General features: G+C 58.8%; 375 protein-coding genes, 2 tRNA genes and 4 pseudogenes (2 of these 381 only partly in view). 167 read left to right on the top strand and 214 right to left on the bottom strand.

The window, feature by feature from the left end:
• The 5 genes from ACTWLJ_RS18690 to ACTWLJ_RS18710 all read right to left on the bottom strand — a co-directional run.
• Positions 1-457, bottom strand: partial view of a UbiX family flavin prenyltransferase gene (locus ACTWLJ_RS18690; RefSeq protein WP_445181370.1) — the 5' portion only. The gene continues 158 nt to the left of window position 1, outside the view; only the first 457 of its 615 coding nucleotides appear in the window; it begins with the start codon at positions 455-457; its stop codon lies off the left edge, out of view.
• Positions 458-468: 11 nt separating this feature from the next.
• Positions 469-1,854 (bottom strand): UbiD family decarboxylase, encoded by a 1,386-nt coding sequence (locus ACTWLJ_RS18695; RefSeq protein WP_445177929.1) that lies wholly within the window; start codon positions 1,852-1,854, stop codon positions 469-471.
• A gap of 246 nt (positions 1,855-2,100) precedes the next feature.
• Positions 2,101-3,006, bottom strand: a complete 906-nt coding sequence (locus tag ACTWLJ_RS18700; protein ID WP_008081961.1) for an amidohydrolase family protein — start codon at positions 3,004-3,006, stop codon at positions 2,101-2,103.
• A 4-nt stretch (positions 3,007-3,010) separates the two neighbouring features.
• The gene (locus ACTWLJ_RS18705) at positions 3,011-3,940 is read right to left on the bottom strand and encodes an amidohydrolase family protein (protein ID WP_445177930.1); all 930 of its coding nucleotides are present in this window, start codon (positions 3,938-3,940) and stop codon (positions 3,011-3,013) included.
• Between the two features lie 330 nt (positions 3,941-4,270).
• Complete coding sequence (locus tag ACTWLJ_RS18710) at positions 4,271-5,161, bottom strand: LysR substrate-binding domain-containing protein (protein ID WP_445177931.1); 891 nt, start codon at positions 5,159-5,161, stop codon at positions 4,271-4,273.
• Between the two features lie 118 nt (positions 5,162-5,279).
• Between ACTWLJ_RS18710 and ACTWLJ_RS18715 the strand changes: the two genes are divergently transcribed.
• From ACTWLJ_RS18715 to ACTWLJ_RS18745, 7 genes are all read left to right on the top strand, one after another.
• Positions 5,280-5,744 (top strand): (2Fe-2S)-binding protein, encoded by a 465-nt coding sequence (locus tag ACTWLJ_RS18715; RefSeq protein ID WP_445177932.1) that lies wholly within the window; start codon positions 5,280-5,282, stop codon positions 5,742-5,744.
• Positions 5,744-7,957, top strand: a complete 2,214-nt coding sequence (locus ACTWLJ_RS18720; protein WP_445177933.1) for a molybdopterin cofactor-binding domain-containing protein — start codon at positions 5,744-5,746, stop codon at positions 7,955-7,957. Before ACTWLJ_RS18715 ends, ACTWLJ_RS18720 begins: the two co-directional genes overlap by 1 nt.
• Positions 7,958-7,963: 6 nt before the next feature.
• Complete coding sequence (locus ACTWLJ_RS18725; protein WP_445177934.1) at positions 7,964-8,857, top strand: LysR substrate-binding domain-containing protein; 894 nt, start codon at positions 7,964-7,966, stop codon at positions 8,855-8,857.
• 187 nt (positions 8,858-9,044) lie between these two features.
• The gene (locus tag ACTWLJ_RS18730) at positions 9,045-10,538 is read left to right on the top strand and encodes a helix-turn-helix transcriptional regulator (protein WP_445177935.1); all 1,494 of its coding nucleotides are present in this window, start codon (positions 9,045-9,047) and stop codon (positions 10,536-10,538) included.
• A gap of 134 nt (positions 10,539-10,672) precedes the next feature.
• Positions 10,673-10,927 (top strand): DUF1652 domain-containing protein, encoded by a 255-nt coding sequence (locus ACTWLJ_RS18735; protein ID WP_445177936.1) that lies wholly within the window; start codon positions 10,673-10,675, stop codon positions 10,925-10,927.
• An 871-nt stretch (positions 10,928-11,798) separates the two neighbouring features.
• Positions 11,799-12,023: a hypothetical protein gene (locus ACTWLJ_RS18740; protein WP_445177937.1), complete on the top strand. Its 225-nt coding sequence runs from the start codon at positions 11,799-11,801 to the stop codon at positions 12,021-12,023.
• 46 nt (positions 12,024-12,069) lie between these two features.
• Positions 12,070-12,666, top strand: a complete 597-nt coding sequence (locus ACTWLJ_RS18745) for a trimeric intracellular cation channel family protein (protein ID WP_401219649.1) — start codon at positions 12,070-12,072, stop codon at positions 12,664-12,666.
• Between the two features lie 3 nt (positions 12,667-12,669).
• Here ACTWLJ_RS18745 and ACTWLJ_RS18750 read toward each other — a convergent pair whose 3' ends face one another.
• The 6 genes from ACTWLJ_RS18750 to ACTWLJ_RS18775 form a co-directional block, all read right to left on the bottom strand.
• Positions 12,670-13,785, bottom strand: coding sequence for a Gfo/Idh/MocA family protein (locus ACTWLJ_RS18750; protein WP_445177938.1), 1,116 nt, complete (start codon positions 13,783-13,785; stop codon positions 12,670-12,672).
• Positions 13,786-13,946: 161 nt separating this feature from the next.
• Positions 13,947-14,714, bottom strand: a complete 768-nt coding sequence (locus ACTWLJ_RS18755) for an SDR family oxidoreductase (protein ID WP_401219654.1) — start codon at positions 14,712-14,714, stop codon at positions 13,947-13,949.
• Positions 14,715-14,736: 22 nt separating this feature from the next.
• Positions 14,737-15,804, bottom strand: coding sequence for a phosphotransferase family protein (locus ACTWLJ_RS18760; RefSeq protein WP_445177939.1), 1,068 nt, complete (start codon positions 15,802-15,804; stop codon positions 14,737-14,739).
• Between the two features lie 166 nt (positions 15,805-15,970).
• On the bottom strand, positions 15,971-16,939 hold the full coding sequence (locus ACTWLJ_RS18765) for a 2-hydroxyacid dehydrogenase (RefSeq protein WP_445177940.1): 969 nt from the start codon (positions 16,937-16,939) through the stop codon (positions 15,971-15,973).
• 140 nt (positions 16,940-17,079) lie between these two features.
• Positions 17,080-17,604: a cysteine hydrolase family protein gene (locus ACTWLJ_RS18770; RefSeq protein WP_445177941.1), complete on the bottom strand. Its 525-nt coding sequence runs from the start codon at positions 17,602-17,604 to the stop codon at positions 17,080-17,082.
• A 219-nt stretch (positions 17,605-17,823) separates the two neighbouring features.
• Positions 17,824-18,207 carry a tautomerase family protein gene (locus ACTWLJ_RS18775; RefSeq protein WP_445177942.1) on the bottom strand — a complete coding sequence of 128 codons (384 nt, stop codon included), beginning with the start codon at positions 18,205-18,207 and terminating at the stop codon, positions 17,824-17,826.
• Between the two features lie 253 nt (positions 18,208-18,460).
• On the opposite strand from ACTWLJ_RS18775, the gene ACTWLJ_RS18780 reads away from it, so the two are divergent.
• The 3 genes from ACTWLJ_RS18780 to ACTWLJ_RS18790 all read left to right on the top strand — a co-directional run bounded on the left by ACTWLJ_RS18780 (position 18,461) and on the right by ACTWLJ_RS18790 (position 20,465).
• The gene (locus ACTWLJ_RS18780) at positions 18,461-18,655 is read left to right on the top strand and encodes a hypothetical protein (protein ID WP_445177943.1); all 195 of its coding nucleotides are present in this window, start codon (positions 18,461-18,463) and stop codon (positions 18,653-18,655) included.
• A 91-nt stretch (positions 18,656-18,746) separates the two neighbouring features.
• Complete coding sequence (locus tag ACTWLJ_RS18785) at positions 18,747-18,929, top strand: hypothetical protein (protein WP_445177944.1); 183 nt, start codon at positions 18,747-18,749, stop codon at positions 18,927-18,929.
• A 252-nt stretch (positions 18,930-19,181) separates the two neighbouring features.
• On the top strand, positions 19,182-20,465 hold the full coding sequence (locus tag ACTWLJ_RS18790; protein ID WP_401219692.1) for an HAAAP family serine/threonine permease: 1,284 nt from the start codon (positions 19,182-19,184) through the stop codon (positions 20,463-20,465).
• 149 nt (positions 20,466-20,614) lie between these two features.
• On the opposite strand, the gene ACTWLJ_RS18795 is transcribed toward ACTWLJ_RS18790, so the two are convergent.
• The 5 genes from ACTWLJ_RS18795 to ACTWLJ_RS18815 form a co-directional block, all read right to left on the bottom strand.
• Positions 20,615-21,724 carry a hypothetical protein gene (locus tag ACTWLJ_RS18795; RefSeq protein WP_445177945.1) on the bottom strand — a complete coding sequence of 370 codons (1,110 nt, stop codon included), beginning with the start codon at positions 21,722-21,724 and terminating at the stop codon, positions 20,615-20,617.
• A 90-nt stretch (positions 21,725-21,814) separates the two neighbouring features.
• Complete coding sequence (locus ACTWLJ_RS18800) at positions 21,815-22,945, bottom strand: hypothetical protein (protein WP_445177946.1); 1,131 nt, start codon at positions 22,943-22,945, stop codon at positions 21,815-21,817.
• Positions 22,946-23,035: 90 nt separating this feature from the next.
• Positions 23,036-24,166: a hypothetical protein gene (locus ACTWLJ_RS18805; RefSeq protein ID WP_445177947.1), complete on the bottom strand. Its 1,131-nt coding sequence runs from the start codon at positions 24,164-24,166 to the stop codon at positions 23,036-23,038.
• Complete coding sequence (locus ACTWLJ_RS18810) at positions 24,156-27,719, bottom strand: toxin VasX (protein WP_445177948.1); 3,564 nt, start codon at positions 27,717-27,719, stop codon at positions 24,156-24,158. Before ACTWLJ_RS18810 ends, ACTWLJ_RS18805 begins: the two co-directional genes overlap by 11 nt.
• Positions 27,716-28,588, bottom strand: coding sequence for a DUF4123 domain-containing protein (locus tag ACTWLJ_RS18815; protein ID WP_445177949.1), 873 nt, complete (start codon positions 28,586-28,588; stop codon positions 27,716-27,718). Before ACTWLJ_RS18815 ends, ACTWLJ_RS18810 begins: the two co-directional genes overlap by 4 nt.
• 200 nt (positions 28,589-28,788) lie before the next feature.
• Here ACTWLJ_RS18815 and ACTWLJ_RS18820 point away from each other — a divergent pair, with 200 nt between their 5' ends.
• Positions 28,789-30,444 carry a SulP family inorganic anion transporter gene (locus tag ACTWLJ_RS18820; protein WP_445177950.1) on the top strand — a complete coding sequence of 552 codons (1,656 nt, stop codon included), beginning with the start codon at positions 28,789-28,791 and terminating at the stop codon, positions 30,442-30,444.
• A 141-nt stretch (positions 30,445-30,585) separates the two neighbouring features.
• On the opposite strand, the gene acnB is transcribed toward ACTWLJ_RS18820, so the two are convergent.
• Complete coding sequence (gene acnB, locus ACTWLJ_RS18825) at positions 30,586-33,195, bottom strand: bifunctional aconitate hydratase 2/2-methylisocitrate dehydratase (RefSeq protein ID WP_445181371.1); 2,610 nt, start codon at positions 33,193-33,195, stop codon at positions 30,586-30,588.
• 409 nt (positions 33,196-33,604) lie between these two features.
• On the opposite strand from acnB, the gene ACTWLJ_RS18830 reads away from it, so the two are divergent.
• Entirely contained in the window at positions 33,605-34,075 is a 471-nt protein-coding gene (locus tag ACTWLJ_RS18830; RefSeq protein ID WP_445181372.1) for a DUF1289 domain-containing protein, read from the top strand.
• Positions 34,076-34,185: 110 nt separating this feature from the next.
• On the opposite strand, the gene ACTWLJ_RS18835 is transcribed toward ACTWLJ_RS18830, so the two are convergent.
• Positions 34,186-35,049 (bottom strand): universal stress protein, encoded by an 864-nt coding sequence (locus tag ACTWLJ_RS18835; RefSeq protein ID WP_445177951.1) that lies wholly within the window; start codon positions 35,047-35,049, stop codon positions 34,186-34,188.
• A gap of 161 nt (positions 35,050-35,210) precedes the next feature.
• Between ACTWLJ_RS18835 and ACTWLJ_RS18840 the strand changes: the two genes are divergently transcribed.
• From ACTWLJ_RS18840 to ACTWLJ_RS18850, 3 genes are all read left to right on the top strand, one after another.
• Positions 35,211-35,813 (top strand): tRNA-(ms[2]io[6]A)-hydroxylase, encoded by a 603-nt coding sequence (locus tag ACTWLJ_RS18840; protein ID WP_401208635.1) that lies wholly within the window; start codon positions 35,211-35,213, stop codon positions 35,811-35,813.
• Positions 35,814-35,954: 141 nt separating this feature from the next.
• Positions 35,955-36,662 (top strand): response regulator, encoded by a 708-nt coding sequence (locus tag ACTWLJ_RS18845; protein ID WP_401208637.1) that lies wholly within the window; start codon positions 35,955-35,957, stop codon positions 36,660-36,662.
• On the top strand, positions 36,663-37,949 hold the full coding sequence (locus ACTWLJ_RS18850; protein ID WP_445177952.1) for an ATP-binding protein: 1,287 nt from the start codon (positions 36,663-36,665) through the stop codon (positions 37,947-37,949).
• 121 nt (positions 37,950-38,070) lie between these two features.
• Here ACTWLJ_RS18850 and ACTWLJ_RS18855 read toward each other — a convergent pair whose 3' ends face one another.
• Positions 38,071-38,868: a MipA/OmpV family protein gene (locus ACTWLJ_RS18855; RefSeq protein ID WP_445177953.1), complete on the bottom strand. Its 798-nt coding sequence runs from the start codon at positions 38,866-38,868 to the stop codon at positions 38,071-38,073.
• A 100-nt stretch (positions 38,869-38,968) separates the two neighbouring features.
• Positions 38,969-39,457, bottom strand: a complete 489-nt coding sequence (locus ACTWLJ_RS18860; RefSeq protein WP_445177954.1) for a GFA family protein — start codon at positions 39,455-39,457, stop codon at positions 38,969-38,971.
• A gap of 234 nt (positions 39,458-39,691) precedes the next feature.
• Here ACTWLJ_RS18860 and ACTWLJ_RS18865 point away from each other — a divergent pair, with 234 nt between their 5' ends.
• The 3 genes from ACTWLJ_RS18865 to ACTWLJ_RS18875 all read left to right on the top strand — a co-directional run bounded on the left by ACTWLJ_RS18865 (position 39,692) and on the right by ACTWLJ_RS18875 (position 42,901).
• Positions 39,692-40,576, top strand: a complete 885-nt coding sequence (locus ACTWLJ_RS18865) for a LysR substrate-binding domain-containing protein (RefSeq protein ID WP_445177955.1) — start codon at positions 39,692-39,694, stop codon at positions 40,574-40,576.
• 100 nt (positions 40,577-40,676) lie between these two features.
• Positions 40,677-41,801 carry an agmatine deiminase gene (gene aguA / locus ACTWLJ_RS18870; protein WP_445177956.1) on the top strand — a complete coding sequence of 375 codons (1,125 nt, stop codon included), beginning with the start codon at positions 40,677-40,679 and terminating at the stop codon, positions 41,799-41,801.
• Between the two features lie 2 nt (positions 41,802-41,803).
• Positions 41,804-42,901, top strand: coding sequence for an extracellular solute-binding protein (locus ACTWLJ_RS18875; protein WP_445177957.1), 1,098 nt, complete (start codon positions 41,804-41,806; stop codon positions 42,899-42,901).
• Between the two features lie 130 nt (positions 42,902-43,031).
• Here ACTWLJ_RS18875 and ACTWLJ_RS18880 read toward each other — a convergent pair whose 3' ends face one another.
• From ACTWLJ_RS18880 to ACTWLJ_RS18890, 3 genes are read right to left on the bottom strand one after another with little or no spacing between them, the layout of a single operon-like run.
• Entirely contained in the window at positions 43,032-43,649 is a 618-nt protein-coding gene (locus ACTWLJ_RS18880) for a DNA-3-methyladenine glycosylase family protein (protein ID WP_445177958.1), read from the bottom strand.
• Position 43,650: 1 nt separating this feature from the next.
• Complete coding sequence (locus tag ACTWLJ_RS18885; protein ID WP_445177959.1) at positions 43,651-44,448, bottom strand: isocitrate lyase/PEP mutase family protein; 798 nt, start codon at positions 44,446-44,448, stop codon at positions 43,651-43,653.
• Between the two features lie 44 nt (positions 44,449-44,492).
• Positions 44,493-45,575: a bifunctional transcriptional activator/DNA repair enzyme AdaA gene (locus ACTWLJ_RS18890; RefSeq protein ID WP_445177960.1), complete on the bottom strand. Its 1,083-nt coding sequence runs from the start codon at positions 45,573-45,575 to the stop codon at positions 44,493-44,495.
• A gap of 102 nt (positions 45,576-45,677) precedes the next feature.
• Here ACTWLJ_RS18890 and ACTWLJ_RS18895 point away from each other — a divergent pair, with 102 nt between their 5' ends.
• Entirely contained in the window at positions 45,678-46,091 is a 414-nt protein-coding gene (locus tag ACTWLJ_RS18895) for a VOC family protein (RefSeq protein WP_445177961.1), read from the top strand.
• 3 nt (positions 46,092-46,094) lie between these two features.
• Here ACTWLJ_RS18895 and ACTWLJ_RS18900 read toward each other — a convergent pair whose 3' ends face one another.
• Positions 46,095-46,715, bottom strand: a complete 621-nt coding sequence (locus tag ACTWLJ_RS18900) for a LysE family translocator (protein ID WP_445181373.1) — start codon at positions 46,713-46,715, stop codon at positions 46,095-46,097.
• Between the two features lie 182 nt (positions 46,716-46,897).
• Here ACTWLJ_RS18900 and ACTWLJ_RS18905 point away from each other — a divergent pair, with 182 nt between their 5' ends.
• A complete protein-coding gene (locus ACTWLJ_RS18905; protein WP_445177962.1) occupies positions 46,898-47,512 on the top strand; it encodes a biliverdin-producing heme oxygenase in 615 nt (204 codons plus the stop codon).
• Entirely contained in the window at positions 47,509-49,755 is a 2,247-nt protein-coding gene (locus ACTWLJ_RS18910) for an ATP-binding protein (protein ID WP_445177963.1), read from the top strand. Before ACTWLJ_RS18905 ends, ACTWLJ_RS18910 begins: the two co-directional genes overlap by 4 nt.
• 41 nt (positions 49,756-49,796) lie before the next feature.
• Here the strand turns inward: ACTWLJ_RS18910 and ACTWLJ_RS18915 are convergent, their stop codons facing one another.
• Both ACTWLJ_RS18915 and ACTWLJ_RS18920 read right to left on the bottom strand, forming a co-directional pair.
• Positions 49,797-53,492: a hypothetical protein gene (locus ACTWLJ_RS18915; RefSeq protein ID WP_445177964.1), complete on the bottom strand. Its 3,696-nt coding sequence runs from the start codon at positions 53,490-53,492 to the stop codon at positions 49,797-49,799.
• Positions 53,493-53,888: 396 nt separating this feature from the next.
• Positions 53,889-54,653: a type 1 glutamine amidotransferase domain-containing protein gene (locus tag ACTWLJ_RS18920; protein WP_445177965.1), complete on the bottom strand. Its 765-nt coding sequence runs from the start codon at positions 54,651-54,653 to the stop codon at positions 53,889-53,891.
• Positions 54,654-54,820: 167 nt separating this feature from the next.
• Here ACTWLJ_RS18920 and ACTWLJ_RS18925 point away from each other — a divergent pair, with 167 nt between their 5' ends.
• A complete protein-coding gene (locus ACTWLJ_RS18925) occupies positions 54,821-55,408 on the top strand; it encodes a LysE family translocator (RefSeq protein WP_401208679.1) in 588 nt (195 codons plus the stop codon).
• 135 nt (positions 55,409-55,543) lie between these two features.
• Here the strand turns inward: ACTWLJ_RS18925 and ACTWLJ_RS18930 are convergent, their stop codons facing one another.
• The 3 genes from ACTWLJ_RS18930 to ACTWLJ_RS18940 form a co-directional block, all read right to left on the bottom strand.
• Complete coding sequence (locus ACTWLJ_RS18930) at positions 55,544-56,377, bottom strand: helix-turn-helix domain-containing protein (RefSeq protein ID WP_445177966.1); 834 nt, start codon at positions 56,375-56,377, stop codon at positions 55,544-55,546.
• Positions 56,378-56,411: 34 nt separating this feature from the next.
• Positions 56,412-56,915 carry a VOC family protein gene (locus tag ACTWLJ_RS18935; RefSeq protein ID WP_445177967.1) on the bottom strand — a complete coding sequence of 168 codons (504 nt, stop codon included), beginning with the start codon at positions 56,913-56,915 and terminating at the stop codon, positions 56,412-56,414.
• Between the two features lie 1,623 nt (positions 56,916-58,538).
• Entirely contained in the window at positions 58,539-59,369 is an 831-nt protein-coding gene (locus tag ACTWLJ_RS18940; protein ID WP_445177968.1) for an alpha/beta fold hydrolase, read from the bottom strand.
• 257 nt (positions 59,370-59,626) lie between these two features.
• On the opposite strand from ACTWLJ_RS18940, the gene ACTWLJ_RS18945 reads away from it, so the two are divergent.
• The 4 genes from ACTWLJ_RS18945 to ACTWLJ_RS18960 all read left to right on the top strand — a co-directional run bounded on the left by ACTWLJ_RS18945 (position 59,627) and on the right by ACTWLJ_RS18960 (position 63,885).
• Complete coding sequence (locus ACTWLJ_RS18945) at positions 59,627-60,082, top strand: (2Fe-2S)-binding protein (RefSeq protein WP_007965305.1); 456 nt, start codon at positions 59,627-59,629, stop codon at positions 60,080-60,082.
• 20 nt (positions 60,083-60,102) lie between these two features.
• On the top strand, positions 60,103-62,265 hold the full coding sequence (locus tag ACTWLJ_RS18950) for a molybdopterin cofactor-binding domain-containing protein (RefSeq protein WP_445177969.1): 2,163 nt from the start codon (positions 60,103-60,105) through the stop codon (positions 62,263-62,265).
• Position 62,266: 1 nt separating this feature from the next.
• On the top strand, positions 62,267-62,845 hold the full coding sequence (locus ACTWLJ_RS18955; protein WP_445177970.1) for a hypothetical protein: 579 nt from the start codon (positions 62,267-62,269) through the stop codon (positions 62,843-62,845).
• A 74-nt stretch (positions 62,846-62,919) separates the two neighbouring features.
• Complete coding sequence (locus ACTWLJ_RS18960) at positions 62,920-63,885, top strand: GGDEF domain-containing protein (protein ID WP_401208700.1); 966 nt, start codon at positions 62,920-62,922, stop codon at positions 63,883-63,885.
• Between the two features lie 1,258 nt (positions 63,886-65,143).
• Here the strand turns inward: ACTWLJ_RS18960 and fabI are convergent.
• From fabI to gloB, 8 genes are all read right to left on the bottom strand, one after another.
• Positions 65,144-65,938, bottom strand: a complete 795-nt coding sequence (gene fabI, locus ACTWLJ_RS18965; RefSeq protein ID WP_445177971.1) for an enoyl-ACP reductase FabI — start codon at positions 65,936-65,938, stop codon at positions 65,144-65,146.
• 19 nt (positions 65,939-65,957) lie between these two features.
• On the bottom strand, positions 65,958-67,568 hold the full coding sequence (locus tag ACTWLJ_RS18970; RefSeq protein WP_445177972.1) for an ABC transporter ATP-binding protein: 1,611 nt from the start codon (positions 67,566-67,568) through the stop codon (positions 65,958-65,960).
• A 1-nt stretch (position 67,569) separates the two neighbouring features.
• The gene (locus ACTWLJ_RS18975; RefSeq protein ID WP_445177973.1) at positions 67,570-68,589 is read right to left on the bottom strand and encodes an ABC transporter permease; all 1,020 of its coding nucleotides are present in this window, start codon (positions 68,587-68,589) and stop codon (positions 67,570-67,572) included.
• 1 nt (position 68,590) lies between these two features.
• Entirely contained in the window at positions 68,591-69,664 is a 1,074-nt protein-coding gene (locus ACTWLJ_RS18980; protein WP_401208711.1) for a microcin C ABC transporter permease YejB, read from the bottom strand.
• Positions 69,665-69,668: 4 nt separating this feature from the next.
• The gene (locus ACTWLJ_RS18985) at positions 69,669-71,510 is read right to left on the bottom strand and encodes an extracellular solute-binding protein (protein WP_401208713.1); all 1,842 of its coding nucleotides are present in this window, start codon (positions 71,508-71,510) and stop codon (positions 69,669-69,671) included.
• Positions 71,507-73,339, bottom strand: coding sequence for an extracellular solute-binding protein (locus ACTWLJ_RS18990; protein ID WP_445177974.1), 1,833 nt, complete (start codon positions 73,337-73,339; stop codon positions 71,507-71,509). Before ACTWLJ_RS18990 ends, ACTWLJ_RS18985 begins: the two co-directional genes overlap by 4 nt.
• A 275-nt stretch (positions 73,340-73,614) precedes the next feature.
• Positions 73,615-75,084, bottom strand: coding sequence for a LysM peptidoglycan-binding domain-containing protein (locus ACTWLJ_RS18995; RefSeq protein WP_445177975.1), 1,470 nt, complete (start codon positions 75,082-75,084; stop codon positions 73,615-73,617).
• A gap of 99 nt (positions 75,085-75,183) precedes the next feature.
• Positions 75,184-75,951, bottom strand: a complete 768-nt coding sequence (gene gloB, locus ACTWLJ_RS19000) for a hydroxyacylglutathione hydrolase (protein WP_445177976.1) — start codon at positions 75,949-75,951, stop codon at positions 75,184-75,186.
• Between the two features lie 69 nt (positions 75,952-76,020).
• On the opposite strand from gloB, the gene ACTWLJ_RS19005 reads away from it, so the two are divergent.
• Both ACTWLJ_RS19005 and rnhA read left to right on the top strand, forming a co-directional pair.
• The gene (locus ACTWLJ_RS19005; RefSeq protein ID WP_401208724.1) at positions 76,021-76,779 is read left to right on the top strand and encodes a methyltransferase domain-containing protein; all 759 of its coding nucleotides are present in this window, start codon (positions 76,021-76,023) and stop codon (positions 76,777-76,779) included.
• Between the two features lie 93 nt (positions 76,780-76,872).
• Entirely contained in the window at positions 76,873-77,334 is a 462-nt protein-coding gene (gene rnhA, locus ACTWLJ_RS19010; protein WP_401208727.1) for a ribonuclease HI, read from the top strand.
• Positions 77,335-77,441: 107 nt separating this feature from the next.
• Here the strand turns inward: rnhA and ACTWLJ_RS19015 are convergent, their stop codons facing one another.
• A complete protein-coding gene (locus ACTWLJ_RS19015; RefSeq protein WP_445177977.1) occupies positions 77,442-77,747 on the bottom strand; it encodes a DUF2388 domain-containing protein in 306 nt (101 codons plus the stop codon).
• Between the two features lie 188 nt (positions 77,748-77,935).
• On the opposite strand from ACTWLJ_RS19015, the gene dnaQ reads away from it, so the two are divergent.
• The 3 genes from dnaQ to ACTWLJ_RS19030 all read left to right on the top strand — a co-directional run bounded on the left by dnaQ (position 77,936) and on the right by ACTWLJ_RS19030 (position 81,846).
• The gene (gene dnaQ, locus ACTWLJ_RS19020) at positions 77,936-78,694 is read left to right on the top strand and encodes a DNA polymerase III subunit epsilon (protein ID WP_401208733.1); all 759 of its coding nucleotides are present in this window, start codon (positions 77,936-77,938) and stop codon (positions 78,692-78,694) included.
• Between the two features lie 267 nt (positions 78,695-78,961).
• Positions 78,962-81,217: an Orn/Lys/Arg decarboxylase N-terminal domain-containing protein gene (locus ACTWLJ_RS19025; RefSeq protein WP_445177978.1), complete on the top strand. Its 2,256-nt coding sequence runs from the start codon at positions 78,962-78,964 to the stop codon at positions 81,215-81,217.
• A gap of 14 nt (positions 81,218-81,231) precedes the next feature.
• Positions 81,232-81,846 carry a GNAT family N-acetyltransferase gene (locus ACTWLJ_RS19030; protein WP_445177979.1) on the top strand — a complete coding sequence of 205 codons (615 nt, stop codon included), beginning with the start codon at positions 81,232-81,234 and terminating at the stop codon, positions 81,844-81,846.
• Here the strand turns inward: ACTWLJ_RS19030 and ACTWLJ_RS19035 are convergent.
• Positions 81,812-82,705: a LysR substrate-binding domain-containing protein gene (locus ACTWLJ_RS19035; protein WP_445177980.1), complete on the bottom strand. Its 894-nt coding sequence runs from the start codon at positions 82,703-82,705 to the stop codon at positions 81,812-81,814. The genes ACTWLJ_RS19030 and ACTWLJ_RS19035 overlap by 35 nt on opposite strands.
• 85 nt (positions 82,706-82,790) lie before the next feature.
• Positions 82,791-83,027, bottom strand: a complete 237-nt coding sequence (locus ACTWLJ_RS19040; RefSeq protein ID WP_401208743.1) for a hypothetical protein — start codon at positions 83,025-83,027, stop codon at positions 82,791-82,793.
• A gap of 183 nt (positions 83,028-83,210) precedes the next feature.
• Between ACTWLJ_RS19040 and ACTWLJ_RS19045 the strand changes: the two genes are divergently transcribed.
• Together ACTWLJ_RS19045 and ACTWLJ_RS19050 are read left to right on the top strand one after the other, a co-directional pair.
• Positions 83,211-83,768 carry an NADPH-dependent FMN reductase gene (locus tag ACTWLJ_RS19045; protein WP_445177981.1) on the top strand — a complete coding sequence of 186 codons (558 nt, stop codon included), beginning with the start codon at positions 83,211-83,213 and terminating at the stop codon, positions 83,766-83,768.
• 180 nt (positions 83,769-83,948) lie between these two features.
• Positions 83,949-85,232 (top strand): arsenic transporter, encoded by a 1,284-nt coding sequence (locus ACTWLJ_RS19050; protein ID WP_445177982.1) that lies wholly within the window; start codon positions 83,949-83,951, stop codon positions 85,230-85,232.
• Between the two features lie 109 nt (positions 85,233-85,341).
• Here ACTWLJ_RS19050 and ACTWLJ_RS19055 read toward each other — a convergent pair whose 3' ends face one another.
• Positions 85,342-86,292, bottom strand: coding sequence for a DUF1853 family protein (locus ACTWLJ_RS19055; RefSeq protein ID WP_445177983.1), 951 nt, complete (start codon positions 86,290-86,292; stop codon positions 85,342-85,344).
• Positions 86,293-86,407: 115 nt separating this feature from the next.
• On the opposite strand from ACTWLJ_RS19055, the gene ACTWLJ_RS19060 reads away from it, so the two are divergent.
• The 6 genes from ACTWLJ_RS19060 to pepN are packed head-to-tail and all read left to right on the top strand — an operon-like array spanning position 86,408 to position 92,924.
• Entirely contained in the window at positions 86,408-87,298 is an 891-nt protein-coding gene (locus tag ACTWLJ_RS19060; protein ID WP_003224174.1) for an NAD(+) kinase, read from the top strand.
• Complete coding sequence (locus ACTWLJ_RS19065) at positions 87,298-88,269, top strand: metallophosphoesterase (RefSeq protein WP_445177984.1); 972 nt, start codon at positions 87,298-87,300, stop codon at positions 88,267-88,269. Before ACTWLJ_RS19060 ends, ACTWLJ_RS19065 begins: the two co-directional genes overlap by 1 nt.
• Positions 88,266-89,135 carry a rhomboid family intramembrane serine protease gene (locus ACTWLJ_RS19070; protein WP_445177985.1) on the top strand — a complete coding sequence of 290 codons (870 nt, stop codon included), beginning with the start codon at positions 88,266-88,268 and terminating at the stop codon, positions 89,133-89,135. The genes ACTWLJ_RS19065 and ACTWLJ_RS19070 overlap by 4 nt, the downstream gene beginning before the upstream one ends.
• Positions 89,136-89,168: 33 nt before the next feature.
• Entirely contained in the window at positions 89,169-89,429 is a 261-nt protein-coding gene (locus ACTWLJ_RS19075; protein WP_401208761.1) for a YeaC family protein, read from the top strand.
• Positions 89,426-90,256 (top strand): DUF2797 domain-containing protein, encoded by an 831-nt coding sequence (locus tag ACTWLJ_RS19080; RefSeq protein WP_445177986.1) that lies wholly within the window; start codon positions 89,426-89,428, stop codon positions 90,254-90,256. The genes ACTWLJ_RS19075 and ACTWLJ_RS19080 overlap by 4 nt, the downstream gene beginning before the upstream one ends.
• A gap of 10 nt (positions 90,257-90,266) precedes the next feature.
• Positions 90,267-92,924, top strand: a complete 2,658-nt coding sequence (gene pepN / locus ACTWLJ_RS19085; RefSeq protein WP_445177987.1) for an aminopeptidase N — start codon at positions 90,267-90,269, stop codon at positions 92,922-92,924.
• A gap of 22 nt (positions 92,925-92,946) precedes the next feature.
• Here pepN and ACTWLJ_RS19090 read toward each other — a convergent pair.
• Positions 92,947-93,036: pseudogene (locus ACTWLJ_RS19090) on the bottom strand (metal ABC transporter ATP-binding protein); the annotation flags it as partial.
• A gap of 21 nt (positions 93,037-93,057) precedes the next feature.
• On the bottom strand, positions 93,058-95,322 hold the full coding sequence (gene katG / locus ACTWLJ_RS19095; RefSeq protein WP_445177988.1) for a catalase/peroxidase HPI: 2,265 nt from the start codon (positions 95,320-95,322) through the stop codon (positions 93,058-93,060).
• A gap of 312 nt (positions 95,323-95,634) precedes the next feature.
• Here katG and ACTWLJ_RS19100 point away from each other — a divergent pair, with 312 nt between their 5' ends.
• A complete protein-coding gene (locus ACTWLJ_RS19100) occupies positions 95,635-97,665 on the top strand; it encodes a TonB-dependent receptor (RefSeq protein ID WP_445177989.1) in 2,031 nt (676 codons plus the stop codon).
• Between the two features lie 55 nt (positions 97,666-97,720).
• Here ACTWLJ_RS19100 and ACTWLJ_RS19105 read toward each other — a convergent pair whose 3' ends face one another.
• The 5 genes from ACTWLJ_RS19105 to ACTWLJ_RS19125 form a co-directional block, all read right to left on the bottom strand.
• Positions 97,721-99,952: an LTA synthase family protein gene (locus ACTWLJ_RS19105; RefSeq protein WP_445177990.1), complete on the bottom strand. Its 2,232-nt coding sequence runs from the start codon at positions 99,950-99,952 to the stop codon at positions 97,721-97,723.
• 302 nt (positions 99,953-100,254) lie between these two features.
• Positions 100,255-100,734 (bottom strand): copper chaperone PCu(A)C, encoded by a 480-nt coding sequence (locus ACTWLJ_RS19110; protein WP_401208788.1) that lies wholly within the window; start codon positions 100,732-100,734, stop codon positions 100,255-100,257.
• Positions 100,734-101,339, bottom strand: a complete 606-nt coding sequence (locus ACTWLJ_RS19115) for an SCO family protein (RefSeq protein WP_401208791.1) — start codon at positions 101,337-101,339, stop codon at positions 100,734-100,736. Before ACTWLJ_RS19115 ends, ACTWLJ_RS19110 begins: the two co-directional genes overlap by 1 nt.
• A 157-nt stretch (positions 101,340-101,496) precedes the next feature.
• Complete coding sequence (locus ACTWLJ_RS19120) at positions 101,497-102,909, bottom strand: efflux transporter outer membrane subunit (RefSeq protein WP_445177991.1); 1,413 nt, start codon at positions 102,907-102,909, stop codon at positions 101,497-101,499.
• Positions 102,910-102,985: 76 nt separating this feature from the next.
• Complete coding sequence (locus tag ACTWLJ_RS19125) at positions 102,986-103,780, bottom strand: helix-turn-helix transcriptional regulator (protein WP_445177992.1); 795 nt, start codon at positions 103,778-103,780, stop codon at positions 102,986-102,988.
• A gap of 477 nt (positions 103,781-104,257) precedes the next feature.
• Here ACTWLJ_RS19125 and ACTWLJ_RS19130 point away from each other — a divergent pair, with 477 nt between their 5' ends.
• From ACTWLJ_RS19130 to ACTWLJ_RS19150, 5 genes are all read left to right on the top strand, one after another.
• Positions 104,258-110,671: an amino acid adenylation domain-containing protein gene (locus ACTWLJ_RS19130; RefSeq protein WP_445177993.1), complete on the top strand. Its 6,414-nt coding sequence runs from the start codon at positions 104,258-104,260 to the stop codon at positions 110,669-110,671.
• 161 nt (positions 110,672-110,832) lie between these two features.
• Positions 110,833-123,855, top strand: a complete 13,023-nt coding sequence (locus ACTWLJ_RS19135) for an amino acid adenylation domain-containing protein (RefSeq protein WP_445177994.1) — start codon at positions 110,833-110,835, stop codon at positions 123,853-123,855.
• The gene (locus tag ACTWLJ_RS19140; RefSeq protein WP_445177995.1) at positions 123,852-141,689 is read left to right on the top strand and encodes a non-ribosomal peptide synthase/polyketide synthase; all 17,838 of its coding nucleotides are present in this window, start codon (positions 123,852-123,854) and stop codon (positions 141,687-141,689) included. Before ACTWLJ_RS19135 ends, ACTWLJ_RS19140 begins: the two co-directional genes overlap by 4 nt.
• Positions 141,690-141,755: 66 nt before the next feature.
• Positions 141,756-142,904, top strand: coding sequence for a macrolide transporter subunit MacA (gene macA / locus ACTWLJ_RS19145; RefSeq protein WP_445177996.1), 1,149 nt, complete (start codon positions 141,756-141,758; stop codon positions 142,902-142,904).
• Between the two features lie 2 nt (positions 142,905-142,906).
• Complete coding sequence (locus ACTWLJ_RS19150; protein ID WP_445177997.1) at positions 142,907-144,865, top strand: MacB family efflux pump subunit; 1,959 nt, start codon at positions 142,907-142,909, stop codon at positions 144,863-144,865.
• 212 nt (positions 144,866-145,077) lie between these two features.
• Here ACTWLJ_RS19150 and ACTWLJ_RS19155 read toward each other — a convergent pair whose 3' ends face one another.
• Positions 145,078-145,845 (bottom strand): helix-turn-helix transcriptional regulator, encoded by a 768-nt coding sequence (locus ACTWLJ_RS19155; RefSeq protein WP_445177998.1) that lies wholly within the window; start codon positions 145,843-145,845, stop codon positions 145,078-145,080.
• A gap of 252 nt (positions 145,846-146,097) precedes the next feature.
• Between ACTWLJ_RS19155 and ACTWLJ_RS19160 the strand changes: the two genes are divergently transcribed.
• The 10 genes from ACTWLJ_RS19160 to ACTWLJ_RS19205 all read left to right on the top strand — a co-directional run bounded on the left by ACTWLJ_RS19160 (position 146,098) and on the right by ACTWLJ_RS19205 (position 158,577).
• Complete coding sequence (locus tag ACTWLJ_RS19160; protein WP_445177999.1) at positions 146,098-147,033, top strand: Gfo/Idh/MocA family protein; 936 nt, start codon at positions 146,098-146,100, stop codon at positions 147,031-147,033.
• 393 nt (positions 147,034-147,426) lie between these two features.
• Positions 147,427-148,458: an isopenicillin N synthase family dioxygenase gene (locus tag ACTWLJ_RS19165; RefSeq protein WP_445178000.1), complete on the top strand. Its 1,032-nt coding sequence runs from the start codon at positions 147,427-147,429 to the stop codon at positions 148,456-148,458.
• Between the two features lie 27 nt (positions 148,459-148,485).
• Positions 148,486-149,295: a MetQ/NlpA family ABC transporter substrate-binding protein gene (locus ACTWLJ_RS19170; RefSeq protein ID WP_445178001.1), complete on the top strand. Its 810-nt coding sequence runs from the start codon at positions 148,486-148,488 to the stop codon at positions 149,293-149,295.
• Positions 149,292-150,092 (top strand): methionine ABC transporter ATP-binding protein, encoded by an 801-nt coding sequence (locus ACTWLJ_RS19175; RefSeq protein WP_445178002.1) that lies wholly within the window; start codon positions 149,292-149,294, stop codon positions 150,090-150,092. The genes ACTWLJ_RS19170 and ACTWLJ_RS19175 overlap by 4 nt, the downstream gene beginning before the upstream one ends.
• Positions 150,089-150,760, top strand: coding sequence for a methionine ABC transporter permease (locus ACTWLJ_RS19180; protein ID WP_401208824.1), 672 nt, complete (start codon positions 150,089-150,091; stop codon positions 150,758-150,760). Before ACTWLJ_RS19175 ends, ACTWLJ_RS19180 begins: the two co-directional genes overlap by 4 nt.
• Positions 150,761-150,768: 8 nt before the next feature.
• Positions 150,769-152,325, top strand: a complete 1,557-nt coding sequence (locus tag ACTWLJ_RS19185; RefSeq protein ID WP_445178003.1) for a sugar ABC transporter ATP-binding protein — start codon at positions 150,769-150,771, stop codon at positions 152,323-152,325.
• Complete coding sequence (locus tag ACTWLJ_RS19190) at positions 152,318-153,343, top strand: ABC transporter permease (protein ID WP_445178004.1); 1,026 nt, start codon at positions 152,318-152,320, stop codon at positions 153,341-153,343. The genes ACTWLJ_RS19185 and ACTWLJ_RS19190 overlap by 8 nt, the downstream gene beginning before the upstream one ends.
• A 24-nt stretch (positions 153,344-153,367) precedes the next feature.
• A complete protein-coding gene (locus ACTWLJ_RS19195) occupies positions 153,368-154,423 on the top strand; it encodes a substrate-binding domain-containing protein (RefSeq protein WP_445178005.1) in 1,056 nt (351 codons plus the stop codon).
• Between the two features lie 412 nt (positions 154,424-154,835).
• Positions 154,836-157,223: a TonB-dependent receptor plug domain-containing protein gene (locus ACTWLJ_RS19200; protein WP_445178006.1), complete on the top strand. Its 2,388-nt coding sequence runs from the start codon at positions 154,836-154,838 to the stop codon at positions 157,221-157,223.
• Entirely contained in the window at positions 157,213-158,577 is a 1,365-nt protein-coding gene (locus ACTWLJ_RS19205; protein WP_445178007.1) for an APC family permease, read from the top strand. The genes ACTWLJ_RS19200 and ACTWLJ_RS19205 overlap by 11 nt, the downstream gene beginning before the upstream one ends.
• Here ACTWLJ_RS19205 and ACTWLJ_RS19210 read toward each other — a convergent pair.
• The 6 genes from ACTWLJ_RS19210 to ACTWLJ_RS19235 form a co-directional block, all read right to left on the bottom strand.
• Positions 158,574-159,035 (bottom strand): DUF3574 domain-containing protein, encoded by a 462-nt coding sequence (locus tag ACTWLJ_RS19210; protein WP_445178008.1) that lies wholly within the window; start codon positions 159,033-159,035, stop codon positions 158,574-158,576. The two genes, ACTWLJ_RS19205 and ACTWLJ_RS19210, sit on opposite strands and share 4 nt — an antisense overlap.
• Before the next feature lie 122 nt (positions 159,036-159,157).
• Positions 159,158-160,657, bottom strand: coding sequence for a hypothetical protein (locus ACTWLJ_RS19215; RefSeq protein WP_445178009.1), 1,500 nt, complete (start codon positions 160,655-160,657; stop codon positions 159,158-159,160).
• A gap of 45 nt (positions 160,658-160,702) precedes the next feature.
• On the bottom strand, positions 160,703-161,599 hold the full coding sequence (locus tag ACTWLJ_RS19220; RefSeq protein ID WP_445178010.1) for a LysR family transcriptional regulator: 897 nt from the start codon (positions 161,597-161,599) through the stop codon (positions 160,703-160,705).
• 49 nt (positions 161,600-161,648) lie between these two features.
• The gene (locus tag ACTWLJ_RS19225; protein WP_445178011.1) at positions 161,649-162,830 is read right to left on the bottom strand and encodes an MFS transporter; all 1,182 of its coding nucleotides are present in this window, start codon (positions 162,828-162,830) and stop codon (positions 161,649-161,651) included.
• A gap of 106 nt (positions 162,831-162,936) precedes the next feature.
• On the bottom strand, positions 162,937-165,321 hold the full coding sequence (locus ACTWLJ_RS19230) for a DUF3772 domain-containing protein (protein ID WP_445178012.1): 2,385 nt from the start codon (positions 165,319-165,321) through the stop codon (positions 162,937-162,939).
• Between the two features lie 72 nt (positions 165,322-165,393).
• Entirely contained in the window at positions 165,394-165,861 is a 468-nt protein-coding gene (locus tag ACTWLJ_RS19235; RefSeq protein ID WP_445178013.1) for a metallophosphoesterase family protein, read from the bottom strand.
• A gap of 215 nt (positions 165,862-166,076) precedes the next feature.
• Between ACTWLJ_RS19235 and ACTWLJ_RS19240 the strand changes: the two genes are divergently transcribed.
• The 3 genes from ACTWLJ_RS19240 (at position 166,077) to msrA (ending at position 167,548) form a co-directional block, all read left to right on the top strand.
• Positions 166,077-166,490, top strand: coding sequence for a PaaI family thioesterase (locus ACTWLJ_RS19240; RefSeq protein WP_445181374.1), 414 nt, complete (start codon positions 166,077-166,079; stop codon positions 166,488-166,490).
• 182 nt (positions 166,491-166,672) lie between these two features.
• Entirely contained in the window at positions 166,673-166,921 is a 249-nt protein-coding gene (locus ACTWLJ_RS19245) for a hypothetical protein (RefSeq protein ID WP_445181375.1), read from the top strand.
• A 120-nt stretch (positions 166,922-167,041) separates the two neighbouring features.
• Positions 167,042-167,548, top strand: coding sequence for a peptide-methionine (S)-S-oxide reductase MsrA (gene msrA / locus ACTWLJ_RS19250; RefSeq protein WP_445178014.1), 507 nt, complete (start codon positions 167,042-167,044; stop codon positions 167,546-167,548).
• A 50-nt stretch (positions 167,549-167,598) separates the two neighbouring features.
• Here msrA and ACTWLJ_RS19255 read toward each other — a convergent pair whose 3' ends face one another.
• Positions 167,599-168,255: an O-methyltransferase gene (locus ACTWLJ_RS19255; RefSeq protein ID WP_445178015.1), complete on the bottom strand. Its 657-nt coding sequence runs from the start codon at positions 168,253-168,255 to the stop codon at positions 167,599-167,601.
• Between the two features lie 112 nt (positions 168,256-168,367).
• On the opposite strand from ACTWLJ_RS19255, the gene ACTWLJ_RS19260 reads away from it, so the two are divergent.
• The 5 genes and pseudogenes from ACTWLJ_RS19260 to ACTWLJ_RS19280 all read left to right on the top strand — a co-directional run bounded on the left by ACTWLJ_RS19260 (position 168,368) and on the right by ACTWLJ_RS19280 (position 172,756).
• The gene (locus tag ACTWLJ_RS19260; protein WP_445178016.1) at positions 168,368-169,009 is read left to right on the top strand and encodes a TetR family transcriptional regulator; all 642 of its coding nucleotides are present in this window, start codon (positions 168,368-168,370) and stop codon (positions 169,007-169,009) included.
• A 174-nt stretch (positions 169,010-169,183) separates the two neighbouring features.
• Positions 169,184-170,239, top strand: a complete 1,056-nt coding sequence (locus tag ACTWLJ_RS19265) for a Rieske 2Fe-2S domain-containing protein (protein WP_445178017.1) — start codon at positions 169,184-169,186, stop codon at positions 170,237-170,239.
• 34 nt (positions 170,240-170,273) lie between these two features.
• Positions 170,274-170,438, top strand: a pseudogene (locus ACTWLJ_RS19270) (rubredoxin); the annotation flags it as partial.
• Entirely contained in the window at positions 170,424-171,632 is a 1,209-nt protein-coding gene (locus tag ACTWLJ_RS19275; protein ID WP_445181376.1) for an FAD-dependent oxidoreductase, read from the top strand. The pseudogene ACTWLJ_RS19270 and the gene ACTWLJ_RS19275, both read left to right, overlap by 15 nt.
• Before the next feature lie 158 nt (positions 171,633-171,790).
• On the top strand, positions 171,791-172,756 hold the full coding sequence (locus tag ACTWLJ_RS19280) for a LysR family transcriptional regulator (protein WP_445178018.1): 966 nt from the start codon (positions 171,791-171,793) through the stop codon (positions 172,754-172,756).
• Here the strand turns inward: ACTWLJ_RS19280 and ACTWLJ_RS19285 are convergent.
• Positions 172,722-173,651, bottom strand: a complete 930-nt coding sequence (locus ACTWLJ_RS19285; protein WP_445178019.1) for an aromatic alcohol reductase — start codon at positions 173,649-173,651, stop codon at positions 172,722-172,724. The two genes, ACTWLJ_RS19280 and ACTWLJ_RS19285, sit on opposite strands and share 35 nt — an antisense overlap.
• A 98-nt stretch (positions 173,652-173,749) precedes the next feature.
• Here ACTWLJ_RS19285 and ACTWLJ_RS19290 point away from each other — a divergent pair, with 98 nt between their 5' ends.
• Complete coding sequence (locus ACTWLJ_RS19290) at positions 173,750-174,163, top strand: winged helix-turn-helix transcriptional regulator (RefSeq protein ID WP_445178020.1); 414 nt, start codon at positions 173,750-173,752, stop codon at positions 174,161-174,163.
• Between the two features lie 10 nt (positions 174,164-174,173).
• On the opposite strand, the gene ACTWLJ_RS19295 is transcribed toward ACTWLJ_RS19290, so the two are convergent.
• Positions 174,174-174,836 carry a TetR/AcrR family transcriptional regulator gene (locus ACTWLJ_RS19295; RefSeq protein WP_445178021.1) on the bottom strand — a complete coding sequence of 221 codons (663 nt, stop codon included), beginning with the start codon at positions 174,834-174,836 and terminating at the stop codon, positions 174,174-174,176.
• A 130-nt stretch (positions 174,837-174,966) separates the two neighbouring features.
• Between ACTWLJ_RS19295 and ACTWLJ_RS19300 the strand changes: the two genes are divergently transcribed.
• The gene (locus ACTWLJ_RS19300; RefSeq protein WP_445178022.1) at positions 174,967-176,184 is read left to right on the top strand and encodes an MFS transporter; all 1,218 of its coding nucleotides are present in this window, start codon (positions 174,967-174,969) and stop codon (positions 176,182-176,184) included.
• 45 nt (positions 176,185-176,229) lie between these two features.
• Here the strand turns inward: ACTWLJ_RS19300 and ACTWLJ_RS19305 are convergent.
• Positions 176,230-176,416 (bottom strand): annotated as a pseudogene (locus ACTWLJ_RS19305) (isochorismate-pyruvate lyase); the annotation flags it as partial.
• A gap of 95 nt (positions 176,417-176,511) precedes the next feature.
• Between ACTWLJ_RS19305 and ACTWLJ_RS19310 the strand changes: the two are divergent.
• Positions 176,512-176,946: a GFA family protein gene (locus ACTWLJ_RS19310; protein WP_445178023.1), complete on the top strand. Its 435-nt coding sequence runs from the start codon at positions 176,512-176,514 to the stop codon at positions 176,944-176,946.
• Between the two features lie 18 nt (positions 176,947-176,964).
• On the opposite strand, the gene ACTWLJ_RS19315 is transcribed toward ACTWLJ_RS19310, so the two are convergent.
• Positions 176,965-177,483, bottom strand: coding sequence for a DUF1993 domain-containing protein (locus ACTWLJ_RS19315; RefSeq protein ID WP_445178024.1), 519 nt, complete (start codon positions 177,481-177,483; stop codon positions 176,965-176,967).
• 485 nt (positions 177,484-177,968) lie between these two features.
• Between ACTWLJ_RS19315 and ACTWLJ_RS19320 the strand changes: the two genes are divergently transcribed.
• Positions 177,969-178,682 (top strand): DUF695 domain-containing protein, encoded by a 714-nt coding sequence (locus tag ACTWLJ_RS19320; protein ID WP_445178025.1) that lies wholly within the window; start codon positions 177,969-177,971, stop codon positions 178,680-178,682.
• A 409-nt stretch (positions 178,683-179,091) separates the two neighbouring features.
• Here ACTWLJ_RS19320 and ACTWLJ_RS19325 read toward each other — a convergent pair whose 3' ends face one another.
• Positions 179,092-179,454: a DUF6124 family protein gene (locus tag ACTWLJ_RS19325; protein ID WP_445178026.1), complete on the bottom strand. Its 363-nt coding sequence runs from the start codon at positions 179,452-179,454 to the stop codon at positions 179,092-179,094.
• A 478-nt stretch (positions 179,455-179,932) separates the two neighbouring features.
• On the opposite strand from ACTWLJ_RS19325, the gene ACTWLJ_RS19330 reads away from it, so the two are divergent.
• Positions 179,933-180,286, top strand: coding sequence for a hypothetical protein (locus tag ACTWLJ_RS19330; protein WP_445178027.1), 354 nt, complete (start codon positions 179,933-179,935; stop codon positions 180,284-180,286).
• Positions 180,287-180,299: 13 nt separating this feature from the next.
• On the opposite strand, the gene ACTWLJ_RS19335 is transcribed toward ACTWLJ_RS19330, so the two are convergent.
• Both ACTWLJ_RS19335 and ACTWLJ_RS19340 read right to left on the bottom strand, forming a co-directional pair.
• Entirely contained in the window at positions 180,300-180,458 is a 159-nt protein-coding gene (locus ACTWLJ_RS19335; protein WP_401208886.1) for a DUF2986 domain-containing protein, read from the bottom strand.
• 105 nt (positions 180,459-180,563) lie between these two features.
• Complete coding sequence (locus tag ACTWLJ_RS19340) at positions 180,564-181,472, bottom strand: alpha/beta fold hydrolase (protein WP_445178028.1); 909 nt, start codon at positions 181,470-181,472, stop codon at positions 180,564-180,566.
• Positions 181,473-181,579: 107 nt separating this feature from the next.
• On the opposite strand from ACTWLJ_RS19340, the gene ACTWLJ_RS19345 reads away from it, so the two are divergent.
• On the top strand, positions 181,580-182,029 hold the full coding sequence (locus ACTWLJ_RS19345; RefSeq protein ID WP_445178029.1) for a GNAT family N-acetyltransferase: 450 nt from the start codon (positions 181,580-181,582) through the stop codon (positions 182,027-182,029).
• Here ACTWLJ_RS19345 and ACTWLJ_RS19350 read toward each other — a convergent pair.
• Together ACTWLJ_RS19350 and ACTWLJ_RS19355 are read right to left on the bottom strand one after the other, a co-directional pair.
• Entirely contained in the window at positions 182,007-183,131 is a 1,125-nt protein-coding gene (locus tag ACTWLJ_RS19350; protein ID WP_445178030.1) for an NAD(P)/FAD-dependent oxidoreductase, read from the bottom strand. The two genes, ACTWLJ_RS19345 and ACTWLJ_RS19350, sit on opposite strands and share 23 nt — an antisense overlap.
• Positions 183,100-183,552, bottom strand: coding sequence for a thiol-disulfide oxidoreductase DCC family protein (locus ACTWLJ_RS19355; RefSeq protein ID WP_445178031.1), 453 nt, complete (start codon positions 183,550-183,552; stop codon positions 183,100-183,102). Before ACTWLJ_RS19355 ends, ACTWLJ_RS19350 begins: the two co-directional genes overlap by 32 nt.
• A gap of 99 nt (positions 183,553-183,651) precedes the next feature.
• Here ACTWLJ_RS19355 and ACTWLJ_RS19360 point away from each other — a divergent pair, with 99 nt between their 5' ends.
• Positions 183,652-184,293, top strand: coding sequence for a LysE family translocator (locus ACTWLJ_RS19360; protein WP_445178032.1), 642 nt, complete (start codon positions 183,652-183,654; stop codon positions 184,291-184,293).
• Between the two features lie 12 nt (positions 184,294-184,305).
• Here ACTWLJ_RS19360 and ACTWLJ_RS19365 read toward each other — a convergent pair whose 3' ends face one another.
• Positions 184,306-185,088 carry an AraC family transcriptional regulator gene (locus tag ACTWLJ_RS19365; protein WP_445178033.1) on the bottom strand — a complete coding sequence of 261 codons (783 nt, stop codon included), beginning with the start codon at positions 185,086-185,088 and terminating at the stop codon, positions 184,306-184,308.
• A gap of 109 nt (positions 185,089-185,197) precedes the next feature.
• Here ACTWLJ_RS19365 and ACTWLJ_RS19370 point away from each other — a divergent pair, with 109 nt between their 5' ends.
• Complete coding sequence (locus ACTWLJ_RS19370; protein WP_445178034.1) at positions 185,198-186,094, top strand: EamA family transporter; 897 nt, start codon at positions 185,198-185,200, stop codon at positions 186,092-186,094.
• 70 nt (positions 186,095-186,164) lie between these two features.
• On the opposite strand, the gene arsH is transcribed toward ACTWLJ_RS19370, so the two are convergent.
• From arsH to ACTWLJ_RS19390, 4 genes are read right to left on the bottom strand one after another with little or no spacing between them, the layout of a single operon-like run.
• Positions 186,165-186,863 carry an arsenical resistance protein ArsH gene (arsH, locus tag ACTWLJ_RS19375; RefSeq protein WP_445178035.1) on the bottom strand — a complete coding sequence of 233 codons (699 nt, stop codon included), beginning with the start codon at positions 186,861-186,863 and terminating at the stop codon, positions 186,165-186,167.
• A 14-nt stretch (positions 186,864-186,877) separates the two neighbouring features.
• Positions 186,878-187,348: an arsenate reductase ArsC gene (locus tag ACTWLJ_RS19380; RefSeq protein ID WP_445178036.1), complete on the bottom strand. Its 471-nt coding sequence runs from the start codon at positions 187,346-187,348 to the stop codon at positions 186,878-186,880.
• 28 nt (positions 187,349-187,376) lie between these two features.
• Entirely contained in the window at positions 187,377-188,660 is a 1,284-nt protein-coding gene (locus ACTWLJ_RS19385) for an arsenic transporter (RefSeq protein WP_445178037.1), read from the bottom strand.
• A 21-nt stretch (positions 188,661-188,681) separates the two neighbouring features.
• Positions 188,682-189,029: a metalloregulator ArsR/SmtB family transcription factor gene (locus ACTWLJ_RS19390; protein ID WP_445178038.1), complete on the bottom strand. Its 348-nt coding sequence runs from the start codon at positions 189,027-189,029 to the stop codon at positions 188,682-188,684.
• A 152-nt stretch (positions 189,030-189,181) separates the two neighbouring features.
• On the opposite strand from ACTWLJ_RS19390, the gene ACTWLJ_RS19395 reads away from it, so the two are divergent.
• The 5 genes from ACTWLJ_RS19395 to ACTWLJ_RS19415 are packed head-to-tail and all read left to right on the top strand — an operon-like array spanning position 189,182 to position 193,604.
• A complete protein-coding gene (locus ACTWLJ_RS19395) occupies positions 189,182-189,847 on the top strand; it encodes a phytanoyl-CoA dioxygenase family protein (protein ID WP_445178039.1) in 666 nt (221 codons plus the stop codon).
• Positions 189,848-189,907: 60 nt separating this feature from the next.
• Complete coding sequence (locus ACTWLJ_RS19400) at positions 189,908-190,798, top strand: GNAT family N-acetyltransferase (RefSeq protein ID WP_445178040.1); 891 nt, start codon at positions 189,908-189,910, stop codon at positions 190,796-190,798.
• Between the two features lie 15 nt (positions 190,799-190,813).
• Positions 190,814-191,245, top strand: a complete 432-nt coding sequence (locus tag ACTWLJ_RS19405) for a hypothetical protein (RefSeq protein WP_445178041.1) — start codon at positions 190,814-190,816, stop codon at positions 191,243-191,245.
• Positions 191,242-192,219: a carboxypeptidase-like regulatory domain-containing protein gene (locus ACTWLJ_RS19410; RefSeq protein WP_445178042.1), complete on the top strand. Its 978-nt coding sequence runs from the start codon at positions 191,242-191,244 to the stop codon at positions 192,217-192,219. The genes ACTWLJ_RS19405 and ACTWLJ_RS19410 overlap by 4 nt, the downstream gene beginning before the upstream one ends.
• A 23-nt stretch (positions 192,220-192,242) precedes the next feature.
• Complete coding sequence (locus ACTWLJ_RS19415; RefSeq protein ID WP_445178043.1) at positions 192,243-193,604, top strand: ComEC/Rec2 family competence protein; 1,362 nt, start codon at positions 192,243-192,245, stop codon at positions 193,602-193,604.
• Between the two features lie 31 nt (positions 193,605-193,635).
• On the opposite strand, the gene ACTWLJ_RS19420 is transcribed toward ACTWLJ_RS19415, so the two are convergent.
• From ACTWLJ_RS19420 to ACTWLJ_RS19435, 4 genes are all read right to left on the bottom strand, one after another.
• Positions 193,636-194,553 carry an alpha/beta hydrolase fold domain-containing protein gene (locus ACTWLJ_RS19420; RefSeq protein WP_445181377.1) on the bottom strand — a complete coding sequence of 306 codons (918 nt, stop codon included), beginning with the start codon at positions 194,551-194,553 and terminating at the stop codon, positions 193,636-193,638.
• A 78-nt stretch (positions 194,554-194,631) separates the two neighbouring features.
• Positions 194,632-195,072 (bottom strand): tryptophan-rich sensory protein TspO, encoded by a 441-nt coding sequence (gene tspO / locus ACTWLJ_RS19425; RefSeq protein ID WP_445181378.1) that lies wholly within the window; start codon positions 195,070-195,072, stop codon positions 194,632-194,634.
• 139 nt (positions 195,073-195,211) lie between these two features.
• Positions 195,212-196,051 carry a glutathione-dependent disulfide-bond oxidoreductase gene (gene yghU, locus ACTWLJ_RS19430; protein WP_445178044.1) on the bottom strand — a complete coding sequence of 280 codons (840 nt, stop codon included), beginning with the start codon at positions 196,049-196,051 and terminating at the stop codon, positions 195,212-195,214.
• A 42-nt stretch (positions 196,052-196,093) separates the two neighbouring features.
• Complete coding sequence (locus tag ACTWLJ_RS19435; RefSeq protein WP_445178045.1) at positions 196,094-197,077, bottom strand: DMT family transporter; 984 nt, start codon at positions 197,075-197,077, stop codon at positions 196,094-196,096.
• A 99-nt stretch (positions 197,078-197,176) separates the two neighbouring features.
• Here ACTWLJ_RS19435 and ACTWLJ_RS19440 point away from each other — a divergent pair, with 99 nt between their 5' ends.
• Positions 197,177-198,043 (top strand): LysR substrate-binding domain-containing protein, encoded by an 867-nt coding sequence (locus ACTWLJ_RS19440; protein WP_445178046.1) that lies wholly within the window; start codon positions 197,177-197,179, stop codon positions 198,041-198,043.
• Between the two features lie 39 nt (positions 198,044-198,082).
• Here ACTWLJ_RS19440 and proP read toward each other — a convergent pair whose 3' ends face one another.
• Positions 198,083-199,585, bottom strand: coding sequence for a glycine betaine/L-proline transporter ProP (gene proP / locus ACTWLJ_RS19445; RefSeq protein ID WP_401208929.1), 1,503 nt, complete (start codon positions 199,583-199,585; stop codon positions 198,083-198,085).
• Between the two features lie 220 nt (positions 199,586-199,805).
• On the opposite strand from proP, the gene ACTWLJ_RS19450 reads away from it, so the two are divergent.
• On the top strand, positions 199,806-202,010 hold the full coding sequence (locus ACTWLJ_RS19450) for an OsmC domain/YcaO domain-containing protein (protein WP_445178047.1): 2,205 nt from the start codon (positions 199,806-199,808) through the stop codon (positions 202,008-202,010).
• A 176-nt stretch (positions 202,011-202,186) separates the two neighbouring features.
• Here the strand turns inward: ACTWLJ_RS19450 and ACTWLJ_RS19455 are convergent, their stop codons facing one another.
• The 3 genes from ACTWLJ_RS19455 to ACTWLJ_RS19465 all read right to left on the bottom strand — a co-directional run bounded on the left by ACTWLJ_RS19455 (position 202,187) and on the right by ACTWLJ_RS19465 (position 204,533).
• Positions 202,187-202,816, bottom strand: coding sequence for a LysE family translocator (locus ACTWLJ_RS19455; RefSeq protein ID WP_445178048.1), 630 nt, complete (start codon positions 202,814-202,816; stop codon positions 202,187-202,189).
• Positions 202,817-202,984: 168 nt separating this feature from the next.
• Entirely contained in the window at positions 202,985-204,007 is a 1,023-nt protein-coding gene (locus ACTWLJ_RS19460; protein WP_445178049.1) for an alpha/beta hydrolase family protein, read from the bottom strand.
• A gap of 22 nt (positions 204,008-204,029) precedes the next feature.
• Positions 204,030-204,533 carry a GNAT family N-acetyltransferase gene (locus tag ACTWLJ_RS19465; RefSeq protein ID WP_445178050.1) on the bottom strand — a complete coding sequence of 168 codons (504 nt, stop codon included), beginning with the start codon at positions 204,531-204,533 and terminating at the stop codon, positions 204,030-204,032.
• A gap of 293 nt (positions 204,534-204,826) precedes the next feature.
• Here ACTWLJ_RS19465 and ACTWLJ_RS19470 point away from each other — a divergent pair, with 293 nt between their 5' ends.
• The gene (locus ACTWLJ_RS19470) at positions 204,827-205,003 is read left to right on the top strand and encodes a hypothetical protein (RefSeq protein WP_445178051.1); all 177 of its coding nucleotides are present in this window, start codon (positions 204,827-204,829) and stop codon (positions 205,001-205,003) included.
• A 225-nt stretch (positions 205,004-205,228) separates the two neighbouring features.
• Positions 205,229-205,930, top strand: a complete 702-nt coding sequence (locus ACTWLJ_RS19475; protein ID WP_445178052.1) for a tRNA (adenine(22)-N(1))-methyltransferase — start codon at positions 205,229-205,231, stop codon at positions 205,928-205,930.
• On the opposite strand, the gene ACTWLJ_RS19480 is transcribed toward ACTWLJ_RS19475, so the two are convergent.
• Both ACTWLJ_RS19480 and ACTWLJ_RS19485 read right to left on the bottom strand, forming a co-directional pair.
• Entirely contained in the window at positions 205,927-206,208 is a 282-nt protein-coding gene (locus ACTWLJ_RS19480) for a hypothetical protein (RefSeq protein WP_445178053.1), read from the bottom strand. The genes ACTWLJ_RS19475 and ACTWLJ_RS19480 overlap by 4 nt on opposite strands.
• Positions 206,201-206,710, bottom strand: coding sequence for an AAA family ATPase (locus ACTWLJ_RS19485; protein WP_445178054.1), 510 nt, complete (start codon positions 206,708-206,710; stop codon positions 206,201-206,203). The genes ACTWLJ_RS19480 and ACTWLJ_RS19485 overlap by 8 nt, the downstream gene beginning before the upstream one ends.
• A 1,726-nt stretch (positions 206,711-208,436) precedes the next feature.
• Here ACTWLJ_RS19485 and ACTWLJ_RS19490 point away from each other — a divergent pair.
• Positions 208,437-210,356, top strand: coding sequence for a tyrosine-protein phosphatase (locus ACTWLJ_RS19490; RefSeq protein ID WP_445178055.1), 1,920 nt, complete (start codon positions 208,437-208,439; stop codon positions 210,354-210,356).
• Positions 210,357-210,395: 39 nt separating this feature from the next.
• Here the strand turns inward: ACTWLJ_RS19490 and ACTWLJ_RS19495 are convergent, their stop codons facing one another.
• Positions 210,396-211,907: an EAL domain-containing protein gene (locus ACTWLJ_RS19495; protein ID WP_445178056.1), complete on the bottom strand. Its 1,512-nt coding sequence runs from the start codon at positions 211,905-211,907 to the stop codon at positions 210,396-210,398.
• A gap of 186 nt (positions 211,908-212,093) precedes the next feature.
• On the bottom strand, positions 212,094-213,071 hold the full coding sequence (locus ACTWLJ_RS19500; protein ID WP_445178057.1) for a helix-turn-helix domain-containing protein: 978 nt from the start codon (positions 213,069-213,071) through the stop codon (positions 212,094-212,096).
• A 261-nt stretch (positions 213,072-213,332) separates the two neighbouring features.
• Between ACTWLJ_RS19500 and ACTWLJ_RS19505 the strand changes: the two genes are divergently transcribed.
• The 3 genes from ACTWLJ_RS19505 (at position 213,333) to ACTWLJ_RS19515 (ending at position 218,713) form a co-directional block, all read left to right on the top strand.
• Entirely contained in the window at positions 213,333-214,136 is an 804-nt protein-coding gene (locus tag ACTWLJ_RS19505) for a 2OG-Fe(II) oxygenase (RefSeq protein WP_445178058.1), read from the top strand.
• A gap of 252 nt (positions 214,137-214,388) precedes the next feature.
• Positions 214,389-217,829 (top strand): beta strand repeat-containing protein, encoded by a 3,441-nt coding sequence (locus ACTWLJ_RS19510; RefSeq protein WP_445178059.1) that lies wholly within the window; start codon positions 214,389-214,391, stop codon positions 217,827-217,829.
• Between the two features lie 155 nt (positions 217,830-217,984).
• Positions 217,985-218,713 (top strand): type 1 glutamine amidotransferase, encoded by a 729-nt coding sequence (locus ACTWLJ_RS19515; RefSeq protein ID WP_445178060.1) that lies wholly within the window; start codon positions 217,985-217,987, stop codon positions 218,711-218,713.
• Positions 218,714-218,822: 109 nt separating this feature from the next.
• Here ACTWLJ_RS19515 and ACTWLJ_RS19520 read toward each other — a convergent pair whose 3' ends face one another.
• From ACTWLJ_RS19520 to ACTWLJ_RS19545, 6 genes are all read right to left on the bottom strand, one after another.
• The gene (locus ACTWLJ_RS19520) at positions 218,823-219,338 is read right to left on the bottom strand and encodes a hypothetical protein (RefSeq protein ID WP_445178061.1); all 516 of its coding nucleotides are present in this window, start codon (positions 219,336-219,338) and stop codon (positions 218,823-218,825) included.
• A complete protein-coding gene (locus tag ACTWLJ_RS19525; protein WP_445178062.1) occupies positions 219,335-220,069 on the bottom strand; it encodes an alpha/beta hydrolase in 735 nt (244 codons plus the stop codon). The genes ACTWLJ_RS19520 and ACTWLJ_RS19525 overlap by 4 nt, the downstream gene beginning before the upstream one ends.
• Before the next feature lie 3 nt (positions 220,070-220,072).
• A complete protein-coding gene (locus tag ACTWLJ_RS19530) occupies positions 220,073-220,570 on the bottom strand; it encodes a PAAR domain-containing protein (RefSeq protein ID WP_445178063.1) in 498 nt (165 codons plus the stop codon).
• Between the two features lie 340 nt (positions 220,571-220,910).
• Positions 220,911-221,210: a hypothetical protein gene (locus tag ACTWLJ_RS19535; protein ID WP_445178064.1), complete on the bottom strand. Its 300-nt coding sequence runs from the start codon at positions 221,208-221,210 to the stop codon at positions 220,911-220,913.
• 606 nt (positions 221,211-221,816) lie between these two features.
• Positions 221,817-222,218: a GFA family protein gene (locus ACTWLJ_RS19540; protein WP_445178065.1), complete on the bottom strand. Its 402-nt coding sequence runs from the start codon at positions 222,216-222,218 to the stop codon at positions 221,817-221,819.
• Between the two features lie 339 nt (positions 222,219-222,557).
• Positions 222,558-223,322 (bottom strand): SDR family oxidoreductase, encoded by a 765-nt coding sequence (locus ACTWLJ_RS19545; RefSeq protein WP_445178066.1) that lies wholly within the window; start codon positions 223,320-223,322, stop codon positions 222,558-222,560.
• Between the two features lie 97 nt (positions 223,323-223,419).
• On the opposite strand from ACTWLJ_RS19545, the gene ACTWLJ_RS19550 reads away from it, so the two are divergent.
• A complete protein-coding gene (locus ACTWLJ_RS19550) occupies positions 223,420-224,361 on the top strand; it encodes a LysR family transcriptional regulator (protein ID WP_445181379.1) in 942 nt (313 codons plus the stop codon).
• A 142-nt stretch (positions 224,362-224,503) separates the two neighbouring features.
• On the opposite strand, the gene ACTWLJ_RS19555 is transcribed toward ACTWLJ_RS19550, so the two are convergent.
• Positions 224,504-224,902 carry a hypothetical protein gene (locus ACTWLJ_RS19555; protein WP_445178067.1) on the bottom strand — a complete coding sequence of 133 codons (399 nt, stop codon included), beginning with the start codon at positions 224,900-224,902 and terminating at the stop codon, positions 224,504-224,506.
• A 51-nt stretch (positions 224,903-224,953) separates the two neighbouring features.
• Complete coding sequence (locus ACTWLJ_RS19560; RefSeq protein ID WP_445178068.1) at positions 224,954-225,814, bottom strand: LysR family transcriptional regulator; 861 nt, start codon at positions 225,812-225,814, stop codon at positions 224,954-224,956.
• Between the two features lie 192 nt (positions 225,815-226,006).
• Here ACTWLJ_RS19560 and ACTWLJ_RS19565 point away from each other — a divergent pair, with 192 nt between their 5' ends.
• Positions 226,007-227,530, top strand: coding sequence for an MFS transporter (locus ACTWLJ_RS19565; protein WP_445178069.1), 1,524 nt, complete (start codon positions 226,007-226,009; stop codon positions 227,528-227,530).
• Positions 227,531-227,679: 149 nt separating this feature from the next.
• A complete protein-coding gene (locus tag ACTWLJ_RS19570; protein ID WP_445178070.1) occupies positions 227,680-228,147 on the top strand; it encodes an NUDIX hydrolase in 468 nt (155 codons plus the stop codon).
• An 82-nt stretch (positions 228,148-228,229) separates the two neighbouring features.
• Here the strand turns inward: ACTWLJ_RS19570 and ACTWLJ_RS19575 are convergent, their stop codons facing one another.
• The gene (locus tag ACTWLJ_RS19575) at positions 228,230-228,631 is read right to left on the bottom strand and encodes a hypothetical protein (protein ID WP_445178071.1); all 402 of its coding nucleotides are present in this window, start codon (positions 228,629-228,631) and stop codon (positions 228,230-228,232) included.
• Positions 228,632-228,823: 192 nt separating this feature from the next.
• On the opposite strand from ACTWLJ_RS19575, the gene ACTWLJ_RS19580 reads away from it, so the two are divergent.
• Complete coding sequence (locus ACTWLJ_RS19580; protein ID WP_445178072.1) at positions 228,824-229,384, top strand: fasciclin domain-containing protein; 561 nt, start codon at positions 228,824-228,826, stop codon at positions 229,382-229,384.
• 142 nt (positions 229,385-229,526) lie between these two features.
• Here ACTWLJ_RS19580 and ACTWLJ_RS19585 read toward each other — a convergent pair whose 3' ends face one another.
• Positions 229,527-229,775 carry a hypothetical protein gene (locus ACTWLJ_RS19585; protein WP_445181380.1) on the bottom strand — a complete coding sequence of 83 codons (249 nt, stop codon included), beginning with the start codon at positions 229,773-229,775 and terminating at the stop codon, positions 229,527-229,529.
• A 450-nt stretch (positions 229,776-230,225) separates the two neighbouring features.
• Positions 230,226-230,825 carry a SagB/ThcOx family dehydrogenase gene (locus tag ACTWLJ_RS19590; protein WP_445178073.1) on the bottom strand — a complete coding sequence of 200 codons (600 nt, stop codon included), beginning with the start codon at positions 230,823-230,825 and terminating at the stop codon, positions 230,226-230,228.
• Positions 230,826-231,298: 473 nt separating this feature from the next.
• Between ACTWLJ_RS19590 and ACTWLJ_RS19595 the strand changes: the two genes are divergently transcribed.
• The 3 genes from ACTWLJ_RS19595 (at position 231,299) to ACTWLJ_RS19605 (ending at position 233,873) form a co-directional block, all read left to right on the top strand.
• Positions 231,299-232,054, top strand: a complete 756-nt coding sequence (locus ACTWLJ_RS19595) for a hypothetical protein (protein ID WP_445178074.1) — start codon at positions 231,299-231,301, stop codon at positions 232,052-232,054.
• A 265-nt stretch (positions 232,055-232,319) separates the two neighbouring features.
• Entirely contained in the window at positions 232,320-233,105 is a 786-nt protein-coding gene (locus tag ACTWLJ_RS19600; RefSeq protein ID WP_130925950.1) for a hypothetical protein, read from the top strand.
• Between the two features lie 231 nt (positions 233,106-233,336).
• Positions 233,337-233,873 carry a hypothetical protein gene (locus ACTWLJ_RS19605; RefSeq protein ID WP_445178075.1) on the top strand — a complete coding sequence of 179 codons (537 nt, stop codon included), beginning with the start codon at positions 233,337-233,339 and terminating at the stop codon, positions 233,871-233,873.
• A gap of 307 nt (positions 233,874-234,180) precedes the next feature.
• Here the strand turns inward: ACTWLJ_RS19605 and ACTWLJ_RS19610 are convergent, their stop codons facing one another.
• Complete coding sequence (locus tag ACTWLJ_RS19610; protein ID WP_445178076.1) at positions 234,181-234,657, bottom strand: hypothetical protein; 477 nt, start codon at positions 234,655-234,657, stop codon at positions 234,181-234,183.
• A gap of 385 nt (positions 234,658-235,042) precedes the next feature.
• On the opposite strand from ACTWLJ_RS19610, the gene ACTWLJ_RS19615 reads away from it, so the two are divergent.
• Positions 235,043-236,389, top strand: coding sequence for a hypothetical protein (locus tag ACTWLJ_RS19615; RefSeq protein WP_445178077.1), 1,347 nt, complete (start codon positions 235,043-235,045; stop codon positions 236,387-236,389).
• A gap of 214 nt (positions 236,390-236,603) precedes the next feature.
• Here ACTWLJ_RS19615 and ACTWLJ_RS19620 read toward each other — a convergent pair whose 3' ends face one another.
• Positions 236,604-237,614, bottom strand: a complete 1,011-nt coding sequence (locus ACTWLJ_RS19620) for a zinc-dependent alcohol dehydrogenase family protein (protein WP_445178078.1) — start codon at positions 237,612-237,614, stop codon at positions 236,604-236,606.
• A gap of 175 nt (positions 237,615-237,789) precedes the next feature.
• Here ACTWLJ_RS19620 and ACTWLJ_RS19625 point away from each other — a divergent pair, with 175 nt between their 5' ends.
• Positions 237,790-238,704, top strand: coding sequence for a LysR family transcriptional regulator (locus ACTWLJ_RS19625; protein ID WP_445178079.1), 915 nt, complete (start codon positions 237,790-237,792; stop codon positions 238,702-238,704).
• Positions 238,705-238,800: 96 nt separating this feature from the next.
• Here the strand turns inward: ACTWLJ_RS19625 and ACTWLJ_RS19630 are convergent, their stop codons facing one another.
• Positions 238,801-239,724 carry a LysR family transcriptional regulator gene (locus ACTWLJ_RS19630; RefSeq protein ID WP_445178080.1) on the bottom strand — a complete coding sequence of 308 codons (924 nt, stop codon included), beginning with the start codon at positions 239,722-239,724 and terminating at the stop codon, positions 238,801-238,803.
• 178 nt (positions 239,725-239,902) lie between these two features.
• Between ACTWLJ_RS19630 and ACTWLJ_RS19635 the strand changes: the two genes are divergently transcribed.
• Both ACTWLJ_RS19635 and ACTWLJ_RS19640 read left to right on the top strand, forming a co-directional pair.
• Positions 239,903-240,550: a hydrolase gene (locus tag ACTWLJ_RS19635; RefSeq protein ID WP_445178081.1), complete on the top strand. Its 648-nt coding sequence runs from the start codon at positions 239,903-239,905 to the stop codon at positions 240,548-240,550.
• A gap of 348 nt (positions 240,551-240,898) precedes the next feature.
• Entirely contained in the window at positions 240,899-241,411 is a 513-nt protein-coding gene (locus ACTWLJ_RS19640; protein ID WP_401209024.1) for a hypothetical protein, read from the top strand.
• 47 nt (positions 241,412-241,458) lie between these two features.
• On the opposite strand, the gene ACTWLJ_RS19645 is transcribed toward ACTWLJ_RS19640, so the two are convergent.
• Positions 241,459-241,821 carry a DUF6124 family protein gene (locus ACTWLJ_RS19645; protein ID WP_445178082.1) on the bottom strand — a complete coding sequence of 121 codons (363 nt, stop codon included), beginning with the start codon at positions 241,819-241,821 and terminating at the stop codon, positions 241,459-241,461.
• A 660-nt stretch (positions 241,822-242,481) separates the two neighbouring features.
• Here ACTWLJ_RS19645 and ACTWLJ_RS19650 point away from each other — a divergent pair.
• Positions 242,482-242,739, top strand: a complete 258-nt coding sequence (locus tag ACTWLJ_RS19650) for a DUF2790 domain-containing protein (protein WP_445178083.1) — start codon at positions 242,482-242,484, stop codon at positions 242,737-242,739.
• A gap of 51 nt (positions 242,740-242,790) precedes the next feature.
• Here ACTWLJ_RS19650 and ACTWLJ_RS19655 read toward each other — a convergent pair whose 3' ends face one another.
• On the bottom strand, positions 242,791-243,729 hold the full coding sequence (locus ACTWLJ_RS19655; protein WP_445178084.1) for a LysR family transcriptional regulator: 939 nt from the start codon (positions 243,727-243,729) through the stop codon (positions 242,791-242,793).
• A gap of 95 nt (positions 243,730-243,824) precedes the next feature.
• Here ACTWLJ_RS19655 and mug point away from each other — a divergent pair, with 95 nt between their 5' ends.
• Complete coding sequence (mug, locus tag ACTWLJ_RS19660; protein ID WP_445178085.1) at positions 243,825-244,331, top strand: G/U mismatch-specific DNA glycosylase; 507 nt, start codon at positions 243,825-243,827, stop codon at positions 244,329-244,331.
• A 47-nt stretch (positions 244,332-244,378) separates the two neighbouring features.
• Here mug and ACTWLJ_RS19665 read toward each other — a convergent pair whose 3' ends face one another.
• Positions 244,379-244,615: a hypothetical protein gene (locus ACTWLJ_RS19665; protein WP_445178086.1), complete on the bottom strand. Its 237-nt coding sequence runs from the start codon at positions 244,613-244,615 to the stop codon at positions 244,379-244,381.
• Between the two features lie 170 nt (positions 244,616-244,785).
• Here ACTWLJ_RS19665 and ACTWLJ_RS19670 point away from each other — a divergent pair, with 170 nt between their 5' ends.
• The 6 genes from ACTWLJ_RS19670 (at position 244,786) to ACTWLJ_RS19695 (ending at position 249,301) form a co-directional block, all read left to right on the top strand.
• Positions 244,786-245,430 carry an ATPase gene (locus ACTWLJ_RS19670; RefSeq protein WP_445178087.1) on the top strand — a complete coding sequence of 215 codons (645 nt, stop codon included), beginning with the start codon at positions 244,786-244,788 and terminating at the stop codon, positions 245,428-245,430.
• A gap of 86 nt (positions 245,431-245,516) precedes the next feature.
• A complete protein-coding gene (locus ACTWLJ_RS19675; RefSeq protein ID WP_445178088.1) occupies positions 245,517-245,858 on the top strand; it encodes a hypothetical protein in 342 nt (113 codons plus the stop codon).
• A 158-nt stretch (positions 245,859-246,016) separates the two neighbouring features.
• Positions 246,017-246,400: a DUF1801 domain-containing protein gene (locus ACTWLJ_RS19680; RefSeq protein WP_445178089.1), complete on the top strand. Its 384-nt coding sequence runs from the start codon at positions 246,017-246,019 to the stop codon at positions 246,398-246,400.
• Positions 246,401-246,525: 125 nt separating this feature from the next.
• Positions 246,526-246,600, top strand: a tRNA-Gln gene (locus ACTWLJ_RS19685).
• A gap of 107 nt (positions 246,601-246,707) precedes the next feature.
• Complete coding sequence (locus ACTWLJ_RS19690; protein WP_445178090.1) at positions 246,708-247,088, top strand: RidA family protein; 381 nt, start codon at positions 246,708-246,710, stop codon at positions 247,086-247,088.
• Positions 247,089-247,312: 224 nt separating this feature from the next.
• Positions 247,313-249,301 (top strand): peptidase U32 family protein, encoded by a 1,989-nt coding sequence (locus ACTWLJ_RS19695; RefSeq protein ID WP_401209066.1) that lies wholly within the window; start codon positions 247,313-247,315, stop codon positions 249,299-249,301.
• 19 nt (positions 249,302-249,320) lie between these two features.
• On the opposite strand, the gene ACTWLJ_RS19700 is transcribed toward ACTWLJ_RS19695, so the two are convergent.
• The 6 genes from ACTWLJ_RS19700 to ACTWLJ_RS19725 all read right to left on the bottom strand — a co-directional run bounded on the left by ACTWLJ_RS19700 (position 249,321) and on the right by ACTWLJ_RS19725 (position 256,897).
• Positions 249,321-250,301 (bottom strand): Dyp-type peroxidase, encoded by a 981-nt coding sequence (locus ACTWLJ_RS19700; protein ID WP_445178091.1) that lies wholly within the window; start codon positions 250,299-250,301, stop codon positions 249,321-249,323.
• 69 nt (positions 250,302-250,370) lie between these two features.
• Positions 250,371-251,645, bottom strand: a complete 1,275-nt coding sequence (locus tag ACTWLJ_RS19705) for an FAD-dependent oxidoreductase (protein WP_445178092.1) — start codon at positions 251,643-251,645, stop codon at positions 250,371-250,373.
• 3 nt (positions 251,646-251,648) lie between these two features.
• The gene (locus ACTWLJ_RS19710; RefSeq protein WP_445178093.1) at positions 251,649-253,226 is read right to left on the bottom strand and encodes an aldehyde dehydrogenase (NADP(+)); all 1,578 of its coding nucleotides are present in this window, start codon (positions 253,224-253,226) and stop codon (positions 251,649-251,651) included.
• Between the two features lie 76 nt (positions 253,227-253,302).
• On the bottom strand, positions 253,303-254,250 hold the full coding sequence (locus tag ACTWLJ_RS19715) for a dihydrodipicolinate synthase family protein (RefSeq protein ID WP_445178094.1): 948 nt from the start codon (positions 254,248-254,250) through the stop codon (positions 253,303-253,305).
• Between the two features lie 51 nt (positions 254,251-254,301).
• Complete coding sequence (locus tag ACTWLJ_RS19720; protein ID WP_445178095.1) at positions 254,302-255,228, bottom strand: 4-hydroxyproline epimerase; 927 nt, start codon at positions 255,226-255,228, stop codon at positions 254,302-254,304.
• A 34-nt stretch (positions 255,229-255,262) separates the two neighbouring features.
• Positions 255,263-256,897, bottom strand: coding sequence for an APC family permease (locus ACTWLJ_RS19725; RefSeq protein ID WP_445178096.1), 1,635 nt, complete (start codon positions 256,895-256,897; stop codon positions 255,263-255,265).
• Positions 256,898-257,097: 200 nt separating this feature from the next.
• Here ACTWLJ_RS19725 and ACTWLJ_RS19730 point away from each other — a divergent pair, with 200 nt between their 5' ends.
• Positions 257,098-257,871 (top strand): helix-turn-helix domain-containing protein, encoded by a 774-nt coding sequence (locus ACTWLJ_RS19730; protein ID WP_445178097.1) that lies wholly within the window; start codon positions 257,098-257,100, stop codon positions 257,869-257,871.
• Between the two features lie 5 nt (positions 257,872-257,876).
• Here the strand turns inward: ACTWLJ_RS19730 and phnE are convergent, their stop codons facing one another.
• The 7 genes from phnE to ACTWLJ_RS19765 form a co-directional block, all read right to left on the bottom strand.
• Positions 257,877-258,644 carry a phosphonate ABC transporter, permease protein PhnE gene (gene phnE / locus ACTWLJ_RS19735; protein WP_445178098.1) on the bottom strand — a complete coding sequence of 256 codons (768 nt, stop codon included), beginning with the start codon at positions 258,642-258,644 and terminating at the stop codon, positions 257,877-257,879.
• Positions 258,641-259,468, bottom strand: a complete 828-nt coding sequence (locus tag ACTWLJ_RS19740) for a PhnE/PtxC family ABC transporter permease (protein ID WP_401209089.1) — start codon at positions 259,466-259,468, stop codon at positions 258,641-258,643. The genes phnE and ACTWLJ_RS19740 overlap by 4 nt, the downstream gene beginning before the upstream one ends.
• Positions 259,462-260,259: a phosphonate ABC transporter ATP-binding protein gene (locus ACTWLJ_RS19745; protein WP_445178099.1), complete on the bottom strand. Its 798-nt coding sequence runs from the start codon at positions 260,257-260,259 to the stop codon at positions 259,462-259,464. Before ACTWLJ_RS19745 ends, ACTWLJ_RS19740 begins: the two co-directional genes overlap by 7 nt.
• Entirely contained in the window at positions 260,256-261,119 is an 864-nt protein-coding gene (locus ACTWLJ_RS19750; protein ID WP_401209095.1) for a putative selenate ABC transporter substrate-binding protein, read from the bottom strand. The genes ACTWLJ_RS19745 and ACTWLJ_RS19750 overlap by 4 nt, the downstream gene beginning before the upstream one ends.
• A gap of 186 nt (positions 261,120-261,305) precedes the next feature.
• A complete protein-coding gene (locus tag ACTWLJ_RS19755; RefSeq protein ID WP_445178100.1) occupies positions 261,306-261,890 on the bottom strand; it encodes an HD domain-containing protein in 585 nt (194 codons plus the stop codon).
• A gap of 87 nt (positions 261,891-261,977) precedes the next feature.
• On the bottom strand, positions 261,978-262,535 hold the full coding sequence (locus tag ACTWLJ_RS19760) for a transcriptional regulator (RefSeq protein WP_445178101.1): 558 nt from the start codon (positions 262,533-262,535) through the stop codon (positions 261,978-261,980).
• 75 nt (positions 262,536-262,610) lie between these two features.
• Positions 262,611-263,009 carry a RidA family protein gene (locus ACTWLJ_RS19765; RefSeq protein WP_445178102.1) on the bottom strand — a complete coding sequence of 133 codons (399 nt, stop codon included), beginning with the start codon at positions 263,007-263,009 and terminating at the stop codon, positions 262,611-262,613.
• A gap of 130 nt (positions 263,010-263,139) precedes the next feature.
• Here ACTWLJ_RS19765 and ACTWLJ_RS19770 point away from each other — a divergent pair, with 130 nt between their 5' ends.
• Both ACTWLJ_RS19770 and ACTWLJ_RS19775 read left to right on the top strand, forming a co-directional pair.
• Positions 263,140-264,084 carry a LysR substrate-binding domain-containing protein gene (locus ACTWLJ_RS19770; RefSeq protein ID WP_445178103.1) on the top strand — a complete coding sequence of 315 codons (945 nt, stop codon included), beginning with the start codon at positions 263,140-263,142 and terminating at the stop codon, positions 264,082-264,084.
• A gap of 78 nt (positions 264,085-264,162) precedes the next feature.
• Complete coding sequence (locus ACTWLJ_RS19775) at positions 264,163-265,317, top strand: radical SAM protein (RefSeq protein ID WP_445181381.1); 1,155 nt, start codon at positions 264,163-264,165, stop codon at positions 265,315-265,317.
• A gap of 27 nt (positions 265,318-265,344) precedes the next feature.
• Here ACTWLJ_RS19775 and ACTWLJ_RS19780 read toward each other — a convergent pair whose 3' ends face one another.
• Complete coding sequence (locus tag ACTWLJ_RS19780; RefSeq protein ID WP_445178104.1) at positions 265,345-266,211, bottom strand: LysR substrate-binding domain-containing protein; 867 nt, start codon at positions 266,209-266,211, stop codon at positions 265,345-265,347.
• Positions 266,212-266,323: 112 nt separating this feature from the next.
• On the opposite strand from ACTWLJ_RS19780, the gene ACTWLJ_RS19785 reads away from it, so the two are divergent.
• From ACTWLJ_RS19785 to ACTWLJ_RS19805, 5 genes are read left to right on the top strand one after another with little or no spacing between them, the layout of a single operon-like run.
• Positions 266,324-267,376, top strand: coding sequence for an agmatine deiminase family protein (locus ACTWLJ_RS19785; RefSeq protein WP_445178105.1), 1,053 nt, complete (start codon positions 266,324-266,326; stop codon positions 267,374-267,376).
• Positions 267,377-267,379: 3 nt separating this feature from the next.
• Positions 267,380-268,288 carry an N-carbamoylputrescine amidase gene (aguB, locus tag ACTWLJ_RS19790; RefSeq protein ID WP_445178106.1) on the top strand — a complete coding sequence of 303 codons (909 nt, stop codon included), beginning with the start codon at positions 267,380-267,382 and terminating at the stop codon, positions 268,286-268,288.
• Position 268,289: 1 nt separating this feature from the next.
• Entirely contained in the window at positions 268,290-269,393 is a 1,104-nt protein-coding gene (locus ACTWLJ_RS19795; protein ID WP_445178107.1) for an extracellular solute-binding protein, read from the top strand.
• 54 nt (positions 269,394-269,447) lie between these two features.
• Positions 269,448-270,569, top strand: a complete 1,122-nt coding sequence (locus ACTWLJ_RS19800; RefSeq protein ID WP_445178108.1) for an agmatine deiminase family protein — start codon at positions 269,448-269,450, stop codon at positions 270,567-270,569.
• A gap of 50 nt (positions 270,570-270,619) precedes the next feature.
• Complete coding sequence (locus ACTWLJ_RS19805) at positions 270,620-271,645, top strand: GlxA family transcriptional regulator (RefSeq protein WP_445178109.1); 1,026 nt, start codon at positions 270,620-270,622, stop codon at positions 271,643-271,645.
• A gap of 1 nt (position 271,646) precedes the next feature.
• Here the strand turns inward: ACTWLJ_RS19805 and ACTWLJ_RS19810 are convergent, their stop codons facing one another.
• The 4 genes from ACTWLJ_RS19810 to ACTWLJ_RS19825 all read right to left on the bottom strand — a co-directional run bounded on the left by ACTWLJ_RS19810 (position 271,647) and on the right by ACTWLJ_RS19825 (position 276,058).
• The gene (locus ACTWLJ_RS19810; RefSeq protein WP_445178110.1) at positions 271,647-272,309 is read right to left on the bottom strand and encodes a glutathione S-transferase family protein; all 663 of its coding nucleotides are present in this window, start codon (positions 272,307-272,309) and stop codon (positions 271,647-271,649) included.
• Positions 272,310-272,384: 75 nt separating this feature from the next.
• Positions 272,385-273,059 carry a DUF3313 domain-containing protein gene (locus tag ACTWLJ_RS19815; protein ID WP_445178111.1) on the bottom strand — a complete coding sequence of 225 codons (675 nt, stop codon included), beginning with the start codon at positions 273,057-273,059 and terminating at the stop codon, positions 272,385-272,387.
• A 40-nt stretch (positions 273,060-273,099) separates the two neighbouring features.
• Complete coding sequence (locus tag ACTWLJ_RS19820; protein WP_445178112.1) at positions 273,100-274,368, bottom strand: OmpP1/FadL family transporter; 1,269 nt, start codon at positions 274,366-274,368, stop codon at positions 273,100-273,102.
• 73 nt (positions 274,369-274,441) lie between these two features.
• Positions 274,442-276,058 carry an arylsulfatase gene (locus tag ACTWLJ_RS19825; protein ID WP_445178113.1) on the bottom strand — a complete coding sequence of 539 codons (1,617 nt, stop codon included), beginning with the start codon at positions 276,056-276,058 and terminating at the stop codon, positions 274,442-274,444.
• A gap of 248 nt (positions 276,059-276,306) precedes the next feature.
• On the opposite strand from ACTWLJ_RS19825, the gene ACTWLJ_RS19830 reads away from it, so the two are divergent.
• Positions 276,307-276,996, top strand: coding sequence for an alpha/beta hydrolase (locus ACTWLJ_RS19830; protein WP_445178114.1), 690 nt, complete (start codon positions 276,307-276,309; stop codon positions 276,994-276,996).
• 41 nt (positions 276,997-277,037) lie between these two features.
• Here the strand turns inward: ACTWLJ_RS19830 and ACTWLJ_RS19835 are convergent, their stop codons facing one another.
• From ACTWLJ_RS19835 to ACTWLJ_RS19845, 3 genes are all read right to left on the bottom strand, one after another.
• Positions 277,038-277,454: a low affinity iron permease family protein gene (locus ACTWLJ_RS19835; RefSeq protein WP_401209139.1), complete on the bottom strand. Its 417-nt coding sequence runs from the start codon at positions 277,452-277,454 to the stop codon at positions 277,038-277,040.
• Between the two features lie 117 nt (positions 277,455-277,571).
• Complete coding sequence (locus ACTWLJ_RS19840) at positions 277,572-278,315, bottom strand: anti-sigma factor family protein (RefSeq protein WP_445178115.1); 744 nt, start codon at positions 278,313-278,315, stop codon at positions 277,572-277,574.
• Positions 278,308-278,820 carry a sigma-70 family RNA polymerase sigma factor gene (locus ACTWLJ_RS19845; RefSeq protein WP_445178116.1) on the bottom strand — a complete coding sequence of 171 codons (513 nt, stop codon included), beginning with the start codon at positions 278,818-278,820 and terminating at the stop codon, positions 278,308-278,310. The genes ACTWLJ_RS19840 and ACTWLJ_RS19845 overlap by 8 nt, the downstream gene beginning before the upstream one ends.
• Positions 278,821-278,973: 153 nt before the next feature.
• Here ACTWLJ_RS19845 and ACTWLJ_RS19850 point away from each other — a divergent pair, with 153 nt between their 5' ends.
• Both ACTWLJ_RS19850 and ACTWLJ_RS19855 read left to right on the top strand, forming a co-directional pair.
• Positions 278,974-279,942 (top strand): metallophosphoesterase family protein, encoded by a 969-nt coding sequence (locus ACTWLJ_RS19850; RefSeq protein ID WP_445178117.1) that lies wholly within the window; start codon positions 278,974-278,976, stop codon positions 279,940-279,942.
• Positions 279,943-279,956: 14 nt separating this feature from the next.
• Positions 279,957-280,265: a cupredoxin domain-containing protein gene (locus tag ACTWLJ_RS19855; RefSeq protein WP_445178118.1), complete on the top strand. Its 309-nt coding sequence runs from the start codon at positions 279,957-279,959 to the stop codon at positions 280,263-280,265.
• Positions 280,266-280,329: 64 nt separating this feature from the next.
• On the opposite strand, the gene ACTWLJ_RS19860 is transcribed toward ACTWLJ_RS19855, so the two are convergent.
• From ACTWLJ_RS19860 to ACTWLJ_RS19880, 5 genes are all read right to left on the bottom strand, one after another.
• Positions 280,330-281,655 carry an LLM class flavin-dependent oxidoreductase gene (locus ACTWLJ_RS19860; RefSeq protein ID WP_445178119.1) on the bottom strand — a complete coding sequence of 442 codons (1,326 nt, stop codon included), beginning with the start codon at positions 281,653-281,655 and terminating at the stop codon, positions 280,330-280,332.
• Positions 281,656-281,662: 7 nt separating this feature from the next.
• Complete coding sequence (locus ACTWLJ_RS19865) at positions 281,663-284,017, bottom strand: TonB-dependent receptor (RefSeq protein ID WP_445178120.1); 2,355 nt, start codon at positions 284,015-284,017, stop codon at positions 281,663-281,665.
• Positions 284,018-284,143: 126 nt separating this feature from the next.
• Positions 284,144-285,211, bottom strand: a complete 1,068-nt coding sequence (locus ACTWLJ_RS19870; protein ID WP_445178121.1) for an AraC family transcriptional regulator — start codon at positions 285,209-285,211, stop codon at positions 284,144-284,146.
• Positions 285,212-285,253: 42 nt separating this feature from the next.
• Positions 285,254-285,871 (bottom strand): glutathione S-transferase C-terminal domain-containing protein, encoded by a 618-nt coding sequence (locus tag ACTWLJ_RS19875; RefSeq protein ID WP_445178122.1) that lies wholly within the window; start codon positions 285,869-285,871, stop codon positions 285,254-285,256.
• Between the two features lie 13 nt (positions 285,872-285,884).
• Complete coding sequence (locus ACTWLJ_RS19880) at positions 285,885-286,949, bottom strand: ABC transporter substrate-binding protein (protein WP_445178123.1); 1,065 nt, start codon at positions 286,947-286,949, stop codon at positions 285,885-285,887.
• A 277-nt stretch (positions 286,950-287,226) separates the two neighbouring features.
• Between ACTWLJ_RS19880 and ACTWLJ_RS19885 the strand changes: the two genes are divergently transcribed.
• A complete protein-coding gene (locus ACTWLJ_RS19885; protein WP_445178124.1) occupies positions 287,227-289,086 on the top strand; it encodes an ABC transporter ATP-binding protein in 1,860 nt (619 codons plus the stop codon).
• A 36-nt stretch (positions 289,087-289,122) separates the two neighbouring features.
• On the opposite strand, the gene ACTWLJ_RS19890 is transcribed toward ACTWLJ_RS19885, so the two are convergent.
• Positions 289,123-290,049 carry a LysR family transcriptional regulator gene (locus tag ACTWLJ_RS19890; RefSeq protein WP_445178125.1) on the bottom strand — a complete coding sequence of 309 codons (927 nt, stop codon included), beginning with the start codon at positions 290,047-290,049 and terminating at the stop codon, positions 289,123-289,125.
• Positions 290,050-290,205: 156 nt separating this feature from the next.
• Here ACTWLJ_RS19890 and ACTWLJ_RS19895 point away from each other — a divergent pair, with 156 nt between their 5' ends.
• Entirely contained in the window at positions 290,206-291,411 is a 1,206-nt protein-coding gene (locus tag ACTWLJ_RS19895; RefSeq protein WP_445178126.1) for an MFS transporter, read from the top strand.
• 157 nt (positions 291,412-291,568) lie between these two features.
• On the opposite strand, the gene ACTWLJ_RS19900 is transcribed toward ACTWLJ_RS19895, so the two are convergent.
• Complete coding sequence (locus tag ACTWLJ_RS19900; RefSeq protein WP_445178127.1) at positions 291,569-292,309, bottom strand: NAD-dependent epimerase/dehydratase family protein; 741 nt, start codon at positions 292,307-292,309, stop codon at positions 291,569-291,571.
• 609 nt (positions 292,310-292,918) lie between these two features.
• Here ACTWLJ_RS19900 and ACTWLJ_RS19905 point away from each other — a divergent pair.
• Positions 292,919-293,200 (top strand): hypothetical protein, encoded by a 282-nt coding sequence (locus tag ACTWLJ_RS19905; protein ID WP_401209162.1) that lies wholly within the window; start codon positions 292,919-292,921, stop codon positions 293,198-293,200.
• A gap of 210 nt (positions 293,201-293,410) precedes the next feature.
• On the opposite strand, the gene ACTWLJ_RS19910 is transcribed toward ACTWLJ_RS19905, so the two are convergent.
• A complete protein-coding gene (locus ACTWLJ_RS19910; protein ID WP_445178128.1) occupies positions 293,411-294,064 on the bottom strand; it encodes a DUF4406 domain-containing protein in 654 nt (217 codons plus the stop codon).
• Between the two features lie 67 nt (positions 294,065-294,131).
• On the opposite strand from ACTWLJ_RS19910, the gene ACTWLJ_RS19915 reads away from it, so the two are divergent.
• Positions 294,132-294,260 carry a hypothetical protein gene (locus ACTWLJ_RS19915; RefSeq protein WP_445178129.1) on the top strand — a complete coding sequence of 43 codons (129 nt, stop codon included), beginning with the start codon at positions 294,132-294,134 and terminating at the stop codon, positions 294,258-294,260.
• A 311-nt stretch (positions 294,261-294,571) separates the two neighbouring features.
• On the opposite strand, the gene ACTWLJ_RS19920 is transcribed toward ACTWLJ_RS19915, so the two are convergent.
• Both ACTWLJ_RS19920 and ACTWLJ_RS19925 read right to left on the bottom strand, forming a co-directional pair.
• The gene (locus ACTWLJ_RS19920) at positions 294,572-294,781 is read right to left on the bottom strand and encodes a hypothetical protein (protein ID WP_445181382.1); all 210 of its coding nucleotides are present in this window, start codon (positions 294,779-294,781) and stop codon (positions 294,572-294,574) included.
• A 185-nt stretch (positions 294,782-294,966) separates the two neighbouring features.
• Positions 294,967-295,054, bottom strand: a tRNA-Ser gene (locus tag ACTWLJ_RS19925).
• A 122-nt stretch (positions 295,055-295,176) separates the two neighbouring features.
• Between ACTWLJ_RS19925 and ACTWLJ_RS19930 the strand changes: the two genes are divergently transcribed.
• Positions 295,177-295,848, top strand: coding sequence for a Bax inhibitor-1/YccA family protein (locus tag ACTWLJ_RS19930; RefSeq protein ID WP_129393287.1), 672 nt, complete (start codon positions 295,177-295,179; stop codon positions 295,846-295,848).
• 421 nt (positions 295,849-296,269) lie between these two features.
• Positions 296,270-297,619 carry a hypothetical protein gene (locus ACTWLJ_RS19935; RefSeq protein ID WP_445178130.1) on the top strand — a complete coding sequence of 450 codons (1,350 nt, stop codon included), beginning with the start codon at positions 296,270-296,272 and terminating at the stop codon, positions 297,617-297,619.
• A gap of 45 nt (positions 297,620-297,664) precedes the next feature.
• Here the strand turns inward: ACTWLJ_RS19935 and ACTWLJ_RS19940 are convergent, their stop codons facing one another.
• Together ACTWLJ_RS19940 and ACTWLJ_RS19945 are read right to left on the bottom strand one after the other, a co-directional pair.
• Positions 297,665-297,991 carry a YceK/YidQ family lipoprotein gene (locus tag ACTWLJ_RS19940; RefSeq protein WP_445178131.1) on the bottom strand — a complete coding sequence of 109 codons (327 nt, stop codon included), beginning with the start codon at positions 297,989-297,991 and terminating at the stop codon, positions 297,665-297,667.
• 58 nt (positions 297,992-298,049) lie between these two features.
• A complete protein-coding gene (locus ACTWLJ_RS19945; protein WP_187680420.1) occupies positions 298,050-298,487 on the bottom strand; it encodes an Lrp/AsnC family transcriptional regulator in 438 nt (145 codons plus the stop codon).
• A gap of 138 nt (positions 298,488-298,625) precedes the next feature.
• Between ACTWLJ_RS19945 and ACTWLJ_RS19950 the strand changes: the two genes are divergently transcribed.
• Positions 298,626-299,519, top strand: a complete 894-nt coding sequence (locus ACTWLJ_RS19950; RefSeq protein WP_445178132.1) for a DMT family transporter — start codon at positions 298,626-298,628, stop codon at positions 299,517-299,519.
• Between the two features lie 3 nt (positions 299,520-299,522).
• On the opposite strand, the gene ACTWLJ_RS19955 is transcribed toward ACTWLJ_RS19950, so the two are convergent.
• Positions 299,523-300,563, bottom strand: coding sequence for an FUSC family protein (locus ACTWLJ_RS19955; protein WP_445181383.1), 1,041 nt, complete (start codon positions 300,561-300,563; stop codon positions 299,523-299,525).
• Between the two features lie 57 nt (positions 300,564-300,620).
• On the bottom strand, positions 300,621-302,246 hold the full coding sequence (locus tag ACTWLJ_RS19960) for an NADP-dependent glyceraldehyde-3-phosphate dehydrogenase (RefSeq protein ID WP_445178133.1): 1,626 nt from the start codon (positions 302,244-302,246) through the stop codon (positions 300,621-300,623).
• Between the two features lie 2,225 nt (positions 302,247-304,471).
• Here ACTWLJ_RS19960 and ACTWLJ_RS19965 point away from each other — a divergent pair.
• The 14 genes from ACTWLJ_RS19965 (at position 304,472) to ACTWLJ_RS20030 (ending at position 318,705) form a co-directional block, all read left to right on the top strand.
• The gene (locus ACTWLJ_RS19965; protein ID WP_445178134.1) at positions 304,472-304,834 is read left to right on the top strand and encodes a c-type cytochrome; all 363 of its coding nucleotides are present in this window, start codon (positions 304,472-304,474) and stop codon (positions 304,832-304,834) included.
• Between the two features lie 83 nt (positions 304,835-304,917).
• Positions 304,918-306,246 carry a D-arabinono-1,4-lactone oxidase gene (locus tag ACTWLJ_RS19970; RefSeq protein WP_445181384.1) on the top strand — a complete coding sequence of 443 codons (1,329 nt, stop codon included), beginning with the start codon at positions 304,918-304,920 and terminating at the stop codon, positions 306,244-306,246.
• A 74-nt stretch (positions 306,247-306,320) separates the two neighbouring features.
• Positions 306,321-307,529, top strand: coding sequence for a DSD1 family PLP-dependent enzyme (locus ACTWLJ_RS19975; protein WP_445181385.1), 1,209 nt, complete (start codon positions 306,321-306,323; stop codon positions 307,527-307,529).
• A gap of 283 nt (positions 307,530-307,812) precedes the next feature.
• On the top strand, positions 307,813-308,439 hold the full coding sequence (locus ACTWLJ_RS19980; protein ID WP_445178135.1) for a transposase: 627 nt from the start codon (positions 307,813-307,815) through the stop codon (positions 308,437-308,439).
• Between the two features lie 54 nt (positions 308,440-308,493).
• Positions 308,494-310,089: a ShlB/FhaC/HecB family hemolysin secretion/activation protein gene (locus tag ACTWLJ_RS19985; protein WP_445178136.1), complete on the top strand. Its 1,596-nt coding sequence runs from the start codon at positions 308,494-308,496 to the stop codon at positions 310,087-310,089.
• Between the two features lie 12 nt (positions 310,090-310,101).
• A complete protein-coding gene (locus tag ACTWLJ_RS19990; RefSeq protein ID WP_445178137.1) occupies positions 310,102-311,901 on the top strand; it encodes a DUF2341 domain-containing protein in 1,800 nt (599 codons plus the stop codon).
• An 11-nt stretch (positions 311,902-311,912) separates the two neighbouring features.
• Entirely contained in the window at positions 311,913-312,338 is a 426-nt protein-coding gene (locus ACTWLJ_RS19995) for an ExbD/TolR family protein (protein WP_445178138.1), read from the top strand.
• A 2-nt stretch (positions 312,339-312,340) separates the two neighbouring features.
• The gene (locus tag ACTWLJ_RS20000) at positions 312,341-313,045 is read left to right on the top strand and encodes an energy transducer TonB family protein (RefSeq protein WP_445178139.1); all 705 of its coding nucleotides are present in this window, start codon (positions 312,341-312,343) and stop codon (positions 313,043-313,045) included.
• A gap of 39 nt (positions 313,046-313,084) precedes the next feature.
• Positions 313,085-314,782, top strand: coding sequence for a putative porin (locus ACTWLJ_RS20005; protein WP_445178140.1), 1,698 nt, complete (start codon positions 313,085-313,087; stop codon positions 314,780-314,782).
• A 17-nt stretch (positions 314,783-314,799) separates the two neighbouring features.
• Complete coding sequence (locus ACTWLJ_RS20010; RefSeq protein ID WP_445178141.1) at positions 314,800-315,429, top strand: DNA repair protein; 630 nt, start codon at positions 314,800-314,802, stop codon at positions 315,427-315,429.
• Between the two features lie 17 nt (positions 315,430-315,446).
• Positions 315,447-315,920 (top strand): YbjN domain-containing protein, encoded by a 474-nt coding sequence (locus tag ACTWLJ_RS20015; protein WP_201226102.1) that lies wholly within the window; start codon positions 315,447-315,449, stop codon positions 315,918-315,920.
• Entirely contained in the window at positions 315,917-316,864 is a 948-nt protein-coding gene (locus tag ACTWLJ_RS20020) for a peptidylprolyl isomerase (protein WP_445178142.1), read from the top strand. Before ACTWLJ_RS20015 ends, ACTWLJ_RS20020 begins: the two co-directional genes overlap by 4 nt.
• A gap of 168 nt (positions 316,865-317,032) precedes the next feature.
• Complete coding sequence (locus ACTWLJ_RS20025) at positions 317,033-318,013, top strand: LysR substrate-binding domain-containing protein (protein WP_445178143.1); 981 nt, start codon at positions 317,033-317,035, stop codon at positions 318,011-318,013.
• Positions 318,014-318,186: 173 nt separating this feature from the next.
• A complete protein-coding gene (locus tag ACTWLJ_RS20030; protein WP_445178144.1) occupies positions 318,187-318,705 on the top strand; it encodes a GNAT family N-acetyltransferase in 519 nt (172 codons plus the stop codon).
• A gap of 1 nt (position 318,706) precedes the next feature.
• Here the strand turns inward: ACTWLJ_RS20030 and ACTWLJ_RS20035 are convergent, their stop codons facing one another.
• Positions 318,707-319,399, bottom strand: coding sequence for an aspartate/glutamate racemase family protein (locus ACTWLJ_RS20035; protein WP_445178145.1), 693 nt, complete (start codon positions 319,397-319,399; stop codon positions 318,707-318,709).
• A 174-nt stretch (positions 319,400-319,573) separates the two neighbouring features.
• On the opposite strand from ACTWLJ_RS20035, the gene ACTWLJ_RS20040 reads away from it, so the two are divergent.
• Positions 319,574-320,065: a hypothetical protein gene (locus ACTWLJ_RS20040; RefSeq protein WP_401211135.1), complete on the top strand. Its 492-nt coding sequence runs from the start codon at positions 319,574-319,576 to the stop codon at positions 320,063-320,065.
• Positions 320,066-320,196: 131 nt separating this feature from the next.
• Here the strand turns inward: ACTWLJ_RS20040 and ACTWLJ_RS20045 are convergent, their stop codons facing one another.
• Both ACTWLJ_RS20045 and ccoN read right to left on the bottom strand, forming a co-directional pair.
• On the bottom strand, positions 320,197-320,418 hold the full coding sequence (locus ACTWLJ_RS20045) for a cbb3-type cytochrome c oxidase subunit 3 (RefSeq protein WP_401211138.1): 222 nt from the start codon (positions 320,416-320,418) through the stop codon (positions 320,197-320,199).
• Positions 320,419-320,433: 15 nt separating this feature from the next.
• Complete coding sequence (ccoN, locus tag ACTWLJ_RS20050; protein WP_445178146.1) at positions 320,434-321,861, bottom strand: cytochrome-c oxidase, cbb3-type subunit I; 1,428 nt, start codon at positions 321,859-321,861, stop codon at positions 320,434-320,436.
• Positions 321,862-322,148: 287 nt separating this feature from the next.
• On the opposite strand from ccoN, the gene ACTWLJ_RS20055 reads away from it, so the two are divergent.
• From ACTWLJ_RS20055 to ACTWLJ_RS20065, 3 genes are all read left to right on the top strand, one after another.
• On the top strand, positions 322,149-323,822 hold the full coding sequence (locus ACTWLJ_RS20055) for a nitrite/sulfite reductase (protein ID WP_445178147.1): 1,674 nt from the start codon (positions 322,149-322,151) through the stop codon (positions 323,820-323,822).
• Complete coding sequence (locus ACTWLJ_RS20060; RefSeq protein WP_445178148.1) at positions 323,819-324,298, top strand: DUF934 domain-containing protein; 480 nt, start codon at positions 323,819-323,821, stop codon at positions 324,296-324,298. Before ACTWLJ_RS20055 ends, ACTWLJ_RS20060 begins: the two co-directional genes overlap by 4 nt.
• Positions 324,299-324,456: 158 nt before the next feature.
• Complete coding sequence (locus ACTWLJ_RS20065) at positions 324,457-325,431, top strand: hypothetical protein (protein WP_401211148.1); 975 nt, start codon at positions 324,457-324,459, stop codon at positions 325,429-325,431.
• A gap of 124 nt (positions 325,432-325,555) precedes the next feature.
• Here ACTWLJ_RS20065 and ACTWLJ_RS20070 read toward each other — a convergent pair whose 3' ends face one another.
• On the bottom strand, positions 325,556-327,922 hold the full coding sequence (locus ACTWLJ_RS20070; protein ID WP_445178149.1) for a tetratricopeptide repeat protein: 2,367 nt from the start codon (positions 327,920-327,922) through the stop codon (positions 325,556-325,558).
• Between the two features lie 216 nt (positions 327,923-328,138).
• On the opposite strand from ACTWLJ_RS20070, the gene ACTWLJ_RS20075 reads away from it, so the two are divergent.
• Complete coding sequence (locus tag ACTWLJ_RS20075) at positions 328,139-328,810, top strand: DUF3313 domain-containing protein (protein WP_401211152.1); 672 nt, start codon at positions 328,139-328,141, stop codon at positions 328,808-328,810.
• A gap of 117 nt (positions 328,811-328,927) precedes the next feature.
• Here ACTWLJ_RS20075 and ACTWLJ_RS20080 read toward each other — a convergent pair whose 3' ends face one another.
• The 15 genes from ACTWLJ_RS20080 to ACTWLJ_RS20150 form a co-directional block, all read right to left on the bottom strand.
• Positions 328,928-331,432: a fused MFS/spermidine synthase gene (locus tag ACTWLJ_RS20080; RefSeq protein ID WP_445178150.1), complete on the bottom strand. Its 2,505-nt coding sequence runs from the start codon at positions 331,430-331,432 to the stop codon at positions 328,928-328,930.
• Between the two features lie 196 nt (positions 331,433-331,628).
• The gene (locus ACTWLJ_RS20085) at positions 331,629-333,218 is read right to left on the bottom strand and encodes an arylsulfatase (protein WP_445178151.1); all 1,590 of its coding nucleotides are present in this window, start codon (positions 333,216-333,218) and stop codon (positions 331,629-331,631) included.
• Positions 333,219-333,293: 75 nt separating this feature from the next.
• Positions 333,294-334,316, bottom strand: a complete 1,023-nt coding sequence (locus ACTWLJ_RS20090) for an HAD family hydrolase (RefSeq protein WP_445178152.1) — start codon at positions 334,314-334,316, stop codon at positions 333,294-333,296.
• Positions 334,313-335,731: a hypothetical protein gene (locus tag ACTWLJ_RS20095; RefSeq protein ID WP_445178153.1), complete on the bottom strand. Its 1,419-nt coding sequence runs from the start codon at positions 335,729-335,731 to the stop codon at positions 334,313-334,315. The genes ACTWLJ_RS20090 and ACTWLJ_RS20095 overlap by 4 nt, the downstream gene beginning before the upstream one ends.
• Positions 335,728-337,308: a VWA domain-containing protein gene (locus ACTWLJ_RS20100; protein ID WP_445178154.1), complete on the bottom strand. Its 1,581-nt coding sequence runs from the start codon at positions 337,306-337,308 to the stop codon at positions 335,728-335,730. The genes ACTWLJ_RS20095 and ACTWLJ_RS20100 overlap by 4 nt, the downstream gene beginning before the upstream one ends.
• Position 337,309: 1 nt before the next feature.
• The gene (locus tag ACTWLJ_RS20105) at positions 337,310-338,302 is read right to left on the bottom strand and encodes a vWA domain-containing protein (RefSeq protein WP_445178155.1); all 993 of its coding nucleotides are present in this window, start codon (positions 338,300-338,302) and stop codon (positions 337,310-337,312) included.
• Positions 338,289-338,891 carry a DUF4381 domain-containing protein gene (locus ACTWLJ_RS20110; protein WP_445178156.1) on the bottom strand — a complete coding sequence of 201 codons (603 nt, stop codon included), beginning with the start codon at positions 338,889-338,891 and terminating at the stop codon, positions 338,289-338,291. The genes ACTWLJ_RS20105 and ACTWLJ_RS20110 overlap by 14 nt, the downstream gene beginning before the upstream one ends.
• A complete protein-coding gene (locus ACTWLJ_RS20115; RefSeq protein ID WP_445178157.1) occupies positions 338,888-339,823 on the bottom strand; it encodes a DUF58 domain-containing protein in 936 nt (311 codons plus the stop codon). Before ACTWLJ_RS20115 ends, ACTWLJ_RS20110 begins: the two co-directional genes overlap by 4 nt.
• The gene (locus ACTWLJ_RS20120; RefSeq protein WP_445178158.1) at positions 339,820-340,800 is read right to left on the bottom strand and encodes an AAA family ATPase; all 981 of its coding nucleotides are present in this window, start codon (positions 340,798-340,800) and stop codon (positions 339,820-339,822) included. Before ACTWLJ_RS20120 ends, ACTWLJ_RS20115 begins: the two co-directional genes overlap by 4 nt.
• 16 nt (positions 340,801-340,816) lie before the next feature.
• On the bottom strand, positions 340,817-341,860 hold the full coding sequence (locus ACTWLJ_RS20125) for a hypothetical protein (protein WP_445178159.1): 1,044 nt from the start codon (positions 341,858-341,860) through the stop codon (positions 340,817-340,819).
• A 12-nt stretch (positions 341,861-341,872) separates the two neighbouring features.
• A complete protein-coding gene (locus ACTWLJ_RS20130) occupies positions 341,873-342,823 on the bottom strand; it encodes a SphA family protein (RefSeq protein ID WP_445178160.1) in 951 nt (316 codons plus the stop codon).
• Positions 342,824-342,835: 12 nt separating this feature from the next.
• Entirely contained in the window at positions 342,836-344,239 is a 1,404-nt protein-coding gene (locus ACTWLJ_RS20135) for a DUF1254 domain-containing protein (RefSeq protein WP_445178161.1), read from the bottom strand.
• A gap of 13 nt (positions 344,240-344,252) precedes the next feature.
• Positions 344,253-345,704, bottom strand: coding sequence for a DUF1254 domain-containing protein (locus tag ACTWLJ_RS20140; RefSeq protein ID WP_445178162.1), 1,452 nt, complete (start codon positions 345,702-345,704; stop codon positions 344,253-344,255).
• 10 nt (positions 345,705-345,714) lie between these two features.
• Positions 345,715-346,488, bottom strand: coding sequence for a hypothetical protein (locus ACTWLJ_RS20145; RefSeq protein ID WP_445181386.1), 774 nt, complete (start codon positions 346,486-346,488; stop codon positions 345,715-345,717).
• 309 nt (positions 346,489-346,797) lie between these two features.
• Positions 346,798-347,226, bottom strand: coding sequence for a YciI family protein (locus tag ACTWLJ_RS20150; protein ID WP_401211191.1), 429 nt, complete (start codon positions 347,224-347,226; stop codon positions 346,798-346,800).
• Positions 347,227-347,562: 336 nt separating this feature from the next.
• Here ACTWLJ_RS20150 and tpx point away from each other — a divergent pair, with 336 nt between their 5' ends.
• The 7 genes from tpx (at position 347,563) to ACTWLJ_RS20185 (ending at position 360,564) form a co-directional block, all read left to right on the top strand.
• Positions 347,563-348,063, top strand: coding sequence for a thiol peroxidase (tpx, locus tag ACTWLJ_RS20155; RefSeq protein ID WP_075945110.1), 501 nt, complete (start codon positions 347,563-347,565; stop codon positions 348,061-348,063).
• 188 nt (positions 348,064-348,251) lie between these two features.
• Positions 348,252-349,559 (top strand): MdtA/MuxA family multidrug efflux RND transporter periplasmic adaptor subunit, encoded by a 1,308-nt coding sequence (locus ACTWLJ_RS20160; RefSeq protein WP_445178163.1) that lies wholly within the window; start codon positions 348,252-348,254, stop codon positions 349,557-349,559.
• Positions 349,556-352,651 (top strand): MdtB/MuxB family multidrug efflux RND transporter permease subunit, encoded by a 3,096-nt coding sequence (locus ACTWLJ_RS20165; protein ID WP_445178164.1) that lies wholly within the window; start codon positions 349,556-349,558, stop codon positions 352,649-352,651. Before ACTWLJ_RS20160 ends, ACTWLJ_RS20165 begins: the two co-directional genes overlap by 4 nt.
• Before the next feature lie 142 nt (positions 352,652-352,793).
• The gene (locus ACTWLJ_RS20170) at positions 352,794-355,901 is read left to right on the top strand and encodes an efflux RND transporter permease subunit (protein WP_445178165.1); all 3,108 of its coding nucleotides are present in this window, start codon (positions 352,794-352,796) and stop codon (positions 355,899-355,901) included.
• On the top strand, positions 355,898-357,358 hold the full coding sequence (locus ACTWLJ_RS20175) for an efflux transporter outer membrane subunit (RefSeq protein ID WP_445178166.1): 1,461 nt from the start codon (positions 355,898-355,900) through the stop codon (positions 357,356-357,358). The genes ACTWLJ_RS20170 and ACTWLJ_RS20175 overlap by 4 nt, the downstream gene beginning before the upstream one ends.
• A 270-nt stretch (positions 357,359-357,628) precedes the next feature.
• Entirely contained in the window at positions 357,629-359,710 is a 2,082-nt protein-coding gene (locus ACTWLJ_RS20180) for a putative bifunctional diguanylate cyclase/phosphodiesterase (protein ID WP_445178167.1), read from the top strand.
• A 107-nt stretch (positions 359,711-359,817) separates the two neighbouring features.
• Positions 359,818-360,564 carry an SDR family oxidoreductase gene (locus ACTWLJ_RS20185; RefSeq protein WP_445178168.1) on the top strand — a complete coding sequence of 249 codons (747 nt, stop codon included), beginning with the start codon at positions 359,818-359,820 and terminating at the stop codon, positions 360,562-360,564.
• A 150-nt stretch (positions 360,565-360,714) separates the two neighbouring features.
• Here ACTWLJ_RS20185 and mapR read toward each other — a convergent pair whose 3' ends face one another.
• The 3 genes from mapR to ACTWLJ_RS20200 all read right to left on the bottom strand — a co-directional run bounded on the left by mapR (position 360,715) and on the right by ACTWLJ_RS20200 (position 364,169).
• Positions 360,715-362,124, bottom strand: coding sequence for a GntR family transcriptional regulator MpaR (gene mapR, locus ACTWLJ_RS20190; RefSeq protein WP_445178169.1), 1,410 nt, complete (start codon positions 362,122-362,124; stop codon positions 360,715-360,717).
• A gap of 185 nt (positions 362,125-362,309) precedes the next feature.
• The gene (gene ccoG, locus ACTWLJ_RS20195) at positions 362,310-363,740 is read right to left on the bottom strand and encodes a cytochrome c oxidase accessory protein CcoG (protein ID WP_445178170.1); all 1,431 of its coding nucleotides are present in this window, start codon (positions 363,738-363,740) and stop codon (positions 362,310-362,312) included.
• A gap of 195 nt (positions 363,741-363,935) precedes the next feature.
• Positions 363,936-364,169, bottom strand: a complete 234-nt coding sequence (locus ACTWLJ_RS20200) for a DUF3203 family protein (RefSeq protein ID WP_445178171.1) — start codon at positions 364,167-364,169, stop codon at positions 363,936-363,938.
• Between the two features lie 121 nt (positions 364,170-364,290).
• On the opposite strand from ACTWLJ_RS20200, the gene ACTWLJ_RS20205 reads away from it, so the two are divergent.
• Positions 364,291-364,788, top strand: coding sequence for an MgtC/SapB family protein (locus ACTWLJ_RS20205; RefSeq protein WP_445178172.1), 498 nt, complete (start codon positions 364,291-364,293; stop codon positions 364,786-364,788).
• Between the two features lie 117 nt (positions 364,789-364,905).
• Here ACTWLJ_RS20205 and ACTWLJ_RS20210 read toward each other — a convergent pair whose 3' ends face one another.
• Positions 364,906-365,064 (bottom strand): hypothetical protein, encoded by a 159-nt coding sequence (locus tag ACTWLJ_RS20210; RefSeq protein WP_003224520.1) that lies wholly within the window; start codon positions 365,062-365,064, stop codon positions 364,906-364,908.
• 217 nt (positions 365,065-365,281) lie between these two features.
• Here ACTWLJ_RS20210 and ACTWLJ_RS20215 point away from each other — a divergent pair, with 217 nt between their 5' ends.
• The 3 genes from ACTWLJ_RS20215 to glgB all read left to right on the top strand — a co-directional run bounded on the left by ACTWLJ_RS20215 (position 365,282) and on the right by glgB (position 373,045).
• Positions 365,282-367,279, top strand: coding sequence for a maltotransferase domain-containing protein (locus ACTWLJ_RS20215; protein ID WP_445178173.1), 1,998 nt, complete (start codon positions 365,282-365,284; stop codon positions 367,277-367,279).
• Positions 367,280-367,457: 178 nt separating this feature from the next.
• Complete coding sequence (gene treS, locus ACTWLJ_RS20220; protein ID WP_445178174.1) at positions 367,458-370,799, top strand: maltose alpha-D-glucosyltransferase; 3,342 nt, start codon at positions 367,458-367,460, stop codon at positions 370,797-370,799.
• Positions 370,800-370,801: 2 nt separating this feature from the next.
• Positions 370,802-373,045, top strand: a complete 2,244-nt coding sequence (gene glgB / locus ACTWLJ_RS20225) for a 1,4-alpha-glucan branching protein GlgB (RefSeq protein WP_445178175.1) — start codon at positions 370,802-370,804, stop codon at positions 373,043-373,045.
• A gap of 264 nt (positions 373,046-373,309) precedes the next feature.
• Here the strand turns inward: glgB and ACTWLJ_RS20230 are convergent, their stop codons facing one another.
• The 18 genes from ACTWLJ_RS20230 to ACTWLJ_RS20315 form a co-directional block, all read right to left on the bottom strand.
• The gene (locus ACTWLJ_RS20230; protein WP_445178176.1) at positions 373,310-375,862 is read right to left on the bottom strand and encodes an autotransporter outer membrane beta-barrel domain-containing protein; all 2,553 of its coding nucleotides are present in this window, start codon (positions 375,860-375,862) and stop codon (positions 373,310-373,312) included.
• A gap of 187 nt (positions 375,863-376,049) precedes the next feature.
• Entirely contained in the window at positions 376,050-376,832 is a 783-nt protein-coding gene (locus tag ACTWLJ_RS20235; RefSeq protein ID WP_445178177.1) for an endonuclease/exonuclease/phosphatase family protein, read from the bottom strand.
• 184 nt (positions 376,833-377,016) lie between these two features.
• Positions 377,017-377,775, bottom strand: a complete 759-nt coding sequence (locus ACTWLJ_RS20240; RefSeq protein WP_445178178.1) for a PIG-L deacetylase family protein — start codon at positions 377,773-377,775, stop codon at positions 377,017-377,019.
• Between the two features lie 187 nt (positions 377,776-377,962).
• Positions 377,963-378,622, bottom strand: coding sequence for a glycosyltransferase (locus ACTWLJ_RS20245; RefSeq protein WP_445178179.1), 660 nt, complete (start codon positions 378,620-378,622; stop codon positions 377,963-377,965).
• Positions 378,619-379,218 carry an SAM-dependent methyltransferase gene (locus ACTWLJ_RS20250; protein ID WP_445178180.1) on the bottom strand — a complete coding sequence of 200 codons (600 nt, stop codon included), beginning with the start codon at positions 379,216-379,218 and terminating at the stop codon, positions 378,619-378,621. Before ACTWLJ_RS20250 ends, ACTWLJ_RS20245 begins: the two co-directional genes overlap by 4 nt.
• Complete coding sequence (locus tag ACTWLJ_RS20255; RefSeq protein ID WP_445181387.1) at positions 379,215-379,973, bottom strand: PIG-L deacetylase family protein; 759 nt, start codon at positions 379,971-379,973, stop codon at positions 379,215-379,217. Before ACTWLJ_RS20255 ends, ACTWLJ_RS20250 begins: the two co-directional genes overlap by 4 nt.
• Positions 379,970-380,968 (bottom strand): acyl-CoA dehydrogenase, encoded by a 999-nt coding sequence (locus ACTWLJ_RS20260; RefSeq protein WP_445181388.1) that lies wholly within the window; start codon positions 380,966-380,968, stop codon positions 379,970-379,972. Before ACTWLJ_RS20260 ends, ACTWLJ_RS20255 begins: the two co-directional genes overlap by 4 nt.
• A 1-nt stretch (position 380,969) precedes the next feature.
• Entirely contained in the window at positions 380,970-383,129 is a 2,160-nt protein-coding gene (gene glgX / locus ACTWLJ_RS20265; RefSeq protein WP_401211244.1) for a glycogen debranching protein GlgX, read from the bottom strand.
• A 221-nt stretch (positions 383,130-383,350) separates the two neighbouring features.
• The gene (locus ACTWLJ_RS20270; RefSeq protein WP_445178181.1) at positions 383,351-383,659 is read right to left on the bottom strand and encodes a DUF2934 domain-containing protein; all 309 of its coding nucleotides are present in this window, start codon (positions 383,657-383,659) and stop codon (positions 383,351-383,353) included.
• A gap of 27 nt (positions 383,660-383,686) precedes the next feature.
• Positions 383,687-386,455 (bottom strand): malto-oligosyltrehalose synthase, encoded by a 2,769-nt coding sequence (locus tag ACTWLJ_RS20275; RefSeq protein WP_445178182.1) that lies wholly within the window; start codon positions 386,453-386,455, stop codon positions 383,687-383,689.
• On the bottom strand, positions 386,452-388,530 hold the full coding sequence (gene malQ / locus ACTWLJ_RS20280) for a 4-alpha-glucanotransferase (RefSeq protein ID WP_445178183.1): 2,079 nt from the start codon (positions 388,528-388,530) through the stop codon (positions 386,452-386,454). The genes ACTWLJ_RS20275 and malQ overlap by 4 nt, the downstream gene beginning before the upstream one ends.
• Positions 388,527-390,329, bottom strand: a complete 1,803-nt coding sequence (gene treZ, locus ACTWLJ_RS20285; protein ID WP_445178184.1) for a malto-oligosyltrehalose trehalohydrolase — start codon at positions 390,327-390,329, stop codon at positions 388,527-388,529. Before treZ ends, malQ begins: the two co-directional genes overlap by 4 nt.
• An 18-nt stretch (positions 390,330-390,347) precedes the next feature.
• Complete coding sequence (gene glgA, locus ACTWLJ_RS20290) at positions 390,348-391,934, bottom strand: glycogen synthase GlgA (RefSeq protein WP_401211259.1); 1,587 nt, start codon at positions 391,932-391,934, stop codon at positions 390,348-390,350.
• A 600-nt stretch (positions 391,935-392,534) separates the two neighbouring features.
• Positions 392,535-393,488, bottom strand: coding sequence for a D-2-hydroxyacid dehydrogenase family protein (locus tag ACTWLJ_RS20295; RefSeq protein ID WP_445178185.1), 954 nt, complete (start codon positions 393,486-393,488; stop codon positions 392,535-392,537).
• A 13-nt stretch (positions 393,489-393,501) separates the two neighbouring features.
• Positions 393,502-394,527, bottom strand: coding sequence for an alpha/beta fold hydrolase (locus tag ACTWLJ_RS20300; RefSeq protein WP_445178186.1), 1,026 nt, complete (start codon positions 394,525-394,527; stop codon positions 393,502-393,504).
• Positions 394,528-394,613: 86 nt separating this feature from the next.
• On the bottom strand, positions 394,614-395,048 hold the full coding sequence (locus ACTWLJ_RS20305; protein ID WP_445178187.1) for a YqaA family protein: 435 nt from the start codon (positions 395,046-395,048) through the stop codon (positions 394,614-394,616).
• On the bottom strand, positions 395,048-395,494 hold the full coding sequence (locus ACTWLJ_RS20310) for a DUF411 domain-containing protein (RefSeq protein ID WP_445178188.1): 447 nt from the start codon (positions 395,492-395,494) through the stop codon (positions 395,048-395,050). The genes ACTWLJ_RS20305 and ACTWLJ_RS20310 overlap by 1 nt, the downstream gene beginning before the upstream one ends.
• Positions 395,495-395,819: 325 nt before the next feature.
• Positions 395,820-397,811, bottom strand: a complete 1,992-nt coding sequence (locus ACTWLJ_RS20315) for a methyl-accepting chemotaxis protein (protein ID WP_445178189.1) — start codon at positions 397,809-397,811, stop codon at positions 395,820-395,822.
• Positions 397,812-398,190: 379 nt separating this feature from the next.
• Here ACTWLJ_RS20315 and ACTWLJ_RS20320 point away from each other — a divergent pair, with 379 nt between their 5' ends.
• The gene (locus ACTWLJ_RS20320; RefSeq protein ID WP_445178190.1) at positions 398,191-398,715 is read left to right on the top strand and encodes a hypothetical protein; all 525 of its coding nucleotides are present in this window, start codon (positions 398,191-398,193) and stop codon (positions 398,713-398,715) included.
• Positions 398,716-398,760: 45 nt separating this feature from the next.
• On the opposite strand, the gene ACTWLJ_RS20325 is transcribed toward ACTWLJ_RS20320, so the two are convergent.
• The 6 genes from ACTWLJ_RS20325 to ACTWLJ_RS20350 form a co-directional block, all read right to left on the bottom strand.
• Entirely contained in the window at positions 398,761-399,699 is a 939-nt protein-coding gene (locus ACTWLJ_RS20325) for a GNAT family N-acetyltransferase (protein WP_445181389.1), read from the bottom strand.
• Positions 399,699-400,988 carry a phenylacetate--CoA ligase family protein gene (locus ACTWLJ_RS20330; protein ID WP_445178191.1) on the bottom strand — a complete coding sequence of 430 codons (1,290 nt, stop codon included), beginning with the start codon at positions 400,986-400,988 and terminating at the stop codon, positions 399,699-399,701. Before ACTWLJ_RS20330 ends, ACTWLJ_RS20325 begins: the two co-directional genes overlap by 1 nt.
• A 38-nt stretch (positions 400,989-401,026) precedes the next feature.
• Positions 401,027-403,432, bottom strand: coding sequence for an acyl-CoA reductase (locus tag ACTWLJ_RS20335; RefSeq protein ID WP_445178192.1), 2,406 nt, complete (start codon positions 403,430-403,432; stop codon positions 401,027-401,029).
• Between the two features lies 1 nt (position 403,433).
• A complete protein-coding gene (locus tag ACTWLJ_RS20340) occupies positions 403,434-404,564 on the bottom strand; it encodes a LuxE/PaaK family acyltransferase (RefSeq protein ID WP_445178193.1) in 1,131 nt (376 codons plus the stop codon).
• 10 nt (positions 404,565-404,574) lie between these two features.
• Entirely contained in the window at positions 404,575-405,831 is a 1,257-nt protein-coding gene (locus tag ACTWLJ_RS20345; RefSeq protein WP_445178194.1) for an MFS transporter, read from the bottom strand.
• Between the two features lie 250 nt (positions 405,832-406,081).
• The gene (locus ACTWLJ_RS20350; protein WP_401211287.1) at positions 406,082-406,216 is read right to left on the bottom strand and encodes a hypothetical protein; all 135 of its coding nucleotides are present in this window, start codon (positions 406,214-406,216) and stop codon (positions 406,082-406,084) included.
• Positions 406,217-406,373: 157 nt separating this feature from the next.
• Between ACTWLJ_RS20350 and ACTWLJ_RS20355 the strand changes: the two genes are divergently transcribed.
• Positions 406,374-406,562, top strand: coding sequence for a hypothetical protein (locus ACTWLJ_RS20355; RefSeq protein ID WP_401211290.1), 189 nt, complete (start codon positions 406,374-406,376; stop codon positions 406,560-406,562).
• Between the two features lie 18 nt (positions 406,563-406,580).
• Here the strand turns inward: ACTWLJ_RS20355 and ACTWLJ_RS20360 are convergent, their stop codons facing one another.
• Positions 406,581-406,958 carry a fe2+ zn2+ uptake regulation protein gene (locus ACTWLJ_RS20360; protein ID WP_445178195.1) on the bottom strand — a complete coding sequence of 126 codons (378 nt, stop codon included), beginning with the start codon at positions 406,956-406,958 and terminating at the stop codon, positions 406,581-406,583.
• A gap of 305 nt (positions 406,959-407,263) precedes the next feature.
• On the opposite strand from ACTWLJ_RS20360, the gene pvdQ reads away from it, so the two are divergent.
• Positions 407,264-409,609: a bifunctional acylase PvdQ gene (pvdQ, locus tag ACTWLJ_RS20365; protein WP_445178196.1), complete on the top strand. Its 2,346-nt coding sequence runs from the start codon at positions 407,264-407,266 to the stop codon at positions 409,607-409,609.
• 85 nt (positions 409,610-409,694) lie between these two features.
• On the opposite strand, the gene ACTWLJ_RS20370 is transcribed toward pvdQ, so the two are convergent.
• Positions 409,695-410,696: a FecR family protein gene (locus ACTWLJ_RS20370; RefSeq protein WP_445178197.1), complete on the bottom strand. Its 1,002-nt coding sequence runs from the start codon at positions 410,694-410,696 to the stop codon at positions 409,695-409,697.
• A 152-nt stretch (positions 410,697-410,848) separates the two neighbouring features.
• Here ACTWLJ_RS20370 and ACTWLJ_RS20375 point away from each other — a divergent pair, with 152 nt between their 5' ends.
• Positions 410,849-411,118 (top strand): PepSY domain-containing protein, encoded by a 270-nt coding sequence (locus tag ACTWLJ_RS20375; RefSeq protein WP_401211300.1) that lies wholly within the window; start codon positions 410,849-410,851, stop codon positions 411,116-411,118.
• Between the two features lie 60 nt (positions 411,119-411,178).
• Here the strand turns inward: ACTWLJ_RS20375 and ACTWLJ_RS20380 are convergent, their stop codons facing one another.
• Positions 411,179-416,002 carry a dermonecrotic toxin domain-containing protein gene (locus ACTWLJ_RS20380; RefSeq protein ID WP_445178198.1) on the bottom strand — a complete coding sequence of 1,608 codons (4,824 nt, stop codon included), beginning with the start codon at positions 416,000-416,002 and terminating at the stop codon, positions 411,179-411,181.
• Between the two features lie 235 nt (positions 416,003-416,237).
• On the opposite strand from ACTWLJ_RS20380, the gene ACTWLJ_RS20385 reads away from it, so the two are divergent.
• Positions 416,238-417,278, top strand: coding sequence for an Ldh family oxidoreductase (locus ACTWLJ_RS20385; RefSeq protein WP_445178199.1), 1,041 nt, complete (start codon positions 416,238-416,240; stop codon positions 417,276-417,278).
• Between the two features lie 89 nt (positions 417,279-417,367).
• Here the strand turns inward: ACTWLJ_RS20385 and ACTWLJ_RS20390 are convergent, their stop codons facing one another.
• Complete coding sequence (locus tag ACTWLJ_RS20390) at positions 417,368-417,685, bottom strand: DUF883 family protein (protein ID WP_401211308.1); 318 nt, start codon at positions 417,683-417,685, stop codon at positions 417,368-417,370.
• Positions 417,686-417,838: 153 nt separating this feature from the next.
• Here ACTWLJ_RS20390 and ACTWLJ_RS20395 point away from each other — a divergent pair, with 153 nt between their 5' ends.
• Positions 417,839-418,093 carry a hypothetical protein gene (locus ACTWLJ_RS20395; protein ID WP_445178200.1) on the top strand — a complete coding sequence of 85 codons (255 nt, stop codon included), beginning with the start codon at positions 417,839-417,841 and terminating at the stop codon, positions 418,091-418,093.
• A gap of 6 nt (positions 418,094-418,099) precedes the next feature.
• Here the strand turns inward: ACTWLJ_RS20395 and ACTWLJ_RS20400 are convergent, their stop codons facing one another.
• Positions 418,100-419,014, bottom strand: coding sequence for a LysR family transcriptional regulator (locus tag ACTWLJ_RS20400; RefSeq protein ID WP_445178201.1), 915 nt, complete (start codon positions 419,012-419,014; stop codon positions 418,100-418,102).
• A gap of 83 nt (positions 419,015-419,097) precedes the next feature.
• Between ACTWLJ_RS20400 and ACTWLJ_RS20405 the strand changes: the two genes are divergently transcribed.
• The gene (locus tag ACTWLJ_RS20405; RefSeq protein ID WP_445178202.1) at positions 419,098-420,021 is read left to right on the top strand and encodes a carbon-nitrogen hydrolase family protein; all 924 of its coding nucleotides are present in this window, start codon (positions 419,098-419,100) and stop codon (positions 420,019-420,021) included.
• On the opposite strand, the gene ACTWLJ_RS20410 is transcribed toward ACTWLJ_RS20405, so the two are convergent.
• From ACTWLJ_RS20410 to ACTWLJ_RS20425, 4 genes are all read right to left on the bottom strand, one after another.
• Positions 420,011-420,562, bottom strand: a complete 552-nt coding sequence (locus tag ACTWLJ_RS20410; RefSeq protein ID WP_445178203.1) for a GNAT family N-acetyltransferase — start codon at positions 420,560-420,562, stop codon at positions 420,011-420,013. The two genes, ACTWLJ_RS20405 and ACTWLJ_RS20410, sit on opposite strands and share 11 nt — an antisense overlap.
• Positions 420,563-420,724: 162 nt before the next feature.
• Complete coding sequence (locus ACTWLJ_RS20415; RefSeq protein WP_445178204.1) at positions 420,725-421,198, bottom strand: LEA type 2 family protein; 474 nt, start codon at positions 421,196-421,198, stop codon at positions 420,725-420,727.
• Between the two features lie 80 nt (positions 421,199-421,278).
• Complete coding sequence (locus tag ACTWLJ_RS20420; RefSeq protein WP_445178205.1) at positions 421,279-422,745, bottom strand: nucleobase:cation symporter-2 family protein; 1,467 nt, start codon at positions 422,743-422,745, stop codon at positions 421,279-421,281.
• Between the two features lie 173 nt (positions 422,746-422,918).
• On the bottom strand, positions 422,919-423,812 hold the full coding sequence (locus ACTWLJ_RS20425; protein WP_445178206.1) for a LysR family transcriptional regulator: 894 nt from the start codon (positions 423,810-423,812) through the stop codon (positions 422,919-422,921).
• Positions 423,813-423,911: 99 nt separating this feature from the next.
• On the opposite strand from ACTWLJ_RS20425, the gene ACTWLJ_RS20430 reads away from it, so the two are divergent.
• From ACTWLJ_RS20430 to ACTWLJ_RS20445, 4 genes are all read left to right on the top strand, one after another.
• Positions 423,912-425,003 carry a polyamine ABC transporter substrate-binding protein gene (locus tag ACTWLJ_RS20430; protein WP_445178207.1) on the top strand — a complete coding sequence of 364 codons (1,092 nt, stop codon included), beginning with the start codon at positions 423,912-423,914 and terminating at the stop codon, positions 425,001-425,003.
• Between the two features lie 16 nt (positions 425,004-425,019).
• Positions 425,020-425,979, top strand: a complete 960-nt coding sequence (speB, locus tag ACTWLJ_RS20435; RefSeq protein WP_401211332.1) for an agmatinase — start codon at positions 425,020-425,022, stop codon at positions 425,977-425,979.
• Positions 425,980-426,208: 229 nt separating this feature from the next.
• Complete coding sequence (zapE, locus tag ACTWLJ_RS20440) at positions 426,209-427,327, top strand: cell division protein ZapE (protein WP_445178208.1); 1,119 nt, start codon at positions 426,209-426,211, stop codon at positions 427,325-427,327.
• A gap of 18 nt (positions 427,328-427,345) precedes the next feature.
• Positions 427,346-427,927, top strand: coding sequence for a DinB family protein (locus tag ACTWLJ_RS20445; RefSeq protein WP_445178209.1), 582 nt, complete (start codon positions 427,346-427,348; stop codon positions 427,925-427,927).
• Positions 427,928-428,047: 120 nt separating this feature from the next.
• Here the strand turns inward: ACTWLJ_RS20445 and ACTWLJ_RS20450 are convergent, their stop codons facing one another.
• The 4 genes from ACTWLJ_RS20450 to ACTWLJ_RS20465 form a co-directional block, all read right to left on the bottom strand.
• Positions 428,048-428,257, bottom strand: a complete 210-nt coding sequence (locus ACTWLJ_RS20450) for a hypothetical protein (protein ID WP_445178210.1) — start codon at positions 428,255-428,257, stop codon at positions 428,048-428,050.
• Between the two features lie 247 nt (positions 428,258-428,504).
• Positions 428,505-430,751 carry a TonB-dependent siderophore receptor gene (locus ACTWLJ_RS20455; protein ID WP_445178211.1) on the bottom strand — a complete coding sequence of 749 codons (2,247 nt, stop codon included), beginning with the start codon at positions 430,749-430,751 and terminating at the stop codon, positions 428,505-428,507.
• Positions 430,752-430,895: 144 nt separating this feature from the next.
• Positions 430,896-432,653 carry a phosphoethanolamine transferase CptA gene (locus ACTWLJ_RS20460; RefSeq protein WP_401211343.1) on the bottom strand — a complete coding sequence of 586 codons (1,758 nt, stop codon included), beginning with the start codon at positions 432,651-432,653 and terminating at the stop codon, positions 430,896-430,898.
• Positions 432,654-432,862: 209 nt separating this feature from the next.
• Positions 432,863-433,045: a DUF6026 family protein gene (locus tag ACTWLJ_RS20465; protein ID WP_401211346.1), complete on the bottom strand. Its 183-nt coding sequence runs from the start codon at positions 433,043-433,045 to the stop codon at positions 432,863-432,865.
• Positions 433,046-433,318: 273 nt separating this feature from the next.
• Here ACTWLJ_RS20465 and gnd point away from each other — a divergent pair, with 273 nt between their 5' ends.
• From gnd to ACTWLJ_RS20480, 3 genes are read left to right on the top strand one after another with little or no spacing between them, the layout of a single operon-like run.
• On the top strand, positions 433,319-434,299 hold the full coding sequence (gene gnd, locus ACTWLJ_RS20470) for a phosphogluconate dehydrogenase (NAD(+)-dependent, decarboxylating) (protein WP_445178212.1): 981 nt from the start codon (positions 433,319-433,321) through the stop codon (positions 434,297-434,299).
• Positions 434,296-435,819 carry a glucose-6-phosphate dehydrogenase gene (gene zwf, locus ACTWLJ_RS20475; RefSeq protein ID WP_445178213.1) on the top strand — a complete coding sequence of 508 codons (1,524 nt, stop codon included), beginning with the start codon at positions 434,296-434,298 and terminating at the stop codon, positions 435,817-435,819. Before gnd ends, zwf begins: the two co-directional genes overlap by 4 nt.
• Positions 435,816-436,637, top strand: a complete 822-nt coding sequence (locus ACTWLJ_RS20480) for an HAD family hydrolase (protein ID WP_445178214.1) — start codon at positions 435,816-435,818, stop codon at positions 436,635-436,637. Before zwf ends, ACTWLJ_RS20480 begins: the two co-directional genes overlap by 4 nt.
• Positions 436,638-436,759: 122 nt before the next feature.
• On the opposite strand, the gene nhaB is transcribed toward ACTWLJ_RS20480, so the two are convergent.
• From nhaB to ACTWLJ_RS20495, 3 genes are all read right to left on the bottom strand, one after another.
• Complete coding sequence (gene nhaB / locus ACTWLJ_RS20485; protein ID WP_445178215.1) at positions 436,760-438,262, bottom strand: sodium/proton antiporter NhaB; 1,503 nt, start codon at positions 438,260-438,262, stop codon at positions 436,760-436,762.
• Between the two features lie 75 nt (positions 438,263-438,337).
• On the bottom strand, positions 438,338-439,627 hold the full coding sequence (locus tag ACTWLJ_RS20490) for a hypothetical protein (protein WP_445178216.1): 1,290 nt from the start codon (positions 439,625-439,627) through the stop codon (positions 438,338-438,340).
• 276 nt (positions 439,628-439,903) lie between these two features.
• Positions 439,904-440,170, bottom strand: a complete 267-nt coding sequence (locus ACTWLJ_RS20495; RefSeq protein ID WP_401211362.1) for a hypothetical protein — start codon at positions 440,168-440,170, stop codon at positions 439,904-439,906.
• A gap of 344 nt (positions 440,171-440,514) precedes the next feature.
• Between ACTWLJ_RS20495 and ACTWLJ_RS20500 the strand changes: the two genes are divergently transcribed.
• Positions 440,515-441,840 carry a sigma-54 dependent transcriptional regulator gene (locus ACTWLJ_RS20500; RefSeq protein ID WP_401211366.1) on the top strand — a complete coding sequence of 442 codons (1,326 nt, stop codon included), beginning with the start codon at positions 440,515-440,517 and terminating at the stop codon, positions 441,838-441,840.
• A gap of 93 nt (positions 441,841-441,933) precedes the next feature.
• Here ACTWLJ_RS20500 and ACTWLJ_RS20505 read toward each other — a convergent pair whose 3' ends face one another.
• From ACTWLJ_RS20505 to ACTWLJ_RS20550, 10 genes are all read right to left on the bottom strand, one after another.
• Positions 441,934-443,241 (bottom strand): hypothetical protein, encoded by a 1,308-nt coding sequence (locus ACTWLJ_RS20505; RefSeq protein WP_445178217.1) that lies wholly within the window; start codon positions 443,239-443,241, stop codon positions 441,934-441,936.
• Between the two features lie 45 nt (positions 443,242-443,286).
• Positions 443,287-444,033 (bottom strand): hypothetical protein, encoded by a 747-nt coding sequence (locus ACTWLJ_RS20510; protein ID WP_445178218.1) that lies wholly within the window; start codon positions 444,031-444,033, stop codon positions 443,287-443,289.
• A gap of 44 nt (positions 444,034-444,077) precedes the next feature.
• On the bottom strand, positions 444,078-444,758 hold the full coding sequence (locus tag ACTWLJ_RS20515) for a C39 family peptidase (protein WP_401211370.1): 681 nt from the start codon (positions 444,756-444,758) through the stop codon (positions 444,078-444,080).
• Positions 444,759-444,822: 64 nt separating this feature from the next.
• The gene (locus ACTWLJ_RS20520) at positions 444,823-445,824 is read right to left on the bottom strand and encodes a heme utilization protein (RefSeq protein ID WP_445178219.1); all 1,002 of its coding nucleotides are present in this window, start codon (positions 445,822-445,824) and stop codon (positions 444,823-444,825) included.
• A gap of 68 nt (positions 445,825-445,892) precedes the next feature.
• On the bottom strand, positions 445,893-446,465 hold the full coding sequence (locus ACTWLJ_RS20525) for an adhesin (protein ID WP_401211375.1): 573 nt from the start codon (positions 446,463-446,465) through the stop codon (positions 445,893-445,895).
• Between the two features lies 1 nt (position 446,466).
• On the bottom strand, positions 446,467-446,916 hold the full coding sequence (locus ACTWLJ_RS20530; RefSeq protein ID WP_445178220.1) for a hypothetical protein: 450 nt from the start codon (positions 446,914-446,916) through the stop codon (positions 446,467-446,469).
• A gap of 347 nt (positions 446,917-447,263) precedes the next feature.
• Positions 447,264-447,788, bottom strand: a complete 525-nt coding sequence (locus tag ACTWLJ_RS20535; protein ID WP_445178221.1) for an AAA family ATPase — start codon at positions 447,786-447,788, stop codon at positions 447,264-447,266.
• A complete protein-coding gene (pnuC, locus tag ACTWLJ_RS20540) occupies positions 447,785-448,348 on the bottom strand; it encodes a nicotinamide riboside transporter PnuC (protein ID WP_445178222.1) in 564 nt (187 codons plus the stop codon). Before pnuC ends, ACTWLJ_RS20535 begins: the two co-directional genes overlap by 4 nt.
• Positions 448,349-448,445: 97 nt before the next feature.
• Positions 448,446-448,721 carry a peptidylprolyl isomerase gene (locus ACTWLJ_RS20545; RefSeq protein ID WP_007912322.1) on the bottom strand — a complete coding sequence of 92 codons (276 nt, stop codon included), beginning with the start codon at positions 448,719-448,721 and terminating at the stop codon, positions 448,446-448,448.
• 52 nt (positions 448,722-448,773) lie between these two features.
• Positions 448,774-451,311, bottom strand: a complete 2,538-nt coding sequence (locus ACTWLJ_RS20550; protein WP_445178223.1) for a PAS domain S-box protein — start codon at positions 451,309-451,311, stop codon at positions 448,774-448,776.
• Between the two features lie 132 nt (positions 451,312-451,443).
• Here ACTWLJ_RS20550 and ACTWLJ_RS20555 point away from each other — a divergent pair, with 132 nt between their 5' ends.
• On the top strand, positions 451,444-452,556 hold the full coding sequence (locus ACTWLJ_RS20555; RefSeq protein WP_445178224.1) for a PilT/PilU family type 4a pilus ATPase: 1,113 nt from the start codon (positions 451,444-451,446) through the stop codon (positions 452,554-452,556).
• Positions 452,557-452,668: 112 nt separating this feature from the next.
• On the opposite strand, the pseudogene ACTWLJ_RS20560 reads toward ACTWLJ_RS20555, so the two are convergent.
• From ACTWLJ_RS20560 to ACTWLJ_RS20590, 7 genes and pseudogenes are all read right to left on the bottom strand, one after another.
• Positions 452,669-452,776: pseudogene (locus tag ACTWLJ_RS20560) on the bottom strand (hypothetical protein); the annotation flags it as partial.
• A gap of 80 nt (positions 452,777-452,856) precedes the next feature.
• The gene (locus ACTWLJ_RS20565; RefSeq protein ID WP_445178225.1) at positions 452,857-454,812 is read right to left on the bottom strand and encodes an acetoacetate--CoA ligase; all 1,956 of its coding nucleotides are present in this window, start codon (positions 454,810-454,812) and stop codon (positions 452,857-452,859) included.
• 153 nt (positions 454,813-454,965) lie between these two features.
• Positions 454,966-455,739 (bottom strand): 3-hydroxybutyrate dehydrogenase, encoded by a 774-nt coding sequence (gene hbdH, locus ACTWLJ_RS20570; RefSeq protein ID WP_445178226.1) that lies wholly within the window; start codon positions 455,737-455,739, stop codon positions 454,966-454,968.
• 7 nt (positions 455,740-455,746) lie between these two features.
• Positions 455,747-457,138, bottom strand: a complete 1,392-nt coding sequence (locus ACTWLJ_RS20575; RefSeq protein WP_445178227.1) for a GntP family permease — start codon at positions 457,136-457,138, stop codon at positions 455,747-455,749.
• A 284-nt stretch (positions 457,139-457,422) separates the two neighbouring features.
• Entirely contained in the window at positions 457,423-458,838 is a 1,416-nt protein-coding gene (locus ACTWLJ_RS20580; RefSeq protein ID WP_445178228.1) for a sigma-54 interaction domain-containing protein, read from the bottom strand.
• Between the two features lie 152 nt (positions 458,839-458,990).
• Positions 458,991-460,565, bottom strand: a complete 1,575-nt coding sequence (locus tag ACTWLJ_RS20585) for an ABC transporter ATP-binding protein (RefSeq protein ID WP_445178229.1) — start codon at positions 460,563-460,565, stop codon at positions 458,991-458,993.
• Positions 460,566-460,592: 27 nt separating this feature from the next.
• Positions 460,593-461,373, bottom strand: partial view of an ABC transporter permease gene (locus ACTWLJ_RS20590; RefSeq protein ID WP_445178230.1) — the 3' portion only. It continues 242 nt past the right edge of the window; the window shows 781 of its 1,023 coding nt (coding positions 243-1,023); its start codon lies beyond the right edge, outside the window; it ends in the stop codon at positions 460,593-460,595.

The following is a 461,373-nucleotide window of genomic DNA, read 5'->3' on the forward strand; positions in this document are numbered from 1 at the left end:
CCGGGCGGGCGTAGAAGGCCGGCACTGGCGGGGCGATGATCCCGCCCATCTCGGTGACGGCGGTCATGTTGCGCAGATGGGCGAGGGTCAGCGGCGTTTCGCGGGCCATCAGCACCAGGGTGCGGCGTTCTTTGAGAGTGACGTCGGCGGCGCGGCCGATCAGTCCCGACGAGGTGCCGGTGGCGATCTCCGCCAGCGTCCGCATCGAGCACGGCGCGACCACCATGCCCAAACAGCGAAACGAGCCGCTGGCGATTCCGGCAGCGACATCGTCGGCGCGGTGGTAATGGCTGGCCAGCGCCGTGACGTCGGCCAGTTTGTAGTCGGTTTCGTGAGCCATGGTCAGCAGCGCGGCACGGCTGACGATCAGGTGGCTTTCGATGTCGAGTTCGGCGAGCAATTGCAGCAGACGCACGCCGTAGATGAAGCCGGACGCACCGCTGATGCCGACCACCATCCGCTGGCGGTTCACGCTTGCAGACTCTTGATCAGGTGGCGCGCACGCTCCAGCACATCCTGATCAAGTTGCGCCTTGATCCCGTCAAAACCCGAACCGCGAGTGGCATCCAGGCCCATGCGCGAGGTGGTGCCGTTGACCGAGGACGACGGGTCGAGCGGACTGCCGGGCAAGCCGTCGATCATGAACATATCGAGATGCGGCTGGAAATGCGTGGCCAGTGCCCACAGCACCTGGCTGTCCTCGCTGATGTCGATATCGCTGTCCACCGCGATCACGGTTTTCAGGTACGGGTCCCAGCCGAGCAGGGCGAGCATGATCTGCCGCGCTTCGCCGTCGCGGCTTTGATCCAGTGCGACGTAGCAATGAAAATGCGTCCCGGAATTCGGGTAATGCACGGCGGTGACGGCGGGGAAACGCGCCTTGAGCTTCTCGCTCATTTCCGCTTCGCGAGGCAGCCGCGCCAGCGTCAGGTGTTCGGCGTAGCGTCCGCCCATCACATCGACCAGCCAAGCATCCTTGCGCCGCAACAGGGTGTCGACGCGCAGCACGTTGTTGGTCGAGCGATCCGAGGAATAACCGCTGAATTCACCGAACGGGCCTTCCTCGGCATAGGCCGCCGGGTCGATGGCGCCCTCCAGAACAAACTCGGCGTAAGCGGGGACACCGATGCCGTAGCGCGGAGTCTTGACCAGTTCCAGCGGCGCGCCGAACAAGCCACCGGCTACGGCGCGTTCATCACTGCCGAACGGCAAGCGTGCAGCGGCAGCCAGCATGAACAACGGGTGCGCACCGACCACCATCGCCACACGCAATTCTTCGCCGCGGTCACGGGCGGTTTGCAGCATCCGCCACAGATGTCCACGCGAATGCAGGCTGGTGGCGAGGGCCTGACGGGCGTGGCGCATCGAGCGGTGGTAGCTCATGTTGGCGATGCCGGTGACGGGATCTTCGGCAATGATGATTGCGTTGGTGATGTACGGGCCGCGATCACTGTCGAAATGCTTGAGCATTGGCAGCAGCGCCAGGTCGAGGGATTCACCTTCAAATACTTGATCGAGTATCGGCCCGGTTTCCACATAACGCGGCGGGATCGGCTGATTGGCGCGGGCCTGAAAGGTTTCGTGCAACTGCGCCGGGGTGACGCCAAAGAGGCGGGCGATGCGAGTGCGGGAGGCAAACAGATTAGTCGCCACCGGCACTTTGAGGCCGCCGACGTTTTCGCAGATCAACAGTGGATCGCGGCCCTGTGCGGCGAGGGCATCGACCAGGGCGGTGACGTCCTGATCGGCAGAAAGAGCTTGGGTGATGGTCAGCACATCGTCCGGATACTCACGGCGATAGGCGTCGATGAAAACGTGAAAGTCCTGCGTGTCGCCGAGCGTCGAACGGGTCATGGTTTCACCTCGTAAAAAGCAGGCACGCAGGGGTGAGGGCGGCATTCGTTCGACAAGCCGTTGGCCTGCCGGTCGAGCGAACGCCGGGTCATCTTCGTGCCTGTAAAGTCGCTGTGTTGCTCTGTGTTGAACACGGCCCCCTTGTGGGAGCCAGCCTGCTGGCGATAGCGGTGTGTCATTCAGCGATGAGGGCGACTGATCCACCGCTATCGCCAGCAGGCTGGCTCCCACAGGTTCTGTGTTTGGCTACAAGTACGTGGTGGTCAGGCGTATATCCGCCTCGGCCAGATCCTTCGGCGGTGGGGTCGGTTCAATCCCGCACAACCTGGCGATGTTGTTGCCCAGGTAGTCTTCGAGATGATCCTCATCAATCCCCAACCCCTGCGGCGCCGGTGAGCACAACACCTCCAGTTCACGCAGCCACATGCCGGGCTCGTTCGGCGGCGAATCGGTGCCGAACACGATCTTGTTCCGTGGCAGTTCCTTGGCGAACTCGACGATCCGCGACTGGAAGCACCAGCCGGATTCGCAGTACACGTTCGGCGTGTCCATCGCCATCCAGAACGCTTCGAACGAGTAGTTGCCGCCAGTTTGAATACCGAAGTGGCCGATGATGAAATTGACCATCGGGAACTCGCGGATGATCGGGTAGAACATCGTCGGAATGGTGTACGGGCCGTCACCGGTATGGATCAGCACCACAATGTTGTACTTGGCGCAGACTTTCATCGCCGGACGCAGCCAGTCCAGCGCCCGATCCGGACGATAGCCGTGCATGTTGGCGTGCAGCTTGAGCATCTTGAAGCCGTATTCCTTGATGTGGAATTCCAGCTCTGCCGCACCGTTTTCCGGCCCCCAGCGCGGGTTGAAGTTGAAGTTGCCAATGAAGCGGTCCGGGTACTTCATGCACAGCTCGGCGATGTACGACATGTAGTCGCGCACGCCCTCACGGCCGCGGCGGTTGCCGTCGCGATAGCCAGTGTTGCCCGGTGGCGGCTGGATGAAACCCATGTCGATGCGGCGCGGTTTGCCGTTGATCATGTACGGGCCGTCCATCAGCTTGAGCATGCGCTCGCCAGTGAACGGTTCGCCGGTGTGGCGCCAGGCCTCGTCGACCAGATTGGTGGGGTGCAGATGGGTGTCGATAATCATCGGTTCAGCTCCTGGCCAATTGGGTGGTGACGGGGCGCTTGAGTTGCGCCTCTGCTTCGGAAACGGAACGGGGCGGCGCGGTAGGTTCGAGGCCGATCATTCGCGCGGTGTTGTTGCCCAGATAGTCTTCGAGGGTGTCCTCGTCGAGGTTCAGGCCCTGCGGCGGCTCATGACACAGCACTTCAAGCAGGCGCAGCCACATGCCCGGTTCGTTCGGCGGGGTGTCAGTGCCGAAGAGGATTTTGTGGGTCGGCAGGACCTTGGCGAACTCGACGATTCGTGATTGCAGGCACCAGCCGGATTCGCAGTAGACGTTGGGCAGCTCCATCGCCCATTGCATCGGTTCGAACACGTAGACGCCGCCGGTCTGCACGCCGAAGTGCGCCATGATGAAATTGACGTTAGGGAATTCCTTGATCATCGGCACCCATTCCGACGGGATGCTGTAAGGCCCGTCGCCGGTGTGCAGCTTGACCGGAATGCCCAGTTCGGCACATTTCTCGAAGCACGGACGCACCCAGTCGAGTGCCCGGTCAGGCCGGTAGGCATGCATGTTGGCCTGCATCTGCACCATGCCGAAACCGTGTTCCTTGACGTAACGCTCGATGGCTTCGACGCCGTTCTCCACGCCGCAGCGCGGGTTGTAGACGAAGCAGCCAATGAACCGATCCGGGTAGGTCTGGACCATTTTCAGGGTGTAGGCCATGTAGGCGTCGATCGATTCGCGACCGGTCAGGTCGCCGTCGGTCCAGGTGTAAATGGTGTTGCCTTGCGGTGGCTGGATGAAGGCTTTGTCGATGCGGCGAGGCTTGCCGTTGACCATGTACGGGCCATCCATCATCTCCAGCAGACGCTCGCCGGTGAACGGGTCACCGTCATGCCTCCAGGCGAGGTCCACCAGATCGGTGGGATAGCAGCTGATATCGATGATCATTGCAGTCGATCTCCTGATAGCGGGGAAGGGAGCCTTGCGGCTCACAGCATCCACGTCCCGGGCAATCGGCCATTTCTATGCGCAGGATTCGCGCATTCCCTCGCCTGTTCGCATCCGGCCCGGGTGGGTGGCTGCTGAGGACGAGTATTGGAAAGAGGGGTTGGGTTCGTACAATATTAATTGGGCGGGGTGGTGATACTTCAGGGATATGGTTTTGTGTTGGCCCGTCGGGCCTCATCGTTGGCAAGCCGGCTCCCACAGTTTTTGTGTTGTGGCACAGATCGGATTAACAACTCGACCACTGTGGGAGCTGGCTTGCCAGCGATGGCGTCAGTGTTGTGTATGCAGGGCCAACTGTTTGATCGCCTCAACCACTGGCGCCACCCGCTCGGCCTGCCCATGCGGCCACACCGCGTAGAGGTTGTAGTGCGCGGCAATCTGCGCCTCGTTCAACGCCACTAACCGTCCACTGCGCAAGGCATCGGCCGCCAGTAATCCGCGTACCAGTCCCGCACCGACGCCAGCCTCGGCAGCGGCAATCAAATTGGCCGCGTTGTCGAAAATGATCCGCGCTGGCGGCTCAACCGCCGGCATACCGGCCGCATCCAGCCACGGAATCCACGAGCGCCGCGTATACCCCAACAGCGGCAGCTCAAGAATCTGCGCCGGGCTCAGCGGCAGTTGCAAACCGTAGCGTTCAAGCAACTCAGGCGAAGCCACTGCCAGCACCCGGTCGCCGCAAATTTGCGTCATCTCGCAGTCATCCCAATCGCCATAACCGTAGCGCAACGCCAGATCCACGCGCTCGAACGTACTGCGATCACTGCGCGGCATCGACAGCATCGTCACCTCGTAATCCGGCAAGCCATCGAGCAGTTCCGGCAGGCGCGGATTGAGCCAGCTCTGCGCCAGTTCACTGTCCACATCCAGCGTCAGGCGTTGCGCGACGCTACGGTTTTTCACCGATGACAACGCCCGGTCGATCTGCGCCAGACCATCCGAAAGCACGCTGGCGAATAACTGCCCGGCATCGGTGAGGTTACTGCCGCCACCTTCACGCACGAACAACGGCTGGCCGATGAATTCTTCCAGCGAGCGAATCTGCTGGCTGATGGCGCTGTGCGTGAGGTCGAGTTTGCGCGCAGCGCTGGAGAAACTGCCGCTGCGCGCTGCATGGATAAACGCGCTCATGGACTGCACCGACGGGTATCGCTTGTACATGTTGTTAGTCCTGCTTACAGCGGTTGGCAGAAATCGTCGCTGGCCGGGTTTTGTGCGGGGTTCCAATAATCGGTCACCAGGCCCGCATATAGACGGGCCGCTCTTTTGGAGCCTGACAATGATTACATTCACGGTTAACGGCGAACGACGCGAGCTGGTCGAGGCATCGCCCGCCATGCCCTTGTTATGGGTGTTGCGCGATCAGTTGAAACTCACCGGTACCAAGTTCGGTTGCGGCATGGGCCTGTGCGGTGCCTGCACCGTGCACCTGGACGGTGTCGCGGTACGTTCCTGCCAGTTGCCGGTGGCGGCGGTCGATGGCCACAGCATCACCACCATCGAAGGTTTGTCACCCACTCAGAGCCATCCGCTGCAACTGGCCTGGGTCGCCGAAGATGTGCCGCAATGCGGCTACTGTCAATCGGGGCAGATCATGTCCGCCGCCGCGTTGCTCAATACCGGAGCGGCGGTAACCGATGATTCGATCCGCAACGCCATGTCCGGCAATATCTGCCGTTGCGGCACTTATGGACGGATCAACAAAGCGATCAAACGCGCGGCCAATGCGCCGGAGGAGGCTTGATGAGCATCCTCGACGAGACCCGGATCGAACTGCCGCGCCGGGTGTTTTTGAAGCAGGCTGCGACCGTTGCTTCAGGATTAGCGATTGCCTTGTACCTGCCATCCGGCATGGCCGCGACCGACCCGAAAGCCCCAGCGCCGGCAACGGAATTCGAGCCCAATGCCTGGGTGCGCATCTTCCCCGACGGCACCGTGAAACTGGTGGTGCACAAACACGATTCCGGCACCGGCACCCAGACCGCGCTGGCCGCGTGCGTCGCTGAAGAACTGGACGTGAATCCGATGACCGTGCAGGTCATCACCCCGGAAGATCCGTTCTTCGAAACCTACATTCATCCGATCTGGAAAGTCTTCTCCACGGGCGGCAGCACCAGTGTTTCGCTGGAATATGATCGCCTGCGCATGGCCGGCGCCACGGCGCGGGCGCTGTTGATCGCGGCGGCGGCCAAACAGTGGAAAGTCAGCCCCGACAGTTGCACCACTGAAGACGGTCGCGTGCTGCATGCATCGAGCAAGCGCAGCCTCGGTTACGGCGAACTGGTCGGCGTTGCGGCGCATCTGCCGGCGCCACAAAAGGTCACGCTAAAGGACCCGGCGCAGTTCAAGTACATCGGCAAGCTGCGCCACAAACGTGACGCGGCGGCCAAGGTCTGCGGACGCTTCAAGTACAGCATCGACGTGCAATTGCCGGACATGTTGGTGGCGGTGATTCAACGTGCGCCGGTGGTTGGCAGCAAAGTGCTCGCGGTGGATTCGGCTGCCGCATTGCAGGTGCCGGGGGTGCGCAAAGTGCTGGCGATTCCCGGTCGTCCGGACGTACTCGGCGGCAATCTGGAAGGGGTTGCGGTGCTCGCCGATACCTTCTGGGCGGCGCAGCAGGGGCGCAAGGTGCTTGAGATCAAGTGGAGCGATTCGGCGCTGGCCGGTTTCGACAGCTCAGAGCTGTCCAAGGCCCAGGCCGCAGCGATCAGCGATCCTTCGATCCAAACCGTCAAAGCCATGACCAACGGCGATGTCGCAGGACAATGGCCGAACGCCGTGAAACTGATCGAAGCCGATTACGCCATGCCGTACAAGGTGCAAAACCCGCTGGAACCGATCTGCATTACCGCGCAGGTCAAGGACAAGGCGATCACCTATTGGGGCGGGGTTCAGGTGCCATCCAGCGCGCTGGAAGCGGCGCAAACCGTGTGCGGAATCGACAAGGACAAAGTCACAATCAATGAGCTGGTATCCGGCGGCAGCTTCGGTGCGCGGGAGGCCAAATACTGGTTGTTCGAAGTCGCGTATCTGGCGCAACAAACCGGTGTGCCGGTCAAGTTGCTGAACAGCCGCGAAGATGAAATGCACGCGTTGTTCAACCATCCGGCGACCCTGCATCGGGCCAAAGGCGCGCTGGATGCGCAGGGCAAACTCACTGCGCTGCAACTGCATGCGGTGTCGCCGGCCTCGCCGGAGCAGTGGGAGCCGGGCTATTTCGAGCGCCCGGATCACATGGATTACAGCACCACTGAAGCGATCACCGCATGGGATTTTGCCTATCGTCCACCGCATCTGGAACTCAACTGGGTCAAGCACGAAAGCAACGTGCCGAGTGGCTGGTATCGCTCGGTAAGTTTCATTCCCAATGTATTCGCCGTGGAGAGTTTCATGGACGAACTGGCGTTTGCTGCGGGGCAAGATCCGCTGGCCTTCCGGCTGGCCAACATGCAGGAACGACCGAGACATGTGGCGGTGCTCAAACAGGCTGCCGAGCGCGCCGGTTGGGGCCAACAGCTGCCGCCCGGTACGGCGCTGGGGATTGCCACCAATCAGGGTTACACCAGTTTTATTGCGGTGGTGGCGCGAGTTGCGACGGTGGATGGCAAACCGACAGTCGAGAAGCTGACCTGTGTGGTCGATTGCGGTCTGGCGGTATCGCCGGGAGGTGTCGAAGAACAGATTTACGGCGGTTTGATGTGGGGGCTGGGCCATGCGTTGTTCGACCGGCTCGATATCAAACAGGGCAGGGTGGTGCAGAGTAACTTCCACGATTACCGCGTCACGCGCATGTCGGACATGCCGGCCACGGACATCCTGGTACTGGATGGCGAACCGGGCAAACCCGGGGGCGTCGGTGAGCTGGGCAGTCCCTCGGTGGCGCCGGCCATCGCCAATGCGCTGTTCAGCCTGACCGGTGTGCGCCAGCGTTCGACACCTCTGACCCTGGGATAACCCGCCATGGATCTGCGCCTGTTGCGGTACTTCATGGCTTTGGCCGATGAGTTGCACTTCGGTCGCGCTGCCGAGCGGCTGCATATCTGCCAGCCGCCGTTGAGCCAGCAGATTCGGTTGCTGGAGGAGGAACTCGGTACGCCGCTGTTCGAGCGCAGCCATCATCGGGTCGAGCTGACGGCGGCGGGGCAGATGCTCAAGGAGCAGGCGCCGCTGGTGTTCGAACAGCTCGAACGGGCGCTGGACCTGACCCGACAGACCGGTCGCGGGCAGCTCGGTGAACTGGAAATCGGCATGATCAGCTCGGTGATGGTCGGCGTGCTGCCCAAGGCCTTGCATCTGTTTCGTGAGCGTTATCCGCAGGTCAACTGGCGTCTGCACGAGATGACCCCGGCGGCGCAGGTCAAGGCGTTGAAGGAAAAACGTATTGATGCCTGCGTGTTTCGTGTCGGTTATGACGATCCGCAGTTGCGCAATGAACTGCTGATCTATGAGCCGATCCATGTGGTGATGCCGGCGGATCACCCGTTGGCGCAACGTGAAGTGCTGGCGCCTGCGGATCTGGCGCGGGAGCCGTTTGTGGCGCTGGAGCTGAAGCAGTCGCGGTTTGCCAATTTTCTCTATCAGTGCTGCATTCAGGCCGGGTTCACGCCGCAGATCCGCCAGCAGGTGATCGAGGTGCAGACTTTGCTTAGCCTGGTGCGTGCCGGGTTTGGCGTGGCGTTGCTGCCGGCGTCCATCGAGCAACTGGCCCCGGCGGGGCTGGTGTTCCGGCGCCTGACTCCGGCACTGCCGGAGGTGCCGTTGTATGCGACCTATCGCGCCGACGATGCTTCGCCGGTGCTCAAGCTGTTTCTCGATACGTTGCGTGAACTGGTCGAAAGCGCCAGCCAACCCTGAACCCCTGTGGGAGCTAGCCTGCTAGCGATATCAATGTCTCCTTCAGGATAGATATCGACTGAAGCACCGTAATCGCTAGCAGGCTAGCTCCCACAGGGCATCGCAGGTGTTGCTGAAGTTGATGGGTGGCACGATCAGTGGCGGCTGCGGTCGTACTCTTCACACGCGTATTCCCTGTGGAGAGCCAATGAGCCAGGAAGTCCTGACCCGCGAAACCAATCGTCGCCAGTTGCAGCAGATTATCGCCGGGCTGTCCGACGGGGTGATTTTGCTGGAGCTGGATCAGAGCATCCTCTGGGCCAACGAAGCGGCGTTGGCCATGCATGCTGTCAGCCGGATCGGTGACTTGGGCAAAAACGCCGCCGAGTACGCCGAGCGCTTCAGTCTGCGTTATCGCAACAATCACACCCTGGCGCCGGAGAACTATCCGATCAGCCGCGTCGCCCGCTGCGAAGTCTTCAGTGATGTGCTGATCGAAGTGACCCCGGTGCAAGACCCAGAGCGCACTTGGGTGCACAGCGTGCGCAGCATGGTTTTGACCGATCGCGAAGGTCAGCCCGAGTCGCTGGTGCTGATCATGAGCGATGTCACCGACTGGGCCAACGCCGAGCAGCGCTTCGAAAAAACCTTCAACGCCAACCCTGCGCCAGCGGTCATTTGTCGGCTGAGCGACTTGCGTTACATCAAGGTCAACCCGGGGTTTCTGGAGATGACCGGCTATACCCGCGATCAGGTGATCGGCACCTCGGCTTATGAAATCGACATCCTTGAGAACGCCGAGAAAAAGGACCTGGCGATCCAGCGCCTGCGCGACGTAGCGACCATTCCGCAGATGCAGGCTGAGTTGCGCTTGCCGGACGGCAGCAGCAAGCAAGTGATCGTCGCGGGTCAGCCGCTGGAGCTCAATGATGAGCAATGCATGTTGTTTTCTTTCGTCGATATGGAGTTGCGGCACAAGGCCGAGGTGGCGTTGCGGCAGAGCGAGGAGCGCTTTGCCAAGGCTTTTCGCCTGACGCCGGTGCCGATTGTGATCTGTAGCGCCGATGAGCAACGGGTGATCGACGTCAATCAGGCGTTCCTCGATACCCTGGCCTATGACGGCGAGGAAGTGCTGGGCAAAACCGTGACTCAGCTAGGGTTTATCGATGACAACGCGGCCCGTACGCGTTTGCTGGCCGCGCTGGAAAAGAATGGCCGGGTTGATCGGGTCGATGTACGGGTGTGCAAGAAGGATTCCGGTTTGCTTGAGTGCGCGGTGTCGGCGGATACGGTGAATATTCAGGACACCACCTGTTATCTGCTGGTGCTGATGGACATCACCGAGCGCAAGCGCACTGAGCTGGAGCTGGTGGCGGCGATTGAAGAGGTGATGAAGGATGCTTCGTGGTTCAGTCGTACGTTGATTGAGAAGCTGGCGAATGTGAAGAAGGTCAATTCGCCGCAGCTGCCGAGTGTGTCGTTCACCGATCTGACGGCGCGCGAGCGTGATGTGCTGGGGTTGATCTGTGAGGGGTTGGCGGACAAGGAGATTGCGGCGCGGCTGAAACTGGCGCCGAACACGGTGCGTAATCATGTGGCGACGGTGTATTCCAAGCTGGATGTGCACAGTCGCAGCGAGGCGATTGTCTGGGCTCGGGAGCGGGGGTTGTTTTCCGGGGAGTGGCGAACCGGTCAACGGTAGGGTGCAAATGCACTAGCTGGCAAGGTGCAAATGGAGGTTTTTGTGGGGTGGGGCAGTTCTTAGGCTGGTGAGGTGCGATACGAGTCTTTGGCTTGGGATCGTGGCCCTTCGATGTTGCTAAAGGAACAGCTCCAATGATTAATCTGGCGCAGTTGCGTAGCCAGCTTGAGCGCAGTTTTGCACCGCTTGCCTGTGAGTGTCTTGTCACTGGGGAGCATTCGTTGACGGTGAAGCTTTTTGATCCTGAGTCTGGGCGGGTTGATTTGGTGATCAGCGGCTTGGATTTGGGTTCGCTGCGTACGCCTGAGGCGGTGGATGCCTTGATTGATGAGTTGCGGTATGAGTTGGGGAGTAATTCTTTGCGGTCTACGGATTCGGGTTTGGTTTGATGTTGGTTGTCCTTGGCGGCCTTTGGGCCGACCAGGTTCTTGCGGGTTTGGGGGTATATCCGTTGCTTCGGTAGCTGCGGCTGGCGGTTTCGCTTTTACAGCGACTCCCTTTGGCAAACGCCGGAGTGCCGGCCCAGCCCAAAGGAAGCAAAGGTCTGGGCCCCTGCGTGCGGCCCGCTCGCTGGGGCTCGGGGTTCCTTCGCTCCGGGACTCATCCGGGGGGATCGCCTACGGTTTGCTTCGCTGCACCTCCTCTCGATCTGTTCGACTTCGTCGAACGGCGCTGCGCGCCCACCCCCGGATGAATCCCTCCACTCAGCCTGCCGATGGGGCCATGTGGATCAAGATCAAGATCAAGAGCACAGCCGAGCTAACGCTCATCCTGTGAGTGGTTAAAAGCGGCGCGGGGCTGCTTTGCTTTTGTTTTTCTGTGGGAGTGAGCCTGCTCGCGATGGCGGCCTGCCAGCCGACCAATCTCTGGCGGGTAAACTCAATCCCTGTGGGAGCTGGCTTGCCAGCGAAGACGGCCTGACAGCCAACCATTTTCTATCAGATGTACCTCAATCATGTGGAAGTGAGCCTGCTCGCGAAGACGGCCTGACAGCCAACCATTTTCTATCAGATGTACCCCAATCATGTGGGAGAGAGCCTACTCGCGAAGATGACCTTCCTGTCATTCAAACCTTATCAAATATCCACAAACCCTAAGCCACCACCCCCCGAAATCGACAGCTCCCACCCAATCCAATCTCCATTCCACTGGCACTTGCAGGCGACTGGGCTATAAGGAATGAGTGGTCACGTTTTCCGCATCCAGTCCTCTGCGTGGGCAGGCGCGGATTTTTGTCTTCCATTTATCGCGGGTCAGCCTATGAACAGTCTTGGGAAACGCGTGTGTTCGACGTCGTCGTTGGTCTTCGGTCTGGTGTTGTTGAGCGGTTGTGCAAGTCCGCCGCCGCCTCCACCTGCTGCGCCGCCACCGCCGCCGGTGCGTATTTGTCAGACGCTTGAGAACACTGATGTGTTGGGTGAGATGCGCGGCCCTGATGGTCAGGTGACGCGGGTCACCACCACCACGCGCTGTGTGACGCAGTAGTGTTGGCGTTGCTTCGTTGAGGAGTCGGGTCGAGCGGGTTGTGTTGGTGGCTGATCTCGTCGGCGTGGCGGTGTTTGCCGTCGAAGGGGCGATTGCGGCGATGCGCAGTCAGCTCGACTTGCTCGGAGTGATGGTGATCGCCTTCATTGTTGCGCTCGGCGGCGGAGTCACGCGTGATCTGTTGATCGGTGCCGCGCCGCCCAATGCTGTATCTGATTGGCGTTATCCGGTGCTGGCCTTCGCCATGGGCGGGCTGGCGTTTGTGTTTCATGAGCAGGTGCTGGGTTGGTCCGGTTCAACGTTGATTGTGCTGGACGCGGCGGGGCTGGCGTTGTTTGCCGTGGCCGGGGCGCAGAAGGCGTTGAATTTTGGTATCACGCCGTTTGTGGCGATGTTGATGGGCACCATTACCGGCGTCGGTGGCGGGGTGCTTCGCGACATTGTGCTGGCGCGGGTGCCGGTGGTGTTGCAGGTTGATTTGTATGCCAGCTCGGCGTTTTTTGGCGCGGCGGTGTTGGTTATTGCCCGACGCCTAGGCGTGTCGCCGGTGGCGGCGGCGTTGCTGGCAGGCGCTGCGTGTTTGTTGCTGCGCCTGCTCTCGGTGCATTTCGGCTGGCAGTTGCCGAAGGTTATCGGTGCCTGAACGTTACACTTCCTCGATCCTGACCCAACGCTGTTCCCGTGCAGCCAGGCGAATCGCTGTGGCCAGCCGTTCGACGGCCCAGGCTTGTTCGAAATCGGTGCCGCCTCGGCTGTCGCCCGCTAAAGCCATGATCAGATCATGCACTTCAAGGGTTTTCAGTTCGTTGTAGCCGAGCTGATGGCCCGGTGCCGGGCTGAATGCTGCGTAACCCGGCAAGTTCGGCCCGGCCAGCAGGCGCTGGAAACCATCCTGCCCGGCGCGGAACAGGCGCAGTTCGTTCAGGCGCTCCTGATCGAATGCCAACGTGCCGCGAGTGCCGCTGATTTCAAAACTCAGGTGATTTTTGTAACCGTGCTTCAACCAACTGCTGCTGAACGTGCCGCGCGCGCCATTGGCGAATCGCAGCAGCGCGTGGACTTGATCGTCGATGGCGATGGGTTTCAGCACCGTGCTGCCGGGCGACTCCGGGCGTTGGCTGTGCACGGTCTGGGTGTCGGCGCAGACGGCTTCGACTTCGCCGATAAGGTAGCGGGCCATCGACAGTAAATGGCTGCCGAGGTCCGCCAGTGCGCCTCCGGCGTGGTTCGGGTCGCAACGCCATGACCACGGCGAAGTGGGGTCGGCCATGAAGTCTTCGCTGAATTCGCCTTGAAAACTAATGATCTCGCCCAGTTCGCCGTTCTCGATCAGTTCACGGGCGAGGGTAATCATCGGGTTGTGCTGATAGTTGTAACCGACCCGCGTCACCACGCCCGCGTTCTTGGCAGCTTCACGCATGGCGGTGGCTTGTTCGAGGTTCACCGCCAGCGGCTTTTCGCAGTACACCGCTTTGCCGGCGGCGAGGGCGGCCATCGCCATCGGGTAGTGCAAGTGGTTGGGTGTGGTGATGGCGACGAGATTGACCTTGGGGTCATCGATCAATTGCTGCCAGTCGCTGTGCGCGGTGGCGAAGCCCCAGGCATCGGCGCAATGGCGGGCGCGCTGTGGGTCGGCGTCGGCGAGGGCCGCAAGGTTGAGTTTGAGCGGCAATTCGAAGACTGCGCTGACATTGCGAAACGCCAGGGCATGGGCACGGCCCATGAAACCTGTGCCGATCAGACCGATACCGAGTTCACGCATAGCCGGGACCCTTTTTGGAATATTGTTTTCAGGAAGGCTATTTATGGAATATAAATTCTCTAATTGCAATGTGTGGAACGAAAATTCTGCGAAGGTCCTGTCGGTGTTACAAATGAAAACGGCAGCCCTGAGGCTGCCGTTTTGTTATCCGCGAAAAGCGATCAGGACAGGAAACCGCCATCCACATTCAACGAAACACCGGTTGTGTAGCTCGACGCATCGCTGGCCAGGTACAGCACCGCACCGGCCATTTCGCTCGGATCGGCCACGCGCTTCAGCGGGATCTGCGTCAGCGCCTGCTTCAGAATCGCGTCATTCTTCACCAGCGCCGAGGCGAATTTGGTATCGGTGAGGCCCGGCAGCAAGGCGTTGCAGCGGATGCCGAACTGCGCGCATTCCTTGGCGAAGACTTTGGTCATGTTGATCACCGCAGCCTTGGTCACCGAGTAGATGCCCTGGAAGATGCCCGGAGAAATACCGTTGATCGAAGCGACGTTGATGATGCTGCCGCCACCGTTTTCACGCATCAGCTTGCCGGCTTCAACGGACATGAAGAAGTAGCCGCGAATGTTCACGTCAACGGTCTTCTGGAACGCGCCCAGATCGGTGTCCAGCACGTTGCAGAATTGCGGGTTGGTCGCGGCGTTGTTCACCAGAATATCCAAGCGACCAAACTGCTCTTTGATCCCGGCAAACACCTGGGTGATCTGCTCCATTTCACCGATGTGGCAGGCGACAGCAGTAGCTTTGCCGCCGGCGGCGATGATCGCGTCTGCCACATGCTGGCAACCGTCGAGTTTGCGGCTCGAAACGATCACATGCGCGCCCTGCTGGGCCAGCAGTTTGGCGATGGCTTCACCGATGCCACGGCTGGCGCCGGAAACGAAAGCGATCTTGCCATCGAGGTCGAACAACTGAGTCTTGGACATAAGGGTTCCTTGGTGTGGGCCGTCAGAGGCTCGATTTCGCAATGACCTGCAGGCTCATCTGCTCCAACAGTTTGTTCATGTGAATGAACTGCGCGAAGCGTTTGTCCTGGGTCTGGCCGTGGAAGAAGCGGTAGTAGATCTGCTGCACGATACCGGCCAGACGGAACAGGCCGTAGGTGTAGTAGAAGTCGAAATTGTCGATCTGGATGCCTGAGCGCTCGGCGTAATAATCGACGAACTCGCGGCGGGTCAGCATGCCCGGTGCGTGGCTCGGCTGACGGCGCATCAGTTGCACTGGTGCCGGGTCGTCGGCCTGTATCCAATAGGCGAGGGTGTTGCCGAGGTCCATCAGCGGATCGCCAAGCGTGGTCAGTTCCCAGTCGAGCACACCGATGATCTGCATCGGGTTGTTCGGATCGAGGATCACGTTGTCGAAGCGGTAGTCGTTGTGGACGATGCTGGAGTTCGGGTGGTCGGCCGGCATCTTCTCGTTGAGCCAGGCTTTGACCGCTTCCCAGTGCGGTGCGTCCGGGGTCAGGGCTTTTTCGTAGCGCTCGCTCCAGCCTTTGATCTGACGGGCGACGTAGCCTTCAGGCTTGCCCAGATCGCCGAGGCCACAGGCCTGGTAATCGACCCGGTGCAGTTCAACGAAACGGTCGATAAAGCTCTTGCACAGGGCTTCGGTCTTTTCCGAATCCAGCTCCAGCTCTGCCGGCAGCTCCGAGCGCAGGATGATGCCGTTGACCCGTTCCATCACATAGAACTCGGCGCCGATCACCGATTCATCGGTGCAGTGCACGTAGGCTTTCGGGCAGTACGGGAAGCCGTCGCGCAGTTGATTGAGGATGCGGAATTCACGGCCCATGTCGTGAGCGGACTTGGCTTTGTGACCGAACGGCGGCCGGCGCAGAACAAATTCCTGTCCCGGGTATTCCAGCAGGTAGGTCAGGTTCGACGCACCGCCGGGGAACTGGCTGATCTGCGGGGTGCCGGTCAGACCCGGAATATGTGCCTTGAGGTAAGGATCGATCAGGCTGGCATCGAGTTCTTCGCCAGAGCGGATACGGGTGGACTGGTCAGTAAGCGCCATGCTTATCCCTTCTGCTTATTTTGGAGGCCAGACATCATTGGCTAATCTAATGGCGCGCCGGGTCGCTAACAAGCGCGGTGCGGTCTTATAGGTTAGCGTGTTGCCGGATAATCAGCGTTCCGAATAGGCAGGGCGTAACAGCGTTCAGGTGCGCTGCCACTGTTTATCAGTGCACGCGCTGGTTGTTGAGTCCTGGAGGGAGCGCAATCGGCGTCAACACCGGTTGGCCGGAGAAAAACGCCACGAGATTTTTGCCCACCAACTCGACGGTGCCCTGGGTGGCTTCCGGCGACAAGCCGGCGACATGCGGAGTCAGTAGCACGTTGCTCAGGGTTCTCAACGCTTCGGGGACTTGCGGTTCGTGATCGAACACGTCCAGCGCCGCGCCGGCAATTCGTCGCTGCTCAAGTGCAACGATCAGGTCGGCAGTGGCGATCACACTGGCGCGGGCGATATTGACGATAAAACCTTTCGGGCCGAGCGCGTCCAGCACCGCACGCGTGACCAGATGTTGAGTGCCGATCCCGCCCGGCGTCGCGACGATGAGAAAGTCCGACGCTCTGGCCAGTTCGGTCGGCGTCGAGCAGAAAGCGTAAGGCACGTCGTTGCGCACCTGACGGCTGTGATAGCTGATCTGCATATCAAAACCGAGCCCCGCACGTTTGGCGATCGCCATGCCCACCGCGCCGAGGCCGAGAATACCCAGACGTTTGCCGGCCAGTGACGGGCGCATGATCTTCGGCCATTCGCCACGTCGCACGGCGGCATCGCAGCGCGGAATGTCCCGTACCAACGCCAGCAACATGGCCATGGCATGGTCGGCCACCGAGGAGGCATTGACTCCGGCGCCGTTGGTCACGGTAATCCCGCGATCACTCGCGGCTTGCAGATCGACATGTTCGTAACCGGCGCCAATCACCGTGATGATTTTCAGCGCGGGCAGGGCGGCGATTTCGTCAGCGGTCAGGCCCAGCGGGCCACGAGTCAGCACCGCATCAATCCGAACACCGTGGGTGGCGATGGCTTGCGCACGTTCGGCCGGCGTTGGCGCGAGGATCAGGTGAAAGCCTTGATGCTCGAGAATCGGCAAATAATCATTGATGGTTTCAACCAGTACCAGAACGGTGGCGGGCATTGCGCGGCTCCTGTGATCGTCGGCGTTTCGGTCGCGAAAGTCGTGTCAGAGTGCTGATTCCAGAGCGGTTTGGCAATGGCTGGCGACTGCCCCGCATCAGCCAGTGTAGGAGCTGAAGCGGGGAGTGAGTGCGCGCTTCGTCAGAAGCTCACTTCGGCGCTATTGATCAGTCGTGCGAAGGCTGCGCCGAGGGTCGCGTTGTGATGGTCGATGATGGCCTGGGCGAGGAGTGCCGGGGTGTCCATGCAAGTGTGGGCGTCCGCCACCAGCAATGGTTTGAAGCCCAGATCGGCGGCGGCGCGGCAGGTGCTGTCGATGCAGAACTGCGTCTTCATGCCGACGATGTGGAGATTCTCGATTTTTCTGGATTCAAGCTGCTGCGCCAGTTCAGTGCCGTGGAAGGCGTTGGGTCTGGATTTGTCGAAGAGGGTGTCGATTTCGGCGTTCAGCTCAAGTTCGGGCAGCAACTGCCAGAGCGGGCTGCCGGAGGCAATTGGTGAGCCCTTCGGTCCGGTATGGCGCACGGCAAAGATTGGCACGTTTTGCTGGCGCGCCTGTGCGATCAAACGCTGGATATTGGCGAGTACGCGTTCGCCGTCGTAGGGTTTTTCCGGGCCGTGGAACAGACCGACCTGCATATCGATGATCAACAGTGCTGCGGACATGGTGTTTCTCCTTGGGTGACTCGACTGTTTACAACTGCAGCCGCAGGGACGGGAGAAACAACAAGGCCCCGTCCATTGCTGGCGGGGCCTTGGGTTTGCTGCGCTGGATTTACCTCAGGCGCAAACACCACGACCCGCCGATGGTGGTCGTGGTGGTACGGGTGAGGTGCAGCGGGCAAATGTTCATGGGCCGATCATGCTGGCGCACTTGCCAGGCTGTCAACTGGCGTATTGGGCGATGCCGTTGCCGAATGACCAGTTCTCTTTTTTAACTTCCACCAGATTGATGAACACATCCTCCAGACGAATCGCCAGATGCGTATTCAGGTTCTGCGCAATGGTCTGGTACAGCGTTTTTTTCTGCTCTTGGGTTCGGCCTTCGTTGAGGGTGATCTGAATGATCACCAGTTGGTCACTGCGCTGGATGCCCAGGTATTCGGGGTCGAAGATGAAATGCTCACCGTCGTGCTCGGCGAGGATCTGGAAGTTGTCGTGTTCCGGGACGCTGATGGCGCTGCGCATGGCGGCGTAGATTTGCTCGCCGACGCGTTTGGCAAAGGTTGGGTCGGGGCGCTTTTTTAATTCGACGCGGACGAGGGGCATGAGGTGGGCTCCGTGGGCTAAAGGGGCAGGGACGTGTCAGACCTTTCGCCATTGGGTATAGCCGATAAATAGCCGGGACTCGCGGCATTCTCTGTATGAGGCTGCCTACGCAACTACCGGATTTTGCCTACGAATACGACAGATTCATCCGCTATTGCAAAGGCGATGAATGCGAAATTATATGGCAGCAAGGGAGGCGGCCGGACTGGATAAACCACTCCGGGCGGTAGCTACCAGCAGCCAAGGAAGGCGCATGCATATTGATGACCGCGAAAACGTGGAGCTCGAAAGGTTGCAAACGGAAACCCGGAAATTGGGAGCGGAAAGACTGAAGTTCCTGGCGGAGGAAGCAAAGCTGAAGAGAGAAACTGTCTTGTATCCGCTTGTGGTAGGCGCCGGTGTGTTAACCGCACTCGCTACCGGCTTAGGGCTTTTCCTAAAGTTTTAAGTGGACGCAATCAGTTAGCGTTGCGCATCCCCTTTGCCCAACAATGGTTAAGTAACAATTCGGTCAGTGGCCAAAAAAACAGGAGTTCAGTATGAACGCAGAGGAACGTAGAGCCAGAATAGAGCGACTGTATCAAGAGGAACTCGAGTTCAGAGAAGCCATGGAACCCTTTCACAAGGCCGAAATGCGTGAGACGTTTTTGCTGTTTGGTCTGGGTATGTTGATAGCTGCCGTGGGGATTGCAGTCGTCCTGTTATTGGCCCGATCCATCTGAGCCTTTTTATCCGGGTACGCTTGATGATTACGTTCCTGAAAGCGACATTAATCATGCTCATTGCCGACAGATTTTTTCCTGAAAACGACAATCCGTTGATCTGCTCCGCACAACCATTCCTCAGCTAAGTCTTTGCTTCTGCTCATTTATCGCGGAGAATCTCGCCCCTGTTTCGGCCGGAGCATGTCTGTCGGTTTTTTCCGACGCGTCCTGACCGAGTGGCAAGTGACCGGAATGCGGAGATCCGACCGGATGAATGATCAGGCCAATAGCGTCGACCAACGCTATGAAGAAGCTGCAGCACCCGCTGAACTAACGAGCTGGGCACGCCAGGACACCACCTGGATGTTGGGACTGTTTGGGACGGCCATCGGCGCCGGCACCCTGTTTCTACCGATCAACGCAGGTCTTGGCGGCTTCTGGCCGTTGGTGATCCTCGCGTTGCTGGCATTCCCCATGACGTTCTACGCACACCGCGGCCTGACCCGCTTTGTGCTCTCCGGTCGCGAAGGCGCCGACATCACTGAAGTGGTCGAGCAGCATTTCGGCATCAAGGCCGGTGCGCTGATCACCTTGCTGTACTTCTTCGCCATCTTCCCGATTCTGCTGATCTACAGCGTGGGCCTGACCAACACGGTCGCCAGTTTCCTCGAACACCAACTGCACATCACGCCGCCACCGCGCGCGCTGCTGTCGTTCGTGTTGATTCTGGGTCTGCTGGCGGTGGTGCGTTGCGGCGAGCAGGCAATCGTCAAGGCGATGAGCCTGATGGTTTACCCGTTCATCGTCGCGCTGCTGTTTCTGGCGGTGTACCTGATCCCGCACTGGAACGGCGGCATCCTCACCACCGTTTCGCAGGTGCCGGCGCCATCGGCGTTGCTGCACACGCTGTGGCTGGCGATTCCGGTGATGGTGTTCTCGTTCAACCATTCGCCGATCATTTCGGCGTTTTCGGTTGATCAGAAGCGCCGTTACGGCGTGCATGCCGATGAACGCAGCTCGCAGATCCTGTTCCGTGCCCACGCACTGATGGTGCTGATGGTGATGTTCTTTGTGTTCAGCTGTGTGCTGACACTGTCGCCTGAGCAATTGGCTGAAGCGAAGGATCAGAACCTGTCGATCCTGTCTTACCTGGCCAACCACTTCAGCAACCCGACCATCGCTTTTGCGGCGCCGTTGATTGCTTTTGTGGCGATCTCCAAGTCGTTCCTTGGTCACTACATCGGCGCCAGCGAAGGCCTCAAAGGCTTGATCGTCAAGACCGGCAAGCGTCCGAGCCCCAAGGCGCTGGATCGCATTGTCGCAGCGTTGATGCTGGTGGTGTGCTGGATCGTCGCGACCCTGAACCCGAGCATTCTCGGCATGATCGAAACCATCGGTGGCCCGGTCATCGCGGCGATCCTGTTCCTGATGCCGATGTACGCGATCCGCAAGGTGCCGGCGATGGCCCGTTATCGTGGTCAGGCGTCGAACGTGTTTGTCACCGCTGTAGGTCTGGTGGCGATTTCGGCGCTGGTTTACAAGTTGTCTGTTTAAAGATCAAGAGATCGCAGCCTGCGGCAGCTCCAACAGGGTTTGTTGTTTTTCTGTTGGAGCGGTCGCAGGCTGCGATCTTTTTCTTTTGCTCTGGGGCAGGGCGACGAAAACTCGCTACCCCGGACCCCCGCAGTTTTTCCCTCCTGGCTTCAAATCCCTCGCTGTACTTCAGCAAATATCTCGGTAATCGGCCGTCGCGGCTGGCGCTTTTGCATTTGCCGTACCTCTTCGCTCATTCGCAGCAGCTCTGCACTGGGTTTGACCCATTGATCTTCCGGCAGCGGTTCCGACCATTCACGCATGGCTTCGGGCAGGGTTTGTTTGCCGATTTTTTCGAGGCGGCGCACCTCCCATTCGACGAGGTGGTTGGGAATCGTCCACAAGGTCATGACGTGATACAGGTACCAAAAGAAGCCCGACAAACGTGTGCGTGAGCCGTCACGAATTTGTTGGTGCATGCGTGTGCGGGCATTGCGGAATGTGTGCAGGCCTTCGTGGGGAGGGTCGTCGGGGCCTTGTAGATCTTGCAGGTCCTGAATCGATTTGAGGTCGTTGACTTCGTATTCCATGTAACCGCGAATCGCCTCCCAATGACTGATCGCGAGTGACAGGCCGGCGCAGGGGAATTCGAGGCTGGTGAGGGTTTCGCCCTGGTAAAAGCCGATGCCCATGCCGTATTGGCGGTGGACGCCGTACTGGGTGACGCCTTGGGCTTCGATGATCCACGCGCAAAGGGATTCCCAAGGGACGAAGACTGGTTCGGTGGCGCCTTTGGGTATGAAGCAGACTTCGCGACGTTGGCGGTTGAAACGGGTAGGGATGAGGAGGGAGCGTTTTTTGTGGTTGTGGTGCCAGACGCCGAGGCCGATGAGTAGACCGCTAAAAAAAGCGACAAAAGCCTTACCATGCGCCTCGTGAAAAATACCTCGTATGGCGTGACTAATATCTTCCCACCCCATCCCGAACAAAAAGAACAGAAAACCAACGATCAGGGGAAATAGAAAGGCGATCATGCATGCAACGCTAAATGGCCCTCCTAAGGTCATTTGCCACATAAAGACTTGTGGGTATCCCAATCCAAAGTCCATGTGCACGTCATTCAGTTCGCCAATATGCGGGCCATAGGGTGGCATTGAGGTTGGTAGTGGCAGTGGCGCGAGATAAGTGATTTTTCCGCTTGGGAACGGTTCGATATCACCTGCTGTTCGTGACTGTTGAAGTTGAGGATTACCTATTTGCTTATCAAGTTTATTCGGCATGATCGGCTTGCTCCAGAAACTGGGTTTCGACGAGCAGAACTGCAGGCTTCTCTTGGAATAACTGAGGAGCCATTACCGAAAAATATCCCGTCATACGCGACGCTTTCCGATTGGGTCCGAGCGTTGAACCTCAGCAAATATCTCGGTAATCGGTCGTCGCGGCTGGCGTTTTTGCATTTGCCGTACCTCTTCGCTCAGTCGCAGCAACTCTTCACTCGGTTTGATCCATTGATCTTTCGGCAGCGGTTCCGACCATTCACGCATGGCTTCGGGCAGGGTTTGTTTGCTGATTTTTTCGAGGCGGCGCACTTCCCATTCGACGAGGTGGTTGGGAATCGTCCACAAGGTCATGACGTGATACAGGTACCAAAAGAAGCCCGACAACCGAGTGCGTGAGCCGTCGCGGATTTGTTGATGCATGCGTGTGCGGGCATTGCGGAAAATGTGCGGGCCTTGGTGGGGTGGGTCGTCGGGACCTTGTAGATCTTGCAGGTCCTGAATCGATTTGAGGTCGTTGACTTCGTATTCCATGTAGCCACGAATCGCCTCCCAATGACTGATTGCGAGTGACAAGGCGGCGCAGGGGAATTCGAGGCTAGTGAGGGTTTCGCCTTGGTAAAATCCGATACCCATGCCGTATTGGCGGTGGACGCCGTACTGGGTGACGCCTTGGGCTTCTATGGTCCACGCGCAAAGGGATTCCCAAGGGACGAAGACTGGTTCGGTAGCGCCTTTGGGCATGAAGCAGACTTCGCGACGTTGGCGGTTGAAGCGGGTGGGTATGAGATGGGCGCGTTTTTTGTGGTTGTGATGCCAGACGCCCAGGCCGATGAGTAAAATTAAAGGGTCGGTTATAAGCGCGCTCTCATATCCTGTCTCAAACATGCCGACCATGGATTCCCATATAGCCTCCTGTCCGTATCCAAAAATAACTCCCATAACTCCGGTAATTAGCGGGAATAAGAATACCGCCATGAATGACAAGCTGATCGGCCCACCTAATATGACTTGCCATGAGAACACTTGTGGCGAGCCCAGTCCGAGATCCATATACACGTCGTTCAGCTCGCCGATATGTGGGCCGTAAGGTGGCATCGGTGTTGGTAACGGTAGCGGAGCGAGATATGTGATTTTTCCGCCCGTGAAAGGCTCGATATCTCCAGCCTTTCGTGGTTGTTCAGCTTTTTCTGGGCGGATGGCCTTGTAGCATTTACTCGGCATGATCGGCTCGCTCCGGAAATCGGGTTTCGATAAGCAAAACAGGAGGATTCTCTTTGAACAGCTGAGGAGCCATTACCGAAAAATATCCCGTCATACGCGACACTTTCCGCTACGCCTCGAGCGTTGAACATCAGCAAATATCTCGGTAATCGGCCGTTGTGGCTGGCGCTTTTGCATTTGCCGTACCTCTTCGCTAAGTCGCAGCAGCTCCGCACTGGGTTTGGCCCATTGATCTTCCGGCAGCGGTTCCGACCATTCACGCATGGCTTCGGGCAGGGTTTGTTTGCCGATTTTTTCGAGGCGGCGCACTTCCCATTCGACGAGGTGGTTGGGAATCGTCCACAAGGTCATGACGTGATACAGGTACCAAAAGAAGCCCGACAAACGTGTGCGTGAGCCATCGCGGATTTGCTGGTGCATGCGTGTGCGGGCGTTGCGGAAAATGTGCGGGCCTTCGTGGGGAGGGTCGTCGGGGCCTTGCAGGTCTTGTAAGTCCTGAATCGATTTGAGGTCGTTGACTTCGTATTCCATGTAGCCACGAATCGCCTCCCAATGACTGATTGCTAGTGACAGGCCGGCGCAGGGGAATTCAAGGCTGGTGAGGATTTCGCCCTGGTAAAAGCCGATGCCCATGCCGTATTGGCGGTGGACACCGTATTGGGTGACGCCTTGGGCTTCTATGGTCCACGCGCAAAGGGATTCCCAAGGGACGAAGACTGGTTCGGTAGCGCCTTTGGGCATGAAGCAGACTTCGCGACGTTGGCGGTTGAAGCGGGTGGGTATGAGATGGGCGCGTTTTTTGTGGTTGTGGTGCCAGACGCCCAGGCCGATGAGTAGACCGCAAAAAAGAGAAAGAAAGGCGTGGCCGTAAATTTCGAAGAAAAAGTCTACGACGAGCTCCCGGGTATATGCAAAGTCGTAACCAAGCATCAACCCTATGCATCCGATTAAAGGAGGGAATAGAAACGCGATCATAAACGCGACGGTAAATGGGCCGCCCAATGTCATTTGCCACATAAAGACTTGTGGTGAGCCCAGTCCGAAATCCATATACACGTCGTTCAGCTCGCCGATATGTGGGCCGTAAGGTGGCATCGGTGTTGGTAACGGTAGCGGAGCGAGATATGTGATTTTTCCGCCCGTGAAAGGCTCGATATCTCCAGCCTTTCGTGGTTGTTCAGCTTTTTCTGGGCATATGGTCTTGAAGCATTTACTCGGCATGATCGGCTCGTTCCAAAAACTGGGTTTCGACGAGCAGAACTGGAGGCTTCTCTTTCACCAACTGAGGAGAAACTACCGAAAAATGCCCCTCACCCCGAGGGTCCAGATGTATCACTTGAGTTCGCGATGCCCATTCGCCTTTTGCGTTCAAATTTTGAATGCAGACGGCCAGTTCAAGCGTTTCTTTTGCAGGAGTGAATTCAGAGCCCGGATCAATCGGGTATTGAAGGCAGAGCACCAATCCTTCTGCAGATGACTTGACGATGCGCAAACTACTGACGACCTCGTCACTAATGATGTCCTTGCGTTCTCGTGGTGTTCCTTGGCTGTGTAAAGGAATGGAAATACGGTGCGCACCGATGCCTAAACGGTGAGTTGCCTTACCTCCGAGAGGAGGCAGAAAATCATTCAATGCCAGTCTTGGCAGCACCAAATGGATATCGCTGGGCTGGGCTTTGAACAGCAGGTTTTTCAGCCAGGAGTCGTATGAGTTTTGGCCAAGCTGGGCGTAAGGTGCGTGTATCAGAAAAGCCAGATAGCGTTGATAGTCATCCAGTGAGTGATCGCCGCGCATCTCGGCATCCAGGCTCCAGGGCGTGATTCTCAGCCATTTATCGTGCGCGCTGATGTTGTAACGGTTGAACAGCCACGTACCGCTCAACTCCAAAACTGTAAACAAAGCACCAGCTAGGTTGAAGCGGAAGAACACTGTTGATAGGCGAGTGCCTGCGGCAGCCCATGCGGCCGTGCGTGCTGCATTGTTTTCCGCCGCAATAACGGTATAACCGGCATGTAATGTTTCACTCAACCCATATGCATTTACGGTCGTCATCCCGCCAGCACCCACTGCGGCCAGCGCAGCACTACTGAGTGAAGCTTTGTTACCACTACGTGTCGCTTGCTGCCAATTTCGGAGATGGTCGTTCAAACTTTTGAGTGACGAAATTAAACCGAAAAGATAGGTGGGTATGCCTAACCCAATATGCAACTTACCCATCTGTACATGCACATTCATAAGGGCTTGTCGCTGAAGTCCCGCGACAAGCGCGTTACTACGAACCTTCATGGCTGTTTCCGCGAGACTCTGTGCGGCAGTGAATCCTGCGGCGCTGGTGACCATAACCGGACTTATCAACGACTTTAGATTTCGTTTGTCCCGTGTTTGACTAAACACCTCTCGCACGACCCCAACCAAATTCACCACCTGCACCAAAACCACTACCAACCCCATCCCCTCAGTCTTCACCAAACTCCCTGTCGAAACACCACCAATCCCCAACCGTATATTCCCCAACAAACTCCTCAATTCCCCCTGCTGCGCCGGCGGAAATACCACCGTCACCCCGGCCCGTGCAGGCGTTGCACCATAAAGCCGTGCCGAGCGATCCGGCAGTTCTTCAATCGGGCTCAACGCTGCAGCCAATCGCCCTTCAATCTGCGTCAGTTGTGCCCGGACCCGCACGATTTCTTCCTGCAACTCCATCGCCCGAGGTGTTTTATGTCCCGGGCGGTTTTTGTTGTGGGTGAGTTGATTGCGCTCCCGGTTGAGGGTCTTGAGGTATTCGCGCTCGCGCAGCACTTCCTTGATCGCGGTTTGCAATGCGCTCTGTTCGGCTGGGCTGGCGACGGTGAAGCTCACGCCGCTGGTTTTCGCCGCGTCGAAGACACGTAGGCGCAACGCTTTGGGCAGGCGCTGGAACAACTCATCCATTTCAGGAATCTTTTCGCCCGAGAGGTCGAAACCTTCCAGTGCGCGGCTCAGCCCCAGGTTCAGCGCCGGACTGTAACTTTGCTGCACCGCGTCGGCGACGGCGCGGGTGTGTTCGGGCAAGTCGTCGAGGGCCGGGAGGTGCGGTTGCTCGACCTTTTGCAGCTTGGCCAGCCACTGCGGCAGGTTGTTGAACGTCGCCATGCCAGCGTTGAACAGCGTCGAGTATTGCCCGGCCTGTTCGGGCTGGACCCGCAGCGGCAAGGTGTAGAACAGCGGTCGGGTCAGCTCCGGATGTTCTTCCAGATAGCCAAGTATTTGCTCGCTCGCCGCGTCGCTGCGGCAGATGTCCTTGAGGCAAGCGTATTCAGTTGCGAAGGCTGGGCCGAGTTGCTCCGGTGCTTGCGCGTCGTAGTACCACGCCGAGCGGTGGAAGTGGCCGTCGCACAGCAATTGCGTGCGGTCGACGGTGATGCGGTCGAGCAAACGGTTCCAGCGTCCGAGATCGTCACGATGACGGTTCAGAACCTCGTCCATCGCCGGACGGTCGATCAGGTCGTTGATTCCGCGTTTACCACTGAGCACGGAACCTTCGAGCACGTTCTGCCTATGGCTATCCTGATCCTTGCCGAGGCTGATCAGCGTCTCCAGATGTCTATCAACGAAATCGGCTGGCGCGACCGCGTCGAAATGCTCTCGCGTGTAATAGCGTCGATCGATTTCTTCCGTGGGGGCCAAGCGATTGCGCTGCATCCCGTCGTCGAAACCTTGTGCGCGCAATTTCTGTAGTGCTGGCGGTGCAGGCGCGTTGCTTAGCTGGACGTTGCCGCCCTTGTTCAGGTAATCGAGCAAAGCCTTGCGGGTGTTTTCCCGTTCCGGTTCGGGCAGTTGTTCCAGATCGGCAAACAGTGCCTTGCCCTGTGGCTGATCGCTGGCCTTGGCCAGACTGTCGAAGTCTGCGGCACTCAGTTGGCTCAGGGACTCGATATAAGCGGCCAACAAATAATCGCGTGCGTTGTTATCGGTGTTGCTCCATTCCTCGACCCAACCGACCACGGTGTCCTGATACTCGGCCAGATCGCGCATCACGCCGAGGTGGTCGTCGACCAGCAAAAACAGCGTGTCGTCCTGATAAGGCGCGCGAATTCGACCCAGAAATTCGCCGATGTGTGCCTCGCGAAAACGCTGGGGCTTTTCCCAGAGATACGGTATGCGCTCGTGCTCGGGGGCGTTGCTGACGTGTACCGTCGGTAGTGAGGTTTCGCCTGACTCCGGCTTGTTAACCGGTTCGGCAAAGGTCGCCAGCTCCGCCAGCCATTGGCTGGCCTGCTCGACGGTCAGCAAGTGCTCGCCGCCAGTCTCGCAATTCACCGGGCCGAGATTCACCGCTTGCATGAAGTGCTCGCGCTCCTCGGCACTGTCGAGCACCTGATGACATTTGCCCGCCGTCCACTGCACTTCGGCGAAGGTCACGTACAAGGTGCTCTTGCGGGAAAAGATCAGTGCCGGCCGCTCTTCGATGGGCGTGCGCAGATCTTCACTCACCGTTTTGCCTTTGTGCAGCAGCGCGCTGACAGCGCCGTCGAGCATCCGGTATTCATACAACTCGCCACTGAGGCCGTCGATGATGTACAGCCAGCCGTCGCGCAAGCGGCGAATGCCCATCGGCCGGGCGCTCAAGGTGTATGGCAGCGTCAGTTCGGCGCTCGGGTCGAGGTGTTTTTCAACCAGTCCGTAAGACAGTGGCAGCAGCTGTACATGAGTCTGGCGCAATGGACAGAAGTCGATGGAGCCGAACGGTTTTTTTGAAGCCGCCGCCGCATCAAGGATCGCCGGGTGAGTCATGGTCGTGCCCTTTGACTGGCCCAGTGCAGCGCCAGCTCGGCTGCCCGTGCCACGCGCTCGCCGGCAGGTTGCAGGGAGGGCGCGTGGAGCAAATGGTGGATTTGCGGGTGCTGGGCGATTTCGTGACCGTCGAGCCAGGCCATCAAATTCGCATAGTTGAACAACTCGGATTTGTTACTCAGGCCAAGCGCGTCGGATCGGGTTGCAATCTGCTCGAGCATTGGCCAACGCATGGCTGGCGTTTCCCCAACATGGAATGCGCGGAAGTGCTTCAGCAAATGCGCATCGAGATCAAGCAGCGTTCGACGCCGGTCGACCAGGTCCAGCGCCGTATTTTGTTCAACGCTGAGCCGATAAGGTGCGACAAGTGTCGAACATTCAGCTTGCCGTGGCCGCTGGCAGTGCCAAAGCACATTGACGCAGTCAGCGCTGACCACACAGGTCAGCGGCCCGAACAAAGACTGATCGGCACTGGCAAGCATCGCCCGCATCACGGCCGCGTCCGCCAGACGTAACAGCGCCGACTGGTCTGTCGGTAGCTTGACCGCCACCAGTTTTCGCAAATGCTCAGCCACGGCATACGCGGGCGCCGGACTGAACAACAACAAACCACTTTCTTCGTGGGCGCGTTGCAGAAAAAACTGCATCAAGGGTTCATCTGGCTGTTCGATCGCCACCAGCAACGGCGATATATCGCGCAATTCCGCGAACGGCGATTGGTCGAACAGGGCAAAAGTGCTGGCGGCCGGGCTGAGCCGTTTCACCTGCACAAGCAGATCGGTGATCGTCGCGCCGTCAAACAACAGAAAGGCCTGCTGCTGTTTCCACGGTAAATCGTCAGGCAGATCGGGTTGGCCAGCAGTCAACATGCACATTTTCCTGTGTCCTTTTCAGGCACAAGACTTTGCTTGGGTCTGCGTTATCGCGCAGTCGGCCGAATCGTTTTCTTATGTAGGACGTATCCGGGATGCAGGGTTGTATTGGCAGGCAGCGATCCTAGGCTTTTCAGCTACAGTAGGCCGCTACGCGTATCACGCGCGCAGCGGTTTTTTCGCCTGGAGACATTGGATTGTCGAGCGCCCCTCAACCTGTTGCACCCACTAATCGCTGGCAGGATGTGCTTGCCGGTCTGTCGATCGCCGGGCTGCTGCTGCCCGAAGCGGTGGCGTATTCGACCATTGCCGCGCTGGCGCCGCAGGCCGGGGTTATCGCCTTGTTCGCCGGTTTGCTGTGCTATGGGCTGTTTGGCACCAGCCGCTTTGCGATTGTTTCGGCGACGTCATCCTCGGCAGCGGTACTGGCGGCGGCCACGGCGACGTTGGCCAATGGTGATCCGCAACTGCGCTCGACCCTGGCGATTGGCCTGGTGCTGGTCAGCGGTGGGTTGTTTTTGCTGGCAGGGATGTTCCGGTTTGGCAGCGTCACTTCGTTCATCGCCAAACCAGTACTGCGCGGGTTTGCCTTCGGCTTGGCGCTGACGATTATTCTCAAGCAGGTCGCCAGTGTGGTCGGCGTGCATCTGACCGACGCCAATCTGGTGCGCTTCGCCCCGCAACTGCTGGAGCAACTGCCGCAGTGGAACTGGGCGGCGGCTGGCGTTGCTGCTGCGGCGCTGCTGTTGTTGGGGCTGTTTTCGCGTTTTCCACGCTTGCCTGGTGGTTTATTGGTTGTGGTGATCGGTATCGCCGCCGGGCAATGGCTGAACTTACCGGCGTATGGCGTGAAGCTGATCGGTGTGATCGATCTGAGTCTGGAAATACCCAGGCTGCCGGTCCTGCCGTTCGCCGACTGGTTGCGGCTGGGGGAGGTGGGGTTTGCGCTGGTGATGATTCTGTACGCGGAGTCTTACGGCTCGATCAGTTCCTTTGCGCTGAAACACGGCGACCGCGTCACCTCCAACCGCGACTTGTTGGCGCTGGGGGCTTCGAATCTGTTGTCCGGGTTGTTCCACGGCATGCCGGCCGGGGCGGGGTATTCGGCGACCTCGGCGAACGAGGCGGCGGGTGCCACTTCGCGATGGGCGGGTGGGGTGGCGGCGCTGGTGGTGTTGATTATCGTGCTGACGGTGTTGCCGTGGATCGCGTTGACGCCAGAGCCGGTACTGGCTGCGATTGTCATGCATGCGCTGGGGCGCGGTTTGAGCTTGCAGCCGCTGGGGCGTTATTTCGTCTGGCGCCGGGATCGGGTGTTGGTGCTGTGCGCAGTTACGGCGGTGCTGGTGCTTGGCGTGCTGGATGGTTTACTGGTGTCGGTGGCGATCAGTGTGTTGCTGATGCTCAAACAGATGTCAGCGGCGGATATTCAGGTGCTGGGGCGGATCGATGGCGGGCATGATTTTGTCGATGTGCAGCGCCACCCGATTGCGCAGGCAGAACCGGGCGTGTTGATTATTCGGCCCAGCGAGGCGCTGTTTTTTGCCAACGTGGAACGCATTCTCGGCGCGGCGTTGCGCTTGATCCGTCATTCGCCGGTGCCGGTGCATACGGTGATTTTGAGTCTGGAGGAATCTCCGGATCTGGACGGCACCAGTATCGAGGCGATGCAGGAGTTTTTTCTGCGGGTGCATCAGGAGGGTAAGCGGCTGATTCTGGCGCGGCTGAAGCATGAGGCGATGGTGGTGCTGGATGCGTTGCCTGAGGTAACGGCAAACGGGGTGATCCTCAGTGGATTGAGCGTTGATGGCGCGGTGCAGCAGGCCCTCAAATTGAACGGTCAGCCAGGTTGAATGGACCGGCCTCATCGCGGGCAAGCCCGCTCCCACAGTGATCGATGTCGAACACAAGATATGTGAACACCGAGGCCGGAACAGGCATAAAAAAACGCCGCACATCTCACGATGGGCGGCGTTTTTCATTGCGTTGTAACGTTAGGCTTGAACGACCGGGATGTTGGCGTTCGCAGCAGCTTCACGGAACTCGGCGATCTGGTCGAAGGACAGGTAGCGGTAGATATCGGCCGCCATGCTGTCGATCTTGCCAGCGTATTCCATGTACTCCTCGACGGTCGGCAGGCGACCCAGGATCGAAGCAACGGACGCCAGCTCAGCCGAAGCCAGGTAGACGTTCGCGCCGTCGCCCAGACGGTTCGGGAAGTTACGGGTCGAAGTCGACACCACGGTCGCGTTCGGCTCTACACGTGCCTGGTTACCCATGCACAGCGAGCAGCCTGGCATTTCCATGCGTGCGCCGGCCTTGCCGTAGATGCCGTAGTAGCCTTCTTCGGTCAGTTGGTGAGCGTCCATCTTGGTCGGCGGCGACAGCCACAGACGGGTTGGCAGCTGACCCTTGACCTGATCCAGCAGTTTCCCGGCAGCGCGGAAGTGACCGATGTTGGTCATGCACGAACCGATGAACACTTCGTCGATCTTCTCGCCAGCAACGCTGGACAGCAGACGGGCGTCGTCCGGATCGTTCGGCGCGCAGAGCACAGGCTCGCTGATGTCGGCCAGATCGATTTCGATGATTTCGGCGTATTCGGCGTCGGCATCGGCTTCCATCAGTTCCGGGTTGGCAACCCAGGCTTCCATCGCTTGAGCACGACGTTCAAGGGTACGCGCATCGCCGTAGCCTTCGCCGATCATCCAGCGCAGCAGAGTGATGTTGGAGTTCAGGTACTCGGTGATCGACTCTTTCGACAGCTTGATGGTGCAACCGGCAGCCGAACGTTCGGCCGAGGCGTCGGACAGTTCGAAAGCCTGTTCCAGGGTCAGACCTTCCAGGCCTTCGATTTCCAGGATGCGGCCGGAGAAGGCGTTTTTCTTGCCCTTCTTCTCGACGGTCAGCAGGCCATTCTGGATTGCGAAGTAAGGAATGGCATGAACCAGGTCACGCAGGGTGATGCCAGGTTTCATTTTGCCTTTGAAGCGCACCAGGATCGATTCCGGCATGTCCAGCGGCATAACGCCGGTGGCAGCGGCGAACGCGACCAGACCGGAACCGGCCGGGAACGAGATGCCCATCGGGAAACGGGTGTGCGAGTCACCACCGGTACCAACGGTGTCCGGCAGCAGCATGCGGTTCAGCCACGAGTGGATGATGCCGTCGCCCGGACGCAGCGAAACGCCGCCACGGGTCATGATGAAGTCAGGCAGGGTGTGGTGGGTCGTCACGTCGATCGGCTTTGGATAGGCCGCGGTGTGGCAGAAGGACTGCATCACCAGATCAGCGGAGAAGCCCAGGCACGCCAGGTCTTTCAGTTCGTCACGGGTCATAGGACCGGTGGTGTCCTGAGAACCTACGGTGGTCATCTTCGGTTCGCAGTAGGTGCCAGGACGGATGCCTTTGCCTTCTGCCAGACCGCAAGCCTTGCCGACCATTTTCTGCGCCAGGGTGTAACCCTTGGTGCTTTCGATCGGTGCATCAGGCTTTTTGAACAGGTCGAACGCAGGCAGACCCAGTTCGGCGCGAGCCTTCTCGGTCAGGCCACGGCCGATGATCAGTGGAATACGGCCGCCAGCGCGAACTTCGTCCAACAGCACCGGAGTCTTCATTTCGAAGGTGGTCAGGACTTCGTCGGTGCCGTGTTTGCAGACTTTGCCAGCATGCGGGTACAGGTCGATCACGTCGCCCATGTTCATGTTGGAAACGTCGAACTCGATTGGCAGTGCGCCGGCATCTTCCATGGTGTTGTAGAAGATCGGAGCGATTTTGCTGCCGAAGCAGAAACCGCCAGCGCGCTTGTTCGGCACGTAAGGAACGTCGTCGCCGAAGAACCACAGAACCGAGTTGGTAGCGGATTTACGCGAGGAACCGGTACCGACCACGTCACCGACGTAGGCGATAGGGAAGCCTTGACCGCGCATTTCTTCGATCTGCTTCATCGGGCCGATGGCGCCCTGCTGATCAGGAACGATGCCTTCGCGAGCCATTTTCAGCATGGCCAGAGCGTGCAGCGGGATGTCTGGACGCGACCAGGCATCCGGAGCAGGCGACAGGTCGTCGGTGTTGGTCTCGCCAGTCACCTTGAACACGCGCAGGCTGATCTTGTCGGCCAGGGTCGGACGGTTCTTGAACCACTCGCCGTCAGCCCAGGACTGCAGCACGCCTTGAGCGTGAACGTTGCCGTTCTTGGCTTTTTCAGCCACGTCGTGGAATGCGTCGAACATCAGCAGGGTGTGCTTGAGTTGAGCAGCAGCGACCGGCGCCAGTTCGGCGTCGTCGAGCAGGTCAACCAGGGTCACGATGTTGTAGCCGCCCTGCATGGTGCCGAGCAGTTCTACAGCGCGCTTCTTGTCCAGCAGAGGGGAGGAAACTTCGCCCTTGGCCAGTGCAGAGAGGAAACCGGCTTTGACATAAGCCGCTTCGTCCACGCCTGGTGGAATGCGATTGGTGATCAGGTCAACGAGGAATTCTTCTTCGCCAGCCGGAGGATTCTTCAGCAGCTCGACCAGGCCTGCAGTTTGTTCGGCGTTAAGCGGCTGGGGAACGATACCCAGGGCTGCACGCTCTTCGATATGTTTGCGGTAGGCTTCAAGCACAGTTATTACCCTCATCAGTGGTCCCAAATGGGTGTCCGGGACGCTCATCCCGAAATGACCGTACTCATGCGCCGCACGACGTTGTGGGTCGTTTGGCCAGAATTACCGGACATTCCTTACAGAAGCTGCTTTCAAAGTTTTACGCCTGCAGAACGGGGAGCTGATGAGGGTTGGCGATTGGCTTTTCCCCGCTGGAAAAACCCTTCGCCAACACCGCTCTGAAGGAACGACTGTGCTCGTGACGCTTTGAAAACAGCTTCTAACGGACATTGGCGCCTTAAAAGGCTGGCTGATTCTACGGCAAAAAAAAATTAAAGGTAAGTTAGGCCCTCAAGTTTGAGGGGTGATCAATGTTAGACAAAGGGCTAACATGCCGACCTGTTCCGCGTTTCAGTGTTTTGTCTACTTTATGCCCAATCAGACCATCAAGACCCCATGCGTCGGCCTCTGCTCCACTGTTTACGGTGATCTGGTGTGCCGTGGCTGCAAGCGTTTCCATCACGAAGTGATCAACTGGAACGGTTACAACGAGGAAGAAAAACGCGCGGTCTGGCTGCGACTCGAACAATTGCTGTCACAAGTGATGGCCGGCAAGGTCGAGATTTTCGACTCGGTACGCCTGCGCCAGCAGCTGGAACAGCGCAAGATCCGCTTTGTGCCGCATCAGTCGGAATATTGCTGGGCGTACCAACTGATCGCCCGGGGTGCACGGGTGATCATTAATCTGGATGCCTACGGGATGGTGTTGCTGCCGGAGTTTCGCGACTGGAATCTGCCGGAATTGCGCGATGCCATTGATCGGGAATTTTTCCTGCTGTCGGAAGCGCACTACCAGCGCTATATCGCCCCCGGATTCCTCAAGGACGCCTTCGGCGCCTGAAAGCATCGCTGGCAAGCCAGCTCCCACAGGTTCGGTGTGATGTCGAAGATATTGCAATACCTGTGGGAGCCTGGCTTGCCAGCGATGGCTATCTTAAAAACACCGCAATTTCAGTGCTTCACCGCCAACTCCACCAGATGATCCTCAACCTCCTGCGGCTTGAGCACCAGCACGTCACTTTCCAGCGAGTCGAGCACCACTTCGGCGGTATTGCCGATCAACGCCCCTGACAACCCGGTGCGCGCCACGGTGCCAATCACCGTCACCGCCGCCTGAAGTTTGTGCGCCATGAACGGAATCAACACATCCGCCGGCCCTTCCTCGATGTGCAGATGTTCGTCATCGACATCGAACTCGGCCTGAAATGCCCGGCACTGGTCGCGATATCGCGCCTCAATGGTTTCCTTGAGCTGAAACGTCGGGTCAGCCGCCGACAGCATCGGCGACGGATGTGCGGCGATTACATGCAAATGCCCCTTGGCCAGACTGGCGATGTCAAAGCCGTGGTCGATGATCGTCGTGTGCAGATGCCGGTGCTCGTCGTCGGCATTGCCGACATCGACAGCGGCGAGAATCACTCGGTCTTTCCACGGCGTGCAGGTTTTCACCAGCAGCACCGGGGTAGGGCAGTGGCGCAGGAGTTTCCAGTCGGCCGGGGTCAGCAGGGCTTTTTTCAGTGGACTGTCGGGGAAATGCTGTTTGATCACCAGCCCGCACCCTTCGGCCTGCTGCACGTCGATGATGGTTTCGTGCAGGCTCTCGTTCCACGCCTGTTCGGTAGTGACGCTGTAACCGTCCGCCACCAGCGCGGCTTTGAGTACGCCGAGCATCCCGGCGTGGTCGTGCTTCCTGTCGCACACCAGCAGGTGCAGATGGGCCTGGGTCACGCCAGCGATCAGCTTGGCGCGCTTGAGCGCCAGGCTTTCCGAATGTTCGGGTTCGATGACCACCAGAATGCTGCGAATGGCTTGCATGAGCGGAGTCTCCAGCAAAGAAAAGGCACGGCGTTGCACAACTATAGTTGCTGCCTGTCAGCCTGCGACTTGATGCATATCAACGATGGCGACTGGTGGTCTGCGGGCAGGCCGGTATAATCGGCGCCCTTCGCTCGAACACCTTTTTAGCCGTGAGCCTCATGATCTTTCCCGAAATCCACGAATTCCTTGGTTGCCGCACGCCCGATGCCTGGGTTCAGGCTGCATTGGCCGATCAGGAAACCATGCTGATCGACCACAAGAACTGCGAGTTCAAGGCCGCCAGCACCGCGTTGAGCCTGATTGCCAAGTACCATTCCCACGCCGATCTGATCAACATGATGTCGCGTCTGGCCCGGGAAGAACTGGTGCACCACGAACAAGTGATGCGCCTGATGAAACGGCGCAAGATCGAGCTGCGTCAGCTGCATGCCGGCCGTTACGCATCGAGCCTGCGCAAAGTGGTGCGCAGCCATGAGCCGGTGAAACTGGTCGATACGCTGGTGGTCGGCGCGTTCATCGAAGCACGCAGTTGCGAGCGCTTCGAAGCGCTGGTGCCGCATCTGGACGAAGAACTCGGCAAATTCTATTTCGGCCTGCTGAAAAGCGAGGCGCGGCACTATCAGGGTTACCTGAAGCTGGCCTACCAATACGGCGACGCGAAAGACATCGCGCAGGTGATCGAGCGAGTGCGAGCTGCCGAGCAGGAACTGATCGAATCACCGGACGAGGAATTCCGCTTCCACAGCGGCGTACCTGCCTGAGATTGTGAAAAACTCTTAAGAGTATGAAACATCACCAGAAACCGGCCCCAGTGGCCGGTTTTTGCTGCGTGAAGCAAACGTCGCACCGGCAATGCCGCCATAATGTCGCCCACTTCACACATGGGTTGGCAGACGGTCGTTATGGATAACCTGGGTTTTGGCAAAGTCCTTCTGGTGGAGGACGATGAGCGCCTCGCGGCGTTGATCGCACACTTTCTTGAACAGCATGGCTACGAGGTGCACACGGTGCATCGCGGTGATCTGGCCGTGGCCGCGTTCCTTGAATTCAAGCCCAAAGTGGTGGTACTCGACCTGATGCTGCCGGGGCAGAGCGGTCTGCACGTTTGCCGGGAGATTCGCAGCGTGTCGGACACGCCGATTGTCATCCTCACCGCCAAGGAAGACGACCTCGACCATATTCTCGGCCTGGAATCCGGTGCCGACGATTACGTGATCAAACCAATCAAACCGCCGGTGCTGCTGGCTCGATTGCGTGCGCTACAACGCCGTCAGGTGCCGGAAAATGGCGTGGTCAGTTCGCTGGAGTTCGGCCGTTTGAACATCGATCGCAGTTGCCGCGAGGTGCGGCTGGCGGGCGAGATCATTGAAATGACCACCATGGAGTTCGAACTGCTGTGGTTGCTGGCCAGCGCGGCGGGCAAAACCCTGTCCCGCGATGACATCCTCAATCGCATGCGCGGCATTGCCTTCGATGGCCTCAACCGCAGCGTCGATGTGTACATCAGCAAGTTGCGCAACAAACTCAAGGACAACCCCCGCGAACCGGTGTGCATCAAGACCGTGTGGGGCAAGGGTTACCTGTTCAATCCGTTTGCCTGGGAGTTGTAGATGCTGCGGTTATTTTTCGGGCTGTTTCTGGTGATGACGATCGGCCTGGTGCTGGCATTGCAGACGGTCGAACACACCTTCAACGCCTTGCTCGACAACCAGATGCAGGCTTACAACCGTGAAGCTGTGCGCGGGCAGGCGTGGTCGCTGGTTGAGCACATGCGCGAACAACATGGCGAGGCGCGCGAGCAGCAACTGGAAGCCCTGCGCCCGCATTATGGTTTGTCGCTAAAACTGGTCGAGGCCGATCAACTGGCGCTGACTGCCGAGGAAAAATCCGAGCTGGCGCAGAACCTGCTGGTGATCCGCGACAACTACACCCAGTTCATCAGCAATATCGACGGTGGCAGCCAGTTACTCAGCATCAAGCTGCCGCCCGAGCCGAGCCTGATGCCGTTCTACATCACCGCGGCCTACATGATGCTCGCGGTGCTGATCGGCATAGTCCTGTTCTTCTGGGTACGCCCGCACTGGCGCGATCTGGAGAAACTGCGGCTGGCGGCCGAGCGCTTTGGCGATAACGATCTGGCAGTGCGCATCCAGTTGTCCAAGCGCTCGAACATTCGTGATCTGGCCGGGCACTTCAACCTGATGGCGGCGCGGATCGAGAGCCTGATCGCCAATCAGCGCGAGCTGACCAACGCCGTATCCCACGAACTACGCACGCCGATTGCGCGGCTGTCATTTGAGCTTGATCAACTCAAGCAGCAACCGGATGCCAGCCTGAATCGCGAGTTGATCGCCGACATGTACGCCGACCTTGGCGAGCTGGAAGAAATGGTTTCCGAACTGCTCACCTACGCCAGCCTTGAACGCGGCGCGACGGTGATCAAACGCGAGAATATCCAGGCGACCAATTGGCTCGACAGCGTGGTCGGCAGTGTGGCGCTGGAGGCGGAAGCAGCGGGAGTGCAGTTGCTGATCGGTGAATGCCTACTCGAAACCGTGCGCATCGAGCCACGCTTCATGGCACGGGCGGTGATCAACTTGTTGCGCAACGCGATTCGTTATGCCGAGCAACGGGTCGAGGTGACCCTGGTGCGCACTGGCGATTATTACGAAGTGCGGGTTAACGATGACGGGCCGGGTGTGCCGGTGGATGGACGGGAGAAGATCTTCGAACCGTTCTCGCGACTGGATGCCAGCCGTGATCGGCGTACCGGTGGCTTCGGGCTGGGGCTGGCGTTGGTGCGACGGGTGTCGCAGTCGCATGGCGGGCAGGTCGAGGTGGGCGAGTCTGATTGGGGTGGGGCATCGTTTCGCATGACCTGGGCGCATCTGGATTGAGTGATGTTGCCTGTCCCGACCCCATCGCTGGCAAGCCAGCTCCCACAGGTTCAGTGGCTACACCACAAATCCCTGTGGGAGCTGGCTTGCCAGCGATGAGGCCATCAGACACATCGCAAACTCAGAAGGTATAAACCACCTGCCCAGCCAACGAAGTCTGCAACCGCCGCTCGACAACCGGACTGTCCGCCGCCTCATGGTTCAGATACTGCACCGCCAGCACCGTCGAAACACTCCACTGCTCATCAATCGGCATCGTCCAGGTCAGATCCGCTCCGCGACTGATCAACCCGCCATGGGCCTTGTACGCCCCAAACCGGCTGCGCGCCGCTTGTGCCGCGCTCACGCCATACCAGGTGCGCAGATAGTCGCCATCACCAAACTGGCTGTTCAACCCACCAATCACCTTGCCGTAACGCCCCTCATACAGCGGCATATTGAGGCTGAGTTTCAGGCGATTCCACGCTGAGCCGGTGTCGTGGTCATCATCATCCTTTTCCAGCGCATGCTCGAAGTTCGCCTCCAGAACAATCGGCCCCATGTGATAGCGACCATCCAGCCCGATCACCGGTCGAGACTTGATCGAACCCATACCCTTGAGATCGTCCGAACCTTTGTAGCCGGTCTTGCGATCCTTGCGCACATCGCTGGCGCCGACGTAGACGCTGAGACCGAAATCGTCCTCGTCAAAGCCCCAGCCCAGACCCCGACTGCTGTCGAGAAAGAACCCGTAAGGGCTGACGATTTCGACACCCACCAGTGGCGCCAAAACCCGTTCGTCGCTACCGCTGTAGCGCGGCGTGCTGGCCGCACCAGCACGCAAGGTCGTTTGCCAGTCTTCGGCGCGCAACGAATCGCCCGGCAGCAGCAGGCAAAGGGAAGTCAGAGAAAGCGAGAACGTGCGTAACGAAACCGGCATGGGACACCCGAGGGGAATTTGGATGCGCCCATGCTAGGCGGGTGGTAGCCAGCAATCTTTGGCAGCTTTGTCGGGAAACTGTCAAAGACTGTGAACGTGATCAGCGAGTCAAACCGAGGCGCTCATGCCATTGGGCGATGGACTCTTCGGGGTAGACCTCGAACTGCTTGTCCTTCGGTTTGGCCTCGACTTCGACCCACGGAGCTTTTGAGCCGAGCATCAGGTGTGTGTGTTCCGGCGGCACCGGCAGCGGGGTGTCGATGGCCGAGGCGAACGGGTGGATCAGTTCGGGCCATTCCGGGCTGAACAGCCACAAACCACTGCCGCACTGCGCGCAGAAATGTCGCTCGGCAGTGCTGCGGTGGGCGCGTTTTTCGCCTTCATCCTTCATCTTCGCGTGATAGATACTGATGTGCTTGCGACCTTTCACTTTCAGGCTGCTGGCATCGCCGCCGAGGTTGATCGCGTAACCGCTACCGCCCTGGGTCTTGCGGCAGATCGAGCAGTAGCAGCATTGATATGGATAGGGGTGGGCGCTGGTCAGGGAGAATGTCACTGCGCCGCAATGGCAAGAGCCTTCCAGGTGCATGGGGGCCTCCGGTTTGCTGGAATGGTCTGGTTCAGCCTAGAAGATTTGCAGTGAATGTGCAGACGCTATCGCTGGCAAGCCAGCTCCCACAGTGTGCGGTGGTGAACACAGATACTTGGGTCAGCGCTGATCCTGTGGGAGCTGGCTTGCCAGCGAAGAACGATAACGCGGTTGCACTGGACGCCCACGAATAGCCCGGTCAGCATGGCCATCTAAAAACCGGGATCAAAACCCATGCGCCGACTACCTTCACTGGCCGCCCTCCGAACCTTCGAGTGCGCCGCCCGCCACGCGCATTTCGGTCGTGCGGCAGCCGAACTGTGTGTCACCGACAGCGCCGTCAGTCACCAGATTCGTCAGCTCGAAGAACAACTCGGCGTCTCGCTGTTCATCCGCGAAGGTCGGCAGATTCGCCCGACCATCGCCGCCGGACGCCTGATGCAAAGCCTGCAACAAGCGTTCGAACTGATCGGCGACGCCTGCGATGAACTACGCGATCCATCCTCGCTGGCGGTGTTACGCCTGGCCGTCACCGCAGAACTCGCGCAGAAGTGGCTGATGAGCCGCCTCACCGATTTCTACGCACGTTATCCGCACATCACCTTGCACCTTTACGAGCAACCGATCGACGCCACCGGGCCGGGGGAAGACATCGATCTGGCGATCACTTACGGCACCGGCCCGGTGGACAGCTCGGCGTACTTCGTCCGACCGTTGCCAGCGCTGCAATTTTTCCCGGTGTGCAGCCCCGGCCTGTTCAACCAAGGCACCTTGAAAACCCCGAAAGATCTGGCCCGGCATTGCCTGCTGCACGACGATCAGGACGGCAAGACCTGGACCGCATGGCTGACCAGTCATGCCGGCGATCAACGTCCCGAACGGCAGTTGTATTTCGCCCACGCCGGGCTGGCACTGGAGGCCGCAGCGCAAGGGCAGGGTGTGGCGATGGGCGACAATCTCACCGCACAGGAAGACTTGCAGAGCGGCCGATTGGTGCGCCCGTTCACCTCCAGCATGACTGCGCTCGGGCAATACGCGCTGGTCTGCGAACGCTTGCGGCTGGAGCGTCCGGCAGTAGCGCAAATGCTCGAATGGTTCAACGATCAGCTGGCCGATTGATGAGTTTAATTCAACTGTTCCGAAATAATCATCGTTGGCGGGGCGGCGGCCCGCGACCGTAGCCTGTGGTCATTCCCCTCCCGAACAACGAGGTTTGACCATGGCACGCTCACTCAACACCACGCCGAAACAGGACGGCTTTCGTCTGCCCGGCGAATTCGAAACCAAGTCCGGTTGCTGGCTCGGCTGGCCGGAGCGCACTGACGTCTGGCGCAACGGCGCCAAGCCTGCGCAGAAGGTCTGGGTGCAGATCGTTACCGCCATCTCGCAGAGCGAACCGGTCACCGTTTGCGCCTCCGCTGCACAATTCGCCACCGCTCGGCGCCAGTTGCCGCCGCAAGTACGAGTGGTGGAAATGACCTGCAACGACACCTGGTTTCGCGACAGCGGGCCGTGCTTTGTGGTCAACGATCAGAGCGGCGAGGTACGCGGCGTCGACTTCGAATTCAATGCCTACGGCGGCCTCGATGGCGGTTTGTATTATCCGTGGGACAAGGACGACCAGATCGCCAGCAAAATCCTCGAAATTGAACGCTTCGACCGCTATCGCGCACCGTTGATTGCCGAACTCGGTGGCATCCAGAGTGATGGTCAGGGCAGCATCCTCACCACCGAGCAATGCCTGCTCAACCGCAATCGCAACCAGCATCTGGGCAAGGACGAAGTCACCCGTCGTCTTACCGATTACCTCGGCGCCGAACAGGTGATCTGGCTGCCTCGCGGCTGCAAGTTCGATGAAACCGACGGCCATGTCGATGACCTCGCGTGCTTCGTGCGTCCCGGTGAAGTGGTGTTGCAATGGACCGACAACCGCGATGACCCGCAATGGGAAATCTATCAGGAGGCCTACGACATTCTGCGCAGCACCCGCGACAGCCGTGGTCGCGAGCTGATCGTGCACAAACTGCCGCAACCGGACGTGCTCGAATGGACGGCTGAAGAAGCCGAAGGCCTCGACCAGCAGGACAGCACCCACACCCGTCAGTCCGGGACCAAAATCTGCGCGTCGTATATCAACTACTACGCCGGCAACAGTTCGATTGTCGTGCCGTTATTCGGTGATCGTCAGGATCAAGTCGCCTTGGCGACCCTGGCCGAACTGTTCCCGCAGCACAAAATCGTCGGCATCGAAAACTCCCGGGAAATCCTCCTTGGCGGCGGTAACGTCGCCTGCATCACCATGCCGCAATACGCCGGCACTCCTAACCACAAGAACGGAGCCTGAGCATGGGCCTGCACAAACTGACTCAAGCGTTATTGCTGGTGCTTGCACCCTTGTGTGTGCAGGCCGCCGACAGCGAAAAACCGGTGGTGAATCTGTACATCTGGGGCGAGTACCTGGCCCCGGATACGCTGAAAAATTTCGAAGCGCAAACCGGGATTCATGTGGTCGCCGATCACTTTGATTCGCTGGAAACCGTCGAGACCAAACTGCTCACCGGACGCAGCGGTTATGACCTGGTGCTGACCGCCGGCCAGCATCTGTCCCGGGCGATCGAGAGCGGGGCGATCCAGCCGCTGGACAAGGCGCGGGTGCCGCACTTTGCCGGCGTGGGTGAGGAGTTCCGTCAGCATATGGCGGTGTTCGATCCGGGTAATCGCTACGCGGGAATCTATGCCTGGGGCACCACCGGCGTAGGCTATCAGGAAGAGGCGATCAAGCAGCGCTTGCCGGACGCGCCGAGGGATAGCTGGGCGATGCTGTTCGATCCGGCGGTGGTGTCGAAATTCGCTGATTGCGGGGTGAGTCTGCTCAACGATCCGAACGAAGTATTTGCGGCGGTGATGAAGTACATGGGTCTGGACATCAACCGCCAGAACCTCGATGACTTGAAACTGGCCGAGCAGCAACTGGCGAAGATTCGTCCATACATCCGCTACTTCGATAACGACCTGAACATCAGCGATCTGGCCAACGGCAACACCTGCGTGGCGATGTCATGGAACGGCAACGTCGCGATTGCGGCGGGACAGGCTGAGGCGGCGAACAAGCCGTTCAAGCTGAGTTACCGGATACCGAAAGAGGGCACGTTGATCTGGTTCGACGCCATGGTCATTCCCAAGGACGCGCCGCATGCGCAGGCGGGGCTGGCGCTGATGGATTATTTGATGACGCCGGAGGTGATTGCGCCGATCACCGACACCATTCATTACGCCAACGCGATTACGGCGGCGGATGGACTGGTTGATGCGTCGATTCGCAATGATCCGGGGACGTATCCGTCGACTGAGGTGCGGGCTTCGTTGTATAGCAAGAATGACAATGGCAAGGCGTTCAACCGGGCTTTGATTCGGGCGTTCAGCCGGCTCAAGTCTGGTCTCTGATGATGTGTTGATTGCACTGGCGCCATCGCTGGCAAGCCAGCTCCCACAGTGAGCGATGGTGAACACAGTTGTTCCGTACTGACACAAAACCTGTGGGAGCTGGCTTGCCAGCGATGAACGATAACTCGGTCTACGCCTTGGCAACCCGCCACAAATACCACGCCGCCACTGTCCGATACGGCGCCCACGCCAGTCCAATCTCAATCATCTGCCTGCGCGTCGGCTGCACCTCCAGCCCCTTCAATCGCCGATACCCCTCACGCACGCCAAAATCATCCGCCGGCAAAATGTCCATTCGCTCCAGGCTGTAAATCAGCAGCATCTCCACCGTCCAGCGGCCAACCCCGCGCAGGCTGACCAGCCGTTCGATCAGCGCTTCATCGTCCATTGCCAGCGCACAGGCATAGTCCGGCACCACGCCATCCAGCGTCGCTTGGGCAATCCCCTGAATCGTCGCAATCTTCCCGCCAGAAAACCCGCAACCGCGCATCGACTCGAAATCCGTCGCCAGAATCTGCTCGGGCCGAGGAAACGACTGACCGGGAAACAACCCCACCAGCCGCCCGACAATCGCGTCCCCAGCCTTGGCATGCAGTTGCTGATAAGCAATCGCCCGCACCAGCGACTCATACGGATCGCGCGCCGGGTGCGGCTGATGCAGGCACGGGCCGACTGCCGAAATATGGCGCTGCCAGTCGGCATCCAGCGAGGCCAGAAATTTGCTGGCAGGTTTATAGCGCTCGGGCATGTTATTTCAGCAGGCCGTTGACTTCGCCGTAGGTCAGCGCCTTGAGGTCGTGGCTGCCGAGTTTGCCGCTGGCGAGGAAACTCTTCACCAGCGAACCCATTGCGCCGTACAGGAACTCGGCAATTCCCGAGCCTGCACTCAAGCGGCGTACGCCAAGTGCTTGCAGCTCTTCAGGCGATGGCAGGCAGGCGAAGCCGAGAACGTTGACCGGCAGCGAAGTGCCTTTGCAGATCGCCTCGATTTCATAGGCCGCAGTGACGCCGGCAGCAAACAGCCCATCGGCTCCGGCAGCCTGATACAGGGCTGAGCGGCGCAGGGTTTCGGCAACGCGATCTTCGGCCGGCACCAGACCCTTGAGATAGACGTCGGTGCGCGCATTGATGAACAGCTTCACATCGCGCTTGGCAGCGACTTGCCGGGCGACTTCGATCTTACGCGCCAGCAACTCCGGAGTGCCCGCACCGTCCTCGATATTGATCCCGACCGCGCCTGCGCCAATCACCGCGTCGATGACTTCAGCGACTCGTCCAAGGTCATCGGAATAACCGGCCTCAATGTCCACGCTCAGCGGTACTTTGATCACCCGGGCGATGGATTCCACGGTGGAAATCAAACGTTCGAGGGGCAGGGTATTACCGTCCGGGTAACCGTGGGCCCAGGCCACCGCTGCGCTGCTGGTGGCGACGGCTTTGCCGCCAGCCTGTTCGACCAGACGCGCACCTGTGGCGTCGGCGACGTTGGTCAGGATCAGCAGGCCTTGCTGGTGCAACTGATGAAATTGAGTGTCGAACGCGTTCATCGAGATTCCTTGTCGTTGATGATTTTCTATTGAGAGCGACGGGTTCAGAAAGCCAGTGGTTGCGTGAGCTGTACCGCGGCGTTTTCCAGCCGCAGAAGATACGCCTTGCGCGGTTGTCCGCCACCATAGCCGGTCAGCGAGCCGTCCGCACCGATCACCCGATGGCACGGCACCACAATCGCCAGCCGATTGTGCCCGTTGGCCAGACCCACCGCACGACTGGCGCCGGGTTTACCGAGTTGCGCGGCGATGGCGCCGTAGGTGCTGGTGTGGCCGTAGGGGATTTGCTGCAGTTCATCCCAGACCTGGCGCGCGAACTCGCTGCCGGGCAGGTGCAACGCTACGCCGAACTCGGTGAGTTTGCCGGCGAAGTACGCAGTCAGCTCTCGTTCGATCTGCTGCAAGTGCGCGTTATGCCCCGGCGCGACCACGTAACCGTAGCGGTTCTGCAATTGCTCGACTTCACGGGTCAACGCCGGCCGGTCGAGGAACTCCAGCAGCACCAGCCCACGGCGCTCGGCCATGGCGATCATCGGCCCGAGCGGGGTAGTCAGTCGGGTGAACAGCAACGGCTCGCTGTTCGCTGCACGTCCGGGCGTGATGTGAAACGACTTCTGAAACGCATCACGAAACCCGCTCAGGGATTCGTAGCCGGAATCGAACGCGGCGTGGTCAATCGAGGTGCCTTGCCTGATCCCGCCCAGAGCCATGCCCAGCCTTCGGGTGCGCAGCCACGCGTGGAAGGTCATGCCGAAATGCTGCTTGAACCAGCGCCGCAGTTTCAGCGGTTCGATACCCTCGGCGAGCAATTGCGCATCGCTCCAGCGTGTTTCGGGATCGGCATCGACGGCTTTGAGCAGCTGTTGCACCCAGTCCGGGGCGATGGCCGCAGCGTCCAGCGGTTTACAGCGCAGACAGGCGCGATAACCGGCAGACAGGCACTCGTCGGCATGGGCGAAGAACTCGACATTCTGCGGTTTCGGCTTGCGCGCCGTGCAGCTCGGGCGGCAGAAAATCCCGGTGGTTTTCACCGCGGTGAAGAACACGCCTTCATAAGCGGTGTCGCGTTCGAGCATGGCGCGAACCATCTCGGCGTGGGGCGGCAGGAGTGCGGTTTGTATGTTCATGGCATGAGAGTAAAACCAGTTTCTCGATGGCTCCACCGAAAAATCGACAGTGAATTTTCAACCCCCCTGAACTACCGTGTAGGTTTGTGAGGCGTTTAATCCATGCATCCCTTTACCATTCAACGCATCGATCACATTGTGCTGCGCGTTCAGGACTTGCAGCGCAGCATCGATTTCTACGGCCAGGTATTCGGCGCCGAACTGGTCAAACGCCAGGATCACCTGGGGCTGGTGCATCTGCGCGCCGGCACTTCGATGATCGACCTCGTCGATTTGCACGGCCAACTCGGGCTTAAGGGCGGCGGCGCTGCCGGAACCGAACGGCGCAATGTCGATCACTTCTGCCTGCGCATCGAGCCGTTCGATGAAGAAGCGCTGACCCGGCACTTGCAGACGTTCGGTCTGAACGTTGAAAAAGCCGCCGAGCGCTTCGGTGCCGAGGGCAAAGGCCTGTCGCTGTATTGCTTTGATCCGGACGGTAATCAGGTTGAACTCAAAGGGCCGTGCGCCTCGTAATGCTTACGCGCGTTTCGCCATCAGCAGCACCGAGGCCGCCGCCGACAACAACCCGGCGCAACAACGATTGAAAATGCGTTTGCCCCGTGGCTCGGCAAACCAGCGGCGCATGTGCAGGCCCATCCAGGCGTAAGCGCTGATCGCGATCCATTCCAGCATCAGGAACAGCGCGCCGAGCACGGCAAACTGCTCCGGCACCGGGCGGGATGGGTCAACGAACTGCGGCAGAAACGCAGTGAACAACAGAATCGCCTTCGGATTACCTGCCGCCACCAGAAACTCCTGACGCGCCAACGCAAAGAATCCCACCGTTGCGCCAGTCACCTGCTGCTCGGCCTCAGGATTTGCCCGCCACAGCTGCCAGGCCAGATACAGCAGATACGCCGCGCCAATGATCTTTATCGCATGGAACAGCCATTCCGAGGTTTGCAGCACCACCGATAAACCGGCACCGGCAAAGGCGATCATCCCGGCGAACGCGAGAATGCGCCCGATGCCGGCCGAGCAAGCCCGCCGATAGCCATAACGAGTGGCGTTGCTGACCGACAGCAGATTGTTCGGGCCGGGGGCCATGTTCAAGGCGAAGCAGGCCGGGAGAAACAGCGAAAGCGTGGCGAGGTCCATAACGGTACTCCAGAAACCGAAACGCATTTTTATCACACCCTCCGGATCGTCCGACCCATACAGTGAGGCGATGCTGTCGCGGTACAGCGCCCGGCTGCACGGCTCGACACGGTCGAACTTTTCGCTTGTGTAGTCACTCTGAAGAAATCTGGCCCCATTTGGCCTCACCAAGAGCGACATACATGCAAGCAAAGGCCCGTGAAGTTTATGTGCCAACGGTGCTGCAAGATCTGCGAGCCGGCACTGCCGAGTTGCACATCGCACTGGAAAAACGTCTTCCTTTTTTCTCCGATGCTCTGGATAAAAGCGCCTTTCAACGGTTGATGCAGGCCTACTACGGCTTTTATCTGCCACTGGAAACGGCCTTGCAGAGCAGCGGTGTCAGTCCCGCCGATTTCGATCTGGCGGCGCGCATGAAAGCGCAGACCTTACGCAACGATCTACATGCACTGAGTCTTTCGAACGAGGCCATCGACAGCCTGCCGATCTGCCAATCCTTGCCCGTGATCGACTCCAGCGCTGCCTGTCTGGGTGTGCTGTACGTGCTGGAAGGGGCGACGCTTGGCGGACAGATCCTGCGCCGGGAAATCGCCTTGCGGCTGCGTGTGGATGCCGACAACGGCGCGGCGTTTCTCGATATCTACGGCGCGGCCACAGGACGGCGCTGGCGCGATTTCATTGAATACCTGGGCAGTCGACCGCTGGATGCGGACGAGCGCGCGGCCGTCGTCACGGCGGCACAAACCACATTCAGCAGTTTCGAACACTGGCTCGAAAGCCGGGAGGTACTGGCATGACTCCGCAAGATAAAGAAGCCTTTGAAGAGCTGCTGGCCAACTGTGCCGACGAGCCGATCCGCTTTCCCGGCGCGATCCAGCCCCACGGTTTGCTGCTGACCCTGAGCGAGCCTGGGCTTGAGATCATTCAAGTCAGCGCCAACGTCGAAACCCTGCTGGCGCGGGCGCCGCAGGAACTGATCGGCCAGCCGCTGCACAGCTTGATCGGCGCAGAGCACGCCGACGCTGTACGCGAGGCGTTGCTCCAGCCTGCGTTTGCCGATGTCGACCCGCTGCACTTTCACCTTAACGGCACGGCGTTCGAGGGGTTGCTGCACCGGCATCAGGGCGTGTTGATTCTGGAACTGGAAATCCACGTCGAAAACTTCCAGCCGCGCAATGTCGCCGGGATCAACACTAACCTGGGGCGCATGCTCCAGCGTCTGCAAGCGGCCACTACGTTGCAGGCGCTGTACGACATCAGCGTCAAGGAAATCCAGGCCATGACCGGTTACGACCGGGTGCTGATCTACCGTTTCGAGGAGGAGGGTCACGGTCAGGTGATCGCCGAGGCCTCCGACCCGTCGATGGAACTGTTCAATGGCCTGTTTTTCCCGGCCTCGGACATCCCCGAGCAGGCACGCGAGCTGTACCGCACCAATTGGCTGCGGATCATCCCCAATGCCGATTACCAGCCAGTGCCGCTGGTGCCGAAACTGCGCCCCGATACGCAGACGCCGCTGGATCTGAGTTTTGCCACGCTGCGCAGCGTGTCGCCGATTCACTGTCAGTACATGAAAAACATGGGCGTGCTGTCGTCGATGAGCATTTCCCTGCTCAAGGGCGATAAGTTGTGGGGCCTGATCAGCTGCGGCAACCGCCAGCCGCTGCATGTGCCGCATGAATTGCGCAGTGCCTGCCAGACCATCGGCCAGGTGCTGTCGTTGCAGATCAGTGCGATGGAGTCGCTGGAAATCAGCCGTCAGCGTGAAGAGAAAGTCGATGCACTGGCGCTGCTCAATCAGGCGATGATCGATTCCCCGCAAAACGTCTTTGATGGCCTGGCCAATCAGCCGCAGGTTCTGATGGCGCTGACCAATGCTGGCGGTATCGCGATCATTGAAGACAAACAGTTGCATCGTTATGGCAACTGCCCGGAGCCAGAAGAAATCCGCGCGCTGCACAAGTGGTTGCAGGACAGCGGCGAGTCGGTGTTTGCCAGTCATCATCTGGCCAGCGTTTACCCACCGGCCGAGCAGTTTCAGCAGGTGGCCAGCGGTGTGCTCGCCATGAGCCTGCCCAAACCAGTGGACAACGGCGTGCTGTGGTTTCGCCCCGAGGTCAAAGAGAACATCAACTGGAGTGGTGATCCGCGCAAACCGCTGGATCTGGAAAACTCCGACGCGGGTCTGCGTTTGCGGCCGCGTACGTCGTTCGAGATCTGGAAAGTCGAGATGGCCGGCATCTCCACCAAATGGAGCCACGGCGATCTGTTCGCGGCCAATGATCTGCGCCGTTCGGCACTGGAAAACGATCTGGCCCGACAAGTCCGCCGTGAGCAGGAAGCCGTACGCGCCCGCGATGAGCTGGTGGCAGTGGTTTCCCACGATCTGCGCAACCCGATGACGGTGATTTCGATGCTCTGCGGCATGATGCAGAAAACTTTCAGCTCCGACGGCCCGCACACTTCACGACGCATTACCACGGCCATCGATACCATGCAGCAGGCTGCCGGGCGTATGAATACGCTGCTTGAAGACTTGCTCGACACCTCGAAAATCGACGCCGGACGCTACACCATCACGCCGCAGAAACTCGATGTCGGGCAGATGTTCGAGGAAACCCAGTCACTGCTCGGGCCACTGGCACTGGACAAGGACATCAGCATCTCGTTCGAAGCCGATCCCGAGCTGAAAATCCATGCTGACCCAGAGCGCTTGTTTCAGGTGCTGTCGAACCTGATCGGCAACGCGATCAAATTCACCCCGCGCAAAGGTTCGGTGGGTGTGCAGGCGAAGTCGGCGGGTGAGGAAATCGTGTTTACCGTGCGCGATACCGGCGAAGGCATTCCCAAGGAGAACCTGGCGCGGGTGTTTGATCGTTACTGGACGGTTAAGGAGGGCAACCCGACCGGAACCGGCCTGGGTTTGTACATCACGCAAGGCATTGTGGAAGCCCATGGTGGGCGGATCGAGGCCAGCAGCGAGCCGGGGCAGGGTACCGAATTTCGGTTTACGGTGCCGGCGATGCTTGCCGGTGAATGAGAAAATCCGTGCCTCGCTAAACGAGGCGCGGATTTAAGCGTTTAGCCCAGATCGCTCAAGGACATGAACACGTGTTTCGGCATTGGTGTAAATCGGCTATTGCGCATCTGGCTGATCGCATACACCGCGCTGGCGGTACGACCATTGCCGTCGCCAAAGGCTTGAAAACCGGCGATGGCCGCCAGCAGGTGTTTGTCGAAGTGCTCATGGGCGGTATCGAGCGTCTTCAAATGTTGTTCCAGCAAGGCAAAACCGCTGACGCTGCTGCCGTATTTTGTTGGTGCTCCGGCCTCGCGCACAGTCCCCGCCAGTTGAGGAACCAGTCGACTGTGTATCTCCTTGACCACGGCCGCGTCGGTGAGCGATTTATTATTTCCCGTGTATTCACGCAGGATCGCCACCATGTGTTCCAGTTCGTTGTCGGAGGTCGAACCTTTGACCATCCAGGCTCCGGCTCTCTGAGCATGGTCGGTGAAACCCTGCGGGTTGAACGCCGACTCAGGCATTACGTCGGTGTAGGGCGGCTTGCCCAGATCCAGATTCAAGACTTTTTGCTGATGATTTTTGAGGTAGATGATTTTCTTTGATTCAATGTTGGCCATTACCTCGAGTGTTTCTGAATAGTCACGAGCGTTTGTGGTGAACTTTTTACCGTTGAATCTGGGGCCTTTGCTTTTGGTGAACGTGACGAGTACGTCGTTCGCTGCGGCATGACCTATTAGCGATTCCAGTTGCTGGAAGCCCTTTGATGACTGAGTCGCTTCTCTTGTTGCAGTGTTGAACAGATGCTCCAGTTCTGTCGCGTTGCTGCCCTTGGGGAGGGAAATAACGTCCTGGCTCAGTCGTGTGACGATCTGTTCGACAGTTTCCAGAGCATCATCCTTAAACAGTGCGCGCGCATGCGCCACCGTCGGCAGTGTCATGCGGATCTCGGCGGCAGCCCCGGTTTTTCCTAACGCTTTGACCAGGTCGTAAGAGCCACTGCTGGTGCTGGTGAGTCGACGCAGTTGCCGAGCTCCGGCTTTGCTGATCGAACTACCGTATTGGCTGAGTTTCAGCGCGCCTTTGCCAGCCAGCTTCCCGGCGCCCACGACCAGTTGGGGAAGACCGTCGATCGGGTTGAAGATAGAGAGCAGAATACTACCGGCCACGCGACCGAGACTTAACAGTTTGGTACTGCTGGCCACTACTTTTGCCAGCGCGCCAGCAGCCCCGATAAAGACAAAGGCAACGGCAAGAGTATCGATGATACAACTGAAGGCCGCCCCACTGCGTTGATCCGGATCGTCCGAAGTCAGTTGCTGGATGCAGTCTCTGAACGGAATGAAAATATTCAGAATGATGTTGGCAATTCGCTCGTATTCTTCCTGCTTTTCTTCGTATTCAGTCTGGTCATAGCCCATCCGGTAGTATTCGCCGTACGTGATGGGCGGGTTCTTTTGCGCAATAAAATCGGCAATGCTCTTGAGTCTGGGCGATTGATAACTTTGCATGGGTGAGGTGTACCAGGCTGAAGCCTGGTCGTATTCTGCAAACTCACCCAGTCGATCAAGCAGCATGCCGAACTCGCGGATATGCGCATGATCTTCCAGTTCCCAGTGATGGCGCGGCAATAATGTGTTGATGTCGGCCTGTTCGCTCTGACGAGGTACCGCGCCCTTGAAGTAGGCTTCGTGCTCGGTAACGATATTTTCCAGATAAGTCAGGCGCGGAAAATTTCCAGTCTCTGCGTTGGTCGTGCCTTCGAAGCTTCCGCTGTTTTCGTTAAACGCAGATGCTTCGGCGTATGCCTCGGCCAAGCGCTCGCTTTTGCGGCATAGGCCCTGTAAGGGGAACAATTCGAAACAATGGTTTTTCGACTTGTGACGGCACAGGATCACCACGCCGTGCGGGGAGAAGTGGTCTGCGCTGTGATCGGGGATATTGCGATTTCCGCGCACGAGATAGAGCGTTGATGCGCCCTGTGTCAGCGCTTCTCGGTCACTCATGGGCAGATTGGAAAATGCCAGTCGGATCATGGTGCTGATCCCCGACTTGAAGTTTTCGTGCTGCGGCTTGAGTTTTTCGGCATACAGCTCGTTGACGGGCGCAAGGCTTGCCAGGCCTGGGTGCACGTCGTAGAGATTGCGTTTGCTCGATTTGCTGGTGAGGTTTTTACGGTGTAGCTGGTTGGCGAGATAAAAATTGATCACCGTGTCGCTAATCAGCCCACCTTTATTGTGCGGCGAAGAAAACACTTCCCGATGATTGTCGATGCCGGCGTCGAACAGCGTTTGCCTTGCCAGTTTCCGCCGACTGGCCGGTGCAGCGGTTATCGACTTCAGCGCACCCTCTAGTTCATTGGCATAAGTGCTGTAGTCATTCATTGCGGTTGTTGCGACTTGTTCCTCGGATAATACTGAGTCCGTACGGGGCGTAAGTTCATTGATGCGTGCCCAGTCCATTACACATTGCAGATTGAGTAGCTGATGCAGTGCTCTTTGGCTATCGCTGAGTGGTGCGAGCGCGGCAAATTTCATCACTTGGTCATAAGAAAGTCTCAGGGATAACCCAGGAGCGATCCTTTCAGTTAGAAGTACCGCCTTGCGCAACATGACCCATCCGGGTGAACTGATCAGCAGTGTCGGCGGGGTGACGACCAGAAACTCCGGGGATTGACCCGCTAGAACCAGATGCACTGCGAATAGTGCAGCGAATGGGGTCGCAAAGTTTATCTGTTCAAAATGACGCTTAAGACGAACGCGTGTCTGTGCCGAGGTCTCATGCACATGCCGCGATGCATAGCGTTCCTCACGATGGGTCTCGATCCGCTCTTGCGAACCCACGTCCAGATCAAGCACAACAGCGGCGAGCAGCAATCGGCTGCGCGTGATCTCGGTTATTGTCTTTCCCGAGTCATGGGTGTGCAGTGCGTCGAAACAGGTTTGCGCAAAACGCTGTGCCTCTTGCGTTTGCATCAAGTGTTCCCACGCCAGGCGCGGATCTTCCTGCACCAACGCGCCGCTCCACTTTTCGAGTAGCACATCGGTAAGATAATTGATCAAAGGTTCGGAATGCCGGCCCGAATCGGCCATCAGCTTTCGGACTTCCTGCAAGATCACCGGATATTGTTCTGGTTCGATAATCAGGGCGATGTCCTGTGTGTCATCGGAAATACCCCAGTAGTTGCCGAATTTTGGTGCTGTCGGCATGTTGAAGTTCAGGTGGTCGATCAGATTCGCGATGTCGGTTTGGTCTTGAGGCGTATCGATTTCCTGAAAGGCAAGCCAGTTGCGCAAGGGAATTATGGTGCTGGAGGAAATAATGCCGCCTGTTCGCCATGCCGTAGCGGACAGAAGTTCAATGTCTGCTCGCAAGGATTCGATTTCATAAACGTCATCGGTAATGATGGTGTAGTGAATGTAAATACCTGTAGAGCCGATTTTTTCAGAGGTCGCGTAAATTTCCCCATTGCTTAGAACCATAATGAAGTGGTCGGCAGGGAGCTTCAGGTCGTCAGTGAGGTTAATGAAGTCTGGATGTTTTGTTAGTGAGCGCAGAGATAATTTTCCGGCCAGGTGTTCACTGTCGAACCGGCTCTCGGATATCACCTCCGTGGCGAGTAGCATGAAGTCTTCGTCAACACGAAAGGTTTGCAGAAGGAAATTTCGGTTCTCCAGAGCCGCGGCAATGTTCAGGCGCTCTGTTTCATCGGCTGATGCAGGGGCGGTGGCAAAAAGGTTGCGGGTAATATCCATATTGATTTCTTCCAGTTTCGGGTTGATGTGAAACAGTTCTTGGCGAAGTTGAATTGACTGGTTGCGAAGTTATCGAAAATATAAAGCATGCTGCGCTTTTGTTTTTTCATTTCTGGTTTCGAGTTGTTATTAAAGGTTTCGAGGTATTTGTGGTATGCCGAAAGTGTTTAAAGTTGCTTCGCTGTAATTGTCGAGATTACTTTAAGTTGCTGGGTAATTGTCGAGGGTAATTTTGTTCGGTATGCGGGCATGAGGCACTATCTGGGTAATGCGGCGGGGACGTGCTTGTTCAATCGGGTTATGGCTTTGTTGCCGGCGGCGAGCGCGTTTTATCTGTTGTTGTCGTGAAACTTGAACGTCAAAAAATCGCAGCCAGAGACCGCTCCTGGGGGGCGCTCATTCAATCTGTCGAGCGGGCGCTCGCAGAATGGCGACCCATTCTGCGGCGAATCGATGACAATCGCCCGGCCAGCGAGCCGTGAGCAGTTGGCCGTCGCGCACTGTAAACCCCAGCTCCGGTGCCTCTGCGCTATCGCGTTTAGCAATGCGGGGGCCGCGCACAAAATCGGATTTTCGTGACAGCGCAGCGGTGACTTCCGCCTCTACCGTCTGCCCGTAAGTGCGGTAGTAGCGCCCCAGCCAAACTGCGGTTATCAGCCATGCCGGCAGTTCCATGGTCGTCGCCAGCAATGCGGTGACTTTACGTCCGAACAACACCGAATGTCCGGTGTCCGGGTCGAGTGTGCGGGCGAGCAAAAGCACGCCATGACACACCGCCGCCACTGGTTTTTGTGCCTTGAAAAACTGCAACGCGATGTGCCGGGCCGTTCCGGACTCCAGCAGGCTGCGCATCCCTTTGGCATGGCCGCCGGGGATCAGCAGGCCATCGAACTGAGCAGGGTCGACATCGGCATACGCCAGCGGCTGACGAAACGCCTGGCTTTCGATCATCTGCGCGTAACTGTGCAGATCAGCCTTGCGGGTCATCAGCATCGGATTCAGTGGCCCGAAGCCCATGCTCACCAACCGCGGATCGGCGTAGGCAGGCAAGCCTTCCGGTGTGGCAAAACAGACCTCGATGCCTGCGTTGCGCATTGCCTGCCACGGCACGCTGCTTTCAGTAGGGTCGTAATCGGCGGATGGCAACAGAATCAGAATCATCCAGGCAAGCTCCCGGGCCGGAATTGGCCAGTGAGCTAGAGAGTAGTTGGTTTGGCCGGCGCAGTCTGTGCGGCTGTCACGCCAGCGGGGGTAGTTTTGTTCAATACCTGTGGGCAGGGTGGCAGATAACTTGGGCACCTTGTTCCTCGTTTTGAAGCAGGTGTGCGATGAGTCTGATTGTTTCGATGGCGGCGTTTGCGCTGGTGGCGTCCATTACTCCGGGGCCGGTGAATATTGTCGCGTTGAGTTCGGGGGCGCAGTTTGGTTTTCGCGCCAGTCAACGGCATGTGGCCGGGGCGACGCTGGGTTTTGTGTTGTTGCTGGTGCTGATGGGGCTCGGCCTGCATGAGGTCCTCAAGCTGTGGCCGTCGCTGACCCGTGTGGTGCAACTGGCCGGGGTGGCGTTTCTGTTGTTCATGGCGTGGAAACTGGCGACCGATAATGGGCAGTTGAATACCGGGGAAGCAGGGCGCGCACCGTCGATGCTGTATGGCGCGGTGATGCAATGGCTCAACCCGAAAGCCTGGCTCGCCTGCGTGGCGGGGATGGGCGCGTTTGTCGCCGATGGCGAAGCGCGGCTGGTCTGGCAGTTTGCGGCGGTGTATCTGGTGATCTGTTATCTGTCGGTGGGTTGCTGGGTGTATGCCGGGACGTTTTTGCGCGGTTATCTGGGTAATCCGGCCGGGATGCGCTGGTTCAATCGGGCGATGGCGGGGTTGTTGGCGGTGAGTGCGGGGTATCTGTTGTTGCCCTGAACGGCAGATCGCATTACCTGTGGGAGCTGGCTTGCCAGCGAAGGGGGCGGCACATTCTGCATCTGTGTTGGCTGACACGACGCCATCGCGGGCAAGCCCGCTCCCACAGGGATTTATGGGGTTAGACGTGTGTGATCAGCCGCGATATTGGCCCGGCGTCATCGCCAGATGCTGTTTGAACGCCCGTTGGAAATGCGCCTGATCGGCAAAGCCGCATTCCAGCGCGACATCGGCAATCAACTGGCCGCCGCGCAAACGTTCGCGGGCGAACTGGATACGCTGGTTAACCAGAAACGCATGTGGCGTCATGCCGTAATGCTGTTTGAAGGCGCGGATCAGGTACGACGCTGACAGTTGCGCCGCCGCACAGATGTCATCGAGGCTCAGCATGTCGGTGCAGTGCTCGCGGATGAAGTCGGCGGCGCGTTCAAGCTTGAAGTTCGGTTCGCGCAACGGTTGCTCGGCAGGGTTCAGACGCAGTTGTAGATCGCTGAAAAACTCCACTGCCGCGCTGTGTTTGCACAGCACATCCTGTTGCTCGTCGACCAGTATTTCGTACAGCGCCGTCAGGTCGCGATACAGCTTCGCATCATGCAGATGCGTGGTCGAAAACCGCCGAAACTCCAGATCCGCACTGAACCCGAGCTGATGCTGCAAATCCGTCAGCCATGGCGTCTCGACGTACAGCATCAAGTACGACCACGGCTGATCATTGATCGGATTGCAGGCGTGCACATCAGCGGGATTCATCAGCACCACGGTGCCGGCCGTGACTTCAAACTTCGACTGCTCATGCACATAGATGCTGCGCCCGGCAGTGATCGCGCCGATGGAGAAATGCGCATGGGAATGGCGCGAGTAGCAGACCTCACGCCCATCGGCGATGGCCCGCGCCTCGATGAAGGGCAGGGCGTCGTCGCGCCAGAAGCGCGGAGTTTTTTCAGGGTTTCTGGCAGCAGCGTGTTTCATCGTTATTATTCCCGGCAGGCCAGGCTGGAGTGTATTAGCTCTGGCCGTCAAAGGCCCGTTTCAGTTGGGCAATGTCGAGTTTTTTCATGGTCAGCATGGCCTGCATCGCCCGTTGCGACTTGCTGGTATCCGGGTCTTTCATCATCTCCATGAACTCCACCGGCACGATCTGCCAGGACACACCGAACTTATCCTTGAGCCAGCCGCATTGCTGAGCTTCGACCGGGCCGTCGGCAGACAGGTTGCCCCAGAAATGGTCGACTTCTTCCTGATTCTGGCAATTGACCTGAAACGAAATCGCTTCGCTGAACTTGAACAGCGGCCCACCGTTGAGGCCAGTGAAAGTCTGGCCCTCGAGTTCGAAGCTGACGGTCATCACCGAGCCATCTTCGCGGCCATGAAATTCCTGGCCGACCTTGCTGTAGTGGGTCAGGGCAGTGATTTTTGAATGATCGAAGATCGAGCAGTAAAACTTCGCAGCCGCTTCGGCCTGATCGTCAAACCACAGGCAGGGTGTGAGTTTTTGAACGCGTTGCATGGCAGTCATCCTCGGCAGGTTAGACACGCAGGATTAACAGCGTAGCTGGCCTGCCAGCGATGAGGCCGGTAGCCGCGACATCAATGTTGCCTGACCCAATGCCATCGCTGGCAGGCCAGCTCCCACAATGACTGGCAGTGTTTGCAAAATCTGTGGTCACCCCAAAACCCAATGGGAGCTGGCCTGCCAGCGATGAGGCCGGTAACCGCGACATCAATGTTGCCTGACCCAATGCCATCGCTGGCAGGCCAGCTCCCACAATGATTGGCAGTGTTTGCAAAATCTGCGGTCACCCCAAAACCCTGTGGGAGCTGGCTTGCCAGCGATGAGGCCGGTAGCCGCGACATCAATGTTGCCTGACCCAATGCCATCGCTGGCAGGCCAGCTCCCACAATGACTGGCAGTGTTTGCAAAATCTGCGGTCACCCCAAAACCCTGTGGGAGCTGGCTTGCCAGCGATGAGGCCGGTAGCCGCGACATCAATGTTGCCTGACCCAGTGCCATCGCTGGCAGGCCAGCTCCCACAATGATTGGCAGTGTTTGCAAAATCTGCGGTCACCCCAAAACCCTGTGGGAGCTGGCTTGCCAGCGATGAGGCCGGTAGCCGCGACATCAATGTTGCCTGACCCAATGCCATCGCTGGCAGGCCAGCTCCCACAATGACTGGCAGTGTTTGCAAAATCTGTGGTCACCCCAAAACCCAATGGGAGCTGGCCTGCCAGCGATGAGGCCGGTAGCCGCGACATCAATGTTGCCTGACCCAATGCCATCGCTGGCAAGCCAGCTCCCACAATGATTGGCAGCGTTTGCAGAATCTGCGGTCACCCCAAAACCCTGTGGGAGCTGGCCTGCCAGCGATGAGGCCGGTAGCCGCGACATCAATGTTGCCTGACCCAGTGCCATCGCTGGCAGGCCAGCTCCCACAATGACTGGCAGTGTTTGCAAAATCTGTGGTCACCCCAAAACCCAATGGGAGCTGGCCTGCCAGCGATGAGGCCGGTAGCCGCGACATCAATGTTGCCTGACCCAATGTCATCGCTGGCAAGCCAGCTCCCACAATGATTGGCAGCGTTTGCAGAATCTGCGGTCACCCCAAAACCCTGTGGGAGCTGGCTTGCCAGCGATGAGGCCGGTAGCCGCGACATCAATGTTGCCTGACCCAATGTCATCGCTGGCAAGCCAGCTCCCACAATGACTGGCAGTGTTTGCAAAATCTGCGGTCACCCCAAAACCCTGTGTGAGCTGGCCTGCCAGCGATGAGGCCGGTAACCGCGACATCAATGTTGCCTGACCCAATGCCATCGCTGGCAGGCCAGCTCCCACAATGATTGGCAGCGTTTGCAAAATCTGCGGTCACCCCAAAACCCTGTGGGAGCTGGCTTGCCAGCGATGAGGCCGGTAGCCGCGACATCAATGTTGCCTGACCCAATGCCATCGCTGGCAAGCCAGCTCCCACAATGATTGGCAGCGTTTGCAGAATCTGCGGTCACCCCAAAACCCTGTGGGAGCTGGCTTGCCAGCGAAGGCGTCAGTACAGCCTGAATGTGTGTCGACTGAAACGACGCCATCGCGAGCAGGCTCACTCCCACAAGTGGTTGGTGGTGGGATTGGGCTGCTGGGTGTTCAGCCGCGAATAAACGCCAGCAAATCCGCGTTGATCGTCGGTGCCTCGGTCGTCGGCATCCCGTGCGGAAACCCCGGATACGACTTCAACGTGCCGTTCTGCAGCAGCTTCGCCGACAACGGCCCCGAGTTCGCGTAAGGCACAATCTGATCATCCTCACCGTGCATCACCAGCACCGGAATGCTGATGCGCTTCAAGTCTTCGGTGAAGTCAGTCTGCGAAAAAGCCACGATCCCGTCGTAATGCGCCTTGGCACTGCCAATCATGCCTTGGCGCCACCAATTGCCAATGTTCCCCTCCGAGGGCTTGGCTCCCGGCCGGTTGTAGCCATAAAACGGCCCGCTGGGTACATCGCGATAGAACTGCGCACGGTTGGCCGCAAGCTGTGCCTGCAAGTCATCGAACACCGATTTGGGCAGACCACCGGGGTTGCTCTCGGTCTTGACCATCAATGGCGGGACGGCGCTGATAATCGCCGCTTTCAATACGCGATCCTCACCATGCCGGGCGATGTAATGCACGACTTCGCCGCCCCCGGTCGAGTGCCCGACGTGCACGGCTTTCTTGATACCGAGATGTTCGACCACCGCCAGCACATCATCGGCGTAGTGATCCATGTCGTGACCGTCCCACACCTGGCTAGAACGTCCGTGACCCCGGCGATCATGCGCCACCACCCGAAAACCCTGCGCCAGAAAGAACAGCATCTGCGCATCCCAGTCGTCCGAACTGAGCGGCCAGCCATGGTGGAAGTGAATCACCGGGGCGCCTTTCGGTCCCCAGTCCTTGTAGAAGATTTCGACGCCATCTCTGGTTGTGACCAAACCCATGTTCGCTACTCCTGACCAATGTGGAGGGCGGCCCGCGATGCGTTCGCGGACCGGTTTCGCGCTGGCTCGTTTGCGAGCCGTTATCAACTGTAGGATTAAACGCGACATCCAGAGCGGCAATGCATGACCGGTGGTCGCAACATCAGGCTTTGCGCGCAAATTAGGCTTTGCTGAAAGGGATAAGCCGAGGCGCGCGTAGGCATTGATGGCCACAGCGACGCCCCTTCAGAACACCGTGAGTCTGAGGAAATCCCCCGATGCTGACCTTGAATATCAATGGCAAGGATCAGGAGCTCGATGTCCCGGCGGACATGCCGTTGCTCTGGGTCCTGCGCGATGTGGCGCACCTGACCGGTACCAAATTTGGCTGTGGCATGGCGCAGTGCGGTGCCTGCACCGTGCATGTCGATGGCGCACCGTTGCGCGCCTGTATCACCCCGGCCACGGCGGTGGCCCACGGGCAAAAAATCCTCACCATCGAAGGCTTGTCCACTGACGGTTCGCACCCGGTGCAGCAAGCCTGGGCCGAACTCGACGTAGTGCAGTGCGGTTATTGCCAGTCCGGGCAGATCATGTCCGCCGCTGCATTACTGGCGAAAATCCCCAAGCCCACCGACAGCGATATCGATCAGGCGCTGTCCGGCAATATCTGCCGCTGCGGCACCTACCCTAGAATCCGCGCGGCGGTCAAACGCGCCGCTGAAATCGGCTGAGCCCGCTCGGGAGGTATCTGATGAACAGTCCTGTATCGCGTCGCGGATTTCTCAAGGGCAGCGCCGTGTTGGGCGGCGGTCTGGTGGTGGCGTTCAACGTACCCGGTGCTCATCGTTTTGCCATGGCGGCGGAAAATGAAGGCAAGGTTTTTGCGCCTAATGCCTTCTTGCGGATTGCCGCTGACAACAGCGTCACCGTGCTGCTCGGCCATTCGGAAATGGGTCAGGGCATCTGGACCGGTTTGACCATGCTGATCGCTGAAGAGCTGGACGCCGACTGGTCGAAGATTCGCGTAGAACACTCGCCGGCTTCGGCGGCGGACTACGGCATGCCGGGGTTTGGCGGCATGCAGATTACCGGTGGTTCGACCTCGACCTGGATGGAGTTCGATCGCTATCGGTTGGCCGGTGGCACCGCGCGGCAGATGCTGGTTGAAGCAGCGGCCAAACGTTTCAATGTGCCGGTGTCGGCGATTCGCACCGAATCTGGCGTGGTGATCGCTGGCGACAACCGCGCCACTTACGGCGAACTGGCGGATGCCGCCGGACAACTGCCGGTGCCGGATCCGAAATCGATTGTCTTCAAGGAAGCCAAGGACTGGAAAGTCATCGGCAAACCGACCAAACGCCTTGATACGCCGGAGAAAATCACCGGTCGCGCCAAGTTCGGTATGGACGTGCAGTTTGAAGGCCTGATGACCGCGATGGTCGCCCGGCCTCCGGTGTTCGGCGCTACGGTCAAATCCTTTGAAGGTGCTGAAGCGCTTGCGGTTCCGGGCGTGCACAAAGTGGTGCAGGTGCCGTCCGGGGTCGCGGTAATCGCCGAGCATTACTGGGCGGCGAAGCTGGGTCGCGATGCATTGAAAGTCGATTGGGACTTGGGTGATCACGCTGATCTGAGCAGTGAAGGTTTGCTGGCGAGCTTTCGCAAACTGGCCGCAACACCGGGCACGTCAGCGGCTCAGGCGGGGGATGCGCCGGGCAGTTTCAGCAAAGCGGCGAAGAAGATTGATGTTGAGTACAGCGTGCCGTATCTGGCCCATGCTCCGATGGAACCGCTCAATTGCTCGGTGAAGATCAGCGCCGAGAAGTGCGAAATCTGGACTGGCACACAGTTCCAGACGCTCGATCAGATGGTCGCCGGCAAGATCACCGGGCTCAAACCGGAGCAGGTGCAGATACACACGGAATTCCTCGGTGGCGGTTTTGGTCGCAGGGCCAATCCGACGTCGGATTTTGTCGCCGAAGCGGTGCAAGTGGCGAAAGCGGCCGGCATGCCGGTAAAAACCGTGTGGTCGCGTGAAGACGATATCCGTGGCGGCTATTACCGTTCGATGTTCCTGCATCAGGCGCGCATTGGTTTGGGTGCCGATGGTTTACCTCTGGCCTGGCAACATGTGCTGGTCGGGCAATCGATCATGACCGGTACGCTGATGGAGGCGACCATGGTCAAGAACGGCATCGACCCGACCTCGGTCGAGGGCGTGGCCGACAGTCCTTACGTGAAAGGGCTGGCCAATCATCAGGTGGAACTGCATTCGCCGCAGACCGGGATCAACGTGTTGTGGCTGCGTTCGGTGGGGCATAGCCACACGGGGTTCGTCATGGAATCGCTGATCGATGAAATGGCTACAGCGGCGGGCAAGGACCCGGTGGAATATCGGCGAACGTTGCTCAAGGATCATCCGCGCCATCTCGGCGTGCTGAATCTGGCGGTAGAGAAGGCCAACTGGAAAGCGCCGCTGCCGGACGGACATGCGCTGGGTGTCGCGGTGCACGAATCATTCGGCAGTTACGTGGCACAGGTGGCTGAGGTGTCGCAGGACAATCTGCTGATTCGCGTGCATCGGGTGGTGTGTGCGGTGGACTGCGGGATTGCGGTCAATCCGCAGAGCATCGCCGCGCAGATGGAGTCGTGCATCACCTTCGGTCTGGGCATGGCGCTGCACAGCAAACTGACGATCAAGGACGGGATGGTCAGGCAGTCCAACTATCACGATTACCAGGTGCTGCGGCTCAATGAAATGCCGGTGGTCGAGGTGCACATCGTGCCCAGCACCGACAAGCCCGGCGGCATCGGCGAAGCGGGTGTGCCGCCAACCGCACCGGCAGTGGCCAACGCGGTGTTTGCCCTGACCGGGCAGCGCCTGCGCGAGCTGCCACTGCAACTGTCGGGGGTGTGAGATGAAACGACATCTGCTGTTGGGCACGGTTGTGCTGGTCGGCCTGGGCGTTTATGCCTCGGATCTGATTGCGGACGATCAGGAGGCGCTGAAAGCGTTCGGCACGGTGCAGAAAGTGTTCCAGAGTCCGCGCTGTCAGAACTGTCATATCGCCGGCGATTCGCCCTTGCAGTTCGACGCCGGCACGCCGCACGCGATGAACGTGGTGCGCGGAATGGACGGCAAGGGCGCCGCCGGTTTGCCTTGCGCGACCTGCCACGCGGAAAACAATCCGCCCGCCAGTTACGGCCCCCATGCGCCACCGGGTGCGCCGCACTGGAGCCTGCCGCCAGCGGCGCACAAAATGGCCTGGATTGGTCTGCCGCCTGACAAGCTCTGCGCGCTGATCAAGGATCGGTCGAGTAATGGCGACCGGGATTTCGCTGCGCTGATCAAACATGTCAGCGAGGACAAACTGGTGTTGTGGGGCTGGAATCCCGGGGCAGGGCGCTCGCCGGTACCGGTGCCGCACGATATTTTCGTCGAGCAGTTCAAGCTCTGGGCGGATGCCGGAGGGCCTTGTCCGGTGGCCGGGATCTGACCAGCGGAGGGCTTGAGGCGTAATGGAACGGGCGTGGTCTACTCTAAGGGGTAGACACCTCAATGGAGTGAACCATGCTGGCCCCTGAGAAACCTGTCAATGAACTGGCCCGCGTGAAAACCCTGCACGGGCTCAACGTCCTCGATACGGTCCCCGAAGAACGTTTCGACCGGCTGACACGGCTGGCACGCCGGGTATTTGGTGTGCCCATCGCATTGGTCAGTCTGGTGGATGCCGAGCGTCAGTGGTTCAAGTCATGCATGGGCCTCAGTGCCAGTGAAACCGGGCGTGATGTGTCGTTTTGCGGCCACGCGATCCTGGGTGACCAGATCCTGCACATCGGCGATGCGACGCTGGACGAGCGTTTTCATGACAATCCGCTGGTGATCGGCGATCCGCGGATTCGATTCTATGCCGGCTGCCCGCTCAAGGTCAGCGATGGCAGCAAGCTCGGCACGCTGTGCCTGATTGACACCAAACCGCGACACCTCGACGACGAAGAGCGCGAATTGCTGCGTGATCTGGCGCGCATGGCCGAGCAGGAATTGATGGCGGTGCAGATGGCGAGCATGGACGAGCTGACGCTGCTGTCCAATCGCCGTGGCTTCAAGGCACTTGCGCAACACGGGCTGGACGCCTGTGCGCGCCTGGAAAAACCGGCGACTCTGCTGTTTTTCGACCTCAATGATTTCAAACAGATCAACGATCTTTATGGGCATGCCGAGGGTGACAGCGCGCTGAAAACCTTCGCTGACGTGTTGCGCATTGCGTTTCGCGAGAGCGATGTGATCGGTCGATTGGGGGGTGATGAGTTTGTCGCGTTGCTGACCGGCTCAAGCCATGTGGAAACCACGGTGATCATGGCGCGGCTCAAGGAAATCCTCGATGAGCGCAATGCCACATTGGCTCGCGGCTATGACATTCGCTTCAGTGTCGGCCAAATCGAATACGACGCGCAGCGCCACGACACGGTTGACCGGCTGCTGGCGGACGCGGACGGCGCGATGTACGCGCACAAACAGGCGCTGAAACGACGCTGAAAGGGCTTGCCGCAAAAAACTGTGAGAGCTGGTTTGCCAGCGATAGCGGTGTGTCAGTCAGCAAATATTCTGAATGTACCGACGCCATCGCGGGCAAGCCCGGCTCCCACAGGTTTTGTGGTGTGAGCACAGCACCCAGCTTCGCCCCGGACATTGTAGGAGTGAGCTTGCTCGCGAAAGCGGTGGGTCAGTCAACAGATATTCTGAATGTACCGCCGCCATCGCGGGCAAGCCCGGCTCCCACAGGTTTTGTGTTGTAAGCACAGCATCCAGCAACGCCCCGGGCATTGTGGGAGCTGGCTTGCCAGCGATGGCGGTGTGTCAGTCAGCTGAGATTTTGAATGTGCCACCGCCATCGCGGGCAAGCCCGGCTCCCACAGGTTTTGTGGTGTGAGCACAGCATCCAGCAACGCCCCGGACATTGTGGGAGCTGGCTTGCCAGCGATGGCGGTGTGTCAGTCAGCTGAGATTTTGAATGTGCCACCGCCATCGCGGGCAAGCCCGGCTCCCACAGGTTTTGTGGTGTGAGCACAGCATTCAGCAACGCCCCGGACATTGTGGGAGCTGGCTTGCCAGCGATGGCGGTGTGTCAGTCAGCTGAGATTTTGAATGTGCCACCGCCATCGCGGGCAAGCCCGGCTCCCACAGGTTTCGTGGTATGAACACAGCATCCAGCAACGCCCCGGACATTGTGGGAGCTGGCTTGCCAGCGATGGCGGTGTGTCAGTCAGCTGAGATTTTGAATGTGCCACCGCCATCGCGGGCAAGCCCGGCTCCCACAGGTTTTGTGGTGTGAGCACAGCATCCAGCAACGCCCCGGACATTGTGGGAGCTGGCTTGCCAGCGATGGCGGTGTGTCAGTCAGCTGAGATTTTGAATGTGCCACCGCCATCGCGGGCAAGCCCGGCTCCCACAGGTTTTGTGGTGTGAGCACAGCATCCAGCAACGCCCCGGACATTGTGGGAGCTGGCTTGCCAGCGATGGCGGTGTGTCAGTCAGCTGAGATTTTGAATGTGCCACCGCCATCGCGGGCAAGCCCGGCTCCCACAGGTTTTGCGGTGTAAACACAGCATTCAGCTCCGGCCCGGATACTGTAGGAGTGAGCTTGCTCGCGAAAGCGGTGTGTCAGGCAACAAATATTCTGAATGTACCGACGCCATCGCGAGCAAGCCCGGCTCCCACAGTTTGGATGGTGTTGCAGGAATCGCAGGCATAAAAAACCCGCCAGACCGGCGGGTTTTTTGTGGCTGACCGAAGATTACTCTTCGATGTTGCCCATGGCGGTGGTGTTGAAGCCGCCGTCGACGTACATGATTTCACCGCTGATGCCCGACGCCAGGTCGGAGCACAGGAAGGCGCCGGCGTTGCCGACTTCGTCGATGGTGACGTTGCGACGCAGTGGGGTTTGCGCTTCGTTGGCGGCCAGCATTTTGCGGAAGTTCTTGATGCCCGAAGCTGCCAGGGTGCGGATCGGGCCAGCCGATACGCAGTTGACGCGGGTGCCGTCCGGGCCCAGGGAGCCGGCCAGGTAACGTACGCCAGCTTCCAGCGAAGCCTTGGCCATGCCCATTACGTTGTAATTCGGCATGGTGCGCTCGGCGCCCAGGTACGACAGGGTCAGCAGGCTGCCGTTGCGGCCTTTCATCATTTCGCGGCCGGCCTTGGCCAGAGCCACGAAGCTGTAGGCGCTGATGTCGTGAGCGATGCGGAAACCGTCACGGGTGGTGGCTTCGGTGAAGTCGCCGTCCAGTTGGTCGCCCGGGGCGAAGCCAACGGAGTGCACGATGCAGTCCAGGCCGTCCCACTTCTTGCTCAGTGCTTCGAAGACCTTGGCGATTTCATCATCGCTGGCCACGTCGCACGGGAAGCACAGCTCAGGGCTCGAACCCCAGCCTTGGGCGAACTCTTCAACACGACCTTTCAGCTTGTCGTTCTGATAAGTGAAGGCAAGCTCAGCGCCCTCGCGATGCATGGCGGCAGCGATGCCGGATGCGATGGACAGCTTGCTGGCGACACCGACGATCAGTACGCGCTTACCGGCGAGAAAACCCATGTGTTGCTCCTCTTTCAGGTTATTGCGCAGTGGCTGGTGCCAGAAAAGCGGCTTCCAGCAACTGCTGTGTATACGGATGTTTAGGGGCGGCAAAGATTTCTTGCGCGTCTCCCTGTTCGACCACTTGGCCATGCTTGACCACCATCAACTGGTGGCTTAGCGCTTTGACGACAGCCAGGTCATGGCTGATGAACAAATACGTCAGGTTGTACTTGGCTTGCAGTGAACGCAACAGCTCCACCACTTGCCGCTGCACCGTCCGGTCGAGCGCCGAAGTCGGCTCGTCCAGCAGGATCAGCGCCGGTTTGAGCACCAAAGCCCGGGCAATGGCGATACGCTGCCGTTGCCCACCGGAAAATTCGTGGGGGTAGCGGTGCCGGGTTTCCGGGTCCAGACCTACCTCCTTCAATGCCGCAATAATCGCCGCTTCCTGTTCAGTCGCGGTGCCCATCTTGTGAATCCGCAGGCCTTCGCCAACGATGTCGCTGACGCACATCCGTGGGCTCAGGCTGCCAAACGGGTCCTGAAACACCACCTGCATCTCCCGACGCAACGGGCGAACTTCGTTCTGCGTCAGGCAGTCTAGCTGCTTGCCTTCAAAACGGATCGCGCCTTTGCTGCCGATCAGCCGCAAAATCGCCAGACCCAGCGTGGATTTGCCGGAACCGCTTTCCCCCACGATCCCCAGAGTCTGACCCTGAGGCAGGCTGAAATTGATGCCGTCCACTGCCTTGACGTGATCCACCGTGCGTTTGAGCAGGCCTTTCTTGATCGGGAACCAGACTTTCAAGTCCTCGACCTCAAGCAACGGCGGCCCGATTTTATTGGTCGCCGGGCCTCCGCTGGGCTCCGCGCCGAGCAATTCCCGAGTGTACGGATGCTGCGGCGAACGGAACAGCTCTTCGCACGATGCCTGTTCGACGATGCAACCGCGCTGCATGACACATACGCGGTGCGCAATTCTTCGCACAAGGTTCAAATCGTGACTGATCAGTAACAACGACATGCCCAACCGGGCCTGCAATTCCTTGAGCAGATCGAGGATTTTCAGCTGAACGGTCACGTCCAGCGCGGTGGTCGGTTCGTCGGCAATCAGCAATTCCGGTTCGTTGGCCAGGGCCATGGCGATCATCACCCGCTGGCGTTGGCCACCGGACAATTCATGGGGCAGCGCCTTGAGGCGCTTGTGCGGCTCGGGAATGCCGACCATCTCCAGCAGTTCCAGCGTGCGTTTGGTCGCGACTTTGCCGGTCAGGCCCTTGTGGATGCCCAGCACCTCGTTGATCTGCTTCTCGATCGAGTGCAGCGGGTTGAGCGAGGTCATCGGCTCTTGAAAGATCATCGCGATGCGGTTGCCACGGATGTGGCGAATGGTTTTCTCGCTGAGCCCCAGCAGGTTCTGCCCGGAATACATGATGTTGCCGGCCGGATGCCGGGCCAGCGGGTAGGGCAGCAAGCGCAGGATCGAGTGCGCCGTCACCGATTTGCCTGAGCCGCTTTCGCCGACCAGCGCCAGCGTCTCGCCGCGCTTGATGTCGAAGCTCACGCCTTCAACGACCCGGTGCAGACGCTCGCCGAAACCGAATTCGACGGCGAGGTCGCGCACTTCGATCAGATTGTCCTGATTCATTTCACTTCCTCGGGTCGAAGGCATCGCGAGCGGACTCGCCGATAAACACCAGCAAACTCAACATCAGCGCCAACACGGCGAAGGCACTCATGCCCAGCCACGGCGCTTGCAGGTTGGATTTGCCCTGCGCCACCAGTTCACCCAGCGACGGACTGCCGGCTGGCAAGCCGAAGCCGAGGAAGTCCAAAGCGGTGAGGGTGCCGATAGCGCCAGTGAGGATGAACGGCATAAAGGTCATGGTCGAGACCATGGCGTTGGGCAGGATGTGGCGGAACATGATTGCGCCATTCTGCATGCCCAGCGCCCGCGCCGCGCGCACGTATTCAAGGTTGCGTCCACGGAGGAACTCGGCGCGCACCACGTCGACCAGACTCATCCACGAGAACAGCAGCATGATCCCCAGCAGCCACCAGAAATTCGGCTGGACGAAGCTGGCGAGAATGATCAGCAGGTACAACACCGGCAAGCCCGACCAGATCTCCAGAAAACGCTGGCCGGCCAGATCGACCCAGCCGCCATAGAAACCCTGAAGTGCGCCGGCGATCACGCCGATGATCGAGCTGGCCACGGTGAGTGTCAGCGCAAACAGCACCGAAATCCGGAAACCGTAAATCACCCGCGCCAGCACATCACGGCCCTGGTCGTCGGTGCCCAGCAGATTGTCCGCCGAGGGCGGGGCAGGGGCCGGGACTTTCAGGTCGTAGTTGATGCTTTGATAGTTGTAGGGAATCGGCGCCCACAGCACCCACGCATTCTTGGCTTCCAGCAGTTTGCGGATGTACGGACTCTTGTAGTTGGCCTCCAGCGGGAATTCACCGCCGAAGGTGGTTTCCGGGTAGCGCTTGATTGCCGGGAAATACCAACTGTTGTCGTAATGCACCACCAGCGGCTTGTCGTTGGCGATCAGTTCGGCGCCGAGGCTCAGGCCGAACAGGATCAGAAACAGCCACAGCGACCACCAGCCGCGCTTGTTGGCCTTGAACAGTTCGAAACGTCGTCGATTGAGCGGGGACAGGTTCATCTCAATGCTCCCGGCTTTCGAAGTCGATACGCGGATCGACCAGGGTGTAGGTGAGGTCGCCGATCAGTTTCACCACCAGCCCCAGCAGGGTAAAGATGAACAGGGTGCCGAACACCACCGGGTAATCGCGGTTGATCGCCGCTTCGAAACTCATCAGGCCGAGACCGTCGAGGGAGAAAATCACCTCGACCAGCAGTGAGCCGGTAAAGAAAATCCCGATGAATGCCGACGGGAACCCGGCAATCACCAACAGCATCGCGTTGCGGAACACATGGCCGTAAAGCACGCGATGCCGGGTCAGGCCCTTGGCCTTGGCGGTGACTACGTACTGTTTGTTGATTTCGTCGAGGAAGCTGTTTTTGGTCAGCAGGGTCATGGTCGCGAAGTTGCCGATCACTAGTGCGGTCACCGGCAGCGCCAGGTGCCAGAAGTAATCGAGGATCTTGCCGCCAAAACTCAGCTCATCGAAGTTGTTCGACGTCAGCCCGCGCAAGGGAAACCAGTCCAGATAACTGCCGCCGGCAAACACCACGATCAACAGAATTGCAAAGAGGAACGCCGGAATCGCATAGCCGACGATGATCGCCGAACTGGTCCAGACGTCGAAGTGACTGCCATGTCGCGTCGCCTTGGCGATCCCCAGCGGGATCGACACCAGGTACATGATCAGCGTGCTCCACAGCCCGAGGGAGATCGATACCGGCATCTTTTCCTTGATCAGGTCGATGACTTTGGCGTCGCGGAAGAAGCTGTCGCCGAAGTCCAGCGTGGCGTAGTTCTTGACCATGATCCACAGACGTTCCGGGGCCGACTTGTCGAACCCGTACATGTGCTCGATTTCCTTGATCAGCGCCGGGTCCAGACCTTGCGCACCCCGATAGGCGGAACCGGCCACCGACACTTCGGCACCGCCGCCGGCAATGCGGCTGGTGGCGCCTTCGAAGCCTTCGAGCTTGGCGATCATCTGTTCCACCGGCCCGCCGGGCGCGGCCTGAATGATCACGAAGTTGATCAGCAAAATGCCGAACAGGGTCGGGATGATCAGCAACAGTCGCCGAAAAATGTACGCCAGCATCTGATTACTCCGTTCCCGCAGGGTCGGCTTGCAGTTTGGTTTCGACTTCTATCGCCGGCTTCGCATCTGGTTTGATCCACCAGGTGTTAATGCCGATGTCGTACTTGGGGGAGACTTTCGGGTGACCGATGTGGTTCCAGTAAGCCACGCGCCAGGTTTTGATGTGCCAGTTGGGGATCACGTAATAACCCCATTGCAGCACGCGGTCGAGTGCGCGGGCATGGGCCACCAGACTCTTGCGCGAATCGGCGTTGATCAGGTTTTCCACCAGTTGATCGACGATCGGATCTTTCAGACCCATGGAGTTGCGGCTGCTGGCCTTGTCGGCGGCGGCGCTCATCCAGAACTCACGTTGCTCGTTACCCGGCGAGTTGGACTGCGGGAAGCTGCCGACGATCATGTCGAAGTCCCGCGAACGCACGCGGTTGATGTACTGCGAAACGTCTACGCGGCGAATCACCAGATCGATGCCGAGGTCAGCCAGATTGCGCTTGAACGGCAGCAGCACGCGTTCGAATTCGGTCTGCGCCAGCAGAAACTCGATGACCACCGGTTTGCCGGTGGTATCGACCATTTTGTCATCGACGATCTTCCAGCCGGCCTCTTGCAGCAGTTGATAAGCCTCGCGCTGCTGGGTGCGGATCATGCCGCTGGCGTCGGTCTTCTGATTGTCGAACGCTTCGCTGAAAACCTGCGCCGGCAGTTTGCTGCGGAACGGGTCGAGGATCGCCAGTTGATCGGCGTCGGGCAGGCCAGTGGCGGCCATTTCCGAGTTCTCGAAATAACTGCGGGTGCGCACGTAAGCGCCGTTGAACAGTTGCTTGTTGGTCCATTCGAAATCGAACAGCAGGCCCAACGCCTGACGCACCCGCACGTCCTGGAACACCGGGCGGCGCAGATTGAAGACGAAGCCCTGCATGCCGGTCGGGTTGCTGTTGGGGATCAATTCCTTAATCAGTCGACCTTCGGTAACCGCCGGGACGTTGTAGGCGTTGGCCCAGTTCTTCGCGGTCATTTCCAGCCAGTAGTCGAACTGCCCGGCCTTCAGCGCTTCGAGGGCGACGGTGTTGTCACGGTAGTAGTCGGTAGTCATCACGTCGAAGTTGTTGAAACCACGGTTGACCGGCAGGTCTTTGCCCCAGTAATCCTTGACGCGCTCGTAGCGCACCGAACGCCCGGCCTTCACCTGAGTGACTTTGTAGGGGCCGCTGCCCAGCGGAATTTCCAGGTTGCCTTTGGTGAAGTCGCGATCAGCCCACCAGTGTTTTGGCAGCACCGGCAACTGGCCGAGGATCAGCGGCAGCTCGCGATTGTTGTTGTGTTTGAACTTGAACAGCACGGTGAGCGGGTCTTCGGCGATGGCTTCGTCGACGTCGCTGTAGTAGCCGCGATACAGCGGCGAGCCTTCCTTGGTCAGGGTCTGGAAGCTGAACACCACGTCTTCGGCGCGCACCGGGTGACCGTCATTGAAACGTGCTTCCGGGCGCAGATAGAAACGCACCCACGAGTTGTCCGGGGCTTTTTCGATTTTGCCGGCAATCAGGCCATATTCGGTGAAGGGTTCATCGAGGCCGTGTTTGGTCAGGGTGTCGTAGATCTGCCCGACGTCGTCCGCCGGCACGCCTTTGCTGATGAACGGGTTGAGGCTGTCGAAGCCGCCGAACCCGGCCTGACGGAACACTCCGCCCTTCGGTGCATCGGGGTTCACGTAATCGAAATATTTGAAATTGGCCGGGTACTTCGGCGGCTCGTTGTACAGGGTCACGGCGTGTTGCGGGGCGGCAAAGGCCAGCCCGGCGAACATCAGACCGCTGGCCTGCACGAGCAGGGCGCGGATGGCTTTCATTGACCTTTCTCCGAAGATTTCAGCCACCACGCGCTCAGGCCCAGGGTGTAGGGCGGCGTGCTGACGAAGGCGAACCGGTTGCGGTAAGCCAGACGGTGATAATTGAGGTACCAGTTGGGAATGCTGTAGTGCTGCCACAGCAACACCCGGTCCAGCGCTTTGCCGGCGGCGACTTGTTCATCGCGGTTTTTCGCGGCGAGCAGTTGTTCGAGCAGGTGATCGACCACCGGATTGGCGATGCCCGCGTAATTCTTGCTGCCCTTGACCCCGACCTGACTGGAGTGGAAGTACTGCCATTGTTCCAGTCCGGGGCTGAGGCTCTGGTTGAGCGTCATCAGGATCATGTCGAAATCGAACTGGTCCAGACGTTGTTTGTACTGCGCGCGATCCACCGTGCGCAGCCGTGCGTCGATGCCGATGCTGTTGAGGCTTTCGATGTAGGGCTGGAGGATGCGTTCCAGATTCGGATTGACCAGCAGCAGCTCAAAGCTCAGCGGCTGGCCAGCGGCGTTTTGCAGGCGCTGACCATTGAGCTTCCAGCCTGCCTCGGCGAGCAGCGCCAGCGCCTTGCGCATGGTTTCCCGGGGGATGCCGCGTCCGTCAGTCTGCGGCAAGGTGAACGGCTCGGTGAACAGCCTGGCCGGGAGTTGATCCTTGTATGGTTTGAGCATCAGCCATTCATGCCCGACCGGCAGGCCGCTGGCGGAGAATTCGCTGTTGGGGTAGTAACTGGTCGTGCGTTTGTAGGCGTCGCTGAACAGCGCGCGGTTAGTCCACTCGAAGTCGAACATCAGGCCCATGGCTTCGCGCACTTTCACGTCGGCAAACGCCGGTCGCCGGGTGTTCATGAACAGCCCTTGGCTCTGGGTCGGGATCTGGTGCTGGATCTGCGCCTTGATCACGTCGCCACGGCGCACTGCCGGAAAGTTGTAGCCGTTGGCCCAGTTCTTCGCCTGATGCTCGATGTAGATATCGAATTCGCCGGCCTTGAATGCTTCGAAAGCCACGTCGCTGTCGCGGTAGAACTCGACTTCCATGCGATCGAAATTGTATTTGCCGCGATTGACCGGCAGGTCCTTGCCCCAATAGTCCTTGTCGCGTTCGAAGATCAACTGGCGTCCCGGCGTAACCGAGGTGATGCGGTACGGCCCGCTGCCCAGCGGCGGCTCGAAGGTGGTCGCCTTGAAGTCGCGGCCCTTCCAGTAATGCTGCGGCAGCACCGGCAACTCACCCAGGCGCAGGATCAGCAGCGGGTTACCGGAGCGTTTCATCACGAAACGAATGCGCTGCGGATTGAGGATATCGACTCGCGACACTTCCTGAAGGGCGGTGCGGTATAGCGGATGACCTTCCTTGAGCAGCAAACGATAGGAGAACGCCACGTCATAGGCGGTGATCGGCGTGCCGTCGTGGAAGCGTGCCTGCGGGCGCAGATTGAATACCACCCAGCTGCGATCTTCGCTGTATTCCACCGACTGAGCGATCAGGCCATAACTGGAGGCTGGTTCATCACCGGACGGCGAATACTGACCGGTGCCGACCATTAGCGGCTCGTTCAGCTCGTTGATGCCGTATTGCAGGAAATTCGGCGTGGTAACCGGGCTGGTGCCCTTGAAAGTGTACGGATTGAGCGTATCGAAGGTGCCAAACGCCATCACCCGCAACGTACCGCCCTTGGGCGCTTGCGGGTTGACCCAGTCGAAGTGGGTAAAACTGGCCGGATACTTGAGCGTGCCGAACTGCGCATAACCGTGGCTTTCGGTGATTGTCGCGCTTGCGGGTGAGCTCAAGGCCAGGCTGATCAGGAACAGGAGGAGGGGACGCTTCAAGTCAGATCCGATCCAGGCGGCTTGGGCTTTGTGGGCCGTACAGTAACAGCTTGTCTGGACAGGAAAAAGACAGGGGGTTAATGCGGGGTTAATCAGCGCGCAATGCTTGCCTGCTTTGCTCCGTGGCGAGGGGATTTATCCCCGATGGACTGCGCAGCGGTCCCCTTGGTTTTGAAGAACACAAAGGGACGCTTCGCGTCCCAACGGGGATAAATCCCCTCGCCACAGGAATTAGCCAGCCGAAAAAAAGCCCCTGAAATTCAGGGGCTCTTTCATCAATGCGGCTGATAAACCGTGAGCATCTGGCCAGGCTTCAGCGCTTTACTGGTGCCCGGGTTCCAGCGCTTGAGATGTTGCATCTCGACGTTGAAACGTTTGGCAACCATGTACAGCGAATCGCCTTGCTTGACCTTGTACTGGGTCTGCTGCTTCTTGCTTTCGACCTTGCCGCCAGCCTTGCTGTTGGATGCAACCACGGTGTTGATGCGGCCGTTGGATTTGCTTGCAGGGCTGCGTTTGGTGGTGTCGCGCATCACCAGGGTCTGACCGACCTTGAGGTTTTTGCCGGTCATCTTGTTCCAGCGCTGCAGATCCTTCACTTCGACCTTGTTGGCCTTGGCGATGGAACCGAGGTTGTCTCCGCGTTTCACCCGGTAAGCACGTTTGAGCTGCGCCACTTCGCTTGGGTCTGCACCTTCGAACACCGGTTTCAGCGAGCGCGGGCTGATCAGCTCTTCAGGACGCATGGTCTGCAGGCTGGCGGTCAGCAATTGCGCCTTGGACGTCGGCACCAGCAGATGCTGAGGGCCGTCGATGGTGGTGCGCTGCTTGAAGGCCGGGTTGAGCTGGAACAGCTCGTCTTCGTCGATGTTGGCCACCGCAGCAACCTTCGACAGGTCCATGCGCTGGTTGATCTCGACAACCTGGAAATACGGTTCGTTGGCAATCGGGTTGAGGTTGACGCCGTAAGCTTCAGGCGACAACACCACTTGTGACAGGGCCAGCAGCTTCGGCACGTAGGCCTGGGTTTCCGCCGGCAATGGCAGGTTCCAGTAATCCGTTGGCAAACCGAGTTTTTCGTTACGTTCGATGGCGCGGCTGACGGTGCCTTCACCGGCGTTATACGCCGCCAGGGCCAGCAGCCAGTCGCCGTTGAACATGTCGTGCAGGCGGGTCAGGTAATCCATCGCGGCGGTGGTCGAGGCGGTGATGTCGCGACGGCCATCATAGAAACGGGTCTGACGCAGGTTGAAGTAGCGTCCGGTGGAAGGAATGAATTGCCACAAGCCCACTGCATCGGCCCGGGAATAGGCCATTGGGTTGTAGGCGCTTTCAATCACTGGCAGCAGGGCCAGTTCCAGCGGCATGTTGCGCTCTTCGAGACGCTCGACGATGTAATGGATATAGAGGCTGCCACGTTCGCCGGCATTCTCGAGAAAGGAAGGATTGCTGGCGAACCACAGTCGCTGCTGCTCAATGCGCGGGTTGACACCCAGGCCGTCCTGAAGCTGGAAGCCCTGACGCATGCGTTCCCAGACATCCTGAGGTGCCTGCGGGCTCGCTTTTTCAGTCAGCCAGATCGGTTTCTGCTTGGCTCGTGCAGCGATGTTCGGCGTATGGCTCGCCTCAGGCTGCGGAGCATGGCTGGAACAGCCCGCCAGCGTGGCGGACACAGCCACCGCGATGGCTTGCGCCAGGCGGGTCAACGTGTCTGAATTGACGGACTTACGTATGGATGACGACATTGGCTGGAAGTAAGTTCCGGGCAAAAATGTCGGGCGATTCTAGAAAGCGTACCCCCATAGGTCAACCATTCAGAATTTTTGTACCAAGTGGTGACCGTGTTAGAACTTATCTTTCCATGCCCGCAGAGCCGCAAAAACCTCGCTCGGCGCCCGGTTTTGAGCGCCATTCCGTTCGTCCACTTTTTGTGTAACTAATGTTTCACCGGTGCGTAAAAACGGATTTGTGAGCTTTTCCAGGGCCAGGGTCGAGGGCAGCGTCATGACGCCTTTTTCCCGTTGCTGGGTGACTTTTTCCAGACGGGCGGCAATGTCGGCGTTACCCGGTTCTACCGCCACGGCGAATTTCAGGTTGCTCAACGTGTATTCATGCGTGCAGTAGACCAGCGTATCCTCGGGTAAAGCGGCGAGGCGGCTGAGCGATTCGTGCATCTGTTGCGGCGTGCCTTCGAACAGTCGACCGCAACCGGCGGCAAACAGGGTATCGCCGCAGAACAGCAAGCCGTGATGGTAGTAGGCGATGTGGCCCAGGGTGTGGCCGGGAACGGCATAGACGTCGAAGTCCCAGCCGAGCACGTTGACCTTGTCGTTGTCCTTGAGCGCCACGTCGCGCCCCGGGATGTTTTCGCTGGCCGGGCCATAGACCTTGGCCCGGGTCAGGCTTTTCAACGTTTCAACACCACCGACGTGGTCATGATGGTGGTGGGTGATCAGGATATCGCTCAGCGTCCACTCGGGATGCGCATCGAGCCAGGCCTGCACGGGCGCGGCATCGCCCGGATCGACTACGGCGCAGCGTTGAGTGCGGTGATCCTGTAACAACCAGATGTAGTTGTCGGTGAACGCGGGCAGGGCACTGATCTGTATCATCTTCGGATTCGCCAAGCGGAAAACATTGGCGCATCTTAGAGGTTCCTGAGGCTTTGGAGAATGCATGCGATGACTGATAAAGCGTTCGCTCAGGCCGACCCCGACTGGCTGGCGTTGATCAGTGCTGCCCGGGAATGGCTGTCCGGGCCCATCGGACAATTTTTGCTGGACGAAGAACGGCGTATGCTCGAAGACGAGTTGGGCCGGTTCTTTGGCGGCTATCTGGTGCATTACGGCCCGTCGGCGCAGACCCCGCCGTCAGCGCCGCAGGTGCAGCGTAATGTGCGCCTCGGTGCACCATTGCCGGGTGTCGAGATCGTCTGTGAAGAACAGGCCTGGCCGTTGAGCGAGCATGCCGCCGATGTGGTGGTGTTGCAGCATGGTCTGGATTTCTGCCTGTCGCCCCATGGCTTGCTGCGTGAAGCAGCGAGCAGTGTGCGGCCGGGCGGGCATCTGCTGATCGTCGGCATCAATCCGTGGAGCACTTGGGGTTTACGTCATGTATTCACCCATGACGCCATGCGTCAGGCCCGTTGTATCTCGCCGTCACGAGTCGCCGACTGGCTCAATCTGCTGGGGTTCGCGCTGGAGAAACGCCGCTTCGGATGCTATCGTCCGCCGCTCGCGTCGCCCAAGTGGCAGGCCCGTCTGGCCGGCTGGGAACGCAAGGCCGGTGACTGGCAGCTGTCGGGCGGAGGCTTCTATTTATTGGTGGCGCGCAAGATTGTGGTCGGGCTGCGCCCCGTGCGTCAGGAGCGCCGCGAGCCGATGGGCAAGCTGATTCCGCTGCCGATGGCCAAGGTCAACCGACGCCGCATCGAACCGTAAACCTTCATTTTCTGTGTGGCCGGGTGTGTCCCGGCCCGGGCCATCGTCGATCCGTGATCGGCGGGGCCGTGCATTTTTTCTGGATTGACTGGCATGACTGATAGCGTCGATAGCGTAGAACTGTTCACTGACGGCGCCTGCAAAGGTAATCCCGGCCCGGGCGGCTGGGGCGCGTTGCTGGTGTGCAAGGGCACCGAAAAGGAATTGTGGGGCGGCGAAGCCAATACCACCAACAACCGCATGGAACTGCTCGGCGCCATCCGTGGCCTCGAAGCCCTCAAGCGGCCTTGCGAAGTGCTGCTGGTGACTGACTCGCAATACGTGATGAAAGGCATCAACGAGTGGATGGTCAACTGGAAGAAACGCGGCTGGAAGACTGCCGCGAAAGAGCCGGTGAAAAACGCTGATCTTTGGAAAGAACTGGACGAACAGGTCAACCGCCACAAGGTCACGTGGAAGTGGGTGCGCGGGCACATTGGACATCATGGTAACGAGCGGGCTGACCAGCTCGCCAACCGTGGCGTCGACGAAATCCGTGGCTACAAGCAGGACTGATTCCTCTCATTTACGGCGGTGCGGCCTTCGCGAGCAAGCTCGCTCCCACATTTGGAATGCAGTTCCCTGTGGGAGCGAGCTTGCTCGCGAAGAACGATAACGCGGTCCTACAAGATCAAAATCGCTTCAGCCAATTGCTGATCGCTGAAAGCAGAGTCCTTCAATACCTCGCGAATCCGCACCAGCGCCGCCTCCATCCGCACCCCGCGAATCTCCCCGTGACTGGCCACAAACGCCGCCGCATCATCCTTCGCGGCCAGCACGATCTTGTCGTCCTTGAATGAACCACTGGTGCCTTTGCTGGAACTGAGCGTCAGGCTCATGGTGATGTCGGTACTCATGACAAAACTGGTGGCGCCGGCTTCGGTGGTCAGCAAGCAGGCGCCAATCAATAAAATGTGTGCAGTCTTCATGACGCGTTTTTATCCGTGAGAAACAAGCCGCGCACGCTAACAAGTGGCTTCCCGCCAGACTTTATGAAGATTGCTAATGATTGTTAAAAACTGCAGGAGTGCCGATCAAGCACCGATGGGCGACTCGCGCCATGAGCGTGTTAATATCGCCGCTTTTGCACGATTGACCCGTTGAGAGCTGAGCACTGATGGCCACCAGATCCGTTGTACTCGATACCGAAACCACCGGCATGCCGGTGACCGACGGCCACCGGATTGTCGAAATCGGTTGTGTCGAGCTGATCGGTCGGCGCCTGACGGGCCGGCATTTTCACGTTTACCTGCAACCGGATCGCGAGAGTGATGAAGGCGCCATCGGCGTCCACGGCATCACCAACGAATTCCTGGTCGGCAAGCCGCGTTTCAATGAAGTCGCCGACGAGTTCTTTGAGTTCATCAAAGGCGCGCAGCTGATCATCCATAACGCGGCGTTCGACGTTGGCTTCATCAACAACGAATTCGCCTTGATAGGCCAGCGTGATCGCGCCGACATCACGCAGCATTGCTCGATCCTCGACACCCTGATGATGGCCCGGGAACGTCACCCGGGCCAGCGCAACAGCCTCGATGCGTTGTGCAAACGTTATGGCGTCGACAACTCCGGCCGTGAACTGCACGGCGCATTGCTCGACTCGGAGATTCTCGCCGACGTCTACCTGACCATGACCGGTGGCCAGACCAGTCTGTCGCTGGCCGGTAACGCTTCCGACGGTAATGGCTCGGGTGATGGCTCAGATAATTCGGCCACGGAAATCCGTCGTCTGCCGGCTGATCGTGTGCCGGCGCGGATCATTCGGGCGACCGAGGAAGAGCTGGCAGCGCATCAGGTACGTCTGGAAATCATCGCCAAGTCGGCCGGCGCCCCGGCGTTGTGGACGCAGTTGCTCGAAGCCGAAGCTCAGGCGTAAGAAATATTTTGTGGCGAGGGAGCTTGCTCCCGCTCGGCTGCGCAGCAGTCGTATACGTTCGCCTGAAAGAAACGCCCGGGGCCGCTTTGCGCCCCAGCGGGAGCAAGCTCCCTCGCCACAAAAGCGGCTCGGCAAATTCCCCTCTAAACAGGTTTGGCGGTTTTCCATTGCGTGGAGCCAAGTGGCCACCCTCGCCACATCCGCTGCAACCCTCTACCCTGAGTTGATTGGCGGACCGAAATCCGCCGCCTCAGGACACTGAGCCCCATGTACAAAGATTTGAAGTTTCCGGTGTTGATCGTCCATCGCGACATCAAGGCCGACACGGTCGCCGGTGATCGTATCCGTGGCATCGCACGAGAGTTGGAGCAGGAAGGTTTCAGTATCGTTTCGGCCACTGACTACACCGAAGGGCGACTGGTGGCTTCAACCCATCATGGCTTGGCGTGCATGCTGATTGCCGCCGAGGACGCCAGCACCAACTCGCATCTGTTGCAGAACATGGCCGAACTGATCGGCCTGGCGCGGGTGCGGGCGCCGGATTTACCGATCTTTGCCTTGGGCGAGCAGGTCACGCTGGAAAATGCTCCGGCCGATGCCATGGCCGAACTCAATCAGTTGCGCGGAATTCTTTATCTGTTCGAAGACACCGTGCCGTTCCTGGCGCGACAAGTCGCACGGGCGGCGCGCAAGTATCTCGATGGTCTTCTGCCACCGTTTTTCAAGGCGCTGGTGCAGCACACGGCCGACTCCAATTATTCCTGGCACACGCCGGGGCACGGCGGCGGTGTGGCGTATCACAAGAGTCCGGTGGGGCAGGCGTTTCACCAGTTTTTCGGTGAAAACACCCTGCGTTCGGACTTGTCGGTGTCAGTGCCGGAACTCGGTTCACTGCTCGATCACACCGGCCCGCTCGCCGAAGCCGAAGAGCGTGCTGCGCGCAATTTCGGCGCGGATCACACCTTTTTCGTGATCAATGGCACCTCGACCGCCAACAAGATCGTCTGGCACTCGATGGTGGGGCGTGATGATCTGGTGCTGGTTGATCGCAACTGCCACAAGTCGGTACTGCACGCGATCATCATGACCGGGGCGATCCCGCTGTATCTGTGTCCCGAACGCAACGAACTGGGGATCATCGGCCCGATCCCGCTGAGCGAGTTCAGCCGCGAATCGATCAAGGCCAAGATCGACGCCAGCCCGCTGACCAAGGGCCGTGAACCGAAAGTCAAACTGGCGGTGATCACCAATTCGACCTATGACGGCCTGTGCTACAACGCCGAGCTGATCAAGCAGAGCCTCGGCAACAGCGTCGAAGTCCTGCATTTCGACGAAGCGTGGTACGCCTACGCGGCGTTTCACGAATTCTTCGCCGGGCGCTACGGCATGGCCACCTCGCGCAGTGCCGACAGCCCGTTGGTGTTCACCACCCATTCCACCCACAAACTGCTCGCGGCGTTCAGTCAGGCGTCGATGATTCATGTGCAGGACGGTGGCGCGCGGCAACTGGATCGGGATCGTTTCAACGAAGCGTTCATGATGCATATCTCGACCTCGCCGCAGTACAGCATCATTGCGTCGCTGGATGTCGCGTCGGCGATGATGGAAGGCCCGGCCGGGCGTTCGCTGTTGCAGGAAACTTTTGATGAAGCGCTGAGCTTTCGCCGGGCGCTGGCCAATCTGCGCCAGCACATTGCCGCTGACGACTGGTGGTTTTCGATCTGGCAGCCACCGGGCGTCGAGGGCATCGATCGGGTGCAGACCGAAGACTGGCTGCTGCAACCTGATGCCGACTGGCATGGTTTCGGTGAAGTAAGCGACGACTACGTGCTGCTCGATCCGATCAAAGTCACGCTGGTGATGCCGGGGCTGAATGCCGGTGGCGCATTGAGCGACAAGGGCATTCCAGCGGCGGTGGTCAGCAAGTTTCTCTGGGAGCGGGGTCTGGTCGTCGAGAAGACTGGCCTGTATTCGTTCCTGGTGCTGTTTTCGATTGGTATCACCAAGGGCAAGTGGAGCACGCTACTCACCGAGTTGCTGGAATTCAAACGCAGTTACGACGCCAACGTCAGTCTCGCGACATGCCTGCCATGTGTCGCGCAGCAGGACGCGGCGCGATATCGCGGCATGGGCCTGCGCGATCTGTGCGATCAATTGCACGCCTGCTACCGCAGCAACGCCACCGCCAAACACCTCAAGCGCATGTACACCGTGCTGCCGGAAATCGCCATGAAGCCGGCCCACGCTTACGATCATCTGGTGCGTTGCGAAGTCGAGGCGGTGCCGATTGACGAGCTTGAGGGGCGTATTGCGGCGGTGATGCTGGTGCCGTATCCACCGGGGATTCCATTGATCATGCCCGGTGAGCGCTTCACTGAATCAACCCGCTCGATTATCGATTATTTGAAATTCGCCCGTACGTTCGATAGCAGCTTTCCCGGTTTTGTCGCCGATGTGCACGGACTGCAGCACGAAGATGAAGGCAATGGACGGCAATACACCGTTGATTGTGTCAAGGAATGAGGACTTTCCCGAGTATGCAACCGGTCATGAATCCGAAATACCCAGGGCTGTCGGTGCGGGTCGCCGATGAAGGTTTTGCGCCTTACATCTGGGGTAGCGATTTCAGTTTTGAAGTCGCCGCGTATGGCACGGCGCACATTGGTCAGCCGGTCGAGCAATGGCCGGTGACGCCTATCGTGCCGTACCGCAAGTGCTACGGCATCGATCCCGAGGAGTTCAGCAGCTTTCGCGATGCCGCTGACAGCGCGATCTTTATGGCCTATCTCGACGACGAGCCGGTCGGCCACCTGGTGATCAGCACCAACTGGAATGGCTTCGCGCATATCGATGAGCTGGCGGTACACGCACCCGCGCGGCGTCACGGCGTGGCCAAGGCGCTACTGGATGTCGCGCAATTCTGGAGCCGCAAGAAAAAACTGCCGGGCATCATGCTTGAAACCCAGAACAACAACCTCGGCGCCTGTCGGCTGTATGAGCGCTGTGGTTATCAGATTGGCGGTATCGACCATCTGCGCTATCGCGGGATTGATCCGAACACCGCCGAAGTGGCGTTGTTCTGGTATCGACTGTTCGATAATCCGCTGGAAAACCCCGTCAACTCGCCAGCATCGCCTCGGCTTGTTCCGTGATGATGCCCAGCAGGGTCTGAATCGCCGCTGACGGCGTTGCGTGCCTGAAAGTCAGCGCATACAGGCTGATCGGCACGGCGGGCGACAGCGGACACACATCCAGCCCTGCAGTCCGGGCGCCAAGGGCGGTGAACGGGTCGACGATGGCCAGACCTTCACCGGCCTCGACCATGCTGCGCATCATCTGGTGGGTTTGCACCCGGGTCTGGATGCTCGGGGCCGGGCGCAACGCTTGCAGTTTGTTTTCCAGCGCCGGGCTCAACGGGTCCTGACCTTCGAGGCCGACCATCGCCTGACCGGCCAGATCCGCTACGGAAATGTACTTTTGCTTCGGTTGCAGCCAGCCGTGAGGCGCCAGCAGTTGCAGCTTGCCGTGGGCCAGTGGCTGGCAATGAATGTCGGGATGTTCGGGGTCGTGCAGGCTCAGGCCCAGATCGCTTTCGCGCAGCAGCAGGCTACGGACGATGTCGCGAGTGGCGGCGCTGAGCAGACTGCAAGGCGCATCGGGCAGGCGCCGACGCAGGGCGGCAAGGCTTTGCGGCAACAGTTGTTGCGCCAGCGGCGGGGTGCCGATGATGCGCAGGGGCGGGGCGAGGTATTGTTTGAGGCTGCTGGCCAGACGCTGCACGGGTTTCAGCGCGTCATAGACATGAGCGATTTCGACTTGCAGCGCCCGTGCTTCAGGCGTCGATTGCAGACGCCCGCGCACGCTGGCGAACAGCATGAAACCCAACTGACTCTCGGCTTCACGCAAACGCTCTTCGACGTCGCTCACCGGTAACTGCAACCATTCGGCTGCGGTGCCCAGGTGACCGGTCTGCAAGAGCGCCTGAATCACTTCTATATGACGTAAACGCATGCGTGAAGTCCATGTTCAGCAGGTGGGGTCAGTGGCTGAATCCTACCCCAAGTCTGCGCATATGACTTCTGCTCATAACGCGCAGTTATGAAGCAATCATTGGCTCGGGTTCGCGAGTCAGGGTGATGCCCGATTGAACCAGCATGAATTCGGTGTCGCTGACCTTGTTGATGCGATCGCCAATGGCCAGTTTGTAGGTGGTGACAGGCTCCGAGCCAGTAGAACCGTCTGCCGACGGGGTGGATTCCTGGAATTCATGCACGGAATAAACGCGGCCTTCCGCATCTCTTGCATGGAACTGACCGACGAGTACTGCTGCCATCTGCTTAGAACCTCTGGAGATAAAACGCTTGATTTGCGGCTTTGTAGACCGCCAGCAAGCGCCGTAAGTTTTCCTACAGGAAAAAAATAATCGAGACGCGGGAATTTCCCTCGTCCTCTGGTCGAACCGTCGCCGGATCATCTATAACTACTGGCTCTTCCCACGGACAGTCGAGAGTCTTCCATGAGCAATGTCTACAACGTCGCCGTAGTGGTCGGTAGTTTGCGCAAAGCTTCGATCAACCGCAAAGTCGCCTTGGCGCTGGCAGAGCTGGCACCAGCGAATCTCAAGTTGAAGATTGTCGAAATTGGCGATCTGCCACTGTACAACGAAGACATCGACGGCGATTCACCGCCCGCAGCCTACAGCACTTTCCGTCAGGAAGTTGGCTCATCCGACGCGGTGCTGTTTGTGACCCCTGAGTACAACCGCTCGGTTCCGGCGCCATTGAAGAACGCCATCGACGTCGGATCACGGCCTTATGGCAAGAGCGTGTGGGGCGGCAAGCCCGGTGCGGTGATCAGCGTTTCACCAGGAGCCATCGGTGGTTTTGGCGCGAATCAGCATCTGCGCCAGTCGTTTGTGTTTCTCAATGTGCCGTGCATGCAGCAGCCGGAGGCGTATCTGGGCGGCGCGGGGACGGCATTCGATGAATCAGGCAAGTTGAGCGAGTCGGTGAAACCTTTTCTGCAAAGTTTTATCAATGCGTATGGGCAGTTTGTAGAGCAACACAAGAAATAACCTCACTTGCTAAACCCTGTGGCGAGGGGATTTATCCCCGTTCGGCTGCGCAGCAGTCGTCAAATCTGTGATTTCGGTATGACTATCGATCGCAGGGGGTCGCTTCGCAACCCAACGGGGATAAATCCCCTCGCCACAAGTAGGCTGCACTTCCAGAAATATTGAACAAGGCTGTTGCGGATGCTTGCTGCGTCATTGATTTTCCTGCTGACCATTACCCTTGTCATCTGGCAACCCAAAGGCCTCGGAGTCGGTTGGAGTGCGGTATTCGGCGCGATACTGGCGTTGATTTTCGGCGTGGTTCACCTCACCGATATCCCGCTGGTATGGCAGATCATCTGGAACGCCACCGGCACCTTTGTCGCGTTGATCATCATCAGTCTGTTGCTCGACGAAGCCGGGTTTTTCGCCTGGGCAGCCCTGCATGTGGCGCGTTGGGGGCGGGGCAGTGGGCGGCGATTATTCGCCTTCATGGTGCTGCTTGGCGCACTGGTGTCGGCGCTGTTCGCCAATGACGGCGCGGCGCTGATACTCACGCCCATCGTCATTTCCATGCTGCTGGCGCTGCGTTTTTCGAAGACCGCGACACTGGCGTTCGTCATGGGTGCGGGGTTTATCGCCGACACCGCGAGCCTGCCGCTGGTGGTGTCGAACCTGGTCAATATTGTCTCGGCAGACTTCTTTCATATCGGCTTCAACCGCTATGCGGCGGTGATGGTGCCGGTCAACTTCGTCAGCGTTGCGGCGACGCTCGTGGTGTTGATGTGGTTTTTTCGTCGCGACATTCCCAAGACTTACGACCCGGAACAGCTTGAGTTGCCAGCAACCGCGATCCACGACAAAGCCACGTTCTACGCCGGTTGGGTGGTGCTGCTGATTTTGCTGGCCGGGTGTTTTGCCCTTGAACCGCTGGGCATTCCGATCAGCGCGATTTCCGCGGTGTGCGCAGCGCTGTTGCTGGGCATCGCCGCCCGTGGGCACAAGATATCCACGCGCAAGGTGCTCAAGGAGGCACCGTGGCAGATCGTGATTTTCTCGCTGGGCATGTATCTGGTGGTTTATGGCCTGCGCAACGCCGGGCTGACCGGGTATCTCGCCAGCTGGCTCGACGTGTTCGCCGGGTACGGCGTGTGGGGCGCGGCGTTGGGCACCGGGCTGCTGACGGCTTTGTTGTCGTCGATCATGAACAACTTGCCGACGGTGTTGATCGGGTTGCTGTCGATTGATGCCAGTCAGGCGAGTGGGGTGGTCAAGGAGGCAATGATCTACGCCAACGTGATCGGCAGCGACCTGGGGCCGAAGATTACGCCGATTGGCAGTCTGGCGACGTTGTTGTGGCTGCATGTGCTGGAGCGCAAGGGGATTCGGATTGGTTGGGGGTATTACTTCAAGGTCGGGATTGTGCTGACGGTGCCGGTGTTGCTGGTGACATTGGCGGCTTTGGCTTTGCGGTTATCCCTTTAGCTGTGTCGGCCCCAATCGCTAGCAGGCTAGCTCCCACAGGTTTCAGGTGCACGCATAACCTGTGGGAGCTAGCCTGCTAGCGATTGGGCCAGTCCTGGCAAAGCACAACTCAGGCTTGGCCGGGGACATTCGGCCAAAGATCCGATACCAGAAACAACCGCTCAGCCTCTTCCCAATCCCCTCGGGCATTCTCGATCAAGCGCACCAATAACTGCGCCGGGGCCAAGGGTTGCAGATCGTCCAGCCACATCTGCAGATGTTCCTCGCTCCAGACCTGATCCACCGGGTAATGCGCCGGCGCCAGCCACGCATGACGGGGCAGGGGCTGCCAGCGTCCGGCCGGTCGCTGCGCAACGAACGCCTGCCAGTCCTTCTGATGCAACCAACTGCCGCGCAAATGCTGCGGGTGCGCTCCGTTCGGCGATTCAGACTGCCCCGGCCACGGATACAACAGATAGCCGCCGAGCCACAAATGCGCATTGAACGCCCCGACATCCAGCGCCGCCAGCGCTTCGCGGCTTTCCGGGCGGGCGGAGATCGGCAGTTGGTGTTCGCTCAGATGCGCCAGTTTGCGATCCAGTCGATCATGGCAACCCGGCCCCAGCCACTGCGACGAATCACTGCCGTCGCCATCCTGCGGCCCGAGGTAGAGCTTGATCGCCAGTTCCAGGTGATGCACGCCATCGCGGTCACGCAGCAGCATGTCCAGTTCGCCGAGGGTGTGACCTTCGCGACGGATCGGCAGGTTGGCGGCGATCAACTGGATGCCCGGCGCATGTTGCACTGCGAACTGCCACAGCCGCTCGTAATACAAGCCCAGGCGCCGGGTGCGTGCCTGCGACAGCCAATGCAGCAAGCCATAGCTGTCGCGGTCGAGTTCTCGCAGCCACTGCTCCAGCCGTTCGGGATCGCCGACCCAGTCACTGCCGGCCAGCGGATGGCGCTGCGGCCAAGGGGTTGTGGCCAACATGGGCGGGGCGAGGATCACCCACGCCAGATCGCGCACTTCCGGATGGCGTAATTGGTGGGGCAACTGGAGCAAACCGGGAAATAGGATCATCTTGCGAGCATAGCCTTAAACCCGGGCACACCCTTGAGGCTGAAAGGATTTTGTCTATCTGGCGCTTTCGCCCATAATCGGGTTTTTCGCGTTTTCGATTGTCCGCAGAGGTCCCATGGAGCAATTTCGTAATATCGGCATCATCGGTCGCCTGGGCAGTTCGCAGGTGCTGGATACCGTCCGCCGACTGAAACGGTTTCTGCTCGATCGTCACCTGCATGTGATCCTCGAAGACACCATCGCCGAAGTCCTGCCGGGCCACGGCTTGCAGACCTCGTCGCGCAAGATGCTTGGCGAAGTCTGCGACATGGTCATCGTCGTTGGCGGGGACGGCAGCCTGCTCGGCGCGGCCCGTGCACTGGCGAAACACAATATTCCGGTGCTCGGCATCAACCGTGGCAGCCTCGGGTTCCTCACTGACATTCGCCCGGATGAGCTGGAAGTCGAAGTCGCCAAAGTGCTCGACGGCCACTATCTGGTGGAAAACCGCTTCCTGCTGCAAGCCGAAGTTCGCCGGCACGCCGAGGCCATCGGCCAGGGCGACGCGCTGAATGACGTGGTTTTGCACCCCGGCAAATCGACGCGGATGATCGAATTCGAGCTGTACATCGACGGCCAGTTTGTTTGCAGCCAGAAGGCCGACGGCCTGATCGTCGCCACGCCGACCGGTTCCACCGCGTATGCGCTGTCCGCTGGCGGGCCGATCATGCATCCCAAGCTCGACGCCATTGTGATCGTGCCGATGTATCCCCATATGTTGTCCAGCAGACCAATCGTGGTCGATGGCAACAGCGAGCTGAAAATCGTCGTGTCGAAGAATATGCAGATCTACCCGCAGGTCTCCTGCGACGGGCAGAACCATTTCACCTGCGCGCCGGGTGACACCATCACCGTCAGCAAGAAAGCGCAGAAGCTGCGGCTGATTCATCCGCTCGACCACAACTACTACGAAGTCTGCCGCACCAAGCTCGGCTGGGGCAGCAAGTTGGGTGGTGGAGGCGACTGATGCTCGATCCTGCGCGCAGTTATGACCTGATCGGTGATGTGCACGGATGCGCACTCACGCTGGAACACTTGCTTGACCGTCTCGGTTATCACAAGCAGGGCGGCGTCTGGCGGCATCCTTCGCGCATGGCCGTGTTCGTCGGCGACATCATTGACCGTGGCCCGCGAATTCGCGAGGCACTGCACATCGTTCACGACATGGTCGAGGCCGGTCAGGCGTTGTGCATCATGGGCAACCACGAATTCAACGCACTCGGCTGGGGCACGCCGGCGCCACCGGGCAGCGGCAAGCAGTTCGTGCGCGAACACACGCCGCGCCACGCCCGTCTGCTGCATGAAACCCTGACCCAGTTCGAAGGCCATCCCGCCGACTGGCACGATTTCCAGCGCTGGTTCTATGACCTGCCGCTGTTTGTCGATGCCGGGCGTTTCCGCGTGGTGCATGCCTGCTGGGATGCCGGCCTGATCGAACCGTTGCGGGCGCTGTTCCCCAATGGCTGCATCGACGAGCATTTCCTCCAGGCCTCGGCTGTCCCCGAGAGTTTCGCCTGCACGGTGTTCGATCGCCTGCTGCGCGGCACCGACATGCGCTTGCCGGACGGTCTGACCATGACCAGCGGCGACGGTCTGGTGCGTTCGTTCTTCCGTACCAAGTTCTGGGAAGACGATCCGAAAACCTATGGCGACATCGTCTTCCAGCCCGATGCACTGCCGGAACCGGTGGCGCAGAAGCCGCTGACTTCCAGCGAAAAAAATACCCTGCTGCGCTATGGCGTTGATGAACCGTTGCTGTTCGTCGGCCACTACTGGCGCAGCGGCAAACCGGCGCCGATCCGCCCGAACCTCGCGTGCCTGGATTACAGCGCGGTGCTCTACGGCAAATTGGTCGCCTATCGTCTGGATCAGGAAACCCGCCTCGATCCGCATAAATTTGTCTGGGTCGATGTTGAACGGCCAGAGGTTCTGCAATGAGTTCCGTCGTGGTACTGCGGCTGCCGTTGGCGGCCGATCTGAGTGGTTTCGTCAAACTGCTGCAACGCATGCAAGTGCCGCATCGCGTCAGCGAAGAGGCCGGCGAGCAAGTGCTGTGGGCGCCTTATGAGATCAGCGAAGACGTGCGCTCGCTCTACGAACGCTTTCCGGCGGGCGATCCCGAGCAGCAACTGGATATTCCGGTGGCGCCGACCTTTCAGCGCCCGGGTTTTGTCGAACAACTGAAATACGCCAAGGCCACCGGATTCATTCTGCTGCTGAGCCTGTTGGTCGGCGGGCTGACGTTCCTCGGCGACAACCTCGACACGATGCGCTGGCTGACCTTCCTCGACTTCCGCGTAGTCGGTGAGTACATCCACTTTGTGCCGCTGGGCGACAGTCTGGCGGCGGGGCAGTGGTGGCGGTTGTTCACGCCGATGCTGATCCACTTCGGCATCCTGCACCTGGCCATGAACGGCATGTGGTACTGGGAACTGGGGCGGCGCATCGAGTCGCGTCAGGGCAGCGTCAATCTGATCGGACTGACGCTGTTGTTCAGCCTGGTGTCGAACTACGCGCAGTATTATTTCAGCGGCGCGACGCTGTTCGGCGGCTTGTCCGGCGTGCTTTACGGCTTGCTCGGGCATTGCTGGATCTTCCAGATGCTGGCGCCGAACCCGGCCTATCGCCTGCCGCGTGGCGTGCTGGTGATGATGCTGGTCTGGTTATTGCTGTGCCTGTCCGGCCTGGTGTCGATGATCGGCTTCGGCGAAATCGCCAACGCCGCCCACGTCGGCGGGTTACTCATCGGATGCTTCACCGGTTTGTTGGGTGGTTTGTATAACCGCCGTAAACTCGCCGTTTAAATTTTTGTGTGAATAAAGAGCGCGGAGACCCTGATGTCCTCTTTTAACGAAATGATCAAGAACATCACCCCGGATATCTACGAGAGCCTGAAACTGGCCGTGGAAATCGGTAAATGGTCGGACGGTGGCAAGCTCACCGCCGAACAGCGCGAGCTGTCGCTGCAAGCGATGATCGCCTGGGAGATCCAGAATCTGCCCGAAGAAGAGCGCACCGGTTACATGGGGCCTCAAGAGTGTGCGTCGAAGTCGATCGAAGTGCCGAACATCCTGTTCAAGTCGGATGCCATCCATTGATCGAGATTGGCCGCGGTGCAATCAGCAAAATGTCGGCGCGCCTGGACGGGCCGAACGTGCAATACGCGTTTCGTCTGGATGACGTCGAGGTGCCGGTCAATCCGTTGATCGGCACCACGCTGCGTCTGGAATATCTGGGGGCGATCCACTGCACCCATTGCGGGCGCAAGACCAAAACCAGTTTCAGTCAGGGTTATTGCTACCCGTGCATGACTAAGCTGGCGCAGTGCGATATCTGCATCATGAGTCCGGAGCGTTGCCATTTCGACGCCGGCACCTGCCGTGATCCGGTGTGGGGCGAGCAGTTCTGCATGACCGATCATGTGGTCTATCTGGCTAACTCGTCAGGGGTCAAGGTCGGCATCACTCGTGCCACGCAATTGCCGACACGCTGGCTCGATCAGGGTGCCAGTCAGGCATTGCCGATCATGCGCGTGTCGACGCGCCAGCAGTCAGGCTTCGTTGAAGACCTGTTCCGCAGTCAGGTGGCGGACAAGACCAACTGGCGTGCGCTGCTCAAGGGCGATGCGGTGTCTGTGGATCTGGCGCAGGTGCGCGATCAGTTGTTCGACAGTTGCGGCGAAGGCCTGCAAACCCTGCAACAGCGATTCGGCCTACAGGCAATTCAGAAAATTACCGATGTAGAACCGCTGGAGATCCGATATCCAGTCGAGCAATACCCGGCCAAAATCGTCAGCTTCAACCTGGACAAGAACCCGATTGCCGAAGGCACGCTGCTGGGGATCAAAGGTCAGTACCTGATCTTCGACACCGGCGTGATCAACATTCGTAAGTACACGGCTTATCAGCTCGCCGTGCATCAATAAGGACTCCAGCATGCGCACCGAACAACCGAAGATGATTTACCTGAAGGACTATCAGGCGCCCGAGTACCTGATCGACGAAACACACCTGACCTTCGAGTTGTTCGAGGACCACAGTCTGGTTCACGCGCAACTGGTGATGCGCCGCAACCCGGCGCGTGGCCCGGGCCTGCCGCCGCTGGTGCTCGACGGCCAGCAGCTGGAATTGTTGTCGGTGACCCTGGCTGACCAGGAGCTGAGCGCCGACGACTATCAAGTCACTGAAAACCACCTGACCCTGCAACCGACCGCTGAAACCTTCACGGTCGATACCAGTGTCAAGATCCACCCGGAAACCAACACCGCGCTGGAAGGCTTGTACAAGTCCGGCACGATGTTCTGCACCCAGTGCGAGGCCGAAGGTTTCCGCAAGATCACCTATTACCTCGACCGCCCGGACGTGATGAGCAAGTTCACCACCACCGTGGTCGCCGAGCAGCACAGCTATCCGGTGTTGCTGTCCAACGGCAACCCGATTGCCTCGGGTCCTGGCGAAGATGGCCGGCACTGGGCGACCTGGGAAGATCCGTTCATGAAACCGGCGTACCTGTTCGCGCTGGTGGCCGGTGATCTGTGGTGCGTCGAAGACACCTTCACCACCATGACCGAGCGCACCGTGGCGCTGCGCATCTATGTCGAGCCGGAAAACATCGACAAGTGCCAGCACGCGATGAACAGCTTGAAGAAGTCCATGCGTTGGGACGAAGAGGTCTACGGTCGCGAGTACGATCTGGACATCTTCATGATCGTCGCCGTGAACGACTTCAACATGGGCGCGATGGAGAACAAGGGCCTCAACATCTTCAACTCCAGCGCCGTGCTGGCCCGCGCCGAAACCGCTACCGATGCTGCACACCAGCGCGTCGAGGCGATCGTCGCCCACGAATACTTTCACAACTGGTCGGGCAACCGCGTGACCTGCCGCGACTGGTTCCAGTTGTCGCTCAAGGAAGGCTTCACCGTGTTCCGCGACTCGGGCTTCTCCGCCGACATGAACTCGGCCACGGTCAAGCGCATTCAGGACGTTGCCTATCTGCGAACCCACCAGTTCGCCGAAGATGCCGGCCCGATGGCTCACGCCGTGCGCCCGGACAGCTTCATCGAGATTTCCAACTTCTACACCTTGACCGTGTACGAAAAGGGCTCGGAAGTGGTCGGCATGATCCACACCTTGCTCGGCGCCGAAGGCTTCCGCAAGGGCAGCGATCTGTACTTCGACCGCCACGACGGCCAGGCCGTGACCTGCGACGATTTCATCAAGGCCATGGAAGATGCCAATGGCGTTGACCTGACCCAGTTCAAGCGCTGGTACAGCCAGGCCGGTACGCCGCGTCTGGCGGTGAGCGAGTCCTACGACGCCGCGGCGAAAACCTACAGCCTGACGCTCCGTCAAAGCTGCCCGGAAACCCCGGACAAGGTCGAAAAACTGCCGTTCGTGATCCCGGTCGAACTGGGCCTGCTGGACAGTAAAGGCAACGAGATTGCCCTGCGTCTGGCTGGCGAGGCGACCGCCCAAGGCACGACGCGAGTGATTTCGGTCACCGAAGCCGAGCAGACTTTCACCTTCGTCGACATTGCCGAACAACCGCTGCCATCGCTGCTGCGCGGCTTCTCGGCGCCGGTGAAACTGAGCTTCCCGTACAACCGCGATCAGTTGATGTTCCTGATGCAACACGACAGCGACGGTTTCAACCGCTGGGACGCCGGTCAGCAACTGTCGGTGCAGGTGCTGCAAGAGCTGGTTGCCCAGCAGCAGAAGGGTGAGGCGCTGGTGCTCGATCCACGTCTGGTTTCGGCATTGCGTACGGTGCTGACGGATGAAACGCTGGATCAGGCAATGGTCGCGGAAATGCTCTCGCTGCCAAGCGAAGCGTACCTGACCGAAATCAGCGAAGTGGCTGACGTCGAAGCGATCCACATCGCTCGCGAATTTGCTCGCAAGCAGTTGGCGGATAACCTGTTCGAAGCGCTGTGGCTGCGTTATCAGGCCAACCGCGATCTGTCGAAGAAAACCCCGTATGTGGCCGAGGCCGAGCATTTCGCCCGCCGTGCGCTGCAAAACATCGCGCTGTCGTACCTGATGCTCAGCGGCAAACCTGAAGTTCTGGCGGCAACGCTTGAACAGTTCGAAAACAGCGACAACATGACCGAGCGCCTGACCGCGCTGGCGGTACTGGTCAACTCGCCGTTCGAAGAACAGAAAGCGCTGGCGCTGGCGAGTTTCGCCGAGCACTTCAAGGACAATCCGCTGGTCATGGATCAGTGGTTCAGTGTGCAGGCCGGCAGCACGTTGCCGGGCGGGCTGGAACGTACCAAGGCGCTGATGCAGCACCCGGCGTTCAACATCAAGAATCCAAACAAGGTGCGGGCATTGGTCGGCGCGTTTGCCGGGCAGAACCTGATCAACTTCCACGCGGCTGATGGTTCCGGGTATCGCTTCCTGGCGGATCTGGTGATCGAGTTGAATGGCTTCAACCCGCAGATCGCTTCGCGTCAATTGGCGCCACTGACTCGCTGGCGCAAATACGACAGCGCACGTCAGGCGCTGATGAAAGCAGAGCTGGAGCGGATTCTCGCTTCGGGTCAGCTGTCGAGTGACGTGTACGAAGTGGTCAGCAAAAGCCTGGCTTAAGCTGGATTAACACTGCTTAAAACTGTGGGAGCGAGCTTGCTCGCGAATTGGGAGTATCAGACGACAAAGATGTCGTTTGGACTACCGCTTTCGCGAGCAAGCTCGCTCCCACAGTGGTTTAGTGTTACGTCAATTACTTCAGGTCGAACCGGTCCAGGTTCATTACTTTCGTCCATGCAGCGACGAAGTCCTTCACGAACTGTTCCTTCGCATCAGAACTGGCATACACCTCGGCCAGCGCACGCAATTGCGCGTTGGAACCGAACACCAGATCAACCCGTGTCGCCGTCCATTTTGTGTTTCCGGTTTTTCGGTCACGCCCCTCGAACTCGTCCGCATCGCGCGAGGTCGGTTTCCACTCCACACCCATGTCCAGCAGATTGGTGAAGAAGTCATTGGTCAGCGCTTCAGTCTGGCTGGTGAATACACCATGACGGGTTTGCCCGACGTTGGTGTTCAACACGCGCAGGCCACCCAGCAGCACGGTCATTTCCGGAGCGGTGAGGGTCAGCAGTTGTGCCTTGTCGATCAGTAACGCCTCGGCGGAAACCGTGTATTTGCCTTTGCTGTAATTGCGGAAGCCGTCGGCGATGGGTTCGAGGAAGGCGAACGATTCGACATCGGTCTGCTCTTGCGTCGCATCGGCACGCCCTGGTGAAAACGGCACCGTCACCGAATGCCCGGCATTTTTCGCCGCCTGTTCAACCCCGGCATTTCCCGCCAGCACGATCAGATCGGCCAGTGAGACTTTCTTGCCGCCGCCATTGAACTCGTTCTGGATGCCTTCCAGTGCTATCAGCACTCTGGCCAGTTGTTCCGGTTGGTTGGCTTCCCAGGATTTTTGCGGTGCCAGACGCAGACGCCCGCCATTGGCGCCGCCGCGTTTGTCGGAACCACGGAAAGTCGAGGCTGCCGCCCACGCAGTGGATACCAGCTGCGATACCGACAACCCCGAGGCAAGAATTTTGCTCTTCAGCGCCGCAGCATCGTTGGCGTCGATCAGCGGGTGACTGACGTCTGGGATCGGGTCTTGCCACAGCAATTCTTCGCTCGGCAGTTCCGGACCGAGGTAACGCGACAATGGCCCCATGTCACGGTGGATCAGTTTGTACCAGGCGCGGGCGAAGGCATCGGCCAATTGATCGGGATTGGCCAGGAAGCGCCGTGAAATCTGTTCGTAGGCCGGATCAAAACGCAGCGCCAGGTCGGAGGTGAGCATGGTCGGGGAGAGTTTTTTGCTCGGATCGTGAGCATGCGGAACAGTGCCGGCGCCGCCGCCGTTTTTCGGTATCCATTGATGCGCACCGGCCGGGCTCCTGGTCAGTTCCCACTCGAAACCGAACAGGTTTTCCAGGTAGTTGTTGCTCCAGCGGGTGGGTGTGGTGGTCCAAGTCACTTCCAGGCCGCTGGTAATGGTGTCAGCACCTTTACCGGTACCGAAGGCGTTTCTCCAGCCCAGACCTTGCTCCTCCAGGCCGGCAGCTTCAGGTTCAGGCCCGACATTATCGGCGGGGCCGGCGCCGTGGGTTTTACCGAAAGCGTGACCGCCAGCGATCAGCGCTACAGTTTCCTCATCGTTCATGGCCATACGGCCAAAGGTTTCGCGGATGTCCTTGGCCGAGGCGACCGGGTCCGGGTGGCCTTCAGGGCCTTCCGGGTTCACATAAATCAGGCCCATCTGCACGGCGGCGAGCGGGTTTTCCAGATTGCGTTCGCCGTTGTCGGTGCGGCTCTGTTCATGGCCGTGCTCTGCGGGTTCGGCCACCAATGTGCCGTCGCCGGGGTCCTGCATGATTTTCTGTTCTTTGCCGTAACGGGTTTCGCCACCCAGCCACTCGGTTTCCGAGCCCCAGTACACATCCTCGTCCGGCTCCCAGACATCGGCGCGACCGCCGGAGAAGCCGAAGGTCTTGAAGCCCATCGACTCCAGCGCCACGTTACCGGTGAGGACAATCAGGTCGGCCCAGGAAATATTGCGCCCGTATTTCTGTTTGATCGGCCACAGCAGGCGCCGGGCCTTGTCGAGGCTGACGTTGTCCGGCCAGCTATTGAGCGGGGCAAAACGTTGCTGGCCGGAACCGGCGCCACCACGGCCGTCGCCAGTGCGGTAAGTCCCGGCGCTGTGCCAGGCCATACGAATGAAGAGGGGGCCGTAATGGCCGAAGTCTGCCGGCCACCAGTCCTGCGACTGGGTCATCAGCGCGGTGATGTCCTGTTTCAGCGCCTGGAAGTCGAGGCTCTTGAAGGCTTTGGCGTAGTCGAAGTCCTTGCCCAGCGGATCGGACTTGGGCGAATGCTGGCTGAGGATCTTCAGATTAAGTTGATTCGGCCACCAGTCGCGGTTCGTCGTGCCACCACCGGCAGCATGATTGAACGGGCATTTCGATTCATTTGCCATGTTCGGGTCCTTATCAGGTCTGTGCGGCCGGCTCGTGCCGACTTCGGACTAGTAAGGCTAGTCCCGACTTGGCAAGTCAGCTAATAGCCCGACTATTGGACGCCGATAGGCGCAGTCTTTTACAGATCAAAAGATCGCGGCGTGCGCTGGCTGCGATCTTTTGATTCCTTCCGACTCCCTGAAATCCCCGCCCTTGAGCGCTCGCTGAAAAACATAAGTACAGAATCGTGATGACAAGTTGAAATGTTATTGTATAACATTAAATTCGTTTCATCTTGTTGCTCTCACTTCTCTGTCTTACGGAATTTCGAAATGCCTCCCCGTTTTCGTCGCCTTCAACTGACTCCGCTGGCTGCCGCGCTGCTGATCGCTGCCCCCACGTTCGCCGCCGATACCCTCGAATTGCAACCGCAAGTCATCACCGGCAATCCGCTGGGTAGCCAGACTCTGGCCTCACCCACAACTGTACTCAGTGGCGATGAGTTGACGCTGCAACAAAAGGGCAGTCTTGGCGAAACCCTGAACAAGCAGCCCGGCGTGTCGTCGTCGTACTTTGGCCCCGGTGCCAGTCGCCCGATCATTCGTGGGCAGGACGGGGATCGCATTCGTATCTTGCGCAATGGCGTCGGCGCGCTGGATGCGTCGTCGCTGTCTTACGATCACGCGGTGCCGCTTGATCCGGTCAACGTCGAACGTATCGAAATCGTCCGTGGTCCAGCGGCGTTGTTGTACGGCGGCAGCGCCATCGGCGGAGTGGTCAACACCTTCGATAACCGGATACCGACCGAAGCCATCGAAGGCATTCACGGTGCCGGCGAATTGCGTTACGGCGGCGCCGACACCACGCGCAGCAGCGCCGGAAAACTTGAGGCCGGTAATGGCCAGTTCGCCTTGCACCTCGACGCCAGTGCACGTGAGTTCAATGACCTGAAAATCCCCGGCTACGCCAAGACCGGTCGCGAACGCGCCGCCGATGACGGTGATTCCAGCAAGCATCGGCTGGCCAACAGCGACGGTCGCCAGGATGGTGGGGCGGTCGGCGGTTCGTACACCTGGGATGACGGTTACGCCGGGCTGTCGTACAGCAATTACGACTCGAATTACGGCTCGCCGGCCGAAGAAGATGTGCGTATTCGCATGCAGCAGGAGCACTACGCGTTCGCCTCCGAAATACGCAATCTTGATGGGCCGTTCAGCTCGGTCAAACTCGATGCCGGTTACACCGATTACCAGCACCGCGAGATCGAAGGCGGAGAAGTCGGCACCACGTTCAAGAACAAAGGTTACGAGGCGCGAGTCGAGGCGCGGCATCAGCCGCTGGGCCCGTTCAACGGGGTGATTGGAGCGCAGGTCAATCGCAACGAATTCTCCGCATTGGGCGAAGAAGCGTTCGTGCCGCAGACCGATACCAATGCCGGCGCACTGTTCATTCTCGAAGAGCTGCAAGCCACCGAGCGTCTGCTGTTCACCCTTGGCGGTCGACTGGAACACACCACCGTCGACCCGGATGCGAAGGGCAACGAGCGCTTCGCCAATGCCGACAAATCCAGCAGTTTCACCGCTGGCAGCCTGTCGTCCGGAGCGGTCTATACCCTGACGCCGATCTGGTCGGTCGCCGCGACATTGGGCTACACCGAACGTGCTCCAACATTTTATGAGCTGTACGCCAACGGCGCGCACGTCGCGACCGGCACCTATGAAGTCGGCGATGCCGGCCTGTCGAAAGAAAAAGCCGTGTCCAGCGACCTGGCGTTGCGCTTCGACAACGGCACGCACAAGGGCAGCGTCGGCGTGTTCTACAGCCACTTCTCCAACTACATCGGCCTCTTGGGTACGGGGCGCAATTTGAATGATGAAGGCGAAGAGGATGCTGACGGCATTCCCGAATACACCTATTCAGGCGTACGCGCACGCTTCAGCGGGATCGAGGCGCAGGATCACTGGAGCCTCGGCGAAAACGCTTATGGCAAGTTCGCGCTGGAGCTATCCGGTGATTACACCCGAGCGAAGAATCTGGACAGTGGCGAAGATCTGCCGCGCATCGCGCCACTACGTTTGAACAGTGGTTTGCTGTGGGAGCTGGATCGCTGGCAAGCGCGGATCGATGTCGAGCACGCCAGTTCCCAGCATCGAGTGCCGGCCAACGACAGCAGCACCGATGGCTACACCACGTTGGGGGCGAGTGTCGGTTATCACTTCGATGTCGGGCAGAGCAAATGGCTGGCGTTCGTCGATGCCGAGAACCTGACCAATCAAACCGTGCGCTATGCCAGTTCGATCCTGCGCGACGTTGCGCCGGCAGCAGGGCGCAGCGTTCAGGTCGGGTTGCGTACTACGTTCTGATCATTGATCAGAAAGCCAACGTCCACATCTATCTGATGTGACGTTGGCACTATCCTCAGCTGGACTGCGCGGTGTCATCTTCCGGCACATCGTCCATCAAATCTTCCTGCCCCGGCAGTTCAGTGATCACACTGAAATCCGTCACCTCAACCGCGCCCAGCCCATACCCCAGCAAGTGGAAGGAAAAAGCTTTGCGCTGTTGCGGATTGTCGAAGCTGAAATCCATCTCCAGCGGCTGATCGGCCGTCGCTACCATTTCTGTCGGCAGGCCGAGTTGCACGTCCTGTTCGAACTCTTTGGCCTTGAGCTGGATGTACGCCGCCTGCTGTGGATCGACCGAGCGCACGGTCAGGCGCACGCGGGTGTGCGAGCCTTTGGGCATTTCCAGATATTGCGCGCCGATCAGGTTGTCGGCCCAGTCATCCTTGATCTGCGCTTGCAGCGGGATGACGTTGGTGCTGCCGAACTGGTATTGATGATTCAGCGGCGAGCGCAGCAGCGACAGGTCCAACGCGTTGGCGCGAGCGGCGATTTGCCGGGCGCGCTGGCCGGTGACATTGCCTTTGTAGGTCGCGCTTTCGGCGATGAATCCTTCGCTGGCGTAATAGCGGCAACGGCGCGGCATGTCGCATTCGGCGAGGATGCCTCGGCCGTCGTGATAGCGCAGCTTGCCGTTGGTGTACGACATGATCTCGCGGCCCGAGTCGTAATCGCGAAAAAGCGAACGGCCACTTAGCGCGGAGGGCACCGGCAAGTCGAAGTAGTCGAGGATCGAAGCGCTCAGATCGACGTGACCGTAGACCCCGGCGTTCAAGCGCGGCAACTGTTCCTGCTCGGGCGCCAGCGTCAAATTGAAACCCCAGGAGGAAGCGAGGCGCACGCCGTCGATGCCGTGGGATTCATCGGAGGTGATAACCACCAGTGTGTCTTTGAGTACGCCTTGACGCTCAAGTCCACTGAGGAATTGGTCCAGCGCATCGTCCAGATAACCGACTGCCGCCTGTTTCGGCGTTTCGTAACGTTCCAGATAATCTTCCGGCGCCGAATACGGTTGGTGCGTGCCGACGGTCAGCAGGGTGAGCATCCAAGGCTGCTTGTGCTTTTTAAGCTGGCCGACATAGTCCAGCGCACCTTCGAAGAACGCCTTGTCATCCTTGCCCCAAGGGAATTCCAGATAGTTGGCGTTGGTGAACCATTCCAGGCCGTGGGTCGCATCAAAACCGATGTGCGGCATGATCTTGTCTTTGGCCATGAAGCGCAGGCCGGCACCCTGCAGGTAGTGCGTGGCGAAACCGTTTTTGCGCAATTGCGCCGGCAGACAAGCCTGATTGCGTTCGTGCTGGGTCAGCATCTCCACGCCTTTGGGCGTGCCGTTGTTCAGTTTGTCGTAATCGCCGCAAAGCATCGCGTAAAGACCACGGATGGTCTGGTGGGTATGCAGCACGTAATCCGGGGTGTTCATGCCGCGTTCGGCCCAACGGCTGAGGTTGGGCATCAGGTTTTCCTGATAATGGCTGCCAATGGCCTCCCGATTGGCGCCGATGTAAGCGCCGGGAATGCCTTCGAGCGTAATGATCAACACATTGCGCGCCTGGCCTGGTGCGGTCAGCAGTTTGTGTCCGCTCAGGTCGAGATCGGTCAGGCCGGCCATGGCCGGCGCCTCCTCGACGACGTCGCCATCGAGCCATTCCTCGGCTTGCATCTGCATATCGGCGACCTGAGTCGCCAGCAATTGATGCGGCAAGTTGTACAGGCGCCATGCATCGGCGTCGTTCGGCCAGAGGTTTTGCCCGCCCCAGTGCGCGACAAACAGTACAACCGGTACGCTCCAGGCTGCGCGGGGCAGGGCCGGGACGGGTTGGGTGCGGTTGGCGAAACGGGTCAGCAGCCACAACATCAGTGACAGCAGCAAGGCAATGGCCAGCGCCGGATGGGCAAAGCCGCCGCCGGTCGAATTCTCCACAAACTGCGGGTCAATCAGGTAATGCAGATCGGAAGGGTTGGGCAGCCTGCCAACGGCGCTCACCAATTCTGCCGTCGCCACCGCCAACAGGCCCCAGAACAACAGCACCGGCAGCGCCAGCCACAGTGGGCGACGATGCAAAAGCACCACCAGTGCCGAACCAATGGCCAGATCCGACACATAACCCAGTGGCGACGACCAGCCGAGTGCCGCGCGCAGGCACACGGGCACGATCAGCACCAGAAAAATCAGGGAAAAGAGGCGGGCATGAGGATGCCGCAACGCGTGTAAAAGAACGCTCACAAAAAAAGACCTTCCAGCCATTAAAACGTCATAAAAGTGTGCGCGATGATACCAAGGGTCGGCTGTCTGATCGCCCTTTTAAACACATAGCTGCTCTGGTATCGGCCTCGTGGGCAGATTGGCTGAGAGCGGGGCTGGTACTCGTGTCAGGCGCAAAGTGACGGGGTGGCGGAGTCATCCCGCCAGGGGATTTATTGTTTCAGGCTGTTTAAAGACCCGGGCTGCGATCAGCACTTTCCGTAAGCCGGGTTAGGGCCTCAAAAAAACGGGGCGGCATGATCACCGATCATGCCGCCCCGCAGGTATTACCGATCAGTCAGCAATCAATGCATTTTGCTGTGATCGTGACCTTCCATGTTGGTCAGCGAGCGCACGGCTGCCTTCACTTCAATGGTCTGCTTCTCGCCCTTCGCGTCTTCCACGGTCAAGGTCAGCGGGACGCTTTCGCCTTCTTTCAGTTGACCGGTCAGGCCCATCAGCATCACGTGGTAGCCGTTGGGGTCGAAGCTGACAGCCTTGCCGGCCGGCAGGTCCACGGATTTAACCGGGCCCATGCTCATCACTTCGTTCTTCATGGTCATTTCGTGGATCTGCACGTCCTTGGCCACTGGCGAGGCAACGCTGAGCAGTTTGCTGTCGCTGTCGGCGGTGACGGTCATGAACGCGCCGCTGGCGGACTGGGCTGGCACGGTGGCACGCACCCAGGCGTCGTCGACTTTGGTCTGCGCCGATACCTGGAACGCCAGGCCCAGCAGCGACAGGCCGAACACGGCGCGTTTGATGTTGTTCAGAACGGGGTGCATCAGCAAACCTCCATAACAGTAAGCAAATCTTCCGTGCATTCTTCTGCCGAAAGCGATGTGGACAGCCCCATGCGCAACCCACCACGGGAGTCGTAGACGTAACTGGTGGAGGTGTGGGAGATGGTGTAGGTGTCGCCGGCCGGGACTTTCTCGTAGAACACGTCGAATTCCTTGGCCGTGGCCTTGGTTTCTTCGAGTGTGCCGTACAGCGCGACGAAGCTCGGGTCGAAGGCTTTCATGTAGGCATCGAGGATTTGCGGCGTGTCGCGTTCAGGGTCGAGGGTGATGAAAATCACCTGAAGGCGGTCGCCGTCCTTGCCCATCAGCTTCTTGATTTTCGCCGCGCGGGCGAGGGTGGTCGGACAGACCGCCGGGCATTGAGTGAAGCCGAAGAAGATCATCGGCATCATGCCGCGAAAGCTCGACAGCGACATGGTCTCGCCGTCAGTGTTCTTCAGTTTGAAGGTGCGTCCGAGGATCTTGTCGCTGAGATCCTTGCCGTACTTGTACGACAGTTCGCCGCGGGTGTCGCAGCCGGCGAGCAGGCCGAGCCCGAGCACACCCATTCCTGCAAGCACCTTGCGGCGAGTCAACAAAGCCGTCATCTGATACCGCCCTTTGGAGCCCGTCAGTCGGCAGGACTGGCGGGCGGGTTAACCGTAAAAGCGGCGCATGATACCAAACTGAACCGGCGAGTCGGTTTTCGATCGGCTGACAGGGTGTCGCAGGGCGACAAAAGGTGTAAGAAAAAGTGACGAGGAATCACCTGACTTTTGGATCTGTGGCGCTCCAGCCCCCGCCCAGCGCGGTGTACAGGTTCACTTCGGCGACCAGTTGCGCCAACCGGTCAGTGATCAGGCCCTGCTGCGAACTGAACAGCGAACGCTGAGCGTCGAGGAACACCAGACTGCTGTCGACGCCGCTCTGATAACGGTGTTGCGCCATGTCGTAATAGTCCTGCGTGGCTTGCACCAGATCGCGTTGTGCCTGTAGTTGTTGCTGATAGGTGCTGCGCGCGGCCAGTCCGTCGGAGACTTCCTTAAACGCGGTCTGAATCGATTTCTCGTAATCGGCGACCAGAATGTCTTTCTGCAACTTCGAATAATCCAGACTCGCCCGCAGGCTGCCGGCATTGAAAATCGGCAGGTTGATCTGCGGCTGGAACGTCCAAGCGCCGGAGCCACCCTTGAACAGCCCGGACAGATCGCGGCTGGAGGTGCCGGCATTGGCGGTCAGGCTGACACTCGGGAAAAACGCCGCCCGCGCCGCGCCGATATTGGCGTTGGCAGCCTTGAGCTTGTACTCGGCTTCGAGAATGTCCGGGCGCCGTTGCAGCAGATCCGACGGCAGCCCGGCCGGCACTTGTTGCAGCAGATCGCTGGCCAGCGGGCGCCCCGGCAGAGCCTCGGAAACCGGCGCACCGACCAGCAGGGTCAGGCCGTTGAGATCCTGCGCGACCTGGCGCTGATAGCGGGCGAGGCTGGCGCGGGTGCTGTCGACACTGGTCTGCGCCTGAATCTGATCCAGCGCCGACGACTTGCCGGCCTCGCGGTTGCGCGTGGTCAGGTGCAGGCTGCGTTCGTCGGCGCTGAGGGTCTGGCGGGTCAATTCGAGTAGCTCCTGATCGGCGCGCCAGGTCAGGTAGGCATTGGCGACGTTGGCCACCAGACTCAACTCGGCACTGCGCCGGGCCTCTTCGGTCGACAGCCAGGTCAGCAGCGCCTGCTCGCTGAGGCTGCGCACCCGACCGAAAAAATCCAGCTCATAAGCACTGACACCGAGGTTGACCCCGTAGGTCGAAGTGATCATCGCTTTGCTGCGGGTCACGCTGGCCGGCATCCGCTGGCGCGATTCACTGGCATTGGCGGACACGGCGGGCAGCAGATCTGCGCGTTGAATGCGGTATTGCGCCTGAAAGGCTTCGACGTTCAGTGCCGCCACGCGCAGGTCACGATTGTTCACCAGTGCACTTTCGATCAACTGTTGCAGCGCCGGATCGTTGAACAGCGTGCGCCAGTCTGCGCTCATGGTCGCGGCCCGGGTCGGCGCTGGATAAACCGGTCCTTGCGGGTACTGCGCGGCACTTGGCGAGGCAGGGCGCTGGTATTCGGGAATCAAGGAACAACCGCCCAACAGCACTGCCATGGACAGAAGAGACATACGCAAGGCGGGCATCAACGACCTCGTTAATAAAGAATGGCCTGATGTCACTCAGGAGCTTGCAACAAGTTATTTGTGTGTTCCAGCCGGTTCAGGCGCCGGCCATCCATTTCGCCAGACCATGCCGGCCACTGACTCCGAGCTTGGCGGTCGCGCGTTTGAGGTAGGTCTCGATCGAGCTGTTTTTTACCCGCAGTTTCAGCGCCATCTGCGGCACCGTGCCGCCAGTCAGCAAACCGAGGCAGACTTCTTTTTCCCGCGCCGATAAAACAATTCCACCCAACGCCAGGCGTTCGTCGAACACCTGCTGCAACGGTGCCTGCTCCATATCTGTCGAAAGCGGGCGCGGTTGTCTGGCATCGGTTTGCCGGCTGATCTGCGCATGCCGTTCAATCAGCGGCAGCAGGGTGTCGGAGAGGCTTTTGAGGAACGACAACTCCGGCAAGGAAAACACCCGATGCGTATGAGGTCGGTAAAACGAGATAACGCAGCGACGGTTCGAGGTGCGCGACACCAGATTGCATTGATGGGCACTGTGCAGCGGGTGTCGGGGCCGGGGCGGGGCTTTGAGTTGAATCAGCAGCGAGTCATTCATCTCGATCATTTTTTCCAGCAGCGGATGATCGTCAGGACGCTCCAGCGGATCGGGCGGGGGAAAGGCCTGCGGTAGGCCGGCGCTGCCCAGCGGTTTGATCTCGACGACGCTGGCCTGCCGTTCGTCCAGGGTCCACTCGCTGAGATCGACGCGGTTGACCGGCACCAGCGTGTCGACCAACTGGAACATGTTGGAGGCAAAGTGATCGTCGCCAGTGCTTGCGATCAATTCCCCGAGTTGCCAGTAGAAGTGCGGGTTTTCCATGTTGCGAATGCTGCCGGTCAGATTCATGTCCTTGTCATCCTTGATTTAGAGTCTTCGCCGAGTCGTCCGCCGTATATGCAAAAGCCGCTCACGCAACCATTTCTCCTTGAACAGGTTTGGAGCGGGATTTAAGCCTATGGATTTGTCCTGCGTCTGTAGGGGAAATCAGGGACACAAAGTGCCAGCATTTCTGAAAGTTGGCGCTGGGATATTGGCGGGGTTTGTTAAACAAACGGCGTCCCTGATGACTGAGTGGTCACGCCGAAGCCCCGTAAACCGGGAATTGATGTTCTTCGAGTGTTCAACACGCGGGTAAATGGCGGCGCTGGCGTGTGGCGTATTTCCTACAAACTTTTCAGATTTTCCTCTCCGAGCTTTTAGATCTGGCCTGCAAGGTTCAGGTTGGTGACGTGTGCGAGCACGTGGGTTGTCCGGGTTTCAGGTGTCACGTCGGCAAAGGGGCCGATGCTTGAATACCCGCCAAAACCACATGAGAAGGATCTTATGCAGCCTACTTCTGCGAACGCGGCGGGCGAACTGTCCGTGACTTCCGAGACGTTCCCCCTGACCGCCGCCCAACGGGATATCTGGTTTGATCAATTGAGCAAGGGCGACTCACCCTTGTACAACATCGGTGGTTATGTAGAGCTAAATGGTGCGTTGGACGCGGAAAGGATGGCCGCAGCACTCGAAATTCTGGTGGCCAGGCACGATGCGTTGCGCACCGTGCTGTTGCCCGGTGCCGGCGCGGATGGCTTGCCATTGCAACGGTTTGCCGAGTCACTGCCGGTGTTGATGCCGTATTACGATTTTTCCACCCACGCCAATCCCCAGGCAGCAGCTCAGACTCTGGTCGAACAGCAGATGGCGCAGGCGTATGCGCTGGAGGGGCAACCGCTGTTCCGTTTTTGCCTGATCCGGCTCAGTCACCAACGTTACTGGCTTGCCGCTCAGGCCCATCACCTGATCATCGATGGCTGGGGTTTCGGTCTGCTGTTCAAGGCTGTGGGGGAGATTTACAGCGCGCTCGGCGAGGGGCAGCCGGCGGAGCGGTCGGCGTCGTCCTATGTCGACTTTATCGATGATGGTCAGCGCTACCGCGACTCGCCGCGTTATGCGCAAGACCGGGCGTACTGGCTGGACAAGTACCGCAGCGTGCCTGAACCTTTGCTGACCGCGCGCTATCGGGTGAGCACCGAGCAGGATGTGGCGCCGAGTCGCGTGCACATCCAGGCGTTTCCCGCGATGTTGCATGAGCGCATGAAACACGCTGCCAGTGAGCTTCGCGGCTCGGCGTTCCATGTGCTGCTGGCGGCGCTGCATGTGTATTTCAGCCGAACCTTGCAGCGTGACGAATGGATCGTCGGCTTGCCGATTCTCAATCGCTCCGGCGCCCGCTTCAAGACCATGTTTGGCTTGTTTACGCAGGTCAGCGCGATGCACATGCGCTATGGCCGCAGCGTGTCGTTCGCGGAGCTGATCAAGGCCATCGGCGATGACTTGAAGCAGGATTTTCGTCATCAACGGTATCCCCTGAGCGAGATGAACCGGGCGCTCGGGCTATTGGGCGAAGGCCGTTCGCAGCTGTTCGAACTGTCGGTCTCGTATGAGCAGGACGACCATGACTATCGCTACGGCGAGGCCCCCGGGCATGTGGTCAAAGTTTCCAATCAACATGAAGCGACCCCGCTGGCGATTCATTTGCGCAGCAATCGATTCAACGACAAGGCATGGCTGCATCTGGTCTATTCCCCGGAGTATTTCGAGGCAAACGAAGTCGAAGCGTTCGTTCAGCGTTTGTTGTTGATACTCGAGCAGGGCCTGGAAAACATCGATTTGCCAGTGACCGATTTCAGCGTTGGCACTCCGGCGGAGACCGCGCTGTTGCAGCAGTGGAATGCCACTCGCGTCGAATATCCGCAGGGGCAGACGATTCATCAGCGTATCGAAGTCCAGGCGTGCGAGCGGCCGGATACAGTGGCGGCGATCTCTCAGGGGCGACGGCTGACCTATGCCGAGTTGAATCGGCAAGCCAACGCCTTGGCGCATCATCTGATCGGTCTTGGTGTGCGCCCGGATGATCGCGTGGCCATCGTCGCCCGTCGCGGGCTGGATACGCTGGTCGGGCTGTTGGCGATTCTCAAGGCCGGCGCTGGTTATGTGCCGATTGACCCGGCGCACCCGGCCGAACGCTTGAGCTATCTGCTCGGCGACAGCGCGCCCGTGGCGGTGCTGACGCAAAGCGCTGTGCGCGGGCAGTTGCCGTCGCTGCAAGTGCCGGTGATTGAACTGGACCAGCGCACGTGGCCGACGACTGATTTCGCTAATCCGCAAGTACCCGGACTGACACCGTCGAATCTGGCTTATGTGATTTACACCTCGGGCTCCACCGGTTTGCCCAAGGGCGTGATGGTTGAGCACCGCACGCTGTGCAACCTCGTCGATTGGCACTGCGATGCTTTCGATCTGCGCGCCGGCTCGCAGACTTCAAGCCTCGCCGGATTCGGTTTCGATGCCATGGCGTGGGAAGTCTGGCCTGCGCTGTGCGTGGGCGCCACCTTGCATTTGGCGCCCGCCAGTGACGGTAACGAAGATGTCGATGCGCTCCTCGACTGGTGGCGCGCGCAGCCGCTTGAGGTGAGTTTTCTGCCGACGCCGATTGCCGAATATGCCTTCAGCAAGAACCTTGAGCATCCGACCCTGCGCACGCTGTTGATTGGCGGTGATCGCTTGCGCCAGTTCACCCGCGCGCAGTCTTTTCAGGTGATCAACAACTATGGCCCGACCGAGGCCACCGTTGTCGCCACGTCAGGGAAAATCGAAGCGGGGCAGGCGCTGCACATTGGCAAACCGGTGAGCAATGCCACGCTGTATTTGCTCGACGAGCAACAACAACCGCTACCGCCAGGCGTTACCGGCGAGTTGTACGTCGGTGGTGTCGGTGTCGCCCGTGGGTATTTGAACCAGGCCGAACTGAGCGCCGAACGCTTCCTGCGTGATCCGTTCAGCGATGAGCCGAACGCCCGCATGTATCGCACCGGTGACCTTGCGCGCTGGCGTGACGACGGCAATCTGGAATATCTGGGGCGCAATGACGATCAGGTGAAGATTCGCGGTGTGCGTGTCGAATTGGGCGAGATTGAAACGGCGATCAGTAGCCATGACGCGGTGCAGGAGGCCGTGGTGCTGGTGCGTGACGGGCAACTGCTGGCCTGGTTCACCGAGTCCGAACCGCTGGACATCAACCAATTGCACGCGCACCTGAAAAGCCGTCTGCCCAGCGCCATGCTGCCGGGCGCTTATGTGCGCCTGGCGAGTCTGCCGCTCACCGCCAACGGCAAACTTGACCGCAAAGCCTTGCCAGCGCCGGGCCCGGAAGCGCTGATCCGCCGAGTCTATGAAGCGCCGCAGGGCGACGTTGAAACCGCGCTGGCGCAGATTTGGGCAGAGGTGCTACAGGTTGAACGGGTCGGTCGCCACGATCATTTTTTTGAACTCGGCGGCCATTCGTTGCTGGCGGTGATCCTGATCGAACGCATGCGCCAGATTGATCTGAGCAGCGACGTGCGCGTGCTGTTCAGTCAGCCAACTCTGGCAGCGCAAGCCGCTGCGGTGGGCACCGGGCGCGAAGTCGAAGTCCCGGCCAATCTCATCCCGCCCGATTGCACGCACATCACCCCGGAGCTTTTGCCGCTGGTGCAACTGACGCCAACGGACATCGATCAAATCGTCGCCACAGTGCCGGGCGGGGCTGCCAATGTGCAGGATATTTATCCGCTGGCGCCGTTGCAGGAAGGCATTCTCTACCATCACATCACCGCCGCGCAGGGTGATCCCTACCTGCTGCAATCGCAGTTGGCATTCGACAGTGTCGAGCGCGTCGAAGCCTTCGCCGATGCTCTGCGAAAGGTCATGGCACGCCACGATATTCTGCGCACCGCAGTGGTTTGGGAAGGGCTGGTGACGCCGGTTCAGGTGGTCTGGCGCGACGCGATATTGCCGGTGCAGGAAGTCGAACTCGACCCGGCTCAGGGTGCGATCATCGATCAATTGCATGCACGCTTCGACGCCCGGCGCTATCGCCTCGACGTCAGTCAGGCGCCGCTGATTCGTCTGGTGTATGCGCGTGATCCGGCGCTCGGTCGAGTGGTCGGGATTTTGCTGTTCCATCACCTGGCCATGGACCATATCGCGCTGGAAGGCATGCGCAGCGAGATGCTGGCCAGCCTGTCGGGGCAGGCCGAACCGCTGGCGGCACCTGTGCCGTATCGCAACTATGTGGCGCAGACGCGTCTGGGTGTCAGTGAGCAGGAGCACGAAGCGTTCTTTCGCGAGATGCTTGCGGATATCGACGAGCCGACCTTGCCGTTCGGCTTGCAGGAAGTGCAGGGCGATGGACGCGGTATCGAAGAGGCGCAGCAAACGCTGGACGGCGATCTGTATCAGCGTTTGCGCAGTCAGGCGCGGCAGTCGGGGGTCAGTGTCGCGAGCCTGATTCACCTTGCGTGGGCGCGGGTTTTGGCGGTGACGTCGGGGCAGGATCGCGTGGTATTCGGCACCGTGCTGATGGGCCGCATGCAAGGGGGCGAGGGTGCCGACCGCGCCTTAGGCGTATTCATCAACACCTTGCCGCTGCGTATTGATGTCGATGCCGGTGTGCTCGCTGCCGTTCAGGCGACGCATACGCGACTGACGGCATTGCTCGGGCATGAACACGCTTCACTGGCGCTTGCTCAGCGTTGCAGCGGTGTTGCGGCACCGTCGCCGTTGTTCAGCGCCTTGCTCAACTATCGACACACTGCCGAGACTGAATTGCTTGAGCCTTCCCGTCAGGCCCGCCACGGCATCGAGACGCTGGCTAACGAAGAACGTACCAATTACCCGCTGACCTTGAGTGTGGATGATCTCGGAAACGGCATGCGGATCACCGCGAGGACCTTGTCGGGTATCGGCGCAAAGCGGATTTGCGGTTACGTGCAAGCGACACTGAGCGGCTTGGTGCAGGCGCTCGAAAGCGCGCCGCAACAGCCCTTGAATGGTTTGCCGATCCTGCAAGACGCAGAGTTGCAAAAGCTGTTGGTCGAGTTCAACGCCACGGAAGTTGATTGTCCTCTGCAACAACCAATTCAGGCGTTGTTCGAAGCTCAAGTCCGGAGCAAGCCAGACGCCATAGCCTTGCAGGCAGACGGGCTTAGCCTGAGCTACCGCGAACTCAATGAGCGCGCCAATCAACTGGCTCATCACCTGCGCGAATTCGGCGTAGAGCCGGATTCGCGGGTAGCGATCTGCGTCGAACGCGGGCTCGATCTGGTGATCGGTTTGCTCGGCATCTTGAAGGCCGGTGGCGCCTATGTGCCGCTGGACCCCGACTATCCGCCGGAGCGACTGCATTTCATGTTGCAGGACAGCGCTCCGGTGGCGGTGCTGGTGCATGCCGCCAGCCGGAACCTGCTTGGCGATCTCGACCTGCCATTGATTGAACTCGACCGTTGCACCTGGCGCGAACAAGCCGAAAGCAACCCGCAAGTGCCCGGTCTGAGCGCTTCGAATCTGGCCTACATGATCTATACCTCCGGCTCTACCGGTAAGCCCAAAGGCGTGATGATCGAGCACCGCAGCGCCTGCAACATGGTGCATTGGGGTTCACAAATTTCTGCGCCCACCCCGCACGGCGCGCTGCTGCAAAAAGCGCCATACAGTTTCGACAGTTCGGTCTGGGAGATCTTCTGGCCACTGTGCTCCGGCCTGCGTCTGGTGCTGGCGCGCGCGGACGGCAATCGCGATTCAGCCTATGTGACCCAAGTGATTCGCGAGCGGCAGATTACCGTGGTGAAGTTCGTCCCGGCGCTGCTGCAGCAGTTCATCGAAGAGGACGACGTCGATCAGTGCACCAGCCTGACCGATGTGCTCAACGGCGGTGGCGAGCTGACCGTCGCGCTGGCCCGGCGTGTTCGCGAACGCTTGCCGTGGGTGCGATTGCATAACGTCTATGGGCCGACTGAAACCACCGTCGACAGCAGCGGCTGGACACTGGAGCCGCACATGCCGGTGCCGCAGAGTGTGATCCCGATCGGCAAGGCGCTGTGCAATACCCGGTTGTACGTCCTCGACAAGCACGATCAGCCAGTGCCGCTCGGCGTCAGCGGTCAGTTGCACATCGGCGGCGTCGGTGTTGCGCGCGGTTATCACGGTCTGCCCGAGATGCAGGCCGAGCGCTTCATCGACAGCCCGTTTGTAGCGGGTGATCGCCTGTACCGCACTGGCGATCTGGTGTGCTACGACGCCGATGGCAACTTGCAGTTTTTGGGGCGCAACGACTTTCAGCTCAAGTTGCGTGGCCTGCGACTTGAGCCGGGAGAAATCGAAGCGCGGCTGATCGAACATCCGGCCGTGCGTGAAGCGCTGGTGCTGGTGCGCGATGAACGCCTGGTCGCCTGGTACACCGTGCGCGCCGGAATTGCCGCCCCGAGCCTTGAAGTTTTGCGGGCGCACGTACTGGAACGTTTGCCGGAGTTCATGGTGCCCGGTGCGTTTGTGCTGCTGGACGCGTTGCCGTTGACCCCCAACGACAAGGTTGACCGCAAAGCCTTGCCGGCACCGGGGGCAGACGCCGTGCTCAACCGGCCATATCAGGCGCCCGAAGGGCAGGTTGAAAGTGCACTGGCACAGATCTGGGCCGAGGTGCTCAAGGTCGATCAGGTCGGACGCCACGACAACTTCTTCGAACTTGGCGGGCACTCGTTGCTGGCAGTCAGTCTGGTGGCGCGGATGCGTCAGGCCGGACTGCACGCCGACGCTCGCTCACTGTTCAGTCAGCCGACGCTGGCGGCACTGGCGGCCAACACCCGCAATCAGGCGCAGAAGATCGACATCCCGGCAACCACCATCCCCACCCTGAACCGCAAACGAAGGCTCTGACATCCAAATCCTGTGGGAGCGGTGCTCAAGCCAATGGCTTGTCCCCGCTTCCCATGTCAGACACCCACGCCCCGATGTTTTAGTTTTTCCGGGCTGCGCGCAACTCGCACGGATTCGCTGCTGCGCGCTCCTTTTTTTCAGTATTTACAGCAGGTTATCCCATGCATTTCAGCGAACTGATGGCTGTTATTTCCACTCACGCGATCCGCCTTCAACAGGAAGATGAAGACCTGGTCATTCTCGGTGGCGACGATGCCCTGGATGACGCGTTGTGGGACAGCCTGGCCGAGCACAAGGCGCAATTGCTGGAGCTGGTTGCCAGCCACGGCGGCGACTGGTTGAGCCCGGCCTTTCGGATCACGCCGGACATGCTGCCGCTGGTAAACCTCGATCAACCGACCATCGACCGCATCGTTGCCGGCGTGCCCGGTGGCGCCGCCAACGTGCAGGATATTTATCCGTTGGCGCCGTTGCAGGAAGGCATGCTTTACCTGCACTTGTCTGCGCCCGCAGGCGATGCCTATGTCTCACAGGCGCGCTTCACCTTCGACAGTCGCGAACGGCTGGACGCGTTCGCCGAAGCGCTGCAATGGATGACTGGACGGCATGACATTCTGCGCACGTCGTTTATCTGGGAACGGCTGGACGAACCGCTGCAAGTGGTTCAGCGCCATGCAACGCTGGTCTGCGAAGAGATCGAATTCAGCGATACCACTGATGTACTGGAGCAACTGCTGGAGCGTCACGATCCACGTTTCTTCCGCCTCGATATCCAGCAGGCGCCACTGTTGCGTCTGGTCTATGCGCAAGATCCAGCCAATGGTCGAATAGTCGGGTTGATGCTGTTTCACCACTTGATCATGGATCACGTCGCCGTCAACGTGGTGCGCCGGGAGATTCAGGCCTGGTTGTCGGGCGATGCGGCGCAGGTCGGGCCGGCGGTGCCGTATCGCGATCACTTGGCACGGGCGCGTATGGGCCAGGACGAACAGGCTCAGGAAGCGTTCTTCCGCGAGATGCTGGCCGACATTGACCAGCCGACCTTGCCCTGCGGTTTGCTGGAAGTGCAGGCTGACGGTCAAGGCATCGAAGAAGTCTCGCGGATGCTCGACAGCGACTTGAGCCGAACACTGCGCGAGCAGGCGCGCAGACTCAACGTCAGTGTGGCGAGTGTGATGCACCTCGCGCTGGGCCGGGTGCTTGGCCAGTTGTCGGGCCGTACGGCGGTGGTGTTTGGCACCGTGTTGCTGGGACGAATGGAGGCCGGCGAGGGCGGCGAGCAGGCACTGGGGATGTTCATCAACACCTTGCCGGTACGCGTCGATGTCGGTGACTCAGGCGTTCAATCTGCTGTGCTGGCAACTCATCGACGCCTGACTGCCTTGCTTGCCCATGAGCAAACTTCGCTGGCATTGGCTCAGCGTTGCAGTGCGGTGGCCGTGCCGACGCCGTTGTTCAATACGATACTCAACTATCGCCACAGCTCCATCGAAGAAGTGGCTGAAGTCGTCGACCTTGCTCCCGGCGTGCAGGTGTTGGGCGCCCGCGAGCGCACCAACTATCCGTTGACGGTCAACGTGGATGATCTTGGCGAGGATCTGCGCATCACCGCTCTGGCGCAGGCAGCTCTCGGTGCCGAGCGTATCGCCAGCTATCTGCACGCAGTGCTGGAAAACCTCGTGCAAGCACTGCAAACGGCGCCGGACTCGCCGCTGCATGGCTTGAAAGTGCTGCCGGCGGCGGAACGTGAACACTGGCTGCACGGCGTCAACTCGACGCTTGAGCAGGTTGCGGATGCACCGTTGATGCATCAACAGTTCGAAGCCCACGCGCAAGCCCGGCCCGACGCCACTGCGCTGATTTTCGACGATTGCACGCTCAGTTACGGCGAACTCAATCGCCGCGCCAATCAGCTCGCGCATCACTTGCTGGCACTCGGTATTCGCCCGGATCAGCGCGTGGCCATCTGCGTCGAACGTGGCCCGCAGATGATCATCGGCCTGTTGGGCGTGCTCAAGGCTGGCGCCGGTTATGTGCCGATTGATCCCGCGTATCCGCTGGAGCGTATTGCCTTCACCCTACAAGACAGTGCGCCAGCGGCGGTGCTGATGCAGGCGAACACAGAAGATCGCGTCGCGGCACTCGCTGTGCCGAAAATCGACCTCAACGATACTGGTTTACAAGTCGAACTCAGCAGCAATCCGCAGATTCCTGAACTGACCCCGCAGCATCTCGCGTATGTGATCTACACCTCGGGCTCCACCGGTTTGCCCAAAGGCGTGATGGTTGAACACCGCAACGTTGCGCGGTTGTTTTCGGCCACTGATGACTGGTTCAACTTCAACCCGCAGGACGTGGGGGCGTTGTTCCATTCCTTTGCGTTCGACTTTTCGGTGTGGGAAATCTGGGGTGCGCTGGCGTTTGGCGGGCAATTGTTGCTGGTGCCGCAAGCGGTAAGCCGCTCGCCGGACGATTGCTACGCATTGCTTTGCCGGGCGGGCGTGACGGTGCTCAACCAGACCCCGAGCGCCTTCCGCCAACTAATCGCCGCACAGGGTCGCAGCCCGTTGCAGCACTCGTTGCGCGAAGTGATTTTCGGTGGCGAGGCGCTGGAGCCCGGCCTGCTCAAGCCCTGGTATGCGCGGGTCGGCAATGCCGGTACGCGATTGGTGAACATGTACGGCATCACCGAAACCACAGTGCACGTGACCTATCGACCGCTGCAAGCAGCGGATGCGCAACTGGTCGGTGTCAGTCCGATTGGCGTACGCATTCCCGACCTGCAACTTTACGTGCTCGATGCACAACGTGAACCACTGCCGGCCGGCGTGATTGGCGAGTTGTACGTCGGTGGCGCCGGGGTTGCCCGGGGCTATCTGAATCGTGAGGCGCTGACTGCCGAGCGGTTTATCCGCGACCCGTTCAATGAACGCAGTGATGCGCGTCTGTACAAGACCGGCGACCTCGCGCGTTGGGCCGCTGACGGCAGTCTCGAATACCTGGGACGTAATGATGATCAGGTGAAAATCCGTGGTTTCCGTATCGAACTGGGCGAGATCGAAGCGCGCCTGTCTGCCTGTGAAGGCGTGCGCGAAGCCGTGGTCATTGCCCGCGAAGACAGCCCCGGTGATCAGCGTCTGGTCGCCTATTGGCTGGCCGCTGAAGGCGCAGAACCAAGCGCTGCGCAATTGCGCGATCACCTGTTGACGCATCTGGCCGAGTACATGCTGCCAAGCGCGTTTGTGCTTCTCGATGCGCTGCCGCTGACCGGCAACGGCAAACTGGATCGCAAGGCTTTGCCACAACCCGACAGCGCAGCCTTCGCCCTGCGTGGTTTCGAGGCCCCGCTGGGCGAGGTTGAAATGCTGATTGCGGGTCTATGGCAGACCTTGCTGGGAATTGAACAGGTCGGCCGTCACGACAACTTCTTCGAACTGGGCGGCCATTCGCTGCTGGCAGTGAAACTGATCGAGCGCATGCGTCAGCGCGAATTGCACTGCGATGTGCGGGTGCTTTTCGGACAGCCAACCGTGGCTGCATTGGCGGCGACGTTGAGCCGCGGGAAAACCATCGTTGTCCCGGACAACCTGATCGAGCCGGGCTGCACGCGCATTACCCCGGACATGCTGCCACTGGCGGTGCTGGATCAAACTGCTATCGACCGTATTGTGGCGACAGTGCCCGGCGGCGTCGGCAATGTGCAGGACATCTATGCTCTGGCGCCGTTGCAGGCCGGGATTCTCTATCACCACCTGGCCACCGATGCCGGTGATCCGTACGTGTTGCAGGCGCAATTCGCTTTTGCAGGTCTGGCGCAGATCAAAGCCTTCGTCCGTGCGATGAACGCGGTGATCGCCCGTCACGACATTTTGCGCACCAGCGTCCTGTGGGAAGGCCTTGAAGAGCCGGTGCAAGTCGTCTGGCGCCATGCCCCGCTGGCCTTGGAACGGGTTGATGCCGATCTGTTGGAAGGCGATGTGTTGCAGCAATTGCAGGCACTTTTCGATCCGCGACATTATCGGCTGGACCTCACGCGCGCACCGCTGATGCGCTTTGCCTACACCGAGGACGCGGCGCAAGGACGCTGGGTCGCCATTCTGCTGCTACACCACATTGTTCTCGACCACACCGCGCTGGAAGTGCTGGTGGCTGAACTGAGTGACGCCTTGCACGCGCAACCGAGCGATCTGCCGGCCCCGGTGCAATACCGAAATTACGTGGCACAGGCACAGCTCGGCGTGAGTGCCGAAGCCCACGAAGCATTCTTTCGCGACATGCTCGGCGATATCGACGAACCGACCCTGGCGTTCGGTTTGCAGGATGTGCATGGCGACGGCAGTTCGATTGTCGACAGCCATTTGCAGTTGGACACGGCGATTGCAAAACGTCTGCGCCTTCAGGCTCGGCAGCTCGGCATCAGTGTCGCGAGCCTGGTGCATCAGGCGTGGGGGCAGGTGCTGGCACAGGTTTGCGGACGCGAAGAGGTGGTGTTCGGAACAGTGCTGTTGGGTCGCATGCAGGGCGGCGAGGGCGCAGATCGGGCGCTGGGGATGTTCATCAACACCTTGCCGTTGCGTGTCAGTGCCGGTGCGATGTCCGCGCGCGAAGGCGTGCGCGTCACCCATGAGCGTCTTGCGCAATTGCTCGGGCACGAGCAGGCCTCGCTGGCGCTGGCCCAGCGGTGCAGCGGGGTTTCGGGTGAATTGCCACTGTTCAGCACGTTGCTCAATTATCGCCACAGTGCAACGGAGTCGTCCGACGTGGCGTGGGACGGCATTCAGGTACTCAGCTCTCGCGAGCGCAGCAATTATCCGTTGGTGGTCAGTGTCGATGACCTCGGCGAAGCATTTCGCCTGAGCGTACAAGCGTTACCGCAGATCGATGGCCCTAGGGTTTGTGGCTACCTGCAAACAGCGCTGGAAAGCCTGGTGACGGCACTCGAGCAAAACCCGCAGACACCGCTGCATCAGCTGTCGATTCTGTCGCCGAGCGAGCGGCAACGGGTGTTGGTCGGCTTCAATATCACCGGCCGTGACTACCCGTGCGCGCAGACGGTTCAGCGCTTGTTCGAAGCGCAGGCGGCGGCGCGTCCCGATGCGCTGGCGGTGGTGCAGGGCGATCAGCAACTGAGTTACGGCGAACTCAATCAACGCGCCAATCGCCTGGCTCAGCATTTGATCGGACTGGGCGTGCAGCCCGATGATCGTGTCGCGCTGTGCTTGCGGCGTGGCCCGCAGATGCTGGTGGCGCTGTTGGCGATTCTCAAGGCCGGTGCCGGTTATGTACCGGTTGACCCAGCCTATCCGCTGGAACGCATCGCCTATCTACTGCAAGACAGCGACCCGGTGGCGGTGCTGACGCAGTCTTCGACCCGCGATCTGGTCGGCGCGGTGCCCGTCATCGATCTGGACATCGGCGGCTGGCATCACCTGCCTGACGTCAACCCGCAGTTATCGTCGCTGTCACCGGCCAATCTGGCGTATGTGATCTACACGTCTGGCTCCACTGGGCAGCCGAAAGGGGTGATGGTCGAGCACGCGACTCTGGAAAACCTTGTGCACTGGCACGCCGAGGCGTTTGATCTGCACGTCGGCAGCCACACCGCCAGTATGGCCGGGTTCGGTTTCGATGCGATGGCGTGGGAGGTCTGGCCGGCGCTGTGCTCCGGTGCGATCTTGCATCTGCCGCCAGAGTCGATTCGCAATGAGCACCTTGATGAGCTGCTCGACTGGTGGCGTGCGCAACCGTTGCAAGTGTGCTTCCTGCCGACGCCGGTGGCCGAGCATGCATTCACGCGCGAGCTGCAACATCCGACGTTGCGAACCTTACTGATCGGCGGCGACCGCTTGCGTCAGTTCAGCCGCAACCAGACGTTCGAGGTGATCAACAATTACGGCCCGACCGAGGCCACGGTGGTTGCCACCTCCGGTCGTGTCGAGGCCGCGCAGCCTTTGCATATCGGGCGGCCGATTGCCAACGCCAACGTCTATCTGCTGGATGCCCGGCGACAACCGGTACCGGTCGGCGTTGCCGGTGAGTTGTACGTCGGCGGTGCAGGCGTGGCGCGGGGCTATTTGAACCGTCCCGAACTCACCGCTGAATACTTTGTTGATGACCCGTTCAGCAGTGACCCGCAGGCACGCCTGTACCGCACCGGTGATCTGGCACGCTGGCTGGCAGACGGCAACATCGAATACCTGGGGCGCAATGACGACCAGATCAAACTGCGCGGGGTGCGCATCGAACCGGGTGAAATCGAAGCCGTGCTTGGTAGTCACTCGGCGGTACAGGATGCCGTGGTGCTGGTGCGTGAAGGACGCTTGCTGGCGTGGTTTACCGAACGCTCGGCGGTGGACATCGAAGATCTGCGCAGTCACCTGCAAGCGCATTTGCCTGACGCTCTGGTGCCGGCAGCTTACGTGCTTCTGGAAAGCCTGCCGCTGACCGCCAATGGCAAAATCGACCGCAAAGCCTTGCCGGAACCGGATCAGAGCGCGTGGCTCAGCCGTGAATACCAGGCGCCGCAAGGTGCGATTGAAAGTGCTTTGGCACAAATCTGGGCTGATGTGCTGAAAGTCGAACAAGTCGGTCGTCACGATCACTTTTTCGAGCTGGGCGGGCATTCGTTGCTGGCGGTGAGCCTGATCGAACGCATGCGCCAGATCGGCCTCAATGCCGATGTACGGGTGCTGTTCAATCAGCCGACCCTGGCGGCGCTGGCCAGTGCCGTGGGCACCGGTCGCGAAGTCGCGGTGCCGGCCAACCGCATCCCCGAAGCCTGCGCGTACATCACCCCGGACATGCTGACCCTGACCGAACTCGATCAGGACAGCATTGAGCGGATCGTCGCCACGGTGCCGGGCGGCGCGCTCAATGTGCAAGATATCTATCCATTGGCGCCGTTGCAGGAAGGCATTCTCTATCACCATCTGAGTGCCGCGCAGGGTGATCCGTACCTCCTGCAATCGCGACTGGCGTTCGACAGCGTCGAGCGCCTGCGCAATTTTGCCGACAACCTGCAGCGAGTCATCGCCCGCCACGACATTCTGCGCACCAGCGTGGTCTGGGAAGGTCTGCCGAGCCCGCAGCAAGTGGTGTGGCGCCAGGCACAACTGGTGGTGCAGAAGGTGCCACTGGACTCGGCGGACGGCGATATTCTCGAGCAGTTGCACCAGCGTTTCGACGCCCGTCATTACCGGCTTGACCTGCATCAGGCGCCGCTGATGCGCATCGTCTATGCCGAGGACCTGGCTCAGCAACGGGTAGTGGCGATTGTGTTGTTCCAGCATTTGATCCTCGACCACACCGCGATGGACGTGGTAGGGCAGGAAATGCGTGCGTTCATGTTCGATCAGGCCGACATCCTCACGCCCCCGATGCCTTACCGCAACTATGTGGCGCAGGCCCGTCTGGGTGCTGCCGAGCAGGAGCATGAGGCGTTTTTCCACGAGATGCTCGGGGATATCGAAGAGCCGACCTTGCCGTTCGGTTTGCAGGATGTACAGGGCGATGGCGGCGATATCGAGCAAGCGTTGCAAGCTGTCGATAGTGGATTGAATGTGCGCTTGCGCGATCAGGCGCGGCAGATGGGGGTCAGCCCCGCGAGCCTGATGCATCTCGCTTGGGCGCAGGTGCTGGGGGCGCTGTCCGGGCGCAACGACGTGGTGTTCGGCACCGTGTTGATGGGGCGCCTGCAGGGCGGCGAGGGTGCTGATCGAGCGCTGGGCGTGTTCATCAATACCTTGCCGTTGCGGGTCGATACCGGCGCAGGCGTGCGTGCCGCAGTGAAAACCACCCATGCGCGGCTGACAGCGCTGTTGGCGCATGAGCATGCCTCGCTGGCATTGGCGCAGCGTTGCAGTGCAATCCCCGGCTCGGCACCGCTGTTCAGCGCGCTGCTCAATTACCGGCACACGGCGGCCGAAGCGCAGCCGCGTGATGGTCAGGGCATATGGGCAGGCGTGCGCCTGCTTGGTGGCGAAGAGCGCAGCAACTATCCGCTGACCCTGAGTGTTGACGACCTCGGTGACAGCTTCGCCCTGACGGTGCTGGCGGTCAGCCGGATCGGCGCGCATCGCATTTGCGCCTACATGCACACTGCGCTGGAGCATCTGGTGCGGGCGTTGGAACAGACGCCGCAAGCGCCACTCAACGGCTTGCCGATTCTTCCTGTGCTGGAGCAGGAGCGTTTGCTGGTCGGCTTCAACCAGCATTCAGCAGCATATCCTCGTGGCGCGACGATCCATGCGCTGGTGGAGGCGCAAGCCAAGCGTCATCCGCAGGCGCTGGCGGTGATTCAGGGCGACCAGCAACTGACTTATCTTCAGCTCAATCAACGGGCCAATCGTCTGGCTCATCACTTGCTCAGCCTCGGAGTGCAGCCGGATCAGCGAATTGCCGTGTGCCTGCGTCGCAGCCCGCAAATGCTCGTGGCGTTGTTGGCAATCCTCAAGGCCGGCGCCGGTTACGTGCCGGTCGATCCAGGCTATCCGTCGGCGCGCATCGCCTATCTGTTGCAGGACAGCGATCCGGTGGTGGTACTGGCGCAGGACTCGACCCGCGATCTATTGGGCGCGGTGCCCGTGATCAATCTGGATCACGAGCCCTGGCAGCACCTGTCCGACGCCAATCCGCAACTGCCGACGTTGACCCCGGCACACCTGGCCTACGTGATCTATACGTCGGGCTCGACCGGCGAGCCCAAAGGCGTGATGGTTGAACACGCGACTCTGGAAAACCTTGTGCACTGGCACGCCGAGTCGTTCGATCTGCACGCCGGCAGCCACACTGCCAGCGTTGCCGGCTTCGGTTTTGATGCGATGGCGTGGGAAGTCTGGCCGGCCTTGTGCGTCGGCGCGACCCTGCACCTGCCACCGCAATCGATCGGCAACGAGCATCTTGATGAACTGCTTGACTGGTGGGCCAAGCAGCCGTTGCAGGTGTGCTTCCTGCCAACCCCGGTCGCCGAATATGCATTCAGCCGCGAGCTGCAACACCCGACGCTACGCACGTTGTTGATCGGCGGTGATCGCTTGCGTCAGTTCAATCACAACCAGACCTATCAGGTGATTAACAACTATGGCCCGACCGAGGCCACAGTGGTTGCCACCTCCGGCCCGGTCGAGGCCGGACAGTTGCTGCACATTGGTCGGCCGATAGCCAACGCCAGGATCTACCTGCTCGATGAGCAACTGCGTCCGGTGCCGGTCGGCGTACCCGGCGAGTTGTATGTCGGTGGCGCGGGTGTGGCGCGGGGTTACTTGAACCGGCCGCAACTGACCGCCGAGCGCTTTCTCGAAGACCCGTTCAGTGACGAACCACAAGCACGGATGTACCGCACCGGCGACCTCGCACGCTGGTTGGCTGACGGCAATATCGAATATCTGGGGCGTAACGACGATCAGGTGAAACTGCGCGGTGTGCGCGTGGAACTCGGTGAAATCGAAGCGGCGCTGGCCAGTTATCCGGCGGTACAGGATGCCGTGGTGCTGGTGCGCGACGAACGTTTGATTGCCTGGTTCACCGAGCGTACTGCGCTGGATATCGAAGAGTTGCGCATGCATTTGCAAGCCCGCCTGCCGCAGGCACTGGTGCCCGCAGCGTACGTCCAGCTTCAATCGCTGCCGCTGACCGCCAACGGCAAACTCGACCGCAAGGCCTTGCCTGACCCGGATCAGGACGCATGGCTCAGCCACGAATACGCCGCGCCGCTGGGCGCGGTGGAAATCGCGCTGGCGCAGATCTGGTCCGAGGTGTTGCAGGTCGAACAAGTCGGTCGTCACGACAACTTCTTTGAGCTGGGCGGCCATTCGTTGCTGGCGGTGAGCCTGATCGAACGGATGCGTCAGCTCGGTTTGAGCACCGACGTGCGGGTGCTGTTCAGCCAGCCGACGCTGGCGGCACTGGCTGCGGCAGTCGGCAGCGGACGCGAAGTCGAAGTGCCGGCCAATGGTATTCCTGCGGGTTGTACGCAGATCACGCCGGACATGTTGACGCTGGTGCAGCTGGATCAACCGACCATCGAGCGCATAGTCGCCACGGTGCCGGGTGGCGCTGCCAATGTGCAGGATATCTATCCATTGGCGCCGTTGCAGGAAGGCATTCTTTATCACCACTTGAGTGCGGCGCAGGGCGATCCCTATCTGCTGCAATCGCGCCTGGCGTTCGACAATATCGAACGTCTTCAAGCCTTCGCCGCCGCGTTGCGTCAGGTCATGCAACGTCACGACATCCTGCGTACAGGCGTGGTCTGGGAAGGTTTGACCACACCTGTGCAAGTAGTCTGGCGTGAAGCTGATTTGCCGTTGCAAGAGGCAGTGCTGAACCCGGCGTCCGGGGATGTCTTGACTCTGTTGTATGAGCGCTTCGACGCCCGACACTTTCGAATTGATCTCAGCCAGGCACCGCTGATTCGACTGGTGTATGCGCATGACCCGGTCAACCACCGAGTGGCCGCGATGCTGTTGTTCCATCACATCGCGCTGGATCACACCGCACTGGACGTCGTTCGTCAGGAAATGCAGGCGATCTTGCTCGGTCAGAACCAGCCACTGTTGGCCGCCGTGCCCTATCGCAATTACGTGGCGCAGACGCGTCTGGGCGTCAGCGAGCAGGAACACGAAGCGTATTTCCGTGAAATGCTCGGCGATGTCGATGAGCCGACGCTGCCGTTCGGCCTGATCGATGTGCGCGGTGACGGGCATGACATTGAAGAAGTCCGCCAGCCAGTGCCCGAGGCGCTGGCACGGCGTTTACGAGGACATGCGCGGCAAATGGGCGTCAGCGTGGCCAGTCTGTTCCATCTGGCCTGGGCGCAAGTGCTGGCGGCGACGTCCGGTCAGGATCGGGTGGTATTCGGCACCGTGCTGTTGGGCCGGATGCAGGGCGGGACAGGTGCTGATCGCGGTCTGGGAATGTTCATCAACACCTTGCCGCTGCGTGTGGATCTGGGCGAAACCCACGTGCGCGCCGGGGTAAAAGCCACGCATGCTCGACTGACCGAACTGCTCGGCCATGAACATGCTTCGCTGGCTTTGGCGCAACGTTGCAGCGGCGTGACCGCGCCGTCGCCGTTGTTCAGTGCGATGCTCAACTACCGCCACGGCGACAGCGAGGAGCAACAGCAGAGCAATCGTCTGGCGTGGGAAGGCATAGAGAATCTCTCCAGCGAAGAGCGCACCAACTATCCGCTGAGCCTGAACGTCGATGATTTGGCCAGCAGCTTTCACCTTACCGCGATGACACCTGCCAGCATTGGCGCTGTGCGGATTTGCGGCTATATGCAGAGCGCGCTGTCGGCGTTGGCCGATGCACTGGAGCAGACGCCGCATCTGCCGTTGAATCGCCTGTCGATATTGCAGGAGCAGGAACGCCACAAGTTGCTGTTCGAGTTGAATGCCACTGACGTCGACTACGACCTGAATCAGACGATTAACGGATTGTTCGAGGCGCAAGTCCGGCATACGCCTCAGGCTGTTGCGGTTGTAGCGAACGGGCAGCCACTGACCTACACAGCTTTGAATGAGCGGGCGAATCGTCTGGCCCATCATTTGCGCGCACAGGGTGTAACCGCCGATTTGCGAGTGGCGATCTGCGTTGAGCGCGGTCTGCAAATGGTCGTCGGCCTGCTGGCAATCATCAAGGCTGGCGGCGCTTATGTGCCGCTTGACCCGGCTTATCCGCAGGAACGAATCGCCTACATGCTGGAGGACAGCGCGCCGGCGGCCGTACTGGTGCAAGGGTCGACACGTGAATTGCTCGGCGATATTGCAGTGCCGGTGATCGATCTTGATCAAGAGACCTGGCAGTCGCTGCCTGCCGATAATCCGCAGGTTCCGGAATTGAGCCCGCAGACTCCGGTGTATGTGATCTACACCTCCGGCTCCACCGGACAACCCAAAGGCGTGATCAACGAGCATGCCGGGGTGGTCAACCGCTTGCTGTGGATGCAGGAGGCTTATGGCCTGACCGCCGCCGACAGCGTGTTGCAAAAAACCCCATTCAGTTTCGACGTGTCGGTCTGGGAGTTTTTCTGGCCGCTGATGACAGGTGCGCGTCTGGTCATGGCGCGCCCGGGCGGACACAAAGAGCCGCTGTATCTGAGCGAAGTGATCGCAGCCGAAAACATCACCACGCTGCACTTTGTACCGTCGATGCTCGACGTATTTCTCGCCCACGGCGACAGTCAGCGGTGCGCCGGCCTGCGTCAGGTGATGTGCAGTGGTGAAGCCTTGCCGGGTTCTTTGGTTCGGCGCTTCAAGCAGCAACTGCCGGGCAGCGAGCTGCATAACCTTTACGGTCCGACCGAAGCAGCGGTGGACGTCACGGCCTGGCATTGCGCCGGATCGGTAGAGCAAACCCCAGACAACACACCGATTGGCAAACCAGTTGCCAACACCCGGATGTACATCCTCGATGCGCAACAACAACCGGTGCCGCAAGGTGTGGTCGGTGAGCTGTACATCGGCGGCGTACAGGTGGCTCGTGGTTACCTGAACCGTCCAGAGCTGAGCGCCGAACGCTTCCTCAACGACCCGTTCAATACGCAGCCGAATGCGCGGATGTACCGCACCGGCGACGTCGCGCGCTATCTGGCCGACGGCAATATCGAGTATCTGGGGCGCAACGACGATCAGGTGAAAATCCGTGGCTTGCGCATCGAACTCGGCGAGATTCAGGCGCGTTTGACGCAAATCGGCGGCGTGCAGGAAGCCGTGGTGCTGGCCCGTGAAGACGTGCCGGGCGACAAGCGCCTGGTCGCGTACTACACCGGCCAGCAAGTCCCTGTCGATGAGTTGCGCAGTCATTTGCTCCAGCATCTGCCGGATTACATGGTGCCTGCGGTATTCGTCCGTCTCGACAACCTGCCGCTCAGTCCGAACGGCAAACTGGATCGCAAAGCCTTGCCCGCGCCGGACCAGTCTGCAATCACCAGCCGCAAATACGAAGCGCCGATGGGGGATGTGGAAATCACCCTCGCACGGCTGTGGGCGGAATTGCTCAACGTCGAACGGGTGGGGCGTCACGACCATTTCTTCGAGTTGGGTGGTCACTCATTACTGGCGGTCAGTCTGATCGGCCGGTTACGTCAGGAAGGCATGGAAGCCGATGTCAGGTCGTTGTTCGAGCAACCGACGCTGGCCGGTTACGCCGCAATTACCGAAAGAATGGAGATCGTCCTGTGAACGTGATCGAACTGTTGGCGACACTGAAGGCAAAAGATATTCAGCTGGCGGTCGCGGACGACCAATTGCGGGTCAACGGCAACAAACAGGCACTGAACGATTCGGCGTTGCTGGCGCTGTTGCGGGAACATAAACCGGAGCTGATCGAACTGATCAAGGCCGGGCACTATTCGCCCGTCAAGAATGGCCAGGTCGAGGTGCCGGCCAACGGGATAATCCCCGGCACTACGCACATTACCCCGGCCATGCTGACCCTCGTCGAACTGGACCAGGCCACCATCGAGCGTATCGTCGCCGATGTGCCGGGTGGTGCCGCCAATGTGCAGGATATTTATCCGCTGGCACCGTTGCAGGAAGGCATTCTTTATCACCATGTCAGTGGCGGTGAGGGCGACCCCTACGTCATGCAATCGCACTTTGCATTCGCCAGTCATGAGCGTTTCCAGGCATTCGCTCAAGCCTTGCAAACCGTGATCGATCGCCATGACATTCTGCGCACCGCTGTGATCTGGGAAGGGCTGGATGCGCCGTTGCAAGTGGTCTGGCGTCAGGCACGGCTGCCGGTGGAGGAGGTCCTGCTACCCGATGCGGACACTGATGTTCTGGCGCATCTGCTGGAACGCTTCGACATCCGCCACTTTCGACTGGATGTCCGCTGCGCGCCGTTATTGCGTCTGGCGTACGCCTGGGACGAGGCGGGACAGCGTCTGATCGCCACGCTGCTGTTTCACCACATGGCGCTGGACCACTCGGCGCTGGATGTCGTGCGCCATGAAATGCTCGCCTGCCTGACCGGGCAAAGTGAGTTGCTGGGGCGACCAGTGCCGTTTCGCAATTACGTGGCGCAGGCGCGGCTGGGCATCAGTGAGGCCGAACACGAGACGTTCTTTCGCGACATGCTCAGCGACATCGATGAGCCGACATTGCCGTTCGGCTTGCAGGATGTACAGGGCGACGGCGGCGACATCGCCGAGGTCAGTTTGCCGGTCGAAGCGCTGCTGGGGCAGCGTTTACGCACCCAGGCCCGTCTGCTTGGCGTGAGCACTGCCAGCCTGTTTCACCTCGGCTGGGCGCAGGTATTGGCGGTGCTGACCGGTAAGCAGAGCGTCGTGTTCGGCACAGTCTTGATGGGGCGCATGCAAGGGGCCGAGGCGGTTGAACGGGCGCTGGGGATTTTCATCAATACTTTGCCGCTGCGGGTGGACGTCGATGGGCAGGGCGTGCGCGCCGCTGTCAATGCAACCCATGCGCGGCTGACCGCTCTGATGCGCCACGAGCACGCACCGCTGGCGTTGGCACAACGCTGCAGCAACGTGGTGGCGCCGACTCCGCTGTTCAGCGCGCTACTCAATTATCGACACAGCCACAACGCCTCAGCGGCGAGTGCGGAAACGATCGCGGCGTGGCAAGGCATCAGCAATTTGCGCTCCGAGGAACGCACCAACTACCCGCTGACTCTGAGCGTCGATGATCTGGGCGATGCATTTCGTCTGACCCTGCTGGCGACCACGCAAATCGAGCCACAGCGGGTCTGTCATTACCTGCATTACGCGCTGGAAAGTCTGGTGCAGGCGCTGGAACAGGCACCGGATTCACCTCTCGATCAATTGCCGATTCTGCCGGCAACCGAGCGCGAACAAGTATTGCGCGGTTTCAATGCCACGCAGGTGGATTACCCGAACTCACTGACGATTCATCAGCGCGTCGAGGCTCAGGTGGCTGAACGGCCCGAGGCACTGGCAGCGACTTTTGCCGGCGAGCAGTTGACCTATGCCGAGCTGAATCGGCGTGCCAATGCACTGGCGCATTATTTGATCGAATCGGGGCTCAAGCCTGACGACCGCGTGGCCATCGTCGCCCGGCGCGGGCTGGATACGCTGGTGGGGCTGGTGGCGATTCTCAAGGCTGGCGGCGGTTACGTGCCGATCGATCCGGCGCATCCGGCCGAGCGCTTGAATTATCTGCTTGAAGATAGCGCCCCGGTGGCGGTGTTGATTCAAAACGATCTGCGCGGGCGCCTGCCGAATCTGAACGTCCCGGTGATCGACCTTGATCCGCGCACCTGGCCACTCGGTGCCTCACTCGATCCGCAAGTCGAAGGCCTGACCACCGGGCACCTGGCCTACGTCATCTACACCTCCGGTTCGACGGGACAACCCAAAGGGGTGATGGTCGAGCACCACACGCTTTCCAATCTGGTCGACTGGCACTGTCAGGCCTTCGATCTGTGCGCCGGGCGTCACACTTCAAGCCTCGCCGGATTCGGCTTCGATGCCATGGCCTGGGAAGTCTGGCCGGCGTTGTGTGCAGGCGCGACCCTGCATCTGGCACCGGTTCACGATGGCAACGAAGACATCGATGCACTGCTCGAATGGTGGCGTGCGCAACCGCTGGACGTGAGTTTTCTGCCAACGCCGATTGCCGAATATGCCTTTAGCCAGAATCTTGAACACCCGACCTTGCGCACGCTGCTGATCGGCGGTGACCGCCTGCGGCAGTTCGGCCGCAACCAGCATTTCGAGGTGATCAACAACTATGGCCCGACCGAGGCTACCGTGGTTGCCACGTCGGGCCGGGTCGAGGCGGGCGAGGTGCTGCACATCGGCAAACCGCTGACCAACGCCTCGGTGTATATCCTTGATCAGCTGCAACGCCCGCTGCCGATCGGTGTTACCGGCGAACTCTACGTCGGTGGTGCCGGCGTTGCCCGAGGTTACCTTAATCGGCCTGAACTGACGGCCGAGCGCTTTCTGCGCGATCCTTTCAGCAACACCGCGAACGCCCGTATGTACCGCACTGGTGACCTTGCGCGCTGGCGCGAGGACGGCACCGTCGAGTATCTCGGGCGCAATGACGATCAGGTGAAAATCCGTGGTGTGCGGATCGAGCTCGGCGAAATCGAAACGCGCCTGAACCAATTGCCGGGTATCCAGGAAGCCGTTCTGCTGGCCCGCGAGGACGAGCCCGGTCAGCCGCGACTGGTGGCGTACTTCACCGGGCAGGCCCAGGTCGAACCGCTGGCCGTGGGCGAACTGCGTGCGCATCTGCTGGCGCATTTGCCCGAGTACATGGTGCCGGCAGCCTTCGTCAAACTCGAGGTTTTGCCGCTGACCGCCAATGGCAAGGTCGACCGCAAGGCATTGCCGAAACCGGATCGTTCGGCGCTGTTCACCCGCGAATATCAGGCGCCACAGGGCGCGCTGGAAACCACGTTGGCGCAGATCTGGGCCGACGTGCTGCAAGTCGAACAGGTCGGGCGCCAGGATCATTTCTTCGAACTTGGCGGCCATTCGCTGCTGGCGATGCGCATGGTGTCACAGGTGCGTCAGCGTCTCGGGGTCGAGTTGGCACTGGGTGACCTGTTCGCCAATGCTGAACTGGCCGCCGTCGCTGCGGTGCTGAGTGACGCCGGTCGCTGCACTCAGCCAGAGATTTTGCCGGTGCCGCGTGACGGCGCATTGCCGTTGTCTTTTGCCCAGCAGCGCCTATGGTTCCTGGCGCAGATGGAAGGGGCCAACACCGCTTACAACATCCCGATTGCCCTGCGTCTGCGCGGGCGGCTTGACGCTAATGCATTGCAACAGGCATTGGCGAAGATCGTCGCCCGTCACGAAACCCTGCGCAGCCGCTTCGCGCAATTCGACGACGAAGCGCAGGTGCTGATTGCGCCTGTCGACAGCGGTCTACTGCTGCGCGTTGAAGATCTGCGCAAGCATCCGCAGCCCGACGAAGCCTTGCAGGCACTGATCCAGGGTGAAGCCTCGGGGCCGTTCGACTTGCAGGACGATCCGTTGATTCGTGGACGTCTGGTGCGCATGGCTGACGATCACCATGTTCTGCTGCTGACCCTGCATCACATCATCTCCGACGGTTGGTCGATGGGCGTGCTGACCCGCGAGCTGATGGCGCTGTATCAGGCGTTCAGCCACGGCGAGGCCGATCCGCTGCCAGCGCTGACGCTGCAATACACCGACTACGCGGTGTGGCAACGACGCTGGCTCAGCGGTGAAGTGCTGCAACGGCAAAGTGAATACTGGCAGCAGACTCTGGCCGGAGCGCCGGCGTTGCTGATGTTGCCGACCGATCGTCCGCGTCCGGCGCAGCAGGACTACGCCGGCAGCAGTGTCGAGGTGGTGCTGGATGAACGCCTGAGCGCCGGGCTCAAGGCGCTGTGTCAGCGCCATGGCGTAACCCTGTATATGACGCTGATCAGTGCCTGGGCCATGCTGCTCGCGCGGTTGTCGGGTCAGCCGGATGTGGTGATTGGCTCGCCGGTGGCCAACCGCAGCCGCGCCGAGATAGAAGGGTTGATCGGCATGTTCGTCAACACCTTGGCCTTGCGCATCGACACCTCGGGCGAGCTGAGTGTCGAGGCGCTGCTGGCGCGGGTCAAAGCGCGCACGCTGGAGGCGCAGACTCACCAGGATCTGCCCTTCGAGCAGGTCGTGGAAATTACCCGACCGCTGCGCAGCATGGCGCACAGCCCGCTGTTTCAGGCGATGTTCAGTTGGGACAGCAGCCATGGCCCAGGCTTGAGCCTTGGCGATTTGACCCTGGAAGGAGTCGCCGAGCCGAGCCACTTTGCCAAGTTCGATCTGTCGCTGACGCTGGCCGAAGCGCAAGACTCGATTCGCGGCTCGCTTGAATACGCCACAGCGTTGTTCGATGAATCAACGGTGCAGCGTTATGTCGGCTACTTCCAGCGGCTGTTGCAAGCGATGGTCAGCAATGATCACGCGGTGCTGGAGCAAACGAAAATACTGGCGGACGAGGAGCGGCAGCGTTTACTGCTGGACCTCAATGCGACTGACGTCGAATTCGATTTTGAGCAGACCATTCACGGCTTGTTCGAGGCGCAGGCTCTGCGCACTCCGCAGGCGGACGCCGTGGTCGCGGGCGAGCAGCGCCTGAGCTATGCGGAGTTGAACCGCCGGGCCAATCAGTTGGCCCATCATCTGCGCGAGCAAGGCGTGGGACTGGATTGCCCTGTTGCGATTTGCGTCGAGCGCGGAGTCGATCTGGTTGTCGGTCTGCTTGGCATTCTTAAGGCGGGCGGCGCCTATGTGCCGCTGGACCCGATGTATCCGGCGCAACGCCTGGCTTACATGCTTGAGGACAGTGCGCCGGTGGCGGTGCTGGTGCACGCCGCGACTCACGGTTTGCTGGACGCATCCGCCACAACACTGATCGACTTCGATGATTGCGTCTGGCAAGACCAGCCTCGGAGCAATCCGCAGGTGCCCGGCCTGAGCGCCGAAAATCTGGCCTACGTGATCTATACCTCAGGCTCCACGGGCACCCCCAAAGGGGTGATGGTCGAACACCGCAGCCTGAGCAATTTACTGCACTGGAGCACGCAGCTTTGTCCGCTTGCGGTGGGTACGGCGCTGTTGCAGAAGACGCCGTTCAGTTTCGATGCGTCGGTGTGGGAGCTGTTCTGGCCATTGACCGCCGGGTTGCGACTGGTGTTGGCCAACCCTGACGCACATCGCGATCCGGCCAGTCTGGCGCGGCTTATCGATGAGCAACAGATCGGTGTCATTCAGTTCGTTCCAGCGTTGCTGCAACAATTTCTCGAACTGGACGAGGTGAGCGATTGCCGCAGTCTCACCGACGTCTTTTGTGGTGGCGGTGAGCTGACGGCTGCGCTGGTACAGCGTGTGCGGGAGCGCTTGCCGCACGTGCGACTGCACAATGTTTATGGCCCGACCGAGGCCACGGTCGACAGCACGGTATGGACACTGGAACCGCAATCGGCGGTGCCCCAAATTGCGCCGCCGATTGGCAAGCCCGTCAGCAATATTCGCCTGTACATTCTCGATACCCACCAGCAACCGGTGCCTCACGGCGTGATCGGCGAGTTGTACGTCAGTGGCGTGCAGGTGGCCCGTGGTTACCTGAACCGGCCCGAGCTGACGGCCGAGCGTTTTCTCAAAGACCCGTTCAGTGACCATATCAATGCACGGATGTACCGCACTGGCGATGTCGGGCGTTATCTGGCGGACGGCAATATCGAGTATCTGGGCCGCAATGACGATCAGGTGAAAATCCGTGGTCTGCGCATCGAACTCGGTGAGATTCAGGCGCATCTGACGCGCATCGAATCGGTGCAGGAGGCCGTGGTGCTGGCCCGCGAAGACGTCCCGGGCGATCAGCGTCTGGTGGCGTATTACACCGGCGAGCCAATGGATGTCGACGTGCTGCGCAGTCGGTTACTTGAGCACTTGCCGGACTACATGGTCCCGGCGCTGTTTGTGCATCTGCAGGATTTGCCTCTGACCCCGAACGGCAAAATCGACCGCAAGGCCTTGCCCGCACCGGATCAATCGACACTCGCCACCCGTGAGTACGTCGCCCCGGTTGGCGATGTGGAAATCACTCTGGCGCAGTTCTGGGCCGAGTTGCTCAACGTCGAGCGGGTAGGGCGCCACGACCATTTCTTCGAACTGGGCGGGCATTCATTGATGGCGGTCAACCTTGTCGCACGCATGCGTCGTGCAGGGCTGACGGCCGATATTCGCGTGCTGTTCGGTCAACCGACACTGGCCGCTCTGGCCGCTGCGGTGGGCGGTGAGCCTGAAGCGGAAATTTCGCGCAATTTGATCACGCCGGACTGCACACGCATCACCCCTGAGTTGCTGCCGCTGGTGGCACTTGAGCAGGCAGCCATCGACCGGATCGTCGCCAGCATTCCCGGCGGCGCGGCCAATGTGCAGGATATTTATCCGCTGGCGCCGTTGCAGGCCGGCATTCTATTCCATCACCTCTCGGCGCCGGCGGGTGATCCGTATGTGTTGCAGGCGCAGTTTGCCTTTGCCGATGAGCAACGGCTGAACGCTTTTGCCCAGGCCTTGCAAAAGGTCATTGAGCGACATGACATCCTGCGTACCTCGCTGTTCTGGGACGCTCTGGAGGAACCGGTGCAAGTCGTCTGGCGTAAAGCTTCGCTGGTCTGCGAAGCCGTGCCGCTGGATGCGCAAAGTGATGATGCGATGGCGCGGTTGCGTCAGCGGTTCGACAGCGGTGTCTATCGCATGGCCATCGACCAGGCGCCGCTGATGCGCGTGGTGTACGCCCGGGATACGCCCAATCAGCGCGTGGTGGCGTTGCTGCTGTTCCATCACCTGGTGATGGATCACGTTGCCCTGCAAGTGCTGCAACAGGAGATGCAGGCGGTTCTGCTTGGCGAGTCGCAACGTCTGGCCGAGCCGGTGCCGTACCGTAACTATGTCGCGCATACCCGCTCAGGCCTGAGTGAACAAGCGCATCAAACATTCTTCCGCGAGATGCTTGGCGATGTCTGCGAGCCTACCTTGCCCTACGGCCTGAATTCGACGCATGAAGGGCCAGCCGAGCAGGCACAACTCACGTTGCCAAGCCCTTTGAGTCACAGCATACGCAGCCAGGCCCGACGCTTGGGGGTAAGCGCCGCAAGCCTGATGCACCTGGCCTGGGCGCAAGTTCTGGGGCAACTGTCGAGCCGCGAGGATGTGGTGTTTGGCACCGTGATGCTCGGGCGATTGCAGGGCGGTGAAGGCTCGGAGCGGGCATTGGGTGTATTCATCAATACGTTGCCGCTGCGCATCGATCTGCGCGGGCACAGCGTGAAAGGCGCGGCACTGGCCACGCATCAACGCTTGAGTGAGTTGCTGCAGCATGAACACGTACAGTTGGCGCAGATTCAGCAGTGCAGCGCGATGGCCGCCGGCACGCCGCTGTTCAGCACGCTGTTCAATTATCGCCACAGCACACCGGCGGGTCCGGTGTCTGCCGAGGTTGAAGCCGCCTGGCACGGTATGCAGTTGCTGGAAGCCGAAGAACACACCAACTATCGCCTGACCCTCAGTGTCGACGACCTCGGCGAAGGCTTCAGTCTGACGGCACTGGCCGGTGCCGGAATTGATGCACGGCGAATCTGCGATTACCTGCAAGCTGCATTGTCTTCGTTACTAAACGCTCTGGATCAAGAGCCACATCAGAGCTTTGGTCGGTTGTCGATCCTCCCGGTTGAGGAACACCAGCGCTTGTTGGTCGCATTCAACGCAACTCGCGCGGCTTATTCGACAGCGCTGACGATTGTCCAGCGCTTCGAAAGGCAGGTGGCCGAGCGGCCCGGGGCGCTGGCAGCGGTGGCTGGCGGCGCTCGGCTGACGTACGCCGAACTCAACCGCCGAGCCAACGCGCTGGCGCATCATCTGATCGCATCGGGTGTGCGGCCCGACGACCGCGTGGCCATCGTCGCGCGACGTGGCCTGGACACGCTGGTCGGGCTGATCGCGATTCTCAAGGCAGGTGCCGGTTATGTGCCGATTGATCCGGCGCATCCGCTCGAGCGCTTGAGCTACTTGCTCGACGACAGTGCTCCGTCCCTCGTCCTGACTCAAAGCGATCTGCGTGCACGTTTGCCGGAACTGGCCGTGCCGGTGATTGATCTGGATCTCGGTGCATGGCCCTCGCAGTTCACTCATAACCCTTGGTTGCCGGCTCTGACGACACGGCATCTGGCTTACGTGATCTACACATCGGGCTCTACCGGCCTGCCGAAAGGCGTAATGGTCGAACACCACACGCTGGCCAATCTGGTGGACTGGCACTGCGAGGCGTTTGATTTGCAGGCCGGACGTCACACCTCAAGCCTGGCCGGGTTTGGCTTCGATGCCATGGCGTGGGAAGTCTGGCCGGCGTTGTGTGCGGGGGCGACCCTGCACCTGGCGCCGGTTCATGAGGGCAGCGAAGACATCGATGCGCTGCTTGAATGGTGGCGTGCGCAGCCGCTGGACGTGAGCTTTCTGCCAACGCCGATTGCCGAATATGCCTTCAGCCAGAACCTTGGGCACCCGACCCTGCGCACACTTTTGATCGGCGGTGATCGCCTGCGTCAGTTCAGTCGTGATCAGTCTTTCGAGGTGATCAACAACTACGGCCCGACCGAGGCCACCGTGGTTGCCACGGCTGGACGCATTGCGGCGGGCGAGATGTTGCACATTGGGCGACCGGTGGCGAACGGCTCTGTTTACCTGCTCGATGAACAGCAGCGCCCGGTGCCGATGGGTGTCCCGGGTGAGGTGTACGTTGGCGGTGCGGGTGTGGCCCGAGGTTATCTGAACCGTGCAGAACTGACGGCCGAACGTTTTCTGCGTGACCCGTTCAGCAACCTGCCAGATGCGCGGATGTACCGCACCGGAGACCTCGCTCGCTGGCTCGAAGACGGCACGCTCGACTATCTCGGTCGCAACGACGATCAAGTGAAAATCCGTGGCATGCGGATCGAACTCGGTGAAATCGAAACTCGCCTTAACCAGTTGCCGGGCGTTCAGGACGCCGTGTTGCTGGCCCGTGAGGACGAACCTGGTCAGCCGCGACTGGTGGCGTACTTCACCGAGCAAGCGCACGTCGAGCCGCTGCTGGTGGGCGAGTTACGTACGCAACTGCTGGCCCGATTGCCGGAGTACATGGTGCCGGTGGCCTTCGTCAAACTCGATGCAATGCCTTTGACCGCCAATGGCAAGGTCGACCGCAAGGCTTTGCCCGCGCCCGACCTTTCGGCGCTGTTTACCCGTGAATATCAGGCCCCGCAAGGCGAGCTGGAAATCGCCCTGGCACAGGTTTGGGCCGACGTCCTGCAAGTCGAACGGGTCGGGCGCCAGGATCACTTCTTCGAACTTGGCGGTCACTCGCTGCTGGCGATGCGCATGGTGGCGCAGGTTCGCCAGCGGTTGGGGCTGGAGCTGGTGCTGAGCGAGTTGTTTGCCAACCCTGAACTCGCTGCGGTCGCTGACCAGTTGAGCCGGGCCGCAGGCAGCACGCTGCCGGATATTCTGCCGGCGCCGCGTGAGACCGCGCTGCCGCTATCGTTTGCCCAGCAACGCCTGTGGTTTTTGGCACAGATGGAGGGTGGCAATTCGGCCTACAACATCCCGATTGGCCTGCGCTTGCGCGGTCGACTCGATGAAGAAGCATTGCAACAGGCACTGGCCCGAATTGTTGCTCGTCACGAAACCTTGCGCAGCCGCTTCGTACGGGTCAACGACGAAGCGCAGGTGCTGATCGTACCGACCGACAACGGCCGGTTGCTGCGGCTCGAAGACTTGCGCCGGCACCCCCAGGTTGACGAGGCATTGCAGGCGCTGATCGAGCAGGAAAACTCGACAGGTTTCGATTTGCAGAACGATCAACTGATTCGCGGGCGACTGGTACGTCTGGCGGACGATGAGCATGTCATGTTGCTGACGGTGCACCACATCATCGCTGACGGCTGGTCGATGGGCGTGTTGACCGGCGAACTGATGGCGCTGTATCAGGCGTTCCGTCAAAACGCGGACGATCCGCTGCCACCGCTGGCCCTGCAATACACCGACTACGCAGTGTGGCAACGGCGCTGGCTGAGCGGCGAGGTGTTGCAGCGTCAGAGTGAATACTGGCAACAGACGCTGGCCGATGCACCGGCCTTGCTGTTGCTGCCGACCGACCGTCCGCGCCCGGCGCAGCAGGACTATAGCGGCAGCAACGTTGACGTGGTGCTGGACGAAAACCTCAGTGCCGGGCTCAAGACGCTTTGCCAGCGTCACGGTGTAACGCCGTACATGGCAATGTTGAGTGCCTGGGCGATGCTGATGAGTCGCTTGTCCGGCCAGTCGGATGTGCTGATCGGCTCGCCGGTGGCCAATCGCACCCGAGCCGAGGTCGAAGGCTTGATCGGCATGTTCGTCAACACGCTGGCCATGCGCATCGACACTTCCGGCGAGCTGAACGTCGAAGCGTTACTCGCGCAGGTCAAGGCCCGCACACTGGAGGCGCAGGCCCATCAGGATCTGCCATTTGAACAGGTGGTAGAAATCAGCCGGCCAGTGCGCAGCCTGGCGCACAGTCCGTTGTTTCAGACGACGTTGAGCTGGGACAGCAGCGCAGGCCCGAATCTGCGTCTGGATGACCTGGTGCTCGAAGGTCTCGCGGCCACAAGCCAGATCGCCAAGTTCGACCTGACGTTGACGCTGGGTGAGGTGCAGGGGGGCATTCGCGGTTCGCTGAACTACGCCACGGCGTTGTTCGATGAATCGACCGTCCGACGTTATATCGGCTACTTCCAGCAGCTGTTGCGGGCGATGGTCGGCAATGACCAGACGGTGCTGGAACAAGTGCAGCTTTTAGCAGAGGAAGAGCGGCAACGCCTGCTGTTCGATTTCAACGCCACCGAGCGCGAGTATCCGCAGGCGCTGACGGTACATGCGCTTTTCGAGCAGCAGGCAGCCACACGCCCACAGGCCGTGGCAGCGCGGCATGGTTCGCATTCGTTGAGTTATGAAGAACTCAACGTTCGCGCCAATCGTCTGGCCCATTACCTTATCGGCCAGAACGTGCAGCCGGGCGATCAGGTGGCGATCCTGCTGCCACGTTCGCTGGATCTGCTGGTCGCGCAACTGGCGATTGCCAAATGCGCGGCGGCCTACGTGCCGCTGGATATCAATGCCCCCGCCGAACGTCAGGCGTTCATGGTGCAGGACTGCCAGGCAGTGGCGTTGCTGACGCTGGACGATGAGGCTATCGAATATGCCGTACGCCGCATCGATCTGGATGTTTTGCTGCTGGACGGTCAGCCGACGCACAACCCGGGCCTGGCGCAGTCCTCGCAGTCGCTGGCGTACGTCATGTACACCTCAGGTTCCACCGGCCTGCCCAAAGGTGTGATGGTGCCGCATCGTGCCATCGGCAGATTGGTGATCAACAACGGTTACGCCGATTTCAATGCGCAGGACCGGGTGGTCTTCGCCTCGAATCCCGCGTTCGATGCCAGCACCATGGACATTTGGGGGCCGTTGCTCAACGGCGGACAGGTGGTGGTCATCGATCATGCCACGTTGCTTGATCCACAAGCATTCGGTCGCGAACTGAACGCCTCGGGGGCGACGGTGCTGTTCGTCACCACGGCGTTGTTCAATCAGTACGTGCAATTGATTCCGCAGGCGCTCAAAGCCCTGCGCATTCTGCTGTGTGGCGGCGAGCGGGGTGATCCGGCGGCGTTCCGTCGACTGTTGGCCGAGGCGCCACAACTGCGGATCGTGCATTGCTACGGGCCGACTGAAACCACCACGTACGCCACGACTTTCGAAGTCCAGGCCGTGGCCGCAGACGCCGACAGCGTGCCGATTGGCGGACCGATCTCCAACACTCAGGTGTACGTGCTCGACGGGTACCAACAACCGGTGCCGATGGGCGTGACCGGCGAGCTGTACATCGGCGGGCAGGGCGTGGCGCTGGGTTACTTGAACCGGCCGGAACTGACCGCCGAAAAATTCCTTCGCGATCCGTTCAGCACCAGGCCCGATGCGCTGCTCTATCGCACCGGGGATCTCGCACGCTGGCAAGCACCGGGGCAGATGGAGTGCATTGGACGCAATGACGATCAGGTGAAGATTCGCGGCTTCCGGATTGAACCGGGGGAAATCGAAAACCGCCTGCTGGGCTGTGCGGGCATCAAGGAAGCGGTAGTGCTGGCGCGACGTGACGGGCAGGAAACCATGCGTCTGGTGGCTTACTACACCGCGCACGCTGATCTGGACATCGCCAGCCTGCACGGACAATTGCAGGCACGCCTGCCGGAGTACATGGTGCCGTCAGCCTGGGTACAGCTCGACACTTTGCCGTTGAACAACAATGGCAAGGTCGATCGCAAGGCGCTACCGGCTCCCGCGCAGGACGCGCTGCTCAGCCGAGCCTATGAAGCCCCGGTCGGCGTGCTCGAAGAAAATCTCGCAAAAGTGTGGGCCGAAGTGCTGCAGGTCGAGCAGGTCGGACGTCGCGACAGCTTCTTCGAACTGGGCGGCCACTCATTACTGGCGATGCGAATGTTGTCCCAGGTCCGCCAACAGCTGGGGCTGGAACTGACCCTCGGCGATTTGTTTGCCAACCCGGAACTGGCGGCCGTCGCCGATGTGCTGAGCCGGGCAGGGCGCAGCACGTTGCCAGACATTTTGCCGGCGGTACGCGACGAAACTCTGCCGTTGTCGTTTGCCCAGCAACGCCTGTGGTTCCTGTCGCAGATGGATGGCGGCAACACGGCTTACAACATCCCTGTCGGTCTGCGCTTGCGCGGTCGGCTCGACGAAAACGCACTGCAACGGAGCCTGTCGCGAATTGTCAGTCGTCACGAAACCTTGCGCAGCCGTTTCGCCGAGTTCAATGACCACGCTCAGGTGCTGATCATGCCGGATGTGCCCGCTGCGTTGTTGCGGGTCGAGGATTTGCGTCAGCACCCGCAAGCCGAGGATGTCTTGCAAAAACTGATTGCTGACGAAGCTTCTGCACCGTTCAACTTGCAGCACGATGCATTGATTCGGGGGCGACTGGTGCGTTTGGCCGACGATCATCATGTGCTGTTGCTGACGCTGCACCACATCATCTCCGATGGCTGGTCGATGGGCGTGCTGACTCGCGAACTGATGTCGCTGTATCAGGCGTTCAGTCATGACCAGGTCGATCCGCTGCCGCCATTGGCGCTGCAATATACCGATTACGCGGTGTGGCAACGGCGCTGGCTGGCCGGTGACGTGTTGCAACGCCAAAGTGAATATTGGCAACAGGCGCTGGCCGATGCGCCAGCCTTGCTGGTGTTGCCAACGGATCGTCCGCGTCCGGCGCAGCAGGACTACAGCGGCGGCAGCGTCGATGTGCTGCTGGATGAGCGCCTGAGTGCCGGGCTTAAAACGTTGTGTCAGCGACATAGCGTAACGCCGTACATGGTGATTCTGAGTGCGTGGGCGATGCTGCTCGGTCGCCTGTCGGGTCAGACCGATGTAGTAATCGGTTCGCCGGTCGCCAACCGCAGCCGGGCGGAGACCGAAGGGTTGATCGGCATGTTCGTCAACACTCTGGCATTGCGCATCGAAACCGGCGGGGCGTTGAGTGGTGCAGCGCTGCTGGCGCAGGTCAAGGCGCGCACGCTGGAAGCGCAAGCGCATCAGGATCTGCCATTCGAACAGGTGGTGGAAATCACCCGGCCGGCTCGCAGCCTGTCCCACAGCCCGTTGTTCCAGACCATGCTGAGTTGGGACAGCAGCGTGGCACCGGAGCTGAGTTTGGGCGAACTGACCCTTGAAGTTGTAGTCGGCGCTAGCCATTTCGTGAAGTTTGACCTGTCGCTGAGTCTGGGCGAAACCCGCGAAGGGGTTCGCGGTGCTTTGAACTACGCGACGGCGTTGTTCGATGAAGCAACGGTGCAACGGTTTGTCGGTTACTTCCAGCGGCTGCTCGAAGTGTTGATCAGCGATGATCAAGCGGTGCTGGAACAAGTCGAGATGCTTTCGCAGGACGAGCGGCAGCGTTTGCTCTATGCCTTCAACGCAACCGATGTCGCCTGTGATCTGCAGCCAACCATTCACGCCATGATCGAAGCCCAAGTGTTGCGCACACCACAGGCAGACGCCGTGGTGGCAGGTGAACAGCGCCTGACATACGCCGAGCTGAACACTCGGGCAAACCGTCTGGCCCATCACCTGCGTCAGAACGGCGTGGGCGCGGATTCGCGGGTGGCGATTTGCGTCGAACGCGGCCCGGACCTGGTGTTGGGGCTGCTGGGCATTCTCAAGGCGGGCGGCGCTTATGTGCCGTTGGACCCGGCTTATCCTGCGGAGCGCCTGGCCTACATGCTCAAGGACAGTGCTCCGGTGGCGGTGCTGATGCATGGTGCGACTCGAAGGCTGTTCGACGACGCCGAGTTGAAGCTGATCGATTTTGACGCCTGCACCTGGCAGGACCAACCCGAGAGCAATCCGCAGGTGCCCGATCTGAGCGCTTCGAATCTGGCGTACATGATCTACACCTCGGGTTCTACCGGTCTGCCGAAAGGGGTGATGCTGGAACACCGTGGCTTGTGCAATCTGGTGCATTGGAGCTCGCAGATTTGCCCGCCGACAGCGCAGAGTGCGCTGCTGCAAAAAACGCCAGTGAGTTTCGACGCTTCGGTGTGGGAGCTTTTCTGGCCGCTGAGCGCCGGTATGCGGCTGGTATTGGCTCGCCCCGATGGTCATCGTGATCCGGCCGGCCTGGCGCAACTGATCCGTGAACAGCGGATCACGGTTATCCAGTTCGTGCCGGCGCTGCTGCAACAGTTTCTCGAAGTGGAGGATGTCGCTGAGTGCCGTAGCCTCACCGACATTTTCTGTGGCGGTGGTGAACTGACTGCTGCGCTGGTCCATGGTGTGCGTCAGCATTTGCCGTGGGCACGTTTGCACAACGTCTACGGCCCGACCGAGGCCACGGTCGACAGCACGGTGTGGACGCTGGAACCGCACATGCCGGTCCCGGCATCCGAATTGCCGATCGGCAAAGCCATTGGCAATACCCGGTTGTATGTGCTCGATGCGCATGACCAGCCGGTGCCGTTCGGTGTCGGCGGCGAGTTGCACATCGGTGGTGTCGGGGTTGCCCGGGGGTATCTGGGCTTGCCACAAACGCAGGCCGAGCGCTTTGTCGACAGCCCGTTTGTGCCCGGTGATCGTCTGTACCGGACCGGCGATCTGGTGCGTTACGGCACCGATGGCAACCTGCAGTTCCTCGGGCGTAACGACTTCCAGATCAAGTTGCACGGCCTGCGTCTGGAGCCTGGGGAAGTCGAAGCCCGGTTGATCGAGCATCCGCTCGTTCGTGAAGCGCTGGTGCTGGTGCGCGATGAGCGGCTGGTTGCCTATTGCACCCTGCGCGAAGGCACTGCACCGACCATTGAAACCTTGCGAGCGCATGTGCTACAGCGATTGCCGGCATACATGGTGCCCGCTGCCTTCGTCATCCTCGATGTGATGCCGCTGACTCCCAACGGCAAAGTCGACCGCAAGGCATTGCCAAAAGCCGCGGATGAAGCCGTTTTCAGCCGTGTTTTCGAGGCGCCAGAAGGTGGGATTGAAATTGCACTGGCGCAGATCTGGAGCGAAGTGCTGAACGTTGAACAGATCGGGCGCCACGACAATTTCTTCGAATCGGGCGGGCATTCATTGCTGGCGATTCGACTGGTCAATCTGATGCGGCGTGCGGGGTTGCAATTGACATTGGCCGAGCTGTTTCAACACCCGAGCGTAGCGTCTGTCAGTACGCTCCTGAGCCAGCGCAGCGAGGTTCCCGAACAACCGGAAGGGTTGGTCGTGGTGCGTGCCAGTGGTCACGGCACGCCGCTGTTTCTGCTGCATGAATTCAGCGGCAGGGACGTGTATTTCCCGACGTTGGGCATGCACATCGAGGGTGATTTTCCGATTTACGGATTGCCCGGCATCGCGCTTGGGCAACCGCAACTGCGCACCTTCGAATGTCTGGCAACACGACTCGTCGGGATCATCCGCTCAGTACAGCCGCATGGGCCTTATCGTCTTGCGGGATGGTCATTTGGCGGACTGCTGGCCTATGAGGTCACCCAGCAACTGCTGGGTATGGACGAGGCGGTGGCTTTTGTCGGGATGATCGACACTTATGCGCCGAATCATGCCAGCCAAAACAAAGCGCAATGGACCCGCGAGCACTCGCACAACCATCAGTTGCTGGATCACTGCCGTGCTCGCTCGATGATGCTTGGCGCAGACAGCCATGAAGCGCTGGCGGGTGTGGCGTTGTTGTCGGCTGAAGTCGAGCGAATCGAGTTCGACGAGCTCTTCAAACGCTGTCAGGAGCAGGATTTGCCCGACCCGGAATTGTCTGCGCTGACGTCGGCGCAGGCATGGCATTACTTTGATCGTGAAGCCGCCCACGGGCAGGCGTTGGCGCATTACCGGCTCAGCCCGAGTCGTCAGCCGATTCATCTGTTCCGCGCTCAGGAACTCATGCAAGGACAGTCAACGCCTGACCCGACGAGGGGCTGGAGCGAAAAGTTGCCCGGCGTAACATTGCATTGCATCGATGTGCCCGGTGATCACCGGACGATGATGAAAAACCCGCATATCCAGGCACTCGGGCAAGCGCTCAGCCGGGCACTGGAAACCGCGACGGCGCCTGAACCGGAGTTGTATCAGCCATTGCTGACCATTCAAACCGGGTACGCCGGGCATGCACCGATCTACTGTGTGCCTGGCGCCGGTGACAGCGTGACGGGGTTCATTCACCTGACAGAAGCGCTGGGCCCCGAGTGGCCGATTATCGGCTTGCAACCTCGTGGTCTCGACGGTGCGGGCGTGCCACACAGTCAGGTGGAAGCCGCTGCGGCGTTTTATCTGAAGGCCATCGAGCAGGTTTATCCGCAAGGGGCCGTGCATTTGATTGGCCACTCCTTCGGCGGTTGGGTCGCGCACGCCATGGCCGCGCAGTTGCAAGCGGCCGGGCGCGTGGTGGCTTCGTTGACATTGATCGACAGCGAGTCGCCCGGCGGTGATGGCGCGGCTGGCAAACCTTACACGCCGACGGCCGCGTTACAGCGCCTGATCGAGACGCTGCAGTTGTCCAGCGGCAAATCGCTGGGCATTGACCCACTGACCTTCGCCGAGGCTGACGACGTAACGCAAATGCGCTTGCTGCACGCGGGAATGGTGCGTGCCGGCGTGCTTTCGCACCGCGCTGCGCCGCAGGCCATGCATGGGCCGGTACGCACCTTTGCCACGGCATTGCGCACGGTTTATCAGCCGAGTCAGGCCTATAACGGGCCAGTGCGGCTGGCACTGGTCGATGACCCGACACTGGACGCGGCGGACAACGAGCGTGAGCAAGCGGCCATGCTGGAAGGCTGGCAGCGTCAGGTCAGGGATCTGGCGGTGTGGTATGGGCCGGGCAACCATTTCACGATTCTCAAGGCTCCGAATGTCTTCAGTCTCGCGGCGTGGTGGCATGACGGTTTGTCGGTGACGGCGGGCGAAGTGTTGTCCTGAAGCTTGCTTTTCAATTGCAACCCGGTCGCTGGCCGGGTTTGTCCCTGAACGGATTTGTGGTCATTTATGGAAAAGCTGAAGTTGCGCAAAATCGTTATGGGAATGGCGCTGATGGCGGTGGCCGGGCTGGTGTTCTACACCGTGCAGGCGCCGGCCGAAGCGCCGAAATACCTGACCGCGCCGGTCGAGCGCGCAGATATCGAAAACACCGTGCTGGCTGCCGGTTTGCTCGAGGGCATCAAGCAGGTCGACGTCGGCGCTCAGGTGTCCGGGCAATTGAAGTCGCTCAAGGTCAAGGTCGGCGACAAAGTGAAGAAGGGCCAGTGGCTGGCGGAAATCGATCCGCTGGTGCTGCAAAACACTCTGCGTCAGGCGCAGGTCGATGAGGAAAACCTGCAAGCCCAGCGCCGGGCGACACAGGCCCAGCTCAAGCAGACCAAAGCCATCTACGAGCGCTACAAGAACTTGCAGGAGGACGCGTCGATCTCCCGGCAGGACTTCGAAACCGCGGAGTCGAACTACGAAGTGCAGCAAGCCAACCTGTTGTCGCTGGATGCGCAGATCAAGAGCGCACACATCCAGATCGACACCGCCAAGGTCAACCTGGCCTACACACGAATCGTCGCGCCGATCGATGGTGACGTGGTCGGCATCGTCACGCAGGAAGGCCAGACCGTGATCGCCAGTCAACTGGCCCCCGTACTGCTGAAACTGGCAGACCTCGACACCATGACCATCAAGGCGCAAGTGTCCGAGGCCGACGTGATTCACATTGCGCCGGGGCAGCAGGTGTATTTCACCATCCTCGGTGAGGACAAACGTTACTACGGCAAGCTGCGCGGGACCGAGCCGGCACCGCAAAACTTCCTCGAAACCGCGCCCGCCGGTACTCCGAAGCAAAATACGGCGGTGTTCTATAACGCGTTGTTCGATGTGCCGAATCTCGATCATCGCCTGCGTATCTCGATGACCGCGCAAGTGCGTATCGTGCTCGACACCGCCAAAGCTGTACTGACCGTTCCTGTTGCAGCGCTCGGACCGCGCAATGCCGATGGCAGTTTTCCGGTGCGGGTGCTGGACGCCAAGGGCATCGCGCAATCGCGCAATGTGCAGACCGGGATCAACAACAACGTCAAAGTGCAGATCAACGACGGTTTGGTCGAAGGTGACCGGGTGGTGATCGGTGATCCATTGCCAGCCGTAGCGGGGGCTTGAGCATGACTGAACCGCTGCTGCAACTGACCGGCATTACCCGTAGTTTTACTGCCGGGGATCGCGAGTTTCTCGCGCTGAATAACATCAATCTGACGATCAATGCCGGGGAAATGGTGGCGATTATCGGCGCTTCCGGTTCCGGCAAATCGACACTGATGAACATCCTCGGTTGCCTCGATTACGCTACGTCCGGCAGCTATAAAATCAACGGTCAGGAAACCCGCGACCTGGACGATCAGGCCCTCGCGGAGCTGCGTCGTGACTACTTCGGTTTTATCTTCCAGCGCTATCACTTGCTGCCGCACTTGAGTGCGATGCACAACGTCGAGATGCCGGCGATCTATGCCGGCACGCCGCCGCTTCAGCGCCATGCCCGTGCCCGCGAGTTGCTGGCGCGGCTGGGGCTGGAAGGGCATCTGAGCCATCGGCCGAGCCAGCTCTCTGGTGGCCAGCAGCAGCGGGTGAGTATTGCCCGGGCCTTGATGAACGGTGGTGAAGTGATCCTCGCTGACGAACCGACCGGTGCCCTCGACACCGCCAGCGGCAAAGAGGTGATGCGCATTCTCCTGGAGCTGCACGCCGCCGGGCACACGGTGATTCTGGTCACCCACGACCCGAAAGTCGCGGCCAACGCCGAGCGCATCATCGAGGTCAGCGACGGCGAAATCATCAATGACCGCGCCAACGTGCGCGACACCACTCAACTGCCGGATGCTGACGAGGTGCCGCGTAAACCGCCGGCAACTCGTCGATTGGTAGCCAGCCTCGGCTTGTTCAGGGAAGCCTTCAACATGGCGTGGGTGGCGCTGGTTTCGCACCGGATGCGCACGTTGTTGACCATGCTCGGGATTGTCATCGGCATCACTTCGGTGGTGTCGATCTCGGCCATCGGTGAGGGCGCCAAGAACTACGTGCTCAAGGACATTTCGGCGATTGGCAGCAACACCATCGATGTCTATTCCGGCAGCAGTTTCGGCGATAAACGTGCGTCATCCATCGAAACACTGGTACCCGCTGATGTCACGGCGCTGAATCAACTGTATTACGTCGACAGCGCAACACCGATGGTCGGTCGCAGCATGTTGCTGCGCTATCGCAACATCGACATCGATGCACAGGTCAACGGCGTCAGCGATCAATACTTTCAAGTGCGCGGGATCAAGATGCAGGCGGGCATACCTTTCAGCGAAAGCGATGCCCGGCGTCAGGCGCAGGTCGTGGTCATCGATCACAACACTGGTTTGCGGTTGTTCGGTGAAGGCGTCGATCCGCTGGGGCAGGTGATCCTGATCGGCAACCTGCCATGCACGGTGATCGGCGTGGCGGCAGAGAACAAAAACCTGTTTGCCTCGGGCAAGACATTGAATGTCTGGGTACCATACGAAACCGCTGCCGGACGGCTACTGGGCCAGCGTTATCTGGACAGCATCAGCGTGCGGATCAAGGAAGGTCAGCCGAGCAAACTGGTGGAAGAACACGTCACTCAGGTGCTGTTACAGCGACACGGGACCAAGGATTTCTTCACCAACAACCTCGACAGTGTCATGCAGACAGTGCAGAAAACCAGTCGCTCACTGGCGTTGCTGCTGTCGTTGATCGCGGTGATCTCGCTGGTGGTTGGCGGGATCGGGGTGATGAATATCATGCTGGTGTCGGTGACCGAGCGGACGCGGGAAATCGGCATTCGCATGGCGGTCGGGGCGCGACAATCGGATATTCGTCAGCAGTTTCTGGTGGAAGCAGTGATGGTTTGCCTGCTCGGCGGCGCGATAGGGATTTCCCTGTCCTATGCCATCGGGCATCTGTTCACGCTGTTCATCAAGGAGTGGCAGATGGTGTTCTCGCTGACATCGGTGCTGACAGCGGTGATCTGCTCGACGCTGATCGGCATCGTCTTCGGCTTCGTCCCGGCACGCAACGCCTCACGCCTCGACCCCATCGAAGCACTGGCCCGAGACTGATCCCCTCCCTGTAGGAACTCATTGTGGCGAGGGGATTTATCCCCGTTGGGCTGCGAAGCAGCCCCAAAACCTGATATCTGTATTTTTTCAGGTTCACCGAGTGCTCAGGCTTCACGACTGCTGCGCAGCCGAACGGGGATAAATCCCCTCACCACAGAGATTTCCCGGGGCCCGCATAACCCTGTAGAGGCCGTGCCACGCTGATTCCATTGTCAGGCAGCGTTGGAGGAGCCTGGCATTGCGACGCTGTCTTCCGGCAAATACATCCAGCGCATCAGCGAATGTCGTCCGCTGATCCCCAGTTTGATCGCCGCTCGCTTGAGATAGCTTTCCACGGTGTTGACCTTCAACTGCAACTGTTCGGCCAGTTCCGGCGCGGTGCGGCCGGCGAGCAGGCCGATGCACACTTCTGTTTCGCGGTTCGACAGGCTCAGTTGCAGTTGCTGCAAGCGTTCGCTGAAGCGCAGGCGCAGGGTTTCCAGGCCTTGTTGCGTGCCAGGCGCTATCTCGGGCCGACTCTCGGCCTCAATGCTTGCCGGTTGCAGGGCGTTGATGTGGTTTTCCACCATCGGCATCAGCACGGGAGAGATGTCCTGCAAAAGACTGCGCTCGTGAGCGGAAAAGCGTTGCGACTGGTCGCTGCGGTACACCGAAATCACGTAGCGATAGCCATCCTTGCGCCGGGTCAGGTGCAACTGTGAGGTATCAGCGGTTGTCGTTTCAGGCGCAATCGGCAGATCGCTGGCGGGCGCGGCGCTGTGCTCGGAGAACACGGTTTCGGCCATCAGCCCCGGTTCTTTGGTGGTTTTCAACTCGCTGCGACTGGATGTCAGGCCCACCGGGTCGACCCGCATCTGGCGGATGTGCGTGGCGTCGACCGCCAATTGGGTGAGGATCAGGTCATGCAGCATGCGCGGAAAGTGCCGGCTGCCGGTGCTGGCGATGACTTTGCCGATGTGCGGGAACAAGTGCGAATTCATATGCTTCATCCATGAGTTACGGGTGGAACAAACCTTCCTGCGGGGCCGTCGACGAGATCCTTGGGCGACGGCCAGACTCAGGAACTGGTTCCTATCCTAGTACAACGTGTGAGCTACGGTTTAATGAAGGCGTTATTAGCTCATAACGATGAATTCAATGCGCCGTCCGCAATGGCTCTGGAGCGCCAGCGAGGAAGCACGTACATTGGCCCATTCGCATGCCAAGACAAGAACAAAAAACAGGAGTCACTGATGCAACCGATCCGTCTCGGTCTGGTGGGTTACGGCAAGATTGCCCAGGATCAACACGTTCCCGCCATCCACGCCAACCCGGCGTTTCACCTGGTGGCAGTCGCCACGCAAGGCAAGCCCTGCGCCGGAGTGGAGAACTTTCAAAGTTTGGGCGAACTGCTTGAGCACGGCCCGCAGGTCGATGCGATTGCGTTCTGCACGCCACCCCAAGGGCGTTTTGCGCTGGTGCAACAAGCGCTGGCCGCTGGCAAACACGTCTTGGTGGAAAAACCTCCCTGCGCGACCTTGGGCGAAGCGATGGCGTTGGTAAATCAGGTCGCCGAACAAGGCGTCAGCGGCCTGTTTGCCTGGCATTCACGCTACGCGCCGGGCATCGCCGCCGCCCGTGACTGGCTGGCAACACGCACCTTGCAAAGCGTTCGGATCGACTGGAAGGAAGACGTGCGCAAATGGCACCCCGGCCAGACATGGATCTGGCAACCCGGCGGCCTGGGCGTCTTCGATCCGGGCATCAATGCTTTGTCGATTGCCACCCATCTGCTGGCGCTGCCGCTGTTTGTCGAGTCCGCCGAGCTGCGTGTTCCCGACAACTGCCAGTCGCCGATTGCCGCTTCGATCAAGATGTCTGACGCCAACCAGCTCGATATCCGCGCCGAATTCGATTTCGACCACGGTCACGATGAACTCTGGAGTATCGAAGTGCGCTGCGCCGAAGGCTCCCTGCGCCTCGATAACGGTGGCGCGTTGCTGAGCATCGATGGCGTGCGCCAGACGGTGTCGGAGGAGGGCGAGTACGCGGCTGTTTATCGGCACTTCCAGCAACTCATTGGCAACAAAACCAGCGATCTCGACCTTCAGCCGCTACGTTTGGTAGCGGACAGCTTTTTTGTCGGCAGCCGGGTATCGGTCAAACCGTTTTACGACAATGTGACCTAAGAAGTGCGATCCCTGTAGGCGCCGCGTACCGCAGCGCTACAGGGGGTGTAGTTGCGAGAATCTCTGTGGCGAGGGGATTTATCCCCGTTCGGCTGCGCAGCTGTCGTGAAGTCTGAGCACTCGGTGTACCTGAAGAATACAGGTGGCCGGTTTTGGGGCTGCTTCGCAACCCAACGGGGATAAATCCCCTCGCCACGATAAGCTCGTGTGAGCTGCGGTGTTTCTTCAGACCTAAGCTAATGCGAAAAAGGTATTTGTTCGGCGTTTTTAAGATCGTTTAGTTTTGTCTCACGACGAATCAAACGCATCAAACCGATAGACCCCCGATTGCCATGACGGCACACGCTGAATCGATCAAAGGCTCTTCAGGTTTGGTTCACACGGGAGTGAATCATGCCGCATACCCTCGATATCACCGCACTACCGACGCTGGACCTTTCGTTGTTCGAAGGCACCGCGCAACAGCGTTATGAGTTTTTGGAAAACCTGCGTCACGCCGCGCGTGACGTCGGGTTCTTTTATCTCACCGGCCATGGCATCGACAGTGCTTTGCTCAAGCAGGTGCAGGATCACGCCCGCCAGTTCTTCGCATTGCCCGAGGGCGAGAAAACCGCTGTCGGCATGATCAACTCGCCGCATTTTCGCGGTTACAACCGTGCGGCTTCCGAGATCACTCGCGGCAAACCTGATTTGCGCGAACAGTTCGATCTGGGTGCCGAGCGCGAAACGCTGCCATTGCAAGCAGACAGTCCGTTCTGGGCGCGCTTGCAGGGGCCTAATCAATGGCCAGCCACGCTACCTGAACTCAAACCGCTGCTGCTCGAATGGCAACAGGCGATGACGCGCATGTCGTTGCGGCTGCTCGGCGCTTTCGCCCAGGCACTGTCGCTGCGAGCAGATGCGTTCGATCAGTTGTACGGCGACAAACCCAACGAACATATCAAGTTGATGCGCTATCCCGGCACTGCGACCGGCGAAAGCAATCAAGGTGTCGGCGCGCACAAGGATTCCGGTTTCCTCAGTTTTCTGCTGCAAGACCAGCAGGCCGGCCTGCAAGTGGAGATCGAAGAGGGCCGCTGGATCGATGCCTTGCCCCGCGAGAACACGCTGGTGGTGAACATCGGCGAATTGCTCGAACTGGCGAGCAACGGTTATCTGCGTGCCACGGTGCATCGGGTGGTTTCGCCGCCGGTGGGCAGCGAGCGCCTGTCCATCGCGTTTTTCCTCGGTGCGCAACTGGATGCCGTGGTGCCGCTGTATCCGTTGCCAACCGCGCTGCTGCGCGAGGCCCGTGGGCCGGCGAGTGATCCGGACAATCCGCTGTTTCGCGATGTCGGCTGGAACTACCTCAAGGGACGTCTGCGCTCGCATCCCGATGTCGCGCGGCGCTTCTATGCCGATGCGCTGCTGCCGCAATCCGCCTGATTCATCACTCGCTCAAGGACTTCGCACATGTTGAAAAAAACAGGTTTGACCCTGGCCGTCCTCGCTGCGCTGGTGACTGCCAACAGTGCTCAGGCGCTGGAGCCGCTGCGGGTGGCCGCTGACCCGGTGCCGCATGCGCAAATTCTCGCGTACATCCAGAAAATCGATCCGCAACTCAATCTCAAAGTCATCGAAATCCCCAACGGCGTGAACTCCAACGAGCTGCTCGCCCATGGCGATGTCGATGCCAATTACTTCCAGCATCTGCCATACCTCAAGTCCCAGGAACAGGCGCTCGGCGAGAAATTTGCCGTAGCCGCCACCGTGCATATCGAGCCGCTGGGCATCTACTCGCGTCGGCACAAAAGTTTTGCCGAGGTGCCGCAGAAAGGCACCGTGGCCGTGCCCAACAACGTCACCAATCTGAGTCGCGCGCTGTACCTGTTGCAGGACAACGGTCTGATCAAACTCAAGCCCGGTTTCAACGACCCGGCAGCGGATCAGGCGACACCCAAGGACATCGCCGAAAACCCGAAACAGCTGAAAATCCTTGAAATCGAATCACCACAGATCCCGCGAGCGCTGGACGATGTCGATCTGGCGGTGATCAACGGCAACTACGCGCTGGACGCCGGACTGGTGCCGGCCAAGGATGCCTTGGGGCTGGAGAAATCCGAGCACAATCCCTACGCCAACATTCTCGTGACCACGCCAAAACTGCAGGACGATCCGCGCATTCGGCAACTGGCCAAAGACCTGACATCGCCGCAAGTGGCGAAGTACATCACGGACAACTTCTCCGGGTCGGTGATTCCAGTGGTGGACGGCAAGCCATGATCGTCGTCGAGCAGTTGAGCAAGACTTACCCGACGGCCAGCGCAGCGGCGCTGGATCAGGTGTCGCTGAACATTCCGGACGGTGCGATTTACGGAATCATCGGGCGCAGCGGTGCGGGTAAATCGACGTTGCTGCGCTGCCTCAACCTGCTCGAACGGCCGGACAGCGGACGGATTCTGCTCGACGGTGTTGATCTGCTCAGCCTGTCTGACAGCGATCTGCGCCGCCAGCGGCAACGCATCGGCATGATCTTTCAAGGCTTCAATCTGCTGCACTCACGCAACGTTTTCGACAACATCGCCGTGCCACTGGAAATCGCCAAGGTTAGCAAACCACAGCGTCAGGCGCGGGTGCGGGAACTGCTGAATCTGGTGGGTTTGAGCGACAAGGCCGAGGCGTTTCCCTCGCAATTATCCGGTGGGCAGAAGCAGCGGGTGGGCATCGCCCGGGCGTTGGCGGCACGTCCTGCCTATCTGCTGTCGGACGAAGCCACCAGTGCCCTCGACCCGGAAACCACGACCTCGATTCTCGAACTGCTGCGCGACATCAATCGTCAGTTGGGCCTGACCATCGTGCTGATCACCCATGAACTGGAGGTGGTCAAATCGATCTGCGATCACGCGGCATCGATGGCTAACGGGCGACTGGTCGAAGCCGGACCGGTGCCGCGTTTGCTGGCTGATCCGCAATCAAGTCTCGGTGCTTCGTTACGACCGAGTTGCGGCTTGCCGTTGGGGCATGCCGCGCCGGGGCTGAGTTTTCTCAGGCAATACGGCGTGCGGGCGGCCCACTCATGAACCGCACAATCAACTGGGATGAAATCCTGCAACTGCTGCTCAACGCCACTGGGGAAACCCTGTACATGGTGCTGCTGGCGGGGCTGTTCACGCTGCTGATCGGTTTGCCGCTCGGCGTGCTGTTGTTCATCAGCCGTCGCGGCGGACTGCATCCGTTGCCACGGCTCAATGGCGCATTGAGCGCACTGGTCAATCTCGGGCGCTCGCTGCCGTTTGTGGTGATGCTGATTGCTCTGATTCCGCTGACTCGATTGGTGGTCGGCACGACGCTCGGCAGCACCGCCGCCGTGGTGCCGATCACCATCGGTGCATTTCCGTTTTTCGCCCGCATCGTCGAAAACGCGCTGGATGAAGTCGACAAGGGCCGGATCGAAGCGATCCTCGCCATGGGCGGCGACATCTGGCATGTGATCGGCAAAGTGCTGCTGCCCGAAGCGCTGCCGGCGTTGCTCGCCGGTATCACTTTGACCCTGGTGATGCTGATCGGATTCTCTTCGATGGCCGGGGTCATCGGCGGTGGCGGGCTCGGCGATCTGGCGATCCGTTACGGCTATCAGCGTTTCAACAATCAAGTAATGGTCGCCACCGTGGTGGTGCTGGTGATTCTGGTCCAGGGCGTGCAAAGCCTGGGTGATCGGCTGGTGCGTTCTCTGGCTCATCGACGTTAAGGAAATGTATGAGTGTGCCTGTTGCCGTGGTATCCGAACCGCTGATTGCGGTGCATGAACTGAGTAAAAGCTTTGCTTCGAACCGCGCGCTGGATCGGGTCAGCCTGAAGATCTATCCCGCTGAAGTGGTTGCACTGCTCGGCGCGAATGGCGCGGGTAAATCGACGCTGGTAAAGATTCTTGCTGGCAGTCAGATGGCTGACAGCGGCGAGTTGCGGGTCGATGGTCAGCCACGACAGTTCACTTCGCCGCTGTCGGCGCGACGTGTGGGGATTGTCGCGGTTCATCAGCAGATCAACGACGGGATTGCCCCCGGTTTGAGCGTGGCGGAAAACCTGCTGCTCGATGAACTGTGCCGCCCCGATGCGGACTTCTGGCTCAACCGTAAACGGCTGCTGGAGCGTGCGGCGAGTATTGCGGCGGGTCTCGGACTGAGCTTGCCGCTGGAGCTGCCGATCGAACACCTCGGTCAGGCCGAGCGGCAACTGGTGGTACTCGCCCGGGCGTTTGCCTTGCAGCCACGGCTGCTGATTCTCGATGAGCCGACGGCGGCATTGTCGGATGCCGAAGCGCAGCGCTTATTTGGCTTGATCGACACGCTGCGCAGCCGTGGTGTGGCGATTCTGTATATCTCGCATCGGCTGTCCGATCTGCAACGACTGGCCGACCGTGCCATCGTTCTGCGTGATGGAAAACTGGCAGGGAAGTTCACGGCGCGGCAGTTGCCGGAAGCGGTGCAGGCAATGCTCGGGCATGCGCTGGAAATGCACGTCTACACGCCGCGAACTGCGGGCCGCGAAGTGTTGAAACTGCGCGAATTGAAAGTCCTGCCACGTTCGACAGCGTTCGATCTGAGCCTGCACGAAAACGAAGTGGTGGTGCTGACCGGATTGCTCGGCGCCGGCAAAAGCGAGATCGCCGAAGTACTGTTCGGCTTGCGCACGGCGGCGGCCGGCAGCCTGCAACTGGATGGCGTTGACTGGCAGCCGGGTTCGCCGCGTCAGGCAATTCGCAGCGGTGTGTTTCTCGCGGCGGAAGATCGCGCGAGTCAGTCCTTGGTGGCGGATTTTTCTTTGCGGCGGACGCTGACCTTACCGTTTCTTGAGCGCTTCACTCATTACGGTTTTATCCGCAATCGCGCCGAAGCGGCGGCGGTGCAGGCGCAGGTTGATGCGCTGGGAATCAAGACCACGGGCATCGATGTGCCGATGAGCGCGCTGTCCGGCGGCAATCAGCAGAAGGTCGTGCTCGGCCGCTGGTTGATCGGGGAAGGGCGGGTGCTGATTCTTGATGAGCCGTTTCAGGGCGTCGATGTGCGCGCGCGTCGCGAGATCGGCCAACAGTTGCGCAACAGCGCCGCTGGCCGCGCAACGCTGGTGATCTGCGCCGATGTCGATGAAGCCCTGGAAATTGCTGACCGGATTCTGCTGGTGCGCGATCACGCGGTGGTCGCCGAATACCCGCGTGCCGGTCTGGAGCGCGCAACGCTGGTCAGCGCACTGGCCGGCACTCCAGTAGAAACCATTCCCCTTCAAGCCACGCCAAGGAGCAGAGCGAGTGCCTGATTCGAGTTCATTGTTACCGAGCGCTGCGGCGCCTGCCGAACGCTTGCTGCACGCGTTTATTCGTTATGGATTGTTGTGGCTGCTGGTGCTGATCGTGGTGTTTTTCAGCTTCGCCGAGCCGGCGTTTCTACGTGTCGGCAATCTGTTCAGCATCTTGCAGTCGGTGTCGATTGTCGCGCTGCTGGCGCTTGGCGTGACCCTGACCATGGCCGTCGGCGGTCTCGACCTGTCCATCGGTGCGGTGGCCGCCATGAGCCTGATGATCGCCAGTTACGTGATGGTGGTGCTCGGCTGGGGCGCGGTGCCGGCAGTGCTGATGAGTCTGGCGGGGGGCGCGCTGGTCGGGCTGCTCAACGGCTGGCTGATCGTCAAGCTGCGGGTGCCGGACATTCTGGCGACGCTGGGCAGCATGTTTCTGGTGATCGGTGTGCAACTGATACCTACCGGCGGGCGCTCGATTGCGGTGGGCATGACTCTGCCCAGTGGCGTGGAAACCGAGGGGTCGTTCAGTGCGGCGTTTCTGGCACTTGGCCGTGGGCGGCTATGGGACACGGTGCCGGTTCCGGTGCTGATTACGGCGGTGGTGGCACTGGCGGTGTGGCTGTTTCTCGAACGTACGCGCATTGGTCGGTTGTTCTATGCGATTGGCGGTAACGAGCAGGCCGCGCGGCTGGCCGGTGCGCCAGTGCAGCGCTTCAAACTGCTGGCTTATGTGCTCTCGGCGCTGCTCGCGTCGCTGGGCGGTTTGTTGTTGGCGGCGCGTTTGGGGCGCGGCGATGTCAGCTCGGGCAACGGACTGGTACTGGACGCGCTCGGCGCCGCGCTGATCGGTTTTGCCGTGCTCGGCGCGAAGAAGCCCAACGCTTTCGGCACGCTGATCGGCGCGCTGCTGGTGGCCTCGTTGCTCAACGGTTTGACCATGCTCAACGCGCCTTATTACGCGCAGGATTTCGTCAAGGGACTGGTACTGGTACTGGCCCTGATGTTCACTTTCGGCCTCGCGCATCGGGCGTGTTGAGCCGCTTTTATTCAAGGAAGTTGTATGCACGGTTCAATCAAGCAGTTTGCCCGTCATTGCCTCGCTGGTGCCGTGTTGTCGGCATTGGCCGTTAGCGTTCAGGCCAAGGCCTTGCCCGGCGCGCCGGCACCGTTCGACAAGGGCCAGGTGCAAATCGCCCTGGTGGGTTATCTGTTTTCCGGAGACTTTCCCGAGGCGTATCTGCGCGGCGTGGAGAAACAGACCGAAGCGCTGGGCGCCAATCTGCGGGTGTTCGATGCCCGGCAGCAGGCAGCGAGTCAGGGCGAAATGATCGATCAGGCCATCGACCTCGGCGTCGACGGCATCATCGTGCAACTGGGCCTGGCCGAAACGCTGAAAGGGCCGATTGATCGGGCCATCGCCAAGGGCATCAAAGTCGTCGCGTTCGACGTTGATATCGGCAGCGCGAAGGTGACTCAGGTCGAGCAGGATCACCACGCACTGGCGCGTTTGGCGCTTGAGCAAGCGATCAAGGACAACGGCACGCGGTTCGATGCCGGTTACGTCTACATCAGCGGCTTCACGCCGATGGAGCGCCGCGACGAGATCTGGAGTCAGGTCAAAGCGGCGAATCCCGGGATCATTGAAAAGGCGCGGTTCGGCACGCTCAATCCGCCGATTGCCAACTCGGTGGCCGATCAAGCCAGCGCAGTGCTGCGGGCCAATCCGGGGATCAGCGTGATCTTCGCGCCGTTCGACGAGTTCGCCAAAGGCGCGAAAATCGCCGTGGATGAGGCGGGGCTGGGGCAAAAAGTGAAAATCTACAGTGCCGATATTTCCACTGCCGATATTCAGATCATGAAAGAGCCGGACAGCGCGTGGGCGGCGACGGCGGCGGTCAATCCGCAAGTGGCCGGGGCGATCAGTGTGCGCAGTCTGGCGATGTTGATTGCCGGGGAAAATCCGGGGCATCAGGTGCTGGTGCCGCCGACGTTAATTACCCGGCAGCAGTTGCTCGATCTGGACGTGAAAAACGTTCGTGACCTAGCGCAGAAACTCCCGGCGTTTGGCGATACGGCGAATGTGGCGAAGGCCTCATGGATTCCCGTGGCCAACTAAAAACATCAGGCTGCACACATTCAATGTAGGAGTGAGCCTGCTCGCGATGAGGCCGGAACTGCTGGCATCTTTGTTGGCTGAACTACCGCTATCGCGAGCAGGCTCACTCCTACATTGGTCTTGTATTAACAAAATAAGATTGTGGTTAGTTGGGTTTGGTGTTTGTCAGGCAACACTTGTGTTGTTCTAACTACAGTTCGCTAGTCCGATCTAACCTAAGTGTTATTGGTTCTTTTGCCCAGGCTTAAGACTCGTCTAGCATGGGCTTCTGGGGTGTTGTACTCACTGTTGGTCGCTGCGCTCGCGTTATTTCCTGATTTATAAAACTACAGCAGACATTGCCGTGCATTGACTGTCGACTGCTTATTGTCGGCAGCGGCCGGGTATTAGCTGCGATTCAAGGAGCTGTTATATGCATTACCGTTCCCGTTCGTTATTGGCCGTCGCTGTTGTAGGTGCGATCTGGCAACTTCCCGCAAAAGCCGAAGAAACTTCCGCACGCAGCGACGATGACCCACGGCTGGGTACCGTGTTGGTCACTGGCACGCGCGGGACGTCGCGCACCGTGCTCGATTCGCCGGTGCCGGTGGATGTGCTGACCGCCGAAGACCTTAAGTCCGCAGGCGCCGCTGACGGTGAACTGGGCGCGGCATTGCAGACGCTGCTGCCGTCGTTCAGCCTGCCGCGTCAGTCCAACTCCGGCGGTGCCGACCATATTCGGGCCGCGCAACTGCGTGGCATGAGTCCCGATCAGGTGCTGGTGTTGGTCAACGGCAAGCGCCGGCACACCTCGGCGGTGGTCAACGATTCGTCGAAGATCGGTCGCGGCACCGCCCCCGTGGACTTCAACTCGATCCCGATCAGCGCGATCAAACGCATCGAAGTGCTGCGTGACGGTGCGGGTGCGCAGTACGGCTCCGATGCAATCGCCGGGGTGATCAACATCATCCTCGACGACGCCCCCGAGGGCGGCGAAATCTCCACCAGTTACGGCGCTTATCACACCCATCAGGACGCCATCGACAAGACCACCACCGACGGTCAGAACAGCGTGACCACCGCCAAGATCGGCACACGCCTTGGCGAGGAGGGCGGGTTTGTTCGTGGCGGTACCGAGTACAAGAACCGCAACCCGACCAACCGCGCCGGGTTCGACGGTTTTGCCGACACGCCCGATCAGCGCAACTACGTGATGGGCGATGGCCTGGCGCGGGACGTCAACCTCTGGTTCAACAGCGAGCTGCCGCTGGCCGGGGGCAAGGCCTATTCCTTCGGCACCTATAATCAGCGCCACACCACGGGCGCCGAGTTCTATCGCTACCCGTACGAACAGCCGCAGTTCTACCCCAACGGCTACTTGCCGCAATCGCTGGGCGACAACAAGGACATCTCCGCAACGGCTGGTTTCAAAGGCATGATCGGCGATGAATGGGATTTCGACAGCAGCGTCACCCACGGTCGCAACCGTTTCGATTCTTCGACCCGCCGCACGCTCAATGTCAGCCTTGGCGAAGACTCGCCGACCAGGTTCGATACCGGCGATTACGAACTGCGCCAAACCACCAGCAACCTCGATTTCAGCCGTGAACTGCGCCTCGGCGAGCGCTCGTTTGTGCTGGCGGTGGGTGGCGAATATCGCTACGAAAACTACCTGACGTACGCCGGTGACGAGGCTTCTTACATTGGCTCTGGAGCCGACGGCGCCAACGGCCTGCGCCCGAGCGAAGAGTCGGACCTGGACCGGAATGTGTTCGGCACTTACGCTGAGTTGTCCGGTGATCTTACTGATCGGTTTTTCGTCGATGCCGCCACCCGTTGGGAACATTACGACGACGCCGGCAGCAAACTCACCGGCAAGCTCAGCGGTCGCTACAAACTGACCGAACAATGGGCGCTGCGCGGTGCTGTATCGAACAACTTCCGCGCACCTTCGCTGGCGCAAAGCGGCTTCCAGAACACCACCAGCAACTTCGGTGATGGCGGCACGCTGACCGACATTCGTGTGCTCTCGGTTAATGACCCGATTGCTCGTGCGCTCGGTGCAGAAAAGCTCGATCCGGAGACCTCGAAAAACTTCAGCCTCGGCCTGACCTTTCAGCTGAACGAGCGCTTCGATGCCTCGCTGGACGTGTTCCGCATCGACGTAAAAGACCGCATCACGCTGTCGCAACGCATCGGCAGCGATGCGATGGAGCAATACATCAACGACAATTTCGGCGTGGCGGGCGTCCACGACGTCAACTTCTTCACCAACGCCGCTGACACCAGCACTCACGGCGCCGAACTGGTGCTCAACTATCATCAGCCGCTCTATGACGGACAACTGGGGCTGACCGGCGCCTACACTTATAACCACACCAAAGTCACCAGCACCAAAGGCACTCCGTCGCAACTGACGGCACTGGGCATCGGCAACGACGCTTTGGTTGGCGTCGAAGAGACCAACACCCTGACCGACGCCGCACCGAAAGATCGCTTCATCTTTTCCGCCAACTGGGCCAGCGAGCATTGGGGCTTGCTCGGGCGTCTGACCCGTCAGGGCGAGACCACTCGGGTGTTCGATTTCGGCGACTCGCAACCCGAGCAAACCTACGGCGCGGTATGGCAACTGGACGCCGAGGTGACCTACAAATTCACCCCGAAATTCAACATTGCCCTGGGTGGCAACAACCTGACCGACAACTACCCGGAACGCTCCGGTTCGGCGATCAACTACGGCGGCAATCTGCCGTATGACGTGTTGTCGCCAATCGGTACCAACGGCGCCTACTACTACGCTCGCGCTACCTATGGTTTCTGACGCGGGACCGGGCAGGCATCTGCCGGTTTTCCAGGCATTGCTGATCACGCTGGGCATGGTGATCACCACTGACATCCTGAAAACCGCGCCGACCGTGGCGCAGAACGTCGGGCCGGATTATTTCTATCTGGTCTGGGTGCTTGGCGGTTTGTCGTCGATGGTCGGGGCGCTGTGTTTTGCCGAGATGGCTACGGCGTTTCCGCACCCGGGTGGCGACTATCACTTCCTGCGTACGGCGTATGGCGAGCGCATGGGTTTTCTGTTCGCCTGGTCGCGTTTCTCGGTGATGCATACCGGATGGATTGCTTTGTCGGCGTTCATGTTCGCTGATTACTTCAACGCGGTGGTGCCGCTGGGTGAGCATGGCTCCGGGTGGTTTGCCGGTGCGGTAATTGCTGCGCTGGTGTTGCTTAATCTCACTGGAAAACACATCGGGTTCATCACGCAGACGTTGCTGGTGAGCCTGCTGGCGTTGGGTTTCCTGAGCATTGTCAGTGCAGGACTCTGGCTGGCGTGGCAGGGCATCGAAGTGCCTGCACCGAGCGTGACGGTCACGCCGGAAAACACCGGTATAGCCGGATTCTCGGCGTCGATGATTTTCGTATTTCTGGCCTTCGGCGGCTGGAGCGATGCCGCGACGTTATCGGCGGAAGTGCGCGACGGACGACGCGGTATTTTCATCGCCATGCTCGGCGCACTGACGCTGCTGATGGCGATCTATCTGGCGCTGAACTGGGCGTTCGTCCGAGGTCTGGGCTTCGCAGGATTGGCGGCAAGCAATGCACCCGCCGTGGAGTTGTTGAACCGTGCGTTCGGCGCCCCGGGGGTGATGCTGATTCTGCTGATGGTCGGCATTGCGGCGATTGCGACGATCAACTCGACCTTGCTGGTCGGAGCGCGTACCACTTATGCCGCTGCACGCGATGTGCCGCAGTTGCGCAGTTTTGGCAATTGGGACGAGCGACATGGTGTGCCGCGCAAAGCCTTGCTCGCGGAGGGCGCGGTGGCGCTGTTGCTGGTGTTGTTCGGCAGTTTTACTCAGAGCGGATTCAACACCATGGTCGAGTATCTGACTCCGGTGTACTGGCTGTTTCTGAGCTTGAGCAGTGTGGCGCTGATCATTCTGCGCCGACGTTTTCCTGATGTGCCGAGGCCGGTCAAAGTGCCGTTGTATCCACTGTTGCCGCTGCTGTTTTTCGGCTTGTGCCTGTACATGCTCTATTCGAGCGTGACGGTGGTGGGGTGGGGCGCGTTTTTGGGGATTGGGGTTTTATTGGTGGGCGCGGTACTGCTGGCAGTGTTGAGCCGCCTGGCGTCGACGCCTCGGCAAGCTCTTGAGCAGACCACCGATTAGAACGAAACCTCAGCGGGTTGCGACAAACGCAACACCGACAAGTCCCCGGTAATCCGCTTGTACGCCAACCGAATCGCCTCGATGTCACTGCTGTGCTTCGGACTGTTCTCGTGCAGGATCACGATGACTTTGGTGCTCAAGCGCTCAGGCTCTTTCGCCCCATGATCCCGCCACTGCCCATAAGCATCGAACGCAGTAAAACCGTCAGGAAAGCGCGGCGTGACTTCCTTGTCGAGAAACTCACGCCAGCGCGCGGGGCTGACAGCGCCTTCCTTGCCATCCACCGAACCCACCGAAAAATACAACTCGGTACGAATCCACTGCGCCTGTGCCGGGCGCGTGGCATCACCTTGCAGGGTCGAACTGGCGGGATTTGTGGTGTGGATGGACGCAGCAGGAGGGCTGGCGCAACCGGCGATTGCTACAAACAATGCCGCCAGTAAAAGACGTTGAGGCATGGAGCATCCTTATCGAACGTAGAGGTGAACGCTCGGAGTATAAGGGGGCGATTTGACAGGCAATAAAGACCTAAAAAGCAGGCTCCTAGGCGCTTCGGGAATAACCCCGAAGCGCTCGGTATCTACTCGGCTCGCTCTATCTTGAACTGACCATAACCACCGGTTCGTCCGAGATCCACACGCACAAACATCCCATAAGTCTGCAGGTAAGCGTAGGTCGAAGTGTTTTGGCCGTTGTGGTAATCCTCGCCGGTGCAACTGATGACTTTGGCTGTACCGCTCAGCGACGAATAAAACTCGCTGGCAGGTTTCTGCGAATCCACGTTGCACTCCATTTTTCTGTCGACTAGCACCGGCGCTTTTTTGTATCGGGGGCTGGATCTTTGCACCGTGTAACTCAAACGCGTGCCGACCGTCATGGTTGCCCAGTCGCCCTGGAACTTGAGGTCGGTGATTACGTTTTCTTTCACTCTGATCAGGTCATGTTCATTGGTGTATTCAACCTCGGCCAGTTCAGTCAAACCTCGAAAACTTATCGTGACCCGTTGGCGTGATTGGGCGTTAACCCGCTCGGTCAGTTGTTTGCCGGGTTCGTATGGAAGATAAGCGATGTCACTTCCCATACGGCCCAACTCACGGCGTTTCGCATCGCTCTGGTAAACGTACGAGAGGCCCGACTCGTTGGCCTTTTTTTGCTCGCTAGCCTCATTGAAGTCTTTGAAGTACAGGCGCAGGTGCTGGATGGATTTTTCCGGTGCGGGCAACTGCAAGGCGTCGATGGCTTTTACCACCGAGGCGGGCAATTGCGGCTCGGGTAAAACAAAGGACGTTTGGTGTCGTCCTTCGAATGGCTTGTATTGATCCAGCGACGTCTGCGTACCGCAGGCAAGTGTCAGCAATTGACGATCATCGGCACCGAGCGTTTTCTGGGCAACGGGCTGCTGGATCATCGCTCCGCCGATCACGCGGTTTTGCTTATCAAGGTAAAAAGTACTGAGCGCGGTCAACCGTTGCTGCGCACAATCGGCACTCCAGCGTTGCCGTGCTTGTACGTACAGGCCATCGTTGCGTGGCATCAGCGCTTCGGCAGCCGGAACCCGGGCCGACCAGAACAGCGTTTGCTGGTCTTTTTGCATCAGGCTGGCGCGGTCAATCAACTGCCAGTCCTGATGATCAGGCGTCGAGATTACTCGCCATTGAGGCGCCGGTACCTGAGTGCACACCTGCTTCAATTGCGCGCTCTGCAGAAACAGTTTTTTCTGTTCGGCCGGCATCTGTCTGGCCTCTGACGTATCGCTGCGGCGATCCACCGCAAACCGCATCATTCCAGCGGTAGTGAGGTGAGCCATTTGCGCGTCCGGAAGGTGGCAGTCGGCATCAAAGCGTACGAGGTGCCGGATGTTGTTTCCCTCGATCGACATCACGACATAGGTGACGTGATCGCCTTCACGGACAATGGAACTCGGGTCGGGCTGACCTGCCATCGCCGCATCGAATGCCATCTGCCCCATTGCATCGAAATCGGTAGCTGTCTGTTTCTTTGGTGGGCTCTGGCACCCGGCAAGCGCGAGGGCAATGGTGAACAAAGACAAACATTTGAAGCGGTGGGTCAAGGCATCCATGCGTTTACACGTCATCGGCGAGAAAAGTGATGGCATATTAACATGTCACTTGATGACCGCCTGAGTCGTGAACGCATCGAGCAGATAATCGCGCACATACAGCAGACTCGGGCTGTGCATCACGCTTTTGCTCCACACCAGATACAGCGCGTTGACCGGCGCTTCAGCCAGTGGCGTCGGTGTGAGCAAGCGTCCGTCAGCGATGGCGTCGGCGCACTGGTAGTCCGGCAACACGGTCCAGCCGTGCCCGCCGAGCACCAGCTCCTTGATGATCCGTAAATCGGGAATGGTCAGCGCCGCTTGCAGTTGCGGCGCGACCTGAAACATCGACGTCCATAGTGGCCGCACCAGTGCCAGATCTTCATCGAAAGCAATCAGTGGCACCTGCGTCAGTTGTTGCTGAGAGGGGTTGTGCCCAAGACGCTCCAGCAGACTCGGCGCGTAAACCAGCAACATGCGCTCGGTCAGCAGATGCGCATAACCGTGAGACTGCTCGTCAGGTATCGAAGCGGTGATCGCGAAGTCGATCTGCTTTGATTCGAGCATCTCGTAGATGCGTTTTTTCGCACCGGTATGAAAGCGCAGGGTAAAGCCTTCGTTCATCAGCGGTGCGAGGCGAGACGCAACCTGCGAGTGGATGAAGTCCGATGGACCGACCAGGTGAACCGTGCCGCCCTTGATCAATCCCGGACGCAGCGAGGCGATCTTGCTCTCCAGACCATCGAGAAATGGCGCGACGGAGCGCGCCAGTTCATCTGCCGCATCAGTCGGCTCGACGCCGCGCGGCAAGCGTAGAAACAGCGGCTTGCCGATCAGCGCTTCAACCGCCTGAATATGCATCGATGCGGCGGGTTGAGTGATACCCAAATGCTGCGCAGCCCTGGAAAACGACTTGGCGCGGTAGGCTTCAAGGAACGTGCGCAGATGGGTGAGGTGGCTCATGGTGCGACGGCGCCTGACGTGTGGTCGTTCGTTTTACCATGACGCCGGTTTATGCGCATGCCGGGGAACGTTGCTGCGGCTTGCGCAGCATCTGACTGAGGATCAGCAGCAGACCCAACGCAGATATCGCCGCGCCCGCAAGCCCGACATAGCCCAGGCCTGCTTGGCTGATGGTGACCCCGCCGAGCACCGAGCCCAGCGCAATCCCTGAATTGAAACCAGCAATATTCAGCCCGGCCGCCACACCGTGGGCATGTGGCGCATGACGCTCGGCGACACCGATCAGCCGCGCCTGCAACGCCGGTACTGCGGCGAAACTGAACATGCCGAGCAGGGCGACCAGCAAGCCCATCATCAACGGTGAACCGGAGAAGGCCCACATGCCCGCCGTCACTACGACGATGCCGGCGATCAACGCTGCGCTGGCTCGGTCCACGCCCCAGGCATCGGTGAGCTTGCCGCCCAACACATTGCCGATGGCCGCCATCACGCCGTACAGCAACATAAACACGCCGACGGTAGCCGCCGTGGTGCCGGTTACCTCAGTCAGCACTGGCGCGATGTAGGTGTACGCGACAAACGAGCCGGCATAACCGAGCACGGTGACCAGCGCACCGGCCAGCAACTTGCCGTTGAGCAATGCCTTGAGGCTGTGCAAGGTCGATTCGCCGTCAGTCGAGGTCGGCAGCGGATCACGCATGCCGAACAACAGCCCGAAAAATCCAATGGCGCCAAACACCGCAATCGCCGCCAACACCAGACGCCACGACATCACGCCACCGAGGTAGGTACTGATCGGCACACCGATGGCCATCGCCAGCGTAAATCCACCAAACACCACCGCCACTGCGCTACCGGCACGCCCCGGACCCGCCAGACGCGCCGCCGTGCTCGATGCCACCGCGAGAAACAATCCATGGCCCATCCCGGCAATGAACCGCGCCACCAGCATCAGCGTCAACGTCGTGGAAAACGCCGCTGCCAGGCTGCCGACACTGAACACCAGTGCCGTGACCAACATGACATTCTTGCGCGACCAACTCGCGGTCAACGCACTGAAAATCGGCGCCGACAGCGTGGCGCCCAGGGCGTAAGCGGTAATTGTTGCGCCGGTCGCTTCGACATCGACGCCAAGGCTGCGCGCCATGACGTCGGTGAGGCCGATCGGGACAAACTCGGCAAGGCCCAGCGCGAAGGCGCTGAGGGTGAAGATGTAGATGACAAAGGGCATGGGAGCCTCTCGCGGAAGGGGAAAGATGGCGAGAGGCTAGGGCGCGGGTACATATAAGTGAAATTGGCGATTTCGCGTATGGGTATAAATCTGTTTATGGATGGCGTCAGGTTGCCGCTCCGGGCTTCGCCAACTCAATCCCCGCAGCCCCCAAACGCTTGAGGATCTCGAATAGCAAATCACTTTTCGTTACTCCGACAATCCTCGGACTGCCGACATAGCCGGTCACGGTCAGCGTAATCCCATCCGGCGAGAGCTTGCTGAAACGCACGAATGTCGCTGGTTTATCGAGGATGGTCTGGTTTTCTTCATAGGTGTCGAGCAACAGGTTTTTGACCTGTTCCGGATCTATATCCAGCGGGAACATCAGCTCAAGTGTCGCCACACCCTGAGCGCTGCCGCCCAGGGTGACGTTGCGCAGGTTTTGTGAGATCAGTTGCGAGTTGGGCACGATGACGATGGAGCGGTCGCTGAGCTGAATTTCAGTGGCGCGCACGTTGATCCGGCGAATGTCGCCTTCAACGCCGCTGATGCTGATCAGGTCGCCGACCTTGACCGGGCGTTCGGTCAGCAGGATCAGCCCGGAGACGAAGTTTTTGACGATCTCCTGCAAGCCGAAACCGATACCCACCGACAAGGCGCTGACGATCCACGCCAGATTGGTCCAGCGCACACCGAGTGACGACAAGGTCAGCAGGATCACAGCGGCGTAACCGATGTTCGAGAACAGCGTGCTGAGCGAGGCGCACATGCCCGGGTCCATGTCGGTCTTGGGCAGGAACTCGTTGTCGAGCCAGCGGCGCAGTGCGCGTATCAGATAGATGCCGATCAGCAGCGCCAGCACGGCGTTGAGCAGGTGCGCCGGGACGATGTTCAGTTTGCGCAGCCCGGCGCCGCCGAGGATCGTCAGGATATTGCTGATCAGTTGCCCCAGCGTGGTGCCGATGCCGCCGACAAACAGGCTGATCACCGCCAGCAGCAACAAAGCGGCGCGGCCGGCACCGGACAACACCGTCGACATTTGCTCAAGGCGTCGGTCACCCACGCCCAGCAACTGCTTGAGCGCTTTGCCGCTGGAGTGGCGGGGCGAGAACAGGTATTCGCAACCGTCCTTGAGCAACTGGATCAGTAGATAGAAACCGGCCAGCACGATGTACGACCAGACCAGTTCATAGGTGATGAAACGCGCCAGCGAAACATAGCCGGTCAGCAGCGCAATTATCGACACCACCATCGAGATCGTTGCGGCTGACCAGATCACCCCGGCAAAGGTGTTGCCAGTCGCCGCCGGGTCGCCGGAAGCCACCATCGCCTTGCGCACTTTGCCGACGCGCAACAGCATCGTCACGATGATGATCATGACCACCAGCGCGACGACGCCGCGCTCGGACACCACAATCTGACTGCTCATGCCCACGGCATTGCTGACCTGCACCAGCGTGACCAGCACCAGCAGTGTTCCGGCGAGGATCAGGGGATAGGGTTTCAATGCGAGCGCAACCGGATCGGCAATCCCCGGCAAGCGCCATGACGGATGTTCGGTCGATAGCAAGGCGCGGCTCAGACCGGTGATCAGCACGCAGGCATACACGGCTTTTTCAAATTCGTCGGAAAAGGTCGCCAGGATCGGCGTCAACGGCACATGCCGAGTACAGGCATAAAACAGCACTTGCAGGGCAATGCCGGTGGTGACGATGGTGGCCAGTGCCGATGCTGATGCCAAAGAACTGCGGCGCAGACGTCCCTCGGGCATGCGGTGAATGCACAACCACGCCAATCCACGCTCTGCGAGTCTGCGGCCGATAAGCCAGATAATCAGCGCCAGTAGCACCAGCACGCTGGTGTAAAAGCGCTCACCGGATTTCCACACCGTGGCCCAGGTCTGTTCTATCTGATCGATAAACGAGCCGAAGCGCTGACGGTCGTCCAGCGTAGGGTTGACCAGCGGCGCCCAGAAATCGGGGCTCAAAATGCTGCTGGTGCGCAGGGTCAATTCGCTTTCCAGCAGCGAGCGACGAATACCGGCAATCTGCGTGATCAGGTCGGCAGCGCTCTGCTTGAGCGCGGCCAGATTTTCCAGCGTCGCATCGACCTTGCTTTTCTGCTCGGCGAGCGCGCCTCGTTGCGCTGCCAGATCGGCCTGTTCCGACGCGATAGTGTTTGCCGGCGCGGCACCAAGAACATTGAGTTGCACGGCCAATTGCGCCTGCTGCGGCAACAGCGATGCCGACAGTCCATCAACATCAGCAATGAATGCCTGCACGCGATCCTGTGGGCCTTCGAGCTGGTTGTAATTATTGGCCGCTGAGATCTGCTGTTTCAGACCGTCGAGGCGCAGTTGCAGGGCTTGCAGATCGCTTTGCGAAACATCCACCACTGGCGTCGCGGTGACCACCGTAGCCGCAGGCAACTGCGCAGCGCAGAACATTGCACCGCCGGGGAAAAGCAGGGTCAGCACGATAAAAAACAGCGACTTCAACGCAATACGCATGAGCGTGCCCGACTCCGGTTGATCACATAGCCTTTGAGGTTAGGTGATCGTGCCGGGCAGGGAGGAAAAGTTTCACGTTGATGGGGTGAGAAGATGTATCAGTTGCGGACTCAGGGAATCGCTCTGCACATTCAGCAAAGCCAGTGTGACGGGCAATTTGAAGCGTCGACGACCGGCACTTCCGGGGTTCAGGTAAAGGATATTGCCGCGCCATTCGATTCCGGGTTTGTGGGAATGGCCGGTGATGATCAGTTTGATATCGGGATCGAGCTCGGTGGGAACGTCGGCAATATCGTGGATCAGCAGGGTTTTGCAGCCGTTCAGATCGAGGATGAGCTGATCAGGAAGGTCACAGGCCCATGGCAAGTCCAGATCGTTGTTGCCACGAACGGCGTGAACCGGTGCGATGGCGGCGAGTTGCTCGAGGATCTGCGGGTTGCCGATATCGCCAGCGTGAATGATGCGCTCGCAACCTTGCAGGGCGGCGATGGCTTCGGGGCGGAGCAGGCCGTGGGTGTCGGAGATGATGCCGGTTTTCATGGGGGAGGGCAGTGAGAAAAGGGTTTCTGGAGGGTAGCAGGCTGCTTACAAGACTCCAATCGACCAGCCAATTCGTTGGTGGTCGTTGATCAATCTTCGTAAATTCCACAGATCTATAGTGCTTGCCGCATTGCGCAATTACCCATAACTCCTCTGAGTTGAATCCACGTATTCAGGTCAACGATGCCGGTCAGCAACCGGCACAGGGAGGAAGCATGGGCGCCACAGCAATTCCCGAGGGTTTTACTCCGTTTACCCGTAGCAGTCCGCTACTTGATTTACTTGGCCCGATCTATGCGAAGGGCAGCGGACCGCAATTGGAACTGGGACTATTGACCGACTCACGACATGCCAATGGTCGTGGCACTTTGCATGGAGGTGTATTGGCGACGTTAGCCGATGTGGGGATGGGCTACGCCATGGCATTCTCCAGCGACCCTCCGCAGCCATTGATCACAGCGAGCATGACTCTGGATTATCTCGGCGCAGTGCAAATCAATGAGTGGCTGGAAGTACGTCTTGAGTACTCCAAGAAAGGACGTCAACTCGCGTTTGCGGCTGTCAGTCTGCATGTGGGAGAGCGAACAGTTGCGCGCGCCAGTGCGGTATTCGCTGTGCCGATGAGTTGAAAGGGCTGGTCCATCATGGCATTGGCTGTCAATTGAGCAACGGTTGTGATGTTCATCAGGTGAGGGGTATCAAATCGCATTACGCCGTAAAAGAATTTTAACCGCTCTTCGGCACGCTCACCTAATGAATAGCCTATGGATAATCCCACAGGCGATGTGCCAATACCGGCATGATCCAAGAGGTGGTCAACGTGGCTAAAGACGAGAAGAAAAGCAAAGGTGAATCTTCCAAAGCCAGCAAGGAGTTGAAAGACAAAAAGTCATCACCGACGAAGAAAGCTGCTTCGACTTCGACCCTTTCGAAATCTTCCGATAAGAAAGACAAGAAAAAAGATGCTGAACCAAAAAAATCCGCAAAAAAAGCTGATAGCAAACCTGAAAAGGCCAAGAAATCAGATAAGACAGAAAAATCCGCGAAGAAGAAAAAATAACATCTCCAGTCTGCTAGGGCTTCGCGCCCTAGCTACTTCAGTTCACGCACGACCTTGGAATTGCCCAATCCGCCCTCATAACAATGACTACACCCAACATCCCCAGAGGAACCACCGACCATGACCAGTCAAACCGAAACTGCCATTCTTGCCGGCGGCTGCTTCTGGGGCATGCAGGATTTGTTGCGGCGCTACCCTGGCGTACTGCAAACCCGCGTCGGATACAGCGGCGGTGATGTGCCGAATGCCACTTACCGCAATCACGGCAATCACGCCGAAGCCATCGAAATCGTCTTCGACCCTGCGGTGATCAGCTATCGGCAGATCCTTGAGTTCTTCTTCCAGATTCACGATCCGAGCACGGCCAACCGGCAGGGCAATGACCTTGGCCCGAGTTATCGCTCGGCGATCTATTACCTCAGTGAGCAACAGCGCGATACCGCCGAGGACACCGCTGCAGACGTTGACGCTTCAAAACTCTGGCCAGGGCGAGTCGTCACCGAAATCGAACCGGCGGGTCCGTTCTGGGAAGCGGAGCCGGAGCATCAGGATTACCTTGAACGCATTCCGAATGGTTACACCTGCCACTTCATTCGCCCGAACTGGAAGCTGCCGAAGCGCGCTTGAATGTCATTGGGGGGCCACCCTTCAATCGGTGGCTCCCATACAGGCCGGTATCAGCCCAGTCGCATCGACAACTCAATGTCATCGGCAAACGGCACGGACAGATAACCGTTCTCCGGCGCACGCACGTAAGCCAGATATTCAGGGCAATAATCGGTGTTGTCTGCGACCACCAGTGCGCCCGGTTTCAGGTGCTTTTCGACCAGGTTCAGCACGTCGCCATACAACGCCTTGGCGCCATCGAGCAGGAGCAGATCGACTGATTGCGGGAGATCGCTTGCCAGGCTGACCAACGCATCACCTTCACGAATCTCTACCAGATCGCTAACGCCACCTTCAATAAAGTGATGGCGCGCCAGTTCGATTTTCGACGGTTCAAATTCGCTGCCGATCAGCACGCCACCTCCGTTGTCGCGCAACGCCGCCGCCAGGTGCAGGGTGGACAGGCCGAATGAGGTACCGAACTCGACGATGGCTTTCGCCTTGGTGTTGCGCGCCAGCATGTAGAGCAATTTGCCGGTGTCGCGGGAGACCGGCAGCCACAGATCCTTGAGCATTTCGTAAAGTTTCAGGTAGTCGGTCTTGCTGTGCATCAGGCGATCACGTTCTTCATCGGACACGCTGCTCAGCACCGGGCTGGTAGCGGCGGACGCTTGGCTGTAGAGGCGTTCGATCAGGCTCGCCAATGGCTCAGTGGTCAAGGTTGTCATGGTTGATTTCCGTCGGTTGGGGATTAAGATGCGAGTGATTCGTCGCATTTAAATGATGCGATTGATTCACCCCATCCGCTATTCGCGTTTCCCCTCGACGCCCGGGTTGCCCATGACCAATCGCCAGACCGCCCGTATTTCCTCACGCAAACAGCCGCAGCAGGCACGCTCCACCGATCTGGTGGCGGCGATTCTGCAAGCGGCTATTCAGGTTTTGACCGAGCACGGCGCCACCCGTTTTACCACCGCACGGGTGGCGGAAAAGGCTGGCGTCAGCATTGGCTCGCTGTATCAATATTTCCCCAACAAGGCTGCGATCCTGTTCCGGTTACAGAGTGATGAGTGGCTGCAAACCACGCAGATGTTGCAGCGGATTCTGCAAAATCTCGAAGCGCCGCCATTGGAACGCCTGCGCACTTTGGTGCAGGCGTTTATCCGTTCGGAGTGCGACGAAGCGCAGATGCGCGGTGCGTTGAACGACGCAGCGCCGCTCTATCGTGATGCGCCCGAAGCTCACGAAGTGCGCGCAGCAGGGCGGCAGATTTTCGCTGGCTTCATGCTTGAGTTGCTGCCAGAAGTCGGCGAGTCAATTCGCGAAGCGGCCTGCGATCTGATCCTGACCACGCTCAGTTCGGTGGGGAAAGATTTTTCCGGTAGCCCGCACAGTGAGATGGAAATCGCTGTTTGTGCCGACGGGCTGGCGGATATGTTCAGTGCTTATGCTGTGGCGCTTAATCAGCGGCAAGTTTTCTAGCGTCCTGTTAAACCAACCATGTTCAATCCCACATAACCAACATGTTCCTCGCGACATGGGCACGACCGGCTCAACTCCCTAGCATGAAATTCGCACTCGTAGTCCGCACGGCTGGCCAAGCAGCTCGCGGACTCGCTTTCTTTCAGTGCCATTTCAAAATAAGGAAAACAGCACATGTCCATGGCCGCGATAGCCTGTCAGACCGTCACCTGGAACCCGATCACCAAGTCCAGCACCTTCACCGCGCAAGACCGCGAGATTCTCAGCCAGCATTGGCATCCGGTGGCTTTTTCTGCCGATGTCACCGACAAACCGTACGCCGTCACTTTGCTGGATGAACCGGTTGTGCTTTACCGCGCAGGCGGCAAATTGAATGCCGCGCGCGATATTTGCAGCCATCGCGGCGCGCCGCTGAGCAAGGGTTTGGTGCAGGGCGAAAACATTATTTGCCCTTACCACGGTTTGCACTTCGGCACGGATGGCCGCTGCACGCGGATTCCATCGGAGCCGAACGCCAACCTCACCGAGCGTCATCGCATCCAGATGTACTCGACGCGCGAAGACTACGGGATCATCTGGGTGCTGATGTATGGCGCCAGCGCACCGTTTGCTGAAATGCCGTCGTGGCATGACGACAACTTCCAGCAAATCCTTCCGCCATCGATTGATATCGCCGCGTCGGCCGGACGCCAGGTCGAGGGCTTTATCGATGTCGCTCACTTTGCCTGGATTCACCACGAGGCTTTTGCCGAGCGGGACAATCCAGTAGTGCCGACCTACAAGGCCGAGGTCACGCCGTACGGGGTTCATGCCGAGTACATCAGTAACGTCAGCAACTTCCCCAAAAGCATGCAGCATCGAGCGCCGGACGATTTTCTCTGGAGCCGTTCGTTCGATGTTTTTGCGCCGTTCACTGCGCGTTTGACCGTCAATTTTCCCGACCCGGAACATCGCTTGGTGATTCTCAACGCCGCCAGTCCGATCTCGGCGCGCAAGACGCGGATGTTCTGCGCGATCACCCGCAACTTCGACAAGGAAATGCCACTGGAGGACGTCTACGCGTTCAACCAGCAAGTGTTCGAAGAGGACCGCGACATCGTCGAACTGTGCCGCCCGGAAGACCTGCCGCTGGACCTGTCGCTGGAAATCCATATCCCCGCCGATCGTTCCTCCACCGCTTATCGTCGCGCCCTGAGCGCACTCGGTTTGGGTCGAGCCTTCACCAGCTAACACCGCCGCGTATCGATTGATTGGAGTAACGAACATGTACAAGTGGGAATGTCTGGTGTGCGGCTTCATTTACGATGAGGCGGCGGGAATTCCGGAGGATGGCATCGTTGCCGGCACACGCTGGGAGGACGTGCCGCAAGATTGGTTCTGCCCGGATTGCGGGGTTGGCAAAGCGGATTTTGACATGATCAAAATCGCCGCGAGCGCAGAGGAAAACCGTCCGGCGCCTGTGCAGCCTGATCCGGTGATTATTCTGGGTTCCGGCCTGGCCGGTTACACCGTGGCTCGCGAACTGCGCAAGTTGAACGCCGAGACACCGATCCTGATCGTGACCCGTGATGGCGGGGAGTTTTACTCGAAACCGGCGCTGTCCAACGCCTTTCAGACCGGTCGCCTGCCGGATCAACTGGTCACGTCCAGCGCCGAGCAGATGGCGGCGCAACTGCATGCGCAAATCAAGACTCGCACCTCGATTGAGCGTATCGACACCGCAGCGCAAACGATCACCATCGATGGCCGGCCACAGCGCTATAGCGCACTGGTGTTGGCGTTGGGAGCCGATGCGCGGCGACCGGCGCTGCAAGGTGACGGGGTCGACGCCATCGTCACCGTCAACGACCTGGAGGATTACCGACACTTTCGTCAGCAGATCGGCATTGATAGCCGCATAGCGATTCTCGGCGCCGGGCTGATCGGCTGCGAGTTCGCCAACGATCTGCGGCATGCCGGGCATGAAGTGTGCGTGGTTGATCGCGCCACCTGGCCGCTGAGTCGGCTGCTGCCTTCGGAGGCCGGAGACGCGATGGCCAGTGCGTTGCAGTCGATTGGCGTGAGCCTGGAACTGGGTAATGCGCCTGTCGCAGTCCAGCGTCATGGAGCGGGTTTTCATTTGCAAATGGCTGATGGTCGCGTGCTTGAAGTCGACTATGTGCTGTGTGCGATTGGTCTGGAACCGCGAGTCGAACTGGCGCGTGCCGCTGGCATCAAGGTGTCCAACGGCATCGTCACTGACGCTTGGCTGCGGGCGAGCGCCAACAATGTTTATGCCTTGGGCGATTGCGCGCAAGTCCACGATCTGGTGTTGCCGTACGTGATGCCGATCATGCTCCAGGCCCGCGCCTTGGCTCAGACGCTGGCGGGGCAGCCGACGGCGGTTGCCTATCCGGCGATGCCGGTGACGATCAAAACCAGCGTGTTGCCGACAGTCGTGGCTTCGCCGATGGATGCTGAAGGGCTGTGGTCAACCAAACTGGCGGGGCACTGCGACAAGGGCATCGCCAACGTGCGATCCACTTATCACGATGAGCAAAACCGGATGCGTGGCTTCGTGCTGATGGGCGCTGCTATCCAAGAGAAAGCCGAACTGCTGAAAGCCCTGCCTGATTGGCGCTGAAGCGTTTTGCGCAGGAGGGCGCCGACCTACTGATGACCTTGCTTTGTCCTGATATGGACGGTTTTGGGCCTATCGCTATATAGTCATCTATATAGCGATAGGCTTCCCGCGCAAAATCGTTGGCAACAGGGAATTGCCCAATAAGAAAAGAGGCTGCTGTGTCCAACTCTCTACCTAACTGTGACGCCCAACTGATTCGTACGCTGTACACCTTGCTGACCGAATGCAGCGTTTCACGCACCGCCGAAATGCTCGGGCAATCCCAACCTGCAATCAGTGTTGCGTTGCGCCGGCTACGTGAACTTACCGGCGATCAACTGCTGGTCCGCAGCGGCAGCCGGATGGTGCTGACCACCCACGGGCTGACACTGATCGAACCTGTCTCGCAGGCACTCAACGGGATCGAGCAGATACTGCATCCGGTCGATCTGTTCGATCCCGCCACCACCAAACAAACCTTTCGCATCAGCACGCCGGACTATCTGAGCGTGTTCTTTGTCCCGGCGATCATCGAGCTTTTCTACGCCCAAGCCCCGCACGCCACGCTGGAACTCAAGCACTTGCAGGCCGAGGGTGGTTACTCGCGAGGACTGGAAGATGGCTTTCTCGATCTGGTGATCGGCAACTGGCGAACGCCGGCAGAGCACCTCTATCTTCAGTCATTGTGCGACGACGATCTGGTGTGCCTGCTGCGCGAAGAACACCCCATCCAGCCAGGCTGCCTGACCCGCGAAGCCTACATGGAAGCGGACCATCTCGCGGTCATGACCAACCACGCCTCGGGGCAGGGCACCATCGGTGATGAACTGGCAAGAAATGGTCTGGTCAGGCGAGTGAAAACCACCTTGCCGTACTTCTGCATCGCGCCTTATGTACTGGTCAAATCGAACCTGGTGTTCACCACCACCCGCTCATTCGCCAAGCACTACACCGAACTGTTGCCGCTGCGGATCGAGCCGTTTCCGGTGCCTGCGCAACCGTTGCGGTATTACCAGTTATGGCATGCGCGCAAGCATCGTTCGCAGGCGTCGAAGTGGTTGCGCAGTGTGGTGTTGGCGGCGGCGAATGCGATTGGTCATGAAACCGCTCTCACCTCAGGTTCTGTGCGATCCAGTCCGCTGTAGTCGTTAAGTCGATATCAAGTGCGGCATTGAAGGTTTGCTGCTTGTCCCAGGCAACGCCTTTGCCCGCTGCGAAAACCGCCCGGTACTTAATGATCTGGTCAGTCGGAGACGCTGCGAGATCGTCGGCCAATCTGGCAACGGTCCATTCGACTCGAAGCACTTTACGACCAAGTGTTGCATCAAGGATGTCCGCCAGTTGTGCGTAGCTCAGCGTGTCACCTGCGACGAACAAAATCTGGTTGGCGATGCGGGGTTCGGCAAAGATAATTTTTGCTGTCAGCATGCCGATGTCTTCCGGCGTTGTGACAGTGACCTGCGTGTTCCAGCTTCCTAATGCGTGCACGGTATTCCGAGCGAGATCAACCACGCCAAATGATGGTTCGAATAGAAAGCTAGTGAACATCCCGGTCGAAATAATGATCCATTCGGTCTTGTTCTGTGCGCGGAGCAGTTCTCGCACAGTGAGTTGCTCATCAAACGTATCCTGTGCGCTGCCCTTGCCGATCACGTCGTAGTCCACGCCGAATTGCCATGGCACATAGCGTTTCACGCCCGCTGTAAGTACCGCGTCAGTGAGTTTTAACTGTGTGCCGGCCCCTGCGATGAAACCCAGGCAACTGATGATGGTGTCGAATCGAGCGAAGTTTTCGGCCAGTTCTTCCACCGAATCGTGGATGACGTCAGCCTGCAAAATTTCAATGCCTGAATTGCGCAGCTCTTCGAGGTTCTGCCGTTTGGATAGGTCTTGAGTAGTGACCGCGGAGGGGCGCAACAGCACCGCAATTTGCGCTTTGCCCGAACTGGTTGTCTTCAGCTCGCGCAACACCGACATGCCGAGCTCTCCGGCTCCGAGCACCAGAATATTTTCTGTTTTTACAGGGTTTGACGCTTGCATCAATCGTCTCCTACTTGCCATTCAACAGTGAGTGGCAGTTATCCTGTCACGATTAAAGCCTGCCCATAAGTAGGTACACGAGTGATCCTGAGGGGCGAATGGACAACGAAGAAATCATCCGGCAATCGCAAGCCGCGTGCGATGCACTGAGTGCAGAAGACGGCGGTCTGAAACGAGAAGTGCTGAGCCATGCCGGGAATCGCTGGTCGCTGGGCATCGTCCATGCGTTAGGAGTGGGAGGGCGGTTACGGCACGCGGAACTGGCCAGACGCATGAGCGGCGTGACGCAGCGGATGTTGACCCGCAGCTTGCGTCAGTTGGAGCGCGATGGTCTGGTTTTGCGGCGGGATTACAACGAGGTCCCGCCGCGTGTCGACTATGAGCTTTCGGAACTGGGGCGTGGCCTTTTGGTGCAGATGATTCCGCTTTGGATGTGGGTAGCGGGGAACGCAGAGGGCTTTCGTGAGGCTCGGGCACTCTATGATTCTGGAAGTTCGGACGACGTGACTTGAGAGCTTTTACTTATCGCGATTTCAATTCCAACTCCAGCGTCGGCTCGATAAGCGACGGCAGGCCAGAGGCCGCGATGTCCCACGTCAGCAGGATCTGAGAAATGGCCGCATCAATGACCGCATGCTGAATGTTGTCCCGAGCAAGGATGGAAACACCCTGCAGGAAACTGTCAAACACAGCAGCCATCGCCGGGGCGTGAATACTGCTCGGCAGTTCACCTGTCCCGATTCCCCGCTCAACGCAAGCCAGAATTCCCGCACGAGTGCGAGCGCGAGACTGAGTGAGGGCTTCGACCACCCGCGTACTTTCCGGGCTCGGTGCACTCATCAACCCCAAAGTCACCATGCAGCCTTTGGGATGACCGTCTTCACATTGCATGCGCGCCGATTGGCGCAGCGCAGTTTCGACAGCGTGCCGCGGCGGCAGGCTATCGTCCCACAGGCATTCTGTGACTTGGGCAAAGGTCGCCAGGTAACGCTGCACACACTCGTCGAACAGTGCTTCCTTGGAACCGAACGCCGCGTAAAAGCTAGGTGCGGAAATTCCGCCGCCCAGTTGTGCTTTCAATTGAGCGAGGGAGGTCGCGTCATAGCCGTGTTGCCAAAACAGGTGCAGTGCTTGCTCCACGGCATGGTCGCGGTCAAAGGTACGGGGGCGGCCCATTTGCGCCATTTCAGAGACTCCTCAGGATGACGAGATAAATACTAGTCGATACATAAGTCGTTGACAACGAGCACTGACTGCCGTCAACATTTATATCGATCAGTATTTAAGTCTGCAATCCTCACGCCAGGAGTTTCCCGTGACCCCCTCAATGACCCTGTCGGAATCATCCGACCGCTTGCCCATTGGCGCTTTGCTCGCCCTCGCCATGACCGGTTTCATTTGTATTGTTACCGAAACGTTGCCCGCGGGCCTGCTGCCTTTGATCAGCGAAGGGCTGGCTATTTCACCCTCCATGGCCGGCCAAATGATCACTGCCTATGCTCTGGGATCGGTGTTGGCAGTCATTCCCATGACTATCGCCACACGCGGTTGGCGCCGGCGTAATGTGCTTCTACTTACCATTATCGGTTTTCTTTTGTTCAATTCCATCACCGCGCTGTCATCCAGCTACGGTGTGACCCTCGTCGCAAGGTTCTTCGCCGGCGTAGCAGCGGGACTGGCCTGGAGTCTGCTGGCTGGCTACGCCCGGCGCATGGTTGCACCTCAACAACAGGGCAAGGCACTGGCGCTGGCCATGGTCGGGACACCGATAGCGTTGTCGCTGGGCGTACCGCTCGGTACTTGGCTGGGCGGCCTTGTAGGGTGGCGGACCACCTTTGGCATCATGTCGGTGCTGACCCTGTTGTTGATTGTCTGGGTATTGTTGAGAGTCCCTGATTACGCACCCCAAGCCGCAGACCAGCGAAAATCGCTACGCACCGTGTTGACGACGCCGGGCGTACGGCCGGTGCTGGCGGTGGTGATCAGTTGGATGCTGGCCCACAACATTCTCTACACCTACATTGCACCGTTCGTGGCAGCAGCGGGACTGGAGGATCGTGTGGATTTAGTGTTGTTGGCGTTTGGTATTGCAGCGTTGATGGGTATTTGGATGACTGCCAGACTGGTTGAACCGCTACTGCGCAAAACTGTGTTGGTGAGCCTTGCGACATTCGCGGCGGTTTCCGTGATGTTTGGCTTTTTGGGGCGCGAACCTGAGGTGATCTATCTCGGCGCAGTGGTTTGGGGTTTGAGTTTCGGTGGGGCCGCAACCTTGTTGCAAACGGCGCTGGCGGATGCGGCGGGGGACGGGGCAGATGTGGCACTGTCGTTGAATGTAGTGGCCTGGAACAGTGCCATCGCCGGGAGTGGTGTGATGGGAGGGGTGTTGCTGGAAAGCTGGGGCGTGGCCTCTTTTCCATGGGCCATGGTGCTGCTGATCGGGGCAGGTTTTTCGATTGCCTGGGCCGCCAGGGCGCACGGCTTCAAATCGGGTCCGCGAGCAGCAGGCAAGTCTTCGGTTGCCGGGCATTGAAGTCAACACTTCGTGCGGATTTCAATGCCCTGGACAATAGAGCCGGAGAGACAAGAAACGCTCGGGAGCGCGTACCGAGGATGCCGAGGTTTTTGAACTTTGAGGCGGCCCATACGTACTTGAAACGCTTGCCCGACAATCTGATGACGCTCTGGTCAAGGGCATCGATTTCAAGGCGGATATTCTGCATATCTGCGCACTTTTCGGGTTGCAACTGATTGATGACGTCCATGTTCAGAGTTCCGGGCATTATTGAAATGAGAAAAATTCAAACGAACTCAGCCGCGGCGAGCAAGCGCTGCAGCAACGTTTCCCAAGGAGAGCTCCATGACAACAGGGCAGTGCCTTTGCGCCGCTGTACGCTTTTCGCTCACCGTTGAGCCGCGCTTCTTTTATCGCTGCCACTGCAGCCTTTGCCGCAAGCAGACCGGCGTCGGCCACAACCTCGCGACACTGGTCAACGCTCGCGACTTTCGCTGGGAAGCAGGGCAGGACTCGATCAGCAGTTGGCGCAAACCCAGCGGCTACAGAAGCGACTTCTGCGCACATTGCGGGTCGACCGTGCCCAATCCACTTCGTGAATCGCCTTACGTGTGGATTCCGCTCGGACTGCTCGACGATGATTTGAGCATGGAGTGTGTTGGCGATTTTTGCGTGGATGACGCGATGTCATGGGATGCGCACCGCTCGGCGAACAGTCATCACTGTGCCGTGGAGTCGCTGGAATTTCTGCTGAAAGAGCTCCGGGTCAACGCTGATTGACCCGGAGCCTGATCTGAATTACTTCCGCAGATACGCGAACATGTGCTGCACGTAATCGGCCTTGCCCAGCGGCACGCCGTTATGGCGCAGGATGTTGTACGCGGTGATCAGATGGAAATAGAACTGGGGCATGGCCCAATTCAGGGCGTACTCGCTGCCGGTCATGTCGAAGGCGATGCCATTGGGCAAATCGATAGCGATTTGCCGATCCGCGCCGGCATCAATCTGCGCAGGGTCCACCGCAGCAAGCAGTTCCAGCGTGCGTTCGATCAACGCCTTCGCTGCGGTCAGATTCTCGGGAAGCGTGAGGGGGATCAGCGGCTGTTGCGTCAGTCGCTGAACCGCGTCCAGCGCCTGAGTACAGGTGTGCTGAACTTGCCGGGCGAGGGTGTGCATGTCCGGCGCAAGACGTGCTTCGAGCAGAACCTGCGGGTCGTAACCGCGTTCAAGTGCGCAAGCCTCACCTTTGGATAAGAGAGCTGACAAGGATCGCAGCATCTGCGCGAAGGTGGGGACGGTGACTGCGTAGATCGACATGGTTGTTCCTTGAGTGGTTATTCGAAGGAGGGGAGGTCACTACTGTCCAAATATGCTCTGGTCCGGATTTTTCTTCCTGTTTTTTTAAGGTGTGCTGTTACGAGGGATCTCTTTAGCCGATTCGCTCAATAACTCGGCAGCTCAATCACATTGGCCTTGGGAGAAAGGATTTTTCCGAATAGGGTTTTCAACCCCGGTGCAGTGGCCATCCGCAACACCGTGCGGCGAGTGCGATGCCAAGCCGTGAATGCGGGGATGCCAGTCTCGGCGCGAATTTGGGGACGCTTTGTGCTTGGGCAACGTAAGGACGCATCAGTCTTGCGTAGCTAGTTTTCTGGAGTGATTGAGGGATGGTATTTGCGCCAAAGCGGACATCGGTTTCTAGTAGTAATATATCTCCGCAAAAAGACCATCGCTCGGTTCATCCGCAATGTCCTCGTTTTTGCTGACCTCTTGAACCCGCCACACCCTCCATGGAAGGCAACTTGAAGCACTCAAACACCAACGTTTCTGAAAAACCAATAACCGCATTGCCACTCGTTCTGTTGTTGACGCTGGCAAGCGTATTCAGCGCAGGATGTTCCCATGCCCCCCCAAAAACGGTCGAACGCGATCCATGTCTGGACGCAGGCCCAGCCAAAAGTACCGACTACGATAGTTGCGTAGCAGATCGGAAGGAACGCATAGCAGAGGCACTTAAAGCCCTTCTCGGCGATCGGCCTGCCTATGACCGGCCACTACAACTCGCTGAACCGGACGATAGCTCCTTTCAATTATCCGACTTTCCTGACTCGCCAAGTCCCGCTATTTACCGCATCGTTCATTCGATACCCGCGAGCGAGAAGCAGGCGTTGCCCTTCAAGGTCAAAGTCACTTGGAAACACACCACAGCAACCTCGTTGCTGGCGCCTCGGGATCGCGCACGGATGGCTGAAATGGAAGGCTTGATACAATCGACCGTGACAGACAGCGGGTCAGCGAAGTGGGTGTGCACGGTCACTGGTGTACATCAACGGGAGTGGATTTTCTACGCTCTAAGTGACGACGCATTTATTACCCGAGTACAGGCAGCGTTGGCACCGACCGGGCCTTACCCTATCGAGTTAAGTAGCCGTAAAGAGCCTGAATGGCGTACTGATGGATCAAATGGCGAGCTGTCTCAACAGATACAGATCACGCCAAAACAGTGTGTGGAGTAATGCAGGCCGTTGAGTAAGCGATCTTTAATCGGATGTGTTGCACACTTTAGCGTTAGCGAAAAACTGGATTCCGAGTTAAGGGCCACCGCACTGGAAGCATCCTGAATTTTGGGTTTCTTGCTTGGGATTCAAAGTCGCATATTAACCACAGGATCCATAATTGGGCGTCTGAGTTAGTCTGATTCGGCCAATTGCTGTCTGTCGCCACAGACTGCTTTGGGTCGAAAACTGACATCAGCTAGAAGCAGCTTTCAGCCCACGCCGCGGCCTGCCTTCTGAAATTTTAGTCTGGTTTTTTATCACCGATGGTTTTGAAAATTAATTCCAAAAGGCTCGAAAATGGAATTTCTTCAAAACGCTCATTAATAGTCCGCGACGAAAGGGCATCCACGCGCCACGGACTACCGGATTACTTCACCAACTCAACCCTGTCCAGCGCCCGATTCACCGCCAACTCCCCAAGCATCACCACCTGCGCAATCCCCAACAGCGTCTTGCGCATCGGGCCTTCCACCAGTGCGGCGACGTCACCGAGCATCACGGTTGCCGAGGCAAGTGATTCGCAGGCGTTGGCCAGTAAGGATTCGGTGTCGGTGTCGGGATTGACGCGGAACATGCTGCTGATTTGGTAGGGTGTCGCCATGATTGCGGCGGCGGGTTTGAGGTAGTGGTCGAGGGCGCGTTCGGCGGCATCGTGGAGTTTGTTCGAATCGAGGGATTCGTACGGGGAGGCCGGATCGGTTTCCGGTGGGTTGGGTGTGATCTTAATCATAAGCTGTGTTCCCTAAGTTGAGCGCCAACCCCAAGCTACTAAACGAGGGGGTGGCAGCTGTACGCAGGTTAGTAGACCGGGGAACTCAGCTTAAGCCGGCGCGCCCGAAGGCGCCCTACGTACAGCCACCATCGAACACAGGAATGGAAACACCTGTCTGACGGATGCACGTGCAGCATGAATTGCCACGGGCTACTAAACCCGATCACTGCGAATCAGTGACCGAACCAAGTTACCGGTGGCCCTCCAGGCGCACAAGCCGGCGGATTCTGGCTTAGTCGTAGGCAATGGCGCAAGGCGTTGTAGCCTTCTGGACGTAACGCGGGGTGTCGATTAAACACCAGCCCTGAGGTCCTTAAACGCCAACAAAGAATCCGCCACAAACCCCATTCCCCACAGGAATGCAGCGCATAAAATTATTGAATTTTTCATATCTCGATTCCCGGCGTAGCTTGCTCCAAAGACAAGGAGAATCGCCGTGACCTCAACCCCGTCCCACAACCCCGCAGCAAAATTCGACACCTCCCGTGCCAACGAATACGCCACTCAAAGCCGCATCGCCCTGGCCGGTTACGACGCCTGTCACGATCTCGCCGCGTGCATGTTGGCGGCGCAGCTTGGCGAATGGCGTCCGGCGAAAGTGCTGGTGGTGGGTGCCGTTAGCACGGCGCAGGAAGTGCAGGCCAGACTGGGGAAGATTTTGCAGGGCGCTGATCCGCCGCATTCCGAGGCAGCGGTTCAGGCGTTGTTGCATGAGGCGGGATTTGGCGAGGCGACGCGGTTTTTCAGCAGGCTTTTCTGGGGCGCGTGGCTGACGTGTAAAAACGTCTGAGAGAATAGGGCGCTCAGGCCTCGGTGGTTTCGGTCGCTTCCGGTACGCCTTCAGCGTCCAGTTTCGCGCGCTCAGCCTTGCTGATGTATTTCGGCTTTTTCGGCGCCAGTTTGGCGCTGGCCTTCTTGGCCTTTTCTTTGAACAACTGCTTCAACTTTTTCTGACGGTTCATGTTTTCTGCTCGGCGTGAAAGATTTTGATTGGGGGGGAAGTGCTCCCGCCCAATCAAAGTGGTGGAATCCTGACGTATGCGCCGGGTTGAGGCAATGACTGTTCTTCACTTCGCGACAAAGTCTCGAACTGCCTTGATGGTCGGCGCCGGCGCTTCCTCCATCAGCCAATGCCCGGCGGCCGGAATCACCACTTCGGTGACGTTGTCGGCGGCGTTGCGCATCACGATTGCTTCGTTGTTGCCGAAAGACTTTTCACCGCCAATCGCCAGCACTGGCATGGTCAGGCGCTTGTCGAGGATGGGCGCGTTGTCGAGGGCGTCCTGGCGGATGCTGCGAAACTGCGCGAATGCGGCGTGCATGGCGCCGGGCCGGGCGTAGAGTGCGGCGTAGTGTTGGCGAGTGCCTTCATCGATTTTCGCCGGAGTGCCAGCGAATTCATTCCAGAAGCGGTCGAGGTAGATGCGCTCGCGTCCGGCCACCAGGCGCTCCATGTCCGGGCCGCCGAAGTCGAAGTGCCAGAGCATCGGCGAGCGAACGATGTCGTTCCACGGGGTGATGCCGGGGACGGGGGCGTCCATCACCACCAAGCGGTCGGTGAGTTGCGGATACCGCGCGGCATAGGCAAACGCGACCATGGTGCCGATGTCGTGCCCGATGACCACCGAGTGTTCGATTTTCAGCGCGCTCAGCACTGCGCGGATGTCACCGGCCTGAGTCTTCTTGTCGTAGCCGCTCTCTGGAATCGAGGACAAACCCATGCCGCGCAGATCCGGCACCACCACGGTGTGATCGCGCGCCAGATCAGCGGCCAATGGTGCCCACATATCCCCGGTGTCGCCAAAGCCATGCAACAACACCACGGCTGGACCTTTGCCGCCAATTCGAACATGCATCGTCGCGCCTTCGACCGGGATTTCCTGCACCCGGAAAGTCGCGGGATATGGCGTGACGTCCGCCTGAGCTTGCAGGCTCACAGCGAGCAGGGCGAGGGCGGTCAGCAGCGGGCGGCTCATGTCAGTATCTCCGGGCGTGGTGGGCGTGACGGGTTGACGCTGAGGTTGCGATTGAGTGAGCGTAGACGCATTCAGAAAAATCAAAGGCCGCCGCTTTGGAGAACACATTGCACACAATCCGCCGAGCCCTGCCGGAAGATGCCACCGCCATCGCCGCACTGGTCAACGAAGCCTACACGCCCTACATCCCGCGAATCGGCAGAAAACCCGCGCCGATGCTCGATGACTATCAGCAGGTCGTGCGGGAAACCGATGCCTTCGTGCTCGCGGACGGCGCCGCTATTGCTGGTGTCCTGGTGATGAGCAAGGAGGGCCGCGATCTGCTACTGATCAACGTCGCGGTGTCGCCTCGGCATAAGGGGCAGGGTTTCGGAAAGCAGTTGATGGCGTTCTGTGAAGAGCATGCGCGCCGCAACGGTTGCGAGGCGATACGGCTTTACACCCATGAGTTGATGGTCGAGAACGTCGCGATTTACGAAAGGCTCGGTTATCAGCAGATCCATCGCGCCACGGAGAATGGCTTTGCACGGGTGTTCATGCGCAAGGTGTTGCGCTGATAAACCGTGCTGGCCGACACGGCGCAAGCACCGTCGCAGAACTGCCATCGATGAGTTCCTCAGCGACCAGCCGGCCGACGACTGCGGCCAGCGTCACCCCCGGATGCATAGCGCAGACATACGCACCGCTGATGTTCGGCAGATAGCCAATGATCGGAATACCGTCCGCAGGCATTGGCCTGAGGCCGATGCACGCTACTTCAGTCTCTATGGAAACTACCCCGTGAAGTGCGTGCTGAATGGCTTTGGCCGTTCGCAGCGCGATAGCATCCGGACAGTTTTGCGGTGTGTCATCCAGATAGTCTTCTGCTGCCAGCAACCTGCCGTCGGCGTCTTGCCTGATCTCCATTTCAGGGCTGGAAATGATCGAGTTCACTCGATGGGGCTGGGTTTTGTAGCGGATGAATATCGCAGGTGAAGCCTCGATCGGCAGGGAAACGTCCAGCATGTCTGCGAGCCGCGTGATAGCGGTTCCCGCCGCCAGTACGACAACGTCCGCATCGAGGTTGCCCGTAGCGGTGATCACGCCAGTGACGTTGCCGTTCAAGGTCTGGAAACCGAGCACCGGGGTTTGCGTAAACACAGTCGCTCCGTGGTTCTGCGCACCTGCGATCAAGGCTTGCGTCGCTTGCACAGCATGCAGCGCGCCTTCTTCGGCGGCAAAGAACGCTCGTTGCGGGGGACGTTTCAGGTTGGGTTCAAGATCGAGAATTTGTGCGCGGGATATGCCTGGCAATTGGTGGACACAGTCGCCGTAAGACAGTGCCCCGGTCCATCGAATATTCAGCCCCGGCAGTTCGGACTCAAGTCGTCGATATTCTTCAATGGCCGCAGCGCGCAACGGCGCAACGGGATCTGGTCCGCTGTGCGAAGTGTTGATCCATGCGAAGGATCGCCCGGTCACGCCGGACGCAATCTCACCCGCCTCAAGCACAATCACTTGCGCACCTTTCACCGCGAGGTGATAAGCCAATGAAGCGCCGACGATGCCCGCGCCGATGACGATGATTTTTTTGCTCACATCAACCTCCGTTGTCGATGCGCGATCCTGCGGATGCGGCTGAGGGGGTTTATGCGGAAGCTTTGAGAAAACGCCGTTCATGATCGGGATCAGGCAACAGACAAGTGTCGTACTTGCCAAAGATCCGATAACGATTCAGTGCAATACGGTCGTACGCCCAATCGCGCAGCCAGCGTGGAAAAACACGCAGTAGCCTGACCGGCTGCCAACGGGCAGGCAGTTGCGCGGCGACTTCGAAAAACGCATCCGAGCGCACCCAGAAATGACGGTCGCGGATCACTGCCATGGTGTCGAACTGATCCACCGGCAAACCCGCCCACGCCAGCAATGCCTGGCCTTCGGGCGATTGCACCGCCGCTAGCCGAACTTGGTGGTCGCGGTCATGACGAATCAGGAACCGCGCCCAGCCGTTGCACAGCTTGCAGACACCGTCGAACAGAACCACGGTCTCGCCGGGTTTGAGCAAGGGCGCGGGGGTAGGGCGAATTCGGGGGGCAGGCATGGGCTTGGGTCCGAGGTTTGGGTCTTGCGGATCATAACCTAGCCAGTTGTTACACGCTCTGCGTTAACATGCAGCACCTCACCTGCACGAGCACTGAAAATGGATTCTCACTCGATTCTGACTTTCACCCTGGTCGCCGCGATTGCCATCGCCAGCCCCGGCCCTGCAACTTTGATGGCGATCAACAACAGTCTGGCCCACGGTCAGCGCAGCGCGGTGTGGTCTTCGTTGGGCAATGCCAGCGGTCTGTTTTGCCTGTCGGCCGCCGCCATGCTCGGGCTCGGCGCGTTGCTGGCGAGTTCTGAATTGCTTTTCAACGCGGTGAAAATCATCGGCGCCGGTTACCTGTTCTATCTCGGCGTGAAGCAGTTGTTCAAGAAAGGCCCGATGCTCGCGGAAGGCATTGAGGACGGCTCGAAGAAGATCCGGCCCACTCGCAGCAAATTGTACAAATCGGCGTTTCTGACGGCAGTCACCAACCCCAAGGCGACGATGTTTTTCACCGCATTGTTTCCGCAGTTCATCGATCAGAGCGGCGCGTTGCTGCCGCAATTTCTGATCCTGACTTCGATCTTCTGTGCGTTGTCGGTGTCGTCGCTGACGCTGTATGCGGCGCTGGCTTCGCGGGCCAAAGGCGTGCTGACTCGCCCGTCGCTGTCGCGTTGGGTCAGCCGGGTAGTGGGGACGACGTTTATTGGTTTTGGCGCAGCTATTTTGACGATGCGCCGGCAGACGGCTTGATCGTCGGACGCTCTAAACCAGCTGTTCTGCGAAGTAGCGGCTGGGTACTTCTCCCAGTCGTTGCTTGAAAACCGTGGTGAACGCGCTGGAACTGCTGTAACCCAATGACATCGCCACCTGCGTGACTGACTGACCTTTGCCCAGCAGAACAATCGCTTCAAGCAGACAGGCTTGCTGTCGCCATTCGATGTAGCTGACTCCGGTATGCGATCGAAAATATCGCGTAAAGCTGCGGCGACTCATTCCTGCGCGCTGGGCCATTTCGTCGATACCCACCTCCAATGAAGGCTGGGTCAGAAAGTCGCGACACACCCTCGCCAATCGTGGTTCTGCCGGCAACGGGGCATTCAGAGAAAGCGCAGGCATGCCGGCAATCTCGTGCAGCAACAACCCCATCAGATGGCCGTCACGTCCCTGGCTGGAATATCGCGTGGGTACGTCGATTGCTTTGAGCAGCAAATGCCGCAACAGCGGCGACACTTCCAGTACCTGACATTGCCCCGGCAGCCCGAGCCGTCGGGCAGCCTGTTTACGGATATAGGTGTTGTGCAACGTCACCGGGCCGCGCATCTGCATCGAATGGGGCAGTTGCGCCGGCACCCAGATGCCGCGTTGAGGTGGAACGACCCAATTGCCGGCCTCGGTGAACACCGTGATGACCCCGCTGGCGGCATAAGCGAACTGACCTCGCGGATGGTCATGCAGCGGAAACAGTGTTCCGTCCGCGTAATCGATGGCGGTCACGACCGCGTCGCGGGGTGTGTTCTGGTAGGGCGGCAGGCTTATTTCTCGCATGGCCCGATTCTAATGAAAGTTGGCCTGTGACTGAAAGCAGGCCATCACGATTGATTGCATATTTCCTCACGCTTGAGCATTTGGGCTCGGCGCGAGGGAACGACTGAGCATGCAGAAGAAACATCTTTTACTTGCGGTGCTGGTGACGGCCGTCTGGGGATTGAATTTCCCTGTGACCAAGTTAGGTCTCGCCGACATCGATCCACTGTTGTTGACCGCATTGCGTTTCGCACTGGCGGCGTTGCCCTGGGTATTTTTCGTCGAGCGTCCACAAGTGGCGTTCCGCTGGCTGGCCGCCTACGGGCTGATTTTTGGCGTTGCCATGTGGGCGTTGATCAATCAGGGCATCGCCTGGGGAGTGCCACCGGGCACGGCGTCGTTGCTGATTCAGTGCAGCGCATTTTTTACGCTGGGTTGGGGTGTGCTTTTCTTCGGCGAGCGTCTGGGGCGGGCTCAATGGATTGCAAGCTTGCTGGCCGCCACCGGGTTGTTGGGGTTTGTTCTGAGCAGCCCCGGCAATGCGTCGAGGGCCGGTTTATTGCTCGTCATCGGCAGCGCAATGGCATGGAGCATCGGCAATGTCATCATCAAGGTTTCGAAGGTGCGAGAGATCTTCGCCTTTGTGGTGTGGGCCAGCCTGTTTCCTCCGATTCCGCTCCTGTTGCTGACGTGGGGCATGTATGGCTCGGCGCCCTTCATCGCGCTGCCTTCGCAGTTGAATGGGATGACGTTGTTGTCGCTCGCCTTCCAGGTCTACGCAGCCACGCACTTCAGCTACTGGGGGTGGAATCTGCTGTTGCGTGAGTACCCGATTTCGCGGGTAGCACCGTTGTCACTGTTGATTCCGGTGTTTGGCATTTTCAGTTCGATGGTGATCCTTGGCCAATACCCAAGCCCCGCTGATTGGGGGCTGATCTTGCTGGTTTTGCTGGCTATCGTTCTGGGCTCAGGCAGCACGCAGATATTGTTGATGCGCTATCGTGCGCGCCGACTGGAGCAGGCTTAAAGCGACGCTGCTCCAGGAATTTACTGGGAAGGTTATGAAGCGGCGTTCAGGATCGGCCCGGTGGCCGAGTTCAGATCGAACGCTGATTCACCCGGCTCATCAATTGCTCGGCAGTTTCCTTGCGTTCTGAATAACGGTCCACCAGAAACTCCTGGCGGTCACGCAGCAACACCGTGAATTTCACCAGTTCTTCCATTACATCGACAACGCGGTCGTAGAACGGTGACGGTTTCATTCGGCCTGCATCGTCGAATTCCATGTAGGCCTTAGGCACCGAGGACTGATTGGGGATGGTGAACATACGCATCCAGCGCCCCAATACCCGGAGCTGATTGACCACGTTGAAAGACTGTGATCCACCGCAGACCTGCATCACTGCCAGGGTTTTGCCCTGCGTCGGGCGAACCGCGCCCAGCTCCAGCGGAATCCAGTCGATCTGCGCCTTGAATACGGCAGACATCGCGCCATGGCGTTCCGGCGAACACCAGACCTGACCTTCCGACCACAGCACCAGATCGCGCAGTTCCTGAACCTTGGGATGCTCGACCGGAACATCGTCCGGCAACGGCAAACCCGATGGATTGAAGATGCGCACCTCAGCCCCGAAGTGTTCCAGCAGGCGTGCGGCTTCCTCCACCAGCAGACGGCTGAAGGAGCGTTCGCGGGTTGATCCGTACAACAACAGGATGCGCGGTTTGTGCTCACCCGGATTCGACGTGCGTATGTCTTCAAACAGGCTTGGATCAAGGTTGGGCAGGTGCTCGGACATAAGTCCTCCTTCGATTAGAGAGTGCCAATTCGATCAAGCTCACGCTTGAGCTCATCACGGCTGAGTCGGGCAAAGGGCAGGGCGAGGAAGGCTTTGCAGCGTTGCTCGACAGTCGCCAATGTCGAGTGGAAGGCCGCGTCAATTGCCGCTTCGTCACCGCTCACGTCGGAAGGATCTTCCAGGCCCCAATGGGATTTCAGCGCCGGGCCGAAATACACCGGGCAGGTCTCACCGGCAGCCTTGTCGCAGACGGTGATGACGATGTCGGGCGGGTTGCCTTCGAAGGCGTCGTTGCCTTTGCTGTACAAACCGTCAATCGAAATTCCGGCCTGCTGCAATGTGCTCAGACTGCGCGGCAACACCTGTCCTTTGGGAAAGCTGCCAGAGCTGACGGCTTCGAGACCCTGTGGTGCCAAGTGATTGAACAGGGCTTCTGAAAGGATGCTGCGGCAACTGTTGGCCGTGCACATGAACAGAACTCGCATCAATTGCTCCTTCCGCATCGGGCGGACGTCAAAGGCTCAGGCGCAGGGCCAGCGCCGAGAGGGTGATCAATAGAACCGGGAGAGTCAGCAGGGCGCCGACCTTGAAGTAATAACCCCAGGTGATGCGCATGCCTTTGCGCTCCAGCACATGCAGCCAGAGCAGCGTGGCGAGGCTGCCGATGGGGGTGATTTTCGGGCCGAGGTCGCAGCCGATGATGTTGGCGTAGATCATCGCTTCGCGAACCAGGCCTTGCGCATCGCTGGCCTGAATCGACAGTGCGCCGATCAGCACGCTGGGCATGTTGTTCATCACCGATGACAGCAACGCCGACAGCAGGCCGGTGCCGAGGGTGGCGGTCCAGAGCCCTTGTTCGGCCAAGTGATCGAGTACCCCGGCGAGCCAATCGGTCAAACCGGCGTTCTTCAAGCCATACACCACCAGGTACATGCCGAGCGAGAACACTACGATCTGCCACGGTGCTTCACGCAGCACCCGTCGAGTCGAAATCTTCTGGCCCTTGGCGGCGACGGCAAACAGGATGGCCGCGCAAACTGCCGCCACTGCACTGACGGGAATGCCCAGCGGCTCCAATGCGAACAAGCCCACCAGCAATATCAGCAACGTCCAGCCACCGACGATAAAGGTGGCGCGGTCACGAATCGCCGCTTTGGGCTCTTGCAGCGCATCCAGTGCGTAGCGTTGTGGCAGGTCCCGTCGGAAATACAGAAACAACACCAGCAAAGTCGCGGCCACGCTGACCAGACCTACCGGCACCATTACCGATGCGTACTCGCTGAAACCCAGTGCGAAGTAGTCGGCGGACACGATATTCACCAGATTGGATACCACCAGCGGCAGACTCGCGGTGTCAGCGATAAACCCGGCGGCCATGACAAAGGCCAGCGTGGCAGCAGGTGAAAAACGCAGCGCCAGCAGCATGGACATGACGATAGGCGTGAGGATCAACGCCGCGCCGTCATTGGCAAACACGGCAGAAACCGCTGCCCCGAGCAACACGCAAAACGCGAATAATCTATAGCCACTGCCCTTGGCCCAACGCGCCACATGCAACGCGGCCCATTCGAAGAATCCGGCTTCATCCAGCAGCAAACTGATAATGATCACCGCGATGAAGGTGGCGGTCGCATTCCAGACGATGGCCCATACCGTGGGGATGTCTTGCAGCGAAACAGCACCGACTGCCAATGCAATCAGTGCGCCGAGCGTGGCGCTCCAACCGACGCCAAGGCCTTTGGGCTGCCAGATGACAAGAATGAGGGTGAAGACGAAAACAGCAACAGCGACAAGCATGAGGACTCACTCAATCAAGGTTCAGCAGCAGGCGGCTTCGCGGACAGGGCGACCATCCATGTTCTGCAGGCGAGCAGCGTTGTCCTTGAGCCAATCGACGTTGGCCTTCGACGTCACTTGCAGGATTTCGTGAACCCAGGCGGGCAGGTCCGGATTGAGACGGTAATAAACCCACTGGCCCTGACGGCGATCCAGTAACAGACCGCTGCTGCGCAACTGAGCGAGGTGTCGGCTGATTTTCGGCTGGCTGTCTTCGAGCGCACACATCAGCTCGCAGACACACAGTTCGCCTTGATCGGCGATCAGCAACGTAGCGCGAGTGCGGGTTTCGTCGGCCAGGCTTTTGAAAACTTCGGGGGGAGTGATCATGTCGAATGCCTTACATATGGAAGTCCGAATATACGGTTATCCATATGTATTGTGCAAGCCGGAAATTCTGCATTGGTTCATCGCTCCCTGATCGCTATTGGTTTTCCAACAGCTACGCTGGGTGTTTGGTCGCAAGGAACTTGAGGAAAGCAATGGATGACTGCGAACAACTCCATCGAAATGGATACGCATTGCTGCGTCGAGCGATCCCCGCTGATTGGCTGGATGACCTTCGCACCGCGTTTGAGGTCGGCGTAAAACCGTCGGATCAATGGCCGGTGCCGCGTGGCATGGATTGGCGTCATTCACAGTTGGACAGTGATTCAACGGTCAGGGCCGTCTGTCGTCTGCCGCAGATGCTGGCGATGGTGGGCGAGTTGATCGGCGAGCGATTTTTTCTATCGCAAGTGGAGGGGCGCGAACCGCTTGCAGGTGGCGGTTATCAGCAGTTGCACCGTGACCTGTCGGCGCAGCGGCCCGGCGACATCGTTAATGCCCTGGCTTTTTTCGACGATTACGGACCCGAGAATGGCGCGACTCGCATTGTTCCCGGTAGCCACCGAGAGCCTGCATTCGACTTCAGTGATGAGTCCCGAGTCGTACAGCTTTCAGGCAGCGCCGGGGACATTCTGGTGTTCGATGTAGATCTGCTGCATGCGGGTAGTTTGAATCTGGTCGGCTCGCGTCGGCGCTCAGTTCTGATCAGCTATTTCTCGGAACCGCTCTACGCATCTCATCTGGAGACTTTGAGCTTGCGCAACATTCAGATGGAAAAGACCGATTGGTTCGATCCCTGCACCATTTATCAACGGTTCTGAAAAACAGGTGAGATAAAAAGTTTTGACTATGCTCATGCCTTCGACGAGGGATTGCCAAGGATGAGCAACGGTATATTAGAAACCAATGTTTGCGGTTCAGCGCGCGACAGTCATTACTGGGTGCGAGACCCGGTATTCGATATCGCGAGCCGGCTTGCGGCGGACTATCGCTGGTCGTTGGCGGCCGCTTTGTTTCGGCATGTCGCGAATGTCGCAACATGCGACATCCTGCGGAGCATTGCCTGTTTCAATCTGTCGTTGATTTTTAGCCATACAGCCAGGTATGCGAAGGCTCTCGAATATTTAGATCATTCGAATGATGCCTGTCGGTCTGGTGCAGACAAGGCCCGTACAACCGGAACAATAAATCTCGATACCACCGCGCTGGATCGCAGTATTGCCGCGTGGCAGCAACGAAACCGTTTGTGGCAGCAACGAAGTCTCGCGTCACTGGACTCTGAAAGAGTTTTCTCTGGCGAGGGTCAACAGGTGTTCGGCCTGCTTCTGGGCTCCCATCATGCCGGTGCGGTGTATCGAAAACAGCTGACCGGTCGGCAGGCAATGCTGGGGGCCCTCCAGCATCTGACGAGCGTGCTGCATGTCGAATACTGGATCGAGCAAAACTACCGGGACGGAAATATCCTTATCGGCATCATGTCGGCACGGATCGGCCTGGTTGGTGTAGTACGCCTGCGGCCAGACCCTGGCACCGATGCCCTTGAGGCGGCGCAATTCTATTACTGGATTGCAAGTGCTCATCAGCGCAAGGGGTTTGGTGTTCAGGCATTGAAAATATTGCTGATGGTCGCCCGGCAGCGAGGCGTTGGGCGTTTGACCGCACGTGTCCGCAAGGAAAATATTCCATCGCACAAAACCTTGCTCAAGTCGGGGGCGGTGATGATGCCGGGTAACGTCGATGATGACGCACTGCATTACGTCTTCAGTTTATGAATGTATGAGGCATCCATGATCATTCTGAGAACCCGGCAGTTGGAGCAGTTTGAGGCGGCCAGATGCAACCGATTATTTCTCGCTATGCAGGAATTCATGTCGCCCATGTACAGTCAGGCGTCGCCCGATCTTCCGGTAAAAGTACGCGAGTTTATGAGTCAGGCATCCGGCTATGGGATTACCAGCGAGCACGATCTGTACGGCTATTTTGGATTGATCCAACGGTATGGCTGGGACTTTGAACATCAGCCCGGGAATGAATGGATGGCCGCTGCACTGGTGGACAACTCGTTCACGTCTCCCAGTGATCGTTTGACGCACTTGATCACCCGCTGCGATGCGCTAGAGAACGCAATAGCTGCCAACGCCAGCATTGCCCGGGACTCTGGTTTGGGTGCAATTGCGCCGGTCAGTTTGTCTCCAACAGCAGAGATAACCCAATCATGAAGCCCGATGATTACCAGTGGCGCGGATCAATCTTGCCGTGTCAGGAAAACAATCTCACCACCTCCATAACAGTCAAGGTCGTTGGCGAGGACGGCACGGGCCTCCCGGGTATTGCGATCGAACTTCGTGACCGGTCCAGACGACGCATTGCCAGCAAGACATCCGCAACCGGGCTTTGGGTATTCAATGGTTTGACGGAGGGTGCCTATTCGCTATGCATTCCGGGTCTGGATCAAGACGCATGGGAAGTGACTGGCACTGAGAACATAGCGGGGGATACTTCGCGTCCCGGCCGAGCGGATTGGGCGACTTCTATGGCCGTAACGCCGGAGGATGGTCGTGTGCACCGTGTGCTGGTTGGCGAATGCATCGCGTCGATTGCACAGGAGGCTGGCTTCTTCCCCGATACGGTATGGCAACACCCTCGAAATCAGGCGCTGCGCGATAAGCGTGAAAGCATGTACATCCTCAATGCCGACGATGAGGTTTTCATCCCGGCGCTCAGACAAAAAGTTGTTGCGGATATTCCCGTCGGCACACTGGTGACCGTTCTCAGAAAGGGTGTTCCGGAGCGGCTGAAAGTGCGTTTTCTGCAGAGCGACGGCGCACCTCGCTCTTATGTTTTATACCATTTGCACATCGAGACGGACGCCGGCGATGCCTTTACGGACAGGGTCGGAGTGGCGAATGGCGATGGACTGATTGTCGAATGGATTCCTCCCAACTCTCGACGTGGCCGGCTCACTCTGATCGAGCAATTGTATTCTGAAGAGTATGCGTTGGACTTGGGCGGACTTGTCCCAATCACTGAGGGTGAAGGTTGCGCGCAGCGTTTGACTAACCTGTCATACCTGACTAACGAGGAAGAACTGGCGCTGGGATTGAAGCGGTTTCAGGAAAACTGTGAGTTGCCCCCTTCGGGTGAGACCAATGATGCAACGCTGAGCGCGATAAGCAAAAAATTTCAATGTTGATCGATTTGTGACGAGGTATAGGGATGGCTTCTGAACGCTGGCTTGTCGAACAACAGCTGGATGGTGTTTATAAAGGGGTTGCGGATGGCAATTACGTATTCATGACGCCGTTCTCTCACATTCTTTACTTCAAGCCTGGATTGCTGTTCGATGGAGAGCTCCAGCCAGGTGGTTACTATCAGTTGCAGTTTAATAGCGAAAAAACGCGTGCTCGTGCGATACCCGTCAACGTTGGCCTCAAACAGTACGGGACAACCAATAGTGCACTGGCAGTCCCTCGAGGTATTACCAGCACCATCCTTGATCCGCAGTACCGACATTTTGTTCGTATCAGCATGCTTGACGTCGGGCAAGGAGATTCCACCTTCGTTTATGACAGTTACGGAGTTTCGGCGCTAATTGATTTCGGTTCGAAAAAGAATGCGGACGTTACGATTGAACCTGCCTGTCAGTTTATTTTCGAGACGTTGAGCGGTCGGTATAGCGGGTCGTTTGATAAGATTTTAACGATCAATCTCCTTTGCTTTACCCATGGCGATGGTGACCATTACAACCAGTTCGAGAAATTGCTTGCTTACGTAAAAGTGAAGGGATTCACACTCCAGTGCACTCAGGCATATTTAGGCGGAAAAGAAAGCGACTATCCGAAGGAGTTTTTGACGTTGCTCGGGAAGTGTACCGGCTCGATGTACTTCCTTGATTCACATGCCGAATTGCCCAAATTACTGCTAAGGCTGGGTCATTTGAATTTGACGGTCTTAAGTGCAAACCAGGTTCCGACGCATTCAAGCGAAAGCGTAAAAAATTGCAGCAGCCTGGCGATATTGATCCGTGTTACTCATCTGCAAGGTCCCGATATCGCGACTTACTTAGTGATGGGCGATGGCGAGCAAAGCGTTGAAGAGGCATTACTCGAAAAGTGTACCCGCGAAATCAGGAATATCGACGCCTTGCGCGTGGGTCACCATGGATCGAGACAGGCTGGCAGCGCGGGTTTTCTCAGCCACACCGCGCCGCGGGTTGCCTATATCAGTACTGATACCAAATGGGCGCATCCTTACCCGGATGTGATGGAGCGGCTAAGGGCTACCTCTTCACTTGGCAGTTCGGTCAAACCTCATCCTGTCGTCACGTCGGCAGATGGTGACAAGTTCAATTACCAGAGCTCAACTGAATCGACGGCCATCTTTACCACAATCGTTGCGATGGAGACCGATGTCAGTGAGGAAGGCAAGGCCAAGGTCCAAAAGAACCCGGGTGTGACACCGGTAATTATGACCGGCGCCCGGCATGATTTTTTTGTCGATATCGACAGTGGGAAAATCAGCATCGACAATTCGAGTAATCCAAACGAGGTAGAGGAGCTCGCTTCCCGCAAATCGTGATGTCGAACAACGCCAACCCAACGGTCTTGCGCTATCCGAAAGCGGCAACTCGCTTCGAAATCCACGCCCGACTGTGCGCCAGAACACGTTCAGCCATTGCGCTCGGGAAGTGAATGAACCCGTGCGCGGAGGAGGGCAGAAGATGCACCTCAACCGCTGCCGATTCTGCCCAGCGCCTGGCGATGTCTAGCGTATCGTCTCGCAACGGGTCCAGCTCCCCGGCAAACAGCAGCGCGGGCGGCAAGCCGCTAAAGTCGCCATAGAGCGGTGATAGCGGTGCTTGCTGGCGTTGCTGGTCGTTCATGTTCGGCGTCAACAGGCGAAAAGCGTCGACCATACCGGGGCCGTCCAGCAACAGTGTTTCAGACGTGGCCGCACGTACGCTCGCAGTTCCCGTCAAGTCATAGACGCCGTAATACAAGACCGTACCGCTTACCCGTTGCAGCAAATCGGGCCAGTGTTTCAGCGCCAATAAGGTCGCCGCCGCAAGATGCCCTCCGGCAGATTCACCCACGACGATAACCGGCAAGTCCGCAAACTCTTCGCAACTCAACAGCCAGCGAGCAGCACACAGGCAATCCTCCATCAGACCCTCAACCGGCGTATTGACGGCCAGCCGATAATCGACCGAAACCACTGCGACATTGCACGCATTGACCATGGCCGCATTAAGGTCGTCGTCCATCTGCGCATTGCCGATCACCCAGCCACCGCCATGGAAATCCAGCACAACGCCTGCGGGTTTTCCCTGCGGTCGAATGATTCGTACGGGCACCGATGAACCGTTTACACGGGCAACCGTGCTTTCAGCCTCAAGCCCATGCTTGAGCAGTCTTTTTGCACCGACAATCTGACTGCCGCGCAACAGTGCCTGGATCAAACGGGGCGTGACGCGATTGCGGATACGAAAGCGCGGCAGCCACGCCAGCTTCTTGTTGAAGCGGCGCATCTCTTCCAGTTCCCGCTCGGCAAACTCAAGCTTGTTGGTTTCCAATACGTACTCTCATGTCCGGCAGGCTGTTGATGATCAGCGGTTATTGCGCAGGATTGAAAAATTCAGCGCGGCGGCTACACACAGCCACAGAAGATACGGCAGCAGAATAAACCCGGTCAGCACATCCAGACGCAGCGCCATGACCACCATGACCGCCACAACCAGCCAGAGCAGCGCGAGGATTACCATACTGGCGAACAAACGATGCGCGCCAAAAAATACCGGTGTCCACAATGTGTTGAGCGCAATCTGCGCCGCCCACAACGCCAGTAGCATTTCGCTGCCGGGCAATAAGGTCAATCGATATCCGGCCCAGGCGAGCAGCAGGTAGATAGTCGTCCACGCGACCGGGAACGCCCAGTTGGGCGGGGTGAAATCAGGTTTGTTGAGGGATTGGTACCATTCACCGGGTTTGAAAATAACGCCGGTGGTTGCGGCGGCGCCGCAAGCGAGAAGAAAAATCAGAAAAGTCATCATCAGTCCTTGGCCGAGGCCGGCTATCCGGGTTTCGGAAAACCACGTTGCAGTCTCAAGGTACGACGCCTGATGATGCGAAAAAGTCCAACCAGAATGATGCAGCCGCCCGAAATTGATTTCCTGGCGGCTGCGCTTCTTAAGCCAGGTCTGCTGCGTCGTGCCGTTCGGCAACCTGGCTCGTTTCATCGCCCCACGTGCGATTGACCCGCAGGCCACGAATCACCGCAGGACGATTGGCTATTTCCTCGGCCCAGCGTTGCAGGTGCTTGTATTGCCCGGCATCGAGAAACTCCGCCGCCGAGTACACATTGTTGCGCACCAGTTGCCCGTACCACGGCCAGACTGCGATATCGGCGATGGTATAGCTGTCGCCGGCCAGATAACGGCTCTCGCCGAGGCGTCGATCTAGCACGTCAAGTTGGCGCTTGGCTTCCATGGTGAAGCGGTTGATCGGGTATTCGAGCTTCTCCGGCGCATAGGCGTAGAAATGCCCGAAGCCGCCGCCCAGATAAGGCGCCGCGCCCATTTGCCAGAACAGCCAGTTCAAGGTTTCGGTGCGTCCTGCCAGATCCTTGGGCAGGAAGGCGCCGAACTTTTCCGCCAGATACAGCAGGATCGAACCTGATTCGAACACCCGAATCGGCGGCTGTACGCTGTGGTCGAGCAGCGCCGGGATCTTCGAGTTCGGATTGATCTCTACGAAGCCGCTGGAGAACTGATCGCCCTCGTTGATGCGGATTAGCCATGCATCGTACTCGGCAGCCGAGTGCCCCAGCGCCAGCAACTCTTCCAGCAGAATGGTGACTTTGACGCCATTGGGCGTAGCCAGCGAATACAGTTGTAGCGGATGCTTGCCGACCGGCAGTGTCTTGTCATGAGTCGGCCCGGCAGTCGGGCGGTTGATGCTGGCGAACTGGCCGCCGGATGGCGCGGTGTTTTTCCAGACTTTCGGAGGGACGTAGGACGCTTTGCTCATGAAACGGACCTCATCGTTAATGTGTCGAGAGTGGTTGAACCGTTATTGAAAATCTCGGGTTCCTGTTGAACAGGACACCACAGAAGGGCGTTTGCTCAAAAGATCTTTTTCGTGAAAATCTGCGCCGTTGGTTCTGGTTGAAGCTGCTTTGCGTGTGAGCAATGGCAAGCCCAACAGCGTTAAGCCGACTCCAACAAGGGCGCTGACGCTCAACGGATCACCGAACTGCAGCCACGCCCACAACAGCGTCACTGGCGGCGTCAGGAACAGCGCACCGCTGATGTGCTGAATAGTGAACCGTTGCAGACACAGCCAATAGAATCCGTAGCCGCCAAAAGTCGCGAAAATCACCAGCCACAGCACACCGCCAACAAAACCGGCGCTGCCCGGCGGGCGCATTTGTCCTTCAAGGCCGGCCAGCACGGCGAACAGCGGAATCACCGCGCAAACCTGAATCAACAGCGCTGTCGCAGCGGGCATCGAGGCGCCGGGCCGCGCCTTTTCGTACAACGTGGCCGCCGCCAATGACAGCACGGCAAACAACGGCAAGCTGTAAACCCAGAGGCCAGCGGACGCCCATTCGATGCTGGCCGCGCTGGCGATCAGCATCCCGCCCAGACACAACGCCAATCCCAGCCATTGCCAGCCCCGTGTACGTTGCCCGGGCACGCTGCCGGCGAGTACCACAATCGTTAGCGGCAACAGGTTGGCAAAGAGTGACGCTGTGCCCGGCGCAATACCCAGTTGAATCGAGCCGGCAATCGGCCCGATGTAACCGCCAATCGCGAACAATCCCAGCAGCGCTTGATGCGCGACATCCCGACCGCGCAACTGGCGCAAACCATTCCAGGCAAACGGCAGTAACAGCGCTGCCGCCAGAATAAAACGCCACAACGAAGCCAGATAAACGCTGCCCTGATCCGCCACGTAGCGATAGCCAATGAAACCGGAACTCCAGCTGACGACCATCGCCATCAGCAACAATCCGCTGGTCAACAGTGATAGGCGAGTCTGCGTGACGTTCATCGAATGGCACCTGACAAAGGACTGAGTTCGATGATATGAATCAAAGTCTGATGCATTCAAACGATACGTTTCGCACCACTGATGCAGGATTTCTCAACCATGGCCGAAACCCTTGATATCGAACTGCTGCGTACCTTTCAGGCGATTGTGCGCTTCGGACAATTTCTCGCAGCGGCGAGTTTTCTCAACAAGAGCCCGTCGGCGATCAGCCTGCATGTGCGCCGTCTCGAAACTTTGGCGGGCGGGCGTTTGCTGGAACGTGACAACCAGACCGTGACCCTCACACCACTGGGCCGGCGCTTCGCATTGCAAAGCGCTGAACTGTTGCGTTATCACGACCAAATGTTGTCGAGCTTCAGCTCGCCGCTGGCCAGCGGGCGGATCAGATTGGGGATTTCCGATGAGTACGCGGGCGCGGTGCTGGGCTGCACGCTGCCGCATTTGTCGGCAGATTTTCCGCACATTGAACTCGAAGTCGAAACCGCCGCGAGTGGCCGATTGGGCGCGCGGCTTGAGCGTGGACAACTGGACATGGCGCTGTTGGTGATGCCAGCCGATGCGCCTCCATCGCCGCGTTGCATCAACCTGCTCGGGTTCACCCAACCGGTGTGGGTCGCCGCGCACAACTACATGCCAGACATCGGCAAACCGGTGCCGTTGGCCCTGCATGGCAAGGGTTGCCCGTATCGAACCGTGGCGGTGGATGCGTTGAGTGAGCAGGGGCGGCGTTGGCGGGCGGTGATCACCAGCGCAGGGGCCTCAGCACTGGAAACTGCCATCGGCGCCGGATTGGCCATCGGCATTGTCGACCGCGCACAGGTGCGCCCCTTTATGCGGATATTGGGCGCCGATGACGGCTTTCCCGAGTTGCCCGTGCATGAACTGCGGTTAATACAGGCACCGGGAGCACTGAGCGAGGCGGGGGAGGTGCTGGCGAAGATGATCAGCGACGGCTTTACGCTTTGAACCGCAGCAGCCCTGCGCTGGGCTGCTGCGAATCAGCCGTCAGTTGATCCGTGGATGCTGTTGCACCAGGTTCTGGCGTTTGGCTTCGAGTTCGGCGATTTCCTTGTCGATGTCTTCGATCTTCTGCTCGATATTGTCGTGATGCTCTTGCAGCAATTCTTTGGCTTCCGCCAGGTCAGAAGCCGCCGGAGCCGCGCCACGCAGTGGTTTATTGGCAGTCTCTTTCATGGTCACGCCAGTGATCAGACCCACCACGGCAATCACCATCAGGTAATACGCCGGCATGTACAGATCGTTGGTGCTTTCCACCAGCCACGCTACGGCAGTCGGCGTCAGGCCTGCAATCAGTACTGAAATGTTGAAGGACGCAGCCAGTGCGCTGTATCGAATGTGCGTTGGGAACATCGCCGGCAGCGTCGAAGCCATCACCCCGATGAAGAAGTTCAGCAGCACCGCAATGATCAGCAACCCGGAGAAAATCAGCCCGATCTTGCCGCTGTTGATCAGCATGAAAGCCGGAATCGAGAACAGAAACAGGCCGATACTGCCGATGATGATGAAGGGCTTGCGTCCAACCTTGTCGCTGATAAAACCGATCATCGGCTGCACAAACAACATGCCGACCATGATCGCGATGATGATCAGCACGCCACGGTTTTCACTGTAATGCAGGTTGTGCGACAAGTAGCTCGGCATGTAAGTGAGCAGCATGTAATAGGTGACGTTTGTTACCGCCACCACGCCGACACAGGTCATCAGGCTGCGCCAGTGTTTGGTCGCGACTTCCTTGAACGACACTTTCGGGCCAGCGGCGAGACCTTCACGATCGCCTTGTTCGAGTTTTTCGACGTGCTGCTGAAATGCCGGAGTTTCTTCGAGGGCATGACGCAGGTAGAGGCCGATCATGCCCAGCGGCAGGGCAAGGAAGAACGGCAGGCGCCAGCCCCATTCGAGGAATTTTTCTTCACCGATGATGCTGGAAATCATCACCACCACACCGGCACCGAGAACGAAACCGGCAATCGAGCCGAAGTCCAGCCAACTCCCCAAGAAGCCGCGTTTGCGGTCAGGCGCATATTCGGCGACGAAGATTGAAGCGCCGGTGTATTCGCCACCGACCGAGAAGCCCTGGGCCATTTTCGCCAACAACAACAGGATCGGCGCCCAGATGCCAATCGAGTCGTAGGAGGGGATCAGGCCGATGGCGAAGGTGCTGAGCGACATGATCACGATGGTCGCGGCGAGGACTTTCTGCCGCCCGTACTTATCGCCCAGTGCACCGAAAAACAATCCACCCAGCGGACGAATCAGGAATGGCACCGAGAAGGTTGCCAGTGCCGCAATCATTTGCACGCTGGGATCGGCACCGGGGAAGAAAATCTTGCCGAGCGCGTAGGCGACAAAACCGTAGACGCCAAAGTCGAACCATTCCATGGCATTGCCCAGTGCGGCGGCGGTAATCGCCTTGCGCATCTTGGCGTCGTCGACAATGGTGATGTCCTTCAATCCAATGGGGTTGACGCTGTTCTTGCGAGATTTCATGCGGGTTACTCATAGCTGATCGGATTCGATGCCACTGTTTTGGTGGCATGGGCTCTTTCCGTTCAGATACAAGAAGACACGAAATAATTCACTGCTGGCGGCATTTTTGTCGTTCGGCTGGCAAACCCCGCCCAGCGGGCATTACGCAAAAGCACAGGACATCAGCCGGAAAACCCGGATAATGGCGGCCAATTCGTTTTTTGCTCTCTGGTAAACCCGCATGGAAATCAAGGTCAACTTTCTCGACAACCTTCGACTTGAAGCCAAGTTCGACGACTTCACGGTGATCGCCGATCAGCCTATCCGCTACAAGGGCGATGGCTCGGCACCGGGGCCGTTCGACTACTTCCTGGCGTCGTCGGCCTTGTGCGCGGCTTACTTTGTGAAGCTGTACTGCGAAACCCGAAACATCCCGACCGAAAACATTCGTCTGTCGCAGAACAACATTGTCGATCCGGAAAACCGCTACAACCAGATCTTCAAGATCCAGGTCGAGCTGCCAGCGGACATCTCCGCCAAGGATCGCCAAGGCATCCTGCGCTCCATCGACCGTTGCACCGTGAAGAAAGTCGTGCAGACCGGCCCGGAGTTCGTGATCGAGGAAGTCGAGAACCTCGACGCCGATGCTCAAGCCTTGTTGATGCCTGCTTCGACGTCCGAGGGCGGCACTTTCATCGCCGGCAAGGATCTGCCGCTGGAGCAAACCATCGCCAACATGTCGGGGATTCTCGCCGACCTGGGCATGAAGATCGAAATCGCTTCGTGGCGCAATATCGTGCCTAACGTCTGGTCACTGCATATCCGCGATGCACATTCGCCGATGTGCTTCACCAACGGCAAAGGCGCGACCAAAGAAGGCGCGCTGGCCTCGGCACTCGGCGAGTTCATCGAGCGTCTGAACTGCAACTTCTTCTACAACGATCAGTTCTGGGGCGAGGACATCGCCAACGCCGAGTTCGTGCATTACCCGAACGAGCGCTGGTTCCAGCCGGGCCCGAAAGACGCGCTGCCGGAAGAAATCCTCGACGAATACTGCCTGAAGATTTTCAACCACGATGGCGAGCTGCGCGGCTCGCATCTGTATGACACCAACTCCGGCAACACCAAGCGCGGCATCTGCTCGCTGCCGTTCGTGCGTCAGTCCGATGGCGAAGTGGTGTACTTCCCGTCGAACCTGATCGAAAACCTGTACCTGAGCAACGGCATGAGCGCCGGCAACACCCTGGTTGAAGCACAGGTGCAGTGCCTGTCGGAAATCTTCGAGCGCGCGGTCAAACGCGAGATCCTCGAAGGCGAGATGGCGCTGCCGGACGTGCCGCAGGAAGTGCTGGAGAAATACCCGAGCATTTTGGCCGGCATCAAGGGTCTGGAAGAGCAGGGCTTCCCGGTGCTGGTCAAGGATGCCTCGCTGGGCGGTGAATTCCCGGTGATGTGCGTGACCTTGATGAACCCGCGTACCGGCGGCGTGTTCGCCTCGTTCGGCGCGCACCCAAGCTTCGAAGTGGCGCTGGAACGCAGCCTCACCGAGCTGTTGCAGGGCCGCAGTTTCGAAGGCCTCAACGACTTGCCGCAACCGACCTTCTCGGGGCAGGCCGTGACCGAGCCGAACAACTTCGTCGAGCACTTCATCGACTCCAGCGGCGTAGTGTCGTGGCGCTTCTTCAGTGCCACAGCCGATTTCGAATTCGTCGAGTGGGACTTCTCAGGTCAGGGCGAAGACTCGAATGCCGACGAGGCCGCGACGCTGTTCGGCATCCTCGAAGACATGGGCAAAGAAGTGTACATGGCGGTCTACGACGATCTGGGCGCCACCGCTTGCCGCATTCTGGTGCCGGACTATTCGGAGATCTATCCGGTCGACGATCTGATCTGGGACAACACCAACAAGGCCCTGGCCTTCCGCGCTGACATCCTCAACCTGCACAACCTGAGCAAGGTCGGCCTGAGAAACCTGGCCAAAGGTCTGGAAGACAGCGAGCTGGACGACTACACCGATATCACCACGCTGATCGGCATCGAGTTCGATGACAACACGCCGTGGGGCAAGTTGACGATCCTCGAACTGAAACTGCTGATCTACGTCTCTCTGAAGAAGTTCGATCAGGCCAAGGATCTGGTTGAAGCGTTCCTTCAGTACAACGACAACACCGTCGAGCGCGGCTTGTTCTATCAAGCGCTGAACGTGGTGCTGGAGATGGAACTGGACGACGATCTGCACCTGGCCGACTACGAAGCCAACTTCCGCCGGATGTTCGGCAACGAGCGCATGGACGCGGCGATTGGCTCGGTGGACGGCAGCGTGCGTTTCTACGGACTGACGCCGACCAGCATGCAGCTGGAAGGGCTTGACCGTCATCTGCGCCTGATCGACAGCTATAAAAAGCTGCACTCGGCGCGGGCGAAAGCGGCAGGGCTGAATCGCTGATTGAGCGTTGAGGTGTAACGAGGGAGTTTTGTGGTGAGAGGACTTATCCTTCACCACACTCGACATTGAAGTGCCGCTGGGCATGATCCGGCCACGGGTTTCGATGGCGGTGCTCAAGCGGACTTGAGACGTCCATCCGGCGGTTAGCCGCATGGTCTTATGAGCAGACTCATCAATCAGCTTGGTCTATTGAGCAACAGCAAGCGTGCGGCCAGCGCGGCCATCACCGCTGCAAAAGCATAGGCGCCAAGGCGTTTGGAGATGATGCCGTCACGCAAGCGCCCATGCAGGCGCCCGGCGCAAAATCCGAGCAGGGCATGAAAGATCAGCGCGATCAGCGCCAACAACGACCCCAGGAACATCAGTTGCAGGGTAATGCTGCCGGCACCGACGGTGACGAACTGCGGCAAAAACACCATGAAGAACAGCAGGGCCTTGGGATTCAGCAGACTGTTGAGCGTGGCTTGAGCAAATACCTTGCGTAACGAAGCTTGTACCGGTGGCGCATCAGTGTCCGCAGGTGTGGTCTTCAGCGCCTGCCACGCGAGCCACAGCAGATAACACGCTCCGGCCCAGCGCAACACGTCGAACGCCGGCGCCCAACTCATCACCAACGCGCCAAGTCCTGCGCTGACCATGAGTGTCATCAGCACGTCAGCCAAGGTGATTCCCAATGCGGCGGCGAACCCGGCACGCCATCCATGGGCCAGCGCATGACTGGTGACGATCGCCATGTTCGGCCCCGGCACAATCAGCAACAGTAAAGCGGCGACGATGAACAAATAGAGACTGCTGGCATCCGGCATGGCGCAATTTCCTTGGGAGAGGAGCAGCGCAATGCTATCCGGTTGTCATGGGTTGGCAGCAGATACAGTGGGCTGCGATTCGGTCGTAACAGTCGCTCGTACTCGCCAGAACCGAATCTGGCACATACGAGCACTGGCCAATAGTGTTGCTTGGCTCACCAGACCGGGTTAGCCCTTCAGAAACCCGGTGATCAAGTCTGTTACCTGCTGCTGGATCTGCTCCCGCGAGCGTTTGCCATCGCCGTCAGTACAAATGATCCCGTCGCCCGCGACATCTTCTTCGAGCATCGCTTGCGCGCCGGGTTTGCAGATCGACATGAAACTGAAATGGCTGGCGTCGGCGATTTCGACGTAGCGCGTCGAAGCTGGCGGCAAGCGTTTGACCAGGTCCGCGGACTCCAATTGAGCGGGAAGGTCTTCGGATGGCACACCTGCCGCAATCACCAATGTCGGCACTGGCAGCGCCGCAAGGCTGGCATCGGTCATGCCGCGTGACAGGCCCAGATCCAGTGAAATGATGGCGGTGACACGTTTGTCGCTCAGGTCGGCGGCCAGCCGGGAATTCGCGTCAGGGAGGCTGACAGGATTCATCGTTTGGTAGACCTTGCAACTGGCCAGTTTCAGGTGGGAAGCACAGTCCTTGGCAAAGCGCTCGGTGTCGAAACGGGAACCGGCAATTTCCAGAGCGGTCCAGCCACCAAGCGAGTGACCGGCGACGGCAATCCGATCTTTCTCGACTGCACCGAACTGTTCCGGTTGAGCCAACACCGCATCAATCGCGCGGCTTATATCTGCGGGCCGTAGCCACAACTGCGCGGCCGCTTGCGGGCTGCGATCATGGGTGGTGCTGCCGGGATGGTTGACTGCCGCGACGATGTAACCCTGATGCGCGAGTGCACTGGCGAGCCACGTCTGGTTGCTCCAGTTGCCCCGGTATCCGTGGGAAATCACCACCAGCGGATGAGCACCGGTTGCTGGCGGCGCATTGCTTACGGCCGACGCGCTGGCGAAGATCGGGTTGTCGCCGATCACTTCTGGTTTGGCGGTGCTGGCGGTGGGGTACCAGACGACCATTTCCAACGGGCGGTCGGAGCTTGCCAGCGTCGAGGTTTTGAAGCCGACAGCGTTGGCGTCGGCCAGTGCGTTGCTGGCAATGCAGATGAGTAGCAGGGCGCCGAGGGTGATTTTCATTGTTTTTGTCTTCCTTGGTAAGTTAGTCAGATGCCGAGTTTGCCGTCAGGCGCATTCCCATCTCGATGGCGCGATTTTCGAATCCCAGTTCCGTATACAGGTGAACTGCGCGTTCATTGAACCCCCACACAGCCAATCTGATGTCCTGCGCGCCGTGTTCGATTGCCCAGTGCTGCACGCGTTGAATCAGTCCGCGCCCGATGCCTTTACCCCAAAAAGTCTCCTTAACACAGACCGATCCAATACGAGCAACTTCCAGCGGCTGCATCAGCGGCCCGGCGCTCGTCGCCAGGTTGGCAGTAATGAACGCAATCCCTATCTGGCCGATCTCTGCAATGAAAACCACATGACGTGGTTTCTCAAAAAAACTCGCCCAGTGTGGGAGGTCACGCGCGACATCCGAAGTTGCAGGCGCATATATATCAGGGCGCTCGGTGTGATGGATCGAATTGAGCAGTTGGCCCAGCTCACACAGAGTCAGGGCATCGTCAATGTTGGCTATTCGATAGGTGATGGTGTCTTCCATGATGCGTATTCTTCCTGAAACGGAGGGTGTTCTGTAAAGTGCGCTACCGGCTTTTTATCGTTAAAGCGCCGTGACTACCGGCAAAGGAAAAGTATGCCACTGCTTACATGGGACCCTTTTGATCTGGTCGACGTATTGGTGTCTTTCCCGCTCACGATGAATGCGAAACTTCGCATCGCTATCTTGTCGAGCAAGGCTCTCTCAAACTGCAGCTGACTATCTGGCAGTTTGATTCAGATGTCGAGATTCAGATTTGGGAATTATCGTTACCCAAACCCATCATCAAATACACCATGCCGGGCTGCCCGGGTATACGCGTCGTAGACGATAAACGTGGCAAGTTCCTCGAATTTGCGGCGGCCGATACGTTTGCCGGGCGGTATGACGGCTATTCGGTGATGCCTTACGGGTTAAGGATCTGGGTTGATCCGCAGATTTTTCTGGAACCCTTCAGTTATGCGAGTGCTTAGTTGAGTCGCGGAAACTAATTTGCTTGAACCGATTTTGGCTGGCGAATACCGAGGCAACGAAAACTAAGTCAATGAGCTGGGCGCGCGTAAGAGAAAGATGGCAGCGACCGCCAAATCGGCGCAGGGCTCTGGTCGCCGGAATTTGACATCCACGCCGTTGCTCGCCAGAGTCGCGCCCCGATCCGGCCAAAGGTGCCGGACGTTCGTGGTGAAAAGGGGCGGCAGTTGAACCAACACACATTATCGAAGCGCCTGGAGCGTGTGGCTGCGCACGTGCCGGTCGGGGCGCGGCTGGCTGATATCGGCTCGGACCACGGCTATTTGCCGGTGGCGTTGATGCGACGTGGCGCGATTGCGGCGGCGGTGGCGGGTGAGGTGGCGATGACGCCGTTCCGTGCGGCTGAGCGAACTGTGCGCGACAACGATCTGGAGCAGCACATCAGCGTGCGTCTGGCCAGTGGCTTGGCGGCGATTGAACCAGGTGACGGGATCACTGCGATCAGCATCTGCGGCATGGGCGGCGAGACCATCCGCGACATCCTTGAACACGGCAAAAGCCGTCTCAGCGGCCACGAGCGGCTGATTCTGCAACCCAACGGTGGCGAGCAACCGCTACGGAAATGGTTGATGGAGAATGGCTACTGCATCCTCTGCGAAGAGCTGCTGCGGGAGAACCGTTTTGATTACGAAATCATCGTCGCCGAGCGGGCCGGGCCGGTGACCTACACGGCTGAAGAACTGTACTTCGGCCCGTTGCAGATGCAGGCGCGCAGCCCCGAGTTTCTGGCCAAGTGGCAGCGTTTGTTGCGCGAGAAGCAGAAAACCTTGAGCAGTTTAGCCCGGGCGAGGCAGGCAGTGCCTGAGGCAAAACTGCAAGACACCGAGCAGCAGGCACGGTGGATCAGCGAGTTGTTGGCGACCTGCTAACGCTTGCACTGCGCCAAAACTACCTGACAGGTATTCGGTGTGCCTCCGGAGCGGGTGGCATAACGCATGCAATTATCCATCGATTTTTTACGCGCCATGCTCAGGGTATCGCCCCAAGCCAATCCACCTTCGCCTGAGGTGGGGACGGCTTTTGCGTAGCAGTTTGAGCCTGCGGATGAATAGCGTTTGCTTGAACATCCGGCTGTCAGTGCCAGAGTGGCCGAGATTAGGCACAGCAGGGCGCATGACTGCAGTTGGCGTGCGGTTATCTTATTCATCGGTTGATGTGATGTTGCGCATGATGATTTCCAGTGCTTGATCAACAGACAGAATCGCGGTGTCGAGTGTCAGAGGGGAAGGGGCCCACGGTTCGTATTCATGTTCGAGGACGGATTGCCAGGTCGGGGGAGTCAGTCCGGCTATATCAGACTGTCGCTGTTCTACGCGCCGGCGGTGTTCCTGTTTATCCGAGCAAGTCACTTCGAGGTTCAGCAGTGTGGTGCCTTTGCGAGCTGCGATATCGCTCCAGGTCTGTCGGCTCTCTGATACCGGATTGACGCAATCGATGATGACGATGTGTCCGGGGCGCAGATTGTTCAGCGCGAGTTCATTGGCAACGAGGTAGCCGCTGCGGCCAACATCCCGAGCCAGAACGCCTGCGTTGCGGATGGTTTGTTCGATGGTATCTATGCGTAGCCAAGTGGCATTCAAACGGGTCGCGAGGGTTCTCGCGATGGTCGTCTTGCCGGTGCCTGGCAGACCGCTGAACACAATAAGCATTGGAATTCCCTGATCGACAGCTCACAACTTGTGACAGTGAGCATACTCGCGAAGGCATCGGCACATGTTGAACCTCTGCTGTCTGACGCACCGCTTTCGCGAGCAAGCTCACTCCTACAATGTCCGTGGCGCAGCTGAATAATGTGTTCACACCGCAAAACCTGTGGGAGTGAGCCTGCTCGCGATGACGTCGGCACATTCTATATCTCTGTTGACTGACACACCGCTTTCGCGAGCAGGCTCACTCCTACAATGTGCGTGGCGTGGCTGGATGTTGTGTTCACACCACAAAACCTGTGGGAGTGAGCCTGCTCGCGATGGCGTCGGTACATTCAAAATATTGGTTGGCTGATACACCGCTATCGCGAGCAGGCTCGCTCCTACAGTGTCCGGGGCGTGGCTGGATTTTGTGTTCACACCGCAAAACCTGTGGGAGTGAGCCTGCTCGCGATGGCGTCGGTACATTCAGAATATTGGTTGGCTGACACACCGCTATCGCTGGCAGGCCAGCTCCCACAAGGTCCGTGGCGCAGTTGAGTAATGTGTTCTCACCACAAAACCTGTGGGAGTGAGCCTGCTCGCGATGACGTCGGTACATTCAAAATATTGGTTGGCTGACACACCGCTATCGCGAGCAGGCTCGCTCCTACAGTGTCCGGGGCGTGGCTGGATTTTGTGTTCACACCGCAAAACCTGTGGGAGTGAGCCTGCTCGCGATGACGTCGGTACATTCAAAATATTGGTTGGCTGACATACCGCTATCGCTGGCAGGCCAGCTCCCACAATGTCCGTGGCGGAGCTGGATTTTGTGTTCACACCGCAAAACCTGTGGGAGTGAGCCTGCTCGCGATGGCGTCGGTACATTCAGAATATTGGTTGGCTGACACACCGCTATCGCTGGCAGGCCAGCTCCCACAATGTCCGTGGCGGAGCTGGATGCTGCGTTCATGCCACAAAACCTGTGGGAGTGAGCCTGCTCGCGATGGCGTCGGTACATTCAAAATATTGGTTGGCTGACATACCGCTATCGCTGGCAGGCCAGCTCCCACAATGTCCGTGGCGGAGCTGGATGCTGCGTTCATGCCACAAAACCTGTGGGAGCGAGCCTGCTCGCGATGGCTTTGGCACATTCAGAATATTTGTCCGCTGACATACCGCTATCGCGAGCAGGCTCACTCCTACAATGTCCGTGGCGGAGCTGGATGCTGTGTTCACACCGCAAAACCTGTGGGAGCCGGGCTTGCCCGCGATGGCGTCGGTACATTCAGAATATTTGTCCGCTGACACACCGCTATCGCGAGCAGGCTCACTCCTACAATGTCCGGGGTGTGGCTGGATGCTGTGTTCACACCGCAAAACCTGTGGGAGCCGGGCTTGCCCGCGATGGCGTCGGTACATTCAGAATATTTGTCCGCTGACACACCGCTTTCGCGAGCAAGCTCACTCCTACAGTGTCCGGGGCGTGGCTGGATTTTGTGGTTACACCACGAAAACTGTAGGAGCTGCCGAAGGCTGCGATCTTTTGATTCTTATCTTGAAAACCAGGATCAAAAGATCGCTGCCTCGTTTCACTCGTGAGCTTCCTGCAAAAAGCATTTCATGGACAGAAAACGCAGCCACCGGACCAATCGCGCAGCCATTTTCGTTCGAACTCGTTTTGTCATATTCAGTATCACTTCAATACAGATAGTAGCCAGCCCAACGCTAATTCCAATGAGGCTGCACCGTGTTCCAACGTCTTGTGTGTTCGCTGTCCGTTCTGAGCCTGTCCATCGCCGCTGCCCATGCTGCCGATTCCGTGCAGCTTGATACGCCGCACCTGAAGAGCATCGACAACTTCCGTGACATCGCCGGCATCACCACCGCGTACACCACGGCCCACGATGGCACGATGCGCGGCGGCGTGTTCTATCGCTCCAACGCCATCACGCCTTCGGCAGCGGACCTCGCCACGCTGAACAGCCTGGGCATCAAAGCCGTCTACGACCTGCGCACGCCGAGCGAAATCGCCGGCACGCCCGACACCATGCTGACCGGCGCGACCTACCAGAACATCGACATCATCGGCAGCACCACCTCCGGTTCGAACATCACTACCGTCTCGTTCAAAAGCGCTGCCGACGCCATCGCCATGATGGAGCAGACCAACCGCGCCTTCGTCAGCGATGCCGGGATGCGCGGTCAGTTCGGCAAACTGTTTAATGACCTTGCGAGTGTCGATGCCGCGCAACTGTTTCACTGCACCGCCGGCAAGGACCGCACCGGTTGGACCGCCGCCGTTTTGCAAAGCATCGCCGGCGTCGACAACACAACGATCATGGCCAACTACCTGGCGACCAACGACTACACCGCCGCCCGCGTCGCCGCGACCCTCAAAGCCATGCCGCCAAGCATGGCTTCGGTCTACGCGCCGCTGCTTGGTGTGCAGGCCAGCTACTTGCAGGCCGGTCTCGATGAAGTCACCGCGCAATACGGCAGCATGGAAAACTACCTGAAACAAGGCCTCGGCCTGTCGCAGGAAACCATCTACGTCCTGCGCGGCAAACTGGTCGAGTACAACAGCCTGCCGGGTCAGGCCGGGCTGATCGGCAACGCCGCCGCCGGTGCCGAGCTGTTGCGCGAGTTGCAGAACACCAACCTGTCCGGCACCTACAGCGCCTACAACTACTACCTGCAATCGGCGATCGATGCCGGCACCCTCGGCGGCGTCGAGTCCCAGGTCGGCGGCCAGGTCCACGCCGACGCAGCCAGCTACTTGCTGCGGCAGAACGCAATGATCGAACAAGCCGCCGCGCCGTTCGCCAGTGGCACCGACCTCAAGGTCGGCCAATATCGCCTGTGGACCACCGCGCTCGCCGGCTACCTCGGCACCGACGGCTCGGCCCACACCGAAAGCAGCAACGAACACAGCCAGGGCCTGATGGTCGGCATCACCCAGCGTTTCTCCGAACAACTCAGCGCCCGTGGCGGTTTCGGTTACAGCAAAGGCACGGTCGGTGGCGCGGGTGGCGAAGCCGATACCGATTTCACTTTCCTCAACATCGGCGCCCGCTACGGCTTCACCAGCCTGGAACGCGGTCTGTTCGTCGACGCCAACGCCAGCGCCGGTTACGTCGATTACGACAGCAAACGCGACCTCGGCGGTGGCCTCGGCTCAGCCAAGGGCGACACCCACGGCAACCTCACCGGCGCCACATTGGCGTTGGGCTACCGCGTCCCGGTCGACAGCATGATTTTCGAGCCGAGCCTGGGTTTCCGCGTCAGCCACCTCGACCTCAAAGGCTTCCAGGAGAAGGGCAGCGAACTGGCGCTCGACGTCGACGACAACACCGAAACCCGTCGCAGCGCTGTCGCCAACCTCAACGTCGCTTTCGCCCCGATGGCGATGGGCGCGTGGCAACTGGTGCCGGGCGTGCAGGTGGGTTACGAACGCACATTGGGCAATAACCAAGTCGACAGCCAAAGCCAACTGCTGGGCCTCGACATCGAACAACGTGCCGCCTTCGACAACCGCGATCAGTTCAGCGGCGGCGTCAACGTCATGGCCAGCCTCGGCGCCCTGAGCCTGGGTGCAGAGGTTGGCGCAAATGGTGGCGGCGACAGCCACGGCTTCAATGGCGGCCTCAAGGCCAGTTACGCGTTCTAAACGATAGGATGTCGGCCGTCGAAGTTCGGCGGCCGGCACTCACGAGCATTCCAGCGCGTGATCTACTGGCGCGACCACAACCGCGTGTTCCTGAACGAATCCTAAAAATTGGGAAGCAGGCATCGGCCTGGCGAACAACCAACCCTGCCCAAACTGCACACCATGGCCACGCAAATAATCCAGCTGCGCCTCAGTCTCCACACCCTCGGCCACCAGCCTCAGACGCAGACTCTTGGCCATCTCGATAATGTGCTCCGTCACCGAACCCGACTCGGAGCCGGGGTCGATCGCATCAACAAACGACTTGTCGATTTTCAGCACATCCAGCGGCAGCTTCTGCACATGCTGCAAGCTGGAAAATCCGGTGCCGAAGTCATCAATGGCGGCTAGATAGCCCAACTCACGCGCCCGATTGATCGTCGAGCGCGCAGCATCGATTTTCAGGAAACCACGTTCCGTCACCTCCAGCCAGATCTGGCTCGGCCACACATCTGCCTGGCGCCTCGTCGCTTCGAGCCAAGGCAGAAAGCGCCCACTGCTGACATCCGCTGCCGCCAGATTGATCGCCACGTGCAGGCTGCGATCCTTGACCAGCAATGGTCCCAACTCCTGCATCACGTTATCGATCACCTGATCGGTGATCGGCAGGATCAAACCACTCTGTTCCGCCAGCGGAATAAACGAGTCGGGCGGCACCAGGCTGCCGTCCGGACGACGCCAGCGCACCAAGGCCTCGGCGCCGACACAGGCGCCATCGCTCATATCGACAATCGGCTGATAGTGGACGATGAACTCACGATTGCGCACCGCCAACTCAAGCTCCGCCAGCGGCGACAAACGCTTCCGGGCGCGCCGGACGATCAGCAACACCAACATGCCGGCGAGCAGTCCACCAATCGGCAGCAACAGCATCTCCCTGCGGATCAGCCCTTGCAGCAACTCCTGACGCGACACCGCCGCAATCGCCACCCAATCGCCGCTGTGCACCAGCGTATAGAGGTAACCGTCCTCCAGCGCCGAGTCGGACCCAAAGTGCACCCGACTCATGAACCGCTCGGCCCCGGGCCGCGACGCGCCGACCAACTGGCCCGCCGCTGTACCGACCATCAAGTGCACATCGTCCTCGACCATCACCTGCAAAAACTGCTCAGGATCGACCAACACATTGAATGCCGCATATTGCAGCGCCATCATCGGTTTGGCTGGCACAATCCGCGCCTGCACACCCAGCGACACCCGCACGCCGTCGGAGGTGATGAAATCCTCCCTCCACGGCGTCACCCGGTGACCCACCGCGCCCCACGAACCGCAGGCATAAACCTCTTCCTCGACATAGCCGATCGACTTCACCGCAAACGTATTGATGGTCAGCAGACGCATCTCATCGATGCTTTCCGGGGTGCAGGGCGCGAGGTTGGACGCGGCGACGCTCTTCAGCACGCCGGCCGCTTCATGGAAGGTATTGTTGGCGCGGCTGGAAGCCACGGTGGCCAGCGATTCAAGACGCTGCTGCGCTGCCGACAGGTTCAATACCCAAGCGACGTAACCCATCAAAAGCACTGGAAGCAAGACACACGGAAGGCCCAGGAGAATGCTCCCCCAGACAATGCGATTCTTATTCATTTGACGCCACCTTGGGTCTCTGCCCGTGACGTGCGGTTGCACGGCTGTTTCTTCAGCCAATACAGATTACGGCAGCCGCGAGCCAACAAACTTGTCGCAGATCAACACTCGCTATCAAGCCTGACGCCGCGAGCGCAAATCCGCAGGACTCATCCCATAAGCCGTCTGAAAATACTGACAAAAGCGCCCGACATTACTGAAACCAAAACGCAACGCCACCTCAGTCACCGACAGCGTGCCCGGTTGACTTAGCGCCGCATAAGCCCGTTCCAGCCGCACCTGACGCTGATACGCAACAATCGACGTCCCGACAAATCGCCGAAATCCCTCCTGCAACGCGCGCTGACTGACATTGCTCAGCCGCGCCAGATCCGCGCCGCTGACCAGATTGTCCGGATGCTCCTGAATGTACTCCACCGCCAACTTCACATGCCGTGGCGCAATCAGCGGAGCAGGGCGGCGCAACGCTTCGGTGAAATTGTGCGGCCACGCCTCCAGCACCGCATCCACCAACATCTCGCGCAACCGCGACGGCATCAAGGTCCCGGCATGGATCAACAAATCAAACTCGGTGCCCGTCGCCAGATCGATCAACGCCTTGATCCCCTGAAACCCCGCAACGTTCAAATCCACCATTGGCTCGAACACAATCTTCTGCAGAATCGGCTTACCCAGCAGCTCCGACAGACGCTCGGTGAGCTGCCCACGATTGATCGAAATCCCGTGCTGCGCATGATTGTCGAGAAAGTGCATCGAGCGGATGTCAGCCTTGTCGATGGCCAGACCTACCTGAGCGACGCCGACGGATTCTGTGACATGGTTGAAGACAATCTTGCCCGCCGTGGGAATGACGAAGGTAATTTCGTCCTGCGGATCGGGGAAGGAAACCGTGAAATCGCCGTGGTAGTGCATGCGCCGGAAACTGACGCCTTCGTGCCTGCCGTAGACGCCGCCGATGATGATGTTCGAGGGGATTGGCGGGGTGTCGGCGTAGCGATTGCCGAAGAGCCGGGAGAACAGGGCACCGAAGTCATCGGAACCAAGGTTGTTGGAGCGCAGAATGATTTTTTGGCGGGTTGGAGGAGATAACACCTTGAGTGGCACCTTGTATTTGGGGCTCTTGGACAGGGGTGTGAAGTGATGCGTCGTGCAGATTAGCAGACCAGAGATGACGGATTTGTGACTGCTGGAAACATGGCGTTACAGCGCAAAGCCCAGTTTCAGAACAGGGGACTCGGCAGGCCATTGCCGACATGGCAACCTGCATGCGGATTTGCCGGTGTCGTGATCCTTGCAGGATTCAGCCGATTTGACGTGACCTGAAAATCTTCATCCAAGTTTACTGGAGCGGTAATGCTAGCCAACTCTCAAACACTGCCGATCACGCTGTCCCCGGAACTCGATTTCGACCAGAACGCCGCCAGCGCCTTTGGCGAGTCGCTGAACAATCACTACACCCAGGCCACGCCATTCCCGCACATCGTGATCGACAACTTCCTGCAAGAAGACGTGATCGCCAGCATCCGCTCGGATTTCCCGGTCGAGCCGACGAACAATGAAATGATTTACGAGCGTGGCTACAAAGGCCAACTCAAACGCCAAATCAGCCCCAACGAATGCACCCCGTACTTGAAGAGCGTTTTCAACACCTTCAACTCGGCACCGATGCTGCAATTCCTCGAAAAACTCACCGGCATCCAGGGACTGATCCCCGACCCGTACTTCAGCGGCGGCGGCCTGCACGAAACCAAAAGCGGCGGCTTCCTAGGCGTACACTCGGACTTTCGACTCAACAAAAAGCTCAACGTCGAGCGCCGACTCAACGTCATCATCTACCTGACTGAAAACTGGCAAGAACAGTACGGCGGCAACCTCGAACTCTGGGATGTCGGCATGAAAACCTGCCTCAAGAAAATCCTGCCCGTCTACAACCGCTGCGTCATTTTCAACACCGACAAAGACAGCAATCACGGCCATCCAGAGCCATTGACCACGCCGCAAGACATCACCCGCCGCTCGATTGCGCTTTATTACTACACCGCGAGTGCGCAGGCGATTGATCCCTCGCAACGGAACAAAACCCATTACAAGCCACGGCCCAAGGATCGTTGGAGTGTGAAGTACTACGTGAACAAGTTGTTCAAGAAGAAGGTGTAGCGTCAATCAAATTCATATTAAGTTTTTCTTATCGATACTGAATATTACTTATTAATTCTTCACTAAAATCCCAATTCGTTCGATCATTGACTTATGGCGAAACAATACGGCTGATGTAAATACCGTTTCAGGCTGATCTTCAGGGATATAAAGGGTCGCGGATTCGAAGTGCTGTGCCTGTTGATTCTGCATGTTGATATGGACGTTTGACTCCAAAGGATTTTGAGATGTAATGCTGTAAGGATGTCGAAAATGAAAACTGGCAAGGTTTTAGTTTTGCGCACGTGTGCTAATAACATGTCCGATCACTGTGGTTTGATCTGGCCTGTTTCAGGGTTGGTTGAATGCAGATTTTGGGAGCCCACAATAAAACTCGAAAATGGCCTGGCCGGTGTGCTTTGGGGACAAGGGGCAAGTGCCCAGTTAAGCATGCAGGCAGACGCTCAATGGGTTGTGTGCGAAGTGGAAGTAGCCGAGCTTATTTTCCTGGATGATGATGAAGGAGTGAAATTTTCTCGTGCTGAAGTTGTTCACGTGGGCACGCGAAGCAGTGCCATGGATTATATCTCCGAGAATGCCTCTGAATTCGAATCTTCGACTAACAATCTGCTTGAGATATCTGTATCTCCTGAATTGGAATCAGGGACGAATGCGCTCGTTCCAGCCTTGCCAGCGCTCGCAACAATCGCTCCAGATGCTGTCAATCGACGTACAACGGTGCGCAATACGCATAAATTGGAAACAGCCGTTTATGGAAGTACTCTGACCGGAGCCAATCAGAGCCAGCTTATTGCAGGTTACGGCAGCACTGAAACTGCGGGAGATAGCAGCACTCTGATTGCGGGATATGGTAGTACCGGAACTTCAGGCTCCGATAGCTCGATCATTGCCGGCTATGGCAGTACTCAAACCGCTGGAGATGAAAGTTCGCTGATGGCGGGGTATGGCAGTACACAAACAGCGAAGGAAGGCAGTGATCTCACCGCGGGTTATGGCAGTACCGGTACCGCTGGCTCCGACAGTTCGCTGATCGCCGGTTATGGCAGCACTCAGACCGCCGGGGGAGACAGTTCTCTGACTGCCGGTTATGGCAGTACACAGACGGCTCAAGTGGGGAGTGATCTCACTGCTGGCTACGGCAGCACCGGCACCGCGGGGTCCGACAGTTCGCTGATTGCCGGTTATGGCAGTACGCAGACTGCCGGCGGAGAAAGTTCTCTGACTGCCGGTTATGGCAGTACACAGACGGCTCAAGTGGGGAGTGATCTCACTGCTGGCTACGGCAGCACTGGCACCGCGGGGTCCGACAGTTCGCTGATCGCCGGTTATGGCAGTACGCAGACTGCCGGCGGAGAAAGTTCTCTGACCGCAGGTTATGGCAGCACTCAAACAGCCCAAGAAGGCAGTGAACTCACCGCCGGTTACGGCAGCACCAGTACCGCGGGGTCCGACAGTTCGCTGATCGCCGGTTATGGCAGTACGCAGACTGCCGGCGGAGAAAGTTCTCTGACCGCAGGTTATGGCAGCACTCAAACAGCCCGGAAAAGCAGTGATCTCACGGCAGGCTACGGCAGCACGAGTACCGCGGGCTCGGACAGTTCATTGATCGCCGGCTATGGCAGTACGCAAACTGCTGGTGGAGACAGCTCCCTGACTGCCGGTTATGGCAGTACACAAACGGCTCAACTGGGCAGTGATCTTACCGCCGGCTACGGCAGCACGAGCACCGCTGGCTCTGATAGCTCACTGATCGCCGGTTATGGCAGTACGCAGACCGCCGGCGGAGAAAGTTCTCTGACCGCCGGTTATGGCAGTACGCAGACCGCTCAGGAAGGCAGTGATCTCACCGCTGGTTATGGCAGCACGGCCACCACCGGCCCTGATAGTTCGGTAACTGCCGGTTATGGCAGCTCACAAACCGCCGGTCACGGAAGCGCTCTGATTGCGGGCTATGGCAGCACCCAGACCGCAGGTTACAAAAGTATTCTGACGTCGGGTTATGGCAGCACCCAGACAGCCCAGGAAAGCAGTGATCTGATCGCCGGCTACGGCAGCACTGAAACCGGTGGTTACGACAGTTCGTTGATCGCCGGTTACGGCAGTACGCAAACCGCCGGTCATGGGAGCATCCTGACTGCCGGTTACGGCAGTACACAGACGGCACAGGAAGGCAGTTCGCTCACTGCGGGTTATGGCAGTACAAGCACCGCCGGTCCTGAGAGTTCGCTTATCGCAGGCTATGGAAGCACTCAGACCGCAGGGCACGAAAGTACACTCACCGCCGGTTATGGCAGCACTCAGACAGCTCAGGAGGACAGTTCGCTCACCGCAGGTTATGGCAGTACCTCGACTGCAGGATTCAACAGTTCGTTGATCGCAGGCTACGGCAGTACTCAGACTACCGGATATGAGAGCACTCTGACTGCGGGCTACGGCAGCACGCAAACAGCCCAGGACAACAGCTCGCTGACCACGGGCTACGGCAGTACTTCGACGGCTGGTTATCAAAGTTCGTTGGTTGCCGGTTACGGCAGCACCCAAACAGCGGGCTATGAAAGCACTCTTACCGCAGGCTACGGCAGTACCCAGACGGCTCAGGAGGAAAGTTCGCTTACCACCGGTTACGGGAGCACTTCAACGGCGGGTTACAGCAGTACATTAGTCGCCGGTTACGGGAGTACTCAGACGGCGGGCTACGACAGTACATTAACCGCAGGTTATGGCAGTTCGCTCACCGCTCTGGACAGCAGTACGCTCACCGCAGGTTACGGCAGTACCGAAATAGCAGGATTTGGCAGTACTTTGATGGCCGGCTATGGCAGTTCGCAGACCGCCGGTTACCAGAGTACGTTGACTGCAGGTTATGGCAGTACTCAGATGGCAGAGCGCGATAGCACGCTCACCGCTGGTTATGGCAGCACCGGTACTGCAGGGCAGAACAGTTCGCTGATTGCAGGGTATGGCAGCAGTTTGACCAGCGGCATGCGCAGCTATCTGACTGCGGGATATGGCAGCACTTTGATCAGTGGGCTTCAAAGCGTGCTGACTGCCGGTTATGGCAGCAGCCTGACTTCAGGGGTGCGCAGTAGCCTGACGGCGGGATACGGCAGTAACCAGATTGCCAGTCATAAGAGCTCCCTGATTGCGGGTCATGAAAGCACTCAGATTGCCGGACATAAAAGTATGTTGATCGCCGGCAAAGGCAGCTCGCAAACAGCGGGCTCTCGCAGCACGTTGATAGCCGGTGCCAATAGCATTCAAATGGCGGGTAACCGCAGCAAGCTTACTGCCGGTGCAGACAGCACTCAGACAGCGGGCGACCGCAGCAAACTTCTGGCAGGCAGCAACAGTTACCTGACTGCTGGCGATCGAAGCAAACTCACCGCCGGCGACGATTGTGTACTGATGGCCGGGGATCGCAGCAAACTGACGGCCGGCAAGAATTGCGTCCTGACCGCAGGCGCCGACAGCAGATTGATTGGAAGCCTCGGCTCAACGCTTTCAGGCGGGGAGAACTCAACTCTGGTTTTTCGTTGCTGGGATGGCAAGCGTTACACCAACGTTGTCGTCAATACTGGGAGCAACGGTGTCGAGGCTGATGTGCCATATCAAGTAGATGAAGACAGAAACCTCGTCACCCAAGCGCAGGATGACAACGGAGTCGTTGTGAGCGAGTCCCGGATTCAGCCGTAAGAGCTCTATCTAAACCAGCGTCGGTTTGGTGCCAACTGACAAGGGAGCCGAAAAACAAAGTTTATACTTTCCAGACTTGAAAATGACACTGAGTGTCATATAGTCTTTCGCGTGTCACCTAAACCTTGCCATCCCGGCCCCAACAAGGAATTTCAATGAACGTTCATTTCGTGGTCCACGAAGCATTCGAATCGCCTGGCGCCTATGAGACGTGGGTTCGGGAGCGTGGATACGAAGCGAGCTATTCGCACGTTCATGCATTCGATGCCTTGCCCGAGAGCGTGGAGAACATTGATCTGCTGGTGGTACTGGGCGGGCCCCAATCACCTGCGACCACTAAGGAAGAATGCCCGCATTTCGACGCAGCGGCCGAGTGCGATTTGATCCGTAGAGCCATCAATGCCAACAAAGCCGTGATAGGTGTTTGCCTGGGCTCGCAACTGCTCGGCGAGGCTTTGGGGGCTGCACATGGTCACAGCCCGGAGAAAGAGATCGGCAAGTTTCCGATCCTGCTGACAGAGGCGGGCAGGGCAAACGCCAGCGTTGCGCATTTCGGCGAAGTGCTTGAAGTGGGGCATTGGCACAACGACATGCCGGGCCTGACACCCGACGCGAAAATCCTCGCCTACAGCGAAGGCTGCCCGCGCCAGATTGTTGAGTATGGCGAGCTGGTTTATGGGTTTCAGTGCCATATGGAGTTTACGGCGGAGGTGGTAGAGAAATTGATTGCTGCTTCGGGTGAGGAGCTTGATGCGGCGGTGGGGCGGCGGTTTGTGCAGCAGTCGGGGGAGTTGCGTGGGAATGACTATGAAGAGATGAGTCTGAAGCTTTTTGGGTTTTTGGATAGGTTGGTGATGCAGTACCAGCAGCAAGGCAATGGTTAGAAAATAGTAGATTGCTTCAAGCAACGGGGCAGATCTGTTTTTTCAGATAAATCTGTCCCTTTTTTTTGCCTGATGTGCAAGCGCTCGTAACGTCCGTGAAGAGTTACGGTTATCTGTATATTTGCTCCGTAATTTGTTTTGTAGGAACGAATAAAGTGTTGGTGTAGTAGGCCTTGTATCCATACGCCGTAATACGCACCTTGCAAGGTATGGATGATTGATTAGCCAGACGCGGTCGAATAGCTTCGTAATCATTCAGGTCGTGCTGCGTTCCGTCCGCTCTCGTGTTGTAGAAAACAAGCTCGGAATAAAATCCAAAATTTGATTTGAATTCGCTGTCTGTCGCTACCAGGCCTTCAGCCCTCATGCTGATCGAATGCTCCGGCGAAAAATTCATATCCCCATCTAAAGAGCAGGTCAGTGTCGGGGTAAGCTGATTGGCGTTTTCGTAAGCATTGAAGGCGTTGGCTAGGTCCACTGTTGAGCTGAAATTTATTATTAGAAGATTTTTTGGCCCTGTTTCAACTGACGACAAAGTTAGATCTGCTGGTGGAATACTCGCTGTTCTTACACAGCCGGCGCTGAGGAGAATGCTCAGGTAGATGAAAGCACGATATAAATTCATTGGCCAAAAATTCCATTGATGGAATCAAATATCAGATCGAGGGCTGATTTTTTTTCTTGAACGGGTTGAATGAACATCCAGTCTGCTGACGCGTGATGGATGTCGATAGTTTTGTTCATGGTGGGGCCTGATTTTATGTTCCAGCGCTCTCCGAAGTCAGCGACTCCGTCAGAAGAATCGGGCTTGCTGGAGTTAGCTCGAATATTTATCCAGGTCTCAGCGACAGGTTGTGGTTCTGACATATAGATATCTGACCCTAGCCATACCCAAAAGCCTTCGCCGACAGGGTCTAGCGTCACCAGGAACTTAACGGTGTACCCGGCTTCAGACAGAATTTTAGATAAATGTGCACCATTCCACCCGCCCAAACTATGGCCGACAATATAGACCGGACTTGATTTGCTGGGTATTTTATCAATGAAGTTGGTTTTGATGTCTCCGGTGCCTCTGGCGTCGTTATAGCCTCTCGCCCAACTCTCGTATTTTGGTTTCAGTTTTGCAACTGGACTTATTCTGTTGTCGAGAAGAGTTCTTGCGGCATCGATGTTGTGGTAGGCACCTTGGAAGTAATATTTCTCTTGGTCTGCAGCGCCGCCAATAAAAAATACGATTGCTTTCTTTTCCGGAACTGGAACTGCTTTGACTGTTGCGTCATTTGCAGCCGTCAATTTTTTCGTAGTTGCCAAGCTAGCGGTATTGCCGTTCGGAAGAACAATTTGCTCTGCAGGCATCTTTTAGTCTTCCAGGAAAAGTTTGATTGTTTCCGCAATGTGCGAACTCACCATGTGAGTAAATCCCATCGAGTCACTGACACCATGCTCCAGGCTGCCATCTTCACGTTGAATGGCGTAACCATGGTTGGGCATTGGTTCGCCCGTTGTTCCGTCGATTAGCTTGATCTTGTCGTTGAAATGGACAGGCATTGGCATCAAACCGCTAAAAGGTGCTGATACAAAGGTGTCGCCGATGATGACTGTTCCTGAACCTCCGACAACGATGTTGCCGTGACCTCCGGTGCTGTCTTTTGTCGCGGCGTTCAATCCGTTGATGAAAACTGTGCTGCTTATGCCACCGGTAATTGGGCTGCCACATGCAGATTTATCGGTCATTCGGGCGGCAGCGAGGCCGTCGAAGAACACGTCGGGGGAACCGCTGACAATTGGATTCGTTCCATGTCCTGGAAGTGGGCAACTGGTGGGATCTGAGACGCGAGCAGCGGGTTTTCCACTCATAAGAAGTTCCGTTTCGAAATGTCAGTCGTAGGCGCCGGCGGTTGTAGAGCGGGCGCAGGGAATCAAAAAAGCGTTTGCTAGTTTTGAGTTTTCAGCAACTCGACTAGGTTGCGAGGGCCTTGGGCTTCAAATTGCGGAGGAGCAAATGAGGAAAGGGGCGCGGAGGCGCTTCCATACGAGGGGCTGGCATAAGAATAAGTTGTCCGTGAAAAATCGTCGTGAAGAATGCCCGAGGTGAATGTCCCGTTCAACGATATTTTTTACGGATTCTCATGTTTTTCTTTTTGGGGGCTGAGACCTGCTCGCCGTGCGTGTAAGCACGCTGCTGCCCTTATCAGATTCAAACAGGGCGAAATGCCAAACTGTGAAGATCGATTTCGGCATGCGCTCCCAGTTCGCCCTTGTAGAGACATATACCAGCGACCTTCAGCTCGGATTGTAGAAACTCAACGAGCTCTCTGAGTCTGGCGTTCGCGGACATGTTCGTTGGACGAATCACAGTAGCTTTACCGGGTTCGTCATCGTAGGTTCTGATCAGAAAGACATCTTCTTCTTTCTGTATGACGTAATTAAAACCACGGTAATCATATCCAGCATCGTGGTCGGTATCGTCAAAGCGAGTAACTGTTACTATTTTCATAATAAAGTCCGTTCAGTTTGATTGACTGCTTCTGGCCGATAGCTGTCCTCAACCCCTAGCCTTTTACAGACGTATAGCCACCTGTCTTGCCTGCGCAATGCCACGGAACCTCTTCGAAAAATCCGCTAGCGGTCAGTATTGCGCCGAGCTCATAAATTAGTTGCCTATTGAGAGTGGGGTGGTCGGCTTCTCCGAAAGAGCTCCAAGAGTCGCTGTCAATTCGGAAAGTCCCGAACTTACTTTCTAGATGGGAGTGAGATGCCCATATGCCATGTTCAGTGGTGTTGACTGAGAGTCCCAATGGTACTAATACCGTGCGGAGCGCCTCCTGAAACCCAATGTCCGATGGCTGTGGATAGAACTCAACTAGCAGTTTGTTGCTGACATATTCTTCTCTAATCGCGAAAGGGTACATGACCGTCCTATTGAACTATTTCGAGCTCTTTGCACCGTCCGTGAAAATTTAACGAGGTACAAGACATTGGTTAGGTTACGAAGCCATCGACAACATGTCTAGAAACAGGAGTCGTTAGCGCCTCTGCCAACACACGTTCGCTTCTGGCCGATTTTTGCCTATCCGTAAGGGCTGCAACCGACCCGAAGCAATCAGTCGACCTGGGGACATAATTTGGGTGGTGTGTACCAGTGGACTGCAGATTCGATATGAACGTGTTTTTGCTTTTGAGGCGTGAAGGGCGTGTCGAGCGTCCCCAGTGCTATCGAAACCCAGTCGGCAAATTCGCCTTGAGATCGTGACCAGAACAACGTTGAACCACAGTGCGCGCAGAACTCGCGTAACACTGTCTCTGAGGACGCATAGGTTTTGATGCTGGTGGCGCCGCCAAGTATCTGTAGCGCGTTGCGGGGAACGCTGCCATACGAAGCGAATGCTGCCCCGTGACCTTTGCGACACTGACTGCAATGACAATGACTCACTGCTTTTGGTGGAGTGAGTAGCTCGTAACTGACTACTGCGCATAGGCAGCTTCCTTGGTATACCTCTGTCATGCGCCCAACCCTGCACGTGAAAACACGTTAGCTTAACCATCTCAATCAAGACAGTCGACCGACCGCTTCTGGCCGAAATCTGCCTGTTATCCAAAGAGCCCGGATCGACCACTCGCAATGGCGCTTGCTCATTTCTCCGACCAAGGGGCGCTGGACAGTGCCGCGCCAAAATGCAGAAAAGTGCAACGGCCGGGATCGAAGCACTGACATGATGCCAGTAGCCATGATGTCTGATTCCCTCGAAGTGGCCGTTATTCGCCGCAAGCAATCCTGAACCGCAACGTATCCACCTCAGCCATGGCGTTGTTCTTGAAATAGCCTCAGTGCGAGGCAGGTAGCTCAGACCAGCCGAGCACCGCCGTCGATGTTTAGCGTGGCGCCGTTCATAAAGGTGTTGGTCATCAGGAAAACGGTAGCGGCGCCTGCTTCAGCGGCGGTGCCGATACGATGCAACGGTAGCGCTTGCTCCCATGCGTTTACGTACGCATCGCGCCCTTCACCGAGGGCTTTGCTAAAAATGGGGGTGTCGATCGGGCCTGGGGACAGGGTGTTCACGCGGATCGGCGCCAGCTCCAGGGCCAGTCCACGTGCCAGCGCTTCCATTGCCGCCGATGCCGAAGCGATCACAGCGGTGCCATGGGCGTTGGGCCGGTCGGCCAGACAGCCAGAGATAAAGACGATGGAGCCGTCCCTGGACAGTCGATTCCCCAGCGCGCGGATGGCGTGCAACGAAGCCCATATGCGCTCTTCGAACGCCCGACGCAGGTAGTCGATGTCAGCGTCCAGCACCTTGCCCGCCACAAATGTGCCGGCGAGTAGAACCAGATGATCCACGTGAGGGATGTCCGCCAAGGCCGCGTAGACGGCATCGCCGTGGGTGACATCAGCGGCGCGCCAGCCGGCGAGCCCATGTTCTGTCGCCGCTCGTTCGGCTCGCTCGGCATTGGAACCGATCACGGTCACCGATGCCCCGGCGGCTTTGGCTTGAATCGCAGCGGCTAAACCGATGCCGGATGTGCCACCGAAAATCACTACCGTACGTCCTTCAAGTTTAGCGGGTAGCTGCTGGGTAAAAGCCGTTTGGATGGTGGTGGAATGGCTCATGGTCGATCTCCTTGACTGCCTGAATGACGTCGTTGGGCAAAGACTAGAGATAAGAGTCAACATTGATAATCAGGCCATAAGTCGCTTTACTAGTGCCATGAAGGAACAAATAGGATTAGACCGCCTTACCGGTCTTATTGCCTTTGCCCGCGCTGCCTCTTTAGGCAGCTACACCGCTGCAGCACGCGATTTATCTGTGTCGCCGTCCGCTATCAGCAAAAGCGTGCAACGCCTTGAGCAGCATTTCGAGCTGCGTTTATTCAACCGCACCACACGGTCGTTGACCCTGACGCCTGAAGGCCAGGATCTTTACGAACGGGCGCAACGAATTTTGCGCGAGGTGGAGGACATTGAGCAGGCCGCAGTGGCCTCGCGCGCCGAGCCCTCCGGCATCTTGAAAGTGACCGCGCCGCCGCCTATCGGGCTGAACATATTGGCGCCGGCGATTCCCAGATTTCGCGAGCGCTATCCCAAGCTCGCCATCGATCTGCGCCTGGGCGATCAGTTTGTGGACATGGTTGCGCAAGGTATCGATGTGGCTGTGCGCGTGGGCAACCTGGCCGATTCGCGGCTTATCTCCCGCACGCTGGGGCCGCATCGAATCTGTGCTTTCGCCTCTCCAGCGTATTTAGCCAAACGTGGCACACCCTTGGAACTCAGCGACCTTGCCGACCACGACTGCGTGAATTTTCGCTATCAGAGTTCGGGCCAAGCCCTGCGTTGGCCATTCAACGTGGGGGACCAAATGGTGGAGATAGTGCCCGACGCCTCCATCATCATCGACGCCAGCGACGCGGTTGCCGCAGTGCTTGCAGCTGGCGGTGGCATTGGCATTTCGCCCACCTACGTCGCCGCGCCCTATGTTGCACGGGGAGAACTGAAGCCGCTATTTCCACGGTTCGCAGTCGACCGTTCCTCCATCACGGCCTTGTGGCCAGAGAGCCGCCGGGGCAGCCCGAATGTGAAGGCGTTTGTAGGCTTCCTGAACGAGCTGTTTTCCAGCCCTACTGCGTGGGACGAGATCGTAGCGAAGGCGTAGAGCCGGGTTTCTTTGTGAAGCAATGCTGGACGTCCGCTTCTGGTCGAAGCGGTCGCTTGTAAGCGGTAGCAATTGGCCAACAGTCGCACGTCAGAAATGCCCCTCTTCATATCAACACGCCAACGCCAGGCAAATACATCCGTCAGAGAAGAAGATCTGCAACGGGCTCCATGACGACTTCCGGATAGGACTGAGCGATAGACTCACTCATAACCTTCAAAGCGCGAGCATCAAGAGGTTCTCTGTTAAAGGCTTCATCGCGGTGTGCAATGCTCGGCCACGCCGCGTAGCTGTACCACAATCCATCAGCAGCACGGTGGAGCCGCGATCCGAGAGAGCCTCTCTGTATCAGCTGCTCAGATACTGAAGTCCAGGCTTCCTTGAAAGCCTCTTCTTTACCAGCGTGCAGCTTCCATCGATATAAAACAGCGATGCTGGATAGACTCATAATTTGAAGTACCTCCTTAAGCTCATTTTGAACAACTGCTTCGAGCTGATTGCTGCCTGTTATGAATAGTGGATACCGCTCCGGAGCCATCATTCACAATCTGCAGTGCACTTAACCTGAAATACCAATGGCAGCCATCTTGTTCTAGATCGATGGCGACTCCGACATCTCCACCAGCAGTTGCCCGAATGCATTGGCCGCAGGCGTTTTCCCAGTGGCGCTCCATATCAGTCTGAAATCAGCATCGAGCAGCGCTGGCAGGCCATATTGTCCGTCGATCACCACCATGCCGGGCTCTAGATCGCCCAGCGGCAGGGCGGTGACGGCCAGCCCGGCCAACACCGCTGCTCGCAGTCCTTGCTGACTTGGAGAGGTAAATGCCACTCGCCAATCAACGCTGGAATGCTCCAATGCCTCGACGGCGACTTGGCGGTGTACGCAGGGCGCTGGTGCGAACGCCAGCGGCAAGGGAGAGTCGTCGGCAAAGTCGAAACTCTGCGCCGCAGCCCAGACAAACCGGGTTTCGCGCAGCACAGATCCGCCCGCCGGACTGCCCGCCAATGCCATGACCACGGCCAGATCGAGCCCATCGGCATCGACCAGCGAACGCAGATCGAGGTAAGTGCCAACGGTTACATCCAGGCGTACGGCAGGAAATTGTCTGGCGAACCGAGCCAACAAGGGCGGCAGGCCGTCACCGACAAAGTTTGCCGGCACGCCGAAGCGTACGGCCCCGGATACCGATGACCCCTGGAAACGCCGGGACAGGGCGTCTTGCGCTTTGAGGACGTGTTCGGCATGGCGCAGAAAATCTTCGCCATCTTCTGTCAGCGTCAAACGTCGGGTGGTACGCACCAGCAGCGTGGTGCTTGCCTGTTCTTCCAGACGGCGGATCTGATGACTGATCGCTGACTGACTCAAGTGCAGCCGCTCGGCGGCCCGAGTGAAACTACCGGTTTCCTTGATTGCAACAAAAGCACGCAATAGAGCGGGATCGAAGTCCATTTAGCCAACTCATGACGAATATTAATAAAACTTACGAAATTAAATCATTTCTGTCATTTTTTAATTACTTCCAGAATGCGCCCGGTCACTTGGAGTTATGTCTGGTGACGCTGGCGATGCTGTCCTGTCTGCCCCCTGACGGTGTTCAGCGTGGTCTTGCCGATGCCTATCAACTCGATCTGGAAGATCACCATGCAGTTCTCTTCTTCACAAAAAGATGTTTTCACAATAGCCGCCGTTTGCCTCGCCTCGCTGATGTTCGGGCTGGAAATCTCAAGCGTGCCGGCAATCCTGCCCACGCTTGAGTCGGTTCTGCGCAGCGATTTCAAAGATATGCAGTGGATCATGAATGCCTACACCATCGCCTGCACCACGGTGTTGATGGCCACCGGGACATTGGCCGATCGGTATGGGCGCAAGCGAGTGTTTGTCATCAGCCTTGTGCTGTTCGGCATAACTTCCTTGGGCTGTGGATTGGCAAACGACGTCAATGTGCTAATCGCCAGCCGCTTCCTGCAGGGCATGGCTGGCGGTGCCATGTTGATCTGTCAGGTGGCCGTTCTGTCTCACCGATTCCAGTCGGGAGCTGCGCGCGGCAAAGCGTTCAGTGCCTGGGGGATCGTGTTCGGCATTGGCTTGGGATTCGGTCCGATTATCGGGTCTGTTATCGCGGCGTTGTCGAGTTGGGAATGGGTGTTCCTGGTGCATGCGCCCATTGCGCTGCTGGCGCTGTCGCTGGTGATTGCTGGTGTCGATGAATCTCGCGATCCGCAGCGTCGCAGGCTGGATGTATTGGGCATTGTTTCGCTGTCACTGGCAGTGTTGGGTCTTTCCTGGTTTATCACTCAGGGAGCGGGGGTGGGTTTTTCCAACGCTTTGGCGATCGCCAGCCTGATTGTGGCAATGGTCAGCTTCATCGTTTTTGTCGTTGCGCAGCGACGCAATGCTGATCCCATGTTCGATTTTTCGGTATTGCGCATCCGCCGCTTTTCGGGTGCTTTGCTCGGGTCGGCAGGTATGAATTTCAGCTTCTGGCCATTCATGATCTACCTGCCTCTGTACTTTCAAAATGGCCTGGGCTACGCCAGTGTCGGCACCGGTTTGGCGCTGCTGGCTTACACGCTGCCAACGCTGGTTATCCCGCCGCTAGGCGAACGACTGGCGATCCGCTACCGACCTGACACAGTGATCCCGGCAGGTTTGTTCGTCATAGGCTTGGGGTTCCTGCTGATGAAATGGGGTAGCAGTGTCACCGACGCCAGTTGGCTGACGATGCTTCCTGGCTGCTTGATCGCCGGGATCGGACTAGGGCTGACCAACACGCCTGTTACCAACACCACCACCGGATCGGTGCCGAGTGAACGGGCGGGCATGGCTTCGGGCATTGATATCAGCGCTCGTATGATCAGTCTCGCAATCAACATCGCACTGATGGGCTTCATCCTGGTGGAAGGCATTCTGTTTTCATTGCGTAGCCAGTTACCGGGCCCGTCCGATGATGGGCAACTGAGGCTGCTGGCTGAGAGTATTTCAGCGGGCAACGCTGCGGGGGTGGCGCAGACTGGTCAGTGGACGACGATTCCTGTTGATGTCGCTAATGCAGCTTTGGCGAATGGGTTTGGCTGGGTGATGTTGTATGGAGGCATTGCTGCGTGGATGTTGGTTGTGGCGTGCTATTGGGTGTTTCGTTCTGGCAAGGTTGTTCAATCTCAGTAGAGTGACTGGCAGGCGAAGGACTGCTTTGATTGAAAGCTGCCGTACCTGGCTGACAGCTTTCGACCCAAAGCGGGCATTTGAATATCTGGTCGCTCACGCAAAGGATAAGCTCGTAAGATGTGTGCTTCATTGCTGATAAGGAAATCGCCATGTCACCGAACAAGGCTTGCCCCGTCATCCTCTCCAGTATTCCTGGCGCACACATCCTGCTGTTCCGCCATCCAATAGCAGGCGTACAACTGGTCAAAGGGACTATCGAGAAAGGTGAAACTCCAGCTCAGGCCGCTATGCGTGAATTAAGCGAAGAATCAGGCATAGCAGCCGTCTCGGTTGTCAGCGATATAGGTTGTTGGGACGCCGGGCATCTCGACCAGATATGGTCATTTCAACTGTGTTTCACGCAGGCACCTTTGCCGAAGCAATGGACTCATCACACGCTCGATGACCATGGCCATACATTCAGCTTTTTTTGGGCTCCGCTCGATGATTTGCCGTTTGCCGACTGTCACCCGATCTTCCGTCGAGCATTGCGGTACCTGACGGTCAAACTGACAGCGAAAGGTTACGTATTGGCTCAAGATCAAAGCAGAAACATATCATCCGAAGCGCCGACTTGATGTTCGCCAGCGGCTTTCGAACGTCTGCTCCTGGCCGATAGCAGTAGTTTGAAAATGGCCGCTTTCGACCAGTTACGCACACTCAATTTCCATGCTCGGACTCTCCTGCTGCAACCGACAGGATCGCCCCATATGCTTCACTCTCCGGGACATAACAAACAAAGCTTTCACTGGCGTCCCTTTGCACCCAAAGGCGTCCACAGTTCTGGCATTCGTAGACAGTCGACGCTCGGTGAATGTAGTGGCTGGATATCCGGCCTTCCAGTTCGTCAGCGGCGCTGCACCAGTGTGCGAACTCGCCGAATGCCCGAGCTACCGCAGTCTTGTCACCGGACTCCGCAGCCTCTACCAAGGGTTTGAGTTCACGGTGCACCTCATCCCAAAATCCATTTTCTGCCTCGTCGCGAAGCAGACTCGCTTTATAGGGCGAACTGTCAGTCTGATCGACAATTACATGCCCGCATCTGCAACCCAATTTGCTCATTCGCGGTTCAATTCCTTGAATTTCGACGATGTCGTTTAATGGTGGACAAGTCTTTGGCAAAAAGCTCGACTCGGCCAGGGAGGACTAATGACGCTGGTATAAAACAATTTCTCCACGCTGCATCCATTTCAGCGTCTGCTCCGTAAATTCAATACCTTCACTCGAAGGGTCGAAGAATCAAGGAGACGCATCATGCACACTTTCTTCAAACGCATCGCCGTTACCTGCCTTACAGTGCTGAGCCTTGGCATTGGACTCAGCTTCGCCGCCAGCAGTGTGATGGTTGGTGGCGCAGCCATGTATCCAACGAAAACCATTGTCGAAAATGCGGTCAACTCCAAGGATCACACTACGCTCGTCGCAGCGGTAAAGGCTGCCGGACTGGTTGATACCCTCAACAGTAAAGGACCATTCACCGTCTTCGCCCCCACCAATGAGGCTTTCGCCAAATTGCCCGCCGGAACTGTCGATATGCTGGTCAAGCCAGAGCACAAAGCAGATCTGACTAAAATCTTGACTTACCACGTCGTGCCCGGCACTCATACTGCCAAACAGTTGATGGATGAGGCCAAAATGCACGACGGCAAAGTCGTGCTGAAAACCGTCCAGGGAGAGTCGCTGACCGTGATGCTGCACGATGGCAAGCTATGGTTGGTTGATGCCAAAGGAGGCAAGGCTGCCATTAACATCGCTGACGTCATGCAATCCAACGGCGTAATTCATGTAATCGATACGGTGCTGATGCCGAATTGATTTTAACGGTTCAGGCGGACGCGCTTCAGAGTGTCCGCCACAGGTTGGAAGTGATTCACCCAGCGCCATCCGCTGAGTTACATCCCGGCTCGAACCACAGCCTGAAGTAGCTAGGGCGCAAAGCCCTAGCAGACTGGAAATGCTACTTTTTCTTTTTCGCCGGTTTTTCTGCCTTATCTGATTTCTTCGCTTTTTCAGGTTTGCTATCAGCTTTTTTTGCGGACTTTTTTGGTTCAGCATCTTTTTTCTTGTCTTTCTTATCCGAAGATTTCGAAAGGGCCGAAGCCGCAGCAGCTTTCTTCGTCGGTGAGGACTTTTTGTCTTTCAACTCCTTGCTGGCTTTGGATGTTTCACCTTTGCTTTTTTTCTCGTCTTTAGCCACGTTGACCACCTCTCGGAGCATGCCGGTATTGGCAGATCGCCTGTGGGATTATCCATAGGCTAATCATTAGGCGAGCGTGCCCAACAGCGGTTCAAATTCTTTTGCTGCGTATCGATAGGAGTGGGGGCGCCCTTGAGCGCCGAGATGAGCTTGAACGTGCTCGCCTACAACCTGAAAAGGGTCATGAAAATCATCGGCACCACTGGCTTGATGAAAGCGTTAACGGCGTAAAAGCCGGTTTTTTTACCCCGGCCAAATGACTTATAAAGGCTGCTGAGCTGTTTTAACTGTTCTTGAAAGCGTCGTGACCTTGATCAGTTTGCGAAACGTGAGCACGGTCTCCTAGCGTCGAAGATAGAAAACCCAATCTGACGTTTTTACACACTCTGGGCCATATGCGGTCATTCGCTACAACGCCTATGATCGATACTGGAGGCAACAACCTCTCGCGCCAAAGCTCTATTTGAGAGGATTCCCTACGCAGAAAAGGGCGATCGGAAAAAGGGGCCGTTCAAGACACAAAGCTTCCTTCATCTTAATGTCGTCAAAACCCATCACGACTACACCGCCAAGACCAGCTGCGGTGACCGCCAAATATATATTTTGAACGGATGCTCCAGCTTCGAAATCAACGTAGCGTGCGCCCCTTAGACCGTCCGCTTGTTGAGCCGAGAAATGATCTATTGCGAGCCCTCGTTCAGCGACGATAGCGATAACGGCAGGTGCGTCTTCCAACCACTTTTCATCGCCTAAAGCCGCTGAGTTCAGCAATCCAATTTCGATCGGATCTGCGATATGGGAGAGCTTTCCTAACTGGGAATCGTATGTGTATACCCCAGGGGCGAGCCCTTCTACTTGACGCACGATCACCCGCAATACAAGTGGATGCAGAGCGTGCGCCGATGGTGCGGTTCGCCGTCCGTCCGTAGAAGTACACCCCTGTCCGGCATAAAGGAATGTCTCCAGAACAGCCAGGCTCAGCGGCTTTTCACTGAAAGATCTAACACTTCGTCTAGTGGACAGAAGGTCTTTGAGCAGCACAGTGTGTTGGGTATCCATCAACGTTCATCCATGCGAGTTTGTGCTGACAGTAGCAGAGGCACGAACTCCAACCAGGGAAAAATTTCCTTGGTTGAATCCTCTTAGCTAGTAAGCATGGCGTCTTCAAGGTTACTCGGCGCGGCTGATCATGATCGCGAAGTGTGCAACCCAAAGCGGGCATTGGTGATAGGCAGCAATCGGCCAGTAGCTGCCTGTCGCGATGGGCTGCGATTGGCTACAAGCTGCCGGTAATCATGAGGTGCGAAAGCAGTAATATTCGGTCGGTGAAGTGAGATGCGTGGAGGCTAGATGTGTAGTAGCCTAACGCCACTCAGTTGGTTCACCCGACTCAGGTTCCTGGCGGCCTCATGTTGATTCGTGCGGTCGATCAAAAAAGGGGCTATGCAATGTCGATTGGGTTAGTGAAGTATAAAAATTAATAGCCTATAGTTTGACTAAATTTAAAGTGCGTTACTCAAAGGACGGAGATCATGGAAAAAACATGCTATTACTGCAAGGCCCCATCTAAAACATTGGAGCACGTACCTCCAAAATGCTTATTTCCGAAAGGTACAAAAAAGAATTACAGAGTTAACTTGATGAAGGTTCCCTCTTGTGATCTGCATAACTCCAATAAGTCTGGCGATGATCAGTATATGATGGTCTATTTTGCAGCTCGCGCGAAAGGGCTTGATTACGAAAAGCTCCGTCCGCATATCGATAAAACCATCAGAACTATAATTCGAAAGCCGCATTTTCTACGCGAGTATACTGATCAGATAACCATCACTACCGAAGTTGATAGTCAGGCTAGAACATCAGGTATTGACTGGTATGACCCTAAAAACCACGTCGAGCTAAAAAGTAACTATGAGCGAATCGGTAATTTTCTAGCAGCTGTTGCTCGAGGTGCTCTTTTTTATGATAAGGGCGTTCAGTGGAGTGGCGCTGTATTTGTTATGCCACATTTTCTAGGAATCTTAGAAACAGATGACGGGGTTAGTTTAACGAAAGTTAATGAGCTGCTTATAGATCCTGATTTTTCAACTGGCGATAATCAAGAGATTTTCTTTTACAGAACTGAGAGCCATGAGGGTGGTAAAATAGCGCATGTTGTAGATATGTGCTTCTACAATGAGATGAAGGCAACATGTCTATTCATGCCAAGAGAGATGCGTTCACAGATCGAAGAGCAGTTCGGCACAGTTAATTTTGTACGCTGGGTTGACTTTGAACCTCCAGCTTAACGGCACACTTCAAGCACAGATAAGGGCGTCCGTCAGATAAAGTCAATGCACACGTTAGGTTCAACCTCGAATCACTAAACCCGGTCACTCGGGTTTCAGCGACCGAGCACCCTGAGAGATACTCAACCAAGTGCACAAGCCGGTAGATTCTGACGCAAGTTTAGGCAATGGTGCAGGGTGCCGTGCTCGCTGCTTCACGCCTTGGGACTGGAATCATCAATCCCGTTTTTCCTGATCAGTCAGGTGAGTCGTCAGGCAAGGTTGGATGCAATGGTGGTCTGATTCAAGTTTTACACTAGCAGCAGAATTTATAATGAAACTAGAAAATATTAATTCAAACGTGGTTGATTTTAATTTCGGCACTACCGTTTTGGATTTGCAAAAGCGTGCAATGCGCGCGCGCAAGTCCAGAACTGTGATTGCAGCAGGCATGCTGGCTATTGTAACAGTTGCAGTTGTAGCAATATTTTCGTTAAATACTCGTCCGGCGATGGCATGGCAGACTATCGCAGAAAGTATATCCGCCAAGCGACCCCAAGATCCTAGCCTCTTTATGCAAACAACCACGGGTCTCCTGGATAAAGCCTATCCAGACGGGTTGGTCTATTTGGGTAAGCGTCTAGATGGTTCAGAAGAGAAGACGCCGATGGTGTCTCCTGAAGAGAGGGCTGTTTATTTAAATGAAGTAAATACTTTAGTAGGATTCTACGAGCGCGCGGAGGCAGCTTACAAAAACAAAGCCCCCGAGAATACGAACGTCGGCAACGACTTAATTACATCTGTATCATCAATCGCCTTCACATTTGGAGCAATCGCTTTTTTTGTTTTAGGAATTCAAATTGGAATGTCTTTCCTTAGGTATTACGCACGGTTGGCGGAGCTTTACGACTCCCAAGCAAGTGCACTAATGATGTCGAATGGCGATCCCGACAAAGCTGTAAAGTTTTTCGAAATATTTTCACCCATGGACGTTTCTTTTGGAAAAGCTCCCGCTAGCTTATACGAACGGGCCATTGAGGTTATTGCTAACACTAAGGATAAAGCGCAATAAATAATATTAAGAGGTTTTGAAGGCTTGATCATAGATGGCTTCCGAAGATCTAGGACTCTCGGGGCAGGTCTTGTCGTTTTCTCTCTTTTGTCGTTGTCGAGACTCTTTCATTCGGCACAGCTCACTCAAGAGGGTTCTCGTTGGGAAGAAGAAGGTTATGTGAAAAAAATTGCATAAAATATCACGACATTTCTGCCATCTACTTACAGCAAAAACCTACAGGAGATATTCGTGTCAATCAAAAACAATAAGAAGCGTTTTCTGCGATACGAGCTTGGCTTGCTCAGTCTTAACGCTGCGCTATCCACCAGAAATGGTGAAGCTCCAGTGTACGCAAAAGGAGTCGGGTTCCATCAGCGAACCAAAGAAAAAAAAGTTTTTCGAGGATTTCTTGAAAAGCTGGAGCACATATACGCGAAGGGGAATGTGACAGAAAAACAGCACATTGAGTTTATTCAAAAAACCGCAGACGACATATCAGAAGTACTTGGAAATAAATTACATAATGGAAGATTCAGGATCGGCGTCGCTCAAAAACTCATCAATTTGCACCTGAAATACCTATGGGCAACCGGTCATATTGGAGAGCCTCCACATTGTCCAATCGACGGGATTGTTCGGGATAAAGCAAAGATCTCCTATGACTGGACAACGAGTGACTCAATCAAAGCCTATGCGCAAGCTGTCCAAGATTTGAAGAAAGTGGCTAGCACGCGAACTCTGTCCGTTTGGGAACTTGAAGAGTTTCGTCGGAGAGATGAACAGTAGTTTTTAACCATTCTTTGAAGTGGATATGCCCTCTCGGGCCCGTCGCTTAACTTAGGTGTGAGTGACCGCTTTTGGCCGATTGTGTTGAAAAAGTCGGCTTGCCCAAAACGCTCGAATACTGATGGGTGAAAAGACCTTTTTTGCACGCTGCTACGTGAAATCCGAGTCCTGAACCTACTGCCAAAAATTCAGATTTCAATCTCAGACGCGTACTTTTCTGCCGTGGAATTCGAAGTCGATTTTTTCAACAGAATCGGCCGCTAGCGGTCTGTCGCTAAGAACAGAACGTGATCGGTCCCGGCCCACACTAGGCAGGAGAGATGCGCCCAGCGGCCTCGGCTCGTTCCGTCAATTCAATATACTTACGTTCAGCTACCCCTTCAGTCCTCTCAAAGACTTCCAGATTTGGATCAAGCATCCTTAGATATTCACGGCATTTGCTCTCAGTGAATTTCGCCCCGTTCTCATAGACATCCTTAGCAAAGGCCGAGGCATCTGCCTCACATTGCTCCAGAAACTCCTGATGGCTTCCTAGAAAATTAGTGAGCATGGTTTGCAACTCTGGCTCAAGCCGATTGTTAACTTCTGCTTTGTGAATCAGCGATTTGTTGTTCTGGATCGATCTAGCCCAAGACGACCGAGTTTTTTCCGCTTTTGTAAGTACCTCTTGGCGCAAACTGAAAAGGTCCTTTGCCCGAGACCGGTAGAATCCGATCACGTTGAACAAGAAACTGAAGGCCGAAACCGCGAGAGCGATCCATGACACGAGTGACGTTGTACCCATGCTTCACCTCTAGACGACTGACGCCGCACTGATTCTAGCCAGATTACAACGGACTAATCATTTTGAACTCTAAGAATTCGTTTCGGGGAGCCTATTTGGCGAGAATGGGCGAACGCCTTCGACCCAAAGCGGACACTTTGGCTCAATGTTGGCTCAGGCATCCGGTCCTTCTTGCTGTGTTCCCCTGGCGATCACTAGCCATTTCTCTCTATCAGGCCAGTGTGTTGAATGAAGGAGTGGCAGAGGTACGGCCTGTACCGTAACGAATTTGTGAGCCTTCGCAGTCATCTGGCAGTATCGATCATCCCCCAAAATCGCCATACTCGTATACGCCTTGAGCCCACTCCATGCGTCACTTTGAATATAGGAAAGCAGGTCATACGGAATGAAATTTCTCGACGATATAATGCAGTCAATCTCTGGAAACACGAAAACAAAGGTTGAAGATCCATTTATTGGCGCATTCATAGGGGCATGGATAGTCTGCAACTGGAGTCATTTGGCAATCCTAATATGGGGCGACGGAACCGCCACAGAACGAATTAATGCTCTTGGTAAGTACTTTAAAGAGACCGACACAATTGGATTAAATACAATACTTATAATCCCTTTATGTATGGCGCTGCTATTCTTGTTTGCTTTCCCTTGGGCATCACTCGCGCTGAAGTCGATACAAAAATTTGCAAATGAACGTTTGCACCAGCAAGCCATATCAATCGAAGTCGGCAAGGTTAAGCAACAGGAAATATTGAATAAACAAAAGCTGCTAGCAGATCCTGACAAGAAATTTTTAGAGCAAAACGTCCAATTAGACATTGACCGCCGAAAAGAAACAATCGAACAATTGAGGCTCAGGAGTGTAAGGCTAAAAGAAAAAGCCGAAGCGGCAATAGCGGTATCGGAAGCGGCTACAGCCTCAGCGGCGGAAGCCAAAAGCCGAGCGAATCAAGCTGAGCTAGAAGAAGAGAAAAAACAGAAAAATGCTGCACTTGAACGACAACGGTTCAATGTGGCAAGTGCTCAGCTAAAATCAGCACAGGCATCAAATCGTTTCCCATCATCTTACAGCTTCATGCTGGCAATCGAAGAAAGCCTGAAAGCAGATGGTGTTCAATTATCTCTAGCTGGACTAGGTGAGATCGTAGCGATGATTTTTGGCTACAAAGACTTTCACTCCTTAGTCCACGACGAAAATTTTAACAATGAAAAGCTATCACAAGTGTCATACATCTACTACGACCCTAAAGAGTTTGCGTCAAGCCTCGAAACGATTGTGCAAGACGACGGAACCGACAACGAGAACCTAGGGCCCGACCTTCTATTTGATCATGTGATATCAGTCTTCGAAGATCTAGAATATAAATTACTCACCGAGGATCAAGTAGAAGAGGTTTGTAGAGATATCTGCGAAAGTCTTAAGTATGATTTGCTTAATGGTGATGAGTTCTCAAGGCCCATCGCAGAATCTGACACTATCTTTGACGAAATTGAAATCGGCGAATTGGACTCTATTACATTTGATGATGGCTTGAATGTTACTTTTACTGGTTCAGCAAGCGGCTCTCATAGACGGGATGATGATGTTCCCGGTCGGGATATTGGATTCAATATCGAAATTAAAAATACTGTGCTGCTCGGCACCAGAGCTTTAGGCAAATTTGAGCTTGGTGAAGTGTCAGCAAGCTTGATTGACTACGATTATGAGGGCGAAGACGAAGGTGATGCACCTTAGATAACACGCAATTCACTCAAGGCAGCTAGGGGCATTCCGTGAGAATCCCCTGCGACTTTGCCTTCGGTAAGTGACCGCTTTTGGCCGATTTCTGCCGTTCGAGACAAGCAGCAATCGGCCAATTACGTACGTTTGAGTCTCGCTCCGCTCAGCCCCCGAGGTTGAATCTACTTATATAGGCCAAAAAAGGCGCCAAATTGGCGCCTTAACATTATTAAGTGATTTTGATCACAACCTTCCCCAGTGCTCCCCTGGCGAGATGCTCATAAGCTTCTCGAGCTTTCTCAAACGGATATACCTGATCGATCACGGGACGAATCTTGTGTTCGTTGAGGAAAGCGTTCATCCGGTCGAATGATGAGCGCGGCGCCACGGCGATGCCGCGAATGGTCGTCTGGCGAAAAATGAGTGGCATCAGATTGAGCTCAACGGTTTGCCCAGTCAAAAAGCCGATCTGTGCAATGCGCCCCGATGCCTTGGTTGCTGCGATTGATTGATTGATGCCGCTGCCGCCGGCCACATCGAGTAGCAGATCCACACCCTTGCCTTCGGTCAGCTTCAGCACTTCGTCCGCCCATTTCGGAGTCGTTCTGTAATTGATGCCCGCCACGGCTCCCAGCCCCTTCACGGTTTGCAGATTCTGGTCGCTACTCGACGTGGCGATTACCGTCGCGCCAAGCGCAGTAGCGATCTGCACGGCAAATATCGACACACCTCCAGTGCCTTGAACCAATACGGTCTGGCCCGGCTGGATTTGTCCAAAGTCCACCAGCGAATACCAGGCCGTGAGCGCAGCAATAGGAAGTGTTGCCGCCTCTTCGTCGCTCATGTTGTCAGGAGCACCGACGGCGCTGTCCTCATGGATGATCATGTATTCGGCCAAACCGCCGGGCAATGGCGAACCGAAGCAGTAATCGGGTTCGTTCGGACCTGGCTCGCCGTCCAGCCAACGTGAGTAAAGATGCGAGTTAACGCGATCACCGACTTTAAAACGCGTGACGTTGTCTCCGACCGCTACCACCGTACCGGCTGCATCGCTGACCGGGATCAGCGGTTTGGGTACCATGTGCGGTTCATAAATGCCGTCAACGATAGCCTTGTCGCGAAAGTTGAGCGAGACAGCACCGACCTTGACAAGCAACTCGCCAGCCTTTGGTTGCGGGGTCGCTACCTCTCCCAATTGCAGGTTGTCGAGTCCGAAATCTTTCAATAACCAAGCTTTCATTGAGAATCTCCAAATACACGTCAATGGCCTCGAACCAGAGTCGGTTCTGCCTTGTGTGCATTTTCCGTTTTTGACGGTGCGCAATAAATGCGTGGAAAAAGACATGATTGTTCTATCCTTGGACAACAATCACCGTTCAACTTCCTGAGTCAGGCCGGGTTCATAGGAAAGCGTCATGGAATTGCTTCAATCGATGCGATTGTTCGCCAGGCTTGCCGAACTCGGCAGTTTTACCAAAGCCGCCGAATCGCTAGACATAGGGCGACCTCAGGTCACTCGGTATATCCAGGAGTTGGAGACGTCATTGGGCGTGCGCCTGTTCCAGCGAACCACGAGAAAGGTGGCACTCACCGCCGAGGGCGAGAGGTTCTACGAGCGGGTACAGGAAATTTTGGCGGGTATTTCTGCTGCTACCACGATGTTCGACCGCTCCGGGGCCACGCTCGCCGGCCGACTTCGCGTCGATATTCCGACCGCGTTCGCGCAAATGGAATTTATCAAAAGCCTTAAAGAATTCACCGCCTCCTATCCTGGTATCAACATGGTTCTAGGCGTAACTGACCGGGCTGTCGACCTGATCGGTGAAGGCATCGACTGTGCGTTGCGTATCGGCGACTTGCCGGATTCAACCTTGATCGCACGTCCTATCGCGATGGCGACCATGGTGACGTGTGCCGCACCCGATTATCTGCACGAGCATGGAGAACCCGAGACACTCGAAGATCTGGCCTCCCATCGAGGCGTCAACTTCTTATCCGGTCAGAGCAACAGGACATTGCCTTGGCATTTCTCGGTAAAAGGTCGGGATCGAGCGTTTTTGAGTAACGCTGGCATCACAGTCACCGAGTCGAATGCGTACGTTCAGTGCGGCGTGTCGGGCTTCGGAATAATCCAGGCGCCAGGGATTACCGTGGCCGAGCATTTGGAAAGTCGCGGTTTAGTTGAAATTTTAAAACCCTATCGGCCAGCGCCTCGCCCTGTGTCGGTACTGTACCCAAGCAGGACGCATCTGGCACCGCAGGTCCAGGTTTTTATTGAGTGGCTGCAAGAGCGATTTCCGCAGCTTCATTCTGACTGGCTGCAACCATAGCGATCATTACCCGCCCCAACCCTGCCTTCATCGCTTCGAGGTTGTCGACAACAATCAGCACATTGTCCGAGGGGCATATCCGTCCCTCCGATTTGCTCAGCTATACGCCGGCACATCTTCCTGATGTGACAGCGGCTGCGCCGCCAGGTGCGGAGATTCGCCGAAGAACTCGATCAGCAGTTCGGTGAGCACGCGTATTTTCCGGGCGGGATGCGGACCTGGCGGGCGAATGACGTAGGCACCGGCCGGAGGGGGCGGATGGTTTGTCATGATCGGCACCAGTGCGCCTGATGCCACGTGTTCATGGGTGAGGCAGTCGGGCAGGTAGGCGACGCCAAGGCCTGCGGTCGCGGCGGCGGCGAGGGCGGTGCCGTTGTCGGCCTTGAAGCGTCCTTGCGGACGAATCGTGATGATTTTGTCGCCGTCCATGAATTGCCAGGCCTCGGTGCCCTGCAGAAGCGCCTGATGGTCGACCAGTTCGTCCGGCGTCTCGGGTGCACCGTGCGCCTTGATGTAGTCCTTGCTCGCGACGAGTTTGGTGTAGACCGGGCCAATGCGCCTTGCGATCAGATTGGAGTCTTTCAGATAGCCCACCCGAATGGCGCAATCATAGCCCTCGGTGATGAGGTCAACGAAGCGATCGCTGTAGCAAGTCTGCATATGCAACTGAGGGTGGCGGCGTGCCATTTCCGCCAGCACTGGTGCGAAGTGAGTCGGGCCAAACGACAGCGGGACGGCCACGCGCAGGCGGCCGCGAAGGGCGCCAGCAGGCAGGATCGTTTCCTTCGCGATGTCGATCTCGTTGCAGACTCTGGCGGCGTAGTCCCGGAATGTCGCGCCGGCCTCAGTGAGTGCCGAACCGCGAGTGGAGCGTGCCAGCAGTTGCACGCCCAGTTCGCTTTCAAGCCGGGCCAGGCGGCGACTGACGATCGATTTCGATACGCCAAGACGCAGTGCAGCCTGCGAAATACCCCCGGCATCAGCCACTTCCACGAAGGTCTGTAGTTCTTCGATATCCATGCTTGCGTTCCCCTTTGCGCGACACAGCACATCGCACAATGCTACTACTGCCTCGAACATGGGAACAGCACAATGGATTTTCCAGGCACAGCATCCTTCGCTTGTGCCCTGGAATCCATTACCCGCACGGGCTCCGGCCCTTTCACAAACGTGCGTCACCCATAAAAAGGATTTGCCAATGGCAAGCGAGACTCTCCGCAATCCCCACACCGACCAACTACTGACCCCGGAAAACTCGGCGTTGATCATCATCGATTATCAGCCTGTTCAGGTTTCCTCGATCCGCTCGATGCCGCGCGACGAACTGGTCTTCAACATCACCAGCGTCGCCAGGGCGGCGGTCAACTACAACCTTCCGATCATCCACTCGACCGTCAATGTAGCAACCGGCCGCAACAAGCCGCCGATTCAGGAGCTGCAAGAGGTGCTCAGCCACCTGCCGACCTATGATCGCACCTCGATCAACAGTTGGGAGGACACGGAATTCAAACAGGCGGTCAAGGCGCTTGGGCGTAAGAAACTCATCATGACTGCGCTCTGGACCGAAGCCTGTCTGACATTCCCGGTGCTCGACGCTATCCAGGAAGGCTATGAAGTGTATGTGCCGGTCGATGCGGTCGGCGGTACATCGCTCGCTGCGCATGAGGCGGCGTTGCGCAGAATGGAACAGGCTGGTGCGAAGCTCATCAGCCGGGTGCAGATGTACTGCGAACTGCAGCGCGACTGGGCGCGAGAAGTGACCGTGCCGGGTTTTATGGGCGTATTCGAGAACTTTGACGGGTTCAACGCTGAAAAGGCTCTGGAGGAGGCAGGCAAGAAGGCCTGATTAGAGGGCCGTCGATGAAGGTAGTGCTCGCAAAAGCGGGCGCTGCCTTTATTTTTTTGCAGTGAATGAGCCGGAGGTTTTGGCACGCCCGGGCACCGATGTACAAGGCTGCCGTGCCGCGGAGAATGTAAGGTCGATTTCTGCCTGTCGAGAGTGTGGGGCGCCGATCGGAGTGTAGCGATCAACCAACTCCAAACGCTGCTACTGATGCTTTACTGCATTAAGGCAAGCGGGTGGCAGTCATCATTGGCTAGTCTGTTTTTATCCTCACGGACGCGATACCCCTGGGCGATCCGGGCTCGATTCGTTTGGTGACGCTACGCTAACTCGTGATGGAAGGGCGCCAACATGAACACAGCAATACTCAAGATCAAACATGAAGTCCTGAAAGTACTTCCGCCGACCCTGTTTTTTTTCGTCATTCTGCACATCGTTGCCCTGATTCGTGAGCTGATGATCAAGGGCACGGGGATAGATCTTCCGGTTTCGGCGTCGGTGCTGATCGCCTCCCTCATACTCGGCAAGTCGGTGTTAATCGCGGATATGCTGCCCTTCATAAACAGGTTTCCTGACAAACCGCTGATTTGGAATGTCAGCTGGAAGACACTCATGTATGCCGTGGTCGCGCTTGTTGTTCATTATCTGGAGCAACTGTACGAATACTGGAAAGAGGCACACAGCATCATAGGTGCGAACTCTCTACTTTTTTCTTCATTGAACTTTCCTCGTTTTTGGGCGGTACAGATTCTGCTCATCACGTTGATATTCATGTATTGCGTGATCGCAGAATTGGCGCGCGTCATCGGGCCCGCCCGGCTCAAGGTGATGTTCGTGGGCCCGCTTCCGCCGGTGCAACGCTGAACGCTCTGTGGTAATCGGCGTGCCGTCTACCACAGAGCGCCTACCGTCTACTCCGTCGGCACAACGTTATCCAGCGCCTGATTCACCGCCAATTCCCCCAGCATCACCACTTGCGCAATACCTTGTAGCGTCTTGCGGGTCGGCCCCTCCATCAGCGCCACCAAATCCCCGAGCATTACCGACGCTGAACCCAGTGATTCACTGGCGTTCGCCAGTAATTCTTCGGTCGCGGTTTTTGGGTTGGCGAGGAACATGGCGTTGGGTTCGTAGGGTTTGGCCATGATTTGGGCAGTGGGGTTGAGGTAGTGGTCGAGGGCGCGTTCGGCGGCTTCGTTGAGTTTTCTGGAATCGAGGGATTCGTAGGGGGAGGCTGGATCGGTTTCGGGCGGGTTGGGTGTGACTTTGAACATAGTGACGCTCCACATGTGGCTAAGGGAACCATCACTCTCGCTACCAAACGAAGGGTGGTGGCCATACGAAGGTTGGTAGACCGGCACACATGGAAAAACCGGCGCGCTCGAAAGCGCCCTGCGCATGGCCACCATTAAGACAAATGCCAAAAAAGCATCTGCATAAGGTGACGCTATGCGCCACATGTAGAGGCGGGCTACCAAACCCGATCGCTGTTTTTCAGCGACCAGCCAACGATAGAACCCGGGCCCAAGGCGCACAAGCCGGCGGATTCTGGCGTAGTCGTAGGTAATGGCGCAAGGCGTTGTAGGCTGGATGACGTAACAGTGGGTGTCTTTAAACGGTGGTGGGGAATTGATTAAACAGGCCTTGTTGGGGGCGCGGGATTTTGATTTTTTTCTGAAAATCGGGGGCCGCTGCGCGACCCAACGGGGACAAGTCCCCTCACCACAGTGACGGTGTTTTTTCAGTTTTATGTTTGTTGGATTCTGGGGTTGGTGATGATGTTGCAACTGTGAGTTTGGTGTGGGGGTTGAGGTTATTCATGTGCATTTTGGACACAGTGTTTGTCCGGGCGACCGATTTTTGCCAGCAGCCACAACCCCTAACATCGTCTCCAATCCGTGAACAAACACGGTCCCATCGAGACGGTGAACATCATGAAATTTTCAAAAATTGCTCTGCTTTTTGCGTTCAGCACTATCGGCGCGCAGGCCTTTGCCGCTGACGAACCGGCCTACACTCAGGTTGAAACCTACAGCTATTCCACCCAACTCGACGTCGCCCATGTGATCTCGATCTCCGACACGGGCACCCAGTGCGGTCCGGTGCCGGCGCAGATGACTTATGAAGACTCGACCGGTGCGCGGCATGTCTTGCAGTATCAAGTGATGGGCAGCGGTTGTTCCAACGGTTGATCGTCGTGCTGACACTGGAGGGTCGACACTCCAGGTCTGCGGCACTTGGCGTCAGCGGGTTGATGCTGAACCGGCAATGTCCTCATCGGACGCCAGCAGTTGCGGGATGGCGGTTTTCAGGAACTCTACCCAGGTCTTGATTTTGGCGTCGACGAATTTGCGCGATGGATAGATCGCGAACAGGTTGTATTCCTCCAGATGGTACTCCGGCAGTACCCGCACCAAGGCTCCCGCCCTCAGGCCCTCGACGGCCGACGCTATCGGTTGAATGCCGATGCCCATTCCATTCTTGATCGCTGTCGCCATGCCGTCCGCTGTGTTGATGTGCAGAGGCGAGACGGGCACGTTGACGGTTTCCAGGCCTTGCGGTCCTTCGAACACCCAGTTTTCGGCTGGCATCACCGTGTTGACGATGCGCAGACAGTCGTGTTCGCCGAGTGCGCCGGGCGTGGCCGGGCTGCCGCGTTTGGCGAGATAGCCGGGTGAGGCGCAGAGGATGCTGTAGGTGACGCCGAGGCGTTGTGCGACGAAGCCTGAGTCGGGCAGGTCGCGGGCCAGCACGATGGACATGTCGTAGCCTTCTTCGAGCAGGTCGGGCAGGCGATTGCTCAGGGTCAGGTCGAACATCACCGTGGGGTGAATCTCGCGGTAGCGGGCGATGGCGTTGATCACGTAGTGGTTGCCGATGGCGGCCATTGCGTGGATTTTCAAGCGGCCGACGGGCAGGGTCTGGGCGGTGCCGGCTTCTTCGTCGGCGTCGCGCAGGTCATCCAGAATCTTTTCGCAGCGTTGCAGGTAACGCACGCCGGCTTCGGTGAGAGCGAGGCGGCGGGTGGTGCGGTTGATCAGGCGAGTGTGCAACCGGGCTTCGAGGCTGGAGACGGCTTTGGAGACGTTGGTCGTGGTGGTGTCGAACAGGTCGGCGGCGGCAGTGAAACTGCCGGTTTGGGCGACGGCGACGAAGAAGCGCAGGGTCTGGATGACGTCCATCGATTTCACCAAGAGGGATGAGGCAGTCATTCTAGGGATTGGCGGCGGGCGGGTCTTGCAATAGTTTGAGCGGCTGGGATCGCGGGGGAGGGTATATGGCACTTGAAGATATTTTGGCGCAGGAACTCGCGGTGGTGTTCTGCGGAATCAATCCGGGCTTGCTTGCGGCGGCTGAAGGGCACCACTTCGCCGGGCGCGGCAATCGTTTCTGGCGCACCTTGCATCTGGCCGGGTTCACGCCACATGAGGTGCCGCCGGAGGATGATCGATCACTTCTGCAATTTGGCTGTGGACTGACGGCAGTGGTTGATCGGCCGACGGCGCGGGCGGATCAACTGTCAGTGGCGGAGTTCACCGCAGCGGCTGCGGATTTCGAAAGCAAGATCGCCCGTCATGCGCCGCGCGTCGTGGCGTTTCTCGGTAAAGCCGCGTATGCCGGGTTATCAGGGCAGAAGGACGTGGCGTGGGGGCCGCAGGCGCAGACGTTCGGCAACGCGGCCGTCTGGGTGTTGCCTAATCCCAGTGGGCGCAATCGAGCGTTCACGCTTGAGCAACTGGTGGACGCGTATCGAAAAATGCATGCGGTGATCTTCAAGCTTTAGCGCAAGCCGCCGACAACAAGCGTCTGCCACTTCAGATTCGGCCAACGCTACTTCAACCAGGTCTCCACCACCCGCCGATCCAGCTCTTCCCAATCGGCCATGCCCAATACCCGCGTGGTATTCAGCCCGCGCAAGTAACCGCGCAGTTGATTGGCGACCTCGCGTGCCGACTCGGCATCGAGCGCGTTCTTGCGCAGGGCGGTTTCGTAATCGACCAGGTATTCAGCTACCCGCTCGCGGAATTCGGGAAGGACGGCGTCGCGGATCAGGTCAAAAGTTCTCAATCAGGGACCTCTCAGTGTTGTTTTATTAGTTGTCATTGAGTGTGCATCAGTCTGCGATGCGCGCAACTATCGCTAGAAGTAATAGTGACCATCACGAAACGCAAGTTTTGCTTTGCGTCCGATAGGCGGAAAATCGCCTTCATCGAAACGCAGCTCAAGGAATTTGCGCGATGAACACATTAATCCGACTGGCTGTAGTTGCCCTGTTGATGGGCGGGGTGGGGGTTACCGCACCGGCCTATGCGGATGATGCGCAATCGTGCCATTTCCTGCCGCTTGGCAGCAGTAGCGCGGTATTACGCCATTCGCAAAAGGTCGGCGTGCTCTACAGCGAAAACACACTGGACAACCTGCAATACCTTGAGCGCTACCACGACGTAGCGGTGAACGGCGCAAAAGATGCGCTTGATCCGCGGATTCGTGCGGCGTTCGTCAACAGCTCCGATCCGGAATTGGCGATCGACTGGCTGGTGAATTCGCTGCAACAGCAGTTTCTGTCGGTGACGGTCTACGACAACCTCGATGAGCTGTTGCAGGCGCATCCGGATGTGGTGGTGAAACTGGACACGTTCAACCGCCTGTTGACCCAGCGAAACAGCCTGGTGGAGGCGCGATTCGCCGCCCGATTCTACGACGCCGACCTGCAATACATCGGCAAGGCTGAAGGCGCGATAGAGAAACAAATGCCTTCGGTCTGGGTGCACAACAAGGCAGCACCGGCGATTGCCGCGCAGATCGAGCAGCAGCGTGACCTGCAACTCAATGCCTTGAAGCAGTTTGATAATTCGTTGAAAGCCTTGGTGAGAGCCGGCTGATTGACTCCTAAAGAATGGCAACGGCAGCGCCCGTGACGTTGAACCGTTGCCCAATGAACCGATTTTTTGTTTTCAGGATTTCACCCATGCGTAATTTGTTTTTGCCTGCCCTGGCTTTCGCTGTCTTGTCACTCGTCGGCTGTACCTCGACACCGAATAACCCGACCATGACCTTGCAGACCAGCAAAACCCCGGCACAGTACGCCGATTGCGTGGTGCCGAAGTTGCAGGGCAACGCGATGGCCCCGACCGTTTCGCAGACCCAGCGCAGCTACCGCATCGTAGTCCCGAGCAAAATCTCGGCGGACAACGTGCTGGAAGCCTACAAGGCTGGCACCGGCGGCAAGGTGTTCATCTATGACCGTCACCTGCTGGCCTCGAACCTGGTGCCATCGACTTTTGAGCGTGCTGCTCAGGACTGCATCTGATTCCAGCGTTCAAACGTATTAACCGAGCTCCTTTGGTTGGCCGCAACCAACCAATTTTTTGCCCCGCGCCCCATTCGGTCGCGGGGCTTTTTTTTACTTGCGAGCTAGGATTGATGCAATCGACGGAGGCTCTGACCTTTATGAGGAGGACGATTGCCATGCAAACCGACAAGCCGGACATCGACGCTGCGGCGCTGATCGATGCACGAATCGCAGAATTGAACGATTGGCGCGGCGCCACGCTGATTGAAATCCGTAAGGTCATGCATCAGGCCGACCCGGATGTGGTGGAGGAGTGGAAGTGGCGGGGCGTACCGGTTTGGTCGCATGGCGGGATCATCTGCACCGGCGAGACCTATAAGGCAGCGGTGAAAGTGACCTTCGCCAAGGGCGCCGCGCTGGCTGATCCGTCGGGGCTGTTCAACGCCAGTCTTGAGGGCAACACCCGGCGGGCAATTGATTTTCACGAGGGCGACAAGGTCGATGCGAAGGCCTTGAAGGCGCTGATTCTGGAGGCGATTGCGCTGAATACTTCGAAGTAAATGCACGTCTCAGGAATAACTGGCTGTTTTAAAACAAATTTTTTTCACATTGGGCTTCCCAGATCGCATAAATGTTGTTAAATTGCCGCCCACGCTTACACAGCACGTTACGCAGTGTGAGTTATAGGGGCGTCGCCAAGCGGTAAGGCAGCAGGTTTTGATCCTGCCATGCGTTGGTTCAAATCCAGCCGCCCCTGCCATATTCAAGAAACGCCAGTTCGAAAGAACTGGCGTTTTTTTATGCCCGCGATTTGTTGGTCAGCCGTTGTAAACTGCGCCCCGTAAATTCCTCCGACCAGAGAACCTTATGGCAAACCAAGACATCACCTTCACCCCAGACCCTGACGCAGACTCCATTTCTTCCGACGTTGTCGGTTTCGGCGGCATTCTGGTTTCGACGCAGATCCCGACCCGTGCCGACGGCAGCCTGGAGCTGGGCGATGTCACGCTGCAAAGCGAATGCACCCTGCAAGCGCTGAAAGTCGCGCTGGAGAAGGCCGGCAGTTCGATAGATCGGGTCATGCACCTGACCATCTACCTCACCGACATGGCCGACCGCGCCGCGTTCAACGAAGTCTACAAACGCTTCTTCGCCAAACCATGGCCAGTCCGCGCTGCGGTTGGCGTGGCTTCCCTGGCCGTCGAAGGCATGCGCGTGGAAGTCACCGCCATGGCCGCCAAAGCCTGACCTGACACCCAAAACCCTGTGGGAGCTGGCTTGCCAGCGATGACGATGTGTCAGTCAATATTGATGTTGGATGTGCCGACGCTATCGCTGGCAAGCCAGCTCCCACAGGGAATGCGGTGTCCCTAAGGGCGGGGCAGTTGCCACTTGGCAGCACGGGCGTGCCGGTTTAGCGTTTCGCGGCTACAATGCGCGCCTCAACCGTGACAGTCTGACTAAAAAAATATATGTCCTTGCCCAAGCATCATCTGGAACTGCTCAGCCCAGCCCGCGACGTGGCGATTGCCCGTGAGGCGATCCTGCATGGCGCCGACGCCGTGTACATCGGTGGCCCGAGCTTTGGCGCGCGCCACAATGCCTGTAACGAAGTGAGCGAGATCGCCGATCTGGTCGAATTCGCCCGTCGTTACCATGCGCGGATTTTCACCACCATCAACACCATCCTGCACGACAACGAACTGGAGCCGGCACGCAAGCTGATCCATCAGTTGTACGACGCCGGCGTCGATGCGCTGATCGTCCAGGATCTTGGGGTGATGGAGCTGGACATCCCGCCCATCGAGTTGCACGCGAGCACCCAGACCGATATCCGCACGCTTGAGCGGGCCAAGTTCCTCGATCAGGCTGGTTTCTCGCAACTGGTGCTGGCCCGCGAGCTGAACCTCCAGGAAATCCGCGCCATCGCCGATGAAACCGACGCCGCCGTCGAGTTCTTCATTCACGGCGCACTGTGCGTGGCGTTCTCCGGTCAGTGCAACATCTCCCACGCGCAGACCGGCCGCAGTGCCAACCGTGGCGACTGCTCGCAAGCCTGCCGCTTGCCGTACACGCTCAAAGACGAGCAGGGCGGCGTGATTGCCTACGAAAAACACCTGCTGTCGATGAAAGACAACAACCAGAGCGCCAACATCCGCGCCCTGGTCGAGGCCGGTGTGCGTTCGTTCAAGATCGAAGGTCGTTACAAGGACATGGGCTATGTGAAGAACATCACCGCCTATTACCGCCAGCGCCTCGACGACGTGCTCGAAGACCGCCCTGATCTGGCTCGTGCCTCCAGCGGCCGCACCGCGCACTTCTTCCTGCCCGACCCGGAAAAGACTTTCCATCGCGGCAGCACCGATTACTTCGTCACCGACCGCAAGATCGACATCGGCGCGTTCGATTCGCCGACGTTCACCGGTCTGCCGGTGGGTGTGGTCGAGAAAGTCGCCAAGCGTGACATGCTGGTCGTGACCCAGGAGCCGCTGTCCAACGGCGACGGCCTCAACGTGCTGGTCAAGCGTGAAGTGGTGGGTTTCCGCGCCAACATCGCCGAGCCGAAAGGCGAGTTCGAAGAAGACGGCGAGAAGCGCTATCGCTACCGCGTCGAGCCGAACGAAATGCCTGAAGGCATGTACAAGCTGCGCCCGAATCATCCGCTGAACCGTAACCTCGATCACAACTGGCAGCAGGCCCTGCAAAAGACCTCCGCCGAGCGTCGTGTGGCCCTGAGCTGGGTTGCCCGTTTGCGTGAAGATCAGCTGGAAGTGACCGCCACCAGCGAAGAAGGGATCAAGGCCAGCGTCACCCTGAACGGCCCGTTCGGCGTTGCCAACAAGCCGGAGCAGGCGCTGGAACAGTTGCAGGATCTGCTGGGCCAGCTCGGCACCACGCAGTATCACGCCACCGACATCAAGCTCGATGCGCCGCAGGCCTACTTCATCCCGAATTCGCAGCTCAAGACTTTGCGCCGCGAAGTGATTGAAGCCCTGACCGCCGCACGGATCGCCGCGCACCCGCGTGGTAGCCGTAAAGCCGAGACCACGCCGCCTCCGGTGTACCCGGAATCGCACCTGTCGTTCCTGGCCAACGTCTACAACCAGAAGGCCCGCGACTTCTATCACCGTCACGGCGTGAAGCTGATCGACGCTGCGTATGAAGCGCACGAAGAATCAGGCGAAGTGCCGGTGATGATCACCAAGCACTGCCTGCGTTTCTCGTTCAACTTGTGCCCGAAACAGGCCAAGGGTGTGACCGGCGTGCGCACCAAGGTTGCACCGATGCAGCTGATTCACGGTGACGAAGTGCTGACCCTGAAGTTCGACTGCAAGCCTTGCGAGATGCACATCATCGGCAAGATGAAAGGCCACATCCTCAACCTGCCGCAACTGGGTAGCGTGGTTGGCCACATCAGCCCCGAAGACCTGATGAAAACCATCCCGCGCGCACCACACTGAGTGACGGGCAGGCGTGATCCTACGGGGTCACGCTCGCCTGCTCAGGCTCTCGGTCCGCCAGTTCTTCGAGCAAATCGGCTGACGGTACAAAGAACAAACCTCCGGTGACTGCCGTGCTGAAATCCAGCAAACGGTCGTAGTTGCCGACGGGTTTGCCAACAAACATGTTCTCCAGCATCAGTTCGATCGGTTCCGGCGAGCGCGCATAACCAATAAAGTAAGTACCGAACTCGCCAGCCCCAGGCTTGCCGAACGGCATGTTGTCACGCAGGATTTTCACTTCCTTGCCGTCCTTGGTAATCGTCGTCAACGAACTGTGCGAGCAGCTCGGCTTGACCGCATCATCAAGCTCGATGTCCGCCAGTTTGGTGCGCCCGATCACCCGTTCCTGAGCTTCGACGGTCAGCGCATTCCACGCATCCATCTTGTGCAGATACTTCTGCACCAGCACGTAGCTGCCAGCGGCAAACGCCTGATCTTCGTCACCCACCAGCGTGAAGTCGCCAATCTTGCGCCCGACCGGATTCTCCGTGCCATCGACAAAACCGATGATGCTGCGCATATCGAAATAGCGGAAACCCTGCACCTCATCGACCACCACCACGGCATCGCCGAGGGCGGCCATCAGTTGTGTTGCCAGTTCAAAACACAGGTCCATCTGCTCGGCGCGAATGTGTAGCAGGATGTCCCCCGGTGTGGAAATCGCCTGACGCCCGGCAACGCCGAATTCACGAAACGGATGCAACGCTGCCGGACGCGGGTTACCAAATAGCGCATCCCAGGCACTCGAACCGAACCCGCAGATGCACGACAGATTGCCGTCAGGCACGCGTTTGCCGACCGAGCGGGTGAGGGCGGCGATGTCGCCACACCAGCCGCGCACCTGACTGGCGGCATCGCTGCCGGGCGCCAGTGTCAAGACCATGAAGATCGCGCTGCGGGTGATCGGGTTGCCGATTGCTTGCGGCTCAGGTGTCCGGGTGTCCATTGCTGAGGTCATAAACAGTTCCATGGTCGCGTGACTAAGGTCGGCCGCCATTATGAAACCAAATCCCGCTTGATCGATATCTCAGAAGCGACTCAGTCGATAGGGCGCCAGTTCGGGCAGTCCGGGCAACGTCGGGGCGGTTGGCGACGAGGCCAGTTGCGCAATCAGTTCGGCGGTCACCGCTGCCTGCGTCAGCCCCAGATGTTGATGGCCGAACGCGAGCAACACTTTGCCGTCACACACTCGGTCAATAATCGGCAGCGAGTCGGGTAATGACGGGCGAAAACCCATCCACGGCGTCGCCCCTTCAGCGCTCAAGTCACGCCGGAACAAGCCCTTGCTCAGCCGATGCAACTGCCACGCACGTTCCATCACCGGCGGGCGTTCCAGACCGGCGAACTCGACGGTGCCGGCCAGCCGCAGGCCCTCAGCCATCGGCGTCATGATGAACTTACGTTCAAACGAAGTGACGGCGAAAGGCAGGCGCTGTTGTTCATGGGGCAGCATCAGGTGATAACCGCGCTCGGTGTCCAGCGGCACCTGCTTGCCGGTCAGGGCCGCCGTGAGCTTTGCCGAGTGCGCGCCGCAGGCGATCAGCACCTGATTCGCAGTGAACCGGCCTTGATCGGTATGCAAAGACACGCAGTGCTCCTGCAACTGTCCGCCGAGAACCTGCTGCTTCAAAAACTGCACACCACTGGCCTTGGCTGCTTCGACTAGTTCGCAGACCACCCGGTACGGATCGAGAAAGTGCCCGGTGCGCGGGAAGAACAAGCCGCCCTGAATCTGCTCGCTGAGTTGCGGCGCCTGATCGCGCACCGCATTGGCTGCCCAGAAATCCACTGGCACCTGTTGCTGGCGCATGCGCGCCTGCAAGGCTTCGATGGCCTGCCGCGAGTCTGCGCGTTCGAACACCAGTAATGAGCCGTCCTCCTTGAGCAAGTCGGGACGGGCGATGCTTTGCAGCAATCGCTGCCAGGCTGGCAGGCTGCTTTCGTTGAGCGCCCGCAGGCCGGCGACCGTGCGCTGGAACGGCGCCGGACGCAGATTCAGCAAAAGCCGCGTGAACCACGGCAAGGCTCGGGGCATGTACTTCCAGTCCAGGCGCAACGGGCCCATCGGGTCCATGAGCATGGCTGGCAAGCGTTTGAGGATCGACAGGTCGGCAATCGGAAACACCTGCTCGGTCGCCAGATGCCCGGCATTGCCGAACGAGGCGCCGTGACCTGGCTCGTCGCGGTCGATGACCACCACCCGGCGTCCTTGCCGGGCCAGTTGCAGCGCGCAGGCGACGCCGATGATGCCGGCGCCGATCACCGCGACATCGGCGCTGTCCTGATTGAGGTTGTCAGGCATGTTCTAGGCTTCCCTCTGTCCGTCGAGCAAGCGCCGCAACAGCAACGGATTCGCCTGTTTCAACGCTGCGGGCAGCAAGCTTTCGGGGAAATCCTGATAGCAAACCGGACGCAGGAAGCGCAGGATCGCCGCGGTGCCGACCGAGGTCGTGCGTGAATCCGAAGTCGCCGGGAACGGCCCGCCATGCACCATCGCATCACAGACTTCGACCCCGGTGGGCCAGCCGTTGACCAGCAGCCGACCGGCCTTGCGCTCCAGCGTCGGCAACAAGGCCCGAGCGTTTGGCAGGTCCGACTCATCAAGGTGCAGCGTCGCCGTCAGTTGGCCTTCGAGGTGTTCAGTGACCTGAAGGATTTCAGCGTCGCTGGCGCACTGCACGATCAACGAAGCGGCACCGAACATTTCCCCTTGCAGACGCTGATCGGCAAGAAAATCCTGCGCCTGGGTAACGAATAACTGTGCCCGACATTGGTTCGGGCCTTCGCCCGGCAGACCGCTCGCCACGACCTGAGCGCGAGGATTTTCGGCCAGCAAACCGGTGGCGGTTTGATAAGCGCTGAAGATCCCCGGCGTCAGCATGGTCTGCGCCGGACTGCGGCGGATCAGCTCGGCAGCGCTGTCGATAAAGCGCTCCAGCGCCGGGCCCTGACGGGCGATTAGCAACCCGGGATTGGTACAGAACTGCCCGGCGCCCTGGGTCAGCGAGGCAACAAAGCCTTGCGCCAGCGCATCGCCACGCTGCGACAGAGCTTCGGGAAACAGGTACACCGGATTGATCGAACTCATTTCCGCATACACCGGAATTGGCTCCGAACGCGACTGCGCCGCTTTACTCAATGCCACGCCGCCACTGCGCGAACCGGTGAAGCCCACGGCTTTGATGCGCGGATCGCAAACCAGCGCAATTCCGACTTCGCGGCCGGAACCGAACAGCAACGAAAACACGCCCTCGGGCAGATCACATTTCTTCACCGCGTTCGCCACTGCACGACCGACCAGTTCACTGGTGCCGGGATGGGCGCTGTGGGCCTTGACGATCACCGGGCAACCGGCGGCCAGCGCCGACGCGGTATCGCCGCCAGCGACGGAAAACGCCAGCGGAAAATTACTCGCACCAAACACCGCCACCGGCCCCAGCGGAATCTGACGCTGACGCAGATCTGCGCGTGGCAGCGGCTGGCGTTGCGGCTGGGCATTGTCGACACGTACGTCCAGCCATTCGCCGGCGCGGACGGTACGGGCGAAGGTGCGTAATTGCTGGCAAGTGCGTCCGCGCTCACCTTGGATGCGCGGGCGCGGCAGGCCGGTTTCGGCTACGGCGCGGTCGATCAGTTCATCGCCGAGGTCTTCGATTTCCTCGGCTATACACTCAAGAAAATCTGCGCGGGCCGCCAGTGTGATTTCGCGATATTGATCCAGCGCGGCCCAGGCCAAGGCGCAGGCCTGCTCGACATGCTCCGCGCTGCCGCCGGCATAGGCCGGTTCCAGCGCTTCGTCAGTGGCCGGGTTGATCGCCCGGATCGCTTCGCGGCTGCCGGTTATGGCTTGGCCGCCGATCAGCATGTTGCCTGTCAAAGTCATGGTGCTTCCTGATAAATAGATTGAGGCCCCGCCGCTTTCACCGGAGTTGCAACGCACGCGGGGCTTGAAGCAGCGGTCAGGCGACGTTCTGTTCGGCGGACCAGTTTTTGTACCACTGGCGGAACAGTGCGTATTGAGTCTCGGCGTAACGGCGCTGAGCATCGCTGAGCGCATCGCTGGCGTTGAAGTGCAGGGCGTATTGCTTGTCGCCGTTGAGCACCATCAGATGCTTGTAATAGAGCACCAGGTCGCAACCTTCATCGAACGACGACAGCACCGCCAGCGCGGCTTCCAGTTCGCGCGCCAGACGCCGGGCCTTGGCGTCACCCTTGGCCGCTTGCTTGCTCAACGCCACCAATTGCAGGACTTCGCGGGGCAATGCGTTGCCGATACCGGTGATCGCGCCAGTGGCGTTGCAGTTGACGAAACCGTGCACCACTTGCGTATCGACACCGACCATCAGGGTCACGGCATCGTCCTGCGAGGTGATGTTTTCAGCGGCGTAACGCAGATCGGCGCCGCCACCGAATTCCTTGAAGCCGATCAGGTTCGGGTGCTCACGACGCAGTTCGAAGAACAGGTCGGCGCGTGTGGCGAAACCGTAATAAGGACTGTTATAGATCACCGCCGGCAATCCCGGTGCTGCTTGCAGAATCGCTGCGAAGTGGGCCTTTTGCGCGGTGGCCGAAGCGCCACGGGACAGGACTCGTGGAATCACCATCAAACCGTGCGCGCCAACTTTGGCCGCGTGTGCTGCGTGAGCCACCGCTTCACGACTGTTGACGGCGCCAGTGCCAACGATGGTCGGCACGCCAGCGGCGACCAGACGAGCCACGCCTTCCTGACGTTCGGCTTCGGTCAGCAGCGGCCAGTCGCCCATCGAACCGCAGTAAACGACGGCGCTCATGCCGATATCGATCAGCTCACGGCCCTTGGCGACCAGTGCGTCGAAGTCAGGTTTGCGATCCGGGGTGCACGGGGTCATCAGTGCAGGGATGCAGCCAGTGAAGATGTTGTCGCTCATTGTTTTGATTCCTTGGGACATTGATTCAGAGGTAAGTGGATCGCCGGGCGCTCAGATGCCCCAGGCGAAAGGGTCCTGTTCGTCGATCAGCAACGTGGCGTCGGCGGTCATGTAGGCGCGGCCGGTAATGAACGGGCGCACGCGCTCGCCTTCCCATTCGAAGCGGCCTTCGAACTGGCTGCCGGTGATGCTCGCCTGGGTCCAGATCTGGCCTTCGGCGAGTTTGCCGTCGGCGGCCAGACATGCGAGTTTGGCGCTGGTGCCGGTGCCGCAAGGGGAGCGGTCGTAGGCTTTGCCCGGGCACATGACGAAGTTGCGGCTGTCGGCCTGATGGTCATCGGCGAACAGTTCGACGTGGTCGATCAGTGCGCCGTCCTCGCCATGAATGCCTTGGGCTTCGAGTGCCTTGAGCATCGCCCAGGTGTAATCGGTGAGGGCGTCGACGTTATCCATGGTCAGCGTCTGGCCGTGCTCGGAGACCAGGAAAAACCAGTTGCCGCCCCAAGCGATATCGCCGAGCACGCGACCGTATCCCGGCACTTCGACCGGCACCTGTTTGCGGTAACGATAGGCCGGCACGTTGCGCAGAGTGACCGCGCCGTCAGCGTCCAGCGTGGCGCTGACCGGGCCGACTGGCGTGTCGATCTTGTGTACGCCGGGGTCGATGAGGCCCAAGTGATGCAACGAATTGACCAGACCGATTGTGCCGTGCCCACACATGCCGAGGTAGCCGGCGTTGTTGAAGAAGATCACCCCGCACGTCGCGTCCGGCGACACCGGTTCGCAATACAGCGCACCGACCAGCACGTCGTTGCCACGCGGTTCCAACAGACAGGCGCGGCGCCATTTGTCGTGATGCTCGCGCAGGGCATCGCGCTTGTCGGCGATGCTGTCGCCGGGCAAATCCGGGAAGCCTTTCATCACCAGGCGCGTGGGTTCGCCGCCGGTATGGGAATCGATGATGTGAACTCGTTTCATGGAATGGTCCATTGAGTGAGATTGAGGGCCGAAGTCAGGCATGTGCGCCGGCAGGACGCTGGTCATTGGCGCTGGAAGTAGACGATTCGGCGGCTTCGCTTTCGTCGTCCTCGGTTTCCAGACGGATCAGGTGCGCCGGTACGCCGGTGGCCGCGCCCCAGTAGTAAATGCCCATGGCGCAGAGTGCGACGATCACTGTGTCGAAGGGATGACTGAGTACGCCGATGCCGCCGAAGCTGCCGAGTTTCGACAGCACGATGGTCACCGCGTAGAAGCCGATCAGCCATGCCGAAGAACGCACTTGTTGGCCGAGATTGAGGTGTTGGGTTGGCACAAAACGGCCGCACAGCAGGTAAACGACAAACATCAGAATTTGCAGGCCGAGCAGCCACGACACGGTGTTCCAGCCCGACCAGTAGACGATCAGCGCAGCGATGATGAACGACAGCGGCCCGAGCACGCTCATGCCCTTGACCCGGAACGGACGCGGCATGTCCGGCGCATTGCGGCGCAGGGCGGCAACCGTGACTGGCGCAACTGCATAGCTCAGCACCAGCGCGGCAGACACCACGTTGATCAGCGCTTCCCACGACGGGAACGGCAGGGTCCAGAACACCGACAGACCGAACGTCAGCCACAGCGCCGGACGCGGGATGCCGGACTTTTCATCGATGCGGGTGAAAATCTTGAAGAACGTGCCGGTCTGCGCCCAGCCGTAAATCACGCGTGGGGTGGCGTTCATGTAGATGTTGCCGCAGCCGCTGGGCGAGATCACCGCGTCAGCGACCACCAGATACGCCAACCAGCCTATGCCCAGCGCCAGTGCGATATCGCGATAGGGCAAGGCCAGTTCCTTGGCGACGCCGGCCCAGCCGTTGGCGAGCATTTCAGTGGGGATGCCGCCGAGGAAAGCCACTTGCAGCAGCACATAAATCGCGGTGGAAAGCAGCACCGACAGGATCAGCGCAATCGGAATCGTACGTTGTGGATTCTTCACTTCACTGGCCACCGAAATGATCGGCGTCAGGCCCAGATACGCGAAGATCACCCCGCCAGCAGACACCGCCATTTCAATGCCCGACAGCCCGAACGGCGCAAAGCCATGCACCTCGAAGTTGGCCGGTTTGAAGAAGGTGAACAGCACGCCGATGACCAGCAGCGGCACGATGAACTTGAACACGCTGACCAGATTGTTGGCCATGGCGAAGGTCTTGACGCTGCGGTAGTTGAGCAGGAAAAACACGCAGAGCAGGCCGAATTGCACGAGCCAGCCGAGGGTCGTCGGATCGCTGGAGCCGACCTTGGTCAGCTCGGGAAACCACGCGGCGGCATATTGCCGGGAAGCGACCACTTCAATCGCCACCAGGCTGGAAAACGCGATCAGGGTGATGAAGCCCATCAGGTAGCCGAGCAGCGGCCCGTGGGAATAAACCGGGTAACGCACCACGCCACCGGCACGCGGCAACGCTGCGCCCAACTCGCAATAAACAATGCCCAGCAACAACACGGCGAAACCGCCCAGCAGCCAGGAGAAGATCCCCGCCGGACCGGCAATCGCCGAGACGTGACTGGCCGCAAACAGCCAGCCGGAACCGAAGATCGCGCCCAGTCCGATAAACGTCAGGTCTATCAGTGAGAGCTGTTTTTTGAACTTGCCTTGGCCTGTCATAGCGTCGCCTTTTTTTGGGTTATTGGAGGGGCGTGCAGTGGCCATACAGTGAACCGATCAAAACCGCGGCGATTGATGTTTTTTGCCGGCATCGATGACGAAATCAGCACAATTACCAAGCGCGAACGCCCGGCTCGACAGGCTGTCGGCCATCGTGCAATCTGCGCGGCAGGTGAACCGCAGAGTGGGAAGTGAGCGTCATGACGCAGAACGCATTTGCAATCCTCTGTCAGCAAGACGAGGCGAATCGGCCGCAAACCCTCGAGGATTTGCTGGCGGGCATGGCGCTGCTGTTACCGATGCTCGACGTCATCCCCAACGCGGCGATCTTCATCAAGGATGTGCAGGCGCGTTACGTCCTGGCCAACCGCACGCTGGTGCAGCGCTGCGGTTTGAAAGACTTGCGACCGCTGCTGGGCAAGACCAGCGCCGAGGTATTCCCGGCGCAATTAGGGCCGGGTTACACCGAACAGGATCGGCGGGTTCTGGAGGAAGGATTGATTCTGGAGGATCAACTGGAGCTGCACTTGTACGGCAGTCGCGAGCCCGGTTGGTGCCTGACGCACAAACGGCCGCTATACAATCGCAACCACGAAATCATCGGTCTGGCAGGCATTTCAGTCGATCTGCAAACAGCCAGCGAAACCCATCCGGCCTATCAGCGGCTGGCTGCCGTGGACGAGTACATTCGTGCGCATTTCAACCGTCGCGTCACGCTCGGTGAACTGACGCGCATCGCCGGTATTTCAGTGGCGCAACTGGAGCGCTACTGCAAGCGGGTATTCCATCTGACGCCACGGCAGATGATCCAGAAGGTGCGTCTGGAACATGCCCATCGGCTGTTGCACAGTGAAATCCCGATCACCGAAGTGGCGCTGCAATGCGGGTATACCGATCACAGCGCCTTCACCCGCCAGTTCAAGGCATCGACCGGGTTCACCCCGCGCCAGTATCGGCAGGCGACGGGGCATTAGAACGCTTACGCCTTGACCCAGCGCTGCCGGCTCCACGCACTCAGCGAATCGACCCCGAGCACCAGCACCAGCATCGCCAGAATTACCGTACTGGCCTGCGCTTCCTGAAACAGGCTCAGGCTCACATACAACATTTGCCCAAGACCACCGGCACCGACAAAACCCAGCACGCTGGCCATGCGGATGTTGTTTTCCCAGCGGTACAGCACGTAGGCGAGCAGTTGCGGGGCGAGGTTGGGCAGGGTGCCGTAGCAGAACGCCAACACCGGATTGCCGCCCTGCAAACGAATGGCTTCAGCGGGCTCGGGCGGAGTATTTTCCAGTGCTTCGGCAAACAGCCGACCGAGCACGCCAGTGGTGTGCAACGCCAGAGCGAGCGTGCCGGCATTCGGGCCGAGGCCGGCCGCAAGCACCATCAGCGCCGCCCACACCAGTTCTGGAATTGCGCGCAGGCCATTGAGTAGCAGCCGCGAGGCACTTTGCAGCGGCCAGCCAAATCGGCCTGCGGCGGGCAGGGCCAAGAGGATGCCGACCACGGCGGCGAGCAGGGTGCCGAGGGCCGACATGGCCAGGGTTTCCATCGAACCATGCAGAATCGCTTGCAGGTGCGTCGCGCTCAGGTCCGGGCTGAGAAAACGCTGCGCATAAACCCCCATTTGCTTGAGACTGGCGGCGCTGCCCAGTTCACCAAGATCAAGTCCCAGGTAGGCAAACGAGGCGATGACCGCTGCGCCAATTGCGGCGATCAGCAATAGATTGAGCAGACGGTTCATGTCAGCCTCCAGCGCAGCAGGCGGCTGAGTTGATCGGCGCCGAGCACCAGAATCAGGAAGGTCAGCAACATGCTGGCGACCTCACCGCTGGCGAACATGCGCAGCGACAGATCGATTTGCTGGCCCAAACCACCAGCGCCGACGAACCCCATCACCACCGAAGCGCGGATCGCACATTCCCAGCGATAGACCGTGTACGACAGCAGTTCCGCCGCGACATTGGGCAGGATGCCGTAGGCGAAACTCGCCAGCCGACCGCTGCCAGCCTGCATCAATGCGTGTGCCGGACGCTGGTCGGTCGATTCGAAAATCTCCGCGTAAACCTTGCCGAGCATGCCGCTGTAGGTGATGGCGATGGCCAGCACACCTGCCGCTGGCCCGAGGCCGACTGCGCGCACGAACAGCAGCGCCCAGACGATTTCCGGCACGCTGCGCAGGAAGATCAGCAAGCCGCGAACCGGCCAGCGCAGCAGGCGCCCGACACGGCTGGGAACACCGCTTCTCGATGCAGCGGAGAGCGACAAGGCGCGACTGGCAATCAGGCTCGCCGGCACCGCCAACAGCAGCGCCAAGGCCATGCCCGCCGTGGCGATTGCCAGGGTTTGCAGAGTGGCAGTCCACAGCAGTCGAAGAAACTCGCCGTCGTGCGCCGGAGGCCAGAATCCCGCGACGAAGCTGCCCATGGCGCTGCGGCTGTCAGCCTGAAACAACACGCCAAGGTTCAGCTCGCTGAGCTGGATTCCCGGCCATAACAAGGCAATCGCCAACAAGGTCAGCAGCAAGCGTGGCCCGGCAGCCGGGTCGCGTGAATCAGCGCTCAGCATCGCGGAATCTGCACGATCAGCGGCGTGGCCGGGTTTACCGGACTTTGCAGTTGTTCGTTGGCATACAGCGCATCGAGCATTTCGCGGCTGACTTTGTCGGAGGGGCTATCGAAGAGGATTTGCCCGTCGCGCAGGCCGATGATCCGTGGAAAGTGCGCCAGCGCCAGATCCACCGCATGCAGGCTCGCCACCAGCGTGACGTTATGCTCCCGGGCATGCCGCGACAGAATCGACAGCGTGTGCCCGGCCAGCACAGGGTCCATTGCGGACACCGGTTCATCGGCCAGCAGAATTTCCGGCGCCTGATACAGCACGCGAGCGATGCCGACGCGCTGCAATTGTCCGCCGGACAGTTGCTGGCAATAAGCGAACAATTTGTCGCCCAGGTCCAGACGTGCCAACGCCGCACGGGCGCCGGGAATGTCCAGCGGGTGCAACAGATTCAGCAGACTTTTACCCAGGCTCCACTGGCCGAGTTTGCCGGCCAGTACGGCGGTGACCACGCGCTGACGCGGAGGCAGCGGCGGCGCCTGATGCACCAGACCAATCCGCGCGCGCAGGCGTTGCCGCTGGTGCGCAGACAACGTCCAGGCGTTGTGTCCCAGCACGTCAATCTCGCCGCTGCTGGGACGTAACGCGGTGGCCAGCAGATTCAGCAGACTCGATTTTCCGGCCCCCGAGGGCCCGATGATCGCCACCTGTTCGCCAGGGCCAATCTGCAAATCCACACCGCGCAGGGCGTGGACTCCATTGGCGTGGCGCAGGGTGCCTTGTTTGAGGCTCAGGGTCATTTCAGCAGATCGGCAGCGCGGGCGGCTTCCTCGATACCCTTGTAGTTATCCGGGCTGGTTTCGATGAAGCGGCTGGCCGCTTGCAGATCAAGAATCTTCTTCTGCTCCGGGTTGGCCGGGTCAAGCGCCAGGAAGGCTTTTTTGATCTTCGCCTGGAGTGCCGGATCAAGCGTGCCACGCACGGTCCAGTTGTAATCGAAGTAGGCCGGAGTGGTAGCGAAAACCTTGACCTTGTTGGTGTCGACCTTGCCGGCGTCCACCAGTTTTTGCCAGACGCTGGCGTTCAGTACACCGGCATCGACTTTGCCGGCCTGAACCCAGGCCACGGTGGCATCGTGAGCACCGGAGTAGGCGACCTTGCTGAAGTAGGCTTCTGGTTTGATGTTGTCGTTTTTCAGCATGAAGTAACGCGGCATCAGGCTGCCGGAAGTCGACGACACCGAGCCGAAAGCGAAGGTCTTGCCTTTGAGGTCAGCGAGGCTTTTCACGTTCGGGTCGGCGGTGATGAATTTACTGGTGAACTGCGCATCCTGCTCACGCTGCACCAACGGGATCACCGGAGTGGTGGCATCAGTCTTCAAACGGGCCTGAACAAAAGTGAAACCGCCCAGCCACGCCATATCGAGACGATCCGTGGCCAGCGCTTCAACCACGGCCGGGTAATCGGCCACCGGGACGAACTGCACCTTCATGCCCAATTGCTGCTCCAGATAAGCACCCAGTGGCTCGAACTTGCGCAGCAACTCGGTCGGGGCTTCATCGGGGATAGCGCTGACCCGCAAGACGTCGGCGGCCTGCGCCATCAGAGCGGAAAAAGACAGGGCCAGGCCTGCGGTCAGTGCCAGGGATCGTTTGAGCATGGAATTCTCCGTTTCATGAGCGTCACATTCTAAGCGCCACGGACCATGACTCGACCGGGCGCCCATTCAGGGTAGACGAAGCGGCGAGGTTATACGCATTCCAAAGATCAAAGACCAGCATCGTTCAATGCTATTCATTACAAGGCTCTAGAGCAGGGCGCTACTACTCTTACAGCGACGCCTCCATCAGGGCCGGATATTCAGGGTCATGTTGATTCGTTCTTGGGTGTCTTGATCGATAAGGCTGCGCAGCGCCGCGAAAACCGGTTCGGTAACGGTGTATTTCTGGCCGTAGGTCAGATTGAAGCCGTAGTCGAAATTCGCCGGGTTCAGACCTTGGGTGTGCTGCAACAAGGTTTCCAGTTTATCCAGTGCCTTGACCGCTTTTGCCTCGGGAGAGACAGCGTTTTCGTAGTCGTCCCACAGCGCCAGAATCTCGTTTCTCAAGGCGTCGTCCAGTGAGCGGGTCAGTAGCAGCAGATCGTTGCGCTCCTGCTCGCCCTTGTCTGGAAAATCCGCCTGATTGACCGCCGGAATGTCGCCGTTGATGGCTTCGCCCAAGTCGTGGATGACGCACAGCTTGAGCACTTTCAGCAGATCGAGGGTGGCCATTTCATCGGCGAAAACAATCGCCATCAGGCACAGGCGCCAACTGTGTTCGGCAGTGCTTTCGGTACGTCCGCTGGAGGTGTGCGCACTTCGCAGGACGTCCTTGAGCTTCTCTGCTTCGCGCAGAAATTCGAGGCGTCCCTTGAGCTTTTCGATATCCATGAAGATGTCCGGACAGGATTGATTACGTTGTCAGCCTAGATCCGCTGCCGTGCGGCGTCCACGCATAAAATATGCGCGGCGGCTGATTCAGAGCGTTTCCACCAAGCGTGCGGCGCTGCCGTCGGACAGCGCAATACGTGTCCAGCGGCATCGGCTGGAATGAATAGGCACGAGGCTGGAATCGTTGCTGCCGGTGATAAATTCCAGTGCTGGCGGTGCCTGAAGCTCCCGCCAGCCGACGCCGTCCAGCGCCAGTTCCATGTCGAGGATTTGCGGAGTTGCGAAGCGCCAGAGTGACTCGCCCAGCAATTCGCTCAGCGGGCCGGTGAACTGCGCGGCGCGGGCAGGAGAGCAGGCCAGCAGACGGTGAGTCAAATCGCAGACCAAATGCACCGGTCGCAGACTTTCACGCACCAGTCTGGCGAGGGCCTGATCGGCGGCGCCATCGAGTCTTGCAGCGAGCAACTGTTCAAGCTGCCGATGCGCCGCAACATCCATGGCCAGCACGCCACTCTCCCAACGGGAAATCGTCGACTGGGTGACGTTGAACAGTTCAGCGGCATGGCTTTGTTTGACGCGATGCAGCAGGCGCCAGCGCCGAAGGGCGATGCCGGACAAGACTGGCTGCAATAACAGGTCGGACATGTGAGTGGTAAAAAAAGGGCTGGCAGGGCGGATAGTCTGAAGACTGCCGACGCGCCCTGCAAACCCAACTGACGATCAGGCGCCTTCGGGGATTTTCGCGATCACCTTGATCTCAAACTCAAAGCCGTACAGCCAGGTCACGCCCACTGCCGTGACCGTCGGATGCGGCGCCTCGCCCCAGAACTCGGGCACGACACTCCAGATGCGCTCGAACTTCGTTTGGGGATCGACAATGAATACGGTGACATCCACCACATCATCGAACGTGCAACCGGCAGCGTTGAGGATCGCATTCAGGTTGGTGAAGGCCCGTCGCACCTGAGTTTCCAGCTCCGGCTCGGGCGAGCCATCTTCGGTGCTGCCGACTTGTCCGGAAACAAACAGAAAACCGTTGGAGCGAACAGCCGGCGAGTAGCGATGACGCTCATAAAGTTCTTGGCGGCCGGGCGGGAAAACTACGTCACGTTGCGTCATACATTTCTCCATCAGTCAGTGAAAACCAGTGATGAAGCCACTTTAGGGGCTTGCGTACAGCGGATAAACCAGCAACCTTGGCGCTCACTGTTTGTGAAAACCAAACAATAAAAGCCTTATTGAGGTGCGAATGGACCGTTTTGATGCGATGCAGGCGTTTGCCCGGGTAGTGGAGGCGGGCAGCTTCACCAAGGCTGCCGAAACCTTGCACATGAGCAAAACCACGGTCACGCAACTGGTCCAACAACTGGAGGCACGCTTGCGCGTCAAGCTGTTGAACCGCACCACGCGCAAGGTCAACGTCACTGCCGATGGCGCGATCTATTACGAAAGAGTGATCAAGCTGTTGGCCGACATGGACGACGCCGAAACCAGCCTCTCTGGCGCCTCGTTACTGCCCAAGGGCCGCTTGCGAGTCGATGTGCCGAGTCCGCTGGCCAGTTTGATTCTGATACCGGCGCTGCCGGAGTTTCATCGGCGCTACCCGGATATCCAGATCGACATGGGCGTCAGCGACCGCATTGTCGACATCATTGATGAGAACGTCGATTGCGTGGTGCGCGGCGGCGAATTGCTCGACCAATCGCTGATCGCCCGTCGGGTCGGTGATCTCGAACTGGGTGTTTTTGCTGCGCCAGGTTATCTGGCGCGTGAAGGTATGCCCATGCATCCAGGGGAGCTGGAAGATTCGCATCATCGGGTGGTCGGTTTCCTGTGGGCACGTACCGGCAAACCGGTTCCGTATGCAATGCGCAATCAGAGTGAAAGCTTGCACATAAAGGGGCAATACATACTTGCTGTCGACGATGGCAACGCCTATCTGTCAGCCGGTCTCGCCGGGCTCGGTGTCCTTTGGTTGCCGAAATACATGTCCAGGGCACATGAGGTGCGGGGTGAGTTGGTAGCTCTGTTCGAGGACTGGCAACTCCAACCGATGCCGCTGTATGTCGCGTACCCGCCTAACCGGCATATCAGCCAAAAGTTGCGGGTGTTTATCGATTGGATTGCAGAAGTGATGGCGCAGAACGGAGCTGGCCCAAATATTGCTAATCCGCGCTCCGAGAGTGTCAATTAAATAGCGTAAATCAATAAACCTAGGGCAGCTGCTCGAACGGCACCGCTATTCACTCAAGGAGCGTCACTTACAATGAATATGTACATCGATATTGTCGGAGCTTGCAATTTAAGCTGCCCTTCGTGCCCGATGGGGAACTCGGAAAACGTCAACTTCAAGAAAGCCATGCAAGTTGAGATGTTTACCAAAATCGTCGAGAAGGCCAGATCAGAAGGTATTCAAACAATCTTTCTGTACAACTGGACTGAACCGCTGATTCATCCAAAAATCGGCGAGTTCATCGAAATCATCAACGCTGCCGGCCTGGAAAGCGGTATCAGTTCCAACTTGAATCTCGCTAAAAACATGGAAAAAGCCATGCTGGCCAATCCGGGTTTTTTCCGCGTCTCGCTGTCCGGTTTTTATCAGGAAACCTACAAGCAGGGGCACGTCGGCGGCGATATCGAAGTGGTCAAGCAGAACATGATCAGGTTGCATGAACTCAAGCAGCAACATGGTCTGCAGACGTTGATCGAGGTGTATTACCACCGCTATATCGACAACATGGAAGAAGAGGGCCTGATGCGCGAGTTCAGTGAGCGCCTGGGCTTCCGATTCACCACAGGTTACTCGGTGATGATGCCATTGGAGAAGTCACTGGCGATTGCCGAACGCGATCCTTCCGTGACGGACACCGATCGTGAAACCCTGAAACGACTCGCTTTGCCACCCTACGATGACCTGCTCAATCTGGTCCGTCACTATGCGAATCAATCGTGCTCACTGAAAGACAATTGGCTGGTACTGGACTGCAATGGCAACACGATCCTGTGCTGCACGATTTTCAATCAGACCGAGTATCAGGTCGGCAAGTATCTGGATCTGCCGCTGGCGCAGCTGACTCGCCTTAAATCGACACAGAAAAATTGCGTTGATATGTGCAACCGTTGTGCAAAAAACGGGCTGCATGTTTATTCGATGTATCCCAATCAGGGGCCATTGGAGGCGCATGCGGTCAACCGTATCATCGATTTTCAGCGACACACCATCATGGGCGTTCCCATTGAGAGTGATCAGTTGGGTCGTAACGGCGAAGTCAGCGCCGAAAACTTCGATGAAGCGCAATACCTGCACGTCAATCAGGACGTCAGAAACGCGATCGCTGGCGGCTCCTTCAGCAGTGGTTATCAGCACTATGTGCTGTTCGGCCGTCTGGAAGGTCGACAAGGCTCCGGGGTTTTTTCCCCGGCGTGACGCGACGTCAATTTCAACGCGGCCGGGTTACTGCTCGGTCGCTGCCAGACTCCTCAGCAACCATTCACTGAAACTGCGTGCCAGCGGATCATTTTCACTGTCGCGGTGCGTCAGCAGCGCCCAGTTCGGGCCACGGATGGTTTGCTCCACTAGCGGTTGCAGCAGACCACTGTCGCGCGCCTGACGGCTGAGCAACTGGCTGACCAGCGCAATCCCCAGCCCCGCACTCGCGGCGTCCAGCAGTAAGCCGGGATCGGAAAAATTCAGCCCCTGATCCTGCTGGCCGACGTCAATTCCGGCCTCCACCGCCCAATGACTCCAGTCCATTTCCCGCTCGCCATGCAGCGTGGTGCGTTGCTCTGCGGGCAGCGCTAAAAGGCTCGGGTGGCACGCCGGATAGAGGCGATCGGCATGCAGCACCTTGAAACTGCATTCGGCCTGGGAACTGATGTCGTCGCGCATCGCCAGATCGATGGTCTGGCTGGTCATGTCCGGCACTTCGTCGGTGCTGTAAATCCACAGATCGACCTGCGGATGCTCGCGGCGAAAGTCCGCCAGACGCGGCAGCAACCAGTGCCGGGCAAACGCGGGTGTGGTGTTGAGCACCAGTTGATTGGGTTTCTGATATTGGCCCAGGCGCCGAATACCCACCGACAATTGCTGGAGCATGGCTTGCGTGGTGCTGAGCAGATCGTGGCCGGCATCGGTGAGTGCGACGCTGCGCCCGCTGCGGAAAAACAGTGGCTGTTCGAGGTACGCCTCAAGGCTGCGGATCTGTTGGCTGATCGCCGACTGCGTAAGGCTCAACTCATCGGCAGCCTTGTGAAAGCTGCCCAGTCGAGCAGCCGCTTCAAAGCCGCGCAACGAGCTGAGCGGTGGCCAGTGCTTGAGCATATCGATAAGTTCCTCTAATCAGTTCTGCGCTAAATCCATCGTTTGTTTGCCTGTTTTAGCATCCGTAGCATAGCCGGCGTGAACACAATGGCTTAACTAACAGGTGCTTGTCATGCAGCAGAACGAAAATAAAAACAGTGGTTGGATGATGCCGGCGGAATGGGTCAAGCATGCCGCGACGTGGATGGTCTGGCCGCATAACAAGGCACTCTGGGAGTCGAGCTGGCGTGTGACGTTGCCAGCGGTGCAGGAAGATTTCGCCCGGGTAGCGAATGCCATCGCCCGTTTCGAACCGGTGAAACTGGTCGTCGATCCATCGGCAGTCGCCTCTGCAAAAGCATTGTGCGGGCCGAACATCGAGCTGATTGAACTGGCGGTGAACGACAGTTGGTGCCGCGATTCCGGCCCAAGCTTTGTCTGTCATCCGCAGCACGGTTTGGCCGGTGTCAGCTGGCGCTTCAACTCGTGGGGCGGCAAGTCGGCGCATGAGCTGGATGAAGGTCTGGCGCGTCGCGCACTCAATCACCTGGGGCTGGATTGCTTTGGCACCTGGTTGAGCAACGAGGGCGGGGCGATTCATGTCGATGGCGAAGGCACGCTGATTACTACTGAATCGGTACTGCTCAATCCCAACCGTAACCCGGGCGTGAGCAAGGCCGAGATCGAAGAAATTTTCACGCGACTGCTGGGGGTGAAAAAAACCATCTGGCTGCCGGGCGATCCTGACTACGTCACCGGTGACATGACTGACGGCCATGTCGATGGCGTCTGCGCCTTTGCGCGTCCCGGTGTGTTGCTGGTGGATGCGACCCATGACCAGAAGTCGGTGTACGCCGAAGTGGCGCGGGAAAACCGTCGGGCGCTGGAACTGGCGACCGATGCGCAGGGCCGCAAGTTCGAACTGATCGAACTCTATGAAGCCAGCGAAGCAGTGGACACCGAAGCAGAAGTGTTTTGCGCGTCCTACACGAATTTCTACATCGCCAATGGCGCGATCATCATGCCGGCTTACGGCATCGAGGCGGACGGCGTCGCGGCAGAAGTATTGGCGCAAGCGTTCCCCGGTCGTGAAGTGGTGCCGGTACGGATCAACAATCTGGCGCATGGCGGCGGCGGTGTGCATTGCATCACTCAGCAACAGCCAGCCTGGCCGGTGGAGGGTTGATCGATGACGCTTCTGACCGTCGCCACCACCCAGATGCCGTGTACCTGGGATTTGCAGCGCAATCTTGATCAGGCCGAGCAGTTGGTCCGCGAAGCAGCCGGCAAGGGTGCGCAGGTGATCCTGTTGCAGGAGCTGTTCGCCACGCCGTATTTCTGCATCGAACAGCGCCACCAACACTTGGCGTTGGCCGAGGAATACAGCGACAGCCGCGTACTCGCACGCTTCGCCGCGCTGGCCAAGGAGTTGGGCGTGGTGCTGCCGCTGAGCTGGTTCGAGAAGGCTGGCAACGCCTACTTCAATTCGTTGAGCGTGGCCGATGCTGACGGGCGTCTGCTGGGTGTCTATCGCAAGACCCACATCCCCAACGCCATCGGCTATCAGGAGAAGGAGTATTTCAGCCCCGGCGATACCGGTTTCCGTGTCTGGGACACCGCGTTCGGGCGGATAGGCGTCGGCATCTGCTGGGATCAGTGGTTTCCCGAAACCGCACGTTGCCTGGCCTTGATGGGCGCCGAAGTGTTGCTGTTTCCCACGGCCATCGGCTCGGAACCGGGTTGCGCGAGTCTCGATTCACGGGATCACTGGCAGATGACCATGCGCGGCCATGCCGCCGCCAATCTGCTGCCGGTGCTGGCGTCGAACCGCGTCGGACGTGAAGTGGCGACCAGCGATGCGGACTTGCAAATGGGCTTTTACGGCTCGTCGTTCATCTGCGATCACAAGGGCAAATTGCTGGCCGAAGCCGACCGCGACAGCACTGGCGTGCTGGTGCAAAGCCTCGATTTGGCGGCGATGCGCGAAGAACGCCTGAGCTGGGGCATTTACCGTGATCGCCGCCCGGAGATGTACGGCGCACTACTCAGCCAGGACGGCCGTCACCTTCATTCACGCTGGAACGCGCAAGGGGTTTGACATGCTCACTCACCACAAACGATTGCTCGGTGCTCTGGGCCTGATCCTGCTCGGTGTAATGCCGTTGGCACATGCCGAAGACAAAACCCTGCGGCTGTACAACTGGGCCGACTATTTTGCCGAAGACACGCTGACGCGCTTCACCGCCGAAACCGGGATCAAGGTGATCTACGACGTGATGGACGGCAGCGAAACCCTGGAAGCGAAAATGCTCTCGGGCGGCAGCGGTTATGACCTGATCTTCCCCGGTGACACGGTTGCCGAGCGACTGATGCGCGCGGGTAGCTTGATGCCGCTGGATCAGTCAAAACTCGACGCCATGGCCGACATCGAGCCGGGTTTGCAGAAGCTGCGCAGCCATTACGAGCATTCGAGCAAAGCCACGGTGCCCTACACCTGGGGCACCATCGGCCTGACCTACAACGTCGAACAGATCAAAAAGCGCATGCCGGACGCACCGGTCAACAGCCTGGACATGTTGTTCAAACCGGAGCTGGCGGCGAAGTTCGCCGACTGCGGGATTTCGATGATCGACTCGCCGGATGAAGCGCTGGCGGTGGTGCTGAATTATCTCGGACGCGATCCGCGCAGTGGCAAACCCGAGGATCTGGCGGCAGCCAGTGAACTGCTGATGAAGTTGCGGCCGTACATCCGCAAGTTCCAGTCGCAACCGGTGACTGATCTGGTCAATGGCAATCTGTGCCTGTCGCTCGGCTACAGCGGCGACATGACCCAGACGCAGCGCACCTCGGACAGCGCCGGCAAGACCACGAAATTCCAGTACCGCATCCCCCGCGAAGGCACCACGGTGTGGATGGACACCATGGCAATTCCGGTCGATGCCAAACACCCGGAATACGCCTACGCGTTCATCAACTTCGTCATGCGCCCGGAGAACATGGCCGCGATCAGCAATTTCACCGGTTACCCGACCTCCAACGCCAAGGCGCGAGCGAACGTCGATGCAGCGATGCGCGACAACCCGGACATCTACCTCGACGAAGCGACCTATGCTCGATTGATCCCGGGCAAGGATATTCCTCAGGCCGACATGCGGGCGCGGATGCGTACCTGGACCAAATTCAAAACCGCTACTCAACCGTGATCCATGGCCGGCGCCCGAGGCGCCGGCCTTCACTTTTTTCAGGAAAAAAACCACATGTCGACCCGTCGCGAATTCATCAAACAGGTCTCGGTAGTCGCCGGCGCGAGCGCGGCTTTCATCGGTCTCGGCCTGTCGCCGATGCAAGTGTTGGCCGCCAGCGAAGGGCGCTGGTTCATGCCGGATGAGGGCGATCAACACGAGCGGGCCTTCATTGCGTTCGGCGCACAGGACGCGATCTGGGAAGACTTCACCGCCGATGTGCAAGCCGCACTTGGTCGTGTCGCCCGCGCCATCGCCCGTTATGAGCCGGTCACGGTGTTCTGCCGTCAGAGCGAGCGCAATCTGGCTGAAAAGCATTGTGGCAGCAGCAATGTCACCTACGTGATTACCGCACTCGACGACATCTGGATGCGTGATATCGGCGCCAACTTTGTCATCGACGACAAGGGCGGCCTCGGCGCAGTCGACTTCAATTTCAGCGGTTGGGGCGACAAACAACAGCACACGAAAGACGCGAAAATCGCCAAGCTTGTCGCCAGCGATTCACAGGCAACCTATATGCGCAGCGAACTGGTGGGCGAGGGCGGTGGCATCGAAGTCGATGGCCACGGCACCGGCATCATGACCGAAAGCAGCTGGATCAACGCCAATCGCAACCCGGACTGGAGCAAGTCCGAAGTCGAAGAAGAACTCAAAGCCCAGTTGGGCCTGCGCAAAATCATCTGGCTGCCGGGAATCAAGGGCAAGGACATCACCGATGCTCACGTCGATTTTTATGCGCGATTCGTCAAGCCGGGCGTGGTGATCGCCAACCTCGACACCGACCCTGAATCCTACGACCACAAAGTCACCCTGGCGCACCTGGAAATCCTCAAGAACGCCACGGATGCCGATGGCCGAAAATTGCAGATCCACACGATGTCGCCGCCGTTAAATCCACGCAACAGCAAGTTCAACAAAGGCAACCCTGATTTCGCCGCCGGTTATATCAACTATTTCGTGGTCAACGGCGCGATTATTGCGCCTGAGTTCGGCGACAAAGCGGCAGACAAGAAGGCGCTGGATCTGCTCACTAAGCTGTATCCGGGACGCAAGATCGAGCAGCTCGACATCGACGCCATCGCGGCCGGTGGCGGCGGGATTCACTGTGTGACCAGTCATCAGCCACTGGCGTGATTGACTCTTGGCAGCATCAGGCCAACTATCGGCGGATAACAACGTAACCGATGGGCCAGACCTTGATCGAAAGACGCCAATTCAGCGGAGGCATGAAGGGTAAAAACCTTCGTTATCTCAACGAGCCCTCCGCTGACACCACCCGCGTGACCCGCACCGGTTTTCTGCTGCTCGAACACTTTTCACTGCCGGCCTTCACTCAGGCGCTGGATACAATCATCACCGCCAACCTGCTGCGTGCAGGGCTGTTTGCTGCCCGTACATTCGGGCTGGGCGAAGGCGAGGTGATCAGTGATCTGGGATTGGTCATTCGTCCCGATGCGCGGATCAACTCCGCTGCGCTACAAGAACTGGATTTACTGGTGGTCTGCGGCGGCTATCGAACTGAACTCAAAGCCTCGGATGAACTGAACGGTCTGTTGCGCGCCGCTGCCGAGCGTGGCATCAGTCTGGCCGGGTTGTGGAACGGTGCGTGGTTTCTCGGCCGGGCGGGCCTGCTCGACGGCTATCGATGCGCGATCCACCCGGAACATCGGCCGGCGCTGACGGAAATCGCCAAGTCCACTCACGTCAGCAGCGAACCCTACGTGATCGACCGCGACCGACTGACCGCGTCGAGCCCGTCCGGCGCCTTTCATATGGCGCTGGACTGGATCAAGAGCCTGCACGGCAAGGCGTTGGTCGAAGGCATCGAGGACATTCTGGCGTTTGAGGAATCGCGTTACCGGCGGATCAAACCGGATGAAAACATCTGCGTCAGCGCGCCACTGCGTGAGGTGGTCAAGCTGATGGACGCCAATCTTGAGGAGCCGCTGGAACTTGAGCAATTGGCGGTGTATGCCGGTCGTTCGCGGCGGCAACTGGAGCGCCTGTTCAAGGAACAACTGGGCACCACGCCGCAGCGCTATTACCTCGAACTGCGGATCACCGAAGCGCGGCGTTTGCTGCAACACACCGAGTTGTCGCAGGTTGAGGTGCTGGTGGCCTGTGGTTTTGTCTCGCCGAGCCATTTCAGCAAGTGCTACAGCTCCTATTTCGGCTATCGCCCGTCCAAGGAAAAGCGGCTGGTCAAATGACTCAGCGAAATCGCTCGGGGATGGCCTCGGCAAATGGATAGAACGCGAAGCAGGGTTTGGCTTCCTCAAGAACCCGCTGGAATGACGGACGTTGAACCAACCGCTCGAAATAGGCGCTCAAGTGGCGATGTTCGTCGGTAAATGGCACCAGTGTGCTGGCGTAAAACAGCGCGGGTGCTGCCGAGCAATCGGCCATGCTGAACGTTTCACCCGCCGCCCAGGTGCGCGATGCCAATTGGCGGTCAAGGATGCTGTAAGCGCTCAGCAGGGCATTGCGATAGCCTGAGACATCGCCATTCTTGCCGTGCAGGCGATCACTGACGATCTGCTGCATCGGCGTCTGCACATGGTTGTCGAAGAACCGGTCCCACAGACGCACCTCCAGCGCTGCATCCCTGTCGCTGGGAATCAATGGATGTTTTCCGGCATGGAAGTGGTCGAGGTATTCAATGATCACACTCGACTCCGGCACATTGCGTTGCCTGGCGTGATCGCGGATCAGCGGAAACTTGACGAGCGGCCACAGCGCCTGAAGTTCGGCGCGGTCAGCGTCACTGGAAAGGTCGATGAGGTGTTTTTCAAATGGAGTTCCATGCTCGTAAAGTGCGACCAGCACTTTCTGGCAGTACGAGGACAGCGGATGGTAATAGAGCGTCAGGGCCATGATCAGCTTCTCGGTTTACGGTGAAATGCGCTCTGTGGCTGATAACTGTCAGCCACAGAGCGCATTTTTTGAATGTCAGCGAATAAACGCCTGCATGTCCGAGCCGAGCTTATCGATGGCGACTTTGAAGTCCTTCGCGGTGATCTTCTGACTGGAGTTCGACAGCTGCGTGCCAAAGACCTTGCGCACCACTTTGGCTACAGTCTGCTGGTTGCTGGCGTCGATAAATTCAGCCTCGATGAACAGCGTGGTGTCCTGATCGCGATGGCCGGTGGCGGCGCTGACGCCGCCCACTACCGCCGCGACCGGAATGACCTCATACCATTTCATACCTTCGTTTTCAGCATTCACCCCGGTAATCGCTGCACGCAAAATCAGCGTTCTTGAGCCGCGCGGGGCGGATTGCACGTTGCTCACGACGCGGTACTTCTGGCCCAGAATGCCTTGGGCTCTGCTGGTCATATAGTTCTGGATGTCTTGCAGGGTCTGGCGGTCGACCCGCTCATTCGGTTGCGGCGCCGGATACAGCTCCAGCCGGTTGAAAACCACGGTGTCATAGGCGTTCGGGTTCCACGACGGGATCACCCAGCGCATGGCTTTTTCGCCGCTGGTGGTGGTCACCTCTTGCAGGTTGTTGTAGTTCGGCAGGAAGCCTGAGTATTGCTCGCGCTCGGTGACTTTCGAGGTGCAGGCACCGAGCAAGAGACTGGCCATTGCCGCGCCGATCAGCATTTTTCGAGAAACGTTCATGTGTGCTCCTTGGATCAGGTCGAGTTGTTTTTGTGCAGTATCAGAAACGCCAGGTCATGTTTCCGGTCAGGGCTTGAATCCAGGCATTGTCGAACTGTCCGGAAGTTCGCGTGCCCGAGGTGGATTTGGTCTGATCGACCGGCATGTCACCGAGCCAGACCATCGCCCAGCTGACGTTGACGTCGGTGTCCTTGTTCAGAGCATAGGTGGCGCCTGTCGCAATGCGCCAGGACGCGCCCATTGGTACGGTGAAGGTTCGGTTACTGTCCGAAACGGCGCTGCTGTCGTAAGCCATGCCGACATTCCATAGCAGTTGCGGAGTGGCCTGATACTGGGCGCCGAGCGCCAGTTGCCAGGTGTCTTTGAAGTGCGCGTTGATCGTAGTCGACTGGGCGCCGACTGCGGTGGTGTCGACTTGTACGGCGATGTCGCCGAACTCTGACCAGTCCTGCCAGTTGGCCGAGGCCAGCAGCGCCCATTTCGAGTCGAGTTGCTGGAACAGACTCAAAGTCACGGTTTGCGGCACGGTCATGTCGAGCTGAGTGTTGAGGCCATCGAGGCGTTGCAGCGCCGGACCGTTGCCCTTGACGTCGAGTCCGTCTTCGAACTTCAGATCGACCTTGCTGGTGTAGGCGAGACCGATGCGCGTACCGGCCTGCGGGGCATAGATCACCCCGGCATTGGCGCCGAAACCCCAGTCGTTGTCCTTGTACTTGAACTGGCCGTCGCTGCGATCCGTCAGGCCGAAGGGCGAGCGGTCGATAGCGGTTTGCGCCTGAAGCATGCCGTACATGGCTTTGACGCCGAGGCCCACCGACCACTCATCATTGAAGCGGTAAGCCACGCTCGGCACGAACGATAAACCGGCGAGGCTGGCGTTCTGCGCGAAGTAGCGCCCGGACCAGTTGTTGTCGTAGTTGGCGGCCAGACCGAAGTCGCCGTAATTGCCAAAACCGACGCTCCAGTGTTCGTCGAGTTGATGGCTGATGAAGAAACTGCCGCCGGGAATCGGGTCAAGTGCATTGCCACTGCCGTTGCCCGTGCCATTGGTGTTGGAATCGCGGTTGAAGGTCAGGTTGCCGTACAGCACCTGCAACCCCCCGGTGATTTGCGTGCCGGGCAGGTAACTCAGGCCCGCCGGGTTGCTGGCGATGGTTGAGGGGCCTTGCGCCCGGGCGGCGGCGCCGGCATTGGCCAGGCCGGTGTTATCCGTACCGATCTCGTAAAGCATGATGCCGCCCGCGTGGGCTTGCTGGATACACAGGCTCAGTAGCGCAAACGCGGGCAGGGCAGATCTTTTGGTGCGCATGGGCGTTACCTCGGCAAATGTCCGTCAAGAACAGGGGTGACCGCTACCGGTCACCCGCCAATTACTTGCAGTGTTATTTGCTCATGGCCGCCCGCGCGGCTTCGATCTTGGCCTTGACCGCATCAAGGTTGAAGCTCGCGCCTTTCTGCATCGGCGGATACTCAACCGCGGTCTGTGCCAGTTTGACCACCTGATCCTGGACAAACACAAAGCGCCAGAACTGGAACTTGAACCACTGGAAGTATTCCAGCGAGCCACTTGCAGCCTGATCTTCCGGCCAGCCCATGCGTTCAAACGGGTCGAGTCGCAGGTTGGTCAGAATCGGCATGTCCAAAGCCACTTTGGCCCCTAGCCAGCCACCGGGCTGATCGATAAAGCGGTATTTGAAGTCATCAATCCGGATAGCGCCCAGGGTGCTTTCGCCGAAGTAGAAAATTTCATGCCGGTTGGACGGGCCTTTGCCAGTGATCATTGGTGTCTGGTCGTAGCCGTCGAGGTGAACCTTGTAGGTGGTGTCGCCGACTTGTTTGCCTTTGAGCAGTTCGGTAGAGACATTCGGGTTGCCGGCCGCCGTGACGAAGGTCGGAAACCAGTCCATCCCGGACATGATGCCGTTGGAGATGGTATTTGGCGGCACTTGCCCCGGCCAGCGAATGATCGCCGGTACGCGGAAACCACCTTCCATTACCGTGCCTTTGCCCATGGCAAACGGCGTGGTGCCGCCGTCGGGCCAGGTGAAGTTTTCAGCGCCGTTGTCGGTGGTGAACATCACGATGGTGTTGTCGTCCATGCCGTCTTTTTTCAGCTTGGCCATGACGTCGCCGACGATATCGTCTAGCTGCGCCATGCCTGCTTCTTGTTCCGACCAGCCATTCTGTGAATTACGCATGGCTTGGTACTTGTCGGAAAGGTGCGTGACGATGTGCATGCGGGTCGGGTTGAGCCAGAGGAAGAACGGTTTATTGTCCTGCTTGGCCTTGTCGATGAAGGCGAAGGCTTTCGCCTGGATTTCGTCATCAACGGTTTTCATGCGCTCCGGATACAGCGTGCCAGCGTCTTCGATCTTCTGTTTGCCGACCTTGCCCCAGCGTGGCATCACGGTGGCGTCGTCGGAGGTGGTCGCCCAACTGTGGACCATGTTGCGTGGCCCGACAGTGTCCAGCAGCTCTTTCGGATAGTTGGGATGCGCGGGGTCTTCCATGGCGTCGAGGTGGTAGAGGTAACCAAAGAACTCATCGAACCCGTGTACGGTGGGCAGGAATTCGTTGAGGTCGCCCAAGTGGTTTTTGCCGAACTGGCCGGTGGCGTAACCCATGGATTTGAGCACGGTGGCGATGGTCACCGCTTCGGCGGGGATGCCGATGGGTGAGCCTGCCTGTCCGACCGTGGTCATGCCGGTACGGATCGGCAGTTCGCCGGTGATGAAGTTGGCGCGTCCGGCGGTGCAACTGGCTTCGGCGTAATAGTCGGTAAAACGCATGCCTTCAGCCGCGAGCTGATCGAGGTTGGGCGTGCGCCCGGCCATCATGCCCTGGTTGTAGACGCCGATATTCGACCAGCCAACATCGTCGCCCATGATCACCACGATGTTGGGTGGGGGTTTATCGGCAGCGTGCGTGGTGACGGGAACAATCATTGCGGATAACAGCATTGAAACAGCGAATAGCCTGGAGAGTCTTGTCCGGTTCATGAGGTGCTCCTGCGTACTTGCATAAGTAGCGAAGTCAGGCCCCCCGACCTTTCTTTAAATATGTATCCCCGGCAAGAGCGTAGATTCGAACCGGGATTTAGCCAGAAAAGAATTTTTAGCCGGAGCCTTTGTAACACGGGGCTTACAGCCAAATGAGTGGCATCCGCACATGGCTGGAACCGCAGATCGGTTCCATACTGCGCCGGCAATTGGCATTCCATCTTTTCTTCACGGACAGGAGCAGGGCCATGAGTAACAAACTGACAATCGTGCTGGTACACGGGTTTTGGGGCGGTGCCGCACATTGGGCCAAGGTGATTATCGAGCTGACCCGCAAGGGTTACACCGACATTCATGCGGTGGAAATGCCGCTGACATCGCTGGCCGATGACGCCGAGCGCACCCGCAAAATGATCGCGCAACAAGGCGGCCCGGTGCTGCTGGTCGGGCACTCCTACGGCGGGGCGGTGATCACCGAGGCGGGTAATCAGCCAAATGTCGTCGGGCTGGTGTACATCGCCGCGTTCGCACCGGATGCCGGTGAAAGCCCCGGGGGGCTGACTCAGCAGCACCCTCCGGCGGCGGCACCGAATCTTGCCCCTGACAGCGATGGTTTTCTCTGGCTCAAGGCCGACAAATTCCATGAAAGCTTTTGCCAGGATCTGACTGCCGATGAAGCGCTGGTGATGGCTGTGACCCAGAAGGCGCCGTTGGCCAGCACCTTTGGCGACACGATCAGCAATCCTGCGTGGAAGAACAAACCGTCGTGGTATCAGATCTCCAGCGAGGATCACATGATCCATCCGGATAATCAGAAGCTGATGTCGGCGCGACTAGGGGCGAAAAAAGTCATCACGCTGAATGCCAGCCATGCGTCGCTGGCGTCGCATGCGGCTGAGGTGGCGGCGCTGATCGACGAGGCGGCCAGCGCGGTTTAATAAAAGGACAGCCTCGGCTTCAACGGATAGGCGCCGGGGCGCTATACCTGGGGCGCGGAAGGGATGCTCGCTGCTTCGGCGTTGGTTGGGGGCGCATTTACCTGGATCGTCTCGCTTTCGCCCATCGCCGAGTATTCCTCCCTTAATGCACGGAGTTCCTTGGTGCCCTTTTTTTCAAGACTTAGTGCGGCGTTCTGAGCTTCCTTGTTCGCTCGCAGCAATTCGTCGATTTTCAGGTGCAGGATGTCGTTGTCGCGGTTCTGGGTGTTTTGAATCAGGAACACCATCAGGAAAGTGATGATGGTGGTCGAGGTATTGATGATCAGTTGCCAAGTGTCGTTGTAGTGAAATACCGGTCCGGTGCTAGCCCATATGAGGATCAACACCACCGCAGAAAGGAAGACTTTCGGGCTTCCTGACCAGTTGCAAAGTGTTTGGCAGATTTTGGAGAATTTCATGGCGGTAGATCCTTGTTGTCTGTAACAAATGGACACATCCGCCGCGGCGTAATTCGTTTTTTTTCAGCCATGAGAGCCAGATGAAAATAATTTCATCTGGCAAGCCTCAACACCCTATCAAATACCACCCCTGAGCAACTGGCTGAACGCCTCCAGTTCGCTTTTTTCCACATCGGAAACCACCACGAAACGCATGTGACTGGCCTGCCAGGTCACGACGTTGAAGCCACGAATCGTCTGGCTTTGCCGTGGTGAATCGGCCTGCTGCGTGGGCAGGATAAACACGTTGATGATGTGTTTGGCCCGGCCGTAACTCAGGGCCGCCGTGGTCTGGTGTTGCAAGTAGTCCAACCGACCGCCGAGCAATGGAAAGCCCTGAGCCGAGTAATCGAAGACCGGTGGCGAGAAGTCGAGTTTGCCGGTGAACCAGGGCTTCACGGTGTGACGATCCGAGGACACCACATCATTCAGATGTTCACCCATCAGAGAGCGAACATGGCTGGATACAGCCTCGTCCATCAACGGTTGTTCGCCGCTCGGTGTTGCTACGTAAATAACCACCGCCAAGGCCAGCGCCGCCGCAGAAAACGCCGGTGCAAACCATTTGCGCCAGCGCTCCATGAAACCGGGCGCGGGCTTATCAACGGCAAATACGCTGGCGGCCAACGATGCTGGCGCCGGATAGTGCGTTGCCAGTCTCTTCACGCTGATTTTCAGCAGTTTCACCTCATCATGCAGGCGCGTGCACTCGGCGCATGAAGCCAGATGCGCGGCCACATCCGCAGCCGTCGCGGTATCCAGTTCCTGATCCAGATAGCCGTGCAAGCTTGTCCGGCAAACGGTGCAGTCGAGTTCATTCATGATCGTGCAACTTCAGTAATTCGAGCTTGAGCATGGCGCGGGCCCGGGCCAGTCTCGACATGACGGTGCCGATGGGAATATCCACCACCATGGCGATGTCCTTGTAAGGCATGTCTTCGAGTTCTTTCAACACAATCACCTCTCGAAAGACTGGCGGCAGGGCACTCAGGGCTTGCTGGAGCAGGGCGGCGTTTTCCGTGTGGATCGCCAGCAGTTCCGGGGTCTGGCCGTGGCTCAGGGCTGCAACGTCATCGCCCATGTCGTCGTCGATAGTGACCCAATGGTGACCGGCCGAGGCTTTGAGCCAGGTGTAGCTTTCGTTGCGCACGATGGACAGGAACCAGGCCTTGGCGTTGCCATCGGCAAAGCGCTGCAAGAATCTGAACGCCCGCAGAGCGCTTTCCTGCACGACATCGCGGGCGGCGCTGTCGTTGCCAGTCAGCCAGCGGGCGAGGTTGTAGGCGGCGTCCAGATGGGGCGCAATCAGTTCCTCAAATCGCTTCATAGTCGGTTCCGCACCGTCACACCTCTATAACCGTGATGCGTGGTCTTTTATTCCGCGAAAAAAATCTATTTTTCAGCGTGGAATAAACGCCCGTCCTGCAAGGTTTAACTCGTGTCAGCTACATCACTGTAGTCCGCCAGCGAGGACATACCGATGGACACTCAAGCAAAACAACCACGGCGTACCGACACATTGCTCAACCCTGACCGCCGAACGCTGCTCAAGTGCTCGGCGTGGGCCGGCGCCGGGGTGATCTGGGCCTTGCACGGCGGCATTCCCCGGGCCTTTGCGCTGGATGAGGCAGGCAACGTCATCGATCCCAAGGCAATGGCCAGCACGTTCCACTTCGTACAGATCAGCGACTCGCACATCGGCTTCAACAAGGAAGCCAACCCTGAGCCGCTCAAGACGCTACAAGTGGCCATCGACAAGGTCATCGCGCTACCAAAACGGCCAGCGCTGATCCTGCATACCGGCGACATCACGCACCTGTCCAAAGCCGAGGAGTTCGATTCAGCGGATCAGGTGCTCAAAGGCCTGCCATCGACCGTGCATTACGTGCCGGGTGAACACGACACCCTCGACGAGGGCGGTGGCAAACTTTATCTGGAGCGTTACGGCAAGGGCACCAAAGGCAACGGCTGGTACAGCTTCGATGACCACGGTGTGCATTTCATCGCGCTGGTCAATGTCTTCAACTTCCAGGCTGGCCATGAAGCCACTCTCGGCGCCGATCAACTGGCATGGCTGGCCGATGACTTACGCGCGGTGACCAGCAGTACACCCATCGTCGTGTTCACCCATATTCCGTTGTGGACGATTTACCAGCCGTGGGGCTGGGGCACCGAGGATGGCGATCAGGCGATTGCGATGCTGCGCAAGTACGGTTCGGTGACGGTGCTGAACGGGCATATCCACCAGGTCATCCAGAAGGTCGAGGGCAATATCACCTTTCATACCGCGCGGGGCACGGCGTATCCGCAACCTGCACCGGGTGCGGCGCCGACACCGGGGCCAATGACGGTGGCGGCTGATCAGTTACGCAACTATCTGGGGATCACCGATGTACGGGCGACACAGGGTGATCATCCGTTGGCGCTGATCGATTCGACACTGGTCTAGGGGAGGGCGATCCGATGAAAACGCGACTGTTGCCGCTGGTGTGCCTGATGTTGTCGATGCCGGTGTGGGCGCAGGAGGTGAAGATCGATATCAAGGAGTTCATGTTCGGGCCCAAGGATCTGACTGTGGCCGTCGGTACAAAGGTGACGTGGGTCAACGACGACCAGATTCCGCACACAGTGGCTGAGACCCACAAGGTGTTTCGCTCGGGAGCGCTGGATACCGATGACAGCTTTTCCTGGGTGTTCAATACACCGGGAGAATTCGAGTATTTTTGTGCGCTGCATCCGCAGATGATCGGGAAGATTGTGGTCACTCAGTAAACAGAGGGCGCTGGAAGGCCAAAATTCGCGGCCTTCACAGCGCTTGTTCAACGCAGTTTTCTGGTTATCGCTCGTAGCGATTGGCCGGCCGCTCCAGCCCCAAATGATCACGTAGAGTGGCGCCGCTGTATTCTCGGCGGAACAGTCCGCGCTGTTGCAGCAAGGGAACTACGCCGTCGACAAAGTCATCCAGACCTTCCGGCAGAAACGGCGGCATGATGTTGAAGCCATCGGCAGCCTGCTCGACGAACCATTGCTCCAGCGTATCGGCGACTGTCTTCGGCGTGCCGATCACCGTGTGATGTCCTCGGGCACCGGCAACTTTCAGGTACAGCTGACGAATGCTGAGGTTTTCCCGGCGGGCCAGATCAATGAACAATGCCTGACGGCTTTGCATCGAATTACTCGGCGGCAGTTCGGGTAAAGGACCGTCCAGATCATATTCGGACAGGTCGAAACCTCCAGCCATGCCCGCGAGCATCGCAAGTCCGACACGCGGCTCGATCAAATCCTGCAATTGTTGGTATTTATCTTCCGCTTCGCTCTGCGTGCGGCCAATCACGGGGGAAATCCCCGGCATGATTTTCAACTGCTCAGGGCGGCGTCCGTAACTGGCGAGGCGACCTTTGACATCGGTGTAGAACGCCTGCGCATTGCCCAGCGTCTGCTGAGCGGTGAACACTACTTCGGCGGTGCGTGCCGCCAATGCCTTGCCCGGTTCAGAAGAGCCTGCCTGGATCAAGACGGGGTAGCCCTGAGGGGTGCGAGGGATATTCAGCGGCCCGCGTACCCGATAATGCTCGCCCTTGTGGTTGAGTACATGCAACTTGTCGGGCTGAAAAAACACCCCGCTGGCCTTGTCTCGCACGAAGGCGTTGTCTTCAAAACTGTCCCACAGCCCGGTTACGACATCGATGAACTCCTGAGCACGCCGGTAGCGGTCATCGTGTTCGAAATGCCGTTCGCGGCCAAAGTTCAGCGCTTCCAGATCTGTCGCCGAGGTCACCAGATTCCAGCCACTGCGTCCTCCGCTCAGATGGTCGAGGGAGGCGAATTTTCGCGCCAGCAAATAAGGTTCGTTGTAGCTGGTCGAAACCGTCGACACCAGGCCGATACGCTCGGTCACGGCGGCCAGTCCCGACAACAGCACCAGCGGATCGAACACGTCGCCGGCGGTGGTGTACTGACCCAGTTCCGGCGAGCCCATCAGGGCAAGATTGTCCGCGAAAAATATCGCGTCGAACTTGCCGCGCTCGGCAGTCCTGGCGAGATTCTTGAAGTGCTGGAAATCCAGCCCGCCGCCCGACCATGCGCGAGGGTGGCGCCATGCGGCCAAGTGATGACCGCTGCTCATGAGAAATGCACCAAGGCTCATCTGTGTCGTTTTCATAATTCCCTCAGAAGTCATAACGCAAAGTCACACCGGCGGTGCGGGGCTGGCCGGGTGAGGCGGTGTAAAGGCCATTGGAACTACTGCCGACAGCCAGGTAATACTCTCGATCGAAAGCGTTTTTGACCCACAACGACGCGTCCAGCAGGCCATCGCCATAGTCCACGCGTGCGCCCGCCGAGAAGTTCGCCAGGCCGTAGCCATCGATTTTCGAGAGGTCAGAGTTGTCCAGCGTGCCTTCACTGTCCGAGCGATAGGCATAGCTGCCTGTGACATAAGGTTCGATGCCATCGATACGCGGCCATTTGTATTCGCCATTGACGTTGCCGATCCAGCGGGAAGCCCCCGCCACGCGTTGACCGCTCAGGTCGCAGGTCGTCCCCCCGGACGTTTCCGCAGGGCAGGGAGCGTCCTTGAACGACAGGTAGGTCACGTCATTGAATGAGCCATTGATGTTCAAGGTCAGACCGCGCACAGGCACGGTGGTCGCCTCAAACTCGACGCCGCGTGAGCGCACCGTGCCGGCATTGGTCAGCAGCTGATAGCCGGTCAATGAGCCGGGCGGCTGGTAGTACGTGGTGGCCTGATAGCCATTCACTCCGGTCCAGAATACGTTCGCATTGAGCTGCAAACGTTGGTCGAACAATTGGCTTTTGATCCCCAGTTCGGCGTCGTTGGCACGCTCCGGTCCGACCAGCAGCGACTCTGCGCCGGCACTGGGTGCCGAACCAACTGCCAGATTGACGCCGCCGGATTTCTCGCCATGTGACAACGAGGCATATCCGAGCACGTCATCGTTGAAGTGGTAACTCAAGCTGGTCAGGAACGATGGCGCCGCGTTGTGTATGTGCAGGTCGCCGCTGTCGTAGGCACCAACCTGGCTCGCTCGTACCGCATTGCCATCCACTACCCCGGGAATCACCACCGGTGCACCACCGCCAGTGGGTGCGAAGCGCTGGACGCTCGCGTCTTTCTCTTCATAAGTGCCACGTATGCCGGCGCTGAAGTCGAGGCGATCAGTCAGATGCCAGGTGCCTTGGGCGAACAGTGCATAGCTCTCGGTGTCGACCTTACCGTTGACCTTGCTGTTGACGTTGTTGAGGGCATTGAGGTTGGTACCGATTAGGTTGAGATCTGCCAGCGGGCCCAGATTGGTGAAGATCCGGTTACCCAGGTTTTGCTTGAAGGCATAGGCGCCCAGCACGTAGTCGAAAAACTCGCCCTTGGGCGACGCCAGACGTATTTCCTGAGAAAACTGGCGGTCGTGCACTTCGTAGCCAAAGTCATTGATGACCGGGACATCCAACTGGTCGGCGTCGTTGGCGGGGTTGAAGTGCCAATAACGGTAGGCACTGATCGAGGTCAGCGTGTAGCCGCCGGCCAGGTTCCAGTTGGCTTCGACGGAGCTTGCATTCTGATGCACGCTGACGTTCTGCCGGCCATCGATGTTGCTTTCGCCGACGGCAGGGTGTGCCCCGACCAATGCCGCTCGCCGCCAGAATTGCGGGCCGCCGCCGTAGATCACGCTGCTGCCGCTGCTGGAATTTTCAGTGTTGTACTCGTTGATCCAGCGCAGACTGAAATCGTCGTTCGGCTTGAACAGTAATTGCCCACGCAAACCTTCACGCTCACCGCCCAGCAAGGTGCGGTCATCATGGCGATTGTTCAGGTAGCCGTCATCTCGTGTGCGATAGAACGAAAGTCGGCCGGCGAGGGTATCGGTCAACGGTCCGGATACCGTGCCTTTGCCCTGAAAGTAGCCGTCCTGGCCGCCCGACACTTCGAGGCTGCGCTCCGGGGTGAACGTCGGACTGCGGGTGGTGATATTCAGCACGCCGGCCGTGGTGTTTTTGCCGAACAAAGTGCCTTGTGGCCCGCGCAACAGTTCCAGTTGTTCGACGTCCAGCATGTCGAACGCCGCCATTCCGGGTCGGCCGAGGTAGACGTTATCCAGATAAATCCCGGCGCTACCTTCAAGGCCATCGCTGGCCGGGTTGTTGCCGATGCCGCGTACCGCGAAACTGGACACTCGCGCGTGGACATAAGCGACGTTGACGCTGGGCAAGGCCTGTTGCAGATCCTGGATCTTGTAGATGCGCTGGCTTTCCAGGTTGGCGCCGCTCAGGGTTGTGATCGGCGTCGGTACGTCCTGCGACTGTTCTTCGCGGCGGCGCGCGGTGACCGTCACCTTTTCAAGCCGTGGAGCGGTATTGTCGAGCTGGGCCGTGGTTGCCGCAGACGTGTCGACTTCATCGGCGGCAAAGCTTGGGGTTGTGCATAGGGCACCCGGCAGCGCCAGCCATAATGAAAAGCTCAGAGGCTTGAGGCGATGGGTCGTGGTGGCCGCGTAACGTAATAGCATGGGCAGGGAACTCCTTGTTGCCGCGCGACGCTATAGGGCGGGCACGGTAGGACTGTCATGCTAAGGATTGCGCTGAAGTGAAAAGGGGCCTGCGCGGACAACCTGTGGTCCGCGGCAGACAGATAGCTAGACGGCGATGGAAAACGCCCGGGATTGAGGAACCGGCCGTGGCGCGTAAAACTCCGGCAATGACGGTACGTCTTCGCGACGCCATTTCCCCGGGCTTTCCCCGGTCCAGCGACGGAACGCACGGTTGAAACTGCTCGGCTCATTGAACCCGAGTCGATAGCAGATTTCGTTGATTGAGCAATCGGTCTGGCGCAGGTAGCTGAACGCCAGTTGCCGCCGACAATCATCGAGCAGTGTTTTGAAACTGGTCGCATGTTTGAGCAGGTGCCGGTGCATATTGCGCACGCTCATGCCCAGTTCATCTGCAACGCGACTTTGCTGCACCTCCCCCAAGGGCAGGTAGCGGATGATGACCGCGCGGACCCGCTCCGGCAAATTGAGTCGGCGCTGGCGCTCCAGGTAATCGTTCAACACGCTGTCCAGCCCCTGAGCCACGGCGTGATTGGCCGTAGTCAGCGGCGCATCCAGCCAGCGATTGGCGTACTCAACGGCATTTTCTCCGGCGTCGAACCGTACCGGGCAACCGAGCAGTCGCTCCCAGCGCTGTGGGTCTTGCGGGGTTGGGCGAGCCAGTCGCACACTTTGCACGATTGGCAGATCGAGCCATGTCTGACGGGTAAATCGCACCGCACAGGCAATCGACGCCTCGGTGGCGATCTGCTCGACCTCGGCACCGGCGACCACCCCGTAGATCATCCGTGTGGTGTGCGGATCTCGTACCAGGCTCATCGCCGCCGACGTGGTGATTACCGGGGCGAAACGCACGCCACGCTCCAGCGCCTCGATCACTGTTGAACTGCTTTGCGCGGCGAAAAACAGCCCATGAAAATCTGTCGGGTAACTGTGCTGCGCCACTTGCAGGCCAAAGCATTCGTCACCACTGCTTCGCCGCGCCGCACGCCAGAACGCACTCATGGACGGGAGTGCAATGCGTTGGTTGGGATCATGCAGATTACACCGGCTGATACCTGCCTCTTGCAGCAGCGGCGCAGCGGCGATGCCCTGTGATTCGAGCGTGCGAGCGATAACCTGGGCCCAGGTTGCAATGGTATCGGTGGTAGGCATGGTGTTTCTCCGGGCTGCTCAGATTTGGGGCTGCGGTGATGCTCAGGCCAGGCCTTCGGAGTGGAGTGTCTGCAAAACCGATTCTCGCGCCCGATAGCGCCCGAGAAACGCCTGTAGCGCAGGGAAGTCCGCCAACACCCCTGCGCGAGCACTCCAGCCTGCGAACACGCCGAGGTAGATATCGGCCAAGGTAAAACGATTTCCCACTAGATAATCCGTCTGTGCCAGTCGCGCTTCGATGGGTTTCAGGGCGTTCGTCAGTTGTTGCAATGCTCGCTGGCGGATACCAGGAAACGCCGCTTCATCGACGCTGTAGCGCTCTGGGCGATTGATCGGGCGAAACGCGCCGACATGCACTTCGGTCGCCACATAGCCAAGCCAGCCTTGAATCTGTGCGCGCTCGACCGATCCGGCAACTGCGAACAAGTCCGTACCGGGTTGCAGGTCAGCCAGGTACGGCAGGATGGCGGTGTTTTCCGTCAACAGGGTCTGGTCATCCAGTAACAACGCGGGCACGCGACCGCTCGGGTTGATTTGGCGATACGGCGAATCCTCGCGACCGAGCGCAACCCGCTCGACGGTGATAGGCAGTTGCAACTCGTGGATCAGCACATGGGCGGCGAACGAGCAGGCACCTGGGGAAATGAACAAAGTGGTCATGTGAAATCCTTTTTCAGCGACTGGCTTGTGGGGTTTGGGTGGCAGTGTCTGTCTGTTCTAGCGCAGCATTCAGGAATCTCGGTTCAGCCCAGTTTTTTACCTCGAAACCTTTACGGATCAATTTGGCGTTCAGTGCCAGATCAACACTGCGCTGCAGGTTGTCGAGGAACGGAGCATCGAGACGTGGCTCGAAAATCCTCACCAGCGATTGATCGGCGGCATCCGTCGTCAATATGTCCGCCGGGTAACTTGCGAGCCGTGAGACCAGATTGATGTATTCCTGTTTGTGCGCGTCGTTGCGCAACCAGGTAATGGCTGGCTGCTGCGCCTTGATCAATCGTGCAACCAGTTCCGGATGCTCGTCGACGAAGGCACCACGGCCCAGCAATACCGCTTGCATGCTGCCGGCTCCGCCAAGGTCGACAGTGGTCAGTGGCAGTTCGGCCAGACCACGAGCCTTTAAGGCAATCACGCCGGCGCCGGACCAGGTTGCGTCAATCTGCTTGGCGGCCAGCGCCGCGTTGGCAGCGTTGTAATCCAGGTTGACCACCTTGTAATCGCTCTCTTTCAGGCCCTGATGTGCCAGCGCTGAAGCGAACGAAAGCTGAGTGGCGGTGCCACGGAAAATCGCTACGCGCTTGCCTTTCAATGCTTCGAGCGTGGTGATCCCGGAACCCGGTTGCACCGCGAGATAGAGTTTGACGTCTCGGGCGGTAGCACTTAACAGACGGGTGTCGAGACCACTGGCCTTGCCGATGATTGCCGGCAAGTCCCCGAGATACGCGAAGTCTTCCTGGCCGTTGGCCAGGGCTTCATTGATTGCCGGTCCCGCACCCTTGAAGAAGTCCCAGCGAATCTTGATGTCATCCTTTTCAAACTCTTTCTCAAGGGCTTGCCGGTCGCGCAACACATCGACAATTCCTGCGCCACTGGGCGTCGGGCCGGCACTGATGTCCGGTACCGCGATACGAATTTCTTTGACCTGGCCCGCGAGTGCCAGGCTGGACACCAGCAATGCGGCCAACGAAAGTGCAATCTTCGAAAGGGGGATTCTGGCCAGCGTCGTCGTTCGAATCACACGAATGCTCCTGCAAACTCCAGCGAAGTGCCGGATCGAAGGCGCACATATAGCGGCGCACGCATGACGGAATAAAATAATAAAAAAAGATTTATTTATTTGTTTTTGGCATATGAGCGGTAGGACAAAGCCTGCGCGTACGATGCCTATAAGGCATAAAAATTATGCGGGGTGCCGGGAGGCTTTATGCGTCGAATTTTCACTAACGTGCTTGCGGCACCTCAAAGCAACTATTAAATGGCAGAATCTCCTCTACTTGATCGTTTTGGAGACCACCATGCTTCGTGCGTTTGAACGAAGACTCGACCCTTTTCCTCCCGACGAGGTACCGCCGCCACCCGTAGGACTGGCGCGTTTTCTGTGGGCCTGCACGCGTGGCGCTCGCGGTTACATCCTGGCGCTGGCGCTGCTCAGTGCCGCGGTGTCGATTTACGAAGCCTGGCTGTTTTCCTTCCTTGGTCAGGTCGTCGACCTGCTCTCGACCTGGCAGGCGGGCGGTGAAGCGGCTGTGATGGAAAGTCGGGTGTTGTGGGGCATGGGCATCGTCATGGTGACCAGCGTCGGACTGGTGGCGTTACGGACCATGGTGCAGCACCAGATATTGGCGATTAATTTTCCGTTACGGCTGCGCTGGGACTTCCATCGCCTGATGCTGCGGCAAAGCCTTTCTTTCTTTTCCGATGAGTTTTCCGGTCGGGTCACCACCAAGGTCATGCAGACGGCGCTCGCAGTGCGCGACGTGCTGTTCACCCTGATCGAAATTGTGCCCGGGATCGGGGTCTATTTCATTGCGATCATCGCACTGGCCGGCGGTTTCGCTTTGAAGCTGATGCTGCCGTTCATTGGCTGGGCGGTGCTGTTCGCCTTGGCCATGTGGTACTTCGTGCCGCGCTTGGGCAAAGTCGGGCAGGAGCAGGCCAACGCGCGGTCGATGATGACCGGGCGTATCTCGGACGCCTACACCAACATCACCACGGTGAAACTGTTCTCGCACTCCAATCGCGAAGCGCATTTCGCCCGTGCCGCGATGGAGGATTTCAAGCAGACGGGCTTTCGCCAGATGCGTCTGGTCAGCCAGTTCGAAATCGTCAATCAGGCATTGGTGGTCGGGTTGATCATGTCGGCCGGTGGTTATTCCTTGTGGCTATGGCATCAGGGGGATGTCGGCGCCGGCGCCGTGGCGGCAATCACCGCCATGGCGTTGCGGATCAATGGCATGTCGAACTGGATCATGTGGCAAATGACCTCGCTGTTCGAAAGCATCGGCACCGTACAGGACGGCATGGCAACGCTGACCCAAGGCGCCAAGGTGCAAGACGCTCCGGATGCCGGCGTGCTGGTGACCACTGGCGGTGCGGTGACTTTCGATAAGGTGCACTTCAACTACAACGGCGAACGCCAGGTGCTCGATGGCCTGAGCCTGAACATCCGTCCGGGCGAAAAAATCGGTCTGGTCGGGCGCTCTGGCGCTGGCAAATCCACGCTGATCAACTTGCTGCTGCGCTTCTATGACGTCGACAGCGGCGAGATCCGCATCGACGGCCAGAACATCGCGCACGTGACCCAGGACAGCCTGCGGGCTGCCATTGGCATGGTCACGCAGGACACTTCGTTGTTGCACCGTTCGATTCGCGACAACATCGCCTACGGCCGTCCGGATGCAAGCGACGCGCAAGTCCGCCGCGCCGCAATGAACGCGCAGGCCGATGAATTCATCAGCCAACTCAGCGATCGGCAAGGTCACTCTGGCTACGACACGCTTGTCGGTGAGCGCGGTATCAAGCTGTCGGGTGGACAACGCCAACGCGTCGCGATTGCCCGGGTGATGCTCAAGAACGCGCCGATCCTGCTGCTTGACGAGGCCACCAGCGCGCTGGACTCGGAAGTTGAAGTAGCGATTCAGGAAAGCCTCGATGAAATGATGCAGGGCAAGACCGTTATCGCGATTGCCCATCGACTGTCGACGATTGCGGCCATGGACCGGCTAATCGTCATGGATGACGGGCGCATTATTGAGCAGGGTACTCATTCCGAGTTGCTTGGGAAAAACGGCGTTTATGCGCGGTTGTGGCAGCATCAGAGCGGTGGTTTTTTGGGTGAGGACAAGGGCGTCGTCGAGGCGATGGATCAGGCGTAAGCGAGAAGGGGCACGACCCTGATCGGGCAGAGATGCTCATTGGATGTTGTTCGCAGACGGCATCAAATTAGCGGCAAGCGTTTCCACTAAGGCGCTGACCTTGGGAAGTGCTTGTCGACTTTTGATCCACACCAGATTGATCGCCAGGCCGTTGGTTGCCAAGTGGGGAAGCACCTCAACCAATGTCCCTTCTTCAAGCTGGCGTTTGACCAGCCACGAAGGTAACTGGGCGATCCCGCATCCCGCCGCTACCGCGATCACCAGACCTTCGCCATCCCCGACAACAAACTTTGCGTCTATCGCCCTGCGTACAATTTCGCCCGGGTGCTTTCCTGAAAAACTCCAGGGGTTAACGGTTCCATCCGTCCAGCCGTAAGCGATGCACTGATGCTGTTGCAGATCACGCTCGGTCACCGGCGTGCCATGTTTGCTCAGGTAGGCGGGCGACGCACAGAAGATATGCCACTCACTGCCCAGGTAGCGATGCCCCAGCGTATCGGGCCAAATGTCTGAGCCGCCGATGCGCACAACGATATCGACATTCTCCTCGACAGGGTCGATGAAACGGTCGGAGAACGTGATGTGCGGGACCAGCAGCGCATGTTCCTGAGCAAACCGCATTATCACTGGGAGCGCCTGCTGGCGGCCAAAGGCACCCGGAAGATCAATACGAATTCTGCCCCGAAGCTCACTGTTTTCGGCATGCAAAGACAGTTCAGCCTCTTCCAGGTCCGACAGCACCCCGGTGCAGGTGCGGTAAAACGCGGTTCCCGCATCCGTCAATGACAAGCGTCGGGTGGTGCGATGGAACAGCCGAACGCCAAGCCTGCCTTCCAGTCGTGCGATGCCTTTACTGACTGCCGACCCGGTCAGACTCATTCGCTCGGCAGCTGCCTGGAAACTGCCGCAGTCTGCGACGCAGACAAAAACATCGATGCCTTTTAATCGTTCGGAGGAAAACATGGATGCCTCAAATTGATGAATTCAGTTCCGTATCGCTAGTAAAAATAATCATAAATCAGAATTGAGTTCCCCGGTAAGCTTGGTTTCAGCGCATCAATCAATAAGATGCGCCAGACAAATGCCATAAAAACAATCTGCTGAACGAAGAGGGCAAGGATGCTGACCACGCTAAAAAACTATCCGGCAACGGTAAATCTGCTGCTGTCAGCGTCGCTGATTTTGACCTTGGCGCGAGCGATCACCCTGCCTTATCTGGTTATCTACCTTTCCGGAAGCTTCAGTCTGAGCGTCGCCGATATCGGTCTGGTGATTGGCAGCACGCTGATTATCGGGTCGCTATTGAGCCTTTATGGTGGCTTTCTGGTCGACAGGGTTTCCAGTTACCGGCTGATCCTGGCCCTCACCGCAGTGTTTGCGCTGGGTTTTCTCGGGACGTTTGTTGCTCGCGATATCTGGTTGTTCTACGGCTGCCTGATATTGATCAACCTGGCTTATGCGGTCATTGATATCGCAGTCAAATCCGGTTTTGGAAGTTTGCTTCCCGTCACCGAGCGTGGCGAAGTTTTCTCGATCAAATACACGCTGACCAATATCGGCTATGCCGTCGGCCCCTTTCTTGGCGCCGGGATGGCCAAACTGGATATCAGCTTGCCATTCCTGTTATCTGCCGGGCTGGGGGCGGGATTTTTCTTTATCTATTTCGTTTGGGGCGATAGAGGCTTGAATGCCGCTGATGAAACCCGGAAAACCGTACCGTTTCTGGCAGTGGGAAAACTATTGCTCCAGGATTATCGGTTGGTTTGTTTCACCCTTGGGGGACTGTTGAGTGCAGTGGTCTTTGGCCAATTCACTGCTTATCTTTCGCAGTATCTGGTGGTCACTACCACGCCAGAATCTACCTACCAGATCATCAGTACCGTTGTGGCTACCAACGCGCTGATGGTGATCGGACTGCAATATTCCATCGGCAGAAAGATCTCCCACAAACACCTGAATCTTTGGCTTGCGGCAGGACTCAGCATGTTCATGCTGGGTCTGGCGGGTTTTGCCCTGTCGACGTCTATTCTGCTGTGGGTCATTTCCATGGCCATCTTCACGCTCGGCGAGATCATCGTGTTTCCCGCCGAATACATGTTCATCGACAAGATCGCTCCGGACAACCTGCGCGGCATGTATTACGGCGCACAAAACCTTGCAAACCTTGGAGCTGCACTGGGCCCGGTTCTTTGCGGCGTGGTACTGGCGACCCAGCGTCCTCACTACATCTTCTACATGCTCGTGCTCTTCATTGTTGCGGGTGGCTTGTTTTACTTTCTGGGCGCTTCCAGTTTGAGAGCTGAGCCCGATAAGGATTCTGTTTGAGCGACAGTAATCAGAAGGTCAGTAAGAATTTCGTCAAACCCCTGAAACGACGAAGCCCTGAATAATCAGGGCTTTGTAATAGATAAAACGGCGCAGGCGATGTGATTCGAACTCATGGAGCTTTTACAGTCGACGGCTTTCAAGTTCGAAATCACAGTCAATCAGGCTGGACGCGCCCCTCCAGAATCCCAAATGCATCATCACGGGGCTGGTACCCAACAACTTCTCTGGTCTTATCGATAGCAAGGCGCTTGTATCTGTTGTCCGAAACTCCATGGATAACGTGGAATCCGCTCAGCTCGGCCTCAACACAGTTTCTGAGTAACGCGACGACATCCCGCGAACTGATAAATGCCGCGACATCCCTGGGGCTGTGAGTCTCGCCGGGATGAAATTCGGCTACGTTGGCAATGCGCACCGCGACGGTCGTCATCTGACCATCATTTGCATACATCGATGCCAGTGCCTCACCGAACGCTTTGCCGACGCCGTAAAGGTTGCCAGGTCTAGGCGCCATGAATTCATGTACTTGCACATCTTTGGGATAACCTTCGATGGCTTGAGCACTGCTGGCAAATATGAAGCGCTTGCAACCCTGCGCCTTCGCCGCGAGCAGCATATTGTAGGTGCCCACAATATTCACCGGCAGCACGGAGGTCATGAAGTCGGCATCTGCATTAGGGTCAGCCGCCAGGTGAATAACGGTTTCTATTCCTTCGCAGGCCGCAAGGCAGTTGCCTTGATCCCGGATGTCGAGGGCAACGCGCTCTACTGAATCCGGAAATCCACTTACATCGACGTCGGCTAAACGCAAGTCCAGTTCATCGCCATACGCTGTCCAAAAGGCACTGCCGATTTTGCCCGCAGCACCCGTGACCAAGATTTTTCGCGCACTCATTTCCGTGTGTCCTCAGGGCGAGATTCCATTCAGGTTTCTCGGTAACTCCGATGAATATCATCCTTGGTTGCTGTACATCAAGGGGTTTGCCAACGTCCGTGCCCGTGCCCGTGCCCGTGCCCGTGCCCGTCTCGTACGACTTCGACAGGGCCAATCAATTTTTCTTCAGGCATGACTTCGTCCTGGCCGCTATAGCGGCTGACTTTGAAGATGGAGGTGTAGTGGGAGGCCAGCGCGTATTTCGCATCAGTTGCTCAGTTGGTGTTTAATCGTGCTGTTTTTTTCTGCCTAACTGACCGTATCCAAATTAGCCTTAACCCTGAGGCAGGAATCTAGAATGCGTACATGCAATATTTGCAAGCGACCTCTCGATACTTCTCCAGAGCTCCAGGACTGTGGGGGCGATTGTCTTGAGTGCATGGCTGAATGCGGAGATCCTGACGCACATCTGGCAATGCAACAGATTCTCCTGTCGCGCAGTCGTGTAACCAGTTCAGGCAAAGACGATGAAAAACGCCGGGATTAGCGCCTGACTTTGAAGGAAGAGGGAGTAGAGGTTTTTGAAGCTACGGCTACTATCGATATGAATTAGTTATTTTGGTGGCCCAGATGCTCAACGAGTCAGACAAGGTTGTACACACGTTCAAGCGGGCGTTTTTCCGGGTAGATGGCGTAACGATGTATTCTTTTTGGGCTGTTTGGCTTGGGCTCACGATCTGGGCGCTGTTTGACCCCGCCCCTTTAAGATTCCCCGCCTGGATTCTTTTCATGATCGGCGCAGTGTTGAACCCCTTTATCTACGTCCTACTGGGTGTTATGCGCTCACCTGGCTTGTTGACGGCGATCATCATCATTTTCTTCAATATTAAATTCCTCCTGATTTTTGTCTGACTTTGAAGAGAGGTGATGGGATAAATGAAGCGGTGAAGCTCTAGTCCCAGCGAACGTGGAACTCTGAAATCTCGCGCTCTAACTGTTCTATGGTTTCGAACCAGGAATCAAAACCGTTCAGCTTGCCCTGTAACAAGTAAAGGAAATAGCCACCAGTTTCACCCGTGCTATCGTCGTGAACGCTCATGGTCCAGCCGGCATGTTCACCAGTTAAAACTGTTCCAGTGCGAGTGATCTGCATGTTTTGGCTGACGTCCCGAGCTTGGGTGAAATAGCGACTGTGCTTTTTACATCAGTCGGTGGATGTTGGTACTGCGATAGTTCCTCCGTTACCAAATCATGGGTATTCACCACCATCAGGCCGAGGCGGGGCAGGTCGTAAGCCATGTAGTCCGCCCACTCCGCACCGTCGAAGACCCGTGCTCGGTTGGGTTCTCGACCGTGCAGCCCTGGGTGCGCAGGTCGGTGGTCATCTTGGTGAAGGCTGGGAAGTTGAAGTCTCGAAGCCAACCATAGGACCTGTAAGGTACAAACAGTTTTGCGATCGCTCTGAAGCGTGACGCCTGACTGTGCTGCAGCCGGTGGAAGACCGTACCAGCTAACGACCTCGACCTCGGCTGGACACAAGCCGAGGTGACTGCCGCTCGTCATTACCGCCGCGACGGTGCCGTGGCTATTCGTCCATGCCAGATAGAATTGGCCGACTTTTGTCACCGACACTTCGCCTTTGAAGTAGGCGAGCCCGATGCTGGGCATAGGGTCAGCAGTGACATCCTTCAGTATCCTGACCTCGCGCGGCACTCGCTCGCTTTTCGGGTTGTTATTGCGTAGTGCAGAGCAATCGATTTGGGTTGCTGTGAGCATAAGGTGCTTCCTTGACGATCGGAGCCCATGTGCCATAGGCATTTCTCCATTATTCAAGGATGTAGATATGGCCGTTCAAATTGATTTGCACGATGGACGTTCTTTCGAATACGAGAATGCCGTGCGTGTGGTGGACGCAAAGCACGAATACGTGCTGTTCGACGAGTCAGGCGAGCGAGTGGGGCTGGTTACCTAATATCGAAGATACCAGCAATCATACCGAGGGCTTTCTTACCGTCAGATTCGTAAAGGCCCTGCAGCATTAGCTGGTCGCTGAGATGATGAAGGCGGAAATGATTGTAGAACGCTTGCCCCAATCTTTGGTGCTGGAACTTACCGCTGTCTACAAGCCTAAGGAACTCCTCGTAGGCCGTTCTCTCAATTTCCAGTGTTATTTTAATTTCCAAGGCATGTCTCGAATGCTGGTGTTTGCTGTCGTGATACTACGAAGCCAAAATTTCCGGCGCAATGCACTCGATCCAGGTGACTGCTTTTGGCCTATAGCAATCAGTCAGGAGCCATCAGAACAGCCAGACTCATTTTGATGGACTCTCCGTTGTGATCGATCACGTATAACTCGCCGCGAACGTTTTCGGCTACGTCCGATGACCCGCGCTCTTCGACCCACTTGGTGAGCTTCATGATGGCGGCTTCAAGTGCGAGCTGGTTCTGGTTGATTTTGAAAAGCAGAGAAGTGAGCAGAGCTGAATCTGGTATGCGGTTTCCTCCGCGGAAGACCCCGGCGTCACCGTATTACATGAAGAGTGTTTTACCTCCGGCAGGACGCCAGAGAAGGGAAGAAAGGCGGAAAGTCTTTTTTAACGCCTCAGTGGCTGCGGCAAAAATCCCAAACCCCAGAAACGACAAAGCCCTGAATAATCAGGGCTTTGTCGGTACAAATATGGCGGAGGCGATGGGATTCGAACTCATGGACCTGTTACAGTCGACGGTTTTCAAGACCGTTGCCTTAAACCACTCGGCCACACCTCCGTTGCGTTGCGGGCGCCATAATACCTGAATGAAACACACTGTCAAACTCTCTGCATGGCTTGTTACAGAGCGTCTGTTATGATCTTTGCGACTGAACGTTTCAAACCAACAGGAGTGTCGCCATGCGCGAACAGGATTACGCAGTTAATAACGGCGTGCAGGCTGAGCAGCTAGAGGTTAGCCGCGTCCTGCGCAACACTTACGGCCTACTGGCTCTCACCCTCGCATTCAGCGGCGTGATGGCTTTTGTTGCCCAGCAGATGCGAGTCGGCTACCCGAATATTTTCGTGGTGCTGATCGGTTTCTACGGGCTGTTCTTCCTTACCAACAAGCTGCGTGATTCCGCGTGGGGCCTGGTGTCGGCGTTTGCCCTGACCGGTTTCATGGGCTTCCTGCTCGGCCCGATCCTCAATCGTTATCTGGGCATGCAGGGCGGCGCTGAAGTGGTCAGCTCCGCGTTCGCGATGACTGCATTGGTGTTCGGTGGTTTGTCGGCCTACGTACTGATCACCCGCAAGGACATGAGCTTCCTCGGTGGTTTCATCACCGCTGGTTTCTTCGTGTTGCTGGGTGCAACGCTGGCAAGCTTCTTCTTCCAGATCAGCGGCCTGCAACTGGCGATCAGCGCAGGTTTCGTACTGTTCTCGTCGGTGTGCATTCTGTTCCAGACCAGCGCCATCATTCAGGGCGGCGAGCGTAACTACATCATGGCGACCATCAGCCTGTATGTATCGATCTACAACCTGTTCATCAGCTTGTTGCAGATCTTCGGCATCATGAGCCGCGACGACTGATCGCAGCTCGGACGTTGATGAAAAACCCGCTTCGGCGGGTTTTTTTTCGCCTGCCAAAAAGCGTAGTGGCCATTTAGAAGCCAAATGATTGGAGAGGGATGGCGCTTTTCTGAAATTGACCTACACCTGTAAGCAAGGAAGAACGGCAAGTGATCGACAGGAGTCGGTGTGCAATATCCCCCGAAAACCCTGCGCCATACCCGTTTCCCTCACATGTCATGCCTGGTCATCCGGTCCGGTTTGACTGTGCCCGCCAATTCATCCCGATCAAGGAGGTGAGCCACCCGAAACCCTGCTCAACCGTGAACCGATCTCGGCGTTCGAACCGAGACCCTGATACCAAAAACAACAAAGGAGGCCCTCCAGGACGGGCGTAAATCCCGGGCCATGGCAGGCGTTGTCCCTATCAAGGAGATCATCGATGAACCAGTCCCAAGGAAAGTTTGCAGCATTGGCCGTCGCGGCCGCTCTGTTCAGTGCCGGCGCTCAGGCCGGTACTTATCCCGATTATGGTTATGCGCCACCTCCCAGCTATACCGGACCCAAGTTCGAGCTGAGCCAGAATTACCCGACCAAGGCGCCGCAAGTGCCGCTGCCGGGCTTCTTCAAGAAGCTGCCGACCAAGCCGGACAACAACTTCGAGACCTGGCGTGCCTACATGGAGGACGTCAAGAATTACTGCCTCGAAGGCAACGTCGAGGTCAATTGGGATGTGCAGAAGAACAAGCTGCGCCAGTGGTATCACATGCCGTGGCAGCATTACGGGCCGCTGGGGCGTGAAGGTATCCATGGTCTGACCAAGGAAGCACAGATCGGGGTCAAGCAACTGGCTCCCACGCAAGTCGCCACCGGGCAGACGTACGCGGTGGGCATCTACAACGACATCGGTTCCTACACCATTGGCCAGGTCTGGAAGGACCCGAATAACCCTGACCCGAGTTACACCTCACAGCCCAACAGTTTCCCTAACGGCACAGTTGTCTGTAAGGCGCTGTTCGCCGATGTCGACCGCAGCACGGTACCGTTTCTGGTCAACCCGGTGCTGTGGCAAGGCTATATCACCGAGACTTTCACCTCTGCCAACCGCAAGTTGAAGGATGTCGCGCTGATTCAAATGGACATTGCCGTGCGTGATACGCGCATGAGCGACACTGGCTGGATTTTCGGCACCTTCCAATACAACGGCGCCAAGACTGGCAAGGCCGGCTGGGACAATCTGGTACCCGTGGGGATCATGTGGGGTAACGATCCGAAGGAAACCGGCAACGATTTCACCAACCCGACGCCAACCGTCACCAAGATCAACAGTGCGCTGCAGCAAACGGCGATCAACGCCGACACCAAAGAGCTGCCACCGACTCACCTGGGTTGGAATGGTCGCTTGAATGGTCCGGTAGACAACCCGAACAGCTCATGTCTGAGTTGCCACGCCACCGGGGAGTCGCCACAAGTGGCAATCATGAATCCGCTGTTCCAGTCCAATCCGCCGCCAGTCGGCTCGCCTGAATGGATGAAGTGGTTCCAGAACATTCCGGCCGGGCATCCGTTCACTGCGGGGACGAAGAGCACGGATTACAGCCTGCAATTGGCCGGCGGTCTGGTGAATTACTTCGAATGGAAATGCGATATGAGCGGTATCTATGCCGATGGCAAGAACGCTTGCAGCAAAGTGCCTAACCTGAAGCTGAAAATGCTCAAGGCTGGCGACGACAATTCGCAACCTCAGCAGAAAGTCATGCGTGACCCAAGCCTGCAACAACTGCTTGAGTAAACCGCAGTAACCTCCGGATGGATGCCGTGCATCCGGAGGTTTTCATCATTCGATAATGATGCTGCCGTCGGCGCCTTGTTTGTAGATGGTGTAGGGCAACAGGAATGTATCGAGAATGCCTGACGCTGCGGCATCAATCAGCAAGCCGGGATTCGCATTCTTGTAATCGAAGGCATCTACGCCGTCTTTCAGCTCTGCGTTGAGCATGCAAAAATCGTAGGTCACGCCGCTGTAGATTCGTGGCACGGCGCCACAGTAAGTCTTGTTATCCTTCAAAGACTGCGCCGCCTTCTGATCACTGAATGCCACGGTCTGTACTGTCCCGCATCCACCAAGCATCAGCACCGCCAACATCAATACCTGAACTTTCATCACCGCGAATCCTTCGCCGGAAAAACCTCAATCTACGCCGAACGTGCAGAAAAAGCACTTAAGCCATTGGTGGCAGTCGGCGCTTGACCGGGGTTTTCTTGACGATGGCCGTGTTGGTTTCGGCCAGGGTATTAAGGCGATCGAGCAGAGTGTCGAGTTGCTCCATCGAACGTACATGCAGACGCGCGATAAAGCAGTCCTCGCCGGTCACCTTGTCGCATTCGGTGAACTCGGGAATCGACTGGATCTGCCGCTCGACTTCCTGCAACTGCCCCGGCAACGGGCGCACCCGAACGATAGCCTGCAATTGATAACCGAAGCACTTCGGATCGATCTCGACGGTGTAACCCTTGAGCACGCCGCGCTCTTCCAGACGACGCAAGCGTTCGGCAACGCTCGGCGAGGACAATCCGCTGATCTGCGCCAAGGCCTTGAGCGAACGGCGTGAATCTTCCATCAAGGCGCTGATCAGGATCTGGTCGATATCGTCGGTCATGGCATCACTCCGGTATTAGGCAATTGTTGAAATCCACCCTCGATAAAAAAGGCAGAATCCGAGTTTAGCCTGCTTTATGCGCTGGAGAAGACCTGCGCCTGCTTGGCATACTTTTGCCATAAACACGGGAGAGTATTGATGGACAACAACCTGCGTCGCGGTTCATTTGAAATGACCGGCGCCATGCTGATTTCCGGGACGATAGGCTGGTTCGTGCTGGTGTCGGGGCAACCGGTAATCGATGTGGTGTTCTGGCGTTGCGTGTTTGGCGCCGGAACCCTGTTGCTGATTTGCGCGGCTTTCGGCTTTCTGCGGCCGGGGATTCTCACCCGAACCACATTCCTGCTGGCCGTTCTCAGCGGGATGGCGATTGTCGGCAACTGGTTGTTGCTGTTCGCCTCGTATTCCCGGGCATCGATAGCCATCGGCACCGCGGTGTACAACGTGCAGCCGTTCATGTTGGTAGGTTTGGCGGCGCTGTTTCTCGGGGAAAAAATCACCTTGCAGAAGCTCTTCTGGCTCGCAGTTTCCTTCATGGGGATGCTGGCAATCGTCAGTGCCCACGGGCAACAGGGCGAGGGCGGCAATGACTATCTGGTGGGCATTGCATTGGCATTGGGTGCGGCGTTTTTGTACGCGATTGCCGCGTTGATCATCAAGCGCCTGACCGGCACGCCACCGCACCTGATTGCGCTGATCCAGGTCTGCACCGGGGTATTGCTGCTCGCACCGTTCGCGCATCTTTCGGCACTGCCGCAGGGCACGAGTGCCTGGGCCAGTTTGCTGACTTTGGGCATTGTTCACACCGGTTTGATGTATGTGCTGTTGTACGGCGCGATCCAGAAATTGCCGACCGCATTGACCGGCGCGCTGTCGTTTATCTACCCGATTGCAGCGATTTTCGTTGACTGGTTCGCCTTCGGCCATCGCTTGGAAACCCTGCAATGGGTTGGCGTGGCGGCGATCCTGTTGGCGGCGGCCGGCATGCAACAAGGTTGGGGATTTAAAGCGCGGCGCCTGGCCGCGCAGTAAGTCTTAAATACTCCAGCGCGGCGCGGTCTTGGCCAGGCGCTGGCGCATTTCGCCGATGTTCGCCGCCAGTTGCAGAGTCAACAAACGATAGCCGTCGAGCGGGCTGTAGACCGGCGCATCAAGGTCGGCGGCCGGCAGTTCCATTTGCCGTTCGAGACGCTGCGATGCGCCCGTCTTCAAGGCGCGAGCCATGCCGATCAACTGCACGCGAATCTGCCGGTGCTCGGCCTTCAACGCTGATTGCAGATGCGCCATGGCTTGTGGATCGCTGGCGTCCGGGCGGGTGTTGGCGAGGATTTCCAGGGTGCTGATGCACATGCGCAGGTTGCGCTGGATCGCATCCAGTTCGGTCATGGAAATCTTCACTTCCTTGGACACCGAAGGCATCAGCGAACGCAGTTGCACCATCACCGCGCTCAAGCGGCTCATCAGCTTCAGATGTTCATCGGCACTGACCGCCTGGCCGCTGATGATCCGCCCGTAAACCGTTGCGCAATCGCGCAAGGCGTCGGCCAGGTTGTAGCGCCACGAATACACCGCGTACAGCGGCAGCGCGAAAGAGAAGGCCAGGGCCAGGGCAATACCGATGAGGATATCGACCCCGCGCCACAGCCCGTCAGTGATTGGATTGTCGCCGTGCCCAGCGACAATAAAGACAGTAATAGCCGAGAGCAGGGCAGTGTAGCCACCCTTACCGATGGCGTGATAAGAGAAAAAACCGCAGACCACGGCCATGGCGAAATAGGTCAGCCACGGCATGCCGAGCCACGCCTGTTGCGCCACCAGCAGCAGACCGACGCCGGCACCGATCAAGGTACCGGTAGCGCGTTCGGCAGCTTTTTTGCCGATGTTGCCGTGATGCTGCAAGCCGCCGATCACCACCAGCATGGTCACCGACGCCCACTCACCGTGGGGCAGGTTGATGCCGGTAGTCAGCAGGATCGTCGCCAGCAACCCCAACGCCACCCGCACCGCGTGGATCAATCGGGCGTGCCGGTAGCGCCGATACGGGTCCAGTAAAGGACGCGATATTCGGCGCAGCAGCGGTGGCAGTCGGTGGGTGCTGAATGTACTCAGAGCACGGTCCTCGTCAGAAGCGTTTTAGAAAATATAGTCGGTAGTCAGGAAGCTCGAATCGCGTCCGCGAATAATCTCGCTGATCAGATCCTTGTTGCTGTCCTGGAACTTGGTCGCCACCAGCGTACGGATCGAGAAAACCCGCAACGCATCGTGTACCGACAGCGTGCCCTCGGCGGAGTTCTTCCGGCCATTGAACGGGTAAGTGTCCGGCCCGCGCTGGCACTGAGCATTGAGGTTGATCCGTCCGACCTGATTGGCGAAGGTATCGACCAGGCGGCCAACCGCCACCGGATTGGTGCCGAAGATGCTCAACTGCTGGCCGAAGTCGGACTCCAGCACATAGTCGATCACCGTATCGAGATGACGGTAAGGCACGATCGGCACCACCGGACCAAACTGCTCTTCGTTGTACACGCGCATCTGCGGCGTCACCGGGTAAAGCACCGCCGGATAGAAGAACGATTCCCGCGATTCGCCGCCATTCGGGTTGACCACCTCGGCACCTTTGCTGCGCGCATCCTCAAGCAAACCGTGCAGGTAATCGACCTTGCCGGCCTCTGGCAAAGGCGTCAGCGATACACCGCTGTCCCACGGCATGCCCGGTTTCAGCGTAGCCAGTTTGGTGTTGAATTTTTCGATGAAGGCATCCACCACGTCCTCATGGACGAAGAGGATTTTCAGCGCGGTGCAGCGCTGGCCGTTGAACGACAGCGAGCCGGTGACCGCCTCATTGACGGCGTTATCCAGATCGACTTCCGGCAACACGATGCCCGGGTTTTTTGCGTCCAGACCCAGCGCAGCACGCAAACGGTGTGGTTTCGGGTGCAGTTTTTTCAGGTCACTGGCGGCCTTGTTGGTGCCGATGAAGGCGAAGATGTCGATCTTGCCGCTGGCCATCAGCGCACTGACGGTCTCGCGGCCGCTGCCATAAATGACGTTGATCACGCCGGTCGGGAAGCTGTCGCGGAACGCTTCGAGCAGCGGACGAATCAGCAACACGCCAAGTTTCGCCGGTTTGAACACCACGGTGTTGCCCATGATCAGCGCCGGGATCAGCGTGGTGAAGGTTTCGTTCAGCGGATAGTTGTAAGGCCCCATGCACAGTGCGACGCCGAGCGGCACGCGACGGATCTGGCCGAGCGTGTCCTGTTCCAGCTCGAAACGGCTGGAGCGGCGGTCAAGTTCCTTGAGTGCATTGATGGTGTCGACGATGTAGTCGCAGGTGCGGTCGAACTCTTTTTCCGAGTCCTTGAGGTTCTTGCCGATTTCCCACATCAGCAATTTCACCACGGCGTCGCGCTGTTGGCGCATGCGCCCGAGGAAGGCTTCGACATGCTGGATGCGTTCGGCCACGCGCATGGTCGGCCACAGGCCCTGACCTCGGTCATAGGCGCGGACAGCGGCGTCGAGTGCAGTGAGTGCGGTGTCGGCATCAAGCAGTGGCGTGCTGCCGAGGATTACCTGTTCATCACCGTTTTCGCCGTGGATGTAGACCGGGCTGCGCACAGTGGCGAGCGGGCCGTCCCAGCGGCGCAATTCGCCATCGACCAGATATTCGCGCTGCTCGACCTGACCGTCGAGGCGGTATTTTTCCGGGATGTCGCTGGCTGTAGGGAACAGATTGCCAAGGATATTTGCTGTGGTCATGTCGCTACCCCGTGTTTGATGTCGGCGTGCAGATTGGAAAAGTCTGTACAGGTTATACGCCTGAATGCGCCGAAATTTAAACCCGCAAATGTCAGGCAAATGTCACTCAGAAGTGCGGAACAGAGCTGGAAGGTGCACACAAAACCCATTGTGGGAGCGGGCTTGCCCGCGAAGGCGTCGCCTCAGTCAATAAATCCGGCAACTGACCTACCGCTATCGCTGGCAGGCCAGCTCCCACAGGATTCTGGGTTGCTTACCGATTTGTGCCCCACCGCAGACATTGTGGGAGCGGGCTTGCCCGCGAAGGCGTCGTCTCAATCGATACATCTGGCGCCTGACCCACCGCTATCGCTGGCAGGCCAGCTCCCACAGGATTTTGTGGTTGCTTACAGATTTGTGCCTCACCGCAGACACTGTGGGAGCGGGCTTGCCCGCGAAGGCGTAGCCTCAGTCAATAAATCCGGCAACTGACCTACCGCCATCGCTGGCAGGCCAGCTCCCACAGGATTCTGGGTTGCTTACAGATTTGTGCCTCACCGCAGACACTGTGGGAGCGGGCTTGCCCGCGAAGGCGTAGCCTCAGTCAATAAATCCGGCAACTGACCTACCGCCATCGCTGGCAGGCCAGCTCCCACAGGATTCTGGGTTGCTTACCGATTTGTGCCTCACCGCAGACACTGTGGGAGCGGGCCTGTCCGCGAAGGCGTCGTCTCAATCGATACATCTGGCGCCTGACCCACCGCTATCGCTGGCAGGCCAGCTCCCACAGGATTCTGGGTTGCTTACAGATTTGTGTCCCACCGCAGACACTGTGGGAGCGGGCTTGCCCGCGAAGGCGTCGTCTCAGTCGATACATCCGGTGCCTGTCACTCCGCTATCGCTGGCAGGCCAGCTCCCACAGGATTCTGGGTTGCTTACCGATTTGTGCCTCACCGCAGACACTGTGGGAGCGGGCTTGCCCGCGAAGGCGTCGTCTCAGTCGATACATCCGGTGCCTGTCACTCCGCTATCGCTGGCAGGCCAGCTCCCACAGGATTCTGGGTTGCTTACCGATTTGTGCCTCACCGCAGACACTGTGGGAGCGGGCTTGCCCGCGAAGGCGTCGTCTCAGTCGATACATCTGGCGCCTGACCCACCGCTATCGCTGGCAGGCCAGCTCCCACAGGATTTTGTGGTTGCTTACAGATTTGTGCCTCACCGCAGACACTGTGGGAGCGGGCTTGCCCGCGAAGGCGTCGTCTCAGTCGATACATCTGGTGCCTGACCCACCGCTATCGCTGGCAGGCCAGCTCCCACAGGATTCTGGGTTGCTTACCGATTTGTGCCTCACCGCAGACACTGTGGGAGCGGGCTTGCCCGCGAAGGCGTCGTCTCAGTCGATACATCTGGTGCCTGTCACTCCGCTATCGCTGGCAGGCCAGCTCCCACAGGATTCTGGTTGCTTACCGATTTGTGCCTCACCGCAGACACTGTGGGAGCGGGCTTGCCCGCGAAGGCGTCGTCTCAGTCGATACATCTGGTGCCTGACCCACCGCTATCGCTGGCAAGCCAGCTCCCACAGGATTTTGTGGTTGCTTGCCGATTTGTGCCTCACCGCAGACACTGTGGGAGCGGGCTTGCCCGCGAATGCGTCGTCTCAGTCGATACATCTGGCGTCTGACCCACCGCTATCGCTGGCAAGCCAGCTCCCACAGGATTTTGTGGTTGCTTACAGATTTGTGCCTCACCGCGGACACTGTGGGAGCGGGCTTGCCCGCGAAGGCGTCGTCTCAGTCGATACATCTGGTGCCTGTCACTCCGCTATCGCTGGCAAGCCAGCTCCCACAGGATTTTGTGGTTGCTTACAGATTTGTGTCCCACCGCAGACACTGTGGGAGCGGGCTTGCCCGCGAAGGCGTCGTCTCAGTCGATACATCTGGTGCCTGACCCACCGCTATCGCTGGCAAGCCAGCTCCCACAGGATTTTGGGTTGCATACAGATTTGTGCCCCACCGCAGACACTGTGGGAGCGGGCTTGCCCGCGAAGGCGTCGTCTCAGTCGATACATCTGGTGCCTGTCACTCCGATATCGCTGGCAGGCCAGCTCCCACAGGTTTTGCGGTGTGACAGGTTTTTTAACTGTCCCCGGTTGCCCCCCTCACTGTCCCGCAATGCCCTCAAGCCTCCGGCGCCGCTGCCTTACTGTGTGATCACAACAATAAGCGGCATCCCACGCGAGGATTGTTATGCGGGCCATCCGAATCTCTTTACTGCTGGCACTGGCCATGGCGTTGCCCGGTTGTGGCGACAAAGCCAAACCGGCGGCCACCAACAACATCGCCAGCCATGCCGTTCCTCAAGACCCGGCACTGGCGCAGATCTATGCCAACAGTTGCCAGCTCTGCCACGCCAATCCCGCTGCCAACGCACCGCTGACCGGTGACCGCAAGGCCTGGGAGCCGCGCATCCAGCAGGGCACCGACACGCTGCTCGACCACGCCATCAACGGCTACAACGGCATGCCGCCGATGGGCCAGTGCGTGGAGTGCTCCGAAGAGCAATTCCTGCAACTGATCAGCTTCATGGCCGACCAACCCCTCCCACAATAAAAACAACAGGTGCTTGCATGACGATGGATCTGACACGGCGTCAGTTGTTGCAACGGGCCAGTATCGTCGGCGCATTCAGCGCGCTGGCGAGTAACCCGGCGTTGGGCCAATTGATGCGAGCGCCTCGGCTGATTCCGTGGCGCAACTGGTCGGGCGCGCAGAGTTGCCTGCCAGCGGCGCGGTTGGCGCCGAAGAACCTCGATGAATTGACCCAGGTTATCCGCCAGGCCGGAGGCAAGGTGCGTCCGGTCGGTTCCGCGCATTCCTTCAGCGCATTGGTGCCCACCGACGGCACGCTGCTGTCGCTGAGCTATTTCACCGGGCTGCTCGACCACGACCCGAAAACCCTGCAAGCCGAATTCGCTGCAGGCACGCCGATGTCGCGGATGGGTGTACCGCTGAAAGACGTCGGTCAGGCCCTGCAGAACATGGCCGACATCGATTACCAGACTCTCGCCGGGGCGATCTCGACTTCGACCCATGGCACCGGCAAAACCTTCCAGTCCTATTCCGCCCACGTCTGCGGCATGCAATTGGTAACCGCCAGCGGCGAAGTGCTGGACTGCGACAGCCAGCGCCATCCAGAAGTGTTCAACGCTGCTCGGGTTTCCCTCGGCGCTCTCGGTGTCGCGACCAAAATCCGTCTGCAAAACCGCCCGGCCTATCGCCTGCGCGAACGCCAGTGGATCGCCAAGACCGAAGAACTGCTGGAAGACATCGACAAAAACACCCGCGAAAACCAGCACTGGGAAATGCTCGTCGTCACCCATTCCGACTACGCCTTGTCCATCGCCCTCAACGAAACCGTGGACCCGGCCACACCACCGATTCCCCCTGAAGAGGAGGGCGGTAACGAGTTCGTGACCCTGATCGAAAAGATCGACAAGTACGGCAGCGATTTCCCTGACCTGCGCAGCTCATTGCTCAACAGCCTGCGCCATCTGGCGAATTTCGATGACCGCGTCGGCGACTCCTTCGACATCTACGCCAACGTACGCACCGTGCGCTTCAACGAGATGGAATATTCGGTGCCGGCGGAACACGGCCCGGCGTGCCTGCGTGAAATTCTCAAACTGATCCGCGACAAGGATCTGCGCACCTGGTTTCCCATCGAGTACCGCTACGTCAAGGCTGACGATATTCCGCTGAGCATGTTCGAGGGCCGCGATACCTGTTCGATCTCGGTGCATCAGCATTACCAGATGGATCACCACAATTTCTTCGCCGCCGTCGAACCAATCTTCTGGAAGTACAACGGCCGGCCGCACTGGGGCAAGTTGCACACTCTGAATGCGAAAAATCTACAACCGCTGTATCCGCGCTGGCGCGAATTTGTCGATGTGCGCCAGGCACTCGACCCCAGCGGCAAGTTTTTGAATGCGCACCTGACATCGATTCTGGGAGTGAGCTGATGGCGGTCAATCGACGCAATTTCATGCTGGGCACATTGGGTGTAGGAGTCTTGCTGGCGGGGGTTGGCGCCTGGCTGCGACCGGGTGATCGAGGTGGGCCGTACAGTGATTATTTTCGCGCGCTGAATGGTGAACTGAAGGAGCACGGGCCGATGCGCCCAGTGCTGCTGATCGATCTGGATCGACTCGATCACAACATCGACGTGGTGGTGCAGTCGGTCAAACGCAGCGGCAAGCACCTGCGGCTGGTGGAGAAGTCCCTGCCGGCGCCGGAGCTGCTCAGCTACATCGGCCAGCGTGCCGGGACACAGCGCTTGATGTCGTTTCATCAGCCGTTTCTCAATCACGATGCGCAGGTGTATCCGCAGTCCGATATCTTGCTCGGCAAGCCGCTGCCAGTGCGTTCCGCCGAGTTGTTCTATCAAACCCACAAAGGCCCGTTCGATCCGGCGAAACAGCTGCAATGGCTGCTCGACGGTCCCGAGCGTTTGCAGCAATACCTCGCGCTGGCTCAAGGGCTGAATACGCGGATGCGGGTCAACATCGAGCTGGATGTCGGCCTGCATCGCGGTGGCGTCAGTGATTTACAGGTGCTGGGGCAGATGCTCACGCTGATCAGCGCCAACCCGCAGCATCTGGAGTTCGCCGGGTTCATGGGTTACGACCCGTTCGTGGGCATGGGCGTGCCGGGGATTCTCGGTTCGCCCGAAGAGATGTTCGGCAAAGTGATGGTGATTTATCAGCGCTGCGTCGATTTTACCCGGCAGCAGTTTCCGGGTTTGTGGCACGAAGGCTTGTGCCTGAACACGGCGGGTAGCCCGAGCTATCGCATGCATGAAAACGAAAAACTGAGCACGGAAGTTTCGGTGGGCACGGCGATGCTCAAGCCAACTCACTATGATCTGCCGTCGCTGGTCGATCACGTGCCCGCGACTTACATCGCTACCCCGGTATTGAAGAGCACGGGCGCGGTGAATATCCCGGCGCTGGATGACAAGTCGAAATTGTTCTCGTGGTGGGACACCAATCAGCGCCAAACCTTTTTCATCTACGGCGGCAACTGGATGGCCGAGTTCGAATCGCCGCCGGGGTTGCAGAGCAACGTGGTGTATGGCCGCAGCTCGAATCAGGAAATGGTCAACGGCTCGAATGCAGTCGGCCTGACCATCGAAGACCAGGTCTTCCTGCGCCCGACCCAGACCGAAGCGGTACTCCTGCAATTCGGCGACCTGCTGGCCGTGCGCGGCGGCAAAATCGTCGACACCTGGCCGGTTTACACCTGAAAACGAATTCCACCCAAACACCACGCCCCTTGTGGGAGCTGGCTTGCCAGCGATAGCGATCTGTCAGCGAAGTAAAAAGATGCTGACCTGACGCCATCGCTGGCAAGCCAGCTCCCACAGGGATTGTGGTGCATTCCAGATCCCATCCACAAACTTCAGTAATGAAGCTTTTGTGACAAAAGTTCGGTAGCACATCGCCAGTCCGGTCATGCCTATGTAACGCGCTTGAGGGGCCTTTCGGGGCGCTTTTCACAAGCCGAGGCGGGACGCCGGGAGTGAGGCAATGGGGACTATGGAACGCTACTCGAAAGTGGGCATGCAGGAACTCGATCAGCGCCTGTCGAAGATCGTCGAGGCCGCGCGCAAGAAGCCGGTTTCGGTCTATCGCTATGGCGCGCCGTGGGTGTGGATCGTCTCGCAGGACGATTGGCAAGGCGCCTTGAAAGAGGTCTCCAGCTACATTCCGCCGGGCCACTCTCTGGTATTGCTGCGCCCGCAGATCGACGACTTGCTCGACGACCACCGCGACCTCCTGCATGACCTCAATGCCGAGCCCGGCATGCTGATCCCTGCGCAAACGGTGATGCACATCCTGCTGTTGCAGCTTCTGTATTCGGTGCCCAGCGAGCAGCAACTGTTTGAACAGCTCAATTACAACCTGCTGTTCCGCTGGTTCGTCGGCCTGGGCCTGAACCAGAAAGTCTGGAGTTACAACGTCCTCAGTCGTGACATCGCCACGCTGCTGAATAACCCGCAGGCGGTGCAGCTGATTCAAAAAATCATCGGCGAAGTGTTCTGCGGTGCCTTGCTGCAAATGCCCGAGTTCTCCTTGAACTTCGCGTTGCTGCACACCTGGCTGGGCAAGCACGCCGGCTGCCTCGAAAACCAACCATCGACAGCCAGCAATTGACGCAAAAAAACCGGCGCCGTGCGCCAACAGGTCATCGCGAATTCAGGGGGTAGTGTGGAGCATATTTTCACGTCACGGCTGGCGCTGTGGGGCTGGCTGCTGGTGACGGCGGGCGCGCAGCCGGCATTGGCCGAAGAGGCCGAAACCGCAGCAGCGCAGCGTCTGGTGGACGTCAACGAATACTTCGTGCGCGGTAACACCGTGCTCGATGCGCGCGCCATTGAAGAGGCGGTGTACCCGTTTCTCGGCCCGCAAAAAGGCATGAACGATATCGAAGGCGCGCGAGACGCCTTGCAGAAGGTCTATCAGGCACGCGGCTATCAATCGGTGTTCGTCGAGTTGCCGGAGCAAGCGGTCGCCGACGGCATCGTCTACCTGCAAGTCAGCGAAACCAAGGTCGGCCGGGTGCGCGTGGTTGGCGCCAAACACTATTCGCCGCTGGACATCCGCGACGAGGTCCCGGCATTGAAGGAAGGCGAGGTGCCGGACTTCGCCAAGGTTCAGGGTGAACTGGCGCAACTGAACAAAACGCCGGGCCGCCAAGTCATGCCGCTGGTTCGCGAAGGTCAACGCCCCGGCACCATGGACGTCGATTTGCAGGTCGAAGACCAGAATCCGTGGACTGCCAGCGTCGGCCTCAACAACGATTACAGCGCCGACACCGAAAAGCTGCGCGCCGTCACCAGCCTTGGCTACAACAACCTTTGGCAGCTCGGTCATAGCGTCAACCTGACCTTCTTTACCGCGCCGCAAGACACCGACAACGCCAAGGTCTGGTCGGGTTCCTACACTGCGCCGCTGACTGATCGCTGGAGCGTGCAGTTCTCCGGTTACCAGTCCGACAGCAACGTCGCGACCATTGGTGGCAGCAATGTGTTGGGCAAGGGCCACTCGTACGGGGTCTCGGCTATTTACACAATTCCGTCAAGCGGCAACTGGTCGAACTCGCTGTCGGCAGGCATCGACTTCAAGGACTTCGACGAACGCCTGACCCTGTCCGGCGAGAGCGACAAAGTCCCGCTCAAGTACGCGCCGTTCACCTTCGCCTACAACGGCTTTCGCTACAGCGAAAAGAGCCAGCTCGGCCTCGGCCTGAGTCTGGTCGCTGCAACGCGCAGCATCTTCGGTTACGGCAGTTCCGACGAAGACTTCGACTACAAACGCTACCGCGCCAACCCGAGTTTCGCCGTGCTCAAGGGCGACACCAATTACACCTGGACCTTCGACAGCGACTGGCAGAGCGCGAGCAAAGCCGCGTTCCAACTGGCGTCCGGGCCACTGGTTTCCAACGAACAGTTTTCTGCCGGCGGCGCGACTTCGGTACGCGGCTATCTGGCAGCCGAACGCACCGGCGATGACGGCGTGCTGCTGAGTCAGGAAGTGCGCACGCCGTCGCTGGCCAAGTACGCCGGCAGCTGGATGCAGGACTGGCGGTTCTACGCCTTTGCCGAAGGCGCGCAACTGTATCTGCGCGACGAACTGCCGGATCAGGACGCCAATTACGCCTTGGCCAGTGTTGGCCTCGGCACCCGCGCCAGCCTGAGCAAATGGCTGTCCGGCAGTCTCGACTGGGGCTACCCGCTACTCGAAGGGCCGAACACCTCGAAGCAGGAATCGCGCCTGCACTTCAACCTTCAAGCCACTTTTTAAAGGAGCACGTACATGCAGCGCCTCTTCCTTTCGTTGTTGATCTGCCTGGGCTTCGTGCTCCCGGCCACGGCTCAGGCCTGGTGGCAGGACGACTGGCATTACCGCAAACAGATCGCCGTCGACACCACGCCACAAGGCGCCGGGATCAATCAACCCCTGGGCCGCACCGCATTGCTGATGCGCCTGCACACTGGCAACTTCACCTTTGATGGTGTGAAAGAGGACGGCGCGGACCTGCGCTTCGTCGCCGCCGATGACAAAACCGTGCTCAACCATCAGATCGAAAGCTTCGATGCGCTGATGGGCATGGCGCTGATCTGGGTCGATGTGCCGAATGTCGAGGGCGGCCAGCGTCAAGACATCTGGATGTATTACGGCAACCAGAAAGCCCCGGCGACCGGCAACGGCCAACTGACGTTCGACCCGAATTACACCGCGCTGTATCACTTCGACGGCGCCACCGGCACTCCGGCCAAAGACACCACCGCCTATGGCAACACCGCGCAAAGTGCGACCGGCGCGGCGATTGAAGGTGTGGTCGGCAAAGCCTTGCAGTTCAGCGGTCAGCCGTTGCTGCTGCCCGCCAGCCCTTCGTTGCAACACAACGCTGGCAGCGCGTTCACCTTCAGTGCCTGGCTACGACTGGATCAGGCCAATGGCGAGCAACTGATTCTGGCCCGCCGCGAAGGCGCCAACAGCTTGCTGGTCGGCGTCAATCAAGGCGTACCGTTCGTGGAAATCGACGGCCAGCGCGCTGTCGCCACCCAACCGTTGAATCCCGGGCAATGGCAGCATCTGGCACTGACCGCCGAAGGCACCAAGGTCACGCTGTATGTCGCCGGTCGCGAAAGCGCCACGTTGGCGGTAGCCATGCCGGCGTTCAACTCGGTCATGGCGATTGGCGCCGACCTGCACGAAAGCCCGTTCCAGCCGTTTGCCGGCGCCATCGACGAACTGCGCCTGTCGAAAGTCGCACGTCCGGCACCGCTGTTGCTGGCCGACGCCACTTCGCAGGGCGCCGAATCGAAACTGGTGGCTTACGGCGTCGATGAGGAACAGTCCGGTTACGGTTTCGGCAGTCTCGGTTTCCTGCTTAACGCAGTGCCGGTGGATGCCTGGGTGATCATCGCGGTGCTGGTGCTGATGATGTTCCAGTCGTGGGTCATCATGCTGCGCAAGAACCGCACGCTCAGTCGTGTCAGCAAGGCCAACGAAGACTTCCGCGTGCAGTTCGCCAAGGTTGGCACACGCCTGGAAATGTTCGCCGACGACACCCAACTCGCTCAGCGTTTGCAGTATTCGCCGCTGTGGCGCCTGTATTCGGTGGCGGTGAAAGAAATCCGCACTCGCCGCGAGCAGGGCGCCGACACCTCTTCGGTTTCCGCCGCGACCATCGAAGCCATCCGCTGCTCGATGGACGGCGTGCGTACCCGGGAAAACCAGCAACTCAGTTCGAAACTCTCGACCCTGTCCAACGCAATCGCGGGTGGCCCGTACATCGGCCTGCTCGGCACCGTGCTGGGGATCATGGTGGTGTTTTTGGGCACCGCGATGGCCGGTGACGTCAACATCAATGCGATCGCCCCGGGCATGGCCGCCGCGTTGCTCGCCACCGCCATGGGCCTGTTCGTCGCGATCCCGGCGCTGTTTGGCTACAACCGCCTGATCACCCGCAACAAGGAAGTCAGCGCCGACATGCGCGTGTTCGTCGACGAGTTCATCACCCGTCTGGCGGAGATGCACGGCGAGAGCCAGTTCAGTGAGTCGTCGCACCAGCGCGGCCACCATGCCAACCACTCCGTACCGGCCTGAGGAGCACTGACATGGCGTCCGTAAATACCTCACACGACGATGACGAAGATGCAGCGGTGGACAGCATCAACATCACGCCACTGGTGGACGTGCTGATGGTGGTGCTGGTGATGTTCATCCTCACTGCCACCGCGCAGGTCTCCGGCATCCAGATCAACCTGCCCAAGGCCAGCGCTTCGGTGTCGTTGTCCGAGGCCAAGACCAAGGCGATTTCGGTCAATGACGGCGGCCAGGTGTTCCTCGATGCCTACCCGGTGACGCTTGCCGAGCTTGAAGAACGCCTGCGCATCGAGAAAGCGCAGAGCCCGGATTTCCCGGTGATCGTGCGCGGTGATGCGACGGTGCAGTACCAGAAAGTGATTGAGGTGCTGGATCTGTTGCGCCGGCTCGAACTGTCTCAAGTCGGTCTGGTGACCGGCAAACCGACGCAGGGCTGACCATGACTGCACAACTTCCAGTCGAGCCATTGCCAGTCAAACAGTCACCGCTGCGCTTTGTGAAGTGGGGCGCCGGATTGCTGATCGGCGCGCTCGCGGCCTGGTTTCTGTGGCAGTGGGCCAACGACATGAGCGGCGTGCGCCGTGAAGCGCCGAAGGTGCCGACGATCATTCCGTTGCCGCCACCGCCACCTCCGCCGCCGGAAAAACCGCCAGAGCCGGAAACCCCGGTCGAAGAAAAAATCGTCGAACCGGAACCAACGCCTGAGCCGCAAGAGGTCAAGCCTGAAGAAGAAGCGCCGCCATCCCCGGCGGACGACCTGGCCAACCCGATGCAAATGGACGGCGACGCCCAGAGCGGCAACGACGCTTTCAACATCGGCGCGGGCAAGGGCGGCGGCATGGCCGGTGCCGGAGGCGGGCGCTTGGGTACCGGCACTTACAGCCAGTTTCTTGCGTTCACCTTCCAGCGCTTGCTGCGGGAGAACCCCGAGCTGCGCAACCTGGCGTTTTCGCTACAGGCCGATGTGTGGCTGAGCAGTGTCGGCGAGATCACCCGTGTCGAGTTGATCAAGTCCAGCGGCAATCCCGAGATCGATACCCAGGTGCTGGCCGCGTTGCGCGCTGCGCCGCATTTAAGCGAACGGCCTCCGGCCTCCATGACTTTGCCTGTGCGCCTGTCCCTGCAAGGGCGGCGTCCGGGTTAACCGAATTTTTCAGATTTTGCCAAAAGGAGTTGTGTGCAGATGATTTCCAACGTGAATCGATTGTCCCTGGCGGTCGGCATGGTCATCGCGACCTTGGTCGGTCAGGCCGCGGCAGCGCCTGCGCCCTCGGAGAACGCCACGATCAATCTGATCCGCTTGCTGGTCGAGCAGGGCATTTTGAAACAGGACAAGGCCGACGCGCTGATCGCTCAGGCGCAGAACGAAGCGGCCCAAGCCAAACAGGCCGCCGCGTCTACCGCCGTCGCGGCCGGGCCGGTCACGGCGCCGGGGGATGTGCGCGTGCAGTACGTGCCGACAGCAGTTCGCGACCAGATTCGCGATCAAGTCAAAGCCGAAGTCATGGCCACCGCCAAGCAGGAAAACTGGGCAGCGCCCAACACCTTTCCGGACTGGATTTCGCGCATCAGCTTCGACGGCGACATTCGCCTGCGTGACGAATCGCGTTACTACTCGGACAGCAACAGCAACGAGATCGTCGACTTCGCCAAGCTCAACAACAATGGCCCGTACGACGTTAACCCCAACAGCAGCACCAGCCTGCCGCCGTTGCTCAACACCCGCGAAGACCGCACCAATCTGTTCCGCCTGCGCGCTCGCCTGGGCATGAAAGCGGAAATCGCGCCTGAATGGACCGCCGGCATTCGCATCGGCACCGGTTCCGACAACAACCCGGTGTCGACCACGCAGAACCTCGGTGGCGGCTTCGCCAAGAAAGACATCTGGCTCGATCAGGGTTATCTGAACTGGAAACCGACGGATGAGCTGACCTTGACCGGTGGCCGCTTCGCCAACCCGTTCATGTCCACCGACATGCTCTATTCCAACGACCTGAACTTCGACGGTGTGGCGGCGATTTTCGACCACAAACTCAACCGTGATTGGGGCGTGTTCGGTACGGTCGGCGCATTCCCGGTGGATTACACCAACGACACTGCCAGCAGCAACGGCTTCGACAAAGAAGAAAGCGACAACAAGTGGCTGTACGGAGCGCAGATCGGCGCCAAGTGGGCGATCAACAGCAACAACCGCTTGAAGGGTGCATTGGCCTATTACCGTTTCGACGACATTCAGGGCCAGCGCTCCAGCCCTTGCGAGCCGTGGGCCGGAGCACCGGGTTGCGACAGCGATGGCTCGCGCGTGGCATTCATGCAGAAGGGCAACAGCGTGTTCCTGCTGCGCGACATCACGCCGAACCCGCTCAACCCGACGACCACGCCGCAGCCGCAATTCGTCGGCCTCGCCTCGGAATTCAATCTGCTGGACCTGAACCTGGTGTGGGACGCCGATCTGCCGGAAGACTTCAAGCTGCGCAGTCAGGGTAACTACATCCACAACCTGGGTTACGACGAAGGCGACATGCGCAAACGCTCCGAGGGCCAGCTCGTCAACAACCTCGACAGCAACGGCAATATCGAAAGCGGCGCCAACGCGTGGATGGTCCAGTTCACGCTCGGCAACGCGCTGGAACTCAAGCGCAAGGGCGACTGGAATATGTTCGCCGGCTACAAATACATCCAGCCGGATGCCTTGCCGGACGGCTTCAACGACTCCTCGTTCCACCTCGGCGGCACCAACGCCAAGGGCTATTTCCTCGGCGGCAATTACGGTCTGGCGAAGAACGTTTACGCGACCGGTCGCTGGATGAGCACCGAAGCGGTGTACGGTGCGCCATTCGACATCGATGTCTTGCAGCTTGAGATCAACACGCGCTTCTAAGGCGCCGGGAGAGGCTTATGAAAACGCGTTTTGTCTTGCTGGGACTCGGGATGTTGATCGCCACCGGGGCGAGCGCAGAAGGCATGGAAGAGCGCCTGCGCACCCAGCTGCGCAGCACCACGCAACAGTTGCAGGCCCTGCAAAGTCAGCAGGCTCAGGCCAGCGCCGCGCAACTGGCGGCGCAGAACGAGGCCAAGGCTGCGCAGGCGCAAATCAAGCAATTGACCACCGAACTGGCCAGGGTCAAAGGTACCGCCGAGCAACTGGCCGGTCAGCAGCAAAGCCTGCACAGCCAGGCTCAGGCGCAAGTCGCGGCCAGCAACGAGCAGACCGGCAAGTTCAAAAAGGCCTATGACGAGCTGTTGGTGATGGCCCGTGCCAAAGAGGCAGAACGGTCTAAGCTTCAGGCGCAATTGGCTGAACGTGACACACAAGTGCAGCAATGTTCAGTCAAGAATCAGCAGATGTACGGCGTCGCCAAAGAGATTCTCACCGCCTACGAAAACATCGATGTGGCCGAGGTGATGAAAATCCGCCAGCCCTTCGCGGGCAGCGCCCGGGTCAAGTTCGACGAACTGGCCCAGGGTTTTGGCGACGACCTCTACAAGACCCAATTTGATGCGCCACAAGCGGCGCTCGCACACTGATGAACAAGGAAGAAGTCATGACTCAATTGATCAGCCACGTTTCCCCGCAATCCCTGACCGAAGTCCTGCAAGCGGCCGGTTATCGCGTCAATCAGACCGAGCAGAACGGCATCGTGCAGTTGCTCAGTGCCAGTCAGGGCATTGGTTACGCCGTGCGTTTCGGCAATCCGGCGGTGGAGCAGGGCAGCTACGTTGATTTCACGTTCAGTTGCGCGCTGCGGGTGCAGGGCGAGTTGCCTGAAGGTGTCGCCGAGCGCTGGAATGCTTCGCGACGTTTCGCGCGTCTGTCGTTGCAGGGCGAGTTTCTGGTGATGGAAATGGATGTGGTGGTTGCGGCCGGTGTCAGCAATGACCACCTGCGCGGCAACCTCGAATTGTGGGATCGCCTGTTGCAGGAATTCATCGTCTATCTGCGCGACTTCGCCCAGAACGGCGCGGCGGCACAAACGGCCAAAGTCGCCGTGACCGAGCAAGAGGAAGTCGCGCTGTGAAAAAGCCTGCCATGGTGATCAGCGCTGCTGCTGTAGCGCTGTTGGTGGTGGCCGTGGCGCTGGTGGTGCGACCGGGTAATGACCCGGTCGCCGCCCAGCAATCGTCGTCGGTGGCGACGATTGCTACGGGGCCTGCGGTGGCGCGGTTGGGTAATCAGCAGGTTTCGCCTGAGGAGTTGCAGGCATTGCTGGCGACGGTGCCGGAGCAGACCCGCGAGCAACTGCGCGGTAATCGTGAGGCACTGGAGCGCTGGATTCGTGCACGTCTGGCGGAGAAAGCGGTGCTCGAGCAGGCCGACGCGCAAGGTTGGGCGCAGCGCCCGGAGGTGCTGCGTCAAACCCGTGCGGCGACCGAGCAGATAGTCTTCCGTGATTATTTGCAGTCGGTCAGTCAGGTGCCAGTGGACTATCCGAGTGCGGCCGATTTGCAGCAGGCGTATGACGCCGGTAAAGCCAACTGGGTGACGCCGGCACTGTATCGGGTCAGCCAGATTTTCTTGGCGGTGCCGGATGCACAAAGTCTGGAAGCCGTGCGCAAACAAGCGACCGAGCTGAGCAAAAAAGCGCAGGCGGCGCCGGGGGAGTTTGCCGCATTGGCGACCCAGTATTCGCAGGATCGCATGACCGCCGAGCGTGGCGGCGATAGCGGTCTGCAACCGTTGCAGCAATTGGTGCCGCAAGTGCGTGGCGCGGTGGCGCGGCTGAAGGTCGGCGCGGTTTCGGAGCCTCTGCAAAGTCCTGCCGGGTTTCATGTGATCAAACTGACCGAGCAACAACCGGCGCGTACGGCGACCCTCGATGAATTGCGCGATCAGTTGACGCAAGCCTTGCGTGCCCAGCGTCAGGAACAGATTGCCCAGGCGTATCTGGACGGCATGCTCACTACCGCAACGCTGAGCATTGACGGTGCCGAGCTGAACAAGGCCCTCGAGATCAATAAATAACCCTGTGGGAGCTGGCTTGCCAGCGATAGCGGAGTGTCAGGCAACAGATAGGTTGAAAGTGACTGCCTCATCGCTGGCAAGCCAACTCTCACAGGTTTTGCATTGGGTTCAGAAGATTTTCAAAGTGCTGGAAGCCACCAAACAACAAAGATCGACAGGGAGTCATCGATGTCATTCACCGAACCCGCAGGACGACCGGGCAATCCCGATTACCGCTGGCCGCAAGACAAGCCCGAACCCTGGCTGGCGCAGGCCGTCGCACTCGACGATGAGGTGGCGCAATATTTTCTGGTCAGTGCCCGTTGTGGCTGTTTCATGCAGGCCGCGCGCAGCCTCAATGTGCGTTCGACCTTGCTGCGCAAACAACTGGCGCTGCTGGAGCAACAGCTGGAGCATGCGCTGTTCAGCTTTCAGGGCAGCGCCTTGAGCCTGACCCGCGAAGGCCAGCAATTGCAGGCAAAACTGGTCGCGCTGGCGCATGAACGCAAACTGCCGGTGGTCGAACAGCCGCTGATTCGCTTGGCGGTCGCCGAATCGATCCTGCACGACATCCTCGGTCGCGACCTGATCGCGCTGTTGCGCCGCAACGCCAGCGTGCGCCTGGAAATCATCGCCCTCGACAGTGAACTGGCGCTGCAAAGCATCAGCGCCGACGTCGTACTGTGGCTGGCTCACGGTGAAACTCCCAGTCCCGGCCCGGCGTTTGCCACCAGCCAACCGCAGCGTCTGGCGCGTCTGGATTATCTGCCACACATCGCCAAACGCTATTCCCGCGTCACTGCACGCCCTGACACCCCTGACGACCTCGCCGACTTCATGCTGGTGCAATGGCAACACGACCGGCAGATCGACAGCTTTCGCCCATGGAACAACCTCGTCGAACAACGCCTGGCCGGGGTGGTGCAGATGCAGTCCTACGAGCTGATGCTGGAGATGATCCGTTGCAGCGCCTGCATCGGTTTGCTGCCGGCATACATGAGTCGCTATGACCGTGGATTGGTGGCGTTGCCGGGTTTGTTCGATGAGCCGATGCAGCTACAGGCCTGGCTGGCGGTGAATACCGATTCGCAGGACATCGCCGAAGTGCAGACCCTGACCGAACTCATCCACCGCACCTTCAACGAACGCCAGGAATGGTTTCAGACCTGACCCGTTCTTCCCTGTGGGAGCTAGCCTGCTAGCGATGACGATGCCTTGTCCGACATCATTTGCGTCTGATAAACCGCAATCGCCAGCAGGCTGGCTCCCACATTTGATACTCGCCAGACGCATGGACAGCGGTTTAGAGTGGTCGGCCACATTACGATCACGGACGAATCGCCATGCCTGACCACGACCCCGCCATTCATCTCGAACGCTTCAGTGAATCCCATATTGAAGGCGTTGCCGCACTCTACAACGACCCGGCCGTGACCCGGCAGGTGTTGCAGATGCCGTTTCAGTCGACTGAAGTCTGGCGGCAAAGAGTGATGGCCGACAATGAGCGTGCGCTGAAACTGGTTGCGCTGCATCAGGGCGTAGTCATTGGCCAGCTGGGTCTGGAGGCGTATTCGCGGGTTCGCCGTAGCCATGCGGGCAGTCTCGGCATGGGCGTCGCGGTGGCTTGGCAGGGCAAAGGTGTGGGTTCGAAGCTGTTGGCGGCGGCGCTGGATGTCGCCGATAACTGGATGAATCTGCACCGCGTCGAACTCAGCGTGTACGCCGATAACGAGGCGGCCATCGGTCTCTATCGCAAGTTCGGTTTCGAGACCGAAGGCCTGTTCCGCGACTACGCGGTGCGTGACGGGCAATGGGTGGACACCTTGAGCATGGCCCGTCTGCGCAACCGCTCCAAAGCCTGATTCAGTCGCCCAGAGCGAACGCCACCGCAGCCTGCGCATGCAGCTCGGTGGTGTCGAGCAGGGGCAGGGCGCTGTGCTCGGGTTTGACCAGCATGCCGATTTCCGTACAGCCAAGAATCACCGCCTGCGCGCCACGTGCGGTCAGGGATTCGATCACTCGTTGATAGATCTGCCGCGATTCTTCGCTGATCACCCCGACACACAGTTCGTCATAGATGATCCGGTGCACCTCCTTGCGCTCAGCATCATTCGGTACCAGCACCGTCAGGCCCTGAGCGATCAGGCGCTCCTTGAGAAAATCCTGCTCCATGGTGAATGCGGTGCCCAGCAGGCCGACCGTGAGTGCATCAATTGCCAACGCAGCTTGCGCGGCAGGTTCGGCAATGTGCAAAAACGGAATGCTGATCGCCGCCTGAATCTGCACGGCGACTTTATGCATGGTGTTGGTACACAGCACTACACATTCGGCGCCACCGGCCTCAAGTCTGCGCGCGGCGTCCACCAGAATTGCCGCTGCATCGTCCCAGCGCCCGGCGTGCTGGGCCTGTTCGACCGGGCCGAAATCGACGCTGTACATCAAGATTTGCGCCGAGCGCAGCGGCCCGAGGCGGTCGCGCACTTGTTGGTTGATCAGGCGATAGTATTCGGCGCTGGACTCCCAGCTCATGCCGCCGATAAGGCCGATGGTACGCATGCGGTGCTCCTGTAGTTGTCGCGGGCTTTGTCCGGAGTATCGCGTGGCTTCTCCGTTCGATCTATCAATAAATCCGCCCGTGACCCAGGTCAGTACCGTTCGCGCTTTTAGTCGTACGCCCGGGGCCGGCATCTGCCATGCTCGATGTCCGCAGTACCTTCAGGGAATATCGCTATGGACGACGTACAACAGCTGGGCGAGATGCTTCGTCACTACGCCGAGAGTGAAGCGCACAAGAAGCAATTGTTCGAAACCCAGTCGCAGGCGTGGGCGACCCGGATTACCGCGCTGTTCGCCGATATTCAGCAATGGCTGGAACCGGTGCAGGCACCGAATCTGTTGGAGGTCAGCCGTGAAGCGTACGTTGCGTTCGGGCCGAGCGCGCCGGTTGAAACCTCGACCTTCAAGACCGAAAAACTGAGCATTGTGATCGCCGGAAAACCGGTGGAGTTCGTGCCGGATGTGATGGGCAATGCCGGGCAGATTTCCCTGGCGGTGATGGGCCTGACGGCGGCGCGTTATGGCAGCATTTCGCTGGTCGGGCTACCGGGCGGAGAGTGGCAATGGCGCAAAACCAATGGCCTGAAAGATCCTGATACGTTTGTGTTTGATGCGAACTTCCTGGCGCAGCAGTTGCAAAGCCTGATCCCCCGAGATCGCGCCTGACCTGAACGCGGTCCCTTGGTAGGAGCTGCGGCACGCTGCGATCTTTTGACGTTGTTTTTAAAGACAAGATCAAAAGATCGTCCGATCGCGGCCCGAGCGTGCCGCAGCTCCTGCAAGGGGAGTGTGGGGTTTTACATATCGAGGTTGATCCAGCCTCGTTTGGCTTGCTCCGGTGCAACTGCTTTCACAGTCTTACCCGTCGCCAACTCCACCCGCCGCGCAACCTCCGGATCATCGGCAAACGGCACCATGCTTGCGTCATCCAGACTTTGCGATGTCTCATGCCGCAGGCAGTACTCGACTGCCAGCCACAGAAACACCACGCCCAACACATTCAAGAAAATATCGAACACGAGCGGCTCCCTGCCTCAGGCGATTTGCGCTTCACGGCTGGCCATTGCCACGTCCGCAACCCGCACCGTGCGCCAGACGTTGTAAGCCATCAACAACATGCCTGTGAGGAAGAACACCCCCCCGGCAAAGCGCACGATGAACCCCGGATGACTGGCCTGCAGCGCCTCGACGAACGAATACGTCAGCGTGCCGTCCTCGTTGATCGCCCGCCACATCAGGCCCTGGGTGATGCCGTTGACCCACATCGAAGCGATATATAGGACGGTGCCGATAGTTGCCAGCCAAAAGTGCAGGTTGATCAGCGGCGTGCTGTACATCTGCTCACGCCCAAACACCTTGGGCACCATGTGATAGGTCGCGCCAAACGTGATCATCGCAACCCAGCCAAGAGCGCCGGCATGTACGTGGCCGATGGTCCAGTCGGTGTAGTGGGAGAGGGCGTTGACGGTTTTGATCGCCATCATCGGGCCTTCGAACGTCGACATCCCGTAGAACGCCAGCGATAGCACGAGGAAGCGCAAAATCGGGTCGGTGCGCAACTTATGCCAGGCCCCGGACAAGGTCATCATGCCGTTGATCATCCCGCCCCAGCTTGGCGCCAGCAGGATCAGCGACATCGCCATACCCAGTGATTGCGCCCAGTCCGGTAGCGCGGTGTAGTGCAGGTGATGCGGGCCGGCCCAGATGTACAGGGTGATCAGCGCCCAGAAGTGCACGATCGACAACCGATACGAGTACACCGGGCGATTGACCTGTTTCGGCACGAAGTAATACATCATCCCGAGGAACCCGGTGGTCAGGAAGAAACCCACCGCGTTGTGCCCGTACCACCACTGCACCATGGCATCGGTAGCCCCGGCGTACACCGGATAGGACTTGAACCAGTCCACCGGGATCGACAGGTGATTGACCACATGCAACATGGCGATCACCACGATGAACGCGCCAAAAAACCAGTTGCCGACGTAGATGTGTTTGGTCTTGCGCTGCACCACGGTGGTGAAGAACACCACGGCGTACGCGATCCAGACCACGGCCATCCACACCGCGCCGGAGAATTCGATCTCGGCGTATTCCTTGGTGGTGGTGTAGCCCATCGGCAAGGTGATCAGCATGATCACGATCACCGATTGCCAGCCCCAGAAAGTGAATGCGGCGAGGGTGTCCGAGTACAGCCGCACCTGGCAGGTGCGCTGCACCGCGTAGTAGCTGGCGGCGAATTGCGCACTGCCGGCGAAACCGAAAATCACCAGGCTGGTGTGCAGCGGGCGCAAACGGCCGAACGTGGTCCATGGCAGGTCGAGGTTCATCTCCGGCCACACCAGTTGCGAGGCGATCAAAACCCCCATCGCCATGCCCACGACACCCCAGAAAATCGTCGCGATAACGAATTGGCGGACGACCTTGTAGTTATAAGCCTGTCCGATTGTTGCTGTACTCATGGTCAGTTCATCCACGGTTGCAAAGTCTTGCCAGGCCACCCGGTCTGGCATGGGTTGCACTGTAGGAACCCCACCGAAAACAAAACAGGCTCAGGAATATTTCATTTATGCGGATCAGATTTATCTGCTGCCTGCGGCCATCTGCCGCGCCCTGATACGGTTTTTAACGTTTCAGGTGAATCTGTAACGTGCTGCGCCGTTGTCGCATAGTCACAAAATCCTGTGGGAGCGAGCAAGCTCGCTCCCACAGTTTTGAATTTGCGCTCAACTGATGAGGTAGCCGCTGCATGTACCAGTACGACGATTACGACCGGGCCTTGGTCTTCGAGCGCGTTGCGCAGTTTCGCGATCAGGTCGAGCGTTTCATGGCCGGGGAATTGAGCGAAGAAGAGTTTTTGCCGCTACGTCTGCAAAACGGCCTGTACATGCAAAAACATGCGTACATGCTGCGCGTCGCGATCCCTTACGGCACGCTGAGCGCCGAGCAGATGCGCACGCTGGCGAGCATTGCCAGCGACTACGACCGCGGTTATGGACACTTCACCACCCGGCAGAACATGCAATTCAACTGGATCGAACTGGCCCAGGTGCCGGACATCCTCGAACGTCTGGCGCAGGTCAACATGCATGCGATCCAGACCTCCGGCAACTGCGTGCGCAACATCACCACCGAAGCCTTTGCCGGAGTCGCGGCGGACGAAATGATCGACCCACGCCCGTTGGCGGAGATCCTGCGGCAATGGTCAACGATCAACCCGGAATTCCTGTTCCTGCCGCGTAAATTCAAGATCGCCATTTGCTCGGCGAAGCAGGACCGTGCGGCGATCATGATGCATGACATCGGCCTGTATCTTTATCCGGGACGCGATGGGCAAATGCTCCTGCGGGTGATCGTTGGCGGTGGTCTGGGGCGTACGCCGATCCTCGGTTTGCAGATCCGCGAAGGCTTGCCGTGGCAGCATTTGCTGTCCTACGTCGAGGCAGTGCTGCGCGTGTATAACCGGCATGGCCGGCGCGACAACAAGTACAAGGCGCGGATCAAGATTCTGGTCAAGGCGCTGGGCATGGAAGCGTTTGCCAAGGAAGTCGAAGAGGAATGGCAGCACCTCAAGGACGGCCCGGCGCAATTGACCGAGGCCGAATACCAACGGGTCGCCAGCGCGTTTGTGCCGCCGATCTATCACACCCTGGCCGACACTGATCTGGACTTCGGCACACGTCTGGCCGAGAGCCCGGCCTTCGCTCGCTGGGTTGCGCGCAATGTTCAGCCGCACAAGAAACCGGGTTACACCAGCGTGGTGCTGTCGACCAAACCGGGGTTGGCCTCACCGCCGGGCGATGTCACAGGCTTGCAAATGATGGCGGTTGCGGAGTGGTCGGAGCGCTTCGGTTTTGGCGAGATTCGCATCGCCCACGAGCAAAACATCGTGCTGCCGGATGTGCCCAAGTCCGATCTGTATGCGCTGTGGGAAGAGGCGAGCGAGCGAGGGCTGGGTTGCGCCAACGTCGGCCTGCTGACCGATATCATCGCCTGCCCGGGCGGCGATTTCTGCGCGTTGGCCAACGCCAAGTCGATCCCGATTGCCCAAGCGATTCAGGCACGTTTCGACAACCTCGACTACTTGCATGACCTGGGCGATATCAGTCTGAACATCTCCGGTTGCATGAACGCCTGCGGTCATCACCACATCGGTAATATCGGCATTCTCGGCGTCGATAAGAACGGCAGCGAGTGGTATCAGATCACCCTCGGTGGCTCGCAGGGCAAGAACAGCGCGCTGGGCAAAGTCATCGGCCCGTCGTTCAGTGCAGCCGAGGTTCCGCAGGTGATCGAACGCATCATCGGCACCTTCGTGCGTTATCGCGAGAGTGAGGAGTTGTTTGTCGATACGTTGACGCGCATTGGTCTGGAGCCGTTCAAGGAACGGGTTTATCCGAAAGTGCTGGAGGCCTCGGCATGAATAATCTGCTGCGGCTGGAAGAGGGAGTCGCGCGCATCGTGGCGGATGATCCATGGACCCTGCTGCGCGAGCCTGAGCCGTCAAGACCGGCAGGCATGCTGATTTTGCCGCTGGCGCACTGGCTGGAATCGCCTTCGACTGATGCGGTATGGCTGGGGCCGGACGATGAGGTTGAAAGTCTGGTGCCGTGGCTGACATCGTTGCCGCTGATTGCTTTGGATTTCCCGAGTTTTCGCGATGGTCGCGCTTACAGTCAGGCTTATCTGCTGCGCAGCCGATTCGGTTGGGCAGGGGAGTTACGGGCGATTGGCGATGTCTTGCGCGATCAGCTCAGCCATATGCGCCAGTGCGGTTTTGACAGCTTTGCGGTGCGTGAGGACAAGTCCGCCGAGGACGCACTCAAGGGCCTGGCAGGGATGAGCGTGTTGTATGGCCGCTCAGTCATCGAGCCTCGCCCGCTGTTCCGTCGACGCTGAGCCCCCTCATCACAAAAGATCCCATGACATGCAAGGGAAACCCCTAGACCCAAGCCCATTCGGGGATTTTTCCTTGGGTCACTGATGGCCTTTTGGTAAAGTCGCCGACGCCAGCGGGTTTTCGGCTGGACGACGGAGCGAAGAAGGGAGTCTGGTCAGTGAGTGTGGGTAAAAAAATCTTGGGTCTCACCGCGTTGCTATTGATGGTGGCGCTGTGGGCCAGTTACTTCTATGTGTTCAAGGAAAACCGCGACGGTCAGCTCGGCGGTGCCGGCGAAAGCACGGCCTGGTGCGGTACGCCGCCGTCCAGCGAAGCGGCGTTGCTGGGCAAGGATCAACTGACCCTGCGCGTCACCAACAACCTGCGCGGCGAGTTCATGCTCAGCGGTTCGCTGCTGGTGTCTGAACGGACTTTCAACCGCTACGACCTTGGTCGCAACGAGTTGCGCCTGCGTCTGGAACCCTTGCAGTGGTCGTACGGCGTGACGCCGATCTTCCTTGAGCAAGTGAAGGTCCAGCCACTGAGCCGCAACCTCGCATCGCCGAACAAAAGCGCCTATGCCGAACTTGAGCCACGGCCCATTGGGGTTCAGGGTCAGGTTGCCGAGTTTCCGTTCGACACCTACCGCTACGGTTACAAACCGGTGCTGTATTACCTCAAGGGCAGCGAGCGCATCGATCTGCGCTTCAAGAACATCACCACGCTGATGGAGATGTCCAACACCTTCACGCCGATCCAGAAGTACAACCGCGTCGACTACATCAACGAGAAAAACTCGATGATCCGCGACGAAGACTACAAAGCCTACGGCCCCCACGAATGCGCATTCAGCGTCGAGCGCAAAGGCTCGTTCAAGGTCGTGGTGCTGTTGTTTCTGCTGGTGATTTGCCTGCCGTTGCTGCTGGTGTTTTACCGTGACGAGCCAGGGATCGATTTTTTGGCGACGCTGGTGGCGATTGCCGTGGCGCGGGTGCTGCTGGTCGGGCCGGTGCAGGACTTCCAGCTGTACAACATCGACTTCCTGTTCGGTGCGGCGATCTTGCTTGTGGGATCGGTGTCGCTGATCAAGGCGATGCGTGCGAACAGTCGGCGAGAGATGGCGTTGAAGACCGGGGCGACGTCTTCCTGGTGAGTTGATCCAGATATTACGTTGGCGTCACTGACGTCTTCGCGGGCAAGCCCGCTCCCACAAGGTCACTGATGAACCTGTGGGAGCGGGCTTGCCCGCGAAGGGGTCTTTGAATTGTTACCCCGGATTATTTCAGCGCCGGATCACCCATGTTCATCGTCTTCCAGCCCTGCAACAGCACCTGCGCCTTGGGCTCCTGATTGTTTTCCAGGTAATACTGGATCAGCGACAGCCGCGCATTGCGGTTCGCCGGTTGCACTTTCAGCAAGCGCTCCAGCTCTTCGCACGCCTCAGCCACCTTGCCACTTTCATGCAGCGCCACGGCGTACACATAACCGTATTGCGCGTTCTGTGGTTCCAGTTGTGCGGCTTTGCGCAGCGGCACCATCGCCTCGGCCGACTTGCTTGCACGAATCAGCGACAGGCCTCGGGTGTGCTGCAACAGCGCCGCATCCGGGTGTGCTTTGAGGTTGTCGTCCAGCAGCGTCTGCGCTTCCTGGCCACGCCCGTTGGCCTCCAGCCATTGCACCAGCGTCACCAGCGCCGGATAGAAGTCCGGATCGCGTTTGAGCGCCGTGCGCAGCAAAGGCTCAACCTCGGAACTGCGACCACTGGCCTGATAGAGCATCGCCAGATTCAGATTGGCCTCGGCACGCTCCGCCAGACTTTTCTGCACATCCTCATACTCGGCGATGGCCGCGTCCCAATTGGCTTGCGCTGCGCCCATGCCATTGCGCGCCACACTCAGCAGATCGCGGGCGGCAACGATGCGCACGGCTTTTACCGGATCACCCAGCAGCGGCGTCAACAGCGGCGCTCGCTCTGGTGGCGGAAGGAACGCGCTGATCGCCCGCACTGCGCTTTCGCGAACCTGCGGTTCCGGATTTTTCAGGTCTTGAGTCGCCAGTTTCAGCGCCTGTTCACTCGGGTACAGCGGCAGTTCCGCCAGCAACGTTGCCCGCTGAATCGCCGGCAAATTACTGCGCTGCAACTGCTCATATAGCGCGTTTGCCGCGCCGGGCTGGCCGTTGCGGATCAGCCACAGACTCTCGTCATAACGCGGCGCCTGGGGCTCGGTCGAGGCACCCCACAGCTTGAACTGCGCAGTGACCTTGTCGCCGGCCTTGCCTTGATGGCAGGTCAGGCAGGCGTCCGGTGTGCCGAGTTTCTGCGCACGTTCCGGGTTGGGGATGCTGAAACTGTGGTCATGGCGGAAGTCATTGCCCATGTAGAACTTGCCGGGCATGTGGCAATCCACGCATTGCGAACCGGGCTGGCCCATGGTGTGGCGGGTGTGCTCGATGGAGTCGTAGTTCTTCGCTTGCAGGCCTTTGCCATCGACGCCTTCGACCGAAGTCTTTCCGGCGGTGTTGTGGCATTGCAGGCACACCGCATTGCCCGGTGCTTTCAGTTCGGTACTGTGCGGGTTGTGGCAGTTGCTGCAACGCACGCCCTTGTCGAACATCTTGCTTTGCAGGAACGAGCCGTGTTCGAACACCTCATCTTTGATCTTGCCGTCCAGCGCATACAGTTCGCGGGTGAGGGTGCTCGGCAGGTAGTCATCCATCAGCCGTTTCCCGACGGTGTAACCATCGCCCAGCGGCGCGCGGCGTGCATGGCAACGAGCGCAAGTCTCGATTTCGACGGTGGCGTTCTTGTCCTTGAGGTCGACGGCGAAACCGGCATGGATCAAATCGGTTTTCTTCGCCGTCCATTCCAGGTGATTCGACGCCGGACCATGACAGGCCTGGCAACCGACGCCGAGGCTGTTCCAGTGGCTGGCGAAGTTGTTGGTCTGCGCATCGAAGTTGCGCTTGAAACCGGTAGTGTGGCACTCGACGCACATGAAGTTGGCGTTCTGACTCGGCTTGCTCCAATGCAGCGGATTCTTGAAGTTCACGCCCTGGCCAGGATAGAGGTGAAACCAGCGATGCTTCTCGGTATCCCACGCTACGCCGAGCGCCTGCAAGCGACCGTCGCCGACCTCGATCAGGTATTGCTGCAATGGAGCGATGCCAAAGGTGTAAGCGACTTTGAAGTCAGCATTCTTGCCGTCGATCCCCGGGGTGTTGACCCAGAAATCGTCGCCCTTGCGCGAGAAACGCGTGGTCTCGTTTTCTGCCTTGAAAGTGATGTTATTGAAGTCGCCGAGCATGGTTTCGGCGTTCGCCCCCTGCATCGCCAACTGGTGATGCGAGCCTTGCCAGTCCTTGACCTGCTCGCTGTGGCAGCCCTGGCATTGCTGTTCATCAACCATCGTCGCAGGTTTGTTTGCGACCACTGGAAGTGAAGGTTTTGCTGTCGGTGCGGCAGGCGAACTCACGGGCGCAGTTTTTACCGGTGCGGTTGTCGGGGCAGGGCTGAACAGAAACCAGCCGATGCCCGCCACGGCTGCCAGCAGCAGGCCGATAGTGACAGGAAAAAAGTAGCGTGAAATTGCAGATTTAGACGAATCAGGGTCGGTTTGTACTGCTTTATTTTTATGCTTGGGCATTGCGACTTCCGTGGTCCATGTGCATTTGCCGTGAGGCGTGCGTTCAAGCTCGGTGCAGCTTTGCCGGATGGCCGGCGTCTGTCAAATGGCGGCTGTGATCAACCGCTCAGCCTTGTGTGAATCTTGTATGTATTGATCGCAATTCCCGGCTTATTGGCTATAACTGTAACTCCTCCCCAAGCAAAACGTTTTTGGCCTTCTGACAGGAGTTACCGCATGAAGCTTGCACTAATGATGAGCACCCTTTGCATTGCCACGCTTGGCGTTGCGGGATGTTCCAGTAAAGTCGTGGAGCCTGACCAGTACTCCGGTTTTCTCAAGGACTACAGTCAACTCAAGCAAGCCAAATCGCCATCGGGTGCAGAGGTCATGCGCTGGGTCGATCCGAAGATTGATGTCAGCAAATTCACCAGCGTTTACGTCGAACCGACCCAGCTCTATCCCAAACCACAACCGACTGTGAAAATCCCTCAGCAAACCCTGAATGGCATCACCGGCTATTACGATCAGGCGCTCAAGCGTGAAATCAGTAAATCGCTACCGCTGGCCACCGGCCCTGGTCCGGGCGTGATCGTGGTGCGTGCGGCAATCACCGCTGTCAGCAGCAAGACCGAAGGCCTCAAACCTTACGAAGTGATCCCGATTGCACTGGTCGCCGCAGCGGTCAGCACCGCCAGCGGTATCCGCGATCAGGAAACCGATCTTTCCACTGAAGCGGTGTTCCTCGACGGCGGCACCAACAAAGTGGTTGCTCAGGTCGTGCGCAAAGGCACCGGCAAACCGCTGGAAAACGACACCCAAGTGATGAAGGCCGATGACGTCAAAGCCGTGATCGATGGCTGGGCTTCGGATATGCATCAGTCGTATCTGAAACTCAAATCCAAGTAATGCGTTGAGGCTAATGGCCTTATCGCCAGCAGGCTGGCTCCCACAGGTGAAATGTGGCGTACACAAATTCAATGTGGGAGCTAGCCTGCTAGCGATGGCGGTGTATCAAGCACCCCATCACTGCCCGACAAACCAACGGAAATACGGGTTCGCCCGATCCCCCTGCATCACCTCGCGAATATCCCGCGCCCACGCATCTCGATCACCGTCATAGGCATGCAGGCTTGCCCGATAAAACTGCATCAGGCGTTGACGGTTCGCCTCCATCCGCTCATTGAGTCCAGCGTCGGCATTTACCAGCGGCGGTGCCTTGTACAAATCCAGCAACGCCGGCAACACGCGGCTGATCTCCTTGGCTCGCACCCACGGCGCATACTCGATTCGCGGCTGGTCATCGGTCACGGCGGGCGCATTGGCAGCGAAGGTTTCGAGACCATCGCGGTCAGTCACCCACGTAGACAGCAACGCCGCCGCCGAGCCGATCCCGACATCCTGCAAAGTGCTGCGCACACTGTCCTGCTGGAAGCGCTCGGTGATTTTCGCCGCATCCAGTGCGATAGGCTGCATCGAACCCACAAGCAGCATCTCGTGGAATTCGCTGGTCCAGAGGTTGGCGTAAGGGAAGACATCAAGGAAGCTGCGCACCAGCGAACGCGAGTCATCAATGTTCTGCGTTGGCAGTGGCAGCCACTGTGCGACCAGACCGTTTTGCTGGAGACGGCTGGCGGCCAACTGGTAGAAGTCTCGCGAGTACAGATTGACCACGCCGGCAGCGGAGGGCGGTGGTGGTTCGAGGGTGATCAAGTCGTAGGTTTGCGGACTGCGCAGCAACTCCTGACGACCGTCACGCAGACGCACATCCACACCCGGATCGCTGGCCGCATTGAAGTTGCCCTTGAACAACGGCGCGGCTTTGACCACCGACGGCAGCAACTCGGCAACCACTCGATGTTCCAGCCCCGGATAACGCAGCAACGCCCCGGCGGTGATGCCGGTGCCGAAGCCGATCACCAGCGCCGAACGCGGCTCGCCGTTGTGAATCAATAGCGGCAGCAGCGCCTGAATGCGCATGTAGCGCAGCGACGGCATGGCATCACCAGTATTCGAAACGCCCTGAATGTACAGGCGATGAAAGAGGTTCTGGCCTTTGCCCTGCGCAACCACCGCCACCGTACCGCCGCGACCTTCTTCATAGAACGCCAATGTGCCGTTGCGCGCACCGGGCAACAGGCTGGCAAACTTGTCGGCCGGTGTCAGGGCTGCCAGTGCGACAGACAAGAAACCGAGCGCAACCACGACCTGGCGTCGGCCTTTCTTGACGTGATGACCCTTGCGCACGGCGAAGTAGCCGATGCCAGCGGCAATAATCGCCAACAGGCCCAGAGTGCGGACCAACCCGAGCAGCGGGATCAGCAGAAAACCGCAGAGCATCACGCCGATGATCCCGCCCAGCGTATTGAACGCCACGACCGCACCGACATCGCGGCCGATCCGCTCATGGCCGACACTCAGGCGCAAGGCCAACGGAAACGCCGCACCCAGCAACAAGGTCGGGACAAACACGATGCTCAACGCTGCCACAGCGAAACGCGCGCTCATGCCGGCGAGTTCACTGGCGCCCATCGCCAGCAACCAGGTTTCTGCCTGACTTTGTGCGAGCACCAGCCAGCGGCCGAGGACGGCGACTTCCAGCAGAGCTATCAAACCGGCGCCGGCGATCAGCAAACCGAACACGCCCCAAGGATCGCGAATCCTGTCTACGCGCCGCGCGAGCAGGGCGCTGCCGATGAACAGCCCGGTCAGGTAGGTCGCCAGCACCACGGCAAATGCGTAGGTGCGCGTGCTCATGAACTGCACGATCGATTGCGACCAGACCACTTCGTAGCCGAGGGCCACGCCACCGGCAATTGAGTACAACCACAGCGCCGTGCGATCCGGAGCCTTTTCGCTGTGATGTTTGACCGGGGCTGCAACCGGTGTCGGATGCTGACGCTGCAACCACAACGCCCCGGCAGCGCCCAACAGGTTGAGCATCGCCGCAGCCAATGCACTGCCGCGCACACCGAGGCTGGCGATCAACACGAAAGCGGCGAGCAACGTGCCGATAATCGCGCCGAGCGTATTCGCGGCATACAGCTGACCACCGGCCTTGCCCGGATCAGCCGCCAGCGAGCGCACCAGCACCGGCAGGGTGCCGCCCATCAATACCGCAGGAATGCCAACCAGAAGAAACGGCAGCAGCCAGGCGAGCAGGCCGACGTGATCCTGCAACCAGGCGAAAGGACTCGCCGCCAGGCTCATGGCAAACGTCGCACCGACACCCAGCACAGCCACCAGCACTTCCAGCCCGGCGTAGAGCAACACCGGTTGCTGCAGGCGATCAGCCCACCGTCCGAACAGCCAGCCACCCAGCGCCAGGCCCGCAAAAAACGCGCTGATGCCGGTGGTGATCGCATACACCTCAACGCCGACCACCAGTGACAACTGCTTGATCCACAGCACCTGATACACCAAAGCCGCAGCGCCGGAGATACACAGCAGCAGTGCAGGGATCAGCAACGCCGGGCTGGCGGCTTGTTGGACGGGTATGGCCGACGACTTGCTGGCGACTCGTGTGGACATGCGGATTGCCTTGGTTCAATTCAAAATAAAGACTGCAACTGTGCCGGCCCAATCGCTAGCAGGCTAGCTCCCACAGTGGACTTGTGAACCCCAAAAAATCCCCTGTGGGAGCTAGCCTGCTAGCGATTGGGCCAACACGGTCCCAAGTAAAAATAAAGGCCGCCCGCCAATTAAGGCGGGCGGCGGTCCAGCGGTCTTACTGTGCAGCCGGTGCAGCTTTCATTTTTTCAGCGATTTTCGCGTCAACCGCAGCACGGATCTGGTCGATGCTGAAGCTTGCCGGTTTCTGGCTTGGCGGATATTCGATGAAGGTCTGCAGGAACGCTGCAGATTTTTGTACCGCTTGAGCGGCGAGGTAGACGTTCTTGGTTTGCCAATCGTAATACTGATCGGAAACCACGTCGGCGCGTTCGTACGGGTCCATTCTCAGGTTGAGAATTTTCGGTACGCGCAGGCAGACGAACGGTTCGCTCCAGACCCGGAAACCGCCCGGTTCGCGCTGTTCGCAGAACACCACTTTCCAGTTATCGAAACGCATCGACACCAGCACGCCGTCGTCGTTGAAGTAGTAAAACTCCTTGCGCTCGCCTTTAGGCTGTTGGCCGGTCAGGTACGGGAGTTGGTTGAACCCGTCCAGATGCACCTTGAAGTTGGTGCCTCCGGAAGTCGGCGCCCAGCCTTTGAGCAACTTGCCTTTGACGTCGGCATCACCTGCCGCTGCCAGCAAGGTCGGGAACCAGTCCATGCCCGAGAACAGCTCGTTGGACACTTCGCCAGCCTTGATCTTGCCCGGCCAGCGGACGATTGCCGGCACGCGATAAGCGCCTTCCCAGTTGGAGTTCTTCTCGTTACGGAACGGCGTGGTCGCCGCGTCCGGCCAGGAGAACTGGTTCGGGCCGTTGTCGGTGGTGTAGACGACAATGGTGTTATCGGTGATTTTCAGGTCATCGAGGGTCTTGAGCAGTTTGCCGACGTCACCGTCGTGCTCAAGCATGCCGTCGGCGTATTCGTTGCCGGGCATGCCGCTCTGGCCCTTCATCGAATCGCGTACGTGGGTGAACACGTGCATGCGCGTGGTGTTCATCCAGACGAAGAACGGTTTGTCCGCCTTGGCCTGCTTCTCGATGAACGCCTGTGCAGCGGCAGTGGTTTCGTCGTCGATGGTTTCCATGCGCTTGGTGGTCAACGCGCCGGTATCTTCGATCTTGCCGTCAGCGAAGCTGTGGATCACGCCGCGCGGGGTGTTGGCCTTGACGAATTCAGCATCGTCTTTTGGCCAGTACGGACGCTCTGGCTCCTCTTCGGCGTTGAGGTGATACAGGTTGCCGAAGAACTCGTCGAAACCGTGGTTGGTCGGCAGGTATTCATCCTTGTCGCCCAAGTGGTTCTTGCCGAATTGACCGGTTGCATAGCCCTGGCTTTTGAGGGCCTGGGCGATGGTGATGTCACGCTTTTGCAGGCCGACCGGAGCGCCGGGGATACCGACCTTCGACAGCCCGGTGCGCAACGGCGTCTGGCCGGTGATGAACGAGGAGCGTCCGGCAGTGCAGCTGTTCTCCGCATAGTAGTCGGTGAACATCATGCCTTCCTTGGCAATCCGGTCGATGTTCGGCGTTTTATAGCCGACCACACCCATCGAATAGGCACTGATGTTGGTCTGGCCGATGTCGTCTCCGAAGATCACCAGAATGTTGGGTTTTTCGGCAGCTGTGGCGGTTGCCGACAGTGCCATTACCGAGGTCGCCACGAGAGCGAGTTTCGGTAGCCACTTGCGTATGCGAGTCATCTGACTTGCTCCTTTTGCGCGGGGGTGTCGCTTGGTGCGACTTACGTTTATTGCAGTCCTGCTTCACGCTTCTTTTTATTGCACTTGCTCGGGTAACGGGGCATCGAACGGGTAGATCCGGCGCCATTCGGTCGCCATGTCCACTACCGTCCAGCCACGGGAATTCGCTTCGTCGAGGGCTTTGTCCAGCTTGCCTATCTGAGATTTTCGGTCGTACGCCCATTCGCGTTTGGCGTCGGTGTGATGCACCAGCCCCATGAATCGTTTGCCGGCGCCGGCAGCGGTCCATTGCAGCATCTGCAAATCGCCATCGGAGTTGCCGAATGCGAGGATCGGTCGACGACCGATCACCGCATCAATACTTTCCGGTTTGCCCGGGCCATCGTCGTTGTGGGCCAGTTTCGGTGTGCGCAGGATCGAGGACTTGCCGTCCTTGAACTGAAACGCGGTGACGAAAGTGGTGCCGATCACCTGCTCCGGTGGAATGCCATAGACCTTCTCGGCGAAGGCGCGCATGAACGCGGTGTCGCCACCGGAAACGATGTAGGTCTTGAATTGCTGACTGCGCAGGTAGTCGAGCATCTCCAGCATCGGCTGGAAGATCATCTCGGTGTAGGGCTTGCCGGTTTTCGCGTGCCGGGCCTGAGTCAGCCAGGTTTTCGCGTAATCATCGAAGGCTTCGGTGGTCATCCCGGTGTGAGTCGCGCCGAAGATTTTCAGAATGCCGTCCATGCCGGATTCGGCCAGCGCCTTGTGATCGTTTTCGATCACCGCTTTGAATGGCTGGGTGGTTTTCCATTCCGGGTGCTGCGGCGCGTTGCGCTTGATCTCGTCGAAGGCGAACAACAGTTCGAAATACGCCGGTTGCTCGCTCCACAAGGTGCCATCGTTGTCGAACACGGCGATACGCTCAGCCGGTTTGACGAAGTCCTTGCTGGTCTGGTCGGTCACGGCCTGAACAAATTCGATGATGCTCTTTTTCGCCGGCCCGTCGTTCCACGACGGCAGCGGCTCGTTGGCCTGGGCCAGCAGTGGCAGCGCAAGCCCGAACAACAGGGTCAGGCCGAAACGTTGGCGATGCAGCATCGGATTGATCATGGGAAATCCTTCTCGTGAACGGGGTTGAGCGGGCGCAATGCCGGGGTCTTGATTGCGGCGCGCGTCTGGGCCTGACTGTGCAGCGTAGTCAAGGATTGGCGCAGTTGGTCCAGCGCTTGATCTTCGGTCGGTTCGCGGCCGTAACAGGCGCGCAACAGTGTTTGCAGGCGTGGGCCGAGGCTGGCCAGTTTCAGGCCTGAGCCGCTGCGTTTGAGCCACAGGTACACGGCGCTCAATTGCGCGGGCCGACTGGTCAGTTGTGACGGGATCTGTTGCCAGGCGTAATCGGCGGATTGCAGCCAGGCATTGTGTCGGGCTTGCTTTTGCGTTTGCCATTGATGGCGGGCACGCAGGAAATACGGGTGGCCGAGGTAACCCAGCACAAGCGTCGCGCCCAGCACGAATAACCACACCAGCCATTGCGTGGAGAAGCGCAGTCGATTGTTCTGGCCTAGCTGTTTCAGGTCTTCGGCGATGGAGAAAACTGGCTTGTAGGCGCTGTTGGCTGCTGCTGTGAAAGTCACCGCTGGCACTTGTGCGGTGCGGGTTTGCTGAGTGCGCGAATCCCACCATTTCACGTCGATGGCCGGCAGGGTGTACGAGCCTGCGTCATCGATGCGGTAGCTGACGGCATCGATACGCTGGCCACCGAGCAGGTTGCCGCGACCGTCATCGAGGTTACTGACCTGTGGGGTTTTCGGATAACGGCTGAGGCCCTCTATATCACCGAGTGTGGGGATAGGCAGTGCCATGGCTAGCGCGCCATCGGCCTGCAAGGTCAGTTGACGGGTGATGCTGTCGCCGACTTTCAGAGCGATCGAGGAGTTGGTCACTGTCTGGTTGAAACGCACTGCGCTGGCTACCAACGGCGCTTCACCAGGCTTGAAGCCGGGCGGCTGGGTGGCGCTGAATTGCAACGGTGGGCTCTGCGCACTGAGTTCGCCAGTGGCTTGCGCGGGCGTGGCTTTTACCGTCAACAGCGGAATGTTGAAGTTTTGGGCGACATTCGGGGTGATCAGGTAGCTGTAGCGCATGCCATTGAAGGCTTGGCCGTCGAGAGTCTGGTTCAGGTGTTGGGCCTGACCGTCAGGTGGGGTGACCAGTGCTCCGTCGAGTTTCAGATCGGGCAGGGTGGGCGCACTGGTGAACCAGGTGTCGGTGAGGACATCGATTTGCAGTTCGACAAGGCCGCCGACCATGGCTCCAGTGGCGGGTTGCAGGTGGGCCTGGATCTTGAGTTGAGGTTCGGCGGCAAAGGCCTGGATGGTGAACAGGCAACCGAGCAGCAGGGTGCCGAGTTTTGTGCTGAGTAAATAGGCGCCATCGCCAGCAGGCTGGCTCCCACAAGGTACTTGTGGCGTATGCGAATTCCCTGTGGGAGCTAGCCTGCTAGCGATGGCCGTAACTCGGTTCATGGCTTGCCCCCCGCCTGATCCTGCAAGCTGAACTTCTGCTTGAGGAATTTCGCCGGTGAGGTCGTGAGGTTTTGCAGCCACAGCTCATCCGACGCCGCTTGTTCGGTCTGCACCGGTTTGCTTTGGCCCTTGCCCGGTGCCTTGTCCATTTTGATTTCGTCAGGCTTGACCTTGGGCGCATTCTTTTCGGCGCTGTCGGTGTCTGTCAGCAATGCTCGCGCCAGTGCCAGATTGGCTGTGGCCTCGGGGAATTGTGGTTGCAGTTTCAACGCCAGGGTATAGGCCGCAATTGCTTGATCGAACTTGAAGCGGCGCACGTAAATGTTGCCCAGATAGAAATACGCCTGCGGTGTGTCCAGCCGCGCAAACGTTGCCAGCGCCAGGTCGTAATCGGCAGCGTGATAAGCGGCTACGCCTTTCCAGTATGGATCGACAAACAGTGCCGCCGCTTGCGGGAAGTGCTGATGCTCGAAAGCCCAGCGACCTTGCTGATCTCGGGTGAAGAAAGCGTCGGTCAGTCCGCTGGCCTGCGCTGGTGCGGGCATTCCGCCGAGGCCCACCGCCAGCAACAGCGCGGCCATCCAGTTGACGCTCCAGCCCTTGCGCACGCTGACCAGCGCCAACAGCAACAGCGGCCAGCACAACCAGTAACCGGCGTCTTTCCAGTGCAATTCGCGCTGTTCGGCGCTGGTGCTCTGGAAATGTTGTTGCGCGTGCAGTTCGACCCAGTCCAGATCGTCGTCATTCAGGGTCAGGCTACCCAGTGGCGCATCGACGGCGGAGGCCAATTGCTTGAGCGCGGCCTGATCGAAACTGCCGAGCACTGGGCGGCCGTTGGAGTCGGTGCGCGGTTGGCCGCCGACATCGTGAATGATCCCGCCGTCCTCGCTACCGACTGCCAGCACCAGAACTTGCAACTGGCTGCCATCGAGTTGCTTATCGAGGCCGGCAAGTTGCCCGGTATCGGCGCCGTCGGTGATCAGCAGCAGGCTGCCCGGGACTTTTTCGGCACTGAGCAGGCGTTTGGCCTGATCGATCACCGCACTGACGTTCTTGCCCGGTTTATCTATGAGGCCAGTGCCCAGCGCCTGAATGAACGTGTCGAGCAGCGCTGGATCATCGGTCGGAGGCAACACCAGATGCGCAGTGCCGGCGTAGGCAATCAGTGCGGTGCGCGCACCGGCACGCCGCTGAATCAAGTCGTGCAGTTTGTGTTTGGCCGCTTCCAGTCGGGTTGGCTGGACGTCATCGGCATCCATCGACGGCGACAGATCGATGGCGACGATCAGCGGCGCGCGGTTTTCCAGGAAATCCGGGCGATCCTGCTCCCAGGTCGGTCCGGCCGCCGCAATGGCACCGAGAATCAGCACCGCGCAGAGTAAATGCACCGGGCGCAGGCGCTGATGATCCTGCGGCGTGACCAAAAGATGCGGCAGCAGATGCTCGGCAATGTTGCCGCGCAGACGGCGTTGCAGGTCACGACCCCGGCGCCAGATCAGCGGTAACAAGGCGCCGAACACCGCCAGCAGCAGCCACAGCGGGCGCAGGAAATGGAAGTCGCTGAGGTTGATTTCCATCTCAGGCCTCCTGCCGCTGGCGAGCAATTGCCAAACGTGGCCGCAACATCGCGCCGAGGTGATACAGCGCCAACAACACCAGCGCCGCGCCCAATGGCCAGTAGAACAACTCGCGCTGCGGCTGGTGGCTGAGGGTTTTCACTTGATGCGGCGTCAGGCGATCGAGGGTGCTGTAGACCTGATCCAGCGCGTTGCGGTCTTCGGCGCGGAAGAACTGGCCACCGGTGGTTTTGGCGATCTGCTCAAGGCCCGGCAAGTTGACCTTGGCTTCACCGGAGGCCGTCGGGTCGCCGATGCCGATGGTGTGAATCACCACGCCTTTGGCGGCGGCCATCGCGGCGGCGTGATCCGGGGTGATGGCGCTGCTGGTGTCGTTGCCGTCGGTGAGCAGGATCAGCACTTTTTCCTGTTCATGCGCCTTGTCCAGCAGTTTCAGACTGAGGCCGATGGCATCGCCAATGGCGGTGTTGGGCCCGGCCATGCCGATACCGGTGTCGTCGAGCAACAGCGACAGACTGGCGTGGTCGAGGGTCAGCGGCGCCTGCGGATAGGCGCCGCTGCCGAACACGATCAGGCCGAGGCGGTCGTCCTTGCGCTTGTCGATGAAACCCTGGACCACCTCTTTTACCGCCGCCAGACGATTGATTTTCTGGCCACTGGCGTTGGTGAAGTCTTCGGTTTCCATCGATTGCGAGATGTCGATGGCGAGCATCAGGTCGCGCACGGGTTGCTGGCGTTCGATAGGTTTTTCGACAAACACCGGGCGCGCAGCGGCGAGCAGAATCAGTGCCCATACCAGTAAGTTCAGCAACAGTTGCCAGTTGTTGTGACGACTGCCGGCACGCGTGGGTTCTTGACCAACAGCACGGCTCATGGCGCTGAAAAACGGTACGCGCACGGCACTGCGAGCTTCCTGATAGGCGGGCAGATAGCGGTAAGCCAACCATGGTAGCGGCAGCAGGAGTAACAGCCATGGGTAATCAAGCTGCCACATGATGATGCTCCACCCAGTGTTGGCAGGTGTCGAACAACGTCTGGCGTTGCTGTGCGGGGAGGGCGCGCAGGGTTTCGTCGGGGGCGTAGGCGAGTTGGCCCAGTTGCTGGCTGAAATCGTTGGGCAGCGGCTTTTTGCTGTGCTGCTGCAGAAAGGCTTGCCACTCCTCTTTCCCAAGCGCCGCCGGCCCCTGTGGGAGCTGGCTTGCCAGCGATGGCGTCCCGTCAGACAGCTCAGATGCTGGATGTGATGGCCTCATCGCGGGCAAGCCCGCTCCCACAGGTTTTGTGTCCCATCTGTGAGTTTTGTTTACGGGCATTGAAAGGGCTACGCGTTTCAGTAGCTCGGGCAATTCGCGCAGAGCATTCAGGTCATCACTGCGGCTGCGCAGTTGCGCCAGGCGAACCAGCGCCTCGCGTCGATATTGATCACGCTGCCATTGCAGGTAGCGCCGAACACCGACCACCAGCGCTATAACGACCAATAACGCGAGCAGCGCCCACCAACCCCAGGTTTGCGGCGCATAGCTGACCGGCGCAGGCAGGCCCAACTCCTGAAGTTGATCGATGCTCGGAATATTCGGATTCATCGCCGTGCGCCGGCGGATTTGCCAAGTTCGGCACGCAATTGTGCGTGCGCCTCTTCGGCAGTGCTGAACATCATCAGCGGCACCTGACTGCGCCGCAACAAAGTCGCGACGTCCTTGAGCCGACCGCCTAAATAGTCACCCAACGGCTGATGCACGCTGCGTTTCTCGACGGCCAGTTCCACCTGCAATTGACCCTGAGTCACCAGCAGCCGGCCATTGCTCGGCAACTTCAACGCCAGCGGGTCATAGACTTGCAGGGCGATCACATCGTTGTGCGCCGCCAGTTGCCGCATCAATTGCAAGGTGCGTTCGCCGGCCCCGGCAAAGTCACTGACGATGCAGATCAGATGGTCATGTCCGGCCAGTGCGACGCAGCGTTGCAGGGCCTTGTCCAGTTGATCCTCATCTTCGGCGTCGGGATTGGCGGCGTTCAGCGCCTGATTCTGCTCAACGATCCGGCTGAACAACGCTTCAACCCGTTTGCGACTGCGCAGCGGCGCGATGCAATCGATGCGCTGGTCGTTGAACACCAGACCGCCGACCCGATCGCCAGCGTTGAATACGATCCAGGCAGTCAGCGCTGCCAGTTCTGCAGCAACGGCGGATTTGAAGCTGCGCTGCGAGCCGAAGAACATCGACATCCGCTGATCGACCACGATCAGCGCTGGTCGGTCACGCTCTTCGGTGAAGGTGCGCACCACTGGTTTGCCGGTACGCAGCGAGGCACGCCAGTCGAGGTGGCGCAGATCGTCACCCGGTTGATAGCGGCGCAGTTCATCAAAGTTCAACCCGCGACCACGCAAACGTGAGGCATGGTTGCCGGCAAGGATGCTGCCGCGCGGTTGGCGAGCCATAAAACTCAGGTCACGGGCCTTGAACTCCAGCGCCATCAATTGCGCGAGAGATACGTAGACCAGACCGTCACTGTTCATGCGGGAATCGCCACTTTATCGAGCAAGCGGTCGAGCACTTGATCAGCACTTACGCCGTCGGCCACCGCGTCGTAGCTCAGATGCAGGCGATGACGCAGCACTGGATGCACCACGGCGCGCACGTTGTCCGGCGAAACAAAATCCTGACCCTGCAACCACGCATCGGCGCGGGCACACCGATCCAGACCGATGCCGCCGCGTGGACTGGCGCCGATGTCGATCCAGCGCCCGAGGTCCTCGTCGTAATCCGCCGGGTGCCGAGTGGCGTTGATCAAGTCGATCAGATAACGGTCGATGGCTGGCGAGACATGCACCGCGCTGACTTCCTTGCGAGCGGCGAAAATCACTTCCTGCGAAAGGCTGAAACCCTTGGTCGGTGCGGTGCTCGCACTCTGGGCAAACTCTTCGGTGCGCAACATGCGCAGCACCTGGCTTTCATTGTCGGCGCTGGGGTAATCGAGCAGGACTTTCATCAGGAACCGGTCCATCTGCGCTTCGGGCAGCGGATAGGTGCCTTCCTGTTCAATCGGGTTTTGCGTGGCGACCACGATGAACAATTCCGGCAAGGCATGGCTGACGCCGGCCACGGTGATCTGCCGTTCTTCCATGGCTTCGAGCAACGCCGCCTGGACTTTGGCCGGGGCACGGTTGATCTCGTCGGCGAGGATCAGGTTGCCGAACAGCGGCCCCTGCTGGAAGCGGATTTCGTTCTGGCCCGCGACCTGATGCAGCACTTCGGCGCCGGTGATGTCAGACGGCAACAAGTCCGGGGTGAACTGAATCCGGCTCATCTTCGCATCGAGATGTTTGGCCAGCGCCTTGACGGTGCGGGTCTTGGCCAGCCCCGGCAAGCTTTCCAGCAACAGGTGCCCGTTGGCCAGCAGGCCGAGCAGGATCTGCCGGATCACCTGATCCTGACCGAGTACCGCTTCGGCGATGCTGGCTTGCAGGGCGTTGAGGTCGCTGAGTGCTGTCATGGCTTGTGCTTCCTTCTCAAAACATGAAAGTCGGGATGACCGGAATGAACGACAGGCGGAAGTTCCAGCGGCTGCTGATCAAGTCTTCCGGGTGAATGGCCGAATACTGGATCTCCCCGGAAATCCGCACCGGTAACTTGCCAAAGTTGAAGATCCGCCCGGCGCCGAGGCCGATAGGGAAGGTGACCTTGTTGCCGCCCTCGGCTTTCCAGTTGACGGTGACGTTCGGGGTCATGCCGATCCGCCATTGCTCCGGCCCGGGAATGGCGCGCTGGATGAAGTACTGCACGTTGGTCAGGCTGACGTCTTTGCGTTTGCTGTCACCGCCGACTGACCACCAGTGCTGCGGGAACACGCCAAGCGTCCAGTCAGGGCCGAGATAGGCGGCGACGAACGCCGGGCCCAGCGAATATTTGCCGGTGCCGAGCACGTCTTCTTCGGCGGTGGGGAACATCGCGGTCGGGCCGAAACCCCAGACCATTTTGCCGCCGCCATCAAAGCGGATCGGCTCTTTGGGCGAGAACACGCCGACATAGGCCAGGTCGCCAAAACCGCTGGTACGGTCGAACGGGTCCTGTATCACCGAGGCAAAATCGCCACGGTCGTGGAGCAACTCGTTGGGCCCCATGCCGATCAGATTGCCGGCCTTGCGGTTGACCGGCGCGCTGACGTAGCTGATCGGCAGTCGGTTGATCAGGTTCCAGTCTTCGCCGATGGAAATCGGGAAGGTCGGCATGAAGCTGTATTTGCCGAGCATCCGCGTGCCGTTGCTGTTCGGGCCCTTGAGCGCGGTGTAGTCGTATTGATTGAACAGCAGCACCAGATTGCCGACCGGGTTATCCATCAGCTTGGCGATCTGTTCGGTGGAGGGATCGCAACCGGCGGCGACGACTTTTTTCAGGTCGATGTCGAAATCCTGTTGCAGGCGCTGGCAGGTTTCCGGGTCACCCTTGATGACGTTGGGCGCGGGCGTGCTGCCCAGCGTCGGCAAATCGCCGGCAGCACACGCCAGACCGCTGACAAGCGCACTGCATAGGGTCAAGCGATGTGCGATGGCCATCCCTGGCTCCTTTTAGAAAAATGCCAGGGTCATGTTGACGCTGATGCCGTTGCCTTCAGGGCGATTCTTGGTGTCGAACTCCGGCACCCAGCGCGCACTGATATTGGCCTGGGAATCTGCAAACTTGCCGGCCCAGCCAATTACCGGTCCGGCGCCTACCGAACGGCCACGGAAGCCATTCAGTGCATCAGCGGTATCGCCTTTGTCGTCGGTGATTTGCTGGATGTAACCGGCTGCCAGACCGGCGCTCCAGCCACTGCCAAAACCGTGGGTCCACAGGGCGTCGAGGGTAAAGATATTGCCGTTGCGATAATCGGTGGCGGTGTTCTCGGTGGAAAACTCAAGCCCGCTGGACAGGGTGAGTTCGCCACCCTTGCCATCGAGATGGGTGAAGGCCACGGTCGGCATGAACGTGTAGTTGTTCTGCCCCGGGTTGGCCAGGCGATTCTCATTGTAGGCACCGGTCGGCACGTAAATCGGCAGGGAGAACGCAATATGGTTCAACTCGTCGAAGTGGTAACCGGCGGCAATCGGCGTGATCAGGGCGTCGGCAAACTGAGTGCCCGAGTCGCTGGTGCCGAGGGTGCGTCCACGCGGTCCGGTCACCGCAGCATCGATGTCGGTGTACTGCAATGGAATGCCAATGGCAGACGCGTAATTCCACGGACCTTTGCCGGTGTCCCAGATGTGCGTCAGGTTGGTCATGGTGTAGGAGACTTTCATGTCGATCCCGGCGCTGACTTCACCGGAAATCGGCGCGCCGCGACTGCCTTTAAGCGAGCCGTCGTACCAGATGCTGGTCACCGAAACCACCCAGCCCGGTTCTGGCGGGATGATCCCGGCATTCGAATACACCTGCTGGCCGGTAATCGGCCGGCCAACGCCGCCCTCGGCCGCATAGAGGAGCGGGCTACCGAGCATGCACAGCGCCAGCAGGGGGCGCACAACGTAAGGCTTGACCATCACTGACTCCGCTTATTGTTTTGAGTTGACCGGGGTCAGCAACGGCATTTTCCACTCGCCACTGGCCACTTCCGGTTTTGGCAGATATAGACGCAACACCCCATAGAACGGCCCGTTTGGCGCAGGTAGCCAATTGGCTTGCTTGTCCTTGCCGGGGTTTTTCTGTTGCACGTACAAGGTCAGGCCGCCGTCGGCATCGAGCTTCAGATCCGGCAGCATCCGTGAGTTGATCAGGTAGCGGTTGAGCGGGTTGGCCACCAGCAATTTGTTTTTGCCGTCGTACATGGTCAGCGACCAGAACGCGTCGGCCGGGGGCAGGGCACCCTTGTCGAAGTGCAGGGTGTAATCGTGTTTCGACGCATCGACTGGATGGCCATCCTTGTCGACGAAATAACCGATGTAGTTCGCTTCTTCGGCGGAGTTGCCGAAAATCCCCATGTTGGCGCCAGCGTAGCGGTACAGGTAATTGCCCTTGAGGCGGTCGCGGGTGCCGAACAGGTCGCCACTGCTGACTTCGTGGCTATCGACCTTGTCCTTCTTGAACGCGGCAAATTCTGCCTTGGCATCGCTGATACCGTCTTCGAGGGCCTTGCGCTGTTCAGTGCTGAGTTTTTTCAGATCGAACGGCTGACCAGCGCCGATGCCGATTTTCGCAAAGCGTGCCAGCAGGTCTTTCTCGACATCCTGGGGCGGAGTGAAAGCCATCATGAAGTTCAGGTAGCGGAACAGGTCTGGCGTTTCGCTCATGGTTGGCGTCGGTTTCGGCCAACTGATCTTTGGCGCCGGTGCCGGGGCTTTCTGTTTGACGTAGTGGCTGAGCGTTTCGACCTTGTAGCCTTTCTGGATCTGCTTGACCTTGCCCAGGTCTTTCTCGTCGAACAGTTGCGTGCGGTAGAGCGCGTAAGCGATGTTGCTTTCACTGCGCAGCAGACGGTCGATTTCAACCGGTTGCTGACCTTGCCACTCCGGTCCGGCGATCATGAAGTGACCGCCGTTGTTGCCGGTGCTGCGGGTCCCCAGATAAGCAAAGTTTTGCGTATAGGCGTCGATCAATTGCACCGAGTAGTAACGGTGCTCCTCGATTGGCGGCAGGGTCAGCACCAGCGGTTCGCTACGCAGGTCCATCCAGATGAACGAATAAGGTGTGTCGGCGTTCGGCGTAACGAACGCAGTGTCCTTGGCGGTGAAGGCCTTGGCGGTGTTGCCGATCTGGTTGAACGGCGCCTTGTAGTTCGGGCTCTTGCTGTCGACGGCCTGGGTGTAGAGGGTCTTGTACATCTCGACCACCGGGAAACCGTACAGATAGGCTTCCTTGGCGATACCGCGGGCCTCTTCGGGACTGGCGCTGAAATCCGCCCAGGCACTGCTGCTCAAAGCGAGCGTCAGGCCGGTCAGCAACAGATTGCGTGTATTCATGGGTTGTCCTTGATCACTGTACGACGGTGATGTCGTCGAGTTTCCAGCTCTTGTCGAAATAGGCTTCGGTTGGCGCATACAGCCGGAAGTAACTGAACCAGTGCTTGCCCGGCAGGGTTTGCACCCAGTTGTTCTCGAAGCCTTTGGGCGCGGTCGGACCGAAATACAGATCGACCGAACCATCAGCGTTTTTCTTCAGATCCTGACGTGACGACAGGTCGGCCTTGCGCTGCGGATTGTCGATCAGGCAACGGCTATCGATGTCGTAAACGGTCATCGACCAGAACTGTTTGGCCGGCGGCGGGGTGCCGACGTGCAGGCGATAAGTCTTGCCGCCATCGAGCCAGTCACCTTTGGCATCGGTGTAGGCACCCAGATAGGTCTGGCCCAGGCCCGGGGTCTTGGAAACCATGCCTTTGGTGTTGGTGACCGCTTCGTAGAACCACGCGCTGCGCTCCCAGAGCTGGTCGTAATAAGCGACGCGTTGTGACGGCTCGGCGATGTTCAGTACCGTGTCCCAATGACGGTCAGGCCAGTACTGGGCATCAGGGAAACGCTTGGCGAAGGTGTTGGCCTTGGCGATCAACTCGCCGATCTGCGCGCCTTGCTCCAGTGCCTGTCGCTGCTGGGTGTTGGGGTTGAAGGGTTTGTCTTTCTCGATGCCGAGACTGGCGAGCATCGCCATATAGAAGCGGTCACGTTCGTTGACCGGTTCCTTCTGGATGATCTGATGCAGGCGTTCCCAGTAAGCGATGCCGCGTGGCTGGGTGCCCGACCACGGTTTGCCGCCGGGCGACAGCAGGCGGGTGGTGCTTGGCTCGTTGCGTTTGGCGTACGGATACATCTTGAATTTTTCGACCAGCGCCTTGCCCTTGGCCGGATCAGGATCAAGCACCCGGAAGCCCACCAGCACGTTCATGGTTTCCGACTTGGCCAGATAATATTTACCGGCATCTGCCGGAGGCTCGGCGCCCGGTGGCAATACCAGATACTTGCCACCCTGGCCCTTGTCAGGGCCGGTCTGGCCCATGTCGATGATTGCTCGTTGCCAGAAATCACCGATGCCGCCGGCAGTCGGGCCGGGCGGCAGTTCGATCACCAGCGGCCCGGTCTCGCTCAGGTCGACGAAACCGAGGATGTATGGCGTGGTGGCGTTGGCGGTGATCACGCCAAGTTTGTCTTCGTAGCTGTTGAGCACCATCAGATCGCCGCTGTGCGCGCCGAGCTTGTCGCGAAATTCTTCCTGCCATTGCGCGTAGGACACCAGCGGCAATGCCCACAGATAGCTCTGCGTCGCCTGTTGGAAATCCAGTTCAGCGTAGAGTTTGGCAATCGATTCGTGGGCCGGCAGTTCGCCTTCCATCGCAATCTTGCCGATGCGCGTATCAAGGTCCTGGGCGCCGACACCGCAACTGGCGAACAGGGCCATCACACTGAAACCGGCTGCGCGAAGAGCAATGTGCATGGGAATGTCCTTATTTTCCGAAGGTGACGTTGATACCGGCGAACAGGGTGAATTGCGGCACACCATCGCCTTTGCGCTCGACCGTCCACTGCGGTTCGACGAAGGCGTTGAGGATGTTGCTGCCGGACTTCCAGACCTTGCCCGCACCCAGACCGATCGGGATGTAGTGGGTGTCGTTTTTCAGATCGAACGTCCAGGTGCCGGTGGAGCGCAGATACCAGCCCTTGGGCAGGTTATGGATGATGAAGGGCTGCATCGTCGCTGTTTCGACGTGGGCGCGATCATGGTCGCCGGCGAACGAACTCTGGTACTGCACCAGTGCGCCGAGCAATCCACGAGGGGATGAGTCGATCGCCACAGCGGCAAGCCCGGCCTGCCATTTGCCGGTGCCCAGCTCATCTTCGGCAGCCGTCGGCGCGGTGATCTGCGGGCCGATGCCCAACTGCACGCCGTCAGTCTTGAGCAGGAAAATATCGAAGAGGTTGAGGTCGCCAATGCCGGTGCTGTAGCCGCCATGCGGATCGGGACGGGTGCTGATCGGCATGGTTGCGCGGAGCAATTGCGGCACACCGATGAAATCGTTGGGTGCTACTGGCAGCGTTCCGCGCAGCAAGGCGTCGTTGGTGTGGACGTTACTGTCGAACAGCTTGGGCGTGTAGTAATCCTGAAGGTTGGCACCGGGAGCGAGGTTCAACGGGTTGTTACTTTTGTTGGCTGTCTCAGCGTTGTCTGCCTGCACGCAAAACACAGGCGCCAGCGAACTCGCCAGCAGCAAGGCGCACATCCCCGATCTTTTCAACATGGTCCCCGATTCCCTGGTGGCTTATTGGACGACTCGGCACTTCTCGGCCGTTACGCGTAAATCCTTTCTTTTCAAGCCTGTAGGACGCGTCTGATTGACGCTAGCAGCTTATCCGCAGTAAGCCAGTCGAATGTATTAATTCTTTGGTTTTGTGTACAAGCGCACACTTGGCGTGTGTACTAAAAAGTTAATGATCAGCGCAAAAAAAGTAGGAGCTGCGAAACGCTGCGATCTTTTGATTCTGTTTTTCAAGATCAAGAGATCGCAGCGTGCCGCAGCTCCTACACGGGATCAGGCGTTTTTCCTGGCTTGTTCGCGGATGCGTTCTTCTTGTTCGCGGGCCTCGGGGGTGAACTCTGCACCGAAGTCTTCTGGCGAGAATATCTGGCGAATTTCAATCTCGGCTTCGGTGCCTGGCATCGGATTGGGGCAGCGTTTGACCCATTCGATGGCTTCCTCTTTCGATTTCACCTCCCAGATCCAGTAACCGGCGACCAGTTCCTTGGTTTCAATAAAGGGCCCATCGATCACCGTGCGCTTGTCACCGGAAAATCTCACGCGCGCACCTTTGCTGCTGGGATGCAGGCCGTCGGCGTCGATAAGGATGCCGGCCTTGACCAGCTCTTCGTTGAAATTACCCATCTCGGTGATCAGTGCTTCGCTGGGCATGATGCCGGCTTCGGAGTCGGCGCTGGCTTTTACTAGGATCATGAATCGCATGGTGATATCTCCAGAGAATGTGCGGGATTCACGGGATAGTCGAATGGGAACACTTGGAATCGACAGCGTTTATAAATAAAGAATTGTGTATTCGATATCGCCGCAGATCCTGTGGGAGCGAGCTTGCTCGCGAAGATGGCGTCACATTCAGCATAGAGTGTTGACTGGCAGACCGCTTTCGCGAGCAAGCTCGCTCCCACAGGGTTTGAAGTTGTATGCAATTTTGCGTTTCAAAGAATGACAAATTTGCTCGGGGCATAGGTCGTAGGACAATTTCGTGGTTAACTTCGGCCTCTTGCATGCTTTCCAATCAAAACGTTCAGAAGGACTCAAGTCATGGCTCAAGTCACCCTTAAAGGCAATCCGGTTCAAGTCAACGGCCAGTTGCCACAAGCCGGTTCCAAGGCGCCAGCCTTTTCCCTGGTTGCCGGCAACCTGTCGGACGTCACCCTGAAAGACTTCGCCGGCAAGCGCAAAGTGCTGAACATCTTCCCAAGCGTCGACACTCCGACCTGCGCTACCTCGGTGCGCAAGTTCAACGCTCAGGCCAACGACATCAGCAACACCGTCGTTCTGTGCATCTCGGCTGACCTGCCGTTTGCTCAGGCTCGTTTCTGTGGCGCCGAAGGTCTGGAAAACGTCCAGAACCTGTCGACCCTGCGTGGCGCAGAGTTCATCGAGAACTACGGCGTGGCCATCGCTGACGGCCCGCTGAAAGGCCTGACTGCTCGTGCGGTCGTTGTTCTGGACGAAAATGACAACGTCCTGCACAGCGAACTGGTCAAGGAAATCGCTGAAGAACCGAACTACGAAGCAGCTCTGGCTGTTCTGAAGTAATCGATTCACAAAGCGCTTTTACAATTGTTAACGGCCTGGCTCTGTCCAGGCCGTTTTCATTTGTGTATCAGTGTCTTGCCACACACCTTGAAACGTAAGTTGAAAGTAAATAGCCGGTAAAGCTGCTTTGCTTAATCTCCATCAGTGCTTATCGTTCAGCCTCCCGTAAAAAGAAGCCCACGCGCCCAATGGTTAATCAATCCATGCAATCGTCCTCTCGTAACTCCCGTCGCTGGCTGTTGAGCCTGCTTGTGCTGCTGATCATTGCCGGCCTGTGCTGGAAATTCTGGCCTGCCAGCTCAGCCCACAAGGATGCCGCCGCGAAGGCGCAGGCCGGGCACGCCGGGCGTTCGGGCATGATGCGTCCGGGCTTTGGCGGGGCGGCGGGGCCGATACCGGTTCGTGTGGCGCCAGCGGTCACGGGGGATTTCCCGCTGTATTACAAGGCGCTGGGCACGGTCACCGCGCTTAACACCATCAATGTGCGCAGCCGGGTGGGCGGCGAACTGGTGAAGATCAATTTCGAAGAAGGGCAGATGGTCAAGGCGGGCGACTTGCTCGCGGAGATCGATCCGCGTCCGTACCAGAATGCTTTGCTTCAAGCCGAAGGCACCTTGCTGCAGAACCAGGCGCAACTGAAAAACGCCCAGGTTGATGTCGAGCGTTATCGTGGTCTGTTCAAGGAAGACAGCATCGCCAAACAGACGCTGGATACCGCCGAGGCACTGGTCGGCCAATATCTGGGCACGGTCAAGACCAATCAGGCTGCGGTCAACGATGCCAAGCTCAATCTCGAATTCACGAAGATCCGCGCACCGCTTGCCGGTCGTGTCGGCCTGCGTCAGCTTGATGTCGGCAACCTTGTGGCGGCCAACGACACCACGTTTCTCGCGGTGATCACCCAGACTCAACCGATCAGCGTCGCCTTCACCTTGCCGGAAAACAGCCTCGAAACCGTGCTCGCGCGTTATCGCAGCGGCGCCAAACTGCCGGCTGAAGCGTGGGATCGCGGCGACACCAAACTGCAAGCCACCGGCGTACTGCAAAGCCTCGACAACCAGATCGACGTCGCCACCGGCACCCTGAAATTCAAGGCGCGTTACGAAAACCGCGATCAATCGCTGTTCCCCAATCAGTTCGTCAACGTTCACCTGCTGGCCGACACCCTGAAAGGCGTGGTTCTGGCGCCGTCGGCCGCCATTCAGTTCGGCACCAATGGCACCTTCGTCTATGCGCTGGACGGCGACAAGAAAGTCACCATCCGCCAATTGAAAATCGGCGCCAGTGACGGCAACAACACCGTAATCACCGAAGGCCTGGCTGCCGGCGACCGCGTGGTGCTGGAAGGCACCGACCGCTTGAAAGAAGGCAGCGAAGTCGAAGTGGTCAATGACAGCAACGCCGTACCGACTACGCCGACCGAACACCTGCAAGGCAAGTCCGCCGCCAGCACACCAGATGCCCCAGCCACTGAAAAGGCCAAGAAGGGCGCATGAACATTTCGCGGCTGTTCATCCTCCGTCCGGTAGCCACTACCCTGAGCATGCTGGCCATTGTCCTGGCCGGCCTGATTGCTTACCGCTTGCTGCCAGTCTCGGCCTTGCCTCAGGTCGACTACCCGACCATCCGCGTCATGACGCTGTACCCCGGCGCCAGCCCGGACGTGATGACCAGCGCGGTCACCGCGCCGCTTGAACGCCAGTTCGGACAGATGCCCGGCCTGACGCAAATGGCTTCGACCAGTTCCGGTGGCGCTTCGGTGCTGACCCTGCGTTTCAGCCTCGACATCAATATGGACGTCGCCGAACAACAGGTACAAGCCGCGATCAACGCCGCGACCAATCTGTTGCCGACCGACTTGCCGGCACCGCCGGTGTACAACAAGGTCAACCCGGCTGACACCCCGGTGCTGACTCTGGCTATCACCTCGAAAACCATGCTCCTGCCCAAGCTCAACGACCTGGTCGATACGCGCATGGCGCAGAAAATCGCCCAGATCAGCGGCGTCGGCATGGTCAGCATCGCTGGCGGCCAGCGGCAGGCCGTGCGGATCAAGGTCAACCCGGAAGCACTGGCCGCCAACAGCCTGAACCTGTCGGACGTGCGCACCTTGATCGGTGCTTCCAACGTTAACCAGCCAAAAGGCAACTTCGACGGCCCGACCCGGGTGTCGATGCTTGATGCCAATGATCAACTGACGTCGCCCAAGGACTACGCCAACCTGATCCTCGCCTACAAGAACGGCGCGCCGTTGCGTCTGAAGGACGTGGCGGAAATCGTCGATGGTGCCGAGAACGAACGTCTCGCCGCTTGGGCCAATGAAAACCAGGCAGTGCTGCTGAATATTCAGCGTCAGCCGGGCGCCAACGTGATTGAAGTGGTCGACCGGATCAAGGCATTGCTGCCGAGCATCACCGACAACTTGCCGGCCGGCCTCGAAGTCACTGTGCTGACCGACCGTACCCAGACCATCCGCGCCTCGGTGACGGACGTGCAGCACGAACTGCTGATCGCCATCGCACTGGTGGTGATGGTGACATTCCTGTTCCTGCGTCGCGCCAGCGCCACGATCATTCCGTCGGTGGCCGTGCCGCTGTCGCTGATCGGCACCTTTGGCGTGATGTACCTTGCCGGGTTTTCGGTCAACAACCTGACGCTGATGGCATTGACCATCGCCACCGGATTTGTGGTCGACGATGCGATTGTGATGCTGGAAAACATCGCGCGCTTCATAGAAGAGGGCGACAGCCCGATGCAGGCTGCGCTCAAGGGCGCCAAGCAGATCGGCTTCACCCTGATTTCTCTGACCCTGTCGCTGATTGCCGTACTGATTCCGCTGCTGTTCATGGCTGACGTGGTCGGCCGGCTGTTCCGCGAGTTCGCCATCACTCTGGCGGTGGCGATCCTGATTTCTCTCGTGGTCTCACTGACTCTGACGCCGATGATGTGCGCTCGCTTGCTTAAACGTGAGCCGGAAGCACACGAGCAGGGCCGCTTCTATCGGGCCAGCGGCGCCTGCATTGACTGGATGATCGCCAAATACGGACGTGGATTACAGTGGGTGCTCAAGCACCAGCCACTGACGTTGCTGGTCGCCGTCGGAACGCTGGCACTGACTGTTTTCCTTTATATGATCGTGCCCAAGGGCTTCTTTCCGGTGCAGGACACCGGGGTGATCCAGGGTATTTCCGAAGCGCCGCAGTCGATTTCCTTCGCGGCCATGGGCGAGCGTCAGCAGGAACTGGCCAAGATCATCCTGCAAGACCCAGCGGTGCAAAGCCTGTCGTCCTACATCGGCGTCGATGGTGACAACGCCACGCTCAACAGCGGCCGCTTGCTGATCAACCTCAAACCCCATGGCGATCGTGATCTGAGCGCGACGCAGGTGATTGCACGCCTGCAGCCGCAACTGAACAAACTGGTCGGTATTCGCCTGTATATGCAGCCGGTGCAGGACCTGACCATCGAAGATCGGGTCAGTCGTACGCAGTACCAGTTCAGCATGTCTTCTCCGGACTCCGAGTTGTTGAGTCAATGGAGCGGCCGTCTGGTCGAGGCACTGGCGCAGCGCCCGGAACTTACCGACGTTGCCAGTGATTTGCAGGACAAGGGTTTGCAGGTCTATCTGGTGATCGACCGCGATGCGGCTTCACGCCTTGGCGTCTCGGTGGCGAATATCACTGATGCGCTGTACGACGCTTTCGGTCAGCGACAGATTTCGACCATCTACACCCAGGCCAGCCAATACCGCGTGGTATTGCAGGCTCAGGCCGGAGAGAAGATCGGCCCGCAGGCGCTGGATCAGATTCACGTCAAGACCACGGACGGCGCGCAGGTGCGTCTGTCGAGTCTGGCGCATGTCGAAGAACGTCAGGCACAACTGGCGATCACCCATATCGGCCAGTTCCCGGCAGTGATGATGTCGTTCAACCTCGCACCCGGCGTGGCGCTGGGGCATGCGGTGGACGTTATCGAGCAAGTGCAGAAGGACATCGGCATGCCGGTTGGCGTGCAGACACAGTTCCAGGGCGCGGCCGAAGCGTTCCAGGCCTCGCTGTCGAGCACCTTGCTGCTGATTCTGGCGGCGGTGGTGACCATGTACATCGTGCTCGGTGTGCTTTACGAGAGCTACATCCACCCGATCACCATTCTGTCGACGTTGCCATCGGCGGCGGTCGGCGCGTTGCTGGCGCTGCTGCTGAGCGGTAATGACCTGGGGATGATTGCGATCATTGGCATCATTCTGCTGATCGGCATCGTCAAGAAGAACGCGATCATGATGATCGACTTCGCCCTCGACGCCGAACGTACGCAAGGCATGGCACCGGAGCAGGCGATTTATCAGGCGGCGCTGCTGCGCTTCCGGCCGATTCTGATGACCACGCTGGCGGCGTTGTTTGGTGCAATACCCTTGATGCTGGCCACCGGTTCCGGCGCAGAGTTGCGCCAGCCGCTGGGTCTGGTGATGGTCGGTGGGTTGCTGGTCAGCCAGGTGTTGACCCTGTTTACCACGCCAGTGATCTACCTGTACTTCGACCGCCTCGGTCGGCGCTGGGGCAAGGCCGAAGCCAAAGAGGTGGAAGCATGATTTTGACGCACCTCAATCCCTGTGGGAGCGAGCCTGCTCGCGATAGGGCAGGCACAGGCAACATCAATGCAAGCAGACACTCCGCTATCGCCAGCAGGCTAGCTCCCACAGAAGTGTGGCGTGAAGCAGGGGACTGCGGTCAATGAACCTGTCCGGTCCTTTCATCAAGCGCCCGGTCGCGACCATGCTCCTGAGCCTGGCGATCATGCTGCTGGGCGGTGTCAGCTTCGGTCTGCTGCCAGTGTCGCCGCTGCCACAAATGGACTTCCCGGTGATCGTGGTGCAGGCGAGCCTGCCCGGTGCGAGCCCGGAGGTCATGGCGTCTACCGTGGCCACGCCGCTGGAACGCTCCTTCGGCGCCATCGCCGGGGTCAACACCATGAGCAGCCGGTCTAGCCAGGGTTCGACCCGGGTGATTCTGCAGTTCGACCTCGACCGCGACATCAACGGCGCGGCGCGGGAAGTGCAAGCGGCGATCAATGCTTCGCGCAATCTGCTGCCGAGCGGGATGCGCAGCATGCCGACCTACAAGAAGGTCAACCCGTCGCAGGCGCCGATCATGGTGCTGTCGCTGACCTCGGATGTGCTGGAAAAGGGTCAACTCTACGATCTGGCCTCGACCATCCTGTCCCAGAGCCTGTCCCAGGTGCAGGGTGTCGGTGAAGTACAGATCGGCGGCAGTTCGCTGCCGGCAGTGCGCATCGAACTCGAACCGCAGGCACTGAATCAATACGGTGTGGCGCTGGACGATGTGCGCAAGACCATTGCCGATGCCAACGTGCGCCGGCCCAAGGGCTCGGTCGAAGATGGCGAGCGCTTGTGGCAGATTCAGGCCAACGACCAGTTGGAGAAAGCCAAGGATTACGAATCGCTGATCATCCACTACGCCAACGGCGCCGCACTGCGCCTCAAGGATGTAGCCAAGGTCAGCGATGGCGTCGAAGACCGTTACAACAGCGGTTTCTTCAACGACGATGCGGCGGTATTGCTGGTGATCAACCGGCAGGCCGGCGCGAACATCATCGAGACGGTCAACGAGATCAAGGCGCAGTTGCCGGCCTTGCAAGCCGTGCTGCCGGCCAGCGTCAAACTGAATCTGGCGATGGATCGTTCGCCGGTGATCAAGGCCACGCTGCATGAAGCGGAAATGACCTTGCTGATCGCCGTGGCACTGGTGATTCTGGTGGTATTTCTGTTCCTCGGTAACTTCCGTGCTTCGCTGATCCCGACACTCGCGGTACCGGTTTCGCTGGTCGGCACCTTTGCCGTGATGTACCTGTACGGATTTTCGCTGAACAACCTGTCGCTGATGGCGCTGATTCTCGCCACCGGTCTGGTGGTGGACGATGCCATCGTGGTGCTGGAGAACATCTCCCGGCACATCGACGAAGGCGTCGAACCGATGAAGGCCGCCTATCTTGGGGCCAAGGAAGTCGGGTTTACCCTGCTGTCGATGAACGTTTCGCTGGTGGCGGTGTTCCTGTCGATCCTGTTCATGGGCGGGATTATCGAGAGTTTGTTCCGCGAGTTCTCCATCACCCTGGCCGCAGCAATCGTGGTGTCACTGGTGGTTTCGCTGACACTCACCCCGATGCTTTGCGCCCGCTGGCTCAAGCCGCACACGCCGGGCGAGGAAAACCGCCTTCAGCGCTGGAGCCGCCGCACCAACGAGTGGATGGTCGCGAAATATGCGACCAGCCTTGATTGGGTGTTGCGTCATCGACGCCTGACACTGTTGAGCCTGTTTGTCACTGTCGGCGTAAACGTCGCGCTGTACGTGGTGGTGCCGAAAACCTTTATGCCGCAACAGGACACCGGCCAGTTGATCGGCTTTGTGCGGGGCGACGATGGCCTGTCGTTCAGCGTGATGCAGCCGAAGATGGAAATCTTCCGCCGCGCCGTGCTCAAGGACGAAGCAGTGGAAAGTGTCGCCGGTTTCATTGGCGGCACCAACGGCACCAATAACGCCTTCATGTTGGTGCGTTTGAAACCGATCAAAGAGCGCCAGATGTCGGCGCAGAAGGTCATCGAACGCCTGCGCAAGGAAATGCCCAAGGTGCCGGGTGCGCAATTGATGCTGATGGCGGATCAGGATCTGCAATTCGGCGGTGGCCGCGAGCAGACTACCTCGCAGTACAGCTACATTCTGCAAAGCGGTGACCTCGGCTCGTTGCGCGAGTGGTATCCAAAAGTGGTTGCGGCGCTGCGAGCCTTGCCTGAACTGACCGCCATCGATGCCCGCGAAGGTCGCGGCGCGCAACAGGTGACGCTGATTGTTGACCGTGATCAGGCGAAGCGTCTGGGCGTGGACATGAACATGGTCACCTCGGTGCTGAACAACGCCTACAGCCAGCGGCAGATTTCGACGATCTACGACAGCCTCAACCAGTATCAAGTGGTGATGGAGGTCAATCCGAAGTATGCGCAAGACCCGGTAACGCTCAAGCAGGTTCAGGTGATTACCGCTGATGGTGCGCGTATTCCGCTGTCGACCATCGCCCACTACGAAAGCAGCCTCGAAGACGACCGCGTCAGCCATGAAGGCCAGTTCGCTTCGGAAGATATTTCTTTCGATATGGCTGAAGGCGTGACGGTGGAGCAGGGCAGTGCCGCTATCGAGCGGGCGATTGCCAAAGTCGGTCTGCCGGAAGATGTGATCGCGAAAATGGCCGGCACCGCCGATGCATTCGCTGCGACCCAGAAGAGTCAGCCGTTCATGATTCTGGGTGCTCTGCTGGCGGTGTATCTGGTGTTGGGTGTGCTGTATGAAAGCTATATTCACCCGCTGACGATCCTTTCGACCCTGCCATCAGCCGGCGTCGGCGCGTTGCTGTCGATCTATGCGCTCGGCGGTGAGTTCAGCCTGATTTCGTTGCTCGGTCTGTTCCTGCTGATCGGCGTGGTAAAGAAAAACGCGATTCTGATGATCGATCTGGCGCTGCAACTGGAGCGTCATCAGGGCATGACTCCACTGGAATCGATCCGCAGTGCCTGTCTGCAACGCTTGCGGCCGATCCTGATGACCACGCTGGCGGCGATTCTCGGTGCCTTGCCGCTGCTGCTCAGCCGTGCCGAGGGCGCCGAAATGCGTCAGCCGTTGGGCCTGACCATCATCGGTGGCTTGATCTTCAGTCAGGTGCTGACCCTTTACACCACCCCCGTGGTTTACCTCTATCTCGACAAACTGCGCCATCGCTTCAATAAATGGCGTGGCGTACGTACCGATGCAGCTCTGGAAACTCCGCTATGACTGACCGTTCGCTTATCAATCTGGCCACTGTTCGGGGCTCGCGTTTGTTGAGCCTGTCACTGTGCGTGGCGATGCTCAGTGCCTGCGCCGTCGGCCCGGACTACCAGCGCCCGCAAACCACTGAAATTGCCCAGTACAAAGAGGCCGAAGGCTGGCGTCAGGCCAGCCCGAGCGATTCGCTGGCGCGTGGCGCCTGGTGGGAGTTGTACGGTGATCAGCAACTTAACGGGTTGATCGAGAAGCTCAACAGCTCGAACCAGACCGTCGCCCAGTCCGAAGCCCAGTTCCGGCAGGCGCAGGCTCTGGTGCGCAGCGCACGTGGAGCGTTTTTCCCGAGTGCCGACCTCAGCGTAGGCAAGACCCGCTCCAGTCAGGGCACCGGCAGCAGCAGTTCAAGCCTGAGCAGTTCCTCCAGCGGTATTCGTGATACCTACAACGCGCAAGTGGGCGTCAGTTGGGAAGCGGATGTTTGGGGCAAATTGCGCCGTGGACTTGAGGCCAACGAGGCCAGCGCTCAGGCAAGCTTTGCCGATCTGGCGGCGATGCGCCTGAGCCAACAGTCGGAACTGGTGCAGAACTATCTGCAACTGCGGGTGATCGATCAGCAGAAGCGTTTGCTTGAGTCGACGGTGACGGCTTACCAACGCTCGTTGCAGATGACTCAGAACCAATACCGCGCCGGGATCTCCGGGCGCGATGCCGTGGCGCAGGCGCAGACGCAATTGAAGTCGACCCAGGGCGATCTGGTCGATCTGATCTGGCAGCGCGCTCAGTTCGAGAACGCCATTGCCGTGCTGACCGGACAGGCACCAGCCGAGTTCAGCATTGCCGAGATCCAGACCATTCCGAACCTGCCACAGATTCCGCTGAGCCTGCCGTCGCAATTGCTGGAGCGTCGGCCGGACATTGCTTCTGCAGAGCGCTCGGTGATTGCCGCCAACGCCAATATCGGCGTGGCCAAAGCGGCCTACTACCCGGACTTTTCCCTGAGCCTGAGCGGCGGTTACAGCAGCAGTACCTCAAAAGACCTGATCAGCCTGCCGAACCGCTTCTGGTCGGTCGGGCCGAAGCTCGATTTGCCGCTGTTCGATGGCGGCCAACGCTCGGCAGAAGTTGATCGCAATGAAGCGCTGTACGACCAGACCGTGGCCAAATACCGGCAGACCGTGCTCGATGGTTTCCGCGAGGTGGAAAACTATCTGGTGCAACTGAAGGTGTATGAAGACGAAGCCGCTGTTCGCCAGGAAGCACTGGATGCCGCTCGCGATTCGTTACGGTTGACGCAGAACCAGTACAAGGCCGGGCTGATCGCCTATATCGACGTGGTGGTGGTGCAAGCCACAGCCCTGAACAACGAACGAACCGTGCTGAATATCCTGCAAAGCCGCTTGATCGCCAGCGTGCAATTAATCGCGGCACTGGGCGGCGGCTGGGATGGAAATCTGCCCACCGAATAACCGGTAGGAGCTGCGGCACGCTGCGATCTTTTGATCTTGATCTGCAAAAGAACAATCAAAAGATCGCAGCGTGCCGCAGCTCCTACACGGGATTTTCGCAGGCTGTGAGGGGCGGCTTAGAGCGTTGTAGGGCGATCAAACAAGCGTTTCATCGGGTTGATGGCAATTTGCTTACTTTGTCAGTGCGTTCTTCTGCGCAATCAGTACAATCGCCGCATTTTCCCCTACCGAGAACGGACGCAGTACGGCGGGGTGGCCTAGAGAATTCCCATGCTCACTGGTAGTTATTCCTTCACCCTGGTTTTCATTTCGCTGTGTGTGGCGATTCTCGCGTCCTATACCGCACTTGACCTTACCGGGCGCATCGCCACGGCCAGAGGCCGGGCGGTGCATTTCTGGACGGCGGGTGGCGCATTGGCCATGGGTGTTGGTGTCTGGTCGATGCACTTCATAGGCATGCTGGCGTTCAAACTGCCGATTGATCTGGGCTACGACATCGCCATCACGGCACTGTCGCTGCTGATTGCAGTGCTGTCCTGCGGTTTTGCCCTGTGGCTGGTCAGTCAGCCGAAGCTGCCGGTGTTCCAGTTGGCTTTCGGCGCATTGATCATGGGCGCCGGCATCAGTGCGATGCACTACACCGGCATGGCTGCCATGCGCATGACCCCGGGGATTGATTACGATCCGACACTGTTTGGCGCTTCATTGCTGATTGCTGTCGGAGCTTCGGCTGCAGCTTTGTGGATCGCTTTCCGCCTGCGTCAGCATTCGCCTTATGTTCGGCTGATTCGCGGCGGCGCCGCGGTGATCATGGGCGTCGCGATTGTCGGCATGCATTACACCGGCATGGCGGCGGCGCAATTTCCCGAAGGCAGTTTTTGCGGCGCGACGCTCAACGGCCTCAAGGGTAACGGCCTCGACAGTCTGGTGTTGATTACCACGTTGGCAGTGCTGTCGATTGCCTTGCTGACCTCGATTCTTGACGCCCGTCTCGAAGCGCGCACTGCCGACCTTGCGCACTCGCTGACGCTGGCCAACCGTGAACTGACCCAACTGGCACTGCACGACACCCTCACCGGTCTGCCGAACCGCATGCTGCTGGACGACCGAATCAATCAGGCGATGAAAAAGGTGCATGAGCAGGGCGGCTGTTTTGCGCTGATGTTCATCGATCTGGATGGTTTCAAACCGGTCAACGATGCCTTTGGCCATCACATGGGTGATCAGTTGCTGCGTGAGGTCGGGCTGCGTCTGCGTGAAGACTTGCGCAGTCAGGACACGCTGGCGCGTATCGGCGGCGACGAGTTCGTGTTGCTGGTGCGCCTGACCGAGCCTGATGATGCGCTGGGACTGGCTGCGCGCCAGGTTGGCTTGATTGCTCGCCCTTTCCGCGTGGCTGAACATGATTTGCAGATATCCGCCAGCGTCGGCATCGCGGTCTATCCGGGCAATGGTGAAGGCGCCCAGGAACTGCTGATGAACGCCGATGCGGCGATGTATCACGCCAAGGGCGGCGGCAAAAACGGCTACAGCTTTTTCGATGTATCGATGAACAACAACGCTCGCAAGCAACTGCAACTGTTACAGGACTTGCGTGCGGCGCTGGAACACAGCCAGTTCAGCCTGTATTACCAACCCAAGTTCGACGCCGCCAATGGTCGTCCGGTCGGTGCCGAAGCGCTGTTGCGCTGGCAGCACCCTACGCAGGGCATGTTGTTGCCGGACAAGTTCATCGATCTGGCGGAGAAGACCGGGCTGATCATCGCCATTGGCGACTGGGTGCTCAACGAAGCCTGCCGGCAGATGCGCGAGTGGTACGTGCTGGGTTACACCGATTGGCGCATTGCGGTGAATCTGTCGGCGTTGCAGTTCTGCCATACCGGGCTGGTGCAAAGCGTCGCCAAAGCGCTGGCGACGCATCATTTGCCAGCCAACAGCCTGACCCTGGAAATCACCGAAACCACCGCCATGAGCGATGCCGATGCGAGCATGACAGTGTTGCAAGAGTTGTCGGACATGGGCGTTGACCTGTCGATTGATGACTTCGGTACCGGTTATTCGAGCTTGATGTACCTCAAGCGTCTGCCGGCCAACGAACTGAAGATTGACCGTGGTTTCGTGCGTGATCTGGAGCATGACAGTGATGACGCAGCGATTGTTTCGGCGATTGTCGCGCTGGGGCAAGCGCTGGGTTTGCGCATTGTCGCTGAAGGCGTGGAGACCGGCGTGCAGCAGGATTTCCTGACCCAGTTGGGTTGTGATTCGTTGCAGGGTTATCTGCTGGGGCATCCGATGCCGGCGGACAAGTTCATGCTCGACATCGTGCGCGGCGAGAAACTCGCTGCGGTGTGACCTGACTCCCTCGCCACAGGATTGGTTTTGGCAGAGCCCATGCAAAACCCGGCAATGCCGGTTATTCTTGGCCCCGACTGTTACGTGTGCATCGGGGGAAGGCCAGCATGGATAAAGTCGTTTTGATCACCGGCGGCGGGCGCGGAATTGGCGCGGCTACGGCGCTGTTGGCAGCCGGGCAGGGCTATCGGATTTGCATCAACTACCAGTCAGACGAACAGGCCGCACAAGGTGTGCTGGAGCAAGTTCGCGCGTTGGGCGCGCAAGCCATTGCGGTTCGCGCTGACGTCAGTATCGAAGATGAAGTGATCGGTTTGTATCAACGTATCGACACTGAGTTAGGCCGGGTCACCGCACTGGTGAACAATGCCGGCACCGTCGGACACAAGTCGCGGGTCGATGAAATGTCTGAATTCCGCATTCTCAAAACCATGAAAACCAACGTTTTGGCGCCGATCCTTTGCGCCAAACACGCGATCCTGCGCATGTCGCCCAAACACGGTGGGCAGGGTGGCAGCATCGTCAACGTGTCTTCGGTGGCGTCGCGCCTCGGCTCGCCGAATGAGTACGTTGACTACGCAGCCTCCAAAGGCGCGCTGGATTCGTTCACCATCGGTCTGTCCAAGGAAGTGGCGGGCGAGGGGATTCGGGTCAACGCGGTGCGTCCGGGTTTTATCTACACCGACTTCCACGCGCTGAGCGGCGACCCGGATCGGGTCAGCAAGCTTGAGTCGGCAATCCCGATGGCCCGTGGCGGCCGGCCGGATGAAGTGGCGGAGGCGATTGTCTGGCTGCTGTCGGACAAGGCTTCGTATGCCACCGGGACTTTTGTTGATTTGGGTGGGGGGCGTTAGGCCCATGGATTAGGGTTGTATTGGTGGGCCCTATCGCTGGCAGGCCAGCTCCCACAGTATTTGATGTTGAACATAAATTTTGTGTACGACATCGAAACCTGTGGGAGCTGGCCTGCCAGCGATAGGGCCAGCGCAATCAACATCAAACCATCAGAACGACCGCACAATCCGCCCCAACGTCTCCATTGCCTTCTCCGAATCCTCGGTCCACGGGCTGCCATAATTCAATCGAATGCAATTTCGAAAGCGCTGGGTCGGCGAGAAAATCGGCCCCGGCGCGATGCTGATGCCTTGCGCCAAAGCCATCTGAAACAACTTCAACGAATCCATCTGCGGTGGCAGTTCCAGCCACAAGAAGTAGCCGCCCGCCGGTTGACTGACACGGGTCTGCGCCGGGAAGTAACGGGCGATGGCAGCGAGCATGGCGCTTTGCTGTTCTTCCAGCGCATAACGCAATTTGCGCAGGTGACGGTCATAGCCGCCATGTTGCAGATAGTCGGCAATCGCCGCTTGAGCCGGCATTGACGCGCACAGCGAAGTCATCAGTTTCAGGCGTTCGATTTTCTGCGCGTAGCGCCCGGCGGCGACCCAGCCGATGCGGTAGCCGGGGGCCAGGCTCTTGGCGAACGAGCCGCAATGCATCACCAATCCTTCAGTGTCGAAAGCCTTGGCCGGTTTCGGCGCTTGTTGGCCGTAATACAGCTCGGCGTAGACGTCGTCTTCGATCAATGGCACTTGATGCTTGCGCAGTAGCTCGACCAGTTCCTGTTTCTTCGCCTCGGGCATGGTTGCGCCCATCGGGTTCTGGAAACTGGTCATGCACCAGCAGGCCTTGATCGGATGCCGCTCCAGGGTTTGCGCGAGCACACCCAGATCAATGCCGTCACGCGGATGCACCGGAATTTCCACCGCTTTGAGCTTCAGGCGTTCCAGCACTTGCAGGCTGGCGTAGAACGCCGGAGCTTCGATGGCCACCAGATCGCCCGGCTCGGTCACGGCTTGCAGGCACAGGTTGAGGGCTTCGAGGGCGCCGTTGGTGATCAGCAGTTCTTCCATCGGCAACATCAGGCCGCCGACCATGTAGCGCAGAGCGATTTGTCGACGCAGTTGCGGGTTGCCCGGCGACATATCGGTGACGACCATGCGCGGGTCCATCTCGCGGGCGGCGCTGGCCAGTGATCGGGACAGGCGTTGCAGCGGGAACAGGGTCGGGCTGGGGAATGCCGAACCGAAGGGCACGGTGCTTGGGTCTTTGATCGATTCCAGCACGGAAAACACCAGTTCGCTGACATCGACTTCGGTGGAATCGCTGACGTGGCTGCTGATCACTGGCTCGGAAAACGGGCTCGGCGCGTGAGCGTTGACGAAATAGCCGGAACGCGGACGGGCGCGGATCAGGCCACGTCGCTCCAGCAGGTAATAAGCCTGGAACACCGTGGACGGGCTAACGCCGTAGGTCTGGCTGGCGTAGCGCACCGAGGGTACGCGCTGGCCGGGGCCAAGGACGCCGGAGCGGATCAGTTCAGCGATGTCTTCGGCGAATTTTTCGTAGCGTTTCATCGGTATCTCGCGATGGACTGAATTCGAATTGCTTCTGTGGCAAGGGGGTTTGTCGGATCGCCGCATCGTCCCGCTTGAGTGCGCAGCGCTCACAAGTTTTTTGGGGCCGCTTCGCAGCCCAGCGGGAGCAAGCTCCCTGGCCACAGATGATCGTAATAGCTTCAAAATGACAGCATCTTAAAGGCTCAGCGATTCATCGGCGCAACAAACCTGCTCTTGGCCACGCTATTAACCTCAGGCTCATCGCTGTCAGTCACTTTGAAGCTCAGGGTCTGCGAGCCGCTCGCCGGGCGTTCCGTGGTCATCGCCACCGATACCGGAACATCAACAATCTCGCCCGGCGCCAGGCTCAGCTCGGTCTTGCCTTGCAACTGGAAGCCGTCGCCGTCCACCAGACTGAGCTGATAGTCCTGACGTTGCTGGGTTTTGTTGATGACTTTGAGGCTGTAGATGTTTTCGATCTGGCCCTGTGCGTTTTCCCGGAACAGGCCACGGTCCTTGGTTACGTCCAGCGAAACCATCGGCCGCTCGACCAGTGCCAATGCCAGCGCGCCGATCATCAGCAACAGCACCACGGTGTAACCGATCAGTCGCGGTCGTAGCAGGTGAGTCTTGCCACCCTGCAATTCGCGCTCGGAACTGTAGCGGATCAGCCCGCGCGGGTAGTTCATTTTGTCCATGATCGAGTCACAGGCGTCGATGCACGCTGCGCAGCCGATGCATTCCATTTGCAGACCGTCGCGGATGTCGATGCCGGTCGGGCAGACCTGCACGCACAAGTGGCAGTCGATGCAATCGCCGAGGCCGGCTTCGGTCGGGCTGACGTCGCGTTTACGCGGGCCCCGGTTTTCGCCACGGGCCACGTCGTAGGAAATCGCCAGCGTGTCTTTATCGAACATCACGCTCTGGAATCGCGCATACGGGCACATGTGCATGCACACGGCTTCACGCAGCCAGCCGGCATTGATGTAGGTGGCGGCGGTGAAGAACAACACCCAGAACAGCGAAACGCCGCCGATTTGCAGGGTCAGCAGTTCTTCAGCCAAGGGGCGGATCGGGGTGAAGTAGCCGACGAAAGTCAGGCCGGTAAGCACGCTGATCGCCAGCCACAAGGTGTGCTTGGCGGCGCGCCGGGCCAGTTTGTTCAGGCTCCATGGCGCGGCTTGCAGCTTGATGCGCTGGTTGCGTTCGCCTTCGGTGATTTTCTCGCACCACATGAAAATCCACGTCCACGAACTCTGCGGGCAGGTGTAACCGCACCAGACTCGTCCGGCAAACACGGTGATCGCGAACAGGCCGAACGCGGCAATGATCAGCAGCGCCGACAGCAGGATGAAATCCTGCGGCCAGAAAGTGGCGCCGAAGATGTGGAATTTGCTTTCCGACAAGTCCCACAACACCGCCTGACGTCCGCCCCAATTCAGCCACACAGTGCCGAAAAACAGCAGAAACAGAACCCCGGTGCCGCTCATGCGCAGAGTTCGGAACAGCCCGGTAAAGCTGCGGGTGTGGATCTGGTTGTCGCTGGCTCTGGCCTTTGCCTTCATTGGGCGACCAGGAATACTTTTTATGGTTGGCGTTGCTTCTACGGTTCGGACGGGGATTTGTTCGCTCATGGTCTTTCGCTCATCAGCCTCCATCAGGCCGATGCACTATGAGCGCCGATCTGTTTGCATAACAGACTCAGCTATTTGAATAAAAAGCGTATCAGATGCGCTTTTACCCAGTCCCTGCGACAACTTGAAGCAGCCCGCCACAATGGGCGCAAACGCCTATCGCAGGCGTCTGCGCCGGGTGTTGATCAGGGTCAGTCAAATCACCGAATCACTCTCATCGGCTTTCAGATGCTTACGACCGTCAGTGGCGCCTGCTACGGTCAATGCATCGGCCTCTACTTCGGTGATGTAGATGCGCTGTCCTTCGATTTCCACCGCCGACATGGCTTTTTCGCTGTCGGTGATCACCGTCAAGTCGCCGCACAGACGGATCTGCTCGCCGTTTTCAGTGGCAAAAAAACAGGTCTGGTTTTCGATGCGTACGGTCATGGGGGCTGTCCTTTTTTCGGAGGTGTCTGAAAGGTTAGGGCGCAGCGGCGGATGATCGTTCTACGCAACCGATTAATGGTCGCTGCTGTCCATGCTCTATCGACCTCTCAGGGATCGCGCGATGAACGCCTGGTGGCAGGAAGTGCTGGACACGCTACAACAAGAATTTGCCGACATCGGCGATGCCTCGCAATTGACGCGGATTACCGTGCGGTTGCTGATGGCGGCGGTGCTGGGCGGGATTCTCGGCTTTGAACGTGAACACAAGGGCAAGGCTGCCGGGGTGCGTACGCACATGCTGGTGGCGCTCGGCGCGGCGTTGTTTGTGATGGTGCCGCAGGTGTCAGGCGCACAGGCTGACGCGATGAGTCGGGTGGTGCAGGGGGTGATTGCCGGTATCGGCTTTCTTGGTGCCGGCACCATCCTGAAGAATCACGAAGGTGACGAGGGCCACGTCAAAGGCCTGACCACCGCCGCCGGATTGTGGATGACCGCCGCCATTGGCGTGGCGGCCGGGTTGGGTAAAGAGGCGACGGCGTTGCTCAGTACGTTGCTGGCACTGGGGGTTTTCAGCGTGATGCCCCGGATCGTCAAACTCTTCGAAAAAGATCAGGAATGACACATAAGTCCTGTAGCTAAAGATCAAAAGATCGCTGCCTCGTTTCACTCGTGAGTTCCTGCAGGGGTTCTGCAGGAACTGCGGAAGGCTGCGATCTTTTGATTTTGCTTTGGGTAGTCAGACGATGACCGGGGGCATGGTGGTTGGGGGTTCTTCTTTTGGTGGCGGCGTGGTTCCAGGCGGCTCCTGTTCCGGGATCGGCTGCGGTTCGGTCTCGGGCAAGGTGGGTTTGTCGATGTTCGGATCAGGCGTTTCCGCCGGGATCGGGATATTCATCTGATGACCTCCGTGTGGCACATGGCGTGAGAAGTGCTTAAGTGGATTGACCACTTGATGACGAATTCGATCCGCTTTTATCCGCAGGCAAATCCCCGTGAACTTTTCCCCGCGCTGGTCGCTCGGAAACTAAGTGAGTTCATCCCGGGGCGGCTGCTTCGTTGTGAACACTGATCCGGCACAAGAGCGTCCTTGGGGCGTTAAGGAGAGATGCTCGATGACTGCTGAAAAACCCTCAGAGCTGAGCTACAACCCGCACATGCCGCTGTCGCAGGCGTTGCTGTTGCCGCGCATCGTGATCGAAAACACCATGCCGACCCTCGATGGCGGGCAGTTCGCAGTCAAAGCCGTCGTCGGCCGCGAAATCGTGGTCACCAGCAAAGTCTTCGCTGACGGTCACGACAAACTGGCGGTGCGCATCCGCTGGCGTGACGGTGTCGATGACACCTGGCACAGCGAGGTCATGAGCGATCAAGGCAATAACGGCTGGGCAGGGCGTTTTCGCCCTGAGGTGCAGGGCAGATATGTGTTCTGTATCGAAGCGTGGATCGACCATTTCGCCAGTTTCCAGTACGAACTGGAAAAGAAACACAGCGCAGCGGTTCCGGTTTCTCTGGAGCTGCAAGAAGGTCGCACGATGGTGCAACAGGCCGCCGAGCGCAGTGACGGTCAGCTCAGCGAACAACTGGCTGCGCTGCATCAAAAATTGTCCGGGTTGCTCGAAACCGAGCAGGTCGCGCTGTTCTTGCACTCGCACAGTGCGCAACTGATGGCCGAGGCCGATCACCGCGCCTACTTGAGCCTGAGCGCCGAATTCCCGGTGGACGTCGAGCGCGAACTGGCGGAATTCGCCAGTTGGTACGAACTGTTTCCCCGTTCGATCACCGACGATCCCCACCGTCACGGCACCTTTAATGACGTGCATTCACGGCTGCCGATGATTCAGGACATGGGCTTCGACGTGCTGTACTTCACGCCGATTCACCCGATTGGCCGCAGCCATCGCAAGGGCCGCAATAATTCCCTGATTGCCGGGCCCGATGGTCCGGGCAGTCCTTACGCGATCGGCAGCGAGGAGGGTGGACACGAAGCGATCCACTCGCAACTCGGTACCCGCGAAGACTTCCGCCGCCTGGTGGCCGCTGCCGCCGAGCATGGTCTGGAAATCGCCCTCGACTTTGCCATCCAGTGTTCCCAGGACCATCCGTGGCTCAAGCAGCATCCGGGCTGGTTCAACTGGCGGCCGGACGGCACGATCAAATACGCGGAAAACCCGCCGAAGAAATATCAGGACATCGTCAACGTCGACTTCTATGCGCCGGACTCAATTCCGAGCCTGTGGGTCGAGCTGCGCGACATCGTCGTCGGCTGGGTCACAGAAGGCGTGAAGATTTTTCGCGTCGACAACCCGCACACCAAACCGCTGCCGTTCTGGCAATGGCTGATCGCTGATGTTCGGGCAAAACATCCGGAGGTGATGTTCCTCGCCGAGGCGTTTACCACGCCGGCAATGATGGCGCGTCTGGGCAAGGTGGGTTACAGCCAGAGCTACACCTATTTCACCTGGCGCAATACCAAGGCCGAGCTGGCGGAATACTTCACTGAACTCAATCAGTCGCCGTGGCGCGAGTGCTACCGGCCGAACTTCTTCGTCAATACACCTGACATCAACCCGGCGTTCCTGCATGAGTCAGGGCGCCCGGGATTTCTCATTCGGGCGGCGCTGGCGACCATGGGCTCCGGCCTGTGGGGCATGTATTCCGGGTATGAACTGTGTGAGGCCGCGCCGGTACCGGGCAAAGAGGAATACCTCGACTCGGAGAAATACGAGATCCGTGTCCGCGACTTCAATGCCCCCGGCAACATCATCGCCGAGATCGCCCAGCTCAACCGCATCCGTCGGCAGAACCCGGCGTTGCACACTCACTTGGGGCTGAAAATCTACAACGCCTGGAACGACAACATTCTGTATTTCGGCAAGCGCAGCGCCGATGGCAGCAATTTCATTCTGGTGGCAGTCAACCTTGACCCGCGTAACGTGCAGGAGGCGAATTTCGAACTGCCGCTGTGGGAAATGGGCCTGTCGGATGACGCGACCACCCACGGCGAAGACTTGATGAACGGCCATCGCTGGGACTGGCACGGCAAGTACCAGTTCATGCGGATAGATCCGTCGTATCAGCCGTTCGGGATTTGGCGAATTACCGCGTCATAAACCCTGCACCGAACATTGTGGCGAGGGGATTTATCCCCGTTGGGCTGCGAAGCGGCCCCGCTTTTTTCAGCTGTCCCGAGTTGTCTGAATTGACGACTGCTGCGCAGCCGAACGGGGATAAATCCCCTCGCCACAGGGTTTATCCGTGTGGCTTCAGAGAATTGAACAGGAGTTTCACATGGCGAAGAAACCCAAGTCAGCCACCTTCATCAAAGACCCGCTCTGGTACAAGGACGCGGTGATTTATCAGGTTCACGTCAAATCGTTTTTCGACTCCAACAATGACGGTATCGGCGACTTTCCAGGCCTGATCGCCAAGCTCGATTACATCGCCGAACTCGGCGTCAACACCATCTGGCTGCTGCCGTTCTACCCATCGCCACGCCGCGACGACGGCTACGACATCGCCGAATACCGTGGAGTGCACAGCGATTACGGAACCATGGCCGACGCCAAGCGCTTCATCGCCGAAGCGCACAAACGCGGCTTACGGGTAATCACCGAGCTGGTGATCAACCATACATCGGACCAACACCCGTGGTTCCAGCGTGCGCGCAAAGCCAAACCCGGCTCGGCGGCGCGGGATTTCTATGTGTGGTCGGATAACGATCAGAAATACGACGGCACGCGGATCATTTTCCTCGACACCGAAAAGTCCAACTGGACCTGGGACCCGGTCGCCGGCCAATACTTCTGGCACCGCTTCTATTCGCATCAACCGGACTTGAACTTCGACAACCCGCAAGTGATGAAAGCTGTGCTGTCGGTAATGCGTTACTGGCTGGACATGGGCATCGACGGCTTGCGGCTGGATGCGATCCCGTACCTGATCGAGCGCGACGGCACCAACAACGAAAACCTTCCGGAAACCCACGACGTCCTCAAGCAGATCCGTGCCGAAATCGACGCCAACTATCCCGATCGCATGCTGCTGGCCGAGGCCAACCAGTGGCCGGAAGACACCCAGCTGTACTTCGGTGACACCGATGCCGCTGGCGAGAATGGCGACGAATGCCACATGGCTTTTCACTTCCCGCTGATGCCAAGGATGTACATGGCGTTGGCGCAGGAAGATCGTTTCCCGATCACCGATATTCTGCGCCAGACCCCGGAAATCCCGGCCAATTGCCAATGGGCGATCTTCCTGCGCAACCACGATGAGCTGACCCTGGAAATGGTCACCGACAAGGAGCGCGACTACCTGTGGAATTACTACGCCGCTGACCGGCGTGCGCGGATCAATCTCGGTATTCGTCGGCGTCTGGCGCCATTGATGGAGCGCGACCGTCGTCGCGTCGAGCTGCTCAATAGCCTGTTGCTGTCGATGCCTGGCACGCCGACCCTGTATTACGGTGATGAAATCGGCATGGGCGACAACATCTACCTTGGCGACCGCGATGGCGTGCGTACGCCGATGCAATGGTCGATCGACCGCAACGGCGGTTTCTCTCGCGCCGATCCGGCGAGTCTGGTGCTGCCGCCGATCATGGACCCGCAATACGGTTACCTGTCGGTCAACGTCGAAACCCAGGCTGGCGATCCGCATTCGTTGCTCAACTGGACGCGGCGCATGCTCGCGGTGCGCAAGCAATCCAAGGCGTTCGGGCGTGGCACGCTGAAAATGCTCTCGCCGAGCAATCGGCGGATTCTCGCTTATACCCGCGAATTCACCGACGCTGATGGCAAGCACGAAATCATTCTCTGCGTGGCCAACGTCTCGCGCAGCGCGCAAGCGGCGGAACTCGATCTGTCGGCCTACGTCGGTATGGTTCCGGTGGAGATGCTCGGCGGCAATGCATTCCCGCCAATTGGCCAGCTGAATTTCCTGCTGACTCTGGCGCCGTACGGTTTCTATTGGTTCGCGCTGGCGGCGGAAAACCAGATGCCGAGCTGGCACGTCGAACCGGCGCAGAGCCTGCCGGACTTCACCACGCTGGTACTGAAAAAACGCATGGAAGAACTGCTCGAAGCGCCGTCACGCTCGACGCTGGAGCAGGGCATTCTGCCGAGCTGGTTGCAAAATCGCCGCTGGTTTGCCGGCAAGGATGCGGGTATCGACAAGGTGCATGTGGCTTACGGCGTGCGCTTTGGCGATGCGCAGCATCCGGTGCTGCTCAGTGAAATCGAAGTCACCAGCGGCGGGCAGGTCAGTCGTTATCAACTGCCATTCGGCTTTATCGCCGAAGATCAGGTCGGTCCGGCCTTGCCGCAGCAACTGGCGTTGTCCCGTGTCCGCCGCGTACGGCAGGTCGGTTTGATCACCGATGCGTTCAGCCTCGAATCGTTTATCCGCGCCGTGTTGCAAGGCATGCAAGCCAACACCGTGCTGTCGTCGAGCGAAGGCGATATCCGTTTCGAACCGACGCCGCTGCTTGAGGAACTCGGTCTCGGCACAGAGTCGGAAGTGCGCTATCTGTCGGCCGAGCAATCGAACAGTTCGGTGGTGATCGGCAATAGCCTGGTGCTGAAACTGATCCGTAAAGTCGCCTCCGGGGTGCACCCGGAACTGGAGATGAGCGCTTATCTGACTGAGGCCGGTTTTGCCAATATTTCGCCGCTGCTCGGTTCGGTGGTTCGTCGCGATGCCAAGGGCGAAGACAATCTGCTGATGATTGCCCAAGGCTATCTGAGCAATCAGGGCGATGCCTGGGAGTGGACGCAGAACAACCTCGAACGCGCCTTGCGTGATGAACTGGCGGACGCCATGTCCGAGCAGGAACAGCATTACAACGCGCTGGGCGAGTTGAAGGATTTTGCCGGAATGCTCGGCCAGCGCCTTGGTGAAATGCATCAGGTGCTCGCTGCATCAACCGATAACCCGGACTTTGCCCCGCAAGTCACCAGCGCCAAGGATGCACAGGCGTCCGGCAAGGATGTCGCGGCGCAGGTCGAGCATGCGTTGAAACTGCTCAAGCAGCATCAGGGCACTCTCGGCGCAGCGGATCAGAATCTGGTCACACGCCTGCTCGACAACAAAAAAACCATCCTCAGCCATGTGCAGGATCTGGCGAAGAAAGCCGTCGGCGGCTTGCGCATTCGCGTCCACGGCGACCTGCATCTGGGGCAAGTGCTGGTGATCAAGGGCGATGCCTATCTGATCGATTTCGAGGGTGAACCGGCGCGGCCATTGTCCGAACGTCGTGGCAAGCACAGCCCGTACAAGGATGTCAGCGGCGTGCTGCGTTCATTCGATTACGCGGCAGCGATGACCATCAACGTGCACAACGTCGATCACAGTTCCGAGTCTGAGGCGGCGCGTCAGCGGGTTGCCGAACGCTACTTGCGTGAAGCGCGTGAGGCATTTGTCGAAGCATATCGCCGGGCAGCAACTAGTCTAGAGCATGCCTGGCAAGATCCTGAAGGTGCCGACGCCGCGCTTGCGTTGTTCGGTCTGGAGAAGGCGGCCTATGAAGTGGCCTATGAAGCCGAAAATCGCCCGACGTGGCTGCCCGTGCCGTTGCACGGTTTGTATGGGTTATTGAGGGGGCTTAAACCCTTTTCCGATCTTGGTGGAGAGTAGTCATGAGCTGGTCAAACAAAGAACACTCGAACAAGGAACAGGGGCAAGCCAAAGAAGCCTTGCTGCCGACGCCAAAAGATATCGACGCGTTGGTTCGCGCTGAACATCACGACCCGTTTTCCATCCTCGGCCCGCATGACGACGGTGCCGGCGGGCAGTTCATTCGCGCCTATTTACCCGGTGCGTTGAGCGTGGTGGTACTCGACAAGGACAGCGGCGAAGAGCGCGGCGCGCTGGAGCAGAGCGAAACCCCGGGACTGTTTGTCGGGCACTTCGATCAGGCGCGACCTTATGTGCTGCGCACGCGCTGGGCCGGTGGCGAACAAGTCGCGGAAGATCCTTACAGCTTTGGTCAGTTGCTCGGTGAAATGGATTTGTATCTGTTCGCCGAGGGCAATCACCGCGACCTGAGCAGTTGCCTCGGCGCGCAACTGCAAACCATCGACGGCGTTGACGGCGTGCGTTTCGCCGTGTGGGCGCCGAATGCGCGGCGGGTGTCGGTGGTCGGGGATTTCAACGTCTGGGACGGCCGCCGCCATCCGATGCGGCTGCGCCATCCGTCCGGCGTCTGGGAGCTGTTCATCCCGCGCCTGCAAGCAGGGGAGTTGTACAAATACGAAATTCTCGGCGCCCACGGCATCCTGCCGTTGAAGGCAGACCCGATGGCGCTGGCCACCAGCCTGCCACCAGACACCGCCTCGAAAGTCGCCGCGCCATTGCAGATCGACTGGCAGGATCAGGACTGGATGGCCGGCCGTCATGAACGGCAAAGCCACACCGCGCCATTGTCGATCTACGAGTTGCATGCCGGTTCCTGGCAATGCGAGCTTGATGACCTCGGTGAAGTCGCCCGGCAATACACTTGGCCGGAGCTGGCCGAGCGGCTGATTCCTTACGTGAAGGAGCTGGGTTTTACTCACATCGAACTGATGCCGATCATGGAACACCCGTTTGGCGGTTCGTGGGGTTATCAGCTGCTGTCACAATTCGCACCGAGTGCGCGTTATGGCACGCCGGAGCAGTTTGGCGAATTCATCAACGCCTGCCATAGGGCCGATATCGGGGTGATTCTGGATTGGGTGCCGGCGCATTTTCCGACCGACACCCACGGTCTGGCGCAATTCGATGGCACTGCGCTGTACGAGTATGGCAACCCGCTGGAGGGTTTCCATCAGGACTGGGACACGCTGATTTACAACCTCGGCCGCACCGAAGTTCACGGCTACATGCTCGCCTCGGCGTTGCACTGGCTGAAGCATTTTCATATCGATGGGCTGCGGGTTGATGCGGTGGCCTCAATGCTTTATCGCGACTATTCGCGCAAGGCTGGCGAATGGGTGCCGAACCGCCATGGCGGACGTGAGAACCTTGAAGCCATCGACTTCCTGCGGCACTTGAACGACGTGGTGGCGCTTGAGGCACCGGGCGCGCTGGTGATTGCCGAAGAATCCACGGCGTGGCCGGGCGTCAGCCAGAGTACGCAGCAGGGCGGGTTGGGTTTTGCCTACAAGTGGAACATGGGCTGGATGCACGATTCGCTGCATTACATTCAGCAGGACCCGGTATACCGCGCGCATCATCACAACGAGTTGAGTTTCGGCCTGGTGTACGCCTGGTCCGAGCGTTTCATCCTGCCGATTTCCCATGATGAAGTGGTACACGGCAAGCATTCGCTGATCGACAAGATGCCTGGCGACCGCTGGCAGAAATTCGCCAACCTGCGAGCGTATCTGAGCTTCATGTGGACCCATCCCGGCAAGAAGCTGCTGTTCATGGGTTGCGAGTTCGGCCAGTGGCGCGAGTGGAATCATGATCAGCAACTGGATTGGTATCTGCTGCAGTATTCAGAACACAAAGGCGTGCAGAAACTGGTTGGCGACCTCAATCGGCTGTACCGCGAAGAGCCGGCGTTGCATGAGCAGGATGATGCGCCGCAGGGCTTTCAGTGGTTGATTGGTGATGATGCGATCAACAGCGTTTATGCGTGGTTGCGCTGGAGCAAGGATGGCAAACCGGTGCTGGTGGTGGCCAACTTCACGCCAGTGCCGCGTCAGGCGTATCGGGTCGGCGTGCCGTTTGCCGGGCGCTGGACGGAATTGCTCAACAGTGATGCCGATACTTATGCCGGTTCCAATTATGGCAATGGCGGCGGGGCGTTTACCGAAGACGTGGCGAGCCATGGGCAGTCGCTGTCGCTGGAACTGAATCTACCGCCGCTGGCAGTGTTGATCCTCAAACCTGAATAAACGTAAACCTGTGGGAGCGAGCGTGCTCGCGAAGGCGGTGTGTCAGTTGATACATAAATTGACTGACAAAATGCCTTCGCGAGCAAGCTCGCTCCCACAGAGTTTATTTTGATTTACTCACCAACGCATCCACACCCCGAGGCTGCCGATCAGCCCGTTCAGATCGTTGTCATCGGCAGTAAATCAGGCGGTGCAAGCGTCTGTTTTTCTGCATATATCCAAGCCATTGTTTGTATGAGGAAACACTGCAAACGTTCTGACGGCCTACCAACTGATTCGAATCCCGAGGTTGCCGACCACGCCGCGCTGCTCATTGCTGTCAATATTGCGGCTGTAATCGGTGCTGGCGTAGACGCTGACGGCGCGGTCGAGGGTGAGAATGACGCCGAGGCCGACGTCAGCAGTCGAGGACTTTTGCTCGGTACTGATCACATCGGCATCACCAAAAGTCACCGAATCTGTGCCGGAAAAGGTGTGCCACAGGTTGGCACGCAGATACGGTTCCAGCGGCAGACCGTTGACCTGATAGTTGGCCTTGAGCCGTGCGCCGAGGCGACCGGTCCAGGAGCCGTCGGAATCGAACGAGACTTTCGAGATACCGTCGTTCTGGGTATCGAGGGAGATTTTCTGGTGGATGACCTGAGCCTGCGGTTCGAGCACCCAGGTGTCATTCAGCGCGAACGGATAACCGGCTTCCGCTGACAGGGTCACGGCATGGCCCCGGTTGTCCAGTTTCAGGCCGCGATCCGAACGATTGTCGCCGTCGAAACGCGTGCCCATCGCCACGGTGTCGATGTACCAGCCGTGCGGATCGATCAGCGTCCAGTACAGGCCGTAGCTGTCGCCTTCGAGTTTGATCTTGCCGGCGCTGTTGTCTTCAAAACCTTCGTTGAAGCCGTCGACATCGCCTTGCAGTCGACTGTGGCCGACGAAGAAACCGATGCGTTGAGTCTGGCCGCCGGAGGTCGCCGCGCTGTACAGATCGTTGCCGACCTGAAACCCGTTGAGCGAACCGTCGAGGCGCGGGGTAACGGTGCCGGCCCAGGTTTGTTCGAGGTTCTTGCCGTAGACCCGGCCCCATCCTGCGCCGAACGCGCCGGTTTCGGTGAGCAGGCGCTGATCGCCCTGACGGTCATGAAAGGTGCCGAGAGCATTGAGTGTCAGTTGCGCGGCAGCGGGCGGTAACACTGACCAGGTGGGTACTTCCGGACGATACAGCGGGATCGGTTCTGCTCCCGGCACGGCCGCAGGAAGCACTGGAATCACCGCAACGGCGACTGGCGGTGCAGGTTGCCCCGGGGTTGTCGGTGCGCTGGCAGGACTGATGGCGGCGGCCACTGGCGTAGCCACGACGGGTACCAGAATCGGCGGAAGTGTCGGGTCGGGATTGGGCACGCTAACGGTCTGTGGCGCAACGACGGCTGAGCGCAAGTACCAGCTGTTTTCCGTGCCGGCGGTGACCCCACCCTTGAACAGATAATAATCGTAGGCACCCGCAGACACCGGGCCGTTCAGCGTGAACGCGCTGTTGTTGCTGACGGTGCTGCCTTGAGCCTGCACCAACTGGATGCCGTTGACCTGAGTCAACCCGCCGAGGCCGCCGAGATTGCTTACGGTGATCGCAGTCGCCCCGCTCAGGCTGCCGTTATTGACCACCAGTTTGTCGCTCGGCGAGTCATCACCGCCGACCACGCTTTGCAGCAGTAATCGGCCGTTGTTGCCGACGTAGTTGCCTTGCACGGTCAGTGTGTCGTTGGTGTTGCTATTACCGCGAGTCAGATCAATCGTGCCGGCGTTGTTCAGTGTCACCGCTTGCCCGGCGACTGCGGAGGAAACGGCGCCCTGGGTGGAAAACAGCGAACTGCTGGCATCGACATTCAACGTGCCGCTGCCACTGGCTGCATCCCCGAGCACCAGACTGCCCGAGCCCAGATCCATTTGTGAGCCGTTGTTCAGGTTGACCGTTTCCCAGTTGGTGAAGCGGCCGGGCAGTGCGGTGATGGTGTGGTCGAAGGTCAGTAAATCATTGCCTGCGCCGCCATCAACGTTCGGCGTCAGCGCGAGGATGCTGTCGTCGAGATTGCGCAGGGTGGCGCTGTCATTGCCATCGCCCATCAGAATTGCCGAGCGAATGATCCCGCCGCCGTCCCACACCAGCGTGTCATCGCCGACACTGGCGCGGATTTCGCCGACGATTTCCCCGCCGGTCACGGTGATGCTGTCGTTGCCGCCGCTGACGCTGATATTGCCGCCGATACGGCCGCCGGAGACGATGATGGTATCGGCGCCGAAACCGGTCACCAGATTGCCGATGATCTGGCCGCCGGACATGTCGAAGATGTTGTTGTCGAGTTTCATGTCGACCCGGCCAATTGTGCCGCCGGTCATCCGGGCAACATCGCCGTCTTCGAATGCGCCAACGATGGTGCCGCCAGTCATCAGGAACGTGTCGCGGCCATCGCCTTGAGCAAGCGAACCGATCGAACCGCCACTCATGACGAAATCATCAATGCCAGCGCCCTGGCTGACAGCCCCGGTGATGATCCCGGAGGCGATGTTGACGCTGTCGGCACCCGCACCAAACGTCACGCTGCCGTTGATTCGACCGGTGCCGTTGGTGGGAAGAGTCAGGCTGTTGTTGCCTGCCAGATCGGTCAGTGAACCGCTGGTGCCGCTATCGCAGGTAAACGAGTCATTACCGGGCCCGGGCACTAGCGTACAGGCTGCGTATGCCGGCGAACTGAACACAAGGAGTACCGAAGCGGGGAGGAAAAGAGCGCTCGGCAGAATTCGCAAGGACAGGACGGATCGCTTCATGACGGAAATTCCCTACTTCAATTCAGGGGAATTCATCCTTGAAACTCCGTCGGATCTACAGCTAACGAGTTACGTGAAGTCCGTACCCTAACGGATTGAAAGCGCTATTCCTTAGAGCTTTTTAAGGTGTAGATGGTTTTTCCGCAGGCGGGGGCGTGACTGACGAACGGTTCTGTCAAAACCGCAATTAAAGATGCACTTCAACCGCCAGCGGCAAATGGTCAGAAAGATGAGTCCACGGCTTGTTGCCAAGGATCTGCGGGTCGTGGCTGCTGGCGTTGCGCAGGTAGATCCGGTCCAGTCGCAGCAATGGGAAACGCGCCGGATAAGTCTTGGCCGGGCGCCCATGATGGCGTTCGAAAGCTTCATGCAGATAGTCGCGGCGGGCAAGGGCAGTATTGCCCTGCAACTGCCAGTCGTTGAAGTCGCCGGCAATAATTACCGGGGCGTTATCCGGCAGCGATTCAAGCAACTGGCAGAGCAACTCCAGTTGTAGCTGCCGGTGACTTTCCAGAAGACTCAGATGCACGCAGATCGCGTGGACTTCGGCATGCCCCGGCACATCCAGTACGCAGTGCAGCAGACCCCGGCGTTCGGGGCCGGTGATCGAAACATCGAGGTTACGGAATTCGCGAATCGGGTACTTGGACAGCAGTGCATTGCCGTGATGGCCATCGGGATAGACCGCGTTGCGCCCATAGGCGAAGTCGCTCCACATGCTGTCTGCGAGAAACTCGTATTGCGAAGTCTGCGGCCACTCGTTGTAGCGGTTGGAGTGGCTTTCGTGTTCGCCGACCACTTCCTGCAAAAACACCAGATCTGCCGACGTGCTGCGTACCGCTTCGCGCAGCTCGGGGAGGATGAAGCGCCGGTTCAGCGCGGTGAAGCCCTTATGGGTATTGACCGTCAGCACGCGCAGGCGATGGACGACTGAGGCATCGACAGCATGACGCTCGGGATCGCTGGACACGTTGGCTCCTCTGAATCGGGGTGGCTTATTCATGCGACTGATCCCGGCGACCGCAGTTCACTTCAATCACCACAAACCCATGGTGGGAGCGGGCTTGCTCGCGAAGGCGTCGGCACATTTTGTATTTCTGCTGACGGATACACCGCTTTCGCGAGCAAGCTCGCTCCCACAGGGATGTAACGGTTCAGACGAAGACGATTTCATAGGGTAAACGCATGCGTTCCAGTAGCGTCGGCGATAAGGTCGGGGCAATGCCCATGGTCGGGTCGCCGTTGAGCTGGCTGGCGTAGGCGTGGGCGGCGTGGCTTTTGCGGGCGACGGTCCAGGTATCCAGCCGCACCTTGCGCGCACGTTCCCAGGGAATCTGTTTTTGCTCACGTTCCGGACGGTGCCAGGCCCAGACCGGCAAATCATAGAAGGTCGCACCAACCTGTTGAGCGGCCCTGAAACTGGCGCGACCCACCACATCATGGTCGTCGGTGCCGTCTTCACGCCAGGTGCTGAAAACCACGTCGCCCGGGCGCAGGTAGCGGCCGATGAACTCCACCAATTGGTTTTCCTGGTCGTACAACGCATTGTCGGTGAAACCGCCACGCACCCATTTCAAGCTGTGCATCGGCAGGCCGAGGCGGCGCAGGGCTTCGACGCTTTCCTGCGGGCGGAACACGCTCAGGCGTTTTTCCGACCATTGCCGTGAACCGGGATGGCTGGCGCTGCCATCGGTAATCGACAGCAATTGCAAAGGATGGCCAAGGCCGGAAAGTAATTGCAGGAGACCACCGCAGGCCACCACTTCATCGCCGGGATGCGGCGCGATCAACACGGCTCGGGCGCCAGCAGGGACCAGACTGTGAGTGCCAATGACCGGGATGTTTTCCAGTTGCGGGGCGTTGTTCCAGATTTGTGCAGGCAGGGTGCTTTCGCTGAGGGATAACGTTTTCATAGGTGCTACGTCCTTGTTGAGTCTCGCCTTCAATCGCGCACACGAGCTGTTTTTCAACACATCTGGCCGACCCGTGAAGGCAGTTTGATAGCAACGCGCAACGCTCCGAACCCTGGATTGCTGCGAGCAGAGTATTGCTCAATAAGGACGATTCGTCTCGTAACGGATCATTCTGATACGTTTTTTTTTAGTCTGTCTGTACTAGGTTTCGCAGGTAGTCACCAAACCCGCCGCGAGCACGACTGTCGAGTCGAGCACTGGTGTGTACTTGCGGACGATGGCTCCAGGCGATATTGGCGCCGCTGAGTTCCAGCTGACGAACCAGTTGCACATCCTCATCACAGGCCAGCGGTTCAAATCCCCCAGCCCAGCGATAGGCATCGGCGCTGATGCCAAGGTTGGCGCCGTGGATATGCCGATGACCGTCACAGGCCCGGTAGTGACGGTGATAGCGGATCTGCGCCGCCTCATCAAACGACTCATGCCAGCGCTCGACAGTGACTGTGCCGCACACCGCATCCGCGCCCAGCCCAAGCTGCGCCACCAGCCAGTCATCGGCCACGCGACTGTCGGCGTCCGTACAGGAAATCCACCGCGCACCCCGCTCCAGCAAATGCAGGGCCCCGGCAGCGCGGGCCTGACCGACATTGCGCGCCTCGATGCTCAGACACGACACTGGATACTGGCTGACTATCTGTGCGGAGCGGTCGGTGCAACTGTCGAGTACCACAAGGATTTCCACCGGCTCGCCGGCCAGTAACCCATGTTTGCTGGCCCGCAACGCCGCACTCAGGCAGGCGTCGAGCAAGTCTTCTTCGTTGTGCGCCGGAATCAGGATGCCGATCATCGCAAACCCTCCAGCGCCGCCACCGAACGTGGCTCGCGGCTCCACACTTCGAGAATGAAATCCGCTTCCTGATGCAGCACCAGACGCGGCAGATGCAGTTGCTCGTGGAGCATGTCGTGAACCTGCCGCGCATTCAGCGGGCAGCCATCAATCGGCGGACGCCAATGACAGGCGAGCAACTGGCCGTCGGCGGTCAGGGATTGACTGATGTGCTGGATAACTTCTGTCAGATCTTTACTGTCGAGGTAGTAGCCGATTTCGCTAAATACAATCAGGTCGAATTTTTCCTCCGGCCAGTCCTCGGGCAGGCGGCTTTGGCGGACTTCGGCGTGCTCGAACAGGCTCAGGCGGGTGCTCGCCAGTTTCACCGCCGCCGTGGCGGTGTCGCAGCACAGAAGTCGATCACAGCGACCCGCCAGCTCGGCACTCAGCTCACCATTGGCGCAGCCTGCTTCAAAAATCGATCGATAATGCGGACGCGGCAGGGCGGCAAGGGTAATCGCGCGTTTGCGTTGTTCGTACCAGCGCTCGCGGAACGCCCACGGATCGTCATTGCCGGCGAACAGACCTTCGAAATAGCGATCTTCAACGCTCACAGGAACACCACTTCAAAAGGCTGCAACAGTCGATCGAGCACGTAGGGCGCCAGCACCGGGCCGAGGCCGACGTCGGGGTCACCTTCCAATTGGCTGGCGAAGGCATGTACGGCGTGGCGCTTGCGGGCGATCTGTTCGGGTGACAGCAGAATCTTGCGGGCGCGCTGCCAAGGCACGAGCGCGTCTTCCGGAGTCGCCCAGTGCCACGTCCATACCGGCAATTCATGGCAAGTTGCGCCAACCCGTCGCGCGGCTTCTGCGCTGGCGCGGCCAACGGCTTCGTGGTCGCAGTGGCCGTCCTCACTCCAGGTGGTAAAAACCACGTCGCTGCTGCGCAAATGGCTTTCGATAAAGTCGCTGAGCTGATCTTCGCGAGCCGCCACTTGTGTGTCGGCAAAGCCTGCGCGCAACCACTTCAAACGATGCATCGGCAGGCCGAGTCGGCGCAGCGCTTCGGCGGATTCCTGCGGGCGAATCACGCTCAAGCGCTGCACCGGCCAGCGCTGGGAGCCCGGATGACTAGCGCTGCCGTCAGTCACCGAAATCAGTTGCAACGGACGCCCGGCAGCCGCCAACAGCTGCATTAACCCACCGCAACCGAGCACTTCGTCGTCCGGGTGCGGGGCGACGATGACCGCACGGGAACCGGGCGGCACCAGACTGAGGATGTCGATGTTGCCCAGCTCCGCCAGATGCCGCGAGCTTTGCCATTGGTGCAGGGTGGTGCCCTGGCCGACAATCGGATTGGTTTTCATAGCGTCCATGCCTCACCGGGCTGGCCGGCAATCAATTGGCCGAGGGCGGCGAGATCGCGCTCGGCATGACTCTGTCGCAGGAACACCGGCAGGTCAGCGATCAGCCGGGCGAAGTGCCGATCCTTGCAATACGGTCCGGCGCCGAGGGCGCGGCCAACGTCGCGCATCACCTGTTCGGCGGATTGTTCGATGACAGCGCGCGCGCGTCGGGCCAGCAGTTCAGCGTTTTCGTCCGGGGCTGAATCGATCTTTAATGCACTCCAGCGCAGCACATCGGCGGCAGCCTGCAATGCGGTATCGACCGCGCCGAGATGGGCGAGGGCATGCGGTTCTTCACGTTGCGCGCAGTGTTGGCGCAAGCGCTCGGCGATCTGTCGTGTCGCGCCGTACCAGCACGCGGCGATGCCGATCCCGCCTTGCCAGAAACCCGGACGTTGCAAGTAATCGCCGGGGTTACCGATAGCCTGGGCTTCGGCGCCGTCGAACAGCACTTCAACGCTGCCGGTGGCGCCCATGCCGACGGCGTTCCAGCCTTGGTCGGTGATGGTCACCCCCGGTTGATCAAGTGCGACCGCGACCAGTTGCTGTTGCTGATCGCCATCCCATGCGGTGAGCAACGCGTGGCTGAGCACGCTGGCTCCCGAACACCATGCCTTGCGCCCGTTTAGCGCCACCATGTGCCCGAGCGGACTGACCTGCACCCGCGCTTGTGGCGGTTCAGCGGCCCACATCCCCCAAGTGCTGCCCGGCGTCGGCGTGCCACCGAGTTGCTCGATGATCGCCAGCGCGTCGGTGTGGCCCTCATAGAGTTTGCACAGCCCCAGATCATGCCCGCCGACATCCGCCAGCGCGCGAAAGCGCTCCAGCGTGCGACCGCTGCCGGGGAGCGGCAAACGATCCAGTCCGGCCTCGACCATCGCCCGCAGGCACTGGCCGAGTGCGGCGGTGTCGGCATAGTCTGGTGGACGACGGGCGAGATAGCTTTGCAGGTCCATATCAGTCTTCTTCTTCACGTTGCAGTTCGAACAGCAGCAGCGAACGCCCGGTAACCGAGTATTCATGGCCGAAATCAAAGCGTTCCTGCCCGCGAATCGACGGCTGATTGGTGTCGATCATGCACGTCCAGAAACTGCCTTCGGGCACTTCCGGCAATTTGAAATTGACGATGTCGTGATGCGCGTTGACCACCAGCAACAGGGTGGCGTCGGCACCTTTGCGGCGAATCCCGGTTTCCTGCGCGCGACCATCCAGCAGCATGCCCAGGCAACGGTTGTGCGCGTCATGCCAGTGTTCGGTGGTCATCTCGGTGCCGTCCGGCGCCAGCCAGGTCACGTCTTTCACACCGATGTCTTCGTTGTATTCACCGACCAGAAAACGTCCGCGACGCAGGATCGGGTAAGCGAGGCGCAACTTGATCAGGCGTTTGACGAATTTCAGCAGCGCTTTGCCGTCCTCGCTCAGGTCCCAGTTGACCCAACCGATCTCGCTGTCCTGGCAATACGCGTTGTTGTTGCCATCCTGGGTGCGGGCGAACTCGTCGCCGGCCACCAACATTGGCGTGCCCTGAGCCAGCAGCAACGTGGCGAAGAAGTTACGCATCTGCCGGTGGCGCAGCGCATTGATTTCGGGATCATCGGTGGGGCCTTCGACGCCGTGGTTCCACGACAGATTATTGTTGCTGCCGTCCTGATTGTTCTCGTCGTTGGCTTCGTTGTGCTTGTCGTTGTACGACACCAGATCGTTGAGGGTGAAACCGTCGTGTGCGGTGATGAAGTTCACCGACGAATACGGCCGCCGTCCACGTTCGTTGAACATCTCGCCAGAGGCGGTCATGCGGCTGGCGAAATCGGCAACCTGGCCGTCGTCGCCTTTCCAGAAGGCGCGCACGGTGTCGCGGAATTTGTCGTTCCACTCGACCCAGCCCGGCGGGAAATTACCCACCTGATAACCACCGGGGCCGCAGTCCCATGGCTCGGCAATCATTTTCACCTGACGCAATACCGGGTCTTGGCGGCAAGCGACGAGGAAGCTGTGGCGTTCGTCGAAACCGTCGTGATAGCGCCCGAGAATCGTCGCCAGATCGAAGCGGAAGCCGTCGACATGCATCTCGCTCGCCCAGTAACGCAACGAGTCGGTGACCATTTGCAGTACGCACGGATGGCTCAAGTCCAGCGTATTACCAGTGCCGGAATCGTTGATATAGAAGCGCTTGTCGTCGGGCATCAAGCGGTAGTACGAGGCGTTGTCGATACCGCGCATCGACAGGGTCGGGCCTTGCTCGTTGCCCTCGGCGGTGTGGTTGTAGACCACGTCGAGGATCACTTCGAGATTGGCTTCGTGCAGGTGCGCGACCATCTCCTTGAACTCGGCGATCTTGCCGCTGGCCAGATAACGCGGGTCCGGGGCGAAAAACGCGATGCTGTTGTAGCCCCAGTAATTGGTCATGCCTTTTTGCAGCAGATGCTGGTCGTTAACGAAGGCGTGAATCGGCAACAGTTCCACGGTTGAAACACCGAGTTTGCGGATGTGTTCCAGCACATCATCGACCATCAGCCCGGCGAAGGTGCCGCGCACATTTTCCGGCACTGAGGGATGACGCATGCTGATGCCGCGCACGTGGGTTTCATAAATGATGGTCTTGTCCCACGGCACGCTGACGCGATGGTCGTTGCCCCAGGTGTGGGCCGGGTCGATGACTTTGCACTTGGGCACGAAGGGCGCGCTGTCGCGTTCGTCGAAACTGAGGTCAGCGTCAGGATGACCGATGGTGTAGCCGAACAGCGCTTCGGACCATTTCAGCTGGCCGACCAGTTGCTTGGCGTAGGGGTCGATCAGCAGTTTGTTGTGGTTGAAGCGATGACCGTTGGCCGGGTCGTACGGGCCGTATACGCGGTAGCCGTAGATCAGACCGGGATGGGCGTCGGGCAGATAGCCGTGGTAGATCTCGTCGGTGTACTCGGGCAGTTCGATGCGTTCGAGTTCGACTTCACCGGCATCGTCGAAGATGCACAGTTCAACCTTGGTCGCGTTGGCGGAAAACAGCGCGAAATTGACGCCAAGACCATCCCAGGTCGCACCGAGCGGGAAGGGCAGGCCTTCACGAATTCTCGAGGCCTCGACATGAGGTGCGGGTGCGGCTTTTTTTGGATTGGTCATGGTTGCTCCTGCAAAACTGGGATTACGGGATCACATAAAACCCTGTAGGAGTGAGCCTACTCGCGATAGCGGTATATCCGGCGACAGCAATGTTGACTGTCAAACAGCTATCGCGAGCAGGCTCACTCCTACAGGGGGGTACGTATTTCTTCAGGGCGAGTGCGCCCCTGGTGGCGAGCGAACCCGCCACACGGTTGTTCAATTCGGATATCCGGAAAGCGTCAGTTGGCCGGGGGCTTCTTGGTCGCTCGGGGCTTTTTCTCGGCGGCTTTTTCGCCCGGTGGAATCACCTTGGCAGCGCTGGCCGGTTTGGCTTTGGCCGCTGCGGGCGCTTTAGGCTTGGCCGCAGGCGTCTTGGCGTCGGCGGTTTTACTACCGGCCGCTTTCGGTGATTTCTTCGGCGCCAGCGCCTCGGCGTCTGCCAGTTTGCGCGCCATCTCCCAATGCCGTGATTCATGACCTTCAGGTTTCCCTTCGGATTCCCAGATCTGATAGGCGAACTCGCGGATGCGTTTATCGTCGGTACTCATCGCAATGCTCCTGAGCTGAACTTGTACTTACGTTAAGTGTTGGATAAAGAGATTGACCGGAATATTCCCCAGCGCGTCGCTGACGTTCAGCTCCCTGTTTTTTGTGACTGCTGCGTTTGCAAAAAGTCCCTTCAGGTTTGCGTCGCAGGCGAGGAACGGTAAAACCACCCGCGTATCGCCCCAACGCAGCGCATCCACATGAGGGATGGCACTGTTTTCCAGCAGCGTCGCGCAACGTACCGGCACGATCACGATGGCCCGTTGACCCTCGTGCTCGCGAGCAAATGCGAGCACGTTGTGCGCCTGGCTGCCCAGCACCTCAAGGGCCTGGTACGAGCCGCGCCGGAACAACCCGGCATGTTCGGCGCGCAGGCGCAGCACCTCGGCGATCAAGGCTTGCTTGATGCGCCCGTCACGCCAGTTCGCCAGCAGTTCCTCGACTGCGACTTGCGCATGCAAGGCTTGCTCGCGAGCGGCGTAATCCACCGGCCGGCGGTTGTCTGGATCGACCAGGCTGAAATCCCAGAACTCGTTGCCCTGATACAGATCCGGCACCCCCGGCACTGTCATGCGCAGCAAGGTTTGCGCCAAGCTGTTCAGCGCGCCGGCAGCGGCAATGCTACTGACGGTCTTGATCAGGGCTGCGCGCAGCAGTTCACCTTCATCACCGATAAGCAATCTTTCGGTGAAGGTTTGCGTGGCGTTTTCATAGGCTTCGTTGGGGGCGCTCCAACTGCTTTGCAGCTTGGCTTCGCGCAGGGCTTTCTGTTGCCACTGCCAGATGCGTTTGGCGTAATCGGCAAAACCCGCCTGATCGTCATCACGCAGTTGCAGCGGCCAACTGCCGAGCAAGGCCTGATAAAGAATCAGCTCATCGCCGGACGACGGCAGTTGATCGTCATCGCGCAATGGCCGGGCGAGGGCACGCCACAACTCGACCTGCTCGGCGTACCAGTGGCTGCGCTCGCTGAGCACCGCCAGACGCGCCCGGGTGTCTTCACCGCGCTTGTGGTCATGGGTGGCGGTGGCCAGCAGGTTGTCGGGAAATTGCGCCAGACGTTGCAGATTGACCGCATGAAAGTCGCTGAGCGGGGCGCTGAACTGCTCGGTGTTGTAGCCGACGTCATTGCGCGACAACAACACCGCCGAGCGATACAGCGCGGTGTCTTCCACGGCTTTCGCCGCTGCCGGTGAGGTCAGTTGCTGAAAGCGCACGCAAGCGTGTTTGAGGATTTTCCGTGAACGCCCGCGAGGCTTGCGTCGCCACGGCTGACCGCCGAGCCAACCGGCCAGACAGTCGAGCACCGGCCAATCGCTCTCGCCGAGGGTTTGCCGCGCTCCGTCCATGGCTTGCTGGAAAAACACCTCGTCCTGCGCCGAACGCCCGAGTGCGCTGATGTAAGTGCGGTACACCGGGAAATGCACAATCAACGCCTGCAAGGCGCGACGGATCGCGCCGAGGGTCAGGTCACGGGTCATCAAATCATCCCGCGCCACTTGCAACAGCGCCTGAGCGACGCTTTCGCAATCGCTGGCCAGCGAGCCGTTGAGAATCTGCTGACGCGCCAGTTGCGCTTCTTCGATAAACGCGGCGGGGCGTTCGGTGCGCCGCTGCCACAAGTCGCCGAGGACGTATTCGCCATCAGGATCGTGTTGCAGCAACGACAGTTGATTCATGAATTCGTAACCGGTGGTGCCGTCCACCGCCCAGTCGGTGCGCAGGGTTTCGCCGGCACCGAGAATCTTCTCGACGTAGATCGGCAAGTGCCGTCCCGGCGCCAACAGATCGACTCTCCGCCGCAGCTTGCGGCAATAACCGCGTGGGTCGGCGAGGCCGTCGATATGATCGATGCGCAAACCGTCGACCAGGCCTTCTTCGATCAATTGGAAGATCTTGCCGTGAGTGGCCTCGAACACCGCTGGCCGCTCGACCCGCAGACCGCCCAGCTCATTGATATCGAAAAAACGCCGCCAGTTGATGTCATCGGCAGCGGTGCGCCAACTGGCGAGGCGATAGCTTTGGCGTTCGAGCAACTGATGCAGTTTGTCGAAACCTTCGTCGCTGGTGGAATCGTAGTGCGCGAGATTGCGCTGGATTGCGTCGAGGATTTGCGGGTCGCTCGCCAGTTGCTGCAATTCTTCCTTTAGCGGCAGCGCCAGCGAATGCGCGTCGGTCTGGTAGCTGAGGGTACTGAAACGCTCGGCGAGGGAGCTCAGTGCTTCGACAGGTTTCAGCAGTTCGCCGTAATCGCTCGGGCAGATCGGGAAGTGGTGGTCGTAGTGCTCGACGTAAAAACTGCCGGTCTGCGCATTGAAGTGCAGTTTCAGCGTGCCTTCCTGCAACGCCACGCCGTAATCACTGCCGAGAAACGGCAGCAGCAACTGGCCTTCCATCAGAGGGTCCGGCGAATGCCACTGGATATCGAAGAACTCGCCGTACGGGCTCAGTCGACCCCATTCCAGCAAGTCGAGCCACCACGGATTATCACTGCCGCCGACCGCCATGTGGTTGGAAACGATGTCGAGGATCAGCCCCATGTCGTGTTCGCGCAACGCGCCGACCAGACGCCGCAGCGCCGGTTCGCCGCCTAGTTCCGGGTTAACGCGGGTCGGATCGACCACGTCGTAGCCGTGCATCGAACCGGAGCGTGCCGCGAGCAGCGGCGAGGCATAAATGTGGCTGATGCCGAGACTGGCTAAGTACGGCACCAGCGGCACCGCTTGTTCGAGGGTAAAGCCTTTATGAAATTGCAGGCGCAGGGTGGCGCGCAACGGGCGGATAAGCGTTTGGTTCATTGATCACGCTCGGCTGCCTGAAGGCGCGCGCAGGCGAGCAATTCCAGACGTCGCGCAGCATCCGCGCCGTCGAGCAACGCTTCGCTGCTGTTGGGCAGACGTCGCGACCAGTTCGGGTGCGTGTCTGTGGTGCCCGGCAGGTTGGCTTGCTCCTCGATGCCCAGCGCATCCTCCAGCGGCAACAGCACCAGCGGCGCCCGGGTGTGGCCGAGGAAACGCACGGCGGCGTCGACAACCTGATCGGCTTCGTGGGATTCCTCGCGAAAATTCTGCGGGTCCTGGCTCAAGACGCTGCGCAGGCCTTCGCGTTCACGCTGACGGTGGCGGCGCCATTCGATTTCGCCGCTGGCGTCGACCAGATTCAAGCGCGCGTTCCAGTCGATATCCTTGCCATGCCACCAGCCATTGAGTGTCGGCAAGTCGTGGGTGCTGGTGGTCGCCAAGGCATTGTCCGGCCAGTCGAGAATCGGTTTGAAATGACAGTTGTCCTGTTCGAACAACAGCACGCGCATGCCGAGCATCGAGCGGGCGATGAGTTTTTCCCGCAGGCCGTCGGGCACAGTGCCGAGGTCTTCACCGAGGACGATGGCCTGATGGCGATGGGATTCGAGGGTCAGCAGGCGCAACAGATCGTCCACCGGGTAATACAGGTAAGCGCCGTCAGCCGGGATCGCACCGTTGGGAATCACCCAGAGCCGTTGCAGGCCCATGACGTGGTCGATGCGCAACCCGCCAGCGTGGGCGAAGTTGGCTCGCAGCATGTCGATGAAGGCGCGAAAACCGTTACGCACCAGACCTTCCGGGGAAAACGCAGAAATCCCCCAGCCTTGGCCGGAGCGGTTGAGAATATCGGGCGGGGCGCCAACGGTCAGCGAAGCGAGTAATTCATCCTGAAAACTCCAGGCCTGACTGCCGGCGCCATCGGCACCGACTGCGAGGTCAGCGATCAGGCCTATGCCCATGCCAGCGCTGCGAGCGGCGGTTTGCGCACGCTCCAGGCAGCGATGAATCAGCCATTGGCAAAACGCGAAGTAGCCGATGCGCTCGCTGTATTCCTCAGCAAACGCTTCGAGGGCGGCGCCGCGTGGGTCGTGCCAGTGCTCGGGCCATTCGCGCCAGTCGAGGCTTTCGCCACGGGCGGCGCGCATTTCCTGGATCGCTTCGAAACGACAGTGGTTTTCCAGTGCTTCGCCACCCGTGTGGCGAAAACTGGCGAAGTCCGGATGCAACGGGTGATCGCCGCTGGTGAAGCCTTCATACAAGGCTTGCAGGAGTTTTTGCTTGGCATCGGCGGCGCTCGGCCAGTCGATCAGCTTCAGGTCTTCCAGTTGGGCAAATTGTTCGGCCAGCCCGGTGGTTTCAATGGCATCGCGCAGAGCACGTTCGCCGAGGATCGCGCCGGGGGAGGCATACAAGGAATTGAGAAACAGTCGGCTCGACGGCGAGTAAGGGCTGTAGCGTCCGGTGTCGGCGCTGAACATCGCGTGCAACGGGCTGATGGCCAAGGCTTCGGCACCGCGTTCGCCGGCCGCTCGCGCCAGTTCTTCCAGCGCTTGAGTGTCACCAAAACCGCCATCGCCGGGCCGACGCAACGAATACAGTTGCACGCTCAGACCCCAGGCGCGGGGGATCGGATTGTCCACCGCATCACCGACGCTGAAGCAGCGTTCGGGCGCGACGGCCAGGGTGAAATATTGATCGGCGATGTGTACCTGTTGATATCCCGCAGGGATCAGCCCGGGCAATATCGCTTGGGCGTCGAGCTTCAGGTTCAGCCGCGAGCCGTCTTCGAGGTGGATTTCGCAGGGCGTTTCAGGTTCGAAATAGCGGGCCAGATCAAGCCCGGCGCCGACGTCACTGGTCAGTAACGGTGGCAGGTGACGATCCTGTTGCACTTGTTGCAATTCAAGCAGACTGGCGTCGATTTCCTGAGCCGTGCTGGCCGGGTGGCCAAGACCGATGAGGACATTGCGCAGCACCGCCGGGGCGACTTTTTGCGGGCGACCGTTGGCATCGATCCAGTCGACGGCAAGGCCGGCCCGGCTGGCGAGAATTTCCAGTTGCGCATCGCTCATAGGCGCTCTCCATTCAGAGGTTGCAAAGGGGTTGCGGCCGTGAGGCTGACAAGCGCGCAATACGGGGCGAGTACACCCGGTTCCGACAGATCAGTGGCGGCAGGCTGCTGAAACAGCCACACCGCATCGGTCTGTTCAGGGTTGACCACCGGCGTGTCGCTGAGGTTCAGGTCGATTCGCAACTCGCTGCCGTTGCCCAGGCGCCAGCGCGCACTGACCGCGCCATAGCCGAGCATGTGTGCGCCAAGCGCCTGGGTGCCGGACAGATTCGGGATGATGTGTTGGTGGCGCAGTTGCAACAGTTGCCGGTACAACGCCAGCGTTTGCTGCTGAATCGCCGAGCCGTTGCCGATCAGGCGTGGCTGCGATGAATGAAAGGTTTGCTCGGCGTTGGGGTCGGGAATCCGTTCGCGTTTGTGTGGATCTTTAAATGCGCTGAACGCGGCAAATTCATTGCGCCGGCCTTCGCGTACCAGTTCGGCCAGTTCGCCGTGGTGACTGGTGAAGAACAGAAACGGTTGTTCGGCGGCGAACTCGTCCCCCATGAACATCAACGGGATCATCGGCGAGAGCAACAGCAGCACCGTGGCAGCCTGCAACGCTCGGGGATCGGCCAGTTGATGCAGGCGCTCGCCGAAGGCGCGGTTGCCGATCTGGTCATGGTTCTGCAAGAACAGCACGAACGCGGTCGAGGGCAGATGTTCGCTGGGTTCGCCGCGCGGTTCACCGTGGCGGGTGATATGGCCCTGAAATACAAAACCCTGACTCAGGCAGCGGACCAATTGTTCGGTGGGCTGCGAGGCATAGTCGGCGTAATAGGCATCGGTTTCGCCGGTCAGCAGGACGTGCAGGGCGTTATGCCCGTCGTCGTTCCACTGCGCGTCGTAATCGTATTCGAGCAGGCTCGACTGGTTCAGCTCGTTTTCCACGGTCAGCCAGACATGCCGCGTCGGGTCGATCTGCTGGCGGATGCGCTGGGCCATTTCACTGAGGAAATCCGGGTCCTGAATCGCGTGCACGGCGTCCAGTCGTAGGCCGTCGAAGCGGTATTCCAGTAGCCACATCAATGCGTTTTCGATGAAGAACTCACGCACTTCGCGACGGCGGAAGTCGATGGCAGCGCCCCAAGGCGTGTGCTGATCTTCGCGAAAGAAGCCCTTGGCGTAACGGTTCAGATAATTGCCGTCGGGGCCGAAGTGGTTGTAGACCACGTCGAGAATCACCGCCAGACCATGGCCGTGGGCACTGTCGATCAGATGTTTGAGTTGTTCCGGGGTGCCATAAGAAGCTTGCGGCGCGTAGGGCAATACGCCGTCGTAACCCCAATTGCGCTCGCCGGGGAATTGCGCCAGCGGCATCAGTTCAATGGCGGTGATACCCAGCGTCACCAAGCGTGCGAGATGTTGTTCGACTTCGGCAAAACCGCCGAGCGCACCGACGTGCAACTCGTAAATGACTGCCTCGCTCCATGGCCGACCGTGCCATGCACTGTGTCGCCACTGATAGGCCAGTGGGTCGACAACAACGCTGTGGCGGTCGATATCGCCATCCTGCGCTCTGGAGGCCGGATCGGGCACCTCCAGTTCGCCATCAATGTTGTAGCGGTAACGGCTACCGGCCGGGCAGCGGGCCTTGATCACGAACCAGCCGTCACCCTGGGGCAGCATCGGCAGGGATTGCCCGTGTTCAAGCTCCACACTGACGTAAAACGCATCCGGCGCCCACAACGCGAATTGCGTGTGTTCGGCGTCCAGCATGATCGCGCCGTGGGGCCAGGTTTCAAGGGACCGTAACGGCATCGTTGATAACCTCCCTGGTTATTTGTGGCCGGTTTTACCCAGTGCCTTGGCCACCAGTTGCTCGTAGAGTTCGGCGTAGGGTTCGACCGCTTTGCACCAGTTGAACGGCGCGGCCATCGCCCGGCAACGCATGGCATTGAGTAGTTCGGGGAACGCAAACACCTTGAAGGCGCGGCTCAGCGCTTCTCGGTAGCTTTCGACAGTGGACTCGTCGAACAGGAATCCGGTGACGCCGTTTTCAATGGTGTCGGCCAGCCCGCCGGTATTGCGCGCCACCGGCAACGAGCCGAAACGCTGCGCATACATCTGGCTCAGGCCGCAGGGCTCGTACCGCGAAGGCATCAGCAGGAAATCGCTGCCGGCAAACATGCGCCGGGCATCGGTTTCGTTGAAGCCGATACGCACGCCGATCTGGCCGGGGAAACGCAGCGCCAGTTCGCGCATGGCCTGTTCTTCTTCCGGCTCGCCACGGCCGATGATTGCGATCTGGCCACCGTTCTCGACGATGTATTCGGACACCGCTTCAGTCAGGTCCAGACCTTTTTGATAGACCAGACGCGAGACCACGGCGAACAGCGGGCCTTCGGAATCGGCGAGGCCGAACAGTTCACGAACATGCGCCGCGTTTACTGCTTTACCTTCCCAGTCGCCGATGGCGAATGGCGCGAACAGGTGCGGGTCGGTGGCCGCATCCCAGCTCTCGTCAATGCCGTTGGGGATACCGCTGAGCAAACCTTGCTGGGTCTTGGCGGCAAGAAAACCGTCGAGACCGCAGCCGAAATCCGGGGTAGTGATTTCCTGCGCATAGGTCGCGCTGACCGTGGTGATATGGCTTGAATACGCCATGCCGGCCTTGAGGAAAGACATCTTGCCGTAGAACTCCATGCCTTCCTGTTGCAGGGCATGGTGAGGAATACCCAGCTCCGGGCACGAGCCGAGGCTGGTCACGCCTTGATAGGCGAGGTTGTGGATGGTGAACAGCGTTGGCGTGCGCTGCCCGCGCCAGTGCATATAAGCAGGCGCCAGACCGGCAGGCCAATCGTGGGCGTGCACCAGGTCCGGACACCAGTGAATCTGTGCAAGGTTAGCAGCGATATCGGCAGCGGCCAGACCCAGGCGGGCGAAACGAATATGGTTGTCCGGCCAGTCGCGACCATTGTTGGCGCCGTAAGGCGAACCTTCGCGCTCGTAGAGTTCGGGGCAGATCAGTACGTAGATCACCAGACCGTCAGGCATGTCCATGCGCCCGATCTGGCAAGGTGGCAGCGCCGCATGGCCGCCGAGTTCGCCGATGATGTGGATCGGGTTTTCGCTGTGCATCACTTGCGGGTAACCGGGGATCAGCACGCGAACATCATGCAGGTGCGCCATGGCGCGGGGCAGGGCGGCAGAAACGTCACCCAGGCCACCGGTCTTGACCAGATCGGCGATTTCCGAGGTAACGAACAACACTTTCTTCTTGTTTGGATTCTGACTGGCCACCGGGGCAAGCGTTCTGGTGCTCGGGACGTTGATCGACCGGCTGCCGGGAACGCTCACGGTGCTCGATTCGCCAATCGATGGTTGAGCACGCTCTCCCTGAATATCCAATGCCGCACTGATCATATGAATCTCCCGTGTCGTTGATCTGATTCTTGTCTTTAACAAGCGATTTCCGTGGCCAGAGTCCTGTGGCCAGGCGCAAACGCGCCACGCATCGGTGAGCAAACGCTACCCAACACGCGCAAGCAGAATGGGTGAAGGGGGCGTTGCAAGGATTGCACCAGTCGCGTTGACGCTACCTTTCTGATGACCCGTCGCGATCTGCAAAAGTTTCGAGAATTTTTCCAGTTTGTGACCAGCCGGTTTTACCCCGCGAAATCCAGTCTAGGCCAGATCCTAGAGCGGGCCCGGGCAAAAAGGTAAATTGTTCGACAATCGGTTTGCGGGCAGCGTGATTCGCAGAGGGTGGGGGTGATACGCACCGACGAAGGGCAGGTATTTTTGGCGGGATGGGCTAAAACGGTGACTGGGTGGTCATGGTTTTGTGCTAGCGGGGAAGGCGTTTGCACTGTTGTGGTGCGGGCAGTTTGTTGATTGGCTGACTGTCAGGGCCTCTTCGCGGGCAAGCCCGCTCCCACAGGTTTGGCGGCGTTCACAAATGTTGTGTACGACTCGATCCCTGTGCGAGCGGGCTTGCCCGCGATGGCGTCAGTCAGGACAAACTCAGTTCAGTGGGCGAATTGATTTGCCCGCTGACCACGCCTGAATATCTTCGATCATCTGCGAAAAGAACTGTTCGTAGTTCTTGCGACTGACATAGCCGACATGCGGGGTGGCCAATACGTTTTCCAGTGTGCGAAACGGGTGCATCGGCGGCAGCGGTTCTTCATCGAATACATCCAATACTGCACCGGCAATGTGCTGTTTCTGCAGGGCCTTGATCAGCGCCGCCTCATCAACAATCGGTCCACGCGCAGTGTTGACCAGCAACGCCGTGGGTTTCATCCAGCCTAGCGCCTGCGCATCCACCAGCCCTCGACTGCGTTCGCTGAGCACCAGATGCACCGAAAGCACATCGGCCTGCTCGAACAATTGCTGCTTGCTGACATAAGTAACGCCGGCCTGTTCAGCGCGTTCGGTGGTGAGGTTTTCGCTCCAGGCGATCACGCGCATACCAAACGCTTGCCCGAACTTCGCTACTTTCTGGCCGATGCTGCCCAAACCGAGAATGGCCAGAGTCTTGCCATGCAGGTCGCCGCCCAGGCCTTGCTGCCACTTGCCGGCGCGCAACGAGTTTGCCTCGTTCACCAGATTGCGCGTGGCGGCCATGATCAGCGCCCAGGTCAGTTCCGGCGCCGCGTGTTTGTAGCTGTCGGTGCCGCTGACCTTGATCCCGAGCTTCGTCGCTGCCGCGATGTCCAGCGCCGCGTTGCGCATGCCGCCAGTCACCAGCAATTTCAGCTTGGGCAGGCGTTCAAGCAGGTCCGCATCGAAACGTGTGCGTTCGCGCATGACGCAGATCACTTCGAACCTGGCCAGTCGTTCGGCCATCGTGGTGTTGTCCGCCGGGTAGTCGTGGACGAACGTCACCTCACCGATACTCTCCAGCACCGACCAGTCGACCACCTCGCGGGCCACGTCCTGCCAGTCATCGATCACTGCAATCTGCACCGCCATCAGCCTTACCTCATCAACGCACGGGATTGGTTTTGTTCAGCCAGTCGAGCAACGCCTTGTGAAATTGCTCCGGTTCTTCCATTTGTGGTGCATGGCCCATGCCGGGGAATTCCACCAGCGTGGACTGCGGAATCAGCTTCGCGACTTGCTTGCCGAGTACTTCGTAGTGGCCGATCTTCGCTTTCACCTCGGGTGGTGCGATGTCTTTGCCGATGGCAGTGGTGTCGGACGTACCGATCAGCAGCAGCGTCGGCATCTTCAGATTCTTGAATTCGTAATACACCGGTTGGGTGAAAATCATGTCGTAGATCAGCGCAGAGTTCCAGGCCACCTGGGTTTTGCCCGGGCCGTTGCTCAGGCCGTCGAGCATGTCGACCCAACGGTCGAATTCGGGTTTCCAGCGACCATCGTAATAAGTCGTGCGCTCATAGTCGCGAATGCTTTGGCCGGTGACTTTGAGTTCACGCTGATACCACTGGTCAACGGTGCGATAGGGTACGCCGAGGGCTTTCCAGTCTTCCAGACCGATTGGATTGACCAGCGCCAGTTGATCGACTTGATCCGGGAACAGCAGTGCGTAACGGGTGGCGAGCATGCCGCCGGTGGAGTGCCCCAACAGGGTGGCTTTCTGAATGCCCAGCGCTTTGAGCAGTTGCTGGGTGTTGGTTGCCAGTTGCTGGAAGCTGTATTGGTAGTTATCCGGTTTGCTGGAGGTGCAGAAGCCAATCTGATCCGGTGCGATCACCCGGTAACCGGACTCGCTGAGGGCTTTGATCGAACTGTCCCAGGTTGCGCCGCAAAAATTCTTGCCGTGCATCAGTACGACGGTTCTGCCGTTGGCTTTGCCATGGGCGGCGACATCCATGTAACCCATTTGCAGGGATTTGCCTTGGGATTGGAAGGCGAAGTGTTTAAGCGTGTAGGGGTATTCGAAACCTTGCAGTTCCGGGCCGTATTGCGGGCCTTCGGCATGCGCCATCAACGGCAGGGCGGCGGTCAGGAACAGGCCGGGCAGCCAGCGGGGAAACGTGACGGACATAGGGGCAAACTCCATTGAAATCGGCCGATGCTGGAACGGCTGGATTAGGGCGACGTTAAAAACAGGCAATGTCCGCGCTCAATCGTTCAACCGACCCAGCCGAGGGTCAACATCGCCAGCACCGCATAACGTGCGCCTTTGGCCAGGGTGACGATCAGCAGGAAACGCCCGAGCGGCTCGCGCATCACACCGGCAATCAAGGTCAGCGGGTCGCCGATGATCGGCAGCCAACTGAGCAATAACGACCAATGCCCGTAACGCTGATAATGCTTGCGCGCGTTGGCCATGTGCTTGGCACTGACCGGAAACCAGCGTCGATCCTGAAATTGCTCAAGCCGGCGCCCCAGCCACCAGTTGACCACTGAACCCAGCACATTGCCCAGCGTCGCCACGGCCAGCAGGCCCCATAGCCAATAACGGTCGCTGAGCAGCAACCCCACCAGTAGCGCTTCAGATTGCAGCGGCAACAGCGTCGCCGCACCGAATGCGGCGAAGAACAGCCCTAAATAAGCCACCGCCATCAGTGGGCCGGGTAATCCGCCACCACGACATCAGCACCATTCTTTGTCAGGCCGATCACTTGATAAGCGTCGCTCATGCCGTCCATTTCCATTCCCGGCGAACCGATCGGCATCCCTGGCGCGGCAACGCCCAGCAGGTCGTCGCGTTTGCTCAGCGCCAACACCTGGTCGGCGGGTACATGGCCTTCGACGAATTTGCCGTTGATGATCCCGGTATGGCACGACGCCAGACGCGGTGGTACGCCATGTTGTTGCTTGAAGCTGCTCATGTCGGCTTCGACGTGATCTTCGACCTTGAAGCCGTTGGCTTCCAGGTGGCTGATCCACTTCTTGCAGCAACCGCAATTGGCGTCACGGTGCACTTCAATCGGGATCAGATCGGCGGCCTGGGCCAGGGAAGAGATGAACAGGGCGCTCAGGGCGGCCAGTCGCAGGGAGGTTCGCATGATGGATTCTCGACAAGGATGACGGTCAAAAAGGAAAGCATTTTGACCGGATTATCCTGCACGGCATCAACGGAGTGTTTCAAGTTGATACAAGGCAAGTCGGCAGGATGATCGTCGATCCAGCCTGACAGCCCACTGAGTACGAGATTACAAATCTGTCAGATTCAGAACCCAAACCTCTGTGGCGAGGGAGCTTGCTCCCGCTCGGCTGCGAAGCAGTCGTTCAGGATTGCCCGATTTATCTGCCGAGACAGATGGCAGATTTTGGGGCTGCTTCGCAACCCAGCGGGAGCAAGCTCCCTCGCCACAATGTTCAATTGGCAATTTAGCGGACTTTGAAGCGGCCCATGATCGCGCTGACGCGGCTGTTGGCTTCGAGCAACTGCCGGGTGTTGAGTTCGCTGGCGTGACCGCTTTGTACCAGTTCTTCAACCATATGACGGATCTGCACCATGCTGCGGTTGATCTCTTCGGTCACCGCGCTTTGCTGCTCGGCGGCGGTGGCGATCTGAGTGCTGAGGCTATTGATGTGACTGACCGAACCGGCCATTTCATCCAGACCCGAGTTGACCCGTGCGGTAGCGTCGGCAGCTGACTGGCAACTGGCCTGAGTGTTTTCCATGGCGGCAACCGAAGAACTCACACCTTGAGTCAGACGAGCCAGCATTTCGTTGATTTCCGAAGTGCTGGCTTGAGTGCGGGCGGCGAGGGCGCGCACTTCGTCGGCCACCACTGCAAAGCCGCGACCTTGTTCACCGGCACGCGCAGCCTCGATGGCGGCGTTGAGCGCCAGCAGGTTGGTCTGGCCGGCAATCGCGCCGATCACCCCGAGAATCTCGGTAATGCGCTGGGCGTCCTGTTGCATGCTTTCGACTTTGTGGGTGGCGCTGGCCACCTCGTCGATCAGTGCGATTACGCTGCTGGAGGCTTCACCAACGACCACGCGGGAACGATCGGCGTTTTCGTTGGCGCGCTGGGTGAACGCAGCGGTTTCGGCGGCATTTTGCGCGACGCTTTCAGCGGTGGAACTCATTTCGGTGATGGCCGTCACGGTCTGATCGGTTTCCGAAGCGTGACGCAGCAGGATCTGGCTGGTGTGCGCCGAGGTGCGTTGCAGACCGTCGAGACTCGAGGCCATGGCGCCGGTGGCTTGAGTGACTTCGCCGATCATGTTTTGCAGGTATGTAATAAAGGCGTTGATCGAGTGACCGATGGCACCGAGTTCATCTTCGGCACGGATAGTGATACGCCGAGTCAGATCGGCATCGCCACTGGACAGCAAATCAATGTTGGCTTTCAGGGCTTTCATGCGCTGAACCAACTGACGGATCGCATAGACCTGCAACAGCACCAGCAGAATGACCAGCGGAATCTGCAACAGGCTCAAGGTGCTGAGCACATCATCACGCTGGGCAGTGAGCATCTTGGTCGGCAGGGCAGTGGCAAGGAACCACGGCGTGCCTTCGATTGGACGCATGAAGAAGGTGCTGGCTTCACCGTTGTTGTCGAACTCGACGCGCTGCGCTTGATCGCGGTTTTGCAGGCCGGTTTTAACCTGGCTGGCAAAGGTCGAACTTGAGGCGAGATCGCTGATGTTCTTCAACACGATCGGGCCGCTGATGCGTGAGCTGTTGCTAATGATCTTGCCATCGGCTTCAACGATCAGCATTTCAGCGTTGAGGTCTTTTTCCTTGCGTGCCACCAGATCATTGAAGAAACCGAGGGTCACGTCGATGGTCGATACGCCCCAGGACACGCCATTCTTCTGGATGGCCATGGCGCAGTTGGTACGTGGCTCGGCGCTCGCGTCATCTTTATAGGCTGCAGCCCAGGCGCACTGGCCGCGCGGGGTCTGCATGCCGCCCTTGTACCAGCTCTGATCGTAGTAGTTGGGCGCTGCGTCGCTGTTCCAGAAGGTGTTGACCGCCAGTTTGCCCGAGGCATCGCGATGCCAGAAGGTGCTGAACTTGTTGCGTCCCGCCTCACGCTGACCGGGCAGGGGCCAGATACCGCCACCGAACACTTTCAACTCGCCGTACTGATCGACCAGACCCGGCAACACCGTGTCGATGGCCGCGCTGTCGAGCAGCGGAATGGTCTGGGTGATGCTGCGTTGTTGCGCCTGAACCTTGTTCAGCTCGCCCTGAATCTGCTCGGCGACTTCAGCGATGCGGTTGAGCACCACCTGTTCTTCGGTATGACGCAGTTTGGGTGCAACGAGTTGGCTGATACCGACCACGGTCAATACCGATAGCAGCAGGATAAACAGAACCAGAAACAGCGTGTAGCGAGCCTGAATGGTGCGGAATGCGGGCATGGAAACCGGTCCTTGTGCTGCGTTTTTATTGTGGGGGCGAGGAGAAAAGGCGCGGGGGCATGTCAGCGTATCGTCGGTGAATGAGGAAGCTTTAGGTACTTTCGTCCAGGAAACTCCGATATCGACCGATGGCAGGTATCAGATCTGATACAAGGACACCGGCCAGCTCGATCGTTAGAACAAAAAAACTATGGCTAAGGACTTTCAAAAGAGCGGCGGGCCAGCATTTACAGTGCTCTTGGCATTTGTATCGAGAATGTATAAGAATTGTAAAGAAAGGCATTTATAGTTTTGGTGCCACCAGTTCGCCGGTAGATACTCGCGGCATTCGAGTCTTTCAAAAGGACGTTTTCATGGTCATCTCACAGGGAGTCCTCTCATGACTATCGGCTATACCGGTACCTGGCAGGCCAAGGCTGGTGTTCTGGTACGCAATACGGGCGCGAAAAAACAAGTCGCTCAGAGCGTCAAGGTCCAGCAGATGCTCACCATGGTCGGCAACGATCCGAACGCGCTGAACACTGCCGAGATGGATAAACAGAACCTGCGCAAGCAGATCAAGGGCTTCGACCCTACGAACGTCACGGCAAAACAACTGGGTAATCTGAGTTCGTTTCTGCGTGGCCGAGGGCTGATCTCCGAGGTGACCTCGATCAGCCTGTTCAATGCCGGTGACAAGTTTGACCGTTTCGGCGTGCAGGACCCTGACGCCAAGTTCGATGCATTGGCGTATTTTGCGACTCAGCTGGATGCCATCCAGACCAATGGCCTGAACGGCAATTTCTACGGCAAGGCGCTGATCCCCGAGTATAAAAAAGCCATCTATGTGCTTCAGAACCTGAAGACGTATGGCGAAGGCAACGCGGCAAAACCAGTGGACGCCGGCGTCAAAGCCAAGGCGTAAGCTCGATGCCTGGCCCGTTCAACTCTGGACGGGCCTCGATTATTTTCACCCCTCAAACAGACCCGCCTGCTGTTGCGCGCGGTCATGCAAGCGCTGCATGTGTGGGCAATGCAATGTCAGTTTGCGCGCCCCATATCCTCGGTGAAACAGCGCCAGCCATCCCTCACTCCGGTCATCCGGGGCAACTCCAGTGAATGCAAAACCCAGCGTCGAGAGCTGCTGCATGGCGTCGGTAAAGCCCTTCGCCAGTCTCAGCCTGAGCGATATCAACCAATGCGCCGGGAGTTGCCGCAATTGATCAAGCAAGCTGGCGTCCAGCTCTTTGATGCGGATGTCATAACGGCCTGATGATTCATCGAAATGCACGCTCGGGCCTTTCCAGGGGGATTGGGTTTCCTGCGTGCTGAATACCGCGCTCAAGTGCAGCATGAGCTCGCGACAGTCCTCGGGCCAGACCAGCGCGGGGAGAGGGCGCGGATAGCCATCGATCGGCTGGAAACCGAGCACGAGGGTTTCCCGGTTCAGTTCGCCAAATGGCGAGGCCACATAGTCAGGCAACAAACCGGTACTGTGAAACCCCAGAGTGCTCGCCATGCGTTGGGTGTAAGGATGTTGCGTTACCTGTTTGATGGTAACGCTGTGGCAATCGAGTGCTTGTGCATGAATCAGTAGTTTCTGACCCAGGCGCGTTGCAATGTTCTGTCCGCGGGTGTCTGGATCAACCACGCTCAACGCCAGCTCTGCCGTTCGTGTCCCTTTGGAAGCACTGCGGCTGAGCTCGCGAAACAAGGTCGCGTGCCCACGTATTTGTTCGTTGTCCACGGCCAACAGTGAATGCCAGCGACCTTCTTTGTGGTTCTGGCTGAACATGCACGGCAGATACACGTGAGGTTGAGCGTAATGATCTCCGTAGATCCTGCGGAACAGCGAGCTCACGGCCGAGGCGTCACTGACGCGATAGCGTCGCAGCGTCAGGTTATCCATCATGTCTGCCTCTGGGGCAAACAATCATATTCGCGCAGATCCGCCACCCGTTGACGTTTACCGGAGCGCGGATGGCAGGCGAGGTCATCGCCCGTGCAACCGGTTACGTGTAGCTCAAGCAGATGATCGGTAGTCAGTTGTTCGATCATTGGGTAACGCTCGATCAATGCGCTCTTGAGCAAATCACTGGCATCGTCGCTGTCTCTCAATTCGGCGGCCGGAACCCACTTGAGGGTCAGCAGATCTTTCTGTCCGCGCTGCTCGATGACCAGTTGCCAGTCATCGCTGGCGACGCGGCGTTGCACGATTTCGCCTATATCGAAGATCTGCAAGGTCAATATGCTCACCCGAACGCGCTGACTGTTCATGCTGCGGCCCATCAGCGCAAACTTGCGCCGGGGAGTTGCGCCGGGTTCGCGCCAGCAGGCGAGGTCGCCCACCGGATAGCGGATCAACGGCATTAGCTGACGGGTGAGGTTGGTCATTACCAGCAGTCCGTTGCGACCGCATTCTTCAATCACCTCGCCCGTCAGCTCGTCGATGATTTCCAGCACGCTGTGGTGTTCAAGCATGCGGTGTTCACCCAAGGCGCAATCGCGCTCACTGGTGCCGATTAAACCGGCGTCGACGCTCGCGTAGCCGATGGAGGCAATCCGCGCATTGGGGAATACCCGTGTGAGCACCTGCAGTTGCGCTGGGAACAGGCTTTCACCGCCGTAGAGCAAGGTCTGCACGCCTTCAAGCGTCAGTGACCTTTGCTCCATCCATGCGGAAAATTTCAGCAAGTGCGCCGGTACGCCGGCCAGCACATTGATCCGAAAGGCATGGATGGAATCGGCCAGCACGCTGGAATCCACATCTCCGGTGAACGGGAACTCGGTGACTCCCACTTTTACATGCGCAAGCGAGTCGTGGGTGAACATGAAGCTGGCATAAAGATCACCGACGAAGAACAGATTGGCGACCCGATCACCCTCGTTCAGCTGTGCGGTGAGATGAGTGCCAAAGTCGCTTACCAGTGTTTGCCACTCGTCACGGGTGTATATCGACAGCTTGCCGGAACCGGTTGTCCCGCCGGTTCTGAAGACCAATGCGCTGCCAATGGCGGATGTCAGCACTGGCCACTGCTCAAGCTGCTGACTCCCTTGCCAATATTGTGCAGGGTCTGCCAGAGGAAGGTCGGCCAGTGTGTTCACGCCCTCCGGGATTTCCCGAAAGTGTTCCTTGTAGTAGTTCGAGTGCTGTCGGGCGAAGCCGATCAGGCTGTTCAAATCAACGGTCGTGTTCATTCTGTCGTTCTTATAAAAAATGGCTGTATCGAGTGCGATCAATGCTCTTGGCGGCGCATATCGATCAATAACGGCGTCTTGCCGCTGTGTTTGTTGCGAGAGAATGCTTCGATTGCGCAGGTTTCAACTTCTACCGCCAGCAACCCGGTCTCGACCAATGTGCTCAGCGTCGAGTAGCCCGACAGCCGTTGATGGACATCCGCCGCTTGCCGTTCGCTGCGAATCCGCATGCGCTCCAGTCCATCAGGTGCGTGGTCAAGAATCAGCTGAAACCGGGTTTGCAGCTGTTGCGCCAGCTCCGCCAGAGAAATGAAGTCAGTGCCGATGCGGATCAGCTTGCCGTGGCGCTGAAGCAGTTCGAAGCGTGGCGACCCAAGACCGCATGCGCATGCCCCCAGTACCCAGCGTCCGCTGTCGCCCACGTCGTAGCGCCGGACGGATTGCCCCTGACGCGCCAGCGAGGTAATCAACAGGCGACCGACTTCACCGTTCTGTAACGGTTGATCATGATCAAAATCAACGATTTCCAGTTGCTGGATGTCGCTCATCAAATGAAAGATGCCATCCGCCGTTGCGTGACAGGCATGTCCAAGCGGACCGGCATCGACGCTGCCGTAAATGGCTGAGCGAATGAGCTTCACGCCGCAGCTTTCGAGCAATTGGCGACAGGACTCACTGATGTGTTCGCCGCCGAGAAACACTTTGCGGATGCCGCCGTAGGCCCGCAGGCGCTGCTGTTCGTCGATAAACAAGCGATGCAGGGTACTTGGCATGCCGATCAACACGCTGACCTGCTGCTCGACGATCAGTTGCACGATTTCGCTGTAGTCCTCATCGGTCGGCGCGCCCATCGGCAGATGCGTGACGCCGAGTAGTTCCAGCACCTTGGCAAAACTGAAAAATCCGCCGTATAACCCGCCACTGAAGAACAGGTTCATGACTCTGTCACCCCCCGGGTCGATGCCGGCGGCCAGCAGACCGTCGGCAGTTGCGCGCATCTGGCGCTGGAAATCCACGTAGCTGAACCCTGACAACGCGGGTACGCCGCTGCTGCCACCAGAGCGGAAATACAACTGTGTTACCGGGTTGAATGGCTGCGAAACGAAGGCTTCTTTGCTCATGATCGGCGCGTCGATCAACGTTGCCAGCGCGGGCTGACGGTCGAGCGTGGCGTGGGTCGCCAGCACCGATGGTGCCAGGCTGACCGACACTCGCCGGCTTAGACGTTGCAGGGCGTAGACGCCATCATGGGGTTCGCCGTCGTAGCCGTCATGGATGGCGTTGATTGGCGCCAGTCGCGTGACTCCAGCCGCGATAAGTGTCTGCGACAGTTCTGCAATCTCTGCTTCGGGACACAGCAAGGCGCAGCTTTGCAAGACGTTACGCCAAGGTAACAACGTGCGGGTGACAAGGGCGCGCGGCAGTGGTTTGAGCATCAGGCTGCGAAACAGCGGCGAGGGTTCGAACTGCTGATCGTGACTCCAGATGACCCGCCAGTTCGATGTGCTCCAGATCTGGCCAGTCTGTGCGGTGAAGCTTTGCGCGAGTCGGGCCATAGTGACCTGGGTGGTGATCTGCGAAGCTTCCTGAAGTGTCGGTGCCAGCGCGGGCCATTGTCCGGCGCGTCGTTCAAAGGCTTCGGCCAGTGTGGCGCCGATGTCACGCAAGACTTCGGCATCGTCGCTGTCAACGAGCAGCCATTGCGGACTGGAGCAGGCTTGTTGATCGAGGCGGCACACTTCGTCCACCACCGCATCGAGCACGGATGGCGATGCGCTGTCCGGCGTCAGATAAATGAGGCTGATGCGATGTCCCCAATCGATCCAGCGGCAGCCGGCCGGGAGCTGTTGGCGAATCGCTTGTAGCGCCTTTTCACCACCCCATGCCGAGACGCCGTTGGCGTATTGGCAAAGTTGGCCGATTTGCGCCGTGTTCGCCGGCAGCACTGCAACATAGTCTTTGACCTGGCCGCTGGCATCGCAATGCACCAATGTATTGAGTAGACGGGCTGTGAATCCGTTATCACTGCTGCTGGGACGCAGCCAGTTGACGTTACCGCTCAACAGGCCTTCAACCACCGCGCAAAATGCCAGTAGCGGGGCGTTGGCGGGAGTGATGTGGATCACCAGGCCGAGTGGGCTCCAGCGTTCGAAGCGCGCCTGTCGATAGTCAATGCGGCGCATGGAGTGGGGCTGAAGTCCGAGTTCACGCTCAAGCTTGGATTGCAGCGCCAGGGGCTGGCAAAAGTCGATCAGCGCCTGACGTTGTTCGGTGTCCAGACTCGGCTCGGCGCTTGCCAAATGCTCGGCGAACGCCTGAACTGCGGCCATCAGCGTTGCAGTTTCAAGCGGCGTGCCCAGCCTCTGTGGCAGATCCCGATGAAGTTGTTCCAGGGCGCTGGCGAGGTCGCAGTCTGCGCGCAGTTGTCCGTTGATCAAGTACATATCAGTGAGTCCCCAGTAATTCAGAGGCCGCCATGGCACAGCTTCGGCCAGCGTCGGTGCCGGCGCGGCCATGCAGTTCGAACCAGTCGCTGCTCAGGCCGCAGTCGCAACTTGTGCCCGGATGCAGGGTCGCGAGGTCGCTCATGACCACCGCGTGTGCCGGACTCGATGAAATGTAGGGCGATACAAAACCGAGCAAACCGCGCTGGCCATACGGCAGGACAGAAAGATCGACCGGGTTGCGCACATACACTTTCGAGTACACCGGTACATGGAAGTGATGCTGCGCACATTCGACGTAGGGCACGGCGTGTTCGACCGCGCCGAAACCGTCACGACAGTCCTGCGCGGCGATCCCCAGTTGCTGTTGAATTCGCGCATACAACTGCGCTTTGGGAACCTCGTCAGCGGCTTGGGTTTTCCAGCCGCCGCCAAAAAACGCCAGCGAGCCGGCCGGCAGTTGCACATTCGCCACACTGGTAGCCTGCATGCGTTGCAGGATTTGCCAGAGAAACGCCGGGAAGCCGAAAATTCGTACCGGCAAGCCTTCTTCGGCAAATGCCTGCAAGGCTGCGATGACCCCGAACAGGTCGAACTGATGACCGTTGCCGTTATGGCGCAGCGCATAAACCACGCGGTTGACCGGGGCGAAGCGACACAGGAACTGGTCAGTAAAGGATGTTCCCAGGGTGATTTGCCCTTCGGGCTCGTAGCTCAGCAACAGGTAGTTGCAGGGTGTATCCGGGGTGTTCCAGCCGTACTCGTGGAAAATTCTTTCGACCATGTACTGCGCGGCCGAGAGGCTGCGCTGGTCATAGCGCATGCGGCTTTTCTGGCCGCTGGTACCGGATGAGGTCAACTCCAGCGCATCTTCGCCTGTAGGGCTGAGCAGTAGGTGTCGCTTGAAAAAACTGGCGAAGATCGGCGGCAGTCGTGCCCAGTCGTCCAGTTGATCCAGCTCCTCGATCTGCATGTCATTGGCGTTGAGCCAATGTGCGTAGCCGGGCGTATGCTCGGCATGAAAACGGGTGATTTCAGCCATGGCCTGATTGAACAAGCCTTGCGGTACGGATTCCGGGCAATAGGGTTGCGTCAACGCGCAGAGCGCGTCGCTGTGGGGTAAATGAATCATCGATAGTCCTTCAGGAACGGGAGGCAGACGGGGCTTGAAGCGCCGGAGTGTTGCGCAATAGCCGATACAGAAAAGGCAGGCAGAACAGGCCGCCAAGCGCAGCGCATACGGCGAACGATTCGATACTTTGTGAACCGCCAATCGTTGCGATGAGTGATCCGCCAGCACCCATGACAGCGATCGACAGCATGCCGATCATCGCCGAGACCAGCCCCTTGCTGTCATCGCTGGAGAACAGTGCAAGCCGATACAGCGCGGCGTTGCTCATACCCAGCCCCAGCGCATAAACGCCAAGACCTGCGATCAGCCAGACGAGGGAGGCGTCGATCAGGGCGGCTGCGATCATGCTCAGCAGACCGAGACAGAACGGCCACACGGCCAGGCCAATGATGCGGGTAAGCGAGTGAGTGAGCAGCAGTCGGTCGAGCAGTAGATTGCCGGCGATGACTGCTGAAAAGATCGGGATCTGCCACAAACCGTACTCGCGCACAGATAATCCCAGTGACTGAATCAACAGCAGTGGCGCAAGGCCGATCCACGCGATCAGAGGCAGGCTCATCAAGCCCAGCGCCAGGCTCGCGCCGACGAATTTGCGATTGCCAATCAGCGTCAGGTAGCGCCGTAGAATTTCTTTCGGCGAGAAGGCTTGCGCTGCCTGTCGTTTCCCGTCGCGCCGGATCACGCCAATTGTTTCCGGCATACAGGCAAACAATCCCAGCCAGGTGACGGCGGCCGAAACACCCAGCCCGAGAAACAACTGGCGCCAACTCAGCCATTCGAGCAGCAGGCTACCAATCAACGGGCCGAGCAGCGGCGAGAGCAATGCAACGTTGCCCAGCAGCGCCATGAGTCGCACGGCATCGGTTTCGCAGAATACCTCCTGCAGAGCCGGGTAGCTGACGGCGACGACAAAACCCAGCCCCATCCCTTGCAGCAAGCGCAATGCATTGAACGCCTCAATGCTTTGGGTCATGAACGCCGTCGCGCAAGACACGCCAAACAGCGCGCAGCCGATCAATAAAAGTGGTCGTCTGCCGAAACGGTCTGAGAGCGGGCCGATCAGCCACTGCAGGCAGACACCGCCGATAAGGTACAGGTTGAACGCGTTGGGAACATGTCGGACGTCAGCTTTCAATTCTTCGGTAACGGCCAGCATGGCCGGCATGATCATGTCACTGGCCATGTACGTTAGAAGTTCGAAGAACGTTATCGCCAGACAGAACCCGAGTGTTTGCCTGGGACCGATGTTGATGAGTGTTCGGTGCATGCTGTCAGACGCTCTGGAGTTTCAATGTCAGGGCGGCAGAGAGTAGGGCGGGAAGTCGACGGATCAAATGTCTCTGATATGACCAAATATCTCAAAATATGAAAGGATATTTACGAATGAACAATGGCTACAAATGTATGTGAAATGTCCTACAGGCGCATGGCATATGAACTACAAATCGCGCCTACATTGCTGCTGGCGCGATCGTTGTAGGGAAACAAGTTGATATGGATATTCAGAACGCTCTCATCTAACGATGGTAGTACCCCGGACCTTCCTGGTAATAACGATGGCCGTCGTGCCAGCCGCCGTGGGGGAAGATGATGCAGCCACTGAGGGCCAGCACTGCGAGTACAGGAATCAGCCAGGTGATTCGACGGAACATTTCAAAAATCCTCATGGTTAAGCCGTCATGAAGCCAAAACTCTTCATCGGCTGTAACATGAGACCCCGCCCGCGCCATCTCATCCCGTTGAAACGGTAAGTGCATGGCATGCAAACGGATACAAACCGGATACATTTGAACGTTTCAGGAACCCGCAATGACCCAGAAGCAACGCTTGAAATACTCGATTCTGATTGCCCTTGCAGTACTTGCGACCATGCTCGGTCTGTCCTGGCTGCAAAGCACCGGGAGGATCGATGAGAAGACGTTCCAGTACATCGCCATTGGCGTCGCAGTGGTGGTGGTTGTGATCAACGGGGTGATACGCCGCAAGGTCAAGCCTTGACGGCGTCTGCCGTCAGCGTCACTCGCTGTCGAGTACCGCCGCGGCTTGCGGATGCAGGCTGTAGCTCTTGTCTGCGTTGAAGGTGACTACACCTTCGGCGCACAAGCGCTTCAAAACTTCCCGAACGCTGAGAAAAGACAGCGGAATGTCCAGATCCAGCAGATAGCTGTGTACGCCGCGTACGCCCAGTCGACGCTCGCTGTGAGCGGCGCTCAACAAAGCGTCGATGACCTTGAGGCGAATCAGGCTGGTACGCAGACCGAAACTCTTGAGCAGCAGACGGATACGTTCATTGCCGTGACGCTCGATGCGTTGCCCGAAATCGCTGGCGCGTGGGTCCATGGAAGCTCCTTGTGGCGCCTGGCTACCGTCCGTTGGTAGTTGCGAGTTGTACATGCGATTACTCCTTTTCAGAGCCTGATCAGGAAACGGGTTTGGGTGCTCTCTCTAAACAAGACGTTTCAGCACGACAAATCATGAAAGAAAATATGTAGAAAATTTGTCGCAGATTCGTTGTTTCCCTGTAATGACTGCTCGAAAAGCCTATCGGGCTGGCTAAATTTTTTTCTTCTAATTCGTCTCCTGAACAGCCGCATTGCGCCTTGAAGCGCCTGCGTGAATTTCAGGCCGACTCCAATGCGCCCGCAGATTTTATCGCGGCACGCCCGAGACGGCGGTTTTCCTATTGATCAGGAGCGAGCGTGATTATTTTCAGGCAGTTAACCGGGTTGGCCCTCGCCGGTACTTTTTTCGGGCTCAGCCTGTCGGCACATGCGCTCAGTCCCGTTGCATCAACCAGTGCCGATATTCGTCGTACCAGTTTTGGTGTGCCGCATATTCGCGCTGAAAACGAGCGTGGCCTCGGGTTCGGTATCGGTTATGCCTATGCGCAGGACAACCTTTGCCTGCTCGCCAATGAAATCATCACGGTCAATGGTCAGCGTTCACGCTATTTCGGCCCGGAGCAGTTCACCGTTGAACAGCGTGAAAACCGCGTCAGCGATGTGTTCTTCACCTGGCTCAATACGCCTGAGGCTGTGAAGACGTTCTGGCAGGCACAACCCGTCGAAGTGCAAGACCTGATGCAAGGCTATGTCGAGGGTTACAACCGTTATCTCGCCGAGCGCCGTCAGCAGGGCCTGCCGCAACAATGCCAGGGCGAATGGGTGCGTGATATTGCCGCCGAGGACCTGGTCAAACTGACCCGTCGGTTGCTGGTGGAGGGCGGGGTAGGGCAGTTTGCCGAAGCCCTCGTCGGTGCCACGCCACCACAGGCCACAGCGCAAACTCGACACGATGCAGGCGCCTATCAGTTGGCGGATGTACGCATGCAGCGCTTTGCTCTGGATCGCGGCAGCAATGCCGTGGCAGTTGGCAGCGAGCGCTCGTTCAACGGTCGCGGAATGCTGTTGGCCAATCCGCATTTCCCCTGGGTCGGCGGCATGCGTTTCTACCAGATGCATCTGACGATCCCCGGCAAGCTCGACGTCATGGGCGCTGCGTTGCCGGGATTGCCGATGATCAACATCGGTTTCAATCAACATCTGGCGTGGACTCACACGGTCGATTCGTCGAAGCATTTCACGTTGTATCGGTTGCAGCTTGATCCGCAAGACCCAACGCGTTACCTGCTGGATGGCAAGTCGCTGCCGCTGAACAAGCAGACCGTGACCGTGCAGGTCAAACAGGCTGACGGCCAGGTCGTGCCGGTATCGCGTGATATCTACAGTTCGCAGTTCGGCCCGATTGTGCAGTGGCCGGGCAAGCTCGACTGGGACAATCAATACGCTTACAGCCTGCGCGATGCCAACATCGAAAACGATCGTGTGCTCAAGCAGTGGTATGCGATGAATCAGGCAACCAATCTCAAGGATTTGCAGGATTCGGTGCACAAGATTCAGGGCATCCCGTGGGTCAACACCCTGGCAGTGGATGACAAGGGCCAGACGCTGTACATGAATCTGTCGGTGGTGCCGAACGTCAGTGCCGAGAAACTGGCCAAGTGCAGCGATCCGCGTATTGGCTTGCAGATGATCGTGCTCGACGGTTCCAACAGTGCATGTGCCTGGGATGTCGATCCGCAAGCCGCGCAGAAGGGTATCTATGCGTCGGCGCAGTTACCGCAACTGATGCGCAAGGACTTCGTCCAGCACTCCAACGATTCGGCATGGCTGGCCAACCCGGCGCAACCGCTGACCGGGTTTTCGCCGCTGATCAGTCAGGAAAACCAGCCACTGGGGATGCGCTCGCGATTTGCTCTGGATCGACTGAACGCCTTGGGCAAGAAAGGCCCGCTGGCGGTGGCCGATCTGCAACACATGGTGATGGATGACAAGGTGTATCTGGCGACTCAAGTGCTGCCCGATCTATTAAAGTTCTGTGCCGGTGATCTGGGCGCTGACACCGCTACCTTGAAAGCGATGTGCGGCAGTCTCAAGACGTGGGATGGCCGAGCGAACCTGGATTCCGGCATTGGCCTTGTACATTTCCAGAACATCATGCAAACCCTGCAACAGTCTCCGCAGGTCTGGCGTGTGGCGTTCGATCCAAAGGACCCGCAAAACACGCCGCGAGGTCTGGCTATCGAGCAACCGGCGGTGACCAAGGCCCTGCGTGAGGCGATGCTGGCCTCGGTCGAGTTGACGACAAAAACGGGTCTGAAACCAGATACGCGCTGGGGCGATATTCAGGTGGTGAACAGTGGTGGCCAGCAAACATCGATTCATGGCGGGCCGGGTACCTTGGGCATCTATAACGCCATTCAGAGCGTGCCGCGTGAAGACGGCAAACTTGAAGTGGTCAGCGGCACCAGCTATCTGCAAGTGGTGACCTTTGACGACAAGGGGCCGCATGCTCAGGGCTTGCTGGTGTTCTCGTTGTCCAGCGATCCTGAGTCGAAATACTCGCGGGATCAGACCGAGGCGTTCTCGAAAAAACAGTGGAGCGTGTTGCCGTTTACTGAACAGCAGATCGAGGCTGATCCGCAGTATCAGGTGCAGACGGTTCGCGAGGTGGCGGGCAAGTCTGCCAAGGTTGCTACGCAGTAAACGATCGGATATTGCAGGAACAAGAAAGCCGCTGCCCTGTTTCAGGGGTAACGGCTTTTTTGTTATGGGATAAACATTCGGGATTTTAGCCTTTTGGCGGCTGCCGTGGCATCGAATTGATGACCGGGTTGCCTTCGGTATTGCGGGTCAGGTAGACCGGAAGTACCCGCGGCAGGGTGTTGACCAGGCCGTTGATCTCTTTGATGTTGTAGACGCCACCGACGCGGATCGTGCCGGTACTGTTATCGGCAAGCATCAACGGTTTGCTCAGGTAACGATTGATCAGCGGCAAGGCGTCGTTCAGTGCGAGGTTGTCGAGCACCAGTTTGCCGCTTCTCCAGGCCAGCGAATTGTCGTTGGCGTAGGTCTGGCTGATCTGCGGCATGTAGTCGCCGCGTTTGTACTGGGCATTCATGGACGGGCCGAGGCGCAGGCCGTCACCGGGCAATGCAGCATTGCTGGTGACCAGTACCGAACCTTCGACCAGATTGACCCGCACCTGATCTTCATACAGCCAGACGTTGAATCGGGTGCCGGTCACACGGATTTTGCCGTCGCCAGCCCTGACAACGAACGGGTGGGAGGCATCGTGGCTGACGCTGAAAAATGCCTCACCCTTTTTCAGCGTGACACGACGTTCATCCTTGTAATTGCTGTAGGTCAGCTCGGTGTTCAGATTCAGTTCAACCTGACTACCGTCATTCAAGGTGACCTGGCGCAAGTTGCCGGTTGATTCAAAGTGCTGGTAACTGTTGGGCAGCCACCCCATGTTCCACCCGGCGACCGCTGCCAGCGGCAACGCGAGTGCACAAACCGCAGCGGCCACTGTGTATTGACGCCAGACGGAGCTGGGCTTGCTGATCGGCAACGTGACCACTGGTTCAGGGCGCGGCAAATGCCCGGCGACATCCCAGATTTCCAGCATGGCTTCATATTCGAATGCATGCAGCGGATGAGCGTCGCGCCATTGCTCAAATGCCAGACGCTCCTCTGCGGAGCAGTCGACAGCGTGCAGACGCATGCACCAATGCGCGGCGGCATCGGTGATCGCATCGTATTCGGCTTCCGAGAGGGTTTCTTGGGTCATTGATCCGTCCTGGTTTCCTGCATTCTAACCTTGCGGGCAAGGTGCCGAGAACAACCGTCATGGCAATTGCCCATCAAAGTGGAACTTATTTTTTCTCCGGACGCCCAAAAACAGGACATCCGAGGAACATCATTCATGAATGGAGTGAAAAAATGATCAAAAGAACTTTTGCCGCGATCATCGCTACAGCAGCCTTGTTCAGCGCTGGTGCTGCCATGGCCGATCGGCCGGGAGCCGGATGGATCACTATCGAAAAAGCTATCGAGATCGTTAAAACCAAGGCCGGCTATGTCGAAGTCTATGAAATCGAGGCTGATAACAGCGGCTACTGGAAAGGCGAAGGGCGCAAGGCCGATGGCGTCGTTTACGAGTTCCGTATCGATGGTGCATCGGGCAATGTATTGCGCGATCAAAAAGACTGACGCCGGAAATCGATAACTGAATGCGCAGGCAGATTTGCCTGCGCATTTTTTGTCTGCGGTTCAGGTGAGTACGCCGCTCGGGTTGATTACCGGATCCAGTTTCCTACCCATTTCACAGATCAGAAATGCAATCGAGTCAGCATTGCGCAAAATCGTGTCGATACGTGGGTGCGGGTTTTGCGTGTTCAAAAATGCCGTACGGGCATCCTCCATGGTCGGACTTAATGTGGCCTTGAGAATGGCCTTGCCAATGTGAGCGGTGCCGGGAATATCATCCAGACTGACCCATTCGCGCAATTCGTGGCTCCACCGTGAGAACAGTTCCTCGCGGGGCGTAGCCAACGACAGTGCCTCACGCTGGAAGCGTGTCTGACTCGCTTTCATGGCAGCGCCGTAACCCGTTACGGTGGCAATCAAGTCGGCAAAGGGCCGCCGGGCTTCCATGGACGCAATGTCCACAGCCTTGCTCGCCTGATGAGCAAACTCGTGGATCAACGTCGAGGCTTGCGCATGGCCTTCGACATTGAACGGTTCAGTCAACGCAGATTTGTACCAGTCCAGTTCCTGATTGAAGAACTTCTCGGTGAAATGCACTTTTTTGCGGGAGTCCTTCTCCAGCACGAAGGCAATCAGATTTGTTTGCCGGTATTTGTTCGAGCCAACGACAAAGCGATCGGTGTTCATCAGGTCTTCGGCAGGGTCCACCAATGCATTGCAGATCGGCACGATGGCCTGCTTCACTTTGGCCAGAATGTCGGAGTCGATCCGGTGGGTGTCAAAAAACGCCTTGAGGAATTGATCCAGTCGGCTGCCGGGGGCGTAGTTGTTGAGCTGGGCCATATTGTGCAGGCTGTTGAACGCATAAAAACGAGCCAGATCGACAGCCTGCATCAGCATGCGCGCTTTCTCCGGATGCTTCGCACGAATTTCAGTCATACCCTGTGCCTCGATATTCAACCAGAGTCTGGTTTCACGATCATTGGCGTGACGGTTGTACATTTTTGACAGGGCTTTACCAAAATGGACGGTATGTCGATCAGGGTCGAGCACCAGTTGCCCTGATGTCGTGTGTTGCAACACTGGTCCGTCCTGCTCGGTGCCTTTGATCTGCCAGACGATTCCCGGGCGTTCCACGGGATAGACTTTGCCCGCGACAGGCGCATAAGTGGCCTTCGTTGACAGATCCTCGTAGGTACCGTTGGCCGGATTTCGAGTCAGATCCTTCAGTGAGGTTGTTGGAGTTTCGAATGTTTGCAATGAGGTGCGTTTTGCCGCAGTGGGCTTTATGTCAGTCCAGCGAGGAGGGCTGACGGGCACGGGGGCAGAGCTTTGCGGAGCTTCGACGACTTGAGTCTCCAGAGTCGACTCCATTGACATGCGCCCCAGTGTGACCATTTCTACTGCACCGGCAATGAACGCTCCCAGCGCGCGTTTCCAATGATGGTCCTGCAACGCTTCGGCGGAGTCCTTGAAGTCTTTGAAGCTTTGCCAGAGAAACTGCACATACGCCAGTTTGCCCGGCAACAATCCTCCGATCATTTTGATGCCGGAGCTGAAAAGGTTTTTCGCTGCCTCCCAATCCTGTTGTGCCGACGGCAGTGAATGAGTACTCAGCAATCGTGGTAACAATGCCAGATTGTCATTGAACAATTGGATGAGCGCATTGCCTCCAACCGGATTCGCCGCCAGGGTTATCTCGCTCGTTTTTCCTCTGTCGGACTCGAACAGCGTGATAAAGCCCGATTTCTGGTTTTCGGGCAAACGTCGCACCAGCATGTCCTGAAGAACGCCAGGTGCGTTCAGCGCAGCAATGAGTTCTATTTCACTCTCGAATTCGGTGAATACGTGTTCGCCATGATAGGGCGAATACAAAACCTGCGGGCCGGTCTGTCCGGTTATGGGGCCGATCAGGTATAGCCCCAGTGCCTTTACGGCCGCCGCGCCAGGCGTCTTGAGCAATTCCAGGGGGCGAATCATCGCATGAGCCCCTTCCACCGTGGCCCGGGCGATTGCATCAGGCATGTCAAGGACTTGGGTAATGAGATCGAAGGCGCCTGCAGTCAGTCGCTGTTGAAGTTTGAGTTGGTGGGCGTGTTGCAGCAACTGCCAGGGTAACTGCCTGACAAAACGCTGCTTGCGACTTTCGGCATCGCTGCCCGATAGCGCAGCGGTGACGTTATTGGCGAAAGTCGACCCAATGTTCAGGGACAGCAAAAGGCTTCTGACTGCGCTTTGATTGAGTCCCGCAGGCAGGTCGCGTTCGCTGCCCGATGAAATCGTGAAGCCGGCTTTCTGGGCTGTATGAGAGTGGTCCAAGGCGAACCGGGTGAGGTTCATGGCCGGACCGGCCAGCGCCAGTGCTGGGGTGATTTCGATCAGGTCAGGGTCAAGCTCGCCGTCGCGGAATCGATTGCCCAGCAACTGTTTCAACGTCTGATGAGCATATTCATTCAGAGTCGGTATGGCATGGAGATAATCCTTGTCATCGTTGACGCTGTTGCGCCACTGCTCCAGCAGTTCAAGATGCAGCTGCTGTTCGTCAAGACCAGCCATGCCCAGCCAGGCTGGCAATGACTGCTGCGTGGCCAGAGCCTTGGCCTGCGCTGTGGCGCGTTGCAGATTGGTTTCAATCACTTGTGCGCTCAAGGCTTTGAAGAGTTTTTCTTGATTGGGCTTTTGCAAATCCAGGCGACGTACACGTTCACTGCGTTCAAGAAACTGCTCGATAGCCGATTGCGTGCGATCGTGCAATACGTTGTCAGTGATCAGCCGCAAGTCACCCAATACGTATTGCTGATGAATCCCATCAATCAGTGGCGACAGGTTCTCGAGTAGAGCAAGTCTTTTTTCAGGCTCTGACAACCATTGGTTCAAGGTTTTCCGGACACTTTCAACCGAGCCGAATGCCTTCAGTCCCGTGGCTGGCGTCCATAAGATTGCGCGGCCCGAATGCACTGCATCCAGCCCCCCGCGCTCAGTCAACAACACGCAGTTGGCCAGTGGCAAGGGGGTGTCCTGTTTGAGCGTTCGCAACGTAAGTGACCAGGCATCGGGACGAAATCCGTTGAGCCCCTTGCGTTGATTACGACCCGCTCTGTCGGGGTCAAACACCGTGTCGACAACGGCTTGCTCATCCTGGTGCAACTCACCCTTGAGTACCCGCAGCTTCGCTTCGCCGCAAATGCCGACATACAGGGAGTGCGCGATGTTTGGCTTCAGGCTTTCCAGATACGTACGTTGCAGAGCAGGCGTGGTGAAGGGTTGCATGGCGAAGTTAGTGGTGATCAACGGCAGGATACTGTTGAACTTCTTGACTGCAATACCTGCGGTATCGGCCAGCACCATCGATGGCAGCTGACTGCCACTGAGTGTCGGCCGGGTGCTCCAGCGGCCCTTGGTATCGAGGGTCAGTAGCCGATCATGAATCATCGAGCGGATGTCCAGTGCCTTATCGAACAAGGCAGCGATATCGATCTTGCCCTCGCTGTGGCGAAAGACTTGCAAGGCACGCTCGATATTCTGGCGCTGCTTGGTGATGACGGCCTCGAGCAGCACATTGAAAATGTCCCCCGCAATCGTTTCTCCCGAGACGTGAGGCTCGCTGAATCCGAGAAAACGATGTTGTTCGTCAAGGTTGAGCAAACCGTAGAGTTCATCCTTGAGGCCAATGGAGCCTAATTTGCTGAGCAGAGTGTCTTTCAGGTCCTGATAGTCTTTGAGCACCTGCAACCCTTGAGAGGGGGTGTAAAGGCAGGCGTTGGACTGGCTGATCATCAGTGATCCCGCCAATTCCACATAATTGGCCTGGTATTCCCAAAGGCGTACCGTTTCTAGCGTGGCTCGTCGCGGGGAACTGTTGCCCGATTCCAGCCAGGGCAGCATGTTGTCGAATTCGCCGGCATCAATGATGCCGGCTTCGCGCTTGAGCATCACGTCAGCCAGGGCTTGTTGGCGGATGGCTGAACCAAAATAGTCTCGGCGTGCGCTGCCGTCCTCGGAAGCGCCGCTCCAATACACTTCCATTTGTTTGAACAGCAGCGGGAGGAGTTTGCCAGCAGCGGTCTCTATCGCGTTTCGCCAAACCGCCTGGTTGCTGGCGAGCGCAGCTGTGCGTGGATGAGAAAACTCATATGGCTGACCGCTGGGCCAGCCGATGTGACGGTAACGCAACAACACCGCTGCGCCGAGCGTCAGTGAATCCAGCCTGCGTCGTGGATTACGCTCGTGCAATGCGTTATCGAGCGGCCCGGCGGCGTTGTTCGTGGTGACTCGGGTTTCCGCTTGATTGACCCCAGGCATTGTCGAGGCCAGCAGGCCATTCAATACGGCTTCAAGCGAAGTGCCGAGTTCAGGCAGCTTCATCAACTCGTTGAGCATTGTCCGGGCATTGAGATTAAGGGATTCATCGATGGTTGCTCGTTGATCATCGAACACATCGCCCTCAATCAGCTGGTATGTCACGCTGATTCCGCGCTTTTCCGCCAGGTCTTTGCGTTGCGAGATGGCGAGGAATGCCAGTAGCCGGTCCTCTTCGTTGGCTCGGCCGAGACGTTCCTCAAGGTGTTCCGTCAATGCTGTGAGGTTGGCGAACTTTTTTAGCCCATCGAAGGGTGTGTAGAGCATGACGCTACGATCAGTCGGCGTGAAACTCAGCACGAAGCAGCCCGCGAGGTTCACTGCCGCCTGACCTTCAGTGTTGAGCACTATGCGATGCGCAAGCATCGGATCGGTCTGCTGACTGCGCAGGTTCTGGGTCGCCAGTTGTACGTTACCCAGCCATTGAAAATCCCTTGACGACAGGCCGTGAACATCACCAAGCGCCCTCCACAGTCCGGGGGAATGCAGGACGGGAGCGAACAGTAACGGAGGTATGGAAACAGGCATGATGGGGTCTCGATCAGGGCGTGATTGATTACGCCGGTGGATTGAGACGCCAGACTAAAAGCCAAACGCCGGACGAAGGTGGTACATAGTTATTGCACGGGCGATGAGTAAATATGCCTGCGACTGACGGCGAGAATTATCTGGACGGTTGACAGCAACAGCGCCTGACGTGATTAATCGGTGTCAAGTTGTTCGTACGCTGTTGTTCCCTCCAATAATTAGTCTGGAGCTTCAGATGTCTGCGCCACACGATGCTGTGTCTACCCCTGTTTCATCCACGCTTTCGCTCGACGCGCTGACGCGACTGCTCGAAACGGTTTTTTTGCGCCATGGCACGTCGGCGTCTGTCGCCCGCACACTGGCGACCAATTGTGCCAACGCCGAGCGCGATGGCGCGCACAGCCACGGCGTGTTCCGCATTCCCGGTTATGTATCGACGCTGAACAGCGGCTGGGTCAATGGCCAGGCTGTGCCGCAGGTCGAAGACGTGGCTTCCGGTTTTGTCCGGGTCGATGCCGGCAATGGATTTGCTCAACCGGCGCTGGCCGCCGCTCGCCCGCTGTTGGTGGAAAAGGCCCGTAGCGCCGGGATCGCGGTGTTGGCAATCCGCAATTCGCATCACTTTGCGGCATTGTGGCCGGACGTCGAGCCGTTCGCCGAGGAAGGTCTGGTGGCGCTCAGCGTGGTCAACAGCATGACCTGCGTGGTGCCGCATGGCGCTGATCGGCCGCTGTTCGGCACCAACCCGATTGCGTTCGCCGCACCACGGGCCGATGGCGCGCCGATTGTTTTTGATCTGGCCACCAGCGCCATTGCCCACGGCGACGTGCAGATTGCGGCGCGAGCGGGTGAGCGTCTGGAACCGGGCATGGGCGTAGACAGCCTCGGTCAACCGACCTGCGACCCGAAAGCTATTCTGGAGGGCGGCGCATTGCTGCCGTTCGGCGGCCACAAGGGCTCGGCGCTGTCGATGATGGTCGAACTGTTGGCAGCGGCGCTGACCGGCGGGAATTTCTCTTTCGAGTTCGACTGGTCGAACCATCCGGGCGCGAAAACCCCGTGGACCGGGCAGTTGCTGATTGTGATCGATCCGAGCAAAGCCGCCGGACAAGGGTTTGCCGAGCGCAGTCAGGAACTGGTGCGGCAGATGCACGGAGTAGGGCTCAAGCGTTTGCCGGGTGATCGTCGGCACTTGCAACGCGCGCGGTCGATGGCTGAAGGCATTGTGCTGGATGCACAGATATTGGCACAGCTGCGGGAACTGGCCGGGGGATAGCAGCCCACTGCTGAATAAAGGGTTGGCGAACTGATCGTGGCGAGGGAGCAAGCTCCCTCGCCACAGATGGGGTGTGAATCTTTAGAAGATTAACGACGACCGAGCAACAAACCCACCACCAGGCCAAAACCGGCCGAGATCGCCACGGTTTGCCACGGATGTCCGCCAATGTAGTTTTCCGTCGCATCGACGGCAGGCTTGGTGCGATCACGCACGCTGGATACCGAGTCCAGTGCCTGCTGCAATTTCAGGGCGATTTGCCCACGCAGGGTCTCCGCTTCTTCGCCGACCAGTGAGGCGCTGCTCTTGAGCAGTTTGTCCGACTCTTCGATCAGAGCCTGAAGTTCGCTGAAGGCCTGATCCTTGATTTGGTCTTCGGCGGCTTGAACGGCGGTTTTACGGGCCATTGGGTGACTCCTTGCTGGTGAATGGACAGTGAACAATGGAGTGTAGGGCGGCGCAAAAAGTTGCAGTGATTTTGTTCCGGGTTGAAAACCAGCGCAGGAGATTTCCGTCTAGCGTGTAAGATGTCGCCTATTTTACGCAGCAGGTAATTCCCCATGAGTTTCAATCTGGCCGACAAATCCCTCGCAGAGCGCGCCGCGCTGGAAGATGAGAAATCCCGTCTGTTCGAACTCTGGCAAAACAACCTCGGCAAGGCCAAGGGCGAAGCCTCCCGGCTGTTTGGCGAGCGTAGCAAGCGCAAAGGCAAGTGGTCTGAATGGGTCCGCTCCGAGCTCGACGGCATGTCGCCGCCGGAATTCGCCAACATGGTGCGCAGTGAGGTCAACCGGCTGATGGCCGCGAACAAGTAACGCGCCTCAGCTCACCTCGAAACACGCGGCAATCGCTTCGCGCACCTTGACCACGACAGGATCGACCTGCGTGCTGGTGCGCCAGCCCAGTTCAATCGGATAACGCGGCAGCGCCAGCGGGCAGGGCAGCAGTGCCAGACCACTGAGTACGGCGATGCTCTGCGCGGCATGCGCCGGAATCGTCGCGACGGCTTGGCTGCCCTTGAGCAAGAACGGCAGCGCGGCAAAATGCGTGGTCGATGCGCAGACCCGGCGGCTCATGCCCAGCGCGGCCAGCCCTTCATCAGTGATACCGATAAACCCGCCGGACGACACCAGAATGTGCTCGCGCGTGACGAACTCTTGCAGGCTGATCTCGCGCTGATCGGGCGCCAGACTCGCCGGGTCCACCAAACACGCATATCCCCCTTCGCCGAGCACCTGCCGACTGAGCAGGCGCTCCGCGAATCCTCCCGCCGTAATCGCCAGATCGATGCTGCGTTCCATCAACGCCCGAGCGACGATCTGACTGTGGGTCTGGCGGAAGATCAGCCGCAGCTTCGGTGCACGGCAGGCGATCTCTTCGATCAGGCGCCGGCCATAAGCAATCTCGAAATCATCCGACAGCCCAAGGGTGACCGAACGGCCTTCAAAGTGGTGGGCGGCTGGATCGACCATCGCCAGACTTTGCCGGCACTTGTTCAGCGCATCGCTGACCACCGGTTTCAACTGATTGGCCTTGAGTGTCGGCGCCAGTCCGCGACCGGTACGCACGAACAACTGATCGCCATACACTTCACGCAAACGCCGCAGCGCCGCACTGACTGCCGATTGCGTGACACCCAGACGCAGCGCGGCGCGGCTGGCGCTGGATTCTTCATGCAGGGCTTCAAAGACTTTCAGCAGATTGAGATCGACGTTCGCGATATTCATATGGCTCATATCATTCAGCAGTGAATCGGGCTTTATTCATGATCCCGTGACGCCGGAGAATCAGCAACACCTGATCTCACGGAGTTACCGCAATGCCAAAATCAATCGTTGCCGCGCTGCAAATCGGTGCCTTGCCCGGTGGCAAAGGCGAAACCCTGGAACAGATCCTCAGTTGGGAAGCCGCAATCATCGAGGCCGGTGCGGCGCTGGTGGTGATGCCGGAAGCGTTGCTCGGTGGTTATCCGAAAGGTGAGGGCTTCGGCACGCAACTGGGTTATCGCTTGCCTGAAGGGCGCGAAGCCTATGCGCGATACTTCGCCAATGCGATTGATGTGCCCGGCGTCGAAACTGAAGCGCTGGCAGGGCTGGCGGCGCGTACTGGCGCCAATCTGGTGATCGGCGTTATCGAGCGTTCAGGCAGCACACTGTATTGCACGGCACTGTATTTCGATCCGCAGCAAGGACTGGCGGCCAAGCATCGCAAACTGATGCCGACAGGGACTGAAAGACTGATCTGGGGCAAGGGTGACGGTTCGACTCTGCCGGTGCTCGACACTCAGGTCGGACGCCTTGGCGCGGTGATCTGCTGGGAAAACATGATGCCGCTGCTGCGCACGGCGATGTACGCCAAGGGCATCGAAGTCTGGTGCGCACCGACGGTTGATGAGCGCGAGATGTGGCAGGCCAGCATGCGCCATATCGCCCATGAAGGTCGTTGCTTCGTGGTCAGTGCCTGTCAGGTGCAGGCCTCGCCGAACGAACTCGGCGTGGAGATTGCCAACTGGCCGGCAGATCGCCCGTTGATTGCCGGAGGCAGTGTGATCATCGGGCCGATGGGCGACATACTGGCCGGGCCGTTGCGCGGCGAAGCAGGATTGTTGACCGCTGAAATCGACACTGACGAATTGATCCGCGCCCGCTACGACTACGACGTGGTCGGGCACTACGCGCGCCCGGACGTATTTGAATTGAGCGTCGACGAACGCGCCAAACCCGGCGTGCGTTTCACCGCTTGATCTGTTGCAGCCATTCTTCGCGGGTGATTTCCCAGATTTCCCGAGGAAACCGCCCGCCGACGAAATCGTCTTCATCGCAGCGGATCAGGCGCATGCCGGCGCGTTCGGAGAGTTTGCGCGAACCGATATTTGGCGCCGCTTTGGGTACGCGCATGACGGCGCGGCCGAGGGTGTTGAACCAGAATTCAGTCACCGCTGAACTGGCTTCGGTCATCAGGCCCTGGCCTTGCCATGCAAGTGCCAGCCAGAACCCACGGTTGTTTTCCGGTTCATCCATCAAGCCGATGCTGCCGATCAATTGCTCCGGTGCGGTCTTGAGACGAATCGACCAGTGCCACTCGTGACCGGCAGCAATCGCCGGCAGGGCAATGTCGCGCAGGTAGGTGAGCGCGCCGTCATCCGGGTAAGGCCATGGCACAACGTTGTTCAGGTAACGCACCACATCCCAATGCGCGAATTGCTGCTGGACGGCTTCGGCGTCGGCCAGTTGCAGTGGGCGCAGGATCAAGCGTTCGGTGTAGAGCGTGGGGGTAGCTTCCATAAAATCTGCCGTGTCCATGAGCGCCTGACTAGAACGGGAACCCTGTGGGAGCTGGCTTGCCAGCGATGGCGGTGTGTCAGGCAACGGTGATGTTGGCTGATATGCCTCATCGCTGGCAAGCCAGCTCCCACAGGGATTTCTGCTGAGTTTCAGAGCTGGGCACTACCAGGTTGCGGCGCTGGTTTTTGGCAGGCTGAGGGTGCCGCTGTCGACGAAGCGCATGGTGCCGAACAGTCCGCCCGAAAGCTTGCCGCGCAGGACGTAGGGCAGGTTGTCGAGGGTTTGCGTCTGGCTCAGGCCGAGGGTCTGGCGCAGTACCGAGAACGCGGAAACGCTGACCGGCACGCTGACCACCGCTTCGGAAAAACGCGGGATGCTGCCGCTCTGATCGCTCACGCCTGACGCCAGCGAGTGGCCGTTGACGTCCAGGTCGAGGGCAATGCCGTTGTAGTCGATGGCGGTTTCGTTGGGGTTTTGTACGCGCAATTTGATTGCGAAACGCACTTCCAGATCCTGGCTCGGCAGCGGTTCGATGCCGACCACGTTGATGTTCACCGGATCACGGTTGGGGAAAAGCGCGCAGGCGCTGAGGGACAGTAACAGCAAGGACAGGATGACGGCGTGGACGCGGCGCATAAACAGTCTCTCAACAAAAAAGGGCTGAACCGGCAACGGTTCAGCCCTTTTTCTGGCCCCGTTTTCAGGGGCGGGCGACCTTAGCGGTTCAACTGTGCGACAGCCGCAGGTTGGGCAGGTTCACCTTTGGCGGGCACATCCGGGTTTTCCATGACCTGGAGAATGGACGCTTCGGGATCGAAGTCATCTTCTTCCAGCTCAATGAACTCTTCCGGCAGGAAGATGTTCAGCACGATAGCGCACAACGCGCCAACGGTGATCGGCGATTCGAAGATGTTGCGCAGCGCTTGCGGCAGTTCGCGCAACACTTCCGGCACCGCTGCAATGCCCAGGCCCATGCCGAGGGAGATCGCCACGATCAGCATGTTGCGACGATGCAGGCCGGCCTCCGCGAGAATCTTGATCCCGGCCACGGCCACGGTGCCGAACATCACCAGTTCGGCGCCGCCGAGCACCGGTTTCGGCATCAGTTGCAATACGGCACCGATCATCGGGAACAGCCCGAGCACCACCAGCAGACCGGCAATGAAGAACGCCACGTAACGGCTGGCGACGCCAGTGAGCTGGATCACGCCGTTGTTCTGCGCGAAGGTCACCATCGGCATGCTGTTGAATACCGCGGCCATTGCCGAGTTGAGGCCATCAGCGAGCAGCCCGGACTTGATCCGGCGGATGTACAACGGGCCTTTCACAGGTTGCCGCGAGATCATCGAGTTGGCCGTCAGGTCGCCTGCGGCCTCCAGTGGCGAGACCAGGAAAATCACCGCCACCGGCACGAACGCCACCCAGTCGAAGGAGAACCCGTACTTGAACGGCACCGGCACGCTGAACAGTGGCACCTCGGGCATGGTGGCGAAATCCACGGTGCCCATCAGCCAGGCGACCACGTAACCGAAGGTCAGGCCGATGACAATTGCGCCCAGCCGCAGGAACGGCACATCGACCCGGTTCAGCACGACGATGGTGCCCAACACCAGCGCCGCCAGGAACAGGTGACTGGCACCGCCCAGGTCCGGCGCGCCGAAGCCACCGGCAATATCGGTCATCGCTACTTTGATCAGCGACAGGCCCATCAAGGTGATGATGGTGCCGGTGACCACTGGGGTGATCAGCATGCGCAGTTTGCCGATGAACTGGCTCAGCACCACTTCGATGAACGCTGCGAAAAAGCACACGCCGAAAATCGTCGAGAGGATTTCATCGGTACCGCCGCCACGGGCCTTGACCATGAAACCGGCGCTGAGAATCACGCTGATAAAGGAAAAACTGGTGCCTTGCAGGCACAGCAAACCGGAGCCGATCGGGCCGAAACGCTTGGCCTGGACGAAGGTGCCGAGACCGGAAACGAACAGCGCCATGCTGATCAGGTAGGGGATTTCACTTTGCAGACCAAGGGCGCCGCCCATGATCAGGGTTGGGGTGATGATCCCGACGAAGCTTGCCAGCACGTGTTGCAGCGCGGCAAACACCGTGGCGGTGAGGTGCGGACGGTCGTTGAGGCCGTAGATCAAATCGTTGTTGCGCGGGGCTTTTTCGGAGACGGTCATGGTGATTTGCGTGCCGCGAAGCGGGGCCGGGTCAGAAAATGGAGGCGCAGGATGCCGTAAGAGAGCGGCGAGGGCAACGAACAAAAATTGCCTGAAAGGTCAGGAAATACGGGCATTGCCACTAAAAACCCTGTGGCGAGGGAGCAAGCTCCCTCGCCACAATTCATCGGAGGTCAGGTAAATGCGGTGAGCAGGTCTTCCTCAAAAGCCTTCTGCGCATCCCCCGGCACCAGCGCCCGATGCCGGGCCAGATGAAACGCCACTTCAAAACTCAGCTCGCCCGGACGCACTCGCCGCAGCAATCCTCTGTCCTCCCAACTGCGGGCATAGTGATCCGGCAGATAACCCACATGCTTGCCCGACAGAATGAACGACAACGTGCCTTCGACCTGCTCCGAACGCGCCGAACACACTTTGCCTTGAAACGGCTCGTCACTGCGCAGGAACCGGTACGGATGATCAACCCGGTCACAGGCCTGCAACGCCGCTTCATCCGGCGCATCGTCAGTGAACAGCGGATGACCCGCCGCGCAATACAGATGCTGGATTTCGCTGAACAGTTGGCGGTAATCGAACGCACTCTGCACCTGCGAGAAGTAACCAATCGCCAAATCCAGCCGCTGTTGCAGCAGCAGGCGTTCCATCTCGCCGGGCATTGCGCTGATCAGCTCGATGCGCACCGATTCATCGCGCTCGCGAAAGCGCCGGATCGCCTCGGCCACCCGTTGCAGCACCGATTGATCGACCGCTTCGGACAGCCCCAGCCGTACCTCGCCAATCAACCGCCCGGCCACGCCGTTGGATTGGTGGCGAAAGGTTTCGATGGATTCAAACAGCGTTCGCGCCGCCAGCAATAGCTGCTCGCCTTTGGGCGTGACGCTGAAACCGCCCTTGCCACGGCTGCACAGCCGATAACCGAGGCGGGTTTCGAGCTTGGCCATTTGCTGACTGATGCTCGACTGGCTCAAGCCCAAGTCACCTTGAGCTGCACTGAAACCACCGCACTCGACCACCCGCACAAACAGGCGTAGCAATTGCAGATCAATATCGTGAAGCTGACCGAGCATCACATTACCCCACGCTAAAGTCAGGTTAACAATCTAAGTATTTTTGTAATGTATCGCGCGGCGCATTCTGCCACCACTTCCTCCGGTCAGGTGTTCGTCATGGCTCTTGCGTTCAAGCTGTGTTTCCCCGCGCTGTTTCTCTCTGTGGCCATCAGCGCACAGGCCGAAGACAAAACCCTCAACTTCTACAGCTGGGCCGATTACGTGCCGCCGCAAACCCTGCAGCGTTTCGAAAAGGAAACCGGCATTCATGTGCGCTACGACACCTTCGACACCTCCGAAGTGCTGGAAACCAAGCTACTGACGGGTGGCAGCGGATACGACGTGGTCGTGCCGTCGTCCAGTGTGCTGGCGCGTGGTCTGGCGGCCGGGGCCATGCGGGAAATTCCTCACGAAGGGCTCAAGGGCTACGGCAATCTCGACCCGGATCTGCTGAAGAAACTCGCGGCGGTCGATCCCGGCAACCGCTACGCCGTGCCGTATACCTGGGGCACGCTCGGTTTGGGTATGAACGTCGAGGCGGTGAAAAAACGTCTGCCGGATGTGCCGCTCAATACCCTCGATCTGCTGTTCAAACCTGAATACGCCAGCAAGCTCAAGGACTGTGGAATCGCGATTCTCGATTCGCCGCAGGAAGTCATCGGCCTGGCGCTGCACTACCTCGGCAAAGACCCTTACAGCACCGACAAAGCTGATCTGGCCGCTGCCGAAGCGCTGTTGTTGCAGTTGCAGCCATCAGTGCTTTACGTCGCTACCGGGCGGCAAATCAGCGATCTGGCCAACGGCAGCGTTTGTCTGGCGCTGACTTACAACGGTGACGCGAGCATGGCCGCCGATCAGGCGCGCAAGGCCAACAAGCCGTTCGAAGTCGCTTATCGGATTCCCAAGGAAGGCACGATTATCTGGCAGGACAACCTGGCCATTCCAAAAGATGCTCCGCACCCGGAAGCCGCCCGCGCTTTCATTGAATTCATGTTGCGCCCGGATTCGGTTGCCGAGCTGACCAACACGCTGTTTTTCGCCACCGCCAATCAGGCTGCCACGCCGCTGGTGGATGAAGCGGTGCGCAACGACCCCGATATCTATCCGCTGCCTGAAGTGCGCGATCGTTTGTACGCCGACCGCAGCATGAGCCTCAAGGACATGCGTCAGCGCACGCGTATGTGGACCACTTTCCGTAGCCATCAATAAGAACAGGAGCACACCGATGGACGTGCCAGTCGATAACGATCAAGCGATAACCCGCGACAGCCTTTACGGCACCAGCGCCGAAAGCACCTACGCCGGGATCACCAGTTTCATGCGCCGCCGCTACAGCCGTGACTTGCGCGGCGTCGATGTCGCGGTCAGCGGCGTGCCGTTCGACACCGCCACCAGCAACCGCCCGGGCGCGCGTTTCGGGCCGCGCGGGATTCGCGCCGCCTCTGCCGGGATTGCCTGGGAACGGCACTGGCCGTGGGCGTTTGACCCGTTCGATCATCTGGCGGTGATCGACTACGGCGACTGCGATTTTGATTACGGCTCGCCGCACACCATCCCGGACAGCATCGAGGCCCACGCCGAGAAGATTCTCGCTTCCGGTAGCGCGATGCTGACCTTTGGTGGCGATCATTTCATCAGCTACCCGTTGCTCAAGGCTCATGCGCGCAAGCACGGCAAGTTGTCGCTGATCCACTTCGACGCGCACAGCGACACCTGGCCGGATGAAGAGGGCAAGCGCGTCGATCACGGCACCATGTTCTGGCATGCGGCGCGCGAAGGTCTGGTTGATCCGGCGCGCTCGGTGCAGATCGGTTTGCGCACAACCAATGACGATCATCAGGGCTTTCAGGTGCTTGATGCGCGGCAGGTGCATCGGCGCGGTTGTGAGGCGATTGTCGAAGCGATTCGGGCGCGGGTCGGCGATAACCCGGTGTACCTGACGTTTGATATCGACTGCCTCGATCCGGCGTTTGCGCCGGGTACGGGTACGCCAGTGTGTGGTGGCTTGAGCACGGTGCAGGCGCTGGAGATTCTTGGCGGTTTGCGCGGGATCAATCTGGTGGGCATGGATGTGGTGGAAGTTGCGCCGGCGTATGACCACGCAGAAGTCACCTCATTGGCCGCAGCAACACTGGCAATGGAAATGCTTTGCCTGTACGCCGCCAAACACAAAGTCGACCTCTAAACCCCGTACATCCCCTGTGGGAGCGAGCTTGCTCGCGAAAGCGTCAGTTCAGCCAATAGAGATATCGACTGACACACCGCCTTCGCGAGCAAGCTCGCTCCCACAGGGATCTATGGCGTTGCAAGTCCAGTGTGAGAGCTGACCTGGGTCAAGTCAGCATTGATGTGGCAAGCAGGCAAGCTCCCTCATGGGGATATTTCCTTACATTCATCGTGGCATACTGCCGCGCATGACTTTCGACTCTCCGTTAAGCGCCTGGCAGCATGCCATCGAGCACAAGGGCTTCATCCAGGATGAAGCCCAGGAACACGCCGTCTGGGCGCTGCAAAAATGCCATGAAGCCTTGCACGCCGGTGCCCGCTCGGTCACTGGCGTTTACCTGTGGGGCCCGGTCGGGCGCGGCAAGACCTGGCTGATGGATCAGTTCTATCAGAGCCTGCGGGTGCCGGCGCGGCGGCAGCATTTCCATCATTTCATGGGCTGGGTACACCAGCGCTCATTCCAGTTGACCGGAATCGCCGATCCGCTGCGCGCCCTGGCCAAAGAACTGGCCGCTGAAGTGCGTGTGCTGTGTTTCGATGAGCTGTTCGTCAACGACATCGGCGATGCAATCATCCTTGGTCGGCTGTTTCAGGTGATGTTCGATGAAGGCGTAGTGATCGTCTGCACCTCCAACCTGCCGCCGGATGACTTGTATGCCGATGGCTTCAATCGTGACCGTTTTGTGCCGGCTATCGCCGCGATCAAGGCGCACATGCAAGTGGTGGCGGTGAATGGCGCCGAAGATCACCGTCTGCATCCCGGCGCAGGACAGCAGCGTTATTTTGTCGCGCTGCCGGAGCAGGAAAGTGCCCTGCGCCAAGTCTTTCAGTCGTTGGCCGCCGGGCAACATGCCAGTGCCGAACCGATCCCGGTCGGGCACCGGACATTAAACGTGGTGCAAGCCAGCGAAACGGTGCTCTGGTGTCGTTACGCCGATCTCTGCGAGCAGCCGTTCGCCGCGATGGATTTCATCGCGCTGTGCGACACCTATCGGACTATTCTGTTGAGCGATGTACCGAACCTCAGCGCGCAAAAGCGTGAGGGGCGTATCGCTCGCGGCACCGAAGACGGCGCGGCGCGGGTGGAAGCAGGTGACCGCGAGCTGCCGCAACTGTCGGTCCACGACGACGGAGTTCGACGTTTCATCGCATTGGTCGACGAGTGTTACGACCGTAAAGTGCCGTTGTACATCGAGGCGCAAGTGCCGATGGATGCGCTGTACACCGAAGGTTATCTGGAGTTTCCGTTTCGCCGCACGCTCAGCCGTTTGCAGGAGATGCAGCTACAGCGTTTTGCCGAAGCTTGAAGTGAAGAGGGCGCGAACATGAGCCAGCCGCTATCGCATCATCTGTTGACCATGGCCTATCAAAACGCCTGGGCCAATCATCGACTGGCCAAAGCCTGGTCGCAGCTCGGGGACGACGAACTGACCGCGCCGAGGGTTGGTTTTTTTCCCGCGATTCGCCTGACGCTCAATCACATCCTCACTTGCGACTGGTTCTACGTCGATGCGCTGGAGCGTGAGTTGCGCGGTGATGATCCGCATCCCGATTGCTACGTGTTTTTCAACGCTGACGAGCCGTTCACTGACGCGCTGCAATTACGTGATGAACAGGCGCACGTTGATCGACGGCTGATCGCCTATTGCGAGCAACTGCGTGATGCCGATCTAGGACGAGTCGTCACCATCGCCCGCGATACGCCGCAGCACGACAGCCGTCTGCGCATGCTTTCGCATCTGTTCGAACACCAGATCCATCACCGTGGTCAGGTGCACACAATGCTCAGCGACACTGCGGTGAAACCACCACAACTCGACGAGTTTTTCTGTGCGGGTGAAGCAGGGCTCAGAGCCGCCGACTTCGCCGAACTGGGCTGGACCGAAGAGCTGATCTGGGGCCATTGAAGTCCTGACCGCAGACAAATCGCGGGCATAAAAAAAGGCGCCCGCAAAGGGCGCCCAACTGTCATCTTCCAGGCCAGAGCGGAGCCGGAAGGTCCATCGGTAAAAAGGTCGATCGGTAAATCAGTTGCGATAAGTCTCGGTCATCTGCGCCGTCTGGTCGTCCGGAACGCGCAGTTCCGGGGCCTTGGTGTCGGCTTTCTGCTCGCTTTGAGCGTGGTGAACCGGGAAGTTGTCGTAGTAGTACAGCATGCGTTCGGCGCCACCTTCAGCGAATGCGCTGGCGGAACCGAGGGCGAGTAGCCCGGCGAGAATTGCAGTTGTGGTTTTCATGGTGCCTCCACTGGAAAAGTCGGAGCCTTTCATCCATGAATCAGCGTACGAGGAGCAGTGTCCGGCATGCGAATTAACTCGGGGTTAACGCGTTGAAGGACGGCAGTAAACCTGTGGTGAGGGGATTTATCCCCGTTGGACTGCGCAGCAGGCCCTCTTGTATGGATCAAGACGGGGCCGCTTCGCGACCCAACGGGGATAAATCCCCTCGCCACAGGTCGAGGGGTGCAGGTTCTTCACCGCAGCCTCAGAGCTTCCAGTCGAGACTCAGCGTGACCGTGCGCGGGTCGCCCCAGTACACGCCGTTGTAGAAGCCGACGTTGTCGTAATATTTCTTGTCGAACAGGTTATCGACGTTCAGCGAGGCCGACAGGTGTTTGTCGAACTCATAACGCGACATCAGTTTGACCACGGTGTAGGCCTCCTGATTGATCCGCGCACGTTCGGTGACGATCCGGCCATTCGCGCCGCGTCCGACCGGGCGGTTGGCATCGCCGTAAATGTCACTCTGCCAATTCACCGCGCCACCCACGGTCAAGGCATGCCAGTTACCCGGCAAGCGATACGCCGTGGACAGCCGGAGCATGTTCAATGGCTGGCGGGTGTTGGTGCGTTCTTTTTCGCCGTTGACCGAGTGGGTGTAGGTGTACCCGGCGGTCATGTTCCAGCCGTCGAGCACTTCGCCCGAGACCTCGGCTTCAAAGCCGTTGACCTTGTTGCCCTTGCCGCCCGATTTGTAGAACTGCTCGCCGGTCACAGGGTCCGGCAGTACCGAATTGTCCACTTCGGCGACGTTGTCCTGCTTGCTCCAGAACACTGCCGTCGCGACGTTCAGGCGCTCTTCAAGCAGGCTGCCCTTGAGGCCCAGTTCATAGTTGCTGCCGACCACCGGGTCGATGTATTTGCGGCTGGCGTCACGGTTGCTTTGCGGTTTGAAAATGTCGGTGTAGCTGACGTAGGCGGTGTATTCGGGCGTCAGGTCGTAGAGCAGACCGGCGTAAGGTGTCCACATGTCGTTGTGTTGCTGGCTGCTGTGGTCGACGCCGGTTTTTTGCAGGGCCTGGTCATAGGTGTTGGTGGTGCTGGAGGCCTCCCAGCTGCCGTAACGGCCGCCGAGCACGGCGTGCAGTTCGTCGGTGAGGCTCAGGCGGGTGGCGAGGTAACCGGCCTTCTGGCGTGTGCTGTCCTTGAAACCGGTCAGCCCGGTGACTGTGTCGGGGAATTTGCCGATACCGCCCATGTATTTCCAGTCACGTACGCTTGTGTAATCGTCCGCGCGCGGGCCATCAATGGCATACGGATCGTTAGAGGTGCGTTCGGCTTCGCCGTAGCCGAACATCAATTCGTGCTCGCGGCCCAGCAGGGAGTAGGGCCCCGACACATTGAGGTCGTAGGCCTTCATGGTCTGGTCGCCGACCATGTGCCCGATGGTAGCGGTCATGCCGCTGCGGTCGGGTTCCGGAAAGCCGCTGCCGGCGTAGTAGATCTTGCCGTCACCGTCACTTTTGCGGTGGGTGTAGGCAGCCTTCAGATGCCAGCCTCCCGCCAGTTGCTGGTCCAGAGTGGCAAACGCAGTTTTGTCGCGCAGCGGCCATGAACTCCAGGAAGTCGCCATGTTGGTCGAGCGGCCGAGGTGCGCTTTGCTGCCATCCGCATTCCAGTAAGGCGTGGTTCCCCAAGAGGTGCCCTGGACCTGTTTGTCCTGATAGTCGTAACCGACCGCCAATACCGTGGATTCGGTCAGATCGGCTTCAAGAATGCCGTAACCGACTTCCCGTTGCTGCGCGTACTTGTCGCGAAACGACTGGCTGTCGCGGTAGGCCAACACCGTACGCCCACGCAGTCGCCCATCGAAGGCCAGCGGCCCGCCGACATCAACGTAGCTGTAGTAATTGTCATAGCTGCCGCCACTGACACCTGCCAGGGCTTGAAGCTGTGCGGTCGGGCGTTTGCGCACCATGTTGATGGTCGCTGAAGGATCACCGGCACCCGTGGTCAGGCCGGTCGCGCCGCGTACTACTTCAATGCGGTCGTAGATAATCGTGTCGGCGTCGGACTTCATGTAGCTGAAGGTATTCAGCATCCCGTCGATCTGGAAATTGTTGATCGAGTAGCCGCGCGACGAATAGCTGACCCGGTCCGAGTCGTTGTGCTGGACGACGATGCCGGTGGTTTGGCGCATGGCTTCGGACAATGTACCGAGTTTGAAATCATCCATCTGCTGGCGCGTGACCACGGACACCGATTGCGGGGTTTCCTTGATCGACAGATTCATCCTGGTCGCGGTACTCATCGCGCCAGTGGTGTAGGCGTCGGTGTTTTCGGTGTTGGTGCCCAGGCCTTGGGCAGTAACGCTGGTGGACGCCAGCTCCAAAGCCGTGGCGGCTGACTCTGGCTGTTTTTCGGCATCGGTTTCTGCCAGCAGATCAGCACTCAATGCAGCGCTGCACAAGCCAAGAGTGAGGGTCATGGAACGGGTGATAGGCGCGAACATCGCAGCCGACTCCTTGTCGTCGAGGGAAAAATCCATTGATTCAGAGACGAGAAGGAGCCGCGCGATTTAGTAACAAACGAGAAATATTATTATTTGTGGAAGTTTCAAGGCATGAAAAAGGGGCCTTTCAGCCCCTTGTCGGTTTTACTTTTGCGCGACCCCGGGGGCCGGTGTTGCGGGTGTTTCCGCCTTCTTCGGCTTCATCAGGCTGAAGTCGATCAAGGCGCGTTGTTCGCGTTCATACGGGTTGCCGATCAGCAGTGGACGAGCTTTGAAGCTGTCGCTGACCACGCTTTTGCTGTGATCCAGCTCATCGAAGCTCAAACCCGCCAGATCCGCCCAGGTGTGGATCAGATGCGAGCTGCTGTAAGGTCGTTGCAGATCACCGGCAAGGTTCCAGTTATGGGTTTCACGCCACTTCGGCGAGGCCCAGGCCATGAACGGGATGGTGTACATCGGCGCGGTCGGCTTGTTCTCGTTACGACCCAGGGTGTTATGACCGACCGAGTCGAACACGTCTTCACCGTGGTCGGAGAGGTACAACAGGAAACCATTCGGATCGGATTTGGCGTAATCCTTGATCAGGCTGGAAACCACGAAATCGTTGTACAGCACCGCGTTGTCGTAGCTGTTGTAGGTCGGCACCTGGTCATCACGCACACCGGCCGGTACGCCGTCGCGATTCTGGAACTTGTCGAAAGTCGGCGGATAACGGTACTGGTAGCTCATGTGAGTACCGAGCAGATGCACGACGATCAGTTTGCGTGGCGCCGGATCGGTCAGGGCCTTGTTGAATGGCTCGATCACATCACCGTCGTACTGCGCGGCGTTCTGATTACGGTTGTTGTTCAGGTACACCTGTTCATCGGCCTGTTCGGAAAAGGTCGTGAGCATGGTGTTGCGCTTGGTCATGGTCTGCTGGTTGGTGATCCAGAAGGTCTTGTAACCTGCCTGTTTCATCATGCTGACCAGCGACGGAGTGGACAGATACAGGTCCGGATTCTCTTCGTCGGCGAAAGTCAGAACCTGCTGCAGCGCTTCAATCGTGTAAGGACGCGGGGTGACGACATTGTCGAACACCGCCAGTTGATCCTTGAGCTTGTCGAGTTCCGGCGTGGTCTCTCGCGGATAACCGTAAAGGCTCATGCGTTGACGGTTGGTCGACTCACCGATGACCAGCACCAGGGTGGCAGGCTGATTGGCGCCGGCATCCTTGAGGTTATGCAGCGGTGGAATCTTGCTCGCGCTGTGCAGCATGTCCTGCATATCGGCCAGAGTATCAACGTAACGGTGATAGGCCACGGCCATTTGCCAAGGCACCGCTGGCTCGATGCGGGTTTCAAACTTTTCGAAACCCTGAGCGAAGGAGCCCATGCGCATTGTTTGCTTGACCAGCGGATAACCAACCACAGCGATCACAATCGCCGTGGCCGCGACCCATGCGCGGCCACGAGGCATGTACACCGGACGCAGGCGGGTCCACAGGAAGTAGGCGAACACGGTATGCGCGAGGAACGCCGGGATCATCCACCAGGCGAAATACTGGGTCATATACTCGCCAGCTTCAGAAATGTTCGACTCGAACATGATGAAGATGACGCTCTGGGAAAATTCCTGCTGATAGATGAAGAAGTAACCCAGGCTGGCCATCGAGCAGGCCCACAGCACCACGCCGATTATTGCGGCCAGCAACTTGGTACGCTTGGGGAACAGCAGCATCGGCGCGAGCCACAGCGCGCTCATGAAGAACGCCTGACGGAATCCACTGAAACCGGAGGTGCCGGTCAGCTGGATCAGCAGTTGAGTGATACCGGAGAAATACCAGAAGAAGACGAACAGCCAAATCAGACCGGCCCAGTCGAAACCTGCCGCAGTCGATTTGCTGCGTTTGAACAATGCCATTCAGCACTCCAGCTATTACAAGACAAACCCGCCGGAACGCTTCTTGAAACCAGAGCATGAAGCCGACGAACGAAAGCCGTACGCAAAGGTACGGCCAGAATGGGGTCGAAGTATCCGCAAGCGAATGTGAAAAATTTGTTAATTGAGCTGAGCGGGCAGGGGTGAATCATGTCGGGAACAGGCAGTGCTGTTCCCGAATCAGGCGAGGATCAGGCGTGCGGGTGACGCTGGACGACCGGAAGCGGCTTGGGCTGCTCGCCGTGCATCATCAGGCGCAGTTGCGCGAGTTCTTGCTTTAACTGGTCACGCTCGTCTTTCAACTGGCGCAATTCATCGCGACGGATCGTGACGTACAAAGTCTGTGGAGGCATTGCTGTGTGTACTGTGCCCATTGCTCACCTCGCAAATGGCGTGCATCAACTGTAAATCGCCCCCGATTTGGGGTGCTGACTTACTATCGGCGCCAATTTTGATTTCTTTTGTCCATGAATGGAACTTTTTTATTTTTCATGGTCGGTGTGTCTTCGGCACGATTCCCGACGTTATCAGTCTGGATCGGGCACAATGCCCGGAAACTTCATCGCAACGCTCTGGACTAACCTCCATTAGTCGCGTTGGGCTATAACCATTGACACACATTTATTTGTAGTAAGGAGCATCAGCACATGCAACTCGGGATTATTGGACTGGGCCGCATGGGCGGCAATATTGCACGGCGTCTGATGCTCAACGGTCACAGCACCGTTGTTTTCGACCGCAATACCGCCTTTGTCGACACCCTGGCCGCCGAGGGCTCTACAGGCGTTTCCGATCTGCCGGCACTGGTTGCCGGTCTGACCAAGCCGCGTGCGGTCTGGGTCATGCTGCCGGCCGGCGCGCCGACCGAAGACACCATCGAAACCCTGAGCAATCTGCTTGAAGCCGGTGACACCATCATCGACGGCGGCAACACCAACTATAAGGATGATATTCGTCGGGCCAAGACCCTGGCCGAGAAGGGCCTGCATTACATTGACGTCGGTACTTCCGGCGGCGTCTGGGGCCTGGAGCGCGGCTACTGCATGATGATCGGCGGCGATGCCGAAACCGTCAGCCGTCTTGATCCGCTGTTCGCTGCACTGGCGCCGGGCATGGGCGACATTCCGCGCACCAAGGACCGCAAGTCCGACGACCATCGCGCCGAGCATGGCTACATTCATGCCGGCCCTGCCGGTGCCGGGCACTTTGTGAAGATGATTCACAACGGCATCGAGTACGGGATGATGGCGGCGTTCGCCGAAGGTTTCGACATTCTCAAGACCAAGTCCAGCAAACGTCTGCCGGAAGATCAGCGTTTTGATCTGAACGTGGCCGACATCGCCGAAGTCTGGCGTCGCGGCAGTGTGGTTTCGTCGTGGTTGCTCGACCTGACCGCCGATGCATTGGCCAGCGATCCGAAACTCGACGGTTTCTCCGGTTCCGTCGCGGACAGCGGCGAAGGTCAATGGACCATCGAAGCGGCCATGGAACAAGCAGTGCCGGTACCGGTGCTGTCGAACTCGCTGTTCTCTCGCTACCGTTCGCGTGGTCAGGGCACGTTTGGCGACAAAGTCCTTTCAGCCCAGCGCTTCGGCTTCGGCGGCCATGTGGAGACACCGAAAAAATGACCCATACGATCCGCAGGAAATCCAAGGCAGAACCCGCACCACCGACCACGCTGTTTCTGTTCGGTGCTCACGGTGACCTGGTCAAGCGCTTGCTGATGCCGGCGCTGTACAACCTGAGTCGCGACGGCCTGCTTGACGATGGCCTGCGGATCATCGGCGTTGACCACAACGCCATTACCGATGAAGCCTTCGCGCAGAAGCTCGAAGATTTCATCCGTACCGAAGTCGCGGCGAAGGTCGGCAAGGGCGATCAGATGCTTGATCCGGCCTTGTGGGCCAAGCTCGCCAAAGGCATCAGCTACGTTCAGGGCGATTTCCTGGATGACAGCACTTATTCAGCGCTGGCGGCGAAAATCGCCGACAGCGGCACGGGCAATGCGGTGTTCTATCTGGCCACCGCGCCACGGTTCTTCAGTGAAGTGGTGCGCCGTCTCGGCTCCGCCGGTTTGCTCGAAGAAACCCCGGAAGCGTTCAGAAGGGTGGTGATCGAGAAGCCATTCGGCTCCGACTTGCACACCGCCGAGGCGTTGAACGCCTGTCTGCTCAAGGTGATGAGCGAGAAGCAGATCTACCGGATCGACCATTACCTGGGCAAGGAAACCGTACAGAACATTCTGGTCAGCCGGTTTTCCAACAGCCTGTTCGAAGCCTTCTGGAACAATCATTACATCGACCACGTACAAATCACCGCCGCCGAAACCGTCGGCGTCGAAACCCGTGGCAGTTTTTACGAACACACCGGTGCATTGCGCGACATGGTGCCCAATCACCTGTTCCAGTTGCTGGCGATGGTCGCGATGGAACCGCCGGCCGCGTTCGGCGCCGATGCGGTACGTGGCGAGAAGGCCAAAGTAGTCGGCGCGATTCGCCCATGGACCACCGAAGAAGCGCGAGCCAACTCGGTTCGCGGCCAATACAGTGCCGGTGAAGTCGATGGCAAGCCGCTGACCGGTTACCGCCAGGAACCCAACGTCGCGCCTGACAGCAGCACCGAAACCTACGTCGCGCTCAAAGTCATGATCGATAACTGGCGCTGGGTCGGCGTGCCGTTCTATCTGCGCACTGGCAAACGCATGAGCGTGCGTGACACCGAGATCGTCATCTGCTTCAAGCCGGCGCCGTATGCGCAGTTCCGCGATACCGAGGTCGATGAGTTGCAGCCGACCTATCTGCGTATCCAGATCCAGCCCAACGAAGGCATGTGGTTCGACCTGCTGGCCAAGCGTCCCGGGCCGGCGTTGAACATGGCCAACATCGAGCTGGGATTTGCCTACAAGGACTTCTTCGAGATGCAGCCGTCCACCGGCTACGAAACCCTGATCTACGATTGCCTGACAGGCGATCAGACGCTGTTCCAGCGCGCCGACAACATCGAGAACGGCTGGCGCGCCGTACAACCGTTCCTCGATGCCTGGCAGCAGGACGCGAGCGTGCAAAGCTATGCGGCCGGTGACGATGGCCCGCAAGCGGCTGAAGACCTGCTGACTCGCGATGGTCGCGTCTGGCATGGTCTGGGATGAGTAACTTGCCGAAGCAACCCATCCGTTTTCTGCTCAGTGACATGGACGGCACGTTGCTGTTGCCCGATCACAGCCTGAGCCAGCGCACCATTGACGCAATTCGTGCATTGCGCGAGGCGGGGGTGTTTTTCAGCCTGGCTACCGGGCGACCGCCCAAGGCCATGCTGCAGCAGATCGAAGCCTTGGGCGTTGATTTGCCGACGGCAGCGTTTAATGGCGGGACCATCGTCAACCCCGACGGCACGCTACTGGTCGCACATTATCTGCCGGTCGCTGCGGCTCTGACGGCACTGGCGCTGTTCGTTGATCAACCGGACGTTGAAATCTGGGTGTTCAGTGGTGGTGACTGGCTGCTGAAGGACCCCCATGGGCCGATGGTCCCGCGTGAACAACACGGGCTCGGTTATCCGCCAGTGGTGGTTGAGAGCTTCGAGCCGTATCTGGAACGGATTGACAAGATCGTCGCTACCAGCAACAACACCGAGTTGCTGATCGAACTGGAGGCGCAGTTGCTGCCGAAGGTCAATGGTCTGGCGCAGGTGTCGCGTTCGCAACCGGTGTATCTCGACGTCACGGCGCTGGAGGCCAACAAGGGCGCGGCGCTGGCGACAATCGCCGAATACCTGGGCGTGCCGCTGGAACAGACGGCGGCGATTGGCGACGGCGGCAACGACCCGGCGATGTTTCATTGCGCGGGGTTGTCGATTGCCATGGGCCAGGCAGAGGACGCGGTGCAGCGTCAGGCTGACGTGGTCACCGGGCCAAACACCGAGGACGGTGTCGCCCAAGCCATCGAGAAGTACATCCTGCGTCACTAACGCACCACAAAACAAATGTGGGAGTTAGCCTGCTAGCGATTGCGGTGTGTCATTCGACAGATAGCTTGTCTGACACGCCCGAATCGCTAGCAGGCTAGCTCCCACAATTTTATCCAGTGCAGTTACAGCCAGTAACTCACTGCATACCAGCCCAACAAGCCCATCACCACGGTGTACGGCACCGCCATCCACACCATCCGCCCGTACGACAAACGCACCAGCGGCGCAATCGCCGACGTCAGCAGGAACAGGAAAGCAGCCTGACCATTCGGCGTGGCGACGCTCGGCAGGTTGGTGCCGGTGTTGATCGCAATCGCCAGCGTTTCGAAATGCTCACGGCTCATGTGGCCGTTGAGGAACGCCTGTTTAACTTCGGTGATGTAGATCGTCGCGACAAACACGTTGTCGCTGATCGCCGAAAGCAAGCCGTTGGCAATAAACAGCATGCCCGGTTGCTGATCTGGCGGCAGAGCCAGCACCCACTGGATCAACGGCACAAACAGTTGTTGATCGTGAATCACCGCAACCACCGCAAAGAACACCACCAGCAGCGCAGTGAATGGCATGGCGTCCTTGAACGCACTGCCGAGACGATGCTCGTCGGTGATGCCGGTAAACGCGGTGATCAACACGATCACCATCAGGCCGATCAGGCCGACTTCAGCGATATGGAACGCCAGCCCGGCAATCAGGATCAGCGCAGCGGCGCCTTGCACCAGCAGCGCGGCGCGTTGGCGCGGTGTGCGTTCGGCGTTGTCTTCTTCGGCGTAGTTGGCTAGCACGGCGCGCACGTTGTCCGGCAGCAGCGTGCCGTAGCCGAACCAGCGCAGTTTCTCCAGCAGCACACAGGTCACCAGACCGGCGACCAGCACCGGCAGGGAAACCGGGGCGACTTTCAGGAAGAACTCAGCGAAGTGCCAGCCCATTTCGTGGCCGATCAACAGATTCTGCGGCTCGCCCACCAGCGTGCACACACCTCCGAGCGCTGTACCGACCGCGCCATGCATCAGCAGGCTGCGCAGAAAGGCGCGGAACTGTTCGAGGTCTTCGTGGTGCAGGGTTGGCAGGTGCTGATCGTCGCTGAATTCGCTGTCCTGTCGCGGATCGTTACCCGAGGCGACACGGTGATAAACCGAATAGAAGCCGACAGCAGCACTGATGATCACCGCCGTCACGGTCAGCGCATCAAGAAATGCCGATAGAAACGCCGACAGGAAACAAAACATCAACGCCAGAATTGCCTTGGAACGCACGCCGAGCAGCAGCCGCGAGAACAAAAACAGCAGCAGATCCTTCATGAAGTAGATGCCGGCCACCATGAACATCAGCAGCAGGATTACCGGGAAGTTATGCAGCAGCTCATCGTAAAGCGCCTGCGGCGTGGTCATCTTCAGCAGCAGCGCTTCGATCAACAGCAAGCCACCGGGCATCAGCGGGTAGCATTTGAGCGCCATTGCGAGGGTGAAGATGAACTCGATCACCAGCAGCCAGCCGGCCGCCACCGGACCGACCGTCCATAGCACCAGCGCATTGAGGATCAGGAACCCGACGATGCACGCCTTGTACCAGCGGGGCGAGTGCCCAAGAAAGTTGTGCGCGAACGCCTGGGCGATTGAGCCGGACATCGGCTGCTCCTTATCTTTAAGAAGCGCGCAAGTTGCCGTAACTTTCGAACAAGTTCAAGTACAGCAAGTATTCCGCTATCGATTCAGATAGCGCGCAACCATTGCCCGGTAGTTGCCATCGAGCGAATAACCGCCGACCAGGATTTCGCCTCCCGGTTGCACTGCCAGTGAGTTGGCGGTATCGAGGCTACGGCCCAGACGCGTGCGCAACCAGCCGTGTCCGTTGCCGAAGCTTGTATCGAGCGCGCCGTCGGCCAGATATCGAGCAACGATGAAGTCTGCTTCGACCCCGCCAATCGTCGCGCCGACCGCCAAGATTCGGCCGTCAGCCATGCGTTGGGCGGCGCTCCATTGGCAGCCGCTGGGGCCGATATCCAACAGCTGCGGATGGCCATGGTTGCTGTGCAGTTCCGTTCGACCATTAAGGTGCAGGCTTAGCGACAGGCAGCGTATCGGGTCGCGGCTGCTGCCGAAACAATGCAGATGTTCCATGGATTCGATGACCTGACTGACCTGAGCACTTTTGCCGCGCGCGGTGAACGCCATGAAGCCGTCCTCAGCAAAGCGCTCGTCAAGACGTCCATCCGGCATATAACGCGCCACCAGGCCTTGCTGCGGGAAGTCGATGGAGCCGGCAACAATAATGCGGCCGTCGTCCTGTAATAAAAGACTGTTGAGCCAGGTATTGAGCAGCAAATGACGGATCATCACGAAGCCGCGGCCGTTGAAAGTGTTGTCGAGGCTACCGTCTGGGGTCAGGCGGATCAGCATGCCGGCATGGTCGGCCAATTCGAAGTGGTGGTTGGCGATCAGCAGGATGTGTCCGTCGGGCTGCACGGCAATATCACAGGCCTCGGCGCCCGGAACCCCCGGCGGCAACCAGACATCGCGAGTTCCCATGGACAAGTCGCCCGGCAGGCGCACAACCAGTCGACCGTTGTCGCCAAATGACTGGTCGGGAAAACCGCGATCATCGAACATGGCGAGGGCGGGCAGGGTGCGGTGAGCATTTTCATAATGCAGGCCGGCCAGCAGGATTCTTCCGTCAGGCAACACCTGCACTTTGCCAGCCATGGCTTCGAAACCCCGAGCGAACTCGCCGATCACGCTGCCCTGGTGACCGAAACCCAGATCAGCCGAACCATCAGCCAGCAGGCGGGCAAGTCCGAAACGGCTGCCTTCGGCGGTGCCGACTTTGGCGGCGACCAGTACGCGTCCTTGCGGGTCCAGGGCAACACCCTGAGTCATGCTGGACACACTGCCGGCGAAATACACCTGGGCAACGCCGGTATTGGCAAATCGTTTGTCTAGTTGTCCGGCGTTATTCGCTAGCGTCGGGAGTGCGTAGGCGTTCTGGGTGGACATGCATGCCTCTCCTTGCAAGTTGGCCCGACCCGGGAACCGAGTGAGTAACTGCATGAGCGGAACATTCAACGCCTGAATACACCGAACTACAACTGACATAACTAACAGGTGGAGGGTCAGACTGTGCCAGAACAGTGTCTTTTTGAACCAATCGCAAGCCTGCCAAGCAATAAGCCGCGAATCGGTGGGAGGAAGTTATACAGAAGTGCGGAAGATCAATAAGGATTTGCCAACTAAAAAGCGGATGACTAAAAAGTCATCCGCTTTAGGTTTCGATCAATGTGGCATCGACCACGATTGCAGTTGGTGGCCTTCTTTGCTCAGTTCGGCGCGGGCTTGCTGCAACAGCAGTTCAAGTTGCGCTGGATCGGAATAGGCGCTGCTCGGAATTTTTGTACGTCCGATATGCGAGTTGGTACGGTCGATGACGCTCAGGTTCAGTTCGCCATTGCCGTCTTGTGGGGCCCAGGCTACGCATTGGAACGGTTCAAATGCGTGGTTGGCAATCATAAGAGCTTCGTTGATACGGAGCGGGGCGGTCATGGGGTCTTCTCTCTGTAGTGCCCAATCAAGTGATGTGCCGTCGGTTGGGCTTACCGTTCGGCTGGATACTTGTACTGATGCACGCAACCCGGTGGCGGGTCACACTCAGGCGAAAGAAATTTCAACTTTCTTTCATATACTCAGTTTTCCGACAGTTTTTGAAAGCTGGATGAAAGATTCGAGTCGATAGCTAACTAACAAAGAAGCTACTTATAACTCAATAGCTTGTACACCTATAAGCAAACGATACAAGGCACTGTCAAAATCTTGCTAATGTTACAGCCAGGTGAGCCAAATGACTGTTTTTACACTCATTTCCTTAAATTTGGCGCCAAGGAACAGTCATGAGCGAAGCGCCTGCGTTACGACGTTTATTGGTGGTCGATCCCTGCGACGACTGTCACCGCCTATTGCCCGGATTACGCGCGGTAGGCTGGGATGTCGACAGTTGTACTCTGGAAAATGCTGCCGACCGCAGTTGTGATGTCGGCTTGTTGCGATTACAGCCTTTTCACCTCGAACGTCCCGAAGCGGTCAAGGAACTGATCAGCCGCAGCGGCACCGAATGGATCGCCGTGTTGAATCAGGAAGTCCTGCGCTTGCAGAACGTCGGCGACTTTGTTTGCGAGTGGTTTTTCGATTTCCACACCTTGCCGTTTGATGTCTCGCGGGTACAAGTAACCCTTGGCCGAGCCTTCGGCATGGCCCGTTTGCGCGGGCAGGGCACGATTCACGTTGATCAGCCAGAGCATGAGTTGCTCGGTGACAGCAAACCGATCCGCGAACTGCGCAAGTTATTGAGTAAATTGGCGCCGACTGAATCCCCGGTGTTGATCCGTGGTGAAAGCGGTACCGGCAAAGAACTGGTCGCGCGCACGTTGCACCGTCAATCCCAGCGTCACAGCAAGCCGTTCGTAGCAATCAATTGCGGGGCGATCCCTGAACATCTGATTCAGTCAGAGTTATTCGGCCACGAAAAGGGCGCATTCACCGGTGCGCACCAGCGCAAAGTCGGGCGTATCGAGGCGGCCAACGGTGGCACGCTGTTTCTCGATGAAATCGGTGATCTGCCGCTGGAACTGCAGGCCAATCTGCTGCGTTTCCTCCAGGAAAAACACATCGAACGTGTGGGCGGCAGTCAGCCGATTCCGGTCGATGTGCGAGTGCTCGCGGCAACCCACGTCGATCTTGAAGCTGCCATCGAGAAGAAACGTTTTCGCGAAGATCTGTATTACCGACTGAATGTCTTGCAGGTAGTTACTGCGCCCTTGCGTGAACGGCATGGCGATCTATCGATGCTGGCCAACCATTTCTCGCATTTCTACAGCCATGAAACCGGGCGCAGACCGCGCAGCTTCAGTGAAGATGCCCTGATTGCCATGGGTAAACATGACTGGCCCGGCAATGTTCGCGAACTGGCGAACCGTGTGCGTCGGGGGCTGGTGCTGGCCGAAGGTCGGCAGATCGAGGCGCGGGATCTCGGGCTGATCAGCCAGCATTCGATCGCGACTCCGATGGGCACCCTTGAAGACTACAAGACTCGCGCGGAACGCCAGGCGCTGTGTGATGTGTTGAATCGGCACAGTGACAATCTCAGCATCGCGGCGAAAGTGCTTGGGGTCTCGCGGCCGACGTTTTATCGGTTGTTGCATAAACATCAAATCCGCTGAAAAGCAAAAGATCGCAGCCTTCGGCAACTCCTACAGGGTGTATACAAACCCGATGCAGGAGTTGCCGAAGGCTGCGATCTTTTGATCTGCCTTTTAGAAGTAGTACGGGAATTTCAGGCTGAAGGAAAAGTCCGGTGCATCATCAGTCATGCCGATGGACAGGTTGGGCACGATGGTCAGGTTATCAGTGGCGGCAATGGTCATGCCGACGTTGAAGTAACCCGCGTTGGCATCACTGGAAACCACCGACTGCCAATCACCGCCATCCTGTTTCAACTTGCTCTTGCGCTGCACCAAGTCAGACACCGAGAACGACATACTCATCTTCTCGTTCAGTGCAAAAGCGATACCAGCGCCAATCTGGAAGCTGTCGCCGATCTGTACTTTGCCCGGGGTTTTCTGGTTGACCGTGGAACTGATGTCGTCAAACGACTCTTCCAGGTTGTGGGTGTAGGACAGACTGCCGAACAGTACGGCCGGGTCAAACGTCTTGACCAGCGAGATACCTGGGGTAACGGACCAGACACCGTTGCCGGTCGGCAGGGTATCAGGCACGAACAGGTTGGAGTTGGCATCGGTCTGACGCAGTTTGATACCGAACGGGTCCTTGCCGGTCGGTGCCTTGACGCGCAAGGTAACCACGGCGTCCGGGGTATTGGCCGACTCGTCGAGGAACTTGTAGGCGATGCCGAAGTTGACGTCGCCGATGGTCGGGTCGCGTGACACGTCCTGTTCGGTGGTGACGTTGGAGGCGCCGCCGTTGCCGCCGCCGGACTGATACGTCGAATCACGGTAGACCACAGGCACGTTCAGATCGAACTGCCAGCGGTTGTCGAAGTTGTAGCGGCCGGTGAGGTCGAGTGTCCAGGTGTCAGCCTTGATCCGGTCAAGGTTGATGTTGCCGAGGAAAATCGAGTCCAGCGCCAGGAACCCGTTGAGGATCAACTGACGGGTGTCATAACGCGAGTAGGTTACGCCGGTCTCAAAGCTGAACTTGCCGCCGCCGAAGAAGCCGCTGGCCTCGTCATAAAGGTTGGACACGCTCTGCGCCGGTTGCGAATCGTCGGCCAGCGACTGACCGTAAGAGGCGCCACTTCCCCCGGCTGCGCCCCCCGACGCTGCTGCGGCCCCGGTCCCTGTGGCCACTTTTGGATTGCCCTTCAAGTCGGCTGGCGATTTTGCCAGACGTTTTGGTTGAGGAGCGGCTGGCTGATCTTCAACCTGACGGACTCGTTGCTCGAGGACCGCCAGGGCTTTTTGTTGTACTTCGTATCGCTGCTTAAGCTCCAATAGTTCCTGTTTCAGGGTCTCTACATCAGCGTCAGGTGCTGCTTGGAGCATTGCCGCCGGTAGAAGAGTGCTCAAACATAAAGCTGCGCGCAGTGGTACTGATCGATACATGAATAAGCCGTCCCTTTAAGCCCAATGATCGAGACTCAGCGTAGTTCAATATCCGATATTGCGTAGTGCCCTGAGTTGACTCAGGTTGCAGTCCAGTGCGCCGGCGCTAATGCCGTTATTGTTCAGTACGACGTTGAGTTGAGTCATGTTGTTGACCACGTTGGCGCTGCCCAGCAGACGGGTGTTTTGCAGCAATCCGCCTTGAGCGACCTGTTGCAGGGCGGTACCTTGATTTCCGGACGCCTGAATGGCCATTTGTACGCCACCGTTGGTGGCCGAAACTGCCACGCTGCCGGCGGCGTTGCTGCCACCGATGGTTTGACCAGCCATTAGTGCTTGTCCCTGTGCGGGTACGATTGCAGGGGGCTGATTGGCCTCCGAGACATTGATTGCGACGTTGTTGCTGGCGGTGTTGCCGTCGCCTGCGGCACGCACGCTTTGCGTCACGCCTTGCGAGCTGTTGAGTCCCGCACCACCAATGATGTTGCCGGTACCCACGTCTGGCGTGGTGCCGTTGCCATGTTCCTTGATGGTCGAGACATAGAATTCAGGTTTGATGGTTGAAGCCTGTAGCTGCATCGAGGTCGCAGCCCCGATCAAATCACCGCTGGCGTTGCGCCAGGTACTGCTCATGACAATGCCGAAGCTGATAATCCGCCCCGGCATCACATACCGACCACGCAGCTGGGAAAGCTCCTGGTCCTGTACTTCAATAGGTTTGAATCCTGCATTGGCATAGCCTGACGCGCTCGCTGCCAGGCAGGCGGCGGCCAGCCAGTATGAGGTTTTCATCTGCTGCTCCCGGGACATCCAGTCCCATTCTTTATAATCGGCGATTAAAAGAAGTCGCTCTGTATGAACCCGAAGTCCATCAATTCGGCATCTCTGACAGGGTTGAAGTTATCCAGCTTGTTCTTCGCGGTCAGCGGTGTCGGTGGACTGCGCAATGCATTGGTTTTGTCATAACCGGGGCCGACGATGGCGAAGACGATACCGTTCCAACCTTTGACAAAGTCATCATGGGTATAACGTTTATGGCCTAGAACCGGGTCTCCGATGTAAACCCAATTCTTGTCCGAACGCTGTAGCACCACGAAATGCTTGTAGCCGCGAATTTCCATCAGTACCACCACCGGGATCGTTACAGCATCCAGTTTATCCGGCGGGATTTTGTAGCCCCTGGCGCGCATGCCGATGCTTTCGATATAGCGCTTCATGTCCAGCATGGAAAAACCTTGAGTGCGAACAAGGTCCTGGTCAGCATTGACCAGCATGCCTTTGATGATGTGCTCCTCATCGACGTCGAGCCAATAACCCTGGCGTAACACCGTGGCCAGTGCGGCGGCGCCGCAACTGAAATCGGTTTTCTGTTCGACGATGTCGGAAAACTTGCGCTCACGAATGCTTTGCACGTTCTTGTAGATGAGCGTGCCACCCGGCAGGGCAGCGACGGGCATCTGCGCAGCCTGGGTCAGGCCGGACAGGCAAAGCAGGGCAATAAGGGCAGTCTTACGCATGATCGATACGCCTTTGCGGACTGAGGAAAAAGCCCCGTTTCCGGGGCTTTCGTTTCGATCGCGATTACATGCAGGCTTTGCAACCTGCGGCGATGGACAGCGAGTTGCTTTGTTGGTTACCAACACCAGCAGCGTTGTTGTAACCAGCGTTGCCGGAGAAGTTGTTACCAACGTTAGAGATATTGGCGTTGTTGGTCACAGGGTTTTTCCAGCCATCTGGGGTCATCACTTGTTGAGTGGTTACGCCAGCCAGACCGAAGACACCCACGGCAACGAAGTCAGACTTGGTGTCCTGGCTACCGCCACTGCCGCCATGACCTTTGTCGTCATTGCCATAGCCGCCACCGCTGTGATGATCGTCACCTTTGGTGGTTGCGGTGCCGGCTGCGCCGAACACGCCGACGGCGGCAACAGTGCCAGTGAGTGTGTCTTTTTTGAAGGTCTGAGTGCCGTTGTTCGCAACAGTCAGGCCAGAGGAGCTTTGGTTGGCAGCAGCTGCAGCCTGAGCCACACGACCACCGGACACAGCGATTGCCAGGTTGTTTTTCTGTTGGTTGAAGTTGCCGGCACTGTTGTTCACGCCGATGTTGCCGGAACCGCCGTTACCGACGTTGTTCAGACTGGCATTGGCAGTACTGGAGTAGTTGCCTACAGCATTGTTGGCGTTGACCTGGGTGGCGCTTGAAGCAGAAACCGCGGAGCCGAAGATGAAGCTTTCGTCAGCAGTCGCCAGAGCTGCAGCGTTGTCTTGTTGGTTACCGTCGCCAGCGGTGTTGTTCATACCGACGTTGCCGTTGGTACCGTTAGCCGAACCGCTGATGTTGGCGTTGTTTTGGGTGCCCTGGTTCAGCACGGCATTGCCGCCGCTGCTTTGCACGTCGAGTACTGCGGCACCGGCACCTGCGCCGATTTGCAGCAGCTCTTCCAGGGTAGGGCCTTTTGGTGGAGGAGGCTGGTGACCATGACCGCCGTTGTTACCATGATCGTTGCCGCCTGCTTGAGCTGCCATTGCCATAACTGCTGCAAGAGCGAAAACCAGTGGTTTGAGAGCCATTGTAGTTTTCATGGTGTTTCTCCGTGCTTATTAGTTGGTTAAGTGTTGGTACTTTCTAATTGCACTGCTTTTTATTTGGGTCAGTCTGCGACCCGGATGCTCAGGGTGTTGGCCATTCGGTTCCCCACCCCGGCACTCTGGTTCACCTGGATTACCCCGCGGCTGCCGGTGAAGGCCTGATCACTTGTGGTGACCTGGCGACTGCCGGGTGAGGTACCAGTTGCTCCTGAGCTCGGTAAAAGCGCCACGTTCTGTTGGGACAGGGCGCTATCGTCAACGCTTTGCGGTGCACCACTGATGCTGATGCGCATGGCGTTGGCCATTTGGTTGTTGGCGCCGGAACCCTGGTTCACGCCCAGGACGCCGTTGCCGTTACTGAAAGAGGTGCCACCGATGGTCGAGCTGGCATTGATGTTTCGATCGGCGGGCGTATTGATCTTTTGCTGAATGATGGTGGTGGCGCTGGCCGATGTACCGATGGCAATCGCGCGGGTGTTGGTCTGTTGCTGTTGATCGCCGGCAGCCTGGTTGATGTTCAGGTTGCCGTTGTATTGCACGCCGCTGTTCTGAATATTGGCGTTGTCCAGAGCGCTCGGGTCAGCCATGGCGCTGGAGCAGCCGAGGAGTGCGAGCAGGATCAGTGTGCGATTCATCTTATTGACCTCCAGCCATGCGGGTCAGTGGCGCAAGGCCGGTGCTCAGCGAGCGATTGATGGTGTTGGAAATCGTACCGCCACCGCCGCCGCCATGGCCGGAACTCATGCCGGGCAGGCCGTTGGGGTTGGTCAGGACGTTCATGCCGGGCAGGGTGGCGCTGGGTGTCGTGACGAGGCCGCTGATGCTGGCGCCACTGGCTACACTGGCAAAGTCACCGTCGTTGAGTTCGGTGCTGGTCATCGCTTGATTGATGCGCGCCGAAGGGTTGGCGTTGACGGTCGTCGGGTAAGGGTCTTTGCCGCCGCTGCGGCCAATAGGAATCGGCTGAACATCGCGATTGAGCACAATCACGCCGTTGCCTTCTGCCTGAACGTTGAAACTAATGAGTGTGCTGGCTGCTGATCCAATCAGCAGAAGGCAGGTCAAGCCTTTATTGAAGTTCCCCACGGCGGCAATTCCTTCTTCAGTGGGCTGGCACTTGTCAGCGTTGGGAAGGAGAGAGCGAAAGCTGTGCCGCTTTTGAATTGTTTTACGAATTCAACGAGTTAACGAGGAGGGGTGCAAAGTTGAAACAAAACCTGTTTCATCAATGAAACAGGCTTCAAGTGCCGTCGCGAGCCAGGGACGGCACACAGCTCTGGGACGGGGGTTTGCGCGGTAGTGTTTCATCGCCTTAACAAGTCGTATGACAAAGCGATGAAGGGCGTTCAGACGGGGACTTTGCGCATAGGCGAGTGTTTCAGAAATGGACACTTTGCCGCTGAAACAGCGGCTGGATACGACTTATCAGGTGGTTAATCTGCCAATAAGCGAGCAACTGCAGCAAAGGCTTGCGCCTGCCGTTCGTCCCAGTTGCCCTGAATGATTTGCAGTGGCTGGCCGTGCTGCTCCAGCCAATCTCGGGTTGCCTGATAAAACCCCAGGCGCTCGCTCAGTTGTGGCTGGCAGCGCTGGCCGTCGTCGGTCCAGTCGATCTGCTCCGGCGACAATAAAAGGTGCAGATCGTAATGCCGCGCCAGCAACTCGGGTTCCAGCCAGCTCGGGCAATCGCCGAACAGGGTCTGGCTCCACAGCATATTGCTCAGCAGATGGGTGTCGAGAATCAGCAATGCAGGCTGTTGCGCCCGCGCTTCGTCTTCCCACTGCAACTGGCCACGGGCGATTTCCGGGATGTCGGCCAGGCAAGTATCACGAGGATTCTGCTCGATGAACCAGCGCACATATTCGTCCACCCGCAGGCCGTCGAATTGCTGCTGAAGACCTGCCGCCAGCCAGCTCTTGCCCGTGGATTCCGGGCCGGTGAGGACAACGACTTTCATCGCTGCAACGCCGGGTCGGCACGCCATTCGCGCCAGCCTTGCACCGCAATCAGGGTGAACAGGGCATATAGGGCGGCGGTCAGGTACAGGCCCTTATAAAGGAACAGGCCGACGAAAATCACATCGAGTACGAACCAGAGCATCCAGCATTGCAGGCGCTTCTGCGCCATCCACAGTTGTGCGACAAGGCTGAAACCGGTCAGTGCGGCGTCGAGCCACGGCTGTGCGGCGTCGGTCCAGTGCGCCATGGCCGCACCGAGCAGCAGACTGCCGAGGGCTCCGGCCGACAGGCCAAGCAAGATCGAGCGCCGGTCGAGGCGACTGACTTCGCGTCCGTCGTGCATCGTCCCGGCCCGGGTCCATTGCCACCAGCCGTAAACTTGCAGGGCGGCGTAGATCACTTGCAACAACATGTCCGAGTAGAGCTTCACGTCATAGAAGACCCAGCTGTACAGCAAGACCATGACCAGCCCGATCGGCCAGCACCACGGATTCTGTTTGACGGTCAGCCAGACGGCGATCACACCGAGGGCGGCGGCAAACAGTTCAAGCCCGGACATTGAGGCTCCTTGGCGGAGTAAAAGAAGAGGGCGCGGATTGTACCCGGAAAAACTGTAAGAGCAGGCTTGCCTGCGATCTGGCAGTTAAGCCAATTACTCAATCGCGGTAAAACACCTGCACCAGGTGATAGCCAAACTTGCTCTTGATCGGCCCGTGCACCGTGCGCAACGGTTTCTTGAAGATCACCGCATCAATCGCCCCGACCATCTGTCCCGGGCGCACTTCACCCAGATCGCCGCCGCGCTTGCCGGACGGGCAGGTGGAAAATTTCTTGGCCAGCACATCGAAAGCTTCGCCCTTGGCGATGCGTTGTTTGAGCTGTTCGGCCTCTTCGGCGGTTTTCACCAGAATGTGGCGGGCTTGGGCTTTCATCTTGCGGTACCTGATAACGGGGTGACGGCGGGGCGCGGGATTATGCCTCAAGTCAGGGCGTTTGGCCGATCATCGCGCGAATCTTGTTGGCCAACAGTTCCAGGGCAAACGGTTTGGCGACCATGTCCATGCCCTCCTCGAGAAATCCCTGTCGCTCGGCGGCGTTCTGCGCATAGCCGGTCATGAACAGCACTTTCAGTCCGGGTCGGTGCTGACGGGCAATTTCCGCGAGCTGGCGGCCGTTCATTCCCGGCAACCCGACATCCGTCACCAGCAGATCCACACGTACACTGGATTCAAGGACTGGCAGCGCAGATTTCGCATCCTCGGCCTCATAAGCGCGATAGCCCAACTCCTTGAGCAGATCGAGCACCAGCATTCTGACTGCCGGATCGTCCTCGACCACCACCACGGTTTCCCCGGCAATCGCCGCTGGCGTTTCGAACGCTTCAGCGACAGGTTCAGTCTGTGCTGGCATCGCATAAAGTCGAGGCAGGTACAGCCGCACGCAAGTGCCCTGACCCGGCAGGCTGTCGAGACTGACGTGACCGCCAGACTGTTGGGCAAAGCCATAAATCATCGACAACCCCAGCCCGGTGCCCTGGCCGATCGGTTTGGTGGTGAAAAACGGATCGAACGCCTTGGCCCGCACCGAGGGGGTCATGCCGCTGCCATTGTCACTGACGGCGATCATCACGTAATCCCCGGCCTGCACCGGTTCCAGTGTGGTGATGTCGGTGCCGTCGAGGTAGACATTGGCGGTCTCGATCAGCAGTTCACCGCCTTCGGGCATCGCATCGCGTGCGTTGATTACCAGATTGAGCAGGGCGTTTTCCAATTGGCTGACGTCAGTGCTGATCGACCAGACGTCGTCGGCCATGTTCAGCGATAGCTCGATTGGATCGCCCTTGGTCCGGCGAATCAGGTCTTCCAGCGAATGAATCAGCTCGTTGACGTCGAGGGTCTTGCGGTCGAGCGACTGGCGGCGGGAGAACGCCAGCAGTCGGTGGGTCAGCGCTGCCGCACGGTTGGCCGATGACACCGCTGCCTCGGTGAAGCGGCCGATCTCGTCGGCGCGGCCATTGGCGATGTAACGCTGCATCAGATCGAGGCTGCCGATGATCCCGGTCAGCATGTTGTTGAAGTCATGGGCGATGCCGCCGGTGAGCTGGCCGACCGCTTCCATTTTCTGCGCATGACGCAAGGCGTCCTCGGCGCGCTCGCGTTCGAACATTTCATTCTGCAAACGCTGGTTGGCCTTGGCCAATTGCTCGGTCCGGGCGCTGACCCGTTCTTCGAGGGTTTCGTTGAGGTTGCGCAGGGCTTCCTCGGTTTTTTTACGTTCGGTCTCATCGATCACGAAAATGTAGAAACCGTTCACCGCGCCATCCGGCCCGTGACGCGGCAGGTAGTTCATCAGTGCATGCCGCGAACTGCCGTCGCGGTGCGGCGTGTACAGGCTGTACGAGCATGGTCGCCCGGCCAGCGCCTCGGCGATGTAAGGCGCGCGCAGGAAGTAGGCTTCTTCGCCGATCACCTCGCGAATGGTCCGGCCGTACAGCTCCTGCGGAGTCAAACCGTACCAGTCGAGGTACGCGGCGTTGTTCAGGCGAAAGCGTTCTTCCTGATCGACATAGCTGATGAGGATCGGCATGGCGTTGATGATCAGTTGCAGCTCGGTCTGGCTCTGCCGCAATGCCTGTTCGGTGTGCTTGCGCTCGGTCAGGTCCAGCGCCGCGCCGAGAAAACGCACCGGCCGGCCATGGTGATCCTTGTAGCAGCGGCCCCGGGCAAACACCCAGCGCAGCGTGCCGTCGGGTTGCAGCAAACGGTATTCCTCGGCGTATTCAGTGCCGTGGGTGATGCAGTGCTTGATGCTGCGCGCAATCAGGGCGCGGTCTTCAGGGTGCACGCCTTGCAGGTAATCGCTGATTGGCAGTTTGCCGGAAAGGGCCGGATCAACGCCGTGCAGTTGCGCGAAATGCGCGTCGGCGATGAAGCGGTCTTCACCGATATCCCAATCCCAGGTGCCGACGGCGTCGGTGGCGGCCAGCGCCAATTGCAGGCGTTCCTCGGTTTCACGCTGGGCCTTGAGGCTGTTTTCCGAACGCTGGTGGAGTTCCAGGGCAATCCGCCGGCGCTCGTTGGTTTCAATGGCGGTAACCAGAATCCCGGCCACCTGCGCACTTTCGTCGCGAATCGGACTGTAGGTCAGATCTAGCCAGAAGTCGGATTCCTTGCCGTCACGCTGCAAGGTAAAGCGCCGTTCATTGTAGGAGCGCACCTGGCCTTGTAGGACGGCGCTGTAAATCGGGTCAGTGAATTCCCGAAGTTCTGGCCAGATATGGTGTGCAGGCTGTCCGAAAGCGTGCGGATGCTTGCTGCCGGCGAGCATCGCAAAGCCGTTGTTGTAAATCTGCGTGAGATGCGGCCCCCAGAGCAACAGCATCGGCATCGGCGAGTGGAGAACGATGTCGACCGCGGTGCGCAGGCTCTGCGGCCATAGGCTGGCGTCACCGAGCGGGCTGCGACTCCAGTCGGTACGGGCGATCAATGCCTGGGCGTCATCGTGGGTGGGTGCAGCGTTCATCACTTGTATCCTGGGCATCTGTCGGTAAGGCGGCGTCTACTATGCTTGCAGGACGATAGACGCTCAACGGCCGATTGCGTCACGACGGCGGGTCATGTCTGAACACTGAAAGCTTAGCGGGTGCTTTTTGCCATGGAAATCGACGCACTGTTAATTCGTTTGGCCAGTCAGCATGGCTCGGACCTGTTCCTCTCCACCGGGGCGCCGCCCAGTGCGCGTTTCGACGGCGTGTTGACACCGTTGAGCGACCGACCGTTCAAACCCGGGGAGGTCGCGGCCATCGCCGTATTCCTGATGGACGCCGAACAGCACCGCGAGTTCGACCGGGATCTGGAAATGAACCTGGCGATTTCGCGCACCGGCATTGGCCGATTTCGGGTCAACATCTTCAAGCAGCGCAATGACGTTTCGATCGTGATTCGTAACGTCAAACTCGACATTCCGCGTTTCGAGGATTTGAAGTTGCCGCCCGTTTTGCTGGAATCGGTGATGCTCAAGCAGGGGCTGATCCTGTTTGTCGGCGCTACCGATTCGGGCAAATCCACTTCACTGGCGGCATTGATCGACCATCGCAACCGTCACAGCAGCGGGCACATCATCACCATCGAGGACCCGGTGGAGTATATTCATCGCCATCAACTGTCGATCATCAACCAGCGCGAAGTCGGGGTCGACACCCGCAGCTTCCACGCCGCGCTGAAGAACACCCTGCGCCAGTCGCCGGATGTGGTGCTGATCGGCGAAATCCGCGACCGTGAAACCATGGATCATGCGCTGGCATTCGCCGAGACCGGGCACTTGGTGCTCTCGACGCTGCACGCGAACAACGCCAATCAGGCGCTGGACCGGATCATCAACATGTTCCCCGACGAGCGCCGTCCGCAGTTGCTGCATGCGTTGGGCAATCACCTCAAGGCGTTTGTTTCACAGCGGCTGGTACGCACGATTGATGGGCGGCGGCGAGCGGCGGTGGAGGTGATGCTGGGGTCGCCGACCATTGCTGATCTGATCCGCCGCAACGAATTCGGTGAGCTCAAGGGCATCATGGAGAAATCCGCCGAGGCGGGCATGCAGACCTTTGATGAGGCGCTTTACCGGCTGGTGCTGGAGGGGGCGATCAGTGAGGAAGAGGCACTGAAACATGCCGATTCGCAGAACAATTTGCGGCTAAGGCTGAAGTTGCATGCCGACACGGCACCGGCCCCGACGCCGCCCACATCGGGCGACTGGGGCTTGATGGATTGAAACTGACCCCTGTGGGAGCCAGCCTGCTGGCGATAGCGGTGTGTCAGTTTCATAATCTCTTACAGACACACCGCTATCGCCAGCAGGCTAGCTCCCACAGTGAATCGGGTGGTCAGTCAGCTAATTCCGTTCGGTCGCGAAACTGCTCTAACGCCTCGGGATTTGCCAGAGCATCGGTATTCTTCACCGGCTCACCATGGACCACATTGCGCACCGCCAACATCGGGCGATTGGGGCTTGATGGATTAAAGCTGACCCCTGTGGGAGCCAGCAGGCTAGCTCCCACAGTGAATCGGGTGGTCAGTCAGCTAATTCCGTTCGGTCGCGAAACTGCTCTAACGCCTCGGGATTCGCCAGCGCATCGGTATTCTTCACCGGCTCACCATGCACCACATTGCGCACGGCCAACTCCACTACCTTGCCGCTGATGGTGCGCGGAATATCGGTAACCGCGAGGATTCTGGCCGGCACATGCCGTGGCGTTGTGTTGGCCCGAATCACCTGACGAATCTGCTGTTGCAGCGCATCGTCGAGCACCAGCCCATCCTGCAAACGCACAAACAGCACCACTCGCACGTCGTCCTGCCATTGCTGTCCGATGGCCACACTGTCCAAAACCTGCGGGATTTTCTCGACCTGACGGTAAATCTCCGCGGTACCGATGCGAACGCCACCGGGATTAAGCACCGCATCCGAACGGCCATGAATGACCATCCCGCCATGCGCTATCTGCTCGGCATAATCACCCTGCGCCCAGACTCCTGGAAACAGGCTGAAATACGACTTGCGCAGCTTTTCACCGTCGGCATCGTTCCATAGGCCAATCGGCATCGCGGGGAAGTGACGCGTACAGACCATTTCACCTTTTTCGCCAGTCACCGGACTGCCCGCGTCGTTCCACACCTCAACCGCCATACCCAGGCTCTTGCCCATGTTCTCGCCCCGGCGTACCGGCGACAGCGGATTGCCGTTGACGAAGCAGGAAACGATGTCGGTGCCGCCAGACATCGAACTCAGGCACACGTCCGATTTGAAATCGCGGTACACGAAGTCGTAACTCTGCGGCGACAGTGCGGAACCGGTGCAGAGTAGGGTCTTCAGGCTGCTCAGATCATGCTGTTCACGCGGCTTGATGCCACTGGTTTCCAGAGTAGCGAGGTATTTCGGGCTGGTGCCGAACACGCTGATGCGCTCATCGCCGATCAACTCCAGCAAGCGCTCGTTTCCCGGATGGAACGGCGAACCGTCGTACAGCACAACCGCGCTGCCGACCGCCAGCGCCGAGACCAGCCAGTTCCACATCATCCAGCCGCAAGTGGTGTAGTAGAACAAACGGTCGCCGGGGCCAAGATCGACATGCAGGCCATGTTCTTTTGCATGTTGCAGCAGCACGCCGCCGGTGCTGTGAATGATGCACTTGGGCACACCCGTGGTGCCGCTGGAATACAGCACGTACAGCGGATGATTGAACGGCACAGGTACAAAGTGCGGTTCGCCACCGGACTGATAAAAATCGTCCCACAAGGTGACGTTGGCATCGGTCCGATAATCGTCGGCGCGGGCCTGCGGTTTGGCGTAAGGCACGATGATCAACTGCTGCAACGATGGCAGTCGTTCGAGGATCTCGTTGACCTTGGCGGTCTGGTCGATTTCTTTGCCCGCATAGCGATAGCCGGCGCAGGTGATCAGCACTTTCGGCTCGATCTGACCAAAACGGTCGATCACCCCGTGCGTGCCGAAGTCCGGTGAAGAACACGACCAGATCGCCCCAAGACTGGTAGTCGCCAACATGGCCACAAGGGTTTGCCAGGTGTTCGGCATACACGCCGCCACCCGGTCGCCGAGGCCGACACCAGCCGCTTGCAGGCTGGCCTGGAAACCGGCGACCTGTTCTGCCAGTTCAGCCCAGGTCAATTGTTCACGCTGGCCGTTTTCCGCCACGGCGATGACTGCTACGGCATCGTCGCGACGGCGCAGTAGATGCTCGGCGAAGTTCAGGGTTGCGCCGGGAAACCATTCGGCGCTGGGCATCTGGCTGCCCTCGCGCAGCACAGCATCGGGTTGGGTATGAAAACGAATGTCGAAGCAGTCGACGATGGCCTGCCAGAACGCTTCGCGTTGCTCGATGCTCCAGGAGTGCAGATCGGTATAGGTAGTCAGGTTCAAGCCATGGCGCTGATTGATCAGGCGCCGGAAGCTGTCCATGCGGGACTCGGCGATGCGTTTGGCGTCGGGCTGCCAAAGGATTTCGGACATGGGTTGCCTCTTTTATTCTTGTTGGTGCACACAGACATTTTTGTGGCGAGGGAGCTTGCTCCCGCTCGGCTGCGTAGCAGTCGTAATCCTGAAAATGCAGAGGGCGGCTTCGCCACCCAGCGGGAGCAAGCTCCCTCGCCACAATAGTTATTGCTACTGCGCCAGCCAGCCGCCATCAATATTCCACGCCGCGCCACGCACCTGGCTGCCAGCCTCGCTGCACAGAAACAGCACCAGTTCCCCCAGATGCTGCGGCGTAACAAACTCCAGCGACGGCTGTTTCTCCGCCAGCAAGTCATGCTGCGCCTGCTGCGGATCAACACCCTTGGCCGCACGATCATCGATCTGCTTTTGCACCAACGGCGTCAGCACCCAACCCGGGCAGATCGCATTGCAGGTGACGTTGCTGGTCGCGGTTTCCAGACCGACCACTTTGGTCAAACCGATCACCCCATGTTTCGCCGCCACATACGCAGCTTTACCGGTCGAACCGACCTGGCCGTGTACCGAAGCGATGTTGATGATCCGCCCCCAGCCCTTGCTGCGCATGCCCGGCAGACTCAACCGGGTGCTATGAAACACCGACGACAGATTGATCGCGATGATCGAATCCCAGCGCTCCACCGGGAACTCCTCCACGGCGGCAACGTGCTGGATGCCAGCGTTGTTGACCAGAATGTCGACGCCACCAAACTCGCGTTCGGCGTAGGCGATCATGTCGGCAATCTGCGCCGGATCACTGACGTCGGCCGGGTGATGCCCGACCTTGCCACCGAACTGGCCGACCTCAGCGATCACCTTCGAGGCATCGCCAAAACCATTGAGAATCAGATTGGCGCCAGCCTTGGCCAGGCACAGCGCGATGCCCAGACCGATGCCGCTGGTGGAGCCGGTAACCAGTGCGGTTTTGCCCGAAAGAGTCGTCATCAATACCTCACACAATGCCAGTGGCGTAGAAAGTGCCGATCACTACAAAGACCGCCAGGGTCTTGATCAGCGTAATACAGAAAATGTCTTTATAGGCTTCGCGGTGCGTCAGGCCAGTCACCGCTAGCAGTGTGATCACCGCGCCGTTGTGCGGCAGGGTGTCCATGCCGCCGCTAGCCATCGCGGCCACACGGTGCAGGACTTCCAGCGGAATATTCGCCGCATGGGCAGCGCTGATGAACTGTTCAGACATCGCCGCCAGCGCGATGCTCATGCCACCCGACGCCGAACCGGTGATACCGGCCAGCAGCGTGACGGTAATCGCTTCGTTGACCAACGGATTCGGAATGCCTTTGAGCCAGTCGGCCAACACCAGAAACCCCGGCAGGGAGGCAATCACCGCACCAAAACCGTATTCCGATGCAGTGTTCATGGCCGCCAGCAATGCGCCGCTGACCGCACTTTTACTGCCTTCCGCGAGTTTGCTGCGGATCGCCTGAAAGCCGAAGGCCAACACCATCAGGATGCCCACCAGCAGCGCGGCTTGTACCGCCCAGATTGCCGTGAGTTTGGCGATTTCGGTGGTCACCGGGGTGGCCATGCCCGGCAGCGAGAGGCTATGGGTTTTGCCGTACCACTGCGGAATCCAGTGGGTGAACAACAGGTTCATGATGCCCACCGCCAACAGCGGCGAAATGGCCAGCCATGGGTTCGGCAGTTTGAGGTCTGCGGCAGTTTCCGGCTCGTTGCGCAACTCGGTGCCGTAGCCTTCACCGGCGCGCTGGGCCTTGTTGCGCTGACGTTGCAGGAACAGCATGCCGGCGCAGAACACGAAAATAGTGCCGATCAAACCCAGCCACGGCGCCGCCCACGCGGTGGTGTTGAAAAATGTGCTGGGGATGATGTTCTGAATCTGCGGCGTGCCGGGCAGGGCATCCATGGTGAACGAAAACGCGCCTAGGGCGATGGTCGCCGGGATCAGGCGTTTGGGAATATTGCTCTGGCGGAACATCTCTGCTGCGAACGGATACACCGCAAACACCACCACGAACAGCGACACACCGCCGTAGGTGAGCAGGGCGCAAACCAGCACGATCACCAGCATTGCCTGGCGAGTGCCGAGCAGGCGAATGGCGGCGGCGACAATCGAGCGCGAGAACCCGGACAGTTCGATCAGCTTGCCGAACACGGCGCCGAGCAGAAATACCGGAAAGTACAGTTTGATGAATCCGACCATTTTTTCCATGAACACCCCGGTGAAGGCGGGAGCGACAGCGGAAGGATCGGTGAGCAGGACAGCGCCGAGGGCGGCAATCGGGGCGAACAGGATAACGCTGTAGCCACGGTAGGCGGCGAGCATCAGCAGCGCGAGGGCTGCCAAGGCAATGATCACACTCATGGTGTGCTCCTTCGAATTGTTATTTTTGTGGGTGTTGCTGGGTGGGGATGAGCGATAGCTAGATGTGTGCCAATTTAATAACCTATTGAAATGTATAGGTTTATTGCTTTTCGGCAGTTGACTGAGTGTATTTATGTCTCAATAGTGAGATTTTCTTTGCGCCAAAAAAGATCGCAGCCTTCGGCAGCTCCTACATGGGACTTGTATCAACCCAGTAGGACTTGCCGAAGGCTGCGATCTTTTGATCTTTAAAATACCGTCTATAAAAGAAGACTCAAGTCTCTTTATTGAGACTCTACGATCCCCAACGCCACCATCTTCTTATAAAGCGTCGACCGCCCAAGCCCCAACCGTTCAGCCGCCTCAACGACCTTGCCCCCGCATTGCGCCAGAGCCGATTGAATCAACTGCCGATCAAATCGCTCGCGTGCCTCGCTGAACGTCTCTCGTCGTAACGGTTGCAGCGCAGCTATCAACTCACGCTCCACGGGCGTGAATGTGCCAATCGCTGCGCGGATGTCATTGGCCGTCAGCACCAAGTCATCACTGAGCAACGCCGCTCGCTCCAGCACGTTACGCAACTCACGAATATTCCCCGGCCAGGCATGCTCTGCAAGCAGACTCAATGCTTCGCGGTCGAGTTCATGCTGGCTGCGCAATTCTTCCAGGATCGCCTCGCTGAGCGCCGGCAGATCATCCAGACGTTCGCGCAACGGCGGAACGTTGATCGGCAGCACGTTAAGGCGATAGTACAAATCAGCGCGGAACTCCCCACGCTTGATCGCTGCTTCCAGATCGGTAGAGGTTGCGGCGATCACTCGCACATCACTCTGAATCACTTCGTTGGAACCCACCGGTTCGAACTCTTTTTCCTGCAAAACCCGCAACAGTTTGCTTTGCAACGGCAGCGGCATGTCGCCGATTTCGTCGAGAAACAACGTGCCGCCCTGAGCGATCTGCAGCTTGCCGGTGCGGCCCTTGCGGTCGGCTCCGGAAAAGGCTCCGGGTGCTGTGCCGAAGAACTCCGCTTCCAGCAGCGCTTCGGGAATCGCTGCGCTGTTGATACTGACGAAAGCCTTGTGTGCACGGGGCGACGCACCGTGGATCGCCTGAGCCAGCAACTCCTTGCCAGTGCCGGTTTCGCCGAGCAGCAATACCGGCGATTCGGCACTCGCACTGCGTCGGGCGCGGCGTTTGACTTCGAGGCTGGCGGCGCTGGTGCCGATGAAGTGGGCGAAGTTGTATTTGGTCTGGCGGGCGCGCAGCAGTGAGCGGGTCGAGGCCAGTTCTTCCTGCATGCTCAGGTAGCGCTTGAGCATGGGAGACAGGCTGCGCAATTCGTCGAACAGGGCGAAGCCGATGGCGCCGATCACGGCGCCGGCATCGTCATGGATTGGTAGGCGCATCACTACCAGCGGCTCTTTCGGTGTGTCCTGCATGTCCAGAAGAATCGGTCGGCCGCTGCGCACGACTTCACGCAACAGGCTGCCGGGAATCACGCTTTCACAGGGTTTGCCAATCGCACCCGCGGCCGATTCAAGGCCAAAGCGGCGTGCGTAACGTTCGTTCATCCAGACAATGTTTGCATCGCGATCGACGATCACCGTGCCTTCGCTCGACTGCTCGATGATCTCGAACAACGAACGGATCGCCAGCGTGCGAACCCGTTGGTAATCCTTGAGGCTTTCGGTGGTGTTCATGGGCTGGCAGATCCGGATTTTGGGTTGTTTTTGAGGGCCTCTTCGCGAGCAAGCCCGCTCCCACAGGAGGCTTGTATACACCGAAGAACCCTGTGGGAGCGGGCTTGCCCGCGAAGGCCGCGCCTCGGTCTAAAGTCCAGCGCCGATTATGCCTATCCCGGATGCGCCGCCGCCAACAGCTCTTTGGTGTAAGGATGCTGCGGCGAATCAAACACATCATGGCTGGCCCCACGCTCAACCACTTTGCCATCCTTGATCACGATCATGTCGTGAGCCAGTGCACGTACTACCGCCAGATCGTGACTGATGAACAGATAGGTCAAACCGTGTTTTTCCTGAAGGTCGCGGAGCAGGGCAACCACCTGTTTCTGCACCGTGCGATCAAGCGCCGAAGTCGGCTCGTCCAGCAGAATCAACGCCGGTTTCAGCACCAGAGCACGGGCGATGGCGATGCGCTGGCGTTGGCCGCCGGAAAACTCATGGGGATAACGATGACGGCTTTCCGGGTCGAGGCCGACTTCCTTGAGCACACGAATTACCTGGTCATCGCACTCATTGGCAGTCGATTGGCAATGCACCTCCAGACCTTCGCTGATGATCTGCGCCACCGACATTCGCGGACTGAGACTGCCAAACGGGTCCTGAAACACCACCTGCATCTGCCGGCGCCACGGTCGCAGTTGCTTCTGATCGAGACCGTCGAGCGCTTCGCCCTGAAAGCGAATGCTGCCTTCGGAGTCAAGCAAACGCAGGATCGCCTGACCCAGCGTCGATTTGCCCGAGCCGGATTCGCCGACGATCCCCAGCGTCTTGCCTCGCTGGATATTCAGGCTGATCCCGTCCACGGCGCGCAGGTATTGCTTACGCTGAAACAGTCCGCCGCCGACAACGAAATCGACGCGCAGATCTTCCACTTCCAACACATTCTCGCGCTCGTCCCGAGGCAGCGCTTCACCCTCCGGCTCAGCGTTCAGCAGCACGCAGCTATAAGGGTGTTTCGGTTCGGTGAACAGAGTTTCGCACTCAGCCTGCTCGACGATTTCCCCGGCCTTCATCACGCAGACTCGCTGGGCAATGCTGCGCACCAGATTCAGGTCGTGACTGATCAGCAGCAGTGACATACCGAGTCGTTGTTGCAGGGACTTGAGCAGCAGCAGAATCTTGCGCTGCACAGTGACGTCGAGGGCGGTAGTTGGCTCGTCGGCGATCAGCAACTCCGGCTCGCAAGCCAGGGCCATGGCGATCATCACCCTTTGCCGCTGGCCGCCGGACAATTGATGCGGATAGGCCTTGAGTCGCTCTTTCGGTTTTTGAATACCCACCAGTTCCAACAGTTCGAGAATGCGTTTCTGCGCCGCTTTGCCGCCGAGGCCACGATGCACCAGCAGCGTTTCACCGATCTGTTTTTCGATGCTGTGCAGCGGGTTCAGCGAGGTCATTGGCTCCTGAAAGATCATCGCGATGCGATTGCCGCGCAGTTCGCGCAAGACCTTGGGGTCGGCACCGACAATTTCCTGGCCACGATAACGAATGCTGCCAGTGGTTTGCGCATCGCCTTCGGGGAGCAATTGAAGAATTGAATGGGCAGTCACCGATTTGCCGGAACCCGACTCGCCAACCAGCGCCAGACACTCGCCGGGGCGAATATCCAGGCACAGGTTGCGCACCACGGTCTGGCCGTGGAAAGCGACATTGAGGTCGCGGATTTCGATCAGGTTTTCACTCATATCAGTGTCCGGCTCGCTTTTGCAAAATCAGGATCGTGGATCAAAGGCATCGCGCAGCGCCTCACCAATGAACACCAGCAAGGACAGAATCAGCGCCAAGGTGAAAAACGCGGTCAGTCCGAGCCACGGCGCTTGCAGGTTTTGCTTGCCCTGGCCGATCAGTTCGCCCAAGGAGGCGCTGCCCGCCGGCATGCCAAACCCGAGGAAATCCAGCGCCGTCAGCGTGGAAATCGCCCCGGTCAAAATGAATGGCAGGTAGCTCAAGGTGGCGTTCATGGCGTTCGGCAGAATGTGCCGGAAAATCACCTTGCGGTCGGTCAGGCCCAGCGCTCTGGCGGCTTTGACGTATTCGAGGTTGCGCCCGCGCAGAAACTCGGCGCGCACCACATCGACCAGCGCCAGCCATGAAAACAGCGCCATGATCCCCAGCAGCCACCAGAAATTCGGCTCGACGAAACCGGAAAGAATGATCAGCAGATACAGCACCGGCAACCCTGACCAGACTTCCAGCAATCGCTGCCCGATCAGATCAACCCAGCCGCCGTAATAACCCTGCAGCGCACCAGCGGCAATGCCGATCAGTGCGCTGACAAAAGTCAGCATCAAGGCAAACAGAATCGACACCCGAGCACCAAAAATCACCCGCGCCAACACATCGCGCGCCTGATCATCGGTGCCCAGCCAATTGACCGAGGAGGGCGGGCTTGGTGCAGGCTGGTTGAGGTCATAGTTCGGCGTGTCGTCGCTGAACGGGATCGGCGGGAACAGCATCCAGCCACCGTCCTTGCGGATCAGGTTCTGCACGTAG

The sequence above is a fragment of the Pseudomonas sp. McL0111 genome, from assembly GCF_052567255.1.

What these genes read in the sequence shown, in the direction of transcription:
- ACTWLJ_RS18695 (WP_445177929.1), bottom strand. Translation starts at nt 1,854, where the DNA reads ATGACCCGTTCGACGCTCGGCGACACGCAGGACTTTCACGTTTTCATC.
- ACTWLJ_RS18700 (WP_008081961.1), bottom strand. Translation starts at nt 3,006, where the DNA reads ATGATTATCGACACCCATCTGCACCCCACCAATCTGGTCGACGAGGCC.
- ACTWLJ_RS18705 (WP_445177930.1), bottom strand. Translation starts at nt 3,940, where the DNA reads ATGATCATCGATATCAGCTGCTATCCCACCGATCTGGTGGACCTCGCC.
- ACTWLJ_RS18710 (WP_445177931.1), bottom strand. Translation starts at nt 5,161, where the DNA reads ATGTACAAGCGATACCCGTCGGTGCAGTCCATGAGCGCGTTTATCCAT.
- ACTWLJ_RS18715 (WP_445177932.1), top strand. Translation starts at nt 5,280, where the DNA reads ATGATTACATTCACGGTTAACGGCGAACGACGCGAGCTGGTCGAGGCA.
- ACTWLJ_RS18720 (WP_445177933.1), top strand. Translation starts at nt 5,744, where the DNA reads ATGAGCATCCTCGACGAGACCCGGATCGAACTGCCGCGCCGGGTGTTT.
- ACTWLJ_RS18725 (WP_445177934.1), top strand. Translation starts at nt 7,964, where the DNA reads ATGGATCTGCGCCTGTTGCGGTACTTCATGGCTTTGGCCGATGAGTTG.
- ACTWLJ_RS18730 (WP_445177935.1), top strand. Translation starts at nt 9,045, where the DNA reads ATGAGCCAGGAAGTCCTGACCCGCGAAACCAATCGTCGCCAGTTGCAG.
- ACTWLJ_RS18735 (WP_445177936.1), top strand. Translation starts at nt 10,673, where the DNA reads ATGATTAATCTGGCGCAGTTGCGTAGCCAGCTTGAGCGCAGTTTTGCA.
- ACTWLJ_RS18740 (WP_445177937.1), top strand. Translation starts at nt 11,799, where the DNA reads ATGAACAGTCTTGGGAAACGCGTGTGTTCGACGTCGTCGTTGGTCTTC.
- ACTWLJ_RS18750 (WP_445177938.1), bottom strand. Translation starts at nt 13,785, where the DNA reads ATGCGTGAACTCGGTATCGGTCTGATCGGCACAGGTTTCATGGGCCGT.
- ACTWLJ_RS18755 (WP_401219654.1), bottom strand. Translation starts at nt 14,714, where the DNA reads ATGTCCAAGACTCAGTTGTTCGACCTCGATGGCAAGATCGCTTTCGTT.
- ACTWLJ_RS18760 (WP_445177939.1), bottom strand. Translation starts at nt 15,804, where the DNA reads ATGGCGCTTACTGACCAGTCCACCCGTATCCGCTCTGGCGAAGAACTC.
- ACTWLJ_RS18765 (WP_445177940.1), bottom strand. Translation starts at nt 16,939, where the DNA reads ATGCCCGCCACCGTTCTGGTACTGGTTGAAACCATCAATGATTATTTG.
- ACTWLJ_RS18770 (WP_445177941.1), bottom strand. Translation starts at nt 17,604, where the DNA reads ATGTCCGCAGCACTGTTGATCATCGATATGCAGGTCGGTCTGTTCCAC.
- ACTWLJ_RS18775 (WP_445177942.1), bottom strand. Translation starts at nt 18,207, where the DNA reads ATGCCCCTCGTCCGCGTCGAATTAAAAAAGCGCCCCGACCCAACCTTT.
- ACTWLJ_RS18780 (WP_445177943.1), top strand. Translation starts at nt 18,461, where the DNA reads ATGCATATTGATGACCGCGAAAACGTGGAGCTCGAAAGGTTGCAAACG.
- ACTWLJ_RS18785 (WP_445177944.1), top strand. Translation starts at nt 18,747, where the DNA reads ATGAACGCAGAGGAACGTAGAGCCAGAATAGAGCGACTGTATCAAGAG.
- ACTWLJ_RS18790 (WP_401219692.1), top strand. Translation starts at nt 19,182, where the DNA reads ATGAATGATCAGGCCAATAGCGTCGACCAACGCTATGAAGAAGCTGCA.
- ACTWLJ_RS18795 (WP_445177945.1), bottom strand. Translation starts at nt 21,724, where the DNA reads ATGCCGAATAAACTTGATAAGCAAATAGGTAATCCTCAACTTCAACAG.
- ACTWLJ_RS18800 (WP_445177946.1), bottom strand. Translation starts at nt 22,945, where the DNA reads ATGCCGAGTAAATGCTACAAGGCCATCCGCCCAGAAAAAGCTGAACAA.
- ACTWLJ_RS18805 (WP_445177947.1), bottom strand. Translation starts at nt 24,166, where the DNA reads ATGCCGAGTAAATGCTTCAAGACCATATGCCCAGAAAAAGCTGAACAA.
- ACTWLJ_RS18810 (WP_445177948.1), bottom strand. Translation starts at nt 27,719, where the DNA reads ATGACTCACCCGGCGATCCTTGATGCGGCGGCGGCTTCAAAAAAACCG.
- ACTWLJ_RS18815 (WP_445177949.1), bottom strand. Translation starts at nt 28,588, where the DNA reads ATGTTGACTGCTGGCCAACCCGATCTGCCTGACGATTTACCGTGGAAA.
- ACTWLJ_RS18830 (WP_445181372.1), top strand. Translation starts at nt 33,605, where the DNA reads ATGCCCAATCAGACCATCAAGACCCCATGCGTCGGCCTCTGCTCCACT.
- ACTWLJ_RS18835 (WP_445177951.1), bottom strand. Translation starts at nt 35,049, where the DNA reads ATGCAAGCCATTCGCAGCATTCTGGTGGTCATCGAACCCGAACATTCG.
- ACTWLJ_RS18840 (WP_401208635.1), top strand. Translation starts at nt 35,211, where the DNA reads ATGATCTTTCCCGAAATCCACGAATTCCTTGGTTGCCGCACGCCCGAT.
- ACTWLJ_RS18845 (WP_401208637.1), top strand. Translation starts at nt 35,955, where the DNA reads ATGGATAACCTGGGTTTTGGCAAAGTCCTTCTGGTGGAGGACGATGAG.
- ACTWLJ_RS18850 (WP_445177952.1), top strand. Translation starts at nt 36,663, where the DNA reads ATGCTGCGGTTATTTTTCGGGCTGTTTCTGGTGATGACGATCGGCCTG.
- ACTWLJ_RS18855 (WP_445177953.1), bottom strand. Translation starts at nt 38,868, where the DNA reads ATGCCGGTTTCGTTACGCACGTTCTCGCTTTCTCTGACTTCCCTTTGC.
- ACTWLJ_RS18860 (WP_445177954.1), bottom strand. Translation starts at nt 39,457, where the DNA reads ATGCACCTGGAAGGCTCTTGCCATTGCGGCGCAGTGACATTCTCCCTG.
- ACTWLJ_RS18865 (WP_445177955.1), top strand. Translation starts at nt 39,692, where the DNA reads ATGCGCCGACTACCTTCACTGGCCGCCCTCCGAACCTTCGAGTGCGCC.
- aguA (WP_445177956.1), top strand. Translation starts at nt 40,677, where the DNA reads ATGGCACGCTCACTCAACACCACGCCGAAACAGGACGGCTTTCGTCTG.
- ACTWLJ_RS18875 (WP_445177957.1), top strand. Translation starts at nt 41,804, where the DNA reads ATGGGCCTGCACAAACTGACTCAAGCGTTATTGCTGGTGCTTGCACCC.
- ACTWLJ_RS18880 (WP_445177958.1), bottom strand. Translation starts at nt 43,649, where the DNA reads ATGCCCGAGCGCTATAAACCTGCCAGCAAATTTCTGGCCTCGCTGGAT.
- ACTWLJ_RS18885 (WP_445177959.1), bottom strand. Translation starts at nt 44,448, where the DNA reads ATGAACGCGTTCGACACTCAATTTCATCAGTTGCACCAGCAAGGCCTG.
- ACTWLJ_RS18890 (WP_445177960.1), bottom strand. Translation starts at nt 45,575, where the DNA reads ATGAACATACAAACCGCACTCCTGCCGCCCCACGCCGAGATGGTTCGC.
- ACTWLJ_RS18895 (WP_445177961.1), top strand. Translation starts at nt 45,678, where the DNA reads ATGCATCCCTTTACCATTCAACGCATCGATCACATTGTGCTGCGCGTT.
- ACTWLJ_RS18900 (WP_445181373.1), bottom strand. Translation starts at nt 46,715, where the DNA reads ATGGACCTCGCCACGCTTTCGCTGTTTCTCCCGGCCTGCTTCGCCTTG.
- ACTWLJ_RS18905 (WP_445177962.1), top strand. Translation starts at nt 46,898, where the DNA reads ATGCAAGCAAAGGCCCGTGAAGTTTATGTGCCAACGGTGCTGCAAGAT.
- ACTWLJ_RS18910 (WP_445177963.1), top strand. Translation starts at nt 47,509, where the DNA reads ATGACTCCGCAAGATAAAGAAGCCTTTGAAGAGCTGCTGGCCAACTGT.
- ACTWLJ_RS18915 (WP_445177964.1), bottom strand. Translation starts at nt 53,492, where the DNA reads ATGGATATTACCCGCAACCTTTTTGCCACCGCCCCTGCATCAGCCGAT.
- ACTWLJ_RS18920 (WP_445177965.1), bottom strand. Translation starts at nt 54,653, where the DNA reads ATGATTCTGATTCTGTTGCCATCCGCCGATTACGACCCTACTGAAAGC.
- ACTWLJ_RS18925 (WP_401208679.1), top strand. Translation starts at nt 54,821, where the DNA reads ATGAGTCTGATTGTTTCGATGGCGGCGTTTGCGCTGGTGGCGTCCATT.
- ACTWLJ_RS18930 (WP_445177966.1), bottom strand. Translation starts at nt 56,377, where the DNA reads ATGAAACACGCTGCTGCCAGAAACCCTGAAAAAACTCCGCGCTTCTGG.
- ACTWLJ_RS18935 (WP_445177967.1), bottom strand. Translation starts at nt 56,915, where the DNA reads ATGCAACGCGTTCAAAAACTCACACCCTGCCTGTGGTTTGACGATCAG.
- ACTWLJ_RS18940 (WP_445177968.1), bottom strand. Translation starts at nt 59,369, where the DNA reads ATGGGTTTGGTCACAACCAGAGATGGCGTCGAAATCTTCTACAAGGAC.
- ACTWLJ_RS18945 (WP_007965305.1), top strand. Translation starts at nt 59,627, where the DNA reads ATGCTGACCTTGAATATCAATGGCAAGGATCAGGAGCTCGATGTCCCG.
- ACTWLJ_RS18950 (WP_445177969.1), top strand. Translation starts at nt 60,103, where the DNA reads ATGAACAGTCCTGTATCGCGTCGCGGATTTCTCAAGGGCAGCGCCGTG.
- ACTWLJ_RS18955 (WP_445177970.1), top strand. Translation starts at nt 62,267, where the DNA reads ATGAAACGACATCTGCTGTTGGGCACGGTTGTGCTGGTCGGCCTGGGC.
- ACTWLJ_RS18960 (WP_401208700.1), top strand. Translation starts at nt 62,920, where the DNA reads ATGCTGGCCCCTGAGAAACCTGTCAATGAACTGGCCCGCGTGAAAACC.
- fabI (WP_445177971.1), bottom strand. Translation starts at nt 65,938, where the DNA reads ATGGGTTTTCTCGCCGGTAAGCGCGTACTGATCGTCGGTGTCGCCAGC.
- ACTWLJ_RS18970 (WP_445177972.1), bottom strand. Translation starts at nt 67,568, where the DNA reads ATGAATCAGGACAATCTGATCGAAGTGCGCGACCTCGCCGTCGAATTC.
- ACTWLJ_RS18975 (WP_445177973.1), bottom strand. Translation starts at nt 68,589, where the DNA reads ATGAACCTGTCCCCGCTCAATCGACGACGTTTCGAACTGTTCAAGGCC.
- ACTWLJ_RS18980 (WP_401208711.1), bottom strand. Translation starts at nt 69,664, where the DNA reads ATGCTGGCGTACATTTTTCGGCGACTGTTGCTGATCATCCCGACCCTG.
- ACTWLJ_RS18985 (WP_401208713.1), bottom strand. Translation starts at nt 71,510, where the DNA reads ATGAAAGCCATCCGCGCCCTGCTCGTGCAGGCCAGCGGTCTGATGTTC.
- ACTWLJ_RS18995 (WP_445177975.1), bottom strand. Translation starts at nt 75,084, where the DNA reads ATGTCGTCATCCATACGTAAGTCCGTCAATTCAGACACGTTGACCCGC.
- gloB (WP_445177976.1), bottom strand. Translation starts at nt 75,951, where the DNA reads ATGATACAGATCAGTGCCCTGCCCGCGTTCACCGACAACTACATCTGG.
- ACTWLJ_RS19005 (WP_401208724.1), top strand. Translation starts at nt 76,021, where the DNA reads ATGACTGATAAAGCGTTCGCTCAGGCCGACCCCGACTGGCTGGCGTTG.
- rnhA (WP_401208727.1), top strand. Translation starts at nt 76,873, where the DNA reads ATGACTGATAGCGTCGATAGCGTAGAACTGTTCACTGACGGCGCCTGC.
- ACTWLJ_RS19015 (WP_445177977.1), bottom strand. Translation starts at nt 77,747, where the DNA reads ATGAAGACTGCACACATTTTATTGATTGGCGCCTGCTTGCTGACCACC.
- dnaQ (WP_401208733.1), top strand. Translation starts at nt 77,936, where the DNA reads ATGGCCACCAGATCCGTTGTACTCGATACCGAAACCACCGGCATGCCG.
- ACTWLJ_RS19025 (WP_445177978.1), top strand. Translation starts at nt 78,962, where the DNA reads ATGTACAAAGATTTGAAGTTTCCGGTGTTGATCGTCCATCGCGACATC.
- ACTWLJ_RS19030 (WP_445177979.1), top strand. Translation starts at nt 81,232, where the DNA reads ATGCAACCGGTCATGAATCCGAAATACCCAGGGCTGTCGGTGCGGGTC.
- ACTWLJ_RS19035 (WP_445177980.1), bottom strand. Translation starts at nt 82,705, where the DNA reads ATGCGTTTACGTCATATAGAAGTGATTCAGGCGCTCTTGCAGACCGGT.
- ACTWLJ_RS19040 (WP_401208743.1), bottom strand. Translation starts at nt 83,027, where the DNA reads ATGGCAGCAGTACTCGTCGGTCAGTTCCATGCAAGAGATGCGGAAGGC.
- ACTWLJ_RS19045 (WP_445177981.1), top strand. Translation starts at nt 83,211, where the DNA reads ATGAGCAATGTCTACAACGTCGCCGTAGTGGTCGGTAGTTTGCGCAAA.
- ACTWLJ_RS19050 (WP_445177982.1), top strand. Translation starts at nt 83,949, where the DNA reads ATGCTTGCTGCGTCATTGATTTTCCTGCTGACCATTACCCTTGTCATC.
- ACTWLJ_RS19055 (WP_445177983.1), bottom strand. Translation starts at nt 86,292, where the DNA reads ATGATCCTATTTCCCGGTTTGCTCCAGTTGCCCCACCAATTACGCCAT.
- ACTWLJ_RS19060 (WP_003224174.1), top strand. Translation starts at nt 86,408, where the DNA reads ATGGAGCAATTTCGTAATATCGGCATCATCGGTCGCCTGGGCAGTTCG.
- ACTWLJ_RS19065 (WP_445177984.1), top strand. Translation starts at nt 87,298, where the DNA reads ATGCTCGATCCTGCGCGCAGTTATGACCTGATCGGTGATGTGCACGGA.
- ACTWLJ_RS19070 (WP_445177985.1), top strand. Translation starts at nt 88,266, where the DNA reads ATGAGTTCCGTCGTGGTACTGCGGCTGCCGTTGGCGGCCGATCTGAGT.
- ACTWLJ_RS19075 (WP_401208761.1), top strand. Translation starts at nt 89,169, where the DNA reads ATGTCCTCTTTTAACGAAATGATCAAGAACATCACCCCGGATATCTAC.
- pepN (WP_445177987.1), top strand. Translation starts at nt 90,267, where the DNA reads ATGCGCACCGAACAACCGAAGATGATTTACCTGAAGGACTATCAGGCG.
- katG (WP_445177988.1), bottom strand. Translation starts at nt 95,322, where the DNA reads ATGGCAAATGAATCGAAATGCCCGTTCAATCATGCTGCCGGTGGTGGC.
- ACTWLJ_RS19100 (WP_445177989.1), top strand. Translation starts at nt 95,635, where the DNA reads ATGCCTCCCCGTTTTCGTCGCCTTCAACTGACTCCGCTGGCTGCCGCG.
- ACTWLJ_RS19105 (WP_445177990.1), bottom strand. Translation starts at nt 99,952, where the DNA reads ATGGCTGGAAGGTCTTTTTTTGTGAGCGTTCTTTTACACGCGTTGCGG.
- ACTWLJ_RS19110 (WP_401208788.1), bottom strand. Translation starts at nt 100,734, where the DNA reads ATGCACCCCGTTCTGAACAACATCAAACGCGCCGTGTTCGGCCTGTCG.
- ACTWLJ_RS19115 (WP_401208791.1), bottom strand. Translation starts at nt 101,339, where the DNA reads ATGACGGCTTTGTTGACTCGCCGCAAGGTGCTTGCAGGAATGGGTGTG.
- ACTWLJ_RS19120 (WP_445177991.1), bottom strand. Translation starts at nt 102,909, where the DNA reads ATGCCCGCCTTGCGTATGTCTCTTCTGTCCATGGCAGTGCTGTTGGGC.
- ACTWLJ_RS19125 (WP_445177992.1), bottom strand. Translation starts at nt 103,780, where the DNA reads ATGAATCTGACCGGCAGCATTCGCAACATGGAAAACCCGCACTTCTAC.
- ACTWLJ_RS19130 (WP_445177993.1), top strand. Translation starts at nt 104,258, where the DNA reads ATGCAGCCTACTTCTGCGAACGCGGCGGGCGAACTGTCCGTGACTTCC.
- ACTWLJ_RS19135 (WP_445177994.1), top strand. Translation starts at nt 110,833, where the DNA reads ATGCATTTCAGCGAACTGATGGCTGTTATTTCCACTCACGCGATCCGC.
- macA (WP_445177996.1), top strand. Translation starts at nt 141,756, where the DNA reads ATGGAAAAGCTGAAGTTGCGCAAAATCGTTATGGGAATGGCGCTGATG.
- ACTWLJ_RS19150 (WP_445177997.1), top strand. Translation starts at nt 142,907, where the DNA reads ATGACTGAACCGCTGCTGCAACTGACCGGCATTACCCGTAGTTTTACT.
- ACTWLJ_RS19155 (WP_445177998.1), bottom strand. Translation starts at nt 145,845, where the DNA reads ATGAATTCGCACTTGTTCCCGCACATCGGCAAAGTCATCGCCAGCACC.
- ACTWLJ_RS19160 (WP_445177999.1), top strand. Translation starts at nt 146,098, where the DNA reads ATGCAACCGATCCGTCTCGGTCTGGTGGGTTACGGCAAGATTGCCCAG.
- ACTWLJ_RS19165 (WP_445178000.1), top strand. Translation starts at nt 147,427, where the DNA reads ATGCCGCATACCCTCGATATCACCGCACTACCGACGCTGGACCTTTCG.
- ACTWLJ_RS19170 (WP_445178001.1), top strand. Translation starts at nt 148,486, where the DNA reads ATGTTGAAAAAAACAGGTTTGACCCTGGCCGTCCTCGCTGCGCTGGTG.
- ACTWLJ_RS19175 (WP_445178002.1), top strand. Translation starts at nt 149,292, where the DNA reads ATGATCGTCGTCGAGCAGTTGAGCAAGACTTACCCGACGGCCAGCGCA.
- ACTWLJ_RS19180 (WP_401208824.1), top strand. Translation starts at nt 150,089, where the DNA reads ATGAACCGCACAATCAACTGGGATGAAATCCTGCAACTGCTGCTCAAC.
- ACTWLJ_RS19185 (WP_445178003.1), top strand. Translation starts at nt 150,769, where the DNA reads ATGAGTGTGCCTGTTGCCGTGGTATCCGAACCGCTGATTGCGGTGCAT.
- ACTWLJ_RS19195 (WP_445178005.1), top strand. Translation starts at nt 153,368, where the DNA reads ATGCACGGTTCAATCAAGCAGTTTGCCCGTCATTGCCTCGCTGGTGCC.
- ACTWLJ_RS19200 (WP_445178006.1), top strand. Translation starts at nt 154,836, where the DNA reads ATGCATTACCGTTCCCGTTCGTTATTGGCCGTCGCTGTTGTAGGTGCG.
- ACTWLJ_RS19205 (WP_445178007.1), top strand. Translation starts at nt 157,213, where the DNA reads ATGGTTTCTGACGCGGGACCGGGCAGGCATCTGCCGGTTTTCCAGGCA.
- ACTWLJ_RS19210 (WP_445178008.1), bottom strand. Translation starts at nt 159,035, where the DNA reads ATGCCTCAACGTCTTTTACTGGCGGCATTGTTTGTAGCAATCGCCGGT.
- ACTWLJ_RS19215 (WP_445178009.1), bottom strand. Translation starts at nt 160,657, where the DNA reads ATGGATGCCTTGACCCACCGCTTCAAATGTTTGTCTTTGTTCACCATT.
- ACTWLJ_RS19220 (WP_445178010.1), bottom strand. Translation starts at nt 161,599, where the DNA reads ATGAGCCACCTCACCCATCTGCGCACGTTCCTTGAAGCCTACCGCGCC.
- ACTWLJ_RS19225 (WP_445178011.1), bottom strand. Translation starts at nt 162,830, where the DNA reads ATGCCCTTTGTCATCTACATCTTCACCCTCAGCGCCTTCGCGCTGGGC.
- ACTWLJ_RS19230 (WP_445178012.1), bottom strand. Translation starts at nt 165,321, where the DNA reads ATGCGTATTGCGTTGAAGTCGCTGTTTTTTATCGTGCTGACCCTGCTT.
- ACTWLJ_RS19235 (WP_445178013.1), bottom strand. Translation starts at nt 165,861, where the DNA reads ATGAAAACCGGCATCATCTCCGACACCCACGGCCTGCTCCGCCCCGAA.
- ACTWLJ_RS19240 (WP_445181374.1), top strand. Translation starts at nt 166,077, where the DNA reads ATGGGCGCCACAGCAATTCCCGAGGGTTTTACTCCGTTTACCCGTAGC.
- msrA (WP_445178014.1), top strand. Translation starts at nt 167,042, where the DNA reads ATGACCAGTCAAACCGAAACTGCCATTCTTGCCGGCGGCTGCTTCTGG.
- ACTWLJ_RS19255 (WP_445178015.1), bottom strand. Translation starts at nt 168,255, where the DNA reads ATGACAACCTTGACCACTGAGCCATTGGCGAGCCTGATCGAACGCCTC.
- ACTWLJ_RS19260 (WP_445178016.1), top strand. Translation starts at nt 168,368, where the DNA reads ATGACCAATCGCCAGACCGCCCGTATTTCCTCACGCAAACAGCCGCAG.
- ACTWLJ_RS19265 (WP_445178017.1), top strand. Translation starts at nt 169,184, where the DNA reads ATGTCCATGGCCGCGATAGCCTGTCAGACCGTCACCTGGAACCCGATC.
- ACTWLJ_RS19275 (WP_445181376.1), top strand. Translation starts at nt 170,424, where the DNA reads ATGATCAAAATCGCCGCGAGCGCAGAGGAAAACCGTCCGGCGCCTGTG.
- ACTWLJ_RS19285 (WP_445178019.1), bottom strand. Translation starts at nt 173,651, where the DNA reads ATGCAAGCGTCAAACCCTGTAAAAACAGAAAATATTCTGGTGCTCGGA.
- ACTWLJ_RS19290 (WP_445178020.1), top strand. Translation starts at nt 173,750, where the DNA reads ATGGACAACGAAGAAATCATCCGGCAATCGCAAGCCGCGTGCGATGCA.
- ACTWLJ_RS19295 (WP_445178021.1), bottom strand. Translation starts at nt 174,836, where the DNA reads ATGGCGCAAATGGGCCGCCCCCGTACCTTTGACCGCGACCATGCCGTG.
- ACTWLJ_RS19310 (WP_445178023.1), top strand. Translation starts at nt 176,512, where the DNA reads ATGACAACAGGGCAGTGCCTTTGCGCCGCTGTACGCTTTTCGCTCACC.
- ACTWLJ_RS19315 (WP_445178024.1), bottom strand. Translation starts at nt 177,483, where the DNA reads ATGTCGATCTACGCAGTCACCGTCCCCACCTTCGCGCAGATGCTGCGA.
- ACTWLJ_RS19325 (WP_445178026.1), bottom strand. Translation starts at nt 179,454, where the DNA reads ATGATTAAGATCACACCCAACCCACCGGAAACCGATCCGGCCTCCCCG.
- ACTWLJ_RS19335 (WP_401208886.1), bottom strand. Translation starts at nt 180,458, where the DNA reads ATGAACCGTCAGAAAAAGTTGAAGCAGTTGTTCAAAGAAAAGGCCAAG.
- ACTWLJ_RS19340 (WP_445178028.1), bottom strand. Translation starts at nt 181,472, where the DNA reads ATGAGCCGCCCGCTGCTGACCGCCCTCGCCCTGCTCGCTGTGAGCCTG.
- ACTWLJ_RS19350 (WP_445178030.1), bottom strand. Translation starts at nt 183,131, where the DNA reads ATGAACGGCGTTTTCTCAAAGCTTCCGCATAAACCCCCTCAGCCGCAT.
- ACTWLJ_RS19355 (WP_445178031.1), bottom strand. Translation starts at nt 183,552, where the DNA reads ATGCCTGCCCCCCGAATTCGCCCTACCCCCGCGCCCTTGCTCAAACCC.
- ACTWLJ_RS19360 (WP_445178032.1), top strand. Translation starts at nt 183,652, where the DNA reads ATGGATTCTCACTCGATTCTGACTTTCACCCTGGTCGCCGCGATTGCC.
- ACTWLJ_RS19365 (WP_445178033.1), bottom strand. Translation starts at nt 185,088, where the DNA reads ATGCGAGAAATAAGCCTGCCGCCCTACCAGAACACACCCCGCGACGCG.
- ACTWLJ_RS19370 (WP_445178034.1), top strand. Translation starts at nt 185,198, where the DNA reads ATGCAGAAGAAACATCTTTTACTTGCGGTGCTGGTGACGGCCGTCTGG.
- arsH (WP_445178035.1), bottom strand. Translation starts at nt 186,863, where the DNA reads ATGTCCGAGCACCTGCCCAACCTTGATCCAAGCCTGTTTGAAGACATA.
- ACTWLJ_RS19380 (WP_445178036.1), bottom strand. Translation starts at nt 187,348, where the DNA reads ATGCGAGTTCTGTTCATGTGCACGGCCAACAGTTGCCGCAGCATCCTT.
- ACTWLJ_RS19385 (WP_445178037.1), bottom strand. Translation starts at nt 188,660, where the DNA reads ATGCTTGTCGCTGTTGCTGTTTTCGTCTTCACCCTCATTCTTGTCATC.
- ACTWLJ_RS19390 (WP_445178038.1), bottom strand. Translation starts at nt 189,029, where the DNA reads ATGATCACTCCCCCCGAAGTTTTCAAAAGCCTGGCCGACGAAACCCGC.
- ACTWLJ_RS19395 (WP_445178039.1), top strand. Translation starts at nt 189,182, where the DNA reads ATGGATGACTGCGAACAACTCCATCGAAATGGATACGCATTGCTGCGT.
- ACTWLJ_RS19400 (WP_445178040.1), top strand. Translation starts at nt 189,908, where the DNA reads ATGAGCAACGGTATATTAGAAACCAATGTTTGCGGTTCAGCGCGCGAC.
- ACTWLJ_RS19405 (WP_445178041.1), top strand. Translation starts at nt 190,814, where the DNA reads ATGATCATTCTGAGAACCCGGCAGTTGGAGCAGTTTGAGGCGGCCAGA.
- ACTWLJ_RS19410 (WP_445178042.1), top strand. Translation starts at nt 191,242, where the DNA reads ATGAAGCCCGATGATTACCAGTGGCGCGGATCAATCTTGCCGTGTCAG.
- ACTWLJ_RS19415 (WP_445178043.1), top strand. Translation starts at nt 192,243, where the DNA reads ATGGCTTCTGAACGCTGGCTTGTCGAACAACAGCTGGATGGTGTTTAT.
- ACTWLJ_RS19420 (WP_445181377.1), bottom strand. Translation starts at nt 194,553, where the DNA reads ATGCGCCGCTTCAACAAGAAGCTGGCGTGGCTGCCGCGCTTTCGTATC.
- tspO (WP_445181378.1), bottom strand. Translation starts at nt 195,072, where the DNA reads ATGACTTTTCTGATTTTTCTTCTCGCTTGCGGCGCCGCCGCAACCACC.
- yghU (WP_445178044.1), bottom strand. Translation starts at nt 196,051, where the DNA reads ATGAGCAAAGCGTCCTACGTCCCTCCGAAAGTCTGGAAAAACACCGCG.
- ACTWLJ_RS19435 (WP_445178045.1), bottom strand. Translation starts at nt 197,077, where the DNA reads ATGAACGTCACGCAGACTCGCCTATCACTGTTGACCAGCGGATTGTTG.
- ACTWLJ_RS19440 (WP_445178046.1), top strand. Translation starts at nt 197,177, where the DNA reads ATGGCCGAAACCCTTGATATCGAACTGCTGCGTACCTTTCAGGCGATT.
- proP (WP_401208929.1), bottom strand. Translation starts at nt 199,585, where the DNA reads ATGAAATCTCGCAAGAACAGCGTCAACCCCATTGGATTGAAGGACATC.
- ACTWLJ_RS19450 (WP_445178047.1), top strand. Translation starts at nt 199,806, where the DNA reads ATGGAAATCAAGGTCAACTTTCTCGACAACCTTCGACTTGAAGCCAAG.
- ACTWLJ_RS19455 (WP_445178048.1), bottom strand. Translation starts at nt 202,816, where the DNA reads ATGCCGGATGCCAGCAGTCTCTATTTGTTCATCGTCGCCGCTTTACTG.
- ACTWLJ_RS19460 (WP_445178049.1), bottom strand. Translation starts at nt 204,007, where the DNA reads ATGAAAATCACCCTCGGCGCCCTGCTACTCATCTGCATTGCCAGCAAC.
- ACTWLJ_RS19465 (WP_445178050.1), bottom strand. Translation starts at nt 204,533, where the DNA reads ATGGAAGACACCATCACCTATCGAATAGCCAACATTGACGATGCCCTG.
- ACTWLJ_RS19470 (WP_445178051.1), top strand. Translation starts at nt 204,827, where the DNA reads ATGCCGGGCTGCCCGGGTATACGCGTCGTAGACGATAAACGTGGCAAG.
- ACTWLJ_RS19480 (WP_445178053.1), bottom strand. Translation starts at nt 206,208, where the DNA reads ATGAATAAGATAACCGCACGCCAACTGCAGTCATGCGCCCTGCTGTGC.
- ACTWLJ_RS19485 (WP_445178054.1), bottom strand. Translation starts at nt 206,710, where the DNA reads ATGCTTATTGTGTTCAGCGGTCTGCCAGGCACCGGCAAGACGACCATC.
- ACTWLJ_RS19495 (WP_445178056.1), bottom strand. Translation starts at nt 211,907, where the DNA reads ATGGGTTACGTCGCTTGGGTATTGAACCTGTCGGCAGCGCAGCAGCGT.
- ACTWLJ_RS19505 (WP_445178058.1), top strand. Translation starts at nt 213,333, where the DNA reads ATGCTAGCCAACTCTCAAACACTGCCGATCACGCTGTCCCCGGAACTC.
- ACTWLJ_RS19510 (WP_445178059.1), top strand. Translation starts at nt 214,389, where the DNA reads ATGAAAACTGGCAAGGTTTTAGTTTTGCGCACGTGTGCTAATAACATG.
- ACTWLJ_RS19515 (WP_445178060.1), top strand. Translation starts at nt 217,985, where the DNA reads ATGAACGTTCATTTCGTGGTCCACGAAGCATTCGAATCGCCTGGCGCC.
- ACTWLJ_RS19520 (WP_445178061.1), bottom strand. Translation starts at nt 219,338, where the DNA reads ATGAATTTATATCGTGCTTTCATCTACCTGAGCATTCTCCTCAGCGCC.
- ACTWLJ_RS19525 (WP_445178062.1), bottom strand. Translation starts at nt 220,069, where the DNA reads ATGCCTGCAGAGCAAATTGTTCTTCCGAACGGCAATACCGCTAGCTTG.
- ACTWLJ_RS19530 (WP_445178063.1), bottom strand. Translation starts at nt 220,570, where the DNA reads ATGAGTGGAAAACCCGCTGCTCGCGTCTCAGATCCCACCAGTTGCCCA.
- ACTWLJ_RS19535 (WP_445178064.1), bottom strand. Translation starts at nt 221,210, where the DNA reads ATGAAAATAGTAACAGTTACTCGCTTTGACGATACCGACCACGATGCT.
- ACTWLJ_RS19540 (WP_445178065.1), bottom strand. Translation starts at nt 222,218, where the DNA reads ATGACAGAGGTATACCAAGGAAGCTGCCTATGCGCAGTAGTCAGTTAC.
- ACTWLJ_RS19545 (WP_445178066.1), bottom strand. Translation starts at nt 223,322, where the DNA reads ATGAGCCATTCCACCACCATCCAAACGGCTTTTACCCAGCAGCTACCC.
- ACTWLJ_RS19550 (WP_445181379.1), top strand. Translation starts at nt 223,420, where the DNA reads ATGAAGGAACAAATAGGATTAGACCGCCTTACCGGTCTTATTGCCTTT.
- ACTWLJ_RS19555 (WP_445178067.1), bottom strand. Translation starts at nt 224,902, where the DNA reads ATGATGGCTCCGGAGCGGTATCCACTATTCATAACAGGCAGCAATCAG.
- ACTWLJ_RS19560 (WP_445178068.1), bottom strand. Translation starts at nt 225,814, where the DNA reads ATGGACTTCGATCCCGCTCTATTGCGTGCTTTTGTTGCAATCAAGGAA.
- ACTWLJ_RS19565 (WP_445178069.1), top strand. Translation starts at nt 226,007, where the DNA reads ATGCAGTTCTCTTCTTCACAAAAAGATGTTTTCACAATAGCCGCCGTT.
- ACTWLJ_RS19570 (WP_445178070.1), top strand. Translation starts at nt 227,680, where the DNA reads ATGTCACCGAACAAGGCTTGCCCCGTCATCCTCTCCAGTATTCCTGGC.
- ACTWLJ_RS19575 (WP_445178071.1), bottom strand. Translation starts at nt 228,631, where the DNA reads ATGAGCAAATTGGGTTGCAGATGCGGGCATGTAATTGTCGATCAGACT.
- ACTWLJ_RS19580 (WP_445178072.1), top strand. Translation starts at nt 228,824, where the DNA reads ATGCACACTTTCTTCAAACGCATCGCCGTTACCTGCCTTACAGTGCTG.
- ACTWLJ_RS19590 (WP_445178073.1), bottom strand. Translation starts at nt 230,825, where the DNA reads ATGGATACCCAACACACTGTGCTGCTCAAAGACCTTCTGTCCACTAGA.
- ACTWLJ_RS19595 (WP_445178074.1), top strand. Translation starts at nt 231,299, where the DNA reads ATGGAAAAAACATGCTATTACTGCAAGGCCCCATCTAAAACATTGGAG.
- ACTWLJ_RS19600 (WP_130925950.1), top strand. Translation starts at nt 232,320, where the DNA reads ATGCAATGGTGGTCTGATTCAAGTTTTACACTAGCAGCAGAATTTATA.
- ACTWLJ_RS19610 (WP_445178076.1), bottom strand. Translation starts at nt 234,657, where the DNA reads ATGGGTACAACGTCACTCGTGTCATGGATCGCTCTCGCGGTTTCGGCC.
- ACTWLJ_RS19615 (WP_445178077.1), top strand. Translation starts at nt 235,043, where the DNA reads ATGAAATTTCTCGACGATATAATGCAGTCAATCTCTGGAAACACGAAA.
- ACTWLJ_RS19620 (WP_445178078.1), bottom strand. Translation starts at nt 237,614, where the DNA reads ATGAAAGCTTGGTTATTGAAAGATTTCGGACTCGACAACCTGCAATTG.
- ACTWLJ_RS19625 (WP_445178079.1), top strand. Translation starts at nt 237,790, where the DNA reads ATGGAATTGCTTCAATCGATGCGATTGTTCGCCAGGCTTGCCGAACTC.
- ACTWLJ_RS19630 (WP_445178080.1), bottom strand. Translation starts at nt 239,724, where the DNA reads ATGGATATCGAAGAACTACAGACCTTCGTGGAAGTGGCTGATGCCGGG.
- ACTWLJ_RS19635 (WP_445178081.1), top strand. Translation starts at nt 239,903, where the DNA reads ATGGCAAGCGAGACTCTCCGCAATCCCCACACCGACCAACTACTGACC.
- ACTWLJ_RS19640 (WP_401209024.1), top strand. Translation starts at nt 240,899, where the DNA reads ATGAACACAGCAATACTCAAGATCAAACATGAAGTCCTGAAAGTACTT.
- ACTWLJ_RS19645 (WP_445178082.1), bottom strand. Translation starts at nt 241,821, where the DNA reads ATGTTCAAAGTCACACCCAACCCGCCCGAAACCGATCCAGCCTCCCCC.
- ACTWLJ_RS19650 (WP_445178083.1), top strand. Translation starts at nt 242,482, where the DNA reads ATGAAATTTTCAAAAATTGCTCTGCTTTTTGCGTTCAGCACTATCGGC.
- ACTWLJ_RS19655 (WP_445178084.1), bottom strand. Translation starts at nt 243,729, where the DNA reads ATGGACGTCATCCAGACCCTGCGCTTCTTCGTCGCCGTCGCCCAAACC.
- mug (WP_445178085.1), top strand. Translation starts at nt 243,825, where the DNA reads ATGGCACTTGAAGATATTTTGGCGCAGGAACTCGCGGTGGTGTTCTGC.
- ACTWLJ_RS19670 (WP_445178087.1), top strand. Translation starts at nt 244,786, where the DNA reads ATGAACACATTAATCCGACTGGCTGTAGTTGCCCTGTTGATGGGCGGG.
- ACTWLJ_RS19675 (WP_445178088.1), top strand. Translation starts at nt 245,517, where the DNA reads ATGCGTAATTTGTTTTTGCCTGCCCTGGCTTTCGCTGTCTTGTCACTC.
- ACTWLJ_RS19680 (WP_445178089.1), top strand. Translation starts at nt 246,017, where the DNA reads ATGCAAACCGACAAGCCGGACATCGACGCTGCGGCGCTGATCGATGCA.
- ACTWLJ_RS19690 (WP_445178090.1), top strand. Translation starts at nt 246,708, where the DNA reads ATGGCAAACCAAGACATCACCTTCACCCCAGACCCTGACGCAGACTCC.
- ACTWLJ_RS19695 (WP_401209066.1), top strand. Translation starts at nt 247,313, where the DNA reads ATGTCCTTGCCCAAGCATCATCTGGAACTGCTCAGCCCAGCCCGCGAC.
- ACTWLJ_RS19700 (WP_445178091.1), bottom strand. Translation starts at nt 250,301, where the DNA reads ATGACCTCAGCAATGGACACCCGGACACCTGAGCCGCAAGCAATCGGC.
- ACTWLJ_RS19705 (WP_445178092.1), bottom strand. Translation starts at nt 251,645, where the DNA reads ATGCCTGACAACCTCAATCAGGACAGCGCCGATGTCGCGGTGATCGGC.
- ACTWLJ_RS19710 (WP_445178093.1), bottom strand. Translation starts at nt 253,226, where the DNA reads ATGACTTTGACAGGCAACATGCTGATCGGCGGCCAAGCCATAACCGGC.
- ACTWLJ_RS19715 (WP_445178094.1), bottom strand. Translation starts at nt 254,250, where the DNA reads ATGAGCGACAACATCTTCACTGGCTGCATCCCTGCACTGATGACCCCG.
- ACTWLJ_RS19720 (WP_445178095.1), bottom strand. Translation starts at nt 255,228, where the DNA reads ATGAAACGAGTTCACATCATCGATTCCCATACCGGCGGCGAACCCACG.
- ACTWLJ_RS19725 (WP_445178096.1), bottom strand. Translation starts at nt 256,897, where the DNA reads ATGACAGGCCAAGGCAAGTTCAAAAAACAGCTCTCACTGATAGACCTG.
- ACTWLJ_RS19730 (WP_445178097.1), top strand. Translation starts at nt 257,098, where the DNA reads ATGACGCAGAACGCATTTGCAATCCTCTGTCAGCAAGACGAGGCGAAT.
- phnE (WP_445178098.1), bottom strand. Translation starts at nt 258,644, where the DNA reads ATGAACCGTCTGCTCAATCTATTGCTGATCGCCGCAATTGGCGCAGCG.
- ACTWLJ_RS19740 (WP_401209089.1), bottom strand. Translation starts at nt 259,468, where the DNA reads ATGCTGAGCGCTGATTCACGCGACCCGGCTGCCGGGCCACGCTTGCTG.
- ACTWLJ_RS19745 (WP_445178099.1), bottom strand. Translation starts at nt 260,259, where the DNA reads ATGACCCTGAGCCTCAAACAAGGCACCCTGCGCCACGCCAATGGAGTC.
- ACTWLJ_RS19750 (WP_401209095.1), bottom strand. Translation starts at nt 261,119, where the DNA reads ATGCTCAAACGATCCCTGGCACTGACCGCAGGCCTGGCCCTGTCTTTT.
- ACTWLJ_RS19755 (WP_445178100.1), bottom strand. Translation starts at nt 261,890, where the DNA reads ATGGATATCGAAAAGCTCAAGGGACGCCTCGAATTTCTGCGCGAAGCA.
- ACTWLJ_RS19760 (WP_445178101.1), bottom strand. Translation starts at nt 262,535, where the DNA reads ATGTCCGACCTGTTATTGCAGCCAGTCTTGTCCGGCATCGCCCTTCGG.
- ACTWLJ_RS19765 (WP_445178102.1), bottom strand. Translation starts at nt 263,009, where the DNA reads ATGACGCAACGTGACGTAGTTTTCCCGCCCGGCCGCCAAGAACTTTAT.
- ACTWLJ_RS19770 (WP_445178103.1), top strand. Translation starts at nt 263,140, where the DNA reads ATGGACCGTTTTGATGCGATGCAGGCGTTTGCCCGGGTAGTGGAGGCG.
- ACTWLJ_RS19775 (WP_445181381.1), top strand. Translation starts at nt 264,163, where the DNA reads ATGTACATCGATATTGTCGGAGCTTGCAATTTAAGCTGCCCTTCGTGC.
- ACTWLJ_RS19780 (WP_445178104.1), bottom strand. Translation starts at nt 266,211, where the DNA reads ATGCTCAAGCACTGGCCACCGCTCAGCTCGTTGCGCGGCTTTGAAGCG.
- ACTWLJ_RS19785 (WP_445178105.1), top strand. Translation starts at nt 266,324, where the DNA reads ATGCAGCAGAACGAAAATAAAAACAGTGGTTGGATGATGCCGGCGGAA.
- aguB (WP_445178106.1), top strand. Translation starts at nt 267,380, where the DNA reads ATGACGCTTCTGACCGTCGCCACCACCCAGATGCCGTGTACCTGGGAT.
- ACTWLJ_RS19795 (WP_445178107.1), top strand. Translation starts at nt 268,290, where the DNA reads ATGCTCACTCACCACAAACGATTGCTCGGTGCTCTGGGCCTGATCCTG.
- ACTWLJ_RS19800 (WP_445178108.1), top strand. Translation starts at nt 269,448, where the DNA reads ATGTCGACCCGTCGCGAATTCATCAAACAGGTCTCGGTAGTCGCCGGC.
- ACTWLJ_RS19805 (WP_445178109.1), top strand. Translation starts at nt 270,620, where the DNA reads ATGGGCCAGACCTTGATCGAAAGACGCCAATTCAGCGGAGGCATGAAG.
- ACTWLJ_RS19810 (WP_445178110.1), bottom strand. Translation starts at nt 272,309, where the DNA reads ATGGCCCTGACGCTCTATTACCATCCGCTGTCCTCGTACTGCCAGAAA.
- ACTWLJ_RS19815 (WP_445178111.1), bottom strand. Translation starts at nt 273,059, where the DNA reads ATGAACGTTTCTCGAAAAATGCTGATCGGCGCGGCAATGGCCAGTCTC.
- ACTWLJ_RS19820 (WP_445178112.1), bottom strand. Translation starts at nt 274,368, where the DNA reads ATGCGCACCAAAAGATCTGCCCTGCCCGCGTTTGCGCTACTGAGCCTG.
- ACTWLJ_RS19825 (WP_445178113.1), bottom strand. Translation starts at nt 276,058, where the DNA reads ATGAACCGGACAAGACTCTCCAGGCTATTCGCTGTTTCAATGCTGTTA.
- ACTWLJ_RS19830 (WP_445178114.1), top strand. Translation starts at nt 276,307, where the DNA reads ATGAGTAACAAACTGACAATCGTGCTGGTACACGGGTTTTGGGGCGGT.
- ACTWLJ_RS19835 (WP_401209139.1), bottom strand. Translation starts at nt 277,454, where the DNA reads ATGAAATTCTCCAAAATCTGCCAAACACTTTGCAACTGGTCAGGAAGC.
- ACTWLJ_RS19840 (WP_445178115.1), bottom strand. Translation starts at nt 278,315, where the DNA reads ATGAATGAACTCGACTGCACCGTTTGCCGGACAAGCTTGCACGGCTAT.
- ACTWLJ_RS19845 (WP_445178116.1), bottom strand. Translation starts at nt 278,820, where the DNA reads ATGAAGCGATTTGAGGAACTGATTGCGCCCCATCTGGACGCCGCCTAC.
- ACTWLJ_RS19850 (WP_445178117.1), top strand. Translation starts at nt 278,974, where the DNA reads ATGGACACTCAAGCAAAACAACCACGGCGTACCGACACATTGCTCAAC.
- ACTWLJ_RS19855 (WP_445178118.1), top strand. Translation starts at nt 279,957, where the DNA reads ATGAAAACGCGACTGTTGCCGCTGGTGTGCCTGATGTTGTCGATGCCG.
- ACTWLJ_RS19860 (WP_445178119.1), bottom strand. Translation starts at nt 281,655, where the DNA reads ATGAAAACGACACAGATGAGCCTTGGTGCATTTCTCATGAGCAGCGGT.
- ACTWLJ_RS19865 (WP_445178120.1), bottom strand. Translation starts at nt 284,017, where the DNA reads ATGCTATTACGTTACGCGGCCACCACGACCCATCGCCTCAAGCCTCTG.
- ACTWLJ_RS19870 (WP_445178121.1), bottom strand. Translation starts at nt 285,211, where the DNA reads ATGCCTACCACCGATACCATTGCAACCTGGGCCCAGGTTATCGCTCGC.
- ACTWLJ_RS19875 (WP_445178122.1), bottom strand. Translation starts at nt 285,871, where the DNA reads ATGACCACTTTGTTCATTTCCCCAGGTGCCTGCTCGTTCGCCGCCCAT.
- ACTWLJ_RS19885 (WP_445178124.1), top strand. Translation starts at nt 287,227, where the DNA reads ATGCTTCGTGCGTTTGAACGAAGACTCGACCCTTTTCCTCCCGACGAG.
- ACTWLJ_RS19890 (WP_445178125.1), bottom strand. Translation starts at nt 290,049, where the DNA reads ATGTTTTCCTCCGAACGATTAAAAGGCATCGATGTTTTTGTCTGCGTC.
- ACTWLJ_RS19895 (WP_445178126.1), top strand. Translation starts at nt 290,206, where the DNA reads ATGCTGACCACGCTAAAAAACTATCCGGCAACGGTAAATCTGCTGCTG.
- ACTWLJ_RS19900 (WP_445178127.1), bottom strand. Translation starts at nt 292,309, where the DNA reads ATGAGTGCGCGAAAAATCTTGGTCACGGGTGCTGCGGGCAAAATCGGC.
- ACTWLJ_RS19905 (WP_401209162.1), top strand. Translation starts at nt 292,919, where the DNA reads ATGCTCAACGAGTCAGACAAGGTTGTACACACGTTCAAGCGGGCGTTT.
- ACTWLJ_RS19910 (WP_445178128.1), bottom strand. Translation starts at nt 294,064, where the DNA reads ATGCTCACAGCAACCCAAATCGATTGCTCTGCACTACGCAATAACAAC.
- ACTWLJ_RS19915 (WP_445178129.1), top strand. Translation starts at nt 294,132, where the DNA reads ATGGCCGTTCAAATTGATTTGCACGATGGACGTTCTTTCGAATACGAG.
- ACTWLJ_RS19930 (WP_129393287.1), top strand. Translation starts at nt 295,177, where the DNA reads ATGCGCGAACAGGATTACGCAGTTAATAACGGCGTGCAGGCTGAGCAG.
- ACTWLJ_RS19935 (WP_445178130.1), top strand. Translation starts at nt 296,270, where the DNA reads ATGAACCAGTCCCAAGGAAAGTTTGCAGCATTGGCCGTCGCGGCCGCT.
- ACTWLJ_RS19940 (WP_445178131.1), bottom strand. Translation starts at nt 297,991, where the DNA reads ATGAAAGTTCAGGTATTGATGTTGGCGGTGCTGATGCTTGGTGGATGC.
- ACTWLJ_RS19945 (WP_187680420.1), bottom strand. Translation starts at nt 298,487, where the DNA reads ATGACCGACGATATCGACCAGATCCTGATCAGCGCCTTGATGGAAGAT.
- ACTWLJ_RS19950 (WP_445178132.1), top strand. Translation starts at nt 298,626, where the DNA reads ATGGACAACAACCTGCGTCGCGGTTCATTTGAAATGACCGGCGCCATG.
- ACTWLJ_RS19960 (WP_445178133.1), bottom strand. Translation starts at nt 302,246, where the DNA reads ATGACCACAGCAAATATCCTTGGCAATCTGTTCCCTACAGCCAGCGAC.
- ACTWLJ_RS19965 (WP_445178134.1), top strand. Translation starts at nt 304,472, where the DNA reads ATGCGGGCCATCCGAATCTCTTTACTGCTGGCACTGGCCATGGCGTTG.
- ACTWLJ_RS19980 (WP_445178135.1), top strand. Translation starts at nt 307,813, where the DNA reads ATGGGGACTATGGAACGCTACTCGAAAGTGGGCATGCAGGAACTCGAT.
- ACTWLJ_RS19990 (WP_445178137.1), top strand. Translation starts at nt 310,102, where the DNA reads ATGCAGCGCCTCTTCCTTTCGTTGTTGATCTGCCTGGGCTTCGTGCTC.
- ACTWLJ_RS19995 (WP_445178138.1), top strand. Translation starts at nt 311,913, where the DNA reads ATGGCGTCCGTAAATACCTCACACGACGATGACGAAGATGCAGCGGTG.
- ACTWLJ_RS20000 (WP_445178139.1), top strand. Translation starts at nt 312,341, where the DNA reads ATGACTGCACAACTTCCAGTCGAGCCATTGCCAGTCAAACAGTCACCG.
- ACTWLJ_RS20005 (WP_445178140.1), top strand. Translation starts at nt 313,085, where the DNA reads ATGATTTCCAACGTGAATCGATTGTCCCTGGCGGTCGGCATGGTCATC.
- ACTWLJ_RS20010 (WP_445178141.1), top strand. Translation starts at nt 314,800, where the DNA reads ATGAAAACGCGTTTTGTCTTGCTGGGACTCGGGATGTTGATCGCCACC.
- ACTWLJ_RS20015 (WP_201226102.1), top strand. Translation starts at nt 315,447, where the DNA reads ATGACTCAATTGATCAGCCACGTTTCCCCGCAATCCCTGACCGAAGTC.
- ACTWLJ_RS20025 (WP_445178143.1), top strand. Translation starts at nt 317,033, where the DNA reads ATGTCATTCACCGAACCCGCAGGACGACCGGGCAATCCCGATTACCGC.
- ACTWLJ_RS20030 (WP_445178144.1), top strand. Translation starts at nt 318,187, where the DNA reads ATGCCTGACCACGACCCCGCCATTCATCTCGAACGCTTCAGTGAATCC.
- ACTWLJ_RS20035 (WP_445178145.1), bottom strand. Translation starts at nt 319,399, where the DNA reads ATGCGTACCATCGGCCTTATCGGCGGCATGAGCTGGGAGTCCAGCGCC.
- ACTWLJ_RS20040 (WP_401211135.1), top strand. Translation starts at nt 319,574, where the DNA reads ATGGACGACGTACAACAGCTGGGCGAGATGCTTCGTCACTACGCCGAG.
- ccoN (WP_445178146.1), bottom strand. Translation starts at nt 321,861, where the DNA reads ATGAGTACAGCAACAATCGGACAGGCTTATAACTACAAGGTCGTCCGC.
- ACTWLJ_RS20055 (WP_445178147.1), top strand. Translation starts at nt 322,149, where the DNA reads ATGTACCAGTACGACGATTACGACCGGGCCTTGGTCTTCGAGCGCGTT.
- ACTWLJ_RS20060 (WP_445178148.1), top strand. Translation starts at nt 323,819, where the DNA reads ATGAATAATCTGCTGCGGCTGGAAGAGGGAGTCGCGCGCATCGTGGCG.
- ACTWLJ_RS20070 (WP_445178149.1), bottom strand. Translation starts at nt 327,922, where the DNA reads ATGCCCAAGCATAAAAATAAAGCAGTACAAACCGACCCTGATTCGTCT.
- ACTWLJ_RS20075 (WP_401211152.1), top strand. Translation starts at nt 328,139, where the DNA reads ATGAAGCTTGCACTAATGATGAGCACCCTTTGCATTGCCACGCTTGGC.
- ACTWLJ_RS20080 (WP_445178150.1), bottom strand. Translation starts at nt 331,432, where the DNA reads ATGTCCACACGAGTCGCCAGCAAGTCGTCGGCCATACCCGTCCAACAA.
- ACTWLJ_RS20085 (WP_445178151.1), bottom strand. Translation starts at nt 333,218, where the DNA reads ATGACTCGCATACGCAAGTGGCTACCGAAACTCGCTCTCGTGGCGACC.
- ACTWLJ_RS20090 (WP_445178152.1), bottom strand. Translation starts at nt 334,316, where the DNA reads ATGATCAATCCGATGCTGCATCGCCAACGTTTCGGCCTGACCCTGTTG.
- ACTWLJ_RS20095 (WP_445178153.1), bottom strand. Translation starts at nt 335,731, where the DNA reads ATGAACCGAGTTACGGCCATCGCTAGCAGGCTAGCTCCCACAGGGAAT.
- ACTWLJ_RS20100 (WP_445178154.1), bottom strand. Translation starts at nt 337,308, where the DNA reads ATGGAAATCAACCTCAGCGACTTCCATTTCCTGCGCCCGCTGTGGCTG.
- ACTWLJ_RS20105 (WP_445178155.1), bottom strand. Translation starts at nt 338,302, where the DNA reads ATGTGGCAGCTTGATTACCCATGGCTGTTACTCCTGCTGCCGCTACCA.
- ACTWLJ_RS20110 (WP_445178156.1), bottom strand. Translation starts at nt 338,891, where the DNA reads ATGAATCCGAATATTCCGAGCATCGATCAACTTCAGGAGTTGGGCCTG.
- ACTWLJ_RS20115 (WP_445178157.1), bottom strand. Translation starts at nt 339,823, where the DNA reads ATGAACAGTGACGGTCTGGTCTACGTATCTCTCGCGCAATTGATGGCG.
- ACTWLJ_RS20120 (WP_445178158.1), bottom strand. Translation starts at nt 340,800, where the DNA reads ATGACAGCACTCAGCGACCTCAACGCCCTGCAAGCCAGCATCGCCGAA.
- ACTWLJ_RS20125 (WP_445178159.1), bottom strand. Translation starts at nt 341,860, where the DNA reads ATGGCCATCGCACATCGCTTGACCCTATGCAGTGCGCTTGTCAGCGGT.
- ACTWLJ_RS20130 (WP_445178160.1), bottom strand. Translation starts at nt 342,823, where the DNA reads ATGGTCAAGCCTTACGTTGTGCGCCCCCTGCTGGCGCTGTGCATGCTC.
- ACTWLJ_RS20135 (WP_445178161.1), bottom strand. Translation starts at nt 344,239, where the DNA reads ATGAATACACGCAATCTGTTGCTGACCGGCCTGACGCTCGCTTTGAGC.
- ACTWLJ_RS20140 (WP_445178162.1), bottom strand. Translation starts at nt 345,704, where the DNA reads ATGCACATTGCTCTTCGCGCAGCCGGTTTCAGTGTGATGGCCCTGTTC.
- ACTWLJ_RS20145 (WP_445181386.1), bottom strand. Translation starts at nt 346,488, where the DNA reads ATGTGCGCCTTGCTGCTGGCGAGTTCGCTGGCGCCTGTGTTTTGCGTG.
- ACTWLJ_RS20150 (WP_401211191.1), bottom strand. Translation starts at nt 347,226, where the DNA reads ATGCGATTCATGATCCTAGTAAAAGCCAGCGCCGACTCCGAAGCCGGC.
- tpx (WP_075945110.1), top strand. Translation starts at nt 347,563, where the DNA reads ATGGCTCAAGTCACCCTTAAAGGCAATCCGGTTCAAGTCAACGGCCAG.
- ACTWLJ_RS20160 (WP_445178163.1), top strand. Translation starts at nt 348,252, where the DNA reads ATGGTTAATCAATCCATGCAATCGTCCTCTCGTAACTCCCGTCGCTGG.
- ACTWLJ_RS20165 (WP_445178164.1), top strand. Translation starts at nt 349,556, where the DNA reads ATGAACATTTCGCGGCTGTTCATCCTCCGTCCGGTAGCCACTACCCTG.
- ACTWLJ_RS20170 (WP_445178165.1), top strand. Translation starts at nt 352,794, where the DNA reads ATGAACCTGTCCGGTCCTTTCATCAAGCGCCCGGTCGCGACCATGCTC.
- ACTWLJ_RS20175 (WP_445178166.1), top strand. Translation starts at nt 355,898, where the DNA reads ATGACTGACCGTTCGCTTATCAATCTGGCCACTGTTCGGGGCTCGCGT.
- ACTWLJ_RS20180 (WP_445178167.1), top strand. Translation starts at nt 357,629, where the DNA reads ATGCTCACTGGTAGTTATTCCTTCACCCTGGTTTTCATTTCGCTGTGT.
- ACTWLJ_RS20185 (WP_445178168.1), top strand. Translation starts at nt 359,818, where the DNA reads ATGGATAAAGTCGTTTTGATCACCGGCGGCGGGCGCGGAATTGGCGCG.
- mapR (WP_445178169.1), bottom strand. Translation starts at nt 362,124, where the DNA reads ATGAAACGCTACGAAAAATTCGCCGAAGACATCGCTGAACTGATCCGC.
- ccoG (WP_445178170.1), bottom strand. Translation starts at nt 363,740, where the DNA reads ATGAGCGAACAAATCCCCGTCCGAACCGTAGAAGCAACGCCAACCATA.
- ACTWLJ_RS20200 (WP_445178171.1), bottom strand. Translation starts at nt 364,169, where the DNA reads ATGACCGTACGCATCGAAAACCAGACCTGTTTTTTTGCCACTGAAAAC.
- ACTWLJ_RS20205 (WP_445178172.1), top strand. Translation starts at nt 364,291, where the DNA reads ATGAACGCCTGGTGGCAGGAAGTGCTGGACACGCTACAACAAGAATTT.
- ACTWLJ_RS20210 (WP_003224520.1), bottom strand. Translation starts at nt 365,064, where the DNA reads ATGAATATCCCGATCCCGGCGGAAACGCCTGATCCGAACATCGACAAA.
- ACTWLJ_RS20215 (WP_445178173.1), top strand. Translation starts at nt 365,282, where the DNA reads ATGACTGCTGAAAAACCCTCAGAGCTGAGCTACAACCCGCACATGCCG.
- treS (WP_445178174.1), top strand. Translation starts at nt 367,458, where the DNA reads ATGGCGAAGAAACCCAAGTCAGCCACCTTCATCAAAGACCCGCTCTGG.
- glgB (WP_445178175.1), top strand. Translation starts at nt 370,802, where the DNA reads ATGAGCTGGTCAAACAAAGAACACTCGAACAAGGAACAGGGGCAAGCC.
- ACTWLJ_RS20230 (WP_445178176.1), bottom strand. Translation starts at nt 375,862, where the DNA reads ATGAAGCGATCCGTCCTGTCCTTGCGAATTCTGCCGAGCGCTCTTTTC.
- ACTWLJ_RS20240 (WP_445178178.1), bottom strand. Translation starts at nt 377,775, where the DNA reads ATGAAAACGTTATCCCTCAGCGAAAGCACCCTGCCTGCACAAATCTGG.
- ACTWLJ_RS20245 (WP_445178179.1), bottom strand. Translation starts at nt 378,622, where the DNA reads ATGATCGGCATCCTGATTCCGGCGCACAACGAAGAAGACTTGCTCGAC.
- ACTWLJ_RS20255 (WP_445181387.1), bottom strand. Translation starts at nt 379,973, where the DNA reads ATGAAAACCAATCCGATTGTCGGCCAGGGCACCACCCTGCACCAATGG.
- ACTWLJ_RS20260 (WP_445181388.1), bottom strand. Translation starts at nt 380,968, where the DNA reads ATGGACCTGCAAAGCTATCTCGCCCGTCGTCCACCAGACTATGCCGAC.
- glgX (WP_401211244.1), bottom strand. Translation starts at nt 383,129, where the DNA reads ATGACCAATCCAAAAAAAGCCGCACCCGCACCTCATGTCGAGGCCTCG.
- ACTWLJ_RS20270 (WP_445178181.1), bottom strand. Translation starts at nt 383,659, where the DNA reads ATGAGTACCGACGATAAACGCATCCGCGAGTTCGCCTATCAGATCTGG.
- ACTWLJ_RS20275 (WP_445178182.1), bottom strand. Translation starts at nt 386,455, where the DNA reads ATGAACCAAACGCTTATCCGCCCGTTGCGCGCCACCCTGCGCCTGCAA.
- malQ (WP_445178183.1), bottom strand. Translation starts at nt 388,530, where the DNA reads ATGAGCGATGCGCAACTGGAAATTCTCGCCAGCCGGGCCGGCCTTGCC.
- treZ (WP_445178184.1), bottom strand. Translation starts at nt 390,329, where the DNA reads ATGCCGTTACGGTCCCTTGAAACCTGGCCCCACGGCGCGATCATGCTG.
- glgA (WP_401211259.1), bottom strand. Translation starts at nt 391,934, where the DNA reads ATGATCAGTGCGGCATTGGATATTCAGGGAGAGCGTGCTCAACCATCG.
- ACTWLJ_RS20295 (WP_445178185.1), bottom strand. Translation starts at nt 393,488, where the DNA reads ATGGCGGTGCAGATTGCAGTGATCGATGACTGGCAGGACGTGGCCCGC.
- ACTWLJ_RS20300 (WP_445178186.1), bottom strand. Translation starts at nt 394,527, where the DNA reads ATGTCCGTCACGTTTCCCCGCTGGCTGCCCGGCCTGTTCCTGACCGCC.
- ACTWLJ_RS20305 (WP_445178187.1), bottom strand. Translation starts at nt 395,048, where the DNA reads ATGGCGGTGGCTTATTTAGGGCTGTTCTTCGCCGCATTCGGTGCGGCG.
- ACTWLJ_RS20310 (WP_445178188.1), bottom strand. Translation starts at nt 395,494, where the DNA reads ATGCGAACCTCCCTGCGACTGGCCGCCCTGAGCGCCCTGTTCATCTCT.
- ACTWLJ_RS20315 (WP_445178189.1), bottom strand. Translation starts at nt 397,811, where the DNA reads ATGCCCGCATTCCGCACCATTCAGGCTCGCTACACGCTGTTTCTGGTT.
- ACTWLJ_RS20320 (WP_445178190.1), top strand. Translation starts at nt 398,191, where the DNA reads ATGACTATCGGCTATACCGGTACCTGGCAGGCCAAGGCTGGTGTTCTG.
- ACTWLJ_RS20325 (WP_445181389.1), bottom strand. Translation starts at nt 399,699, where the DNA reads ATGGATAACCTGACGCTGCGACGCTATCGCGTCAGTGACGCCTCGGCC.
- ACTWLJ_RS20330 (WP_445178191.1), bottom strand. Translation starts at nt 400,988, where the DNA reads ATGAACACGACCGTTGATTTGAACAGCCTGATCGGCTTCGCCCGACAG.
- ACTWLJ_RS20335 (WP_445178192.1), bottom strand. Translation starts at nt 403,432, where the DNA reads ATGTACTTGATCAACGGACAACTGCGCGCAGACTGCGACCTCGCCAGC.
- ACTWLJ_RS20340 (WP_445178193.1), bottom strand. Translation starts at nt 404,564, where the DNA reads ATGATTCATTTACCCCACAGCGACGCGCTCTGCGCGTTGACGCAACCC.
- ACTWLJ_RS20345 (WP_445178194.1), bottom strand. Translation starts at nt 405,831, where the DNA reads ATGCACCGAACACTCATCAACATCGGTCCCAGGCAAACACTCGGGTTC.
- ACTWLJ_RS20350 (WP_401211287.1), bottom strand. Translation starts at nt 406,216, where the DNA reads ATGTTCCGTCGAATCACCTGGCTGATTCCTGTACTCGCAGTGCTGGCC.
- ACTWLJ_RS20355 (WP_401211290.1), top strand. Translation starts at nt 406,374, where the DNA reads ATGACCCAGAAGCAACGCTTGAAATACTCGATTCTGATTGCCCTTGCA.
- ACTWLJ_RS20360 (WP_445178195.1), bottom strand. Translation starts at nt 406,958, where the DNA reads ATGTACAACTCGCAACTACCAACGGACGGTAGCCAGGCGCCACAAGGA.
- ACTWLJ_RS20370 (WP_445178197.1), bottom strand. Translation starts at nt 410,696, where the DNA reads ATGACCCAAGAAACCCTCTCGGAAGCCGAATACGATGCGATCACCGAT.
- ACTWLJ_RS20375 (WP_401211300.1), top strand. Translation starts at nt 410,849, where the DNA reads ATGATCAAAAGAACTTTTGCCGCGATCATCGCTACAGCAGCCTTGTTC.
- ACTWLJ_RS20380 (WP_445178198.1), bottom strand. Translation starts at nt 416,002, where the DNA reads ATGCCTGTTTCCATACCTCCGTTACTGTTCGCTCCCGTCCTGCATTCC.
- ACTWLJ_RS20385 (WP_445178199.1), top strand. Translation starts at nt 416,238, where the DNA reads ATGTCTGCGCCACACGATGCTGTGTCTACCCCTGTTTCATCCACGCTT.
- ACTWLJ_RS20390 (WP_401211308.1), bottom strand. Translation starts at nt 417,685, where the DNA reads ATGGCCCGTAAAACCGCCGTTCAAGCCGCCGAAGACCAAATCAAGGAT.
- ACTWLJ_RS20395 (WP_445178200.1), top strand. Translation starts at nt 417,839, where the DNA reads ATGAGTTTCAATCTGGCCGACAAATCCCTCGCAGAGCGCGCCGCGCTG.
- ACTWLJ_RS20400 (WP_445178201.1), bottom strand. Translation starts at nt 419,014, where the DNA reads ATGAGCCATATGAATATCGCGAACGTCGATCTCAATCTGCTGAAAGTC.
- ACTWLJ_RS20405 (WP_445178202.1), top strand. Translation starts at nt 419,098, where the DNA reads ATGCCAAAATCAATCGTTGCCGCGCTGCAAATCGGTGCCTTGCCCGGT.
- ACTWLJ_RS20410 (WP_445178203.1), bottom strand. Translation starts at nt 420,562, where the DNA reads ATGGAAGCTACCCCCACGCTCTACACCGAACGCTTGATCCTGCGCCCA.
- ACTWLJ_RS20415 (WP_445178204.1), bottom strand. Translation starts at nt 421,198, where the DNA reads ATGCGCCGCGTCCACGCCGTCATCCTGTCCTTGCTGTTACTGTCCCTC.
- ACTWLJ_RS20420 (WP_445178205.1), bottom strand. Translation starts at nt 422,745, where the DNA reads ATGACCGTCTCCGAAAAAGCCCCGCGCAACAACGATTTGATCTACGGC.
- ACTWLJ_RS20425 (WP_445178206.1), bottom strand. Translation starts at nt 423,812, where the DNA reads ATGCTCGGTCAGCTTCACGATATTGATCTGCAATTGCTACGCCTGTTT.
- ACTWLJ_RS20430 (WP_445178207.1), top strand. Translation starts at nt 423,912, where the DNA reads ATGGCTCTTGCGTTCAAGCTGTGTTTCCCCGCGCTGTTTCTCTCTGTG.
- speB (WP_401211332.1), top strand. Translation starts at nt 425,020, where the DNA reads ATGGACGTGCCAGTCGATAACGATCAAGCGATAACCCGCGACAGCCTT.
- zapE (WP_445178208.1), top strand. Translation starts at nt 426,209, where the DNA reads ATGACTTTCGACTCTCCGTTAAGCGCCTGGCAGCATGCCATCGAGCAC.
- ACTWLJ_RS20445 (WP_445178209.1), top strand. Translation starts at nt 427,346, where the DNA reads ATGAGCCAGCCGCTATCGCATCATCTGTTGACCATGGCCTATCAAAAC.
- ACTWLJ_RS20450 (WP_445178210.1), bottom strand. Translation starts at nt 428,257, where the DNA reads ATGAAAACCACAACTGCAATTCTCGCCGGGCTACTCGCCCTCGGTTCC.
- ACTWLJ_RS20455 (WP_445178211.1), bottom strand. Translation starts at nt 430,751, where the DNA reads ATGTTCGCGCCTATCACCCGTTCCATGACCCTCACTCTTGGCTTGTGC.
- ACTWLJ_RS20460 (WP_401211343.1), bottom strand. Translation starts at nt 432,653, where the DNA reads ATGGCATTGTTCAAACGCAGCAAATCGACTGCGGCAGGTTTCGACTGG.
- ACTWLJ_RS20465 (WP_401211346.1), bottom strand. Translation starts at nt 433,045, where the DNA reads ATGGGCACAGTACACACAGCAATGCCTCCACAGACTTTGTACGTCACG.
- gnd (WP_445178212.1), top strand. Translation starts at nt 433,319, where the DNA reads ATGCAACTCGGGATTATTGGACTGGGCCGCATGGGCGGCAATATTGCA.
- zwf (WP_445178213.1), top strand. Translation starts at nt 434,296, where the DNA reads ATGACCCATACGATCCGCAGGAAATCCAAGGCAGAACCCGCACCACCG.
- ACTWLJ_RS20480 (WP_445178214.1), top strand. Translation starts at nt 435,816, where the DNA reads ATGAGTAACTTGCCGAAGCAACCCATCCGTTTTCTGCTCAGTGACATG.
- nhaB (WP_445178215.1), bottom strand. Translation starts at nt 438,262, where the DNA reads ATGTCCGGCTCAATCGCCCAGGCGTTCGCGCACAACTTTCTTGGGCAC.
- ACTWLJ_RS20490 (WP_445178216.1), bottom strand. Translation starts at nt 439,627, where the DNA reads ATGTCCACCCAGAACGCCTACGCACTCCCGACGCTAGCGAATAACGCC.
- ACTWLJ_RS20495 (WP_401211362.1), bottom strand. Translation starts at nt 440,170, where the DNA reads ATGACCGCCCCGCTCCGTATCAACGAAGCTCTTATGATTGCCAACCAC.
- ACTWLJ_RS20500 (WP_401211366.1), top strand. Translation starts at nt 440,515, where the DNA reads ATGAGCGAAGCGCCTGCGTTACGACGTTTATTGGTGGTCGATCCCTGC.
- ACTWLJ_RS20505 (WP_445178217.1), bottom strand. Translation starts at nt 443,241, where the DNA reads ATGTATCGATCAGTACCACTGCGCGCAGCTTTATGTTTGAGCACTCTT.
- ACTWLJ_RS20510 (WP_445178218.1), bottom strand. Translation starts at nt 444,033, where the DNA reads ATGAAAACCTCATACTGGCTGGCCGCCGCCTGCCTGGCAGCGAGCGCG.
- ACTWLJ_RS20515 (WP_401211370.1), bottom strand. Translation starts at nt 444,758, where the DNA reads ATGCGTAAGACTGCCCTTATTGCCCTGCTTTGCCTGTCCGGCCTGACC.
- ACTWLJ_RS20520 (WP_445178219.1), bottom strand. Translation starts at nt 445,824, where the DNA reads ATGAAAACTACAATGGCTCTCAAACCACTGGTTTTCGCTCTTGCAGCA.
- ACTWLJ_RS20525 (WP_401211375.1), bottom strand. Translation starts at nt 446,465, where the DNA reads ATGAATCGCACACTGATCCTGCTCGCACTCCTCGGCTGCTCCAGCGCC.
- ACTWLJ_RS20535 (WP_445178221.1), bottom strand. Translation starts at nt 447,788, where the DNA reads ATGAAAGTCGTTGTCCTCACCGGCCCGGAATCCACGGGCAAGAGCTGG.
- pnuC (WP_445178222.1), bottom strand. Translation starts at nt 448,348, where the DNA reads ATGTCCGGGCTTGAACTGTTTGCCGCCGCCCTCGGTGTGATCGCCGTC.
- ACTWLJ_RS20545 (WP_007912322.1), bottom strand. Translation starts at nt 448,721, where the DNA reads ATGAAAGCCCAAGCCCGCCACATTCTGGTGAAAACCGCCGAAGAGGCC.
- ACTWLJ_RS20550 (WP_445178223.1), bottom strand. Translation starts at nt 451,311, where the DNA reads ATGAACGCTGCACCCACCCACGATGACGCCCAGGCATTGATCGCCCGT.
- ACTWLJ_RS20555 (WP_445178224.1), top strand. Translation starts at nt 451,444, where the DNA reads ATGGAAATCGACGCACTGTTAATTCGTTTGGCCAGTCAGCATGGCTCG.
- ACTWLJ_RS20565 (WP_445178225.1), bottom strand. Translation starts at nt 454,812, where the DNA reads ATGTCCGAAATCCTTTGGCAGCCCGACGCCAAACGCATCGCCGAGTCC.
- hbdH (WP_445178226.1), bottom strand. Translation starts at nt 455,739, where the DNA reads ATGACGACTCTTTCGGGCAAAACCGCACTGGTTACCGGCTCCACCAGC.
- ACTWLJ_RS20575 (WP_445178227.1), bottom strand. Translation starts at nt 457,138, where the DNA reads ATGAGTGTGATCATTGCCTTGGCAGCCCTCGCGCTGCTGATGCTCGCC.
- ACTWLJ_RS20580 (WP_445178228.1), bottom strand. Translation starts at nt 458,838, where the DNA reads ATGAACACCACCGAAAGCCTCAAGGATTACCAACGGGTTCGCACGCTG.
- ACTWLJ_RS20585 (WP_445178229.1), bottom strand. Translation starts at nt 460,565, where the DNA reads ATGAGTGAAAACCTGATCGAAATCCGCGACCTCAATGTCGCTTTCCAC.